Raw genomic sequence first — 461,373 nt, 5'->3', positions numbered from 1 at the left:
GCACACCTGGGACCTCGGGGAACCGCCCGGGATGGACGCCGGGGCCACCGCCGAGCTGGCCGCCGAACTCGGCGCGGCCGGGCTGGACGGACTGCCCGTGCCGGAACTCTGGGTGGACATCTGCCCGCCGACGCTGCGCGCCGCGGAGCTGGCCCCCGGGCCCCGGCAGCCGATGCGGTTCGTCCCCGCCAACCTGCGCCGGCCGCTGGAGCCGTGGATGCTGCGCAGGCCGGACCGACCGCGGGTGTGCGTCACCGCGGGGAGCCGGGTCTCCGGTCCGGACGGGGTCGCCGAACTGGTCGAGCTGGCCCGGACGGTGGAGGGCCTGGACGGGGAGCTGGTGGTCGCCGCCCCGCAGGACGTGGCCGACGCGCTGACCGCCGAGGTGCCTGGCGTCCGGGCCGGCTGGTTCGCGCTGGACACCCTGCTGGCCACGTGCGACCTCATCGTCCACCACGGCGGCGGACAGACCGCCATGACCGCCCTGCACGCGGGTGTGCCGCAGCTGCTGGTCCCCACGATCCCGAAGATGCTGGAACCGTGCCGTCGCATCGAGGCCCGCGGCGCCGCCGTGGTGCTGGCCGACGGCGAGCAGTCCGGCGCCCGCATCGCCCGCGCGGCGGCCGCCCTGCTGGCGGACCCCCGTTCCCGTGAGAGGGCAGCGGAGATCGGCGCGGAGATCGCAGCTCAGCCGGCCCCGGCCCGGGTGGTCTCCGTACTGGAATCGCTGCGGGCGTGAGGCGACGCACGGCGACGGCCCCGCCCCGGTCCGGGCGGGGCCGTCATCGTGCTCAGGGCCGGTGTGCCTCCCGGGCCACGGCGCTCACCGTCCGGTCCAGGGCCTCGTCCAGCGGCGTGCGTGCCCGCCAGCCCGTGGCGGCCGTGAACGCCGAAGGATCGACCTCCAGGCTGCGGAAGTCGGTCGGATCCGCATGCGGGGGAGGCTCCACCGACACGACCGGCACCGGCTCGGCTCCCGTGCTGCGTGACACGGCGCGCGCGACGGCACCGAACACCTCACCGAGCGGCCGGGCCCGCCCGGTACCGATCAGGAAGTGGCGGCCGGACAGCGCCTCCGCGTGCCGCAGAGCCGTCGTGAACGCCCGGGCGGCGTCCTCCACGTACAGCAGGTCACGGCGGACCGTGCCGTCGTGCCACATGGTCAGAGGCTCCCCGGCCAGCGCCCGCCGGATCATGGTGGACACCACGCCGCGGTCGTCGGCCGTCGCCGTGCCCGGCCCGTACACGGGCGGCAGCCTGAGACTGACCGCCCGCGCCAGCCCCTGTGCCGCGGCCTCCTTCAGCAGGGACTCGGCGGCGTGCTTCTGCCGGTCGTACACACCCTCCGGACGGTCCGGTTCGGAGCCGTCGATGCGCTCGGCCGCCACCCGTCCCACCTGGGTGTTGCTGCCCGGGAACACGACCGCCGGCGGGCCACCGGGGCGGGGCGGCCGTTCGGCGAGCAGCGCCACCAGGTCCCGGACGACACCGACGTTGACCCGCTCCGCCTCCTCGTCGTCCGCGGACAGCCGCCACCCCGACGCTCCGCGGATCCGCGCCGTGAAGGGCAGTACGGCGTCGGCGTCGGCGACCGCCCGGGCCAGGACGTCCCGTTCGGTGAGGTCTCCGGTCAGCACCTCCACCCGCCCGGCGATCGGCTCGGGGAGCGGAACCGGCCGCCGGGAGACGGCGCGGACCCGCACGGCGCCGTCGGCGGCCAGCTCCCGGACGACGGCCGAGCCGAGGAAGCCGGACGCCCCGAGCACCACGACCGTCCGGGGCGCGCTCACCGCCCGCCCCCACCGCTGCCGCCGGCCGGTACGCAGTCTCCGTACGCGGGCAGCAGCCCGGCCCCACGGGCGGCGGCCAGCGTCGGCGCCGCCCGGTCGCGCTCGGACAGCACTGGGTCGTGCCCGCCCGGCAGCTCCAGGCCCAGCGCGGGGTCCAGCGGGTGCACGGCCCGTTCCTTGTCCGCCCGGTAGGCCGCCGACAACAGGTACACCATCACGGTGTCGTCCTCCAGCGCGGCGAACAGGTGCCCCACACCCGGCGGGAGGTAGAGCGCGGTGCCCGCCTCCGGGGAGAAGCTCCACCCGCTCGCTGCGCCCGAAGGTGGGCGAGCCGAGCCGCAGGTCGACGACCACGTCCAGGGCCCGGCCGCCGGTGCAGAGCACGTACTTGGCCATGGACCCGGGCGTCGCCGTGTAGTGCACCCCGCGTACCACGCCGCGCCGCGACCGGCTGGTGCTGACCTGGGCGACCGGGAAGAGCGGACCGCCCAGCGCCGCGTCGAAGGGGGCCGCCTGGTGCGGCGAGCGGAACGAACCGCGCTCGTCGTGGAAGACCTCGGGTTCGAAGGCGTACGCGCCCTCGACCTCCAGTGCGCGGACCTTCACGCGGCACCGCCGGGTCGACGGGCGACGAACAGGCCCGGCCCGTAGAGCTCGTGCCGGACGTACGCGGGCTCCAGGCCCGCGCGCAGGAACGCGTCCCGGTACTCCGTGCGCTCGAACAGGCTCATGACGTGCGTGTCGGTGAAGTGCTCGATACCGGTGCCCGGGTCGGCGACGGTGTAGTGCACCTCCATCCGGCTGGTCCGGCCGTCGCGGACGGTGTGCGACACCCGGGAGATGGTGCGCTCCCCGGACCGGACCACGTCGGCGCCGACCCAGCCGGGCCGGAAACTCTCCGGGCACCACCAGGGCTCGACGACGAGGACACCGCCGGGCTCCAGGTGCGCGGCGAGGTTCGCGATCGCGGCGTCCAGGTCGGCGGGCGTCTCCAGGTATCCGACCGAGCTGAACATGCACGTGACGGCGGAGAAGGTGCGGCCGAGCCGGAAGTCACGCATGTCGCCCTGTGTCAGCGCGGTCCCGGGGTTGAGACGGGCGGCGACGGCGAGCATGTCGGCGGACAGGTCCACCCCGGCCACGTGGCCGAAGTGGCCGGTGTGCTCGGCCAGGTGGGAGCCGGTGCCGCAGGCGACGTCCAGCAGCGAACCGTCGGCGGGGGCCACCGCGGCGCGCTCTTCGACGAGTTCGCGCACGACGGCCGCCTCGGCCCGGTAGTCCTTGCCGCGGCCGTGGTAGAAGTCGTGGTAGACGTCGGCGCGGCGGTAGATGAGGGTGTCCGTGCTGGCGGGCATGGTGTGGGACGGCCTTTCGATCGGAGGGCGGAGGGCTGAGGGCTGAGGGCTGAGGGCGGATCCGCGGACGCGGGGCCCGCGGACGGCGGGCCCGGCGGTCAGAGCGCCGCGAGGACTTCGTGGAGCGCCTCGATGACCTTGTCCTGCACGGCCTCCGGCAGTGACGGGTACATGGGCAGAGAGAAGATCTCCCCGGCGAGCCGCTCGGTGACCGGCAGCGAGCCGGCCTCCACCCCTAGGTGGGCGAAGCCGCGCATCGTGTGGACCGGCCACGGATAGCTGATGTTGAGGGAGATGTCGTAGCGCTCCTTGAGGGCGCTGATGATCTCGTCGCGGCGCGGGTGGCGCACCACGTACACGTAGTACACGTGCTCGTTGCCCGCGGCCGTGGCCGGCAGGGTCAGCCCGCCCGGCCCGCACAGCCCGGCGAGCCCTTCGGCGTAACGGCGCGCCACCCGGCGACGGCCCTCCACGTAGGCGTCGAGCCGGGTCAGCTTGCGGCGCAGGATCTCGGCCTGCACCTCGTCGAGCCGGCTGTTGTGGCCGGGCGTCCGCTCGACGTAGTACACCTCCTCCATCCCGTAGTACCGCAGCCGGCGCAGCGCGCGGTCGGTGTCGGCCGACCCGGTCAGGACGGCCCCGCCGTCGCCGTACGCCCCCAGCACCTTGGTCGGGTAGAACGAGAACGCCGCGGCGTCGCCCATGGTCCCGGCCGGAGCACCGTGGTGCCGGGCGCCGTGAGCCTGTGCGCAGTCCTCCACGATCGCCAGCCCGTGCTGGTCGGCCAGGCGCCGCAGCGGTTCCATGTCCACGCACTGGCCGTACAGGTGCACCGGCAGCAGTGCCTTGGTGCGCGGGGTGATCGCGGCGGCCACCTGGTCGGTGTCCATCAGGTGGTCCTCGGCACGGACGTCGACGAACACCGGGACGGCGCCGGCCGCGTCGATGGCGACGACGGTCGGGGCGGCGGTGTTGGAGACGGTGACGACCTCGTCGCCGCGGCCCACGCCGAGGGCCTCCAGCGCGAGCTGGACGGCGTTGGTGCCGTTGTCCACACCGACGCAGTGGGGCAGGCCGTGGCGGGCGGCGAACTCGGCCTCGAAACCGCGCACGCTCTCGCCCAGCACCAGCCGGCCGCTGGCGAAGACCTGCTGGACGGCGTCGAGGATGTCCTCCCGCTCCGCCTCGTACTCGGGAAGGTAGTCCCAGACATGGGTGGTCACTCGTCGTCCTCCTTGTAGAAGCCCGCGAACGTCAGCAGGCTCCGGGCCTCGACGTTCAGGTGATTGCCGTACCGCACGAAGTCGGTGAGCTGGCGCAGGGTGATCCAGGCGTAGTCGTCGGGCACGTGCAGCGGGAAGTCGTCCGCGACCTCGACGAGCAGGTAGCGGTTCTGGGCGTGGTAGAAGCGGCCGCCCTCCTCCGAATGGACCCGGTCGAAGCGGATCCGTTCCGTGGGCGCGTCCAGCACCTCGGAGAGGAACCGCGGCCGGCGCTCCTCGGGCAGCCCGCGGTAACTGTCGGGCTGGCACTGCACGGTCGGCGCCATCTCCACGCCGTCGAAGCCGCCCGTCTCGGTCCGGGCCTGCATCAGGACGTGCAGCACGCCCCCGATCCGGCGGACCAGGAAGGCGATGACGCCCTGGCTGCGCGGCTCGAACATGGGCTGGTGCCAGCGCGCCACCTCCCGGCTGTCCGTCTCGACGGACACCCCCATGACGGCGAAGTGCAGGTCCCGGTCGTGGACCACGGCACCGTCGCGCCGGCTCCACCCCTCGACCTTGGTGAGCGGGACCAGCTGCCGGGTCAGCGTGCAGCGGTTCTTGGCCTCGGTGAACCAGCTCAGCAGGTGGGTGGTGTCGTGCAGGGCCACGTTGCCGGGGGCCCAGGAGCGGGCCAGCGCGCCCCGGAAGGTGTCAGCGACCAGGTCGGCGTCGCGGTCCCGCCACGAGGCGGCACCGGCCAGCACCGTACGGGTGTCCATGTTGACCAGGTTCGGCTCGCGCAACAACCGGGCGATCTGCTCGAAGTCCAGCCAGCAGAAGTCCTCCAGCACGGGGACGTCCACGTCCGCGTCGACCTGCACGATCATGTTGCGGTTGCGCTTGGCCAGGAACCAGGACGCCTGCTCGGACTGGAGGACGTCGGACAGGACCCGGCCCGAGCGGGGCGCGGTGAAGTACTCCAGGTAGGGGACCGACCTGCCGCCGTGCGCACCCGTGAAGTTGGACCGGGTCGCCTGCACGGTCGGCGAGAGCTGGAGGCCGTTGACGTTGCCCGGCTCCATCTTGACCTGGAGCAGGAAGTGGGGGACGCCCGCGAACTCCTTGACCAGGATGCCCAGGACGCCCTGCTCGGGCTGGACGATGATCGGCTGCTGCCAGGCGCCCACCTCCCGGCCGGAGTCCGCGACGTCCAGCCCCTCGACGGTGAAGAAGCGCCCGGTGCGGTGGACGAGGTTTCCGGAGTCGGGATCGGTGCGCCAGCCGTCGAGGGCTTCGAGCGGGATCCGATCCACCCGGTAGCCATGGGCACGGCGCCGCCCCGCGTACCAGTCATGGAATTCAGCTATGCCGGAGAACACGCGGTCACCTTCCGTGCGGAGAATCCCATCCCCTTCACCCGGAGGAATGCATGCTTTCCCGGGAGAAAGGCCTTTGTGCGCAATCGCATGGCGCCGATCCTGCCAGACGATTTCCTGTCCGGTCACCCCGCACGGGCTCCTGTATTCCTTTACGAGCGGGACGTGACCGGTATTCGAGCGGGGCCCGAGCGGCGGTCGGATCATCACAGGTCGGAGCCGACCGAAAGCCGCCCCCGGGCCCGCCCGAGCGGGGCGGCGGCACTTCCCTCGCGAAGGACGGAAGACTGTGCAGCAACATCCCCAGGCAGGGCTGGCCGAGGACGCGTTCACCGACGTCGCGCGCGCCTTCGAGGAGAACTTCGCGGCCGGGGAGGAGGTGGGCGCGGCCGTCTGCGTCTACCACCGCGGCCGCCCGGTGGTGGACCTCTGGGCCGGCTGGGCCGACCCCGACCGGGCCGACCCGTGGCGGGCGGACACCGTGGGCGTCCTCGCCTCCCCGACCAAAGCGCTGGTCACCGCGGCCTTCCTGCACCTGTGGCAGGAAGAACGACTCGACCTGGACGAGCCGGTCGCCGCGCACTGGCCGGAGTTCGCCGCCCACGGCAAGGCGGCCGTCACCCCCCGGATGATCCTCTCCCACCGCTCGGGAGTGGTCTGCCTCGACCACGCCCCCCTGTCGCTGGCGTCCCTGCGCGCCCACACGCCGGTGGCCGAGGCGCTGGCCGCCGCCCGCCCGGAGTGGGAGCCGGACACCGCGCACGGCTACCACGCCACCACCTACGGGCACCTGCTGAGCGAGCTGATCCGCCGCCGCACCGGCCTCACCGTCGGCCGCTACTTCGCCCGCCACCTGGCGGGACCCCTCGGCCTCGACGCGTACATCGGACTTCCCGCCGGCACGGACGCTCACCTCGCCACCATGCTGGAGTCGAAGGCGGAGGCGCTGATGGCCGGCGCCGACCCCGGCGAGGTCGTCGAACTCCGCGAACCCACCACGCTCACCTACCGGGCGACCATCGGCAGCATGTCCCAGGATCCGGCCGATCCGGCCGTCGAGGACCCCTCGTACGGCGGTCTCGCCAGCGCCCACGCCCTGGCCCGGCTCTTCGCGGCGCTGGTCGGCGAGGTGGACGGCACCCGCCTGCTGCGACCCGGCCTCACCGCCGAACTGGCCCGGCCGCACTCCAGCGGTCCCTGCGAGGTCATGCTCACCCCCCTCACCTGGGGGCTCGGCGTGCAGCTCGCGGACAGTGCGGTATTCCCCGCCGACGCCGGACTGAAGAATTCTTTCGGTCTGAGCGGGGCGAACGGTGTCTTCACTTTCGCCGACCCCGGGCGCGAGCTGGCATTCGGCTACGTCCCGAATATGGGTTCCGCGGTGATGGGGAGCATGGACGGCAGGATCCGCAGGCTCGTCGAGGCCGTTTTCCGCAGCGTCGACCGAATTCTGTGAACCACCGAACCGTCCGAATCTGAAGGAGTCCTCATGCGGATCCTGTTCCCCGCCGCACCGGGATACGGGCTGATGCTGCCCCTCGTACCGCTCGTCTGGGCGGCGCGCGCGGCGGGCCACGAAATCCTCATCGCCACCACCGCCCACATGGCGAAGGCGGCCGCCTGGGCGGGGGCGCCCGTCGTCGACGTGTTCCCCCTCCGCGACGTCGGCGAGGACCTGGTCGCGGGACCCGACGCGCCCGGGTGCGACGACCCCGCACTGCCCGCGGGGTACGGGGAACTCGCCCGTGCCATGCGCCCGTTCGAGCTGTTCACCCTCGCGATGACCCGGGGCACCGTCACCGCCGGCCGCGACTTCGGCGCGGACCTCGTCGTCTACTGCTCCGACCACCAGGCCGGAAAGCTGGCCGCCGTCGCCCTCGGCGTGCCCGCACTGGAAGTCGGCAACCGGGTGTCCTGGTCGATGCGCGACCCCGGGGTGCGCGAGGCCGCCCGGACCAACGCGCGCTTCGGCGTCGTCCCCGACGACAGCCCCGTCGTCCTCCGGCTGCGCGAGGAACTCGGCCTGGGCGAACGCGAACCGGACCTCCTCGGCCGGATCGACCCCCGCGCCCCCAGCCTCGGCGGCCTGGAGCACGAGGAGGCCGATCCGTACGACGGCGTACCGTGGCTGCCGATGCGCTACGTGCCCTACAACGGCGGCGCCGTGCTGCCCGACTGGGCACTGCGCAAGGCCGCCAGACCCCGCATCTGCCTCACCCTCGGCACCGTCGCCCCCCTCCTGCCGGGCGGCACCGAAGCCCTGCGGCTGCTGATCGACGCCCTGGCCGCACTGGACGCGGAAGTGGTCCTCGCCGACGACGAGACCGACCTGAGCGCGCTGGGCCCGCTGCCCGCCAACCTCATCCCGGCCGGCTTCGTACCGCTGTCGGGGATCCTGCGCGACTGCGCGCTGGTGGTCCACCACGGGGGGTCGGGCACCACCGCGGCCGCCCTGCACTACGGCGTACCGCAACTGCTGGTCCCCAGCGGCGCGGACAACGAGCTGTGCGCCCGCCGGGTGACGGACCGCGGGGTCGGCCTCGCCGTGGAGCCGGCGACGGCGGACCCCGCCCGGATCGCCGCGGCCGCCGCGCGGCTCCTCACGGAGGAGTCCTTCCGGCACGCAGCCGGGCAGGTGCGCCACGAGATGGCCGGCCAGCCCTCCCCGGCCGAACTGATCGACCGCATCACCGCCGCCGTAGCGGCCTGAGCCGCGTCCTGCGGATCAGGCCGGGGTCACGGACCGCGCGCCGGCACACGTGGGCGGGGCACCCCCCGGGGCGCCCCGCCCACGTCGCGTCACCTCCTCCGGCGGCGCCGGAGGCCTTCAGCCGCGTACGCCGGACCGGTCGAGTGCGGCCATCGCACCCTCCAGGACCGCGATCCGCTCAGCGGTGCTCCCGGCCATCGCGGAGATCATGATGCCGAGCGTGGTGACGCCCGCCTCCGCGTACTGCCGCATCCGCTCCGCGACCCGGTCCACCGGTCCGGTCAGTGCGGTCAGCTCCACGAAGCCGGCCGGCACCGCCGCGGCGGCCCCGGCCCGGTCGCCCTCGCGCGCCAGCCGGCCCACCTCGGTGGCCTGCTCCCCGAAGCCCAGCCGCGTGGCGAGCGCGACGTAGAAGTTCCGCTCCGGCGCCCCGATGCCCATCAGGTAGGCGTAGTGGGCCCGCAGCAGATCGACGCACCCGTCGGCGTCCTCGCCGATCGCGGTCGCCAGGCAGGGCATCACGTCGAACCCCGCCGGCGGCTTCCCGGCCCGCGCCCGGCCCGCCCGGATGTGCGCGACCGACTCGGCGACCTGCTCGGGAGCGGCGAACACCCCGATCCACCCGTCGGCGATCTCACCGGCCAGCGCCAGGTTCCCCGGACCGACGGCCCCCAGGTACACCGGTACGGGCGCACCCGCCGGCTCGGTGATCACGTGCAGCGGGGCCGCGCCGGAGCCGGAGGAGGGCAGCCGGTAGTGCCTGCCCTCGTAGCGCACGGGCTCACCCGTCAGGGCCCGCCGGACGATCTCCACGTACTCCCGGGTCCGGGCCAGCGGCTCCGCGAAGGGGACCCCGTACCAGCCCTCGGAGACGTCGGGGTTGGACACCCCCAGGCCCAGCCGGAACCGGCCGTGCGAGAGCGACTGCAGGGTCGCGGCGGTCAGCGCGGTCAGCGCCGGGCTGCGGGCGGGGATCTGCATCACGGCGGAGCCGAGCGCGATCCGCTCGGTACGCCCCGCGACGAGGCCGAGCACGCTGGCGGCGTCGGAGCGGTAGCCTTCGGGGGCCAGCGCCACGTCGTAGCCGAGCCGCTCGGCCGCCACGGCCAGCTCCGCGGCGCCCTGGTAACTCAGGTTCACGCCAAGCTTCACGGTCTGTCGTCCTCTCAGATCAGCAGGTGGGCGCCGCCGTCGGCGAGCACCACCTCGCCGGTGGTGTAGGCGGCCCGGTGCAGGCCCACCACCAGCTCGGCGATGTCCTCCGGGGAGCCGGTGCGGCGCAGCGGCACGGCCTCGCGCACGCGCTCGCGGATCTCGGTGAAGGTCTCCGTCCACGGCGTGTCGACGAGCCCCGGCGCGATGGCGTTCACACGCACGTCCGGGCCGACGGCCGCCGCCAGCAACCGGGTCATGTGGTTCACGGCGGCCTTGCTGACGGCGTAGGGGATCGAACTGCCGGCCGGCCGGACCCCGGCGACCGAGGAGATGTTGACGACGTGGCCGGCGCCCGACGCGCGCAGCAGCGGCATCGCGGCCACGGCCGTCTGCCAGGTGCCGACGACGTTGACCCCGAGGATGGTGCGCCACACCTCTGCGGTGGCCGCGTCGAGATCCTTGTGGGGGATGCCCCGGGTGACACCGGCGTTGTTGACCAGCAGGTCGAGGGCCCCGTACTCGCCGGTGACCTCGTCCAACAGCCGCCGCACCTGCTCCTCGTCGGAGATGTCGGCCTGGACGAACCGCGCGTCGGGAAGGGACTCGGCGAGCCGGCGGCCCGCTTCGGCGCTCCTGGCAGCGTTGACCACCACCGCCATTCCCTCGGCGGAGAGTCTTCGGGCGATCGCGGCGCCGATCCCGGACGAGGATCCGGTCACCAGGGCGACGGGCTTGCGGGGCATGACGGGGGGTTCTCCCTTCGGAGGGGGGCCGGTCGGCGCGGAGCGGCTGCTCAACGGGCCGCGGGCCGGAGGAGCTGGGCGTGCTGGTCGTGCTCGACGCGGCGGGAGCGGTTGCGCACCGAGTCCTGGGTGATCTCCAGGACGTCCCGGACCAGACAACTGGGGCCGACCTGCGGTTCCTTGACGCCGGGCCGGACGGTGAGCACCAGGGCGTAGAACACGGCGTCGAAGTCGCCGTCCTCGCGCGGGCTGAGGTCGATCATGTTGAACCAGTGCCGGCGCTGCACCGGGTCGTCGGCGAAACGCTCGTGGAAGGAGTGCAGCTCGGCGACGATGCCGGCCGGGGTGCGGGCCGGGGGAACGCCGGGGGTGTGCTGGAACTCGCCGTCGTCGGTGAAGGTGCCGGCGTACTCCTCGAACCTCCCGCCGTCGAGGAACTGGACCTGGCGGGCGTAGTGCTGCCCCACCGCGGCGTAGAGGTCGGCGAAGCGGCTGGCGGCGGACGTCATCGGGTACTCCAGACGGCTCGGGTACGACGGAGCGGGCGTCCGGGCACGGTTGCCTGTGTGCCCGGGCGCCCGCGAGCGTCGCCGATCCTGCGAGCCCTGCCTCAAGGCCTGCTCGAAGCACCGTCGAGAGCGGACCGCCGAGGACGGTTCGCGCCCACCGTCCCCGACCGGGCCGGGGCGGTACCGGGTGGTGCCGCGTCAGGCGTGACAGGCCAGGGGAGCCCCCCGGTAGGCGGCCATCTCCTCGAACACGGTGTCCATCTCGGCGATGACGGCCGCCATGTCCAGTGCCCCGCCGTGCGCGCGGCCCCGCTCCTCGGCGAACGCCCGGTACAGATTGGGCACGATCCGCTCCGGGTCGAGCAGTCCGGCGAAGGGCCCCAGGTCGGCTTCCCGGGCCACCTCCGGCGCCGTCAGCCCCGCGGACAGCCCCTGCCGGGCCAGGTCCTGCAGCCACCGCAGGTACGACTCCGTGGTGTCGAGCACCTCGATGCCGCCGACGACGCCGTGCCCGGCCACCACCACCTCCGGGTCGAGCGCCCGCATCCGTGCGACGGCCCGCAGCGAACCGGCCACCGAGCCCATCGGCAGGAACGGCGTCACCCCCGACATCACCACGTCCCCGGTGAACAGCACCCGCCGCTCCGGTACCCACACGGCCGTGTCGTTCGTGCTGTGCGCCACCTCCAGGTGGATCAGGTGCGCCGTCACCGCCCCGACGTGCAGCGTGAGTTCGCGGTGGTAGGTGACCTCGGGGAGCACGACCTCCAGCGCGCCCCACTCCACCTCGGGCCACAACCCGGTCAGGTGCAGGCCGGCCGCGGCCATTTCCCGGCGCGTCTCGTGGTGCGCGTGCACGACCGCCTCGGGGAACACGAAGTTGCCGAAGGTGTGGTCCCCGTGCGAGTGAGTGTTGACCACCGCGTACGGCGCCGGCGGCCCTGTGCCAGGACCGCTGACCGCAGACGGCGGGCGCGTGCCTCCGTGGCCGCGGTGTCGACCAGGACGGCCCGGCCGTCGGAGACGATGAGCCCGGCGTTGTTCACGCACCAGCTGCCGTCCGGTTGGACGTAGGCGAACACACCGTCGGCGACCTCGCCCAGTACGCCTGCCGTGTCGGCCGTGTCGGCACTCACGTCAGGACGTATTCGCGCAGCGACAGGTCGGTGGCGTTCGACAGGAGCTCCTGGTGGAGGCTCTGGAGACGGCTGGACGGCTCGACACCGAGCTCGTTGATCAACGCCGCCCGCAGGGCGCGGAAGACCTCCAGGGCACGCCAGCCCGACCCCGACCGCTGGTGGGCGATCATCAGGCAGGCCGCCAGCTTCTCGTGCAGCGGATGCTGTTCCACGAGCTTGCGCAGTTCGGGTATGAGACTCGCGCTCTTACCGAGCCAAAGATCAGCGAGAATGCGTTGTTCGAGAACCCGCATTCGTACTTCGTTGAGGCCCATGAGTTCCATGGAGAGTACCCGGCCGACGGGGACGTCCATCAATGCCGGACCGCGCCACAATTCCAGCGCCTGGTGCAGGTACTTCGAGGCGGCCTCGGCGTCTCCGCGCTCCAGCGCGTTGTCGCCGGATCCGGCCAGTGACTCAAATTCGATCAGGTCGAACGACTTCGGCTTCACGGAGAGCTGGTAGCCGTTGAACCGGGTGGCCAGCAGGTCCTTGGGGGTGCGCCCGGAGCCCTCGGGCAGGGCTTCGACGATGAGTCTGCGCAGGTGGAGGACGTAGGTCTGGAGGGTGGTCATCCCGCTGCGGGGGATGTCCTCACCCCACACCTCCTCCATCAGCGTCGGTACCTGGACGACCCGGCCGCAGCGCAGGGCGAGGAGGGCGAGCAGTTGTCGCGGTTTTCCCGCGGTCGGCACGATGGACTGTCCGTTGAATTCGACGCTCAATGGTCCGAGAATGCTGATTTCCGCGAAGGGCAGCGATTCGGACGGTCGAGAGGAATCTTTTGACATTCTGTAAAACCCCCGATGGCAAGGTCGGGCCATGCGTGGGGAGCCGGCCCGACGTCTCGCCAGGCTACGACTTCGGCAACCCAAGATCAAGTAAAGTGTGAGCGGTAGAGGAGGTTCCGGATCGGTGATTGTCTACGCCCGATTCACATCTCCCGCCCCGTCGTGATAAAGCGCGCGGGGGTGGTGATCGGGCACCTGCGCAGGCCGTACCGACCGGTCTCCATGCGCGCCCCCCACCCGCGCCGTCGACCGGTCGCCGCGCGCTGTGACATATGTCCCACGCGGTGCCGGCGACTCGAGTCGGGCTGTAGCGGTGCCCTAGGGGACCTGTAGCGGTGCCCGATCGGGTCGGCCGACGTTGGCTCCTCGTACCGACCGCGAGGAGAGCCGGCCCATGCCGCAGCAACCACCGTCAGCGCCCGAACCGGCCGTCACCGCAGGGGAAGTGGGCGCCCTCGCGGCCGGCCGTGCCGAAGCCGCCGAGGCCGCCCGCTCGTTGGACCCGGACGTCGTACGGGCGCTGCTCGACGCCGGATTCGCCCGGCACTTCGTGCCCGTCGCCCACGGGGGCCACGGCGGGGGATTCGGCTCCCTCGCCGACGCGGTGACCACGATCGGGGCGTCCTGTCCGGCCACGGCCTGGTGCGCCTCCATCGCCCTCAGCCTGTCCCGGATGGCCGGATTCCTGCCCGAGGAGGGCCGCAAGCGCCTCTGGCAGGACGGCCCCGACGTGCTCGTCGTGGGCTCCGTCTCTCCGCGCGGCCGGGCCCTGCCGGCGGACGGAGGCTGGCAGCTGACCGGAACCTGGCCGTACGTCAGCGCGGTCGAGCACTCGGACTGGGCGCTCGTACTCGGTCTGGCCAAGACCCCGGACGCTCCGGGCGAGCGGCGGATCTTCGCCGTCCCGCGCTCCGCCTATGCCGTCGAGCGGACGTGGTCCGACATCGGCATGCGGGCCACCGGCAGCCACACGCTCACCCTCGACGGCGTCCACGTGCCCGGCGAGATGTCCTTCCCCGTCGACGACCTGATGACCGGCCGCCCCTCGGCCGCGCGCGCCGGCGGCGCCGACGCGGCCGTACCGGGCGTACCACTCGCCGCCGTGAACGGGCTGTTCTTCTGCCTGCCGGTGCTCGGCGCGGCCGAGGGCGCCCTCGCGTACTGGTCGGCGTACGCGCAGGACCGACTGCGCGCCGAGCGCCCGGGAGTGCCCGGTCCGGGCCGTGCCTTCTACGAGGAGACCCTCGCCCGGACGGGCGGTGAGATCGACGCTGCCCGCCTGCTGCTGGAGCGCATCGCGGCGGTGGCCGACTCGGGCCGGGAGATCACCGCGCTGGAGGCGGCGCGGGCCCAGCGGGACTGTGCGCTGGTGGCCGACCTGCTGGTCGGGGCCGTGGACCGGCTGTTCCGGGCCTCCGGGACGGCCGGGCACAGCGAGAGTTCACCGCTCCAGCGGCTGTGGCGGGACGTGCACTCGGCCGCCGGTCACATCGTGCTGCAGTTCGGACCCAACGCCAGTGCGTACGCAGCCCAGGCGCTGCCCGCCGGGGCGTCCGGGCGGTAGCCGCGACGCCCCGGAGCCCTGCGGCGCTCCCGCCCACTCCCGCGCCCCGGCGGGCCGACGGGCCCACCGGGGCGTCCCGCGGTCAGGCCGCGGCCGGCGGCCCGGGCGGGAAGGGGATCTCGGACAGCAGCGGCAGCAGCGACTCCTCCTCGTAGTCGAGGTGGGCGTTGAGCTCGTCCGACATGCGGGCCAGTTCCTTGCGGAACCGCTCAGGGTCCGCCCCGCCGATGTCGGCCAGCAGCACGCTCAGCTCGTGCTGCAGCCGCGCCACCGTGACGTGCTCCGTCCGCAGCCGCTCGAAGACGTCCTCCAGGTGCGGGTTCTGCGCCGCGAGGGCGGGGAACATGTGCGCGTCCTCGCCCGTGTGGTGGATCTCCAGCGTCTGGCAGAACGCCAGGCAGTGCTGGCGGATCTGCAGGCCGAGGCCCGGCGCCGGTGCTTCCCCCCGGCCCTGGTGCGTGGCCACCGCCGCGAAGTAGGCGTCCACCTCGGCGCCGACGTGGCGCAGTTGCCCGCGCAGCCACACGTGGACCTCGACCAGCTTGTCGGCCAGGCTCCGGATCTCGGCGGGGCCCTCGCCGGGCGCGGGGTCGCTGCGCTCCAGCACCACCACGGGCAGCAGCCGGGTGGTGTTCTCCTGGTACTCGCCGTAGCCCGGCTCCGCCGCCACGACGTGCGCGAACAGCCGGTCGCGGCGCTCCCCCTCGGCGGGCACCGCGACCGCCTCGAAGGAGTCGGCGCCGATCTCCACCTGGACCAGCGGGTGGGCGAGCACGTTGTGGTACCAGTCGGGGTGCTTCGGCCCGCCCAGGTTGGAGCCGATGACCAGGAGGTGGTCGTCGTGGCGGACGTAGCCGAGCGGGACGGTCCGCTCCTCGCCCGACTTGGCGCCGGTGACCGTGAGCAGCAGCAGGTCGCTGCCTTCGAAGTAACCGCCGACCTTTCCCTGGTTGGCGCGGAACTCGTCGATGACGGACTGGTTGAAGGACATGGCGGGGCGGTACTCCTCGGTGAAGGGGCGTGCGGCGGAAGGCGAAAAGGGGGAGGGGAGGGGCGTGCGTGGGTGTCGTCCCGTACGGCGCGCCGAACGACGGCGGGCGCGTGGACGGAGGCGACACGACGTGACGCGGGGGATGCGGCACGGCCGCTTCGAGCGGCGGTGCGGGCGCGCTGGAGCGCCGGGATCAGGCCGAGCCTGTGCGAAGAGGACGCATGAGACGGTCCTTGATGTGCGGGTGGTCGCCCGGTCACCGGCCGGCCCAGTTCTCTTTGGCCGGCGCCACGCGCCACGTCCTTCATTAGAACGAGCACTCCGCGATCTTGTCAACGCCGCCCAGGAGGTCCCCAGCCGCTCACTGGCCGGATTCGAGCGGAACTCAGGCGGCCCGCCCCACACTCCCGCACGACGACGACACCACAGGGGGCGCGATGCTCAGCTCGGCCATGGCACGACGACGGTTCCTCGGCATCGGCGCGGCGGCGGGCGCCGCGGCGCTGGTCGGCGGCGCGGGATGGAGCGGCACGGCGGCCGCCGCCGAACGCACCGTCCCGTCGGCGGCACGCGCCGGCCGGCCCGACGTCCTGAACCTGCCGAACGGTTTCCACCCGGCCGGCATCGGGATCGGCCCCGCCCCCTACGCGTACTTCGGTTCGCTGCTCGGCGGCGCGGTCTACCGGGCCTGCCTGCTCACCGGCCGCGGAAAGGTCATCAACCCGGGCCTGGGGGAGGGGCACTACGCGGTCGGGCTTCAGGTGGACGAGCGGCAGCGGGTCTTCGTCGCGGGCGGCTGGGGGCGGCTGATCACCGCCCTGGACGGGATCACCGGCAAGGTGATCGAGACGTACGAGGTCGGCAACGCCGACACCTTCGTCGACCACGTGGTGCTGACGCCCCGCGCGGCCTGGTTCACGGATTCCTTCAACGGGCAGCTGTTCCGTCTGCCGCTCGGCCCGCGCGGGGAGCTGCCGGCGCGCGACGCGGTGACCGCCCTGCGGCTGGGCGGCGAGTGGGCGCAGGGCCCGTCGGACGGGCTCACCGCCACGGGCATCGCGGCCACCCCGGACGGCTCCGCGCTCCTGGTGGTCAACATCCACGCGCACGGCGGCAGCTTGTTCCGCGTCGATCCGGTGACCGGCACCGCCCGGCGCACCGACCTGGGCGGGGTCACGCTCCCCACGACCAACGGCATCCTGGTTCAGGGCCGCACCCTGTACGCGCCCCGCATGAACGACCTGGCGGTGCTGCGCCTGGACCCGACCGGCCACAACGCCCGCCTGGTTCGCACGGTCACCGACGCCCGCTTCGAGACCCCTTGCGCGGCGGCCGTCCACGGCAACCGCCTCTACCTGCCCAACTCCCGGTTCCCGCAGCCCCCCGAGCCCGACCTCCCCTACAACGCGGTGGCGCTCTCGCTGCCGCTCTAGCCGCACCGCGCAGGCGTTGCGCAGGGTGCCCGGCACGGGCGATGGTTGAGGCGTCAACAGTTATCCACAGGGCTTTCGGGATCGGATCATGCGCGGGACCTTCGTGACATGACGAACAACGACGCGTCCCGCAGCCCGTCCGACCGCTCCTTCATCAGTCCGGCCGGAACCGCCGACCAGCCCCAGATCACCCTGCGCAGCCCGGCCGAACTGGCCGACGCGCTGCCCTACATGCTCGGTTTCCACCCGTCCGACTCGCTCGTCATGGTCGCCGTGCACGGCGAGGGCGGGCGCTTCGGCGGACGCCTCCGCGTCGGCATCCCGACCGCACCGGCCGAATGGGAGGACACCGCCCGGCAGGTCGCGGACTGCCTCGTCCGGGGCAGTGAACGGCGTGGCGCCAAACCCGACGGCATCGTCGTCTACCTCTGCCAGGAGCCGCGGGAGGGCGACGGCGGCCGGGATGTGATGACCCGGCTGCGGCCGTTCGCCCAGGGGATCCGGCTGGCCTGCGGCGCGCTGGACGTGCCGGTGCTCGAAGCCCTGTGCCTGTCGGCCGGCCGCTTCTGGTCCTACGTCTGCCCCGACGAACGGTGCTGCCCGGCCGAGGGCAGCCCACTGGCCCCGGTCGGTACCTCGGTGATGGCCGCGACCGCCACCTTCGCCGGGCTCCAGGTCCGCGGCCCCCTCCGGGAGATCGAGGGCAGGCTCGCACCCCTGCGCGGGCCCGTGGCCGCCGAGGCGGAGCGGGCCCTCGACCGAGCCGCCGCCGCACTGATGCCGAGGATCCTCCACGGCGCCACCCGGGAAGAGGTCGGCGCCGACACCATCACGCTCGCCCGGACCCTGATGCGGCGCATGACCCAGGCGCCGCCCGCCGACGGCGGCCCCCAGGGCGACGACTGGGACGACGCGCTGCTCGGCCACGACGAGGCCGCCTCCCTCATCCTCGGCCTCCAGGACCGCGAGGTGCGGGACGTCGCGGCGGAGTGGATGGAAGGCGAGGAGGCGGCCCCCGCCCTGCGCCTGTGGCGGGCACTGGCCCGCCGCTGCGTCGGCGCCTACGGCGAGCACGCCGCGGCCCCCCTCACCCTGGCCGGCTGGGTCTCCTGGTCCACCGGCGACGAGCCGACCGCCCGGATCGCCCTCGGACTCGCCCTGCGGGCGGACGCCGAATACCGCTTCGCCCAACTGCTGCACCACGCCTGCAACGAGGGCATCGACCCCGAAGGCCTGCGCCAGTGCCTGAGGGAGGAACGGCGCCGCCGCGAACCGAGGCGCAGCCGGTCCTCCGCCCCCACCCGGCCGCCCGGACGACGGGGCGGGACGGCCTCGCGCCGGGCATCCCGCCGCACCGCGGGGAGCGGGCAGTGAACGGGCGCCGGCCGCACCGCGGCGGCCCTCCGCGGTCGCCCCGACCCGCCCGCGACCCGGCCTCACGGCGCGGGCTTCGTGCCCCGTGCGTCCGGCCGGGGTCCGGGCCCGTGACCCGGGCGGGGGTGGGGGCGTTCAGCTGGGGGGTGGTGCCGCCCCCGCCGCGTCGCCGCCCAGCCGAAGCCACCGGAGCGCAGACAAGGCGACCCATGTCCCACCCCGCACCTCCCCGCCCGACCGTCGTGCCCGCGGCCCGCAGGCCCGAGCTGCCGCCCGTGCACGGCGCCGTCATCTGCGTCGCCGCGCCCTGTCTGGTCATCTCGCCCGAACACGGCCAGCTGACCGGGCAGGGGATCGACGGGATCTACCGCTCCGGGCGGCGGCTGCTCTCCCGCTGCGTGCTGCGCGTCGGCGGCCGCGACCCGGTCGCCGTCCTGGGCCGCAGTCTCGGTGCCGACCGGGCCGCCTTCACCGCCACGGTGCGCACCGGGGCCGAGCCCGGCCCCGACCCGGACATCGGGGTGGAGCGGATCCGGCACGCGGACGGCACCGAGCGGATCACCCTGCGCAGCTTCACGGCCCGGCCGGTGCGCCTGCCCGTGGAGCTGAGGCTCGGCACCGACCTCGCGGAACTGGCGGCCGTGGCCGCGGGCGGGGCCCGCCCGGAGCTGCCCGCCGCGGTCCACGCCGCCGGACTGCGCTGGAGCACCGGCGAAGCCCGGGCCGTCACCACGGCGAAGCCGGCCCCGGACGACGCCGTGGCCTCGGCCGGGCTGCTGCGCTGGCAACTCGAACTGGGCCCCGGCGAATCCCGCACCATCGAGCTGCGCACGACGCAGGACCGGGTGGTGCGGGCCCCCGTCGGCCACGTGCTGAACCCACTGGCCGACGCACGGGCCGAGGGGGACGACCCGAGGGCCGAGGCGTGGTTCTGCACCAGCGTCGAGGACCTGCGCGCACTGCTCTCCCGGGATCCGGACGAGCCCGGTGACGCCTTCGCGGCGGCCGGGGTGCCCTGGCGGCTGGGCCTGGCACCGGCCGAGTCGCTCTGGGCCGCCCGCATGGCGCTGCCGCTGGGGACCGGACTGGCCGCCGCCACGCTGCGCATCCTCGCCCGGACCCAGACCGGGGGACACGGCGCCGACTCCGGGAAGATCCCCGGGCCCCTGCGCGGAGCCGGCCCGCAGCTGCCGCCCGCCTGCACCGGCACCGAGGCGACCCTCGCCTTTCCCGCGGTGCTCGCCGAAGCCCGCCTCTGGGGCATGCCGCAGGACGAGGTCGCCCGACTGCTCCCCACCGCCGAACGGTGCCTCGACTGGCTGCGGGGAGCCCTCGGCGAGGACGGGTTCCTCGCCGATCCCGACCCGGGGCCGCGGCGCTGCGAGACCCAGGCCCACGCCCACCGGGCCGCCGTTCTGGGCGCCGATCTCCTCGCCGGATGCGGACGGCCCGGCGCCGAGGAGTGGCGCGAGCGGGCGGCCGCGCTGCGCGAACGGTTCAGGGACGGGTTCTGGATCGACGGCCCCGACGGCGGCCGGCCGGCCTCGGCCCTGCACCCCGACGGGCGTCCCCTGCCGCGGCTGACCGGAGCCGCCGCCCACCTCCTCGACACCGGGCTGGTCAGCGGCGGCCGACTGGCCCCTGGGCTCCTCGACCGGATCCGCACCGAGCAGATGGCCCGGCTCTTCGGCGCCCCCGCCATGGACTGCGGATGGGGGCTGCGGAGCATGGCGCTCAAGGAGCCGGGGCACAACCCGTACGGCCACCGCTCCGGCGCGGTCAGGGCGTACGAGAGCGCCGTCGCCGTGTCCGCACTGGCCTCGGCCGGCTTCGAGAAGGAGGCCGGGGGTCTCCTCAGAGGACTCCTGGACGCGGCCGAAGCCTTCGGGTACCGGCTGCCGGAGATGTTCGCGGCCGAGCAGCGCACCGCCGGCAGCGTCCCCGTCCCGCACCCGGCGGCCTGCCGCCCCGCCGCCGTGGCCGCGGCCGCGGGGGTCCACGTACTGACCGCCCTCGCCGGGATCCGCCCCGACGCCCCGGCGGGCACCGTCGCCCTCGTACCGCTTCCCGGTGCCCCTCTGGGCGCGATCCGCCTCGCGGGGCTCCGGGTGTCGGGAGAGCCCTTCGCGGTCCGCGTCAGCCGGCTCGGCCTCGCCATGGTGGAGGAGGCGGCGGATGCGCTCCAACTGGGCGTCTGACGGGTTCCGGCACGGTCCCGCCCGCCCCGGCCCCGTACGAACCGTGCTGTGCCGACTCGGTCTCGTGCGCGCCGGCGGGCGCCGTTCAGGACCGCCGGGAACCCCCGCCTGCCGCCGGGGCCCCGTCTTCAAGGTCACCAAAGCGCTGTTTATCGTCAGGCAGACGACTATGATCGCGGCATGTCGCCCTACGACCCGTCGGCCTATCCGCCCTTCGCAGTCACCGTCGACCTGGTCGTGCTCACCGTGCGGCGCCACGCGCTCTGCGCGCTGGTCGTCCGGCGGGGTGAGCAGCCGTTCCAGGGGCGCTGGGCGCTGCCCGGCGGATTCGTCCGCGGCGACGAGGACCTCGCGGCCGCCGCCGCCCGGGAGCTCGCCGAGGAAACCGGTCTCTGCGCCCACGACCCGTCCATGCCGGGTGCGGGCAACGGTGCGCACCTCGAACAGCTGGCCACCTACGGTGATCCGAAGCGCGATCCGCGGATGCGGGTCGTCAGCGTGGCGCACCTGGTGCTGGCTCCGGACCTGCCCGCGCCCCGGGCCGGAGGCGATGCCAACAGCGCGCGCTGGGCCCCCGTCGACGAGGTGCTGGCCATGGGCGACGAGGGCGCCGCGGGGCTCGCCTTCGACCACGCCCGGATCCTGGCGGACGGCGTGGAACGGGCCCGCTCGAAGATCGAGTACTCCTCGCTGGCCACCGCCTTCTGCCCGCCCGAGTTCACCGTCGGCGAGCTGCGCCGGGTCTACGAGGCCGTGTGGGGCGTGGCCCTGGACCCGCGGAACTTCCACCGCAAGGTCACCGGAACCCCCGGGTTCCTGGTGCCCGCCGGGGGAACGACGACCCGTCAGGGCGGCCGTCCCGCTCAGCTGTTCCGTGCGGGCGGGGCGACCCTGCTCAACCCGCCGATGCTGCGCCCGGAGGTCTGACTCCGCGGGGACCGGGTCCCGGCCCGGGCTGACCCCGCCTCGGGTGAACCTGACGGAACGATCGGCATTCCATCGGATCGGTTGCGCCGAAAATCGGACATATCGCGTTATCTTGCTTGCGGTACTCACCCTGCCGCAGAGCGGTCTCACCCCCCGCGAGAGAAGCGATGCTCCAGGCCATCGGACTCACCAGCACCCCCCGCACCAACGCCCCGCCCCTCGTGGACGACCTCACCTTCGAGGCCCGCCCCGGGCACGTGACCGCCCTGCTCGGCGAGCCGGGATCGGGCAAGACCACCGCCCTGCGGCTCATGCTCGAACTCGAACCGGGCCGCGGCGTCACCTACTTCCGCGGCCGCCCGCTGCACCGGATCCCCCATCCCGGCCGTGAGGTCGGAGTGGTGCTCGGCGACGTCCCCGGCAACCCGGCGCGCACCGTCCGCAACCAGCTCCGGATGCTCTGCGCCGCCGCCGGGGTTCCCGCTTCCCGTGCCGACACCATGCTCGAGGTCGTCGGCATCGGAGGGTTGCGGGACCAGCGCCTCGGCTCGCTGTCGCTCGGCATGGAGCGACGGGTCGCCCTGGCCTCGGCGCTGCTGGGCGATCCCTGCACCCTGCTCCTCGACGAGCCGGCCGCCGGGCTCTCCCCGCGCGAACGCGGCTGGCTGTACGGACTGCTGCGCGGCCACGCCTCCCTCGGGGGCGCGGTGCTCTTCACCACCGCCGACGCCAAGGAGGCGGCGCGCAGCGCAGACCGGGTCGTCAGCATCGAGGCGGGCCGCCTCGTCGCCGACCAGGAAGCCGCGGACTTCGCGCGGACCCGGCTGAGGCCGCGGGTCGCCGTGCGCACCCCGCACGCGGCCCGGCTGGCCGACGTACTGGGCCGGGAGGCCCGCGCCGCCCAGCGCGCGGTGGAGATCGTCGAGGAGAGCGGCAGTCGCCTGTCGGTGTACGGCAGCAACTGCGCCGAGGTCGGCGAGGCGGCGTTCCGTCACGGCGTACTGGTCCACCAGCTCGCCGACGAGACCGGCGATGCCGGCGCCGCGACGACCGCGGTCCCGCACGCCCGGGCCGGGGCAGGCCCGGCGGCGAGCGCCGCCGGGGACCCGGCCGGTCCGTCCCGCAGCGGCCGCGCCCCGCGGCCTGCCTCGGCCGTACGGCGCGTCGGCGGGCCCCTGCGGCCACTGCGCTACGAGCTGCTCCGCGTCTTCGGCACCGCCACCCCCGTCCTCACCACCGCACTCGTCGTCGTGGTCTCCGTGCTCACCTCCCTCGTGCTCGCGCGGGCCGGGCAGACCCCGCAGAACCGGCTGCTCGCCGCCTGGCCCGAGGTGCTGCCGCTGCCGCCCGCCGCCCTGGGCGCCGGGCTGCTCGGTGCCCTGGCCTTCGGCGAGGAGTACCGCTACCCCGCCCTCGCCGCCGACCGGGGCACCGTGCCGCGCCGGCTGGGGCTGCTCACCGCGAAGCTCGGCGTCTGCGCCGTGCTCGCCCTGCTGCTGGGCGCGCTGGCGGTGACGGCCGACGCCGCCGCCCTGGCGCTCGTCTTCGACAGCGGGGCCCTGCGCACCCCCGTCGAGTGGCTTTCCCCGGCGGCGAGTTGGGCCGGCCTGCTGATCGGCTGCGCCTGGGCCGGCGTACTGGCCTCCGGTGTCTTCCGGTCCGCCACCGCGGGACTCGCGGCGGTGCTCGCCGTACCCGTGGGAGTGGTTCCGCTGGTGGGCAAGGCGCTCGAAGGCCCGTCCGCGTACCCGGTGACGGGGCTGGGGCCCCGACTGCGGGGCCTGTCCTGGGTGCAGTGGCCGCCGGAGGCGGACCGGTTGCTCGTGGGGGCCCTACGGGTGATGACCCAACCCGTCGCGACGGCCCTGGTGTTGTCGCTGATGGTCCTGTTGTGCGCCTATGGGTTCACCGGACTGCGCAGCAGGGTCCGTTGGTGATCGTTCCGGTGCCGGAGCGGTCACGGACGGGACCGTTGCAGTCCGAGTCGCGTCAAGCGGACCGCAACTCCCCGCAATAGGCCCGGTTCTTTACGATAAGTCGTCAATTGCGTAGGTGGCACCGATCACCCTTTCGTGTGCTTTTCACCAAAGACCTCAAGGGTCATGGAGGCACGACCGACAAAGGATTCGTGAGTACCCTTGCGCACACCATGATGACCGCCGCCCGCCATGCCGACTCCGGCCTCGCCGGCGCGGGCGAACTCGACCGCTACCCCTACGCGGAGGCCCCCGGGTCCGACCGCGTCGGAGCACCCCACTGGGACGGCGCCGACGTCGAGTTGAGCCGCGTGGGCCGCCGCGCGGCAGGCAGCCGCGGCCGCGGACTGCACGGCCAACTCGTACAGCAGCTCGGTCAGATGATCGTCTCCGGCGACCTCGGTGCGGACCGCCCCCTGGTCCCCGAGGAGATCGGCCAGCGCTTCGAGGTCTCCCGCACGGTCGTCCGCGAATCGCTGCGGGTCCTGGAGGCCAAGGGCCTCGTCAGTGCCCGTCCCAACGTCGGCACCCGGGTCCGCCCCGTCGCCGACTGGAACCTGCTCGACCCCGACATCATCGAGTGGCGCGCCTTCGGGCCCCAGCGCGACGACCAGCGCCGCGAGCTCGGCGAGCTCCGCTGGACGATCGAGCCGCTCGCCGCCCGCCTCGCCGCCGGCCACGGCCGGCCGGACATCCAGCAGCGCCTGGCCGACATGGTCGAGATCATGGGCCACGCCCTCGGCCAGGGCGACTCGATCACCTTCGCCCGCGCCGACAACGAGTTCCACGCGCTCCTCATCCAGGTCGCCGGCAACCGCATGCTGGAGCACCTCTCCGGCATCGTCTCCGCCGCCCTCCAGGTCTCCGGCAGCCCGATGACCTCCTGCGACCGCCCGAGCGAGACCTGCGTCGCGCACCACGCGCGCATGGTCGAGGCCCTCGCCGCGGGCGACGCGACCGGCGCCGAGAACGCGATGCGCCAGCTCCTGACGGTCCATCCGGAGGTCGAGCGCGTGGTTCCCGCCCCGCGCGAGCACTGACGGGCGGGCGCGCGGGGGTGTACGACACGTCGCCGGGCCCGGCCGGGCCCGGCGACACCGGCGTGGGGACCCCTGCGTGGGGAACTCCTGCATGGGGACCCCTGCGGGGCCGTTTCCGCGTCCGCTCCGGGAACCGCGGATGTGACCGTATGACCGGCACTCGCGCATACGGGGTGTGATTCGGGCCACGAAGATTGGGCGTAACGCTCCGCGAGGTCGCGCGATGACTTAAGAGGTGATGGCCGACGGAGGGAAGACAGCAGCCCTTGGGGGTGCTGTGCAGCTCCCCGGCCCCTGCCCGCGCCGCCGGCCCATCCCCGGTCGGTGGTCGTCGGCTCCGGTCCAGCACCACCAGGCCCGGGGTCGGAAGCCGTTCCCATCGTTCCGAGAGGTTGTTCGTGTCGGCCAGCACATCCCGTACGCTCCCGCCGGAGATCGCCGATTCCGAGTCTGTGATGGCGCTCATCGAGCGGGGCAAGGCCGAGGGGCAGATCGCCGGCGATGACGTGCGTCGGGCCTTCGAGGCTGACCAGATTCCTGCGACCCAGTGGAAGAATGTTCTGCGCAGCCTCAACCAGATCCTCGAGGAAGAGGGTGTGACGCTGATGGTCAGTGCCGCGGAGTCGCCCAAGCGCACCACCCGCAAGAGCGTCGCAGCGAAGAGCCCGGCGAAGCGGACGGCCACCGAGCCCGTCAGGAAGACCGCGGCCAGGACGACGGCGGCGCAGCCCGCCGCCCCCGCGGTCCCGGCGGCCGAGGCGGCGGACCCGCAGGCACCGGACGCCCTGGTCGAGGAAGCCGCCGCGGAGCCCGTGGCCAAGAAGGCGGCCGCGAAGAAGACGGCCGCGAAGAAGGCCGCGCCCGCCAAGAAGGCGGCCGCGAAGAAGACCGCGGCGAAGAAGACCACGGCCAAGAAGGACGCCGACGAGGCCGGCGACGAGGAGAACCCGGACGAGGGTCCCGACGCGGTCAAGGCCGAGGGCGAGGAAGAGGAAGAGGGCGGGGAGAACAAGGGCTTCGTCATCTCGGACGACGAGGACGACGCCCCGGCCCAGCAGGTCGTGGTGGCCGGCGCCACCGCCGACCCGGTCAAGGACTACCTCAAGCAGATCGGCAAGGTCCCCCTCCTCAACGCCGAGCAGGAGGTCGAGCTCGCCAAGCGCATCGAGGCGGGCCTCTTCGCCGAGGACAAGCTGGCGAACTCCGACAAGCTGGCGCCCAAGCTCAAGCGCGAGCTGGAGATCATCGCCGAGGACGGCCGCCGCGCCAAGAACCACCTGCTGGAGGCCAACCTTCGCCTCGTGGTCTCCCTCGCCAAGCGCTACACCGGCCGCGGCATGCTCTTCCTGGACCTGATCCAGGAGGGCAACCTGGGCCTCATCCGCGCGGTCGAGAAGTTCGACTACACCAAGGGCTACAAGTTCTCGACCTACGCGACGTGGTGGATCCGCCAGGCGATCACCCGCGCCATGGCCGACCAGGCCCGCACCATCCGCATCCCCGTACACATGGTCGAGGTCATCAACAAGCTCGCCCGCGTGCAGCGCCAGATGCTCCAGGACCTGGGCCGCGAGCCCACCCCGGAGGAGCTGGCCAAGGAACTCGACATGACCCCCGAGAAGGTCATCGAGGTCCAGAAGTACGGCCGCGAGCCGATCTCCCTGCACACCCCGCTGGGCGAGGACGGCGACAGCGAGTTCGGCGACCTCATCGAGGACTCCGAGGCGGTCGTCCCGGCGGACGCCGTGAGCTTCACGCTCCTGCAGGAGCAGCTGCACTCGGTGCTGGACACCCTCAGTGAGCGCGAGGCGGGCGTGGTGTCCATGCGCTTCGGTCTCACCGACGGCCAGCCGAAGACCCTCGACGAGATCGGCAAGGTCTACGGGGTCACCCGTGAGCGCATCCGCCAGATCGAATCGAAGACGATGTCGAAGCTGCGCCACCCGTCCCGCTCCCAGGTGCTGCGCGACTACCTGGACTGAGCCGGCCGGCGGGCCGCGGCGGGGCCGCGGCGGAGGAGGGCGCCCGCCCCGTCGCAGCAGATGTGGCGGCGGCCGCGCGGGTGCGCTCGGCCACCGGGCATCCCACTCTGGGTGGAGTCATGCACACTCGGAGTCAGGAGGCCCCATGCGTCGTCCCTTTTCCCGTGTCCTGGCGGGCGCGCTGACCCTGGCGGCGGGAGCGGCCGCGGGGCCGCTGGCCCAGACGCCCCAGGCGGTCGCGGACAGTGTGGTGATCGGCGGGAAGCCGGTGAAGGCGGCCGACAGCCCCTGGGTGGTGGCCCTGGCCAGCCGTGACCGGTTCGGGGGTACGCGGGACGGACAGTTCTGCGGGGGCGTCGTCGTGGCCCCGACCCGGGTCGTCACCGCTGCCCACTGCCTGGGGCGGCAGGTGCTCGGCGGCCCCGTCGAGTCCGTGTCCGACTTCCGCGTGATCGCGGGCCGCACGGAGCTCCGGGCGGCCGACGGCCGGGAGATCGCGGTCCGCGGGGCGCGCGTGAACCCCGACTACGACCCGCAGAGCAATGCGGGGGACCTCGCCGTGCTGGAGCTGGCGGAAGCCGTGCCGGCCCACCACGTGCTGCCCATGGCGGAGGCCGGGCACCCCGCGTACCGGGCGGGCACCGAGGCGGCGGTCTACGGCTGGGGCGACACGAGCGGGTTCGGTGATTACGCCTACGCCCTGCGGGCCGCCCGCGTGACGGTTCTGGCGGACGAGGTCTGCGGGCGCGCGTACCCGGGGGACGCGGACGGACAGTACCGGGCCGAATCCATGGTGTGTGCGGGAGACGGCGCGGGCGGCAAGGACGCCTGCCAGGGCGACAGCGGGGGGCCGCTGGTCGCGCAGGGGCGGCTCATCGGGCTGGTCTCCTGGGGACGGGGCTGCGGACGCGCCGACAGCCCCGGCGTCTACACGCGCGTCGCCCCGCTGGCCGGCTTCGTGACGGCTCCGGAGAGGGCCGCTCAGCCGGTCGGGGGCCAGAAGGCCGGGCAGAGCCCTCGCGGGAGCTCCGGGGCGCGGGCAGAGGCCGTGCAGGGCCGTCCGGCGCGGTAGCCGGGCGCGGACACGAGGACGGGCGGCACCTCTGGGTCTCAGAGGTGCCGCCCGTCGACCGGCCTGGCCGGTCCTGGCTCGTCGGATGCGAGGTTCGGCCGGTGTGTCAGCGGTCCTCGGGTTCGGCGTGGGCAGCCGGAGCGGACGTGAGCCGCTCGGTCTCATCCTGTATTTCCGCGGCGATCTTCTTGAGTTCCGGCTCGAACTTGCGACCGTGGTGGGCGCAGAAGAGCAGTTCTCCGCCGCTCAGCAGGACGACGCGCAGATATGCCTGGGCGCCGCAACGGTCGCATCGGTCAGCGGCCGTCAGCGGGGTCGCGGGTGTCAGAACAGTAGTCACGTCGCCTCTTCTCTAGCTCGACGAGCTGTCGTACCAGGGTCAACATCCAACCAGGCCGAAAACGTTCCCGCTCGCGGCTTTTCCTCGAAACTTCCTTCCGAAGCTGGCCGGCTGTTGCCGGTTGGCGGCGAAGGAGCCGTATTGCGTTGCTTTACGGTTTCGCGTTGTCACTCGTGCGCTTGTTGCAGTTCCATCCTCCCCGGCGTGAGTGCCAGGTTGTTCATGAGGACGTGCCCGAACCCTAAATGGTTCATGCGCGGAAGGGAACGTGATGTTTCCTTCACCCGCCCGGGGGATCGAACATCCGTACGGATCTGCACTAGGCTGAGGAAAGCGCGAGGGTGGCGTTGCATCGGCTCTACCTGGCCTCGGTACCCTTCGACGGGCACCCGAGCCACCCCTGCGCCCGACCGGGCCAGAAAAGAAATTCAGCGAGGAGCGAACTGCGTGACCGCCGACACGTCCGTGCCTTCCAGCGCGCTGCTGTCCGGAGCAGACCGGGACGGTTCCAACTACACCGCGCGGCACCTGCTCGTCCTCGAGGGGCTGGAGGCCGTCCGCAAGCGACCCGGCATGTATATCGGCTCCACCGACAGCCGGGGCCTCATGCACTGCCTGTGGGAGATCATCGACAATTCCGTCGACGAGGCCCTCGGCGGCTACTGCGACCACATCGAGGTCATCCTCCACGAGGACTCCTCGGTCGAGGTCAGGGACAACGGGCGCGGCATCCCGGTGGACGTCGAGCCCAAGACCGGCCTGTCCGGGGTCGAGGTCGTCATGACCAAGCTGCACGCGGGCGGCAAGTTCGGCGGCGGCTCGTACGCGGCCTCCGGCGGCCTGCACGGCGTCGGCGCCTCCGTGGTCAACGCCCTCTCCGCCCGCCTGGACGTCGAGGTCGACCGGGGCAGCTCCACGCACGCCATCAGCTTCCGCCGCGGCGTCCCCGGCATGTTCACCGAGCAGGGCCCCGAGAGCCCCTTCGACCCGGCGAACGGCCTGCGCAAGGTCAAGCGCATCGCCAAGGGCAGGACCGGTACCAGGATCCGGTACTGGGCCGACCGCCAGATCTTCCTCAAGGACGCCCGTCTCAGCCTGGAGACGCTCTACCAGCGTGCCCGGCAGACGGCCTTCCTCGTCCCCGGTCTGACCCTGGTCGTCCGCGACGAGCGGGCCATAGACGGCGCCGGCAAGACCGAGGAGACCTTCCGCTACGACGGCGGCATCAGCGAGTTCTGCGAGTACCTCGCCCAGGACAAGGCCGCCTGCGACGTGCTGCGGCTGAGCGGATCGGGCACCTTCAAGGAGACCGTCCCGGTCCTCGACGACCGCGGCCACATGACCCCCACCGAGGTCACCCGCGAGCTCGGCGTGGACATCGCCCTGCGCTGGGGCACGGGCTACGAGACCAGCATCAAGTCCTTCGTGAACATCATCGCCACCCCCAAGGGCGGCACCCACGTCACCGGTTTCGAACGCTCGGTGACCAAGACCGTCAACGAGGTGCTGCGCTCGGCCAAGCTGCTGCGCGTCGCCGAGGACGACGTGGTCAAGGACGATGCCCTGGAGGGCATGACGGCCGTCGTGACCGTCCGGCTGGCCGAACCCCAGTTCGAGGGTCAGACGAAGGAGGTGCTCGGCACCTCCGCCGCCACCCGGATCGTCGCAGCCGTGGTCGCCAAGGAACTCAAGGCCTTCCTGACCTCCACGAAGCGCGACGACAAGCAGCAGGCCCGCGCCGTGATGGAGAAGATCGTCGCGGCCGCCCGGACCCGGATCGCGGCCCGCCAGCACAAGGAGGCGCAGCGCCGCAAGACCGCGCTGGAGACCTCCTCGCTCCCCGCCAAGCTGGCCGACTGCCGCAGCGACGACGTGGACCGCAGCGAGCTCTTCATCGTCGAGGGCGACTCCGCCCTCGGCACCGCCAAGCTCGCACGGAACTCCGAATTCCAGGCGCTCCTGCCCATCCGCGGCAAGATCCTCAACGTCCAGAAGTCCTCGGTCTCGGACATGCTCAAGAACGCCGAGTGCGGCGCGATCATCCAGGTCATAGGAGCCGGCTCGGGCCGGACCTTCGACATCGACGCCGCCCGCTACGGCAAGATCGTGCTGCTCGTCGACGCCGATGTGGACGGCGCGCACATCCGCTGCCTGCTGCTCACGCTCTTCCAGCGCTACATGCGCCCGATGGTCGAGGCCGGCCGGGTCTTCGCGGCCGTACCGCCGCTGCACCGGATCGAGCTGGTGCAGCCGAAGCGGGGCCAGGACAAGTACGTCTACACGTACTCGGACAACGAGCTGCGCCAGACCCTGCTGGAGTACCAGCGCAAGAACATCCGGTACAAGGACTCGATCCAGCGCTACAAGGGCCTCGGCGAGATGGACGCGGACCAGCTGGCGGAGACCACCATGGACCCCCGCTTCCGCACCCTGCGCCGGATCAACATCGGCGACCTCGACTCCGCCGAGCAGGTCTTCGACCTGCTCATGGGCAACGAGGTGGCCCCGCGCAAGGAGTTCATCACGAGCTCCGCGGCGACCCTGGACCGCTCCCGCATCGACGCCTGAGCAGGAGGGCACCGGAGGCCGGCGGCACCCGACGAGGGCGGGCGCCACGGCACACCGGTGCCCTTCGCTCCATCACCTGTTGGAGTGAAGAGCACCGGTACACCAGTCCGGAAACCGTCCATTCCGCACATCCTTGTGGGCACGCGGCCAATGCGGCAGCGGACAAGGAGAGTTCGGTGGACAAGCACGAAGGGCGTGATGCCGGAACGATCCGGCTGGACGACCCCTGGTACGACGCGCTGGCCGTCGGCTGGGGCGAGGGCGAGGAGCCGGCGCCGCCGCGGCCGGTCCCGGTCGTCGGCCCGGCGCCCGGCGCGTCCGACATCTACCTGGAAGTGCAGCGCAGCGCCGCCTTCCAGGAGGTCCGGAGCCGCTATCGCCGGTTCGTCGTCCCCGCGACCGCCGGGTTCTTCCTCTGGTACGTCGCCTACGTCGTCGCCGCGACGGCCGCGCCGGGCCTGATGGGCCGCCCCGTCCTGGGTGCGGTCAACGTGGCCATGCTGGCGGGGCTCGGCCAGTTCCTCAGCACCTTCCTGCTCACCTGGGCCTACGCCCGGCACGCCCGCCTGCGCCGGGACCGGGCGGCGCTCGACCTGCGCTGGACCGTCTTCGAGCAGGAACGCGGCCAGGAGCGGACCCGGGCGAGGAGGGCGGGCCGGTGACGAGCGAGCACCAGACCCTCGCGCTGCTGCTGTTCAGCCTGTTCATCGCGGTGACCCTGGGCATCACCACCTGGGTCAGTCGCAACCGGCACGGGTCGGCCGAGGAGTTCTACGCCGGCGGCCGGCTCTTCTCACCGATGGAGAACGGTTTCGCCATCGCGGGCGACTACATGTCCGCGGCCTCGTTCCTCGGCATCTCCGGCCTGATCGCCCTCTTCGGCTACGACGGCCTGCTCTACTCGGTCGGATTCCTCGTCGCCTGGCTCGTGGTGCTCTTCCTCGTCGCCGAACTGGTGCGCAACTGCGGGCGCTTCACCCTCGCCGACGTGGTCGCCGCCCGGATGAGCGAGCGCCCGGTGCGGATCGCCGCCGGCATCTCCTCGGTCGTCGTCTCCGTGCTCTACCTCGTCGCGCAGATGGTCGGAGCGGGCAGCCTCGTGGGGCTGCTGCTCGGGAACTCGAGCGCCGCGGCCCGCACCCTCACCGTGATCGGGGTCGGCGCCCTGATGGTCGTCTACGTGTCCTTCGGCGGCATGCGCGCCACCACCTGGATCCAGATCGTGAAGGCCGTGCTGCTGATGGGCGGCGCGATCACCCTGACGGTGCTCGTACTGCTGCGCTTCCACGGCGACTTCGACCGGCTGCTCACCACCGCGGCCGACCGCAGCGGGTACGGACTCGACTTCCTCGCTCCCGGCCTCAAGTACGGCGGCGACTGGACGGCCCGTTTCGACTTCATGAGCCTCGGCCTCGCCCTGGTCCTGGGAACCGCCGGGCTGCCGCACATCCTGTCGCGCTTCTACACCGTGCCCACCGCCCGGGCGGCGCGCCGCTCGGTGGTCTGGGCGATCGCGCTGATCGGCGGCTTCTACCTGATGACCATCGTGCTCGGCTTCGGGGCGGCGGCCCTGGTCGGGCCGGACGAGGTGCGTGCCTCCAACGCTTCGGGGAACACGGCCGTTCCGCTGCTCGCGGCCTTCCTCGGCGGGGGCGCCGAAACGACCGGTGGCGCCGTGCTGTTCGCCTTCGTCGCCGCCATCGCCTTCGCCACCATCCTGGCCGTGGTGGCGGGCATCACCCTGGCCTCGTCCGCCTCCGTCGCACACGACCTGTACGCCTCGCTCAAGCGCAGGCGGGCCAGGCAGCGCAGCGAGGTTTCGGTGGCCCGGGGCGCGGCCGTGGGCATCGGGGCGGTGGCCATCGCCCTCGGGCTGCTCGCCCAGGACCTCAACGTGGCGTTCCTGGTGGGGCTGGCCTTCGCGGTGGCCGCGTCCGCGAACCTCCCGGTGCTGCTGTACTCGCTGTTCTGGCGCGGATTCACCACGCGCGGCGCCGTCTGGTCGGTCTACGGGGGCCTGGTCCCGGCGGTGCTCCTCGTGCTGGTCTCGCCCGTGGTGTCGGGCAGCCCGGAGTCGCTGTTCCCGGGCGTGGACTTCCAGCTCTTCCCGCTCCAGAACCCGGGGATCGTCTCGATCCCGCTGGGCTTCCTGGCCGGCTGGCTGGGCACGGTCACCTCGGGCGAGGAGCCCGACGAGGCGAAGCACGCGGAGACCGAGGTCCGCGCGCTGACGGGTGCCGGAGCGGTCTGAGCGCGGGCGTCAGGCCGGTCCGTCCGAGGGGAGCCAGGTGTAGCGGTGCTCCGGGCGGCCGGTCTCGCCGTAGCGCAGCGCCAGGGTGACGCGGCCGTTGCGGTCGAGGAGCTTCAGGTAGCGCTGGGCGGTCTGGCGGCTGATGCCCGCGCGGTCGGCGATCTGCTGGGTGGACAGCGGGCCCCCGGCCGTGCGCAGGACCTGCCGGACCAGTTCCGCCGTGGTGGGGGAGTGGCCCTTGGGGAGCTCGTTCACGGAGCCCGCGCCGGCCAGGGCGCCGAAGATCCGGTCCACCTCGGCCTGTTCGGCCTCGCCGCCCGTGTCCAGGGCGCGGCGCAGCGAACCGTACGCCTCCAGGCGGGTGCGCAGTCCGGCGAAGGTGAAGGGCTTGACGAGGTACTGGAGGGCGCCGAGGCGCATGGCGGCCTGCACGGTGGCCAGGTCACGGGCGGCGGTGACCATGATCACATCGGTGCCGTGACCCCGCTGGCGCAGGCGGCGGACCAGGTCGAGGCCGTTCTCGTCGGGAAGGTAGTGGTCGAGGAGGACCAGGTCCACCGGGTGGGCGGAGAGGAAGTCCAGGGCCTCGGCCGCCGAATGGGCCTGCGCCGTCACCCGGAAACCGGGAACCTTCGCGACGTACGCCGCGTTGATCCGGGCAACACGCATGTCGTCGTCGACGACCAATACGTGGATCGGGGTCTCGTTCATCGCAGGGCCTCCGGGAGTACGACGGAGAATTCCGCCCCTCCGTCCGCTGCTTCACCGGCCCGGGCGCTGCCGCCCTGCCGCTCCGCGAGGCGGCGTACGAGGGCGAGGCCCAGCCCGCGCTCGCGGTGGGCCCGGGGCTGCTTGGTCGACCAGCCCTCGGTGAAGATCTCCTCCCGGCGCGCGGCGGGCACCCCGGGGCCGCTGTCGCGCACCCGCAGCACGGCGGTCCGCCCCTCCGCGCGCAGCTCCACCTCGACCAGGGGCGCGGCCCCGCCCGCGGCGGCGTCCAGGGCGTTGTCCACCAGATTGCCGACGATCGTGACGAGCCCGCCGGGGTCGACCAGGCGGTCGGGGAGGAGGGTGGCCGCGGCCAGCCGCAGGGGGATCCCGCGCTCGGCGGCGACGGTGGCCTTGCCGACGAGGAGGGCGGCCAGGAGCGGGTCGTGGACCTTCTCGGTGACCTGCTCGGCGGTCGTGCGGTGCACCCCGACGACCTCCGTCACGAATTCCACCGCCTCCTCGTGCAGGCCCAGTTCCAGCAGGCCGAGGAGGGTGTGGAGGCGGTTGGCGTGCTCGTGGTCCTGGGCGCGCAGGGCGTCGATGAGGCCGCGGGTGGAGTCGAGTTCGCGGCTCAGGTGCTCCAGTTCGGTGCGGTCGCGCAGGGTGGCGACGGCGCCGCCGTCGGCGGTGGGCATGCGGTTGGCGACCAGGACCCGGGGGCCCTGGACGGTGAGCAGGTCCCGGCCCGTCACCCGGCCGGAGAGCACGTCGGCGGTGCGGCCGGCGCCGAGGACGTCGTCGAGCGGGCGTCCGGCGAAGGTGCCGGGGGCGTCGGGGGTGAGGCCCAGCAGGCGGGCGGCCTCGTCGTTGACCAGCCGCACCCGCCCGTCGGGGGCGAGCGCGATCACGCCTTCGCGGATGGAGTGCAGCATCGCCTCGCGTTCGGCGAGCAGACCGGCGATGTCGGAGAAGGCCAGATCGCGGGTCTGGCGTTGGATCCTGCGGGAAAGGAGGTAGGCGGCGAGGGCGCCCGCGGCCAGGGCCCCGCCCGCGTGGGCGAGCAGACCGGGGACGGCGCCGAGCAGCCGGTCGCGGACGCTGTCGTAGGCGATGCCGACGGAGACCGCGCCGACGATCTCGCCGTCGGCGGCGACGAGCGGGACCTTGCCGCGGGCGGAGCGGCCCAGGGTGCCGTCGTCGATCTCCATGACCTCGCGGCCGGCCAGGGCGTCGCCCGGGTCGGTGGAGACGGGCAGCCCGATCCGCTCGGGGTCCGGGTGCGAGCGGCGGATGCCGTTCAGGTCCAGGACGACGACGTACTCCGCGCCGGTCGCCCGGCGGATCCGCTCGGCCGAGGCTTGCACCGCACTGTCCGGCGACGCCGGTGTGTTCAGGAGGCCGGCGGCGATCGCGGGGTCGGCCGCGGTGCTCTGCGCGATGACCAGCGCGCGGCGCATGGCCTGGTCGTCGAGCTGGGCGCCGAGCGGTGCCAGGAACAGGCCCGTGGCCAGGACCACCACCCCGGCGGCGATGGCCAGCTGGGTCAGCAGGATCTGCGAGACCGCCCGTCTGGGCAGCCCGAGGCGCCGAGCGCTCATGTGGGGGAACCGCATGGACAGCAACGGTAGGTCGGCCCCCGCAGAAGTGGAACGCTTGTGCCCCTTTTGTCGGTCAGGACACTCCGGCCGTGCCCGGCCGCGCTTCGGACATGCCCTACGGCAGCGGCCGCGGCGGGCGCGGGCCGTGGTACTGGCCGCTCGGCCGCATGCGCAGCGGTCGCTCCTGGTACTCCTCCAGGGCGTGGGCGATCCAGCCCGCGGTGCGGGCCACCGCGAAGACGGTCTCGCCGGCCTCTGCGGGCATGCTGCACGAGACCGTCAGGACTGCCAGGGCCAGGTCGACGTTCGCGCGCAGACCGCCCTGACGGGCCATGACGGCCGCCACGTCGCGGGCCGCGGTCAGGGCGGGACCGGCTTGTTCCAGCTCTTCCAGCCGGGCGAACAACGCACCCGCCCGCGGGTCCTCGCCCGGGTAGAGGCGGTGGCCCAGGCCCGGGACCCGGCGCCCCGCCCGCAGGTACTCGGCGACCACCGGGGCGGCTCCGCCCTGTTCCAGTACGTCCACCAGCATGCGGTGGGCGAGCCGCCCGGCCGCGCCGTGCAGCGGTCCCTCCAGGGCGCCGAGGCCGGCCGAGACCGCCGCGTACGGATGGGCGCGCGCCGACGCCGCCACCCGTACGGCCAGGGTGGAGGCGGCCAGGTCGTGGTCGACCAGCAGGGCCAGCGCCAGGTCCAGTACGGCGAGCGCGTCCGGTGCGGGCGCCTGCGCCGTCAGCCGGGACCACAGCCGACGGGCGACGCGGCCGTCGCCGCCCCGCTCGTCGCCCACCGCGGGCAGGGCGCCCACCAGCGTCGGGATCAGGCAGCGCGCGGAGCCCAGGACCGCCTCCTCCGACAGGTCGAAGCGCAGCGGGTCCGCCACCGCCGCCGCCGCGACCGCCACCCGGAGCCGGTCCACGGGGCCGCTGTGCGCGGGCAGTGCCTCGACGGCCCGGCGGGCCGCCTCCAGCGCTTCCGGGGGAGCGGTGAACCGGGCTCCGGGGGTGAGGGTCCCGGTCCAGAGCCATTCGGCGACCTCCTCGTAGCGGTACCGCGAGGCCAGGGCCACGGCGTCGACGCCGCGGAAGTAGTACCGGTCGGACTCGATGAGGGTGAGCTTTGTGCGCACGGCGAGCTCCCCGGCGGCGGGCGCCGCCGCCTCGCGCCGGCTGCGCCGGGCCAGAGCCTCCACTTCGGCCGCGTCGAAGCTGCTGCCCCGGCCGGCCGGATCGCGGCGGCTGGCGAGCTGGCCCCGGCTGACGTACGCGTACACGGTCGCCGGCTTCACGCCGAGCACCCGCGCCGCCTCCTGCGTGCTGAGCCTGCGTCCGCCGTCCGTCTGGTCACTCATGTCGCACACCCTACAGAGGCCTTGTTGTGTTGATTCAATCAATATTGACAGGGATTCAATCCATCATGGATGGTCGTCTCATGAACACCATCGACAGCGCCATCAACAGCACCATCGAAGGAACGCGGGGCCTGGCGGGAGTCGTGGTCACCGAGACCGAGCTGGGCGACGTCCGGGGCCGCGAGGGCTTCTACCACTACCGGCAGTACTCGGCCGTGGAGCTCGCCGCCACCCGCGGCTTCGAGGACGTATGGCACCTGATGTTCCGCGGCAGGCTCCCCGCGGACGCCGCCGAGCGGGCCGCCTTCGCCGCCGAGACAGCCGCGTTGCGCGGGCTCCCCGAGGAGGTGCGGGCCGTCCTGCCGGACCTCGCCCGCGCCACCCGGCTCTCCGGGCCGCTCGCCGGGCTGCGCACCGCGCTCTCGCTGCTCGGGGCCTCCGCCGGCTTCCGGCCGGTGTACGACCTGACCCCCGAGCGGCGGGCCGCCGACGCGCTGGCCGCCTGCGCCGCCGTGCCGACCCTGCTCACCGCCCTGCACCGGCTGGGCCGGGGCCTGGAGCCGGTCGAGCCGCGCGCGGACCTCCCGTACGCCGCCAACTACCTCTACATGCTCACCGGCGAGGAGCCCGACCCGGCCCGCGCCCGCGCGGTCGAGCGGTACCTGATATCCACCGTCGACCACGGCTTCAACGCCTCGACGTTCACCGCCCGGGTGATCGCCTCCACCGGCGCCGATGTCGCCGCCTGCCTGACCGGGGCCGTCGGAGCCCTCTCCGGCCCGCTGCACGGCGGCGCCCCCAGCCGCGCCCTGGACACCCTCGACGCGATCGGCACCGTGGACCGGATCGGGCCGTGGATCCGCGAACGGGTCCTCGCCGGGGACCGGATCATGGGCTTCGGGCACCCCGTCTACCGCACCGAGGACCCCCGCTCACGCATGCTGCGCGACATCGCCCTCGGCTTCGGCGGCCCCCTCGTGGACTTCGCCGTCGAGGTCGAGCGCCAGGTGGAGGAGATCCTCGCCGAGCTCAAGCCGGGCCGGGAACTGCACACCAACGTGGAGTTCTACGCGGGCGTGGTCATGGAGCTGTGCGGACTGCCGCGCGAGATGTTCACCCCGACCTTCTGCGCGGCACGCGTGGTCGGCTGGAGCGCGAACATCCTGGAGCAGGCCACCGATTCGAAGATCATCCGGCCGGCCGCCCGGTACACGGGCCCCACCCCGCCGCAGCCGGTGCCGCTCCTCGACTGACCGGGTCTGGATACGATCGACCGGATGAACAGCAGGCAGCCCATCCCCGTCGTCGTCCTCGCCGGATTCCTCGGATCCGGGAAGACCACCGTGCTGAACCACCTCCTCGCCGCCCGCGGGGGCACCCGTATCGGGGTCGTCGTCAACGACTTCGGCTCGATCGAGGTCGACGCGATGTCGGCGGCCGGCCAGGTCGGGGACTCGATGGTCTCCCTCGGCGGCGGCTGCCTGTGCTGCGCGGTCGACGGCAGCGAACTGGACGCGTACCTGGAGAAGCTTTCCGCGCCCGCCCACCGGATCGACGTGATCGTCATCGAGGCGAGTGGCCTGGCCGAACCCCAGGAGATGATCCGCATGCTGATGGCCAGCGAGAACCCGGCCGTCCGGTACGGCGGCATGGTGGAGGTCGTGGACGCGGCGGAGTTCGACGCCACCCGCGCCCGGCATCCGGAGACCGACCGCCACCTGGCCGTCGCGGACCTGGTGGTGCTCAACAAGACCGACCGGGTCGACGCGCGCGAGCGGAGCAGGATCGAGACCGAACTCGCCGCGCTCTGCGCGCCCGGCACCCCGGTCGTGGCCGTCGACCACGGTCGCATCGACCCCGAGCTGCTCTTCGACCGCCGCCCCTGGACCGAGACCCGGGGACAGCTCTCCTTCGAGGACCTGCTCGCGGAAGAACCCGGCCACGACCACAGCGCCCACGCACACGCCGCGTACGAGAGCACGGAGTTCAGCACCGGGCAGGCCCTCTCCCCGCGCCGGTTCATGGACTTCCTCGACCGGCGCCCGGCCGGGCTCTACCGGATCAAGGGCTTCGTGTGGTTCGGGGTCCCCGGCCACGAGGAGCGCTACGAGGTCCAGGCGGTCGGCCGTTTCCTCCGTTTCACCCCGCAGCCCTGGGGCCGGGGCGAAGCGCGGCTGACGCAACTGGTCCTGATCGGCTCCGGCACCGACGGCGCGGCGCTGGTGAGCGAGCTGGAGGCCTGCCGGGAAGAGGCCCCGCAGGACGCGAACCCCGACAGCATGTGGGGCGTCCTGCGCTACGTCGACCGGCCCCGGCCCGCGCCCGATCCCGAGGCGGACGCCGACGCCGCGCTCCCCGCGGAAGGGATCGCCCCACCCCCTCAGACGACCTCCACGCCGTACTCGCCGAGCAGGGCCGCCAGGCCGTCGCGGTAGCCCTTGCCGCCGATCACGAAGTCCCAGTCGCCGTTGGCGCGGCGCCGGAACGAGCCCAGGACCAGGGCGGTCTCACCGGGCCGACCGTCCGAGACGTCCAGTCGGCCGAGTTCCTCGCCGCCGGCGGACAGCAGCCGGATGCGGGCGTCGGTGAAGCCCGCGAGATCCGCGTGCGGATCCACCTCGGGATCGACGGCGGCCACGAGGACCAGCCGGTCGGCGGCAGCGGGCAGGGCGTCGAAGGAGACTTCCACGGCCGCCTTGTCGGGCGCCGCGTGGGCGCGGGACCGCACCGAACCGTCCGGCGTCCGCGTGTTGTTGAAGAAGACGAAGTGCTCCTCGCTCAGCACCCGGTTGCCCGTGCAGACGAGGGCGCACACGTCCAGGGCGACCGCGCCCGACCAGGACATGCCCAGCACGTTGTGGTCACCCGGGGGAGTCGGCTCCGCCGGGGCCGCCGGCCGGGCCGGAGCCGCGGCTCCGCCGCCGAGCCGGCCGCGGAGCCCGTACTGGTGGAGCAGCTCGACCAGGTCCGCCCCGGGAACCAACTCCAGCGGCTTGCCGTTGGCGAAGGTGTACGACCCGGGCCCGAAGGACGCGGTGGTGACCAGCACCCCCTTGTTCGCCCCCTTGTCCTGGACCGTGCCGTACAGATCACGCACGGCCGTCGGCGGCACCGTGTTCCGGTAGCGCTTGACCTGCACCACGATCCGCCCGCCCCGGATCGGGGTCGGGTCCAGCGCCTCCACGTCGACTCCGCCGTCGCCCGACCGCTGCGTGGTCACCGCCTCCATGCCCATCGCCCGGAACAGCTCGGCGACCAGGTTCTCGAAGTCGATGGGGTCCATGACGAACAGGTCGGGCTCGTCCCCCTCCGCGTCACTCCCGTGCCCGCCATGGCTGACCACACCGCCGCCGACCTCGTCGGGCCGCCGACCGGGGCGTACCTCGGTCAGCTGGTCGGGGCGCGCCGACAGCAGCCCTCCCAGCCCCGCGACCAGGCAGTCCACCGCGCTGACCTGCTCCAGCCGCAACCCGGCGAAGGCCTCCCGCGCGGCCGGGACCGTCGCCAGGACGAACCGCGCCTCCTGCCCCGTCACCGGGTCGTGGCAGTCCACGAACCCGTTGACCACGACCGACTGCAGCACCCCGAACTCGTCCGCCGCGTACAGCTCCCGCACCACCAGCAGGACGCACTGGGCCAGCAGGTCCCGGTACAGCCCCCGGCGTTCCGTGACGGGGCGCGGTTTCACCTTGTCCTGATCCGTGCTCGGCAGGTACTGGATCGCACGGGCCTCCGGGACCACCGCGTAGCCGGGCAGCTCCCAGTCCAGCACGAGCTGGCGCGCCGCCGGGTCGTAGGCGGCCGCGACCTGCCGCGGCAGCGCCTCCGGCCACGCCGTCGAGGCGTACAGGGCGGCCGAGAAGTACTCCACCACCGCCTCGGCGTCACCCGCGCGCAGGCCGTCGGCCAGCTCGGCGAGTCCGCCGTTGTGCGCCTGGAGCCCGGCGAGCTGCTCCGCCGCCCACCGGTCGTACTGCTGGCGGTAGGCGGCCAACTGCTGCCGGCGCTGTGCCTCCGCCGCGTTGGCGGCCTGCCAGGCCTGCGTGTACCGGGCGTGCGCCTCGCGCTCGGCCTGGGCCCGGTGGTTCGAACCGAGCGTCCAACCGCTGCTCTGCCGCTGGAAGTCCTCGATGCGCGGCATCGGCACGGGGTGGGCCAGGGCCCCGGGGTCGAAGGGCTGCAGCTGATCGGCCCGGGCCAGGGCGGACATCCGGAACGCCGGTGCCCGGCATCCCGCCACCAGCAGCCCCTTGAGGACCTCGACCTCGGCATCGATCTGAGCGGTGCGCCGCAGCGCCTCGGCCTCGCGGTACTGCCGGTGGCTGCGGTTGGCGTCCCGGTCGTGGGCGCGCCGGCGGCGTTCGGCCTCCCGCTGCTGGACCAGTTGTGTCTGCTGCTGGCGACGCTGCGCCTCGGCCCAGTTCCCGATCAGTCCGCTGCCCGCTCGACGGCTCATCAGCTGCGTTCTCCCCCCACCACGTCCTGGGGGAAAACACTAGTCGGCATTCGGGTGGTACGTCCCCCTGGCCGCACCACCCGAACGCCCTCGTACGTCGCTACAGCGCGGGGCCCGCCAGCGCCGCCACGGCCGCCGGCAGGGGTGCCCCCGAGCCGTCGCGCCGCGGATCCGTGGCCGGCAGTTCGGCGGGAGAGCCGTTCGCCGCCGCCGCGCGGGCGGGAGCCCCGCCCGCCCAGGCCAGCACCAGCAGGTCCTCGCCCTTGAGGAACCGCTGGCAGCGCACGCCGCCGGTGGCCCGGCCCTTGCGCGGGTACTGGTCGAAGGGGGTCAGCTTCCCGGAGAGCAGGGAGTCGTCCAGCGTCCCGTGCGATCCGGCCACCGTGAACACCACGCCGTCCCGGCCCGGGTCGACGGCCGAGAAGTGGATCACCTTGGCGTTCTCGGAGAGCTTGATGCCCGCCATACCGCCCGCGGGGCGGCCCTGCGGGCGCACCTGGCCCGCCGGGTAGCGCAGCAGCTGGGCGTCGTCGGTGATGAAGACCAGGTCCTCCTCGCCCGTGCGCAGCTCGACCGCGCCGACGATCCGGTCGCCCTCCTTGAGGGTGATGACCTCCAGCTCGTCCTTGTTGGCCGGGTAGTCCGGCACGACGCGCTTGACGACGCCCTGCTCGGTGCCGAGCGCCAGCCCCTGCGAGGACTCGTCCAGCGAGGTCAGGCAGACCACCTTCTCGTCCGCCTCCAGTCCGGAGAGGAACTCCGAGACCGGTGCGCCGCCCGCGAGGTTCGGCGCGGCGTGCGTGTCCGGCAGCTGGGGCAGGTCGATGACCGGGAGCCGCAGCAGCAGGCCGGCGGAGGTGACCACGCCGACGTCGGCCCGGGCGGTCGCCGCGACCTGCGAGACAACCAGGTCGTGCTTGGCCCGGGAGCCGCCCTCGTCCTGCGGCAGGGGCTCGCCGTTCGCCGTGCGGGCCAGCAGGCCCGTGGAGGACAGCAGCACCCGGCACGGGTCGTCCGCGACCTCCAGCGGAACGGCCGCGATGGCCGTGCCCGCCGACTCCAGCAGGACCGTGCGGCGCTCGGTGCTGAACTTCTTCGCGACCGCCGCCAGTTCCGCGGAGACCAGCTTGCGCAGCTCGTTGTCGGACTCCAGGATCCCGGTCAGCTCGTCGATCTCGCCCGTCAGCCGGTCGCGTTCCGTCTCCAGCTCCAGCCGGTCGAACTTGGTGAGCCGGCGCAGCGGGGTGTCCAGGATGTACTGGGTCTGGGTCTCGCTCAGCGAGAACCGCTCCATGAGCCGGGCCTTGGCCTGGGCGGAGTTCTCGCTGTCACGGATGAGGCGGATGACCTCGTCGATGTCGATCAGGGCGACGAGCAGGCCCTCGACGAGGTGCAGCCGGTTGCGGCGCTTGGTGCGGCGGAACTCGCTGCGCCGCCGGACGACCTCGAAGCGGTGGTCGAGGTAGACCTCGAGCAGCTCCTTGAGGCCGAGGGTGAGCGGCTGGCCGTCGACCAGCGCCACGTTGTTGATGCCGAAGGACTCCTCCATCGGCGTCAGCTTGTAGAGCTGCTCCAGCACGGCCTCCGGGTGGAAGCCGTTCTTGATCTCGATGACCAGGCGCAGGCCGTGGGCGCGGTCGGTGAGGTCCTTGACGTCGGCGATGCCCTGGAGCTTCTTCGAACCGACCAGGTCCTTGATCTTCGCGATGACCTTCTCGGGGCCGACCGTGAAGGGCAGTTCGGTGACGACCAGGCCCTTGCGGCGCGCCGTGACGTTCTCCACGGCGACCGTCGCGCGGATCTTGAAGGACCCGCGGCCGTTCTCGTAGGCGTCCTTGATGCCGGAGAGCCCGACGATCCGGCCGCCCGTGGGCAGGTCGGGACCCGGTACGAAGCGCATCAGCGCCTCCAGGTCCGCGTGCGGGTGGCGGATCAGGTGGCGGGCGGCGGCGATGACCTCGCCGAGGTTGTGCGGGGGCATGTTGGTCGCCATGCCGACCGCGATCCCGGACGCGCCGTTGACCAGCAGGTTCGGGTAGGCGGCGGGCAGTGCCACCGGCTCCTGCTCCTGGCCGTCGTAGTTGGCGGCGAAGTCGACGGTGTCCTCGTCGATCGACTCCGTCATCAGCGACGTGGCGTCCGCCATGCGGCACTCGGTGTAACGCATGGCCGCCGGCGGGTCGTCGTTGCCGAGCGAACCGAAGTTGCCGTGGCCGTCGACGAGCGGCAGCCGCATCGAGAAGGGCTGGGCCATGCGCACGAGGGCGTCGTAGATCGACGCGTCACCGTGCGGGTGGAGCTTGCCCATCACCTCGCCGACGACGCGGGCGCACTTGACGTACCCGCGGTCGGGACGCAGCCCCATCTCGTTCATCTGGTAGACGATGCGCCGGTGCACCGGCTTCATGCCGTCCCGGGCGTCGGGCAGGGCGCGGGAGTAGATCACCGAGTACGCGTACTCGAGGAAGGAGCCCTGCATTTCGTCGACGACGTCGATGTCGAGGATCCTCTCCTCGAAATCCTCCGGCGGCGGGGTCTTCGTGCTGCGGCGGGCCATCGCTGCGCGGCTCCTTAACCAAGAATGTATGTGCTGGGTGTCTGGCTGGTCTGGCGGGGTCTGGCTGGGTCCCGCCGTTGTCCGGCGGGGGTACGACGCCGACCATTGTGGCCCGGGGGGCCGACAACGCCGACTCCGACCCAGGTCTGGCCCGGGAACTTATCCGGTGGCCGACGCGCTTGCATACAGTGGCAGGTCTGACGGAAATCTCTGCATCGCGATCGAAGGGACCACATGCCCATGGGTCACACGGCCACAGCCCAGGCCGGCTCCGGCGGCCTGACAGCGACCGAGCACCGGCTGGCCAACGGCCTGCGCGTGGTGCTGTCCGAGGACCACCTGACCCCGGTCGCCGCGGTCTGCCTCTGGTACGACGTCGGCTCGCGCCACGAAGTCAAGGGGCGTACCGGCCTGGCTCACCTCTTCGAGCACCTGATGTTCCAGGGTTCGGCGAGCGTACCGGGCAACGGACACTTCGAGCTGGTCCAGGGTGCCGGCGGCTCCCTCAACGGCACCACCAGCTTCGAGCGCACCAACTACTTCGAGACGATGCCGACCCACCAGCTGGAGCTCGCGCTGTGGCTGGAGGCGGACCGGATGGGTTCGCTGCTGGCCGCCCTGGACGAGGAGTCCATGGAGAACCAGCGCGACGTCGTCAAGAACGAGCGCCGCCAGCGCTACGACAACGTCCCGTACGGCACCGCCTTCGAGCGGCTGACGGCCCTGGCGTACCCCGAGGGCCACCCGTACCACCACACCCCGATCGGCTCCATGGCCGATCTGGACGCCGCGTCCCTGGAGGACGCGCGCACCTTCTTCCGTACGTACTACGCGCCCAACAACGCGGTGCTGTCGGTCGTGGGTGACATCGACCCCGAGCAGACGCTCGCCTGGATCGAGAAGTACTTCGGCACCATCCCCTCGCACGACGGCAAGCAGCCGCCCCGCGACGGCTCGCTGCCCGACATCATCGGCGAGCAGCTGCGCGAGGAGATCGTCGAGGACGTCCCGGCCCGCGCGCTGATGGCCGCCTACCGGCTGCCGCACGACGGCACCCGCGAGTGCGACGCCGCCGACGTGGCGCTGACCATCCTGGGCGGCGGCGAGTCCTCGCTGCTGCACAACCGCCTGGTACGCCGCGACCAGACCGCCGTCGCCGCGGGCTTCGGCGTGCTGCGCCTGGCCGGCGCGCCGTCGCTCGGCTGGCTGGACGTCAAGACCTCCAGCGGGGTCGAGATCCCCGCCATCGAGGCGGCCGTCGACGAGGAGCTCGCGCGGTTCGCCGCCGAGGGCCCCACCGCCGAGGAGATGGAGCGCGCCCAGGCCCAGCTGGAACGCGAATGGCTGGACCGGCTGAGCACGGTGGCCGGCCGCGCCGACGAACTGTGCCGGTACGCGGTGCTGTTCGGCGACCCGCAGCTGGCCCTCACCGCCGTCCGGCGCGTGCTCGACGTCACCGCCGAGGAGGTGCAGGCCGTGGCCGCGGCCCGACTGCGACCGGACAACCGCGTGGTGCTCGTCTACGAGCCCCTCGCGGCCGAGGCCGCAGAGGGCGAAGAGAACGCCGACAGCGACGAGAACGAAGGGGCGGAGCAGTGAGCGACACCGCAGCCGTCACGATGACCTTCCACCCGCGCCCGCAGGCCGGCGAGCCGCAGCCGTGGGCCTTTCCGGCCCCCGAGCGCGCGACGCTGCCCAACGGGCTGACCCTGCTGCGCTGCCACCGGCCGGGCCAGCAGGTCGTCGCGGTCGAGATGAACCTCACCGCGCCCCTCGACGCCGAGCCCGAGGGCCTGGACGGCGTGGCGACCATCATGGCGCGCGCCCTGTCGGAGGGCACCGACAAGCACTCCGCCGAGGAGTTCGCGGCCGAACTGGAGCGCTGCGGAGCCACCCTCGACGCCCACGCCGACCACCCGGGCCTGCGGGTCTCCCTGGAGGTGCCCGCCTCCCGGCTGGCCAAGGCGCTGGGCCTGCTCGCCGAGGCACTGCGCGCGCCGGCCTTCGCCGACGCCGAGGTGGACCGGCTGGTGCGCAACCGGCTCGACGAGATCCCGCACGAGCTGGCCAACCCTCAGCGCCGCGCCGCCAAGCAGCTCTCCAAGGAGCTCTTCCCGGCGTCCCTGCGGATGTCCCGGCCGCGCCAGGGCACCGAGGAGACGGTCGCCCGGATCGACTCCGCGGCCGTGCGCGCCTTCTACGAGGCCCACGTGCGGCCCGCCACCGCCACCGCGGTGGTCGTCGGCGACCTGACCGGCATCGACCTGGACGCCGTACTGGCCGACACCCTGGGCGCCTGGACCGGTGACACCGCCGAGGCGCGCCCCGTGCCGCCGGTGACCGCGGACGACACCGGCCGCGTGGTCATCGTCGACCGGCCGGGCGCGGTCCAGACGCAGCTGCTGATCGGGCGCATCGGGCCGGACCGCCACGACCGCGTCTGGGCGGCCCAGGTGCTGGGTACGTACTGCCTGGGCGGCACCCTCACCTCCCGCCTGGACAAGGTGCTGCGCGAGGAGAAGGGGTACACCTACGGCGTGCGCGCCTTCGGGCAGGTGCTGCGCTCCACCGCCGACGGCAAGGGCGCCTCCATGCTCGCCATCAGCGGCTCGGTGGACACCCCCAACACCGGCCCGGCGCTGGAGGACCTCTGGAAGGTGCTGCGCACCCTCGCGGAGGACGGTCTGACCGACGCCGAGCGCGACGTGGCCGTGCAGAACCTGGTGGGCGTGGCCCCGCTGAAGTTCGAGACGGCCGCCTCGGTCGCGGGCACCCTGGCCGACCAGGTCGAGCAGGAGCTGCCGGACGACTACCAGGCGCAGCTGTACGCGCAGTTGGCCGAAACCGGGACGGTGGAGGCCACCACGGCCGTCGTACAGGCCTTCCCGGCGGACCGCCTGGTCACGATCCTGGTGGGCGACGCCGCGGTGATCGAGGAGCCCGTGCGGGCCCTCGGGATCGGTGACGTCGCGGTCGTCACCAACTGACGTCGCGCAAGCCCGGATGACGGGCAACTGACGCACCTTTCAAGGGGTTCCGGCGGCTTTCCGCCGGAACCCCTTTTGTCCGTTTAGTGGCGAGGTTGCTCGTATGGGATGTGGCGTACGCAACAAAAAGGCGCGTCTGTTTGGCGATTGACTGATGATCCGCCTAGCGTCATGCGTGCTGTCCGTCAGTTGTGCCCGCCGCACCCGCGGCACCGGACAGCGATCGCCGAGTCCCCGTCAGGCGCGAGCCTGGGGAGCCGGGGACCCACATCAGTCCCTGGGGTGAATCGGACCCCCTCGCAAGAGGAGGCCCGTAGGAGACCTTCCTGCTCCGAACCCGTCAGCTAACCCGGTAGGCGAGAAGGAAGGAAAGGATCAAACCCTTCATGGCGTTTGGCAGTCGTCCCGCTGGTACCGGCAAGCACCGTGGTTCCAGCCGCCTGAGCAAGAAGACCGCCGGCTACGCCGGTATCGCCGCGATCGCCACCACGGGCGTGGTCGGCTCCCTCGCCGCCCCGGCCTTCGCCGCGGACAACCACAGCAGCTCCGCCCCGGAGAACGGGCTGGGTGCCGTCGTCGTCGCCGAGGACCTGGCGGGCGACATCGAGGACCAGGCCGAGGCCCAGCAGCGTGCCGCCGAGCACGCCGCGGCCAAGGCCCAGGCCGAGGCCGACGCCAAGCAGAAGGCCGCCGAGGCCAAGCGCCTCGCCGAGGCCAAGGCGAAGGCGGAGCGCGAGGCCGCCGAGCGCGCCGCCCGCGAGGAGGAGCGCAAGCGCCTCAACACCTTCGTCTCCCCGCTCGACGACTCCTACGTCAGCACGCAGTACAAGGCGGGCGGCGGCATGTGGTCCTCCGGCAGCCACACCGGCATCGACTTCCACGCCGCCTCCGGCACCTCGGTCCACGCGGTGGGCTTCGGTACCGTCGTCGAGGCCGGCTGGGGCGGCGCGTACGGCAACAACGTCGTCATCAAGCACAACGACGGCACGTTCACGCAGTACGGCCACATGTCCTCGCTGAACGTCTCCGTCGGCCAGCAGGTCACCCCGGGCCAGCAGATCGGCCTGTCGGGCTCCACCGGCAACTCCAGCGGCCCGCACCTGCACTTCGAGGCCCGCACCGGCTCGCAGTACGGCTCGGACATCGACCCGATCTCGTACCTGCGCTCGCACGGCGTCAGCCTCTGACCCGTCCGCGGCTCACCGAGCACCGCGCACCCGCTTCACGAAGACCCCGCCTCCCGAGCCGGGGTCTTCGTGTTTTCGCCTTCCTCTGCAATGTTTCGGATTTACGTCCGCTCTCGAAATATTGCTGTGCTGCAATGGAGTCTCCGTGCGCGCGTGACGCGCGTGCACGAGGGCTGGCGGTCGGAAACAGGCGGAGGTTCGGTCTTGCGTATTCCTGCCCACGCGGTATGCACGGCAATTCGCGACGACATCGTCTCCGGAGTGTTCGAGCCGGGCGGCCGGCTCACCGAGGAGGTCCTGGCCCGCCGGTACGGCGTCTCGCGGGTGCCGGTGCGCGAGGCCCTGCGCACCCTGGAGTCCGAAGGCTTCGTGACCACGCGCCGCCACGCCGGGGCCGCGGTGGCCGAGCCGACCCCGCAGGAGGCGGCGGACCTGCTGGAGCTGCGGATGCTGCTGGAGCCGCTGGCGGCGTCCCGGGCCGCCAGGCGCCGCACCGACGCGCACCTCAAGGTGCTGCGGGGGCTGGTCAGGCTGGGTCAGGAGCGGGCCCGGCGAGGCCAGGGCGAGGACCTGCGGGCCCTCGGGGCCTGGTTCCACGAGACGCTCGCGCAGGCGTCCGGCAGCCCCGGGCTGATCGCGCTGCTCACCCAGATGCGGCACAAGGTGGCGTGGATGTTCGTGGTGGAGGCACCGGCCCGGCCCGCGGAGTCCTGGGCGGAGCACGGCGCGATCGTCGACGCCGTGGCGCGCGGCGACGCCGAGCGGGCGCGGAACCTGGCCGTGGTCCACGCCGATCGCGCGGCCGCCGCGCACCGGTTGCGGCGGTGGCCGGTGAGCACTTCGCAACCTGCCGTAAACATGTCGGGCGGTCGGCATTAACAGGAGCCGTATACGAAGGGTGGAATCGCGAGAATTCCGGGGCGCGACGATTCGCCGCGCCGAATTCACGCGCAGCGCCCGGAAACGATGCGCGGCGCCGTCGGGATCGCCGGCCGCATGCATTCCGTGAACTCCGGCCGATTGCGCACGTGCGTGACTGCGCACTTGGCCGATTGCGCGCTTGCGTCCGAGCCGCGCCCGCTCCCGGGTCTGCGCGCACACGCCGGAGCCGCGGCCCTCTCGTGAGGACCGCGGCTCCGGCGGACGTGTCCGGGTGAACCCGAAGGGTCAGACCGTCTCGGGCAGCTCTTCGAGGCCCTCGGCGACCAGCTTCGCGAGGCGGTCCAGTGCGGCCTCCGCGCCCTCGGCCTCGGAGGCGAGGACGATCTCCTCGCCGCCCTGGGCGCCCAGGCCCAGCACCGCCAGCATGGAGGCGGCGTTGACGGGGTCGCCGCCGGACTTCGCGATGGTCACCGGGACGCCGGAAGCGGTCGTCGCACGGACGAAGATCGAGGCGGGACGAGCGTGCAGGCCCTCGGCCCACCCGACGTTGACGCGGCGCTCTGCCATGGTGATGCCCTTCAGGTTCTTACGGTTGTCTAGACCAGTCTCTCACGGCGCCCCGAATGCTCGGACCGGCCCTCGGCCTGAATCCCTGATGTCGCCGCTGGACGAGCGTCCCCAGCTTGCACCGGTTCGTCCCGGCTTGCCTACTGCGCCGCGCGAGCGCTGTCCGGCCCCCTCCGGCCGTAAGGTATGCGCATGACCATAGAGTCGGACCCGTCCTACCCGGCCCACTGGGAGGCCGACGTCGTCCTCCGCGACGGCGGCACCGCCCGGATCAGGCCCATCACCACCCAGGACGCCGGCCGTCTCGTCAGCTTCTACGAGCAGGTCTCCGACGAGTCGAAGTACTACCGCTTCTTCGCGCCCTACCCCCGCCTCTCCGACCGCGACGTGCACCGCTTCACGCACCACGACTACGTGGACCGGGTGGGTCTCGCCGCGACCATCGGCGAGGAGTTCATCGGCACCGTCCGCTACGACCGCATCGGCCCGGACGGCCGCCCCGCTTCCGCACCCGCCGACGAGGCCGAGGTCGCCTTCCTCGTCCAGGACGCCCACCAGGGCCGCGGCGTCGCCTCAGCGCTCCTCGAACACATCGGGGCCGTGGCCCGCGAGCGCGGCATCCGCCGGTTCGCCGCCGAGGTGCTGCCCGCGAACACCAAGATGATCAAGGTGTTCACGGACGTCGGCTACCAGCAGAGGCGCAGCTTCGAGGACGGCTCCGTCCACCTCACCCTCGACCTCGAACCCACCGCCGAGTCCCTCGCCGTGCAGCGCGCCCGCGAGCAGCGCGCCGAAGCCCGGTCCGTGCAGCGACTGCTGGCCCCCGGCTCCGTGGCAGTCGTCGGAGTCAGCCGGTCCGGCGCGGGCGTGGGGGCGGCCGCCCTGCGCAACCTGCGCGACAGCGGCTTCCACGGCCACCTCTACGCCGTCAACGAGGCCGTCACCCGCGACCTCCTCGACGGCGTGCGGGCCTACCGCACCGTCGAGGCCATCGGCGCCCCCGTCGACCTCGCCGTGATCGCGGTCCCCGCCGACCGGGTCCCCGACGCGGTGGCCGCCTGCGGCGAGCACGGCGTGCAGGGCCTCGTCGTCCTCTCCGCCGGGTACGGGGACAGCGGCCCGGCCGGCCTCGCCCGCCAGCGCGAGCTGCTGCGCCAGGTCCGCTCGTACGGGATGCGCCTCATCGGTCCCAACGCGTACGGGGTGATCAACACGGCCCCGGAGGTGGAGCTCAACGCCTCGCTGACCCCCGCGCCGATGCCCGCGCGCGGCCGGACCGGCCTCTTCACGCAGTCCGGGGCGATCGGGATCGCCCTGCTCTCGGCGCTGCTGCGACGCGGCGAGGGACTGTCGTCCTTCGTCTCGGCCGGGAACCGGGCCGACGTCTCCGGCAACGACATCCTCCAGTACTGGTACGAGGACGAGGCGACCGACGTCGCCCTGCTGTACCTCGAAACCCTCGGCAACCCGAGGAAGTTCACCCGCCTCGCCCGCCGGACGGCGGCCGTCAAGCCGGTGGTCGTCGCCAAGGGCGGCCGCCACACCCCCGCCGGCCACGTCGTCCCCGGCACCCGGCTGTCGGAGGACACCGTCTCCGCCCTGCTGCGGCAGGCGGGCGTCATCCGGGTCGACACGGTCACCGAGCTGGTCGACGCCGGCCTGCTGCTGGCCTCGCAGCCACTGCCCGCCGGCCCCCGCATCGCGATCCTCGGCAACTCCGAGTCCCTCGGGGTCCTCACCTACGACGCCTGCCTGACCCGGGGCCTGCGGCCGCTGCCGCCGCTGGACCTGACGACCGCCGCGTCCCCGGAGGACTTCCGCACCGCCCTGACCGCCGCGCTCGCCTCCGACGACTGCGACGCGGTGATCGTGACCGCCATCCCGTGGGTCAGCGAGCACGCTCTCGCCGACGACCTGGCCGACGCGCTGCGCGAGGCCGTCGCCGGGACCCCCGGCAAGCCGGTCGCGGTCGTGCACGTGGAACTGGCCGAGCTGGTGCAGGCCCTGTCCGCGACCCGGGGACCCGAGGCGCCCCGAGCACCCGGCGCCCCCCACGCTCCGGCCGCGGCCCCGGGACCCGCCGCGGCCCCCGGGCCCGCCGCCGCGGGCGTGCCCACCGCGGGCGCGTCGCCCGCCCGACCTGCCCCCGGCGCCGGGGCCGGCGCCGCGCAGCTCCACCCCCGACCCGGTCCGCATCCCCAGCTATCCCGCCGCCGAACGCGCGGTCAAGGCCGTCGCGGAGGCCGTGCGCTACGGGGAGTGGCGCCGCGCCCTCGCCGACGCCGGGCAGGTCCCCGAGTACGAGGACATCGACGAGGCCGGCACCGCCGCCCAGCTCACCGCCCTGCTCGCGGACGTCGACGCCGGCGCCGTGCTGACCCTCACCGACTGGGACGCCCGCGAGCTGCTCGCGCGCTACGGGATCCGGGTCCAGCCCACCCTGCCCGCGCCCAGCGCCGACGCCGCCGTGCGCGCCGCCGAGGTCCTCGGCTACCCGGTCGCCCTCAAGACCACCGCCCCGCACCTGCGCCACCGCGCGGACCTGGGCGGCGTACGGCTCGACCTCACGACCGAGGCCGAGCTGAGGCGCTCGTACGAGGAGCTCACCGACGCGCTCGGCAAGCCCGCCGAGCTCCAGCCCGTCGTGCAGCCCATGGTGCCGCGCGGCGTCGACACCGTCGTCCGCTCCGTCATCGATCCGGCCGCCGGCGCCGTCCTCTCCTTCGGGCTCGCCGGCGTCGCCTCCGAGCTGCTCGGCGACACCGCCCACCGGCTGGTCCCGGCCACCGACCGGGACGCCGCCGCACTGATCCGGTCCATCCGGGCGGCGCCCCTCCTCTTCGGCTGGCGCGGCAGCGACCCCGTCGACACCGCAGCCCTGGAGGAGACGCTCCTGCGGCTGTCCCGGCTCGTCGACGACCACCCCGAGGTGATCGGGGTCACCCTGGAGCCGGTCGTCGTCGCCGCCGAGGGCGTCTCCGCGCTCAGCGCGACCGTCCGCGTCGCGCATCCGCCCGCCCGCGGCGACCTCGGGCCCCGGACACTCCCCAGTTACTGAGCGGGTACGGCGCGGTAGGAGGGCACCCGGGGGGCCTTACCATTGACCCCATGGCGAAATCCGGTACGACGACCCAGGGGCTGCGCACGGCGATCGAGCGCAGCGGCTACTACCCGGCCCTCGTGGCCGAGGCCGTGGAGGCCGCGGTGGGCGGCGAGCCGATCTCGTCGTACCTGGTCCACCAGGAGACGACCTTCGACTCCAACGAAGTGCGCCGCCACGTCACCGTGCTGGTCCTGACCGGCAACCGCTTCATCGTCAGCCACACCGACGAGCAGGCCGCCGACGCCGGGTCCCCGTCCCCGTATGCGACGACCTCCACCGAGTCGGTGAAGCTCTCCAGCATCTCCTCCGTGGTTCTGAGCCGTGTCGTCGCCAACCCGGAGTCCTACACCCCCGGCACGCTGCCCCGCGAGGTCGTCCTGACCATCGGCTGGGGCGCGGTCTCGCGGATCGACCTGGAGCCGGCCGCCTGCGGCGACCCCAACTGCGACTCCGACCACGGCTACACCGGCAACTCCACCGCCGACGACCTCAGCCTGCGGGTCAGCGAGGCCGGCGACGGGCCGGAGGCGGTGCGCCAGACCCTCGTCTTCGCGCAGGCGCTCAGCGAGGCGACCGCGGCCACGTCCTCCACCTCCGCCCGCTGATGGCGTACTCCGCGCCGCAGGACTGGACCGAGCCGGAACTGCTGGACCTGGCCGGCGCGCCCGTCCCGGAGTACGGCGCCGGATCGCTCGCCGACCTGCTGCCGACGCTGGTGGCCGGGCAGGGCGTCCCCGGCTACGCCGCCGCCATCGCCGAGCTGACCCCCGCCGACCGCAACTGCGTGTTCCTCGTCGACGGCATGGGCTGGGAGCAGATCAAGGCACACCCGGACGAGGCCCCGTACCTGGCCTCCCTCCTCGGCAGCTCCCGCGGCGGCACCGGTCGCCCCATCACCGCGGGCTTCCCCGCGACCACCGCCACCTCGCTGGCCTCCGTCGGCACCGGGCTGCCGCCGGCCCGCCACGGGCTGCCGGGCTACGCCGTGCGGAACCCGGCCACCGGCGAGCTGATGAACCAGCTCCGCTGGCACCCGTGGGCGCCGCCCAAGCCCTGGCAGCCGTACCCGACGGTCTTCCACGAGGCCGACAAGGCCGGTGTGGCGACGGCGCAGGTGTCCTCGCCCGCCTTCCAGACCACCCCGCTCACCAAGGTCGCCCTGAGCGGCGGCACCTTCCTCGGCCGGATGACCGGCGAGGAGCGCATGGACGTGGCCGCCGAACGCCTCGCGGCCGGTGACCGCTCGCTCGTCTACACCTACTACAGCGAGCTCGACGGGGCCGGGCACCGGCACGGCGTGGACTCCGACGCCTGGCGCGGCCAGCTCATGTACGTGGACCGGCTCGTCCAGCGGCTCGCCGAGCAGCTTCCGCCGCGCACCGCGCTGTACGTGACCGCCGATCACGGCATGGTCGACGTCCCCTTCGACGAGGACGCACGGATCGACTTCGACGAGGACTGGGAACTCGGCGCCGGCGTGGCCCTGCTGGGCGGCGAGGGCCGGGCCCGGCACGTGTACGCGGTGCCGGGGGCGGAGGCCGACGTGCTGACCGTGTGGCGCGAGGTGCTCGGCGACCGCTTCTGGGTCGCGAGTCGCGAAGAGGCCCTGGAACTGGGCTGGTTCGGCCCGCCGGGGGAGTGCGACGAGCGCGTCCTCGGCCGCATCGGCGACGTGGTCGCCGCCGCCCAGGCCGATGCCGCGATCACCGCGTCGCGCAACGAGCCGAACGAGTCGGCCCTCGCCGGCATGCACGGCTCCATGACCGCGGCGGAGCAGCTCGTCCCGCTGCTCGAAGTCCGCACCTGACCCCGACCCGCGCCGACCCGCCCCCCCACCCACGATCCGAAAGGCCCCGTACCTCCCATGCCCGAGCTGGTGTTCTTCTCCGGAACGATGGACTGCGGAAAGAGCACTCTGGCGCTCCAGATCACGCACAACCGCTCCGCACGCGGCCTGCAGGGCGTGATCTTCACCCGCCAGGACCGGGCCGGCGAGGGCAAGCTGTCCTCCCGCTTGGGCCTGGTCACGGAGGCGGTCGAGGTCGCGGACGCCATGGACCTCTACGCCTACCTCGTGGGCGAGCTCTCCCAGGGCGGCCGGGCGGACTACGTCATCGTCGACGAGGCCCAGTTCCTCGCCCCGGAGCAGATCGACCAGCTGGCCCGGATCGTCGACGACCTCGACATGGACGTCTTCGCCTTCGGCATCACCACGGACTTCCGCACGAAGCTCTTCCCGGGCTCGCAACGTCTGATCGAGCTCGCCGACCGCATAGAGCAGCTCCAGGTCGAGGCCCTGTGCTGGTGCGGGGCCCGCGCCACGCACAACGCCCGCACGGTCGGCGGCGTGATGGTCGTCGAGGGCGAGCAGGTCGTGGTCGGCGACGTGAACCGCCCGGCGGAGGAGATCGGCTACGAGGTCCTCTGCCGCCGCCACCACCGCCGCCGCATGACCTCCGCCGCAGCCCACGCCGCCGCCCTCTCCCCGGACGTCCTCCCGGTCAACACCCCCTGACCGGGCCTCCGGTCGGTCAGCTTCGGTGGTGGCGGGCCCCTATGCCCTGGGGGTCCGGGGTGCGGGCCAGGGTGCGGCGGGTCGGGTCCGGGTACTCGCGGTCGACCGCCTCGCGCAGCAGGGTCAGTTCGGTGTCGACCGCGCGGCGGGACGCAGGCGGTACGGCCGTGCGGAGGCCCTCCAGCAGGGCACCGAGCCGTCGGCAGATCTGCAGGGACGAGGTGCCGTACTCGCGGATCTCGGTCACGGCCAGCTGGAGGTAGTCCTCCCAGTCCCGCCCCTGGAGCACCAGCCGCGGCGTGCCGTGGCGGTCGCCCAGCACGTAGCGGTCGCGCAGGCCGGTGCGGCCGACCGCGTGCAGGAACGCCTCGATCTGGTTCAGTACTTGGACCGCGGTGGTCGGGTCGTTCACGGCGGGGGAGAGCGCCCGGACGGCGATGTCGACGAGCACCCGCAGCGCGAACGCCGGGTCCTGCTCGATCGTCCGTTCCGAGCCGAAGGCGATCAAGCCGGTGACCTGCTGCGCATCGGGCGGCGGCGTTCCGCCGTGGACCTCGACGACGACGGAGCCGGGCGGTACGTAGTCCCCGACGAGCCGTGTGACGACGAGGAGGCAGTCGTGGCGCTCCGCCAGGGCCGTCAGCCGCTGCGGGTGGAGCGCCTGGATCACGCCCCCGCGTTGCGACCGTACGCGGGTGACCCGACCGGTGTCCCGGGCCGTCGGCCCGGGGGCGTGGTCGCCGGGACGCGGCGCGGCGCCCAGGACGGCCGCCTCCCCGCGGGCCAGCACCGTCTCGCCCATCCGTCCGACCAGACCGGCGATGGCCACGGGCCGGAGGTTGTGGGTGAACCGGTTGAGGTAGACGAGCAGCAGCAACAGGCTGACGGACACGGCCGCACCGGCCATCGACACCCCGAGGTCGGGCACGGAGTCCGACTCGATGCTGCGCAGCAGCGCGAAGGAGAAGGAGAAGGTGCCGGTGAAGGTGGCCAGTACGGCCTTCTGCAGCCGGTCCCGGTACCAGAGGCGCATGTAGCGCGGGGACAGGGTGCCCGTCGCCTGCTGGACGACGAGCACGCCGATGGTGACGACGAAGCCGAGCAGGGCGATCATCGCGCCGACGATGGCGGTGAGGACCCCGCCGGCCGTCGAGGCGGAGTAGCGCCAGCCGGCCGGGAGCCGGTCCGTGGCGTCCACGGAGACGGCCCACTGCGCCAGCAGCACGCCCAGGAGGAGGCCGATCAGCGGGACGATCCAGAGGCTGGCCTTGGTGTACTGCAGCAGCCGGAACCGGGAGGCCCAGGACATCACGGGCCCTAGCGGGATTCCGGGCGCCCGCCGGGCGGTGTCGTGCGGGGGTAGGGCACGGGTGACCTCCGACCTCCGGTTCGCGGTGCAAGGTTCGGGACGGCCTTCAGCCCCAAGGTAAGGCCGGACCGCGCCTCCCGCACCCCGCCGCCGGACCGGGGCCGCGGGCCGCCGCTCCGCAGGACCGGCCGGACCTTTCTGCCTAAGCTGACCGTGTGACATCGGATCGGCCTTCTCCCGTCCGTGTTCCGGCCGGGCCGTACCCGCGGACCGAAAGGTGTCCCCGATGGACGAGTACCCCCTGATCGAGAACCACGGCCTGATCGGCGATCTCCAGACGGCAGCCCTGGTGACCACGGACGGGACCATCGACTGGTTCTGCTGTCCGCGCTTCGACTCGCCGAGCGTGTTCGGGGCGCTGCTGGACCGGGAGAAGGGCGGGCACTTCAGGGTCGCCCCGCTGAACACCACGTACACGACCAAGCAGTTGTACCTCCCCGACACGGCCGTCCTCGTGACGCGCTTCATGACCGAGTCCGGCGCCGGAGAGGTCATCGACTTCATGCCGCCGACCGGGACGACGGCCACCGACCGGCACAGCATCGTCCGCATGCTCCGGTGCGTCCGCGGCAGCATGACCTTCGAGGTCGACATCGCCCCGCGGTTCGACTACGGCCGGGCTCCCCACACCCTCCACACGACCGAGCACGGCGCGGTGTTCGTGTCGGAAGGGATGGAGCTGACCGTCCACGCCGTCCGCGAGCGGGAGGACGAGCGGCTGATGACCGGCCTGTCGAAGGAGCACGACCTGCACTTCTCGCTGACCCTGCAGGCCGGTCAGCAGCGGGGCCTGGTGGTGGAGTCGGCCGCCGGCGGGCCGCCGCGCGAGATCCTGCCCGCCGACTTCGACCTGATGTTCGCCGCGGCCGTCGAGCACTGGCGCACCTGGCTGCGCCAGTCCCGGTACACCGGCCGCTGGCGGGAGGCCGTCGAGCGCTCCGCCATCACCCTGAAGCTGATGACGTACGCGCCGAGCGGCGCCCTGGTGGCGGCGCCCACGGCGGGCCTGCCCGAGCAGCTGGGCGGCGAGCGCAACTGGGACTACCGGTTCACCTGGATCCGTGACGCCTCCTTCTCCGTCTACGCCCTGCTGGGCCTCGGTTTCACCGAGGAGGCGACGGCCTTCATCGGCTGGCTGCGCGACCGCGTCAGGGAGAAGGCCGGCAGCGACGGCGACACCGGGCCGATGAACATCATGTACCGGGTCGACGGCTCTTCCGACCTCTTCGAGGAGACCCTGGAGCACTGGGAGGGCTACCAGGGCTCCCGCCCCGTACGCATCGGCAACGGCGCGGCCACCCAGCTGCAACTGGACATCTACGGCGAGGCGCTGGACAGCATCTTCTTCGCCCACCAGCACGGCATCCAGCTGGACCACCGGGCCTGGACCTCGCTGCACACCCTCCTCGACTGGCTGACCGACCACTGGGACCAGCCCGACGAAGGCCTGTGGGAGACCAGGGGAGGACGCCAGGAGTTCACCTACGGCCGGGTGATGTCCTGGGTCGCCTTCGACCGCGCCCTGCGGCTGGCGGCCTCCAGCGGCCGGCCCGCGGCGAGCGGCCGCTGGGTCGAGGCCCGCGACGCCATCTACGAGCAGGTCCTCCAGCGGGGCTGGGACCCGCGCCGCAAGGCGTTCGTGCAGCACTACGGCAGCGATGTCCTCGACTCGGCCCTCCTGCGGATGCCGACCGTCGGCATCATCACCCCCGACGACCCGATGTGGACGTCCACCCTGGAGGCGATGGACCGCGAGCTGGTGACGGACAGCCTCGTCTACCGCTACAACCCCGAGGCGTCCCCGGACGGACTGCGCGGTTCCGAAGGGACCTTCTCGCTCTGCACCTTCATGTACGTCGACGCGCTCGCCCGCGCCGGACGCATCGACCAGGCACGCCTGGTGCTGGAGAAGATGCTCACCTACGCCAACCACCTGGGCCTGTACTCGGAGGAGATCGACCTGACCGGACGCCAGCTCGGCAACTTCCCGCAGGCGTTCACCCACCTGGCGTTCATCGACGCGGCCATCACCCTGGACACCAACCTCAACCGAACCCGGGCGCGGGCGGCGTGAGCGGAACGGGACCGAGCAGGACGAGCAGGTCGTCCCCCGACGCCGGCACGGCCCCGGCCCCGGCGTCGGGCACCGGGACGAGCCCGCCGTCGCTCCGCACCACGAACAGCGCCTCGCAGTCCGCCGGTACGGGTCCGGCGGCGGCCGGGCGCACCAGGTACCGCGCGCCCTGCCGGTAGCGCTCCACCAGGTCGCGGCGGACCAGCCGGGAGCCGAAGAGGACGTCGCCGCCCGTGTAGGGGGCGACGACGCCGTGGCCCTCCGGCGGGGGGCCGATCCGATGGACGGTGCCCTCGACGCTGCCCCCCACCACGACCGAGGCCAGGGCGTTGAAGTCGTCGTCGTCCGTGAGCAGGAAGACGGTGGTGACCCCCTCCAGCCGGGTGCGCGGGTTGGTGGCCGTGGCCAGCAGCTCTCCCTGCGCGAGTTCCAGCCCGGCGGCCCTGATCCGTTCCCGCTCGTCCTCGTCCCCGGCCCACATCAGGACGTCGAGCCCGGCCGCCCGCAGCGCCCTGCCCAGGTCGACGACCCAGTGGTCGCCGCCCACCAGCAGCGGGCGCGAGCGGGAGCTGCGGACGACCCGCAGCCTGCGGGCCACGGGGGCGGCGGTCAGCGCGTAGAGCAGGACCGTTCCCACGATCACCAGGAAGGTGACCGGCAGGATCTTCGAGGCTCCCGAAAGTCCCTGGTCGGACAGGCCGGAGGCGAAGGCGGAGGCCGTGGAGGCGGCGACGATCCCGCGCGGGGCCATCCATCCGATGAACCCGCGTTCCCCGCGCGTCAGCCCCGACGTCGCGGTGGACAGGAGGGCGACCAGCGGCCGTACGACCAGGACCAGGAACGCGATGAGCACGAGCGAGGGGAGGAGCACGGGATGCAGGGACGCCGGGGTGACGGTAGACGAGATCGAGACGAACAGCAGGCCGATGATCAGCTGGACGAGCGTCTCGAAGAAGGGCCGGCGGGCGGGCATGTCGAAGCCGGGGAGGTTGGCGACCGCCAGCCCGGTGACGACGGCCGCGATCAGGCCGGTGTCGTCACGGACGATGTCGCACCCCGCCGAGACGATGATCACTACGGCGAGCTGGGCGATCGTGCCGAGCGTCTCGCCGAGCCGCAGGACGCGCAGCGTCAGCCACAACAGGGCGACGCCCACCGCGCCGCCGACCAGGCCGACCCCCATGCTGATCGCAACCGGAGCAGCTGCTGCCCCCCGCCCACGTCGTCCTGGGAGGAGGTCACGGCGTGGAAGACGAGCGCGCCGAGGATGCCGCCGATCGGGTCGATCAGCGTGCCCTCCCAGACCAGGATGCGCCGCAGCCGGTCGTCGGGCCGTACGTGGTCGAGCAGCGGCCCCACGACCGTCGGCCCCGACACCACGAGGATCACGCCCACCATCGCCGCGGTGGCCAGGGACATGCCGAACAGGGCGGGGGCTACGGCGCACACGGCCAGGAAGGTGAGGACGATGCCGGCCAGCAGGAGCCTGCCGACGATCCCCCGGGTACGGCCGGTGAGGTGGCGCAGGTCGAGCCCGAGCCCGGCGTCGTAGAGGATCACCGCCACGGCCAGCGAGACCAGGGCGGAGAACTCGGGCCCGAGCAGGTCGTCCGGGTGGATGACGTCGGTCAGCGCTCCGGCGACGAATCCCGCCGGCAGCAGCAGGAGCAGCGCGGGGACGCGCAGCTTCCCGGCGAGGATCTGGCAGGCGGCGGCCAGCGCCACCGTCAGGGCGATGCCCAGGAGGATCTGGTCCTCGCTCACGGCGCCGGTGACCCCGGCCCCTGCCCGCCGGTGCGGCGCGCCGGTGACCGGTGGCCGTCAGGCCCCATCGGCGCCCTCGCCCGGTTCGGGGCCACCGCGCCGCAGGTCGGCGTCGGTGAGCGACTCCAGCTCGCCGTGCGTGTCGAGCCAGTACAGCAGGGCGACGGCCGGGGCGACGACGACCAGGGCCACCAGCGTCACGAACGCCAGCCACGTCAGCGTGGAGGGGGCGCCGGCGGCGTCGGCCACGGTCAGCGAGGTGGGGATGAGGTAGGGCCGCTGGGCCATGCCCCAGGCGAGGACCGCTGCGGCGACGACCCCCACCGCCGCCACCCGTACCCAGGTGCCCGGCGGCCGCAGCAGCAGCCACGCCGTGGCGAAGGTGGCCGCCACGGCCAGGAGGACGAACAGCAGCCCCATGCCGTGGGTGAGGCCGTGCCAGATGTGCGGGGCGTCCGAGCGGGTGACGAACAGCGCGACCACGGCCAGCACGGCGACCACGGCCAGTGCGGCCAGCGCCCGCCCCCGGAAGTGGTCGACCAGGTCGGGCGCGTCGAAGCGGCGGGCGTCACCGGAGAGGAACACGGCGCCGAGGAAGGCCGTCGTCGCGATGGCCAGCAGCCCGAACACCAGGGAGGTCGGATTGGACCAGGCCTCCGCCGAGGCCTCCGTCCCCGGCGCGACCCGCCCCGAGGCGACCCCGCCGACGGCCGCGCCGAGGAAGAAGGGCGTCACGAGCGAGGACAGGGCGAACAGGGCCCCGAACAGCCGCCTCCCGGCGAGCCGCCGGGAGGCCTTGCGGAAGGCGAAGCCGGCGCCGCGCAGCACCATGCCGACGGCGGCCAGGGCGAGCGGCACCCACATCGCGGAGAACACCGTCTGGAAGAAGACCGGGAAGCCGGTCCACATGATGACGAAGATGAAGATCAGCCAGACGTTGTTGACCTCCCACACCGGCGCCATGGCGTGGTCGATCAGCCAGCGGGGCCGCTTGCCCCGCTCGGCCCCTCCCGCGGTCAGGTCCCAGAAGCCTGCCCCGTAGTCGGTGCCGCCGGCGCAGGTGTACGCGGTCACGGCGAGCAGCAGCACGAAGGCGATGAGGTCGGCGGTCACGGGCGGCCGTCCCCGGACGCGGAGGGGACGGACGTGCGCGGTCCGTACGGTGTGTCCTCCTCCGGGTCCTCGCCCGGAACGCCGGCTCCCCGCTGGGCGTCGGCGAGCCGCCATCGGGTGCGCATCTTGAGCAGGAGGGCGAGGAACGCGCCGAAGACGAACACGTACACCACGATCACCAGCCCGAGCATGATCCACAGGGTCGTCGACCGGGTCGCCGTGACCGCCTCGGCGACGCGCATGTTCTGGTAGACGATCCACGGCTGGCGCCCCACCTCGGTGGTGATCCAGCCGCACTCCACGGCCACGACGGACGCGACGCCCGCGCACGCCGCACTGCGCCAGAACCACTTGGAGGCCGGCAGCCTGCGGTACCGCCACCACACCAGCGCGTACCAGAGGGCGAGCAGGATCAGCACCGACCCGATCAGGGCCATGAGGTCGAAGGCCCAGTGGGCGATGGTCGCCTGGGTGGCGTTCGGCCGGTCGCTCGCGGGCACCGACGACAGCCCGATGACCTTGGTGTCCGTACTGAACCCGGCCAGGAGCGAGTCGAGCTGGGGAATCTTGATGCCGCCCGATACCGTCCCGTCCGGATGGAGACGGCCGAACATGTACTCGGGCTGGTGGGTGCCGGTCTCCCAGACGATCTCCATGGCGGCGAACTTCACCGGCTGCTTCTGGAAGACCTGCCGGGCGATGGAGTCGCCCAGGAAGAACTGGATCGGGGTGGCCACGGCGGCGACGGTGAAGGGAACGGTGAAACCGAGCCGGTGGTAGTGGTCCCGGCGGCCGCGCAGCCAGCCGACGGCGTACACCCCCGCCACGACGTACCCCGCGGTGAGCATCATCGCCACGACGAAGTGCCAGTACTGCGGCCCGAACATCGGAGTGAAGACGGCCTTCCAGATGTTCACGTCGACCGGATTGCCGGCGGAGTCGAGGGAGAACCCCCGCGGGGTGTTCATCCACGAGTTGGCGGCCAGGATGCCGAAGGCGCCCATCAACGCGGCGGCCGGCAGCGGCAGCCCGAGCAGGAAGTGGGTACGGGGCTTCAGCCGGCGCCAGCCGTACAGGTACACGGCGATGAGCACGGCTTCGAGGAAGAAGGCCCACGCCTCCACACCGAAGCCGATGCCGAACACATCACCCCACCTGCCCATGAGCCCCGGCCAGAGCAGCCCGAACTCGAAGGACAGGACGGTACCGGTGACGACCCCCACGGCGAACTGCACCGCCATGACGGCCGACCAGCGCCGTGCCAGCAGCAGGGCCGTGGGGTCGTCGTGGCGGAGCCCCCGGTAGTGCATCAGCAGGGTGATGAACGGCAGGGCGACGCCCATCGGCACCAGGATGATGTGCGAGGCCAGGGTGAAGGCCATGAGCTGTCTGGCCGGGAGCAGCTGGGCCGGAGCGTCCGCCGCCAGCAGGAGAACCGTGGAGTGCATGCGTGCCTTCGCGGCTAGGGGGTGTCCGGCGGAGCGGGTCTAGCCGCCGGTGGCGAAGCCGGGGAAGAGGGTCATGCCGCCGTCGACGTAGAGGGTGGTTCCTACCACGTAGTCCAGGAGGTCGGAGGCGAGGGCGACGACCGCGTTGGCGATGTCGTCGGGATCACCGATCCGGTCGTACGGGATCAGTTTCAGAAGGTCCTCGCGGGCCTGCTCGGTCTCCCAGGCGCCGCGGTTGATGGGCGTCTTGATGGCCCCCGGGGCGACGGCGTTCACCCGGATCTTCTTCGGGGCGAGCTCCTGCGCCAGGGTCTCCATCATCATCTGCACGCCGCCCTTGGAGGAGGCGTAGTTGACGTGGCCCGCCCAGGGGATCACCTGGTGCACCGAACTCATGCAGATGATCTTCCCGGCCGCCCGGGACACCTCGGGCACCACGCCGCGCCGCACGAACTCCTTCGTCGCCTCGCGGGCGCACAGGAACTGCCCGGTCAGGTTCACGTCCAGGACCTTCTGCCACTGGGCGAGGGTCATCTCGGTGAACGCCGAGTCCCGTTGCAGACCGGCATTGGCGACCAGGATGTCGATCGTCCCGAACTCCTGGACCATCCGGTCCACCATGGCGACGACCTGGTCCTCCTGGGACACGTCCGCCTCGTACGCCGCCGCGCGCACCCCGAAGGAAGCGATCTCCCGGACCACCTCCTCGGCGGACTCCCGGTCGGCCACGTAGTTCACGACCACATCGGCCCCGGCCCTGCCCAGCCCGATGGCGGTCGCCTTGCCGATGCCGGAGTTGGCACCGGTGACCAGCGCCTTCTGTCCCTTGAGCAGTTGAGCCGGAACCACACCCTGCGGTGCGCCCACGGTGGAATCCACGTTGTGCTGCCTCCTCGATGAGCGGGCCGCGGTGCGCCCCGGCCGCGGCCGGGGCGCACCGACGGCCCACGTAAGCACCGGCCGTGGCGGGGGGCCCGCCGGGCGGGTCCCGGTTGGGCCGTTCGGCGGAGGATCTTCCTCCGCACGGCGCAGGCCGGGCCGGGGCCCCGCCTGCACCCGGGGACGGGTCAGCTCAGGCGGGACAGGAGGTGGTCGCCGACCCGCAGCGCGTTGGCGATGGCGGTCAGGGACGGATTGACCGCGCCGATGCTCGGGAAGAAGCTCGTGTCGACGACGTAGAGGTTGTCGAGGTCGTGGGCCTTGCAGTGGACGTCCAGCGCCGAGGTGGCCGGGTCCGTGCCGAAACGGACGGTCCCCGCCTGGTGCGCGGTCGCCCCGATCGGCATGCCCTTGTGCAGGTAGATGCTGTGCGAGAGCAGGTGGTGCTCGTGCATGCCCAGGTGCCCGAGCATGCTCTGGAGCTTGTGCCGGAGCCGCCGCAGGCCCTCGATGTTGTTCTTCTCGTCGAGCGCCAGGTGGATCGCGCCGTCGGCGTCCAGGGTGACCCGGCTGTCCGGCAGCGGCAGGTCCTCACCGCACAGCCAGAAGTCGACCGCGTGGTGCGCCAGCACCTCGAAGGGCATGTCCGGGGTGACGGCTCCGGCCCAGCGCGGGGCCTCACCGTGGATCTGCTCGGCGTCGGACTTGCCGAGCATCTGGATGCCGCCCAGCGGGAAGTCCCAGTCGTCCGCGCCCAGATACCAGTCGTGCAGCGCGAGGGTCTTCTGGAACTGCGTGGGGTTGGGCTCCTTCGACACCGCCATCAGCGCCAGGTTGTTGTGCCGCATGTAGTGCCGGCCCACCACGTCCGAGCTGTTGGCCAGGCCCCGGGGGTGGTGTTCGTCGGCCGAGGCGAGCAGCAGGGCGGCGGAGTTGACCGCCCCGCAGGAGACGACCACGACGTCCGCGGAGAACCGGGTCTCGGAGCCGTCGGCGAGCCGGACGACGGCGGCGGCGACGCTGCGCCCGGTCGCGTCGGTCTCCAGCCGGACCACATGGGCGTCGGTGAGCAGCTCCACGTTCGGGTGTTCCAGGGCGGGCTCCACGCAGATCACCTGGGCGTCGGACTTGCCGCGCACCAGGCACGGGAAGCCGTCCACCCGGTTGCAGCGGATGCACACGCTGGAGGGCACGGCCCGCCCGTCGGCGTCCTGGACGAGGTCGACACCGATGGGCAGGTGGAAGGGGTGCAGCCCCCGCTTCTCCAGGTCGTCGCTCAACTGCTGGATGCGCGGCTCGTGTTCGACCGGCGGGTAGGCGTACTGCGCGCTCGCCGGCCCCTCGCCGGGGTCCTCGCCGTGTCGTCCGTGGACGCGGTAGAGGTGCTCGGCCTGCGTGTAGTACGGCTCCAGGTCCTCGTACCGCAGGGGCCAGGCGGGGGAGACGCCGCCGTGGTGCCGGATCTCGCCGAAGTCCTCGGGCCGCAGCCGGAACAGCGCGGCCCCGTAGAACTTGGTGTTGCCGCCGACGTAGTAGTTGACCTCGGGCGGGAACGCGTCGCCGTGCTTGTCGAACCAGAACTCCGGCGCCCGGTACTTGCCCTTCACGAACACGGCGGTGGACTCCCAGTTGTCGCGCTCGCGCGGCAGCCAGCCGCCGCGTTCGAGGAGGAGCACGCGCTTGCCGGAGGGCGCCAGGCGGTGGGCGAGGGTGCCGCCCCCGGCGCCGGTGCCGATGATGATGACGTCGTAGTGGGGAGAGCCGCCCACGTCGACCACCGTCCTTGGGCTCGTGGCCCCGCCCGGCGGGCCGGGACCTGTCACTCCGCGGAGCGGAGGCCAAGCATTCCCACCCATTCGAAGCTAACCGCCCTTCCACCGGACGGCGACCGGACGGGTGGGGGTGCGCGCGGGCCGCCGGTCACAGCACGGCAATCGGGTTCACGGGCGACCCCGTGGCGCCCGGCAGGCGCAGCGGGGCGACCACGCAGAGGAAGCTCCAGCGGCCGGCCCGTGCGCAGGCCCGCGCCAGCTCCTCGAACTGCAAGTAGTCCATGAGGTGCACGCCCATCGCGTGCACCGCCAGCACGTGGACGGGGAAGGCGACGTCCGCCACCGCGCTGGGCGCCGTGTCGTTGTTGCCGTCGCCGCCCAGGACGGCCACCTCCCGTTCGGCCAGGAACACCATGGCCTCCGGGTGCAGGCCCGCCCTGGCCCGGGCCGCCTCCCACGCCCCCAGCTCCCCGCGGCGGCGCCGGTGCCCCACCCGGACGAACAGCAGGTCCCCCGGGCCGACGCGGACGCCCTGCGCGGCCTCTGCGGCCGTCAGGTCGTCCGCCGTCACGTGGTCCCCGGGCTCCAGCCAGGGCACGCCCCGCACCCGGGGGACGTCCAGCAGCACACCCCGCCCGGCGATCCCCTCCCGTACCAGGTCCACCGAGAGGGACCGGACCGCGGCGGCTTCCGCGGCGGTCGCGTCGACGGCCGGGACGCCGTCGTAGAGCTCGCCGTCGTACAGCACGTGGTTCAGGGCGTCGAGGTGGCTGTCCGCGTCCCCGTGGACGTTCATCGCGAACCGGTCCAGCGCGAAGTGCAGCCCGTCGGCCCCGGCCTCCCCGGGGGCCGGACCGGTCATCCGGTGCTTCGCCGGCTCGGGATTGTCCGGGCCCGGCCGGGTCTCGATCGGCGCGGCCAGGGAGACCGTGCGGCCGAGCCGCACCTCGGCCGCGGCGGCGGTGACACGGGCGGGCGTCAGATGGCGCAGCGCCCCGCGCCGGCCGCCCCCGGCACCGCCCTGCGGGCCGGCCCGGGCCGTCCGGCGCAGCCGCTCGTACAGGGACCGGAACTCCTCCGCGCTCAGGGACCGGGCCGCGGGCGGTTCCGGAGGCCGGCTCATCGGGCCGCCGTCCCGTCGGCGGTCGTCCACGGGCGCAGGCCCCAGCGGAGCACATGGCCGGCGCCCGGTTCCAGGACGGTCAGGCCGGTGCCGGTGCGGAAGGCGTCCGCCGGGCAGGACATGGCCTCCACCGCGACACCGCGGCGGCGCCGCTCGGGCTGCCCCAGGGTGTCTCCCGTGTAGACCTGGACGTACCGGGTGCCCTCGCCGAGCCACAGGTCGGTGCCGCGGTGCCCGGACGGGTGCGCCAGCCGGACCACGGCCCGGCCGTCCGCGCCGCGTTCGAGCCCGGTGAAGGCGGTGTCCAGCGCGGCCGCCCCGATGGGGCGGGCGGTACGGAAGTCGTACTCCGTTCCGTCGACGGGTACCTCGCCCGTCGGCAGCCCGTCGTCGTCGGCCGTCAGCCGGAGACGGGCGGGGACGGTGAGCAGCGCCGTGTCGACGAGGCCGGTGCCGACCGTCAGGTACGGGTGCTGCCCGACGCCGTACGGTGCCTTCGCGCTGCCCGTGTTGCGGGCGGCGACCAGCACCTCCAGCCCGTCGCCGGTGAGCCGGTACTCGGCGTACACCTCCAGCAGGAAGGGGTACCCGGGCTGGGGGTGGAGGGTGGTGCCGACCCGCACGGCCTCGCCGGAGCGGGCGAGCAGCCGCCACGGCGTCCAGCGCAGCAGTCCGTGGATCGCGTTGTGGTGCTCCGGTTCGCTCAGCGGGAGCTGCAGGTCCGCGCCGTCGAAGCGGTAGCGGCCGCCGCCCACCCGGTTGGGCCAGGGCACGAGCAGCTGCCCGCGCCCCGAGGTGACGGGCTCGTCGGCGGCGAACCCGTCCAGCAGGGGCACGCCGTCCGCCTCGTAGTGGCGCAGGGCGCCGCCGAGTTCGACCACGACGGCGCGCTGCCCGCCGTGGCGCAGCTCCCACTGCTCCCCGGCCGGGCCCGCGGACCGGGGCGTCTGCTCGGACATGGGAGCCTCCTCGGACGGAGCGGACGGAGCGGACGGGGCCGACGGAGTGGACGGGGCGGACGGGGCGGAGGGGGCGGATGCCGAGAACGGGCCGGTGAGCCCCAGCAGCGACAGTGCGGCCTCCACGACGGCCCCCGGCGGCTGGTCGATCTCCACGACCACCGGGTGCTCGTCCGGCTGCGGTTCCTGGAGGACGGCGAACTGGCTGTCCAGCAGGGCCGCCGGGAAGAAGTGGCCGTGCCGCGCTTCCAGACGGGCCCGCACCACCTCCCTCGTACCGTGCAGGTACAGCAGGCGCACCCCCGGCCGGCCGTGCAGCAGCCGGTCGCGGTAGGAGCGCTTGAGCGCGGAGCAGGTCACCACCGCCGGCCGGTGCGCGGCGGCCTCCCGGTCCATCCAGGCGCCGATGGCCGCCAGCCAGGGGGCCCGGTCGGCGTCCGTGAGGGGGTGCCCGGCGGCCATCTTGGCGCGGTTGGCCGGCGAGTGGAACTCGTCCGCGTCCCGGTGGGGCCAGCCCAGCCGGTCCGCGAGCAGTCCGGCCACCGTGGTCTTGCCCGAGCCGGACACGCCGACCACGAGGACCAGGGGAGCCGGCCGCACGCCTTCCCCGGGCACCGAGGCCGCCGACGGCACCGGGCTCAGCCCTCGCCCAGACCGGGTGCGGTGCACAGAGCCCAGACGATCAGGCCGTCGATCGCCAGCAGCACCAGGGCCCAGAACGGCGCGTACGGGAGCCACATGAAGCTGGCCACCATGCTCAGCCCCGCCAGCGCGAGGCCCACGATCCGTGCCCAGAGGGCGCCCCAGATCACGGCGAGGCCTGCGAGGAGGACCACGAGACCCAGGATCAGGTGGATCCAGCCCCAGCCGGTGAGGTCGAACGCGTAGGCGTAGTGCCGAGTGGGGACGAAGACGTCGTCCGCGGCGATCGCGGAGATCCCCGAGAACAGCATCATCAGCCCGCCGAAGACCATCAGGAACCCGGCGAAGAGCAGCCAGCCGTTGCGGGCGCCGAAGCCGCCCCCGCGCGAGGCCGGGCCGGCGCCGTGCCGGCGGGCTCCGCCCACGTGACTCGTCATGACACGCTCCTTCCGATCCGGTGCGACGCGCGGATGCCGCTCACGCCGCCCCGCCGGTCACTTCGCGGCGGCGGCCGGGGCGCCGACCGCCCGGCCCACCGGCGGTACCTCGGGACCGGGCGGCAGCAGTTCGGTGACCACGAAGGCGACGACGGCCGAGATGATGACGACGGGGATCATCGCGCCGCTGCCGAGCAGCAGTACGACGAGCACCACGCTGCTGACCGGGAGCCGCAGCGCGCACACCGCCGCTGCGGCCATGCCCGCTGCGAGGCCCGGTACGACTCCCAGCCCGGGCAGCGGCGCGAACAGCACGCCGGCGGCCGCGCCCAGGAACAGTGCGGGGAAGATGGGGCCACCGCGCAGGCTGCCCAGGCAGAGGGCGTAGGCCGCGCCCTTGCACAGCAGGACCGCGATCAGCGCCCCGATGCCCCAGGCCTGCGGATCGGAGGCCAGGGTGCCCATGACGGCCTGGCCCGAGGAGGCAACGTCGACGGGGGAGTTGCCGGTGACCAGCGCGTACAGCGCGCCGAAGGCGCCGGCCGCCACGGCGCACACGGTGGTGTGGGCGACGGGCCGCCTGGCCACGTACACGGAGGCGTAGCGGCCGCCGGCCAGCACCAGGTGCATGAAGACGCCCATGACGGCCGCCAGGACCACCGACCACAGGACGTCACCGGCGTCCAGGCGGGGGAAGGGCGCGTCCAGGTGCAGTGCCAGGCTGCCCGTCGACAGGCCCGTCCAGCGGCCGAAGCCGGTGAAGACGAGCTCGCCGACGCCGCTGGACAGCAGCGCCGGCAGCATGATCGCGAACAGCTGCGGCCCGCCGACACCGGCCACCTCCATCAGCAGGACCGCGCCGACCAGCGGATTGCCGAAGATCGCGGAAATGGCCGCGGCGGCTCCGGCCGCGGCCAGGATGACCGTGCTCTGCGGCGTCGCCGGCGCCTGGGCCAGGTCCCGGAACAGCAGAGCGAGCCCGCCGCCGAGGGCGATCAGCGGGGCCTCCGGGCCCAGGGTGGCACCGAGCGGCAGACTGAACACCGCCGCCAGGACGACCCCCGGCAGCGCCGCCGACGTGGCCCCTCCGGCATGCAGCCCGGACGCGGGGATGTGGCCGCCCGCACCGGGCAGCCGGGTCACCACCAGCCCCACCAGGACGCCGGCGACCAGCAGCAGCGGCAGCGGCCACCACCAGGGCGGCTCGCTCCAGCCGAGCGCCTCCGGGACGTCGGCCCACATCACGTGCTCCAGCTGGTGGAGCGCGACCAGGAACCAGAAGGCCGCGAGGGACACGGGGATGCCGATGAGGGCGCAGAGGACGAGCAGCTTCAGGTAGCCCGGCGTGCGGAGCATGTCCCGCAGCCGGTCACCCTCCGCGGGCTCCTCGGCCGGTGGTGGGGTACGCGCTGCCGTCATGGGGTCATCCCCTTCCGTCCCCCGTGACCGACCGGCCTCTCAGCCGAGGAGTCTGCTCTTCTGCTGCGCGAACTCCTCCTCGGTGAGCAGCCCCTGGGCCTTCAGCTCGCCCAGCTTCTGCAGCTGGTCGAGCTTGCTGGTCATGTCGTCGGCGGCGGGCGGGGGCGGCGCGGCCGGGGCCGGCGGCGGAGCGGCCTGCTGCTGGGCGTAGCCCTGCTGCTGCTCGTAGGCCTGCTGCTGTTCGTACTCCTGCTGCGACCAGCGGCCCGCCTGCCGCCGCGACACGCGGTTGGACACCGCGGTGGCGGTTCCGGCCACGACGGCGGTGCGGGCGATACCGCGAAGAAGTCCGGGCATGGAGCGTCATCTCCCAGGTAGCCAAGGGGCGGACGGCCGCAGCGCGCGTCCGGTCCGCGGGGTCGTCGGCCGCGCCGGTCGGAGGTCCGGGTCACTGCCCGCCGCCCGCCTGCCGCGGCTGGGGCTCACGCCTCCATCGCGTCGAGCGAGGCCAGCAGCGCCTGGACCGGGATCCGGCCGCCGGCCACGAGCTGCGCGCCACTGCGCCGCAGGGCGCGGGCGAACGGCGCCGCCCAGACGTTCTCGTACACCAGGATCCCGGCGGAGTTGCCCGCCTCCAGAGCGGCACCGGCCTCGTCGATGTCGTCCTGGCCGAGCAGGCCCGATGCGGCACCCTCGAAGACGGTCAGGTCCATCTCGCCGCCGCCGGCGTCCTGCAGTTCCAGTGCGACGACCGATCCGTCGGCGTCCTTGCGGACGAAGACCAGGTCGAGGATGCGGATGATGCCGCGATCCACGAGGTCGACGAGCAGGGGCAGGCCCTCACCGTTCATCTTGTTGCCGGGGAATTCGACGATCAGGTAGTCGACGGGCCCCATCGTTTCGATGTCTTCGCTCATGTCGTCGCTCATCACCACTCCTCACGTGCGGTGCGGTGGGGGTGACCGCGCCGTGAGCCGCCCGCACCCTGCGGCGGGGCAGCCCACCAGCTCATTGCAGCACCCCCACGACGCCTTCGCACCTTCGCCCGCGGGGCCGCGGGGGCCGCGGACGCCGCGGTCGTGAACGGCGTGTGGCAGTCGTGTTGCGGCCCGCGGCGGACCCTTCACCCGGGCCGGGTGATGCGCCTACGGTCGTACTCGAAGCGCCACACGACCGTGTGCCCGAGTGGCCCAGGGGCCGGACTGCAAATCCGGTGACGCGGGTTCGAATCCCGCCACGGTCTCTACGCCGCGGGGTCCGCCCGGTTCCAGTCCATACGGGACCAGGGCAGGGCCAGCCCGTCCCGTCCCACGACCTGCCGGGGAGCCAGCGTGCCGATCGGTACCGCTTCGCGGTGCCGTGCGTACACGGTGTCCACGTAGCGGTGGCCGGTGTCGGCGGCCACGAAGACGACCGTGCGCTCCGGCGACCGGGCGCGCTCCCATCGGGCGGCGAGGTAGCCCGCCCCCGTGGACAGTCCCGCGAACACCGCGTGCCGGCGCAGCAGGTCGACGCTGCCGGACAGCGCGGCGTCGAACGAGATCCAGTGCAGGGTGTCGTAGGAGGCGTGGCGGACGTTCCCGAAGGGGATGGAACTTCCGATGCCCGCGATGATGATCTCCGGATCGGCGACGTGCTCCGCACCGAAGGTGACGCTGCCGAACGGCTGTACGCCGACCAGGCCGGTGCCGGGCGCGTCCTCGCGCAGGTAGTGGGCGAGGGCCCCGGTGGACGCGCCCGAGCCCACGCCGCCGACGACGGTGAGCGCCTCCCCGTCCGTGGAGGTGCGGATCAGGTCGGCGACGGCCCGGTAGCCGAGGTAGTGGACGTCGTCGTGGTACTGCCGCATCCAGTGGTATCCGGGGTGTGCGGCCAGGATCTCGTGGACGCGTTCGACGCGCCGTTTCTGGTCCAGCTTCAGGTCGCTGCACGGCTCCATCTGCTCCAGCGTCGCGCCGAGGACGGCGAGTTGGGTGCGCAGCGTGCGGTCGACCGTCGTCGAGCCGACGATGTGGCAGCGCATGCCGTGCCGGTGGCAGGCCAGGGCGAGGGCGTACGCGTAGATCCCGCTGGAGCTGTCCAGCAGGGTGTCGCCGCGCCGCACCACTCCGGTGTCGAGCAGGTGGCGGACCGCGGCGAGGGCGGAGACCACCTTCATCGTCTCAAAGCGCAGGCAGACCAGCCGGTCGTCGAGGCGTATCAGATCCGGTCGGCCGACGGCCTCCGCGATGTGCTGGTCCACTCGGTGACTCCTTGTGCGTCGGGACATTGGAAGGGTTCGGGAGGCGCGGGGAGTTCGGGAAGGTCGTGAACGTGCGGGTGGCGGGGATGCCGTCGCTCTCCAGGGCCCGTACGCACCCCCGGACCCGGTGGCGCAGCCCCGGGGCGGCCGGGTCCAGGAGCAGCCCCGCCACCGCGCCGCTGTGTGCGATCTGGACGCCCACGGCGCCGAGCCGCCGGGCGATTGCGACGAGCGCGTCGAACTCCGGGTGGCGCAGGACCCGCTGCCCGCGCCGGGCGCTGGCGGTCGCCACCCGGCCGAGCAGACCGGCGTCGCCGGTGGCCACGGCCCGCCGCAGCAGCACGCGCAGCCGCTCGAAGGCGCGTACGTCGTGGTCGTCGTGCGCGCGGGCCGGGAGGGAGAGGGTGTCCACGGGTGCGCCCCCGCCCAGCGCGCAGCCCACCACGACCAGCGGCGGCAGGCGGTGGCCGAGCACCTCCAGCACCCGCCCCTCGCGCTGGGCGAAGAGCACCGGGCGGGCGTCGAGCATCAGCGGGTCGCAGGCCAGCTCGGCACGGACGGCGAGCCGGGCGACGGCGGCGGGCGGCAGACGCGTCCCGTACGCGTCGGCGACCGCGCGGACCACGGCGATGACGTCACTGGTGGAGCTGCCCATGCCCAGCCCCACCGGGATGTCGGCGCGGATCCGCAACTCCCCGCCGCAGGGCCGCTGTCCGTGCCGCCGGGCGCACTCCTCGACGGCCAGGACCGCCGCGCGGGCGGCCTTCGTACGGTCCGCCGGCCGTACGGTGAGCGCCTCCGGCGGGGTGCCGGGCCGCGGGACGAACTCGGCCCTGCTGCCCGGGCCGCTCATCGGCAGGGTGACCAGGCCGGCGCACCGTCGTCCGGCGGAGTCGAGGAAGGTGCCCTGGAGGATCTCGCCGTGGTGGCAGGAGGCGTGCCCGGCGCCGCGGCGGCCGGCGCCGGGGGAGCCGGGGGAGTCCCGGCGGGTCGCCGGGTTCACGCGGGCCCCGCCGTCCGGTAGCGGTACAGGGTGGTCGGGTCGGCGCTGAACTGCGAGAAGGGGAACGGCTCCGCGGACACGGCGGTCACCCCGGAGCCGAGGAAGGCACGGGCCACCGCGCTGCCGCTCTGGGCGTAGACGACGAGCGGGATGCCGCGGGCGCGGCAGCGGTCGAGGACGGTGTCGAAGGATCCGTTGCTCAGGGTCATGCCGGTGGCGACGACGGCGTCGGCGCGTTCCAGCACCTCGTGCATGTCGCCGGTGACGGGGTCGCCCCACTGGGTGGTCCTGAGGTTGAAGTCGCAGGGCAGGGGTTCGCCGCCGCGCTCGCGGATCGCCGCGACCAGCGGGTTCACCACGCCGATCAGGCCGACAGCGGCGCCGCTGTCGATGTCCAGCAGTCCGGCGATCGCCGCGTCGCGGGCCCGCGCGCGTACCTCGGGGGCACCGGCGGGCAGGACCACGGCCTCCGCCCCGGCGTCGCGGTGCGGGCGCTGCCGGGCGAGGTAGGCGTCCAGGGCGGCGATCCGCAGCGGGCGCGGCGCCTCGCGCAGCAGGACGTCGAGCGGTGCGCCGGAGGCGTCGCGGCAGACCGCCGGGTCGATCTCGCCGGCCTCGAAGGCGCAGCCGCCGAAGGAGCCGCCGAGCCGGACCAGGACGTACTGGTTGAGATAGGTGGTGTCGCCGCCGGCCAGCCGGGTGCCGTGGTGGATCCAGAACACGCTGGTCGCCACCAGCTCGGAGGGCAGGGGGCCGTGTTCGCCGGCCAGTACGGCCGCCATCAGGGCGTCGACGGTCGGCGGGGGTGCGGGTGCGGGCGCCGGTGCGGTGGGTGCGGGGTTCGTCATGAGGTTCCTTGTCGGGGAGGAGATCGGGGTGCGGGTCAGGACGTGGAGGGGAGGGACGGGCTGCGCAGCGGCCCCCGGTAGGCGACCGCCGGCCGGCCCAGGGCGTCGGTGGACAGCTCGGCGTCCACCTCGAAGATCCGGGCGAGGTTCTCGGAGGTGAGCACGTCGGCGGGGGCCCCGCAGGCGGCCGGCAGACCGTCGTGCATCAGCAGCAGGCGGTCGCAGTGGCGGGCGGCCAGGGTGAGGTCGTGCAGGGCGACGAGGACCGTCTGGTCGACGCCGGCGAGGAGCTCCATCAACTCCCACTGGTGTTTGACGTCCAGGTGGTTGGTGGGTTCGTCCAGGAGCAGCCCGTACGGCTGCTGGGCGAACGCGCGGGCGAGGTGCGTCCGTTGCCTCTCGCCGCCGGACAGGCTCCGCCAGGAGCGCCCGGCGAGCCCGGTGAGGCCGACGCGGTCGAGCGCCGCGGCCACCACGGCCCGGTCGTACGCGTCCGGCCCCCGCCAGCGGTCCCGGAAGGGGGTCCGCCCCAGCCCGACGACGTCGGCGACCCGCAGGTCGGTGTCGAGGGCGGAGTCCTGTGCGACGAAGGCGACCCGGCGGGCGATCCCGCGGGCGTCCAACTCCCCCACGGGAACGCCGTCGTAGCGCACCGTGCCGGCGTCGGGCACGCGCAGCCCGGCCAGGCAGCGCAGCAGCGAGGACTTGCCCGAGCCGTTGGGGCCGATCAGCCCGACGGTCTCGCCCGGTGCGACGTCCAGGCCGACCCGGCGGACGACGGGCGTCCCCGAGACCGACCAGCTCAGCCCTTCGGCGGTGATCCTCACAGCTCTCCCCTCCTGCGCAGGACCAGGAGGAAGAGCGGGACACCGATCAGGGCGGTGATCACGCCGACGGGCACCTCCCGCGGTGCGAAGGCCACCCGCGCCAGGGCGTCGGTCCACACCAGGAACACCGCCCCGGCCAGCGCCGCGTAGGGCAGCAGCACCCGGTGCAGAGGACCGGCCAGGAAGCGCACCCCGTGCGGGACGATCAGCCCGACGAAGCCGATGGCGCCGACGGTGGCCACCGCGACCGAGGTCAGCGCGGCGGTCACCACGAGCAGCAGCATCCGGGTGCGCCGTACGCCGATCCCCAGCGAGGCGGCGGTGTCCGCGCCGAAGGCGAGCCCGTCCAGGGCGTTCGCGCACAGCAGGGCGGCGGCCAGGCCCAGGGGCGTGACGACCGCGCAGACCACCACGGCGTCCCAGCGGGCCGGGGCCATCGAGCCCAGCAGCCAGTGGGTGAGGGCGCGCGTGGTGTCGGCGTCGGCGGACGCCATCAGCGCGAGCGAGGTGAGCGCGGTGAACAGCTGGCCGACGACCACCCCGGTCAGGACGATGCGGACCGAGTCCAGGCCCGTGCGGCGCAGCAGGAGCAGCAGGCCCGCGAAGGCGAGCAGCGCTCCGGCGAGGGCGCCGCCGGTGATGCCGAGCGTGCCGGCTCCGACGCCGAGGACGACCACGGCGACCGCGCCCGCCCCGGCTCCCGAGGAGACCCCGAGCAGGTACGGATCGGCCAGCGCGTTGCGCGTGACGGCCTGGAGCACCGTTCCGCAGACCGCGAGCGAGGCGCCGACCAGGGCGGCCATCAGCACCCGGGGCAGGCGCAGGTCCCAGACGAGCGAGTCCAGCAGCGGCGGCAGGGGTTCGCCGCCCAGTCCGAGCCGCGCTCCGAGCACCCGGCCCAGGTCGGTCCATCCCACGTCGGCGGTGCCGATCCGGGTGGCTGCCGCCACCGAAGCGGCCAGGACGAGCGCCAGGGCGAGCAGCGTCCCCGCCCGCGCCCCGGGCGGCGGGGAGGGCGCGGACGGCGACGCCGCCGCGGCGGCGGCCGCCCCCGACCGGCGGGCGGCGGGACGCAGCAGGTCAGCGGACATGCCCGAGTTCCTTCATCCCGGCGGCCAGCAGCCCCAGCGCGTGCACGGAGCGCACGGAGGGGTCCAGCTCGATGCCCGGCACCTCGATGATCCTGTCGTCGCGTACCGCCGCCAGTCGGGAGACCACCGGGTCCGCGGCCATCGCCGCGCGCTTCTCGGCGGCGCTGTCACCGGGCCGGCCGCGCTCGGACAGGTCACCGATCACGATGAGGTCCGGGTCCCGCCGGGCGACTTCCTCCCAGGACACCTCCGGCCAGTCCTCCTCGACGTCGTCGAAGGCGTTGCGCGCCCCGACGATCCGGCTCATCTCGCTGGGCAGTCCGGTCCGGCCCGCGACGTAGGGCATGCCGTTGAAGACGGAGTAGAGGTAGACGACCGTGGGCCGGTCGCCGTCCTGGACGGTCCCGGAGGAGGCCCGGGCGACGGCCGCGCGCTGCTCCCGCACGAGCGCGGCGGCCCGCTCCTCGGCGCCGAAGGCCCTGCCCAGCTGTGCGTAGTCGGAGAAGAGCAGCTCGAAGGGGGACGTCCCGGCCGGGTTCTGCTGCGGGCAGTCCACCGCGCTGACGAAGGTGGGGACCCTGAGGGCCGCCAGTTCCTCCCGGGTGCCCGCCCGGTCCTTCGTGTAGAGGTCGGTGGAGCCGGCCACCACGAAGTCCGGTGTGGCCGCCCGTAGTTGCTCGCCGGTCGCGATCTTCGGGGAGATCACCCGGACTTTCGCGTAGGCGTCCCGGTACTGCGCGGGGATCTGCGTCTTGAGGTTGGCGGTGCCGGCCATCCGGTCCTGGAGGCCCAGCTCCAGCAGGGTCTCGGTCGAGGTCTGGTCCAGGGTGACGGCGCGCTGCGGGGGCCGGTCGAAGGAGAGCGTGCGGCCGCAGCTGGACAGGGCCGGCGGGGCGGCCGCCGCGTCCTGCGGGCCGCGGCCGGCGGGGGTGGAACAGCCGGCGACGACGGCCGTGGAGGCGAGAACGAGGGTCAGGGCGATGCCGGTTCGGGCGCGGTGGCGCATGGGTTCTCCGGTCGGGGAGGGCGGTGTGGGCGTGGCGGCGCACCGGGGCAGGGGCGCCGCGTTCACAGAGTACTGTAATGGTTATCGTTTTCATTAATGGAATGAGGAGCACCACATCGTGGCGACCACACCTGCCCCCACGAAGTCCAAGAGCCGTCCGCCCAGGGCGCGTTCCGTCCTGCGCGACACCGCCTTCCTGCGCCTGTGGGCCGGCACCACCGCCTCCGGCCTAGCGACCTGGGCCCTGCCCTTCGTCCTCGGTCTCGCCGTCCTGCAGCGCGAACTGGGCGCGGCCGGCCTCGGGCTCGTGCTCGCCGCCCGCACCGCGGGCTTCCTCGCCGCCGTGGCCGTCGGCGGGGTCCTGGCCGACCGGCACTCCCGCCGGGCCGTGGTCCTCTGGTCCGCCCTCGCCGCCGCGGCCGCCGCACCCCTCCTCGCCGTCGGACTCGGCCGCTCGCTGCTGCTGATGACCGCGGCCGCCGCCCTCGCCGGCGCCGGGCAGGGTGCCTGCCGCCCGGCCTTCCAGGCGCTCACGGCCGAGGTCGTCGACCCCGGCCGCAGGCAGCAGGCCAACGCCGCGACGACCCTCGCGGTACGCGGTTCCACCCTGGCCGGGCCCGCCCTGACCGCCCTGCTCGCGGCCTTCGTCGACATCGCGACCCTGCTGCTCGGGATCGGCCTGCTCTGGCTGGTCGCCGCCCTCCTGCCCGGCCGTGGCGCACCCGCCCCGGCCCGTGCGCAGGCCCCGCCCCGGCCCCGGCGCGCCTCGTTCCGGGCCGAGTTCGTCGACGGGATACGCGAGGCCCGCCGCCACCCCTGGTTCCTCGCCGGCCTCGGCGCCCTGACCGCCGTGATCGCGCTGGGCTACTCCGCCACCAGCGTCGCCCTGCCCCTGATCAGCCGCGACCGCTACGCCACCGAGTGGGTCCTGGCCGCCGCGATGACCGCCTACACCGTCGGCGCGCTCGGCGGCGCCCTGGTCGCCGCCCGATTCCGGCCGCGCTCACAGGGCTGGGCCGCCTTCGCGGGCCTGGCCGCCTACGGCTTCGCGCCGCTGAGCCTGGTGTTCCCGGTGCACCCGGCCGTGGTGATCGGCGCCTACGTGGTCGCGGGCATCGGGATCGAGCTGTTCAACGTGCCCTGGTTCACCGCCACTCAGCGCGAGGTCGCCCCGGACAAGCTCGCCCGGGTCTCCTCACTGGACTTCCTCGTCTCCTACGGCCTCGCCCCGGTGGGCCTGGCGCTCATCGCCCCGGCCGTGCGGACCTTCGGGGCCGGCCCGGTCCTCGGGGCGTGCGCCGCGGCCTGCTTCCTCGTCCCGGCGGCGGCCGCGCTCGTGCCCACCGCCCGGCACTTCGGGCGGCCGCCCGCGCGGCACGAGAGCTGAGCGGGGCCGGGCGCGACGCCCCGGCTGCGCCGCGGCGGGCTCAGGGCCGCGACCGTACGAGGGCGAAGACCGCACCCTCCGGGTCCGCCACCGTCGCCTGCCGTCCGCGCATGCCCTCGCGCGGCGGATCGACCACGTGCCCGCCGAGCTCCTGGACCCGGTGCGCGGCCGCGTCCGTGTCCTCCACCTCGAAGTGGGCCAGCCAGTGCGGGCCCCGGTCGTGCGGCAGCGAACGGCCCACGCCGTGCACGGCGGCGACGGGACGGCCCGCCAGGTTCAGGGTCAGGTGGTCGAAGTCGTCCGCGGCCGTGGCGAGCGTCTGCGCCTCGTGGCCGAAGACGTGCTCGTAGAACTTGCCCACCATCGAGGTGTCCTGCGTGATCAGCTCGTGCCAGACGGGGGTGCCCGGCCCGCCGTACGCCCGGGGGCTCAGGCCGGGCCGTGCCTGCCACAGCCCGAAGACCGCTCCCAGCGGGTCCGAGCAGATCGCCACCCGCCCCGCGACACCGGCGTCCAGCGGCCCCACCGCCACCGTGCCGCCGCACGCCCGGACCGACTCGGCGGACGCGCCCGCGTCGTCCGTGGCCAGATACGTGGTCCAGGCCGTCGGAAGGTGCCCGTCCGGCGGCATCTCGCCGATCCCGGCCACCTCGTGGCCGTCCAGCACGGCACGGACGTACGGGCCGAGCTGCTCGGGCCCCGGCACGTACTCCCATCCGAACAGGTCGGCATAGAAGTCCTCGGTGCTCCCGAGGCCGTGCACCATGAGGCTCACCCAGCACGGGGTGCCGGGCGTGCGCCGGGTTGCTTCCGCTGCCTCGGTCATGTCAGCCGTCTCCTCCGTCGTGCCGTCACCGCTGCTGATGGTTCCACTCCGGCGGACGCGGCGCGCCCCGACCGCGCCGCATTCCGGTGGTCCGGAACGGAGTTGACCGGATCAGGGTGCCCCCTGGTGAACGCCCTGTTACGCGGGTGCCGGGTGGGGAGGAAGATGGCCGTCATGACTGCGAACACTGCGATCCTCTCCGCCACCGAACTGGCGGACGAGCTGGCCGGAGACCGCCGGCCGGTCCTGCTGGACGTCCGCTGGCAGCTGGGCGGCCCGGACCAGCGGCCCGCGTACGAGGCCGGGCACCTGCCCGGGGCCGCCTACGTCGACCTCGACCGCGAACTGGCAGGTCCGGCCGGGTCCGGCGGCCGTCACCCGCTGCCGGACCCGGAGGTCTTCGGCGCGGCGATGCGCCGTGCGGGGGTCTCTGCGGACGCGCCCGTGGTCGTGTACGACGGCGGCCAGGGCTGGGCGGCGGCCCGCGCGTGGTGGCTGCTGCGCTGGACGGGTCACCCGAACGTGCGAGTCCTGGACGGCGGACTGGCCGCGTGGACGGCGTCCGGTGGCACCGTCACGGCTGAACGAGTGATTCCGGTTGAGGGTGATTTCAAGCCAAACCCCGGGGCGCGCGGGCTGCTCGACGCCGACGCGGCGGCGCGGCGGGCGCGCGAGGGCGTCCTCCTGGACGCGCGGGCGGGGGAGCGGTACCGCGGTGAGGTGGAGCCGATCGACCCGGTGGGAGGCCACATCCCGGGCGCGCTGTCGGCCCCGACCACCGAGAACGTGGGCCCCGACGGCCGCTTCCTGCCGGCGGACGCGCTGCGGGCCCGGTTCGGGGCGCTCGGCGCGGCGACGGGCACGCCGGTGGGGGTGTACTGCGGCTCGGGGGTCTCCGGAGCCCATGAGGTGCTCGCCCTGGAGGTGGCCGGTATCGAGTCCGACCTCTACGCGGGCAGTTGGTCGCACTGGTGCACGGACCCGGCCCGTCCGGTGGCCACGGGCCCGGACCCCCAGTAGCGGGACGGGCCCTGCGGCTCGTCCCGAGCGGCCCGCCGCCCCAGGGCGGCGGGCGCTACTCCTGCTTCTTGCGCCGGGTGCCGAAGACGATCTCGTCCCAGCTCGGCACCGCGGCGCGCCGCCCGGGACGGACCCCGTCGGCCTCGGCCTGCCGGTCGGTGGTGCCCGTCAGCCGGTCGCGGTGGCCCGCCACCGTACGGGGCATCAGGACGTCGGCGTACGCGGCGCCGGCCCCGGCCGACGCGGCGGGCGCCGGCGGCTCCTCCGCCTCGGGTTCGGTCTCCGTCGGCTCGGTGCGTTCCGGGACGACCATGTCGCCGCGGAAGCTCGGTACCGCCTCCAGCAGGCTGGTCAGCGTGTCCCGTTCCTCCTCGGGCTCCGGTACGGGCGCGGGCCGGGGCTCGACGCGCTCCAGCTGCCGGTCCAGGGCGCGGTCCAGCGGCCGGTCGCGCGGCAGGCGTGCGATCCGCGGGACGAAGGGGAAGCTCGGCTCCGGCGTCGCCGGCAGGTCCTCCGACTCACCGATGAGCGAGCGCGCCTCGTCGTCCACGGCCACGACCAGCCGGCGGGGCGGGTCGTAGGTCCAGCTCGCCGAATGCGGTTCGCTCGCGACCCGGTAGACGAGGAGGACCTCCCAGGTCCCGTCGTCGCGGCGCCACGAGTCCCACTGGACGGAGTCCTTGTCGGCCCCGCGCAGGGTCAGGCGCTCCTGCACGGCCTCGCCGAGCTGCGGCCCGGTGTTCTCGCCGGGGCGGCGCACCGGGGTCTTGCGGGCGCGTTCGGCCATGAAGGCGCGCTCGGCGAGCACGGGACCCTCGAAGCGGCGTACGCGGTCGACCGGGATGCCGGCGAGTTGGGCGACCTCCTCCGCGGAGGCACCGGCTCGTATGCGTGCCTGGATGTCGCGCGGACGGAGGTGGCTCTCGACCTCGATCTCGATCTGGTTCAGGCGAGCGCGGTCGTTGCGTACGGCAGCCCGAAGCCGCTCATCGATCGGAAGCGTGTACTCCGTGCTGTCCGCAGCCTTGAGCACCAGTCGTGTGCCGTCATTGGAGACGGCCACGACACGCAGTTCGGGCATGGGGACCTCCCGGGTGGTGCCTGCCGACGTCACGTGCGTCGCTGCTTCCGCTAGTCGAGTGTGGCCTGCCCGGGTGCAGCCTGCCACAACCTTGCCGAGTTAAACCGGCGTGTCGGGCATGCGCCCTTGATCGCCGTTATGGCACGGTTACCTGTTGAGCACGCACAGTGACCGGACGGTTACTGTGCGCAGCAGGATCCGTGCCATGCCGCGGCATCGCCGGTCTTCGAGTGCCGCTTTCCGTCAGCCGGCCCCCTCACCCGGGTCCGGACATCCGAAAGGAAGGACAGCCCCAGGGCTCGCCACAGTACTCCATTCGGGCCACCTGGGTGGACCGCCGCGCCGCCGAAGTTTCCACGGACGGCGGGAGTTGGGCTGCCCGCTGTCGGGTCCCACCTGCGTCCGCGACCTGATCGCGGGTGTCGTGCTTCACAGAATCACCCGAAACGGAACTTTCCCCTTCGTTCAGCTGTCAGTAACTGCTGAAAGAGGAGAAGCACGAGAGGTCCGGCACACAGGGGATGGCGATGGGTCAGAAGGCGACGCGTGAGGTCGGAGCCGGAGCGGGGGACGAGCAGGAGGGCGCGAAGCTGGACCTGAGCGTGGCCCAGGTCGCCGGCTCCTCCCTCGCCACCGTCGCGGCCGCCCTGCTCGCCTCCCGGCTCGGCGTCTACGGGACCATCCTCGGCGCCGGCGTGGTCAGCGTCGTCGCCACCGCAGGCGGACCCGTCATCCAGCACCTCTTCCGGCGCACAGGCGACCAGTTGCGCGGGAGCGCCCGGCCGAGGACCCGTCAGGAGCCGGTCCCCCTCGCGCAGGACCGGCCCGCCGCGCCCCGCGGGGAGTACGGCGAAGCGACCGTGCACGGCACCCGGATGCGCGGGTGGAAGCGCACCGCGGTCGCCTCCGGTGCGGCCTTCACCATCGCCGTCGGAGGCCTCGGCACCTACGAGGCGATGGCGGGCACCTCCGTCAGCAGCGGTGGCGGCACGCTCTTCTCCGGCGGGACCCGCACCGCGGGTCCGGACCGGCCCGCCCCGCCCGAACACGGTCCGGCCGACGGGGAGAAGGGGCGGCGGGGCGGCGCCGGCGATCCCGGCGGCGGGGCCTCCCCGAGTCCTTCCCCGCCGCACGGCGGCCGGAGCCCGGACCCGGACCCGACCCCCTCGCGCTCCGGCGGGCCGGCGCCCGGCCCCTCGGCCTCGACGCAGGGGCCGACCCCGACCCCGACCCCGACCCCGCCGACGCCGGACCCGGCCCCGACGGCCGGCACCGGCAGCGGCGCCGCGACACCGGGCGCGCGGCCGAGCGCCTCCTGACGCCCCCTACGTCCCGAGCACGCGCCGCAGGTAGTCGTTGCCGAAGACCCGGTCCGGGTCGAGGCGGTCCCGCAGCGCGGTGAACTCGCCGAAGCGCGGGTAGATCCGGGAGAAGTACTCCGCGTCCCGCGTGTGCACCTTGCCCCAGTGCGGGCGCCCGCCGTGCGCGGTGAAGATGTGCTCGGCGGCGGTGAAGTAGGCCTGGTACGGGGTGCCCCGGTACATGTGCACCGCGATGTAGGCCGTGTCGCGCCCGGAGGCGGTCGACAGCGCGATGTCGTCCGCCGGAGCCGTCCGCACCTCGACCGGGAAGCTGATCCGCAGCCGCGAGCGGTCGACCATCGCCCGCAGCTCCCGCAGCGCCTCCACCACCGCCTCGCGCGGGAGGGCGTACTCCATCTCCACGAACCGCACCCGGCGCGGGCTGGTGAACACCTTGTACGGGATGTCCGTGTAGGTGCGGGCCGACAGGGCCCGGCTGGCCACGCGGGCGATGGAGGGGATGGTGGCCGGGACCGCCCGGCCGAGGGTGTTCACGGCCTGGAAGAGGCCGTTGGAGAGCAGCTCGTCCTCGATCCAGCCGCTCACCGGCCCGGGCGGGGCGGCGGGTCCCTGGCTGCGGTTGTTGCGCTTGGTGTTGCAGTTCCCGGTGTGCGGGAACCAGTAGAACTCGAAGTGCTCGTTCTCGGCGAAGTGCTCCTCGAACTCCGCGGTCACCCGGTCGAAGCCCATGGGCTCCTCACGGGCGGTCAGGAGGAAGAGCGGCTCCACGGCGAAGGTGATCGCGGTGACGACGCCGAGCGCGCCGATGCCGACCCGGGCCGCGGCGAAGACCTCCGGGTTCTCCTTCTCGGAGCAGACCAGCAGCTCGCCGTCGGCCGTGACCAGCTCCAGGCCGCGGATCTGGGCGGCGATGGAGGCCGAGTCGCGGCCGGTGCCGTGGGTGCCGGTGCTGGTCGCGCCGGAGACCGTCTGCTCCATGATGTCGCCCATGTTGGTGAGCGACAGGCCCTCGGCCGCGAGGGTCCGGTTGAGGTCCTTGAGGGTCGTGCCGGCCGCCACCGTCACGGTGCCCGCGGCACGGTCGAGGGACCGGATCCCCGCCAGGGCCTGGGGCCGTACGAGGACACCGTCGGTCGCGGCGGCCGCGGTGAAGGAGTGGCCGGTGCCGACCGCCTTCACCCGCAGCCCGTCCTCGGCGGCCCTGCGGACCGTCTCCTGGAGCTCCCCGACCGAGGCCGGGGTCACCACGCGGGTGGGCGTGGCGGTCACGTTGCCCGCCCAGTTACGCCACGCGGTCGCCGTGCTGCTGTTCCGTGCTGTCGCCGTCCCCATCGGTTGCTCGTTCCTCCCCTTGCGCCGGCCTCGTCAGCCGGCGGTATCCCGCGAACGCCACCGCCGCCGCGGCCGTCCCCGCCGAGATGGAGACGACGTACCCGGTCCGCGCGCCGGCCGCGTCGACGACCCAGCCGGTCACGGAGGACCCCAGCGCGATACCGACCGCGAGGCCGGTGCTGATCCAGGTCATGCCCTCGGTCAGCTTCGCGTGTGGTACGTGCGCCTCGATCAGGGCCATCGTGGTGATCATCGTGGGAGCGATGGCGAGGCCCGAGACGAAGAGCGCCACGGCCAGAAACGGAAGGTTCCCGGCCAGTAGGAGGGGGATCATACTCACGGCCATCGCACATACGCCCAGTACCCAGCGCAGTTCCGTCCGGCCCTTGAGGTGGAGCAGGCCGAAGACGATGCCCGCCAGGCAGGATCCGGCCGCCCAGATGGCCAGGATGAAGCTTGCGGCGGACTTCTGGCCCTGCTCCTCGGCGAAGGCCAGTGTGGACACGTCGATGGAGCCGAAGATCGCGCCGGTCGCCACGAACGTGGCCGTCAGGACCTGGAGGCCGGGGGAGCGCAGGGCCGACCGGCGGTCGCCGTCCTGCGCGCGCGGGTGCGGCGCGGGCTCGGTGGACCGCTGCGCGGTGAGCAGCCACACGCCGACGAGCAGGCAGACCGCGGCGATCAGCGGACCGGCCTCCGGGAACCACGTGGTGGACAGTCCGATGGCGAGGATCGGACCGAAGATGAAGCACACCTCGTCCACGACGGACTCGAAGGAGTACGCGGTGTGCAGTTCGCGCGGGGAGTCGCGGTAGATGACCGTCCACCGGGCGCGGACCATGGATCCGACGCTGGGCACGCAGCCCGCCACGGCCGCGCAGACGAAGAGGGTCCAGTCGGGCCAGCCGTTCGCGGCGGCCACCAGCAGCAGCGCCACCGCGGCCACGGAGATCAGGGTGGCCGGGCGGAGCACCGCCCGCTGCCCGTGCTGGTCCACCAGGCGGGACACCTGCGGGCCGATCACGGCCGCGGCGAGGGCGAGGGTGCCGGTCAGGGCGCTCGCCATGGCGTAGCGGCCGGTGATCTCGGAGATCATCGTCAGGATGCCGACGCCGACCATGGATATCGGCAGGCGGCCGATCAGGCCGGCGGCACTGAACCCCTTGGTGCCGGGGGCCGCGAAGATCGCGCGGTAGGGACTGGGCAAGGGGGCCCTCCGTAAGGGACGTGATCGGCCCGTACAGGTTACGACGGCCGACCGGGCACCGCACGGGAGAGTTTCCGCGAACCGGAACTTAGGGTCACCTTACCTTTGCCGGTGTCCGCCTCGCGGACAGGGTGGTTCTCTCCGGAGCGGGCCGGGTGGCAGGATTCGGGGCATGTCAGACCAGCTCCCCCCGCCCGCCGGCGGGCCCGCCGCCCCGTACGACGCCCTCCTGCTGCTGTCCTTCGGCGGCCCCGAGGGACCCGACGACGTCGTGCCGTTCCTGGAGAACGTCACGCGCGGCCGCGGCATCCCCCGCGAGCGGCTCAAGGAGGTCGGGCAGCACTACTTCGGCTTCGGCGGCGTCAGCCCGATCAACGCGCAGAACCGCGCCCTGCTGGACGCGCTGCGCAAGGACTTCGCCGAGCACGGACTCGACCTGCCGGTCTACTGGGGCAACCGCAACTGGGCCCCGTACCTGACCGACGTGATGCGGGAGATGGCCGCCGACGGACGCCGCCGCATCGCCGTGCTGACGACCAGCGCCTACGCCTCGTACTCGGGCTGCCGGCAGTACCGCGAGAACCTGGCCGACGCGCTGGCCGCGCTGGCCGCGGAGGGCGCGGAGCTGCCGCAGGTCGACAAGCTGCGGCACTACTTCAACCACCCCGGCTTCGTGGGTCCCATGACCGACGGCGTGGTGGCCGCGCTCGACGCGCTGCCCGAGGAGGTCCGCGAGGGCGCGCACCTCGCCTTCACCACCCACTCCATCCCCACCGCCGCCGCGGACACCTCCGGCCCCGTCGGGGAGCACACCGCGGACGGCGAGGGCGGGGCGTACGTCAGGCAGCACCTCGACGTCGCCCGGGTGATCGCGGACGAGGTGGCCGCGCGGACCGGTGTCACGCGCCCCTGGAAGCTCGTCTACCAGTCCCGCAGCGGCGCCCCGCACATCCCCTGGCTGGAGCCGGACATCTGCGACCACCTGGAGGCGCTGCACGCCGAGGGCGCGCCCGCCGCGGTCATGGTGCCCATCGGCTTCGTCTCCGACCACATGGAAGTCCTCTACGACCTCGACACCGAGGCCACGGCCAAGGCGGCGGAGCTGGGCCTGCCCGTCGCCCGTTCGGCCACGGTCGGAGCCGACCCGGCGTTCGCCGGGGCCGTACGGGAGCTGGTCCTGGAGCGCGCCGCCAAGGAGCGCGGGGAGCCCGCCCAGGAGTGCTGGGTGGGCACGCTGGGCCAGAGCCACGACCTGTGCGCGGTGGGCTGCTGCCCGGCGCGCAGCCCCCGGCCGGCCGCCGCGGGCGCGGACAGCCCCTACTAGGCCCCGCGGGGTGTCAGGGAGAAGACGAACCATGATGTCCGAAGAACTGAAGGTTGAACTGCTGGCGGTCGGGACGGAGGCCGCCCGGCAGGCCGGGGCGCTGCTGCGCGACGGCCGGCCCGCCGACCTGACGGTGGCGGCGACGAAGAGCAGCCCCATCGACGTGGTGACCGAGATGGACATCGCGGCGGAGAAGCTGATCACCGGCATCCTCGCCGAGCGGCGTCCCGAGGACGGGCTGCTGGGCGAAGAGGGCGCGGATACCCCGGGCACGAGCGGCGTGCGCTGGGTCGTCGACCCGCTGGACGGCACCGTGAACTACCTCTACGGGCTGCCGAGCTGGGGCGTGTCCATCGCCGCCGAGTACGGCGGTGAGACCGTGGTCGGCGTCGTGGCGGCGCCCATGCGCGGGGAGGTCTACCACGCGGTCCTCGGCGGCGGGGCCTGGCTGGGCACCACCCGCCTCGCCTGCCGTCCGGCGGCCCCGCTGGACCAGGCGCTGATCGGCACCGGCTTCGCCTACGTCCAGGCCCGGCGGGCGCACCAGGCCGGGGTGGCGCAGCGGATCATCCCGCTGGTGCGGGACATCCGGCGGGGCGGTTCGGCGGCGCTGGACCTGTGCGACGTCGCCGCGGGACGGCTGGACGGCTACTACGAGCGCGGCCTGAACCCCTGGGACCTGGCCGCCGGCGACCTGATCGCCCGCGAGGCGGGGGCCCTGACCGGAGGCCGTCCGGGGGAGCCGGCCTCGGGCGAGCTGGCGCTGGCCGCCAGTCCGGCCGTCTTCGCCTCGCTCCAGCCGCTGCTGGAAGAGGCCGGGGCCTGGCACGACTGAGGCCCGCGGACAACGACGTGGACCCCGGCCGCCGAAGGGGCGGCCGGGGTCCACGTCGTCCTGGGTGTGCGCGCAGCCGGGCGGGGCCGGCCGGACGCGGTCAGTCCCCGGTCAGCAGGCGGGTACGGCGGCCGTGACCGGCACGCCGTGCTCGGCGGCCAGGCGCTGGAGGTCCTCCAGCTCCGCCTGCTCCACTTCTGCGAGGAAGTCGTCGCCCGTCTCACGGGCGTGCCTGAGATCCGACTGCGTGGCCCTGATGCGGTGCTGGAGACCCGCGGTGAATGCGTCCATGGTGGGTTCGCCCCCTCTTCGTGGGTCGGCGGCGGCACGTGGCGATACCGCCGTCAGGGAGTGGATGGGGTGTTCTCACGTCCTCCCCGGCACCCTGGGATCAGAAACCTCCCGGGGCCCGGGAATCCTCACTTCCGCCCCGCGAGCCCCTCCCTGACCCGTCTTACAGCCGGTTTACGGCTGAAACGTGCAGGATGTACGACGCAATACAGGTGTGCCCTCAGGGCTCGGAGGAAGGAAACGACGTGCGCGTACTCGTCGTCGAGGACGAGCAGCTGCTCGCCGATGCGGTGGCCACCGGCCTGCGCCGGGAGGCCATGGCCGTGGACGTCGTGTACGACGGCGCCGCCGCCCTGGAGCGGGTCGGCGTGAACGACTACGACGTGGTCGTGCTCGACCGGGACCTCCCGCTCGTACACGGCGACGACGTGTGCCGGAAGATCGTCGAGCTCGGCATGCCCACCCGCGTGCTGATGCTGACCGCCTCCGGTGACGTGAGCGACCGCGTGGAGGGTCTGGAGCTGGGGGCGGACGACTACCTGCCCAAGCCCTTCGCCTTCACCGAGCTGACGGCCCGCGTGCGCGCCCTCGGCCGGCGCACCACCGTCGCGCTGCCGCCCGTACTGGAGCGGGCCGGCATCAAGCTGGACCCGAACCGGCGCGAGGTGTTCCGCGAAGGCAAGGAGGTGCAGCTGGCGCCGAAGGAGTTCGCGGTGCTGGAGGTCCTCATGCGCAGCGAGGGGACCGTGGTCTCGGCCGAGCAGCTGCTGGAGAAGGCCTGGGACGAGAACACCGACCCGTTCACCAACGTGGTGCGCGTGACGGTGATGACCCTGCGCCGCAAGCTGGGGGAGCCGCCCGTCATCGTGACGGTGCCCGGTTCCGGATACCGGATCTGACCGCGTGGCGACCACCCCGGCGCCACCGACCGCGCCACCGAAGCCGACGTGGGACCCCGGCCAGCCCGAGGGTCCCTTCCCGTGGCTGAGGCCGACCATCCGCATACGCCTCACCCTGCTCTACGGCGGGATGTTCCTGATCGCGGGCATCCTGCTGCTGTCGATCATCTACCTGCTGGCGGCGCAGGCGCTGCGGCAGGGCAACGCGCTGCCGTTCCAGATCGTCGGCGGCCAGGTCAAGGTCACCAGCTCTTCCTGCCCGGGAGTGGTGGGTCTGGAGCTGACGCCCGACCAGTTCAACGCGGCGATCGGCCAGTGCATCCTCGAACAGCGCCGGCACGCCCTGGACGACCTGCTGAGCCGTTCGCTGATGGCCCTGCTGGGCCTGAGCATCATCGCCTTCGCCTTCGGCTACGCGATGGCCGGGCGGGTGCTCTCGCCGCTGGGCAAGATCACCCGTACCGCCCGCCGGGTGGTCGGCTCCGACCTGACCCGGCGGATCGAGCTGGACGGCCCGGACGACGAGCTCAAGGAGCTGGCCGACACCTTCGACGAGATGCTCGACCGGCTGGAGCGGGCCTTCACGGCCCAGCAGCGGTTCGTCGCCAACGCCTCGCACGAGCTGCGGACGCCGCTGGCGATCAACCGGACCCTGCTGGAGGTGCACCTGTCCGACCCGGGCGCGCCGGTGGAGCTCCAGCAGCTCGGCAAGACCCTGCTCGCCACCAACGAGCGCAGCGAGCAGCTGGTCGAGGGCCTGCTGCTGCTGGCCCGCAGCGAGAACCAGATCGTCGAGCGCAAGCCCGTGGACATGGCCGAGGTCGCCTCGCGCGCCGTCGACCAGGTACGGGCCGAGGCCGACGCCAAGGGCGTGGAGATCCGCGGCGAGCGGGCGCCGGCCGTGGTCCAGGGCAACGGCGTCCTGCTGGAGCGGATCGCCCTCAACCTGGTGCAGAACGCCGTCCGGTACAACGTGCCGGAGGACGGCTGGGTGGAGGTCACCACCGAGGCCCAGCACGGTCAGGCGGTGCTCCTGGTGTCGAACACGGGTCCCGTGGTTCCCGCGTACGAGGTGGACAACCTCTTCGAGCCGTTCAGGCGGCTGCGTACGGAGCGTACGGGCAGCGACAAGGGTGTCGGACTGGGCCTGTCGATCGCGCGCTCCGTGGCGCGCGCCCACGGCGGCAGGATCCAGGCGATGCCGCGGGAAGGCGGTGGCCTCGTGATGCGTGTCACTCTGCCTTTGTGAGACCCCCCACCCCGTGTTCGCTTTTGGCTGAATACTTGGCCCCTGAATCCATCCGCCCCTGTGTGATCGATCACAGTGGGTGGTGTCCGGCCATGTGCGTTCGGTGACTCGGGGGCGGCCGGAACGCCCGGGAAGTCCGGGTTTCCGGCCCCCCGAATGGCGGGAAATACACGGGGTGGCGTTTGTGCAAGACGGCACCCGGACCGTGTACGGTCCCGGTCGTCATCCCAGCCAATCGCCCCTTCAGGTGGGCGGCTGGGTGTCGATTGAGTAACAGACCTTGATGTGAGGCAAAATCTCCGCCTCAGGTCGGGCACAAGTCCGGCCTCTCGTGCGTTACGTGCGCTGAGACACCGCTAACACCCAGAGGGGGAGAGCGAACAATGGCAACGGACTACGACACCCCGCGCAAGACCGACGACGACGTCGACAACGACAGCATTGAAGAGCTGAAGGCTCGACGCAATGAGAAGTCGTCCTCGTCCGTCGACATGGACGAATTCGACTCGGCCGAGAGCCTGGAGCTGCCCGGTGCGGACCTCTCCAACGAGGAGCTGGCCGTCCGGGTCCTGCCCAAGCAGGCCGACGAGTTCACCTGCATGAGCTGCTTCCTGGTGCACCACCGCAGCCAGCTGGCGCGCGAGAAGAACGGCCAGCCGATCTGTCGCGACTGCGACTGAGAGGCGTCGGCCGTGGCTGGCTCGACACCCTTTCGGAAGCGCCGCTTCCGAAAGTCAGGTGATCCGGCGGAGACGCAGGTGGTGACCACGGACCCGGAGACGGGTCCCGAAGCCCCCGGCGGCTCCGCCAGTGCGGTACCCGCCGTTCCCTCCGCCGCCGTCCCGGCGGCGTCGGGCGCGGAGCCCGGTGAGGGATCCCGGAGCGGCCCCGGGGGCCGTCGGCTGCAAGCCGTCAGGAACGGCGTGCGCAAGGGGGGCGAAGGCGTGCGCGGCGCCGCCCTCTACATCACCGACAGGATCATCGAGAACGCACCGCGCGTTCCCGTCCGGGACCTCGCGACGCTGCGCGCGCAGTTCCCCGGACTCGGACCCGACCAGCTCGCCGACAAGCTGATCTCGGGCGCCACCGCCGCCTCGGCGACCGTCGGGGCGAGCATCGGCGCGGCGGCCATGCTGCCCGTGCCGCCCGCGATGCCCGCCGAACTCGCGGCGGAGATCACCGGCGTCGCGGCCATCGAGCTGAAGCTCATCGCGGAACTCCACGAGGTCTACGGCCAGCGGCCGCACGGCAACCTCAAGGAGCGCACGTTCGCCTACCTGACCGCGTGGACGGAAGAGCGCGGGGTGGACCTGACCAAGCCCACCACGCTGAACGCGGCACTGGGCGGGCAGATGAAGCGCGAACTGCGCCAGCAGATCGTCAAGCGGATGATCCGCAGCCTGCCGAACCTCATGCCCTTCATGGTGGGCGCGGCCGTCGGCGCGGTCATGAACCGCCGCGACACCCGCAAACTCGCCGAGAAGGTCCGTGGGGACCTGCGCAAGCAGGCGGTGGCCTGGGAGGCCCTGCGGAGCCTGCCGCCCCTGGAACGACCCGTGGAGCCCCTTCCCGAGGCCACCAGGGCCGCGCTGGAGGGTCCGGAGTACTTCACGCGCGACTGACGCCGTCCGCGGACCCGGCGGCTCAGGCCGTCTGCGCCGCGCGCAGGGCCGAGACCAGGGCCTGCGGCTCGCGGGTGGAGACGTAGACGTACGGGGTCGGGTCGGCGGGGTCGGTGACCTCCACGCGGACCGCCGTCGGCACGTAGCTGCGCATCAGCATGAAGGCCCGGGTGTCCGCCTTGTACGTCCGCCAGGCGCGGGCCTCCTCGGCGTCCAGGACCTCGGGCTCACCCAGCGCGGACACCGGGATCCGTGCGTCGCCGACCGCCAGCGCGCCGTTCACCACCCGCACGCGCGCGGAGCCGTACGAACTCACCAGCAGCCCGGCCAGCGCGGTGCCGCCCACCAGACCCGCCAGCAGCGGCAGCGTTCCCAGCGGCAGCAGCATCAGCGCGCCCGCGAGGCCGGTCAGTACGGCGATGCCCCACCAGGAGCGGGGGGCGGTCAGACGTTCGTCGTGGTGCGCGGTGGAGAGCTGCATGCCCTCAAGCCTGCCACGAGGCGACCGGTGGGTAGCCGCGCGGGTAAGGTCTGCGCCTGTGAGTGGACGAAACACAGCGCTGACGCCCCCGGCCGATGCCACCGCACCGGTCCGGCATCCTGACGCGCCGGCCCCCGGCGAGCTCCTCGGTGCCCACTACGAGCACTGTTTCGGCTGCGGTGGCGGCCAGCCGCACGGCCTGCACCTGGAGGCCCGGGCCGGCGAGGGCGTCCGCATCACCGCGGAGTTCACCGTCAAGCCCGCCCACCAGGGTGCGCCGGGGCTGGCCCACGGCGGGGTGCTCGCCACCGCCCTCGACGAGACGCTGGGCTCGCTGAACTGGCTGCTGCGCGTCATCGCCGTGACGGGACGACTGGAGACGGACTACGTGCGGCCGGTGCCCGTGGACACCGTGCTGTACCTGGAGGCCGAGGTCACCGCCGTGGCCGGCCGGAAGATCTACTGCACGGCCGTGGGCCGGATAGGCGGGCCGGAGGGCCCGGTCGCGGTCCGCGCCGACGCGCTCTTCATCGAAGTGAAGGTCGACCACTTCATCGACAACGGACGACCCGAGGAGATCCAGGCGGCGATGGCCGACCCGGACCAGGTCAGGCGCGCACGCGCCTTTGAGGTGAACCCCTGATGTCCCTGAACAACAACGGATCCCGCCATGACGTCGACGTGCTGATCCGCCGCGTCGATCCGGAGGTTCCCATTCCGGCGTACGGGCACCCCGGTGACGCCGGCTGCGACCTGGTGACCACCGAGGCCGCCGTACTGGAGCCCGGCGAGCGCGCGGTGCTGCCCACCGGAGTGTCGATCGCCCTGCCCGACGGGTACGCCGCCTTCGTGCACCCGCGGTCGGGTCTGGCCGCGCGCTGCGGGCTCGCGCTCGTGAATGCCCCGGGGACGGTGGATGCCGGGTACCGTGGAGAGATCAAGGTGATCGTGGTCAATCTCGACCCTCGCGAGAGCGTCCGGTTCGAGCGTTTCGACCGCATTGCCCAGCTGGTTGTCCAGCGGGTCGAGAAGGTGCGCTTCCACGAGGTGGCGGAGCTTCCCGGCTCGGCCCGGGCCGAGGGGGGTTTCGGCTCCACCGGCGGTCATGCGGCCGTGGCCGGATCCGGGGCTGGTCAGCAGGGTGGGAATGGCTACGCTTCGGTCGTAACCGACCGGGAAGGACAGTGACGTGTTCGGACGTCGCAAGAAGAACGACTCCGCCCATGACGGCGGCGCGGCCGAGCAGGTCGTAGACGGCGTCGCCGCCGATGAGCAGGACGACGCGGGCGAGTCGGACGGCGCCGCCGCGCCGCGCCGCATCAACCTGCCCCCGGCCCCGCGGCCGGACGGCCCCTGGGACGTCTCCGAGGTGCTCGGGAACCCGGCCGACGGCCGGGTCGACCTGGGCGGCATCTTCGTACCCGGTGTCGACGGCATGGAACTGCGCGTCGAGGTCGCCGGGGACGCGATCGTCGCCGCCACCGTGGTCCTGGGCGACAGCGCCGTGCAGCTGCAGGCCTTCGCCGCGCCCAAGAAGGAGGGCATCTGGGGCGAGGTCCGCGACGAGATCGCCGCGGGCATCACCCAGCAGGGCGGCATCATCGACGAGGTCCAGGGTTCGCTGGGCTGGGAGCTGCGCGCGCAGGTGCCCGTCCCGCTGCCCGACGGCCAGACCGGCGCCCAGCTGGTCCGCTTCGTCGGTGTCGACGGCCCGCGCTGGTTCCTGCGCGGTGTCATCTCCGGTCAGGGCGCGGTGCGCCCCGAGTCGGCGGGCGTGCTGGAGCAGATCTTCCGGGACACCGTCGTCGTCCGCGGCGACGGCCCGATGGCCCCGCGCGACCCGATCGTCCTGAAGCTGCCCAACGACGCCCAGATGGTGCCGGACGGCGTGCAGACGGAGGAGCAGGAGGGCTCCCGCTTCGGCGGCGGCATGGGCCAGCTGGAGCGCGGCCCGGAGATCACCGAGGTCCGCTGACCCCGGACGGCCCCCGCGCACAGGGGGGCACGTCGCGTCTTCGGCCGGTGGGCCCCACCCCGACGGGTGGGGCCCACCGGCTTTCGCGCGCTGGTGCGGCCGGCACTGCGCCGCACCCGCGCGCCGACCGCCGCCGCACCCGCGCGCCCGCCGGGCAGTACGCGGTGTCCGCCGGGCAGCCCGCCACCACGTCCGAGGGGCAGCGCGCCCCCGCGCCCGCCGGCAGCGGGTCCCGCGTCAGGGATCCGTCAGGGATCGGGTCGGGGACCGCGATCGGTGCGTGCGCCGACCGGACGTCCCCGAGAATGAGCCCATGGGACGCGGCAAGCTCAGGATCTACCTCGGCGCGGCGCCCGGTGTGGGCAAGACCTACGCGATGCTCTCCGAGGGGCACCGCAGGGTGGAGCGGGGCGCGGACTGCGTCGTCGGCTTCGTCGAGCACCACGGCCGGCCGCGCACGGAGGTCATGCTGCACGGCCTCGAACAGGTGGAGCGCAGGACGCTGGCCTACCGCGGCGCGTCCTTCACCGAGATGGACGTGGACGCGGTCCTCGAACGCCGGCCGGCGATAGCGCTCGTCGACGAACTCGCGCACACCAACGTCCCCGGTTCGCGCAACGCCAAGCGCTGGCAGGACGTGGAGGAGCTGCTGCGCGCGGGCATCGACGTGGTGTCCACGGTCAACATCCAGCACCTGGAGTCGCTCGGCGACGTGGTCGAGTCGATCACCGGGGTGCGGCAGCGTGAGACCGTGCCCGACGAGGTGGTCCGCCGGGCCGACCAGGTCGAGCTGGTCGACATGTCACCCCAGGCGCTGCGCCGGCGGATGGCCCACGGGAACATATACAAGCCCGAGAAGGTCGACGCGGCCCTCTCCAACTACTTCCGGCCCGGCAACCTCACGGCCCTGCGCGAACTCGCGCTGCTGTGGGTCGCCGACCGCGCGGACGAGTACCTCCAGCAGTACCGGGGCGAGCACGGCATCCGTTCGACCTGGCAGGCGCGGGAGCGGATCGTCGTCGGCCTCACCGGCGGGCCCGAGGGGCGCACCCTGATCCGGCGCGCCTCGCGCATGGCGGCCAAGGGCTCGGGCAGCGAGATCCTCGCCGTCTACATCGCCCGCAGCGACGGCCTGACCGCGGCCTCGCCGAAGGAGCTCGCGGTCCAGCGGACGCTGGTCGAGGACCTGGGCGGAACGTTTCACCATGTCATCGGCGACAACATCCCCGACGCCCTGCTCGCCTTCGCGCGCGGCGTCAACGCCACCCAGATCGTGCTCGGCTCCAGCCGCCGCCGCTCGTGGCAGTACGTCTTCGGCCCCGGCGTCGGCGCGAGCGTGGCCCGCGACTCGGGACCCGACCTCGACGTCCACATCGTCACGCACGAGGAGGTCGCCAAGGGCCGCGGCCTGCCCCTGGCCCCTTCCGCCGCCCGCCTCGGACGCAGCCGGATCCTCGCCGGCTGGGTCGTCGGCACGCTCTTCCCGGTCCTCCTGTGCCTCCTGCTCACGCACATCGCCGCGGACCTCGGCATCGCCAACGACATGCTGCTCTTCCTGGCGCTGACCGTGGCGGCCGCCCTGCTGGGCGGACTCTGGCCGGCCCTGGCCTCCGCCGCTGTCGGCTCGCTGCTGCTGAACTACTACTTCGCGCCGCCGCTGCACCGGTTCACCGTGTCCGACCCGCGGAACATCGTGGCCATCGCCGTCTTCTTCGGCGTGGCCGTCTCGGTGGCCTCGGTCGTGGACCTGGCCGCCCGGCGCACCCACCAGGCCGCCCGGCTGCGCGCCGAGTCCGAGATCCTCTCCTTCCTGGCCGGGAGCGTGCTGCGCGGGGAGACCACCCTGGACGCGCTGCTGGAGCGGGTGCGCGAGACCTTCGCCATGGAGTCGGTGGCCCTGCTGGAACGCGCGGACGACCGGGAGCCCTGGAGACGGGCCGGCTGCGTCGGCCCCCGCCCGGTCGCCCGGCCCGAGGACGCCGACGTCGACATGCCCATCGGCGACCACATGGCGCTGGCCCTGTCCGGGCGGGTCCTGCCCGCCGAGGACCGCCGGGTGCTCGGCGCCTTCGCCGCCCAGGCCGCCGTGGTCCTGGACCGCCAGCGACTGGTCGGCGAGGCCGAGGAGGCCCGGCGGATGGCCGAGGGCAACCGGATCCGGACCGCCCTGCTGGCCGCCGTCAGCCATGACCTGCGTACGCCGCTGGCCTCCATCAAGGCCTCCGTGACCTCGCTGCGCTCCGACGACGTGGAATGGTCCGAGGAGGACCGCGCGGAGCTGCTGGAGGGTATCGAGGACGGCGCCGACCGCCTCGACCACCTGGTGGGCAACCTGCTCGACATGTCGCGGCTGCAGACCGGGACCGTCACCCCGCTGATCCGGGAGATCGACCTCGACGAGGTGGTCCCGATGGCGCTGGGCGGCGTACCGGAGGACAGCGTGCTGCTGGACGTGCCCGAGTCGCTGCCGATGGTGGCGGTGGACCCCGGGCTGCTGGAACGGGCCGTGGCCAACGTCGTCGAGAACGCCGTCAAGTACAGCCCGGCGGGAACGCCCGTGCTGGTGGCGGCCAGCAGCATCGGCGACCGGGTCGAGGTACGGGTGGTCGACCGCGGGCCCGGGGTCCCCGACGACGCCAAGGACCGGATCTTCGCCCCCTTCCAGCGGTACGGGGACGCCCCCCGCGGCGCCGGAGTGGGCCTCGGGCTGGCCGTCGCCCGCGGATTCACCGAGTCCATGGACGGCACGCTCGCCGCCGAGGACACTCCCGGGGGCGGGCTCACCATGGTGCTGACCCTGCGCGCGGTGCCCCGCACCACGACCAGCCGGGGAACCGCGAGCGGGACCACGTCCGCGAACGGCAACGCGAACAGCAACGCGAACACCGACATGAAGACGCGACAGAAGGCAGGACCCCCATGACCCGGGTGCTCGTGGTGGACGACGAGCCGCAGATCGTCCGAGCCCTCGTGATCAATCTGAAGGCGCGCAAGTACGAGGTCGACGCCGCCGCCGACGGCGCGGGCGCTCTGGAACTCGCCGCGGCCCGTCACCCCGACGTCGTCGTCCTCGACCTCGGGCTCCCGGACATGGACGGGGTGGAGGTGATCAGGGGGCTGCGCGGCTGGACCCGCGTACCCATCCTGGTCCTCTCCGCCCGGCACAGCTCCGACGAGAAGGTGGAGGCCCTCGACGCGGGCGCCGACGACTACGTCACCAAGCCCTTCGGCATGGACGAGCTGCTGGCCAGGCTGCGCGCCGCCGTCCGCCGGGCGGAACCGGCCGCCGGTGCGGGCGGGGACGAGGTGGTCGTCGTGACCGAGGGCTTCACCGTGGACCTGGCCGCCAAGAAGGCGGTGCGCGAGGGGCGTGACGTACGGCTGACGCCGACCGAGTGGCACCTGCTGGAGGTCCTGGTCCGCAACGGCGGCAAGCTGGTCAGCCAGAAGCAGCTCCTGCAGGAGGTCTGGGGGCCGTCCTACGGCACCGAGACGAACTACCTGCGGGTCTACATGGCCCAGTTGCGGCGCAAGCTGGAGGCGGACCCCTCGCATCCGCGGCACTTCATCACCGAACCGGGCATGGGATACCGCTTCGAGAGGTAGTCGGCGCGCCGGTAGGCTTTCCTGTATGAGTGCTGAACCGCGTCCCGAGAAGCCCGCGAAGCCGGCCAGGCCGGCGGGCCGGTTCCGCCGGATGATCGAGCGGCTGTCGACCTCGCAGGAGGAGCTGCACTCCGCGGAGCTGCAGGAGGACGCAGAAGCCGCGGGCTGTACGCGGATCTGCGACTGCGACGACCGCCAGATAGTCAAGGTGACCGGGACCCTGCGTACGGTCACCCTCCGCCCGCGCGCGGGCGTCCCCGCGCTGGAGGCCGAGCTGTTCGACGGCTCCGGCGCACTGGACGTCGTCTGGCTCGGGCGTCGCTCGATCGTGGGAATCGAGCCCGGACGCCGCATGATCGCCTCCGGGCGGATCTCGCTGAGCCACGGCCGTCGGGTGCTGTTCAACCCGAAGTACGAACTCCGACCGCTCGGACAGGAGCAGTAACCGGCGATGTCATTCGACGAACCGACCAACCCGGGGCCCGGTGCCGAGCGCTCCGCGGGCCCGTCCGCGGAACGGCCCGTGGAACAGTCCGCGGCCCAGTCCGCGGAGCAGTCCGCGGACCAGAAGGCCGTGACGCAGGCGGCGCTGTTCGACGCGTTCGGAGGTGTCCGGGGCACCATCGAGACGATGCTCCCCGGGCTGCTCTTCGTCATGATCTACACGGTCAACAAGGACGTGAAGATGTCCGCCATCGCGGCGGGCGCGGTCGCGGTGCTGCTGGTGATCGTGCGGCTGCTGCGCAAGGACACGGTGAAGCACGCCTTCAGCGGCGTCTTCGGCGTGGGCGTGGGCGTGGCCTTCGCCCTCTTCACGGGCAGCGCGAAGGGCTTCTACCTGCCGGGCATGATCTACGGCGTCGGCCTGGGCGTGGCCTTCACGGTCTCGGCGCTGGTGGGCTTCCCGCTGCTGGGCGTGATCCTCGGCCCGGTCTTCAAGGAGAACCTCTCCTGGCGCACCCGCAATCCGGGGCGCAAGAAGGCGTACACGAAGGCGAGCCTGGCGTGGGGGCTGATCTTCCTCGCCAAGTACGCGATCCTCTTCCCGCTGTACTGGTGGGGCGACGCGACGCAGCTGGGCTGGGTCCTGATCGCGCTGAAGCTGCCGCCGATGGTGCTCGCGGTGTACTTCACCTGGGTCTTCCTGGCGAAGGCGCCGCCGCCGATCGACGTCATCGCGGAGTGGGAGGCGAAGGAAGCCGCCGAGGAGGCCCGCAAGGCCCCCTCGCACCGCAAGGCCTGACCGCCGGAGCAGCCCGGCACACGAAGTGGAACAGGGGCGGGAGCGGCCGTGGAGGCCGCTCCCGCCCCTGCGCGTCGTCCGCTGCGGGGCCCCGGGGGTCCGCACCGCACTCGGCCCCCGGGCCGGGGAAGCCAGAAGGGGGCGCGCCCGGCAGGGTGCGCCCCCTTCGTCCGTCGAGCAGGACCGCAGGTCAGCGGCGGGCCTGGAGGAGGTCCTCCAGCTGCTCCTCGCGGGCCTGGGCGGCCACGAAGAGGAGCTCGTCACCCGGCTCCAGTGTCTCCTCGCCGTGCGGCGTGAGCACCCGGTTGCCGCGGATGATCGTGACCAGCGAGGTGTCCTCGGGCCAGCTGATCTCGCTGATCTGCGTACCGGCGACCGAGGAGTCGGCCGGCAGGGTCAGCTCGACCAGGTTGGCGTCGCCGTGGCTGAAGCGCAGCAGCCGGACCAGGTCGCCGACGCTCACGGCCTCCTCGACCAGCGCCGACATCAGGCGCGGCGTGGACACCGCGACGTCCACGCCCCACGACTCGTTGAAGAGCCACTCGTTCTTCGGGTTGTTCACACGGGCCACCACGCGCGGTACCCCGTACTCGGTCTTCGCGAGCAGCGAGACGACGAGGTTGACCTTGTCGTCACCGGTGGCCGCGATGACCACGTTGCAGCGCTGCAGCGCGGCCTCGTCCAGCGAGGTGATCTCGCAGGCGTCGGCCAGCAGCCACTCCGCCTGCGGCACCCGCTCCACCGAGATGGCCGTCGGGGCCTTGTCGACCAGGAGCACCTCGTGGCCGTTCTCCAGCAGCTCACCCGCGATGGAGCGGCCCACCGCGCCTGCCCCGGCGATGGCGACCCTCATGCGTGTGCCTCCTCAGGCCCCTCGGCGAAAGCCGCCTCGACCTTGTCGATCTCGTCCGTGCGCATCATCACGTGGACGAGGTCGCCCTCCTGCAGCACCGTCTGCGACGTCGGCAGCATGGCCTCGCCCAGCCGGGTGAGGAACGCGACACGCACGCCCGTCTCGTCCTGGATCTTGCTGACCTTGTGGCCGATCCAGGCGGGGGAGGTGTGCACCTCGGCGAGCTGTACGCCGCCGCTCGGGTCCCGCCATAGCGGCTCGGCGCCCGACGGCAGCAGCCGGCGCAGCATCTGGTCGGCGGTCCAGCGCACGGTGGCGACGGTGGGGATGCCCAGGCGCTGGTAGACCTCGGCGCGCTTGGGGTCGTAGATGCGGGCGGCGACGTTCTCGACGCCGAACATCTCCCGGGCCACCCGCGCGGCGATGATGTTGGAATTGTCACCACTGCTGACGGCCGCGAACGCACCCGCGTCCTCGATTCCCGCCTCCCGCAGGGTGTCCTGGTCGAAGCCGACCCCGGTCACGCGGCGGCCGCCGAAACCGGCGCCGAGGCGGCGGAATGCGGTGGGGTCCTGGTCGACGACTGCGACCGTATGACCCTGCTGTTCCAGGGTTTGCGCGAGGGCGGAGCCCACTCTTCCGCAACCCATGATGACGATGTGCACGGCCGTCCTTCCGGCTGTCAGCGACTCGCTGGTTCCCAGCCTCATTGCATCTCTGGTTTAACAGGGTCTCAGACCATGGCCCAAGCTACACACGGGTGGTCACGGGTGAGGCCTCTTGTCCGCTTCTCGGGACGCGACCGGGCCCGCGCGAGCCCACCCGAGAACCCGGCGGCGCGTCCGCGGCCCCTCCGCAGCGCATCCGCAGTACATCCGCAGCGCATCCGCAGCGCACTGCTGGTGCGTTCGTGGTGCGGTCGGGGAGGAAATGCGGCGGGATTGCGGTACGAGGGGGTGGAGGTTCGCCAGTCTGATTTCGAACGCTTACGATCCTCTGCGTGTCCAAACTGACCGACGTGCCCAAACGGATCCTGATCGGCCGGGCGCTACGCAGCGACCGCCTCGGGGAAACACTCCTTCCCAAGCGGATCGCCCTTCCTGTCTTCGCGTCCGACCCTCTCTCCTCGGTGGCCTACGCCCCCGGCGAGGTCCTGCTGGTCCTGTCGATCGCGGGCGTCTCCGCGTACCAGTACAGCCCCTGGATCGCCCTCGCGGTCGTGGTGCTGATGTTCACGGTGGTCGCCTCCTACCGGCAGAACGTCCACGCCTACCCCAGCGGTGGCGGCGACTACGAGGTGGCCAACACCAACCTCGGCCCGAAGGCCGGCCTCACCGTGGCGAGCGCCCTGCTCGTCGACTACGTCCTGACCGTCGCCGTGTCGATTTCCTCCGGTGTGGAGAATCTCGGCTCGGCGGTGCATTTCGTCATCGAGCACAAGGTGCTCTCGGCGATCGTCATGATCCTTCTTCTCACGCTGATGAATCTGCGCGGCGTGAAGGAGTCGGGCAAACTCTTCGCGATCCCGACCTACGTCTTCGTCGCCGCGGTCTTCATCATGATCGCCTGGGGTGCCTGGAAGGGCATCGTGCTCGACGAGACGATGGCCGCCCCGACGGCCGATTTCGAGATCGAGCCCGAGCAGAAGGGCCTCGCCGGCTTCGCGATGGTCTTCCTCCTGCTGCGCGCCTTCTCCTCCGGCTGCGCCGCACTGACGGGCGTCGAGGCCATCAGCAACGGCGTGCCGGCCTTCCGCAAGCCCAAGAGCAAGAACGCCGCGAGCACCCTCGCCCTCATGGGCGGCCTGGCCGTCACCATGTTCTGCGGGATCATCGGCCTGGCCATGGCCACCGACGTGCGCATGGCCGAGAACCCGGCCGTGGACCTGCTGCACGACGGTGTCCCGGTCGGCCCCTCGTACGTCCAGGACCCGGTGATCTCCCAGGTCGGCGAAGCCGTCTTCGGTGGCGACAGCATCCTCTTCGTCCTGCTGGCGACCGCCACCGCGCTCGTCCTCTTCCTGGCCGCGAACACCGCGTACAACGGCTTCCCGCTGCTCGGCTCGATCCTCGCGCAGGACCGCTACCTGCCGCGCCAGCTGCACACGCGCGGGGACCGGCTCGCCTTCTCCAACGGCATCGTGCTCCTCGCCGGCGCCGCCATACTGCTCGTCTGGATCTACGACGCCGACTCGACCAAGCTGATCCAGCTCTACATCGTCGGCGTGTTCGTGTCCTTCACGCTCAGCCAGATCGGCATGGTCCGGCACTGGAACCGGCACCTGAAGACCGAGCGCGACGTCGCCGCCCGCCGCCGCATGCACCGCTCCCGGGGGATCAACGCCTTCGGCGCCTTCTTCACGGGCATGGTCCTGGTCATCGTCCTGGCCACCAAGTTCACCCACGGCGCCTGGGTCGCCCTGCTCGGCATGGTGATCTTCTACGGCACGATGACGGCGATCCGGAAGCACTACGACCGGGTCTCCGCCGAGATCGCCGCGGCCGAGGGCCCCAGCGACGACAGCGTGCGCCCCTCCCGCGTCCACTCGATCGTCCTGGTCTCCAAGGTGCACAAGCCCACGCTGCGCGCCCTGGCCTTCGCCAAGCTCACCCGCTCCGACACCCTGGAAGCGGTCAGCATCAGCGTGGACACGGCCGAGACCAAGGCGCTGCGCGAGGAATGGGACCGGCGCGGGATCAACGTCCCGCTCAAGATCCTCGACTCGCCGTACCGCGAGATCACCCGGCCGGTCGTCGAGTACGTCAAGGGCCTGCGCAGCGAGAACCCGCGCGACGCGGTCAGCGTGTACATCCCCGAGTACGTCGTCGGCCGCTGGTGGGAGCACCTGCTGCACAACCAGAGCGCGCTGCGCCTCAAGGGCCGGCTGCTCTTCACCCCCGGTGTGATGGTCACCTCGGTGCCGTACCAGCTGGAGTCCTCGGAGCTCGCCAAGCGGCGGGCGAAGAAGCGCCAGGACTGGAACGCCCCGGGCTCGGTCCGCCGCGGGCCGGTGGACACCCCGAAGCCGTCGAAGGCGCCGACCGGCAAGGGCTGACCGGGTTGGTGAACGGCCGGACGAGATCCACGTAAACTGGTGGGTCGGTCGTCCGGCCGTTCACTTTTTGGTCTTTCTTATCCTTGGAGCCTCCCCGCCATGACGGAGCAGAACGAGAAGCAGTCACTGGTCGGGGAGGAGTACGAGGTCGAGGTCGGTCCCGTCGCGCACGGCGGTCACTGCATCGCCCGTACCGCCGAGGGCCGGGTCCTGTTCGTCCGCCACACCCTGCCGGGCGAGAAGGTCGTCGCGAAGGTCACCGAGGGCGACGTCGACTCCCGCTTCCTGCGCGCCGACGCCATCACCGTGCTCGACGCCTCCAAGGACCGCGTCGAGGCCCCGTGCCCGTACGCCGGCCCCGGCAAGTGCGGCGGCTGCGACTGGCAGCACGCCAAGCCGGGCGCGCAGCGCCGGCTCAAGGGCGAGGTCGTCGCCGAGCAGCTGAAGCGGCTCGCCGGGCTCACGGCCGAGGAGGCCGGCTGGGACGGCACCGTGATGCCCGCCGAGGGCGACAAACTGCCGGCCGGGCAGGTGCCGCAGTGGCGCACGCGCGTGCAGTACGCGGTCGACGAGGACGGCACCGTCGGCCTGCGCAAGCACCGCTCGCACGAGATCGAGCCGATCGACCACTGCATGATCGCGGCGCAGGGCGTCAGCGAGCTGGGCATCGAGAAGCAGGACTGGCCCCAGATGGCCACCGTCGAGGCCATCGCCGCCTCCGGCTCCCAGGACCGCCAGGTCGTCCTCACCCCGCGCCCGGGCGGCCGCCTCCCGCTGGTCGAGCTGGACAAGCCGGTCTCGGTCCTGCGCGTCGAGGAGAAGGACGGCGGGGTCCACCGCGTCCACGGCCGCCCGTTCGTCCGGGAACGCGCGGACGGCCGTACGTACCGCGTCGGCATGGGCGGCTTCTGGCAGGTCCACCCGCAGGCCGCGGACACCCTGATCAAGGCCGTGATGCAGGGCCTGATGCCGCGCAAGGGCGAGATGGCCCTGGACCTGTACTGCGGCGTCGGCATCTTCGCGGGCGCCCTCGCGGAACGCCTGGGCGAGACGGGCGCGGTCCTCGGCATCGAGTCCACGAAGCGCGCGGTGGAGGACGCCCGGCACAACCTGGCGGACTTCCCCCGGGTCCGCATCGAACAGGGCAAGGTCGAGACGGTCCTCCCGAAGACCGGCATCACGGAGTGCGACCTGGTCGTCCTGGACCCCCCGCGCGCAGGCGCCGGCAAGCAGACGGTCCGCCACGTCGCGGGCCTCTCGGCCCGCCGCATCGCGTACGTCGCGTGCGACCCGGCGGCCCTGGCCCGCGACCTGGCCTACTTCGCGGAGGCCGGCTACAAGCCCCGCACCCTCCGCGTCTTCGACCTCTTCCCGATGACCCACCACGTGGAGTGCGTGGCGATCCTGGAGCCTGCTGGAAAGGGGCTCTGACTTGCAGTTTCCGAGCCGACGCTGATCTGCGGTCGGGCGTCAGCGGTGTACCGTGCCCGCAGTCGTCACCAGGCGTACGTCGCGTAGGGCCTGGAGGTCCCGCAGGGGGTTGCCCCGGACGACCAGCAGGTCCGCGCGGTGTCCTGGGGTGAGGGTTCCGGTGTCGGTGAGGCCGAGGGCCTCGGCCGTGCGCCGGGTGGCCAGGTCCACGATCTCCGGTGGTGTGCAGCCCAGGTGGGCGAAGAACTCCAGACTGGAGACGAAGTCGTCGAAGACCGCGCGGCTCACCCCGGCGTCCGTGCCCGTGATCAGGCTGACCCCCCGCTCCCGCATGCTGCGCAGCCCGCTGAACATCGTCTCGGCGCGTTCGGCGCCGAAGCGCTGGGCGAAGCCTCGCCAGTCGGGGCTGGCGGCCGGGCAGACGTGGATGCCCTTGGCCACGATCTCGTCGACCACGTCGTCGATCAGCCGGAAGCCGTCCTGGTCGATCCAGGTGCAGTGCTCGATCGTGGTCACCCCCGCCTCGACCGCGGCCCGGATGCCCTCGGTGCCGTGGGCGTGGGCCGCCACCGGGAGACCGGCGCGGGCCGCCTCGGCCACCACGACGCGCAGTTCCTCCGCCGTGAACTGCGCGGACCAGATCGGCGGTCCCTCCTTGGTGATGCCCCCGCCCGTCGCCATCACCTTGATGACGTCGACGCTCAGTTCCGCGTTCCGGCGCACCAGGTCGCGGATGGCATCCGTTCCCGAGACCTCGCCGCCCAGGAACCAGCAGTGGCCGCCGGGGCCGGTGACGGGTGTGCCCGCGGCCAGGATCCGGGGGCCGGGCAGCCGGCCGGCCGCGATGGTGTCGCGCAGCCGTACCGCCAGACCGTTGCGGTCGCCCAGGTCCCGCACGGTGGTGACTCCGGATGTCAGCAGGGCGTGCGCCCGGTGGGCCATTCCCTTGGCCACCGTGGCGTCGTCGGCTTCCCGCAACGCGGTGACCGGGTCGGGACCCGCGTCCAGCGCGAGGTGGACGTGGGCGTCGATGAGGCCGGGCAGGAGCGTGCCGTCCGGATGGTCGTGGTGGGCGATGCCGAGGGGGGCGCGGGCCTCCACCTCCGCGCGCGGCCCGACGTCCGTGATCACGCCGCCGCGGACCAGGACCGCTCCGTCGGACAGCGGTCGCTCGTGGGGCCCGACGATCACGAGCCCGGCCGAGATCAGCGTCTCCGTCCCCAACGGTGCTCCGTTCCTCACGCGCGCGAGGCCGCCAGGGCCTCGGACATCCGCGTCAATTGCCGTACGTCGTCTTCCAGTCCGCCGTCCCCGTCGGGCAGCGCCACCGGCACCGCCCGCGACGGTGCCTCCTCGCCCGCCGCGTACGCCCGCAGAGCCGTGCGCAGATGGATCGCCGCTACCTCGGGCTCCAGGGGCACCGTGGTGTCCGCCATCAGCGCCAGATGGGGACTGATCCGGACCAGGCCGTCCCGGCACTCGATGACGCGTCGGTAGTAGCGGCGGTGCACGCTGCGCGGGGTCAGCCCGTCCCACCAGCGGTCGTACGGGGTGCGTCCGAGCGCGTCCTCCGGGAAAGCGGCGTGCAACTCCTTCCACAGTGGGGCGAGTTCGCGGTACACGCGGCCGTGGTGCCACCACACCCGGATGCTCGCCCACCGTGTCACGAGACCGGGCCAGACCACCCCCGTCACGAACAGCGGGATCGCGAGGTCAAGGGCGAGCTTCGCCCCGACGATCACGGGGTGCGGTACCTCCCCGCCGAGGAGGCGCACGAGTGTCGCGGCCTCACGGACCGCGGAGGCGAGCACCATGCCGGCCAGCGCGGCCGTCAGCATCCGCAGCCCGACCACCAGAGGCCGGCCCGCCAGCCGGGCGTACCGCACCGTCCACACCAGCGCGATGGTCAGGGCGTACGTCAGATAGGCGCCGGCCATGAGGTAGAAGACGGCGACGCCCGGCTCCCGCATGTCGGCGGTGGCGTACGTGTGGCTCCGCTCGACCCCGGGGGTCAGCGCCATCGCCAGCGTGATCACGGCTGCGGTCGCGACGAGTGGCACCGTCTGTCGCCGCACCCGGGCGGTCGCGGTCGCCGGGTCCGAGGCCGCGTGGATGAAGAAGCAGCCGAGGAAGTGGACCGTGCCCAGCAGGCAGAGGTTCTGCGCCAGCTTCGCGGCGCCGTCCCCGGTCAGGCCGTCCATGAGCCGGGCTCCGGCCGGGACGCCGAAGGGGAAGGAGAGGCCCGCGCACAGCAGGCAGAGGAACACCGCGCGGAGCATTCGGTCGGACGGGTCGCGCAGGACTTGCCTCCCCGTCCAGAGCAGGGAACCGTACAGGACGACGGCGAGCACCACGGAGAGCACGGTCAGAGCCATCCCTGCCGGTCGGCCAGCGCCGTGTGCACCCGGCGCACCGAGGCGTCACCGGGGGCGCGGGGCGTGACCCGGTCGAGGACCGAGGCCCATTCGAGGATGATGGTGGCGACGAGTTCGGCCTCGCGCTCGCGCTCCTCGACGTACGAAGTGCGCCTCAGCGCCCGGTTGATCGCCTCGACGGACAGATCGGGCAGCAGCTCCTGCCACACGGCGTCGTCCGACTGGTCGCCCGCGTGGTCCGCGAGGATGTGGCCGACCTCGTGCAGGACGATGTGGTCCTGGTGAGCCTGGCTGGTTTCCTTCTGGAAGAAGATGTAGTCCGCATGGGCTCCGGCGATCCACAGACCGTAGGGGCCGGGGACGGGCAGGGAGTACGGGACCAGTCGGATGGGCCGTCCGCGGTGCTCGCCGAGGAGCCGGCACAGCTCGGGCACGTGCAAGGGGGGTGTGATGCCCAGCTCGCGCAGGACGGAGCGACATCGCTTGCGTAACCGTCGTTCGTTCAAGGACCTACTCCGCTGGTGGATGTCCCGCGTCCTGGTCTGCCATCCAACGGGGTCACACCGTCATGATCCAGGACGATTTCGGCCATCATCCCCCGGCGCACCACCGCGTTCGGCTTGCTCGAGGCGGTAGACGATGTCCAGCAGGTCCATCACCTGCTTGCGGTGTTCCTGCGACAACTGGCCCGCGCGCATGGCCATCAGTTTCACGTCACTGCCCTGGGCGGCCTCGTGCAGCCGTGCCTGCTCGGAGGCGAGTGCCGAGAGCTGCTCCTCGATCCGCGCGCCCGCCTCGTCGTCCACGAAGTAGGCCGTCGGCACGCCGAAGAAGTTGGCCAGTGCCTGGAGGTGACGGAGCGTCGGGTTGGTCTTCCGGCTCTTGCGCAACTGCCAGATGTACGACTGGGAGATGGAGACGCCGGTCTCCCTGATGGCCGACGCCACCTGCTCGTTGCTGTACTCGTGGGTGGTGTCGGGCCGGACGGTTTCGAAGAGCCGGTTCAGCTTGTCGGCGAAGCTGTGATCGGCGTTCTCCGGCACGGCGTCCACCCCCTTCGGGCCTGATGCGGGGCTCCCGCACGCACTCCGGTGCGAGGTCCGGGCGGGATCCGGTACGTGTATCGCTGCGATTCTCCACTGAGGTGAATCTGCGCAACGCCTACTCTGGCCGAGCTGGTTGAAGACCGTCAAGCGCCGGGCTACGGTACCGCTGCACCCGCCGTCGACCGACGTGAAAGGTCCAGATCACCGAAGAATCGACGTGAGTCGATGCCGGACCAGGGGAAAGGCGGTGTCGGCCTTCGGCTTCCGCCCCGACCACCCGGGAGCCGCCCGTCGCGCTGCCCCGACGTCAGGCCGGTCCTCTGCGTCGGCGCACCGACGGCACGGCGCGCGAGCTTGAGCACAACTTGAGGCTGAAGGGGGATCCACGACATGTCATCAGTGCCGGGAACGGCCCACATCCGCGCCCGGGCCAGCACCGGGTCAGAGCCGCTCTACGCCCGGATCCGGGCGCGACTCAGGATGGACATCGCCGCCGGACGGTACGCCCAGGGAGAGCACCTGCCCCCGGCGGACCAGCTCGGCCGGGAGTACGGAGCCAACAAGAACACCATTCTGCGGGCGCTGCGGCTGCTGCGCAGCGAAGGACTCATCGACTTCGGCCGGGGGCGCGGCGCGGTCGTGCTCCACGGCACGCAGCCGATGGACCTCGACGACATCTCCGACCAGTTGCAGCGGGTCGTCAACCTCGCCGACGTCTCGGGCATCCCGCGGGCCGCGATCATCTCCGCCATCGAGCGGATGCCCAGGGTGGCCACCCGCCACGGGCGGACCGCGCGGCACCGCCGGCCTGCCTCCGGGGCCGCCGCGGGCCGGGCTGGTGCCAAGGAAGCTCATGCGGAGAGTGAGCAACAGCCCAAGAAGACCATGCTGATCCGCCGCCCGCGGCCCACCGGATCCGGCTGAGCGGAAGGCTTCTTCTCCCAGGTGGCGACCCCACCCGAGGTGCGGGACCGTCCCGACGGGCAGCACCACGGAACGTGTTGGGCACCGGCCGCGCCTTGAGCGGCCGGACGCCCGCGGCCGAGGATCCTCGTGAGCGGTCACCGCGTCCCGGGACGGGGCCGGCTCGCCAGAAACCCAGCGAGAGAAGGGATCAGAACCATGGCCAAGAAGGTCTACGAGGTTCCGGCGCTTTCCAAGGCCGGCGACTTCCGCAAGGACACCGGCTTCCTGAAGCGCGGGCCGCACGAGCCCAAGGTCCGTCTGCCTCTGGGCTGGTAGTCCGATGACAGGCCACGGCGAGGGCTGGTTCGCGCTGTTTCCGGACTGTGAGGCCGCCCTCGCCGTGGCCTCCCGCCTGGAACCGCGCGCCGTAAGGACCCTCACACACCCGTCCGGAAATCCGTTCATCGTGGGCGACTGGGCCGAATCCGTCCACGCCCGCAACAGCCACGGACTCTTCGTGGCGCTCCTCGGGCACACCCCGGTCGGCACCGCCGAACTCGAGGCGCACCTCGCCGGGGTGCACGAGATCGAGGCGCTCGACCGGCTCACGGCCCGTCTGCCCGGGGACTTCCACGTCGTCGTCGAGGACCACGGCGAGATCCACGCCCGCGGCACGGCCGCCGGGCTGCGCCGCCTCTTCCACGCCACCGCCGACGGCTTCACCGTCGCCGCCAACCGCGCCGACGTCCTGGCCCGGATGGTCGACGCGTCCGTCGACGAGGACGTCCTCGCGCTGCGCCTGCTGGACTTCGTCCCGCACCCGCTGGGCGATGTCCCGCTCTGGCGCGGGGTCCACGCGGTCGTCCCCGGCGAACTCCTCCGGTTCGGCCGCACCCCCACCCGCACCGCCCGCTGGTGGGAACCGCCGCGCATGCACGTCCCGCTCGTCGAAGGCGCCGAGGCACTCCGCCGCGCGCTCGACCAGGCGGTACGGACGCGGGTGGAGGCGGCCGGCACCGTCAGCGCCGACCTGTCCGGCGGGCTGGACTCCACCACCGTCTGCGCGCTCGCCGCTCCGGTGAGCGCCGGGCCGCTGCCCGCCCTCACCATGCCGAGCCGGGACCCGGGCGACGACGACGTGCGGTGGGCGCGGCTGGCCGCCGCGGAGATCGACGGCCTCGACCACGTCCTGCTCGACATCGACGAGATCCCGCTCTTCTACAGCGGCCTGCTCGACGTGCGCGGCCCTGTCGACGAACCCCTGCCCACCCTTCTCGACCAGCCGCGCCAACTCGTCGGTCACGACGCCCTCCTGGCCGGCGGTTCGCGCCTGCACCTGACCGGTATGGGCGGCGACCACGTCCTGTGGGGGCACCCGGCCCATCACCGCGACCTGCTGACCAGCCGCCCTCTCACGGCGCTGCGCAGCATCCGCGGCTACCGGGCCCAGAACCGCTGGTCGATGCGGGAGACGCTGTCGGTGCTCACCGACCGCCGCCCGTACGGCCAGTGGCTCGCCGACGCCGCCGACGCGATCACCGCGCCGCGTCCCGCCCCGCACAGCCCGGACGTCTTCGGCTGGGACATCCCGCCCCGCCTCCCCGGCTGGGCCACGCCCGACGCGGCCGCCTCCGTACGCCGGAGTCTGCGGGAGGCCGCCCGCACCGCCGAACCGCGCGGCGCGACCCGGGCCCTCCACAACGAACTCCACACCCTGCACCACGGCACGCGCGCCACGCGGATCCTGCACCAGGTCGCCGAACACAGCGGGCTGCCGCTGGCCAGCCCCTTCCTCGACGACGCGGTGGTCGAGGCGTGCTGGTCCGTCCGGTCCGAGGAGCGCGCCACGCCCTGGGAGTTCAAACCACTGCTCAAGACCGCGATGCGCGGCCGGGTCCCCGACGCCCTGCTGCGCCGCACGACCAAGGGCGAGGCGTCGGCCGACGCGGCCAACGGCCTGCGCGAGAACCGGGGCCGGCTCGCCGACCTGTGGCGGGACTCGCAGCTCGCCACGTTCGGGCTGGTCGACGCCGAGCGGCTCGTGGACATCACTCTGCGGCCCTCGTCTCCCGAACTGCGGCACGGCGGCCTCGACGCCACGCTCGCCTGCGAGATCTGGCTCCGCACCATCTGAAGGGGAACGCGATGCAACTGCGCGAGGACGTGTCCTTGGTCGACACGGACTACGGCAAGGTCCTGCTCGACGGCGGCACCGGCGAGTACTGGGAGCTCAATCCGACCGGCAGTCTGGTCCTGACGGGCCTGCTCGCCGGCAGACCGGCCGGGGAGATCGCCGCCACGCTCTGCTCCGCGTTCGACGTGGACGGCGACCGTGCGACCGCCGACGTCACCGCGCTCCTGACCGCGCTGCGCGACGCCCGCCTGGTACGGCCATGAGCTTCCACCCCGTGCCGGAGGCCCACACCGGGACCACGTTCGCGCAGCGCGCCGCCGCCCGCCTCGCCGTGGCGGCGGCCCGCCCCCTGCTCCTGCTGTCGCCCGCCCGGCTCGGCCGGTTCCTTCGCCTGGTGGCGCGCGGCGCGCGCCCGGCCGGTCACGACCGTACGTACCGGGCGCGCCAGGCGGTCACCACGGTCAGCGCGGTGTGCGCGGGGCGGGAGGGCTGCCTGCCCCGGTCGGTGGCCACGGCGCTGCTGTGCCGGGCCCGGGGGGAGTGGCCCACCTGGTGCGTCGGCGTCCGCGCCGCGCCGCCCTTCGGCGCCCACGCCTGGGTGGAGGCGGAGGGTCTGCTGGTGGGCGAGGAACTGCCTGAGAGCTACTTCCGGGTGCTGATCAGCGTGGGCTCCCGGACCGAGGAGAGGAGCCGCCCATGACGGAACCGCCCGTCAGCAGGCCCATGACCGACCCGCTCGCGATCGGGGACCCGCCCGGGCCCACCACCGCTCCCCTGGCCGAGCCCCCGGCCGCGCCGACCGGCGGGGCGGCCGGGACCGACCGGGGCGGCAAAGGAGGAGAGGACGCCGAGCGGCCCGAGGGCCCCCGGCCCGGCATCGGTGATCTGCTGCGGCTGCTGCGCGGCAGCGGCAGGACCGTCGGCGCTGCGCTCGCGCTGACCGTCTTCGGCACCGTACTCGCGCTGCTCCAGCCGCTCCTGACGATGCGTCTGATCGACAGGGTCGCCGCCGACCGGACCTTCTCGCTGCTCGTCGTCGCGCTGGCCGCCCTGTTCCTCGCCCAGGCGGCGCTGGAGGCGTGCGGCCAGTACCTGCTGGACGTGACGGGCGAGAGCGTCGTGCGGCGCCTGCGCCGACGGCTCGTCGAGCGGCTGCTCTTCGTCCGGGTGCGCGAGCTCGACGGCCGACGGGTCGGCGACCTGCTGTCGCGCGTCGGCACCGACACCACCGTGCTCCGCGACATGGTGGCGAGCAGCTTCGTGCAACTGGTCACCGTCTCCGTGACCGGCGTCGGCGCGGCCGGACTGATGCTCTGGATCGACCCGGTGATGTTCCTCGTCGTCGCCGCCACGCTGCTGGTCGCCGCCGTCCTCGTCGCCGGGGTGATGGCAGGCATCCGGACCAGTACGGAACAGGCCCTGGCCGGTGTCGGCGCGATGACCGCCGACCTCGAACGCGCCCTCGGCGGCATCCGGACCGTACGGGCCGCCCGCGCCGAGCCCCGGGAGGCCGAGCGCATCGGCGCGGACGTGGACACGGCCTACACCGCGGGCGTGCGCTCGGCCCGGCTCGGTTCCGTCGTCGGACCCGCCATGGAGATCGCGGTCAACGGATCCTTCCTGCTCGTGCTGCTGATCGGAGCCGTCCGGGTCTCCGACGGCTCCATGTCCGTCAGCGAACTGGTCGCCTTCCTGCTCTTCGCCACCTACCTCGTCATGCCGCTCGCGGGCCTCTTCAACGCGCTCAGCCTCATCCAGCGCGGCCTCGGGTCGCTCCGCCGCATCGAGGACGTCCTCCGGCTGCCCGTCGAAGGCCCCGAGGGGGCCGACCCGAGCGCGCCGGCCCCGGCCGCCGTCCCCTCCGGCCCGGTCGCCCCGCCCCTGCTCGACGTGCGCGGCGTCGCGTTCTCCTACGGTGACCGGACCGTGCTGCGCGACGTCTCCTTCTCCGTGCCCCGGACCGGGCTCATCGCTCTCGTCGGACGGTCCGGGGCGGGGAAGACCACGCTCGTCTCGCTCGTCGAGAAGTTCTACGAGCCCGACCACGGACAGCTCCTCTTCGACGGTGAGGAGCTCCGCGGAGTCGCCCCCCGCGCCCATCGCGCCCGTATCGGACTGGTCGAGCAGCACGCGCCCCTGCTCTACGGAACACTGCGCGACAATCTCACCTACGCGAGCCCGGAAGCCGACGAGGAGGAAATTCTCGAAACGCTGCGGATGGTGAATCTGGCCGAACTCGTCGAACGCCTTCCGGACGGTTTGGAAACCGCCGTCGGAGACCGCGGCTTCAACCTTTCCGGCGGCGAACGCCAACGCGTCGCCATCGCCCGCGCGCTGCTTCCCGGGCCCGAACTCGTCCTGCTCGACGAACCCACCTCACAACTCGACCCGATCAACGAACGCGACCTCACCGACACGCTCCGCGGCATCTCCCGGGAACGCGCGCTGCTCGTCGTCGCGCACCGCATGTCGACCGTGCGCGCCGCCGACCGGATCGTCGTCCTGGACGACGGCCGGGTCAGCGCCGTCGGCACCCACGAACAGCTGCTCACCGAGGACCCGTTCTACCGCAGGCTGACCACCGACCACCTCACGCGGCCGCTGGACAGGGCCGCCGCAGACAGGAGCGTCGCAGCACCGTGAGCGAGACCGAGACACCGCACGCCGCAGCCGGCCGCGCGCCGGGCGGGCCGCACTGGAAACCGGCGCTGGGCCGCGTCGACCGGCTCACCCCGCGGGAGCAGGAAACCTTTCTGCTGCTCGCCGAGGGGCTCTCGAACGAGTCGATGGCGCAACGCCTGCACGTCACCGAGAGAACCGTGCGCGCCCATGTCGCCGCCGTCATGGAGAAACTGGAACTCTCGTCCCGCCTCGCCGTGTGCCTGGCTTCCTACGCATTCGCCACGGAAGGAATTCCCCGGCCGGTGTGAATATTGTCGCCACGGCCAATGGAAGAGCCGAACGCGATTCGACAGGATTTCTCCAGCGCCGGGAAATCACCGGCGTCCCCGGCGGATTCGGCGCCGGGAAGGAACTCCGAAAGGAAGAGTCATGTCGGACGCATTCGACCTGGACGCCCGTATCTCCGCCCCCGCCGCCGGACCCGCCGGTGAGCAGGCGCCCCCGCCGTCGATCTCGACGATCGCCACCCGCACCGTCTGCACCCGGGTCGGCTGCAGCGTCACCAAGACGTGTGCCTGCACCTCGATGTGCACGATCCTCTGCGTGGCCCCCAAGTAGGCACGGGCTGAACGTCTGGCGGGTGCTGCCGTGGTGGAGACACGGCAGCACCCGTCGACGCAGCGCGAGCAGCACGCCGAACAGACAGGACTGGACTGACATGCACCTCGCCCACCACGGTACCGACACCTGGGCCGGCACGGCAGACCCCGCACTCGTGCGCCGCGCGCGGACGGCCGTCAGCCAGGTCGTGACCGCGACCGCGACCCCCGCCCAGCTCGACGACCTCGCGCTGCGCGCAGCCGAACAGAGCGACACCTCCGGCGCCTGGTACCCGCCCAGTCTCACCCACGGCCTGGCCGGTTCGGCCCTCCTCCACCTGTACGCAGCCCGCGCCGGGCTCGGTGAGCCGGAGACCGCGTACACCCACATACGCGAGGCGGTCCTGTCCACCCAGATCGAACCCCTGGAGCACCACGGCCTGTTCGCCGGCACCAGCGGTCTCGCCCTCGCCCTCACCGACGTCGCCCGGGACGAGCCCCGCTTCGGGCCCAGCCTCGACCGGCTCAACGAGCAGCTCGCCGAGCAGGTCCTCGCCGCGCCCCCGCACCGGATCGAGCGCTCCGTCAGCGACCTCGACTACGACCTGGTCACCGGAGCCGCCGGCACCCTCGCCCACCTCGGCGCCGTCCCCCGTCCCTCGCCGCGGGTCGCCGAGGCCGTCGCCGTGCTCGTGGACCACCTCGTCTGGCTCGCCGGACCCGCCGAGACCGAGGGCACCCCGCACCGCTGGCTCATCACCCCGGCGCACTACCCGCCCGTCGGCGACTACCACGCCAGGTACCCGCACGGATATCTCAACCTCGGCCTCTCGCACGGCGCCCCGGGCGTGGCCGCAGCTCTCGCCGCCGCCTGGGAGGCGGGCCACCGCAGGCCCGGCCAGCGCGAGGCCGTCGCCCACCTCACCCGTTGGATCCGGGACCGGGCCGGCACGGACGAGCACGGCCCCGTCTGGGGCGACGGCGTCCCCGTCGACGAGTACGGCCACGAGGCCGCCACCGGGCGCGGACACGACCGGGCCGCCTGGTGCTACGGAACGGTCGGCGTCGCGGGCGCCCTGCTGACCGTCGCCGGGGCAACCGCCGACGAGGAACTCCGCACCGCCGCCGTCGCCGCGTTCGAGGGCGCGCTCGCCCGTGCCGCTCACACGCGGCCGCTCTCGCCCACGCTCTGCCACGGGCTCGCCGGACTCGTCATGCTCACCCTGGAGTTCGCGCCGCACAGCACCGCCGCCCGCGACCGGCTGCCGGCCCTCGTCGGGGAGCTGCTCGACGACCACGACGCGGCACGTCCGCTCGGCTTCGCCGACCTGGAGGACCCCGACGTGCCCGTCGACGACCCGGGGCTCCTCACCGGCGCCACCGGCGTGGCCCTCACCCTGCTCGCCGCCCTCGGCGAGCAGCGGCCCCTCTGGTTCCGCGTCTTCCTCGCCCGGTGATGCCCATGCCGTCCTACGAGCCCGCCGGCTTCTTCCTGCTGCGCGCCCCGGTCCTGCCCGCCCGCACCTTCCTCGACCTCACCGAGGACCCGGCCCGCACCCCGGGTGCCCTCGTCGAACGGGCCCGCCGCCCCGACGCCGCCCGCGCCCTGCTCGTCGCCAGCGAGGACCTGGCCGGCAGCCTCGACCGCCTCGACGAGCTGCCCGAGAAGCGCGTCCGCCGCCTCCGCTCCGGGCTGTTGCGCTACCTGACCCGCATGGCGACCCGGCCCACCCCCTTCGGAGCCTTCTCCGGCGTCGCGATGGGCGAGTTCGGCGCCGCCACCACCGCCCGGCTCGGCCGGCCCGAGGACCACCGGCTGCACGTCCGGGCCGACATGGGCTGGCTGCTGGCGCTCATCGAGAAGCTGGAGGAGGACCCGGACCTTCTGCGCCGGCTCCACCTCGTCCTCAACCCGACGGCCGCCCGGGCGGGTGACCGCGTCGTCCTGCCGCAGGCCGACAAGTACGGCCGCCACGACGAGCGGACCGTCCGCGTCAGGGCCACCCCCGCCGTCGACCTCGTCATGCGGACGGCCGCCGTGCCGGTCCCGTACGAGCGGCTCACCGCCGAACTCGCCGCCGCCTTCCCCGACGTGCCCGCCGAGACCGTCGAAGGCCTGGTCCGGCAGCTCTGGGACCTCGGCTTCCTCATCGGCGACCTGCGGCCGCCGCAGACCGCGGGGCGCCCCGAGCACCACGTCCTGAAGAAGCTGACCGACGTCCCCGCCGCCGCGTCCGCCGCCGAACGGCTCCGTACCGTCGCCGACCTCGCCGACCGGGTCCACGACACCGCCTCGCTGCGCGCGCTCGCGGCGGCGCAGGACGAACTCGTGCCCGGTCACAGCGGGCGGAGCTACCAGGCCGACACCCTCCTCGACCTGCGCGAACCCGTCCTCGACGCCTCGGTCGGACAGGCCGCGGCCGACGCCGTCGGTGTCCTGATGCGGCTCAGCGCCGCCCAGGGCAGGCGCGACCATCTCACCCGCTACCGCGAGGAGTTCACCGAGCGGTACGGCGCCGGGACCCGCGTCCCGGTCCTCAGCCTGCTCAGCCCCGACACCGGCCTGGACGCCCCGCCGACGTACACCAATCCGCCGCGCTCCATCGAGTTGCCCACCGCGCCGCCCGACGACACCGCCCGTCTGGACGGCGCACTGGTCGCGTTCGCCCAGCAGGCGTGGTGGGACCGGGCCGACGAGGTCGAGCTGACCGACGCCTGGCTCGACCGGCTCGCCCCGCCCGGCCCCGTGCCCGACCCACCGCCCGCGATGGAGGCGTACCTCCAGATCCACTCCGCCGACCGGCAGGCCCTGGACCGGGGGGAGTGGCGGGCGGTCCTGCGTCACGACAGCCTCACCTACGGAGGACGCACCTTCGGCCGCTTCGGCCACCTGCTCGGGGAGGACGCCGTGGAACGGCTCCGGGGATACGCGCGGCGCGAGGAGGCCCTCTTCCCCGACGTCGCCTACGCGGAGCTCGCCTTCCTGCCGCCGTACGGCCGCGCCGCCAACGTGACGCTCCGCCCGGCCGTCCGGCCCTACGAGATCCCCGTCAACACGGCCCCGTCGGTGGGCCCGGACCGGGTCGTGCCGCTGGACGACATCCTGGTCGGCGTCTCCGGGGACCGCTTCCACCTGTGGTCGCGCCGGCTCGACCGGGAGATCGTCGTGGCCCAGCACCACATGCTCAGCCCGACACTCGCCCCGAACGTCGCCCGCTTCCTGATCGAGGCGTCCCTGGACGGCCACATCCTGCCGACCGGCTTCCACTGGGGACCGGCGGAGGCGGCTCCGTTCCTGCCACGTGTCAGCCGCGGCAAGGTCGTCCTGCGGCCCGCCCAGTGGCGGCTCGCCGCCGGCGCCGTCGACGACCTCGACGGCTGGCGGGTCCGGTGGCGGGTGCCCCGGCACGTCTACCTCGTCGAGGCCGACCAGCGGCTGCTCCTCGACCTCGACCACCCCGCCTGCCGCGAGGAGCTCCGGGCGGAGTCGGCCAAGCGGACGGACGTCGTGCTGCACGAGATGCTGCCATCCTTCGACGGCATGTGGCTCCAGGACGAGGCGGGCGAGCGCTACGCCGCCGAGGTCGTCGTGCCCGTCGTCGCCCGCGACGCCGTGCGCGCCACCCGGGCGCCCGTGCCGCGCCACCGCCGGGAGGTACCGGTGGAGCGCCACGCCCCCGGCGGCCCCTGGACCTTCCTCAAGGTCTACGCGGCGCCCGAGCGGCAGGACGAGATCATCGCCGGTCCGCTCCTGGACCTGGTCGGAGAACTGTCCGCCCAGGAGCTCCTGGACCGCTGGTTCTACATCCGGTACGCCGACCCCTTCCCGCACCTGCGGCTGAGGGTGCGCGGCACCGACCCGGCCCGTACCCTCACCCAGGTCACCGCCTGGGGCCGGAGCCTCGTCGACCTCGGGCTCGCCCGCGACATCGAACTCGCCGCATACGCACCGGAGATCGCCCGTTACGGCGGACCGGACGTCTTCGACGCGGCCGAACGGCTCTTCCGCGCCAACAGCGAGGCGAGCGCCCTGCTGCTGTCCCGGCGGCTCGACATCAGGCCCGAGTTCCTCGCCGTCGCCGCTCTCGACACCCTCCACGCCCAGTGGGGCGTCGACCTCTCCCCGTACGCGGACCACGGCACCGGCCCGGACGAGGCCCATGTCCGCGACAGCCGCGCCCTGTTCCGCGCCCACCGCGACTACCTCTGCGAACTCCTCAGCCCCTGGGACCGCGACCCGCACCCGGAGGGCCGGGCCCACCGGTCGCTGCTCCAGGAGACCTTCGGGGCACAGGCGCCCGCGGTGGCGGAGACCGCGGAGGCGGTGCGAGCGGCCGCCCGGCAGGGCGTCCTCGTCGGCTCCGAGGAGCAGGTCCTCGCCAGCCTGGCCCACATGCAGATCAACCGGTTGCTGCCCATCGACCTCGACCGGGAGGCCCGCAGCCACGCCCTGTGGGCCCACGTCCGACGCGCGCTCCGCGGCCGCGAGGCCGCCGCCGGCGTCCCGGCTACGAGCACGGCGCACACGGCGGCGGGGGAGGTGCGCGGATGATCTGGCTGCGCGTCAGCGGACTGTTCTGGCGACTCAGTCCGCTGCGGGTGACGGCCTTCACGGTCGTCTCCGTCCTGCTCGCCCTGATCCCGGCCGCCCAGATCGGGCTCGTCGCCGCCGCCGTGCAGGGCGTGGCCGACGCCGTCACCGGCGACCCGGACGCCGGACGCTCGGCTCTTCTCGCGGGCGGTGCGCTGCTGGGCGTGGGCCTGGTCAACCACGTCCTCGGCACCTTTCTCCAGTACCTCGACACCCTGCTGCGCCTGGAGCTCACCGCCCGCGTGGGCGAGTGGGTGATGCGCAAGGGAACCCGGCTCGACCTGGAGCAGTACGAGGACGCCGAGATCTACGACACGATGCAGCGTGCCTTCCAGGAGAGCAGCGGCGGCCGCGTCTACCAGGTCTTCACCCAGCTCCTGGAGGTCGCCCGGGAGCTGGTCACGCTGGCGACGGTCAGCATCGTGCTCTTCACCTGGAGCCCCTGGATCGCCCTGGTGATCCTGGTCTCGCCCGTCCCGTCCGTGATCTCGTACATGTTCTTCAGCCACAAGGCGTACGAGATCGAGTACGAACGGGCCCCCGACCGCCGCCGCCTGTACTACTACCAGCACCTCACGACCACCGACCACACCTACAAGGAGGTGCGCCTCTTCCAGCTCGGGCCACACCTCCTGGAGCGGTACACCCGGCTCGTGCGGACCTTCTTCGACGTGGACCGGCGCCTCGCCCGCCGGCAGTCCGTCCTCGGCGGTGTCCTCGGCCTGGTCAGCGTCGCCGCCTCGTCCGGCGCCGTGCTCTGGGCCATCCACACCACCACCGAAGCGGGTCAGGTCGGCCAGCTCGCCGGCTACCTCCAGGCGGTCGGCTCGATCCAGGTCTCCGCGCACGGCATGCTGCTCGGTATCGCCGCCCTCTACAAGGACAGCCTCTTCCTCGGCAACCTCTTCGCCTTCTTCGCCCTGCCCGAACGCCGGCTCAAGGGCGGCACCCGGCCCTTCCCGGACACACTGCGCAAGGGCATCGAGTTCCGGGACGTGCGCTTCGTCTACCCCGGCACCGGCCGCGTCGTCCTCGACGGCGTCAGCTTCACCCTGCCGGCCGGCGAGTGCGTCGCCCTCGTCGGGCAGAACGGCGCCGGCAAGACCACCCTCGTCAAGCTCCTCACCCGCCTCTACGAACCGACGAGCGGGCAGATCCTCGTCGACGACGTGCCCATCGAGGAGTACGACCTCGACGATCTGCAACGCCACATGGGCGTCATCTTCCAGGACTTCATCCGCTACGAACTGCCCGTCCGCGACAACATCGGCTTCGGCCGCGTCGAGGCCCGCGAGGACACCGCACGCATCGCGGAGGCCGCCCGCGCGGGCGGCGCTTCGGCGATCGTGGACGAGCTTCCCGCAGGGCCACGACACCGTCCTCGGCCGCCACTTCGAGGACGGGCACCAGCTCTCCGGCGGACAGTGGCAGAAGATCGCCCTCAGCCGCGCCTTCATGAGGCGCGCCCCCGTCGTCGTCCTCGACGAGCCGACCGCGGCGATCGACGCCGAGGCCGAAGCCGAGATCTTCTCCCGGCTCCGGGACGTCGCCCGCGGCGCCACCTCCCTCGTCATCGCCCACCGCTTCTCCACGGTCCGGATGGCCGACCGGATCGTCGTCCTGGAGAACGGGAGGGTCATCGAGGACGGCGTCCACCAGGACCTGCTGCGAGCCGACGGCGTCTACGCCCGTCTCTTCCGAATCCAGGCTTCGGGCTACCTGACCGAAGCCGCGTCCTCATGAGGCCGAACGATGCGCGTATCCGTCCTGTACCCCCTCATGCCGACGGACCCCGAGTCCCTCGTCCCCTTCGCCGCACTCGTCCGCGACGGCGGGGCCGCCCGCCTCTGGCAGGGCCAGTCGCTGAGCGCGGACACCCAGCAGGTCTTCGCCTATCTGGCCGGGCGGGGATACCGCGTCCCGGTCGGCACCAGCGTCGTCCTGATGCCACTGCGGCACCCCGTGGAGGCCGCGATCCAGGCCCGCTCCCTCGCGCTGCTCACCGGGCACCCCACCGTTCTCGGGCTCGGCCCCGCGACCCCGGACTTCGTCGCGGGACTGCACGGCAAGCCGTACGACAGCCCGCGCGACGCCTGCCTCGCCTACCTCCGGGAGGTGCGGCGGCTGCTCGGCCCCGAGGACGACGGCGGCTCCGTCCGGCTCCCCCCACTGGCGCACCCCGGCGTCGAGACCGGACTCGGCGTGCTGCGTCCCGCGCTCGCACGCGCCGCCGGGCAGGTCGCGGACGCAGCGATCAGCTGGATGACCCCGCACGGCTACGTCCAGGACATCCTGCTGCCCGCCATGGCCAAGGGCGCCGCCGAGGCGGGCCGCCCCGTGCCGCGGGTCGTCACCGTGGTGCACGCCGCCGTCGATCGCCCGCACCGCAATCCGTACCGTCTGGCCTACACGGCCGCACACGCCCACCTCGCCGGACCGCACTACACCGACATGCTCCGCCGCGCCGGGCTGCGCGTGCACCACCGCCGCCCGAACCTCGGCGCCCGCGCCCTCGTCGACGCCGGCGTCTTCCTGCACGGCACTGCCCGCGAGATCGCCGCCGGACTGGCCGAATACGGACGCGCGGGCGTGGACGAGGTTGTCGTCAACGTCGCGGGCGTGTATTCCGACCATGGCCGACAGGACGCCGTACGAGACCTCAGGGAGATCCTGACGGCGTGCCGCGAGGCCGAGAGCTGACACACGATCGCGTGCGGCGACACGGCCGGGCCTCAGGGGCCACGCCACGCCGCACGCAGGGAGGAGAGGCACCGCGGTGCCCGACGAGATCGCCCGCTGGCTGACCGAGCACGCCCGCCCCTTGGACACGCTGACCCCGGGTGCGCCCACCGACGACCTGAAGCCGCTGGGGAAGACGCTGCGCGGCGCCCGGATCGTCGGTCTGGGCGAATCCACCCACGGCACAGCCGAGTTCTTCCGGCTCAAGCACCGGATCATGGAGTACCTGGTCCGCGAGGAAGGGTTCACCACCCTCGCCATGGAGGCCAGCGAGTCCGCCGCCCGCGCCCTGGACGCCTACGTCCGGCACGGCGTCGGAGACCCGGCGCGGCTCGTCGCCCGGCTCGGCTTCTGGACCTGGCGCACGCGGGAGATGCTCGACCTCGTCGAGTGGCTCCACGCGCACAACCGGGACCTGGCCGAGGAGCGCCGGGTGCGCTTCGTCGGCATCGACCCGCAGCGCGCCGCCGACTCGGTCGAGACCGTGACGTCCTTCCTGCGACGCGCGCACGCGCACGGACGGGAGGAGGACGCCCGCGCCCTGGAGGTCCTGATCCACGCCCGCCCCGGCTCGCGCCCCGACCCCCAACAGGAGCTCCGGCAGCGCGCCGAGGACGTCGCCCGCCACCTCGCCGACCACGCCGACGCCGACGACGAGCTGGTGGAGCACGCCCGGATCCTTGTCCGGGCCGCCGATCTCGTGACCCGCCCGCTCGACCAGTCCGCCGGGGAGGAGAGCGCCTTCGCCGTGCGCGACCGGGCCATGGCCGATGCCGTCGCCCGCCTCGTGGACGCCGACCCGGCGGCCCGGGTCATGGTCTGGGCGCACAACGGCCACCTCGCGAAGGGCACGTACGGGGACCGGGTCACCGCGCTCGGCAGCAGGCTCCGTGAGCGTTACGGTGACCGCTACTACGCCCTGGCCCTGCTCTTCGGCAAGGGCTCCTTCCTCGCCCGCAGGGACCTGCGGACCCCTCCCGTACGGCACCGCATCGGCACCGGAACCCGGTCCATCGAGGCACGGCTCGCCGACGCCCTGAAGGGCGACTACTACATCGACCTGCGCTGCACCGCCCCCTGGCTGCACACGCCGCAGGCCCAGCGCAGCTTCGGCGCCAGCGTGCCGCGGTTCTCCTACCGCTTCCACACCGCGCCGCTCGTACCGGCGAAGGACTACGACGGCATCGCTTTCGTCGCCCGCTCGACCTGCTCCCACCCGCTGCCGCAGACGGAGGAATGAGGGCAGACCTGCTCACGGCCACATCTCCAGCAGGGCGTTCAGCGTCAGCTTCCACATCGGCTCGGCCCCCGTCCCGAAGGCGGCGGCGAGCGCGTACCCCACGGCGGCGTCGTGCGGTTCCGCCTGCTCGCCGCTGTCCGGCTCCTCCCACTCGGCGCTGACCGTCCCGTCCCCGGTCGACGTGAAGACGCCGAGGAGGCGGCCGTCGCGCAGCAGACGGCTGGTGCCCAGAGAGTCCGGCACCAGCAGGTACCCGTGTCCCCGCGCCACGGATGCGACCTCCACCCGGTACGAACGCCGGGTCAGGAAGCCCTTCGCCGGGCGCAGGGTCTCGCCCGCGCCGTCCACGCTCAGGGTGAGCCGGCCCTGTTCGCGGGTACCGATCGGCACGTGGCTTTCCGGCGGGGTACCGGCGCTCCGCCGGATCTCGGTGCGCGGCAGCCCGTCACCGCTCACCGTCAGCGTTCCGCCCTCGTGGTCGAGCGCGATGTGGACCGTCCCGAAGAGCCGATCGGTGGCGGGCTTGTACGTGAACTCCTCCATCGGCGCTCTCTCTTCTCCTCGTCGCGCTGTCGATCGTCGCCCGCCAGTCTCCGCCGGCGCGGCGAGGACGGTTCCCTTTTCGGCCACGGAGCGGGACGAGCCGGGGAGAGCGTCGGGCGACCTGCTGGTCATCGGCGTGAAATGGTCGGCGATGCGGGCCGGGTGCGGGCGGAGGCGGTCTGCCGGGGTGGGGGGTTTGCGGCCTATGATCGCCGCTCCGGGGAGAGGGGGCCCGCATGGGTGAGGTGCGGCGGCGGGAGCGGTTACTGCGGGAGCAGTGGGAGGACGCTCGGCGGCAGGTGCGGGACTGGGGCGGGGTCGGGGACGGGGAGCGGAGGGTGCTCGCGCAGTTGCTCGTGCTGACCGTGCGAGGGTGGCGGTTGCTCGGCGGGCGTACCCGGCGCGGGGACGTGGTGCTGGTCGGGCCCGGCGGGGTGTTCGTCGTCGCCGTCGTGGGCGAGGTGTGGGACGAGGACGCGCTCGGGCTGCCGGCCGCCACGAAGGTCGCCGAGAGCGCCGTCGCGTCGCTCGGGATGTCGCCCGTGGCGGTCCAGCCGGTCGTCGTGACGGCCGGGCGGAGCGCCGACCGCGGGCACGGGCGGATACGGGTGCTCGGGGAGCCGGAGGTCGGGCGCGTGCTGCTGGCGCAGCCGCGCCGGCTGCGGGCGGAGTCCGTACGGGCCATCGCGGACCATCTGGAGCGGGTACTGCCGGACCGGGAGGGCCTGGCGCTGGAGGAGGGGAGCCCGCAGCCGTACCAGGGGTCCACCGACGGGCTGTTCGATCTGGACGGGCTGCGGGAGGCGGCCCTCCAGGGGGCGCGGCAGGCTCCGATCGAGCAGTGGATGACCTTCCTCCACCCCGACCAGGTGGCGCTGGTACGCCGCAACTGGTCGGGTCCCGCGCGGATCAGCGGGCCGGCCGGCACCGGCAAGACCGTCGTCGCCCTGCACCGGGCGGCCCACCTGGCCCGGCGCACGACCGGCCGCATCCTCTACGTCACCTTCGCCAACAACCTCCCCCGCGTTCAGAGCACCTTCCTGCGCACCATGGCCCCCGCCGTCGCCGACCGGGTCGACTTCCGCAGCCTGCACTCCTGGGCCCAGGAGTACCTGCAGGCGCGGGGCGTACCGGTGCGGTTGAGCGGGGGCAAGGCCGAGACCGCCTTCAGCCTGGCCTGGAAGGACGTCGGGCGCGAGAGCGGGCTGACCCGGATCGACCCGGGCCCGGGATACTGGCGGGAGGAGATCGACTACGTCATCAAGGGGCGCGGCCTCACGCGCTTCGAGGACTACGCGGTCGTCGTCAGGAAGCGCCGCAGGGCGGGCCTCCACCGTACGCACCGGCAGGCCGTGTGGGAGTTGTACGAGGAGTACGAGGCGCGCCGCCGTGAGCGCGGCGTGCACGATTTCAACGACGTGCTGGCCATGGCCCTCGCCGAGGCGTCCGCGGCGTCCGCGGCGTCCGAGGAGGGCGGGCCGGGCCCGTACGCGGCCGTCGTCGTGGACGAGGTCCAGGACCTGACGCTCGTCGGCGTGCGGCTGCTGCACGCGCTCGTCGGCGACGCGCCCAACGGTCTGCTGCTCGTCGGTGACGGCCAGCAGACCGTGTACCCGGGCGGCTTCCGGCTCGCGGACGCGGGCATCGACATCCGCGGCGACCGCGGACAGGTGCTGCGCACCAACTACCGCAACAGCAAGCGGATCCTGGACGCGGCGCTCGCCGTCGTGGCCGACGACGCGTTCGAGGACCTCGACGGGGAACGCACTCCGGGGCGCCGCGACGTCGACCTCACCTACTACGACGGGGACGTCGTGCGGGTCACCGAGGCCTCGGTGGAGGCCCACGACCGGGCACTGGTGGGCGCGTTGCGGGCGCTGCCCGAGGGCGCGCCGGCCGACACCGCCCTGCTGTGCCCCTCCAAGCGGGCCCTCGGCCACTACCAGCAACTGCTCACCGAAGCAGGCTTCACCGTCTGCCAGTTGGAGCAGTACGACGGCCGTCCCGTCGACGCCGTCAAGCTCGGCACCTACCGCCGGGCGAAGGGACTGGAGTTCAAGAACGTCTTCCTGCCCCGGCACGACGCCGTGTTCACGGAGGTGCCGGAGGACACGGAGACGGCCCGGGAGCGTGCGGAGTTGTGGCGCAGCCAGCTCTTCGTGGCCATGACCCGGGCCCGGGACCTGCTGTGGCTCGGCAGCGTCGACGGCCCGTCGGCCCACCGGTACCGGGCGAAGGTGGTCTGACCCGGCGTGACACCCTGGTGTCCGGGCGGCGGCGAGCGGATCGGGGGACAGGTGGCGGACCTGAGGGGGGTCGAGGAGTTCCTGGGGGACTACCGGACGATGCTGGGGGACGCGTCCGCGACGGGCCGCCGGCTCACGCGCGACGAGCTGGAGGCCCGCCGGCGGGAGGGGGAGCGCGCGGCGCAGGCCGGTGTCCGGCTGCGGCTCCTGATACGCGCCCACCTGGCCGCGGCCCACGAGGCGCAGTCGCAGCTGCCGCCGACGCTGGCGGTGCACATGTTCGCCGGGGTGGAGCAGGCGGTGGACGCCTTCGTCGAGGGGTACGAGCGGGCCCAGAGCAATGCTGTGCGTCAGGAGGAGGCCGCACGGCGGGAGTTCATCGACGACCTGCTGTACGGGCGCAGCGATCTCGGCAAGCTGGCGGAGCGGGCCGCGCGCTTCGGACTGCGGCTGTCGCAGGCGCACGCCGTGGCCGTGGCCGAGGGGCGGGAGCCCTACGGCGACGGCTACCCCGTCGCCCGGGGCATCGAGGAAGCGGTGCTCGCCCGCTTCGGGAACCGGCACATCCTGGTGGCCACCAAGGACGGCCGGCTGGTCTGCGTGGCGTCCGGCGACCAGCCGGAGGTCCTGACCTACTTCGCCAAGCGGGCGTACGCCGCGACCGACGGCGGCCGGGTGGGCGTCGGGCGGCCGCATCCCGGACCGGGCGGGGTGGTCCAGTCGTACGAGGAGGCGCTGGGCGCCCTCGACCTCGCCGGGCGGATCGCACTGGACGGCCCGGTGCTGTACGCGGCCGACCTGCTGGTCTACCCGGTCCTCGGCCGCGACCGGCAGGCCATGGAGGACCTGGTGGAGAGCACCCTCGGCCCGCTGCGCCAGGCCCGCGGCGGGCCGGTGCCGCTGCTCGACACCCTCCACGCCTACTTCGACACCGGCTGCGTCGCCACCGAGGCCGCCCGTCTGCTGTCCCTCAGCGTGCGGGCACTGACCTACCGCCTGCAGCGCATCCACACCCTCACCAGGCACGACCCGGCCGACCCGAGACACCGCTACACCCTGCAGACCGCGGCGATCGGGGCCCGGCTGCTCGGCTGGCCCGGCGGGCCGGGACCGGCCTGATCCGCCGGGCACCCGCTACGTGTCGCGCCCTCGCGCGTTCGTGGCGTAGGCGGCCAGGACGCCGGCCAGGCAGGCCCAGACCAGGCCCTGGCCGCCGCCCAGTTTCCAGCCCAGGGCGCCGAGCGCGACCATGAGGAACGCGCCCGCGGCCAGGGCCCGCCGGTCCTTCAGGAACGCCCACCGGGCGCGGCCGCGGCCGGGTTCCCGCAGTTCCTCGACCGCCGTGCGGATCACCAGGGCCGCCAGGACGACGACGGCGAGGAGCAGGGTCGCTTCCACCGGTGGCCTCCTCTCGGCTGAAGCCGTACGAGCAGTGCGAGCCGTACGAGCAGTGCGAACCGTACGGGCAGTACAAGCCATACAAGCCGTATCCGCAGCATGCGTCAAAGACGCGTAAAGATTGCCGACGGCAGGCAATGTGCGACGGCACGGCTCCCCGGCAGTCTGTCGCTGTCCGGCGGAAACGGCGGACGGACGAGGGAGGTGTCCGATGGGCTGGCTTCTCGGGCTCGGCATCGGGGGAGTCGTGGCGCTGGCCGCCGCGCTGGTGTGCGACGGAGTGCTGGAGGGAGTGGTCCACGGCGCCCTTGGCGGACTCTTCGACGGGTGGCTGTCGCTCCCGGTGGTCGCGGGCTTCGTCTCGATGCTCGGTTTCACGGGGGCGATCGTGCTCGGGTCCACGGGACTCGGGCCGGGAGCGGCGGCCGCAGCGGGGGCCGTGGCCGGAGCGGGCGCGGGGTGGGCGACGTACCGCCTGGGCCGCGCCCTGCTCCGGGACGGCAGCGGGCGCGCCCCGCAGCGGACGGACCTCGTCGGGGTCTCCGGACGCGTGATCACCGCCATTCCGCGCGCCGGCTACGGCGAGGTGCTGCTGTCGCTGGCCGGACAGCCGGTCAAGTACGCCGCGACCGCCGACGCACCGCTGGAACGCGGTGCCGAGGTGTGGGTGACGGCGACGCCGTCGGTCACCTCGGTCGCCGTGCGCGCCGTCGAGCGCTGACGCGTCGGCCGTCCGTTCGCGTCGTATGCGTTCGCTCGCGTCGTATCCGTTCGTCTTCGACGTGCCAAAGCCGTGCCGCATCCGCGCATCCGCGCGTCCGCGCGTCCGCGACGCGCCGGTTCGTCCGCGACCGGTCCGTGCACGGTCCATCATCGACACGCCTCCTCGGGAGGCAGGGGGAAATCATCATGAGTCCAGTCGCCGTCGCAGCCGTCGGAGTCGTCGTACTCCTGGTCCTGCTGGCCCTCGTCGTCGTCACTCGGTACAAGGTCGCCGGTCCCAGTGAGGCGTTCATCATCACGGGCCGCCGCGGGAAGGAGTCCACCGATCCGGCCACCGGGCAGGTCTTCACCGACAACAGCGGCCAGAAGGTCGTGGTCGGCGGCGGCGTGTTCGTCGTCCCCTTCGTCCAGCAGCGCTACAGCCTGGACCTGTCCAGCCGGCACATCCCCGTCGCGGTGCGGGGTGCGGTCACCCTGCGCGGCATCAAGGCCAACCTCGAAGGGGTGGCCATCGTCAAGGTCGGCGGGACCGAGGACGCCATCAGGGCCGCCGCCCAGCGCTTCCTGCAACAGCAGGACGGGATCGTCGGCTTCACCCAGGAGGTCCTCTCCGGCGCGCTGCGGGCCATCGTCGGCCGCATGTCGGTGGAGGACGTGATCCGCGACCGGGCCGCCTTCGCCGGGCAGGTCGCGGAGGAGGCCGAGGCCAGCCTCTCCGGGCAGGGCCTGGTCCTGGACGCCTTCCAGATCCAGGACATCACCACCGAGGGCTCGTACCTGGAGGACCTGGGCCGGCCCGAGGCCGCCCGCGCCCGGCAGGAGGCCGACATCGCCGAGGCCAACGCACGGCGGGCCGCGGAGCAGGCCCGGCTCAAGGCGGAGGAGGAGATCGCGCTCGCGCAGCGCACGCTCTACCTGCGCCAGGCGGAGATCAAGGCCGAGACCGACGCGGCCGCGGCCCGGGCGGGCGCGGCCGGACCGCTCGCCGACGCCGACCGGCAGCAGCAGATCCTCACCGAGCAGGAGAAGGTGGCCGAACGGCAGGCCGCACTGACCGACCGGCAGCTCGACACCCAGGTGCGCAAGCCCGCCGACGCCAAGCGGTACGAGGCCGAACAGCAGGCGGAGGCCCAGCGCATCGCCCGGGTCAAGCAGGCGGAGGGCGAGCGCCTGGCCGGCATCGCGGCAGCCGAGGCGGAGGCCGAGCGCGCCCGCCTGACGGGTGAGGGCGAGAAGCAGCGCCGGCAGGCCCTCGCGGAGGCGGAGGCCATCGAGGGCGCCAAGCGCGGCGAGGCCGAGCGGGCGCGCCGCGCCGCCATCGCCGAGGCCGTCCGCCTGGAGGGTGACGCCGAGGCGGCCGCGATCGCCGCGAAGGGCGCGGCGGAGGCCGAGGCCATGCAGAAGCGGGCCGACGCCTTCGAGACGTACGGGGAGGCGGCCATGCTGCAGATGATGGTCGAGGCCCTGCCGCAGATCGTCGCCAAGGCCGCCGAACCGCTGGGCGCCATCGACAGGATGACCGTCATCTCCACCGACGGGGCTTCGAAGTTGTCCCGTACGGTCACCGACAACGTGGCTCAGGGGGTGGAACTGCTGGGCTCCGCCACCGGGATCGATCTGGGCGCGATGCTCCGCGGTCTCGCCGCGGACCGGGCCGGGACGGCGGGCGAGGCGGGAGCGGCGGCGGGAGCCGGACCGGCATCGGGTCCCGTGCCGGGTCGGGTCCCGGCTGCCGTACCCGTGAACGGCTCGATCCCCATCACGGACTGACCGCCGGGCCGAGCGCGGCCAGGGCGCGGGCGGCGTCGGGGCCGGCGGGCTGATAGACGACGAGTTGCTGGCCCGGGGCGGCGCGGACGTCGAAGGACTGGTAGGTCAGGCTCAGCGGGCCCGCCGCCGGGTGGTGGAGGTGCTTGGCGTCCTGGGTCTTGGCCAGCACGTCGTGGGTCGTCCACAGGCGGGCGAAGTCGGGGCTGCGGGCCGTGAGGGTGCGGACGACGTCGCGCAGGCGGGCGTGGTCCGGGGTGATGCCGGAGGCCTCGCGCAGGTGGCCCGCCGTCGCCCGGCAGGTGGCGGTCCAGTCCCGGTAGAAGGAGGGGGCCGCAGGGTCGAGGAAGACCATGCGGGCCAGGTTGTCCGCCGGCGAGAAGGGTGAATGCAGCGCCCGGGCGGGGGCGTTGGCCGCCAGGACGTCCAGGGCGGTGTTGACGACGAACGCCGGACAGTCGGCGAAGCCGTCGAGGAGGCGTCGCAGCTCCGGGCCGACCAGGTCGGTGGCGGGCCGGTCGGCCGGGGGTGTTCCGGCGAGGCGGTGCAGGTGGGCGTGGGCGTCGGGGGGCAGCCGCAGGGCGTGCGCGAGCGCGTCGACGACCTGGGGCGAGGGGTGGCGCTCGCGGCCCTGCTCCAGGCGGGCGTAGTAGTCCACGTTCACGTCGGCCAGGACGGCGACCTCCTCGCGACGCAGACCGGCGACCCTGCGTACGCCGTGGCTGGCCAGGCCGACGTCCTGCGGGCGCAGGGCCGCCCGGCGCGCGTGGAGGAACTCGCCGAGGGCCCGGTCCGCCGCGGTCGTCGTCGTGGTCATGGCACCAGGCTAGGGGGTGTCACGTCGACCGGGCCGGGTCAGGGAGCGGGGTCCGGTGTCATGGGGGCTCCCCAGGCCCGCAGGCCCGAGGGGAAGGACCGCGAGGCGGACGAGGGAGGCGACGCGGAGCGTCGTCGACCGAGGACAACGCGGCGGGGTGCGGCGCCGGGGCACGCGAGCCCGGCGTGATCGGCAACACCACCCCTGGGTCGTGTCCGCAGGGTCCGGCCCGCCCGCTGGGGGCCGGCACGCACGCCTGCCGCGTTGTCGTCGGACGCCGATCTGCCGCATCGCCCCCCTGCTCCGCCTTGCCGTCGCACGCACCGGTCCCGCCGGGAGTTGCCCCCAGCCGCCGTCGGGGGCATCTGCCGGCGGCGGCTGGCGGAGGGACTATGCGGACACGACCACCCTTGGCGCAGCTGTCGGATCACATGCCGAGCCCGCGTAGTCCGGTGCACCGCGTGTCCGGTGCCCACCGCGTTGCCGCCTTGTCGCCGGTCGCCGGTCGCCGGTCGCCGACGCACCGCCCCGCGTCCCCGCGTGCCCCCCCCGGGCGCAGGGGAGGGGGCGGGCTCTGCATGGGTGTGTCACGTCCTGGTTGGCGGTTCCGCCCCCGCCCAGACTCGGTCGGGCAGGACGGACCTGCACCCAGGGTTGAGGGGAAGGGCAGCATGACCAAGGTCGTGGCAATCACTGGCGCGAGCAGCGGCATCGGGGAGGCGACCGCCCGGCGGCTCGCCGCCGACGGGCACCGGGTGTTCCTCGGGGCGCGGCGCACGGAGCGGCTCGCGGCGCTGAGCGAGGAGATCAACGCCGCCGGTGGCGCCGCGGCGTACCGGCGGCTCGACGTCACCGACGCCGCCGACGTACGGGCCTTCGTGGCCGCGGCGGCCGAGCGGTACGGGCGCCTGGACGTGATGGTCAACAACGCCGGGGTGATGCCGCTGTCGCCGCTGGACGCGCTCGCGGTCGACGAGTGGGACCTGATGATCGACGTGAACGTACGGGGCGTGCTGCACGGGATCGCCGCCGCCCTGCCCGTGATGCGGGCCGGCGGCGCCGGGCACATCGTGAACATCGCCTCCGTGGGCGCCTACGAGGTGTCGCCGACGGCGGCCGTGTACTGCGCGACCAAGTTCGCCGTGCGGGCGGTGTCCGAAGGGCTGCGGCAGGAGTCGGCGGGTGACGTACGGGTCACCCTCGTGTCCCCGGGCGTCACCGAGTCCGAACTCGCCGACCACATCTCCGATCCGGCGGCGAGGGAGGCCATGAAGTCCTACCGCGCCGTGGCGCTGCCGGCCTCCGCCGTGGCGGACGCCATCGCCTACGCGGTGTCGCAGCCACCGGAGGTCGACGTCAACGAGATCGTCGTCCGTCCCGCCGCGAGCGCGCAGTGAGCGCGCCGGGCGACTGCGGCGACCTGCTCGGCCGGCTGCGGGTGCTGGAGGACAAGGAGGCACTGCGCGGGCTCCTGGTGCGGGGGTGGCGGGCGCTGGACCTCAAGGACTGGGGGGCCTGGACGGAGTGCTGGGCCGAGGACGCCGTGCTGGAGTTCGCGCCGTGGGGGGAGATCCGCGGGAGGGAGGCGATCCGGGAGAAGGTGGAGGGGGCGGAGGCGCCCTTCCGCCGCATGCAGCACCACCTCCTCAACACGCACTTCGAGGTCGACGGGGCGAACGCGGACCGGGCGACCGGCGTCGGTTACATGTGGTTCGTCGCCGTCACGGGCGAGGCGACGGGGTCCGCACCGTACTCGATGGGCGGCCCGTACGACTGGGAGTTCCGCCGGGCCCCGGACGGCAGCTGGCGCGTCACCCGCCAGACGCTCGGCGTCTGGTGGACCGCCGGGGAGGACACCGGCCCGGAGGCCTTCGGATAGGTCCGGGCCGGTCGGAGGATCTTGTGCGCCGGGCGCCGCGGACCATGGTCTCCCCACCGCACGAGAGCAGGGAACGCCCATGGAGTCGTACGCCCACCCGCCCGCCGAGGACCCGCTGTTCGGGACGGTCACCGTCGCTCTCGATCACGCTGCGGGCACGCTCGTCGTGGACGGCGACGGGGTGCCGCGGGTCGAGGTGCGGCGCGCCGACGGCACGGAGGTGGACGCCCAGGTGCCGATCGGGACGCGGGATCCCGCACGGCTGGCGATGGCCGTCGGGGGAGCGGAGGTGGGGCTGCGGCCCGCCAAGGGGTTCCTGACGCGCGGCTCCTACCGGGTCGAGGTCGGCGAGCACCGGTTCGTCCCCGTCTCCCTCGACGGCAGCCGGCTGTCGCGGGGCGGGGTGGCCCTCGGCACCTTCGTGTCGAGCGGCGACGGGCGGGTGACGGTCGACTGGGAGGAGGGGCGGCCGGAGGCGTACGACGCGGCCGTCGGCTACGCGCTCGCCGCGGCGTTCGGGACCGGCGCCGAACCCATGTGGAAGCTCACCCTGGACGCCGTACTGGAGTTGTGGCCCTGAAAACCGGAAACCGGAAATTGGCCACCTGTTCACCCGCTCCTATTGAGTGCGGCGGCGGCGTGGATATCGTGTCACGAGGTATCCGTGAACCGACTCCGCATCGAGGGAAACCATGAGCCAATCAGGGCGAACGGCAAGGCCGCGGCATTATCTGATGTGTCGTCCGCACTACTTCGACGTACGGTATTCGATCAATCCGTGGATGGACCCCACGAGGCCCACGGTGACGGAAACCAGCCTTTCCCAGTGGAAGCGGCTGCACGACCTCTTCGTCGAGCTCGGGCACCGGATCGACCTCGTCGAGCCGGTGCCCGACCTGCCCGACATGGTGTTCGCGGCCAACGGGGCGACCGTGCTCGACGGGCGGGTGCTCGTGGCCCGGTTCCGGCACGACTACCGGGCCGGAGAGTCCCCGGCGTACCTGGACTGGTTCGCGGAGCGGGGGTGGGGCGAGGTCCGGCAGGCGGAGTACGTGAACGAGGGCGAGGGCGACTTCCTGCTCGCCGGCGACACCCTGCTGGCGGGCAGCGGGTTCCGCAGCGACCCGCGTTCGCACGAGGAGGCGCAGGAGTTCTTCGGGCGCCCGGTGCTCGGGCTGACGCTGGTCGACCCGCGCTTCTACCACCTCGACACCGCGCTGTCGGTCCTCGACCGCGACGAGGTCATGTACTACCCGGCGGCCTTCTCTCCGGAGAGCCGCGAGGTGCTCGCGGACCGGTTCCCCGACGCGATCCTGGCCGGGGAGGCCGACGCGGAGGCGTTCGGGCTGAACGCCGTCTCCGACGGCCTGCACGTGGTGCTGCCCGAACGGGCGCGGGGGCTGGCGGCCCAGCTCGCGGAACGCGGCTTCGAGCCGATCGGTGTCGACCTCTCCGAGCTGCTCAAGGCCGGCGGCAGCGCCAAGTGCTGCACCCTCGAACTGCGTCCGGCGCCGGACGCGGGCTGACCGCCCGTATTCCTCCCGGGTGCGTTTCCATGGCACGGGCCGTCCGGCCCGTCCCCGCCCCGTATTCGGCCGACGCAATTCGTCGTGGCCGCCGCGGGGTCGTCCTGTCGACAGGACGACCCCGCGGTCGCACATCGGCCGAGTGAATTGTTATGCGGCGGGCCGGATGTATTTGATGGATTTCCGGCTCTGGCATTTTCCGCCCGCGTGCCGCCCGCGTATCGCAAGCGTGCCGCCCGTGTGCCGCCACGTGCGGCCGGCCGGGCGCGAGGCCGACCCCCGGCGTCCCGGTCGCTGTGGGGCTCTTGGGCTGCACGGCGCTGCACGGTGTCGCACTGCGGCGCCGCACAGGTACCGCACCTCCGCTCCGGCGGTGGCGACGAAGGGCCGGTCCGGAGCTGCAGGCGCTGGCGTGGCGCCACCTGGCTCAACTTGGCTCAGTAGTGGCACACGCTCTGACCTGCGACTTCGCATCCAGTGGCATCTGTGGTGCCAGATTGGCTCGCCATGGCGCCACATGTGTGTCATGCTGAGGTCATGGACCTCAGCCCCTATGTCGCAAGTCTTCGGCACGAGCTCGCGGTGGCCGCCGACGCGGGCGGCGAAGAAGCCCGCGCTCTCGCCGAGCGCCTCACCGCCCCGCTAGAGTCGGCAGCCAGACTCACCCTCCTGACCGCCCTGTCGGACGCCATGGGCGAGGTCACCCGGGAGCTCGCTCCCGGTTCGGTCGACGTGCGACTGCGGGGGCTCGAGCCCGAGTTCGTCGTGACCGCCCCGCCGAAGGAAGAGCCCTTCGAGGCGGCCGGCTTCGACGAGGCGCCCGCCGCCCTGCCCGCCGTGCCGCTCGCGCCGGAAGGGGAGGACAGCGGCACCGCACGCATCAACCTCCGACTGCCCGGCCACGTCAAGACGCGGGCCGAACAGGCGGCGGCGCGTGAGGGCCTCTCCCTCAACGCCTGGCTCGTCAGGGCGGTTTCGGGCGCCCTGGAGTCCGGCGGCGCCCGCCCGGCGGCCGATGCGCAGGCACCCCGGCGCGGCAGCGGCCGGCGGAGCTTCACCGGCTGGGTGAGCTAGGTCCTGTCGTCAAGGTGGCGCCGGTCAGGCCCGCGGTGCCGGGCGCCGGCCAGGTGCAACTTTGACGACAGGGCCAAGGGCCCCGGTGCCGCAGGGGGCGGCACCGGCACCAGATCACACCGGCGTACGGGAGCCGACCACTCCCGCGTCGTCTTCACGTCCCCGGAGCGGGGGCGGCCACCAGACCCACGAGGACGGGACAGCCATGCCTTCTTACAAGACCGAGGGACCCATCACCGCGACCATCCACGTCGAGGTCGGAGTCGCCCGGATCAGCGCCACGGACCGCACCGACACCGTGGTCGAGATCCACCCGCGCACCGCCGGGGACAAGGACGACCAGCGGGCCGCCGACGAGACGAAGGTCGACTTCAGCGACGGGAACCTGACGATCCGCACGCCTAAGGCGCGCGGTCTGTTCAGCGCCCGCGGGTCCGTCACCGTCGACGTCGCCCTGCCCGAGGGCTCGCGCCTCCTGGGCACCCTGGAGATGGGCGACATCACCTGCAAGGGGACGCTCGGCGAGTGCGAGGTCCGCACCAGCGCCGGCTACATCCGCCTCGACCAGGCCGGCCCGGTCCGGCTCAAGACGCAGCACGGGGACATCCAGCTGGACACGGCGGCCGGCGACGTCGACATCACCACCGGCTCGGGCGAGGTCCGGGTCCGTGCGATCGGCGGCGACGCCGACATCAAGAACTCCAACGGCAACACGTGGCTGGACGACGTGGCGGGCGACCTGCGACTGAAGGTCGCCAATGGAAACATCACCGTGGGCCGGGCGCAAGGGTCCGTGACGTCAAAGAGCTCGAACGGCAACGTACGCATCGAGGAAGTGGCGCGGGGCACCGTGGAGCTCCAGACTAAAGCCGGCAACCTCGAAGTCGGGATCCGCCAGGGCACTGCCGCCTGGCTCGACATCAACTCCCAGTCCGGGACGGTCTACAGCACCCTCGGATCCGCCGAAGGCCCCACCGAGGGCGCGGAGACCGTCAAGGTGCACGCGAGGACCAGCCTCGGTGACATCACCATCCAGCGTGCGCACGGCGCCTGACGTCAGAGCTCTGCCTCGCAACAGCTACGAAATGGAGGGGGCACGATGAGTGCCGCGACCGAACAGATGGCCCCGCCCGGGGGAATCAGCGCAGTCGGCCTGCGCAAGTCGTACGGGGAGAAGCTCGTACTCGACGGGATCGACCTGCACGTACAGGCGGGCACGATCTTCGCGCTCCTCGGTCCGAACGGCGCGGGGAAGACCACCACCGTCCAGATCCTCTCGACGCTCATCTCCGCCGACGGCGGCGAGGCGACCGTCGTGGGACACTCGCTGGACCGGAACGCGGACGCCATTCGTGCCGAGATCGGTGTCACCGGACAGTTCGCGGCGGTGGACGGCCTGCTGACCGCCGAGGAGAACATGCTCCTCATGGCGGACCTGCACCACCTCGACCGCGCGGAGGGCAAGCGCCGCACCGCCGAATTACTCCGGCAGTTCGAACTCACCGAAGTGGCCGGCAAGATGGCCTCCACCTTCTCCGGTGGCATGCGCCGCAAGCTCGACCTGGCGATGACCCTCGTCGGCAACCCCCGCCTGATCTTCCTCGACGAGCCGACCACCGGCCTCGACCCGCGCAGCCGCCGCACCATGTGGCACCTGATCCAGCAGCTCACCGCCCAGGGCGTGACCATCTTCCTCACCACGCAGTACCTGGAGGAGGCCGACCAGCTCGCCGACCGGATCGCCGTCCTCGACAAGGGCAAGATCGTCGCCGAGGGCACCGCGGACGAGCTGAAGCGCCGGATCCCCGGCGGCCACATCCGCCTCCAGTTCTCCGACGTGCTCGGCCTGGACGCCGCCGCCCGCCGCCTCGCCCTCGGCCCCGGCGCCCGCGACGAGGAGAAGCTCACCCTGCAGATCCCGAGCGACGGCAGCATCCCGGCCCTGCGCTCCGTACTGGACCTGCTGGAGAGCGCCGGAGTCGAGGCGGACGCGCTGACCGTCCACACGCCCGACCTGGACGACGTCTTCCTCGCCCTCACCGGCGACGGCTCCCGCCACCACGCCACGACCGTTCCCAGCCCCGCCGACGCGGTGAAGGAGGCCCGGCGATGAGCACGACGTACGCGATGCGCGACTCGATGACGATGCTGCGCCGCAACCTCAAGCACGCCCAGCGCTACCCGTCGATGACGATCTCGATCGTCGCGATGCCGATCCTGATGCTCCTGCTGTTCGTGTACGTCTTCGGCGGCGCGCTCGGCGCAGGCATCGAACTGCCGGGCGGCGGCACGGGCGACCGCGGCGACTACACCAACTTCGTCGCCCCCGGCATCCTGTTGATGGCCGCCACCGCCGGCGCCGTCTCGACCGCCGTCTCCGTCTGCACCGACATGACCGAAGGCATCATCAACCGCTTCCGGACCATGTCGATCTCGAAGTCCTCCGTGCTGACCGGTCACGTCGTCGGCAACGTCATCCAGACCATGATCAGCCTGGTCCTGGTCATCGGCGTCGCGCTCCTGGTGGGCTTCCGGCCCAACGCCACCGTCGTCGAGTGGCTCGCCGCCCTCGGCATCCTGGCCCTGCTCGCCTTCGGCCTCAGCTGGCTCTCCGCGGCCATCGGCCTGGGCTCCAGCAGCGTCGAGGCGGCGAGCAACGCCCCCATGCCGCTGACCTTCCTGCCCTTCCTCGGCAGCGCGATCGTCCCGCCGGAGTCCATGCCGGTCGGCCTGCGCTGGTTCGCCGAGTACCAGCCCTTCACCCCGATGACCGACACCCTGCGCGGCCTGCTCATGGGCACGGAAATCGGCAACAGCGGCTGGCTGGCGCTGGGTTGGGGCGTCGTCCTCAGCCTCCTCGGCTTCCTGTGGGCCCGCTCGGCCTTCAAGCGCGAGGCGAAGATCTAGCGCGGTCCCGTCGACGCGCGCACCGCAACGCGAACGGGGCTGCCCGGCCGGAAGGCCGGGCAGCCCCGTTCGCGTTGCGGTGCGCTCCGGCCGTCCCGTCGACGGGACGGCCGGCAGCGCGCGGCGGGCCGCGGACAACGGGACACGGTGGCCGAAAACGCAAGCCGGAATCGCTCACCAGTGCCGCAGTGGCAGAGCCGTACGAGCATTCCTTGCCCGGCCCGCGGGGCCACTCCTACGATCAATCCGGAAGAGCGGGGAAACGAATTCACGGCTGATCCGATCCGGCCCCCTGCGCCACGAGGACAAGGCGCCGCATTCCATATTCCGTTTCCCTCTTCGAGCTTCCCGATTCCATCCGTCGAAATGCAGAGGGGCCATGGTCGTGCACACAGGCAGCCACGCAACGGAAACCACCGCCGGACTGGTCGTCGAAAGCCCCTTCCTGTGGCGGGCCAGGCGGCCCGGACACCGTCACCAACTGGTCTGCTTCCCGCAGGCGGGCGGCGGCGCCGGCGCCTTCAACGACTGGGTGCACCAGCTCCCCGCCGACATCGAGGTGGTCGCCGTCCAGCTGCCCGGCCGGCAGAACCGGATCCTGGAGGACCCCGCCACCGAGGTCGGCCCGCTCGTACGGACGCTGGCGCAGGCCCTGCGCCCCGTACTGGACGGCCCCTTCTCCTTCTTCGGCCACTCCTGCGGAGCCCTGCTGGCCTTCGAGCTGGCCCTGGCCCTCCAGGCCCGCGGCGGCCCCGTGCCGGCCCACCTCTTCGTCTCCGGCCAGGCCTCGCCCGTACCCTTCCGCGACCGCCCCCAGCTGCACGGACTCTCCGACGAGGAGTTCCGCGCCGAGGTGCTGCGGCTCGGCGGCTTCGACGAGGAACTCGCCGAGGACGAGGACGCCATGGAGGCCCTGCTGCCTCCCGTCATGGACGACTTCACGCTCTGGGAGCGGCACGCCATGCCCGTCGACGCCCGCCTCGACATCCCCGTCACCGCCCTCGTCGGCGCGTCCGACAGCAGGGCGCCGCGCGCCGAGATGGAGAGCTGGGGCGCCCACACGGACAAGGCGTTCGACCTGCGCGTCTACCCCAGCGGGCATTTCTACCTCTTCGAGCCGCAACTGGGCTCCGAGCTGCTCGAATTCATCGCCGGGAAGGTCCTCGCGCCCTAAGCTCCCGATGGGCAATGCCTGTATGGCAGCTTTTTCGGGTTGCCGCGCCACCGGCCCGGCTGCGATTAATTGAGAAATCAAACCCACGAGATTCCCGGTCTTCATGTCCAACCATTGGGGGATGGTCGCTTTGTGCTCGTTCCATGACGCGGCGGTGCCGGTGGCGACGATTCCTGAAATGTTCGAGAAGCAGGTCGTCGCCGCACCGGACGCCGTCGCCCTCGTCTTCGGCGGGACGTCGCTGACCTACCGCGAACTCGACGCGCGGGCCAACCGCCTGGCCCGGCTCCTGGTGGCGCGCGGCGTCGGTCCGGAAACCGTCGTCGGCGTGGCCCTGCGGCGCTCGCCGGAGCTGTGGACGGCCGTCCTCGCGGTCCTCAAGGCCGGCGGCGCCTACCTCCCCATGGACGCCGCGTACCCCGCCGAGCGCCTGCGGTACATGGCGCGGGACTCCGGCGCCCGCCTGGTCCTGGCAGACACCCCGACCGGCGGTGAACTTCCCGAACTGCCCGCCCCCGTACTGCTGCTGGACGTCCCCGACACCCTCGCGGCGATCGCCCGCGAGGCCGCGGGCCCGCTCACCGACGCCGACCGGATCCGCCCCCTGCGCGTCGCACAGACCGCGTACGTCATCTACACCTCGGGATCCACCGGGCGCCCCAAGGGCGTCGCCGTCACCCACCACGGCCTCGCCCCGCTGCTCGCCACGCACGCCGAGCGGCTCGGGGCGGGCCCCACCAGCCGCGTCCTGCAGTTCGCCTCGCCGAGCTTCGACGCCTCGGTGTGGGAGATGTGCATGGGCCTGCTCTCCGGAGCCGCCTTCGTCCTCGCGGACAAGGACGAACTGGCCCCCGGCGACCCGCTGGCCGCCACCGTCGCCCGGCACGGCGTGACCCACGTGACGCTGCCGCCCCCGGTCCTCGCCGCGCTCCTGGCCGGCGCACTGGACGGCGTCGAGACCCTCGTCGTCGCCGGGGACGCCACCACCCCCGAGCTGGTCGCCACCTGGTCGGCCGGCCGCCGCATGATCAACGCGTACGGCCCCACCGAGACCACCGTGTGCGCCACCATGAGCGCGCCCCTCGCCGGGGACGGCCGCGTACCGCCCATCGGAGGGCCGATCACCGACACCACCGTGCACGTCCTCGACGACGCGCTGCGCCCGGTCGCCGCCGGGGTGACCGGCGAACTGTACGTGTCGGGCGCCTCGCTGGCCCGCGGCTACCTGGGCCGCCCCGACCTGTCCGCCCAGCGCTTCGTGGCCTGCCCCTTCGGCGGACCCGGCGCGCGGATGTACCGGACCGGGGACCTCGTCGAGCCGACCCCCGACGGCACCCTCGTCTTCCGCGGCCGCGCCGACACCCAGGTCAAGATCCGCGGCATCCGGATCGAACCCCTGGAGATCGAAGCCGTCCTCAGCGCCCACCCCGGCGTCGCCGACGCCGCGGTCCTCCCCTACGAGCAGAGCGGCGGCCGCCGCCTGGTGGCCTACGTCGTGCCCGCCGCCTCCGGCCGCCCCGGCCACGAGGGCCCGCAGGGCGGCGGGTACGGCAGCATCGCCCTCGACTCCGGCTTCGGCGCCGGCGAGCTGCGCGCGTACGCCGGCCGCCACCTGCCCGACCACATGGTCCCCGCGGCCTTCGTCCTGCTGGACCGGCTGCCCCTGACGCCGAACGGCAAGCTCGACAAGGCCCGCCTGCCGGAACCGGAGTTCAAGGGGAGCACCTACCGGGCCCCGCGCACCCCGCAGGAGGAGATCCTCGCAGAGCTGTACGCGAAGGCCCTCGGCCTCGGCCAGGTCGGCATCGACGACGACTTCTTCACCCTCGGCGGCGACAGCATCCAGTCGCTCCAGGTCGTGTCCTGGGCGCGGGCCCGCGGCCTGGTGGTCACCGCCCGCCAGGCCGTCGAGCACCGCACCGTCGCGCGCCTCGCCGAGATCGCCGTCGCCAACGGGCGCGGCGAGGCCGGCGGACCGGTCCTGGAGGAGCTCGACGGCGGCGGCACGGGCTGGATGCCCCTGCTGCCCGTCGCCCGCTGGATCCGAGACTGGGGCCCCGGCTTCGACCGCTTCCTCCAGGCGATGGTGCTGGAACTGCCCGAGGACATCGACGCGGCCGGCCTGGCCGCCACCCTCACCGCCGTCGTGGACCGTCACGACCTGCTGCGCTCGCGTCTGGTGCCCGCGTCCGGCGGCGACGGCGGAAGCGCCGGCGACGCGGACGGGGACGCGGACGGGGACGCGGACGGGGACGCGGACGGGGACGCGGACGGCCAGGGGCACACCGACGGGCTCCTCGTCGCGCCCGCCGGCTCCGTGGCCGTGGAGCCGCTGCTGCACCGCGTCACCTGTGACGGCCGCTGGGACGAGGAGTCCTGGCGCACCCTGCTCCTCGCCGAACTGGACCGGGCCGCCGGCCGGCTGGACCCGGCCGCCGGCGTGGTGGCGCAGTTCGTGTGGTTCGCCCCCGAGCGGGGACCGGGCCGGCTGCTGCTCGCCCTGCACCACCTGGTCGTGGACGGCGTGTCCTGGCGCATCCTGATGCCCGACCTCGCCGCCGCCTGGCAGCAGGTCCGGGCCGGCCGCACCCCCGAACTTCCCCCCGTCGCCACCTCGATGCGCCGCTGGGCGCACGCCCTGGCCGACGAGGCGCAGCGCCCCGAGCGGGTCGCGGAGCTCGACCTGTGGCGGTCGGCCGTCGAAGGCCCCGACCCGCTGCTCGGCGCCCGCCGCCTGGACCCGGCCGTCGACGTACGCGCCCGCGTGCACACCACCCGCGTGGAGCTTCCCGGTGTCCGTCACCGAGGCCCTCCTCACCGACCTCCCCGCGGCCTTCCGGGGCGGCGTCAACGACGGGCTGCTCGCCGCGCTGGCCCTGGCCCTCGCACAGTGGCGGCGCACCCGCGCCGACGCCGACGCGCGTGCGGACGCGGACGCCCCGGCCGGCGCACTGATCCGCCTCGAAGGACACGGCCGCGAGGAGGCCGCCGCGCCCGGCGCGAACCTCGCCCGCACCCTGGGCTGGTTCACGACCGCCTTCCCGGTACGCCTCGACCTCACCGGGGTGGACCTCGACGAGGCCCTCGCGGGCGGCCCGGCCGCCGGCCTGGCCGTCAAGAAGGTCAAGGAACAGCTCCTGGCCCTCCCCGACAAGGGCATCGGCTACGGCCTGCTGCGCCACCTCAACCCGCGGACCGCCGCCGTCCTGGAGCAGCACTCCATCGGGCAGGTCGGCTTCAACTACCTGGGCCGCTTCTCGTCGGCCGCCGACCTGCCCGCCGACCTGCGCGGCTCGGGATTCACCCAGGCCCCCGAGACGGCGGCCTTCGCCGAACTGTCCGAGCTGGACGCCGCCCAGGACCCGCGGATGCCGGCCTCCGCCGAACTGGACGTCAACGCCTCGGTCGCCGACCGGCCCGCCGGACCCGTGCTGCACGCCGTGTTCAGTGCCCCCGAGGGCGTGCTCTCCCCGACCGAGGTGGCGGAGATCGCCGACCTGTGGCGCACCGCGCTGGAAGCACTCGCCCGGCACGCGGCCACCCCCGGCGCCGGCGGTCTGACCCCCTCGGACCTGCCGCTGGTGACGGCGACCCAGCACGACATCGACGGCTGGGAACGCCGCTTCCCGGGCCTGACGGACGTCTGGCCCACCACCGCACTCCAGTCGGGCCTGCTCTTCCACTCGGTCTTCGAGGACTCCTCCTTCGACGCCTACCAGGTGCAGTACGCCCTGCACCTGTCGGGCGAGGTGGACCCGGCCCGGCTGCGCGCGGCCGGCCAGTCCCTCCTCGACCGGCACGCCGGACTGCGGACCGCCTTCGTGCACAACGCCTACGGGGACCTCGTCCAGCTCGTCCTCGACGCCGTCACCCTGCCCTGGCAGGAGATCGACCTGTCCGGCGCGGACGAGGCGGAGCGCACGCAGACCTTCGAACGGTTCCTCGCGCAGGACCTGACCAGGCACTTCGACCAGGTCGCGCCGCCGCTGCTGCGGATGACCCTGGTGCGCACCGGCGCCCGCACCCATGAACTCGTACTCACCGCCCACCACGTCCTGTTCGACGGCTGGTCGGTGCCGTTGCTGATGCAGGACCTGCTGACCTTCTACGCCTCGGACGGCCGGGCCACCGCGCTGGAACCGGCCCGCAACCACCGGGACTTCCTCGCCTGGCTCGCCCGGCAGGACCCCGAGGAGTCCGCCCGGGTCTGGCGCGAGGAGCTCAGCGGGGTGGGGGAGCCGACCCTCCTCGCCCCGCTGCTCCCCGCCCCGGGGAACGTCCTGGGGAACGCCCCGGCGGACCCTGCCGGGGACAGCGCGATGCGGCAGGCGGAGGTGCCGCTGCCGCCGGCGGCCTCCCGGGACCTCCAGCGGCGCGCCGCCGACCTGGGCGTCACCCTGAACACGGTGGTCCAGGGCGCCTGGGCGATGCTGCTGGCCCAGCTCACCGGCCGCCGGGACGTGGTCTTCGCGTCCACCGTCGCGGGCCGCCCGCCCGCGCTGCCCGGCGTGGACTCCACGGTCGGCATGTTCCTCAACACCCTCCCGGTACGGGTGCGGTGCGCGCCCGCCGACACGGTCGCCGAGCTGCTCACCGCCCTCCAGGGCCGGCAGGCCGCGCTCATGGACCACCACCACGTCGGCCTCGGCGAGATCCAGCAGGCCGCGGGAGTCGACTCCCTCTTCGACACGATCATCGGCTTCGAGTCCTTCCCCATGGACCGGGCCGGCATCGTCGAGGCCAGCCGGCTCGCCGGGATCTCGATCACCGGCATCCGCTCCTTCACCGCCAGCCACTACCCGGTGACGGTGCTCGCCTTCATCGAGCCCGACCGGCTGCGCCTGGCGGTGCAGTACCGGCACACCGTGCTCGCCCCGGCCGTCGCCGAGGCCCTCGCCGCCCGCTTCGGGGCGATCCTGCGGCAGGTGGCCGAGGACACCTCCCGCCGGGTGGGCACGGTGGAGGTACTGGAGCCCGCCGAGCGCGACCGGCTCCTGGACGGCCTCGCCACCGCCGGAGCGGCCGAGGACGACGCGGCCGCCCGCGCGGCCGCCGACACGGTCCCCGCGCTCTTCGAACGGCGCGCGGCAGCCACCCCCGACGCCGTGGCGGTGATCGACGGCGCGGAGTCCCTGACCTACCGCGAGCTCGACGAGCGGGCGAACCGGCTCGCGCACGCCCTGGCCGGGCGCGGCGCCCGCCCCGAGACGCCGGTCGCCCTGGCCCTGCCCCCGTCCGCCGAACTGGTCGTCGCGCTGCTCGGCGTACTGAAGTCCGGAGCCGCCGTCCTCCCCCTGGACCCGCGGCACCCCCGGGAGCGCCTCGCGCGGATCCTGGCCGACGCACGGCCGCTGCTGGTCCTCGCCGGCCCGGACACGGCCGCCGCCCTGCCGGACACCGCCGTCCCCGTCCTCGCCCCGTCGGACGCGGACGACGGGGACGGCGCACCCGCCCCGGCGGGCCCCCGGCCCCGGGCCGGCACGCTCGCCCACCTCGCGTACACCACCTGCGGGCCGGCCGGCCCGACCGGGGTGGAGACCGCCCACGGCCAGCTCACCGGCCGGGTGCCCGGGCTGCTCGCACGGCTCGGCCCCGCGGCCGGGCGGCGCCTGCTGCTGGGCGCCGCCCCCGACGCGGGACTGCCCGTCGCGGAGATCGTCACCGCCCTCTGCGCCGGCGGTGGCGTCGAAGTGCTCCCCGACGGTGCGGCGGCCACGGGCGGACTGCTCGCCACGAGCCCCTCCGCCTGCGCCGACCTCCTCGACGGGGCGGTGGACGACATCGCAGCGGACGCCCTGGTGTTCTCGGGCGAGCCCCTCCCGGCCGCGCTGGCGCTGCGGGCGGCCGCCGCGGCCCCCGCCGCCCGCCTGGTCAACCTCCACGGGCACCCCGAGACCGGCCCCGCCACGGCCTGGTCACCGCAGGACGGCGAGCAGCCCCCCGGGACCGGGACCGTGCCCGCGGGAACGCCGCTGGCCGGCGTGCGCGCGTACGTCCTCGGCGCGGGCCTGGTCCCCGTACCGCACGGCGCCGTCGGGGAGCTGTACCTCGCGGGCGGCGCGCCCGCCCGCGGCTACCGGGGCCACGGCGCGCTGACCGCCCAGCGGTTCGTCGCCGACCCCTTCGGGCCGCCCGGAGCACGGATGTTCCGCACCGGCGACCGGGTCCGCTGGACCACGGAGGACCGGCTGGAACTCCTCGGCCGTACCGGCCCGGAGGCCGCCGTCCGCGGCACCCGCCTCGACCCGGCCGAGGTCGAGGCCGTCCTCACCGGACACCCCGCCGTGGAGCGGGCCGTCGTGGTCGTCCGCGAGGGCCACGGCCCCGGCGGCACCGCCCAGGCGGTGGGCTACGTCGTGCCCCCCGACGGCCACGGCGTGCCCGACCCCGCGGCCCACGCCGACCTCGTACGGGCGTACGCGGCCCGGGAGTTGCCCGCGGCCCTGGTCCCGGCGGTCGTCGTGACGCTGGAGCGGCTGCCCCTGACGCCCGACGGCGGCACCGACCGGGCGGCACTGCCCGAGCCGCAACCGCCCGCCCGCCCCTACCGGGCGCCGCGCACCCCGCAGGAGGCGGCCCTCTGCGAGCTGCTGGCGGAGGTGCTCGGCGTCGAACGGGTCGGCCTGAACGACGACTTCTTCGAACTGGGAGGCAACTCCCTGCTGGCGACACGGCTCACCAGCCGCATCCGGAAGGTGCTCGGGGTGAGCGTGCCCCTGAGGTCGGTCTTCGAGTCCCACGCAATTTCAGAGCTTTCGCGCACGGTCAGGAACGCAGGCACGTCGAGCCGGCCTCGACTGCGCAAGATGGACAGGAGTGGACAGTAAAATGATCCCGTTGTCGTTCGCACAGCGTCGGTTGTGGTTCATCGACCGGTTCGAGGGGCCGTCGGCCACGTACAACGTCCCCTTCCTCGTGCGGTTGACGGGCGAACTGGACCGGGCCGCGCTGCGGTCGGCCGTGCGCGATGTCGTGGCCCGGCACGAGAGCCTCCGTACGCTCATCGTGGTCGACGAGCAGGGCGTGCCCTCGCAGCGGGTGCTGCCCGTGGACGAGGCCCGCCTCGACGTACCGCTCGTGGAGGTCGCTCCCGAGGCACTCGACGAGGCCGTGCGCGAGGCGGCCCAGTACACCTTCGACCTGTCCGCGGAGATACCCGTCCGCGCCACCCTGCTGCGCTCCGGCGAGCGCGAGCACGTCCTGCTCCTGCTGGTCCACCACATCGCCAGCGACGGCGAGTCGATGGAACCGCTCTCCCGCGACCTGGCCGCCGCGTACACCGCCCGGCTGGGCGGCGGCGCCCCGCAGTGGGCCGACCTGCCGGTGCAGTACGTCGACTACACGCTCTGGCAGCGCGAACTGCTCGGCGACGAGCACGACCCCGGCAGCGTGGTCTCCACCCAGGTCGGCTACTGGAAGGACGAGCTCCGCGGCGTGCCGACGCCGCTGCGCCTGTCCACGGACCGCCCCCGCCCGCCGGTGGCCAGCCACCGCGGCGACACGGTCGGCTTCCCCATCGACGCGGAGCTGCTCGCCGCCGTCGAGACCCTGGGCCGCGAGCGCGACATGACCGTCCCGATGGTCCTCCAGGCCGCCCTCGCCGTGGTGCTCCAGCACCTGGGCGCCGGCCACGACATCGCCATCGGCTCCACCGTCGCGGGCCGGACCGACGACGAACTCGCCGACCTCGTCGGCTTCTTCGTCAACACGTGGGTGCTGCGCACCGACCTCTCCGGCGCCCCGACCTTCGACCGCGTGCTGGAGCAGGTGCGCCAGAAGGCGCTGACGGCCTACGACAACCAGGACGCGCCCTTCGAGCACCTGGTGGAGGTCCTCAACCCGGAGCGGTCCACGGCCTACCACCCGTTGTTCCAGGTCATGTTCACCTGGGAGAACGAGGCCTGGATCGACCTGGAGCTGCCGGGTCTGGAGCGGGCGCGCTTCGAGGTGCTCGCCACCCCGACGGCCAAGTTCGACCTGGAGTTCAACTACTTCTCGGACCCCGAGGGCCCGGGCATGCTCTGCTACCTGGAGTACGCCACCGACCTCTTCGACCGCTCCACGGCGCAGTCCGTCGTGGACCGCTACCTGCGGGTGATCCGCGAGGTCGTCGCCCGTCCGGACCGGCCGGTCGCACTGGCCCCCGTACTGGACCAGGACGAACTGGCCACCGTCGTCGACGCGTTCAACGACACGACCGCCGAGCTGCCGCCGGTCACGGTCGGGCAGCTCTTCGAGCGGCAGGCCGCGGCCACCCCGGACGCCGTCGCGCTGGAGGCCGGGGACGAGACCCTCACCTACGGCGAACTCGACGCGCGGGCCGGGCGGATCGCCCGCGGACTCGCCGCCCGCGGCGCCGGCGCCGAGACCCTGGTGGGCGTCGCCCTGCCACGCACCGCCGACCTGGTGGCGGGCCTCCTCGGCGTGCTCAAGGCCGGCGCCGCCTACCTGCCGATCGACCCCCGGTACCCCAGCCGCCGCCTGGACTTCATCCTCCAGGACGCCGCGCCCGCACTGATCCTGACCGACCCGGAGACGGTCGGCGTCCTGCCGCCGGCGGAGGTCCCGCGGCTGTTCGTCGGCGACCTCGGTGCCGGCGACCCCCAGGACGGGCCGGCTCCGCGCCCGCCGCCCGGCCGGGCCAGACCGCCTACGTCATCTACACCTCCGGCTCCACCGGTACCCCCAAGGGCGTCGCGATCACCCACGCCAACGTGGTGAACGACGTCCTCGGACTGGCCTCGGAGATCGGCGTCGGCGCCGGGACGCGCGTCCTGGCCGGCACCTCGGTCAACTTCGACGTGTCCGTCTTCGAGATCTTCGCGACGCTCTGCTCCGGCGGCACCGTCGAACTGGTGCGTGACGCACTGGTGATCGGCGAGCGCGGCGGCTGGCACGGCGGTGTGATCAGCACCGTCCCGTCCGTCTTCGCGGAACTGCTCGGTCAGGTGGGCGGCGACGCCATCCGCGCCGACACCGTGGTCTTCGCCGGCGAGGCCCTCCCCACCGCCCTCGTGCACCGCGTGCGCGAGGCGATCCCCGGCGTCCGCGTCGTCAACGCCTACGGCCAGAGCGAGTCGTTCTACGCCACCACCTTCGCCCTGTCCGCCGACGAGGAGTGGGACGGCGCCGGCAGCGCCCCCATCGGCTCCCCGCTCGGCAACGTCCGCACCTACGTCCTCGGCCCCGGCCTGCGGCCCGTCCCGGCCGGGGTGGTCGGCGAGCTGTACGTCGCGGGCGAGATCGGCCGCGGCTACTTCGGCCGCGCCGCCCTGACCGCCGACCGCTTCCTCGCCGACCCCTACGGCGCACCCGGATCGCGCATGTACCGCACCGGCGACCTGGCGCGCTGGAACACCACCGGGCAGCTGGAGTACGCGGGCCGCGACGACGCGCAGATGAAGGTGCGCGGCTTCCGCATCGAACCGGGCGAGATCGAGGCCGTCCTGACCGACCACCCGGGCGTCGCCCAGGCCGTGGTCACCATCCGCGAGGGCCGCGGCAGCAAGCAGCTCGTCTGCCACGTCGTCCCGCTCGACGCCGACCAGGGCGGCTTCGGGACCGTCGCCAGCCTCGGCGATCTCGACGTGGACCTGACCACCAACGTGTCGGTGCGCGAACTGCGGCGCTTCGTCGCGGCCCGGCTGCCCGAGTTCATGGTGCCGTCCGTGTTCGTCATGATCGGCCGTCTGCCGCTGACCGCCAACGGCAAGCTCGACCTCGCGGCCCTGCCCGAGCCGGACTTCAGCGGCGGTGAGTACCGTGCCCCGCGGGACGCCGTCGAGGAGGTCCTCGCCACCGTCTACGCCGAGGTCCTCGGCCTCGACCGGGTCGGCATCGACGACGACTTCTTCGCCGTCGGCGGCGACAGCATCCGCTCCATCCAGGTCGTCTCCCGCGCCCGCGCCGCCGGCGTCGAGGTCAGCCCGCGCCAGATCTTCGACCACCGCACCGTCGCCGAACTGGCCGCGGTCGCCACCCTCGGCGCCGAGGCCGGCGCCGCACCGCGGCTCGCCGAACTCGACGGCGGCGGCACCGGCCGGATGCCGCTGCTGCCGATCGGCGCCTACCTGCTCGAACTGGGCGAGGACACCGACCGGTTCGCCATGTCCACCACCGTCGAGCTGCCCGAGGGCATCGACCGGCCCGGGCTCGCCGCCACCCTCGGCGCGGTCCTGGACCGCCACGACGTCCTGCGCTCCCGGCTCGTCACCGGCGAGGACGGCGCCGCCCTGGAGGTCGCCGCGCCCGGCACGGTCGACGCCGACGCGCTGATCCACCGCGTAGCGTGCGACGGCCGCTGGGACGAGCGGTGGTTCGAGCGGGCCACCGCCGAGCTGGACGCGGCCACCGGACGGCTGGACGCCGCCGCCGGCACCATGGCGCAGTTCGTCTGGTTCGCCCCCGAGGACGGCGCCGGCCTGCTGCTGCTGGTCCTGCACCACTTCGTGGTCGACGGCGTGTCCTGGCGCATCCTGCTGCCGGACCTCGCCGCCGCCTGGGAGCAGGTCCGTACGGGCCGCACCCCCGAACTGCCGGGCACGGGCACCTCGGCCCGCCGCTGGGCGCACGCCCTCGCCGACGAGGCGCGCACGCCCGCACGCGTCGCCGAACTGGGCCTGTGGCGCTCGGTCGTCGCCGGACCCGACCCCCTCCTGGGATCGCGGCCCCTCGACCCCGCCGTCGACGTCATGTCCACCGTGGACCACACCTGGCTCACGCTCCCCGCGCCGGTCACCGAGACCCTGCTGACCACCCTCCCGGCCGCCTTCCACGGCGGTGTCAACGACGGCCTGCTCGCCGCGCTGGCCCTGGCCGTCGCCCGCTGGCGCGCGGCGCGCGGCACCGACGCGTCCTCCACCCTGATCCGCGTCGAGGGACACGGACGTGAGGAGGACGTCGTCCCCGGCGCCGACCTGTCGCGCACCGTGGGCTGGTTCACCACCATGTTCCCGGTCCGCCTCGACCTCGCCGGGATCGACCTCGACGAGGCGTTCGCGGGCGGCGCCGCCGCCGGAGCCGCGGTCAAGGCCGTCAAGGAGCAGCTGCTGTCCCTCCCGGACAAGGGCCTCGGCTACGGCCTGCTGCGGTACCTGAACCCGCAGACCGCCGACGTGCTGCGCCGGTACCCCACCGGCCAGATCGGCTTCAACTACCTCGGCCGCTTCTCCTCCTCGGACGCGCCCGAGCACCTGCGCGGCCCGGGCTGGACCCTCGCCGAGGGCACCACCGAGCTGATCGCCCGGCCGGGCGACCGGATGCCTGCCCTGACCACCCTCGACGTGGGCGCGCTCGTCACCGACACCGAGGACGGGCCGCAGCTCACCGCCCGCCTCGCCTTCCCCGCCGGTCTCCTCGCCAAGGAGGACGTCGAGGAGCTCGCCGAGCTGTGGAGCACCGCCCTGCAGGCCCTCGCCCGGCACGCCGCCGCGCCCGGAGCGGGCGGCCTGACCCCGTCGGACGTGCCGCTGGTGACGGTGGGCCAGGACGAGATCGAGGCCTGGGAGGAGCGCCACCCCGGCCTGCAGGACGTCTGGCCGCTGACCACCATGCAGGACGGCCTGCTCTTCCACGCCCAGCTCGCCGGCTCCACCTTCGACGCCTACCAGATGCAGCTCGTCCTCCACCTCGCCGGTGAGGTCGACCCGGCCCGTATGCGGGCCGCCGGGCAGGCGCTCCTCGACCGGTACGCCAACCTCCGCGCCGCGTTCGTGCACGACGCGGCGGGGGACCGGGTGCAGGTCGTGCGCGACCGCGTCGAGCTGCCCTGGCAGTACCTCGACCTCAGCGGCTTCGGCGAGGACGGCCGCGACGAGGCGCTGAGGCGCTTCCTCGCGGAGGACCACGCCTCGCACTTCGACCTGGCCCGGGCCCCGCTCGTGCGGATGTCCCTCGTCATGATGGCGCCCGACCGCTGGGAGCTCGTCCTCACCGCTCACCACGTCCTCTTCGACGGCTGGTCGATCCCGGTCCTCATGCAGGACCTGCTGCGGCTGTACGGCTCCCACGGCGACGCCTCCGCGCTGCCGCGGGTGCCCGGCTACCGCGACTTCCTGGTGTGGCAGGCCGGCCAGGACCGCGAGGCCTCCGCCCGCGCCTGGGCCGCCGAACTCGCCGGAGTGGAGTCGCCGACGCTGATCGCCCCGGACGCGGGCGCCGCCGCCGACCCGGCCGGCATCGGCCAGATCGACATCCCGCTGTCCGCGGACGCCGCCCGCGACCTCGGCCGGCGCGCCGCCGAACTGGGCCTCACCCTCAACACCCTCGTCCAGGGCACCTGGGCGCTCGTCCTCGCCGGCCTGACCGGCCGCCGGGACGTCGTCTTCGGCGCCACCGTCTCCGGCCGCCCGCCCGTCGTCCCCGGCGTCGACGCGATGGTCGGCCTGTTCATCAACACCCTGCCCGTCCGGGTCGAGTGCACCCCCGGCGCCACCCTCGGCGGCCTGCTGCGCGACCTCCAGGACCGGCAGAGCGCCCTGCTCGACCACCACCACCACGGGCTGCTGGACATCCACCGCTCGGTCGGGCTGAACGTCCTCTTCGACACCCTCGTCGGCTTCGAGTCGTACCCGATCGACGGCGTCGCCATCAAGGAGGCCAACTCCGCCGCGGGCATCGCCGTCACCGGCATCAGCCCGCTCAGCGGCGCCCACTACCCGCTGGTCGTGATGGCCTTCGCCGACCCGCACCTGCGCGTCGCCCTCCAGTACCAGCACCACCTCTTCGACCCGGAGACCGTCCAGGGCATCGCCGTCCGTTTCGCGCGGATCCTCCAGGAGCTCGTGGCTGACCCGGACGCCCGCGTCGGCTCGGTGCACGTCCTGGAGTCCGCCGAACGGGCCCGGATCCTGGACGAGTTCAACGACACCGCCGTCGCCGTCCCCGGCCGGACCGTCCCCGCCCTGTTCGAGGAGCGGGCCGCCGCCGCCCCGGACGACATCGCCGTCGCGGCCGGCAGCCGCACCCTGACCTACCGCGAGCTGGACACCCGGGCGAACCGGCTGGCCCGCGTCCTGGCCGCCCGCGGCGTCGGCCAGGAGTCCGTCGTCGGCGTGGCCCTGCCGCGCTCTCCCGAGCTGGTCACCGCCCTGCTGGCCGTCCTGAAGGCCGGCGGAGCCTACCTGCCGGTGGACCCCGACTACCCGGCCGAACGCATCGGCTTCATGCTGGCCGACGCCGCCCCGACCCTGCTCCTGACGGACTCCGAGACCGTCGCGGGCCTGCCCGGCGGAGCCTGCCCGTACGTCGTCCTCGACGACGCGGACACGATCGCCGCTGTCGACGCGGCCTCCGGCGAGGCCCTGGCGGCCGCCACCCACGAGCGCGTCGACCAGCTCGCCTACGTGATGTACACCTCCGGTTCGACGGGCCTGCCCAAGGGCGTCGGCGTCACCCACCGGGCCGTCGCCGGCCTGGCCCTGGACCGCCGCTACCGCGGCGGCGCCCACCAGCGGGTCCTCGTCCACTCCGCGCAGTCCTTCGACGCCTCCACCTACGAGCTGTGGGTTCCGCTGTTGGGCGGCGGCACCGCGGTGGTGGCCCCCGCGGGCAAGCTCGACGCCGCGGCCCTGGCCGCCGTCGTCGCCGAGCAGCGGATCACCGCCCTGTGGCTGACCGCCGGCCTGTTCAAGGTCGTCGCCGACGAGAACCCGGAGTGCTTCGCCGGCGTGGCCGAGGTGTGGACCGGCGGCGACGTCGTCTCCCCGGCCTCGGTGACCCGCGCCCTGCGGGCCTGCCCCGGCCTGAAGGTCGTCGACGGCTACGGACCGACCGAGACCACCACCTTCGCCACCACCCACCCCATGCCCGACCCGGACGCGGTCGGCGAGCCGATCCCGATCGGCCGCCCCATGGACAACATGCGGGTCCACGTCCTCGACGCGGGCCTGCGCCCCACCCTCCCCGGCGTCCCCGGCGAGCTGTACATCGCGGGCGCGGGGCTGGCCCGCGGCTACGCCCACCGCGCCGCCCTGACCTCCGAACGCTTCGTCGCCTGCCCCTTCGGCGCCCCCGGCGAGCGCATGTACCGCACCGGCGACGTCGTGGCGTGGACGGCGGACGGCGCACTCGTCTTCCGCGGCCGCGCCGACACCCAGGTCAAGATCCGCGGCTTCCGCATCGAGCCCGCCGAGGTCGAAGCCGCCCTGGCCACCCACCCCGGCGTCGCGCAGGCCGTCGTCACCTGGAACGAGGACCGGGCCGGCGAACGCCGCCTGGTCGGATACGTGGTCCCGCGCGTCGACGGCTCCGACGCCTCCGGCGCCGAGGAGCAGGTCGACGAGTGGGAGGAGATCTACGACGACCTGTACGCCGCCTCCGACGCCGCCTGGGGCGAGGACTTCACCGGCTGGAACTCCAGCTACACCGGCGGAACGCCCATCCCCCTCGACGAGATGGCCGAATGGCGCGACGCCGCGGTGGAGCAGATCACCAACTGGTCGCCGCGACGCGTGATGGAGATCGGCGTCGGTACCGGCCTGCTGATGTCCCAGGCCCTCGGGCAGGTGGAGGAGTACTGGGGGACCGACATGTCGGCCGCCGTCGTCGACCGGCTGCGCGTCCAGGTCGGACAGACCGGCTTCGGCGACCGCGTGCACCTGCGCCACCAGAACGGCGACGACACCTCCGGGCTGCCGCGCGAACACTTCGACCTCGTCGTCGTCAACTCGGTCGTGCAGTACTTCCCCGACGCCGACTACATGGACCGGGTCCTGGCCGGGGCGATGGACCTGCTGGCGCCCGGCGGCCGGATCCTCGTCGGTGACGTCCGCAACGCCGCCACCCTGCGGCTCTTCCGCAGCGGGGTGCAGCGCGCCCTGCACCCCGAGGCGTCCGCGTCGGTCAGCCGCGCCGCCGTCGCCCGCGCCATCCTCATGGAGAAGGAACTCGTCCTCGACCCCGAGTGGTTCACCCGCTGGGCCGAGCGGCACGGCGCGGGCGGCGTCGACATCCGGCTGAAGGCCGGCCGCTCCCACAACGAGCTGACCCGCCACCGCTACGAGGTCCTGCTGCACAAGGCACCCGCCGCCGCGACCGACCTGCACGACGTCCCAGCCATGCGCTGGGGCCGCCAGATCGAGGACCACTACGGCCTGGAGGAGTTCGTCCGCGGCCACGGCGACCGGCCCGTGCGCGTCACCCGCATCCCCAACGCCCGGCTCGCCGACGAGGTCGGCTCCGCCGCCGCGATCGGCGTGATCGAGGCGCCCGCCACCGCCGGCCCCGTCCTGGACCCGCAGGACCTGCGCGCATGGGCAGCCGAGCGTGGCTGGGGCGTGCTGCTCACCTGGTCCGCCGCCGCGGCCGAGTGCTTCGACGCGGTGATCGTCCCCGCCGGTCCCGTCACCGACCAGGTCTTCACCGGCGGCTTCACGCCCTCGGGCCGCGCCGACCGGGTCCTGGCCAACGAGCCCGCCGCCGCGGGCCGGATCGGCACCCTCGTCGGCGCCCTGCGCGGCTACCTCCAGGACCGGCTGCCGGACCACCTGGTGCCGTCCTCCGTCGTCGCCATCGCCGAGGTGCCGCTGACGCCCAACGGGAAGCTGGACCAGCGGGCCCTGCCCGCCCCGGACTTCGCGGCGGCCGCCACCGGCCGGGCCCCGCGCACTCCGCAGGAAGAGGTCCTGTGCGGCCTGTTCGCCGCCGTGCTGGGCCTGGACCGGGTCGGCATCGACGACGACTTCTTCGCTCTGGGCGGCCACTCCCTGCTCGCCACCCGCCTCGTCAGCCGGATCCGGCAGGTCCTCGACGTCGAACTGCCCATCAGGGTCGTCTTCGAGGCCCCGACCGTCGTCGAGCTGGTGGAGCACCTCGCGGCCGGGGCACCGGTGCGGGCCCCGCTGCGGCGCACCGCCGAGCGCCCGGACTCCGTACCGCTGTCGTTCGCCCAGCGCCGCCTGTGGTTCATCGACCGCTTCGAGGGCCCCTCGGCCACCTACAACGCCCCCTTCCCGCTCCGCCTGACCGGCGCGCTGGACCTGCCGGCGCTCCGGGCGGCGCTGCGCGACGTCGTCGCCCGCCACGAGAGCCTGCGCACGCTGATCGTCGAGGACGCCGACGGCGTCCCGGCCCAGCTCGTCCTGCCGGCCGACGCGGCGAACCTCCAGGTCCCGCTCGTGGAGGTGGCCCCCGGCGGCCTCGCCGACGCCATGGCCGAGGCCTCGGCGTACCTCTTCGACCTGGCCACGGAGATCCCCGTACGCGCCCCCGTGCTCCGGCTCGGGGAGCAGGAGCACGTCCTGGTCCTGCTCATCCACCACATCGCCAGCGACGGCTCCTCCATGGCCCCGCTGGCCCGCGACCTCGCCACCGCCTACGCGGCCCGCAAGGACGGCGGCGCCCCGCAGTGGGCGCAGCTCCCCGTCCAGTACGTCGACTACACGCTGTGGCAGCGCGACGTGCTCGGCGACGAGGAGGACCCGGCCAGCGCACTCGCCGCACAGGTCGGCTACTGGCGCCAGGAGCTGGCGGGCGTTCCGCAGCCGCTCCAGCTCGCCTCCGACCGGCCGCGCCCGGCCCAGGCCTCCCACCGCGGCGACGCGGTCGAGTTCGCCCTCGCGCCCGAGGTGACGGCCGCGGTCGAGGACCTGGCGCGCCGCAGCGGAGCGACCTCCTCCATGGTGCTCCAGGCCGCCCTGGCCGTGCTGCTGCACGGACTCGGCGGCGGCGACGACCTGACGATCGGCTCGCCGATCGCCAACCGCACCGACGAGGCCCTGGCGGAACTCGTGGGCTTCTTCGTCAACACCTGGGTGCTGCGCGTCGACCTGTCGGGCAACCCCGCGTTCACGGAGCTGCTGGAGCGGGTCCGGGACAAGTCCCTGGCCGCGTACGACAACCAGGACGTCCCCTTCGAACGGCTCGTGGAGGTCCTCAACCCGGAGCGGTCCACGGCCTACTCGCCGCTGTTCCAGGTGATGTTCGCCTGGCAGAACTTCGCCCGGAAGGACTTCGCCCTGCCGGGACTCCGGGTGGAGTTCGAGCGGGTCCGCACCGAGACCGCCAAGTTCGACCTGTTCTTCAACATGGCCGACCTGCCCGGCATGGGCGTGGTGGGTCTCCTGGAGTACGCCACCGACCTGTTCGACCGGGAGACGGCCCAGGCCGTCGCCGACCGCTTCGTCCGGGTCGTGGGCCTGCTGACCGCCGCCCCCGGGCAGCGGGTGGCCTCCGTGGAGCTGGTGGACGGCGCCGAACGCGAGCTGGTCCTGCACGGCCTCAACGCCACGCAGGAGCCGACCCCCGACGTCACCGTCCCCGCACTGTTCGAGCTCCAGGCGGCGCGCCGGCCCGACGCGGTCGCCCTGGTCTGCGGCGAGGAGTCGCTGACCTACCGCGAGCTGGACGAACGGGCGGACCGGCTGGCCCGCGAGCTGACCCGGCACGGCGTCGGCCCCGAGAGCGTGGTCGGTGTCGCCCTGCCGCGCACCGCGGACCTCGTCGCGGCCCTGCTCGGCGTCCTGAAGGCCGGCGGCGCCTACCTGCCGATCGACCCCAGGTACCCGAGCGGGCGACTGGAGCACATCCTCGCCGACGCCCGCCCGGCGCTCCTCCTGACGGACGCGGCGACCGCCGGCATCCTGCCGGAGGACGGCACCACCCGCCTGTACCTGGGCGACCTGGCCCTCGGCGCCCCCGCCGAGGCCTCCGGGCCCGCACCGGCGGCCGCACTGCCCGGCAACGCCGCCTACGTGATGTACACCTCCGGCTCGACGGGCGTCCCGAAGGGCGTGACCGTCACCCACGCGGGCGTCGTCAACGGCGTGCTGCGGCTCGCCGCGACCATCGGCGTGGACCACGGCACCCGCACCCTCGCCGCCGCCTCCGTCAACTTCGACGTCTCCGTCTTCGAGGTCTTCACCACGCTGACCGCGGGCGGCACGGTCGAACTGGCCCGCGACGTCCTCGTCATCGGCGAGCGGGGCGGCTGGAGCGGCGGCGTCATCAGCACCGTCCCCTCCGTCTTCGCCGAACTCCTCGACCAGGTCGACGGGAAGATCACCGCCGACGCCGTGGTGTTCGCCGGCGAGGCGCTGCCCGCGTCCCTGGCCGCCCGGGTCCGCGAGGCCGTCCCGGGCGTCCGCGTGGTCAACGCCTACGGACAGACCGAGAGCTTCTACGCGAGCACCTTCGTGCTCCCGGCCGACGGCGCGTGGGACGCCGGGCACACCGCCCCGATCGGCGCGCCCCTGGGCAACATGCGCGCGTACGTCCTGGGAGCCGGCCTGGCTCCGGTGCCGGTGGGCGCCGTCGGCGAGCTGTACGTCGCCGGCGCCATCGCCCGCGGCTACCACGGCCGCGCCGCACTGACCGCCGAGCGCTTCGTCGCCGACCCGTACGGGGAGCCCGGAGCGCGCATGTACCGCACCGGCGACCTGGCCCGCAGGCGGGCCGACGGGCAGCTGGAGTACGTCGGCCGAGGCGACGCCCAGCTCAAGATCCGCGGGTTCCGCATCGAGCCGGGCGAGATCGAGGCCGCCCTGACCGCCCACCCCGGCGTCGAGCACGCCGTGGTGACCGCGCAGAGCGCCCCCGACGGGTCCCGGCGCCTCGTCGGATACGTCGTCGGCTCGCCGGACTCCGGCGGTCAGGTCGACGCACAGGGCCGCTTCGAGGCCGACATGACGTCCGGCCTCACCATGCGCGAACTGCGCCGCTTCGTCACGGGCCGGCTGCCGGAGTTCATGGTCCCCGCGGTACTCGTGCCGCTGGAACGGCTGCCGCTGGCCCCCAACGGCAAATTGGACCGCGCGGCCCTGCCCGAGCCGGACTTCACCGGCGAGGGCTACCGCGCCCCGCGCCACCGGACCGAGGAGGTGCTCGCCGCCGTCTACGCCGAGGTCCTCGGCCTGGAGCGGGTCGGCATCGACGACGACTTCTTCGCCATCGGCGGCGACAGCATCCGCTCCATCCAGATCGTCTCCCGGGCCAAGGCCCAGGGCGTCGTCGTCAACCCGCGGCAGATCTTCGAACTGCGCACCGTCGCCGAACTGGCCGCCGCGGCGGGCGCCCAGGACCTCGGCCCGGCCCTCGTGGAACTGGAGGGCGGCGGCACCGGCTCCATGCCGCTGGCCCCGATCGCGAAGCACATGCTCGAACTCGGCGGCGGCTTCGACCGCTTCTCGATGTCCGCGGCGCTCGAACTGCCCGGGGGCATCGACGAGGACGGCCTGACCGCCGTACTGAACGCGGTACTCGACCACCACGACATCCTGCGCTCCCGCCTCGTCCTCGACGGGGGCGGCAGTCTGGAGGTCACCGCCCCCGGCACGGTCGACGCGGCCGCGCTGGTACGGCGGGTGCCCTGCACGGGCACCTGGGACGAGGCGTGGCTGGAGACGGCCCGGGCCGAACTGGACGCCGCGACCGGCCGGCTGGACCCCGCCGCCGGCACCATGGCCCAGTTCGTCTGGTTCGCCCCGGAGCAGGGCGCGGGCCGGCTCCTGCTGGTCCTGCACCACCTCGTCGTCGACGGCGTGTCCTGGCGCATCCTCCTGCCCGACCTCGCCACCGCCTGGGAGCAGATCGAGGCCGGCTCCGCCCCCGCCCTGCCCGCGGTCGGCACCTCCGCCCGCCGCTGGGCCCACGCCCTGATGGACGAGGCGTCCGACCCGGACCGCATCGCCGAACTCGCCCGGTGGTCCGAGCTGCTCGACTGCGACGACCCCGTCCTCGGCGCACGGCCGCTGGACCCGGCGGTGGACGTCATGTCCACCGTGGAGGCCCTCTCCCTGGAACTCCCGGAGCAGGTCACCGAAGCCCTGCTGACGACCCTGCCCACCGCCTTCCACGGCGGTGTCAACGACGGCCTGCTGGCCGCGCTCGCCCTCGCGGTGACGCAGTGGCGCGCCGACCGCGGCGTCGAGCAGTCCTCGACGCTGATCCGGCTGGAGGGCCACGGCCGCGAGGAGCAGGTCGTGCCCGGGGCCGACCTGTCCCGAACGGTCGGCTGGTTCACCAGCATGTTCCCCGTACGCCTCGACCTCGCCGGGCACGACGTGCGGGAGGCGATCTCCGGTGGGGCCGCCGCCGGCGGCGTCCTCAAGGCCGTCAAGGAACAGCTCCTCGCCGTCCCCGACAAGGGCGTCGGCTTCGGCCTCCTGCGCCACCTCAACCCCTCCACCGCGGCCGAGCTCGACTGGCGCGCCACCCCCCAGATCTCCTTCAACTACCTGGGACGGGTCGCCGCCGGCACCCCCGCCGACGGACAGCAGGGCGCCGGCTGGACCCTGGCCGCCGACGCGCTCGGCCTCGCCGCCGACCTCGACGCCGACATGCCCGCGCTGTCGACCGTCGAGATCAGCGCCTACGTCACCGACACCGCCGACGGCCCCCGGTTCAACGCCCGCGTCTCCTATCCGGCGGGCGTCCTCGACCGGGCCGCGGTACGGGAACTCGCCGACCTGTGGGGACGCGCGCTGGAGGGCTTCGCCCACCACGTCACCACCCCCGGCGCCGGCGGCCTCACCCCCTCCGACGTCCCGCTCGTCCGTCTCACGCAGAGCGAGATCGAGGGCTGGGAGGAGCAGTACCCGGGCCTGGCAGACGTCTGGCCGCTGACCCCGCTGCAGTTCGGTCTGCTCTTCGAGACCATGCGCCTGGAGGAGGACGCCTTCGACCCGCACATCGTGCAGGTGGCCTTCCACGTCCAGGGCCGGGTCGACCCGGCCCGGATGCGGGTGGCGGCGCAGGCGCTCCTCGATCGGTACGCCAACCTGCGCACCGCCTTCGTCACCGACGCCGGCGGCGACCTCACCCAGCTGGTCCTCGACCGGGTCGAGCTGCCCTGGCGGGTCGCCGACCTGCGCGCCCTCGACGACAACGGCCGCGAGGAGGCACTGGAGCGCATCCTCGCCGAGGACCACTACGCGCAGTTCGACCCGGCGAAGCCGCCGATGCTGCGGGCCTCGCTGGTCCGGCTCGCCGAGGACACCTCCGAGCTGGTGCTGACCGTGCACCACGCCCTCTTCGACGGCTGGTCCTTCCCCCTGCTCGTACGCGACCTCGCCTACCTGTACGCCTCCGAGGGCGACGCCTCCGAACAGCCGCGCGTGCCCGAGTACCGGGAGTTCCTGCGCTGGCTGTCCCGGCGCGACGACAAGGCCGCCGCCGCGGCCTGGGCCAAGGAGATGGAGGGCGTCGGCGAGCCCACCCTGCTCGCCGCCGAGACTCCCGCGGACGGCGGCGACGACGCCCGCGTCGGACAGGTCGACGTCCCGCTGCCGCTGGACGAGGCCCGCGCCCTGAAGAAGCGCGCCGCCGAACTGGGCGTGTCCATGGGCACCCTGGTCCAGGGCGTCTGGGCGCTGATGCTGGGGCAGCTCACCGGCAAGCGGGACGTCATCTTCGGAACGACCGTCTCCGGCCGTCCGGCGGAGGTGCCCGGCGTCGACCAGATGGTGGGCCTGTTCGTCAACTCCCTGCCCATCCGCGCCGAGTACGCGCCGAGCGACACCCTCGCCCAGGTGCTGCGCAACCTCCAGGAGCGCCAGACGGCGCTGCTGGACCACCACCACTTCGGACTGCACCGCATCCAGCGGGAGGCCGGCCTGAAGGAACTCTTCAACACCATCGTCCTCTTCCAGTCCTTCCCCGTGGACAAGGAGGCACTGGGCGCGGCCAACACCGCCGCCGGCGTCTCCTTCACCGGGATCCGGCCCTCCGCGGGCGCCGCCTACCTGGTGGGCCTGGCGGCCGACGCCGAGCCGTACCTTCGCATGATCCTGCAGTACCAGCGGCAGGCGATCGGCGCGGCCACGGTGGAGCGGATCGCCGAGCGGGTGCTGCACATCCTGCGGCAGCTCATCGCCGACCCGGAGGTCCCGGTGGGGGCGCTGGACGTCCTGCACGGGGCCGAACGCGACCGGCTCCTGGTCGACTTCAACCGCACGCACGCCGAGGACCCGGCGCTCACCCTGCCCGCCCTGTTCGAGCGGAAGGCCGCCGAGGCCCCGGGGGAGACCGCCGTCCTCTTCGAGGACCAGCAGATCACCTACGCGGAACTGGACGCACGGGCCAACCGGCTGGCGCGCACCCTCGTCGACCGCGGGGTCGGGCCGGAGACGGTCGTCGGCGTGGCCCTGCGGCGCTCCCCGCAGTGGCCGGTCGCCGTCCTCGCCGTGATGAAGGCGGGCGGCGCCTACCTGCCGCTCGACCCGGCCTACCCGGCCGACCGGCTCACGTACATGGTCGAGGACTCCGGGACCGGACTGATCCTGGTCGACCGGGCGACGTCCGACCGGCTGCCCGACCTCCCCTCGGAGCTGCTGACCCTGGACGAGCCGGAGTTCGCGGCGGCCCTGGACGACGTGGACGGCACGCCGCTGACCGACGCGGAGCGCATCGTCCCGCTGGTGGTGGCCAACACCGCCTACGTCATCTACACCTCGGGCTCCACCGGCAGGCCCAAGGGCGTGGCCGTCACCCACACCGGCTTCGCCAACATGGTCGCCGAGGTGACGGAGCTGCTGGGCATCACCGCCCGGAGCCGGGTCCTGCAGTTCGCCTCGCCGAGCTTCGACATCTCGGTCGGCGAGATGTGCATGTCCCTCTTCGCCGGGGGAGCCCTCGTCATGGCCGACCCGGACCGGCTCGCCCCCGGCGCCCCGCTCGCCGGGACCGCCGACGCGTTCGCGGTGACCCACGCGATCCTGACGCCCACGGTGCTCGCCGCCATGCCCGCCGGATCCCTGTCCACCGTCGAGGCACTGATGGTGGCCGGCGAGGCCGCCTCCCCTGAGCTGGTCGCCACCTGGTCGGCCGGACGCCGGATGTTCAACGGCTACGGACCGACGGAGACCACCATCGGCGCCACGGCCGGCGAACTCACCGCGGGCACCCCCGTCACCATCGGCCGCCCCATCCGCAACACCCGCGTCTACGTCCTGGACTCCGCGCTGCGGCCGGTCCTGCCGGGCGTGCCCGGCGAGCTCTACATCGCCGGCGCGGGACTCACCCGGGGCTACGTCGGCCGGCCGGACCTGACCGCCCAGCGGTTCACGGCCTGCCCGTTCGGCGAGCCCGGCGAGCGCATGTACCGCACCGGCGACCTCGTCGAGTGGAGCCCCGACGGCGAACTCCTCTTCCGCGGTCGCACCGACAACCAGGTCAAGGTGCGCGGCCACCGCATCGAGCTCGGCGAGATCGAGGCGGCCCTCGCGGCCCACCCGACGGTGGACCACGGCGTCGTGACCGCCCGGGACAACCTGGCCGGCGACAAGCAGCTCGTCGCCCACGTCGTCCCGGCCCAGGGCGAGCGGGTGGTGGCCGAGGACCTGCGCAAGCACCTCACCAGCCGCATGCCGGAGTACATGGTCCCGGCCGCGTTCGTCACCCTGGAGCGGCTGCCGCTCACCCCGAACGGCAAGCTCGACCGCGACGCCCTCCCGGATCCGGAGTACACCGGCGGAGCCGACTACCGCGCGCCCCGCAACCCGCTGGAGACCACCCTGGCGAAGCTGTTCGCCGAGGCGCTCGAACTGGAGCGGGTCGGCATCGACGACGACTTCTTCGACCTGGGCGGCCACTCGCTGCGCCTGACCAAGCTCATCAGCCGGATCCGCGCGGTCCTCGGGGCCAAGGTCCCCATCCGCGTGATGTTCGGGGCGACCACGGTGGCCAAGCTGGCCGACTACCTGCAGTCCCAGGTCAAGACGGCCCAGGCGCCCGTGTTCGCGGACCCCTTCGCCGTGGTCCTGCCGATGCGGACCGAAGGCTCCGGGGCACCCCTGTGGTTCGTCCACCCGGGCGTCGGACTGTGCTGGTCCTACGTGGGCCTCGCGCAGCTCCTCGGGGACCGGCCGGTGTACGGCATCCAGGGCCGGGGCTTCGACGGCACCGGCCGGGCCGAGTCCACACAGGCGATGCTCGACGACTACCTGGAGCAGATCCTCACGGTCCAGCCGGAGGGCCCCTACCACCTGGTGGGGCACTCCACGGGCGGCACCTACGCCCACGCCCTCGCCGCCGAACTGCGGCGGCGCGGACACGAGGTGGCGCTCCTGGCCCTCATGGACAGCCCGCCCAGCGGCTGGTTCCGCCACATCGAGGACCCGGTGAACATGCCGGAGGTCCGCGAGTTCTTCAAGGAGTTCTTCATCGGCTCCGGCGTGGACGAGGACCGCGAGGCCCTGGTGGAGAACGGCAGCCACCTCTTCAAGTCGCACGCCGAGATGCTCCTGGAGTGGGACTCGCCCTCCTACGACGGCGATGCGGTCTTCCTCAACGCCACCCAGAACCCGGACGAGTCCTACGCGTCCCTCTGGGCCCCGCACATCGGCGGCACGGTCCACGAGTACGACATCGACGCCACGCACATGGGCATGCCGAAGGCCGGGCCGGCGGCGGAGATCGCCCGCATCATCAACGAGCACCTCGGGGGGAACTGACCATGACCGGGACATCAGCCGGCGCGCAGGAGACGGAGGCGGCGGCCTTCGTCGACCGCCTGGGCATCAACGACGAGTTCTTCTGGCTGCGCGGGCACCGGCCCGAGCACCCGGTCGAGGTCAACGACTACGGCATCGTCAACGTCTACGGCTACAAGGAGGTGCTGGAGGTCGTCGGCGACCCGAAGACCTTCTCCAGCGACGTCGCCGAACTCATCGCGGGCGACGTGGAGATCGACCCCGAGTTCAGCGACGGCACGCTCCTGCAGTCCGACCCGCCGGACCACACCAAGCTGCGAAAGATCATCAGCAAGGCGTTCACCCGCGGGATGGTCGCGGCCCTGGAGCCGCGGATGGTCGAGATCACCCACGAGCTGCTCGACGCGGTCGACGGCCAGGACAGCATCGAGATGGTCGACGACCTGGCCTACCCGATGCCGATCATCGTCATCTCCGAGCTGCTCGGCGTACCGCAGAGCGACCGCGACCTGTTCAAGACGTGGGTCGACCGCATGGCGCACAGCGCCGTCGCCCTCACCTCGGGCGACCGCGACCTCGACGAGGACGTCGACGCCCAGGCCGCCATGCGCGTGGTCCCCGAGATGTTCCAGTACCTGCGCGAACACGCCGCCGAGCGCCGGACCAAGCCCCGCGAGGACCTGCTGACCAAGCTCGTCGAGGCGGAGGTCGACGGCGAGCGGCTCAGCGACAACGCGGTGGTGAACTTCGCCAACGAGCTGCTCGTCGTCGGACACGCCACCACCAGTGCCCTGCTCGGCAACACCCTGCTGTGCCTGGACGCGTACCCCGAGCACCTCGCCGCCGTCCGCGGGAACCCCGGCCTCACCCCGGGCCTGATCGAGGAGTCCCTGCGCTACCTCAGCCCGATCGCCACTGCCTACAAGGCGTGCGTCGCCGAGGGCGAGCTGGCCGGCGTCCCGGTCCGCCCCGGGCAGCTCGTCGCCATCTCCCTCTCGGCGGCCAACCGGGACGAGCGCATGTTCGCCCGCCCGCACGTCTTCGACCCGTACCGCGACCCCAATCCCCACATCGGGTTCGGCCGCGGCATCCACTTCTGCCTCGGCGCCCCGCTGGCCCGCATGGAGGGCCGGATCGCCACCGACATCCTGCTGGACCGCTTCCCGAAGCTGCGGACGGACCCGGACAACCCGCCGTCCTTCCTGCCGCTGCCCCACGTCATCTCGACCTCGGAGCTCCCGCTCCTCGTCCGATGAGGCGCCGACCCGAGGCCCCCGACCGGGCCACCGAAGGAGACCCCCGATGACCACCGCGAGCAGTCCCCTCGCCCAGTGGGAGATGCATCCCCGGCACTTCTGGCTGCGCGGCATCCGGCCCGAGGCACCCATCGAGTACGACCCCGAAGTCGGGATGTGGCACGTCTACGGCTACCCGGAGACGCTGGAGATCCTCAGCGACCCCGCGACGTACTCCTCCGAGGTCGCCGCGCGCTACGTCAGCCCGGAACAGGCCGCCGTCGCCTTCGACGGCAACCTCACCCAGGCCGACCCGCCGGAGCACCAGAAGCTGCGCAAGCTGGTCGGGCGCACCTTCACCCTCAAGATGGTGGCCGAACTCGAATCGCGCATCGCCGCCCTCACCCACGAACTGCTCGACCGGATCGAGGGCGACACCTTCGACCTGGCGGAGGCCCTCGCCTACCCCCTGCCCGTGATCGTCATCTGCGACATGCTCGGCATCCCCCGAGAGGACCGCGAACTCCTCAAGGAATGGGCCGACCAGTCGCTCATGGCGAGCACCCAGCTCACCACGCACCATGGCGACAAGGCCCAGGAGGAGTCCCTCGACACGCAGGCCGAAGCGGCCATGGCGATGGGCTTCTACATCCTCGACCTGGTCACCGAGCGGCGCGCCCGGCCCCAGGACGACCTGCTGTCCCGGCTCGTCGAGGCCGAGGTCGACGGCGAACGCCTCACCGACCGGCAGATCGTCAACTTCGCCAACCTGCTGATCTCGGCCGGTCACATCACCACCACCATGCTGCTCGGCAACACCATCCTGTGCCTGGACGCCTTCCCCGACGTCGACGAACGCGTACGCCGGGACCGGTCGCTGGTACCGACCCTGCTGGAGGAGTCCCTGCGCTACCTCAGCCCGCTGGCCGCGGGCTACCGCGTCACCACGCGCGACGTGGAGATCGCCGGGATGAAGGTCCCCGAGGGCGACGTGCTGGAGGTCTGGTTCTCGGCCGCCAACCGCGACCCCCGGGTCTTCGCGGACCCCGACGTCTTCGACCCGGCCCGCACCCCCAACCCCCAGATCGGCTTCGGCCGGGGCATCCACTTCTGCCTCGGCGCCCCCCTCGCCCGCCTGGAGGGCCGGGTGGCCATGAACATCCTGTTCGACCGCTTCCCGAAGCTGCGGGTGGACCCCGACGACAAGCCGACCTTCCTGACCTCCCCGGAGTTCACCGGGGTCTGGCGGCTGCCGATCCGGGTGAACTGAGACACGCCCCGGCCCACCGCCCCCGGCGGCCCGGACCGACCGGTCCGGGCCGCCGGCCCGTACCCGCCCCCACCCCCCCGTGACGCCCGCCACCGGGGCCGGCGCAGGACAAGGAGCATCTTTTGACCCCCTACGACGTGATTGTGGTCGGCGCCCGGTGCGCCGGGGCTCCGACCGCGATGCTGCTCGCGCGCGCCGGCTACCGGGTGCTCATGGTCGAGCGCGGCACCTTCCCCAAGGACACCCTCTCCACGCTCTACATCCACCAGCCCGGCGTCGCCGCCCTCGCCCGGTGGGGCCTGCTGCCCGCCGTGGTGGCCACCGGCGCCCCCGCCCTCGACCGCGTGCGCTACGCCCACGGAGACATCAGGCTCGACGGATGCTCCTGGGCGGCCGACGGGCAGCGCGCCGCCTACGCCCCGCGCCGCTACCTCCTCGACCCGATCCTCGCCCGCGGGGCCGTCGACGCGGGCGTCGAATTCCGCGAGAACTGCTCGGTGAGCGACCTCGTCTTCGACGGCGACCGCGTCGTCGGCGTCCGGCTCGGCGCCACCGGCGCCGTGGAACGGGCCACCCTCGTCATCGGCGCCGACGGCATGCGCTCCACCGTCGCCGCGAAGGCCGGCGCCCGGCTCCTCGTCGAGGACCCGACCTGGACGTGCGCCTACTACTCCTACTGGTCCGGGCTCCGGCCCGGCTTCCGGCTGTACGACGCCCCGGGGCACTGGGTCGGCAGCGTACCGACCAATGACGGGGCGACGCTCGTGGCCGGCTACTTCCCCCAGGAGCAGTTCCGCAGCGTGCGCGGCGACGCGCTCGACGCCCTGCTCACGAACGTGGAGAAGACGGCCCCCGAGCTGCGGGAGGAGATGGCGGGCGGGGCCCGGCTGGAACGCGTCTACGGCACCGGCGACCAGCGCAACTTCTTCCGTCAGGCCGCCGGACCCGGCTGGGCGCTCGTCGGCGACGCCGCCCACCACAAGGACTCGATCACCGCACGCGGCATCACCGACGGCTTCTACCAGGCCCAGCTGCTCGCGGACTGCATCGGTGACGGCCTCCACGACCCCGGCCGGCTGAGCGCGGCCCTGGACACCTACGCCGAGCGGCGGACGGAGGCGCTCACCCCGGAATACCGCGCCACGCTCAAGACGGCCCGGCTGGACCCGCCCGCCCACCACCTGGACCTGCTGCGCGCCGTCGCCACCAGCCGCGAACTGACGGACCGGTACTTCTCGACGCTGTCCGGCGTCTGCCCGATCGACGAATTCGTCACGCCCGAACTGCTCGACCTGATGGAAGAGACGGACATGAAAGGAACGAAGGGATGACCGACGGGACGACCGGCGACGACCGGCTGCCGCTCACCTTCCGGCAGGAGCTCATCCGGTCCGCACACCGGAAGGGGGCGGCATCCGGTCACCACCCGGTCATCACCCTCCACCTGACCGGCACCCTCGACCGGGCCGCGCTCACCTCCGCCCTGCGCGGCCTGGTGGCCCGGCACGAGCCGCTGCGCACCACGTTCACCGGCGACGACGCGGCCTCCGGCGCGCACGTCTGGCCGGCCGGCCCGGTCGAGCTGGAGTACGCCGACCTCACCGCGCCCGGCGGCGCGTCGGCCGGCCGACTCGAGGACCGCGTCACGGAACTGGCCGCCCGCCCCCACGACCTCGCCTCCGGCCCGCTGCTGCGCTCGCTCCTGATCCGCCTCGGAGCCGACGAGCACGTACTGGCCCTGACCGTCCACCGCATCGCCGCCGACACCCGCTCCCGCACGATCGTGGCCAACGAGCTGACCGAGCTGTACGCCGCCGCCGTCACCGGACGCACCCCGCGGCTCCCCGAACTGCCCGTCCGATACGGGCAGTACGCCGCCGAGCAGCGGGCCCGCGTCACCGAAGCCGAGCTCGACGCCCAGCTGGACCACTGGCGCGACCGGCTCGCCGGCCTGCCCGCCCTGAGGCTGCCCACCGACCGGCCCCGGACCCGGGCGCGCGGCGCGGCCGCCGCCCGCCACGGCTTCCGCGTACCCGCCGGGGTGGTGGACGGCCTCGCCGAAGCGGCCCGGGGCCAGGGCGGCACCCTGTTCGCGGCCCTGTTCGCCGCCTGCCAGGTGCTGTTCTCCCGGCACACCGGCCAGGAGGACCTGGCCCTGGGCACCCTGGCAGCGGGCCGGCCACGGCCCGTGCTCGACGGCCTGGTCGGCGCGTTCGACAACCCCCTCCTGGTGCGCGGTCCCATATCCGCCGACGCGCCGTTCACCGAGGTGCTCGCCGGGGCCCGCGCCGCCCTCGCCGAGGCCGACGCCCACCAGGACGTCCCCTTCGAGCGGGTGCGCGCCGCCCTCGGCGAGGGCAAGGACGCCGGCGACACCCCCGACGTGCAGGTGATGGTGGTGCTCCGGGGGGCCGACGCGGCCGCTGAACCGGTGCCGGGCCCCGCACCGGCCGTATGCGCCGTCCCGCCGCCCGGGGTGCCCGCCGCCCACGACATCACCGTGCAGTTCACCGAGACCGGCTCCGGTGACCTGGCCGGCGTAATGGAGTACGACGCCGCGCTCTTCGACCCGGTCACCGTCGAGGTGCTGGCCCGCCACCTGTCGGTCCTGCTCGGCGCCGCCGCCGCCGACCCCGCGCGGCCGGCGGGGGAACTGCCCCTCGCCGACGAGGAGGAACTGCGCCTGCTCACCACCGAGTGGGCCGTCAACCGCGCCGACTTCCCCGCCGGGAGCTGCGTGCACGAACTCGTCGCCGAACAGGCGCGCCTGCGCCCCGACGCGATCGCCGTCACCGCCGGCCTGGAGACGCTGACCTACGCGGAACTGGACGCCCGCGCGAGCCGCCTCGCCCACCTGCTCGTCGCCGAAGGGGTCCGGCCCGGCACCTTCGTCGCCGTCTGCCTGCCCCGCGGCCCGGAACTCGTCACCGCCCTGCTCGCCGTCCTCAAGGCCGGCTGCGCCTACCTGCCGCTCAACCCCGACTACCCGGCGGACCGGCTCGGCTTCATGCTGTCCGACGCCGGGGTACCGCTCTGCCTCACCGAGTCCTGGCTGACCGGCAGACTGCCCTCCACCGGCACCCGGACGATCTGCCTCGACGAGCAGGACCGGGCACTGGCCGCCCAGCCGGCCGGGACCCCCGCCGTCGCCGTCACCGCCGACGACCCCGCCTACATCATGTACACGTCCGGCTCCACGGGCACGCCCAAGGGAGCCGTGATCGGGCACCGTTCGGTCGTCCGGCTCTTCTGCAACGCCGACTGGGTCCGTCTCGGCCCCGACGACGTCATGGCCCAGGGCTCCGACGTCACCTTCGACGCGGCCACGCTGGAGATCTGGGGCCCCCTGCTCGCGGGCAGCCGGATGGTCGTCATCGACAAGGACACCCTCCTCGACCCCGCCGAACTCACGGCCGCACTGCGCCGGCACGGCGTCACCACCCTCTTCGTGACCACCGCCGTCTTCAACCAGATCGTCGCCGCCGACCCGTACGCCTTCGGCGCGCTGCGCCACGTGCTCTTCGGCGGCGAGGCGGCCAACTCCGCCCGCGTGGCGGAGGTGCTGGCGGCCGCCCCGCCGCAGCGGCTGGTCAACCTCTACGGCCCCACCGAGACCGCCGTCCTCGGCACCTGGCACCTCATCCGCGAGGCCGACGGGCACATGCCCGTCCCCATCGGCCGGCCCGTCGCGAACACCACCGCCTACGTCCTCGACGACCGGCTGCGGCCCGTCCCCGTCGGCGTCGCGGGCGAGCTGTTCATCGCCGGCCCCGGCGTCGCACGCGGCTACCTCAACCGGCCGGAACTGACCGCCGACCGCTTCCTGGACAACCCGCACGGCGAAGCCCCCGACCACCGCCTGTACCGGACCGGAGACCTCGTGCGCTGGACCGGGGCGGGCGTCCTGGAGTACGTCGGACGCGCCGACCACCAGGTCAAGGTGCGCGGCTACCGCATCGAGCCCGGTGAGATCGAACTCGTCCTCCAGCAGCACCCCGACGTCGGCGTGGCCCTCGTCGTGGCCCTGGCCGACGGCGAGCACAAGCGCCTCGTCGGCTACGTGACCCCGGGCGCGACGGGACGCCGCCCGCAGCCGGCAGAGCTGCGGGAGTTCGTCTCCGCCCGGCTCCCCGTGCACATGGTGCCGTCCGCCGTGGTGTGCCTGGAGCAGTTCCCGCTCACCCCGAGCGGCAAGGTCGACCGCAAGGCCCTGCCCGCCCCGGAGCACGCGGCGGCCCCGGCCGGGGCCGGGGAACCCCGTACCGGCGCCGAGCGGGTGCTCGCCCAGATCTGGTCCGACGTCCTCGGCGTCCCCGCCGTCGGGGTCACCGACAACTTCTACGAGCTGGGAGGCGACTCCATCCTCGGCATCAGGGTCGTGGCCCGGGCGAAGAAGGCGGGCCTGGTGATCTCCGCGAAGGACGTCTTCCGCAAGCAGACGATCGCCGAACTCGCCACCACCGCCGTCGCGGCGGACGCCGCCTGAGGCCCGGACCCGGAGGAGACACGACCCATGACCGCCCCCACCCTGCAGGCCACCGCGCCCGACGCGCCGGCCGCAGCGGCCGACCCGGCCGCCCTCGACCTCACCGACCCGCAGACGTTCGACGACAACGACCCGCACGAGATGTGGCGGCCGCTGCGCGCCCACCACCCCGTCTTCTGGCACCCGCCGCGCGACGGCAAGCCGGGCTTCTGGGTCCTCACCAAGTACGACGACATCATGGCGGCGTACCGCGACAACAAGCGGTACACCTCCGAGCGCGGCAACGTCCTCAGCACCCTGCTGCTCGGCGAGGACTCCGCGGCGGGCAAGATGCTCGCCGTCACCGACGGCCCGCGCCACCGCGAGATCCGCAACCTGATGATGAAGTCCTTCTCGCCGCGGGTCCTGGCCCCGGTCGTCGAGAACGTCCAGCGGCTCACCGACCGGCTGATCTCCGAGGCGGTGGAGGAGGGCGAGGTCGACTTCGTCACCGCCGTCGCCGACCGCATCCCCATCCACACCATCGGCGACCTGATGGGCATCCCGTCCGGCGACCGCGAACAGCTCGTCGACTGGAACGCCCAGACCCTGTCCCGGTACAGCGCCGACGACGGCGAGGAAGTCTCGCTGATGGCGCGCAACGAGATCATCCTCTACATCTCCGGCCTGATGGCCGAGCGCCGCCGCAACCCGGGGGAGGACGTCCTCAGCACGCTGGCCACGGCCACGATCGACGGCGAGCCCCTCACCGAAGAGGAGATCATCTACAACGCCTACAGCCTGATCCTGGGCGGCGACGAGTCGAGCCGGGCCACCGCCTCGGGCATCGTCCACGCCTTCAGCCAGTACGGGGACCAGTGGCGCCGGCTGAAGAACGCGGAGGTCAGCCTGGAGAGCGCCACCGAGGAGGTCATGCGCTGGACCACCCCGACCATGCACTTCGGGCGGCACGCCCTCGTGGACATCCCGATCCGCGAGCACGTCGTGAAGGCCGGCGAGATCGTCACCCTGTGGAACAGCTCGGCCAACTTCGACGAGGACGCCTTCGCCGACCCCTACACCTTCGACCTGGGACGCACCCCGAACAAGCACGTCAGCTTCGGCCACGGACCGCACTTCTGCCTCGGCGCCTACCTGGGCCGCGTCCACATGATCTCCATGCTGGAGTCGCTCCGCACCCGCGTGTCCGGCATCGAACTCCTCGCCCCGCCCACCCGCCTCTTCTCCAACTTCGCCAACGGCCACGCCACCCTGAAGGTCCGCCTCACCCCCGAACCCCGCCCCGCCTGACGCCCCCGCGCCCACGCCGAAGGCCCTCCCGGTCCGACCGGGAGGGCCTTGCGCATGGGCGGGGTCAGGAGGTGGGGGTCAGGAGGGCGGTTGCGGTGAGGGTGCGGAGGTCGGAGGCGAGGGCGCGGGCCACCTCAGGCTCCTGGGACTGCAGGTAGAAGTGGCCGCCGTCGAAGAAGCGGACCGTGAACTCCGAGGACGTGTGCTCGCTCCACCGCAGCAGGCCCGCGCGCGGCACGTTGTGGTCCTGCGCCCCCGAGTAGGCGTACAGGGGGCAGGAGACGCGGGTGCCCACCCCGCCGCGGTAGCTCTCCGCCGCCTTGAAGTCCGCCCGCAGGGAGGGGAGTACGGCCGACATCAGGTCCTTGTCGGCCAGCAGCTCCGGCGGGGTGCCGGACAGGTCCGAGATCGACGAGGCCAGGTCCTCGTCCGCCAGCCGGGACAGGCCCCGGCTGAGGTGGATCGCGGCCGCCGGCCGGCCCGAGACGATCACGCCGACCGGCGCCCGGCCGGGGTGCAGGCGCTCCAGCCGCAACGCCACCTCGTACGCGACGAGGGAGCCCAGGCTGTGCCCGAACAGGACGAGCGGGCGCGCCGCGCGGGGGAGCAGCGCCTCGACGACCCGGTCCGCCATCTCCCCGATGTCGTCGACGCAGCGTTCGCCCAGCCGGTCCTGGCGGCCCGGATACTGCACGGTGAGCACCTCGGCGCAGCCGGACAGGGCCTGCGCCAGGGTGTAGTAGCCCGTCGCCGAGCCGCCCGCGTGGGGGAGGACGACCAGCGTCGGCCCCTCCACCGGCGGCCGGTGGTACCGGCGCAGCCAGCCCGTCGGGTCGGAGCCGGGCCCGTAGGCGCGTGTCATCGTCGATCTCCGTTCGCGAGGAGGTGCGGCCCGACGTCCGCCAGGGACGCGCAGCCGGTCAGGGCCAGGGCCAGCCCGAGGTCGGTGAGCAGGCAGCGCAGGACGTGCTCGACGCCCCGTTGCCCGTCGAGGGCGAGCCCGTACACGTACGGGCGGCCGTACAGGACGGCGTCCGCGCCCAGGGCCAGTGCCTTGAGCACGTCGCTGCCGGTGCGGACCCCGGAGTCCATCAGCACCGGTACGTCCGGGCCGACGGCCGCGCGCACCGCGGGCAGCGCCTCCAGCGAGGACACGCCGCCGTCGAGCTGGCGGCCGCCGTGCGTGGAGACGACCACACCGTCCGCACCGTGCTCCAGCGCCAGCCGGGCGTCCTCCGGGTGCAGGACGCCCTTCACCAGCAGCGGCAGCCGGGTCAACCCGCGCAGCCAGGCCAGGTCCGCCCAGGTCAGGGCCGGGTCGGTGGAGATCTGTGCCCACCGCAGGACGGCCTGGGTGGTGTCCGCGTCCGCCGGCAGCCCGGCCCGGAAGGCGGGGTCGGCGGTGAAGTTGGCGATGCCGGTGCCGCGCAGGAACGGCGAGTAGCCGCTGTCGAGTTCCGCCGGCCGGAAACCGAGGTGCGTGGCGTCGACGGTGACGACGATGGCCCCGTAACCGCTCGCCTCCGCGCGCCGCACCAGCGACTCGCCCACCGCCCGGTCGGAGGGCAGGTACAGCTGGAACCAGCGCGGCCGGTCGCCCGAGGCCGCGGCCACCTCCTCCAGGGTGCGCGAGGCGAACGTCGACAGCACCATCGGCACGCCGGTGGCCACCGCGGCCCGTGCCGTGGCCGACTCGCCCTCGGGATGGGCCACTTGCTGCGCCGCGAGCGGCGCCAGCAGCAGCGGGGACGGCAACTGCCGGCCGAACAGAGTCACGGAGGTGTCGGCACGTCGCGTACCGCGCAGCATCCGCGGCACCAGCGGGCGGCGGTCGAAGGCCGCACGGTTGGCCCGGCCCGTCGCCCCGGCCCCGGCGGTGCCCGACACGTACGCGAAGGCCTCCGGCGCCATCACCGCGCCGGCCGCGGCCTCCAGTGAGGTCAGGTCCGTCGACAGCCGCGGGGCGCGCCCCGCGAGGCCCTCCAGCATGAGTTCCCGTACCAGGTCGGCCGGCGGCTCCGGCTCCGGCTCCGGCTCCGGATCCGGCGGCGGCTGGGGTACCGGCGCCGCCGGCCGGGCCAGGTCCGCGCGGATGCGCCGGGCGAGCAGCGGCGCGCTCTCCCCGGGCCGTTCGACGAGCGCGAAGTGCCCGCCGGACAGGGCGGCGATCTCGTGCCCGCCCGTGGTGTGGCGCGCCCAGTCGGCCATCTGCTCCCGGGAGTTCTTCGGGTCGGCCGACGCCAGGAGCACCGTGACGGGAGCCGCCACCCGGGTGTCCGGCGCACAGCGGTGGCGCAGCAGTGCCCGGTGGTCGGCGCGCAGCAGCCGCAGGATCTCGCCGGCGATCTCCGGGTCGGTCAGCAGCGGTTCCGGGATCCCCCCGAGCCGCCGCAGCCCGGCGGTCAGCTCCTCGTCGCCGACGAGCGCCAGGTCCGGCTCCTGCCAGTCCTGCGACGGCGGCCGGGCCGCCGACACGAACAGCCGGACCACGGTGCCGCGTTCCTCCAGCAGACGCGCCGTCTCGAAGGCCACGAGAGCCCCCATGCTGTGGCCCAGCAGGAACAACGGCCGGTCGTCGAGTCCGGCGAGGACCTCCGCCACGTCCGCGGCCGGCTCCGCCAGGTCCCGCACGCAGGGCTCGCGGCGCCGGTCCTGGCGGCCGGGGTACTGGACGGCGAGCACCTCGACGTCTTCCGGCAGCGCCGCCGACAGGGCGGTGAAGGCGTTCGCGGTCCCGCCCGCGTGCGGGAAGCACACGAGGCGGGCGGTCGCCGACGGGCGGGGGTGGGCGGCGCGCAGCCACCGGGACGGACCGGCGGCCCCGCCCGGTGAAGCCGGGGCGGCCGTCGGGGTGTTGGTCATGCCCACGCGGAGTGATCCTCCTTCATAGAACCCAGTTCGGTCAGCAGCTCGCGCAGCCGCTCGCTCACCACGGCGCCCTGCGCCCCGCTCAGGGGCCGGTCGGCCACGGCCGCCTCCAGCCGGGCGATGTCGGCGAGCAGCGCCACGGTGACCCCGGAGTCGTCGCCGGAGACCGCAGCGGCCACCGGGAGCTTCCCCGGAACCTCACCCGGCATCCCCTCCGAGGCGTCCAGCGGGTCCGGGCCCTGCTCCGCGGCCGGCTGCGGGAGCTGTTCGCGGAGGTGGACCACCAGTTCGGCCGGAGTCGGCCAGTCGTAGACGAAGGTGGCGGGCAACCGGACGCCCGTCGCGGCGGCCAGCCGGTTGCGCAGCTCCACCGCGGTGAGCGAGTCGAAGCCCAGCCGGTCGAAGGCCCCGTCCCGGTCCACCGCCGCGCCGGAGGCGTGCCCCAGGACGGCCGCGACCTCGTGCAGGACGGCGTCCAGCAGCCGGTCCCCGGTGGGCGAGGAACCCTCGGCCGGAGCCGGTACCTCCACCCGCGCGCCGTCCGTCGCCGCCACGGGCGCCGCCGTCGGCACCAGCCCCCGCAGCAGCGGCGGCACCGCCGCGCCCTGCGCGACCGCGGCCCGCAGCCCGTCGAGGTCCCAGCGGGCGGCCACCGCCACCGGCCGGTCGCGGCGCACCGCGGCGTCCAGCAGTTCGAGGCCCTGCTCCGAGGTGATCGGGGCGACACCCACCCGCGCCATGCGGGCGACGTCCGCGCCGGTCAGGCCGGCGCCCATGCCGCCCGCCCCCTCCCACAGGCCCCACACCACGGAGACCCCGGGCCGGCCCACCGAACGCCGGTGCTCCATCAGCCCGTCGAGGAAGGCGTTCCCGGCCGCGTACCCGGCCTGGCCCGGAGCGCTCAGCGTGCCGGCGAGCGAGGAGAAGGCGACGAACGCGTCGAGTCCGAGCGGTTCGGTGAGCTCGTGCAGGTGGAGCGCCGCGTCCACCTTGGGACGCAGGGTCCGCTCCAGGCTCCCGGCGGTCAGCGAGGTCAGCAGGCCGTCGTCGAGGACGCCCGCCGCGTGCACGACCCCGCCGACGCGGACCCCGTCGCCGGCCAGTTCGGCCAGGGCGGCGGCCAGCGCGTCCCGGTCGGCCGCGTCACAGGCCACCGTACGGACGTCCGCGCCCAGGTCGCGCAGTGCGGCGATGTCCCGGGCGGCGTCCTCGCCGGGCAGCCCGCGGCCCATCAGGACCAGCTGCCGCACCCCGTGGCCGGTCACCAGGTGGCGGGCGGCGAGCCGGCCCAGCCAGCCGAGACCGCCGGTGATCAGGACGGCCCGGGAGGTGTCCCAGCGCTCGCCCTCGTCGACCAGGTCCAGGACGACCTTGCCGATGTGCCGGGCCTCGCCCAGGTGCCGGAAGGCCTCCGGCGCCCGGCGCAGGTCCCAGGCCGCCACCGGCGGGGCCTGGAGCACACCCCGCTCGAACAGCGCGAGGAGTTCGGCGAGGATCTCCTGGATCCGGTCCGGCCCGGGATCACGCACGTCGTACGTGCGGTACGTGACCCCGGGGTGGGCGGCGGCGACCTCGCCGGGCTCGCGCCGGTCGGTCTTGCCCATCTCCAGGAACCGGCCGCCGCGCGGCAGCAGCCGCAGCGAGGCGTCCGCGAACTCCCCGGCGAGGGAGTTGAGCACGACGTCGACGCCCCGGCCCCCGGTCGCCGCGAGGAAGGACCCCTCGAAGTCCAGGGTGCGGGAGGAGGCGATGTGCCCGTCCCGTACGCCGGCGCCGCGCAGGGCGTGCCACTTGGCGGGGCTCGCCGTCGAGAACACCTCGGCGCCCAGGTGGCGCGCGATCTGGAGGGCCGCCGTGCCGACGCCTCCGGCGCCGGCGTGCACGAGCACGGACTCGCCCGCGCGCAGGTCCGCCAGGTCCACCAGGCCGTAGTAGGCCGTCAGGTAGGTGACGGGCACGGCGGCCGCCTGCCGGAAGGACCAGCCCTGCGGGATCCGGGACACGAACCGGCGGTCGGTGACCGACGTCGGGCCGATGCCGTAGAACAGGCCCATCACCCGGTCTCCGGGCTCCAGGTCGGTGACACCGGGGCCCACTTCGAGGACCGTGCCGGCGCCCTCCCCGCCCTGTCCGGAGCCGCCCGCGTGCCCGTCGACGGACGCCGGGATCACCCCGAGGGAGAGCAGCACGTCGCGGAAGTTCAGGCCGGCGACCCGCATCCGGACCCGCACCTGCCCCTCCTCCAGCGGGGCGGCCGCCTCGGGCCAGGGCTTCAGGGCCAGGTCGGCGAAGGTCCCCTTGGCCACGTAGTCCAGGTGCCAGTGCGGGGTGTCGGCGGGCGGGGTGAGCAGCGGCTCCGCCTCCTGCGCCGTGAGCGCGGGACGGTACGCGGTGCCGCCCCGCAGCGCGAGCTGCGGCTCGCCGCCGGCCAGGGCCGTGGCGACGGCCCGGCGGGAGGCCGGGGTGCCGTCCTCGTCGAGGACCGTGAACCGGTCGGGGTGCTCGGCCTGCGCGGACCGCAGCAGGCCCCACACGGCGCGGTGGGACAGGGCGCCGGGCTGCTGCTCGCCGCCCAGGGTGACGGCGCCCCGGGTGAGGACCGCCAGCCGGGTACCGGCCAGCCGCTCGTCCGCGACGACGACCCGGACCGTGTCGAGGACCCGGTGCAGAGCCGTACGCACGGCCGCGGCCTCGGCCTCCGCCGCGCCGTGGCCGTCCGGTGCGCCGCCCGCGGGCAGCGGGCAGGGCAGCAGGAGCAGCGCGGGGGCGTCCGCCCCGGCGTCCAGCGCCGCGGTCAGGGCGGCGGTGTCGGGCAGGGCCCCGCCGAGGCCCAGTTCGTGCGCGTACTCGTCCGCGCCGAGCAGCGTCCAGCGGTGCGTCGCGGGGGCGGGGGGCAGCTCGGTGAGCTCCTCCCACACCGGAAGCAGCAGGCCGTCGCCGGGCCCGGGAGCCGCGGCCGTCGCCTCGGCCGGGAGCGGGCGCAGCACCAGCGAGCCGATGGAGGCCACCGGCCGGCCCGAGGCGTCCGCGACCTCGACGGAGACCGCGTGCGCCCCGGCGGGCGCGAGCCGGACCCGCAGCACGTCCCCGGACGCGCCGTGGGTGCGTACGCGGGACCAGGCGTACGGGAGGAACGTGCGGCCGTCGTCCGCGCCGCCGCCGACCCCGTCGACGAGGCCGCCGAGCGCGATCGGGTGCAGGGCCGCGTCGAGCAGCGCCGGGTGCAGGCCGTGGCGGTCCGTCGCCGGACCGGTTCCGGCGGGCAGCGCCACCTCGGCGAACACCTCCGGCCCGCGCCGCCAGACGGCGCGCACCCCGCGGAAGACGGGTCCGTAGGCCAGGCCCCTGGAGCCGAGGAGGGCGTAGAGGTCGGCGATCGTCGCGGCGGCCGGTTCGGCGTCGGCCGGGGGCCACGCCCCGTCCGGTCCGCCGCCGAGCGCGTCGGCCGGCGCCGGCTCCGGTGTCCCACCGGCACCGGCCGCCAGGACCGTACCGTGGGCGTTGCGGGACCAGCCCCGCCCGTCGGCGTCGTCCTCGGGCCGGGAGTGCACGGCGACGGCCCGGCGGCCGGTGCCGTCGACGGTGTCGGGGGCGGCCACGAACACCCGGAGCCGGACGTCGCCGTCCTCCGGTACGACCAGCGGCGCCTCCAGGACGAGTTCCTCCACCAGCTCGCAGCCCGCCTCCCGGGCGGCGCGGGCCACCAGGTCGAGCAGGCCGGTGCCGGGCAGCAGCACCCGGCCGCCGACCCGGTGGTCGGCCAGCCACGGGTGGCGGCCGAGGGACAGCCGTCCCGTCAGCAAGAGGCCGCCGGTGTCGGGCAGTTCGGCCGAGGCGCTCAGCACCGGGTGGCCGACCGCGGTCAGCCCGGCGGACGTGACGTCTCCGGCCGACGTGACGTCCCCGGCCGGTGCCGGCCGGTCGATCCAGTACGGGCGGTGCTGGAACGCGTACGTGGGCAGGTCGACGCGCCGGGCCCCGCGGTCCGCGAACACGGCGGACCAGTCGACCTCACCCCCGCAGGCGTGCAGCCGGGACACCGCCGTCAGCAGCGCGGTGGCCTCCGGGAGCCGCCGTCGCAGCGACGGGATGAGCGTGTGGCCGCCCGGACGCCCGCGGTCCGCGTCCTCCAGGCATTCCGCGGCCATCGAGGTGAGGTCGGTGCCCGGCCCCACCTCCACGAAGCGGGCGCACCCCAGCTCGTCGAGGGCGGCGACGCCGTCCCGGAAACGGACGGGGTCCAGCGCGTGCCGCACCCAGTACTCCGGGTCGGCGAGCACGTCCGCGCCCACGGGCCGGCCGGTCAGGTCCGAGACGAACGCCGACTGGGGTTCCATGAACGCCAGGCGCCCGACGACGGCCCGCAGCTCCTCCACGGCCGGTTCCATCAGCGGCGAGTGGAAGGCATGGCTGACGCGCAGCCAGGTGGCCTTCCCGCCGGCCGCCTCGAAGTCGGCGACCACCCCGGCCAGGGCGGCACGTTCACCCGACAGGACCGTGGCGGCCGGACCGTTCACCGCGGCCAGGGAGATCAGCTCCTCGTGGCCCACGACCAGCGGGGCCGCCTCCGCCTCGGAGGCGCGCAGGGCCACCATCGCCCCGCCCGACGGCAGCCGCTGCATGATCCGCCCGCGTACGGCGGCCAGTTCGGCCGCGTCCGCCAGCGACAGGGCCCCGGACGTGTGCACGGCCGCGAGCGCGCCGACGGAATGCCCGAGGACGGCGTCGGGCCGCACGCCCCAGGATTCCAGCAGTCGGAACAGGGCCACCTCGAACGCGAACACCGCGGGCTGCGTGTACTCGGTCCGGTGCAGCAGGGCGCCCCCGGGGCTGTCCCCGGCGGCGAGGACCACGTCCCGCAGCGGCCGCTCCAGGTGCGGTTCCAGGGCCGCGCACACCGCGTCGAACGCCGCCGCGTACACGGGGAACGCCTCGTACAGCTCCTGTCCCATCCGGGCGCGCTGGGAGCCCTGGCCCGCGAACAGGAACGCGGTGCGGCCCTCGGCGGCGGTCGCCCGGACCACGTCCGCACCGGGCACGCCGTCGGCCAGCGCCCGCAGCCCGTCGAGCAGTTCCTCCCGGTCCTCGGGCAGCAGGACCGCACGGTGCGGCAGGTGCCCGCGGGTGGTGGCGAGGGAGAAGCCGATGTCCGCGAGCCCGTCCCCGTCGGTCTCGGTCAGGTGCTGGTACAGCCGGTCGGCCTGCGCACGCAGCGCGGGCCCGCCGGCCGCCGACAGCACCACCGGGACGGCCGCGGGCGGGGCCGCACGCCGGGCCGGGGCAGGGGCCGGCTGCTGCTCCTCCGGCGCCTGCTCCGGCGCCTGCTCCAGGATGACGTGGGCGTTGGTACCGCTGATGCCGAAGGAGGACACCGCGGCCCGGCGCGGACGGCCGCCCCGCTCCGGCCACGGAATCGTCTCGGTCAGCACGGACACGGCCCCGGTCGACCAGTCCACGTGCGGGGTGGCCTCGTCCACGTGCAGGGTCCGCGGCAGTACTCCCTCGTTCAGCGCCATCGCCATCTTGATGACCCCGCCGACGCCGGCGGCGGCCTGGGTGTGCCCGATGTTCGACTTCAGGGAGCCCAGGTGCAGCGGCCGGTCCGCCGGGCGCCCGCTTCCGTAGGTGGCCAGCAGGGCCTGCGCCTCGATCGGGTCGCCCAGCGAGGTGCCCGTGCCGTGCGCCTCGACCGCGTCGACGTCGCCGGCCGTGAGCCCGGCGGCCTCCAGGGCCCGGCGGATCAGCTGCTCCTGCGCGGGTCCGCTGGGAGCGGTCAGTCCGTTGCTGGCGCCGTCCTGGTTGACGGCCGAGCCGCGGACCACGGCCAGCACGGGGTGACCGTTGCGGCGGGCGTCGGAGAGCCGCTCGACGAGCAGCAGACCGGCGCCCTCGGCCCAGCCGGTGCCGTCCGCGGACGCGGCGAACGCCTTGCAGCGGCCGTCGGGCGCGAGCCCGCGCTGCCGGCTGAACTCCACGAACGGCATCGGCGTCGCCATCACCGTGGCGCCGCCCACCAGCGCCATCGAGGACTCGCCGCTGCGCAGCGAGGCACACGCCAGGTGCAGGGCGACGAGCGAGGAGGAGCAGGCGGTGTCGACGGTGATGGCCGGGCCCTCCAGCCCGAAGGTGTAGGACAGCCGTCCGGAGGCCACGCTGCCGGCGCCGCCGACGCTCAGGAAGCCCTCGTACTCCTCCGGTGCGGGGGAGAACCGGTTCATGTAGTCGGCGTACATGGTGCCGACGAACACGCCCGTCCGGCTGCCGCGCAGGGTGGCCGGGTCGATGCCCGCGTGCTCGAACGCCTCCCACGCCGTTTCCAGCAGCAGGCGCTGCTGGGGGTCGATGCTGTGCGCCTCGCGCGGCGAGACCCCGAAGAACTCCGCGTCGAACTGTGCGGCCCCGTACAGGAACCCGCCCTCCCTCGCGTACGAGGTGTGCGGCCGGTCCGGGTCGGGGTCGTACAGCTCCGCCAGGTCCCATCCCCGGTCGGTGGGGAACGGGCCGACGGCGTCCACCTCGTCGGTGGTCAGCCGCCACAGGTCCTGCGGGGAACGGACGCCACCCGGGTAGCGGCAGGCCATCCCCACGATCGCGATCGGCTCGTGCTCGCGTTCCGTGCTGTGCGCGCGGTCGGCCCTGAGCCGCTCGTTCTCCTTCAGCGCGGCCCGCAGCGCCTCGACGACCTGCTGCTGGGTTGTGGAAGCCATCCTGTTCTCTCCGTACTTCCCCGTCGGGGTCTGGGTCTGGATGTGGTTACTGGGACCGGGTCCGGACGGCGTCCGGACCCGGCGGGGCGTGTCTTCCTCAGCTCTGGCCCAGGGCCAGGCGGACCAGGTCGTCGGCGCTCATCGAGTCCAGCGCGCTTCCGCCCCCGCTTGCGCCCTCGCTCCCGCTCGCCGTCCCGGCGTCCCCGCTGCCGTCGGCGGCCTCCGCGGAGGCGTCCCCCGCCGGGACCTCCGGTACGAGCGCCGCGCGCAGCCGGTCCGCCAGGGCGCCCGGGGTCGGGTGGTCGAAGACGAGCGTGGGCGGCAGCTTGACGCCGGTCGCGGCGGCCAGGCGGTTGCGCAGCTCGACCGCGGTCAGGGAGTCGAAGCCGAGGTCCTGGAACCGGCGGTCGGCCGGTACCCGGTCGCCGTCCGAGTGGCCCAGCACGGCGGCCACTTCGGTCCGTACGGTCCCGAGCAGGATGTGGCGGTGCTCCCGGCGGGGCGCCGCGGCCAGCCGGTCGCGCAGCCCCGCGGCGGTGTCCCGGGCCGCGGCCCGCGCGGAGTCCTCGTGCCCGCGGGCGGGCAGCAGCTCCCGCAGCAGGAGGCCGACCGCGTCCGGGTCCGCCGTCCGCAGGTCGAGGTGGGCCGCCGTCAGGACCGCGGCGCCGGAGGCGACGGCCGCGTCGAACAGCGCCAGGCCGTCCTCGGCGGACAGCGCCCCGATCCCGGAGCGGGCCAGCCGCTTCAGGTCCGCCGTCCGCAGGTCACCGCTCAGCGCGCTCTCCTGCGCCCACAGACCCCAGGCCACTGACACGGCCGGCAGCCCCTCGGTGCGGCGCCGGTGGGCCAGGGCGTCCAGGAAGGCGTTGGCCGCCGCGTAGTTGCCCTGCCCCGCCGAGCCCAGGGTGCCGGCCAGCGAGGAGAACAGGACGAACGCCGACAGGTCCAGGTCCCGGGTCAGCTCGTGCAGGTGGAGGGCGGCGTCGGCCTTGGCCCGCAGCACCCCTTCCATCCGCTGCGGGGTGAGCCCGGCCAGCACCGAGTCGTCGGTGACGCCCGCGGCGTGCACGACCGCGGTCAGCGGCCGGTCCGCGGGTACGGCGGCCAACAGGGCGGCCAGCGCCGTCCGGTCACCGGCGTCGCAGGCCGCCAGGTGCACCTCGGCCCCCAGGGAGGCCAGTTCGGCCGTGAACTCCTGTGCGCCGGGGGTCGCGGCGCCGCGCCGGCCGGTCAGCAGCAGCCGTCCCACTCCGTGCTGCTTGACCAGGTGCCTGGCCAGCAGCCGGCCCAGCGTGCCCAGCCCGCCGGTGACCAGCACGTGGTCGTCCGCACCGAACGGCGCCGGAGCCTCCGTGCCGGGAGTGCCGGGAGTGGCGGGAGCGGCGGGAGCGGCGGGATCAACGGAGCGGGCGGGGGCGGCCGGACGGTGGACGCGCAGGGCCGGTACCGATGCCCGGCCGGCCCGCAGCGCGAGCTGCGGCTGTGCCGGGGCGAGCGCCATGGCCTGCGCCAGAGCGCGGACGGACTCGGGCCGCCCGTCGGTGTCGACCAGGGTGAACCGGCCGGGCTGCTCGGACTGCGCAGAGCGGATCAGGCCCCAGACCGCCGCCAGGGCGGGATCCGGGCGTTCGTCGTCGGTGACGGCGACCGCTCCCCGGGTGAGGACGGCGAGCCGGGACTCCGCGAACCGCTCGTCCGCCAGCCAACCCTGGGCCAGTTCGAGGACCGCGTGCACGGCCCGGTCGCCGGCGCCCGGTAGGCCGGGACCGGCCGGCGCGCCGGACAGCACCACGGTGGGGACCGGAGCACCCCCGTCCACCGCCGCCCGCAGCTCCGCCAGGTCCGGGTAGGCCCGGACGGCCGCACCGCAGGCGCGCACGGCCTCGGCGGCCGCCCCGTCCTCGCCGAGGACGGCCCACGGGCCGGCCGGCACGGGCGCGGCCGCCCGCAGCGGGGACCAGTGCAGGTCGAACAGGCCGGGCCCGTGCACCGGCCCGGCGCCGACCTCGGCGTCGGCCCGGAGCTCGCGCACCGCGAGACCGCCGGCCGTGAACACGGGGACGCCGTTCTCGTCCGCGATCAGCAGCGTGTGGGCGTCGCCCGGCCCCCGGCGCAGGCGGACCCGCAGCCGCGTCGCCCCGCAGGGCCGCAGCGTCAGGGCGCTCCACGCGAAGGGAACCACCAGCCGGTCCGCGGCGCCCGGCGCGAGCAGGGCCGTGTGCAGGGCGGCGTCGAGGGCGGCGGGGTGGAGGGCGAAGCCGTCGGCTCCGGTGGTGGCGGACCCGGGCGGGGCGATCTCGGCGTAGAGGTCGGTGCCGTGCTGCCAGGCCCGGCGCAGGCCCTGGAAGGCGGGGCCGTAGCCGTAACCGCGGTCGGCGAGACGGTCGTAGAGGCCGTCGACGGGGAGCGCGGTCGCGTCCTGCGGCGGCCAGACGGCGAGACCGGACTCCTCGCCGGTCGCCGCGGGAACGTCGTCGGCCAGCAGACCCGACGCGTGCCGCACCCAGGCGGCGTCCGGGCTCCCTTCGGACCGGGAGTGCAGGGCGAGCGGGCGCGTCCCGTCGTCACCGACCGCGCCCACCAAGAGCTGGAGCGCGACGGGGCCGTCCAGCGGCAGCGGCTGTTCGTGGGTGAGTTCGGCGACCTCCGCCGCTCCCGTCCGCCGGGCGGCGTGGAGGGCGAGCTCCGCGACCGCCGCACCGGGCAGCAACGGCCGGCCCAGGACGGTGTGCTCCGAGAGCCACGGCTGCGCCTCGGCGTCGAGGGTGCCGGTGAACAACCATCCCTGACCCGCGGCGAGTTCCACCTCCGAGTCCAGCAGCGGATGGCCGCCCGCCGGCTTCGCCGCCACGGGGGCCGCCGGGGCGCTCAGCCAGTAGCTGTCGCGCCGGTACGGGTAGGTCGGCAGGGCTACCGCCCGCCCACCGGGCAGGAAACCGTCCCACCGGACGTCCTGGCCCCGTACGTGCGCCTCCGCGAGCGCGGCCGCGAGGGTCCGGCCCTCGGGGCGGCCGGCGCGCAGCAGCGGGACGGCGACGGGCGGCCGCCCGGTGTCCGGCTCCCCGGAGCCCAGGATCGTACGGACCATCGCGCTGAGCACGGGGTCGGGTCCGAGTTCGATGTAGGTGGTGGTGTTGTGGTGGTGGTGGAGGTGGTGGATGGCGTCGTTGAAGCGGACGGTGTGGCGGAGGTGTTGGGTCCAGTAGTGGGGGTCGGTGAGTTGTTGGGTGGTGGCGGTTTGTCCGGTGAGGTTGGAGATGATGGGGATGGTGGGGGTGTGGTAGGTGAGGGTGGTGGCGGTGGTGTGGAAGTCGTTGAGGATGGTTTCCATGTGGGGGGAGTGGAAGGCGTGGCTGACGTTGAGTTGTTTGGTGCGTCGGCCGTTGTTGCGCCAGGTGGTGGCGAGTTGGTGGGCTGCGTGGTGGTCGCCGGTGATGACGGTGGAGTGGGGGGTGTTGGTGGCGGCGATGTCGAGGTGGCCGTGGTGGGTGGGGAGGGTGTCGCGTATTTCTGTTTCGGTGGCTTCGATGGCGATCATGGCGCCGCCTGCGGGGGCGGATTGCATGAGTCGGCCGCGGGTGGCGACGAGGGTGCAGGCGTCGTCGAGGTCGAGAACGCCGGCGACGTGTGCGGCGGTGAGTTCGCCGAGCGAGTGCCCGACGAGGTGGTCCGGCGTCAGGCCGTAGTGCTCGACCAGCCGGAACAGGGCGACCTGGACGGCGAACAGCGCGGGCTGCGTGTACTGGGTGCGGTCGAGCAGAGCCGCCTGCGGGCTCCCCTCCTCGGCGAAGAGCAGTTCCTTCAGCGATCGGCCCAGGTGTACGTCCATGCGCGCGCACACCTCGTCCAGGGCGCGGGCGTAGACCGGGTGGGTCTCGTACAGCTCCCGGCCCATGCCGGGACGCTGGCTGCCCTGCCCCGTGAACAGGAAGGCCACGCCGGAACTCCCCGACACCCCCTCCGGGTCCCCGGTCACCAGCTGCGGCGCCGATGCCCCGCGGGCCAGGGCGTCCAGGCCGGCCAGTAGACCGGCCGGGTCGTCGGCCAGGACGACGGCGCGGTCCGGGAGCACGGCCCGCGTGGTGGCCAGGGCATGGCCGATGTCCAGGTGCGCGAGGTCGAATCCGCCGTCGGCGCCGGCCGCGGCGGCCAGCCGCCGCAGCTGTACGGCCTGGGCGCGCAGCCCGTCCGTACCGCGGCCGGACACCACCCACGGCAGCGGGGAGGGCACGGCCACCTCGCGGGAGGGCTCCGGCTCGGTGGCGGGGGCCTGTTCGAGGACGACGTGGGCGTTGGTGCCGCTGATCCCGAAGGAGGAGACGGCGGATCGGCGGGGCCGGCCGGTCTCCGGCCACGGAGTGGCTTCGGTCAGCAGGGAGACGGCGCCGCTCGTCCAGTCCACGTGCGGGGTCGGTGCGTCGATGTGGAGGGTGCGGGGGAGGGTGCCGTGGCGCATGGCCATGACCATTTTGATGACGCCGCCGACGCCTGCGGCGGCTTGGGCGTGGCCGATGTTGGATTTGAGTGATCCGAGGTGGAGTGGTGTGGTGGCGTCGCGGTGCTGGCCGTAGGTGTTGAGGATGGCCTGGGCTTCGATGGGGTCGCCGAGGGTGGTGCCGGTGCCGTGGGCCTCGACGGCGTCGACGTCGGCGGGGGTGAGGCCGGAGGCGGTGAGGGCTTCGCGGATGACGCGTTCCTGGGAGGGGCCGTTGGGGGCGGTCAGTCCGTTGCTGGCGCCGTCCTGGTTGACGGCCGAGCCGCGGATCACGGCGAGGACGGTGTGGCCGTTGCGGCGGGCGTCGGAGAGCCGTTCCAGGAGCAGCACACCCACCCCTTCGCTCCAGGCCGTCCCGTCCGCCGAGGCGGAGAAGGACTTCACCCGTCCGTCGGGCGCGAGGCCGCGCTGCCGGCTGAACTCCACGAACGGCCTAGGAGTGGCCATCACGGTGGCACCGCCCGCCACGGCCAGGCTGCACTCGCCCCGGCGCAGGGCCTGGGCGGCCAGGTGCAGGGCGACGAGTGAGGAGGAGCAGGCGGTGTCGACGGTGATGGCCGGGCCCTCCAGCCCGAAGGTGTAGGACAGCCGCCCGGAGGCGACGCTGCCGGCGCTGCCCGTGCTCAGGTACCCCTCGTACTCGACCGGTACGGCGGACAGGCGGGAGGCGTAGTCGTCGTACATCGCGCCGACGAACACCCCGGTCCGGCTGCCGCGCAGGGTGGCCGGGTCGATGCCCGCACGCTCGAAGCCCTCCCAGGTGGTCTCCAGCAGCAGGCGCTGCTGCGGGTCGATCGCGTACGCCTCGCGCGGGCTGATCCCGAAGAACTCGGCGTCGAAGCGGTCGGCGTCGTAGAGGAAGCCGCCGTGCCGGCTGTAGCTCTTGCCGGCGCGGGCGGGGTCCGGGTCGTAGAGGTCGTCGACGTCCCAGTCGCGGTTCGTCGGGAAGGGGCCGATGGCGTCGGTGCCGTCGGCGACGAGCCGCCACAGGTCCTCGGGGGAGCGGGCGTCGCCCGGGTAGCGGCAGGCCATGCCGACGATCACGATCGGGTCGTCCTGGCCGGCGGCCGTACCCTCACCCGTCGTGGCCCGTCGCACCGGCCGGGCCGCGGCCTCACCGGCGATCTTCCCGAGCTCGGCGACGACGAAGCCCGCCAGCGCGCCGGGGGTCGGGTGGTCGAAGACGGCGGTCGCGGGGACGGCGAGGCCGCTGTCCGCGGCCAGCCTGCGCCGGAGCTCCATGGCGGTGAGGGAGTCCATGCCCAACTGGATGAAGGGACCGCCGTCGTTGACCGCGCTGGGTCCGGCGAGGCCGAGTACGGCCGCGACCGTGGTCCGTACGAGTTCGCCCGCGGCCCGCTGACGGTCCGCCGGGGCGAGCTCCGCGGTCCGGGCGGCCCAGCTGGAGCCGGTGGCCGCGGCGGCCCGGCGGCGCGGGGCCCGGACGAGGGTGCGCAACAGCGCGGGCGCCGACCCGTCGGGGGAACGCAGTACCCGGAGGTCCAGCTCGACCGGGGCGAGCGCGGGCCGGCCGGACGCGAGCGCCGCGTCGAACAGCTCCATGCCGCGTTCCGGGGTCAGCGCAAGGATGCCCTTTGCGGCCCACCGCTGCATGTCGGCCTCCGAGAACTGCGCGGCCATGCTGCCCGTGCTGGTGTCCCAGAGTCCCCAGGCGAGGCTGGTGGCGGGGAGGCCGTGGTGGTGGCGGTGGTGGGCGAGGGCGTCGAGGTAGGTGTTGGCGGCGGCGTAGTTGGCCTGGCCGGGGTTTCCGATGAGGCCGGCGATGGAGGAGAAGAGGATGAAGTGGGTGAGGTCGTGGCCGCGGGTGAGTTCGTGGAGGTGGTGGGCGGCGTCGGCTTTGGGGCGGAGTACGTGGGTGAGGTGGTGGGGGGTGAGGTTGTCGAGGGTGGCGTCGTCGAGGGTGCCGGCGGCGTGGATGACGGCGGTGAGGGGGTGCTGGGCGGGGATGGTGTCGAGGAGGTTCTGCAGGGATTGGCGTTCGGCGGTGTCGCAGGCGGTGATGGTGACGTGGGCGCCGGCTGCGGTGAGTTCGTCGGTGAGTTCGCGGGCGCCGGGGGCGTCGGGTCCGGTGCGGCTGGTGAGGAGGAGGTGGCGGGCGCCGTGGTGGGTGACGAGGTGGCGGGCGAGGATCCGGCCGAGCCCGCCGGTGCCGCCGGTGATCAGGACGGTGCCGTCGGGGTCGAGCGGGCGGTCGGCGGTGTTCCGGGCCGGGGTGTTCTCCAGCCGCGGGCTGTGCAGTCGGCCGTTGCGCAGGGCGAGTTGGGTGTCGGGGCTGTGCGCGGCGGTGCGTGCCGCGTCCACGAGCCGCTCGGGGCCGGCGTCGTGGTCGGCGTCGCGGTCGGCGCCCGCGTCGAGGTCGAGGTGGCTGAGGCGGCCGGGGTATTCGTTCTGAGCGGTGCGGATGAGGCCGGTGAGGGCTGCCGCGGGCAGGTTGTGGAGGTCCTCGTCGGGGGAGGGGGCCGTGGCACCCCGGGTGAGGACGACGATGCGGGCGGAGTTCAGGGTGCTGTCCCGGAGGAGTTCCTGCAGGGTCGCCAGGGTGTGCCCGAGCGCCGCGTGCACCTCGACCGCCTCGTCGGAGAGGGCCACGACATCGGGTACCGGGCCGCCCGCGGCGACGGCTGCCCGCAGGGCGGCCGCGTCCGGGTAGGGGGCGCCGGCGACGGCCGCCGCAAGGCTGTGCGGATCCGCACCCAGTACCGCCCACCGCTCGGCAGGACCGTCCACCGCCACCGACGGCTGCGGTTTCCACACGAGGCCGTAGAGCCCGTCGTGCCGGGCGCCGCGGTCCTGGAGGTCGCCGGCCGGCCGGAGGGCGATCTCGTCGATCGTGACGACGGGCCGGCCGTCGGCGTCCGTGGCCGTCAGTGAGGCGGTGTTGCGGCCCCCGGCGGTCAGGCGGACGCGCAGCGCGGTCGCACCGGTGGCGTGCAGGGTGATCCCGCCGAAGGAGAACGGGACGGTCAGCTCCTCCGCGTCCTCGATCAGCAGGCCGTGCAGGGCGGCGTCCAGGGCGGCCGGGTGCAGGGTGAACCCGTCGCCCTCGACACCGTCGGGCAGCACGATGTCCGCGTAGAGGTCGGTGCCGTGCTGCCAGGCCCGGCGCAGGCCCTGGAAGGCGGGGCCGTAGCCGTAACCGCGGTCGGCGAGACGGTCGTAGAGGCCGTCGACGGGGATTTCCGTGGCGCCCGGCGGCGGCCAGGCCGAGGGCTCGGCCACCGGCGGGACCGGGGCGGCCTCACGGAGCACTCCGGAGGCGTGGCGGACCCAGTCCGTGTCCGCCGCGCCCTCGGCGCGGGAGTGGACGGTGACGGCCCGGGCGCCGGCCTCCTCGGGGCCGAGGGCGACCTGGAGGTGGGTCCTGCCGTCCTCCGGGAGGATCAGCGGCGCCTCCAGGACCAGCTCCTGCAGTCGGTCGTACCCGAAGCGGTCGCCGGCCGCGAGGGCCATCTCGACCAGCGCGGTGCCGGGCAGCAGCACGGTGCCCGCGACCGCGTGGTCGACGGTCCACGGGTGGCTGCCGCGCGCGACCCGGCCCGTGAACAGCAGCCCCTCGCCGTCCGCGAGGCTGGTCACCGCCCCGAGCAGCGGGTGCTCCGCGGGCGTGAGGCCCAGGCTCGCCACGTCCTCGGGTGTCGCCGGGCTGTTGAGCCAGTACCGGGTGCCCTGGAAGGCGTACGTCGGCAGCTGGACACGCCGCGCGCCGGGGAAGAGGCGCTCGGTGTCCAGCGCCGCACCCCGCAGGGCCGCGTGGGCGAGGGCGGTCATGAGGGTCCGCACCTCGGAGTGGCCCTTGCGCAGCACGGCGAGGGTCGCCGGTGCGCCCGGGACGTCGTCCTCGCCCAGGCAGCTCCGGGTCATGGCGGTGAGCACGGGGTCGGGTCCGAGTTCGATGTAGGTGGTGGTGTTGTGGTGGTGGTGGAGGTGGTGGATGGCGTCGTTGAAGCGGACGGTGTGGCGGAGGTGTTGGGTCCAGTAGTGGGGGTCGGTGAGTTGTTGGGTGGTGGCGGTTTGTCCGGTGAGGTTGGAGATGATGGGGATGGTGGGGGTGTGGTAGGTGAGGGTGGTGGCGGTGGTGTGGAAGTCGTTGAGGATGGTTTCCATGTGGGGGGAGTGGAAGGCGTGGCTGACGTTGAGTTGTTTGGTGCGTCGGCCGTTGTTGCGCCAGGTGGTGGCGAGTTGGTGGGCTGCGTGGTGGTCGCCGGTGATGACGGTGGAGTGGGGGGTGTTGGTGGCGGCGATGTCGAGGTGGCCGTGGTGGGTGGGGAGGGTGTCGCGTATTTCTGTTTCGGTGGCTTCGATGGCGATCATGGCGCCGCCTGCGGGGGCGGATTGCATGAGTCGGCCGCGGGTGGCGACGAGGGTGCAGGCGTCGTCGAGGTCGAGAACGCCGGCGACGTGTGCGGCGGTGAGTTCGCCGAGCGAGTGCCCGACGAGGTGGTCCGGCGTCAGGCCGTAGTGCTCGACCGTGCGGTAGAGGGCCACCTCCGTGGCGAAGAGGGCCGCCTGCGTCCACATCGTCTGGTGCAGGGGTGAGGCCGGGTCCTCCTCGGCGAAGAGGAGGGACTTCAAGGTCACGGACTGCTGGAGGCGCTCGTCGAGACGCGCGCACACCTCGTCCAGGGCGCGGGCGTAGACCGGGTGGGTCTCGTACAGCTCCCGGCCCATGCCGGGACGCTGGCTGCCCTGCCCCGTGAACAGGAAGGCGGTCTTGCCGCCGCTCTGTCCCGGCGGTCCCACGATGACGTCCGCGGACTCCTCGCCGGCGGCCAGCGCGGCGAGCGCCCGCAGCCGGCCCTCGTCGTCGTCCGCGACGACGGCCGCGGAGTGCGCCAGGAGCGTCGGCGAGGCGGCCAGTGACCGGCCGATGTCCGCCGGTGCGATCCGGGACGGCTCGGCCCCGGCCGGATCCGACGGCGCCGTGCGCCCGGAGGCGAAGGCCAGCAGCCTGTCCGCCTGCGCGCGCAGGGCCGCCTCCGTGTGGCCGGACAGCACCCACGGCGCCATCGGCACCGCCTCGGGGGCCGGGACGGAGGGCTCCGGCTCGGTGGCGGGGGCCTGTTCGAGGACGACGTGGGCGTTGGTGCCGCTGATCCCGAAGGAGGACACCCCCGCCCGGCGGGGCCGGCCGGTCTCCGGCCACGGGGTCGCCTCCGTGAGGAGGGACACCGCCCCCCTGCTCCAGTCCACGTGCGAGGTCGGTGCGTCGACGTGGAGGGTGCGGGGGAGGGTGCCGTGGCGCATGGCCATGACCATTTTGATGACGCCGCCGACGCCTGCGGCGGCTTGGGCGTGGCCGATGTTGGACTTGAGTGATCCGAGGTGGAGTGGTGTGGCGGCGTCGCGGTGCTGGCCGTAGGTGTTGAGGATGGCCTGGGCTTCGATGGGGTCGCCGAGGGTGGTGCCGGTGCCGTGGGCCTCGACGGCGTCGACGTCGGCGGGGGTGAGGCCGGAGGCGGTGAGGGCTTCGCGGATGACGCGTTCCTGGGAGGGGCCGTTGGGGGCGGTCAGTCCGTTGCTGGCGCCGTCCTGGTTGACGGCCGAGCCGCGGATCACGGCGAGGACGGTGTGGCCGTTGCGGCGGGCGTCGGAGAGCCGTTCCAGGAGCAGCACACCCACCCCCTCGCTCCAGGCCGTCCCGTCCGCCGCGTCCGCGAAGGACTTGCAGCGGCCGTCCGCCGCCAGTCCGCGCTGCCGGCTGAACTCCACGAACAGATCGGGCACCGCCATCACCGTCACGCCGCCCGCGAGGGCCAGACCGCACTCGCCCCGGCGCAGGGCCTGGGCGGCCAGGTGCAGGGCGACGAGCGAGGACGAGCAGGCCGTGTCGACGGTGATGGCCGGCCCCTGCAGGCCCAGCGTGTACGAGACCCGGCCCGACGCCACGCTGAGCGTGTTGCCGGTCGTACGGTAGGCCTCCACGGCCTCCGGCGCGTTGCGCAGGTGAGAGGCGTACTCGCTGTACATCGCACCGCTGAACACACCGGTACGGCTGCCGCGCAGGGTGGCCGGCGCGATGCCCGCGCTCTCCACCGCCTCCCAGCTCGTCTCCAGCAGCAGGCGCTGCTGGGGGTCCATCGCGGCGGCCTCGCGCGGACTGATCCCGAAGAACTCGGCGTCGAAGCGGTCGGCGTCGTGGAGGAAACCGCCGTTGCGGGCGTACGAGTGCCCCGCGCGGTCGGGGTCCCCGTCGAAGAGCCGGTCCAGGGCCCAGCCGCGGTTCGTCGGGAAGGGGCCGATGGCGTCGGTGCCGTCGGCGACGAGCCGCCACAGGTCCTCGGGTGAGCGGGTGCCGCCCGGGTAGCGGCAGGCCATGCCGACGATCACGACCGGGTCCTCGTCGTCGGACGAGCCGCGCACCGCGACCTGCTCAGCGCCGCGCACCACCACGCCCTCACCGGCCAGTGCGGCGAGCTCGCCCACCAGGAACGCGGCCAGCGCCCCGGGGGTGGGGTGATCGAAGACGGCCGTCGCCGGCAGCGTGATCCCGCTGACCGCGACGACGCGGCGCCGCAGCTCCAGGCCGGTCAGCGAGTCCATCCCGAGGGTCTTGAACGCGGTGTCCTCGTCGACGGAGTCCGGTCCCGCGAGACCGAGCACGGCGGCCACCGTGGTCCGTACGAGTTCCACCACCGTCCGCAGCCGGTCGGCAGCCGGCAGCGCGGCGGTCCGCTCGGCCCAGGAGGCACCTCCGGCACCCGCGGTGCCGGTGGCCGCGGCGGCCCGGCGGCGCGGGACGCGGACGAGCGTGCGCAGCAGGGCCGGCGCCGACCCGTCGGGGGAGCGCAGGGTCGGCAGGTCCAGGTCGGCCGCGGCGAGCAGCGGCTCCGACGAGCTGAGGGCGGCGTCGAAGATCTCCATGCCGCGCTCGGCGGAGATGGGCAGCACGCCCTTGCGGGCCCACCGCTTGACGTCCCGCTCGCTCAGCCCGCTGGTCATGGCGCTGGCCGTGTCCCAGAGTCCCCAGGCGAGGCTGGTGGCGGGGAGGCCGTGGTGGTGGCGGTGGTGGGCGAGGGCGTCGAGGTAGGTGTTGGCGGCGGCGTAGTTGGCCTGGCCGGGGTTTCCGATGAGGCCGGCGATGGAGGAGAAGAGGATGAAGTGGGTGAGGTCGTGGCCGCGGGTGAGTTCGTGGAGGTGGTGGGCGGCGTCGGCTTTGGGGCGGAGTACGTGGGTGAGGTGGTGGGGGGTGAGGTTGTCGAGGGTGGCGTCGTCGAGGGTGCCGGCGGCGTGGATGACGGCGGTGAGGGGGTGCTGGGCGGGGATGGTGTCGAGGAGGTTCTGCAGGGACTGACGTTCGGCGGTGTCGCAGGCGGTGATGGTGACGTGGGCGCCGGCTGCGGTGAGTTCGTCGGTGAGTTCGCGGGCGCCGGGGGCGTCGGGTCCGGTGCGGCTGGTGAGGAGGAGGTGGCGGGCGCCGTGGTGGGTGACGAGGTGGCGGGCGAGGATCCGGCCGAGTCCGCCGGTGCCGCCGGTGATCAGGACGGTGCCGTCGGGATCCAGGCCCGTCTCCGCCGCGGCTGCGGGAGTGCTTTCCAGGCGCGGGGTGTGGAGCCGGCCGGCGCGGTGGCTGAACTGGGTGTCGGGACGCATGGCCGCGGTGTGGGCCGCGGCGGCCAGGTCCACGGTGCCGTTGGCGTCGCCGTCGGGGCCGATGTCGAGGTGGGAGAGCCGGCCCGGGTATTCGTTCTGAGCGGTCCGGACCAGCCCGGTGAGGGCCGCGGCGGGCAGGTCGCGGATGTCCTGCCCGGTGGTCAGGGCGGTCGCCCGGTGGGTGAGCAGGACGATGCGGGTGGAGTCGAGGGCGGGGTCGGCGAGGAGCGTCCGGAGGGTGGCGAGGGTCTTGCGCACCGCCTCGTGCACGTCCTCGTACGTCTCCGACAAGCCTATGAAGGACGGCAGTTGGGCGCCGTCGCCCAGGGCCGCCCGCAGTTCCGCGACATCGGCGTACGTGTCGCCCGAGACGGCCGGGGCCAGCCCGTGCGGATCGGATCCGAGGACGGCCCACAGCCCCGCCGCGCCCTCCGCGCCCTCCGCGGCCCCGGCGTCCGCCTGCGGCTCGGGCTTCCACACCAGCCGGTGCAGGCCGGAGGGCCGGCCCGCGCTCTGCGCGGCACGGAGGTCACCCGCCGGACGCAGCGTGATGGAGTCGACCGTGACGACGGGCCGCCCCTCTGGATCGGTCGCCGTCAGCGAAGCCGTGTGGGCGTCGACCGGAACCACGTGCACGCGCAGCGCGGTGGCGCCCGAGGCGTGCAGGGTGACCCCGCTGAAGGAGAACGGGATGGCCAGCTCGGTGCCGTCACCGAGCAGCATCGCGTGCAGGGCCGCGTCCAGGAGCGCCGGGTGGATCGCGAACACCGCGGCCTCGGCGTGCTGTTCCGGCGTGAGGGAGACCTCCGCGAACCGCTCCCCGCCCCACGGGGCCCCCGAGGCGGCCGCCGGTGCCCCTTCCGGCCCGGCCAGCCAGACCCGGCCCAGACCCTGGAAGACCGGCCCGTACTCGTAACCGCGGTCGGCGAGACGCTCGTAGACGTCGTCGAGCGGGACCGGCCGCGCGCCCTGCGGCGGCCACGCCGGCGCCGCGGCGGGGACCGGCTGCTCGCCGGTCGCCAGGACGCCGGAGGCGTGCCGGGTCCATTCCGCGTCGGCCGCGCCCTCGGGGCGGGAGTGGACGGTGACCGACCGGGTGCCCGACTCCTCGGCCGGGCCGAGCGCGACCTGGAGGTGGACGCCGCCCTCCTCGGGAACGATCAGCGGCGCCTCCAGGACCAGCTCGCGGAGCCGGTCGTAGCCGAAGCGGTCGCCCGCCGACACGGCCATGTCGACGAGGGCGGTGCCCGGCAGCAGGACCGTGCCGACGACCGCGTGGTCCACGACCCACGGATGCGTACGGCGCGAGACGCGCCCGGTGAACAGCACGTCCTCACGGTCGGCGAGGCTGGTCACCGCGCCCAGCAGCGGGTGCTCCGCCGGGGTCAGCCCGAGGCCGGAGGGGTCCTCCGCCGTGACCGGGGTGTCGAGCCAGAACCGGGTCCGCTGGAAGGCGTACGTCGGCAGCTCCACGCGCCGGGCGCCCGTACCGGCGAACACGGCCGACCAGTCGACGGCGACGCCGTGGCAGTGGGCCTCGCCGAGCGCGAGCAGCAGCCGCCCGGCCTCGTCCTCGTCACGGCGCAGCGTACCCAGGGCGGTGCCCCGCACGCCCGCGCCGTCGAGGGCGGCCTGCACCCCGATGGTGAGCACCGGGTGCGGGCTCACCTCGATGAAGGTGTCGTGCCCGGCGGCGAGGAGCTCCCCGACGGCCTGCTCGAACTGCACGGTCTCGCGCAGGTTCCGGTACCAGTACCCGGCGCCCATCACGCGCGCGTCGGGGAGCAGCGCACCGGTCAGCGACGAGTACACCGGGACGTCGCCCGGGCCCGCCGCGATCCCGTCGAGGAGCCGGGCCAGCTCGTCCTCCAGCTCCTCCACGTGGGCCGAGTGGGAGGCGTAGTCCACGTCGACGAGACGGGCCCGAGCCCCCTCCTCCTTGACCCGGGCGAGGAGTTCGCGCAGTGCTTCGGGATCGCCGGAGACCACGGTCTGCGCGGGGCCGTTGACGGCGGCGACGGAGATCCTGCCCCGCCACGCGCCGATCCGCTCCCGCACCCACGGAGCCGACTCGGCCACGGACATCATGCCGCCCCGGCCCGACAGCACGGTCAGCGCCCGGGAGCGCAGGGCCACCACCCGGGCCGCGTCCTCGACGCTCAGCACGCCGGCCACGCAGGCCGCCGCGATCTCGCCCTGCGAGTGGCCGATCACGGCGGCCGGTTCGACGCCCAGCGAGCGCCACACCGCGGCCAGCGACACCATCACCGACCACAGGACGGGCTGCACGACGTCGACGCGTTCGAAGCCGGGAGCCCCCTCCACGCCCCGGACGACGTCCAGGAGCGACCAGTCGACCAGCGGGTCCAGGGCCGCGGCGCACTCGGCCATCCGGCCGGCGAACACCGGGGAGGACTCCAGCAGGCCGGCCGCCATGCCCACCCACTGCGCACCCTGGCCCGGGAAGACGAACACGGGCCGGGCGGCGGGCCGGCTCTGGCCGGTGACCAGGCGGCGGGCGGTACCGCCGTCGACCAGGGCCCGCAGCCCCTGCTCCAGCTCCGCACGGTCGGCGGCGACGACCGCGGCACGGCGGTCGAAGTGGGCGCGGCCGACGGCGAGGGAGAGGCCGACGTCCGTGAGCCGGACGCCGGGACGCTCGCGCAGGTGTTCCAGGAGCCGGCCGGCCTGGGCGCGCAGCGCCTGGTCCGTCTTCCCGGACACGAGGAAGGGGACGGGCGCGCGGCCGTCCGGTGCGGGCGGCGCGGTGGCCTCCCCGGCGGTCTGCTCGGACGCCGGCTCGGGCGCCTGCTCGGGTGCCTGCTCCAGGACGAGGTGGGCGTTGGTGCCGCTGACACCGAAGGAGGAGACGCCCGCCCGGCGCAGCAGGCCGGCCTCCGGCCACGGCGTGGCCTCGGTCAGCAGCGAGACCGCACCGCTCGACCAGTCCACGTGCGAGGTGGGGGCGTCCACGTGCAGGGTGCGCGGCAGCAGGCCGTTGCGGATCGCCATGACCATCTTGATGACGCCGCCCGCGCCCGCGGCGGCCTGCGTGTGCCCGATATTGGACTTCAGCGAGCCCAGGAACAGCGGCCGGCCCGCGTCACGGTCACGGCCGTAGGTCGCCAGGATCGCCTGTGCCTCGATGGGGTCGCCGAGCCGGGTGCCCGTGCCGTGCGCCTCGACGGCGTCGACGTCCGCGGCCGACAGGCCGGAGGCGGCGAGCGCCTCCAGGATGACCCGCTCCTGGGAGGGGCCGCTGGGGGCGCTCAGCCCGTTGCTGGCGCCGTCCTGGTTGACGGCCGAACCACGGATGACCGCGAGCACCTCGTGGCCGTTGCGCCGGGCGTCGGAGAGCCGCTCCAGGAGCAGCATGCCGGCCCCCTCGCCCCAGCCCGTACCGTCCGCCGCCTCCGCGAACGACTTGCAGCGGCCGTCCACCGACAGCCCGCGCTGACGGCTGAACTCCACGAACATGCCGGGGCTCGCCATCACCGTCACGCCACCGGCCAGGGCCAGTTCGCACTCCCCGGCCCGCAGCGCCTGCGCCGCCGTGTGCAGCGCAACCAGCGAGGCCGAGCACGCCGTGTCGACGGTGACGGCCGGACCCTCCAGGCCCAGGGTGTAGGAGGCGCGGCCGGAGACCACGCTCGTGTAGGTGCCGGTCAGCAGGTAGCCGCCGACACCCTCGCCCGCCTCGTGCAGGCGCGGCCCGTAGTCCTGCGCCATCGCGCCGACGTACACGCCGGTCCCGCTGCCCCGCAGCGCGGCCGGATCGATGCCGGCACGCTCCACGGCCTCCCACACGGTTTCGAGGACCATCCGCTGCTGCGGGTCCATGGCGGCCGCCTCGCGCGGGCTGATCCCGAAGAACTCGGCGTCGAACCGGTCGACGTCGTGCAGGAACCCGCCCTGTCGGGTGTACGAGGTACCCGGGCGGTCGGGGTCCCCGTCGAAGAGGGTCTCCAGCGCCCAGCCGCGGTTGCCGGGGAACGCGGAGACCGCGTCGCGCTCCTCCACCAGCAGCCGCCACAGGTCCTCGGGGGACTCCACCCCGCCCGGGAAGCGGCAGGCCATGGACACGATCGCGATCGGCTCGTCCGCGCCGTGGTCCCGGCGCGGGACGGCCCGGGAGGAGGGCCGGCGCGCGGGCAGGGTGCCGGACAGTTCGGCGATCCGCGCGACCAGCTCCTCGGGGGTGGGGCGGTCGAACAGCACGGTGGTGGGCAGCTTCAGGCCGGTGGCGGCGACGAGCCGGTTGCGCAGCTCCACCGCGGTCGCGGAGTCGAAGCCGAGCTCCTGGAAGGTGCGGGACGGGTCGATGTCCGCGGCCGTGCCGCGCCCGAGGACCAGCGCCACCTCGCTGCGCACCAGGTCCATCAGGAACCGGGTCGTGCGCTCCGGGTCCCCGCCGGCCCCGAACGCGTCGCGGGCGTCGGGAGCGGGCGGGCCGAAGGGGTACGTGGGCAGGTCGACGACCACGGGTTCCGCGGGGAAGACGGGGCTCCAGTCCACGGGGGCGCCGTGCGCGTACGCCTCGGCGACGGACGACAGGAAGCGGTGCGGCCCGTCCGCCCCGCGCCGCAGCGAACCGACCGCGACGGCCGGGGAGCCGGCGCCGGGAGCGGAGCCGGCGGTCTCCAGGGTCTGTTCGAGGGACAGGGTCAGCACCGGGTGCGGACCGATCTCGACGAAGAGGTCGTGGTCGGCCACGCACCGGACCGAGCTCTCGAACAGCACGGGCTCGCGCAGGCTGCGGAACCAGTACGAGGCGTCCAGCGAGCGCGCGTCCAGCAGCGCGCCCGTCAGGGCCGAGTAGAAGGGGACGCCGCCCCTGCGCGGCCGGACCGGTGCCAGCACCGTGAGCAGCTCTTCGCGGATCTCGTCGATGTGCGCGGAGTGCGCCGCGTAGTCGATGGCGACTCGCCTGACCCGTACGCCGTCGGCGGTGAGCTCCTCCTGGAGCCGTTCGACGGCGTCCAGGTCACCGGCGACGGAGACGGACCGCGGCCCGTTGACGCCGGCGACGGACAGCCGTCCGCCGTACGGGGCCGTCCGCGCCCGTATCTCGTCGAGGGGCAGCAGGACGGAGAGCATGGAGCCGCGGCCCGCGAGCCGGGCCTGGGCCCTTCCGCAGAGCGCGCTGACCCGGGCGCCGTCCTCCAGGCTGAGCCCGCCCGCGACGACGGCCGCGGCCATCTCGCCGATGCTGTGCCCCACGACCGCGGCCGGCTCGATGCCGAAGGAACGCCAGAGGGCGGCGAGGCCGAGGGACGTCGCGAACAGCGCGGGCTGGATGACGTCGACGCGGTCGAGCGCGGGCGCTCCGGGCGCCCCGCGCAGTACGTCCTCCAGGGACCAGTCGACGTACGGGGCGAGGGCCTCGGCGGTGGCCCGGACACTGGCGAGGAAGACGTCGGAGGCGTCGAGCAGGCCGGCGGCCATGCCGGGCCACTGCGCGCCGTGGCCGGGGAAGACGAAGACGGTCCGGTCGCGGGGCGCGGCCGTGCCGCTGACCCGTCCGGGGCCGCGGCGGCCCTCGGCGAGGGCGGCCAGTTCCTCGGCGAAACCGGGCCCGGTGGCGGCCAGCAGGACCGAGCGGTGCGTGAACGCGGTGCGCGACACGGCGAGGGAGTGCCCGATGCCGGTGAGGTCGGGGCCGTCGCCCGCGTCCTCGGCGAGACGGGCGCGGAGCTGTTCCGCCCGGGCGCGCTCGGCCTGCGCGGTGTGCCCGGAGAGCACCCACGGCAGCACGCCGGCCCGGAAGGCGGGCGGCCGCCCGGCGGACCGTTCCCGCGTGGCGTCACGGGGCGTGCCGTCGACCTCCGCGGCCCACACCTGCCCGTTCGCGTCGGCCGCCCGCACCACTGCGGCCCGCCCGGCCGCGGCCGCGCGCAGGACGTCACCGAGCCGCGCGCCGGCCCCGTCCCGGCCGGAGTCCGCGGCGACGGTCCCGGCCCCGTCCGCGCCGACGGGCCCGTCCGATCCGGTTCCGGCCGCGGGGCCCGTGTCGGCCCCGGTCCGGGGCCGGGCCGCCTCCCGCTCGGGGTCGGGGCCCGTGGCGGTGAGCACGGCGAGGATCCGGTCGCCGTCCGCCTCGGCCCGGGACAGGGTCTTGAGGACCGCCACGGCCCCGTCCGGGGCGGCGGTGCCCGCGAGGGCGGTCCGGCTCTCGCCGGAGCGCAGGCTCTCGGCCGCGAGGTGCAGCGCCGCCAGGGCGGACGCGGCGCCCGCGCGGACGGTCCGGTGCGTACCGGTCAGGCCGAACACGGCCGCGACCTCACCGGCCGCCCCCTCGAAGTCGCCGGCCCCGGCCTCGCCGGCCCCGGCCTCGCCGGCCCCGGCCTCGCCGGCCCCGGCCCCGGGGCCTCCGGAGTCCGCGCCCCCGGAGTCCGCACCGAGGAACAGTCCCGTGCCGGGGGCGCCGCGCAGCGACGCCGGGACGGTACCGGCCACCTCCAGGGCCTCCCAGCACCGTTCCAGCAGGAGCCGCCGTCGCTCGTCCACCGATGCGGCCGCCTCCGGCCCCATGCCGAAGAACGCCGGGTCGAAGCCCCCGGCTCCGTCCGCTCCCGGGACACGGCAGGACAGCCCGACGACGGCGACGGGCTCCCCGGTCGCCCCGACGAACTCGGCATCGCGGCGGGTGGTCTCGACAGACATGCGGATCCTCACTCCAAGTCCAAAGGTGTTCCGGGGAGCAGCACTTCGAGGGGGACGCCCGGAACACCCGGGAGGCGACCCGCCTGTACGACCGGCCCGCGGCGCCCGCGGAGGTCCGGCTACCAGTCCACGAGCAGCCGGGCCAGCCCCCGCGTGCCGAGGCCGTCCTTCCAGACCACGGCGTCGGGGCCGGCGGCCGGCCGCAGCGTCGGGAACCGCCGCATCAGCCGCTCCAGCACGATCTGCAGCTGGAGCCTGGCCAGCGGCGCGCCGAGACAGCGGTGCACCCCGTGGCCGAACGTCAGGTGCGCGGCGTCGTGTCCGTCCGGATCCAGCAGCCCGGGCTCGGTGAAGGTCCTGCCGTCCCGGTTCCCGTGCAGCAGGGAGACGATGACGCCCTCCCCGGCCTGCACGGTGACGCTGCCGAGCGGTACGGGCTCCACCGCCACCCGCGGGAAGCTGATCGGTGTGGAGGGGGTCAGCCGCAGCAGCTCCTCCACCGTGGGGGCCAGCCGGTCGGGCCGCTCGCACAGCTCCCGGTACGCGGCCGGATCGTGGAGCAGGGCGTGCGCCGACAGGCCGAGCTGTCCCACCACGGTCTCGTAGCCGGCCATGAGCAGCGTGAGCCCCATGGTGAGCAGTTCGCCCATCGACAGGTCGCCCTGTTCGTGCGCCGCGATCATGGAGGTGAGGAGGTCGTCCTGCGGCCGGCGGCGCTTGCGGTCGATCAGGTCGGCCATGTAGTCGATGAGTTCGAGGCGGCGCCGGGCCTTTTCCTGCGGGGTGCTGGCCGAGATGTCGAACAGCACCTCGACCCAGTCGCGGAAGCGCGTGGAGTCCTCGGGGGGAACCCCGAGCAGTGAGCACAGCACGGCCAGTGGCAGCGGGGCGACGAGCGTCTCGATCAGGTCGGTGCCGGGTCCCGACGCGGCGAGGGCGTCGAGGTGGCGGTCGGCCAGCTCCTCGACGGCCGGGGCCAGGGCGGCGGTACGGCCGGTGGTGAACGCCTTCGTCACGACGCGCCGCAGCCTGGAGTGATCGGCTCCGTCCATGCTCATCATGGAGTTCGGTACGGGCTGGGCGTCGTTGAGCTTCGGGGCCCGCGGTGTGACGGCCTCGGCGCGGCTGAACCTCTTGTCCGTCAGGACCCGGCGCGCCAGTGCGTAGTCGCACACCAGCCACATCTTGTCGCCGGCGGGCGTGAAGAACGGGACGACGTCGATGCCGTCCGGGACCTGCCCCTCCCCGGCCACGTACTGACCGAGGAACTCCGGAAGCGGGCCCAGCGGGCCGGCGCTGCGGTGCTTCATGCCTTTCCTCCCCGTTGTGGTCGGCGATCAGGTGGTCAAGAGGCGGCGCTCGGCCTCGTGCAGGACCGCGGTCGGCCGGTTGAACGCGATGCGCACGTACTGCTCACCGCCGAGCGGGTCGGCGAAGAAGGGCGTACCGGGGACGACCAGCACCCCGGTCCGGTCCAGGAGGTCGCGGACGAAGCCGAGGCCGCCCTGCCGGCCACCGGTGAGCGGGGAGATGTCGGCGAAGAGGAAGCAACCGCCCTCCGCCGGGGCGAACTTCATTCCCGTCCGCGAGAAGACCTCCTGAGCGAGGTCGCGCCGCTCGGCCATCTCGGCCGCCGCGACCGTCGGGTCGACGTGGTGGGCGGTCCGTCCGGCGGCCACCTGGAGGGGGACCGCGGCGCCCAGCGTGGTGAGTTCGTGCACCTGGCGCAGCGCGGCCGTGCGCACCGGATCGGCCCGCAGGAATCCCAGCCGCCATCCGCTGACGGCGTGGCTCTTGGACAGCGACCCGACGACGATGCTGCGCTCGGCCAGGCCGGGCACGTCGGCGACGGAGACGTGGGGGCGGCCGTCGAAGGTGAAGGCGCGGTAGACCTCGTCGGAGATCACCGTGGCGTCCCACCGCTCGCACAACTCGGCGATCTCGCCCAGCTCCTGGCGGGTGAGGACGCGTCCGGTCGGGTTGCCGGGGGTGTTCAGGACGACGGCCCGGGTGCGGGGGGAGAAGGCGGCGGCCAGTTCGGCGGGGTCGAAGCGCCACTCCGGCGCGTGCAGCCGTACGTACTTCGGTACGGCTCCGGTCAGTTCGACGGCGGCGGTGAAGTGGTCGAAGCCGGGGTCGAAGAGGATGACCTCGTCGCCGGGGTCGACGGTCGCCAGCAGGGCGACGAAGAGGGCCTCCGTCGCGCCGGCGGTGACGGTGACCTCGGTGTCGGGGTCGGTGGGGGTGCCCAGGGACTCCGCGATCCGCTGCCGCAGACTCGCGTCGCCGTTGGGGTGCTCGTACTGGTTGTGGCCGGCCCGCAGCGCGCGGGCCGCCTCCTCGATCATGTCCGGGGAGGTCTCGGGGTGCCCGGGGGTGCCGACCGCCAGATCGACGGCGTCGCGGGTGCGCGCCAGCATGAACACCTCGGTCAGCCCGCTGCCCTTGAGCCGCGCCGCGCGCGAGGATACGGGCGACCTGTGGGCCCGGGAGTGCGTCATTTCCGATCCTCCTGCTCCTGCTGAATCGACTGGATGAGCTGAATTGAGCTGAATGGGGAGGCGCAGTGCGGGCGCGGGGAATTCGGCCATGACCGTTCCGCTTTACCTCTGACGCCTCGGGAGAAAGCCGAGCCGGCGGCGGTGTGCATTCTGCTCGGACGCCGCGGAGAAACTCTGGCCGAGAATGAACATACCTCCGGCCCGGGAGGCGGAGAACAGAACGGCGGCGACTGGAGGCGACGGCGGACCAGGACCGGTCGGTTGTTCGACGCGTCACCCGATCCGTCCCGTCGACGGGACGGCGCCGGCGCGGAACGGGCGGCCGCGCGGGCCGGTCCGGCCCGATCGGCGGGACGTCCGCCGCCGACTCCGGCCGCCGACTTTGGCACGCCTTTAGCACGTGCTGCGAGCCTCCACACCTGTTCTGTGGACCCCTTCACATGGAGGCATGATGGCGATCCAGGCCGGCGGCATCGAGGGAGCGGGAACGGCACGGGTCCACCCGGGCCCCGAGCCGGTCCCGAGGCCGCGCAGGGGCACGGGCGAGGACCCACGGCGCGGTCAGGTGCTGACCACGAAGGTGGGCCTGCAGATGCCGGCGGGGATGTCCTTCGACGACTGGGAGAAGGCCGGACGCCAGCTGTCCGGAATTGTGGATTCCTCATCCTGGTGGCTCGGTGACTGGCTGGTGTACGGCAAGGACCACTACACCGACCGCTACCAGCGCGGCATCCGGGCCGCCGGGCTGCAGTACCAGACCCTGCGCAACTACGCCTGGGTCTCCCGCCGCTTCGACTTCGGCCGCCGGCGCGGATCCCTGAGCTTCCAGCACCACGCCGAGCTGGCGTCCCTGCCGCACGACGAGCAGGAGACCTGGCTGGACCGGGCCGAGCAGCGCAGATGGACCACCAAGCAGCTGCGCGGCGCCCTCCGCGCCGCACGCGAGACCCAGGCCCGGGTCCGCGTCCCCGCGGAACCGACGCGCAGGCTGGAAGTGCCGGGCAGCCGCCTCCAGTGGTGGCACCGGGCGGCCGAGCAGGCGGGCGTCGACTTCGAGCGCTGGGTGCTCGTCACCCTGGACAGCGCCGCGAAGCAGGCCCTCGCGGAACTCGGCAGGCTGGAGGACGGGGTGGACGCGGGGCCGGCCGCGCTCATGGCGTCGGCCGCGCCCGGCGGGCCGTTGCAGATCGAGGGGCCGAGGCCGCCCGCGGAACGGGGTGAGCCGGAGGGTCCCGCGGCGGCGGCCCGTGCCTGACGTGCCGCGCCCGGGCGCCCGCACTCCGCGGGGGGAGTGCGGGCCCCGCGGGGGCCGCCGCGCGATCAGGGCAGCTGCCGCATGAGGTCGGCCGTGTCCCGCTGCCGTGTGCACCCGCTGCGGGTGAAGGAGTCCAGGACCCGCCCGCGTACCTCGGAGGGCTGCTCCTGGCTGAGCTTGAACATCCCCTCCGCGCCGGTCACGGTGATCCGGAAGGCGCCCACGCCCGGCAGCAGCTGATGGAAGTAGCCGACCGAGTCGGTCATGTCCCAGCCCGTCCCGAACTTCGCCTCCTCGAAGGCGCGCACGGTGGACTGCACGACGTCCATCGTCTCCTCGCTCGATTCGATCTTCTCCACCACACCGCGTACGTGCACCGAGGTGAAATCCCACGTCGGGGCCGCCGGTGATTTCTCGTACACCGTCGGAGAGACGTAGGAATGCGGGCCGGTGAAGGTCAGGAGGACGACGCCGCCCGTCCTCAGGGCGATCCAGTGCGGATTCGCCTTGTTCATGTGACCGAGGAGCCTGGCGCCGGAAAGGTCGGGCGCCGGATCGTCATTCGCCCGCGGATCGGCGATGACCGGCAGGTGCGTGGCGAACGGGCCGTCCTTGGCGGTCCCGTTGGTCACCGCCAGTGCCAAGGGATTGTCGCGCATCAGATCGGTCATCCATGAACGGTCGGGTTCACGGTAGTTGCTGGGGACGAACATCCAGAATCCACCCTTTCGGTCGGTGTCCCGTCACCGGGACACCGTTCTCCGGTAATTCGACATTCGGTATTCGGCATTCGATGCGCGCAGAGGCCGCTCGGATTGCCTTGTCGGTGACTTCAGGTTGGCGCCGGGGCGTTCTCCGGCGCAATACTGAACAAAGGTCTCCCGGATCACCGGTCGAGATTCCAAGACGCTAGCGGGAGAATTGTCTATGGGTACAACGGGTGCGCATGACCAAGAGATTCACGACGTGGTCGGCATCGGCTTCGGCCCGTCCAACCTGTCGCTCGCCATCGCTCTGGAAGAGCACCGGGCCAACGTTCCGGACCGTCCGGTGAAGGCCGTGTTCTTCGAGCGCCAATCGTCGTTCGGATGGCACCGCAACATGCTGCTGCCGTCGACGACCATGCAGATCTCGTTCCTGAAGGACCTGGCCACCTTCCGCAATCCGGTGTCCCGGTTCAGCTTCGTCTCGTATCTGCACGAGGCCGGGCGCCTGGTGCAGTTCGTCAACAACCAGGATTTCTTCCCGACCCGGCAGGAATTCCACCACTATCTGGAATGGGCGGCTGCCCGCCTCGCCGACCGGGTGTCCTACGGGTCGGAGGTCACCGCGATCCGCCCCGCCGGCGGCCCCGGCTCCGGGTCCACCGAACACCTGGAGCTGGAGGTGCGTGGCCCCGCCGGCGCCGTCCGGATGGTCAGGGCGCGCAACGTCGCCATATCGACCGGCCTGGTGCCGCGCCTGCCGGCCGGCATCACGGCCGACGAACGGGTCTGGCACAGCTCCCAGTTCCTGGAGAGGTTCCGCGGCCTCGACCCCGACGAGCTCAAGAGCGTGGCGGTCGTCGGCGCCGGCCAGAGCGCGGCCGAGATCACCCGGTTCCTGTACGACATGCTCCCGCACGCGCGCGTCAGCGCGGTCATCCCCTCCTACGGGTACTCGGTCGCGGACGACACGCCCTTCGCCAACCAGGTGTTCGACCCGGCCGCGGTCGACGAGTACTACTTCGGCACCGACCGGGCACGGGAGGCCTTCTGGCACTACCACCGCAACACGAACTACTCCGTCGTCGACGACGAGGTGATCCGCGCCCTGCACCAGCGCTCCTACGAGGAGGAGGTGCGCGGCGACAAGCGCCTCCACTTCCTCAACCTGACCCGGGTCGCCGAGGTCGCCCGGGTCGGCAACGAGACTCGGCTCACCCTCAACTCGCTGCTCGACAGCGAGCCCCGGGAACTGCACGTCGACGCCCTCGTCTTCGCGACCGGCTACGAGGGCATGGACCCGGCCGGCCTGCTCGGCGACTTCGACCGGCACTTCCTGCGGGACGAGACCGGCCGCCACCGGGTGGAGCGCGACTACCGCCTCGTCACCGCGTCGGGCCCGTCCTGCGGGATCTACCTCCAGGGCGGCACCGAGCACACCCACGGCCTGTCGTCGTCCCTGCTGTCCAACATCGCCGTGCGCAGCGGGGAGATCGCCGACTCCATCGTCCTGCGCAGGGCCGAGCAGGAACTGGCCGGGGCGCGTGCGGTCGAGGCCGCCGCCGCGGGCGCGGGGGTCCGGGCCTGACCCGGACCCCCATACGGCCGAAGGGTGGGCCCCGGTGCTGTCCGAACAGCACCGGGGCCCACCCTTCGGCCGTCATCGGCCGTTCCGCGAACGTCGCGTGGTACGCGGAAATGCCGGAATCACTTCACGCGGCGTCGGCGGGAACCCGGTCCGCGGCCATCGCGTCGCGCAGGCTCTGCGGCCGCAGGTCGGTCCAATTCGCCTCGACGTGCTCCAGGCACAACTGGCGGCTTTCCTCGCCGAACACGATGCGCCAGCCGGCGGGAACCTCGGCGAACGACGGCCACAGCGAGTGCTGGCCCTCGTCGTTCACCAAGACGTAGAACCGGCCGTCAGCGTCGTCGAACGGGTTGCTGCTCATGAATCCACTCCAATTCAAGCCGTTCACGGTGCCCTTCCCGGACGGGAAAGGGACCGTCATCCATTAAGGGGGAGGGAGTTGGCGAGAACGCCGTGCCCGATCATGGCACCTCTCGGACGCCCGGTGGAGACCGATGGGCGGATCGGGCGCCCCGCCGGTGCCATCGGCGGGTCCGTCCCGCCGTCCTGTTGACGGGACGGTTCGGACTCCGCACACACCCTGCCCCAATTCACCGCGGTTCTGGTCGAGTTACGGGGAATGCACTTCCGGTCGCGTTCTCTCGCGCGCCATGCTGGACGGGCGATCGCGGCCCCGTGCCGTGGTCCTCCACGTCCCCGGGAGAGCCGGAGCCGAGCCCTCCACAGAAGGAGTTGTGCCGATGAGCGTCGCCAGCGCGGCCGGCCTTTCTCTTCACCCCACGCACGAGGTCCTCATGACGGCCCGTCGGCGGTCCGCCCTGGACAAGGCGCGGTCCGTCTGTGAGGCGCTGCCGTGGCTGTCCCGCCACCAGAACCGCACGGTCGTCATCAAACTGGGCGGGCACGCCATGGTCGACGAGCAGCTGACCGCCGCCTTCGCCAGCGACGTCGTCTTCCTGCGCTACGCCGGGCTGAAGCCCGTGGTCGTCCACGGCGGCGGTCCGCAGATCGGCGCCGAGCTCGAACGGCGCGGTCTGGCCAGTGAGTTCAAGGCGGGCCTGCGGGTCACCCCGCCGCCCGCGATGGACGTGGTCCGGATGGTGCTCGCCGGGCGGGTGCAGCGCGACCTGGTCGGGCTGATCAACGCGAACGGCCCGCTCGCCGTCGGCATGACCGGCGAGGACGCCGACACCCTCACCGCCGTCCGGCACGTGCCGTGGGTCGACGGCGAACCGGTGGACATCGGCCGGGTCGGCGACATCACCCGCGTGGACACCGGCGCCATCGAGGCGCTCCTGGCCGACGGACGCATCCCGGTCGTCTCGTCCGTCGCCCGCAGCGCCGAGGACGGCCACGTCTACAACGTCAACGCCGACACCGCGGCGGCCGCGCTCGCCACGGCGCTGCGGGCCCAGGCACTCGTGATGCTCACCGACGTGGAGGGCCTGTACGCGGGCTGGCCGGCCGGGGGCGAGGTCATCGACCGGCTCACCGCCCGTGAGCTGGAGAAGCTGCTGCCGGAGCTCGCCGACGGGATGGTCCCGAAGATGACCGGCTGCCTGCGCGCCGTGCGGGGCGGCGTCGGCACGGCGCGCGTGATCGACGGGCGGGTCCCGCACGCGGTCCTGCTGGAGATGTTCACGGACGAGGGGGTCGGCACGGTGATCGTGCCGGACCCGGACGCCGAGCACGAGGAGGGCCGGGAAGAGCCCGGGGCCGCGGGCCGGGGGCCGCGTCCGGCCCGGGCGGTGCGCTCGTGAGGGGGTGCATCGCGCGGCGCCTACCCCCCTCCCGCCGCCGTGGCGCCATGATGGCGCCGCAGTGCCCCGATCAGCGCCATCGTGTCGCACCGGCCGCCGCAGCCGGTGATGGCCGGTATCAACCAGTACCCGACGTAGGTCCGATGGAGGCTTCGAAGGCTGCCACGGGCCCCGATCGTGCAGGTCGGCGGGGTAGGGCCGCGCCCGCCGACGGACCCTCGCAGTCGTGCGGGGAGCCGTCTCATCCGGCCACTTCGGCGCCGTGGTGCAGAAATGGCGCGACAGTGGCGCCATGTGTGTGCCATGATGGCGTCACGCAAGGCGCCCCGTAGGGCCAGGTCCACGGCCGGCCCTGCCGATCACCCCGCCCGCCGGAAACCACCCCGCCCGCCGGGAAGCATTCCGCTCGCCGGGAGCCGTCCCGCTCGCACCACTCGATTCGCACAGGAGTTCTTTTCGCTATGGCCACCTTCCTTTACAAAGTGGGCCGGTTCGCCTTCCGGCGGCGAGGCCTGGTCGCCCTGCTCTGGGTCGTCGTCCTGGTCGGCGTCGGCTTCGCGGCCTCCACCGCACCGGCTCCGCCCGCCGACACCTTCTCCATGCCGGGTACGGAGTCCCAGAAGGCCTTCGACCTGCTGAAGGAGAAGTTCCCGGCGATGAGCGTGGACGGCGCGACCGCCCGCGTGGTCGTCCGTACGCCCGGCGGCGAGAAGCTCTCCGACCCCGCGCAGAAGGCCAAGGTCGAGGCCCTCGTCGGGGCGCTCGCCAAGGCGCCGGACGTGGTCTCCGCGTCCGATCCCTACCGGACCAACGCCCTCAGCCAGGACGGCACCACGGCCTATGCCGTCGCCACGTACAAGCTGACCGCGCTCAAGCTGGACGACGAGGCCCACGACGGCCTCGACAAGGCGCTCGCCGACGCCCGCGCCACCGGTCTCGTCGTCGAGGCCGGCGGTGACGCCGTCAAGGTCGACGGAGCACCGGGCGGCGGCGCCGAAGGCATCGGCATCCTGATCTCCGCGATCGTCCTGGTCCTCACCTTCGGCTCGATGATCGCCGCCGGCATGCCCCTGCTCACGGCCATCCTGGGCGTCGCCATCGGCGGTGCGGCCATCACCGCGCTCGGCAGCACCCTCGGGCTGTCCAGCACCACGTCCACCCTCGCGCTGATGATCGGCCTCGCCGTCGGCATCGACTACGCCCTCTTCATCGTCTCCCGCTACCGCTCCGAGATGGCCGAGGGCCGTGAGCGCCAGGACGCCGCGGGACGGGCGGTCGGCACGGCCGGCTCCGCCGTCGTCTTCGCCGGACTCACCGTCATCGTCGCCCTCGCCGGCCTCGCCGTCGTGAACATCCCGATGCTCACCAAGATGGGCCTCGCCGCAGCCGGCACCGTGGCCGTCGCGGTCCTCATCGCCATCACCTTCGTCCCGGCCCTCCTCGGCTTCGCACCGATCAAGGTCATGCCCCGGCGCGAGCGCAAGCAGTACAGCGGCAAGCCCCTCACGGAGCGCCAGCAGCGCAAGGCCGACCAGCGGGCCGCCAAGGGCCGCAAGCCCAACCTGGGCACGCGCTGGGCGCGGTTCGTCGTCCGCCGCCCGATCGTCGTCCTCCTCTTCGGAGTCGTCGGCCTCGGCGCGGTCGCGGTACCGGCCGCGAGCCTCCAGCTCGGCCTGCCCGGCGAGGGCACGATGGCGCCGGAGACCACCCAGCGCAAGGCCTACGACATGCTGTCCGAGTCCTTCGGCGCCGGGTTCAACGGGCCGCTGACGGTCACCGTCCGGGCCAAGGACGCCGCGACCGCCGCCGGTGGCGTGGGCAAGGAACTCGCCAAGGTCGACGGCGTCGCCACCGTCACCCCCGCGACGCCCAACGACACGGGCGACACCGCGGTGCTCACCGTCGTCCCCACGACAGGTCCCACCGAGGCCGAGACCGAGGAACTCGTCGGACACATCCGCGGCGTCGCCGGCACCCTCGGTGCGGACAACGGCGGCGCCGAGATCCTCGTGACCGGTCAGACCGCCCTGTTCATCGACTTCTCCCAGACCCTCGACGACGCGATGCTGCCCTACCTGGGCCTGGTCGTCGGACTCGCCTTCCTCCTGCTCGTCCTCGTCTTCCGTTCGCTGCTCGTCCCGCTCAAGGCCGCCCTGGGCTTCCTGCTCTCCGTGAGCGCGGCCCTCGGCGCGGTCGTGGCCGTCTTCCAGTGGGGCCGGCTCGGGGACTTCTTCGGCGTCGAACAGCCCGGCCCCATCATGAGCACCCTGCCGATCTTCATGATCGGTGTCGTCTTCGGCCTCGCGATGGACTACGAGGTCTTCCTCGTGACCCGGATGCGGGAGGCCCACGTGCACGGGGCGCAGCCCAAGGACGCGGTCGTCACCGGATTCCGCTACGGCGGCCGGGTGGTCGGCGCCGCCGCGATCATCATGGTCAGCGTCTTCTCCGGCTTCATCATGGAGGACAACGTCTTCGTCAAGATGGTCGGCTTCAGCCTCGCCGTCGCCGTCCTCTTCGACGCCTTCGTCGTCCGCATGGCCCTCGTGCCCGCCCTGTTCGCCCTGCTCGGCCGGTCGGCATGGTGGCTGCCCCGCTGGCTCGACCGGGTACTGCCGAACATGGACGTCGAGGGCGAGAAGCTCAGCCGCACCGCCCCCGTCCTGCCGGCCCAGCAGCGCCGCGAGCAGGAGACCGGCGCCCTGCGCTGACCCCCGCGACCCACGGCACCGCCCGTGCGCCGACGGCTTCCACGGCCGTCGGCGCACGGGCGTTCCCGCGGGTCGTCGTCCCGGACCGGTCGGCATGACGGTCAGCGCTCGACCGGCAGCCCCGTCGGCTCCTTGATGCGCTTCATGATGATCTGCGAGTTGACCTCGGTGATGCCGGTGAGGGCGGTCAGCTTCTCGATCCACAGCCGCTCGTACGCGCGCAGGTCCGCGACCGCGATCCGCAGCAGGCAGCCCGGGCTGCCGAAGAGGCGGTACGCCTCGATCACGTCGGGAATGTCCTGGAGGGCGGCCTCGAAGGCCTCGACCGCCTCGCGGTCACGGCGCACCTCGACCGACACGAGCACCTCGAAGCCGCGCTCGACCGCCTCGGGATCGATCACCGCGCGGTAGCCCTGGATCACCCCGTCCTGCTCCAGCTGGCGCACCCGGCGCATGCACGGGGACGGGGTCAGTCCCACGCGCTGGGCGAGTTCCTGGTTGCTCAGCCGCCCATCGGCCTGGAGCTCGCGCAAGATATCGCGATCAATGGCGTCCATGGCGCAATTATCACCCACGCCTACTCGTCCACCGCGGCGGAAGACGCAAGCATATTGCGCACAGATCGCTCTATCATTGCTGCTTTGAGTACAAATGTACGAGTGGGACACGAGGGAGAGGGCGGCCACGCAGCATGGGACGGATCGTCGTCATCAGCACCGGCGGCACGATAGCCAGCCGCTGGCAGGGCTCCGGCTTCGCCGCGGACGCCGACGGGAGCGAGGTCATCGCCACGGCGCCGCTGCCCGAGGGCATGACCGTCGAGGTCGTCGACCTGTTCAGCGTGAACAGCCCCCGCCTCACCACCGCGCACCAGCTCACCCTCCTGCGCACCGTCCACGAGGTCCTCGCCGACCCCGGCGTCGACGGCATCGTCGTCACCCACGGCACCGACACCCTGGAGGAGTCGGCGTTCCTCGTCGACCTCCACCACCACGACCCGCGCCCCGTCGTCTTCACCGGCTCGCAGCGCCCCATGGGCACCGCCGACGGCGACGGACCGGGCAACCTCTACGACGCCCTGCTCACCGCCGCCACCACCCGCGGGCTGGGCGTCCTGATCGCCTTCGCCGGTCGGGTCCACGCCGCACGCGGCACCGTGAAGACGCAGGCCGTGGACCTGGACGCGTTCGCCGACCCGTCCAAGGAACTGCTCGGGAAGATCGGCTTCGGCAAGGTCGCCATCCTGCGCACACCCCAGCGCCCGGCCGCGCTCCCGCTGCCCGCGATGCCCGAACTCCCGCCGCGCGTCGACATGGTGATGCACCACGCCGACGCCGACCCGGCGCTCCTGAACGCCGCCGTCGAGGCAGGCGCCCGCGGCATCGTCCTCATCGGCACCGGCGCGGGCAACGCCACCCCGGAGATCGTCGAAGCCGTCCGTGCCGCCGTCGCCCGCGGGGTGCTCGTCGCCCTCACCACGCGCGTCATGGCCGGCCCGGTCACCGAGATCTACACGCACGGCGGAGCGGTCGACCTCGTCGCGGCCGGCGCGGTCCCGACCGGCACCCTGCGCGCCGGACAGGCCCGCATCGCGGTCCTGTCCGCCCTCCTCGCCACCGGCGACACCACCGAACAGGCCCGTATCCTCCGCGAGTCCGTCACCCCGGACGGCTCGGTGCTCGTCGAGGCGTAACCCCTCCGAGCGGCGTACGCGACCGTTAGGCTCCCCCCAACGGTCGCTACGCTGCGGGGGTTTGCATGGAGCCCGGCACCATCGGCATCCGACTGGCCACCTCGGTCGTCGGCCCCCTCGTCAGAAAGCTGTTCGTCAGCGAGGGCGGAGGCGCCGGCCTCGTCGACAAACCGGTCCGCATCAGCAGCTACGTGTCCTTCACGGGCGAGAAGCGCTCGCTGACGGAATCCGATCTCCGGTCACTGGCCCACAAACTGGTGAAACAGGCCCTGCGCACCGGCGAGCGCCCCATCCCCGCGGACGAGGAGCAGGCCGTCACCGACGCCCTCGCGCAGACCCTGCACGGCCTGGGCGACCTGACGATGACCGACCTGGACGCCGTCCGCCTCGGCTCCGCGGACTTCGCCCGGGAACTGCGCCGCGTGAGCGGCCGTCCCGAGCGTGAACTCGGCTCCGACGCCACGTACTTCTACGAGCGCCTCGTCGACGCCGCCTGCCCGCACATCCTGCAGTTCTTCACGCAGCGCTCGACCTTCGTGGCCCACGCGCTGGTGGAACAGACCCGTGGGCTCGCCGAGCTGACGGCCAAGGTCGACGAACTGATCCGCCGGGACCCCCTCCCCGGCGCCGAGGACGCGGCGTTCGAGCAGCTGTACCTCCCGTACGTGGCGAAGAGGTACGGCCGGCTGACCATCTACGGGATCGACCTGAGCACCTCACCCACCCGGTGGCCGCTGGACGCGGCGTACCTGAGCCTGGAAGCCACCTCCCTTCCGAGCCTGCAGGGTCAGAGCGCTTCCGAACTGCGCGCACGGCTCGCGGCGGTGCAGAACGACCCCGACGTCCTCGCCGACCGGAAGGCAGCGGCAGCGATCCTCGGCGCGCACATGCCCCCCTCCGTGTCGGGCCCGGTCCGACAGGCGTGGTCCTGGATCAGCCAGAAGGGAGGGCCGCAGACGCAGGTGCAGTCGCTGCTCCAGGTGCTGGCGCCGAAGCCCGCCGACCTGGCCCTGGCCGACAGCGCGCGGGTCCTCCTCCGGGGCGAGGCCGGGTCCGGCAAGACCACCCTCGTCCAGTGGCTGGCCGTCACCGCCGCCCGGCAGGAGCTGACCCCGCAGATGGAGTACCTGGACGACCGCATCCCCTTCGTCCTGCCCCTGCGCACCCTCACCCGTCACGGCGAACGACTGCCCGCACCAGGGGACTTCCTGGCCGCCGCCGGCTGTTCCCTCGGCGCCGCCCAGCCCGCCGGATGGGCCCATCGCGTCCTGGCGGCGGGCCGCGGCCTCGTCCTCGTCGACGGGATCGACGAGATCCCCGACGCGGAACGCAGACGCACCCGCGGCTGGCTGCGGGACCTCATGGACACCTACGACGGGGACAACCGCTGGCTCGTCACCTCCCGCCCCTCCGCCGTCGGCGCGGGCTGGCTCGCCGAGGAGGACTTCACCGAGCTGACCCTCTCCGCCATGGGCCGGGCGGAGGTCGCCACGTTCATCAAGCGGTGGCACACCGCCGCCCGCGAGGGCGGGGACGCGGACACGAAACTCCGTACGTACGAGAGCCAGCTCCTCACCGCCGTACGGACCAAGCCCGACCTCGGACGGCTCGCCACGAACCCGCTGATGTGCGGCCTGATCTGCGCCCTCCACCGCGACCGCAACGGTTACCTCCCGCACGGCCGCAAGGACCTCTACGAAGCGGCCCTCTCCATGTTGCTGAGCCGCCGCGACCGCGAACGCGACATGGACGTCCCGGACTTGCGGGAGGAACCGCAACTCGACCTGCTGCAACGCCTCGCCTACTGGCTGATCAAGAACGGCCGCACGGAGATGGACCGTTCCCGCGCCGAGAAGATCATCGCGCGGGCCCTGCCCGCGGTTCAGGAGGCCGCCGCCCTGGGCGACGCGTCCGGCGTCTTCGAGTACTTCCTCCAGCGCAGCGGACTCCTGCGCGCACCCGCTCCCGCCGCGGTGGAGTTCGTCCACCGCACCTTCCAGGACTTCCTCGGCGCACGGGCCGCGGTCGAGGAGGGCGACTTCGGCCTCCTCACCGACCACGCCGACGACGACCAGTGGGAGGACGTCATCCGGATGGCGGTCGCCCTCGCCCGGCCCACGGAGCGCGTCACGATCATCCGCGACCTCCTCGCCCGCGGCGAGAAATCCTCCGACCAGCGCACCCGCGCCCGCATCTACCTGCTCGCCGCCGCCTGCCTCGAGCACGCCACCACCCTCGACCCCGACGTACGCGCCGCCGTCGAAGCGCGCACCGCCACCCTCGTCCCCCCGGCGAACGCGGAGGAGGCCCGAGCCCTGGCGAAGGTCGGCCCGCTGCTCCTGAGCCTGCTCCCGGGCCCGGAGAAGCTCGACGACATGGACGCGTACCACGTGGTGATCGCGGCCTCCCGGGTCGGATCCGACTCCGCCGTGTCCTACCTCGCGCAGTTCGTGGAACACCCCTGGCCGCCGGTCCGTTCCGAACTCCTCCTGGCCTGGCCGCGCTTCGACAGCGCCGAGTACGCCGACGAGGTCGTGGCACACCTCGATCCGGCGGGTCTGCAGTACACCGTCCGGTCCGATGACCAGCTGGACCAGCTGGAACGTCTCGCCGTCCGGCCGGAGGGCCTGATCGTCAGGAGCGGCGTGTCCGCCGGGGCCCTGACGGCCTACCTCGGCCGGCACGGCCTCCAGACGATCACGTTCGCCGGCTCCACGTCGTCCGGTCTGGAATGCCTGCGGGGGCAGTCCATGCTGCACACGCTCGACATCGACGGCTGTCCGGAGCTGACGGACCTTTCCGCCATCGGCGGCCTTCCGATTCGCCGACTGTCCATCGCGACGGCACGGACGGACCTCGACCTTCGCGCCGTCGCACAGCTGGGGCATCTGGAGGCGCTGAACATCGACGGCCCGGCCGGTCTGTGCTGGTCGCCACGGTCACTGCCCGCGAGCGCCCCTCTCAAGAGGTTGCTGGTACGAGGTGAAGCGAGCCCCGCGCACGGACTCGACGGGCTCGGCTCGCTCCCCGGCCTGGGGCGCCTCGTCCTCAACGCCGAGTCCAGTCCGGCCTCGGCCGCGGACTGGCAGGAGATCCGGGCCCTGCACGGCCTCGGCGACCTCAGGGTGTCCGTCGCCTCGATCGGTGCCATGCCGGCGGGCATGACCCTGCCGGGTGTCAAAAGCCTCACGCTCGACGGTGGTTGCGGGGAGAAGCTCCTGCAGATGGTGGTCCGGAGACTACCGCTGGCGTTCCCCGGGCTCGGCGAGTGCCGCTTCCTGGGAAAGCTGAGGACCGAAGGCGACGCCGGTATCGACATCGGTCCGCTGGCAGGACTCCCCGGTCTGAAGGAGGCCCACATCCTGACGAGCCGTGACCGGGTCCGTGGGACCGAGCTGCTGCCGCCGACGGTACGGCTGTACTTCACCTGACCGGGCGGCCTCCCGCGGGGAGGCCGCCCGGGCCCGGCGGGCGTCAGCCGGCCGGGTTGCCGAACGCCGCCAGGATGCGGTCCGCCGCCGAGGTCGGGGTGAGCGAGCCCGCCCGGACCTCGGCCTCCAGCTCCGGCGCGAGGTCGCGTACCGCAGGGTCCGCCCGCAGGCGTTCCAGGAGCTCGTCGCGGACCATCGACCAGGTCCACTCCACCTGCTGCGCCGCCCGCTTCGCCGTCAGCCGGCCCCCCGCCTCCAGCAGGGTCCGGTGCTGCTCCAGGCGGTTCCAGACCTCGTCCAGGCCCGTCGACTCCCGGGCGCTGCACGTCAGGACCGGCGGCGTCCACGCCGCGTCCACCGGGTGCATCAGCCGCAGCGCGCCCGACAGTTCACGGGCCGCGGCCTTCGCATCGCGCTCGTGCGGGCCGTCCGCCTTGTTCACCGCCAGGACGTCGGCCAGCTCCAGGACACCCTTCTTGATGCCCTGCAACTGGTCGCCCGTACGGGCCAGGGAGAGCAGCAGGAAGGAGTCCACCATCCCCGCCACCGTCGTCTCCGACTGGCCCACACCGACCGTCTCGACGAGGACCACGTCGTAGCCCGCCGCCTCCATCACGATCATCGACTCGCGGGTGGCCTTGGCGACCCCGCCCAGCGTGCCCGCCGACGGCGACGGCCGTACGAACGCCGCCGGGTCCACCGACAGCCGCTCCATCCGGGTCTTGTCACCCAGGATGGAGCCGCCCGTACGCGTCGACGACGGGTCCACCGCGAGCACCGCCACCCGGTGGCCGAGCCCCGTCAGCATCGTGCCGAACGCGTCGATGAAGGTGGACTTGCCCACCCCCGGCACCCCGCTGATGCCGATCCGCCGGGCCCGCCCCGCGTGCGGCAGCAGTTCCGTCAACAGGCCCTGCGCGAGCGCCCGGTGAGCGGGCAGGGTGGACTCGACGAGGGTGATCGCCCGCGCGATGAACGCGCGCTTCCCGTCGAGCACCCCCTTCGCGTAGGCCTCGATGTCGATCTTCGGCACCGGCGCCCGCCTACAGCTCGTGGCCCAGGTCCGCGGCGAGCCGCGTCACCAGGTCGTGGGCCGCGTCCGGGATGACCGTTCCGGGCGGGAACACCGCGGTGGCGCCCATCTCCAGCAGCGTCGGGACATCGGCGGGCGGGATCACCCCACCCACGACGATCATGATGTCCTCGCGGCCCTCCTCCGCCAGCTGCTCGCGCAGCGCCGGTACGAGGGTCAGGTGGCCGGCCGCCAGCGACGACACGCCCACCACGTGGACGTCCGCCTCGACGGCCTGGCGGGCCACCTCCGCCGGGGTCTGGAACAGCGGGCCGACGTCCACGTCGAAGCCCAGGTCGGCGAACGCGGTCGCGATCACCTTCTGGCCCCGGTCGTGGCCGTCCTGGCCCATCTTGGCGACCAGGATGCGCGGACGACGTCCCTCCGCCTCCTCGAACCGGTCCACCAGCGCACGCGTGCGCTCCACCGACGGGGACTCGCCCGCTTCGTTTCGGTACACGCCCGCGATCGTACGGATCTGGCTCGCGTGGCGCCCGTACACCTTCTCCAGTGCGTCCGAGATCTCACCGACGGTCGCCTTCGCGCGCGCCGCGTCCACCGCCAGGGCGAGGAGGTTGCCGTCGCCGCGCTCGGCCGCGTTGGTCAGCGCCCGCAGGGTGTCCTGGGTGACCGCCTCGTCCCGCTCCTCGCGCAGCCGCCGCAGCTTGGCGATCTGCTGGGAGCGCACCGAGGAGTTGTCGACCTTGAGGACGTCGATCGCCTCGTCGTTCTCCACACGGTACTTGTTGACGCCGATCACTGGCTGCCGGCCGGAGTCGATCCGCGCCTGCGTACGCGCCGCGGCCTCCTCCACGCGCAGCTTCGGGATGCCCGCGTCGATGGCCTGCGCCATGCCGCCGGCCGCCTCGACCTCCTCGATGTGCTGCCAGGCCCGCCGCGCCAGGTCGTACGTCAGCTTCTCGACGTACGCGCTGCCGCCCCACGGGTCGATCGACCGGCAGGTCCCCGACTCCTGCTGCAGCAGCAGCTGGGTGTTGCGGGCGATGCGCGCCGAGAAGTCCGTCGGCAGGGCGAGGGCCTCGTCGAGCGCGTTGGTGTGCAGCGACTGGGTGTGGCCCTGGGTCGCCGCCATCGCCTCGATGCAGGTGCGCGTCACGTTGTTGAAGACGTCCTGCGCGGTCAGCGACCAGCCCGAGGTCTGCGAATGCGTGCGCAGCGACAGCGACTTGGCGTTCTTCGGGTCGAACTGCTTGACCAGCCGCGCCCACAGCAGGCGGGCCGCGCGCAGCTTCGCGACCTCCATGAAGAAGTTCATGCCGATCGCCCAGAAGAACGACAGGCGCGGCGCGAACGCGTCCACGTCCAGCCCGACGGCCTGCCCCGCCCGCAGGTACTCCACACCGTCCGCGAGGGTGTACGCCAGCTCCAGGTCGGCCGTGGCCCCGGCCTCCTGGATGTGGTAGCCGGAGATGGAGATCGAGTTGTACCGGGGCATCCTCTGCGAGGTGAACGCGAAGATGTCGGAGATGATCCGCATCGAGGGTCCGGGCGGATAGATGTAGGTGTTGCGGACCATGAACTCCTTGAGGATGTCGTTCTGGATGGTCCCGGCGAGCTTGTCGGGGGAGACGCCCTGCTCCTCCGCCGCCACGATGTAGAGCGCGAGGACCGGCAGCACCGCGCCGTTCATCGTCATCGACACCGACATCCTGTCCAACGGGATCCCGTCGAACAGCTGCCGCATGTCGTAGATCGAGTCGATCGCCACGCCCGCCATGCCGACGTCACCGGTCACGCGCGGGTGGTCGCTGTCGTAGCCACGGTGCGTGGGCAGGTCGAACGCCACCGACAGGCCCTTCTGGCCGGACGCCAGATTGCGCCGGTAGAAGGCGTTCGACTCCTCGGCCGTGGAGAAGCCGGCGTACTGCCGGATCGTCCAGGGCTGGTTGACGTACATCGTCGGGTACGGGCCGCGCAGGTACGGGGCCACGCCCGGATACGTCCGCAGGAAGTCCAGGCCCTCGGTGTCCCGCCCGGTGTAGAGCGGCTTGACGCCGATGCCCTCGGGCGTCTCCCACAGCAGGTCGGCGGCAGCGGTGCCGGTGGACTCCTTCACCGAGGACCGCCACTGCTCCTCGGAGACCGGTGCGGCGACGGAGGGGCCGAGCGCCAGCTCGGAGAAATCGGGGATGCTCATGCGGGCACTCCCATCCGGTCGAGTACGGAGGACAGCACGGCGACGGCGTCACAGCCGGCGAAGACGTACTCGTCCACGGAAGCCTCTGCGGTGCCCGGCCGGCCGGCCAGGAAAACGGTCGTGGCGCCCGCGGCGCGCAGCGCCCCGGCCACCGCCGCGGCCTGCTCCTCGTACAGCGCGTCGCTGGAACAGAGCACGGCCATGCCGTCGGCGCCGCTCGCGGCGTACGCCTCGGCGGCCGTCGTCGCGTCCACGGACACCGGGTCGTGCACGGACTCGACACCGCCCGCCTGGAACAGGTTCGAGGCGAAGGTGGCGCGCGCGGTGTGCGCGGCCGCCGGGCCCAGCGCGGCGAGGAAGATCCGCGGGCGGGCGCCGGTCGCCGCCAGGTGCGCGTCGCTGCGGGCGCGCAGGGCCTCGTACGCCTCGTCGCGCCGTACGCGCGGCAGTCCGCCCGTGGGGGCGGCGGGCGCGGGCTCGCGGACGACCGGCTTCTCCGACAGCAGCGGGAACTCGCTGACACCGGTGATCGGTTCGCGGCGCTTGGCCAGCTTCCTGGAACGCTCCGCCCAGGTGGCGGCGAGCCGTTCGGCGACCAGTCCGGAGCGCAGCGCGGCGGCCAGGCCGCCGGCCTTCTCCAGCGTCTGGAAGAACTTCCATGCGGCGTGGGCGAGTTCGTCGGTGAGGCGCTCGACGTAGTACGAACCGCCGGCCGGGTCGATCACCCGGGCCAGGTGCGACTCCTCCAGCAGGATCGTGGAGGTGTTGCGGGCGATGCGGCGCGCGAACGCGTCCGGCAGGCCGAGCTCGCTGTCGAAGGGCAGCACGGTGACCGAGTCGGCGCCGCCGACGCCGGCGGCCATGCAGGCGACGGTGGTGCGCAGCATGTTCACCCACGGGTCACGGCGGGTCATCATCACCGGCGAGGTGACGGCGTGCTGGAGCTGGGCACCGGCCTCCGGGGCCCCCGAGACCTCGGCGATCCGCGCCCACAGCCGGCGCGCCGCACGGAACTTGGCGATGGTGAGGAACTGGTCGGCGGTGGCGGCGTAACGGAACTCCAGCTGCCCGAGCGCGGCTTCGACGCTCAGCCCACCTGCGGAGAGGGCGCGCAGGTAGGCGACGCCGGTGGCCAGCGACAGCCCCAGCTCCTCGGCGGCGCTGCCGCCGGCCTCGTGGTACGGCAGGGCGTCCACGGTCAGGGCGCGCACCCCCGGCAGACCGGCGGCGGCCTCCCGGGCCAGGTCCACGGCGGCGGCCTGGTCCAGCGCCTCGCCGGTGCGGGCCTCGTGGCCGAGCGGGTCGGCGCCCAGCGAGGCCCGCACGGCCTCCGGAGCCACCGAACGCTCGGCGAACAGGTCCAGCAGGGCGCGGGCCGCCCCCGCGTAGTCGGCGCCGGCGTCCAGCGCGATCGGGGCGAGGTCGAGGTAGACGCCGTCCAGGGCACGGGCGAGACCGCCGGCCGGGATCCCGCCCGTGCCCACGGTGAGCCAGAGGGAGGTGACCCCGTTCTCCAGGTCGGCGAGGGCCGCCTCGTTCAGGCGCTGCGGATCGGTGCCCACGAGGCGCTGGCGCACGTCCCAGCCGTTCGCGGTGGTGCCTTCCGGCCGGCCTCCGCGGACGAAGGGGGCGAAGCCGGGAAAACCGGTGTCGGGAACCGTCCCCTCGGGCGGCGCGGTGTACAGCGGGCGGGTGGTGAGCCCGTCCTCGAGTCGGGTGGACAGCGCATCTTCTGCGGCCTCGCCGGATGCTTCCTTGCCCGACTTGCGCAGTACGCCTTCTACAAGGCGCTGCCACTGCTCATGCGTCGCGTCAGGGAACTCGGCGGCCAGGGAGAGCCCGTCGTCAGGCAGGACCGTCATGGCTCGAATGTAGGGGAGCGCGCTCAGGTGGCACCATACCGACGGGTGTGATCTCCCCCTCTCGGACCGCACCGAGGGGATCCTGGAACACCCGGCTGAGCAGCACGGTTGCCGCGGCCTCCGGGAGCACCGCCGGACCCGCGTGCGGGACCACGATCCGTTCGGGGTCGTCGCAGACGTGCGAGAGCTCCACCGCCGCGGCCCGCACCTCCTCCAGGTATCCCTCGTGCAGGACGCTCGCCAGCTCGGTCACGACCATGACCGCCGGATTGAAGACATCCAACAGAAGGGACGCCGCACGGCCCACCGCCCGGGCCCGCTCGCGCAGCAGCAGGTCGGCGCGCGGGTCCCCGGCGGCCGCCGCGTCCACCAGCAGCGGGACCGACGGGTCCGGCACGATCCCGCGGCGCACCGCCTCGGCGCCGAGCGCCGTGTCGGAGGCGGCCGCCTGGAGGCAGCCGGTACGTCCGCACGCACACGGCACGGACGCCCCGGGCACCGGCAGGTGCGCCACGTCCCCGGCCGCGGAACCGGGGCCCTGGTGCACGGCGCCCTCGATCCCGAACGCGGCGTCGACGACGTTGCCGATGAACAGGTGCACCAGGCTCCGCCGGGCCTCGGGCCGGCCGAAGAGGATCTCCGCCCGCGCGACGGCCCGGGCGTGGTTGTCGATCCGCACCGGCAGCCCGAGGGCACCGGACAACTCGGCGGCCAGCGGCATACGCCGCCACCCCAGCACCGGATGGTGCACGACGAGCCCCTCGTCGGGCCGGACCCAGCCGCCCAGCGCCGCGCCGACGCCGAGCAGCGGCCGCCCCGTGTCGAACGCGGCGAGGAACCGGCCCAGTTCCGCGGCGATCCCGCCGGACAGCCCGGCCGGATCGCGGCCCCCGTGGGGGACGGCACGCCGGGCCAGCAGGCGGCCCCGCAGGTCGACGAGGCTGAAGGTTGAGCCGGGTACGCCGATGTGCAGCCCGGCCGCGACCGGCCCGCCGACCGCCCCGGTGTGCAGGTTCAGGGGGACCCGCGGCCGCCCCACGCCGCCCCCGGGCCCGGCCAGCTCGCGCAGCAGCCCGGCCCGGAGCAGCCCGGTCGTCTGCCGTGACACGGCCGCCGCGCTCAGCCCGCTGCGCCCGGCGACGTCGCTGCGTGCCACCGGCCCGTGGTCGAGCACCGTCCGCAGCACGGCGGCGGCATTGGCGGCCGCCCGGCTGTCACCGGCCATACGCGTCACACGGTCTCCTCGGGTCGGGGGGGCACGTCCCCCGATCATGCCGCGTCCCCTGCGGGGCGCTCGGCGCACGGGGCGGCGGGTGCGCGCGCCACCGGTGCCCGGTGGCGTCCTCGCGTCTGCCGCGTGCGGGTCCTTGGGGCCTCGCCCGGGGCGGCCGTGCCCGTTCCTGCGGGGCGCTGGACGGGTGGGGCGGCTGACCGTGCCGGGTGCGTGCACCACTGGTGCCTGGTGGTGCCGGGCGTCTGCCGCGTGCGGGTCCTTGGGGCCTCGCCCGGGCGGCGGCACGGTGCCGGGTGCGCATCCCGGTTCACTGCCGGTGCCTGGTGGCCTCCTCGCGCGGCCGGCCCGGCCGCGGATCCGGCGAACGCGTGGCGGTGGCATTGCGGGGGCATGAAATCCGGCCACTGTTTTCGGCCGCTGGGGTGGGGTGGTGCCTGCGTCGACGTACGGGGAAAGAGCAGGTCGCAGGGGGTGTGCGGGGTGGGTGCGAGGGTGGGTGACGGGCAGGGCGGGTGGTCGTGGAAGGGGGTTGACCCGGGTCGGGGCCGCTGACACGCTCCGGGACATGTCCGCGAACGAAGTCCTCGCCCCGCGGCTCCGCACCCCCGGCCACCGCACCGCGCCGGGCCAGTGTCCGGGCCGCTGTCCGGCCACTTGTCCGGCCCCCTGCCGCCCCTGATCGCCGCGCCCCGGTAGATCCCGGGCAGCCCCCTCGGGCGCCCGGCCGGGACCCGCACCGCCGCCGGTGGCCGCGGGCCGACCGCCCCGCGGGGCGAGCGCCCCGCCACCCCGGCGGGCCTGGCCGGGCCGGGCGCTGCGCGCCGCTCGGTCCGCGGCACGCAGCCACGGGCCTCACCGGCCCCGCGTTCCGGCGGTCCGCGTTCCATTGGTCCACCTTCCGACCGGTCCACCACGTCCCGCGGGGCGACGGGCCGACCGGTGCGACGGGGCGGCGGCCCCAGGACGCCCGTCCGCCGGACCGGGGGACCTCCGCGTCCCCGGTCCGCCACCGCCCGGCCCCTCCGCGCCGCCTCCGCGCCGCCTCCGCACACCACTCCACGCCCCGACAACACCCCGCATCCGCACCCGCACCGGCACCCGCACGGCGCAACCGCCTCACCCCATTTCTTCCGCTGCGGAAATAACTCCGCGGCGCGGCCCCACCAAGGAGTCACCATGGCCACGGCCACTGCCACCCACACCGACACCCCCACCCTCACCGTCCACAAGATCGGCGGGCGCATCGGCGCCGAGATCGGCGGCGTGCGGCTCGGCGGGGACCTGCCCGATGCCGACGTCGCCGGGATCCGGGCCGCCCTGCTGTCCCACAAGGTCGTCTTCTTCCGGGACCAGGGACACCTCGACGAGGCCGCCCACGAGGCCTTCGCCGAGCGGCTGGGCGCGCCCGTCGCGCACCCCACCGTCCCCTCGGCGGACGGCCGCTACGCCCTCGGCATCGACTCCCACCACGGCGCCCGCGCCAACCAGTGGCACACCGACGTCACCTTCGTCCCCGCCTACCCCGCCTTCTCCGTCCTCCGTGCCGTGACCATCCCCCCGTACGGCGGCGACACCCTCTGGGCCAACACCGCCACCGCCTACGCCGGCCTCCCCGAGCCGCTCCGCGCCCTGGCCGACGGCCTGCGCGCGGTCCACTCCAACGAGTACGACTACGCCGCCCTCAGGCCCGACGCGCTCCCCGAGGCCCTGGCCCAGTACCGCGAGGTGTTCACCTCCACCACATTCCTCACCGAGCACCCGGTGGTCCGCGTCCACCCCGAGACCGGCGAGCGCACCCTGCTGCTCGGCAACTTCGTCCAGCGGATCCAGGGACTCACCGGCCGTGACAGCCGTGCGCTCCTCGACCTCTTCCAGGCGCACATCGAGAGCCCCGAGAACACCGTCCGCTGGCAGTGGCAGCCCGGCGACGTCGCGATCTGGGACAACCGTGCCACCCAGCACTACGGCGTGGACGACTCCGACGACCACGAGCGCACCCTGCGCCGCGTCACCGTCGACGGCGACGTCCCGGTCGGCCCCGACGGTGCCCCGTCCCGCCTGATCAGCCCGGACACCGTCCCGGCCCCCTCCTTCGGCATCGCCTCCGGCGCCTCGGCCCCCACCGCCCCCACCGCCACCCCCGCCGCCTCCGCCGTCTGATCCGGCCCACCCCGCAGGCCGCCCCGCCCGTACGCCGCCCAAGGAGCCCCCGTGCCCAAGCTGCTCGCCCTCACCGGCAGCCCCTCCGCCCACTCCCGTACCGCAGTCGTCGCCGGCCACGCCCTGCGCCACCTGGCCCGGTCCCACCCCGGCTTCGACACCGCCGCCCTGGCCGTGCGCGACCTGCCCGCCGCCGACCTGCTCGCCGCCCGCCGCGGCGAACCGGAGATCCGCCGGGCCCTCGAAGCCGTCGCCGAGGCAGACGGCCTGATCATCGCGACCCCGGTCTACAAGGCCTCGTACACCGGCCTGCTGAAGGCCTTCCTCGACCTGCTCCCGCAGGACGGCCTCGTCGGCAAAACCATCCTGCCCCTCGCCACCGGCGGCAGCCTCGCCCATGTCCTGACCATCGACTACGCCCTGCGCCCCGTGCTCTCCGCGCTCGGCGCCCGGCACGTCACCGCCGGCCGGTTCGTCCTGGACTCCTCCGTCGAACGCGGCTCCGGTCCCGACCGGCTGCGGCCGGAGGCGGAGATCGACCTCCTGCAGGCCGTCGACGAGTTCGCGGACGCGCTGCGCACCGCGAGCCCCCTGTCCGCCGCCCCTCCGCCGGCCCCCGTCACCGCGCTGGCACCCGCCTCGTAAGCCCGTCCCCGCCCTCACGACCCGTACCGACAAGGAACCGTCATGCCCGCAGCACTCACCTCGACCACCACCTCCCGGCGCCAGTTCCTGACCCTGCTCGGCATCTCGGCGGCCGCGGTGAGCTGCGGCACTGCCACCGCCGGCGGGGGATCCGGCTCCGGCGGACAGGTCACCACCCTCAAGTACCAGGGCAGCGTGGGAGCCGTCACGCTCCCCGAACTCGCCGCCGACCTGGGCTATCTCGGCGACGTCGAGCTGGAGTGGGTCGGCAACACCATCAGCGGCCCCCAGGACATCCAGTCGGCCGCCACCGGGCAGATCCACTTCGGCGGCGCCTTCAACGGCGCCGTCGTCAAACTGGCGAGCAGCAAGGCCCCGATCACCTCGGTCATCTCCTACTACGGCTCCGACCAGTACTCCTACAGCGGCTACTACGTCCTGGAGGACAGCCCCCTCCGGTCCGCGCGCGACCTGATCGGCAAGAAGGTCGGCATGAACACCCTGGGCGCACACGCCCAGGCCATGCTGGAGATCTACCTGAAGCGCAACGGGGTGTCGACGACGGACGCGGCCAAGGTCGAATCCCTGGTCGTCCCGCCCGTCAACACCGAACAGGTCCTCAGACAGAAGCAGATCGACGTCGCCGTACTGGGCGGCGTACTGCGCGACAAGGCCCTCGCCGCCGGCGGGATCCGCCCGCTCTTCACCGACTTCGAGCTGCTCGGCCCGTTCAGCGCGGGCAGCTACGTGATGACGAAGCGCTTCGTCAGGGAGAACCCCGACACCGTCCGGGCGTTCGTCACCGGCGTCGGCAAGGCCATCGAGTGGTCCCGCACCACGCCCCACGAGCAGGTCATCGCCCGGATGACGGACATCGTCACCAGGCGCGGCCGCAACGAGGACACCGCGACCCTCAAGTACTGGCGCTCGTACGGCGTCGCGGAGGCCGGCGGCCGGATCTCCGACAAGGAGTTCCAGATCTGGCTGGACTGGCTCGCCGAGCGCGGCGACATCAAGGAGGGCCGGCTGAAGGCGACCGACCTCTACACCAACGAGTTCAACGGATACGGGAAGGGGTGACGACGGCCATGGCGAAGATCGTGTTCGAAGGAGTCCGCAAGGCCTTCGGGGACTTCACGGCCCTCGACGGCATCGACCTGGAGATCGAGAGCGGCGAGTTCCTCGTGGTCGTCGGCCCCAGCGGCTGCGGCAAGTCCACCCTGCTGGACCTCCTCGGGGGACTGTCCACCCCGACGGCCGGCCGCATCCTGCTCGACGGCGAACCCGTCACCGGGCCGGGCCTCGACCGGGGCATCGTCTTCCAGCAGTACGCACTGCTGCCGTGGCGGACGGCCCTGGGCAACGTCGAGTTCGGCCTGGAGGCGACGGGCGTCCCCCGCCGCGAACGCAAGTCCCGCGCACGGGAGTTCCTGGACCTCGTCGGCCTGTCCGGCTTCGAGGACCGGCACCCGCACCAGCTCTCCGGCGGCATGCGCCAGCGCGTCGCCATCGCCCGCTCGCTGGCGTACGACCCGGACGTGCTGCTGATGGACGAGCCGTTCGCGGCTCTCGACGCCCAGACCCGCGAGTCCCTCCAGGACGAGCTGCGCCGCATCTGGCAGCGCACCGGCAAGACCGTCGTCTTCATCACCCACGGCATCGAGGAGGCCGTGTACCTCGGCCAGAAGGTCGCCGTCATGACCTCCCGGCCGGGCCGGATCAAGGAGATCGTCCCCGTCGCCTTCGACACCCGCCCGGGCACGGGCCCGGGCGCCGCCTCCGCCGCCGGTCCGCAGGGCGAGGAACTGCGCTCCAGCCCCGAGTTCGCCCGCTACCGCCACGACATCTGGACCCTCCTCCACGACGAGGTGGCCCGCGCCCAGCAACTGGAGAAGGAGGAGGCCTCCGTATGAGCACCGGAACCGACACCGCTGCCCCCGCAGTGCTGCCCGCCCCGCCCGCCCCCACCACCCCTGCCGGAAAGGTACGCGGCCCCGCGCCCGCACGGCGGCCGCTGCCGGACGCGGCGGCCGGCCACCCCGGCGGCCGGACGGCCCGGCGCCCCCTCGGTGCGCTCGGGCGCCGGCTGCGGGCCCTCGCCCTGCGGTCCGCGGCGATCCTCGCGCTCCTCGCCGTCTGGGAGACCGCGCCCCGGCTGGGCCTGGCCGACCCCACCTTCCTGCCGCCGGTCAGCGAGGTGGCCGCCGCATGGTGGGAGCTGCTGGGCGACGGCCAGCTCGGCCGGCACACCTGGGCCAGCCTGGTGCGCTCCTTCGGGGGCTTCGGCATCGCCGTCGTCGTGGCCGTCCCGCTGGGGCTGCTCATCGGCTGGTACCGGCCGCTCGCCGCGCTGCTCGGCCCGCTGCTGGAAGTGTTCCGCAACACCGCCGCGCTGGCCCTGCTGCCCGTCTTCGTCCTGCTGCTCGGCATCGGCGAGACCTCGAAGGTGTCCATCGTCGTCTACGCCTGCGTGTGGCCGATCCTGCTGAACACCATCAGCGCCGTCGGCAACGCCGACCCCACCCTCGTCCGGCTGGCCCGATCCATGGACCTGTCCACCCCGAAGCTCTTCCAGAAGGTGATCCTGCCGGCGTCCGTACCGGCCGTCTTCACCGGCATCCGGCTCGCCGGCGCCGTCTCCATCCTCGTCCTCGTCGCCGCCGAGATGATCGGCGCGAAGGCGGGCCTGGGCTACCTGATCAACGCCTCGCAGTTCAACTTCGCGATCCCGCAGATGTACGCGGGCATCGTCACCATCTCGGCCATCGGCGTGGCCTTCAACCAGCTGCTGGTCACCGTCGAACGCCGCCTCAGCACCTGGCGCGTCCCGTCCTGACGCCGTCGCACCCCGACGCCCCCGCCCCGCCCCGCCCCACGACCCCGCCCCACGACCCGGAACCACGAGGACCCGCCATGACCGCTCCCGCGTCCGCCCCCCGGACCCTCCACCTCAACGCCTTCCTGATGAACGCCGGGCACCACGACGCCGCCTGGCGCCACCCCGCCAGCAGCCCCGAACGGGTCACCGACCTGACGTACTTCCAGGAACTGGCCCGCACCGCCGAGCGCGGCAGGCTCGACTCCATCTTCTTCGCCGACGGGCTCGCCCTCTGGGGCAAGGCCCGCTACAACGCCCTCGGCGGTTTCGAGCCGCTCACCCTGCTCTCCGCCATCGCCGCCGTCACCGAACACATCGGCCTCATCGCCACCGTCTCCACCACCTTCAACGAACCCTTCAACCTCGCCCGGAAGTTCGCCTCCCTCGACCACATCAGCGGCGGGCGGGCCGGCTGGAACATCGTCACCTCCGGCACCCTCGACGAGGCGCGCAACTTCAACCGGGACGAACACCTGGAGCACGGCCTGCGCTACGACCGGGCCCGCGAGTTCCTCGACGTCGCCACCAAGCTCTGGGACAGCTGGGAGGACGACGCGATCGTCCTCGACAAGGAGGCCGGCATCTACGCCGACACCGACAAGCTGCACCCCGCCGCGCACCGCGGCGAGTACTTCGGCGTCGCCGGCCCGCTCAACGTCCCGCGTTCCCCGCAGGGGCATCCGCTGCTCGTGCAGGCGGGCTCCTCCGAGTCCGGGAAGGAGTTCGCCGCCCAGTACGCCGAGGCGGTCTTCACCGCCCAGCAGACCCTCGCCGACGGCCAGACCTTCTACAAGGACCTCAAGTCCCGCCTGGCCCGCTTCGGCCGCGCCGAGTCCGACCTCCTCGTCCTGCCCGGCATCGCACCCGTCATCGGTTCCACCGAGGCCGAGGCGAAGGCCCTGGAGCAGGAGCTCACCGACCTCCAGGTGCCGCAGTACGGTCTCGCGCAGCTCTCCGGGATGCTGGGCGTGGACCTCACCGGCCTGCCCCTGGACGGTCCGCTCCCCGACCTGCCCGAGGAGCGCGACATCAACGGCAACAAGAGCCGCTTCACCCTCGTCGCCGAGCTCGCCCGCCGCGACGGCCTCACCCTGCGCGAGCTGATCGCCCGCCTCGGCGCCGGCCGCGGCCACCGGGTCTTCGCCGGCACGCCCGAGCAGATCGCCGACCAGCTGGAGGAGTGGTTCACCCGCGGCGCCGCCGACGGCTTCAACATCATGGCGCCGGTCCTGCCCACCGGCCTGACCGACTTCGTCGACCAGGTCGTGCCGATCCTCCAGCGCCGCGGACTCTTCCGTACCGAGTACACCGGGCGCACCCTGCGCGAGAACTACGGCCTGCCCCGCCCGGCCAACCGGTACGCGGCGGCCGCATCGTGACGGGCCGCCCCCACCTCCCGGACGCTCAGGCCGGCAGCGTGTTGCGGTGCGAGCGCCTGCGCGCCGCCGCGAACAGGGCCTGGATCTGGGCGCCGGACTGCTCGACGTCGTCGAGGGGCGAGGGGAAGGCCAGCCGCACGTCGCGGTGGCCGCGCCGCTCCTCCAGCCGCAGGGTGATCCCGTAGCGGTCCATGGCGAGCGGCAGGGCGCGCACGACGGCGGCCGTGGGCTGCGGGGACACCAGCCGCAGCAGCAGCGTGACCAGGTCGTGGTGGTCGTCCAGGAGGTGCGTGAGCATGCCCGCCTCGTACGGGGCCAGCGGATCGGGCCGGGCCGCGTCCAGCTCTTCCAGGCCGATGCGGACGAGGCCCTGCGCGGTTTCCAGCTCGGCCCGCTCGAACTCCATGCAGGTGGAGTCGGCGCCGGACCCGGCGGACAGGTCGGAGTAGGGGGTGAGCAGCCGCCCCAGCACGGTGACGCGGGCACGCACCCGGTCGCGGACGGGGGTGGGCGCGACGTCGGTGAACTCCAGCCGGATCGCGGGCCGGTGCTCGGCGTGGCCGCCGGGCTCGGCAGGGTGCAGGTGCAGCCGCCCCATGGGGTCGGCGCCGTCGAGGTGGCGGACTTCGGTGCGCAGGTCGTCGGTGATCACCGTCATGGAGTGGGCGGCGGCCAGGACCGAGCGGATCCGCTCGGCGGCGGTGGGCAGGGCGGCCGACGTTGCGGGGTCACCGAACAGGCGCATGCGGATCTCTCCATCGTCCGTGTGGGTTAGGTATGCCTAACCTAACCCATCTCGGCTCCCGAGAGTACCCGGCACGGTTCGTGTCGTTGTTGGGCTGAACGGGTGAAACACGAGAGGATGGGGGGATGCACATGAAGCGCGCGGCCGAGGCGGCCCGGTGAGCAGGTACGACGTCACCGACGAACAGTGGGAGGGGCTCGCGCAGGTGGTACCGCTGCGCAGTCGCAACGAATGGCCCTCCCGGGTGGACCACCGCACGATTCCCAAGTCGCCCGGGGCGGCGGCGGCGGAGCAGCGGCGCTTCGTGGTGATCAGAGTCCAGATCTTCGCGGACGCGCGGGAGGTGGCCGAGTACCTGATCGCGCAGATCCCGGTCCTGCTGGACCTCACCGGCGCGGACAGCGAAGTGGCCAAGCGGATCCTCGACTTCAGCAGCGGGGTGGTCTTCGGGCTGGGCAGTGGGATGCACCGGGTGGACCGCAACGTCTTCCTGCTGGCGCCCGTGGGGACCGAGGTCGAGGGGATCGCGGCCGCGGCCGTCCCCCGATCGTAGGAAGGTCCGTACGAAGGAACGGTTCGCCGGGGTCGCGGGGGGCCCGGCGGCCCGTACCGTCCGGCACATGGACGCCACCGCCGTCGCGTCAGGCGACACCACCCGCACTGATTCCCCCGGGACCGGACCGGCCGGCGGGCCCGCGACCCCGGAACCCCCGGCCCGGACCCCGGCCGGTCCGCCGGCTCCGGCGGGCGCTCCTGTCGCGCCCCTCGCGCCCGCTCCGCCCGCGGCCTCCGACGGGGCCGGGGACCCCGTCGTACCCGCGCAGGCGGCGCCCCGGGGCGCCGCCCGCCCCGCCGGGCCCGCGCAGCGGCAGCCGCACGCGCGGCCCGTGATCACCGAGTTGCGGCTGTCCGCCTTCGGGCGGCACCGGTCCGCGGCCTTCGCGCTCGGACCCGTCACGCTCTTCGCCGGGCCGAGCGGCAGCGGCAAGTCGCAGGTCCTGGCGGCCTACGAGGCGCTGGCCGGGCTGGGTGCCGGCGCCGCCCTCGACGAGGCCTTCCCCGACGCGGCCACCCGGATTCCCGACCGCGCGCTCCCCGACGCGCAGCGCCGACGCGGTTTCCGACTCGGCTGCACGGTCGACGGCCCCGCCGGACCGGTCCGCCTCGACCTCGCCGTCCAGGCCGAACCCGCCCTGCGGATCGTCGGCGAACGGCTCTCGCAGGACGGGCAGATCCTGTTCGCCACCGCCCTGCGCGACCCCGGCCGGCGCTCGGTGCAGGCCGCCTGGCTGACCGGCGGCGCCGTCGGCGTCACCCGGGCCCCGCTGCCCGACGACCGGCTCGGCACCGCGCTGCTCCCGCTGCGCGTCGCCGGGTCCACGGCCGGTCAGCGGCAGGTGCTGGCCGCCGCCGAGCAGGTGGTCGTGGCCCTGCGCTCGGTGTTCGCCTGCGTGCCCCGCCCGGACCGGATGCGCGCGCCCGTCCCGCGGGGCGAGGGCCGGCTGCTGCGCGACTGCGCCAACCTGGCCGACGTACTGCGCCGGACCCGCCACGAGTGCGGGACCCGCCACGCACTGCTGACCGAGGCCGCCCGGACCGGCTGCGCGGGGCCGGTGGCCGGGCTGGACGTACGCGCTCCCGAGGGCGGCACCGTCACCGCCGCCCTGGACCGCGGCCCCGGCCGCCCCGGGACGGAGCTGGCGCGGCTCGGCTCCGGCGAACTCCGCTTCCTCGCGCTCGCGCTCGTCCTGCTCACCGGACCGGGGGTGCTGGACATGGACCCCGCCGCCGAACTGCTGTCCGCGCGGCAGGCGCTGACCGTCCTGGCCGACGGCTTCGACCACGGCCTGGACGGCGGTCAGGGCGCCGAACTGCTGCGGCTGGCGCTGCTGTCCTGCGGCCGCGGCCACGTCCGGCTGGTGGCGGCCGTGGGGGAAGGGACCGCGGCCGCCGCCCGCCCCCTGGCGGGCGTGTCGGTGGTAGACCTGTCGTCATGAACGAGACGGACACGCAGGAGCCCCGGCCGCCCGAGCGGCGGCCCGAGGAACGGCTGGACCTGTTGCAGCGCAGGCTCGCGCGGTTCGCGGCGGCGCGCGGCTGGGAGCCGTACCACACGCCCAAGAACCTGGCGGTGGCGCTGAGCGTGGAGGCGGCCGAACTGGTGGAGATCTTCCAGTGGCTGACGCCGGAACAGTCGGCGAGGATCATGGAGGAGCCCGAGTCCGCCCATCGCGTGGCCGATGAGGTGGCCGACGTGCTGGCGTATCTCCTGCAGTTCTGTGAGGTTCTCGGGGTGGATGTGCTGGATGCGCTCGCCGCGAAGATCGAGAGGAATGAACTCCGCTTCCCCGTTACGGGTGGTCCGACAACGAATCGTCACTCTTCGGAGTGATGGACTTCTCCACAATCACGTTTCTGTCCACATTTTCCGAATACCCCTGGCTTTACTGGCCCGTTGCCCTCACTCTGGGTAGTGGTGAGGACGGCGGGATGTCGTGCGGACGGGGGACGGCATATGGATGCGGTACGGCTCATCGCGGCCGGCCGGCACGCGCTGGCACAGAGCGGGGCTGCGTGGGACATAGTGGGCGAGGCCTGGCAGGCCCAGGCACTCGCGCAGGGAATCGGGAGCTGGCTGGCGGTCACCGGGCCGCCGGAGCTGAGATCGGAGGCACGGGGACTGGGGGAAGCGGGAGGCAGAGGGTGCGGGGTCGTCGACCGGGCGGCCCTGCGCGGCGAGGGCAGTGCGCCCGACCATCCGCCGCGGGCCGCACGGCTGGCCGGTGTGTCGGACGTCCGGCAGGCGCTGCTCGGACTCCAGGCGCTGCTGGGCGAAGTGGGGATAGCCCTGGTCGGGGTGGCCTGCGGGACGGACGACGAGGCCCTGTACTGGCAGTGCATAGAGTCGATCGACGCCGCTGACGAGTCGAGCGACCGGGTACGGGCGATCCTGCGCCGCATGACGGTGCGCGAGCGGGGATCCGCCTCGGGCGTGGCCTGAGCCGGACACGGGCCGGGTCCCGCCGTGCGCGGCGGGACCCGCACGGTCAGGAGGACCGGTGGGACGGGCGCTCGCCCTCGGCGGTGCGGTCCGCTGAGGACTGCAGATCGGCGTCGAGCTGCGAGAGGTCGGCGTTCAGCGCCGCCATCAGCTCCTCCATCTGCTGCAGCAGGCCTTTCGGCGCGCCGTCGTCACGGCCGGGCACGGTGGACTCCGGGGGCGCGTCGTGTGCTGCCCGTCCGGTCCAGCCGGTCTGTCGGGGGGTCTCCGGCACGGCCTCGTGGGACATGGCGGCCTCCTCGGTCCTGGCCCTTCCGAGGAGGAAGGGGCGGTGGACGCACCGGCGAGAGGCCGCCGGCACGCGGGCCGGGCGGTCCGGCTCCGCCCGGGCAAACGATCCCCGTCCGGGCTGGTCACTGGCGCCCCCGCTCCCCGACACGTCAGGTTGACGAAGATTCACCCCGGCGGGGCGGGACGGGCAGGATGGGGCCATGGATCTTCGCATTTTCACCGAGCCCCAGCAGGGTGCGAGCTACGACACCCTCCTGACCGTCGCCAAGGCCACCGAGGACCTCGGCTTCGATGCGTTCTTCCGCTCCGACCACTACGTGCGCATGGGGACCGCCGACGGACTGCCCGGCCCCACCGACGCCTGGATCACCCTCGCCGGCCTCGCCCGGGAGACCCGGCGGATCCGCCTCGGCACGCTGATGACGGCCGGCACTTTCCGGCTGCCCGGCGTCCTCGCCATCCAGGTCGCGCAGGTCGACCAGATGTCCGGCGGCCGCATCGAGCTGGGCCTGGGGGCGGGCTGGTTCGAGGAGGAGCACAAGGCCTACGGGATCCCCTTCCCGGCGGACCGGATGTCCCGGCTGGAGGAGCAGCTGGCCATCGTCACCGGCCTGTGGGCCACCGCCCCCGGCGCCACCTTCGACTACGCGGGCGAGCACTACCGGGTGGAGAACTCTCCCGCGCTCCCCAAGCCCGTCCAGGCAAGGATCCCCGTCCTCGTCGGCGGCCACGGCGCCAAGCGCACCCCGCGCCTCGCCGCACGGTACGCCGACGAGTTCAACATGCCCTTCGCGTCGATCGCGGACAGCGCCCGGCAGTTCGGCCGGGTCAGGGAGGCGGCCGAACAGGCCGGCCGCAAGGGCGACGACCTCGTCTACTCCAACGCCCTCGTGGTGTGCGTGGGCAAGGACGACGCCGAGGTGGCCCGCCGGGCCGCCGCCATCGGCCGGGACGTCGACGAGCTGAAGGCCAACGGCCTGGCCGGCTCCCCGGCCGAGGTCGTGGACAGGATCGGCGCCTACGGCGCCACCGGATCCTCCCGCATCTACCTCCAGCTGCTGGACCTCGACGACCTCGACCACCTGGAGCTCATCTCCGCCCAGGTCCTCCCGCAGCTCGCCGAGGGGTAGTCCGAATGCCGCGCGCGACGGGCCCGTTCGCCGGAGCCCTGGCCCACCGGACCGTCGTCCTGGACGGCGGCCTCAGCAACCAGCTCGCCGCGGAGGGCTGCGACCTCAGCGGAGGCCTCTGGACCGCCCGCGTCCTCGACGAGCGGCCCGACCGGATCGAGGCCGCCCACACCGCGTACGCGCGGGCCGGCGCCGAGGTGCTGATCACCGCGAGCTACCAGGTCGGCTACGAGGCCTTCGCCGCCCGCGGCCGGGACCGCGACGCGACCACCGCCCTGCTGCACCGCAGCGTCGCGCTCGCCGCCCGGGCCGCCGAGGCCGCCGCCCACGACGTGTGGGTGGCCGCCTCGGTGGGCCCGTACGGAGCGGTGCTCGCGGACGGCTCCGAGTACCGCGGCCGGTACGGGCTGGGTGTGCGCGAACTCGCGGCGTTCCACCGCCCCCGCATCGAGGCCCTGCTCGCCGCGGGCCCCGACGTACTGGCCGTGGAGACCCTTCCCGATCCCGACGAGGCCGAGGCCGTGCTCACCGTCCTCGCGGAGACGGACGCCCCGGCCTGGCTGAGCTACACCGTGGCCGGGGGCCGCACCCGGTCGGGACACGCGCTGCCCGAGGCCTTCGCGCTCGCCGCGCGGGCCCCGCAGGTCGTCGCGCTCGGCGTCAACTGCTGCGATCCCGCCGAGGTCCTCCCGGCCCTGCGGGCCGCGGCCGCGGTCACCGCCAAGCCCCTACTGGCCTACCCCAACGACGGCTCCGTCTGGGAAGCCGCCACCGGCACCTGGCGGCCCCCGCAGGCCGTGCCCCCCTGGCCCACGACCGCCTGGCGCCGGGCCGGAGCCCGTCTGCTCGGCGGCTGCTGCCGCATCGGCCCCACCCGCATCGCGGACCTGGCCCGCGAGACCGGCGGTCCCGGCGGCGCTGGCTAGCGTTCGCAGGCGATGCCGTCGCCGTCGCGGTCGAGGTGGCGGCCGTAGCCCGGGTCGCCTCGGCGGATCGGGGCCGCGCCGGCGGGTGTTCTCGCTCGAAATCCGTTGGCCCGGGTGCGGTCCGACCGTCATGCTGAACCGCATGTTCCTCACGATCACCACCACCGGGACCGCCGAGAATCCGGCGACTGACCTGGGCTTTCTCCTGCACAAGCACCCGGACCGGGTCCGCGTGGAGAAGCAGTCCCACGGCACCGCCCACGTGTTCTACCCCGAGGCCACGGCCGAGCGGTGCACGGCGGCCCTGCTGCTGGAGGTGGACCCCGTCGCGCTCGTCCGGCGCGGCAGGGGCAAGGGCCGCGGCGGAGCACCCGACGCCGCGCTCGCCCAGTACGTCAACGACCGGCCGTACGCCGCGTCCTCCCTGCTCGCCGTCGCGCTCAGCGGGGTGTTCCGCACGGCCCTGAAGGGGAGTTGCGTCCTGCGACCCGAACTCCCGGACCGGGTCCGCCCGCTGCGCGTCGAGATACCCGTGCTCCCCGCGCGCGGCGGCGCCGCGATGGTGCACCGGCTGTTCGACCCGCTCGGCTGGGACCTGGTACGCGCCGAGGCCGTACCGCTCGACGAGCAGTTCCCCGAGTGGGGGGACTCCCGCTACGTGCGCCTCGTCCTGGAGGGCGAACTGCGCCTCGCCGACGCCCTGCGGCAGCTCTACGTGCTCCTGCCGGTCCTCGACGACGCCAAGCACTACTGGATAGCCTCCGACGAGGTCGACAAGCTGCTGCGCGCCGGAGACGGCTGGCTGGCCGCGCACCCCGAGCACGCACTGATCAGCTCCCGCTACCTGGCCCGCCACAAGCGGCTGACCCAGGAAGCCGTGGAGCGGCTGGAGCTGGTGCGCCTCGCCGAGTCCGACGGCAGCGAGGTCGAGGAACTCGACAACGCCGTCGACGAGACCCGCGACACGCAGGAGCGGCCCGTACCGCTCGCCGTGCAGCGGCGCGACGCGATCCTCACCGCCCTGCGCGCCGCCGGCGCCCAGCGGGTGCTGGACCTCGGCTGCGGCCAGGGGCAGCTGGTGCAGGCGCTGCTCGGAGACCCGGCGTACACCGAGATCGTCGGCATGGACGTCTCCGTGCGGGCCCTGACCGTCGCCTCCCGCCGACTGCGGCTGGATCGGATGGGCGAGCGGCAGAGGTCGCGGGTCACCCTGCTCCAGGGCTCGCTCCCCTACACCGACAAGCGGCTCGCCGGCTACGACGCCGCCGTGCTCAGCGAGGTCGTCGAGCACCTGGACCCGGAGCGGCTGCCCGCGCTGGAGTACGCCGTGTTCGGCTCGGCCCGTCCCCGCACGGTCCTCGTCACCACCCCGAACGTCGAGTACAACGTCCGCTGGGAGACCCTCCCGGCCGGACACGTCCGGCACGCTGACCACCGCTTCGAATGGACCCGCGAGGAATTCCGCGCCTGGGCCGGACAGGTCGCCGCGCGCTTCGGCTACGCGGTCGCGTACGTCCCCGTGGGCGACGACGACCCCGAGGTCGGGCCGCCGACCCAGATGGCCGTCTTCACCCAGGACGCCGCCGCCCCCACCGACGGCACTCCCACCACCGCCACCGACACCACTCCGAAGGAGGGCGAGGCAGCATGACCAGCGAGAGGGAGCGCACCCTCCCCGTCCCCGACCTGTCCCTCGTCGTCCTGATCGGGGCCACCGGATCGGGCAAGTCCACCTTCGCCCGCAAGCACTTCAAGCCCACGGAGGTCATCTCCTCCGACTACTGCCGGGGCCTGGTGTCCGACGACGAGAACGACCAGGCCGCGAGCCGCGACGCCTTCGACGTCCTGCACTACATCGCCGGCAAGCGCCTCGCCGCCGGCCGCCTCACCGTCGTCGACGCCACCAGCGTCCAGGCCGAAGCCCGGCGGCAGCTGATCGCGCTCGCCCGCGAGCACGACGTCCTGCCCGTCGCCATCGTCCTGGACATGCCCGAGCAGGTCTGCGCCGAGCGCAACGCCGCCCGCCCCGACCGGGCCGGCCTGCCCCGCGCGGTCATCCAGCGGCACCGCCGCGACCTGCGGCGTTCCCTGCGGGGACTGGAGCGCGAGGGCTTCCGCACGGTGCACGTGCTGCGCACCGTGGAGGAGGCCGAGACCGCCGAGGTCGTCCTGGAGAAACGGTTCAACGACCTCACCCACCTCACCGGCCCCTTCGACATCGTCGGTGACATCCACGGCTGCTCCTCCGAGCTGGAGACCCTGCTCGCGAAGCTCGGCTACGAGGACGGCGTCCACCCCGAGGGCCGTACGGCCGTCTTCGTCGGCGACCTCGTCGACCGCGGCCCCGACAGCCCCGGCGTCCTGCGCCGCGTCATGGGCATGGTCAAGTCCGGCAACGGCCTGTGCGTGCCCGGCAACCACGAGAACAAGCTCGGCCGGTACCTCAAGGGGTCCAAGGTCCAGCTGACCCACGGCCTCGCCGAGACCGTCGAGCAGCTCTCCCGCGAGCCGGAGGAGTTCGTCGAGGAGGTGCGGGAGTTCATCCGCGGCCTCGTCAGCCACTACGTCCTCGACGGCGGGAAACTGGTGGTCTGCCACGCCGGACTCCCCGAGAAGTACCACGGCCGCACCTCCGGCCGGGTCCGCTCGCACGCCCTGTACGGGGACACCACCGGCGAGACCGACGAGTTCGGCCTGCCCGTGCGCTACCCGTGGGCCGAGGACTACCGCGGCAAGGCCGTCGTGGTCTACGGCCACACGCCCGTCCCGGACACCACCTGGATCAACAACACCATCTGCCTCGACACCGGCGCCGTCTTCGGCGGCCGGATGACCGCGCTGCGCTGGCCCGAGCGCGAACTGGTCGACGTACCGGCCGAGAAGGTCTGGTACGAGCCGGTCAAGCCGCTCGTCACCGAGGTGCCCGGCGGGCACGACGGCCGCCCGCTGGACCTGGCCGACGTGCACGGGCGCCGCGTCGTCGAGACCCGGCACCTGGGCACCGTGGGCGTCCGCGAGGAGAACGCGGCCGCGGCGCTGGAGGTCATGAGCCGCTTCGCCGTCGACCCGCGGCTGGTCCCGTACCTGCCGCCGACCATGGCGCCGACCGCCACCTCCCGCGAGGACGGCTACCTGGAGCACCCGGCCGAGGCCTTCGCCCAGTACCGCAAGGACGGCGTCGCGCAGGTGGTGTGCGAGGAGAAGCACATGGGCTCCCGTGCCACGGTGCTGCTGTGCAGGGACGCGGGCACCGCCCGCGAGCGGTTCGGCGTCGACGGCCCCACCGGGTCCGTCTACACGCGCACCGGCCGGCCCTTCTTCCCCGACGCCGAGGTCACCGAGGAGGTCCTGGCACGACTGCGGGCGGCCGTCACCGGAGCCGGCCTGTGGGAGGAACTGGGCACCGACTGGCTGCTGTTCGACGGGGAACTCCTGCCCTGGTCGCTGAAGTCGGGCGGCCTGCTGCGCAACCAGTACGCCGCCGTGGGCGCCGCCTCGCGCGCCGTGTTCCCCGACGCCCTCGCGGCCCTGGAGGCGGCGACCGCCCGCGGCGCCGACACCGGAGCCCTGCTGGAGCGCCAGCGCGGCCGGGCCGCCGACGCGGCGGCCTTCACGGAGGCCTACCGCCGCTACTGCTGGGCCACCGACGGGCTGGACGGCGTACGGTTCGCGCCGTTCCAGCTGCTGGCCGCGGCCGGGCGGTCGCTGGCCGCCGTACCCCACGACCGGCAGCTGGCCTGGCTGGACCGGCTGGTCGCGGCCGACGACCCGGGCACCCCGGGCGGCACCGGCCTGCTGCGCGGTACGGACCGGATCGTCGTCGACACCGGGGACGAGGACTCCGTACGGGCCGGTACCGACTGGTGGCTGGAGCTGACGGCCGCCGGCGGCGAGGGCCTGGTCGTCAAGCCGCTCCGGGCCTGCGCCCGGGACGGCAAGGACCGGCTCGTCCAGCCGGGGGTCAAGGTGCGGGGGCGGGAGTACCTGCGGATCGTCTACGGCCCGGAGTACACGCGTCCGGACCAGCTGGAGCGGCTGCGGGAGCGGTTCCTCGGGCACAAGCGCTCGCTCGCCCTGCGGGAGTACGCGCTCGGGCTGGAGGCGCTGGACCGGCTGGCGGCCGAGGAGCCGCTGTGGCGGGTCCACGAGCCGGTCTTCGCGGTGCTGGCGCTGGAGTCGGAGCCGGTCGACCCGCGGCTGTGACGGCCGCGACGACGGCCGCGACGACGGCCGCGACGACGGCCACGGCAACGGCCGCGACGACGGCCACGGCAACGGCCACGGCAACGGCCGCGACGACGGCCGCGGCGTAAAGGCGGAGCCCCCGTACGGCCCTGAATTAGGTCGTATGGGGGAACTTTCGCGGAGAACTCCGGGAAAACCACCGGCGGGATCGTTCATCCAGAGCAGCGGAACGACCGTGACCCTGGAAGGACGGAACATCACCTATGAAGATGACCGCGCGCGGAAGCATTGCGGCGCTCCTGACCTGTATGGCCGCGGCCGGTGTGGCCACCCCGGCCGTCGCCGACGGGGTGCCGGTGGGTGTCCCGCTCGAGGGTGTGGAGACGACGACGGGCCTGGACGTGCCGCGGATCGCCACCGCGGTACCGCTGCCGGTCGTCGGAGCGCCCGAGGCTCCCCGCATGCACAAGGGGGACATGCTCCCCACGCCGCTGCTCCCGGCGGTCCCGATCGCCACCGAGCTCGGCGACACCCTCGTCACCTCCCCGCTGCCGAACCTGGCGGGCCGCCCGGAGACGGACGGGGAGGGCTCCCTGCAGTCGCCCGCCACCACCGTGCGCACCCGCACCCCGGGCGCGGTCCTCGGCTCCCCGCTCACGATGCCGGACGGCTCCAACTCCGGGCTGCCGAACCTGACCACGCCCAAGCTGGGCCTCCTCGCGCCGGAAGTCACGGGCGCGCCGGAGGCACTTCTCGGTGTGGCCCTGCCCCGCTGAGCCGACGCCACCTCAAAAGGCCGCCCGGTCTGCGAACGTGTACGGCATGGGATTCCATGTCGACTCCGAGACCGGGCGGCTTCGCCGCGTCATCCTCCACCGGCCCGACCTGGAGCTGAAGCGGCTCACACCCGGCAACAAGGACGCGCTCCTCTTCGACGACGTGCTGTGGGTGCGCAGGGCCCGCCAGGAGCACGACGGTTTCGCGGACGTGCTGCGGGACCGGGGCGTGGAGGTCCACCTCTTCGGCGATCTGCTGTGCGAGGTCCTGGACGTCCCGGAGGCCCGGCGCCTGGTCCTGGACCGGGTGTTCGACGAGAAGGAGTACGGGCCGCTGGCCACCGACCACCTGAGGTCGGTCTTCGACGGGCTGGCCCCGGCGGACCTGGCGGAGGCGCTGGTCGGCGGGATGACCAAGCGGGAGTTCCTGGAACGGCACGCCGAGCCCGTGTCCGTGCGCTTCCACGCGCTGGACCTGGACGACTTCCTGCTGGGGCCGCTGCCCAACCACCTCTTCACCCGCGACACCTCCGCCTGGATCTACGACGGGGTGTCCATCAACGCGATGCGCTGGCCCGCCCGGCAGCGCGAGACCGTCCACTTCGAGGCGATCTACCGGCACCACCCGCTGTTCACCGCTTCGGGCGCCTTCCACTACTGGTCGCAGGGGCAGGCGGACTACCCCTCGACGATCGAGGGCGGGGACGTGCTCGTCATCGGCAATGGCGCGGTGCTGATCGGGATGAGCGAGCGGACCACGCCGCAGGCGGTGGAGATGCTGGCGCGGGGCCTGTTCGCCGCCGGGTCCGCGACCTCCATCGTGGCCCTCGACATGCCGAAGCGGAGGGCCTTCATGCACCTGGACACCGTGATGACGATGGTCGACGGAGACACGTTCACCCAGTACGCGGGGCTCGGCATGCTCCCCTCGTACACGATCGAGCCGGGCGACGGGGGCAACGAGCTGAAGGTGACCGACCACCCCGCGGAGCACATGCACCGGGCCATCGCAGCGGCGCTCTCGCTCGACGCGATCCGGGTGCTGACCGCGACCCAGGACGTGCACTCGGCGCAGCGCGAGCAGTGGGACGACGGGTGCAACGTACTCGCCGTCGAGCCGGGCGTCGTGGTCGCCTACGAGCGTAACGTGACCACCAACACGCACCTGCGCAAGCAGGGCATCGAGGTGATCGAGATCCCGGGCAGCGAGCTGGGGCGGGGCCGCGGCGGACCGCGCTGCATGAGCTGCCCCGTTGAGCGGGACCCCGTCTGAGCAGGCACGTACGCAGGACGTGCGGGCACAGATCACATCCTCGGAACACCCCACAGGTCTGTATATCAATACAGTGCGTCGTATAGACTTCCAGCATCCCCTGTCACCGTGACGCTGGAGCGACCCCATGGCCCCCGACCTCAAAGGCCGCAGTTTTCTCAAGGAGCTCGACTTCTCGGCCGCCGAGTTCCGCGGCCTGGTCGAGCTCGCCGCCGACCTGAAGGCGGCCAAGAGGGCCGGGGTCGAGCAGCACCACCTCCGGGGCCGCAACATCGCGCTGATCTTCGAGAAGACCTCGACGCGCACCCGCTGCGCCTTCGAGGTCGCCGCCGCGGACCAGGGCGCCCACACCGTCTACCTCGATCCGGCCGGCTCCCAGATGGGACACAAGGAGTCGGTCCGGGACACCGCCCGGGTGCTGGGCCGGATGTTCGACGGCATCGAGTACCGCGGCGACAGCCAGGAGGCCGTCGAGGCGCTCGCCGCGCACTCCGGCGTGCCCGTCTTCAACGGCCTGACCGACGACTGGCACCCCACCCAGATGCTGGCCGACGTCCTCACGATGACCGAGCACAGCACCCGGCCGCTGCACCGCATCGCCTTCGCCTACCTCGGCGACGCCCGCTTCAACATGGGCAACTCCTACCTCGTGACCGGCGCGCTGCTGGGCATGGACGTACGCATCGTCGCGCCCAGGGAGTACTGGCCCGCCGAGCACGTCGTGGCGCAGGCGCGCAGGCTCGCGGCGGACAGCGGCGCGCGGATCACCCTGACCGAGGAGGTGGAGGAGGGGGTCGCCCAGGCCGACTTCGTCGTGACCGACGTCTGGGTGTCCATGGGTGAGCCCAAGGAGGTCTGGGACGAGCGGATCGCGGCCCTGGCGCCGTACGCCGTCACGATGGACGTGCTGCGGGCGACCGGCAACCCGGACGTGAAGTTCATGCACTGCCTGCCGGCCTTCCACGACCTGGGCACCAAGGTGGCCCGGGAGATCCACGAGCGGCACGGGCTCGACTCGCTGGAGGTGACGGACGAGGTGTTCGAGTCGGAGCACTCGATCGTTTTCGACGAGGCCGAGAACCGGCTGCACACCATCAAGGCCGTCCTCGTCGCCACCCTCGGCCGTCCCGGCCCGGGTGACGCATAGTCATACGTGGCCGGCCGGCGCGCCGGGGGCACTCACGCGTCGGCCGGGAGCAGCCGCCGCGACGGCAGGGTGAACCAGACCGCCTTGCCGTGCGGGGTGCGGCGGTGTCCGCAGGTGGAGCTCAGGGTGCGGATCAGCAGCAGTCCGCGCCCGTGCTCCTGCCAGGGGTCGGGGCAGGCCCGACCGGGCCAGGCGGACAGCTCGCCGGGCGGCCCCGGGTCGCCGTCGTGGACCTCGACGTGGCAGCCGTTCGCCAGGAGCTCCACGACCAGCTCGATCGGGCCGCGGACCGGAGTGTGCTCCACGGCGTTGGCGACCAGTTCCGCGGTCAGCAGTTCCGCCGTGTCGCCGTCGGCGGGTGCGTCGGCGTCGGCCAGGGCCGTGCGGACGAGGGCGCGGGCGAGGGGTACTGCGGCCGCCGAGTGGGGCAGGGTGATCCGCCAGGCGGGGTTCTCGGGCACTGCGGGATCTTCCTTTCCGTGCGGAGCCGCGTCGCGTCGGGGAGCCGGACCGGGAACGCGCACGGGGTCCCCGCCGGCCGGGTCGCGCCGGGATGCGTGGGGAACTACCACTTTCAACGATACGGACCCGGAAATGGATCCCGTAGGGCACCCCGGCGCGGGTGCAAGGGACCGAGGCCCCGCGCGGACAAGGACTTCCGCACGCTGCGGGACGGCGGGCCGCGGCAGGGCGTCCCCTGGTTGTAGCGTTTCTCTGACGGTAGTCACGATCTGGTGATACCGTCGGTCGTGTGAGCCCCTTCACCGGTTCCACATCAGCGACCGAACGGTGGCACCACCTCCGCCTCACCCGGCAGGACGGCGTCGCCACCGTCACCTTCGACCGCCCAGAGAAGATCAACGCGCTCACCTTCGGTGCCTACGCCGACCTGCGCGATCTGCTCGCCGAACTGTCCCGCGAGCGATCCGTGCGCGCCCTCGTGCTGGGCGGCGAGGGCCGCGGCTTCTGCTCCGGCGGAGACGTCGACGAGATCATCGGCGCCACCCTCGCCATGGACACCGCCCAGCTCCTCGACTTCAACCGGATGACCGGCCAGGTCGTCCGCGCCATCCGCGAGTGCCCCTTCCCGGTGATCGCCGCCGTGCACGGGGTGGCCGCCGGCGCCGGTGCCGTCCTCGCACTCGCCGCCGACTTCCGGATCGCCGACCCCACCGCCCGCTTCGCCTTCCTCTTCACCCGCGTCGGCCTCTCCGGCGGCGACATGGGCGCCGCCTACCTGCTGCCCCGCGTCGTCGGCCTCGGCCACGCCACCCGCCTGCTGATGCTCGGCGAGCCCGTCCACGCCGCCGAGGCCGAGCGGATCGGCCTGCTCAGCGAACTCACCGACGAGGGCAAGGCCCACGTCCGCGCCGCCGAACTCGCCGCCCGCCTCGCCGCGGGCCCCGCCCTCGCCCACGCGCAGACCAAGGCGCTCCTCACCGCCGAACTCGACATGCCGCTGGCCGCGTCGGTCGAGCTCGACGCCGCCACCCAGGCCCTGCTCATGAACGGCCAGGACTACGCGGAGTTCCACGCGGCCTTCACCGGGAAGCGGCCGCCGGAGTGGAAGGGCAGGTAACGCCATGCCGCACGGCAGCGCATTGCGGGTCGCCGTCGTCGGCGGCGGACCGGGAGGACTGTACGCCGCCGCGCTGCTGGCCCGCCGGGGCCACACCGTGGAGGTGTGGGAACGCAACGCCCCCGACGACACCTTCGGCTTCGGCGTGGTCCTCTCCGACGAGACCCTCGGCGGCATCGAACGCGCCGACACCGTCGTCCACGCCGCCCTGAGCCGGGAGTTCGTCCGCTGGGACGACGTCGACGTGGTGCACCGCGGACGCCTGCTGACCTCCGGCGGCCACGGCTTCGCCGCCATCGGCCGGCGCCGGCTCCTGGAGATCCTGCACGAGCGCTGCGCCGGCCTCGGCGTCCGGCTCCGCTTCCGCGCCGAAGCCCCCGACGTCACCCGGCTGCGGGCCACCCACGACCTCGTCGTCGCGGCCGACGGCGTGCACAGCGCGATCCGCGACGCGGACGCCGCCCACTACCGGCCGACGCTCACCCCCGGCCGCTGCCGCTACATCTGGCTCGCCGCGGACTTCGCCTTCGAAGCCTTCCGCTTCGAGATCGCGGAGACCGAGCACGGCGTCATGCAGCTCCACGCCTACCCGTACGCCGCGGACGCCTCCACCGTCATCGTCGAAATGCGGGAAGAGGTCTGGCGGGCGGCCGGCCTCGACCTCTGCGACGAGGACGAGTCGGCGGCCCGCTGCGCCAAGACCTTCAGTGAAGCCCTGCGCGGCCGCCCCCTGCACGGCAACCGCTCCACCTGGACGCAGTTCCGCACCGTCGTCAACGAGCACTGGTCCCACGGCAACGTGGCCCTCGTCGGCGACGCCGCGCACACCGCCCACTTCTCCATCGGCTCCGGCACCAAACTCGCCGTGGAGGACGCCCTCGCCCTCGCCGAAGCCGTCGACGCGGCCGACGGTGACGTACCGGCCGCCCTCGCCGCGTACGAGACGGCCCGCCGCCCCGCCGTCGCCAGCACCCAGCGGGCCGCCGCCGCCAGCAGCCGGTGGTTCGAGGACCTCGCCGGATACGTCGACCAGCCCGCCCGGCAGTTCGCCTTCAACCTGCTCACCCGCAGCCGCCGCGTCACGCACGACAACCTGCGGCTGCGCGACGAGCGGTTCACCCGGGCCGTCGAACGGGACTTCGGCTGCCCCGACGAGGCCACCCCGCCCATGTTCACCCCGCTCACCCTGCGCGGCCTGACCCTGCGCAACCGGGTCGTCGTCTCCCCGATGGACATGTACTCGGCCGAGGAAGGCGTACCCGGCGACTTCCACCTCGTCCACCTCGGCGCCCGCGCCCTCGGCGGCGCCGGCCTGGTGATGACCGAGATGGTCTGCGTCAGCGAGGAGGGCCGCATCACCCCCGGCTGCGCCGGCCTCTACACCCGGGAGCAGGCCGCGGCCTGGCAGCGGATCGCCGACTTCGTCCACACCTCCGCGCCCGGCACGGCGCTCGGCGTCCAGCTCGGCCACGCGGGCCGCAAGGGCTCCACCAAGGTGATGTGGGAGGGCATGGACGACCCCCTCCCCGACGGCAACTGGCCGCTCGTCGCCGCCTCCGCCCTGCCCTACCGGCCCGGCGTCTCCGCCCTCCCGCGCGCCCTGGACAAGGCCGACCTGTCCGCCCTGCGCTCCGATTTCGCGGCGGCCGCAGTCCGCGCCGCCGACTGCGGCTTCGACCTCCTCGAACTGCACTGCGCCCACGGCTACCTGCTCTCCGGCTTCCTCTCACCCCTGACCAACCACCGCGACGACGCCTACGGCGGCTCCCTGGCGAACCGCCTGCGCTTCCCGCTGGAGGTCTTCGACGCCGTCCGCGCCGTCTGGCCCGAGGACCGGCCCATGACCGTGCGCCTGTCGGCCACCGACTGGGCGCCGGGCGGCACCTCGCCCGAGGAGTCGGTGGAGATCGCCGCCGCGTTCGCCGCCCGCGGCGCGGACGCCATCGACGTCTCCACCGGCCAGGTCGTGGCCGACGAGACCCCCGAGTACGGACGCTCGTACCAGACCCCGTACGCCGACCGGATCCGCAACGCGCTCGGCGTCCCGGTCATCGCCGTCGGGGCCATCTCCTCCTGGGACGACGTCAACTCCCTGCTGCTGGCGGGCCGCGCCGACCTGTGCGCCCTCGGCCGCCCCCACCTTTACGACCCCCACTGGACCCTGCACGCGGCCGCCGACCAGTCCTACGAGGGCCCGGCCGCCCCCTGGCCGACGCCCTACCGCGCGGGCAGCCGCAAGCCTCCCACGGGCCGCGGCTGACCCCGCTCAGCGCGGCTCGATCCGGGCGCGGTCCTCCACCGGTGCGTAACCCAGCCGCAGGTAGAGGCCGTTGCTCGTCGGATTGGCCAGGTCGGTGAAGAGGATCACCTCCGAGGCCCCGGCCGCGTGCGCCGCACCGCCCACGGCGTGCGTGACCCCGGCGGCGTACCCACGTCCGCGGAGCCCGGCCGGGGTGTAGACCGGGCCGACGCGGGAGGTGGACCCGATCGGGCGCGAGAAGGACGCCATCGACACGGGGACCCCGCCGTCCTCCCACAGCACGAAGCCGCCGTACGAGATCCGGTCGCGCACGAGCGCCTCGGAAGCGCCGGCCGGAATGCCCAGCTCCGTGTGGAACGCCTCCATCCACCCGACCAGCATCGACAGGTCCTCCACGCCCGCCACCCGCGCCCCACCCGCCGGAGAAGGCCGCGGGCCCACCCGCTCGGCCAGCCGGTACAGCCGGAGCTCCTCGACGACGCGGGAGGGCCGGCCCCAGCCCGCCGCCAGTACGTCCGCGTCCGCCCGGCGGGCATTGATCCCCGTGAGCCCGCCCAGCAGCGGCTCGGAGGCGAGCGCGCCGGCCAGCGCGGACACCGCCTCCCGCGGCAGCGTGCCGAGCTGCAGAGGGTGCGGCGGGGTGCACAGCAGCGCGCCCGAGACCGCGCCGTCGGTCCCCGTCCACCAGCCGAAGAACGGCGCGTCGGGACCGAAGGTGTGCAGCCCGCGCCGCTCCAGCGCGTCGGCGACGCTCAGCAACAGGGTGTTGGGCACGGGCTGCGCGGCGACGGCCGCACCCGCCGCGGCGCGGTAGGCGGCCAGGTCGGTGGTGAAGGTCCAGGTCATGGCTCATACTGCCGCGACGGCCGGCCCGACCGCACCGTCATTTCAGGCGGGCGCCCGCAACTGCACGAACTCCGCCCCGATGTCCCGCAGGCGGGCGTGCAGTTCCGCGAACACCGCCGCCGCGCGGTCGCCCGGCCAGCCCGCCGGGAGCAGCTCCCGCGGCAGGCCCGGGTCGGCGTACGGCAGGCGGCGCCAGTTGTCCAGCGCGAGGAGGTAGCCGCGGTAGGCCTCCTCGGGGGCCGGCCCGGGGCCCGACTGGAGGGCTCGCAGGGCCGGTTCGTGCAGGTCGAGGAACTCCTCGTGCTGCTTGGCCAGCGCCGCCAGGTCCCACCAGCGGGCCACCGCCTCGGCGGACGGCGCGAAGCCCACGTGGGCGCCGCGGAACAGCTCCACGTACGGCGTCAGACGCAGCCGCTCCAGCGTGTGCGCGGTCTCCTCCGCCAGCCGGGCCGGCGCGATCCACACCCCCGGCGCCACCGCGCCGAAGCCGAGCCCGGCCAGCCGGGACCGCAGCAGGTGCCGTTTGCTGCGCTCCTGCTCGGGCACCGAGAACACCGCCACCAGCCACTCGTCCGACGTGTGCGGGCCGCCGTAGATCCGGCGGTCGCCGTCGTCCAGCAGCCGACGGGCCCCGCCGGACAGCTCGTACGCCGCCGCGCCGTCCGCGGTGCGCGCGGGCAGCAGGAAGCCGCGCCGCTTCAGCCGGGACACCGACGAGCGGACGGACGGGGCGTCCACCCCGGCCGCGCCCAGCAGGCGCACCAGCGCGGACACCGGGACCGGGCCCTCGAAGGCCCGCCCGTAGGCGCCGTAGAACGTGACGATCAGGGATCGCGGAGTGTGCTGCTCGACCACGGCTTCACTCTAGGCCGTCGGACCGGCGCAGCCGGAAGCGCTGGAGCTTGCCCGTGGCGGTCCGGGGGAGTGCCGGGACGAAGACGAAGGAGCGCGGGCACTTGTGCGGGGCCAGCTCCGCGCGCATGAAGGTGCGCAGGGCCTCCTCCGTCAGCACCACGCCCTCGCGGACGACGGCGTACGCCACGACGACCTGCCCGCGCCGCTCGTCCGGGCGGCCCACGACAGCGGCCTCCAGCACGTCCGGGTGGCGCAGCAGGGCCTCCTCCACCTCCGGGCCCGCGATGTTGTAGCCCGCGGAGACGATCATGTCGTCGGCACGGGCGACGTATCGGAAGTAGCCGTCGGCGTCGCGCACGTAGGTGTCGCCGGTCAGGTTCCAGCCGCCCCGCACGTACTCCGCCTGCCGCGGGTCGGCCAGATAGCGGCAGCCCACCGGGCCGCGCACGGCCAGCAGCCCCGGCTCGCCGTCGGCGACCGGCAGCCCGGCCGGGTCCACCACGCGGGCCTGCCAGCCCGGCACCACCCGGCCGGTCGTACCGGGGCGGATGTCCTCGTCGGCGGCGGAGATGAAGATGTGCAGCAGCTCGGTCGCCCCGATGCCGTTGACGATGCGCAGGCCGGTGCGCTCGTACCAGGCCCGCCAGGTGGCGGCGGGCAGGTTCTCCCCGGCCGAGACGCAGCGGCGCAGTGCGGACAGGTCGTACATGCCCACGTCGTACGGGCCGAGGGCGTCCAGCATCGTCCGGTAGGCGGTGGGCGCGGTGAACAGCACCGTCACCCGGTGCTCGGCGAGCGCGGGCAGCAGCCGGCGCGGTACCGCGTCCTCCAGCAGCAGCGCCGAGGCCCCGGCGCGCAGCGGGAAGACGACGAGACCGCCGAGGCCGAAGGTGAAGCCGAGCGGCGGGCTGCCCGCGAACACGTCGTCGGGGCGGGGGCGCAGCACGTGCCGGGAGAAGGTGTCGGCGACGGCGAGCAGGTCGCGGTGGAAGTGCATGCAGCCCTTGGGCCGTCCCGTGGTGCCGGAGGTGAAGGCGATCAGGGCCACGTCGTCGGCGGAGGTCGCGACCGCGGGGAAGGGCGCGTCGTGGCGCTCGGCCCGTCTCAGCAGGTCGTCCGGGGCGCCGCCCCCGTAGGCGGTGATCCGCAGCCCCGGCACCTCGGCCTTGACCAGGTCGTCCAGCACGTCGGCATGGCACAGTGCGTGCCGTACCTCGGCCATCTCGCACACCGTCGCCAGCTCCTGCGCGCGCTGCTGGGGCAGCACGGTGACGGCGACGGCGCCCGCCTTCATGACCGCGAGCCAGCAGGCGGCGAGCCAGGGGCCGGTGGGGCCGCGCAGGAGCACCCGGTTGCCGGGGACGACGCCGAGGTCGGCGGTGAGGACGTGGGCCAGGCGGTCCACGCGGTCGCGGAGCCCGCCGTACGTCCACACCTCGCCGGCGCCGTCCCGGAAGGCCGGGCGGTCCGCGCCGGTGGGCCCGAACCGGGCGATGGTGGCGTCCAGCAGCTCGGCCCCGCAGTTCAGCCGGTCCGGATAGGCCAGTTCGGGCAGATCGAAGAGGAGCTCCGGCCAGGCGTCCGCAGGTGGCAGACGGTCGCGGGCGAAGGTGTCGACGTGAGCGGAAGGCTTGAGTTCCAAGGCGGGTTCGCCCCCCTTGCAGCGGTCCGGAGTGGGGTGGGGCCGGCCGTGCGGTCGTTTCTCCCGACGACCGCCGGGAGGTACTCCAAGGAGCGTATCGTGATGGTGACGGCAGTCAACAGGACGCGATAGATGCGGGGATGTTCGGATGACCGGATTCGCGCTCGGGGTCGACCAGGAGGAGTGGTGCGGGCGGTTGCGCGCACTGTCGGCGCAGCGGCTGCGGCCGCTCGCGGAGAAGGGGGAGCCGGGCCGGGTCAACCGGCCGCTGCTGGCGGCGCTGGGTGAGCTCGGCCTGCTGGAGCGGGTGTTCGCCTCCGGCGCCCTGGAACTGTGCCTGCTGCGGGAGTCCCTCGCCTACGGTTGCACGGAGGCCGAGACGGCGCTCGCCCTGCAGGGACTGGGGGCGTACCCGGTCCTGCGCGCGGGGACCGAGGCGCAGCGGGAGCGGTGGCTGCCTCGGGTTCGGGCGGGGCGGGCGGTGGCCGCGTTCGCGCTGAGCGAGCCGGGGGCCGGCTCGGACGCGGCGGCGCTCGCGCTGGCCGCGGAGCCGGATCCGGCGGGCGGTTGGCGCCTCCACGGGGAGAAGTGCTGGATCTCCAACGCACCCGAGGCGGATTTCTACACCGTGTTCGCCCGGACGGGTGAGGGGGCGGGGGCGAAGGGCGTGTCGGCCTTCCTGGTCCCCGCGGACCGGGAGGGCCTCGACGGGGAGCCGCTGGAGATGCTCTCCCCGCACCCGATCGGGTCCCTCCGCTTCGACGGGGTACGGGTCGGCCCGCAGGACCTGCTCGGTGAGCCCGGGCGGGGCTTCCGCGTCGCCATGGACACCTTGAACCTCTTCCGGCCCAGCGTCGGCGCGTTCGCCGTGGGCATGGCGCGGGCCGCCCTGGACGCGACGCTCGCCCACACGGCGGGGCGGACCGCGTTCGGCGGCACGCTGAGCGACCTCCAGGCGGTGGCGCACCGGGTGGCCGAGATGGCCACCCGCACGGAGGCGGCCCGGCTGCTGGTGTACGCGGCGGCGGGGGCGTACGACCGGGGCGCGGCGGACGTACCGGGGCGGGTGGCGATGGCGAAGCTGCTGGCCACGGAGACGGCCCAGTACGTGGTGGACCACGCGGTCCAGCTGCACGGAGCGGTCGCCCTGCGGCGGGGGCACCTGTTGGAACACCTCTACCGGGAGGTGCGGGCGCCGCGGATCTACGAGGGGGCGAGCGAGGTGCAGCGCACGATCATCGCGAAGGAGCTGTACGGGGCGCTGGAGGCCGGGCGGTGAGCGTCGAGCGGATCAACCCGGCGGAGTTGTCGCCCGCGACGGGCTTCTCGCACGCGGTGGTGGCGACCGGCTCGCGGATGGTGTTCCTGGCGGGCCAGACCGCGCTGGACGGCGCGGGCAAGGTGGTCGGGGAGACCCTGCCGGAGCAGTTCGAGACGGCCCTGGCCAACCTCCTGTCGGCCCTGGCCGCGGCGGGCGGCGCGCCGGCGGACCTGGCCCGGGTCACGGTGTACGCGGTCGACGTGGCGGCGTACCGGGTGCACGCGGCCGAACTGGGCCGGATCTGGCGCCGACTGGCGGGCCGTGACTACCCGGCGATGGCGGTGGTCGGAGCGGTCCGCCTCTGGGACGAGTCGGCCCTGGTCGAACTGGACGGCACAGCGGTCCTCCCGTAGCGTCTCGGCTCCCGCCGGGGGTGCCGTGGCCGGCCGGTGCTGCCGGGGCGCCGCCCCAGGCCCCGCGCCGCTCCGCTCCCGCGGGGGTGCCCGTGGGGGTCGGCTCCGGCCGGGGTTCTGGAGCCTCTGCCGGGGCCCGGCGCTGCGGCTGCGGCTGGGCCTCGGCCGGTGCTGCCGGGGCGCCAGGCCCCGCGCCGCAATCGCCGGCAGGGGCGCGCCGGAGCGTCTCCTCGGTGCCCCGGAGCCTGCCCGACGCGTGGGAGCGGGGACGGGGAGGGGTGTCCCCGCAGGACGAGGCGCGACCACCGGGTACAGCCGAGACGGCCCGGACGCGCCGAGCCGAGGAGGCACCCCTGCCCGGCACCGCGACCGGCCCGCGCCGCGCGCGGATCCCGGCCCGCCCGACCGGTACCGGGCGGGCCCGCACCGCGCGCGGACCCCGGTCCGCCCGACCGGCACCGCGACCGGCCCGCGCCGCGCGCGGATCCCGGTCCGCCCGACCGGTACCGGGCGGGCGCAGCCAAACCCAGCCCCGCCGGCGTTCGAGGGGCGGGGTACGGGACGGAACCCCGGGGCACCGGCCACCCGCGGGAGCCGGACGTGCGGGGTCGCCGGCGAGCGGGGAGACTGGGCGCGGGCCCGCCGGCCCGCACTGCTGCCCCGCACCGCTGCCCCGCGGAGGAACCGATGGCACCGAGCAAGCCGAGCATCGTCTTCGCCCACGGCCTCTGGGCCGACGGCTCCTGTTACAGCAAGCTCATCCCCGTCCTGCAGGACGAGGGCCACGAGGTGGTGTCGGCGCAGAACCCGCTCGATTCCCTCGCCGGAGACGTCGAGGCCGTCCACCACGCCCTCGGCCGCGTCAGCGGCCCGACGCTCCTCGTCGGGCACTCGTGGGGCGGCTACGTCATCACCGCCGCCGGCACCGACGAGCGCGTCGCCGGCCTCGTCTACATCGCGGCGCTCGCCCCGGACGCGGGAGAGACCCCGCAGGACCTGATCGGCAAGTTCGAGGCACCGCCGCTCTTCTCCCACCTCGACGAGGAGGAGGGCCGCATCTGGATCTCCCGGGACGGCATCTCCGACTTCGTCGGCGACCTGCCCGAGGCGGAGCAGCGGGTGGTCTGGGCGACGCAGGGCGCCCCGCGGGCGGAGGTGCTGGGTTCGACGGTCGCCGACCCCGCCTGGAAGTCCAGGCCGAGCTGGTTCCTCGTCACCACCCAGGACCGCGCGGTCAATCCGGACCTCCAGCGGTTCGCCGCGCAGCGCATGGGTGCCACGGCCGTCGAGGTCGCTTCCGCGCACGTCCCGATGCTGTCCCGGCCGGAGGCCGTCCTCGACCTGATCCGCAGCGCGGCCGTCGGCCTCTAGTGATCTGGTTCGGAGATGCGTGAGCAGTAGCGGCAGATCCGGTCGAGTATCTGGTCGGCGGTCTTGGTCCACTTGAAGGGCCGGGCGTCGTCGTTCCAGACCTTGATCCAGCCTTCGAGTGCGGTTTTGAGGTCGTCGAGTGAGCAGAACACTCCGCGCTCCAGGCAGCGCCGTTCCAGCTCGGCGAACCACCGCTCGACCTGGTTGATCCACGACGAGTACGTGGGGGTGAAGTGGAGCTGGAACCGGGGGTGCGCCAGAAGCCACCTGTGCACCACCGGCGCCTTGTGGGCGGAGAGATTGTCGCAGATCACGTGGACCGCCAGGCCCTTGTCGGTCTGGCGGTCGATCTCGTCGAGGAAGTCCCGGAAGTCCACTGCCCGGTGCTGCGCGGACAGTTTCGTGATCACTTTGCCCGTCGCGGTGTTCAGGGCGGCGAACAGGTCGACGGTGCCGTGCCGGACGTAGTCGAAACTGCGCCGCTCGGGCACCCCCGGGATCATGGGCAGCACCGGCGCGGTCCGCTGAAGGGCCTGGATCTGCGGTTTCTCGTCCACCGCGAAGACCACCGCGTTCGCCGGCGGAGCGAGATACAGGCCGACGACGTCGCGGATCTTCTCGATCAAGAACGGGTCCGGGGAGATCTTGAAGGTCTCGGTCCGCCACGGCTGGAGGCCGAAGGCATGCCAGATCCGCAGCACACTGGCTGGCGAGATGCCCACGGCCTTGGCCAGTTCCCGCTTGGACCAGTGCGTCCCGCCAGGAGGGGTTTCCTCCAGGGTGCGGACCACCACCTCTTCCACCTGGGCGTCGGTGATGGTCCGCGGGACCCCGGGCCGCGGTTCGTCCGCGAGTCCATCGAGCCGGTCTCGCAGGAACCGGGCCCGCCACTTCGCCACGGTGCCGCGGTTCACTCCCAGCCGGGCGGCCACCGCCAGGTTCGGCCCACCCTCCGCGCACGCCAGCACGATCCTCGCCCGCAGGGCCAGACCCTGCGCGGTCGCCCGGCGCTTGACCCAGTTGCTCAACACCTGCCGCTCGGCCTCACTGAGGACCAGCGGCTCCAGCCTGCTGTCACCCACAACCCACAGCACACCGAAGCCGGCCAGCGCCCGTCAGCCAAACCCGCGAATTGGTACGCAAAGCGACTCACGTGGTGCCGAATCAACTCACGACCAGATCACTAGGGGGTGTCCGGCGGTCACCCTTGCTGGTTCAGGCGTGGCGGTCCTGGAGGAGGACCGCCATCCACTCCTCGATGCCCGCGACCGTGCGGGGCAGGGCGCCCGACATCAGGCGGGCGCCGTTCGCCGTGATCACCAGGTCGTCCTCGATGCGCACCCCGATGCCCCGCAGTTCGACGGGGAGAGTCTCGTCGTCCGGCTGGAGGTACAGGCCCGGTTCCACCGTCAGGACCTGGCCCTCCTCCAGGACCCCCTCCAGGTACGTCTCCGCCCGCGCCTTCGCGCAGTCGTGCACGTCGAGCCCCAGCATGTGCCCGCTGCTGCACAGGGTGTAGCGCCGGTGCAGGTCGCCCTCCGCGTCCTTCAGGACGCCCCAGTCGGCCAGACCCTCCGCGATCACCCGCATCCCGGCCCGGTGGAAGTCGCCGAAGCTCGCCCCAGGCCGCAGCGCGGCGATACCCGCTTCCTGTGCGGCCAGGACCAGTTCGTAGACCTGCCGCTGGACGGGCGAGAAGCGGCCCGACAGCGGAAGGGTGCGGGTGATGTCCGCCGTGTAGAGGGTGTCGGTCTCCACGCCGGCGTCCAGGAGGAGCAGGTCCTGCCCGTTCAGCCGGCCGTCGTTGCGGATCCAGTGCAGGGTGCACGCGTGCGCGCCCGACGCGGCGATCGTCTCGTAGCCGGTGCCGTTGCCCTCGACCCGGGCGCGCAGTCCGAAGACTCCCTCGATCCAACGCTCCCCGCGCGGGTGCGCCAGGGCGCGCGGCAGGGACCGTACGACGTCCTCGAAGCCCGCCGTCGTGTGGTCGACGGCCAACTGGAGCTGTTCGACCTCCCAGGCGTCCTTCACCAGGCGCAACTCCGAGAGCGCGGCGGCGAGTTCCGTGTCGGAGGCGGCGTCGCGGCCCGCCGGTGAGCCGAGGGCGTCCAGGTGGGCGCAGCGGATGCCGGTGAGCCGCTCCGCCTCCGCCAGGTCGGGCCGGCGGCCCACCCAGAACTCCCCGTACCGGCGGTCGCGGTAGAACTCCCCGTCGCCGTCGGCCCGCGGCGAGCGCGGCCGCAGGTACAGGACCGCCTCGTGCGCGTGCGGGCCCGACGGCTCCATGACCAGGACGTGGCCCGCCTGGTCCTCGCCGGTGAGGCCGGTCAGCCAGGCGTACGCGCTGTGCGGCCGGAACCGGTGGTCGCAGTCGTTGGAGCGGACCTTCAGCTCGCCGGCCCGAACGATCAGCCGCTCGCCCGGGAAGCGGGCCGAGAGCCGGGACCGGCGGGCGGGGGTGACGCCGTACGCCGGGACCCGAGTGGAGTCGGGGAGCGGGGAAGCGGCCCAGTCGCCCGCCATGAACCGGGACAACTCCGGTGACACCGGACGGTCGTGGCTGCCCGTGTTGAGGCGGGCGGGGGAGTCGGTCACGGAGGCTCCTTCACGGAAGACACGAACTGGTGGGCGCACAGGTCTTGTCAGTGCAATTTCACATTACTATGTTACAGCTCACACCGCGGCACGTTAATCCCCGTCAAACGCCGCGTGACGCAGGGCCGTTCACGCACCACCCCCCACCCGACCCTCTCCACCCAGGAGTTCTCGGTGCTCAAGCACAGAGCTGTGCGCTCTTCCCTCCTCGCCTCCGCCGTAGCCGTGACGCTGGTCGCCACCGCGGGGCAGGGCGCCACGCAGGCCGCAGAGTCCGCGGCCCCGGCCGCGTTCGCCGGCGCCCCGGCCGCCGCCGCGCCCGCCGCCGCGGCCCACGGCCCCACGGGAAACCCGTTCGACGAGGTCGACCGCTTCGCCGAGGCGAAGGACAACGCCCCCGCCCCCGCCCCGGCCCCGGGCGGGCTGGACATCGCCGGTCAGGTCCCCGGCGCGGCCCCCGCCAGCGCCCCCGCCCAGGACCTGGAGAAGCGCGGTACCGCCGCCAAGTCGGCCCCCACCGCGAAGAGCGTCGCCGCGGGCGTACCCTGCACCCTCGACGGGATCACGAACCTCACGCCCGAGCAGTTCGCCGACTTCCTCGCCGACCAGGCCGTCACCGCCGACGGCTGCCTGCGGGGCCTGATCTGGACCTGGGACGCCCGCCTGGCCCCGGTGATGTCGGACGCGCACGTCCAGGCCGTGTCCCGGCGGATATCCGCCCTGGCCGCCGCCCACGACGGCCGCAACTCCTCGCACCTGGAGGAGATGTTCACCTACCTGCACGCCGTCGCCTACCACGACTTCTCACGCGACGAGATCGACGTCACCGACGCCCCGACCACCGCCGCGATACGCAAGGCCATCGACGACTACGGCAATGCCGCGCGGACCTTCGACGTCACCCCCACCAACGCCCGCACCCTGCGCGAGGCCCTCTACTCCGCCGGCCCCGGCCTGCGCCAGCACCAGCTCGGCCTGGTGAAGAAGGTCCTGGCCACCATGGACCCGGCCCACCCGGCCACCCACCTCGACCCCGCCTGGGCGGGCGCCGTGCTCGCCGCGCTCTCCACCAACTACCTCGGCGTCTACCCCGGCAACCAGGACACCGCCTTCCACGCCGCCGTCGCCGCCGATCCCGCCTACCGCGCCGCCTTCAAGGCTTTCGCCGGCTACACGCACCTCAAGGGCACGGGCAATGCCTGGGTGGTGCGCGACGCCCTCAGCGAGTACGCCCGTTTCGGCCAGGTCGACGGCCTGCGCGACCAGGTCGTCGCCGACCTCGGTGCGATGCTCTCGCCCCTGAGGGCCGGCTTCGGCGACGGCAGCGAACCGTGGGCCAAGGTCGTCTCCTGGCTCAACTTCTACGACGCGTGCAAGCCGTACGGGGTGTGCAAGGAGGACATCGAGAAGCAGCTCTTCCCGTACACCTACACCTACGACAACGGCGCCATCAAGGTCCGCACCGCCCTGGACCGGGCCACCGTAGACCAGCTCTACTACGCGAGCAAGCAGGTCAAGGCGCAGTACCACCGCGTCCTGGGCACCGACCAGCCGCTCGCGGGCGACCCCAACGCCACGCTGAACATCGTGCTCTACGCCTCGCGCGCCGACTACGTCAACTACCACCCGATCCTGACCGGTTACGACACCAACAACGGCGGCATCTACATCGAGAACGGCGCCACCTTCTACACCTACCAGCGCCGCGTCCCGCAGGACTCCTCCCTCACCCTCGAAGAGCTCTTCCGCCACGAGTACACGCACTACCTCAACGGCCGCTTCGCCGTCCCCGGCTTCTTCGGCCAGGGCCCCTGGTACGAGAGCGACCGCACGACCGCCATGGACGAGGGCACGGCCGAGTTCTTCGACGGCGCGACCCGCGACAACGGCATAGCCGTCCGCAAGTCCCTCGTGAAGAGCATCATCAGCGACACGGCCGGCGGCGGCCCGCGCATGACCGTCGAGCAGCTGCTGAACGCCACCTACGACGGCGACGGCTTCCGCTTCTACAGCTACGCCGGCACCTTCTTCGAGTTCCTGTGGACCGAGAAGCCCTCGCTGCTGCGCGAGATGTACACGCACCTGCGGGCCGACGACGTGGCGGCCTACGACGCCTGGCGCCACCGGATGGGGGCGGACACCTACCTCCAGCGCGACTACGACCGGTTCCTGGACGCGCAGATCGCCAAGGTCGACCAGCTCTACGTGCCGAACACCACCTTCACCCCCAACGAGCAGCTGCGCGACGCGGCGCTCGCCTCCGTGAAGTCCGCCTTCGCCACCGCCACCTACAACACCCCCGACTGCGTGGAGAACGGCGACCCCGGCAAGCGCCGCTTCACCTGTACGGGCCGCATCACCGCGAACCTGAAGAACTGGCGCAGCGACGACCAGAACTTCAAGGACATGTCGGAGACGGTCGACTACTTCATCCTCGACCGGGCGGGGGCCGCCTCCAACAACCTGGCCGACATGAACTGCTCCTTCGGTACGCCGGAGATCTGGAGCAACAAGGTCGCCGCGACCTCGAGTTACAGCTGCGAGGGACCGCTGCGCAGCTGACGGGCTCCGGACCGCCCCGCCGCCCCGCGAGGGTGCGGGGCGGTCTGGGCAGGCACTAAAGAATGTGACATATTACTGTCGTGCTCAAGAGACACTCACTGGACGCCGTGATCATCGGCGCCGGCGTCGTCGGAGCGGCCTGCGCCTACTACGCGGCCCGCGCCGGCCTCTCCGTGGCCGTGGTCGACCGCGGACCCGTCGCGGGCGGCACCACCGGCGCCGGCGAGGGCAATCTGCTCGTCTCCGACAAGGAGGCGGGCCCCGAACTCGACCTCGCCCTGCTCTCCACCCGGCTCTGGACCGAACTCGCCGCGGTCCTGCCGCGCGAGGTCGAGTACGAGCCCAAGGGCGGCCTCGTCGTCGCCCCGGACGAGGCCACGGTGAAGGCCCTGCGGAGCTTCGCCGAGGGGCAGCGCGCCGCCGGCGTCGACGCGGTGGAGGTCCCCGGCCACGCCCTGCGCGAGCTGGAGCCCCACCTGGCGCCCGGCCTCGCGGGAGGCTTCCACTACCCGCAGGACGCGCAGGTCCAGCCCGCGCAGGCGGCCGCCCGGCTGCTGGCCGCGTCCGGCGCCGAGGTGTACGCGGGGGAGGAGGTGACGCAGGTCCTGCTCGACCGGGGCGCCGTACGCGGGGTCCGCACCCCGCGCCGCGAACTCACGGCCCCGGCCGTCGTCAACGCGGCCGGCACCTGGGGCGGGCATGTCGCCGCACTGGCCGGGACCACCCTGCCCGTGCTCCCGCGCCGGGGCTTCGTCCTGGTGACGGAGCCACTGCCGCGGGTGGTCCGGCACAAGGTCTACGCCGCCGACTACATCGCGGACGTCGCCAGCGGTTCCGCCGCCCTGCAGTCCTCCGGCGTGGTGGAGGGCACCCCCGCAGGGCCGGTCCTCATCGGCGCCACCCGCGAGCGGGTCGGCTTCGACCGGAGCCTGTCGACGCAGGCGCTGCGCCGGCTGGCCTCCCAGGCGGCGGCCCTCTTCCCCGTACTGGCCGACGTGCGGGTCCTGCGCACCTACCACGGCTTCCGCCCCTACCTCCCCGACCACCTCCCCGCGATCGGCCCCGACCCCCGCCGCCCGGGGCTGCTGCACGCCTGCGGCCACGAGGGCGCGGGCATCGGCCTGGCCCCCGCCACGGGCCTGCTGATCGCAGCCGCCCTGACGGGAGCGGCCCCGGCGCTCCCCCTGCACCCCTTCCGCCCGGACCGCTTCGGCGGCGGCCCGGCCACCGCCGACACCCCCGAGGAGCACCACTGATGCGCACCCCCCGCTCCCTGGTGGGCGGCAGCCCGCAGGCCCGCTTCACGGTCGACTTCGACGGCCGGGAACTGCCCGCCGCGGAGGGCCAGAGCGTCGCCGCCGTCCTGTGGGGCGCCGGGATCCTCGCCTGGCGGACGACGCGGGAGGGCGGCGCCCCGCGCGGTGCGTTCTGCGGGATCGGCAGCTGCTACGACTGCCTCGTCACCGTCAACGGCCGGCCGAACCAGCGCGCCTGCCTGGTCCCCGCCCGTCCGGGCGACGCCGTCACCACCCAGGAGGGAACCGGCCGTGCCGACCTCGCCGTCTGACCCCGCCGGTCGGCCCCGCTCCACGGAGCGGCCCCGCCCCCCGCGGCCACCCGCCGCCGGTGCGGATCCGGTCGACCTCGCCGTCGTCGGGGCGGGCCCCGCCGGGCTGGCCGCGGCCGTCAGCGCCGCCGGGCTCGGGCTCCGGGTCGCCCTCCTCGACGCGGGCGACCGGCCCGGCGGGCAGTTCTACCGCCATCCCGCGCCCGGCCTGGGGGCGGACCGCCCCGAGGCGCTGCACCACGGCTGGGCCGCGTTCGCGACCCGCGAAGCCGCCCTGCGCGCCCACGCGTCGGCGGGCCGGATCACGTACCTCCCGCTCCACCACGTCTGGACCGTGGTGCCCGGCGAGGACGGCTGGACCCTGCACGCGGTCGCCGGCCACGCCCCCGACGAACGGGCGGTGGCCGTCACCGCCCGCGCCGTGCTCATCGCGACCGGCGCCTACGAGCGACAACTGCCCTTCCCCGGCTGGACCCTGCCCGGCGTGGTCGGGGCCGGCGGTGCGCAGGCCATGCTCAAGGGCGGACTGGTCCTGCCCGGAAGGCGCGTGGTCGTCGCCGGGAGCGGCCCGCTGCTGCTCGCGGTGGCCGGGTCCCTCGCCGCCGCCGGAGCCGCCGTGCCCGCCGTGGTGGAGGCCGCCGCCTACACCGCGTACGCCGGCCGGACGCCGGCCCTGCTGCGCAACCCCGGCAAGCTGGTCGAAGCGGCCGCCTACGGCGGGGCGCTGGCCCGTCACCGCGTCCGGCTGCTCACCCGGCACGCCGTCACCGAGGCCCACGGCACGGCGAGGATCGAGGCCGTCACCGTCGCCCGGCTGGACCGCGACTGGCGGCCGCTGCCCGGTACCGCCCGCCGGATCCCCTGCGACGCGCTCGCCGTCGGCCACGGGCTCGTGCCGCAGCTCGAACTCGCCACCGGGCTCGGCTGCGCCACCCGCCCCGGCCCGGACGGCACCGTCGCCCTCGTCCTCGACGCCGAACAGCGCACCTCCGTCCCCGGCATCTGGGCCGCGGGGGAGACCGGCGGCATCGGCGGCGCCCAACTGGCCCTGACCGAGGGCGAACTGGCGGCGCACTCCGTCGCGGCGGCCCTGCGGCCGGGCGGGCCGTTCGCGGGGTCCGGGCCGCGGGCCGCCCGCCTCGCCCGCCGCCGCGCCCGGCTGCGCGCCTTCGCCGACGCGATGGCCGCAGCCCACCGCCCCGGCGACGGCTGGACCGGCTGGCTCCGCGACGACGCCGTCGTCTGCCGCTGCGAGGAGGTCCCGGCCGGGCGGATCCGGGAGGCGGCCGACGACCTCGGGGCGCGGGACGCCCGTACGGTCAAGCTCCTCACCCGGGCCGGCATGGGCTGGTGCCAGGGCCGGATGTGCGGTCCGGCCGTCGCCGCTCTCGCCGGGCAGGAGCCCGCCCCTGACCGGCGGCCCTTCTCCTGCCCGGTCCCGCTGCGCCACCTCGCCGAACTTTCCGCCGAACTTCCCGCCGAACTTCCCGCCGAACTTCCCGCCACCGACCGCTGATCAGCGGTGCCCCGGCCCTTGTGGCCGCACCGCACCCACTAGTAAAATGTCACACACCACACTAGGGAGCCCTTCATGACCCACGCGCACACCCCCGCGCCCCGCACCCGCCCCTGGCACGGAATCATGGTCGCCACCGCGCTCCCCCTGCGCGAGGACCTCACCGTCGACCACGACGCCTACGCCGAACACGTGGCCTGGCTGATCGAGAACGGCTGCGACGGCGTGGTCCCCAACGGCTCCCTCGGGGAGTACCAGACCCTCACCGACGAGGAGCGGGCGCGCGTCGTCCGTACCGCCGTCGAGGCCGCCGGCGACGGCGCCCGCGTGATGCCGGGCGTCGCCGCCTACGGCAGCGCCGAGGCCCGCCGCTGGGCCGACCAGGCCGCCGAGGCCGGAGCCGGCTCCGTGCTCCTGCTGCCGCCCAACGCCTTCCGCGCGGACGAGGAGACCGTCCGCGCCCACTACGCCGAGGTCGCCCGCGCCGGGCTGCCCGTCGTCGCGTACAACAACCCCATCGACACCAAGGTGGACCTGGTCCCCTCCCTGCTCGCCCGGCTGCACGCCGACGGATCGATCGTCGCCGTCAAGGAGTTCAGCGGGGACGTCCGCCGCGCCTACGAGATCGCCGAGCTGGCCCCGGGCCTCGATCTGCTCATCGGCGCCGACGACGTCCTCCTCGAACTCGCCCTCGCGGGGGCCGTCGGCTGGATCGCCGGCTACCCCAACGCCCTGCCCCGCTCCTGCGCGACCCTCTACCGGGCCGCGGTCGCCGGGGACCTCGACACCGCCCTCCCGCTCTACAAGTCCCTGCACTCCCTGCTGCGCTGGGACTCCAAGACCGAGTTCGTGCAGGCGATCAAGCTCTCCATGGACCTGGCGGGCCGCCCCGGCGGCGCCACCCGCCCGCCGCGCTTCCCGCTGACCGGCGACACCGAGGCCGCCGTCCGCGCCGCCACCGAGAAGGCCCTGGCCGAGGGCCTCAACTAACCAGCCGGAGGGGACGCCTGATGCGTACGCGCCACGTCTACCACGCGGTGGACTCGCACACCGAGGGCATGCCGACCAGGGTCGTCACCGGGGGAGTCGGGGTGATCCCCGGCGCCACCATGGCCGAGAAGCGAATCCACTTCATCGAGCACATGGACCACGTACGGACCCTGCTCATGTACGAGCCGCGCGGGCACTCCGCGATGAGCGGGGCCGTCCTGCAGCCCCCGACCCGCCCCGACGCCGACTACGGCGTGCTCTACATCGAGGTGTCGGGCCTGCTGCCGATGTGCGGGCACGGCACCATCGGGGTGGCGACCGTGCTCGTCGAGACGGGCATGGTGCCCGTCGTCGAACCGGTCACCACCGTCCGGCTCGACACCCCCGCCGGTCTGGTGAGCGTCGACGTGCGGGTGGAGGACGGGGCGGCCACCGCCGTCACCCTCACCAACGTCCCCTCCTTCAGCGTCGGCCTCGACCTCAAGGCCGACGTGCCCGGCCTCGGCACGGTCACCTACGACCTCGCCTACGGCGGCAACTTCTACGCCTTCGTCGAACTGGACGCCCTCGGGCTGCCCTTCGACCGCTCCCGCAAGGACGACCTGCTCGCCGCCGGGCTGGCCGTCATGGACGCGATCAACGCCGGCCCGGACCGGCCCGTCCACCCCGAGGACCCCTCCATCGCCGGGGTCAAGCACGTCTACCTGGCCGCCCCCGGCTCCGACGCCGGCCGCTCCCGGCACGCCATGGCCATCCACCCCGGCTGGTTCGACCGCTCGCCCTGCGGTACGGGCACCAGCGCGCGGATGGCGCAGCTGCATGCCCGCGGCCTCCTGGACCTCGGGGCCGACTTCGTCAACGAGTCCTTCATCGGAACCGAGTTCACCGGCCGGCTGGTCGAGCGGACCACCGTCGGCGGGCTGCCCGCCGTGGTCCCCACCGTCACCGGGCGGGCCTGGATCACGGGCACCGCCCAGTACTTCCTCGACCCGTCCGACCCCTTCCCCGGAGGCTTCCTGCTGTGACGACCGTCCGAACGGTGGACTACCACACCGCCGGCGAGCCCTTCCGGATCGTCGACACCGCCGGCGAGGGCATGCCGCCCGTCCCCGGGGACACCGTCGCCGAGCGCTGCGCCACCGCCGTCGGCCCGGGCGGATCCGGGACCGCGCCGCGCCGGGGCGCCCTGGACGAGGTACGGCGGCTGCTCGTGCAGGAACCACGCGGACACGCCGGTATGTACGGGGGGTTCGTGGTCCCCGCCGACGACGACGGGGCCCACTTCGGCGTGCTGTTCTGGCACAAGGACGGCTACTCGACGGCCTGCGGCCACGGCGCCATGGCCCTCGGGGTCTGGGCCGTGGACAGCGGCCGGGTCGCCGCCCCGGACGACGGGGACGTTCCGGTGCGGATCGACGTACCGTCGGGGCGGGTCACCGCCACCGTCCACCGGGGCGGGGGCCGCACCACCGGCGTCACCTTCCGCAACGTCCCGGCCCGGGTGGCCGCCCGCAAGGTCCCCGTCGCCACCTCGTTCGGGCTGGCCGAGGCGGACATCGCGCACGCCGGCGCCTGCTACGCCTCCGTCCGCGCCCGCGACCTCGGCCTGGAGGTGTCGCCCGCGGCGCTGCCCGCGCTGGTGCGCGCCGGACAGGAGGTCCGGGCCGCCCTCGCCGCCCATCCCGCCACCTGGCACCCCGACGGCCCGCTCCTGTCCGGGGTCTACGGGGTGATCCTGTACGAGGAGCTGCCGGACACCCCGTTCGGGCCGCACCAGCGCAACGTCACCGTCTTCGCCGACGGGCAGGTCGACCGTTCACCGTGCGGCTCCGGGACCTCGACGCGGCTCGCGCTGCTCGCCGAGGACGGCCGGCTCGGCCCGGGCGAGGACCTGCTGAACGAGTCCGTCACCGGCACCGTGTTCACCGGCCGGTTGCTGGACGGCGGGGTCACCGAGGTCACCGGCACCGCCTACCGCACCGGCGAGCACGCCTTCACCGCGGACCCGTACGACGCCCTCGGCACCGGGTTCCTGCTGTGACCGGGACACCCCAGCTCGACGCCGCGGCCATGGCGGCGGCGCTCGGCCCGGCCGCCGCCGCCGACGCCCTGGCCGCCGCCCTGCGCGGCGGCGTCGACCCGGAGGGCTGCCCGCCGCGCTCCGCGATCCCGGTGCCCGGCGACGGCGAACTGCTGCTGATGCCGGCCGCGTCGGGCCCGTACGCCGGGGTGAAGATCGCCGGGGTCGCGCCCGGCAACCCGGCCCGCGGGCTGCCGCGCATCACCGGCTCGTACCTGCTGCTGGACGGGCCGACCCTGCGCCCGCTGGCCCTGCTCGACGGTGCGGCCCTGACCGCGTTGCGCACACCGGCGGTCTCCGCGCTCGCGCTGCGCCACCTGGCGCCGGCCGGGCGGCCGCTGCGGCTGGTGCTCTTCGGGTCCGGGCCGCAGGCGTACGGGCACCTGGAAGCGGTGCTGGCGGAGCGGGAGTTGGCCGAGGTCGTGGTGGTCGGCCGCGACGCCGGGCGGGCCGGGCGCCTGGCCGGACACGCCCGCACCCTGGGGCCGGCCGCCCGGACCGGCACCCCGCGGGACGTGGCCGACGCCGACCTGGTCGTCTGCTGCACCACGGCCCGCGAGCCGCTCTTCGACGGCCGTCTGGTGCGGCCCGGCGCGGTGGTCGTGGCCGTCGGGTCGCACGAGCCGACCGCCCGGGAGACCGACACCGCCCTCGTGCGACGCGCGGCGGTGTACGTGGAATCGCGGGCGGCGGCCCTGCGGGAGGCCGGTGACCTGCTCGTCCCGGAGGCGGAGGGGGCCATCGGGCCGGGCCACATCACCGGCACGCTCGCGGACCTGGTGGCCGGACGGCTGCCGGCGGGAGGCGAGCGGGGTTGTCCACAGCTCTTCAAGAGCGTGGGCATGGCCTGGGAAGATCTTGCCGTGGCGGTCGCGCTGTACGAGGCCGCCCGCTGAAGTGTGAGCAGCGCAACGTGACATTGTACGCTGTTGCTCTGCTCGTCGGCAGGTGAAAAGGGTCTCGGAGGAAACGCAATGGGTGACCTGAAGCAGCACAGTCTCATCAAGGCCCAGGAACGACTCCGCGACCAGGTCGGCCACGCCCTCCGAGCCGCTCTGATAGCGGGTGAGCTGCGCCCCGGCAGCGTCTACTCCGCCCCCGGCCTCGCGGCCGAACTCGGCGTGTCCGCCACCCCGGTGCGCGAGGCCATGCTCGACCTCGCGCGCGAGGGCCTGGTCGAGCCGGTCCGCAACAAGGGATTCCGCATCACCGAGGTCAGCGAACGCGACCTCGACCAGTACACCGAGCTGCGCACCATGATCGAGGTGCCCACCATCGGCCGGATCACGAAGACCGCCACGGTCGAGCAGCTGGAGGAACTGCGTCCCATCGCGCAGGAGATCGTCACCAGCGCCCGCGAGCACAACCTCATCGGCTATCTGGAGGCCGACCGCCGCTTCCACCTCACGCTGCTCGGCCTCTCGGGCAACGAACGGCTCGTGGAGACCGTCGGTGACCTCCGCAAGCGCTCCCGCCTGTACGGCCTGACGGGCCTGGACGAGGCGGGCAAGCTGGTCTCCTCCGCCGAGGAGCACTTGGAGCTGCTCGATCTGATGATCAGCGGCGATGCGAAGGCGGCCGAGGCCTGCATGCAGCGCCACCTCGGCCACGTCCGCTCCCTCTGGGCCCAGGGCCGCGACGAACCGGTGGGCCGCCCCCCGGGCGGCCTGGGCGCGGTCCGCTAGCCCGTCGTGGCACGAGTCGCCGTGTGTTCACATCCCACACCCACCGCACCTGGTCGGACAACGCGCTGATCGGAAGGGGGTCCCGACCAGGGGCTTCCTGCTACGGTCAGCCGTTCGCCGAGGAGGTCGTGATGAACGGATCCCTGCCCGTTGCTGCCCAGGTGGATCTGCGCCGTCAGTCGGTGGACGACGTACTGGGACGCGTAGAAGAAGCCCTCCACGTGCGACTGGACCGGCAGACGCTCGTTCGCAAGCGCCGGTCCCTTGGGGGCTGTACGGAGCGGGGGACGTGGGTGCGTATCGAGCGGAGGGGCTTCGAGCGGATCGGCCCGCAGGGCTGGAACGGGACCGAGGCTGCCGCCGTGCTGCAAGGGGTCGCGATGCCCGAGTGGTACCAAGGCCTGGCGTGGCGCGAGCCCGGCGAGCCTGTGATGTGGCGCGCGGATGAGCTGGAGCTGATTCCATCGCCCTCTGTCGGCAAGGGCGCCCTGATGCTCGAAGATCCCGGCCTGCCGGACGAGTGGTGGGGAGCCCTGAACGCTTCGCTGGACGCGCTCGCCTCACAGCAGACACCGCGGATCGCGACGCCCGACACGGTGACGATCACGCAGGAGCAGGTGACCCAGACCCTCGAGGCGGTCTTCCCCACAGTGGCCGATACGCGGATTGAGCGGTGGGCACCGGCGCACGCGGATCTGACCTGGGCCAACGTGATGGGACCGGAGTTCTGCCTCATCGACTGGGAGGACTGGGGCATGGCGCCCCGGGGCCTGGACGCCGCAACGCTGTGGGGCAACGCACTTGCCGTCCCGGGGCTCGCGGACCGCGTCCACCAGGAGCGGCGTGCGGACTTGGAGAGCCGGGACGGCAAGCTGATGTCTCTGTTCTTCCTGTCGAAGATCGTCGGACCCCACGCCTACGAGAAGGACCCGCTGCTGGCGCCGGCCCGGAAGGAGGCCGAGCGCGTGGTGGCCGAACTTCAGCTCTGACGGCGTTCATGGAGGGCCCGCAGGTACTGACTGACGGTGGCGGCGTCCACCTCCGCGCTCAGGGCCTGGACCAACTGGGCCAGATGAACGGGGTCGTCGGTACCGACCGCCATCGCGGAGGCGGTGGGCAGGTGGAATGCGGTCCGGAATGCCGCCTGCACGCGGGACAAGTTGTCGTGGGGCGGTCGGAGAAACGGGCGCGGGTCGAAGTCCTCCCACACCTGCCAGTGGCCGCCACCGAAGGGGCTCATCCCCCAGATCTCGCCCGCGTGCCAGGCGGTGCGCAGGACGGTGGTGGCGTCGAGGAGGTCGATGCCCACGAGGAGACCGGCCCGGATCATGAGGACGTCCGGAGATGGAAGTCCCTCCACGCGGACCACGCCGAGCGGCTGCGTATCCCAGGAGGCCACACCCCAAGCGCGGCACAGACCGTCGCGGGCGGCGTCGGCCAGGGCGGTGCAGGCATTGCCGAGAAGTGCGCGGCCATCGGCAGGAGGTAGGCCCGCAAGGCTCCGTTCGGGGTTGTGGAGGAACACGGTGTCAGGTTCCCTGCCGAGTTCCTTGGCCGCTCGCTCGACGGCCAGCCGCAGTCGGACCGGATCAAGGGAGTGCTCAGCACCTCCGGCCCCTGGGAAAAAGCCCACCTTCGTGGAGAGGGCGAACCGCGGCAGCAGATCGGTGGCCGTCCCGGCCAGTGCCGCGTGGGAGCGGAAGCCGAAGTAGGGAGCCGCAGTGTCCAGGGTGGTGACGCCGAGATCGAGTGCGGCCGTCAGGATGTCGCGAGAGTGACGAGACCGGTGTAGGCCGAGGACAAGGCGGGGGTCAGCTCCGTGCACAGTTCCTCCTTCACCAGGATCCTGGCGAGTTGATCCACGTCCATGCCGGTCTTCTCGGCGGCATCGGTGATGTCGACTGGGTGGCCGCTCAACAGCAGGGCCAGGGCGGCGTGCGCCTTGCCGGCGAACGTGAGCTTCTTGCCCGCGGCGATCACGTCCACGGTGTCGTGGTGCTGCTCGATCACGGGCTCGAAGTCGGTGACGCACACCACGGCCGCGGGCTTGCCGAACAGACCGGTCGCCGAGACGTGCCGGGCCGCCAGACGCTCCCGCTCGCGGGCATCAAAGAAGTCCTGCGGAGTCAGCTTCGTAGCCAGCTCGGTGACGGCGTCGGTCAGGAGTCGTTGCTGTGCCTCCCATTGGCCGCAGGAGTTCCAACGACCAAGGTCGTACCGGAACAGCTCCTGCGTGCGAGCCTGGTCGGCGAGCCAGGCCAGCCAGTTCACGCCGACGCGCTTCACGATGCCGAAGGTGGCGTGAAGGCTGTAGCCGTCGCCCTGGTCGTCGCGGGTGGCCTGGTGCCAGAAGCCGCGGGGGATGTGCATCACATCGCCGGGCTTCATGACGCCCTGCCACACGATCTCCTCGCTGGGCTCGGCGTTGGGGGCGGCGTCGCGGTACATCGGAACCTTGCGCGAGGTGCCGCGGACTTCCCAGCTCTTGCAGCCGGCGAGCTGGACGATCACGGTGTCGTGGTCGTCCCAGTGGAGCTTGAAGCCGCTGGCGTCCTGGGTGGTCAGGTAGGCGTTCACCTGCACCAGCTCGCGGGCCCACCACTGGAGCGCGCGGCAAGTGGCTTCCATGGCCGGGTCGAAGAAGTCGACCTCGTCCAGAACCATGGTGCAGCCCTCGCGCATCAGCGCGCCGACGCGGCGCATGTCGGCCATGGGGATGGCTTGTCCCCGCCGGGTGACGGAGGGGTGGATGTAGCGGCCGGGGTGCAGTTCGGCGCCTTCCTGGAAGATACGGAACTGAGGGGTGGTGACGCTGCGGCGCATCACCAGCTCCAGCAGCTTCCCGGGGTTGAGCAGGCGATCGAGCAGTTCCAGGTCCTCGATCGTTCCCCGGGCGAAGCCGGCTCCGAGTTCACCGGGACCGTCCCAGCCGAGGGCCTTTTCCAGTGCGTTGACGAAGTGGTGGTCCATGTGTTCCTCCGGTCGGCGTCATGAGCGTGACGGCCGGGGGCCCGTCGTGGATGACGTGACCCCCGGCTGGTGCTGTGGGGTGGTGCTACTCCTGCGGGAGGTTCAGGCCGTCGCGGTTCTCGCCGTCGTCGCCCGCGGAGGTGCCAGTGGAGTCGGACTCCGCCGCCGCAGCGGTGAAGCGGTCCTGGACCTTGATCAGGCTCTCGACGCCGATCAGCAGGTCTTCCTTCTGTGCTGCCATGTGTGTCTCCATTTCCTGGAAGTCCAGGGCCGACGGATGCCGGCCCAGCCCCGAAAGGGCGTGCCTCACCAGCCCGGTTGATTCCGGGCCGGTGGGGAGAGGGGAGTGGCGTGATGCCACAAGCCGAGCGAGCGCGGAACTCGTGCCGGAAACCGGTTGTCGCTCAGCGGCCGGGATCACCGGCGATGGCCAGGGTGACCACCAGGACGGTGACGGCCGCGACGTAGAGGAGTGCAGCGAGCTGCTGGCGCCAGCCCCGCGGAGCTCGACCACGTACCCGGGAATCCCGCCCTAAGGGAGCTTTCAACATCGCAAGGCGGCCACTACGACGCCCCCGGCGTAATGGATGCCGGCTGAAGGGCACGGGCCGACGACGAGGTGCCGCCACAGCGGGGGCACTCGCACGGGGGGTAGCGGCCGGGGTTGGAGAGGATGTCGAACGGGTCGCCTTCCAGAACCCGAGTGCTCGGCGACCACGTCCGGCCGGAGTCCCGCGATACCCGGATGCTCATCAGGACGCGGGGCTCTATGCCCAGGTCAGGGGTTTCCCGGAGGGCTGTTCGCTGTGTGTCAGGAGTGTCCGCCGAATCGTTCAAGGCGGTCGTCCTCGGTCGCTTCGCCATGTCCAGAAGGATCGCGATCAGGACGACGAGCCAGAAAGGTCCAGCGGATTACCCAACTTGGGTAATATCACGCTCGGTTGAGACCTTGAAACGATCCGTAGTCTTCCTCCGGAGCGTGCCTGATGCCCGAGACGCGTCGTACGAAGGAACTGCCAGCAAGTCTGCTCACCGAGCCCGAGATGATCGACGCGTGCCGCGTGCGCGACTTCGCGAGGGTCTTTCGCCTGGTCAAGACTCGGGCAGGCATCTACCCGTCGATGATCGCGCGGCAGTGCGAGCTGACGCCGAGCCGGGTGGGAGAGGTGATCGCGGGACAGCGGCAGCTCGTCCACATGGACGTGATCGAGCGGATCGCCGATGGGTTGCGCATCCCGGGGCACATGCTCGGGCTCGCACGTCGCACGTGGGAGACGCCGGCTGTCTTGGCCGTGGTCCAGCGGGAGCAGCCGGAGTTCGGTCACGTGGCCGTTGAGCCGAAGCCCCTCAGCGCCTTACCAGGCGTGGAGGTGGACGGCATCCTGGCCCTGGCTGCCGGGACGAACCCGAGCCCATCCACGCTGCACGCCCTGCGTTCTTCGATTGAGGACTACTGGCGTCGCGACGACGAGCACGGGGGTGAAACACTCCGGCCTGCTGTCGTCGGACAGCTGCGATATGTCGAGGGGCTACTGAAGGATCAGCGGCCGGCGCCGATACAGCAGGGCCTGTACGGCGTTGCGGCGGAGCTGGCGCGGTTGACCGGGTGGACGTATTTCGACGCCCGGCAGTACCACCAGGCACGCGCGTACTTCTCGGAGGCTCTGCAACTGGCCCGGGAAATCGACGACCACCCATTCATGGCCAACGTGCTGGCGTGCATGAGCCTACAAGCGACCTACCAGGACAAGCCGGCGGACGCCCTCGCGCTGGTGTCCGCCGCCCAAGACCAGGCTCGAGCGGCCATCGGTACGACGCCGAGAGTCCGGGCCATGCTGGCCATGCGTGAGGCGTTCGCCCACGCGACCTTGGGCGACCGGACAGCGACCCACACCGCGATCGCGGAGGCCCACAGCCAGTACGGCCGGATCAAGACGGACGACCCGGACCCGGCATGGGTGGCGTACTTCGACGAGCCGAAGCTCATCGTGGACACGGGGATCGCGCACGGCCGCCTCGGCGAGGCAGCGATGGCCGAACCGTTGATCGCGGACGCACTGGAGCGGGAGGACCCCGCGAACCAGCGGGGTAGGGCGTTCCATGCCTTCTGGCTGGCCCGAACCCAGCTCCAGCGGGGCAAGCTCGACCAGGCCTGCCAGACGGCGATCCAGGCACTGGTGCCTGCGGCAGCCGTGTCGTCCGAGCGGGTGACCGGGCACCTTCGCGAGTTCTACGAGCAGCTTGCGCCGTATCGCGAGGTGCCGGCCGCGGTCGCCTTCGAGGCACGCCTACGAGCGATGCTTCCCTCGCAGGGTCAGCGAACCCCTTCGTCCATCAGGACGTAGAGGAGACCGACGAGGGAGCCACTGCTGACGATCTCGCGGCGGTCGATCATGCCCCGGATGTTCGCCAGCGGGATCCACTCGATCCGGTCCGACTCGTTCTTCTCGGTCGGCGGCCCGTCGTACGTGGCGCCGTCGGCGCGGAACAAGTGGTGTTGAGAGTCGGTGATACCGTTCGCAGGTTCGGCGTAGATCAGCGGCTTCATCGGGCCGGGACGCCAGCCAGTCTCTTCGAGGACTTCACGGGCGGCAGCCTCGCTGGGCGTCTCGTCCGCTTCGACCAAGCCCATGGGCAGCTCCCAGGCCCACGCGTCCGTGATGAAGCGGTGGCGCCACATCATCAGGACTTCTTGACTGTCGTTGATCACCGCGGCCACGGCCAGGTGGCGGAGCTTGACGACGTGGTGTTCCCAGCGATGCCCGTCCGGAGTCTCGATGTCGGTGAGCCACAGGTTCACCCATGGGTTCTCATAGATCGGACGTTCCCCGTGGATCTTCCACTGCATCGCTGCGGCCCCTCTCGATCGGCCTCAAGCATCGCAGAGCCAGGCTGAACGGCGCCTAAGTTCAGGCAAATTCGCGTCACAGTGACGAATATGGTGCGGGATGCGCGGAGGGTTGGACGACGGGCAGGCCCCGCTGTTCCCATGGAGGAGTGCCAGGAACAGCCCTCGTCCGATGCGTTGAGCGAGGGCTGTTGATGCTGGGACGCCATTCACTGGTCGAGGCGTCTGAACATCACCGCACTAGCAGGAGTCGTTGTTGTCCTCCTGGTTGTGGCGCCCACGCCACCGGGCGAGTGCGTTTCGGCTCGCGAGGATGCAGACGTATGAACTGCGGCCCATCATGGACCCAGGCTCGGCCTCCCGCATGGGTGACGTGAAGTATCTGAAGGCATGGGGCATCCCATGGCTGCCATCAGCTTCGCGTCGGGCCATCGTCAGACGGACTCGCGCGTGCTGGCCCCTATCGGTGCATACGATTCCTACTCGGTACTCCTTGGCCATAGCGACAGTCTCCTGTAGCTCTTAAACCGTATGCCCACGTAACCTTCGGCAGCGATGCTTGAGGGTTCCATCGCTGCAGTCGGAGCCGCCCGCCGACCGGCCGGAACGCCGTAGGCCGCGCACCCCGCCCCAAGAGGCGCCGCAGGCAGGGGATTTGGACACGGCTGGGTAACGGCGGGTCACACCTCTTGTCAGTGCAATTTCACATTACTATGTTACCGGTCACATCGCAGAGCCGTAGAGCTGTGCGGCCGCAGCGCCGCTGAGCGTGCCCCTTCCTGGAGTGACCCATGACCAAGCGCACCCAACTCGCCCTCGCCACCGCCCTGGTGGCCGCACTCGCACTCGGCGCCTCGGGCTGCTCCGGCACCGGGAAGGGGTCGACCGGCGCCGACGGCGCGAACCCGGCCGCCGCCAACGACGGCAAGGTCCTCGGCGGCACCCCCGTCAAGGGCGGCACCCTCACGGTCCTGTCCAACCAGGACTTCGCCCACCTGGACCCCGCCCGCAACTGGGTCATGCCGACCATGGACTTCGGTACCCGCCTGCTCTACCGCACGCTCGTCACCTTCAAGGCCGAGCCCGGCAAGGCCGGCAGCGAACTGGTCCCCGACCTCGCCACCGACCTCGGCACCCCCTCCAACGGCGGCCGCACCTGGACCTTCACCCTCAAGGAGGGCGTGAAGTACGAGGACGGCACCCCGGTCAGAGCCCAGGACGTCAAGTACAACGTCGAGCGCTCCTTCGCCCCCGACCTCACCGGCGGCCCCGACTACGCCGCCCAGTACCTGGCCGGCACCGAGGGCTACAAGGGCCCCCTCCAGGGGCAGCACCTGGACTCCGTGAAGACCCCGGACGACCGCACGATCGTCTTCGAACTCAAGCGGCCCGTGGCCGAGTTCTCCGCCACCGCCACCCTGCCGACCTTCGCCCCCGTGCCCCAGTCCCAGGAGAAGGGCACGCAGTACGACGCCCGCCCGTTCTCCTCAGGCCCGTACAAGATCGAGTCGTACGACCGCGACAAGAAGCTGGTCCTCGTCCGCAACGAGCACTGGGACCCGGCCACCGACACCGTCCGCAAGGCCTACCCGGACAAGTTCGTGGTCGTCATGGGCCTCAAGGGCGGCCAGATCGACGACCGGATCATCGCCGGCGAGGGCGCCGACGCCTCCACCGTGCAGTACGCCGACATGCGCCCCGAGAGCGCCCCCAAGGTGCTGCCCAAGCCCGACATCAAGGCACGGCTGCTCGCCGAGTCCCAGGGCTGCACCGAGATGCTCCACCTGAACAACGCACGCGCCCCCTTCGACGACCCCAAGGTGCGCGAGGCCATGCAGTACGCCGTCGACAAGGAGGCCGTCGTCACCGCGGGCGGCGGCCCCGCCCTCAACGAGGTCGCCACCGCCTACCTGCCCCCGGCCCTGGCCGGCGGCAAGCAGGCCGACACCCTGAAGATCCCGCCGGCCGGCGACCCCGCCAAGGCCAAGGAACTCCTCAAGGCCGCCGGCAAGGAGACCCTGAAGGTCTCCCTCGCCGTCTCCACCGGCGACAAGGCCAAGGCCGAGGCCATCCAGCAGGGCCTGTCCCGCGCGGGCGTCGAGGTCGTCATCGACACCGTCGACCCGGGCGCCTACTACGACGTGATCGGCGACCTGTCCACGACCCCCGACATGACCCTCAGCGGCTGGTGCCCCGACTACCCCTCCGGTTCCACCTGGATCCCCTTCGTCTTCGACGGACGGACCATCAAGGAAAAGGGCAACCAGGGCAACTACAGCCAGTTCCGCGACGAGGAGGTCATGAAGCGCATCGACGAGATCAACGCCATGGCCGACGCCAAGCAGGCCAACCAGGCCTGGATCGACCTCGACGCGACCCTGATGAAGAAGTCCCCGAACGTCCCGGTCCTGCTGGAGCGCAAGCCGCTCCTCGTCGGCACCAACATCGCGGGCGCCTACGGCCACCCCGTGTGGACCGGCACCATCGACTACGGGACGGTCGGCCTCAAGGACCCCTCGAAGAGCCAGGGCTGAGCGGACCCGGAGCCCCGACCCCATGACCACCACAGCACCGGCACCCGCCGCCGCGGCCGGGCCCGCGGCGGCGCCCGGCAGCAGCCCCTGGCAGCTCGCCCGGCGGGAACTGCGCCGCAGGCCGGCCGTCCGCGTCAGCCTCGGCATCGTCCTGCTCTTCGTCCTGATGGCCGTCACCGCGCCCTGGCTGGGCGCGCTCGGCGGCTGGTCCCCGCACGAGTTCGACAAGAGCGCCGTCGACCCCTACCTCGGGGGCCAGCCGATCGGCCCCCTCGGCGGGATCGGCCCCGATCACTGGCTCGGCGTCGAACCCGTCACCGGCCGCGACCTGTTCGCCCGCGTCGTCCACGGCGCGCAGGTATCCCTCCTGATCGCCTTCGCGGCGACCACCATCGTGGTCCTCGCCGGGACGGCCGCCGGGATCGCCGCCGGCTACTTCGGCGGCCGCACCGACACGGTCCTGTCCCGGCTCATGGACCTCACCATGTCCTTCCCCTCCCTCATCTTCATGATCGCGATGCTGTCCGTGGCCAAGGACGTCAACCGGCTCGTCCTGATGACCGCCGTCATCGGCGTCTTCGGCTGGCCCGGCGTCGCCCGCGTCGTCCGCGGCCAGACCCTCTCCCTCAAACACCGCGAGTACGTCGACGCCGCCCGCGTGGGCGGCGCGGGCCCCTGGCGGATCCTCACCCGCGAGATCCTGCCCGGCGTGGCGGGCCCCGTCATCGCCTACACCACCCTGCTCATCCCCGGAATGATCAGCACCGAGGCCGCCCTCAGCTACCTCGGCGTCGGAGTCCGCCCGCCCACCCCGTCCTGGGGCCAGATGATCGCCGAGTCCGTCGCCTACTACGAGACCGACCCCATGTACTTCGTCATCCCCAGCGTCTTCCTCTTCCTCGCCGTGCTCGCCTTCACCCTCCTCGGCGACGCCCTGCGCGACATCCTCGACCCGAGGGGCGGCCGCAGTTGATCGTCTACCTCGCCCGCCGCCTCCTCGCCCTCGCCGGAGTGCTCCTCGCCATCGCGGCCGTCACCTTCCTCATCTTCTACGTCCTGCCCGCCGACCCGGCCGCCGCCGCGTGCGGCAAGACCTGCAGCACCGAACGGCTGGCCGACGTACGCGTCCACCTGGGGCTCGACCAGCCCCTGTGGAAGCAGTTCGCCGACTTCCTGACCGGCATCTTCACCGGCCGCACCCTCGGCACCGGCCAGTACGCCGTCACCTGTGACTTCCCCTGCCTGGGTTACTCGTACGAGAGCTCCCTGCCCGTGTGGGACCTGCTCATGGACCGGCTCCCGGTCTCCGCCTCCCTCGCCCTCGGCGCCGCCGTGCTGTGGCTCGTCCTCGGCCTGGGCGCCGGCGTCACCGCCGCCCTGCGCAAGGACACCGCCACCGACAAGGCCCTGATGGTCGGCGCCGTCGCCGCCGCCTCCCTGCCCGTGTACTTCACCTCGGTGATGCTGATCTACGGCGTCATCCGCATCGCCGGACTGCTGCCCTACCCCACTTATCAGGCCTTCACCGACGACCCGCTCGGCTGGGCCGCCAACCTCCTCCTGCCCTGGACCGCACTCGCGCTGCTCTACGCCGCCATGTACGCGCGCCAGAGCCGCGGCTCCATGATCGAGGCGATGGCCGAGCCGTACATCCGTACCGCCCGCGCCAAGGGCATGCCCGAGCGGACGGTCGTCGTCAAACACGGGCTGCGCTCCGGGATGACGCCGATCCTGACCATCTTCGGCATCGACCTCGGCGGGCTGCTCGCCGGCGCCGTCATCACCGAGTCCATCTTCGGACTCCCGGGCATCGGGAGGCTGTTCTACGGCGCCCTGGTCAACTCCGACCAGCCCGTGGTCCTCGGCGTCACCCTCCTCGCGGCCTTCTTCATCGTCGTCGCCAACCTCGTCGTCGACCTCCTGTACGCCGTCATCGACCCGAGAGTGAGGTACTGATGGCCGCTCCGCTCCTCGAAGTACGCGACCTGCGGGTCACCTTCACCACCCCGCGCGGGACCGTCCGGGCCGTCGACTCCGTCGGTTTCACCGTCGAAGCCGGACGCACCCTCGGCATCGTCGGCGAATCCGGCTCCGGCAAGTCCGTCACCTCGCTCGCCGTCATGGGCCTGCACCGCGGCACGGTCGAGGTCGCCGGCTCCGTGGCGCTCGCCGGACGGGAACTGACGGGTCTGGGTGAGCGCGAGCTGGGCAAGGTCCGCGGCCGCCGGATGGCCATGATCTTCCAGGACCCGCTCTCCAGCCTGCACCCCTACTACACCGTCGGCGAGCAGATCGCCGAGCACTTCCGGGTCCACTTCAGGGCCGGGCGGGCCGCCGCGCGCCGACGCGCCGTCGACATGCTCGGCGAGGTCGGCATCCCCGAACCGGCCCGCCGGGCGGGGGAGTACCCGCACCAGTTCTCCGGCGGCATGCGCCAGCGCGCGATGATTGCCATGGCCCTGGCGTGCGAACCCGACCTGCTGATCGCGGACGAGCCGACCACCGCCCTCGACGTCACCGTGCAGGCGCAGATCCTCGAACTCATCGCGAGGCTCCAGCAGGAGCGCGGACTCGGCGTCGTCATGATCACGCACGATCTGGGCGTCGTCGCCCGCGTCGCCCACGAGGTGCTCGTCATGTACGGCGGTCGCGCCGCCGAACAGGCGCCCGTCGACGCGCTGTTCACCGACCCCGCCCACCCGTACACCCGCGGGCTGCTCGACTCGCTGCCCCGCCTCGACACCGCCGACGACGAACCGCTCCCCTTCATCCCCGGCTCCCCGCCGTCCCTCCTCGCCCCCGGCCCCGGCTGCGCCTTCGCACCGCGCTGCCCGCTGGCCGCCGAACGCTGCACCGGCGAACGCCCGGAACCGGCCGCGTACGGCGGGACGGCCACCGGGCGGACCGTGGCCTGCCACTTCGCGGGGACCCGCGCCGTCGAGGAGGCGGCCCGATGACCGAACCCACCTTGCTGTCCGTACGGGACCTCACCAAGACCTTCCCCGGCAGACGGTCCGCGACCGGGCGCCGGGGGGCGCCCGTGCGCGCCGTCGACGGGGTCTCCTTCGACCTGGCCGCCGGGCAGACCCTCGGCCTGGTCGGGGAATCGGGCTGCGGCAAGTCCACCACCGGCCGGATGCTCGTACGGCTGCTGGAACCCACCTCGGGCGAGGTCGCCTTCGAGGGCCAGGACATCAGCCGGCTCTCCCAGGGAGCCCTGCGGCCCCTGCGCAAGAGCATCCAGATGGTCTTCCAGGACCCGCACTCCTCGCTCAACCCCCGCCAGACCGTGGCCCGGATCATCTCCGAACCACTGCTGGTCCAGGGCCGCAGCGCGTCCGACGCCCGGCGCCGCGCCGCCGAGCTGATGGAGCTCGTCGGACTGATCCCCGAACACATCGACCGCTACCCGCACGAGTTCTCCGGCGGCCAGGCCCAGCGCATCGGCATCGCCCGCTCGCTGGCCACCGGCCCCCGGCTGATCGTCGCCGACGAACCGGTGTCCGCGCTCGACGTGTCCGTCCAGGCGCAGATCGTCAACCTGATGGAACGGCTGCGCACCGAACTGGGTCTCGCCTACGTGTTCATCGCGCACGACCTGTCGGTGGTCAAACGCGTCAGCGACCGGGTCGCCGTCATGTACCTCGGCCGGATCGTCGAGATCGGGGACAAGGCGTCCCTCTACGAGAACCCCCAGCACCCCTACACCCGGGCGCTGTTGTCCGCCGTGCCGCTGCCCGACCCGGCGGCGGAGCGGCGGCGGGAGCGGATCGTGCTGCTCGGCGACCCGCCGAGCCCGGCCGCCCCGCCTCCGGGCTGCACCTTCCACCCCCGGTGCCCCAAGGCCCAGGAGATCTGCCGCACGGAACGCCCCCCGCTGCGGCCAGCCGCCTCCCGCGAGGTGGCCTGTCACTTCCCGGGTGACTGACGGGGATCACGGGAAGAAGCGGGGACCCGGGGCCGACACGATCGCCCCGGGTCCCCGCGCTGCCCACCTTCGCACGGTTCGGCAACGACCAGTACCTGGACACGGTTTCCCTGCCGGCGGCGCTGGCCACGAAGCTCAAGGTGGCCGGCGGCGACTACGCGCAGACCGACCACGCCACGGAGGGGGCCTTCCGCTCGGTGCTCGACAACGGCCGGTTCATACCGGCCGAGGACAGGTGACGTCATGACCTACCGCACCGGGACGAGAAGCCGGCCACCGCGCTGTCGGGCACCTTCCGCACCGTCCACGCGGCGCTCGTCGACTACGCCGAGGCCGTCGCGGCGCACGACCCCAACGCCGTGCTGCCCGGCGGCGGTCCCCGCGTCGACGGCATCGCCGCGAACGTCGACGGCGAGACCGTGTCCCCCAAACTGCGGGAGTTCCGGTCCCGGCTGGCCGGACTCCCGCCCGCCACGGACCAGAACGAGTGGCTGCCGTCGGACTCGGACGAGGACCGGCGCGAGTGGATCCGGGCCAACCGGGCGCACATCCGGGACGCCGCCGCGTACACGGGCCTGCCGGCCGACATGCTCGCGGGAATCGCCTGGAAGGAGGTTCAGGGCGACCCGAAGTGGGCCGGCAACATCGCGGTGAACCACCGGCGCAGCCAGGACGAGGTGTGGCCGGTCGTGGCTTCGGAGCGAACATCGACAACGCGAGGCGGGCCCTGACTGAGCGGCGGACAGCGGGAGTCATGCTCGCCCACGTGGTCACGGGCGCGTGGGCGACCGTGCTGGTGGGACTGCACGTGCTGGCGGGGTTCTTCGTGCTGAGCGCGCTGCTCACCGAGTCCGAAGGGCCCTGGGACAGGACGGTGACGGGCACCGCGCGGCTGATGGCGGGGCCCGGGCTGACGGTGGAGCTGATGGCCCTCGCGGGGACGGCGGCCGGTGTCAACACGGGTCGGCTGCGGCGTTGGTGGTACGCGCCGGTCGCGGCGCTGGTCCTCGTCGCGCTGGTCCGCATGGTGTTCGCACCGCGGCCCTGACCGCCCCGTCGGCGGCGGTCGGGGCCGCGGGTGCGGCACGACCCGGAAGGGACACCCCTCAGCCCCGGCCGAGCTCGCGGCGGAAGAAGTCCAGTTCCAGCGCCATGATCTTCTCGCGGGTGCCGCCCGGGGTCATGTGGGTGACGCCGGGCAGGGCCAGGAGCGCGTGCGGGCGGCCCGCGTCCGTCAGGGCCTGCGAGAGCCGCAGGGTGTGCGAGGGGTGGACGTTGTCGTCGGCGAGGCCGGTGACCAGCAGCAGCGGCCGGGACAGCTTCGGGGCGTCGGGCAGGAGCGAGTCCCGCTCGTAGACCTCGGGGTGTTCCTGCGGCAGGCCCAGGTACCGCTCGGTGTACGCGGTGTCGTAGTGCCGGAAGTCGGTGGGCGCTGCCCCGGCGGCCGCCGCGTGGAAGACGTCGGGACGGCGCAGGACCGCCATGGCCGACAGGTAGCCGCCGTACGACCAGCCGCGGATGCCGACCCGGCCGAGGTCGAGGTCGCCGTGGCGGGCGGCGAGCGCGTGCAGCGCCGCGACCTGGTCGTCGAGGGTGACCTCGGAGAAGCCGCGGTACATGGCGTGGGTGTGGGCGGGGGAGACGTACGCGGTGCCGCGGTTGTCGACGGTCACCACGGCGAAGCCCTGGTCGGCCCACCACTGGCGGTGCTGCCAGCGGCGCGGGTCCGCGGTGACGTCCTGGGCGCAGGGGCCGCCGTAGCTGTCCATCAGGACGGGGAGCCTGCGGCCGGTGACGTGCCCGCGGGGCAGCACGAGCGCGGTGGGGACGGCGTGCTCGGTGACCCGTTCCAGGACCGGGGCGACCCGGTACGGCAGTGGCTGCGACAGGTCCGCGGGCGCCAGCTCCCGCCCGTCGGGGGTGCGTACGACGCGGCGGACGCCGTCGGCGTCGGCGGAGGTCAGCAGCAGGTACCCGGCCGAGGCGGTCACGCTGTGGACGCCGGGGCCGTCCGCGAGCGCCGTCGCCTGCCCGGTGGCGGTGTCGAGCAGCAGCACCTGCTGTTCGGCCGGGTCGCGCAGGGCGGCCTCGACGAGCAGTCGGCCCGCGTGGAGGCCGGCCACGCCGCGGATCTGGACGTCGTCCCCGGTGAGCGGTACGCCGTCCACGGCGAGGCCGCGCGCCGCGCCGCCCGGGGTGTCGGTGACGGTCAGCATCCGCCCGTCGGGGAGCCGGCAGGGCGTGCCGGTGACGTCGGGGTCCACCCACAGGGGGTGGGTGGTGCGGGAGAGTTCCCGGGTACGGCCGGTGGCCGGGTCGGCGGAGAGCAGGACGACGTTCTGCTGGAGCCGGTCCTGGACGGTGAGGAGGATCTCCCCGGCCGACTCCCAGCGGGCGTCGGAGACGTAGGGGTAGGTCACGGCGTCCCACTCGATCCGGGTGCGGGTCTCGCCGAGCACCCACAGCTGGACGTCGGCGTTGGGCCCGCCCGCCTCCGGATAGGCGAAGTCCTCGGCCGGCTGCTCGGGGTGGGCCGGGTCGGCGAACCACCGCCGCTGGAGGGCGGATTCGTCGACGCGTGCGGCGAGCAGCGTGACTCCGTCCGGGGACCACCAGTGGCCGCGTGAGCGGCCCAGTTCCTCGGCGGCGGCGAATTCGGCCAGGCCCCAGCGGGCCCCGTCGTCGGGGCTGACCCGGCCGCCCGGGGCGACGTACAGGGCGTCCTCGGTGACGTAGGCGGTGCGCGAGCCGTCGGCGTTGGGCCGCGGGTCCAGGGCGGGGCCGGCGGCGGGGATCTCCCGCGGGGCCCCGGCGCCGTCGGCGATGACCTCGTAGAGCCGTCCGTACAGGGCGAAGGCGGCGCGGCGCCCGTCGCCGGAGAGGGCGTAGGAGCCGATCCCGGCGGCGACGAGCCGGGTGCGTTCGCGCAGCCGCCGCTCGGCGGTGGGGAGCGGGCCCGGCTGGGGACACAGCTCGCGCGGATCGGCAAGCCGGATCTCCTCGCCGGAGGCGGTGTCGAGCACCCAGAGGCTGTCGAAGGCGTCGGTGGGTCCGCTCGACCGGAGGAACCAGAGCAGCCGGCCGCCGTCCCCGAAGGACAGTGCCCGCGGGGCGCCGTGGGTGAATCGGGCGGTGCTCGCGGAGAGCCTGAGGAAGTCATCCATGATCGTAGTGTGACATGTGAAATGTCACTGACACTAGGCTGTTCGAGTGGTGACCCCTGGGGAGCGGGCTTAGCGTCGAGAGGGTGGACCCGAACGCAACGCCGAGCAGCACACGGACCGACGGCACGGCCCCGGGACGCGGCAACGGACTCGCCCTGTTCGTCATCGCGTCCTGCCAACTCATGGTGGTTCTCGACATCACGATCGTGAACATCGCGCTACCGCACATCCAGAGCGCCCTGAACTTCTCGACCGAAAGCCTCTCCTGGGTCGTCAACGCCTACACCCTCGCCTTCGGCGGCCTGCTGCTCCTCGGTGGCCGCACCGGCGACATCCTCGGCCGCAAACGCGTCTTCATCTTCGGCGTCCTGCTCTTCGGCGTGGCCTCGCTCCTCGGCGGACTCTCCCAGAACGAGGGCCAGTTGATGGCCGCCCGGGCCCTCCAGGGCGTCGGCGGCGCCATCGCCTCGCCGACCTCCCTCGCCCTGATCACCACCACCTTCCGCGAAGGCCCGGCCCGCAACCGGGCGTTCGGCGTGTTCGCCGGCGTCTCGGCGGCCGGCGGTGCGATCGGGCTCCTCGCGGGCGGCATCCTCGTCGAGTGGCTCGACTGGCGCTGGGTCCTCTTCGTCAACGTCCCCATCGCGCTCGTGATCGCCGTGCTGGCCGCGAAGGTCCTGCACGAGTCCGAACGCCACCCCGGACACTTCGACTTCGCGGGCGCGCTCCTGTCCACCGTCGGCATGGTCGCGCTCGTCTACGGCTTCATCCGGGCCTCCCAGGAAGGCTGGCGCGACCCGGTCACGCTCGGCTCGTTCGGCCTGGCCGTGGTCCTGCTGACCCTGTTCATCCTCAACGAGCGGCGCTCGCCGCAGCCGATCACCCCGCTGCACATGTTCGCCGACCGCAACCGGGCCGGGACCTACGGGATCATGCTCATGCTCGCCTGCGCGATCTTCGGCATGTTCTTCTTCCTGACCCTCTTCGTGCAGAACGTGCTCGGCTTCAGCCCGATCCAGGCCGGCCTCGCCTTCCTGCCGGTCAGCGCGGTGATCGCGGTCGGCGCGGGGCTCACCGCGAAACTGCTGCCGAGGCTCGGGCCGAAACCGTTCATGGTCTGCGGCGCCCTGTCCTCGGCGGTCGGACTGGCCTGGCTGACCCGGATCAACGTCGATTCCACCTACCTCGGCAGCATCCTGGGCCCGATGCTGTTCTTCGCCCTCGGCATGGGTCTGCAGTTCGTCTCGCTGACGCTGATGGCCCTGTCGAACGTCACCGACCGGGAATCGGGCGCCGCATCCGGACTGCTGAACTCGATGCAGCAGGTGGGCGGCTCGCTCGGCCTGTCGATCCTGGTGACCGTCTTCGGCACGGCCAGCCGCAACGAGGCCAAGGAACAGGTGCCGGACTTCCTCGCCACCGCCGGCCCCGTGCAGAGGGCGTTCTTCGAACGCACCGGGCAGCTCCCGAAGCCCTGGGGCGACCAGGTGCTGACCTCGGGCATCAGCACGGCCTTCGTCGTGGCGGCCCTCTTCACGCTGGTCGGAGCGGCGATCGCGCTGTTCGTCATCCAGGTGCGCCCCTCCGACCTCGAACGCCTCCAGGGCAACCACAAACCGGCGACCGACCGCATCTGAGCGGCCGCGACCGCGGGTGCTGGAGGCCGGGTCGTCAGCAGGCGGCGTCAGGCCACCGTGACCCCGGTGACTCGGGCCACGAAGCCGTTCAGATTGCCCTCCATGCGCGCCAGCCGCTCCTCCACGGTCAGCGACTCTTCCTGCCGGCCGGCGCGCAGCTTCGGCTGACGCCTGCCGCGTACGTACAGCGAGCACGCCAGGTCCGCGCAGATGTACGTGCCGACCGTGTTGCCCTCGCGGCCGCGGGCGCCCGCCAGCGGAGCGGCCAGCAGCGTCACCCCGGAGGAGGCGTGGCCCGTCAGGCAGATCTGGCACAGGCTGGACTTCACCGCGCTGGTGCGGCCCACGGACGGCACGCGCAGGGAGATGCCCAGCGGACCCTCCCCCCGGGGCAGCACGAGATGGGCCCGCAGCGGCGCACCCGGGTCCACCCATCCGAGGAAGTCCAGGTCCTCCCAGGGCAGCTCGGCGAAGTCGAGGGGCAGGCGCATGCGCGCCGCCTCGCCCTTGGTGCAGTTCACGAAGGATGCACGGATCTGTTTCTCGGTGAGTGGTTCCACGGGCATCGACCCTATGCCGTACCCGGCCGGGCCCGCACACCAATATCCGGGTCGCGCTCCCTGCCGGGGGCTCTGCGGGGTGGGCTACGGAGTGTCCAGGCGGCGGATCCGGCAGCGGGCCGGGCCCTCCGTGCGCAGGGTGATGCCCGCGCTGACCGGGACCTCGGTGTCCACCGGCTCGAACGCGTACGCCCGGAGGATCATCGCGAGCGCGACGACCGACTCCAGCATCGAGAAGTGCTGCCCGATGCAGGCGCGCGGCCCGCCGCCGAACGGGAACCACGCGTAGCGCGGCCGCCCCGCCTCCGCCTCGGGGGTGAAGCGGTCCGGATCGAAACGGTCCGGGTCCGGCCAGTGCTCCGGACGGCGGTGCGTCACCCACGGAGCGAGGATCACGTCCGCGCCCGCGGGGACGGTGTGCCCGCCGATCCGGGTGGCGGCGACGGCCTTGCGGCCGATGACCGGCGCGGCCGGGTACAACCGCATCGCCTCCTTGATCACCTGGGAGAGGTACGGGAGCCGCTCCAGGTCGGAGGCCTCCGGCTGCCGCGCGCCCAGGACGCGGCGGATCTCCTCGCGGGCCAGGTCCTGCTGCTCGGGGTGGCGGGCCAGCAGGTGCAGCGCGAAGCAGAGGGACGTGGCGGTCGTCTCGTGCCCGGCGAGCAGGAAGATCAGCACCTGGTCGCGGAGCTCCGCGGCGTCGAACTCCCCGTCGTCCGAGCTGCGGGCGGCGGCCAGCAGCGTGAGCAGGTCCTGGCCGGAGGCGTCCGCGTCGGCCCGCCGCCGCTGTCCCACGATCCGGTCGCAGACCCCGTACAGCTCGTCCAGCGCGGCGGCCGCCCGCCTGTTGCCCGGGGTGGGCCAGTTGCGCGGGATGTTCGCGGGGGAGTACCCGCGGCGCAGCACGTACTCCGTGATGACCGGGAAGCAGCGGGCCACGACGTCGGCGGTGGCCTCCACGTCGGTGCCGAAGAGGATCCGGGCGACCGCCCGCAGCGCGAGGTGCGTCATTTCGGCGGAGACGTCGACGACGCCGTCCAGGGCCTCCTCCCAGGCGGTGACGGCCACCGCGGTCTCGGCGGCGACGGCCCCGGCGTACCCGTCCACCCGTCGCCGGGTGAACAGCGGCTGCACGAGCCGGCGCTGGCGCAGGTAGTCCTCGTCCTGGCTGGTCAGCAGTCCGTTGCCGAAGGACTCCCGGACCTCCTGGTAGAAGGCGTTGTCCTTGCGGAAGTTGGCCGCCTCGGAGGCGAGCACCTGCTGCACGCCCTCGGGGGAGAACACGCAGTACAGGTCCGCCCGCAGCCCGGGCGGCCCGGCCGAGACCCGCACGACGTCACCGCGCTGCTGCCGGGCCCGCAGGAAGGTGCCGAGGGAGTCCGTCTTCAGGTCCTGGAGCGATCCGAGCAGCGGCGCCCCGGGAAACAGGGGAACCTCCGCACCCGTGTCGACGACGCCTGCGTTCCTGCCCATTGCCATGCCGATGCCCGTCCCCTCGCCTCTGCCGGAGCCCGATTCTGCCGCCCGCCCCGCCCCGTGGCGAGACCTTCGCCCCAACCGGTGATCACGGACCGTCCTGTCCGCCGTAGGGGTCCTCCAGCACCGGGATACAGGGCGACAGGGCCGCCTCCGTGCCGTCGGTGACCCGGCCGCGGACCATGCGCAGGACACGGACCTCGTTCTCGCGGCCGGGGTCCTCGTCGTCGCGCACGTGCATCACCCCGTACGAACCGGGCGCCAGGCGGCCGACCTCGCCGAAGAACGCCAGGACCTCCGGGTCGCGGTGGTTGCGGAAACCGCCGAGGTGCAGGAACAGCTCGCCGTTCATCCACCGCAGGTCGAGCAGACCGGGACCGGCGATCTCCGCGGTCCGGGCGGCGACGGCCCCGGCGATCCGCCGGAGGCCGTCACTGCCCAGGGTGTCGTCGGCGGCGGCGCTCTCCTGGACGTTGATCCAGCCGTGGTACTCGAACACGTCGTCACAGCCCGCGCACGTAGCGGAGTTCGGAGAGGATGACGCCGTCGTAGACGTCGTCCTGGGCCGCGCCGTCGGCCTGGTAGCCGGCCCGTTCGTAGAAGCGCCGGGCCCGCTCGTTGTCCCGGAGCACCCACAGGGCCGACGTCGTGAAGCCCTGGTCGCCCATCGCCGCGTGCGCCTCGCCGAGGAGGCCGCGGCCGATGCCCGTACCGATCAGGTCCGGCGCGACGTACAGCGCGTAGACCTCGCCCACCCGCCCCGCGCCCGGCAGGCGGCTCCGGACCGGCCCGAAGCAGATCCACCCCACCGGGCCCCGGTCGCCGAACGCCACGAGGTCCCGCGACTCCCGCCCGGGGCGGGAGAACCACTCCCGCCGCCGGGCGGCGTCGTCCTGGACGGTCATCGCCTCCAGGTAGGAGGAGGGCACGATGCCGGCGTACGCCGCCTGCCACCCCCGGACCCGGATCGCCGAAACGGCCTCGACGTCGGCCCCGTTCATCTCACGCACGCGCACACGAACCATCGCGCCACGGTAGGCCAGGCCTTCCCGCCGGACCACCGGTTACCACCGTCCGCCGCCCCCGGCCGGGCGCTTCAGATGCGCGCCCGGATCTGCCGCACCGGATGGCCGAGGGCCTCGGCGACGGCGGCCAGCTCGGCGTCGTCGAACCAGGCCCGCCCGGGATTCCAGACAGCGATCTCGAACCGGGCGAACCCGCACGGCCAGTGATAATCCAGTGCGTCCAGGGTGGTCGTCCCGCCGCAGCACGGCGTCTCGGTCGCCAGGGTGGTGAAACCGCCGTCACCGTGGGCGTCGAGCAGGTCTTCCCACCACTCGGTGTCGATCGACGCCCGGCACAGCGGACAGCCGATCCTCTCCAGGTTCCCACCGCAGTCGACGGCGGTCACCGCGTCGTGCCATGTCGGTTCGATCTCCACGTCCACCCCGTCCGTGCTGCCCGGGGCCAGCTGTTCGACCAGGACGACGGCGCGGTCGGCGGCAGCGCGGTCGGGCTGCCACCCCGGATCGGTCGGAATGATCGACAGGACGTCGTCACTCATGGCTGGGCTCCCCCGACTGCTCGGACGGTGATGGGCGAACGGCGATGGGACACCGCTGGTGTCGCGGGTGTCATGCGGGCTCGACGGGCAGCCACAGCTCGCAGGTCGCGGTGCTGAAGTCGGCCGCCCGGTCGAGGGTGGCCACGATCGAGGGGCCCGGTCGCAGCCGCCACGGGTTGGAGGGGAACCATTCGGTGGCGGTCGCCGCCCAGGTCGTCTGCAGAGCCTGCGGATGCGGCCCGCTGGTACGGAAGACCGCCCACATCCCCTCCGGCACCTCGATGGCGTCGAGGCCGTCCGGGGACGGCGTGTCCCGGTCGAGGGCGACCCCGTGGAGGTAGGTCAGTTCGCTGCCCTCCGCGCTGTCGGGGTCGACGTCGTCGGAGACCTGCAGCAGGCCCCGAGGCTCGGTGTCCCCGAGGGCCTTCAGCCGCAGGTGCTCTTGCGGCGGCAGCGCGGCGATGTGCTGCTGGATGTGCGGGTTGACGCCCTGGTGGATGAGCGGGACCCGGGCGGCGTGTCCGACGAGGCGGAACGCGGGGCGGTTGACGAGGCGGGTGTCCATGGGGACGCTCCCTTCGACGGTCAGGCGGAACCTGAGCTGCGGTTGTGTGCGCAAGGGGCCTCCGTCGCGGCGTACGTCACCGGGCCCGGCGCCGTGGACCGCCCGGAACGCCCGTCCGAACGCCTCACCCGAGCCGTACCCGTACCGGACCGCGATGCCCAGCAGGTCCGACTCCCCCCGGACGACGTCCGCGGCGGCGACGGTCATGCGCCGCCGGCGTACGTACTCCGACAGCGGCATGCCGGCCAGCGACGAGAACATCCGGCGCAGGTGGTACTCGGTGGTGCCGAGCGTCCCCGCCAGTCCGCGGACATCGGGATCCTCCGCGAGGTGCTCCTCGACGAGGTCGACGAGCTGGTTGAGTGCCGAGATCACGAGGCCTCCTTTCGACTCCAACCCTGGCAGCGGACACCCCGCCCGCGCCCGACCGCTGCGAACCGGTCCGATCAGACCGGCCGCGGCGGATCCCCGCCGGGCTCAGTGGCGGAGCAGCCCGAACGCGGCCGCCGCGCCGAGCCCGTACCCGGACCAGCCGACCCGCGCGCGACCACGGGGGAGGCGAGGAGCAACCAGGGGCCGTAGGCAGAGACGAGCAGGGCCACGCTTCCGGAGGCCACGCCCGCGCGCACGCTGATCTTCCAGGCGGGGCCACGGCGGTGGGGCCGCCGGGGTGACCAGCATCGCCGCGATCAGCGCGACCGGCGCGATCAGCGCGCGTGGCGCGCCGCAGAGCCACAGCAGCAGGGTGCCGGTGGCGACCGCTGCGCCGGCGAAGGCCGTCACCAGGATCCGCTGCGGCCGCCCGCCGACGTGCCGGTCGCCCAGCGGCCCGCCTCCGGCCGCCCGGGACCGTCAGGAGCTGTCGAGGATGCCGCCGACCGTTTCCGTGATGCGGTGCTTCCACTTGTGCCGGCGGTTGCAGTACCGGCGCGGGAACCAGCGCCGTTCCTGTGGCAGCTGCCGGTTGCACCACTTGCACAGCACCGTGCGGCCCCTGCTCGCGAAATCCCCCATGCCCCGACTCTAGCCGCAGTGACCTGCGCCTTCCGCGGCGCGTTGGGCCGTGCCCGCGGCTCCGCGAGCGGGAACGTTTCAGTAGCCCCAGCGCTGACCGACGCCGCTGTCCTTGCGGCAGTGGATCGCGCGGCCGTTGGCGTCGCGTCCGGAGCTGCCGATGTCGGCCTTCCTGCATATCTGCCCCGCCTTGTAGCAGTTGCCGGCGTTGGAGAGCGGGTAACAGGAGCTGTCCTCCTGGGCCTTGGTGGGCTCCGGGGCCGGGGCCGTCGTACGGGTGCGCGTCGGAGCGGGAGGGGCGGGGGCGGCCTTGGTGGCGGCGGGGGCCTGCGTCGTGGGCGGCGCGGCGGTGGTGGGGTCGGCGCTCGGGGTGGGGCTGGCGCTCGGACTCGCGGTGGTGGGCGCTGCCGAGGGGCTGGCGCTGACCGCGACCGTCACGCTCGCGCTCGCACTCGGGGCGGCGGCGCCGGCACTGCTCGCACCCGGGTCGCACGCGGCGAGCGTCAGCACGGCGGCGAGGGCGGCGAGAGCGCCCCCGTACCGCGTGCTGCGCCTCGTGGGTCTGTTCGTGTTGCCGAGCGGACGCATGGCCATCGGTGGCTCCTGGATCGGTGGGGCACTTGGGATGGCGAGAACATACTCGGCAAGTTGAAGCTTGTACGGGTTAATGCAGAAATTCGTGCCGGTGTACGACGAGGGGAACCGAACGGGGCGCAGGCGGTGCCGTCACCTCGGCCGTCATGCCCGTCCGGCCGGACCCGCCCGGCGTGACGACTGAGGCCCCGACACCCTTCGTGGCGGGTGACGGAGCCTCATGATGTCTACGGTCGGACAGTGCCCGACTCCCTAGATGTCGCGGAAGATCTCGATCTGGGCGCCCACCGAGTTGAGGCGCTCGGCCAGTTCTTCGTAGCCGCGGTTGATCACGTAGACGTTGCGCAGGACCGACGTGCCCTCGGCTGCCATCATCGCCAGGAGGACGACGACCGCCGGGCGGAGGGCGGGCGGGCACATCATCTCCGCCGCGCGCCAGCGCGTGGGCCCCTCGACCAGGACGCGGTGGGGGTCCAGCAGCTGGAGGCGGCCGCCCAGGCGGTTCAGGTCCGTCAGGTAGATGGCGCGGTTGTCGTACACCCAGTCGTGGATCAGGGTCTGGCCCTGGGCGACGGCCGCGATGGCCGCGAAGAAGGGGACGTTGTCGATGTTCAGCCCGGGGAAGGGCATCGGGTGGATCTTGTCGATCGGCGCCTCGAGTTTCGAGGGGCGGACGGTGAGGTCGACCAGGCGGGTGCGGCCGTTGTCCGCGGTGTACTCCGCCGAGCGGTCGTGGTCGAGGCCCATCTCCTCCAGCACCGCGAGCTCGATCTCCATGAACTCGATCGGTACCCGGCGGATCGTCAGCTCCGACTCCGTGACGACCGCGGCGGCCAGCAGGCTCATCGCCTCGACCGGGTCCTCGGAGGGGGAGTAGTCCACGTCGACGTCGATGTTCGGTACGCCGTGGACGGTGAGGGTGGTGGTGCCGACGCCCTCGACCTTGACGCCCAGCGCCTCCAGGAAGAAGCACAGGTCCTGGACCATGTAGTTGGAGGAGGCGTTGCGGATGACGGTGACGCCGTCGTGCCGGGCGGCCGCCAGTAGCGCGTTCTCGGTGACCGTGTCCCCGCGCTCGGTCAGTACGATCGGGCGGTCGGGGGAGACCCCCGCGGCCACCTTCGCGTGGTAGATGCCCTCGGTCGCGGTGATGTCCAGGCCGAAGCGGCGCAGGGCGATCATGTGCGGCTCGATGGTGCGGGTACCGAGGTCGCAGCCGCCCGCGTAGGGCAGGCGGAAGGTCTCCATGCGGTGCAGCAGCGGGCCCAGGAACATGATGATGCTCCGGGTCCGGCGGGCCGCGTCCGCGTCCATGGCCTCCATGTCGAGGCGGGCCGGCGGGACCAGTTCCAGGTCCACGCCGTCGTTGATCCAGCGGCTGCGGACGCCGATGGAGTTCAGGACCTCCAGGAGGCGGTAGACCTCCTCGATGCGGGCCACGCGCCGAAGGACCGTACGGCCCTTGTTGAGCAGCGAGGCGCAGAGCAGGGCGACGCAGGCGTTCTTGCTCGTCTTGACGTCGATGGCGCCGGACAGCCGACGGCCGCCGACTACGCGCAGGTGCATCGGGCCGGCGTAGCCCAGGGAGACGATCTCGCTGTCGAGGGCTTCACCGATTCGGGCGATCATCTCAAGGCTGATGTTCTGGTTGCCGCGTTCGATCCGGTTCACTGCGCTCTGGCTCGTGCCGAGGGCGTCGGCGAGCTGACTCTGTGTCCAGCCCCGGTGCTGACGGGCGTCACGGATGAGCTTGCCGATGCGTACGAGGTAGTCGTCTGCCATGGGGGCACCGTATCTCAGATATGAGATGACTCCTGCGTCGGGTGGGGCATATGGGTGTGTCGTACGGCGTGTCGCCGCTCGCTCAAGCGTGTTACTGACCGTCAGGTCGCCCGTCTGTGCCGCCGTTCGTACGGCGCCCGACGCGCCCCGGAACGCCGGTCTGGACGCCTCCGGGGAGCCCGCGCCCGCGAAGTTCCTCTTGCCGCATTCTGCCCCGGTTTCGCCTCTTGGTCGTCAAGTGGTCGGCGGTTTGCGTGGTGTGCGTCGGCGTACGGGAACGGGCCCCCGCGCCCCGGCCCGACGTCGGTGGCGTGGGCCGCTTCGGCGGCCGGGGATGTCGGGCGGTCGGGGGTGGGGTGGCGCAACCGCCTTCGGCCCGTCGTCGCGCCCGGTGGGCCGGGGCCGTCCTCGGTGCCCGCCCGACCCCCGTGTCCGGTTCGAGGTGAGATGTGCCGTGTGGGTGGTGCAGGGCAGGCCCGGGGGTCAGGGTGTTCGGCGGCGGCAGCCCGCGAACCGTGCCGGGCCGGCCGTCGGGCTCCCGACCCGGCGTCCCACGGCCCGTGCTTGACCGCTCCTCGCCGGCGGCCGCGCTACGCCGCGCCGCGGCGCCCCAGGACCGGTTCCGCCACCAGCCGGGCCAGGCCGCACAGCGTCTGGCCGTGCCGGGCGAAGAGTTCGTCGCGCGAGTCGTAGTGGCCGAGGTCGGACAGGACGTACGCCGACAGGTCGCACCCGGGCCCCGCCCCCGGACGCGCGCTCGGACAGGTGGCCGGCGCGGCGTCCCAGTCGATCGCCGTCCGCGACAGCGCCTCGAAGAGGGTCTCCGGGCCGGCGTTGGTGAAACCCCCGCCCTGCGCCGCGGCCACCGGGCGCAGCCCGCCGAGGAGTTCCGACACCGTCAGCCAGGTCGGGGGAGCCCCGGCCGCCTCCGCCGGGCCGCCGAGCCGGAACTCCGGCCAGGCCAGCAGTACCTGCTCCGGGACCATCCGGCGCAGCCGCGGGAACCGCGGGTACCAGAACGAGCCGTCCACCAGCAGGCCGCGCACCCGCGTGGGCACGCCGTGGGCACGCGCCACCGCCTCCAGCACCGCCGGCCGCTGGCTGCACGATCCCCGGCCCCGGCGGAGCACCTCCGAGACGGGCCGCTCGTCCTGCACGGAGTACACCGGCCGGACGGCTCCGGAGATCCAGGTGTGGGCCCGGTGCAGGCGCTCGATCTGCCGCGCGAGGTCCGCCGACCCCGCCACCGCCGACCCCGCCCCCGCCAACCCCGCCACCGCCGACCCCGCCCCCGCCGCCGACCCTGCCGGCCCCGCAGGCCCCGCCGCCCCCGCCCCGGCCGCCGCAGTCCCGCCCAGCTCGCGCACCACCGCGGTGACCCGGGGGTCCCTCCAGTCCAGGATCCGGGTCGGGGCGGTACTCCCCTCCCGCACCGCCCCGCCGGACATCCCGCCGGACGCCGTTCCGCCGGACGGCCCCCCGTCGCCCGCGCGAGTCGTACGGGTCCGGCCCCACGGCATGAGCAGTGAGCTCGTCATGGACGGCGTCCTCTCGTCAGGCCCTCCCCCGGAGGGCTGGAGGCATCCTGACAGAGAATCTGAACACGTTCAATGGTGCATCGCGTCCGAGTCGGGCCGGCCCCGGGCTCAAATCAGGCCCGCCTCGGGCCCGCCCTCAGACCCGGATCGGGCGCCGGACCGGGGCATGCCGAAGCGCCCTCCCCGCCCCTCGCCCCACCGGGCGCGGGTGCGTGCCTCGTCGTCGCACCCGGACATGTACTAGAGTTATCTCGACATCGAGATATCTGCCGAAGGCGTACCGCAGCCGCCCCCGCTGGTAAGGGTTACCTAACTTAGCCTTACCTTAGCGGATTGGCCAAGGGGCGTGGCGGCAGGATGCGGTAAACGCGCGAATTCATGCATGAAGGAGACTGTCGTGTCGGCGAACAGCTTCGACGCCCGCAGCACGCTGCAGGTGGGCGACGAGTCGTACGAGATCTTCCGGCTGGACAAGGTCGAGGGCTCCGCCCGTCTGCCCTACAGCCTGAAGGTGCTGCTGGAGAACCTGCTCCGCACCGAGGACGGCGCGAACATCACCGCCGACCACATCCGGGCGCTCGGTGGCTGGGACTCCCAGGCCCAGCCCAGCCAGGAGATCCAGTTCACGCCGGCCCGCGTGATCATGCAGGACTTCACCGGCGTCCCCTGCGTCGTGGACCTCGCCACGATGCGCGAGGCCGTGAAGGCCCTCGGCGGCGACCCGGCCAAGATCAACCCGCTCTCGCCCGCCGAGATGGTCATCGACCACTCGGTCATCGCCGACAAGTTCGGCACGAAGGACGCCTTCGCGCAGAACGTCGAGCTGGAGTACGGCCGCAACAAGGAGCGCTACCAGTTCCTGCGCTGGGGCCAGACCGCCTTCGACGACTTCAAGGTCGTCCCCCCGGGCACCGGCATCGTCCACCAGGTCAACATCGAGCACCTGGCCCGCACGGTCATGGTCCGTAACGGCCAGGCGTACCCCGACACCCTCGTCGGCACCGACTCGCACACCACCATGGTCAACGGCCTCGGCGTGCTGGGCTGGGGCGTCGGCGGCATCGAGGCCGAGGCCGCGATGCTCGGCCAGCCGGTCTCGATGCTGATCCCGCGCGTCGTCGGCTTCAAGCTGACCGGCGAGCTGCCCACCGGCACCACCGCCACCGACCTGGTGCTGACCATCACCGAGATGCTGCGCAAGCACGGTGTCGTCGGCAAGTTCGTCGAGTTCTACGGTGAGGGCGTCGCCGCCACCTCCCTCGCGAACCGCGCCACCATCGGCAACATGTCGCCGGAGTTCGGCTCCACCGCCGCGACCTTCCCGATCGACGGCGAGACCCTGAAGTACCTCCGCCTCACCGGCCGCTCCGAGCAGCAGGTCGCGCTCGTCGAGGCGTACGCCAAGGAGCAGGGGCTGTGGCTGGACCCGGCCGCCGAGCCGGACTTCTCCGAGAAGCTGGAGCTCGACCTCTCCACGGTCGTCCCCTCCATCGCCGGCCCGAAGCGCCCGCAGGACCGCATCGTCCTCGCCAACGCCGCCGAGCAGTTCGCCGTGGACGTACGCAACTACGTCAGCGACGACGAGGAGGCCGGCAAGGAGTCCTTCCCGGCGTCCGACGCCCCGGCGTCCTCCAACGGTGTGCCCACCAAGCCCACCCTGGTGACCCTGGCCGACGGCACCTCCTTCGAGATCGACCACGGCGCCGTCACCGTCGCCGCGATCACCTCCTGCACCAACACCTCGAACCCCTACGTCATGGTCGCCGCGGCGCTCGTGGCCAAGAAGGCGGCCGAGAAGGGCCTGACCCGCAAGCCGTGGGTCAAGACCACCCTCGCCCCGGGTTCGAAGGTCGTCACCGACTACTTCGACAAGGCCGGCCTGACCCCGTACCTGGACAAGCTGGGCTTCAACCTGGTCGGCTACGGCTGCACCACCTGCATCGGCAACTCCGGTCCGCTGGACGAGGAGATCTCGAAGGCGATCAACGAGGCCGACCTCGCCGTCACCTCGGTGCTCTCGGGCAACCGCAACTTCGAGGGCCGCATCAACCCCGACGTCAAGATGAACTACCTGGCCTCCCCGCCGCTGGTCGTCGCGTACGCCATCGCGGGCTCCATGAAGGTGGACATCACCAAGGACGCCATCGGCACCGACACCGACGGCAAGCCGGTCTTCCTCGCGGACATCTGGCCCTCCGAGGCCGAGGTCAACGACGTCGTGGCGAACGCCATCGGCGAGGACATGTTCAGCAAGTCCTACAGCGACGTCTTCGCGGGCGACGCCCAGTGGCAGGCGCTGTCGATCCCGACCGGCAACACCTTCGAGTGGGACCCGCAGTCCACCTACGTGCGCAAGCCCCCCTACTTCGAGGGCATGACGATGGAGACCACCCCGGTCTCCGACATCGCCGGCGCGCGCGTGCTGGCGAAGCTGGGCGACTCGGTCACCACCGACCACATCTCCCCGGCGGGTGCGATCAAGGCCGACACCCCGGCCGGCAAGTACCTCACCGAGCACGGCGTCGAGCGCCGCGACTTCAACTCGTACGGTTCCCGCCGCGGCAACCACGAGGTCATGATCCGCGGCACCTTCGCCAACATCCGCCTGCGCAACCAGATCGCGCCGGGCACCGAGGGCGGCTTCACCCGCGACTTCACCCTCGAGGGCGGTCCGGTCTCCTTCATCTACGACGCCTCGCAGAACTACCAGGCCGCCGGCATCCCGCTGGTCATCCTGGCCGGCAAGGAGTACGGCTCCGGCTCGTCCCGCGACTGGGCCGCCAAGGGCACCGCGCTGCTCGGCGTGAAGGCCGTCATCGCCGAGTCCTACGAGCGCATCCACCGCTCCAACCTGATCGGCATGGGCGTCCTGCCCCTGCAGTTCCCCGAGGGCGCCTCCGCGGCCTCCCTGGGCCTCACCGGCGAGGAGACCTTCTCCTTCACCGGTGTGGAGGAGCTGAACAACGGCACCACCCCGCGCACCGTCAAGGTCACCACCGACACCGGTGTGGAGTTCGACGCGGTCGTCCGCATCGACACGCCGGGTGAGGCGGACTACTACCGCAACGGCGGCATCATGCAGTACGTCCTGCGGAACCTCATCCGCGGCTAAGGGCGCGCCAGGCGGAGCGATCCGCCGTCTGTCGGCACCATAGGGCCGTACCCCCGTCAAGGGGGTGCGGCCCTTCCGCTTTGCGCGGCGGCGGTCCCAGGTGACGGACAGGTCTCAACTCGGAAAAGCCGGGGACGATCCTTGTGCACGATCTTGCTCAGCCGAGCGGAAGTGGACTATACCTGTGCGCGTCCGGGCCACCGCGTGACGAGCGGCCCCGGGCCGGGGGATGCCGGGGGACCTGCGGTGATGCCCGCACGCACGGCAACTGCGGTGATTTCCGGCCTCCTTCACACTCCTGACGAAGGCGAGGACATGAGCATGGGATCCACTGGTGAGGGCTTCGGCCGCCGTGATCTGATCAAGCGTTCCGCAGCGCTCGGACTGATCAGCGTGCCGACGATGAGCTTCCTGTCCGCCTGCGCCTCCGGCGGGGAGGACACCACGAAGGGCCCCGACAAGGGGGCCGTCTCCAAGGAGAACCCCTTCGGCGTCGCCAAGGGCGGAAAGATGGACGTCGTCGTCTTCAAGGGCGGCTTCGGTGACGACTACGCCAAGGCCTGGGAGGCCGCCTTCGACAAGAAGTGGGGCACCAGCAGCTCCCACCTCGGCACGCAGGAGATCACCGGCAAGCTCCAGACCCGCTTCAACGGCGGCAACCCGCCGGACGTCGTCGACAACTCCGGCGCCCAGAGGATCAAGCTCGACGTGCTCTTCAAGAGCAACCAGCTCGCCGACCTCACCCCGGTGCTCGACGCGCCCTCGCTCGACGACCCGAGCAAGACCGTCCGCGACACGCTCATCGCCGGCACCGTCGAACAGGGCACCCAGGGCGGCAAGTTCGTCTCCCTGAACTACGTCTACACGGTCTTCGGCTTCTGGTACTCCGGGAAGCTCTTCAAGGAGAAGGGCTGGACGCCGCCCAAGACCTGGGACGAGTTCCTCGCGGTCTGCGCGAAGGCCAAGGAGGCCGGCCTCGGCGGCCTCGCCCACCAGGGCAAGTACCCGTACTACATCAACGTCGTCATCATGGACCTGATCGCCAAGAAGGGCGGTCTGGAGGCCATGAAGGCCATCGACAACCTGGAGCCGAACGCCTTCGAGGGCAGTGCGGCCGCCCTCGCCGCCGTCGAGGCGGTCTACGAGGTCGTTGAGAAGGACCTGCTCCTCCCGGGCACGAACGGCCTGACCCACACCGAGTCCCAGACCGCCTGGAACCAGTACAAGGCCGCGTTCATCCCCTCCGGCTCGTGGCTGGAGAACGAGCAGCTCAAGCAGACGCCCGAAGACTTCGACATGCAGTTCCTGCCGGTCCCGCTGCTCGCCGACAGCAAGCTGCCCTTCGAGGCCATCCGGGCCGGGGCCGGCGAGCCCTTCATCGTCCCGGAGAAGGCCGCCAACAAGGCCGGCGGTCTGGAGTTCATCCGTTCGATGCTCTCCCGCGAATGGTCGACCATCTTCGCCCAGCAGGCCAACTCGCTCACCGTGGTCAAGGACGGCGTGGACCCGGGGGTGAAGCTCCGGCCGGGCACCCAGTCGGCGGTCACCGCCCTCAAGGCGGCGGGAACGAACACCTTCAATTACCTTTACCCCGACTGGTACAGCGAGATGGACACGGCGATCCAGGACGCGTCCAACGAGCTGATGGCCAAGCGGATTCAGCCGAAGGAGTGGATCAAGCGGGCCCAGGCGGCGGTCGACAAGGCGGCGCAGGACCCCAACGCCAAGAACAACCGTCGCAGCTGACAGCACGCCCCACCGGTCACCGGCACACCAGGGACGGACACCATGAGCCAAGTAGTCCGGGGCAGGGGACGGGCCGGCTTCATCGCCGGCTTCCTCCTCGCACCCCTCGCGCTGTACCTGACCTTCGTCATCTGGCCGTACGTACAGACGTTCGGCTACTCCTTCACCAACTGGACGGGCCAGTCGCCGACCTTCGACTTCGTCGGCGTCGACAACTACTCCGCCCTGATGAAGGACGAGGTCTTCCGCGGGGCCCTCTGGAACAACCTGCTGCTCCTGGTGTTCGTCCCCGTGGTCACCATCCTGCTCGCCCTCTTCTTCGCCTTCATGGTGAACGCGGGCGGGCGGGGCGGCGCCGGCGGCGTCCAGGGGGTGGCCGGCTCACGCCTCTACAAGGTCGTCTACTTCTTCCCCCAGGTCCTCTCCCTCGCCATCCTCGCGGTCCTCTTCGGCGCCGTGTACCGCACCGACGAGGGCGGCCTGCTCAACGGCGTCCTCATCCGGCTGGGCATCGTCGACCGGCTGCACCCCGTCGAATGGCTGAACGAACCCAGCCTCGTCCTGTGGTGCCTGCTCCTCGTGGTCGTCTGGCACGGCGTGGGCTTCTACCTCGTCCTGTTCTCCGCCGCCATGCAGTCCGTCCCCAAGGACATCTACGAGGCGGCCCTCCTCGACGGCGCGGGGCGCGCCCAGACCTTCCTCAGGGTCACCCTGCCCCTGCTGTGGGACTCCGTGCAGACCTCCGCGGTCTACCTGGGGATCGCCGCGATGGACATGTTCGTCCTGGTGTCGACCATGACGTCGGGCCAGTTCGGCGGTGGCCCCGACCACCACAGCGAGGTCATGGCCACGGTCCTGATGAGGAACTTCCTCTACTTCGGCAAGAGCGGGTACGCCTGCGCCATGGGCGTGGTCATGCTCGTCCTCACCATGATCCTTTCCGTCGTCACGCTGCGCGCCACCCGCCGCGAGCGCATCGAGTTCTGAGCGGGAGACCGTCATGACCACAGTGATCAAGGCTCCGGGCGAATCGGCGGCGGAGCGGTCCGGGGAAGCCGGCCCCGACCGGGAACGGAGCGGCGGACGCTCCGAGGGCATGGTCCTCAACGTCTTCTCGCACGGCTTCCTCGTCCTCTGGGCCGTGCTGATCGTGCTGCCGCTGATCTGGCTGGCGCTCGGCTCCTTCAAGACCGACGCGCAGATCGGCGGCTCGGCGCTCAGCTGGCCGGCCAACTGGAACTTCGACGCGTTCGGCAGGGCCTGGGACAAGGGCATCGGCGACTACTTCGCCAACACCCTCATCGTCATGGTGTTCTCCGTGCCGCTGACGATGCTGCTCGGCTCGATGGCGGCGTACGTCCTGGCCCGCTTTCCCTTCCCGGGCAACCGGTTCATCTACTACTTCTTCGTCAGCGGGGCGATGTTCCCCGTCTTCCTCGCGCTCGTCCCGCTGTTCTTCATGGTCAAGCGGTTCGACATGCTGAACACGTACCAGGGCCTGGTCCTCGTGTACGTCGCGTACTCGATGCCGTTCACCGTCTTCTTCATGCACTCGTTCTTCCGCACGCTGCCGACGGCGGTCCACGAGGCGGCGGTGATCGACGGTGCCTCCGACACCCGGATCTTCTTCCAGGTGATGGTGCCGATGGCCAAGCCGGGCCTGATCAGCGTCGGGATCTTCAACATCCTGGGCCAGTGGAACCAGTACATCCTGCCGTCGGTGCTGATGCAGCCGCAGACCGGATCGGACCCGGAGCGCTACCTGCTCACCCAGGGCCTGATCCAGCTCCAGCAGCAGCAGGGCTACGAGACCGACCTGCCCGTGCTCTTCGCCGGCGTGACCATCGCGATGATCCCCATGCTGGTGGTCTACCTCTCCTTCCAGCGGCAGATCCAGGCGGGCCTGACCTCGGCGACGCTGAAGTAGCGGCCCGGCGGCAGGGCCCCGGAGGTCGCGGGCCCGTGTCAGGTGCCGCGCGAGGTGCGGTCCGAGGCCTTCCGCAGCTTGTACAGCAGCCCGGACCCCGGGTCGCCGACCTCCTGGCTGATCCGGGGCTCCTCCTCGGTGCCGTCGACGTGCCAGGACTGCCAGTGGCACACGGGGATCTCCACGCGGACCCTCTGCGACCACGCGTCGTGCCCCGGCTCGTAGAACCAGGTGCCGGAGCCGGAGCACCGTCGAAAGGGCTCGCCGGGGCGGTCGCCGTGGTGGTGCACGCCCACTCCGGAGGCCTGGACCCGGCCGTCGGCGGTGAAGACCAGCGTGCCGCGCGTCTCGTCGATCCAGGTGCCCGTCATGGTCTGCGGCCCGATCCTCGGCGGCTCGTACGCGGGCAGCAGGCCGACGGCGAGCCCGAGCGCGCCGAAACCGGCCGTCCCCACCGCCGCCGCCGTGCCCCACAGCGCCACCCGCCGCAGCAGGCCCTCGCCGCGGGGGAGGGCGATCACCGCCCCCAGGGAGAGCGAGGCCGTGGCCGAGGCCCAGAAGACGAGCGTGGACCCCGTCTCCGTGTCGTTGTGCGTGGCGTAGACCAGGACGGGCGTCGCCAGCAGGGCGGCCACCGCCGGAGGGGAGGCCAGCGCCGCCCACCACGCCGCCCGCCCGCCCGGGTCGTGTCCGCACAGTCCCCGGACGATCAGGTCGGCCAGCGCGACGGCCGGCACGACGAAGACCAGCGACAGCAGGAACGCGATGGATCCGACGAGGGGCAGGGTCGCGACCAGGGACCCCCCGATGGTCACCCAGTCGGGGGGCTCGTCCGGCGGTGGCTGCGTCTGCACGTACAGCAGGACCACCACGACCGTCAGTACCACCTCCAGGCACCCCACCAGCGTCGAGACCACCAGGACGCGGCCGTACGAGCGTCTCTGACCCATGCTCAACCCCCCTCGCGGCACGGTCGGACCGCGCGTCGGCCCGGCCGGCGATGTCCTGGATCCATACTGCCAGCCGGGCTGAACGCGTTCAATTCATTCTTTCCGCTCCTACAGCCACGTGCCGAAGCGGCGGACGTACCAGGTCTTCACGCACTGGGTGAGCGTGCAGTACGCGAGCAGGACGCCGATCAGCCACGGGAAGTAGCTCGCCGGCAGGGCCGTGAAGCCCAGCGAGGAGGCCAGCGGGGAGAACGGCAGCCACAGTCCGGTCAGCACCGCGAGGACGGTCATCGCCATCACGGGCCACGAGGCGCGGGACTGCACGAAGGGGATCTTCCGGGTGCGGATCATGTGGACGACCAGGGTCTGGGAGAGCAGGCCCTCGACGAACCAGCCGGACTGGAAGAGCGACTGGCCCGCCACGCTGTTCGCGTCGAAGACGTGCCACATGATCAGGAACATCGCGATGTCGAAGACCGAGCTGATCGGGCCGATGGTGATCATGAAGCGGCCGATGCCCCTGGCGTCCCAGTTGCGGGGCTCGCGCAGGTACTCCTCGTCCATGCGGTCCCACGGCGTCGCCAGCTGGGCGACGTCGTAGACCAGGTTCTGCACCAGCAGCATGATCGCGAGCATCGGCTGGAAGGGAATGAAGGCGCTCGCGACCAGGACCGAGAAGACGTTGCCGAAGTTCGAGGACGCGGTCATCTTGATGTACTTGATCGTGTTCCCGAAGGTGGTCCGGCCCTGCAGGACGCCCTGCTCCAGGACGGTGAGGTCCTTCTCCAGCAGGATGACGTCCGCCGACTCCTTGGCGATGTCCACGGCCGTGTCCACCGAGATGCCGACATCCGCGTCACGCAGCGCGGCGGCGTCGTTGATGCCGTCGCCGAGGAACCCGACGGTGTGCCCGTCGGCCTGGAGGGCCCGCACGATCCTGGCCTTCTGGACCGGGTTGACCTTGGCGAAGACCGTCGTACGGGCGGCCAGCGCGCGCAGTTCGGCGTCGTCGAGGGCATCGGTCTCGGGGCCGAGGACCACGGCGCCCACGTCGAGGCCGACGTCCGCGCACACCCGGGCGGCGACCAGGTCGTTGTCGCCGGTGACGACCTTGACCGCGACGCCCTTGTCGGCGAGGCCCTGCAGGGCCCGGGCCGCGTCGGCCTTCGGCGGGTCGAGGAAGGCGAGGAAGCCGACCAGGGTCAGCCGGTCCTCGTCGGCGACGGTGTAGGTGTCGCGCGGGGTGTCGATCGTGCGGGTGGCGACGGCGAGCACCCGCAGGCCGCGCCGGTTGTCGTCCTCGGCGATCCGGGTGACGTGCCACCGCAGCTGATCGGTCAGCTCGACCGTCTCGCCGCGGTCGGCCACGTGCGTGCAGAGGTCCAGGACCTCCTCCACCGCCCCCTTGGTGATCATGACGTGCTCGTGGCGTCCGAAGTCGCCGACGAGGGAGTTGCGGGACAGGACCACGGACATCCGCCGCCGGGCGAAGTCGAAGGGGATCTCGTCGACCATCGAGAACCGTGCGTCGACGACAACCTCCTCGGCCTCGTGGACACGGTCGATGACCGCCTGGTCCATCAGGTTGCGCAGGCCGGTCTGGAAGTGCGCGTTCAGGTAGCCGTACTCCAGGACCTCGCCGTTCTCCTTGCCGTGCACGTCGAGGTAGCGGTCCAGGACGATGCGGTCCTCGGTGAGGGTGCCGGTCTTGTCCGTGCACAGCACGTCCATCGCGCCCAGGTTCTGGATGGCGCCCAGCCGCTTGACGACCACCTTGTGCCGGGACATGGCGACCGCGCCGCGCGCCAGGTTGGCGGAGACCACCATCGGCAGCATCTCCGGGGTCAGGCCGACGGCCACGGCGATGCCGAAGAGGAAGGCCTCGTCCCAGTCGCCCTTGGTCAGGCCGTTGACCATGAAGACGACCGGCACCATGACCAGCATGAAGCGGATCAGCAGGAAGCTGACCCTGCGCACGCCGGTGTCGAAGGTGGTCTGCGGGCGCTCGCCGACCAGGGAGCCGGCCATCGAGCCCAAGTAGGTGTCGGCGCCGGTGGCGACGACGACCCCGGTGGCCGTCCCGGAGGTGACCGAGGTCCCCATCAGGGCCAGGTTGTCCGCTTCGACCGGGTCGGTGGCGGACCGCTGGCCGAGGTCCTGCGCGCGGGTGTCGGCCTTCGCGACCGGCAGGGACTCGCCCGAGAGCGCGGCCTGGCCGATCATGAGGTCCTTGGCGGTGAGGATCCGTAGGTCGGCCGGGACCAGGTCACCGGCGGCCAGCTTGACCACGTCGCCCGGGACCACCTGGTCCATGGGTACCTCGACGGTGGTGGGGACGGAGCCGCTGCCGGCCCGCCGCCGCACCGCGCAGGTGGTGGTGACGAGCCGCTTGAGGGCGTCCGCCGCCCGGCCCGAGCGGTACTCCTGCCAGAAGCGCAGCAGCCCGCTGACGCCCACCATCACCGAGAGGATGACCACGCCCGGGTCGGCGGGGTCCTGCCAGTACATGACGGCGGCCAGGAAGACCAGGACGGCGATGAAGGGGTTGCGGAAGGCCTTCGCCAGCTGGACGTACCAGCGCGGGGCGCGCTCCTGGGCGACGACGTTGGGGCCGTGGCGCTCCAGGCGCAGGGCGGCCTCGGCGCGGGTCAGGCCGCCCAGGCAGCCGTCCACGGACTGCAGGGCCCGTACGCCGGGGGCGGCGCTGACCTGAGCGAGGCGCTCGCCGACGAGCCGGGTACGGGATTCCAGCTCGGCGGCCCTGCGCTCGCGGCGCGTCCGGCCCGGCGGCGCGAGCTTGGCCGGGGTACGAGGGGTGAGCATGGTCATGGCACATACCTCCGTCCACGGGGTCCGGGCGGCATGGAGCCGCACGGTCACGTGGAGTGATCAGGAGTCGGCGTGCGGCGGCCGCGGGGGCCGCCGGATACGCCGACGGGCATGGGTGACGCACGCCGGACGCGGTCGTCCGGCCGTGCGGAAAGGGAGTGCGGGGCAAACGCAACGGAGCGCGCGGGCAGGGGTGTGCCGCTGCCGTGCGGGCTCGGGTGAAGGGCGGTCCGGTCGACCGGTCGGCGGGTCAGCCGGTCGGTCGTCGTGGGTCAGCCGGTCGGTCGTCGCGGGTCAGCCGGTCGGTCGTCGGCGGTCAGCCGGCGAGAGCGCTGCGAGGACTTCGATCGGGACTCATCCCGAACACCTCCTCGCGTCGCGCAGTCATGACAGGCGCCCGGTCCGGCCGAAAAGGCCGCAGAGGACCGGCGCCTCAGCGACCGTAACACGATCCGGTGGGCCACTCCCTCCCCCTTTCGGCCGGTAGGCCCGATTCGTGTTGTGTCAGCCTCTTGACGTGCGGAGGGTCAAAGGCTCGACTTAAGGTTCACAAGTTGGAGAGACGCCGGGGTCTCGGAGCGCCAAGCCGCGACGTGTCCCGGCCGGGGGGCGACGGCTGGCCGTCGCTAATGGGCAGGAGTGGATGAGTCGTGCAGACTCCCGGATCGCAGTCGTCGCTGCACCGCGCGAATCTCGAACGGGTCGTACGGGCGGTGCGGCTCGCGGGGTCGCTGACCCAGGCGGAGATCGCCCGTACCACCGGACTGTCGGCGGCCACGGTCTCCAACATCGTCCGGGAGCTGAAGGACGGCGGGACCGTCGAGGTCACCGACACCTCGGCCGGCGGCCGGCGGGCGCGCAGCGTGTCGCTGAGCGGTGATGCCGGCATCGTGATCGGCGTCGACTTCGGCCACACCCACCTGCGGGTGGCCGTCGGCAACCTCGCCCACCAGGTGCTGGCCGAGGAGTCCGAACCCCTGGACGTCGACGCCTCCTGGGCGGACGGCTTCGACCGGGCCGAAGCCCTGGTCGGGCGGCTGATCGACGGCATAGGGGTCGGTTTGGACAAGGTCATCGGCGTCGGCCTCGGCGTCCCCGGCCCGATCGACGTGGAGTCCGGCACCCTGGGCTCGACCGCGATCCTGCCGGGCTGGGCGGGGATCAACCCCCGCCAGGAGCTCTCGCAGCGCCTCGGCGTGCCCGTCTACGTGGACAACGACGCGAACCTCGGAGCCCTCGGTGAACTCGTCTGGGGGAGCGGGCGGGGGGTGAAGGACCTCGCCTACATCAAGGTGGCCAGCGGCGTCGGCGCGGGCCTGGTCATCAACGGCCAGATCTACCGCGGCCCCGGCGGCACGGCGGGCGAGATCGGGCACATCACGCTCGACGAATCGGGCCCCGTGTGCCGCTGCGGCAACCGCGGCTGCCTGGAGACCTTCGCCGCGGCCCGCTACGTCCTGCCGCTGCTCCAGGGCACGCACGGACCGGAGTTGACGATGGAGCGGGTGGTCGAGCTGGCCCGCGACGGGGACCCCGGATGCCGCCGCGTGATCACCGACGTCGGCCGCCACATCGGCAGCGGGGTCGCCAGCCTGTGCAACCTCCTGAACCCCAGCCGGGTGGTGCTGGGCGGCTCGCTGGCGGAGGCCGGTGAACTCGTCCTGTCGCCCATCCGTGAATCAGTGGGGAGGTACGCGATCCCCAGCGCGGCCCGGCAGTTGTCGGTGCTCACGGGCTCCCTGGGCGGGCGGGCGGAGGTGCTCGGCGCACTGGCGCTCGTACTGAGCGAGATGGGCGATTCGACACTTTTGTCAGATCATGGAAGTGGAGTGCGAGCTCCAGCCGTCTTGCCTTCAGGTAGATAACGAATGGCACCGTTGTCATCTCGTTAAGAATTCACTCCTTGACGGCAAAACGCGGCCGGGGTTGACTCACATCCACCTCGGCCGCGGCGTAGCGGCCTCGTCAGGGAGGTTCAAGTAATGAACACGCGTATGCGCAGAGCCGCCGTAGCCGTTGCCGCCGGTGCCATGGCCGTTTCCCTTGCCGCTTGTGGCAGCGCCAAGGAGGCCGGCGACAAGACGAAGGAGTCCTCCGGCGCTGCCAAGGGCGACGCGATCAAGGTCGGTCTGCTCCTGCCGGAGAACCAGACCGCGCGTTACGAGAAGTTCGACAAGCCGCTCATCGAGAAGAAGGTCGCCGAGCTCACCGGCGGCAAGGGCGAGGTCGTCTACGCCAACGCCAAGCAGGACGCGACCACGCAGAACTCCCAGGTCGACACGATGATCACCAACAAGGTGGACGTCCTCATCGTCGACGCGGTGGACTCCAAGGCCATCGCCGGCTCGGTCAAGAAGGCCAAGGACGCCGGCATCCCGGTCGTTTCCTACGACCGCCTGGCCGAGGGCCCGATCGACGCCTACACCTCCTTCGACAACGAAGAGGTCGGCAAGGTCCAGGGCAAGGCCCTGCTGGAGGCGCTGGGCGACAAGGCCAAGGACGGCCAGATCGTCATGATGAACGGCTCGGTCACCGACCCGAACGCCAAGCTGTTCAAGTCCGGCGCCCACTCCGAGCTCGACGGCAAGGTGAACGTCGGCAAGGAGTACGACACCGTCGAGTGGAAGCCGGAGAACGCCAACACCAACATGGCGGCCGCCCTCTCCGCGCTCGGCAAGGACAAGATCGTCGGCGTCTACTCCGCCAACGACGGCATGGCCGGCGGCATCATCACCGCCCTCAAGGCCGCCGGTGTCAACCCCCTGCCGCCGGTCACCGGCCAGGACGCCGAACTCGCCGGTGTGCAGCGCATCGTGGCGGGCGAGCAGTTCATGAGCGTCTACAAGCCGTACGCCCCCGAGGCCGAGGCCGCCGCGAAGATGGCCGTCGCCCTCGCCAAGGGCGGCAAGCCCGAAGGCACCACCTCCACGGTCGACAGCCCCACCACCAAGGGCGTCCCCTCCGTGCTGATCCCGGTCGTCTCGCTGACCAAGGCCAACATCAAGGACACCGTCGTCAAGGACGGCGTCTACACGGTCGACGAGATCTGCACCGACAAGTACGCGGCCGCCTGCGCCGCCCTCGGCCTGAAGTAGCGGCCCCCGCCGCCTCCCCACGAGGCGGCCCCACGTACCTGACCGGCGCCCCGCCCCTCCTCACCCCGCCACCCGGCGGGGCGCCGGGCAGAAACGTTCCCCCATTCGCCCCGCTCCTGCTCTTCTGCACGACATCCCCGCCGGTCAGGCGGCGAAGGAGATGGTTCATGTGTCCGCTGCGCCCGTGCTGGCGTTGCGAGGGGTCTCGAAGCGGTTCGGCGCCGTTCAGGCCCTGACCGACGTAGAACTCGAGATCCACTCCGGTGAAGTGGTCGCCCTCGTCGGCGACAACGGTGCCGGCAAGTCCACGCTGGTCAAGACGATCGCCGGCGTGCACCCCATCGATGACGGCGTCATCGAGTGGGAAGGGCGCCCGGTCTCCATCGGCAAGCCCCACGACGCCCAGAACCTGGGCATCGCGACGGTCTACCAGGACCTGGCGCTGTGCGACAACATCGATGTCGTCGGCAACCTGTTCCTCGGCCGGGAGCTCAAGAAGTTCGGCGTCCTCGACGAGGTGGAGATGGAGCGCCGCGCCCGCGAGCTCCTGACCACGCTGTCCATCCGGATCCCCAGTGTCCGGATCCCCATCGCCTCGCTGTCGGGCGGCCAGCGCCAGACCGTGGCGATCGCCCGCTCCATGCTGGGCGAGCCCCAGCTCGTCATCCTCGACGAGCCCACCGCCGCCCTCGGCGTCGAGCAGACCGCTCAGGTGCTCGACCTCGTCGAGCGGCTGCGCGAGCGGGGCCACGCCGTCATCCTCATCAGCCACAACATGGCCGATGTGAAGGCCGTCGCCGACAAGGTGGCGGTCCTGCGGCTGGGCCGCAACAACGGTGTCTTCAACGTCGCCGACACCTCGCAGGAAGAGATCATCTCCGCCATCACCGGTGCCACGGACAACGCCGTGACCCGCCGGGCGGCCCGCACCTCGGAGGCCGGCAAGTGAGCACCCAGAACCCTGCCACCGATCCACTGGACAAGGGCCACGTCGACCCGGTCAACCCCGCGGCCGCGCACGACGCGATCCCGGCCGTGGACCCCCGCCTGCTCGTCCGCGAGGAGGGCCTCGCCGGCTACGTGGGCGAGTTCAAGCGCAAGATGAAGGCCGGAGACCTGGGCTCCCTGCCGGTCGTCATCGGCCTGATCGTCATCTGGTCGATCTTCCAGGGGCTGAACTCGAACTTCCTCTCCCCGGAGAACCTGACCAACATCGCGATCACGATGACCGGCACCGGCATGATCGCCATCGGCATCATCTTCGTGCTGCTGCTCGGTGAGATCGACCTCTCGGTCGGCTCGGTCAGCGGTGTCTCGGGCGCCATCGTCGCCGTCCTCGCCGTCACCCACGGCGTGAACGAATGGCTGGCCATCCTCGCCGCCGTCGTCGGCGGTGCCCTGATCGGCTCCATCCACGGCTTCTTCTTCGCCAAGGTGGGCGCCCCGGCCTTCGCCGTCACCCTGTCGGGCCTGCTCTTCTGGCTCGGCGCGATGCTGCAGATCCTCGGCAGCAACGGCACGATCAACATCGACTCCGACGGCGTGGTCGGCCAGCTGACCACGTACTTCTTTTCGGACGTGGCCGTCGCCTACGGGCTGGCCGCCCTCGCGGTGGCCGGCTACTTCCTCGCGGCCTTCCTCGACGCCCGGCGCCGCGAGGCGGCCGGCATGCCCTCCCGCCCGCTCGCCGAGATCCTGCTGCGCACCGGGTTGCTCGCCCTGTGCGCGTTCGGTCCCGCCGTGCTGTTCAACCAGTACAAGGGCCTGCCGCTCGCGGTGGTGCTCTTCCTGCTGGCCCTGGTCGTCACGGACTTCCTGCTGCGCCGCACGACCTTCGGGCGAAACGTTTTCGCACTGGGTGGCAGCGTCGAGGCCTCCCGGCGCGCGGGCATCAACGTCACCCGGATCCGGATCACGGTCTTCGCGATCTCCAGCACCTTCGCCGCCATCGGCGGCCTGTTCTGGGCCTCCAAGATCGCGGCGGCCAACCAGAGCGCCGGCGCCGGCGACCTGCTGATGAACGTGATCGCGGCGGCCGTCATCGGCGGCACCAGCCTCTTCGGCGGCCGGGGCCGGACCTGGAACGCCCTCCTCGGTGTCATGGTCATCGTCTCGATCCAGTACGGTCTGGCCCTGGAAGGCATCGCGACGCCGATCCAGTACATGATCACCGGTGCGGTCCTGCTGGCCACCGTGGTCATCGACTCGGTCACCCGCAAGACCCAGAAGACGGCCGGACGCGCCTGACCGCGCGCCCGACCGCCGGCCGCATCCGCACGCGGCGGTAAGAACGGTCACAGTGCCCGGCGCCACTCAAGTGGCGCCGGGCATCCGTGCGTACAAATGCTGGTACTCCTGTGCGGGTATACGCCCGTATGCGATGTGTGGCAGGGGGGTGGTCCGTACATGTATGACAAAGGTGTGACCCCACCGGGACGGCCCGATGACCGCGCCCGCGAACGGAACATTAGACTCGACAGACCAGCAAGCAACTGCAAGGAGGCACGGGTGCTGCTGACCCGCATCAAGGGACCGCGCGATCTGGACCGGCTCAGCCAGGAGGAGCTGACCCAGCTCGCGGCCGAGATCAGGTCCTTCCTCGTCGACGCCGTCTCCAAGACCGGCGGGCACCTCGGCCCCAACCTCGGCGTGGTCGAACTGACGATCGCCCTGCACCGGGTCTTCGAATCGCCCAAGGACAAGGTCCTCTTCGACACCGGCCACCAGGCCTACGTCCACAAGCTGCTCACGGGCCGCCAGGACTTCGCCGGTCTGCGCACCAAGAACGGCCTGTCCGGATACCCTTCGCGCGCCGAGTCCGACCACGACGTGATCGAGAACTCGCACGCCTCCACCGTCCTCGGCTGGGCCGACGGCCTCGCCAAGGCCAACGAGGTGCTGGGCCGCGAGGACCACCACGTCGCCGCCGTCATCGGCGACGGCGCGCTGACCGGCGGCATGGCCTGGGAGGCGCTGAACAACATCGCCGCCGCCAAGGACCGCCCGCTCGTCATCGTCGTCAACGACAACGAGCGCTCCTACGGGCCCACCATCGGCGGTCTCGCCAACCACCTGGCGACCCTGCGCACCACCGACGGCTACGAGCGCTTCCTCGCCCGCGGCAAGGAGCTCCTGGAGCGCACCCCCGTCGTCGGCAAGCCGCTCTTCGAGACCCTGCACGGCGCCAAGAAGGGCCTCAAGGACTTCATCGCCCCGCAGGGCATGTTCGAGGACCTGGGCCTGAAGTACATCGGGCCCATCGACGGCCACGACATCGAGGCCCTGGAGTCCGCCCTGCAGCGCGCCAAGCGCTTCAGCGGCCCGGTCATCGTGCACTGCCTCACCCAGAAGGGCCGCGGCTACACCCCGGCCCTGGAGCACGAGGCGGATCGTTTCCACGCCGTCGGCGTGATCCACCCCGACACCGGCCTGCCGGTCAAGACCGCCGCGGCCAGCTGGACCTCCGTCTTCGCCGACGAGATGGTCAAGATCGGCCACGAGCGCCCGGACGTCGTCGGCATCACCGCGGCCATGCTCCACCCGGTCGGCCTCAACAAGTTCGCCGAGGCCTTCCCGGACCGCATCTACGACGTCGGCATCGCCGAGCAGCACGGCGCGACCTCCGCGGCGGGTCTCGCCACCGGTGGCGTCCACCCCGTCTTCGCGGTGTACGCCACCTTCCTCAACCGCGCCTTCGACCAGGTCCTGATGGACGTCGCCTTGCACAAGTGCGGGGTCACCTTCGTCCTGGACCGCGCCGGCGTCACCGGCGACGACGGCGCCTCCCACAACGGCATGTGGGACATGTCCATCCTCCAGGTCGTCCCCGGCCTGCGCCTCGCCGCACCGCGCGACGCCGAGCAGCTGCGCGCCCAGCTCCGCGAGGCCGTCGAGGTCAAGGACGCCCCGACCGTGGTCCGCTTCTCCAAGGGCGTCGTCGGACCCGCCGTCCCGGCCGTCGGCCGGATCGGCGGCATGGACGTGCTGCGCGCGCCCGCCGCCGACATCACCCGGCCGGACGTACTGCTCGTCTCGGTCGGCGCACTCGCCCCGATGAGCCTGGAGATCGCCGACCTGCTCGACAAGCAGGGCATCTCCACGACCGTCGTCGACCCCCGCTGGGTCAAGCCCGTGGACGAGGCCCTGGCCCCGCTCGCCGACCGGCACCGCGTCGTCGTCACCGTCGAGGACAACGGCCGCGCCGGCGGCGTGGGCTCCGCCGTCTCCCAGGCCCTGCGGGACGCGGGCGTCGACGTGCCCCTGCGCGACTTCGGCATCCCGCAGCGCTTCCTCGACCACGCCCTGCGCAAGGAGATCCTGGCGGAGATCGGCCTGACCGCACCGGACATCGCCCGGCAGGTCACCGGCCTGGTCGCCAAGCTCGACGGCCGCTACGACAGCGAGCCGGCCGCCACCGTCGACTGAGGCGGACACCCCCTAGATCGCCGCGCGGTTGCACGTCACGGGCCGGGAGATCACTCTTGAGGAGTGGGCCTCCCGGCCCTCCGCGTGCGTCGACACCTGTTCGGAGGTGCGTCGGTGAGTAGGGATATGAACAGCCCCTTCCGCACCAAGACGGTGGAGCAGTCCATCCGCGACACGGAGGAGCCGGAACACGCGCTCCGCAAGTCGCTCTCCGCCTGGGACCTGACGGTGTTCGGTGTGGGTGTCATCATCGGCACCGGCATCTTCGTCCTCACGGGCATCGCGGCCCGGAACAACGCCGGACCCGCCACCGCCCTCGCCTTCGTGGCAGCGGGCATCGTCTGCGCCCTCGCGGCGCTCTGCTACGCCGAGTTCGCCTCCACCGTCCCGGTGGCCGGCTCGGCGTACACCTTCAGCTACGCCTCCATCGGCGAACTGCCCGCCTGGATCATCGGCTGGGACCTGGTGCTGGAGTTTGCGCTCGGCACCGCGGTGGTCGCGGTCGGCTGGTCCGGCTACGTACGCCACCTCATGGACACCAACCTCGGATGGACCCTGCCGACCTCCCTGTCCGGACCCGATGCCGGCGGTCATTTCGACCTGCTGGCCTTCCTGCTGGTCCTGGTGCTGACGTGGATCCTGGTCGTCGGGACGAAGCTCTCGGCCCGCATCACCGCAGTCGTCGTCGCCATCAAGGTCACCGTCGTGCTGCTGGTCATCATCGCGGGCCTGTTCTTCATCAAGTCCGACAACTACTCGCCGTTCATCCCGCCGGCCCAGCCACAGGCCGAGGGCGTCAGCGGCTGGCACTCGCCGCTGGTCCAGCTGCTGTTCGGCTACGAGCCGACCAACTTCGGCGTCATGGGCATCTTCACGGCGGCCTCGCTCATCTTCTTCGCCTTCATCGGCTTCGACGTGGTGGCCACCGCGGCCGAGGAGACCAGGAACCCCCAGCGGGACATGCCGCGCGGCATCCTCGGATCGCTGCTGATCTGCACGGTCCTCTACGTGGCCGTGACGCTGGTCGTGACCGGCATGCAGAAGTACTCGGAGATGTCGCCGACCGCGCCGCTCGCCGAGGCCTTCAAATCGGTGAACCAACCGTTCTTCTCGGGCGCCATCAGTCTCGGCGCGTCCGTCGGGCTGATCACCGTGTGCATGATCCTGCTGCTCGGCCAGACCCGCGTGTTCTTCGCCATGAGCCGTGACGGACTGCTGCCGCGCACCTTCTCCGTCACCCACCCCAAGTACCGCACCCCCTACCGCGCGACCATCCTGCTCGGTGTGGTCATCGCCGTCGTCGCCGGTTTCACCAGCCTGGAGAAGCTGGCGGAACTGGTGAACATCGGCACCCTGTTCGCCTTCGTGGTCGTCGCCCTCGGCGTGATCATCCTGCGCAGGACCCGCCCCGACCTGCACCGGGCCTTCCGCACCCCGTGGGTGCCGGTGGTGCCGATCCTGTCGATCCTCGCCTCGCTCTGGCTGATGCTGAACCTGCCGGCCGAGACCTGGCTGCGCTTCGGCATCTGGATGGTCATCGGCGTCATCGTCTACTTCGCCTACGGACGCCGGCACAGCCGTCTGGGCAAGGTCGGCGCGGACGCCAAGTTCTGAGGGACCACCGGCGCGCGAACGGCGGAGCCGGCCGTACGGTCACCCGTACGGCCGGCTCCGTGTGCGCGGGCCCCCTCGTCAGCCCTTGGCGGGGGAGTCCTTCGCGGAGGCGGGGACCTTCTCGTCCTTGCGCAGCGCGTCCCACAGCTGGGTGGCCTGCGGCTCGGCCACCACCACGCGGTTGGGGTCCACCTTGTCGTAGGCGACCGGCAGCATGATGGTCTCCATCGTCTCCGGGTTCACGCCCTTCATGCTCTGCGCGAAGTCGGACAGCGCGGTGAGCGAGGCCAGGTCGGAGTCCGTGGTCAGCGACTTGGTGCCGGCGTCCGCGAGCTTGTAGAGCCGCGCCGGGCTGCCGAGGGCGTCCTGCTTCTTGATCTCCGAGAGCATCGCCAGCATGAACTGCTGCTGCAGGCCGATGCGTCCGAGGTCGCTGCCGTCCCCGTAGCCGTACCGGGTACGGACGAACTTCAGCGAGTCGGTGCCGTTCAGCCGGTGCGTGCCCGCGTCGAGCTTCAGACCGCCCTTGGCGCCGCTCATCGGCTTGTCCAGGGTCACGGTGACCCCGCCCAGCGCGTCCACCAGGCCCTTGAAGCCGGCGAAGTCCACCTCGACGAAGTGGTCCACGCGCACACCGGACATCTGCTCGACGGTGTTGACGACACAGGCCGGGCCGGCGAGCGAGTAGACGGAGTTGAACATGACCCGCTTCGCGGACGGCACGGACTTGCCGCTGCGGTCCTTGCACTCGGGCCGGGTGATCAGGGTGTCGCGGGGGATGCTCACCGCGGTGGCCTTCGCCCGGCCCTCGGGTATGTGCACCAGCATCGCGGTGTCCGAGCGGGCCCCGCTGACGGCGCCGTGGTCGAGGTCGCCGTTGGCCCCGGCCCGTGAGTCGGAGCCGAGCACCAGGACGTTCTGCGCGTTGGCGACCACCTTGGCGGGCCGGTTGTCCCCGATCGCCTGGTCCAGGTCGACGCTGTCGATGTTGCCGTTGAGGTGGCTGTACGTCCACCAGCCCGCCCCGGCCGCGCCCAGGATCAGCACGGCGACCAGCAGCAGGGTGATCCGCAGAATGCGGCGTCGGCGGCGCCTGGGCCGCGCGTGCGTTTCCGTCATGGGGGTGAATCTTAGACAGGTATTCGAACGGCCGGAGCCCGCCCCCCGCAGGAGACGGGCCCGGCCGTCGAACAGCCCGCCACGACCCGGACTACGCCGGGACGCTCGCGGTGCCGGGGGCGAGGAACCTCTTGCCGTTCACGCGCTCCGAGACGCCCTCACGGTCCAGGTACGGCGTGATGCCGCCCAGGTGGAAGGGCCAGCCGGCACCGGTGATGAGGCAGAGGTCGATGTCCTGGGCCTCGGCCACGACACCCTCCTCCAGCATCAGACCGATCTCCTGCGCCACCGCGTCCAGGACGCGGTCACGGACCTGCTCCTCCGTCAGGACGGAGTCGCCCTGCTGCAGGAGGGCGGCGACCTCGGGGTCCAGCTCCGGCTTGAAGTCGTTCTCGGCGGAGTAGACGTAGAAGCCGCGCTTGCCCGCCTCGACCACGCGCTTGAGGTTCGGGGAGACGGTGAAGCGCTCCGGGAAGGACCGGTTCAGGGTCTCGGAGACGTGCAGACCGATCGCCGGACCCACGAGCTCCAGCAGCACCAGCGGGGACATCGGCAGGCCGAGCGGCTCGATGGCCTTCTCCGCCGTGGCGACCGGGGTGCCCTCGTCGATGACGTTCTGGATCTCGCCCATGAAGCGGGTCAGGATGCGGTTCACGACGAACGCCGGGGCGTCCTTGGTGAGGACCGCGGTCTTCTTCAGCTTCTTGGCGACACCGAAGGCCGTGGCCAGCGAGGCGTCGTCGGTCTGCTCACCGCGGACGATCTCCAGCAGCGGGAGGATCGCGACCGGGTTGAAGAAGTGGAAGCCGACCACGCGCTCCGGGTGCTTCAGCTTCGAGGCCATCTCCGACACCGACAGCGAGGAGGTGTTGGTGGCGAGGATCGCGTGCGCCGGGGCGACCGCCTCGACCTCCGCGAACACCTTCTGCTTGACGGACATCTCCTCGAACACGGCCTCGATGATGAAGTCCGCGTCCGCGAAGCCCTCGGCCTTGTCCAGGACGCCGCTCACCAGGGCGGTCAGGCGGTTGGCCTTGTCCTGGTTGATGCGGCCCTTGCCGAGCAGCTTCTGGATCTCGGCGTGGACGTAGCCCACGCCCTTGTCCACGCGCTCCTGGTCGATGTCGGTGAGCACCACCGGCACCTCCAGGCGGCGCAGGAACAGCAGCGCCAGCTGCGAGGCCATCAGGCCCGCGCCGACGACGCCGACCTTGGTGACCGGACGGGCCAGGGACTTGTCCGGGGCGCCGGCCGGGCGCTTGGCGCGCTTCTGGACCAGGTTGAAGGCGTAGATGCCCGAGCGCAGCTCGCCGCCCATGATGAGGTCGGCCAGGGCCGTGTCCTCGGCGTCGAAGCCGGCCTGCAGGTCGCCCGACTTGGCGGCGGCGATGATGTCCAGCGCGCGGTAGGCGGCCGGAGCGGCGCCGTGCACCTTGGAGTCCGCGATGGAGCGGCCCTTGGCGACGGCCGCGTCCCAGGCGTCCCCGCGGTCGATCTCCGCGCGGACGACCTCGGTGGTGCCGTTCAGGACGTTCGCGGTCCACAGGAGCGACTGCTCCAGGAAGTCCGCGCCCTCGAAGATCGCGTCGGCGATGCCGAGCTCGAAGACCTGCTTGCCCTTGAGCTGACGGTTCTGGTTCAGCGAGTTCTCGATGATGACCGAGACCGCGCGCTCCGCGCCGATCAGGTTCGGGAGGATGGCGCAGCCGCCCCAGCCCGGAACCAGGCCGAGGAAGACCTCGGGCAGCGAGAAGGCCGGGATGGCCTTCGAGACGGTGCGGTAGCTGCAGTGCAGGCCGACCTCGACGCCGCCGCCCATCGCCGCGCCGTTGTAGTAGGCGAAGGTGGGGACCGCCAGCGCGGAGAGGCGCTTGAAGACGTCGTGGCCGCCCTTGCCGATGGCGAGCGCCTCGTCGTGCTGCTTCAGCAGCTCGACGCCCTTGAGGTCGGCGCCGACCGCGAAGATGAACGGCTTGCCGGTGATGCCCGCGCCGACGATGGTACCGGCGGTGGCCTCCTGCTCGACCTGGTCGATCGCCGCGTTCAGGTTGGCGAGGGACTGCGGGCCGAAGGTGGTCGGCTTGGTGTGGTCGAAGCCGTTGTCCAGCGTGATGAGCGCGAAGCGCCCGGCGCCGAACGGCAGGTCCAGGTGACGGACGTGCGCGGACGTGACGACCTCGTCCGGGAACAGCTCGGCCGCGCCCTTCAGGAGCTCAGCGGTGGTGCTCACTTGGAGTCTCCCTCGGCGTTGAAGTTCGGGTTCTCCCAGATGACCGTGGCGCCCATGCCGAAGCCGACGCACATGGTGGTCAGGCCGTAGCGGACGTGCGGCTGCTCCTCGAACTGGCGGGCCAGCTGCGTCATCAGACGCACGCCGGAGGAGGCCAGCGGGTGACCGAAGGCGATGGCGCCGCCGTACTGGTTCACGCGGGCGTCGTCGTCGGCGATGCCGTAGTGCTCCAGGAACGCGAGGACCTGGACCGCGAAGGCCTCGTTGATCTCGAAGAGACCGATGTCGTCGATCGTCAGGCCGGCCTGGGCCAGGGCCTTCTCGGTGGCCGGGATCGGGCCGTAGCCCATGACCTCCGGCTCGACACCCGCGAAGGAGTACGAGACCAGGCGCATCTTGACCGGGAGGTTGTTCTCGCGGGCGAAGTCCTCGGACGCGATGATCGCGGCGGTGGCACCGTCGTTGAGACCGGCGGCGTTGCCCGCGGTGACCCGGCCGTGCGTACGGAACGGCGTCTTCAGGCCGGCCAGGTTCTCCAGCGTGGTGCCCGGGCGCATCGGCTCGTCGGTGGTGACCAGGCCCCAGCCCGTCTCACCGGCCGCCTCGTTGGTGTTGCGCACCGAGATCGGGACCAGGTCCTGCTGGATCTTGCCGTCGGCGTACGCCTTGGCGGCCTTCTCCTGCGAGCGCACGGCGTACTCGTCGGCGCGGAGCTTGGTGATCGTCGGGTACCGGTCGTGCAGGTTCTCGGCGGTCATGCCCATGAACAGGGCGGACTCGTCGACCAGCTTCTCGGAGACGAAGCGCGGGTTCGGGTCGACGCCCTCGCCCATGGGGTGGCGGCCCATGTGCTCGACACCGCCGGCGAGGGCGACGTCGTACGCACCGAAGGCCACACCGCCCGCGACGGCGGTCACGGCGGTCAGCGCGCCGGCGCACATGCGGTCGATGGAGTAGCCCGGTACGGACTGCGGGAGGCCCGCGAGGATGCCGGCGGTACGGCCCAGCGTCAGGCCCTGGTCGCCGATCTGCGTGGTCGCGGCGATGGCGACCTCGTCGATCTTCTTGGGGTCCAGGTCCGGGTTGCGGCGCAGCAGCTCCCGGATCGCCTTCACGACGAGGTCGTCGGCGCGGGTCTCGTGGTAGATGCCCTTCGGGCCCGCCTTGCCGAACGGGGTGCGGACGCCGTCGACGAAGACGACGTCCCTGACGGTACGAGGCACGTTGGCTCTCCTCCAGGTGCGGGTGTGCACTGCTGCGCGGGGGCGCGTTCGGCCGGTGTGGCTGAGCGCCCGCTCACCCGGCCCATGCTACTTGCGGGTAACCAATGTGCACACCCCCTCCCCGAGGAGCGGCGAAGGTCACACTCCGCACGCGCCGCCGGGTCGGGCGACGACAGAGCCCCCGGCCGGGGGCCGGGGGCTCTGCGAGGGGGGGCGGGGCCTGCTCAGGCCGTGGCGGCCAGGGCCGTGACCAGGACCGGGGTGACCTGTTCGATCTGCCAGGGGCGGGCGCCGTGGAGGGCCAGCGCCCGGGACACCGCGTCCGCGTCCAGCCGCTGCGGGGGCTCCCAGCACACGCGGCGGACCGTGTCCGGGGTGATCAGGTTCTCCTGGGGCAGGTTCAGCTCCTCCGCCAGCGCAGAGACGGCCGTGCGGGCGGCGGCCAGCCGGGCCGCGGCGGCCGGGTCCTTGTCGGCCCAGGAGCGCGGCGGGGGCGGGCCCGCGGGGGTCGCGCCCGGCTGCGGCAGCTCGCTCTCCGGCAGCGCCTTCGCCCGGTCCACGGCGGCCATCCACTGGTCGAGCTGGCGGCGGCCCATCCGCTGCCCGTAGCCGGGCAGGGCCGACAGGGTGTGCACGTTCGCGGGCAGCGCCAGCGCCGCCTCGACGATCGCGGCGTCACCCAGCACCTTGCCCGGCGACACGTCGCGCCGCTGCGCGATCCGGTCCCGGGACTCCCACAGCTCCCGCACGACCGCCATCTGCCGGCGGCGGCGCACCTTGTGCATGCCGGACGTACGGCGCCACGGGTCCTTGCGGGGCGGGGCCGGCGGCGCGGAGGCGATCGCGTCGAACTCCTGGTGGGCCCACTCCAGCTTGCCCTGGCGGTCCAGTTCCTTCTCCAGCGCGTCCCGGAGGTCCACGAGGAGCTCCACGTCCAGAGCGGCGTAGCGCAGCCACGGCTCGGGCAGCGGGCGGGTGGACCAGTCGACGGCGGAGTGGCCCTTCTCCAGGGCGTAGCCGAGAACGCTCTCGACCATCGCGCCGAGGCCCACCCGGGGGAAGCCGGCGAGCTGGCCCGCCAGCTCGGTGTCGAACAGCGAGGTCGGGACCATGCCTATTTCGCGCAGGCAGGGCAGGTCCTGGGTGGCGGCGTGCAGGATCCACTCGGTGCCGGAGAGCGCCTCGCCCAGGGCGGACAGGTCGGGGCAGCCCACCGGGTCGATCAGCGCGGAGCCGGCCCCCTCGCGGCGCAGCTGCACGAGGTAGGCGCGCTGGCCGTAGCGGTATCCGGAGGCGCGCTCGGCGTCCACGGCCACGGGGCCGGTGCCCGCGGCGAAGGCCGCGACCACTTCGGCGAGGGCGTCCGCGTCGGCGACCACCGGGGGGATCCCCTCACGGGGCTCCAGCAACGGGATCGGCACCCCACCGGGCGGAACAACGACGTCGTCCGGGGGGCCGCCCCCGGTGGTGGTGCGCAGGTCTGCTGCGGTCTCTTGGGCGTCGGTCACCGGTCAAGGGTATCCGTGGATGCGACGCGCCCGTCGCCGGAACGTTCCGTCGACGGGCGCGATCAGTACGCGGGGTGTTGTCCGGGGGTCTCCCGGACGTCTATCCGGGGGTCGCGGCCCGCGTTCAGTGGATGATCCCGGTGCGCAGTGCCACGGCGACCATGCCCGCGCGGTCACCGGTGCCCAGCTTGCGGGCGATGCGGGCGAGGTGGGACTTGACGGTCAGGGCGGACAGGCCCATCGAGACGCCGATGGCCTTGTTGGACTGGCCCTCCGCGACGAGGCGCAGGACCTCGACCTCGCGGCCGGAGAGGCTCGCGGTAGCCGCCCGGGTGGCTCGGGGCACCCGGGGGGCGGCGGTGCATGCGGGCGGCGGCTGCGCCGATGGGGGCGGCGCCGGGCCGGGTGGGGAGCCCGATGTTGGTGCGCGTACCGGTGACGACGTAGCCCTTCACGCCGCCCGCGAGGGCGTTGCGCACGGCGCCGATGTCGTCGGCGGCGGACAGGGCCAGGCCGTTGGGCCAGCCTGCTGCGCGGGTCTCGGAGAGCAGGGTGAGACCGGAACCGTCGGGCAGGTGCACGTCGGCCACGCAGATGTCGCGCGGGCTGCCGACGCGGGGGCGGGCCTCCGCGATGGACGACGCCTCGATCACGTCACGCACGCCGAGGGCCCACAGATGGCGGGTCACGGTGGAACGTACGCGCGGGTCGGCCACGACGACCATGGCCGTCGGCTTGTTCGGGCGGTAGGCGACCAGGCTTGCGGGCTGCTCGAGAAGAACGGACACCTAGGCCTCCTGGGGGAGTGGCGGGACGGCCGGCTCGGGGAAGGGAAGCCGGTGCGAACCGTGCGGATGGTCACTGACTCCTTCGGCACGTCACCCGCCCGGCTTTAGGGAATGATCACGATTTGGTGAGTAACAATTCGGGCAATTCAGACGCATGATCGATCATCGGGTGATCAGAAGCCCGCAACGGAGGCCGCGTTGTGACACACGCCCGCGAACTTCGACCGGTCGTTCCCCGTGCGGCCGCGGCCGTCCGGCCCCGCGCCTACGGGTGGTGCGGACCGCGGCGCTGTGGCAGGGAGACCACACCCGTCGCCGTGTCCGTCGGACCCACCGGGGGCAGGCCCGCGATCTGGCAGATCAGCTCGCACCAGGCCGCCAGGTGCGCCGGGGTGTCCGGGACCCCGCCCACCCCCTCGCGCGGCGTCCACGAGGCCCTGATCTCGATCTGCGTCGCCGGCCGCCGCTCCGCGAGCCCGCCGAAGTAGTGCGAGCTCGCCATGGTGACCGTGCCGCTCGCCTCGCCGTAGGCCAGCCCGCGGGCCTCCAGGGCCCCCGTCAGCCAGGACCAGCACACCTCCGGCAGCAGCGGGTCGGCGGCCATCTCGGGCTCCAGCTCCGCCCGCACGAGCGTCACCAGCCGGAAGGTCCCGTGCCAGGCGTCGTGCCCGGCCGGGTCGTGGAGCAGGATGAGCCGGCCGTCGGCCAGGTCGTCCTCCCCGTCCACCACCGCGGCCTCCAGCGCGTAGGCGTACGGCGCCAGCCGCTGGGGCGGCTTCGTCGGGTCGATCTCGACCCCCGGACGCAGCCGGGCCTTCTTCAAACCTTCGACCGCCCGGCGGAACGGGAGTGGGACGGAGCTCTCCTTCGCACTGTCCGTACCGTCGGCGCCATCTGAAAATCGTCCCTGAGCCGCAGCCATGCGGGGAAGACTAGGCGGTATGTGAGCCCGTACGGCGCAGGGACACCCGTGCCGGGACGGGCACTTCTTCATACGTGCGAAGATTTGGGTCGTGAGCGCCAACGACAGCCCCCAGGGCCAGCCGAGCCAGACGTACGATTCCGCCTTCCTGAAGGCGTGCCGGCGCGAGCCGGTACCGCACACGCCGGTGTGGTTCATGCGGCAGGCCGGGCGCTCGCTCCCCGAGTACCGCAAGGTCCGCGAGGGCACCGCGATGCTGGAGTCCTGCATGCGGCCCGACCTGGTCACCGAGATCACCATGCAGCCGGTGCGCCGCCACGGCGTCGACGCGGCGATCTTCTTCTCCGACATCGTGGTCCCGCTCAAGGCCATCGGCGTCGACCTGGACATCAAGCCGGGCGTCGGCCCCGTCGTCGCCCAGCCGATCCGCCGCCGCGAGGACCTCGCACAGCTGCGCGACCTCACTCCTGAGGACGTCCGGTACGTCACCGAGGCGATCGGCATGCTCACGGGTGAACTGGGCTCCACGCCGTTGATCGGTTTCGCGGGCGCGCCCTTCACCCTCGCGAGCTACCTGGTCGAGGGCGGCCCCTCGAAGAACCACGAGCACACCAAGGCCCTCATGTACGGGGACCCGCAGCTCTGGGCCGACCTGCTGGACCGTCTCGCGGAGATCACCTCCGCCTTCCTGAAGGTCCAGATCGAGGCCGGCGCCTCCGCGGTCCAGCTCTTCGACTCCTGGGTCGGCGCGCTCGCCCCGGCGGACTACCGCCGCTCCGTCATGCCCGCCTCGGCGAAGGTCCTGCAGTCCGTCGCCTCCTACGGGGTCCCCCGCATCCACTTCGGCGTGGGCACCGGCGAGCTGCTCGGCCTGATGGGCGAGGCCGGCGCGGACGTCGTGGGCGTCGACTACCGGGTCGCGCTCGACGAGGCGGCCCGCCGGGTCGGCCCGGGCAAGGCCCTCCAGGGCAACCTGGACCCGGCCGTGCTCTTCTCCACCACGGAGGCGGTCGAGGCCAAGACGGACGAGGTCCTCGCGGCCGCCGCCGGCCTGGAGGGCCACATCTTCAACCTCGGCCACGGCGTCCTCCCCACCACCGACCCCGAGGCCCTGACCCGCCTGGTGGACTACGTCCACACCAGGACGGCGCGCTGAGCGGAGAACCGCACACCGGCAGGACCGCGGACGTCGGCCCGCACCCAGCGTCCCGCGGCGCGTGCCGACGTCCCGCACGTCCGGCGGCCGTGCCGCCGGAGCCGCGCGTCGTGCGCGGGGGTCAGACGCCTGCTGCGCGGACAGCGGAGACCGCCTTGCGGGCCGCCACCAGCACCGGGTCCCAGACGGGGGAGAACGGCGGGGCGTAGCCGAGGTCGAGCGAGACCACCTGCTCCACCGTCATGCCCGCCGTGAGGGCCACCGCCGCGACGTCCACGCGCTTCGCGGAACCGGCGCCGCCGACGATCTGCACGCCCAGGAGCCGGCCCGTACGGCGTTCCGCCAGCATCTTCACCGTCATCTCCGCAGCGCCCGGGTAGTAGCCCGCCGTGTTGGTGGAGGTGATGGTGGCCGTCACGAAGCGCAGGCCCGCTTCCAGCGCGTCGCGCTCGCGCAGCCCCGTACGGGCGATCTCCAGGTCGCACACCTTGCTGACCGCCGTGCCGACCACCCCCGGGAAGGTCGCGTAGCCGCCGCCCACGCCCGAGCCGATGACCTGGCCGTGCTTGTTGGCGTGGGTGCCCAGCGGAATGTGCCGGGTGCGGCCCGCGACCAGGTCGAGGACCTCCACGCAGTCACCGCCCGCCCAGACGTCCTCGTGACCCCGCACCCGCATCGACAGGTCCGTGAGGATCCCGCCCGCGGGGCCGAGCGGCAGGCCGGCGGCGCGGGCCAGCGCCGTGCGCGGCTCCACGCCGATGCCCAGCACGACCACGTCCGCCGGGTACTCCTGCCCGCTCGCCGTGGCCACCGCGCGGGCCCGGCCCTCCTCGTCCGTGAGGATCTTCGTCACCTCGGCGCCCGCCACCGTGACGATCCCCATGCGGTTCATCGCGGTGTGCACCAGGCCGCCCATGTCCGGGTCCAGCGTGGCCATCGGCTGCTCGCCCCGGTGCAGGACGGTCACCTCGTAACCCCGCAGCACCAGGGCCTCCGCCATCTCCACGCCGATGTAGCCCGCGCCGACCACGACCGCCCGCCGGCCCCGCGTCCGCTCCAGCGCGTCCATGAGGCGCTGGCCGTCGTCGAGGGTCTGGATGCCGTGCACGCCGTGCGCGCCGATGCCGGGCAGGCGCGGGCGGACGGGCCGGGCGCCCGTGGCCAGGACGAGCTTGTCGTAGTGCGTCCAGGCCTCGGACCCGGCGTCCAGATCGCGGGCGCGGACCCGGGAGCCGGCCAGGTCGAGCTCCACCACCTCGGTGCGGGTGCGCAGGTCGATGTCCCGGGCGCGGTGCTCCTCGGGGGTGCGGGCGATCAGGTCGTCGCGCCCGGGGACCAGGCCGCCCACCCAGTACGGGATGCCGCACGCCGAGTACGAGGTGAAGCGCCCGCGCTCGAAGGCGACGATCTCCAGCTCCTGCGGGCCCCTGAGCCTGCGGGCCTGCGACGCGGCGGACATCCCCGCCGCGTCGCCCCCGACCACCACCAGTCGTTCCGTCACCATCTCCCGTACCGCCCCTTCACCTGTGTCGACTGATGAACACGCTACGGGCGGACGCGCGTTCAGTCCCGCACGTCCTCCTCGCCGCCCGCGTCCGCGGCCGGAGCCGCGGCCGTGTCCCGGGGGGCCTTACGGGCCGCGGGCACCGGCAGCCGCTTCGGGGTCAGGCCCGTCTTCGGGCGGGCCGGCCGCCACCGCCGGTACGCCCGGACCAGCAGCGCCACCACCGCGGCCGTCACCAGGAACGGCAACAACGCGCCCAGCGCCACCAGCAGGTAGCGCAGGACCTTCGTGAAGGCGTCCCAGCCGCCGCTCAGCGCACCGAGGAAGGTGGGCTCGTCCTTCCTCTCCTCCTCGGCGGGCGCCGGCTCCGAGACCTCCAGCGTGATCGTGCCCATCGAGGTCTGGTCCTTCAGCGCCGTCTGCTGCGCCAGCAGCGACTCCAGATCCGACTGACGCCGGCTCAGCTCGCTCTCCAGCATCACCACCTCGCTCAGCGCCGAGGCCTTGCCCATCATCTCCCGCACCCGCGCCACGCTCGCCTGCTGCGAGGAGACGCGGCTGCCGATGTCGGCGACCTTCTCGGTGACGTCCTGCGCGTCGACCTTGCGGTGCAGCAGCTTCCCGCTGCCCTCCATGGCCCCGAGCACGGCGTCGTAGCGCTCGCCGGGCACCCGCAGCGTCACCGTCGACGTCATCCGGCCGTTCTCGCCGCGCCTGGTCGACTCGTTGCCGACGTACCCGCCCGCGCCGTCGGCCGCGGTGCGGGCCGCGGCGAGGGCCTTCTGGACGTCCGCCGTCTCGATCCCGAGCGTGGCCGTGCGGATGACGTTCGGACGGACCGCGACCGGCGCCCCGTCGGTCCTGCCGGAAGAGCCCGCGGACCCCGCCGGGGCCGGTGCCGCCGCTGCGCCCGCCGCCCCCTCCCGGGCCTTGCCGTCCGCCGCGGGCGGCGCGACCGCCGCCTTGTCGCTCGCCGCCCCCTGGCCGTCCGCACCGCAGCCGGTGAGCGTGAGGGCCCCGGCCAGGGAAAGGGCGGCCAGTGCCGCCGCCGCGTGAGCACGCATCTTCCAAACCCCCGATGATCGACTGGTGTTGCCGTGTGGACGTACAGGGTCCCGTCGCGGGTTTCGCACGCGCGGTTCCGGACCGGTCCCGATGCGGTCACGGTCCGGCCTCGGAGATCGATCTGCGACGATGTGTCCATGCACGAAGCGGACATGCGTACGGACCGGCCGGCGAGCCCCACCCGGTCCAGCGGCGCCCCGGGCCACGTCGTCGTCATCGGCGGCGGCATCGCGGGCCTCGCGGCCGCCCACCGGCTCCTCGCCGCAGGCGCCCGGGTCACGCTCCTGGAGGCCGGACCGAGGCTCGGTGGCAAGCTCCGCTCCGGCGAACTCGCCGGGGCCCCCGTCGACCTCGGCGCCGAGTCCATGCTCGCCCGCCGGCCCGAGGCCGTGGCCCTCGCCGAGGCCGTCGGCCTGGGTGACGCAGTGCAGCCGCCCGCCACGGCCACCGCGCACCTGTGGACCCGCGGCGCGCTGCGGCCGATGCCGCGCGGCCACGTCATGGGCGTCCCCGGAGACCTCGGACCGCTGGCCGCCTCCGGGGTCCTCTCCGCCGAGGGCCTGGCCCGCATCGAGGCCGAGCGCACGCTGCCGCCCACCGAGATCGGCGAGGACGTCGCCGTCGGCGAGTACGTGGCCGCCCGCCTCGGCCGCGAGGTCGTCGACCGCCTCGTCGAACCTCTGCTCGGCGGGGTGTACGCGGGCGACGCCTACCGCATCTCCATGCGGGCCGCCGTGCCCCAGCTCTTCGAGGCCGCCCGCACCCACGCACTGCTGGGCGACGGCGTGCGGGAGATCCAGCGCCGGGCGCAGTCGCAGCCCCAGCAGGCCGGCCCCGTCTTCGCCGGCCTCGACGGGGGCATCGGACGCCTCCCGCTCGCGGTGGCAGAGGCCTGCCGCGCGGCCGGAGCACGCATCGTCACCGGCGCCCCCGTCCGCGAGGTCCTCCGTACGGCCGACGGCTGGCGCGTGGTCGCCACCGAGGAGACCCTCGACGCCGACGGCGTCGTCCTGGCCGTCCCGGCCGGGCCCGCCGCCCGGCTGCTGGACGCCCTCGCGCCGGCCGCCGCCGCCGAGCTGGACCGGGTCGAATACGCCTCCATGGCGCTGATCACCATGGCCTTCCGGCGCCGCGACCTGCCCGAGGCCGTCTCCGCAGGCGGAGCCAGCGGCTTCCTCGTCCCGCCCGTCGACGGCCGCACCATCAAGGCGTCCACCTTCTCCAGCAACAAGTGGGCCTGGGCCGGCGCCGATCCCGACCTCTTCCTGCTGCGGACCTCCGTCGGCCGGTACGCCGACGAGCGCGACCTGCAGCGCGAGGACGGCGACCTCGTCGAGGTGTCCCTCACCGACCTCGGCGAGGCCGTGGGCCTGACGGCCCGGCCGGTGGCCTCCACCGTCACCCGCTGGGAGGGCGGGCTGCCCCAGTACCCGGTCGGCCACCTCGGCCGGGTCGCCCGCATCCGCGGCGCCGTCGAGGCCCTGCCCGGCCTCGCCGTGTGCGGTGCGCTCTACGACGGCGTGGGCATTCCGGCCTGCATCGCGAGCGCCGGCCGGGCCGCCGACGCGGTGATCGCCGCGCTGACCGCACCTACGGCACCCCTGGCACCGACCACTGATCAGCGCACGGGACAATAGGCACATGACTGCACCAGAGAAGATTCCCAACGCGGGGAAGAAGGCGAAGGACCTCAACGAGGTCATCCGCTACACCCTGTGGTCCGTCTTCAGGCTGAAGGACGTCCTGCCGGAGGACCGCGCCGGTTTCGCCGACGAGGTCCAGGAGCTGTTCGACCAGCTGGCCGCCAAGGACATCACCGTCCGCGGCACCTATGACGTCTCCGGCCTGCGCGCCGACGCCGACATCATGATCTGGTGGCACGCGGAGACCGCGGACGAGCTGCAGACCGCGTACAACCTGTTCCGCCGTACCAAGCTGGGCCGCGCGATGGAGCCGGTGTGGTCGAACATGGCCCTGCACCGCCCGGCCGAGTTCAACAAGTCGCACATCCCGGCCTTCCTGGCCGACGAGGTCGCCCGCGACTACGTCAGCGTCTACCCCTTCGTCCGCAGCTACGACTGGTACCTGCTGCCCGACGAGGACCGCCGCCGCATGCTCGCCGACCACGGCAAGATGGCCCGCGGCTACCCCGACGTGCGCGCCAACACCGTCGCCTCGTTCTCCCTGGGCGACTACGAGTGGCTGCTGGCGTTCGAGGCGGACGAGCTGTACCGCATCGTCGACCTCATGCGTCACCTGCGCGCCTCCGAGGCCCGTATGCACGTCCGGGAAGAGGTGCCCTTCTACACCGGGCGCCGCAAGTCCGTCGCCGACCTGGTGGCCGGACTCGCCTGATACCTCCCCTGGGGGGAAGGACCGGAGGACGACCACACCGTCAGGTGAGTGCCTCCGGTGGATCGGGAGGCTGGTCCGAAAGACGGCCCCTGCCCCCGAAACGACGCAGCCGGAGATCCCGCCCGGAAGTTCAGACGACCGGCGGCAGCAGTGCCCTGCGGGCGCTCGCCGCCCCGTCGTCCAGCGACACCGGTGCGGGCTCCGGATGCGGCGCGCAGCGCACGCGCCACCCCGGGGTGGCGCCCGTCAGCAGATACCGCTCCACGTGCCGGTCCACGCACCCGTTGCGCCCGCCGGCCACACCGTGGGAGCCGGCCCCCGTCTCCGTCACCAGTGACGCCCGCGCACCCAGCCGCCGCTGCAGTTCCAGCGCGCCCCGGTAGGGGGTCGCGCCGTCCCGGTCCGCCGCGACCACGAGGGTCCGAGGCAGCGGCCGGGGCTGTGACCCGACGGCCACCGGCGACTGCCGCCCCCGGACCGGCCAGGACGCGCACGGCAGGTTGAGGAAGGCGTTGGCCCAGGTCTCGAAGGGCGCGGTCCTGGCCAGTTCGGTGTGGTCGCGGTCCCAGGTCTCCCAGTCCGCGGGCCAGGGGGCGTCGTTGCACAGCACCGCCGTGTAGACGGCCGTCGCGTTCTCGGCCTCGGCCGCCGCCGACGGGTCGGGGGCGGCCTGGGCGGCCAGCACCGAGGGATCGCCGCGCAGGAACGCGGCCAGGGCCGAGGCCCGGTCCGGCCAGACGTCGTCGTAATAGGCGGCCTGGAGGAACGCGGCCCGCAGTTCGCCCGTCCCGACGCTCCCGCCGGCGGGGGTGCGGGCCACCGCGTCGCGGACCCGCTCGTAGCCGGCCTGCACGGCCGCCGGGGTGGTGCCGAGCCCGTACGTGGAATGGTGCCGGGCCACCCAGGCGCGGAAGTCGTGCCACCGCGCCTCGAACCCGCGCGACTGGTCGAGGTTGTTGCGGTACCAGACGCGCCGCGGATCGGGGTCCACCGCCGAGTCGAGGACCATCCGGCGGACGTGGCCCGGGTAGAGGGTGGCGTAGACGGCGCCCAGGTAGGTGCCGTACGAGGCGCCCATGAAGGTCAGCCGCTCCTCGCCGAGCGCGGCGCGCAGCACGTGCAGGTCCCGGGCGTTGTTCAGGGTGGTGTAGTGCGCCAGGGCGGCGCCGGTCCGGCGGGCGCAGCCGCGGGCGTACGCCCTGGCCTGCGCCAGGCGTTGCATCTTGTACGCGGGGGAGGGGCGGGCCGGCTCCTGGGTGGGGCCCTGCGGGCGGGCCGCCGGGTCCCGGCAGGACAGCGGGGCCGAGCGTCCGACACCACGCGGGGCGTACCCCACGAGGTCGTAGGCGGCGGCGATCCGCTGCCAGCCGGGCAGCCCGGCGACCTGGGGGAAGTACATGCCCGAGGCGCCGGGGCCGCCCGGGTTCTGCACGAGCGCGCCCTGGCGGGCGGCGCCGCCGGCCCCGGTGGCGGCGGCCCGGCTGACGGTGAGGGAGATCTGCGGGCCGTCGGGGCGGGCGTAGTCGAGCGGGACGCGCAGGACGGCGCACCGGACGCTCGACGGCAGTGCCTCGACGGCCGGGCAGGTGCGGAAGTCGAGCCCGGTGGCGCCGCCGCCCCGGGAGGCCGCCGCGAGGGCCGCACGGCGGGCTCTGGCGGCGACGAGCGCGGCACCGGCGCCCTCGGCGTCGCTGTCGGCCGGGGCCGCCCGCGGGACGGGTGCGGCCGCGGCCGGGGGTGTGCCGAGGACGAGCAGGAGGACGGCCGCGACGGCTGTGGTGCGTGCGGTTCTCCTGCGCATGACGGCCCTGCCTCTCATCGGATGGACCGATGAGAGGCAGGCGCCGCACCTCTTGTAAAGGATCACCCGGCCGGTGTCGGCGGCCGTGACCCGGACGCCGTATCAGGAACTGCTGGAACAGCTGGAACCGCTCGAACTCGAACAGCTGGAACCGGAGGAGCTGCTGCAGCTGGAGGAGCTGCTGCCCGAGCAGCCGGAGCCGCCGCCCCCGCAACTGCTGCCGGAGGAACCGCAGCCCGAGCCCGAGGAACCGCAGCCCGAGCCCGAGGAGCCGCAGCCCGACCCGGACGACCCGCAGCCCGAACCGCCGCTGCCGCCGCCCCCGTCGCCCGCCGCGCACCAGAGCACCGGCAGCAGCTCGGGCGAGGAGTCGGACGACGACGTGTGCGTGCGGTGGTGGGAGCGCGCTCCCGCCTGGGCCGCCGCCAGCCGGGTGCCGCGCGCGGCGGGCACCAGCTGCTGGCGCAGGAACGGGTCCCGCAGGCCGCGCAGGCCGAAGAGCGCGGTCTGCACGTGCGGGGTGCGGTCGTTGACGTACGCGGAACGCATGGCGAGCAGCGCCCGCAGTCCGGCCCGGGTGACCCGGTTGCCGGACCGCGCCCTGCTGAGCAGGCCGAGGACGAGCCCCGCGAACAGGACGGGCGCCACCATCACGATGAAGGGCACGCCGTCGCCGGAGTCGAGGACGAGGCCCACGATCGTCAGCGGGATCGACGCCACCAGCCAGACCCCGCACGCGACGGCCTGGATCAGCCCCCAGCGGCGCCGGGGCCGGCCCGTGCCGGGCGGCGCGAGCAGCCCGCGGGCGGCCAGGGCGTCCCCGATCTCCTGCACGGCCGGGTCGCGCATGGCGGCGTAGCGGACCTGGTAGAGCCATCCCGAGGGGGCTCCGGCGTGGGCCTGGAGCACGGCGCGCTCGGCCGGGTCGGCCGCCCGCGCCCCGGGGCGTACCTGCACGATGCCGGGGCCGCCGACGACCAGCCGGCCGTCCCCGAGCATCGAGACGAGCGCGGCGTCCACGACGGTACCGGGACCGCCCACCAGGAACGCGGCCTCGGACAGGTCGTGGAGGCCGGCCGACGGGGCCGCCGGTGCGGGCCGGCCCCGGCGCGAGCCGCGCAGGAGCAGGACGGAGGAGACGATGACGGCGATCCAGATCGCGGCGGCGAGGATGTTCACGCTGCCCTCCCCGCGAGCGCCCGGGCCCAGCGCACGATGCGGCGCGGCGGCCTGGCTCCCGCCCGTTCCCGCCACCAGGCGGTGAGCCGGCGCCGCGCGGCCGGGTCGGCCGGCAGGTCCTGGATCAGCAGGTGCTCGGCGAAGTCCAGGGCGTCGCGGCGGTAGCCGGCGGTCATGGGCCGGCGCCTGGCGTACGTCAGGAAGGCCTCGCGGTACGGGTCGTGGCCGCCCAGGATCCCGGGCAGCTCCGGAGCCACCTTGGCGACCACGTCGGCCCGCTTGGCGGCCAGTGCCCGCACCTGCACGCGGATGCGGGCGCGGTCGAAGCCCTCGGGCACGGGGGTGCCGGCGACGAGCGCGGAGAGCAGGGCGGCCTGCCCGAGCGCCACCCGCGTCCGTGCGGCCTCACCGGCCCCCCGCGCCGCCGCGGCCTGCGGCTCCGCTCCCGTCTCCTGAGCAGGCTGGGGCTCCGGCGCGGGCTGAGGCTCCGGTACCGGCTCCGGCGCGGGCTGGGGCTCCGGTCCGGCCCCCCGTGCCCGCTCCGGCGCGGGTTGGAGCTGCCGTCCGGACCCCCGGGCCGGCTCCGGCGTCGGCTGCGGCGCGGGCTGCGGCTCCGGTACCGGCTCCGGCGCGGGCTCCGCTACCGGCTTCCGCGTCGGCTGCGGCTCCGGCGCGGCCGTGTCCGTCCCGGGCCCCGCCGGGGCTGCGCCGGCCGCGGCGGGCCGGCCGCCGGCCGTCACCACCGCGCGGATCGCGGCCAGTTCGCCCGCCAGCTCCGCCTCGGGCGGGAAGTCGTCGTCGCGCTCCAGCAGCACGCCCGCCGGCTCCACCCGCGAGCGCAGCTCGGCCAGCAGGTCGAGCACCACCGGCGGCACGGGGTGCGCGTGGGTGTCGTGCCAGACGCCGTTCCGCTCGATTCCACCCGCCACGTGCACGTACGCCAGCGCCTCCAGCGGGATCGCGTCGAGCACGGCCGCCGGGTCCTCACCCCGGTTGACCCGGTTGGTGTGCAGGTTGGCCACGTCGATGAGCAGCCGGACCCCGGTCCGCTCGACCAGCTCCGTGAGGAACTGCCCCTCGGTGAGCTCCTCGCCCGGCCACGAGAACAGCGCGGCGATGTTCTCCAGCGCCAGCGGCACCGGCAGCGCGTCCTGCGCGATCCGTACGTTCTCGCACAGCACGTCCAGCGCGTCGCGGGTGCGCGGCACGGGCAGCAGGTGCCCGGCCTCCAGCAGCGGCGAGGAGGTCCGTACGAACGCGATGTGCTCGGTGACGAGCGGCGCCCCCAGCGCCACCGCCCGCTCGCCGAGCGCCGCCAGCTTCTCCGGGTCCGGGCGGTCGGCGCCGCCGAGGCCGAGCGAGACCCCGTGCGGCACGATCCGCGTACCGCGCTCGCGGAGCCGCCCGAGCGCCTCGGGCAGGTGGCCCGGGCAGATGTTCTCGGCCACCACCTCGACCCAGTCCAGGCCGTCCAGCCGCTCGACCGCGTCCGCGATCTCCGGCCGCCAGCCGATGCCCACCCCCAGGTGTGCCATGGGCTTCATGTCCCCCCGCCCCCTCTCTTCGTACCGTGTGCGGATGTCATGGCCCCGACGCAGTCGCGCCAATCCGCACGGGGGGACGTTCAGAGCAACATTTGAGGTTCCCGGCGGGCCGCGCCGCCCGCAGGAGAGCCGTCAGAGCCGGGCGCGGAGCGCCGGATGGTCGGCGACGACGGTCGCGCTGCCGGGGGCGATCTCGGTGAAGCCGGCGTCGCGGACCACGGGCAGCCCGCTCCCGCTCAACTCCGCCCACCGCTCGCGCGCCGGGGTCCGTACGGCCAGCCGGAAGCCCGACTCCTGCCAGGCCGCCCGCTCCGTCCGCGTCAGCTCCCACCACGCCAGCTGCGCCGCGTGCCCGGCCTGGGCCATCGCCTTGCCGGCGGACATGCCGAGGTCCGGATTGAGCCACAGCACCGGCAGCGCGGAGCCGTCGGCCGCGGGAACCGGCTCCGGGTCGTCGAGGTCGGTGCCCGACACCTGGAGCTTGGCCAGTTCCTTGGGCCAGCCGTCGAGGGGCACGGGCGGGAAGACCCGGACCTCGGCGGCGTCGCCGTGGACGGTGATGCCCGGCAGGGCCTCCGCCTTGCGCCATTCCGCCCCGCGCGCCCGCCGGACCACCTTGCGGATCCGCGCGTCCTGCCAGTCGCGCACCGCCTGCGCCCACGCGCCGTCGCCCTGCGCCCGCTCGTCGGTGAGCAGCACCAGCACCGCGCGGGCCGCGGTCTCCAGGGCGTCGGTCCGGGCCGGCGGCTCCGTCTTCTCGATGCGCACCACCAGCGGCAGGACGAACTGCGGGGCCTCATCGCGCAGTGCGTGCTCCCGCCGGAAGGCGCTGTCGGCCCCGACCGACGGTACGGCCGGAATGTCGTTGGTGTGCTGGCTGCTCATCCCGCCAAGGATGCCAGGCTCCGCCTTGAGGAGGATGTCCCGGGTGGCCGGCCCGGGTGAGGATCGGTGCCATGAAGAGTGATCTTTTCGCGTCCGAGAACCTGGCCCAGCCGGCAGTGGCCCCCGGCATGAGCCTGCAGAACGCCAAGTCCGTGCGGTACCACGTCAACGGGGAGATGCTGGCCCGTCAGGGCTCGATGGTCGCCTTCCGCGGGGACCTGCAGTTCGAGCGCAAGGGCCAGGGCATAGGCGGGATGCTCAAGCGTGCCGTCACGGGCGAGGGCCTGGCGCTCATGTCCGTACGCGGCCGGGGCGAGGCCTGGTTCGCCCACCAGGCGGGCAACTGTTTCATCATCGACTTCGAGCCGGGCGACGCGCTCACCATCAACGGCCGCAACGTGCTCTGCTTCGACCCGACCCTCTCCTACGAGATCAAGATGGTGAAGGGCGCCGGCATGACCGGCGGCGGCCTCTTCAACAGCCTCTTCACCGGCACCGGCAAGCTCGCCGTCGTCTGCGACGGCAACCCCATCGTCATCCCGGTGACCGCCCAGTCGCCCGTCTTCGTCGACACCGACGCGGTGGTCGGCTGGAGCGCCGGGCTGGAGACCGGCCTGCACCGGTCCCAGTCGGTCGGCTCGATGATCCGCGGCGGCTCCGGCGAGGCCGTCCAGCTGAAGCTGAGCGGCGAGGGCTTCGTCATCGTCCGCCCGAGCGAGGTCACCGAGACGACCGCAGCACACTGACCCCGGCCGCCGCGGGGGGCCGCGTCACGTTCCGATCAGGTCGGAGACCTTCACGAAGCGGTAGCCGCGCTTGCGCAGCTCCGGGACGATCTTCCGGACGGCCTCCTCGGTGACCGGGGCGGCGCTGCGCGTGCAGTGCATCACCACCACCGAGCCGGGCTTCACGCCCGCGAGGACCTGCTCGGCGACCGCGTCCGGGTCCGTCGCGAAGGCGTCCCCGCTGACGACGTCCCACTGGACCGCCGTGACCCCGGCCGTGGACAGGGCCCGCAGCGCCGGGTCGTCGTAGCAGCCGCCGGGGAAGCGGAAGTACGGGACGGTGTTGACGGCGCCCGCCTGCCGGAAGGCGGCGAAGGCCCGGTCCACGTCGGACCGGGCGGCCGCGCCGTCGAGCGCGGGCAGTCCGTAGCAGGGGGACGTGAAGGCGTGGTGGCTGTACGAGTGGTTGGCGATCTCGAAGGTCGGGTCGGTGCCGATGGACTTGGCCTGGTCCGGGTACTCCTCGGCCCAGCGCCCCGTCATGAAGACCGTCGAGGGCACCTTGAGGGAGCGCAGCGCCGAGATCAGCCCGGGGTTGTCGAAACGCTCGCCGCCCGCGGCGCGCGGCCCCTGGTCGGAGGTCATGTCGGCGTCGAAGGTCAGCGCCACGGTCTTGTCCGCGCGCTGCTTCGCCCGCTCGAAGACGGGGGTCAGGCCGTTCGGCCCGGGGGCCAGGGTCGGCGCCTTGCCGGGGGCGCCGGCGGCCGGGCCGCCCGGCAGGGGGCTCCGGGAGGCGGCCGCGGCGCCGGGCGCGGAGGCCGCAGGGGCCGCAGGGGACGCGGGGGCGGACGCCGGGGGCGTGCCCATACGGGCTTCGCGGCCGGCGTCCGTGGGGCCGGAGCCGCCCCCGCAGCCCGCGAGGGAGGCGGTGAGGGCGGCACTGAGTGCGGCGGCGGCCGCCACCTTGCGCACGGAAATGGTCACGTACGCAAAATATATGACTATGTGACAAGTGGGCGTCAGCGGCACTCCCCGTCGTGCCGCCGATCCCCGGTCAGCGCCGCCAGGGGCCCGTCACGGCGAAGGTGGTGCCCGGCGCGTAGGCGTTGACGTACAGGGTCCGCCCGTCGGGGGAGAAGGTGACGCCGGCGAACTCCCCCCACTCCGGGGCCCCGGGCGCGCCGATGTCGTCCGCGTTGCGGGCCACCGGATAGACCTCGCCGCCCACCGTCACCCCGAACACGTACTGCGCGCCGCCGCCGTCCTCGCACACCATCAGCCCGCCGTCGGGCGCCAGACAGATGTTGTCGGGGGAGTCCCCGGGCAGCTGTACGTCGGCGGCCGGCCCGAAGAGGACGTCGAGCCGGAGCCGGGCGCGCCGCGGATCGTAGAACCACACCTGTCCGTGGTGGTCGGCCGGCGCGCCCTCGCCCCGGCGGGCGTAGCTGGACACGAAGTGGACGCCGTGGCCGCCCCAGTAACAGCCCTCCAGCTTCTGCGCGTGGGTGATGCCGCCCCGCCCGAAGTCCTGGTGCCGGATCGGGGTGGCCGCGGCCGAGGGGTCCGGTACCGGCACCCACTCCACCGGGAACTCCGCGCCGGGCTCGTCCACCGCCGCCAGGTCCGCCAGCCCCGGAACCCGCAGCGCCTCCAGGTCGCCGCCCGCGCGCAGCGAACCGGCGCCGCCGAGCGGCCGCTCCGGCAGGAACCGGTAGAACAGCCCGAAGGGCCGGACGAAGGCGTCCTCGGTCTCGTACACCACCCCGCGGTACGGGTCCACGGCGACGGCCTCGTGCGCGAAGCGGCCCATCGCGGTGAGCGGGACCGCGCCCGAGCGGTGCGGCCGGGCGGGGTCCACCTCGAAGACGTAGCCGTGGTCGCGGGAGTAGCCGGAGGTACCGGCGCGGTCCTCGGTCTCCTCGCAGCTCAGCCAGGTGTTCCAGGGGGTGCGGCCGCCCGCGCAGTTGACGGCGGTGCCGGCGAGGGCGACCCGCTCGCCGGTGACCCGCCCGTCCGCGGCGAGGTCCAGGGCCGTGCAGCCGCCGAGCGCCCCGGGGTCGTACGTCAGCCCCGGTACGGCGGGGACCCGCAGGGCGGCGGTGGCGCGGTTCTCGTGGTTGCGCACGAGCCGCACCCGGCCGCCCCCGGCGTCGAAGGCGGCCATGCCGTCGCAGTTGGCGGGGACGGCGCCCTCGCCGGAGCGCAGTGGATCACCCGCGCGCGAGAGCACCCGGTAGGTGAACCCGGCGGGCAGGTCGAGGAGCCCGCGCGGGTCGGGGAGGAGCGGCCCGTACCCGCCCCCCGCCCGGGCGGCGGCCCGGGCCGAGGCGGGGGAGCCGCCGGTGAACAGCGCGCCCAGCGCCCCGCTGAAGGCGACGGCGCCGGCCGCGAGCAGGCCGCGTCGGGAGACGGACACCGGCCCCCCTACGGACGGGTGGTGCCGGGCAGGCAGGTCACGGCCGGGTTGAAGGTCTCGTGCAGGCCGCGGGGGTTCTTCTTCCACAGCCACAGGTGCAGGGCGTAGTGGACCGGCTGGCCGGGGAAGTTGCCGGGCTTGGGGCCCTTGAACGCGGTGCCGAACATGGTCGGGCGGTCCTCGTCCGTGGTCAGCTTCTGGTCGCGGTCGTAGACCAGCCACTGCACCCCGACCAGGCGCTTGCCGCCGCGCCCGTCGTCCTCGTAGTACAGCGCCGCCGGCTTCGCCGGGTCGACGGAGTTGTCGTAGGTGTGGTTGAAGTGCGGGTAGCCGAGCGCACCGGTCCGCCCCGCCCTGTCGAACACGCAGTACTTGTCGGGGACGTAGCCGGCCGCCACCGCGTTGGCGTGCACCTGGAACGGGGCGGTCGCGCGGTACACGGCGGCCCGGTCGGCCAGGGGACGGCCGGCGTCCGGGCCGTGCCCTGCGGAGGCCGGCGGTGCGGCGAGGGCAGCCAGGGTCAGGGAGGCGGCTGCGGTGAGGGCGGGGGCGAGACGTCGGACCATGCGCGGGCTCCTCGGGACGGACGGGCTGGTGGCACAGCAGCCCTTCCCGCGGCCCGCCGAGCCCGCCCCGCCCCCGCGCCGTACACGGCACGGACGGGCGACCGCCGATCGGCCGACGGCCGGCCCGCCGCCGCCCGCCCGGCCGGTGGCCGCCCACCCGCACACCGACGGCCCCTTCCCCCCGGGCCGGCGCCTCACCCGAACGGGAGCCGGGCCGTTTCGCGGCGCACCGGCACGGGGAACCGGTGAGTCCGCAGACGGCCGTTGCGACGGCCACGGCCACCGCCACGGCGGCGAGTGCGACGGAGGGTGCGGAACATGGCGCAGCGGGATACGGCCCCGAACGGCGACGGAGGACTGCGGGACATCGTCTCGGCCGTCTCCAGAGGCGCGCCGGAGTACCGGCAGTGCCCCCACCCCCTGTACGCGGCCCTGCGCGAGCAGGACCCGGTGTGCCGGCTGACCCCTCCCCACGGGATCGACACCTATCTGATCACCCGCCACGACGACGCCCGCGACGCCCTGTCGGACCCCCGGTTCAGCAAGGACATGCGCGGCGCCATCGACACCTACCACGCGGTGTACGGCAGCTTCTTCGACGCCCTCGACGACAACGTCCTCTTCTCCGACCCGCCGCGGCACACGCGGCTGCGCCGCATCCTGCGCGGCGCCTTCACCCCGCGGCGGGTGGAGCAGATGCGTCCGCGGATCACCGAGATCGCGGAGACGATCCTCGCCGAGTGCCGCCGGGCCGGGACGGTCGACCTGATGGCCTCGTTCGCGTTCCCGCTGCCCGTCGCGGTCCTGTGCGAACTGATGGGCATCCCGCAGGAGGACCGCCCCGAGATCCTGGAGCAGTTCGCGGTCGTCACCCGCTCCCGGTTCGACCCCAGCCGCAGGGCGGAGCTGCAGGCGGCCGAGGAGCGGCTCCAGCACCGGCTGGAACGGCTCATCTCCGACACCCGTGACCACCCGTCGGACACGTTCCTCAGTGACCTCCTCCGCGCGGAGGAACGTCTGGACGACCCCGAACTGGTCGCGTCGCTGTGGGTGCTGTTCTTCGCCGGCCACAAGACCACCGCCTACCAGATCGGCAACTCCGTCCTCAACCTGCTGCTCCACCCCGACCAGGCGGAGCGGCTCCGCCGGGACCCGCGGCTCGTCCCGGGGGCGGTCGAGGAGATGCTGCGCTTCGAGGGCTCCGTGGAGACCTCCACCTTCCGGTACGCGGCCCAGGAGGCCCGGATCCGGGACACGGTGATCCCCAAGGGCTCACTGGTGCAGATCGCGATCTCCTCGGCCAACCGGGACCCGGAGCGGTTCGCCGCCCCCGACGAGCTGGACGTGACCCGCGAGGGGCTGCAGGGCACGCACCTGGGCTTCGGCCACGGCACCCACTACTGCCTGGGGGCGCCGCTGGCGCGGCTCGAACTCGAGATCGCGCTGACCTGCCTGCTGCGGGACTTCCCCGACATGCGTCCGGTGGACCTGGAGGAGACCCGGGGCGCGTGGCTCAAGGGCCCGGTCCCGGCCTTCCGGGGGCTGGAGCACCTGCGGGTCGTCCTGGAGCCCTCGCGGCCCGACGGCGACCCGGGCGAGCCGACCCTGGCCACCGTGGCCTCCGGAAAGTGACCCAGACCCCGATGGGCGGTGGATTGGCATGACGGATTCCGTGAGTACCCCCGTGCGGCTCCTGGGAACCCCGGCGGACGAACTGCGCATCGCCGCGGTGGGCACCAGCGAGGTCATCCGGATCGCCCGGGGTCCCTCCGTGCCGGCCGCGGACGCCGGCCCGGCGGGCACGGTCCACTCGAAGATCGACATGCACCACCACTACTGCGCCCCGGAGTGGCGGGAGTGGGCGGTGCACCACGGGCTGGTCCGGCCGGAGCAGCTGCCCCCGTGGTCCCGGCTCGACACCGAGGCGTCGATCAGGTTCATGGACGACGCGGGCATCACCACCGCCGTCCTCAAGCCGATGCTGCCCGCGCGCTACCGGTCGTCGGCGCAGCTGCGCGAGGCGGTCACCATCACGCTGCGGTCGATGATCGAGGTGGCGACCTCGCACCCGGGCCGGTTCTCGTACTACGTGCCGCTCTTCCTGGACGACCAGGAGGCCTCGTCCTGGGCCGTGCGCCGCGGCCTCGGGCAGCTGGGCGCCGTGGGCGTCAACGTCACCGCCAACTACGGGGGCGTCTACCTCGGGGACCCCGCCTACGACCGGCTCTTCCACGAGCTGAACGAACACCGCGCCGTGGTGGACACCCACCCGCACAACCTCCCGGGCGGCCCGCCCGGCGCGCCCACGGTGCCGGGCATCCCGAACTTCATGTGCGACTTCCTGCTGGACACCACCAGGGCCGCCGTGAACATGATCAGCCGCAGGACGCTGGACCGCTTCCCGGACATCTCCGTGGTCCTGCCGCACGCGGGCGGCTTCCTCCCGTACATCGCCACGCGCCTGCAGGCCCTGGGCCGATTCTGCGACCCGAGCGTGGATCCCGCCGCCGTCCGCGACCACCTGAGCCGCTTCTACTACGACACGGCCGGACCCATGGCGCCCGCCGCGACGCTGCTGGAACACGTGCCGGCCGACCACGTGCTCTTCGGCACGGACTGGCCCGCGGCCCCCGCCGACACGGTCATGGACCTGGCGCTGCCCGCCCTGGAGGCGGACCCGGCCTTCACCCCGGAACAGCTGCGGGGGATCTACCACGACAACGCGATGCGTCTGATCCCGCAGCTGGCGACGGCCTGACGGAACACGCCGGGGGGTGCGCGCCGCGCCGTGCGGCCCGCACCCCCCGGCCCGTGATCAGGCGAGCTTGGCGCTCAGGGTGATCGTGGTGCCGGTGAGGGCCTGGCTCACCGGGCAGTTCTTCTTGGCGTCCTCGGCGGCGGCGACGAAAGCGTCGTCGTCCAGGCCCGGGACCTCACCCTCCACCGTGAGGTGGATGCCGGTGATGCCCTCACCGGGCTGGAAGGTGACGTCGGCCTTGGTCTCCAGCCGGGTGGGCGGGGTGCCCGCGCCCGCGAGGCCGTGGGACAGCGCCATCGAGAAGCAGCTGGAGTGGGCGGCGGCGATCAGCTCTTCCGGGCTGGTCTTGCCGTTCGCGGCCTCGGAGCGGGCGGGCCAGGAGACGTCGTACGAACCGATGCCCGAGGAGTCGAGGGTGACGACGCCCTTGCCCTTGAGCAGGTCGCCTTCCCAGACGGTGTGCGCGTGACGCGTGGTGGCCATGGTGATCCCTTCGCAGAGGTGGGGAAACGGCCGGGCTCCCGCGGGGGAGGCCCGGCCTTCCCAAACCTACTGGGACACCAGGGGTTTCGCGTCGCGCGCCAGCGCGGTGAGCCGCGATATGGCGCGGAAGTACTTCTTCCGATAGCCGCCGTTCAGCATCTCCTCACTGAACAGCCGGTCGAAGGGCACACCGGACGCCAGCACCGGGACCTCGCGGTCGTACAGGCGGTCGGCCAGGACCACCAGCCGCAGCGCCGTCGACTGGTCCGGCACCGCGCCGACGTCGGTCAGGCACACGGCCGTGATCCCGTCCGTCAGCGCGCCGTACCGGCTCGGGTGCACCCGGGCCAGGTGCTCCAGCAGGCCGGGGAAGTCGTCCAGGCTCGCGCCCTCGGTCGCGTACGCGGCCTTGGTGACCTGCTCGTCGGAGAACGGCGCCGGAGCCTCCGGAAGGCCGCGGTGGCGGTAGTCCTGGCCGTCGATCCGCAGCGGCCGGAAGTGCGCCGACAGCCCCTGGATCTCCCGCAGGAAGTCCGCGGCGGCGAAGCGGCCCTCGCCGAGCTTGCCCGGCAGCGTGTTGGAGGTGGCGGCCAGCGCCACACCCTGCTCGACCAGGCGGCTGAGCAGCGAGGACACCAGTACGGTGTCGCCCGGGTCGTCCAGCTCGAACTCGTCGATGCACAGCAGCCTGTGCCCGCCCAGGGTCTGCACGGTCTGCTGGAAGCCAAGCGCGCCGACCAGGTTCGTGAGCTCCACGAAGGTGCCGAAGGCCTTGAGCGCGGGCTCGGCAGGGGTGGCATGCCAGAGGGAGGCCAGCAGGTGGGTCTTGCCGACGCCGTAGCCGCCGTCGAGGTAGACCCCGCGCGGACCGGAGGGGGCGGCCGGCTTCTTGGAGAACCAGCGCTTCTTGCCGGCGCCGCTCGCGTGCGCCCCGCCCAGGCCGGCGGCGAAGCCGCTCAGCACGGTGACGGCCTCGGCCTGGCTCGGCTGGGCCGGGTCCAGGTTGTAGGTGTCGAAGCGGACGGAGTCGAACCGCGGCGGCGGCACCATCTCGGCCACCAGCCGTTCGGCGGGCACCCGCGGCTCGCGCGCGCACAGGGCCTGCGGCCCGGCGTCGGCTATCGGGGGCCGGCCTGAGGTGTAACCGGAGGTGGAGAGTGATGTCGACACAGCCCTTAACTCTACGGGGCGTGGCACACTGCACCGATGCGACGCCTGTTCCCTGTGACCGATCAGACACCCTCCCGGACGCGGGAGGGGGCCGACCGGGAGTGGTCGCTCGACGAGCTCGCGGACGCCTACGCGTACCCCGAGCTGGCGGCGGACGGCCACTGGCTCCGGGCCAACATGGTCTCCACCCTGGACGGCGCGGCCCAGCACGACGGCCGCTCCCAGCCCATCTCCGGGGAGACCGACATGCGGATCTTCGGCACCCTGCGGGCCCTGGCCGATGTGGTGGTCGTCGGCGCGGAAACGGTTCGCCAGGAGGGCTACCGCCCGGCCCGCGCCCGGGACGCCTTCGCGGCCCGCCGCCAGGCCGCCGGGCAGGGACCCGCTCCCGCCATCGCGGTGATCACCGCCAGTCTCGACCTGGACTTCTCGCTGCCGCTGTTCACCTCGCCGCTGGTGCCGACCCTGGTGGTCACCGGCGCCGCCGCGCCCGCCGACCGAGTCGCCGAGGCGGTGCGCGCCGGGGCCGAGGTGGTGGTGGCCGGCGAGGGCACCGCCGTGGACGCGGCCCGCGCCGTACGGGAACTCGCCGACCGGGGGCTGCGCCGCCAGCTCACCGAGGGCGGGCCCCGGCTGCTGGGTCAGTTCGTGGCCGCCGACGCGCTGGACGAGCTGTGCCTGACGATCTCCCCGACCCTCACGGCGGGCGGTGCCCAGCGCATCGCCGGCGGGCCTTCCGTCACGGTTCCGCACCGGCTCGCGCCCGCCTGCGTACTGGAAGAGGCCGGGTTCCTGTTCACGAGCTACCGTCGGATCTGACAAGGGGCGGAATTTCCCGTTCCGCTTTGCGTCCGCTGGGCACATATACCTGCGCAGGCCCCGTGCGACAGCGGGGCAGGATGGTTTCCGCAGGGGCCGGCCGGCCGGTCTCGGCCCATGAAGGAGAGGGCGTCCGTGTTCACGAGCGTATTGATGATCGAGCAGCCGCTGACCACGGTGGACGTGGACTTCGTCACCAGCCTCCACGGAGACGACCCGGTCTCCTTCGTCGTCCTCATGCAACCCCGGGGCGACCAGGACCGACTGCTGCGCGCCATCGACGACGTAGCGCTCGGTGAGCTTCCCGGAAGCCATCCGTGAGGGTGACGAACCGGAGGGCGAGGAAGCGCTCGGCCCCGCCGCCCACGCCCTCGCGCACTCGCTGAACGCCCTGCGCCAGAAGGGCGCCAAGGCCGTCGGGCAGATCGTCGGCAAGCACCCGCTCGACAAACTGCAGTCCGTGGTGGACGAGACCGGCGCCGACGAGGTGATCGTCCTGACCTCCCCGCACTTCGTGGAGGAGTTCTTCCACCGGGACTGGGCCTCCCGCGCGCGCCACAAGGTCGGCGTTCCCGTGCTCAAGCTCTTCGCCCACAACGAATAGGCTTGGCCCCCAGAGCCCGACGCACACAAGCACCGCACTCGATCCTGGAGCGACCTGAATGAAGCCCGGCCTGCCGACCGCCATGGAACGGCCCCACTTCATCGGCATCGGCGGCGCCGGCATGTCCGGCATCGCGAAGATCCTGGCCCAGCGCGGCGGCAAGGTCGCCGGCAGCGACGCCCGCGGCGACTCCGAGACCGCCGACGCGCTGCGCGCCCACGGCGTCACGGTCCACGGCGGCCACGCCGCGGACAACCTCGCCGCAGACTCCACCTGCGTGGTCGTCTCCAGCGCCATCCGCGCCGACAACCCCGAGCTGGCCCGCGCCGCCGAACTCGGCATCCCCGTCGTGCACCGCTCCGACGCCCTCGCCGCCCTCATGGACGGTCTGCGCCCGATCGCCGTCGCCGGCACCCACGGCAAGACCACCACCACCTCGATGCTGGCGGTCTCCCTGTCGGCCCTGGGCCTGGACCCCTCGTACGCCATCGGCGGCGACCTGGACGCCCCGGGCTCCAACGCCCACCACGGCGAGGGCGACATCTTCGTCGCCGAGGCCGACGAGAGCGACCGCAGCTTCCACACGTACGCGCCGCAGGTCGCGATCATCCTCAACGCGGAACTCGACCACCACGCGAACTACGCGTCGATGGAGGAGATCTACGAGTCCTTCGAGACCTTCGTCGGCAAGGTCGTGCCCGGCGGCACCCTCGTCGTCGCCCACGGCCAGGAGGGCGCCGCCGAGATCGCCCGCCGCGTCGCGGACCGCGAGGGCCTCACCGTCGTCACGTACGGCGAGGAGGACGGCGCCGACGTCCGCATCACCAAGATCACCCCGCGCGGTCTGACCAGCGAGGTCACCGTGGTCCTGGACGGCCGGATGCTCACCTTCACCGTGTCCGTCCCCGGCCGCCACTACGCCCACAACGCCGTCGCGGCCCTCGCCGCGGGCGTCGCCCTCGGCATCCCGGCCCACAACCTGGCCTCCGCCCTCGGCAAGTACACCGGCGTCAAGCGCCGCCTCCAGCTCAAGGGCGAGGCCGCCGGCGTCCAGGTCATCGACTCCTACGCGCACCACCCCACCGAGATGACGGCCGACCTGGAGGCCATCCGCGGCGCCGCCGGCGACTCCCGGATCCTGGTCGTCTTCCAGCCGCACCTGTTCTCCCGCACGCAGGAACTCGGCAAGGAGATGGGCCAGGCCCTGGCCCTCGCCGACGCCTCCGTGGTCCTGGACATCTACCCCGCCCGCGAGGACCCGGTCCCCGGCGTCACCAGCGAGATCATCATCACCGCGGCCCGGGCCGCGGGCGCCGACGTCGCCGCCGAACACGACAAGACGGCCGTCGCCGACGTCATCGCGGGAATGGCCAAGCCCGGTGATCTCGTTCTCACCATGGGCGCGGGCGACGTCACGGACCTCGGTCCGGTCATCCTCGCGCGCCTGTCGAGCTGACCGAACGAGGGAGCGGGAGAGTCATGTCGTACGAGGTCGAGAAGACGGACGAGCAGTGGCAGGCGGAGCTGACCCCGTCCGAGTACCAGGTGCTGCGCCTCGCGGGCACCGAGCCGGCCTTCCGCGGTGAGTACACCGACACCAAGACGGAGGGCGTCTACTCCTGTCGCGGCTGTGGGGCCGAGCTGTTCCGCTCCTCGGAGAAGTTCGAGTCGCACTGCGGCTGGCCGTCCTTCTTCGACCCGAAGGACACCGACGCCGTCGAACTGCTCGCCGACACCTCGCACGGCATGGTCCGCACCGAGGTCCGCTGCGCCAGGTGCGGATCCCACCTCGGCCACGTCTTCGAGGGCGAGGGCTACCCGACGCCCACGGACCAGCGCTACTGCATCAACAGCATCTCGCTGCGCCTGACCCCCGCCGCCGACGCGGACTGACGCCGCAACGCCGCAGGAACACGACACGACCGGGCCCTCCCGGCCCCGCACCGGGCCGGGAGGGCCCGGTCGTGCCGGGTCCGCCGTCCGTTTCCCGGCCGGCCGGTGCGCGGGTTCAGCCGCTGCACTGGGTCATCTCGCCGCCCTGGCGGACGCTGTACTGGCCCGGCGGCACGTTCATGATCTGGAAGCCGCCGTTCTGGGGGATCTCGACCGTCCCGCCGAAGCCCGCCGACCCGTACACGTAGGCCGGGCCCGGGGTGAAGCCGCCACCCGACAGGTGGACCTTCCCGTTCTCCAGGACCCCCGAGGTCGAACACGTCGCGGCCGGGACCGCGGCCGGCGGGGTGTGCGGGACCGCCGCGAGGGCGGCGGGGGCGGCGACGAACGAGGCGGCCGCGAGGGGACCGAGGAGGAGGAGCCGTGTGCGCCGGTTCATGAGACGTCCTTACCGGGAGGAATCGGAAGGCCGCGCACCGCACGCCGCGGGCGGGGCCGCCTTTCCATCGTCACCCCGCCCCCTGTCCGCTGCGACCGGAGGGACGGCCTGGCCGGAACCGGACGGCAATGGTGTCGAGGACGTCGCGGTTCGGTTCCGATCCGGTCTCTGGCCTGGGGCGATCCCACGGAGATAGCACGTTCGGCGTGTGAAGACACCTATCCGTTTCTTCCGTCTGTCTGGTTATGATCGGCCCCTCACATCCCGTCACCACCCCACCGGTTGTGACCGTCCCCCCAGCAACGCCCTGCCCGGTCAGGCTGTTCGGCCACCCCTGACGTCCCCAGTCGCCCCCGCTCCCGAGGACCGATGTCTCCCATAGAACCCGAAGGCGTACGAGGGCGGTCGACGACGCGTCGCCGGCGCACCGTACGCCTGCGCACCCTCCTCATCTGGCTGGCAGTGGTCCCCACCGTGGCGATGGGCACGCAAGTCACGGTGACCGCCGACCGGTTGCTGGAGCAGTCGGCGCGGCTGCGGGCCGACGTGGAGGCCGCCGAGCGGATCGGCGCACCGCTCTACACGCTCATGGTGGACATGCAGGCGGAGCGGACCGCGACCGCGGCCCAATGGGCGGGCACCGAAGGGGCCGAGGGCGAACTGCGGGTACGGCGCGCCGCGACGGACTCGGCCGCGGAAGAGTTCGGCCGCCTCGCCGACGACCCGTCGCGGTCCTTCACCGAAGTGACCCGGCAGCTCGAGAAACTTGCCGTCCACCGCCAGCGCGCGGACACCCGCAGCGGCGCCGCCGAGAGCACGCTCGCCTACTACTCCGAGGTGATCGGCAAGGTCATCCAGGTCTACCAGCAGGAGTTCAGCCACGCCGAGGACGCCGAACTGGCCCAGGCGAGCCGCCCCGTGGTGTCGATGCTCCAGGCCACCGAGATGGTCGCGCGCGAGGACACCGTCCTGGCGCTCGCCGGACCGTCCGGAGAACTGACCTTCGTCGGTTACGACCAGTTCGTCAGCTCCCTGGGAGCCCAGCGCTACCTGCACGAGGCGCTGATCGTGCCCCACCTCGCGGACGGCGACGAGCGGTTCTACGAGCGGGTCGTCGGCTCCGCGGACTGGCAGACCAAGACACGTATCGAGAACGCGGTCCTCTCCGGGCACAAGGACACCGTCTCGGGCATCAAGGTGCCCGCCGAGGTCGGCGGCTGGAAGTCCGCCCACGCCAATTTCTCCGTGCAGATGACCACGCTCAACATCGACCTGGCGCGCTCGGTGCTGACCCGCGGCGAGGCCAAGGCCACGGAGCTGCAGACCGAGGTCGCCTGGCTGATCGCCGGCAGCGGCGGCGGGCTGCTGGCCGTCGTGGTCGTGGTCGTCTTCACCACCCGGTCGGTCCTGCGCCGCCTGCGCGAACTGCACGAGCGCACCGTGACCGTGGCCGAGGAGACCCTCCCCGACGTCGTCGCCCGGCTCCAGCGCGGCCAGACCGTGGACCCCGGGGCCCTGCCGGCCGTCGGCGGAGACCGCGACGAGGTCGGACGCATCAGCGACGCGTTCGCCCGGGCCGTCGCCGTGTCGGTCGACGGACACCGTCAGCTGGCCGCCGAGCGGCACGGGTTCGGCCTGTTCGCCTCGGGCATCGCCTCGCGCACCGGGAACCTCGTCAGCCGCCAGCTGAGCCTCACCGAGGACATCCAGGACGCCTTCGGCCACGACGAGGCGCTGCTCGCCCAGTTGATGCGCTCCGACCAGCTGACGGTCGGCATGCGGCGGCAGATCGAGAACCTCCTCATCCTGGCGGGAGGCGAGGTCCCCGACCCGCACACCGAGCCCATGCGCGTCGCCGACCTGCTGCGCGAAGCCGCCGCGGAGGTCGAGGACTTCCGGCGCATCGAGCGGCAGGCCCTGGACGAGACCAGCGTGGAGCCGAGCGCCATCAGCCGGATCAGCCACCTGCTGGCCGAGCTGCTGGACAACGCCACCCGGTTCTCCCCGCCCCGGTCCAAGGTCGTCATCCGCGCCGAACTCGTAGCGGACGGCCTGACGGTCGAGATCGAGGACCGCGGGCCGCGGGTGAGCCCCGAGCGGTACGAGGAGATGAACGGGCGCCTGCACCAGGCACCCCCCTACTCCGTCCTGGCGCAGAACGCGCACCGGCTCGGCCTCTTCGTCGTCGGCCACCTCGCCGACCAGCTGGGGGCCACGGTCACCCTGCGCCGTTCGGTGTACGGGGGGACCTGCGCGGTGGTGGTCCTCCCGGGCGGACTGCTGCTGCCGACCGAGGGGGAGCCACCGCGCGAACCCGCCCGCCCCGAACCCGCGGCGCCGCCCATGACCGCGTCAGCGGCCGCGGCGGCGGTCCCGGACACGACCGCGGCCGCCGGGCCCGACGCCGCTCCGGCGTCCGCCGCGGACGCACCGGTCGCGCATGCCGCGCCGGTCTCGCCGGACGCGCAGGCCCCGTCGGACCCCGGCGGGCCGGTCCCCGCGGAGAGCCGCGAACCCGGGCCGGAGGCGCTCACGAGCGCCGGACTGCCCAGCCGGCGCGCGAAGACGGCCCGGCCCGCGCCCGCCGCCGTACCCGCGGCCCGATCGGCCGCGGCCGCCCCCGCGCGGCCCGCCCTCCCCGAGCGCGTCCCGCAGACCCACCTCGCCGACCAGCTGCGCGCGCCCCACGCGCCGGCCGCACAGGTCCCCCAGGACACCGCGACACCCGAAGAGGTCGCCGACGCCTGGGCGGACTACGAACAGGGGACCCAGACAGTGGAAGAAGAGCTCCGACGGGATCAGTCATGACCACCTCATCGAACACCGCGGCATCCAACGACGCGATCTACAGCGTCCTCGACAACAACCTGAGCAGGATCGCCGGCATCCAGGGAGCCGTGCTCCTGTCCAACGACGGCATTCGGCTCAGCGCCTACCTCCTGGACCAGCCCCAGGCCGAGCGCATGGCCGCCGCCGCCTCCGGCATCGCCTCCACGATGAAGGCGATATCCCGGGAGATCGACGGCGGCCGCGTCATCCGCCAGCTCGTCGAGATGGACGACCGGTACCTCTGCATCGTCGGGTGCGGCGAGGGCAGCACGCTCATCGTGGTGACCTCCCGCAAGGCCCGCCTGGGCGAACTGGGCGGCGAGGCCGTCCGCACCGCGCAGGCCCTCGGCGAGTGGCTGGGCACCCCCGAGCGCGGCCAGGTGCCGAACCCGTAATGCCGCAGGACGAGCCGCAGCCCGCAAACCGCCGCCGTACGCGGCTGTACGCCCTCACCGACGGCCGTACGGCCGCTGCGCACACCGTCCTGACCATGGACACCACCATCACGGCGGCGGACGCCGACGACGCGCACGGGGGACTGCCCACCGAGTGGCAGGAGATCCTCGACCTGTGCGCGCCGCCGGGCGGGCGCGCGGTCGCGGAGATCGCGGCAAGGATGAACATCCGCCTCACCCCGATGACGCTGCTCCTCGGGGAACTGGCCGACCGCGGGCTGATCACCCATCGGCCGCCCCTGGCGGCATCCGACACCACCGACGTCAACCTGCTCATGAGAATCAGGGACAGCCTTGCCCGGATATGACACGCCCGCCCAGCCCGCCCCGGGGGAACCGGCCCCGGTCAAGATCCTCATCGCCGGCGGATTCGGAGTCGGCAAGACCACCCTGGTCGAGACGATCTCCGAGATCGAACCGCTGCGGACGGAGGAGCGGCTGACCGCCGCGGGCGTCGGCGTCGACGACCTCGAAGGCATCGAGTCCAAGAACCTCACCACCGTGGCGATGGACTTCGGCCGGATCACCCTCACCGACGCCGGCATCGTCCTCTACCTGTTCGGAACCCCGGGCCAGGAACGCTTCTGGTTCATGTGGGACGACCTCCTGGGCGGCGCCCTCGGGGCGATCGTGCTGGTCGACACCCGGCGCCTCGACCGCAGCTTCCCGGCCGTCGACTTCTTCGAGAGCCGAGGCCTGCCCTTCGTCGTCGGCGCGAACTGCTTCCACGGCGAACAGCCGTACACCGCCGAGGAGATCGGGGCCGCCCTGCACCTGCGGGATCCGGACACGCCCGTCCTCATGCTCGACGCCCGCTCGCGCACCGACGTCCGCGCGTCCCTGCTCGCGCTGCTCGACGTCCTGATCGACAAGGCGCGGCAGGCCCCGGCGGCCGTCAGCGGCTGACCGTCCCGGCCGCCACGACGTCCGCCAGGTGGTCCGCCAGGGTCCGGCGCGGGACCCAGCCCCGGGCGCGGGCCCGCGTCAGGTCCAGGACCACGGGGTGCGCCAGCTGGTCCACCGCGTACCGGCTGAGGGCCGGCTCGCCGCCCGCCAGCGCCTCGGCGACCCGGGCCGCCGCCCGGGCCGCCCGCAGCGGCAGGTGCCGGATCCGGGCCCGGACGCCGTGCGCCGCCAGGACCGCGCGGACCGCGGCGTCCCGCCCGTAGGCCTGCCCGTCGGCCACGTTGTACGCCCCCGGCGGCCAGGCCGTGGCCGCGAGGCAGGCGTCCGCCAGGTTCTCCACCGCCGTCAGGCTCAACCGGACGTCCGGACCCGGCAGCAGCAGGGTGCCCGCCCGGACCCGTGACAGCAGCCGCGGCAGCAGCGTGGTGTCGCCCGGCCCGTACACCGCCCGCGGGCGCAGCACCACCGCCCCGGCGGCCAGGGCCAGGGACTCGCCGGCCGCCTTCGTACGGCCGTAGGCGTTCAACTGCCCCGCGCGCGGATGGTCCTCACCGACCAGGGAGCGGTCCGGCCGCGGGTCGTAGACGCTGGCGCTGCTCACCCACACCACCGGCCGGCCCGCCGCGGCCCGCAGCAGGCGTTCGGTGCCGGTCACGTTGACCTCGTGCATCAGCGCCTCCGCCGCGGAGCCGGGGGAGGGGTCGCCGACCGCCGCCGCGCAGTGCACCACCAGCTCCACCCCGGTGAGGTCCGGATCACCCTGGGCGGCGTCCCAGAAGCGGTGCTCACCCAGCGGGCCGGGCCGGCGGCCCACGCACACCACCTCCGCCCCGCCCGCGGCCGCCGCACGCGCCACGTGCCCGCCGCAGAAGCCGCTCGCACCCGTGACCGCGATCACGACGCCGCCCGTACGCGCAGCGTCCGCCAGCCCGGCAGGGCCGCACCCCGGTCCACCCGGGCCCGGGTCACCACCGGCCGGTACGGGGCCAGCGCCGCCAGTACGTCGGCCAGCTGGACGGACGCCAGCCGGGCCCCCGGGCACGCGTGCGCCCCCGCTCCGAACACCAGCCGGGACAGGGCCGGTTCGGCCGGGCGGCGGGCGTCCGGGTCGCGCCGGTGCGCCTCCGCCGCGTGCCGTGCGACCAGCAGCAGCCGGTCACCGCCGCGCACCGGGCAGCCGCCGACCGTACCGTCCGCCGCGGCCGCGCGCGGCAGCAGCGGCGAGGCCGCCGTGACCCGCAGCAGCTCGGCCACCAGGGCCGCGCGCAGCGCCTCGTCGCCGGCCTGCTCCCACAGCCCGGCGTCGGCGCACCAGGCCACGGCCCGCGGCAGTGCGGCCACGGTGGTGTTCACCGCGGCCACCGCCACCATCGCGGCCAGCGCGCCGTCGGCGGGGTCCGGGCCGTGTCCGCGCCCCGCCGACGGCGCCGGGTCACGGTCCAGCAGGTCCCGCAGCCGGCGGGCGGCCCGGGCCGCGGCGGCCCCGGCGCCGGGGCGGCGCGGCCCGGGCAGGTGGCTGCGCACGGAGGCCGCCGCGGCGTCGGAGGCGGCCCGCGCGACCTCGTGCGGGTCGGCGCCGGAGCCCAGCAGCGCGCACACCACCGTTCCGGACAGTTCGCGGGCCAGCTCGACGAGGTCCACCTCCGCGCCCTCGGAGAGCGGCGCGAGACGGCCTGCGAGCAGGGGCTGCCACCGCGCCCGCAGCTCCTCAACGCCGGCTGCGCCGAGGCCGCCCGCGAGGTCCCGCCGGTCCGCCCGGTGCTCGCCGCCCTCCTGGTCGAAGAGCACACCGCCCTCGCCCGCCAGCGCGGAGCGCGCGGCGGCGCCCGTGGTGCCCCCGGCGGTCCGGTCGAGCGGCAGCCGGGTCAGCGCCTCCCGGTAGGCGTCCGCCCCGTGCACCAGCAGGGCGCCGCCGATCCGGCGCACGGGCCGGCCGCGGGTGGCGGCGAGCAGCCCGAACAGGACGGGGTGGCCGCCCAGGTAGACCCGCCGGTCGCGGCGACGCGCGCGGGCGTGGGACGTGGGCCTCATCGGTGCCGGTGCGGCCATGGGGTGCGGTACCTCCGTGGGACGGGTGCGGGGGAGGGGCGTGCGGAGCGGGGCGGGGTCCGGGGGGCGTGTGCTTCGCGGGCTCGGCACCGGTCGGGGTCGGCGCCGCTCCTGCGGTCCGGCGGGGACGGCCGCCGGCACGGCGGCTCCGGCGGGCGCACCGGGCCGGGGGTGCACGACCCGGTGTACGGGCGTCACTTCGCGCCCAGGCGCCGGGCCGCGAGGGCGGCCGTCGCCGCCCGGTCCGGTTTGCGCGAGCGTCCCGACAGCGGGATCCGGGCCAGGAGCAGCTCGTCCGGGCGGGCGGTGCCCATCCGGGCGACCGGCTCCGACAGGGCCGCGCGCAGGGCCGGTTCGTCCGCGCCGCGCTGCGGCTGCACGACGGCGACGAGGCGTTCGTCGCCGTCTCCCGCCGGGATCCCGACGAGCACGGCGAGTTCCACCCCCGGGACGTGCAGGGCGGGCTCGTACAGGCCCGGGTAGATGTTCTCCGCGCGGCGCAGCACCATGTCCTTGCACCGGCCCTCCAGGACGATCCGGCCCGTGGCGTCCAGCCGCGCCCGGTCGCCCGTACGCACCCACGGATCGGGCTCCTCACCGAGGTAGCGGCGGCGGGCCGCCGGCCCGGCCAGCAGCAGCTGTCCGCTGTCGTCCAGGCCGGTCCGTACGCCGGGCAGCGGGGTCCCGACCAGGTCCCCGGCGCCGTCGTGGGCGGACTTCTCCCGGGACTCGACGGCGGCCGCCGGGAACAGTTCGGTGAGCGCGTACACGCCCCAGGCCTCGTCCGCCCCGGCGGCCCGTACGCGTTCCAGCAGGCCGGCGCCGGCCGGGGCGGAGCCCGTCCACACACGGCCGTGGAACCGGGCGCCCGCGCCCAGGGCGTCCCGCAGCCGGGGCGGAGTCAGGTAGGTGTCGCAGGGCCGCAGACCCGCCAGCTGCCGGCCCAGCAGTCGGGTGCTGGTGGCGGGCAGGGCCACGGGGGCGCCACGGGTCAGTGCGGGGACGAGGACGAAGAAGGTGCCGCCGAGCACGGGCTCGTCCCCGCGGGCGTCGAAGAGGGACGAGACCGTCGCCATGCCGGCCGACAGGCTGGCCCGGGTGTGCACCACGGCCCGCGGCCGGGAGGTGGTCCCGGAGGTGAACACGATCACGGCGTCGGCGTCGCCGTCCACGGCGGCCTGCGCGGGCACGCCCGACCGGGGAGCCTCCAGGTCCAGCGCGGGCGCGCACCCCGGCAGTCGGGGCCCGACCGTGGCGACCGGCCCGAGGCCGGCGAGGTCGGGCAGCGCGAGACCGGCCCGGCGGGCCAGCGGCCGGGCCCACCCCGCCACCGCCTGCGCGGCCGCGTCGGCCAGTACCAGCGCGGGCCGGGCCAGCGCGAGGCGGGCCCGCAGGACGTCGGGCCCGGCGCCCGGATCCAGTACGGCGCCGCGCAGCCCGAGTCGCCACAGCGCGAGCAGGACGGCGAGGGCCCGCGGCCCGGGGCGCACGGCGACCCCGACGGTGTCCCCGGCACGCAGCCCGCGGGCGTGCAGGGCGGCGGTGAACGCGTCGGCCAGTTCGGCGAGTTCGCCGCGGGTGGCCCGCACCCGGGGTGCGCCGCCGCGGGTGGCGGTGAGGACGGCGGGCCGCTCGGGGCGGCTGCGCAGCGCGTGGTCGAGTCGGTCCAGCATCAGCGGGGGTCGTCCGTTCCGTGCGGTCCGCTGCCCTGGTCCAGGTACCAGCGGGCGGTGCCGGCGATCCCGTAGGCCCGCAGGCGCCGCGTCGAGTTCTCCACGACCATGTCCCGGCAGTGGACGATCCGGTCGGTGTGCCGGCGCACGGCGTTGAGGAACAGCCGGTCGGTCGGCGACGGCCGTCGGGGCATGCCGCCCACGGCCAGGTACAGCTCGGCGGTGATCGCCATGTTGTTCCCCGCGTGCATGCGGTACGGCGCCCGGTAGCCGTGGCGGCGGGCGTGCCGCGGCCGCAGCCGGCCGAACAGTGCCGCGAGCGCCACCAGCGCCCCGAAGCCGGCCCGACCGAGCGGGCCGTGCTCGTCGCGCCGGGCCGTGATCCGCCCGCACACGAGGCCGGGGCGGCGGGTGAGCGCGCCGCGCGCGGCCGCCGTCCAGCCGGGCCGCGGCAGGCAGTCGGCGTCGGTGCGGGCCAGGAGTGCCGCGCCCCGGCCGATCGCGTACCGGAAACCGGTGTCCACGGCGGAGCCGACGCCCTTCTCCGGTTCCTCGATCACCTCCACCGGGAAGGGGGCGGCGGCCGCGAAGTCCCGGGCGACGGCGCCCGTGCCGTCCGCGGAGGCGTTGTCGACGACGAGGAGGGTGAAGTCCCGGTCGTGCTGCGCGGCGAGCGCCCGCAGGGTGTCCGCGAGCCGGGCCTCCTCGTCGTGGGCGGGCACCACGACCCACATGCGGTTCACGACTTCTCCCAGACCATCGTCATGATGCTGATGCCGCCGCCCAGGCCGACGAACAGCACCCGTTCCCCCGGCGCCAGTTCGGGGAACACCCGGTCCAGCTGCACCCCGATGCTCGCGCTCGCGACGTTGCCCAGCTCCGGCACGGTCACCACCAGCTTGTCGGCGGGCACGCCGGTCAGTTCGGCGAACCGCTCCAGGTAGGGGACCGTCACCTGGTGCACCAGCACCTTCGCGAACCCGTCCCACGACATCCCCGTACGGTGCAGCGTCCGGTCGATGACGGCGGTGCCCACCTTCTCGAAGACGCCGCGCAGTTCGTGCCCGTCGCCGCGGAAGTAGGTGTACGCGTCCCCGCGCGGGTGCCGCGAACCGCCGCCGGGTATGCCCCCGACCTCCCAGTGTTCCGAGTGGGTCTCGCTGTCCACGTCGAGGATGCCGCCGCGCTCCACGGCCTCCACCACGACGGCCGCACCGGCGTCGCCGAAGGTGTAGCCGGCGAAGGCGTCGCGCAGCTCCGCCGGTCCGGACGGGTCCTTGCGCACCGCCCGGCTCGGGGTCTCCCCGGTCACCACCAGGGCCCGCCGGGCCCGCCCGGCGAGGATCATCGACCGGGCGAGGTCGATGCCGTTCACGAAGCTGTTGCAGGCGTTGGTGACGTCCAGGGCGTGGGCCCGCGAGCCCAGCTCCGCCTGCACGATGTGCGCGGTCGCCGGCTCGACCATGTCACGGGAGGCGGAGGCGAAGAGCAGGAGGTCGATGTCGAGGGGGGAGAGCGAGGCGGAGTCCAGGGCCCGGCGGGCGGCGCCCACGGCGAGCGTGGAGGCGTACACGCCCTCGCCGGCCACCCGGCGGGAGACGATCCCGGTGGCCTGCCTCAACAGCCGCGGCGGCAGCGCCAGGCCACTGCGGCGCGCCACCTCCTCCTGGAGGGCCCGCGAGGACAGCACCTCGTCGGGCAGGAAGCTGGCGACGGCGGTCGGCCCGGCGCTGCGCGGCGGGTCACACGGCTCGATGAACATGCCCCCACGATGGCAAGGGCGGATGCGCCCGGCCTGAGTACGGATGCTCAACCGGCCGGGGTGCCGTGCACGGCCCGGGTGAGTAGGAACGCGGCGTTCCGGCCATGTGGCCCGTTCACGCCGCCCGGTGTGGTCGAGGGGGCCGCCGTACCCTTCCGGCGACGCGACGACGGCCGGCCGCAGGGCACGACGGCGGATGGCCGCAGGGCGCGTCGGCGCCGTACCACAACCGCAGCGCCGTCCGTTCTCCAGGTGTACGGCGCGGTGTCACGAAGGCATCCCCGTCCGGTACCCCGGGACCGCTGTCCTTGGGGCGCCCCTCGACTCCCCCCTCACCCCCAGAGGTCGTCACCCCATGGCAGAACTCAACCGTCGCAGGTTCCTGCAGATAGCCGGCGGCACGGCCGCCGTCGCGATGCTGAACGACAGCATCGCGCGGGCCGCCGCCATCTCGGCGCAGGGCACCACCGGCACCATCCAGGACATCGAGCACATCGTCGTCCTGATGCAGGAGAACCGGTCCTTCGACCACTACTTCGGCGCGATGAAGGGAGTCCGGGGCTTCGGCGACCCGCGGCCGGTGCTCCAGGACAACGGCAAGACGGTCTTCCACCAGTCCGACGGCACCAAGGACATCCTGCCCTTCCACCCGCAGATCGCGGACCTCGGCATGCAGTTCCTGGAGGGCCTCGACCACGACTGGGCCGGCGGCCACCAGGCCTACAACAACGGCAAGTACGACAAGTGGGTCCCGGCCAAGACGGCCACGACCATGTCGTACATGACGCGGAACGACATCCCGTTCCACTACGCCCTCGCCGACGCCTTCACGGTGTGCGACGCCTACCACTGCTCCTTCATCGGCGCCACGGACCCCAACCGCTACTACCTGTGGACCGGTCACACCGGCAACGACGGCGTGGGCGGCGGCCCGGTCCTCGGCAACCAGGAGGCCGGCTACGGCTGGAAGACCTACCCCGAGCGCCTGGAGTCCGCCGGGATCTCCTGGAAGGTCTACCAGGACATCGGCGACGGCCTGAACGCCGCCGGCTCCTGGGGCTGGATCAACGACCCCTTCCGCGGCAACTACGGCGACAACTCGCTGCTGTACTTCAACACCTACCGCAACGCCCAGCCGGGCAGCGCCCTGTACGAGAAGGCCCGCACCGGCACGAACGCCAAGGCGGGCGACGGCTACTTCGACCGGCTGCGCGCCGACGTCGTGGGCGGCACCCTCCCCCAGGTCTCCTGGATCGCCGCCCCCGAGGCGTTCAGCGAGCACTCCAACTGGCCGACGAACTTCGGCGCCTGGTACATCTCGCAGGTCCTGGACGCTCTGACGGCGAACCCGGCGGTGTGGTCGAAGACCGCCCTGTTCATCACCTACGACGAGAACGACGGCTTCTTCGACCACGTGGTCCCGCCGTACCCGCCGGCCTCCTCCGCCTGGGGCCTGTCCACCGCCGACGTGTCCAGGGACCTCTACGCGGGCGGCGGCGGTTACGCGGCCGGACCGTACGGGCTGGGCCCGCGCGTCCCGATGATCGTCGTCTCCCCGTGGAGCAAGGGCGGCTACGTCTGCTCCGAGACCTTCGACCACACCTCCGTGATCCGCTTCATGGAGAAGCGGTTCGGGGTGCACGAGCCGAACATCTCCCCGTGGCGCCGGGCCGTCTGCGGCGACCTGACCTCGGCCTTCGACTTCACCCGCGCCGACACCGCCCCCGCCGCGCTGCCGTCCACGGCCGCGTACGTCCCGCCGGACAAGGACCGCCACCCGTCCTACCACCCGACGCCGCCCGCGTCGGGAGCCCTGCCCCCGCAGGAGGCCGGATCCAAGCCGACCCGCGCGCTCGGCTACGCCCCGTACGTGGACGGCGCCCGCACCGTCTCCACCGGCAAGTTCACCCTCACCTTCGCCTCCGGCCCGACCCTGGGCGCGCACTTCCACAGCACGTCGGGCAACCGCACGGACGGCCCGTGGCCCTACACGGTGGAAGCGGGCAGGACGCTGTCGGACACCTGGTCCACCAGCGGTTCCACCGGCAACCAGATCAACCTGACGGTGTGGGGTCCCAACGGCTTCCTGCGCACCTGGAAGGGCCCCGCGAAGAAGGCCGGGCCGGAGGTCACGGCCCGCCACGTGAGCGCCACCGGCAACCTGGCGCTGACGATGACCAACTCCGGCACGGCCGCGGTCAACCTCACGGTCACCAACACCTACGGCGGCGCGGCCCAGACCTTCCGGGTCCTGGCCGGCGCCACCGTCACCCACACGGTGAACCTGTCGGCCACGGGCCGCTGGTACGACGTCAAGGTCGTCTCCGACCTCGACACCACCTTCCTGCGACGCTTCGCCGGGCACGTGGAGACCGGTGCCCCGGGCGTCTCCGACCCGGCGATCAGGACCGCCTGATCCGGTCCTCCGGCGCGCGCGGCAGCCGCCGTTCCAGGACCGCCAGGTCCCCGGGACGGTGGCTGCGTGCGTGCCGGGCCCCGTCCGCGTCCGCGTCCGCGCACCGCGTCCGACGCAAGTCCTCCATGACCGGCCGGTCCGCGCGCGAGGGCGGACCCACGGTGTGACGGTGGGCGCGATGGGCATGACGTACGGCGTCGGTCGTCACCACCTGCGTCACCGAGGGAGAACGCATGGCCATCGCCCACCGTCGGATCGGCACCGGACCCGTCCGCGTCATCGTGCTGCACGACTGGTTCGGCACGTCCGCCAACTGGGGCTCCGTGCTGGACCACTTCGACCCCGAAGGCTTCTCGTACGCCTTCCTCGACTACCGGGGCTACGGCGAACGCCGGGACGCCACCGGCCGCCACACCCTGCCCGAGATCGCCGACGACGTCCTCGAACTCGCCGACGGGCTCGGCTGGGACACCTTCTCCCTGCTCGGCCACTCCATGGGCGGCAAGGCCGCCCAGCAGGTCCTCGTCCGCGCCCCGCACCGGATCGAGAAGATCGTCGGCGTCGCGCCGGTCCCGGCCGCGCCGTACGCGATGGACGACGCCACCCACGCGCTCTTCTTCGGCGCCGCCGAGAACCCCGGGAACCGGCGCGCCATCCTCGACCTCGTCACCGGCAACCGGGCGAGCCCCCGCTGGATCGACGCGATGGTGGCCCACTCCCTGGAGGTCTCCCGGCCGGAGGCCTTCGCCGGCTACCTCGCGAGCTGGCAGTCCCTGGACCTGTCCGCCGCCGTCAAGGGCAACACCGTCCCGGTGCTCGTCCTGGTCGGCGAGTACGACCTCGCGCTCACCGCCGACGTGATGCGCGCCACCTGGCAGGCCTGGTACCCGAACTGCCGCGTCCACACGATCTCCGGCGCCGGCCACTACCCGCCGCACGAGACCCCCGTGGCCTTCGTCACCGAGGTGGAGGCCTTCCTCCGCGCCTAGTGATCTGGTCGTGAGTTGATTCGGCACCACGTGAGTCGCTTTGCGTACCAATTCGCGGGTTTGGCTGACGGGCGCTGGCCGGCTTCGGTGTGCTGTGGGTTGTGGGTGACAGCAGGCTGGAGCCGCTGGTCCTCAGTGAGGCCGAGCGGCAGGTGTTGAGCAACTGGGTCAGGCGTCGGGCGACCGCGCAGGGTCTGGCTCTGCGGGCGAGGATCGTGCTGGCGTGCGCGGTGGGTGGGCCGAACCTGGCGGTGGCCGCCCGGCTGGGAGTGAACCGCGGCACCGTGGCGAAGTGGCGGGCCCGGTTCCTGCGAGACCGGCTCGATGGACTCGCGGACGAACCGCGGCCCGGGGTCCCGCGGACCATCACCGACGCCCAGGTGGAAGAGGTGGTGGTCCGCACCCTGGAGGAAACCTCTCCTGGCGGGACGCACTGGTCCAAGCGGGAACTGGCCAAGGCCGTGGGCATCTCGCCAGCCAGTGTGCTGCGGATCTGGCATGCCTTCGGCCTCCAGCCGTGGCGGACCGAGACCTTCAAGATCTCCCCGGACCCGTTCCTGATCGAGAAGATCCGCGACGTCGTCGGCCTGTATCTCGCTCCGCCGGCGAACGCGGTGGTCTTCGCGGTGGACGAGAAACCGCAGATCCAGGCCCTTCAGCGGACCGCGCCGGTGCTGCCCATGATCCCGGGGGTGCCCGAGCGGCGCAGTTTCGACTACGTCCGGCACGGCGCCGTCGACCTGTTCGCCGCCCTGAACACCGCGACGGGCAAAGTGATCACGAAACTGTCCGCGCAGCACCGGGCAGTGGACTTCCGGGACTTCCTCGACGAGATCGACCGCCAGACCGACAAGGGCCTGGCGGTCCACGTGATCTGCGACAGTCTCTCCGCCCACAAGGCGCCGGTGGTGCACAGGTGGCTTCTGGCGCACCCCCGGTTCCAGCTCCACTTCACCCCCACGTACTCGTCGTGGATCAACCAGGTCGAGCGGTGGTTCGCCGAGCTGGAACGGCGCTGCCTGGAGCGCGGAGTGTTCTGCTCACTCGACGACCTCAAAACCGCACTCGAAGGCTGGATCAAGGTCTGGAACGACGACGCCCGGCCCTTCAAGTGGACCAAGACCGCCGACCAGATACTCGACCGGATCTGCCGCTACTGCTCACGCATCTCCGAACCAGATCACTAGGTCCTGTCGTCAAAGTGGCGCCGGTCAGGCCCGCGGTGTCCGGTGCCGTGCATCGCAAGGCGGAGGGGCGCCCGAGTACTGGACGTACTGGGGCGCCCCGACAACGCGGCGAGGTGCGGTGCCGGGCGCCGCGGGCCAGGTGCAACTTTGACGACAGGGCCTAGGGGGGTGCCCGGCGGCACAAAAAACCCCTGGGGCACGAGAAGACCTCGTGCCCCAGGGGAACAGGGTGAGTGACGGGACTTGAACCCGCGGCCACCTGGACCACAACCAGGTGCTCTACCAACTGAGCTACACCCACCACGAAGGGCGGCGGACCGCCCGTTCGATGTGCATGCACAGCATAGCCGATCTGCGGGGTGGTCCTGCGACGCCTTATCCGCCGGACCGCCCCGTGGCCAGGGTCTCGGCGCCCTCGGCCGCGCCCTCACCCGACCGTGCGGCGGCATGCGCGACGGCGGCGACGGCGAGGGCCCCGATGATCGGATGGGGCGTCCTCCCGTCGCCCCGCAGCTCCGGCTGGAAGAGCGTCGCCAGGAAGAAGGGGTGCCCGGGCAGCTCCACGACGCGCACCTGCCCGTCCTCGTCGTGCCCCGACAGCCGCAGCCCCCGCGCGGTGAGGGCCGGCAGGTGCCGCGGCGCGGGCCCGAAGCTGCAGTGGTAGCGCTCCACGGACCGCTCCGCGCCGAGCGCCGCCTCGGCAAGCGACCCGGGCTCGGCCCGTACGAGCCCCTCGTGGCCGACGAGCGAGCAGGCGAGCGGGGCGATCAGCGGGTCGGCCGCCCCGGGGTCGTTCTCGGCGTGCGCGACACCGGCCAGCCCGCACACCGTCCGGGCGTACTCCAGCAGCGTGTGCTGGAAGCCGCCGCAGGTCCCGAGGAAGGGGACGCCCTCCTCGCGGGCCACCCGGATCGCGGCCAGCGCGCCGGCCTCGCTGGCGTACGGGCTGCCCGGCAGGACCCACACGGCGTCGAAGCGGGCCAGGGTCCCGGCGGCCGCCTCGGCCGCGGCGTCGGCGGTGGGGATCCAGTAGGCGTCGAGGACGAGCCCGTCGCGGGTGGCGAGGGCGTCCAGCAGCAGCGGGATCCGGGTGTGGGACTCCACGTGCGGCGAGCGGTCGCCGACCAGGGCGATCCGGGCCGCGGGGCGTGCGGCGGGCGCGGCGGGTGCGGTGCGGGACGTGGACGCGGTGCGAGCGGTGGCCATGCGGATCATCTTGAGTGCGCCGCCCGCTTCAGCGCCAACGATTGTTCGTGCACCTTCCATAAGCAATCCTGATGACCATGGACCCGCACCTGCTCCGTACCTTCGTCACCGTGGCCCGGCTCGCCTCCTTCTCCGGCGCCGCCCGCGAGCTGGGCTACACCCAGTCCGCCGTCTCCCAGCACATCGCCGCGCTCGAAGGGGACCTGCGGGCGGAGCTCCTCACCCGCCGGCCCGTCGCGCCGACCCCGGCCGGAGTGCGGCTCCTGGAGCACGCCGGACCGCTGCTGCTGCGGCTCGACGCCGCGCGGGCCGACGTCCTGCGGCTGGCGGCCGCCCCGCCCGGGCGCGTCACGCTCGCCGCGTCCCCGCTCGCCGTGGGCCCGCGACTGCTCGCCGCACTGCCCGCCACCGGGGTCACCCTGCGCGTCCTGCCCCCGGCCGAGGTCCCCGCCGCCGTGGCCACCGGCGGCTGCGACCTCGGCCTGGTCGACGGCCCGGCCGCCCCGAGCGATCCGCTGCGGCTGCCCGACGTGGCACCGCTCACCGTGCGGGGCGCCGGGGAGGAGGAACTGGCCGTGCTGCTCCCCGCCGGGCACCCCCTCGCCGGGCGGGCCGCCCTCCGCCTGGACGACCTCGCCGACGCCCGGTGGATCGACGCCCCCGGCGTCGGCCTGCCGCTCACCGCCGCCCGCGCCTCCGTCCGCTACGAGGGCACCGACCTGCACGCCCTCTGCGCCCTGGCCGCCGCCGGGCACGGCCTGGCGCTCCTCCCGCGCCGCGTCGCCGTGGCCGTCGGCGCGGGCGTCGCCGTACCGCTGTCCGCCCCGCGCCTGGTGCACCGTACGGAACTCCTCGCACCCGGCGCCCCGACCGGCGCGGCCGCCGCCCTGGCCGCGCGGCTCACGGCAGGATCCCCCGTATGACCGATGACACCGACGCCACGGGCCCCGCCCCGTTCACCGCGGCCGACTACGCCGCCCGCATGAGGGCGGCCGCGCGGAGCGCCGCCGACGCGGGGCTCGCCGGGCTGCTCATCACCCCCGGCCCCGACCTCACCCACCTCACCGGCTACCGGCCCACCGCCGAGACCGAACGCCTGACGCTGCTCGTCCTGGCCCCCGGGAAGGACCCGGTGCTCGTCGTGCCCGCCCTGGAGGCACCCGACGCGGCCAGGGCCCCCGCAGCCGCCGCGCTGACGCTGCGGGACTGGGCCGACGGCAAGGACCCGTACGCCCTGACCGCCCCGCTGCTGGACTTCCGCGGCCGCTTCGGCGTGAGCGACAACACCTGGGCGCTGCATCTCCTGGGCCTCCAGCAGGAGTTGCCCGGAACCTCCTACGCGCCGCTGACGAACTGCCTGCCCATGCTCCGCGCCGTGAAGGACCCGCAGGAGCTGGAGCGCATGGCCGGCGCGGCAGCCGCCGCGGACGCCGCCTACGCGCAGATCCTCCACCTCCCCTTCGCCGGCCGCCGGGAGACCGACGTCGCCGCCGACCTGGCCGCCCTGCTGCGCACGCACGGCCACGCGCAGGTCGACTTCACCGTCGTCGGCTCCGGCCCCAACGGGGCCGACCCGCACCACGAGGCCGGCGACCGCGTGATCCGCCACGGCGACATGGTGGTCCTCGACTTCGGCGGCCTGCGCTTCGGCTACGGCTCCGACATCTCCCGCACGGTGCACGTGGGCGAGCCCACCGCCGAGGAACAGCGGGTCCACGACATCGTCCGCGAGGCCCAGCAGGCCGGTGTGGCGGCTGTCCGGCCGGGCGTCGCCTGCCAGGAGGTGGACCGGGCGGCACGGGCCGTGATCACCGAATTCGGCTACGGCGACCGCTTCATCCACCGCACCGGCCACGGCATCGGCGTCACCACCCACGAGCCCCCGTACATGGTCGAGGGCGAGGAACAGCCCCTGGTTCCCGGCATGTGCTTCTCCGTGGAGCCGGGGGTGTACCTGCCCGGCCGGTTCGGCGTCCGCATCGAGGACATCGTGACCGTCACCGAGGACGGCGTCCGCCGCCTCAACGAGGCCCCGCGCGAACTGGCCGTCGTCGACTGAGGGCGCTCACGGGCCGAGGACCACCGCCGACTCGCCCGGCAGGTGGATCCGCCCGTCCGGACCGGGGTGTCCGAGGGGCTCCCAGGACGCCAGCACCCGCACCCCGTTGCGGCCCAGGGCGATCGTCACCGGCTCGGCGGAGAGGTTCACGGCCACCCGTACGTCACCCCGCCGGAAGGTGAGCCAGCGCCGCTCCTCGTCGTGCGCGACCCGGACCGCCGCCAGGTCCGGGTCGCGCAGGTCCGGATGGGTGCGGCGGAGCGCCACCAGGGTGCGGTACCAGTCCAGCAGCCGGGCGTGGACCGGCTGTTCGGGCTCCGACCAGTCCAGCACGGACCGGTCCCGGGTGGCCGGGTCCTGCGGGTCGGGGATCTCCTCGGCCTTCCAGCCGTGCGCCGCGAACTCCCGGCGCCGGCCGGACCGCACCGCCTCGGCGAGCTCCGGATCGGGGTGGTCGGTGAAGTACTGCCACGGGGTGCGCGCACCCCACTCCTCGCCCATGAACAGCATGGGCACGAAGGGCCCGGTCAGCGCCACCGCCGCCGCGCACGCCAGCAGTCCGGGGGAGAGCGAGTTCGAGAGCCGGTCGCCGAGCGCCCGGTTGCCGATCTGGTCGTGGGTCTGGGTGTAGCCGACGAACCGGTGTGCCGGGGTGCGGCGGTGGTCCACCGGCCGGCCGTGCGTGCGGCCCCGGAAGGACGACCAGGTCCCGTCGTGGAAGAACACCCGGGTCAGGGTCTTGGCCAGGGCGGCCAGCGGGGCCCGGGCGAAGTCGGCGTAGTAGGCCTGGGACTCACCGGTCAGCGCGCAGTGCAGGGCGTGGTGGAAGTCGTCGTTCCACTGGGCGTGCAGACCCGTGCCCCCGGCGGCGCGGGGCGTGGTGGTGCGCGGGTCGCACCGGTCGGACTCGGCGATCAGGAACAGCGGCCGGCCGGTCTCCGCGGCGAGCCCGTCGACGGCCGCGGACAGCTCCTCCAGGAAGGTCAGTGCCCGCCCGTCGGCGAGCGCGTGGACGGCGTCGAGCCGCAGCCCGTCGATCCCGTAGTCGCGCAGCCAGGCCAGGGCGCTTCCGACGAGGTAGGCGCGGACCTCGTCCGAGCCGGGCGCGTCCAGGTTCACCGCCGAGCCCCACGGGGTGTGGTGGGTGTCGGTGAAGTACGGGCCGAAGGCCGGGAGGTGGTTCCCGGAGGGCCCGAGGTGGTTGTGGACCACGTCGAGGACCACCCCCAGCCCGGCCGCGTGCGCGGCGGCCGTGAACCGGGCCAGGCCCGCCGGACCGCCGTAGGGCTCGTGCACCGCCCAGGGCGCGACCCCGTCGTAGCCCCAGCCGTGCCGGCCGGCGAAGGAGCACACCGGCATCAGCTCCACGTGCGTGACGCCGAGGGCGGTGAGGTGGCCGAGGCGGGCCGCGGCCGCGTCGAAGGTGCCCTCGGGGGTGAAGGTGCCGACGTGGAGCTCGTACAGGACCGCGTCCTGGAGCGGAACGCCGGGCGACGGGGCGCGCTGCGCGGCGAGGGCGCCGAAGTCGACCACGGCCGACAGGCCGTCGGGCCCGTCCGGCAGCCGCCGCCCGCGCGGGTCGGGCAGCGGGACGGTGTCCCCGTCCAGGAGGAAGCCGTAGCGGCTGCCGTCCCCCGCGGGGGCCTGCGCGGTCCACCAGCCGTCCCGTTCCGGGTCGCGCTCCATGGCGTACGTCGCGTCGTCGAGCCGCAGCGCGACCCGGCCCGTCAGCGGTGCCCACACCTCGAACTGCACGGGCGGTCCCCTCGTCTGTCGGCGGTGTCCAGCATGCTTATCGTGCCCATCATTCCGGGCGTGGCGGGGGAGTTCTGGACACTCCGCCCCCGACGGGCCGACAATCACCCTGTGACGTCGAGTTTCGAACTTCCTGCCTTCCCCGCGCCGCGGCTGTCGGACGCCGAGCGAGACCGTGCGCTGGGCCAGCTCAGGGAGGGCGCGGCCCTCGGCAAGCTGTCCCACGACACCTTCCTGCGCCGTATGGAACTCGCCCTGGTGGCCCGCCGTTCCGAGGACCTCGCGGTCCTGACCGCGGACCTCCAGACCAGGGAGGCCGCCGAAAGCCCGTGGACCCGTCGGCTGTTCGGCTGGGTCGGCCGCATCTCGGCGGTGTCCGCCGGGGTCCGGGGCGCCTGGGCCGCCGAGCGGCTGCCCAAACTGCTGCTGCCGCATCCGAGTGCCGCCGCCCTGCGGATCGGCCGCGACCCGGGCAACGGGCTGCGCCTCAGCCACGAGACCGTCTCGCGCATGCACGCGGAGCTGAGCCTGCGCGACGGGGTGTGGGTGCTCAAGGACCTCGGCTCCACGAACGGCACCACCGTCAACGGCCGCCGGGTGACGGGCTCCGCGGTCGTCCGCGACGGCGACCAGGTCAGCTTCGGCAACATGACCTTCCGCCTCTCATCGGGCTGACCCCCCTCGGGCTTCGGCTAGCCCCCTCGGGCCCCCCCGCGCCCCGCGGACCTCGTGACTGGAACGAGGGGGGCGGTTCGCGTCCACGACCGGGTCGGCGCCACCGCCCGCCCCACGTTCCGCTATGCCCTGCCCGCGGCGGCCTCGGCGGCCACGAGCCTGTCGTAGGCGGCCAGGACCGTACGCGACTGGTGCTCCACCTGCGTGGCCACCGGGATCCAGCGGGCCCCGAACCGGGCCGCGAACTCCTCGCACCACCCGGTGACGAGCCGGTCCAGGTCGGGCGCCGCCGGGTGCCCCTCGGCGCGCAGGACCCGCAGCAGCATCGCCGCCGCGCGCAGGGACAGCCGCCGCCCGAAGGCGTCGATGCTGGCGATGTACGCCGCCGTGGCCTCCGCGGGGGCGCCGGCGCCGGTCCACTCCGCGGTGATCCGGGGGATCAGCGCGAGCGTCCAGTCCACCGCGCGCAGCAGCGCAGCCGCGGCCGGGTCCTCGACGCCGGCCGGGCGGGTCCGGTTCCGGGCCCGTTCGCGGGCGGCGCCGACGAGCGCGGCGTCCGCCGTGAGCCGCGCCGCCAGCATCCGCAGGGCGCCGCGCGGGTCGGGGTGCGGGGCCGGATCGTCGACCAGGTCGGAGGCCCACATGGGGACTTCGACGATCGCGGTGGTGCCGTCGTAACGGTGGGCGTGGTACCAGGTGCTCAGCCGGGTGTCCTCCGGGTGGAACGCCCCGGCGGCCTCGCTGCCCGGCTGCGGGATCACGAAGATCCCCGGCCCGGGCGAGGGCCAGCCGGCGGCGTCCGAGGCGCCGTTCTCCACGGGGATCCGCAGGTCGGCGGCCGATTTCGCGAACGGCTCGGCGAGTCCGGGTATGTCCCGCGTGAGCTGCACCCAGGTACCGCCGAGATCGGTGGCGTGCAGCGAGACCTGCAGTACGGGCCGCAGCTCGTCGATGAGCGCGGTCAGCGCGAGGGTCTCCGGCGGCAGCCGGTCGGCGGGCAGTAAGGACGGCGCCCACTCGGGCTGTTCCGGCCCGGGCGGCCGGAAGAAGTACCGGTGGTAGTCCAGGAGCGTGTACGGGCGGGGCGTGCGGTGCAGGGCCGCGCCGTCCGGGTCGGCGCAGAGCAGGAAGTGCCAGCCGCAGCCGGCCCGGGGCGCCGGTTCCAGCAGCAGCCGGCGCGCGAGCGAGAGCGCCGTGGCGCCGCCGACGGGCTCGTTGGCGTGCGCTCCGGCGACGACGAGGACACTGCGGCCGGCCTCCCGTCCCGCCGCGCCGACCGGGCCGGCGTGGGGCGCAGCGCCGGCCGGGCCGGCCGCGTCCGCCGGCGGTGTCGCGGCGATCGACAGGACCCAGATCGGCTGCCCGGCCCGCGAGGTGCCGGCCTGGCGGAGTACGACCTCGCCGGGGTGTTCGTCCGCCAGCGCACGGGCGGCCAGCCCGAGTTCCGGCGGTGTGGGGTAGCACATGTCACGGAGGAGAGTCACAAGGGATGCCATGCCCGCCGGGCCCCCCGCCTACTGCTGTACGGGCCCCGCAGTTCCCCGGACCTTCGACGAAAGCCCTGGCCAAGGCTGCGCCGGGCCCGCGCACCGGAGGTGTCTCGTCGGTCGGGCCGGATCCGGGGAGCGGGGCACGCGAGCCCTGCGCGATCGGCACGGCGCCCCCCCGGTGCTGGTGCCGGCCCCGGCCGGCCAGGCTCAGGAAGACCTCGCCGAGTGCCTCGCGGTCTTCTCCCGCGTCCCCCCTTGACCGGCGGCGCCGGCGCCTTCGCCCACCTCCTACGGGACTCGACCGCCACGGGACCGGCCTGCGGCCGGACCTCAGCGGCGGAGCCAGACGCCCACCGGGCGGTCGTCCAGCAGGGCAGACACCTCCGCCGAACCGCTGTGGGCGGTACGGGGGCCCCGGTCCGGGAGCGGGGGGAGGACCGGAATCCACGTGCCCGGGGGGAGGTCGAGGCGGGTGCCGCGCCAGCCGCCCGCCGCCGTCAGGCGGTGGGACAGCCGGGTGGCCGCCACCAGCAGGCCCGGGGCCCGGGTGAAGGCCACCAGATGGTCCGCCGCCGGGCCGCGGGCCGCGACGGGGGCGTAACCCCGGAACAGCTCCGGCCGGTCCCGGCGCAGCCGCAGCAGCACCGCCGTCAGGGCCAGCTTCTCCTCGGCCGGGTCCCGCGGGACGGCTCCCGCGTCCAGCCGTGCCAGCGCCTCGCGCGGGAAGTGCGCCGGGCGCCGGTTGTCCGGGTCGACGAGCGCCCGGTACTCGGTCTCCGCACCCTGGTAGACCTCCGGGACGCCGGGCATCGCCAGGTGCAGCAGGGTCGTGCCGAGCAGGTTGGCGCGGGCCGCCTCCGCGAGCTCCTCAGGGAGGTCGAGCGGGGCAGGGGCGTAGCCGGGGACGCCCGCCTCGTACTCCTCGTCCGGGTCGGTCCAGCTGGTGTGCAGGGCGGCCTCGCGGGCGCCCTTGAGGAGGGCGTCGGCCATCCGGGGCACCGCCTCGGGGGCCCGGCCGAGGCCGAGGGCGGTCTGCCGGGCCGTCCACGCCAGGTGCGGGTCGCGGCCCGTCTTCCCCTCGGACGGGTCGTCGGGACCGGGCATCAGCTCCGGCGCCTGGGACAGCGCCGAGATCCGGGCCCGGACGTCCGCGCTGCGTTTGGTGTCGTGCGTGGACAGCACCGTGCCGCTCGCGGGCCAGTCCCGGGCCAGCGTCGCGCAGTACGCGTGGAACTCCTCCGGCGACACCGCCGGGCCGCCCGGCTCCCCGCCCACCTCGGTGGCCGACAGCAGCGGTGCGTACCGGTAGAAGGCCCGGTCCTCCAGGGACTTGGCCCGCAGGGCCGCCGAGGTCTGGGCGAAGCGGGCGGCGAAGACCGGATCCCGCAGCAGCAGCGCCCGTACGCCGGCCACCGCGGCCGGGCCCGCCGTCGCGGCGGCCCGCTCCACGGCCTGCGGCGGCAGCTCCGGTTCGCCGGGATAGGGCCGGTAGACGGGGAAGGCGATCAGCAACTCGCGCACTGCTTGCGCCAGTTCGGGTCCGGACCACCGCTCCAGCGTCGCCAGTTCCGCGGCCAGGTCCCCGGTCAGCACCTCGCGCGCGCAGGCCCGCGCCGTCTCCGGCCACGGTGGCAGACCGGTCGACTCCCCGTACCGGAAGGCCAGTTCGGCGGCGCCCACCGGATCGGTGAACACCCCGTCGACCCGGTGCAGCGCGTCGTACCCGGTGGTCCCCGCCACCGGCCAGCCGGCCGGCAGCCGCTCGTGGCGGGCCAGGATCTTCTCGACCACCACCCAGCAGCCGTCGCCCGCCGCGGCCCGCAGCCTGCCCAGGTACTCCTCCGGGTCAGCCAGACCGTCCACGTGGTCGATCCGCAGTCCCTGCGCGACGCCGTCGCGGACCAGCTCCAGCACCTTGGCGTGGGTGGCCGTGAACACCTCCGGGTCCTCCACCCGGACCCCGATCAGCTCCGAAATGGTGAAGAAGCGGCGGTAGTTGAGGGCGGACCCGGTCTCCCGCCACCACACGGGCCGGTACCACTGCGCGGCGAGCAGCTCCGGCAGCGGCAGCTCCTCGGTCCCCTCCCGGAGCGGGAACTCCTGCTCCCCGAGGCGCAGCACCGAGCCGTCGGCCCGCAGGTCGCAGGAGTCCACCGGGCCGGGGAGCAGCGGGAGGGCCACCCGGCCGCCGCCCGCTTCCCAGTCGATGTCGAACCAGCGTGCGTACGGGGAGCCGGGCCCGTCCCGCAGCACTTCCCACAGCGGCCGGTTCAGCCGCAGCGGGGTCGGCACCGCCATGTGGTTGGGCACGATGTCGAGGACCAGACCGAGCCCGTGCGCCCGGGCGGTGCCGGCCAGGGCCCGCAGGCCTGCCTCGCCGCCCAGCTCGGCCCGCACCCGGGAGTGGTCGGTGACGTCGTACCCGTGGGTGGATCCGGGCGCCGCCTCCAGGACGGGGGACAGGTGCAGGTGCGACACGCCGAGCGAGGCGAGGTGGGGCACGGCGGCCTCGGCGGCCGCGAACGGGAATTCCGGGCGTAGTTGGAGACGGTAGGTCGACGCCGGGGTGACAGGACTCGGAACATCAGATTCCGATGCGGGGGTCGGGCGCGGCTGGCTCATGAGAACGTACGTACCCAACCTGCCGGATTCCGTGCCATGACCCAATGCATCCGAGTGACTGCATCGCGTTAGTGTCGATCAAGTGCTTGGAACCGTCGACACCTATCGAAGAGTCATCGCCCTGACCGGGCCCCTCCTGCCGCTCGTCTCCTTCCTCGCCCGACTGCCCGTCGCGATGTCGCAGTTCGGAAGCTTCCTGCTGGTCGCCCGGACCAGCGGCTCCCTGGCCACCGCGGGCATCGTCGGCGGGGCCCTCTCCCTCGGCCAGGTCCTGTGCGGACCCCTCCTGGGCCGGCTCGCCGACCGGCACGGACAGCGGCCCGTCGTCCTGACCGCCGCCGCGGTCAACGCCGTCGCCACCGCCGCCCTGGTCGCCGGTGCGCTCACCCACCTCGCGACGCTCCCGCTCGCCGCGATCGGAGCCCTCACCGGGGCCTCCGTGCCGCTGATCGGGCCGCTCGCACGGACCCGCTCCGTCGCGCTCGCGCACCGCGCCGAGGCCGACGAGGGCGTCGTGGGCGCCGTCCACGCCCTCGAAGGCACCCTGGACGAAGTGTCCTTCGTCTTCGGGCCCGCACTGGTCGGGCTCGCCGCGCTGGTCGCGCACCCCGCCTTCGCCCTGGCCGCCGCGGCCGGACTCGTCGCCGTCTTCGGCAGCGCCTTCGCCCTGCACCCGACCGCCTCCGCCACCCCCGGGGCCCCGGCGCGGGAACGACGGGCGGGCGTCCGGATCCGGACGCCCGCCGTGGTGCACGCCGTACGGGGCTCCCTCGCCCTCCAAGGTGTGATGTTCGGCGCCTGCCAGGCCGGCATCACCGCGCTGACCATCCGCCTCGGCGTCCCCGACCAGGCCGCCGTCGTCTACTCCGCGATGGGCGTCGTCAGCGCCGCCGTCGGCCTCGCGCTCGGCGGGCTGCCCGCCCGCTTCGGACTGCGGCTGCGCTGGCGCGTGGCGACCGGCGCCGCCCTCGTGCTGTCGGCGCCCCTGCTCGTCACGGACGGACTGTGGCCGCTGTACGCGGTCGTCACCGTCCTCGGGGCCGCCTACGCGCCCCACCTGATCACCGCGTTCGCGCTGACCGAGCGGGCGGTGGACCCGGCCCGGCTGGCCACCGCCATGGCCTTCGCCGCCAGCAGCCTGGTCGCCGGGCAGGCCGTCGCCCTCGTCGTCTCCGGCCGCCTCGCGGAGCGGTACGGTCCCGGCGGGGCCTTCGCCGTGGCCGTGGGGGCGGCCGCGCTCTGCCTGACCCTCGCCCTCGTCACCCGCGTGCCCGCGGCCCGTACGCCCGCGGCGGCAGCCGCGGACGCCGTCGGCGCCGCAGCCGCCGCCGAGGCGGCAGACGCTGTCGCCGACGGGACCGGTGGGGCGGGCCGGCACCCGGCCCAGGGCCCCGCCTACGCCGGCCGCTGAAGCACCACCAGGCACCGCCCCGTCAGTGCCACCCGGTCGCCGGCCGCGTACTGCGGCCCGGTGCCGGGTGGCAGCACGTCCGCCCGGGAGGTGTCCACCACCAGCCGCCACTGCGCGCCGTGCCCCGGCGGAACGGTGAACTCCTGCGGCTCGGCACCCGCGTTGAACATCAGCAGGAACGAGTCGTCGGTGATCCGCTCGCCGCGGCTGCCCGGCTCGGAGATCGCCTCCCCGTTGAGGAACACGGTCAGCGCCCGCGCGTGCTGCGCCTGCCAGTCCCGGGCCCGCATCTCCTCCCCGTGCGGGGTGAACCAGGCGATGTCGGAGAGCTCGTCGTGCGTGCCCTCCACCGGCCGGCCGTGGAAGAACCGGCGCCGGCGGAACACCGGGTGGTCGCGCCGCAGCCACACCATCTGCCGCGTGAACTCCAGCAGCGAGGGCGCCGGTTTGCCGGGCTCCGGCCAGCCCACCCACGACAGTTCGTTGTCCTGGCAGTAGGCGTTGTTGTTGCCGCCCTGGGTCCGCCCGAACTCGTCGCCGTGACTGAGCATCGGCACCCCCTGCGACAGCAGCAGGGTGGCCGTGAAGTTGCGCATCTGCCGTTCGCGCAGGGCCAGGACCTCCGGATCCTCGGTCGGCCCCTCCACCCCGCAGTTCCAGGAGCGGTTGTGGCTCTCGCCGTCCCGGTTGCCCTCCCGGTTGGCCTCGTTGTGCTTGTCGTTGTACGAGACGAGGTCGTGCAGGGTGAACCCGTCGTGGCAGGTGGTGAAGTTGATGGAGGCGAGCGGCCGTCGCCCGTCGTCCTGGTAGAGGTCCGAGGAGCCGGTCAGCCGCCCCGCGAACTCCGCGAGCGTGCGCGGCTGCCCGCGCCACAAGTCCCGCACGGTGTCGCGGTACTTGCCGTTCCACTCCGTCCACAGCGGGGGGAAGTTGCCCACCTGGTAGCCGCCCTCGCCCAGGTCCCACGGCTCCGCGATCAGCTTCACCTGGCTGACCACCGGGTCCTGCTGGACCAGGTCGAAGAACGACGACAGCCGGTCCACCTCGTGGAACTGCCGGGCCAGCGTGGCCGCGAGGTCGAAGCGGAAGCCGTCCACGTGCATCTCGGTGACCCAGTAGCGCAGCGAGTCCATGATCAGCTGGAGCACGTGCGGGGAGCGCATCAGGAGGGAGTTCCCGGTGCCCGTGGTGTCCATGTAGTGCCGCGGGTCCTCCGACAGCCGGTAGTAGGAGGCGTTGTCCAGCCCGCGGAAGGACAGCGTGGGGCCGAGGTGGTTTCCTTCGGCGGTGTGGTTGTAGACGACGTCGAGGATCACCTCGATCCCCGCCTCGTGCAGGGCCCGCACGGCCGACTTGAACTCCAGCACCTGCTGGCCGCGGTCGCCCGAGGCGTAGCCGTTGTGCGGGGCGAAGAAGCCGATGGTGTTGTAGCCCCAGTAGTTGCTCAGCCCGTCGTTGACCAGCCGGTGGTCGTTGACGAACTGGTGCACCGGCATCAGCTCCAGCGCCGTGACCCCCAGCTTGGTGAGGTGCCCGATGACCGCCGGATGGGCGAGCGCCCCGTACGTCCCGCGCAGCTCCTCGGGCAGGTCCGGATGGCGCATGGTCAGACCCTTGACGTGGGCCTCGTACAGCACCGTGTGGTGGTACTCGTGCCGCGGCGGCCGGTCGTTGGCCCAGTCGAAGTACGGATTGACCACCACCGAGCTCATCGTGTGCGGGGCGGAGTCGAGGTCGTTGCGGGAGTCGGGGCGGCCGAAGTGGTAGCCGTACACCGCCTCGTTCCAGTCCACCCGGCCGCTGATGGCCCGCGCGTACGGGTCCAGCAGGAGCTTCGCCGCGTTGCAGCGGCGGCCGCGCTCGGGCTCGTAGGGGCCGTGCACGCGGAAGCCGTAGCGCTGCCCGGGCATGATCCCGGGCAGGTACGCGTGGCGGACGAAGGCGTCCGTCTCGCGCAGTTCGACGGCGGTTTCGGACCCGTCGTCGTGGAGGAGGCACAGCTCGATGCGGCGGGCGGCTTCCGAATAGACGGCGAAGTTGGTCCCGGCGCCGTCGTACGTCGCGCCGAGGGGATACGCCTGTCCTGGCCAGACCTGCATAGACAACGACTCTTCCCTCGGTGTCGAAGACGTCCCGGATGATCCGGCGTGGACCGCGTCACTGCCAGATCTTCCCCGAAAGAGGGCCCCCAAGCGCGTACTTGGGAGTGGTCCTACCGGGTGACCCGCAGACCCGACAGTCGGGTCAGCGGACTGTCCTCGCATCGGATAATGGGTCAATGGACGGTCCGTGTGCGGGCCATCGGGCTGCACCGGGCCGCGCGCGCGGGATACCCTTCCGTGATCACTGGAGACGGGCGTCCAGACGCAGAAGGCGGTGCACGGGTGAGCTCGGGAGGTCTGGAGCTGCCCCCTGGTGACAGCAGTCACGAGGGTGGCCCGGCGGACGCCCCAGGTGGTGTCCCCGGCGGGGCGCCGACGGGGCTCCCGGCAGGGGCGGTCTCCCTGGCGGGCGGGCCGGCGGAGGCCGGGAGCGCCGGGGCCGGTGCCGAACTGGACTGGGGTGCGGAGGCCTGGAGCGAGGTCCGCACGCGGGCCCAGCGGGCGGGCCGGGCGTACATCTGGCTCAACCTGATCGAACAGCGGCTGCGGTCGGTGGTCGGTGCGGTGCTGCGGCCCATCTACGAACCGGTCCACGGCGACGACTGGGTCGTCGCGGCCGCCGGTCCCGCCGGGCAGGAATGGGTCCAGCGGGCCGTCGCCGTCCGCGAGGTCAGCCGGCGCAAGGGCTACCTGCTCGACTCCGCCGACGACAACGTGCTGAGCTTCCTGACCCTGCCCCAGCTGCGGGAGCTGATGGTCCAGCACTGGCCCTGCTTCGAGCCGTACTTCGACGACCGGCGCGAGATCGAGCTGGCCCTGGACGAGCTGGAGGTCACCCGCAACGTCGTCTCCCGCAACCGGGCCCTGTCCCGGCCGGTGCTGGAGCAGGCGGAGCGGGCCTCGGCGCGGCTGCTGGAGGTGCTGGGCGGGGGCTCCGGCAGCCCCGCCGCGGACCGGCTGCCGATCGACGCCGTCGAGGACCTCGTGGGCGACCGGTACGCCGACGTCGTCTCCGTCCACCCCGACCGGGTACGCCTCCAGCGCAACCTGCCGGCGGAGGACCTCTTCGGTGGCGCGCGACGGCTCGACGCCATCGGCATAGGGCTCAACCTGCTGGTGCAGAACTTCTCGGGGCGAAGACTCGTGCGGCTGACGGAGGCCGGCTGCCGGGTGCGGCTGCTGTTCCTGAATCCGGCGAGCAGCGCGGTCAAACGGCGCGAACGGGAGCTGGGGCTGCGCAAGGGGGAGCTGAGCCGCTCGGTGGAGATGAACATCCTTCACGTGCGGCGCGTCCGGGCGGGGCTGCGGGACCCCTCGCGCTTCGAGATCCACGTGTTCGACGAGACGCCGCGCTTCACCGCCTATCTGGTGGAGGGCCAGGCCTCGGGCATCGCGGTGGTCCAGTCGTACCTGCGGCGGGCACGGGGGATGGAATCGCCGGTGCTGGTGCTGCGGGGCGGCGGCCGGGGCGTGCCCAAGGACGCGGACCACGGGCTGTTCGCGACGTACCGGGAGGAATTCGAGTCGATGTGGGGGGACTCACGTCCCGTGTCGTGAGCGCCGCCTCCACCGCCGCAGGGGCCCGTCGTCGGGCCTGTCAGTGGCCCGTGGCAGGCTGAAACCCGTTGACCGAAGGTGTACGGGGGAGGGACGAGGGGTGGAGGACCAGCGCGGTACGGGGGGCTGGCACGGCCGGGTGCTGATCGGGTTCGACCTGGAGACGACCGGCACGGAGCCGGGCGAGTCCAGGATCGTGACGGCTGCCGTGGTCGAGGTGCGCGGCGGTGCGGTGCACGAACGGCGCGGCTGGCTCGCGGATCCGGGGATACCGATCCCGGAAGGGGCCTCGGCCATCCACGGGATCAGCACCGAGCGGGCCGTCGCCGAGGGCCGCCCGGTGCGGGAGGTCGCCGACGAGGTCGCGCAGGCGCTGGTCGCGCACTGGCGCGGGGGAGCGGTCGTCGTCGCGTACAACGCGGCCTTCGACCTCACCCTGCTCAGCGCCGAACTGGCCCGGCACGGGCTGCCGTCGCTCGCCGACCGGCTGGGGGGCGAGGAGACCGGCCCGGTGGTGGACCCGCTGACCATCGACCGCGCCGTGGACCGCTTCCGGCGCGGCAAGCGGACCCTGGAGGCGGTCTGCGGGGTGTACGGGGTCACGCTGGAGGAGGCGCACGACGCCGGCGCGGACGCACTGGCCGCGGTCCACGTGGCCCGCGCGATAGCCCAACGGCACCCGCAGGTCGCCGAGCTGACCCCGGCGGACCTGCACGCCCGACAGGGCACCTGGCACGCCCGCTGGGCCCGGGACTTCCAGTCCTACCTCCGCCGCCAGGGCACCCCGGACGCGGTCATCGACACGGCGTGGCCGCTGCGCACCCTGATCCCCGCCTGACGGGCCGGCGAGGGGTACGCCGGCGGGCCCGCGCGGACACCCCCTGGGGGGTGTCCGGCGGGTCAAGGTGGGACACCCCCTAGCGGGCGAGGAACGGAGCCAGGGCCGCCGTGAGTTCGGCGGGGGCGTCCAGGGCGATGAGGTGGGCGGCCGCGGGGAACTCGACCAGGGTGGCGCCGGGGATCTCGGCGGCGTAGCGCCGTGCGATGTCCTGGAAGTCGGCCACGTCGAGCGCGCCGACGCCGACCAGGGTGGGGACCTCGATCCCGGACAGGTCGCCCCGCACCACGCCCTGGGAGTGCTCGCCGACGACGTCCTGGTTCACCAGCGACGTGCGGATCGGCTCGCGGAGCCGGTCGGCCAGCCCCGGGGCGACGTCGCCCCAGGTGCGGGCCGGGCCGCGCACCCACATGTCGAGGTTCGTGGCGACGGCGGCGTCCAGGTCGCCCGCGGCGAGGGCCGCGGTCTCCGCCTCGTCGTAGGCGATCATCCCCGCGCCCCAGCCGTATCCCGGCCACGGCGCGGCCAGCAGCGCGAGGGAGTGCACCCGGTCCGGGTGGGTGAGGGTGAAGTCCACCGCCACGCGGCCGCCCCACGACGCGCCGACGAGCCGGACGCGGTCGTGCCCGAGGTGGTCCAGCAGCCGGCGCAGATCGTCGGTCTCGGCGAACGGGCCGCTCGGCGGAGCGGACTGCCCGAAGCCGCGCAGGTCGTAGCGGATGACGGTGTACCGCTCCGCGAGGGCGGGCACGATCGCGTCCCACATGCGGTGGTCGGCGATACCGGCGTGCACCAGGACGACGGGCGGCCCGTCGCCGGTGACGACGTAGGAGAGGTGTCCGAGGTCGTCGGAGAGTGTGATCATCCGCAGATGTTCGCAGGTCCGCGACCTGCCCACCACCCCTCAGAAGGAGTGCCACCGCGTGTGCGGATCGCCCGCGCGCAGGGAGGCGACCCGGCGGTGGAACTCGGTACGGGCGGACGCGTCGTGGGGGGCGTGCTGGGCCACCCAGGCGCAGCTCGCCGTTTCGCGGGCGCCGCGCAGGACCGCGCAGCCCTCCCAGTCGCGGACGTCCCACCCGTACGCCGAGGTGAAGGCCTCGTACTGCGCTGCGGGCAGGCCGTACCGGTCGCGGGACAGGGCCATCACCACCAGGTCGTGTTCGCGCAGGTCGGCCGATACGGTCTCCAGGTCGACCAGGACCGGGCCGTCCGGGCCCACGTGGACGTTGCGCGGCAGGGCGTCGCCGTGGACCGGGCCCGGGGGCAGGTGCGGGGTCAGGGCGGCGACCTCGTCCGCGTGGGCGTCCCGCCGGGAGCGCAGGTACGCCGCGTCGGCCGGGTCGACGCTGTCCCCGGCCAGCCGCAGCCAGCGCTCGACCCCGCCCAGCAGGTCCCGCGGCGGCAGGGCGAACGGCGGTGCGGGCAGGGCGTGGACGGCCCGCAGCAGCACCGCCAGGTCCTCGGGCCCGGCGGCCCGCACCGCGTCCGGGAGCCGGTGCCACAGGGTCAGCGGGTGTCCACCCACGAGCCGCGGCTTCGGTTCGGCCGCACGGACCGCGGGGACGCCCGACGCGGCGAACCAGTCGGCCACCGCGAGTTCGCGCTCGGCCCGCTCCAGCAGCGCGGCCTCCCGGCCGACCTTGACCACCAGGTCGCCGACGGCGAACACGGCGTTCTCGCCGAGGGCGAGCAGCACGGGCTCCGGGGCTCCGGCCGCGGTTCCGGCCCCGGCCGCGGTTCCGGCCCCGGCCGCGGTTCCGGCCCCGGCCGCGGATCCGGCTCCGGCCGCGGATCCGGCCCCGGATCCGGCCCCGGCCTCGGAGTCGGTGAGGCCCGCCGCTCTCAGTACGTCCCTCGCCCGCGCTTCGTCCATGCCGTTGTTCTACCACTCACAAGGGGTCGCCGAGCGGGCCGTACCGCTCCTCCAGGTCCCTCGCCCAGTGCGCGGCGAAGTCCGGACGGGTGCCGTCGGCATCGGTGAACCCGTACTCCTCGTACAGACCCCAAGTCGCCAGCGCGCGACCGGACTTGGACATGATCCCCGGGTCCGCGGCCAGCGCGGCGACGGCCCGGCCCAGGTACGCGGGGGATTCGGAGTGCGCGAAGTCGGGATCCTGCGCCACGCCGTCGCGCCACGTGGCCTCGGTGACGCCGACGTGGTCGAGCATCGCCTCCGAACGCAGGAACCCGGGCGTGATCGCCACGGCGGCGACCCCGTGCGGCCGGAGTTCGGCGGCCTGCGCGAAGGCGAGGCGGATCACCGCCGACTTGGCCAGGTCGTAGAAGAACGAGCCGCGGTAGCGCGCGGTGTTGCCGTCGGTGACCTCGACCACCAGCCCGCTCCCACGGGCGACCATGAGCGGCAGTGCGAACCGGCTCGTGATCACATGCGTCTCCACGGCCTGCCGCAGCAGCCGCAGGCCGGTCTCCAGATCCTGCTCCCACAACGGGCGTTCCCAGTCGGTCAGCGGATCCCCGCCCCACACCGAGTTGACCAGCACGTCGAGCCGCCCCTCCTGTTCGGCGCCGATCCGCTCGACGAGAGCCCGGACCTCCTCGGGACGGCTGTGGTCGGTACGGACGGCGACGCCCACGCCGCCCGCCGCCGTGACCCGTGCCGCCGTGTCCTCGATCGTCTCCGGCCGGTCCAGGTCCGAGCGGCCCCCGCCGCCGCTGCGCCCGGTGACGTACACCGTGGCGCCGGCGGAGCCGAGTTCGACGGCGATGCCCCGTCCGCCGCCGCGGGTGCCCCCGGCGACCAGGGCCACCTTGCCGGCCAGCGGTCCACCGGCCCGGGGTCGTCCGGCCGCCGGGCGCGTGCGGGTGCCGACGTCGGTGCCGGTGCCGACGGCGGTGTCGGTGTCGGTCGTCATGAGTCCTCCGGGTCCTGGGGGTGGTGGGACGGGCTGCCCGACGGGAGGTGGGGGAGCAGTACGGCGTCGAGTTCCCGCCGCAGGCGCCGGGCGAGCGTGCCGCGGCGCTCGACGGCCCAGACGAGGCCCGCGCCGGCGGTGATCGCCTGCACGGTGCCGGCCAGTGCCGCGACATCGGTACCTGCGCGGAGCCCGCCCGTGGCGGCGGCCTCCGTCAGGAGTTCTTCGATCGCGGCCCGCTGGGCCCGGTGGACGGCCAGGGCGCGTTCGTACAGCTGCGGATCGGTGAGGTCCGTACACAGGAACGCCAGGTGGTGGGCGAAGCTCTCCGGCGTGTCCATCCCGGCCAGGTTCCGCGCCGTCAGGGTCGTCAGCGCCTCCAGCGTCCCCAGTGTCCCCAGTACCTCCAGTGGGGACGTGCCGTCCCGCCGTGCGCGTCCTGCCGCCTCACCCGCGTCCTTCGCGGACCGGTCGGCGAGGGCCAGCAGCAGGCCGCGCTTGGAGCCGAAGCGCTGCACCAGCGTGCCGGGCACCAGGCCCACCTCCCGCGCCACGGCTGCCAGCGTGAGCCCCGTCGGCCCCACCCGGCCCATGACCCGCGCGGCCGCGGCGAGGATCACCTCGTCCTCGATCCCCCGGGGGCGTCCCACGGCCACCCACCTCCCCGTATAAGTAAATGCCTGTTCATTTATTAATGCGGGGAGGGTGCGCCCCGGCGCAAGTCCCCGCTCCGCAGGCACCCTGCCCCCGGCAGGTGGTGACTTCCGCTCCACGGCCCGATGCTGGAGGGGTGGGCGCCGGACGCGAAGGACGCGCAGGCCGTGGCCCGGGGACAGTGGCGCGGCGCGCGATCCGCACCACCCTCGCCGCATGCGGCGGCTTCTACCTGTTCCTCTACGGGCTGGACCAGCCGGTGGCGGCCACCTACGCCCTCTTCGGCGTCGTGTCGATGGCCGCGCTCTCCCACATCCCCGGAACCGGCCGGCAGCGGGCGGCCGTCATGGCCAGGACCATGCCCGCGATCTGGCTGCTCGTGACCGCCGGCACCTTCCTCGCGGTGCGGACCTGGAGCGCCGTGGCGGGCATGCTGGTGATCGGCTTCGTGCTCGCCTTCGTGGCGGCCGCCGGCCCCCGAGCCGCCGGTGCCACGCCGGGGCTGCAACTGCTGTACATCATGCCCAGCTTCCCGCCCTACCTCCCCGACACCCTCGGCCAGCGGCTCCTCGGCGTCACCGTCGGACTCGCCCTGCTCGTCCTCGCCGAACTCTTCGTCCTGCCGGAACCACGCGGTACCGGTTACCGGCAACTGGCCGCCGGGGCCGCCGTGGTCGCCGCCCGCTGCGCGGACGAGCTGGCCCGGGCGCCGTACACCCTGTCCGCCGCGACCGTGGCGGACCTGCACGCGGCGGGCGAATCGCTGCGTCCGCTGCGGGTCGACGAGGCCGACCGGCCTGCGGGGCCGGGCCTGCGCGACCGGGCCCTGGCCCATGCGGGCCTGGCCGTCCGTACGGTCCTCGGCCGTATGCAGCACCTGCCGCCACCGCCGCCGGGCAAGGTCCCGCTGAAGCCCGGGGCGGATCTGCTGGCCGCGGTCGGCCGGGCCGCCACCGAGACGGCCGCGCTCCTGTCCGGCACCGGCCGCGCCAACGACGAGGCGATGACGCTGCGGCGACTGCGCGAGGAGGCCGGGGACCGCGCCGAACACGAGGAGCAGGGACTCACCGCCGCGCGCGGCCGGCGCCGGGCCGCGCTGCTGGAGCTCGCGGACGCCGCCGTGGCCTTCACCGCGGCGGCCGACCTGGCGGTACGGGGCCGACGTGCGCAGATCCTCGGGCCCGACGGCGCCGTCGGAGCCGCCGGGGCCGTCGACGCCGTCCGTTTCTGGTACGCCGACCGCAGCACGCTCGTGCTGTGGTGGCACCGGCTGGAGGCGCATGCCGGGCCCCGGTCCGTGTACTTCCAGAACGCCGTCCGCATCGCCCTCGCCCTCGGCGCCGTACGGACCGTCGCGGGCGTGGAGTCACTGCCCCACGGCTTCTGGGCCATGCTGGCCGTCCTCAGCCTGACCCGCACCACGGCCGCCCAGACCAGGGCTACGGTGCGCCAGGCGCTCGCGGGCACGCTGCTCGGGGCGCTCCTGGCCGCGGGCGTCCTGACCCTGGTGGGCGGGCGGACCACCGTCTACGCCATCGTCCTGCCGGTCGTCATGGTCGTGGCCTTCCGGGTCGGGCCGGTCCGGGGCGTGGGCTGGGCCCAGGGGATGTTCACCCTCGTGGTGTCCTTCGTCTTCGCGCAGCTGGCGCCCGTGACGTGGCGGCTGGCCGAGGTCAGGATCATGGACGTGATCATCGGCAGCATGATCGGTGTCGTCTTCGGGCTGCTCGCGTGGCCGCGGGGAGCCCAGGCCGAGCTGCACCGGGCCGTCGCCGCGCTGCTGGAACGGGAGGCCGAGACCGTCGAGCGCACCACGGCCGCCGTGGCGGCGGGCGTGCCGGGGTCCCTGCCCGACGACCGGGCGCTCCAGCGCGCGCTGTCCCTGGCGGAGAGCGCCTACGCGCAACGCCAGGGCGAGCCGCGGGCGCCCGCGCAGGGAGCCCCGGACTGGCAGGCCGCCATGATGACGGGGCATCACGTGCTGTGGGGTTCGCGGCGGCTGCTGGCCCGCTCCGGGCCCGTGCTCGATCTGACGCACCGCGACCGCCTGGGCGGTCGCACGGTCGAGCTCGTCGCGGCGATGTACGGGGCGGCCCGGCGCGCGGAGGCCGAACCGGCCGGCGCCGCCGACGGCGCGCCCACCTGGCTCCCCCCGAGCAAGCCCACCTCCCCGGCCCCCGCGGAGCGGGACGCCGCCGGCCGGGCTCCCGGCTCCGCCACCGGACCGGTCGGTGCCGAAACCCCGCACGGGTCCGGCACCGACGCCGGCGGGCAGGTGTCCGGACGAGGTGGGGGAGTCCGCCCCGAGTACGACGCGGGCGATCCCGGCTCCGCCGGACCCGAGCCCCGGGCCGTCGGTACGGGCGCCTCCGGGCGGGCGCCGCTTGCTCCCGCGACCGGGACGCCGACCGACTCCGCCGGGTCCCCGCACGGGCCGCCCGGTCCGGGCCCGGCGTCCCGCACGTACGGGCCGAGGGGCTCCGCGGGCGCGCTTGCGCCGGGTCAGGAGGCGGACGGGGCCGGGGCGCCGCCCGGGCCGGGTCCGATGCCGGACGGGGCCGGGGCGGCCGGTGTCCTGCCGGGGGCGGACGCGCGGGCGGGCTCCGCCGCGTCCCGGCGCGGGCCGGGCGACACCGGAGCGGGGCCGGCCGGTCCGGGCCCGGTGGCCCGCACCCACGGCCCGAAGGGCTCCGCCTCGGACCCGGGCGCTCCGCTCGGGCGGGACGAGGGCACGGGCGCGCCCGGCCCCGGCCCGCTGCGGGACGGCGTCGAGACGCCCGCCGGGGCCCTCGGCGAGCCGGGCGGCGCCGCGTCGGGCCCCGTGCCGGACGGGGCCGGGTCGGCCCGTGTCCTGCCGGACGGGAACGCACTCGCCGAGGGGCGGACGCGCGGACCGCGCGGTCTCGGGCCGCACGGTCTCGCGTCCGGCGACGGGCAGCGTGCTCCTGCGGCGGCCGACGGCTACGAGGCCGACGGCGACACGGCCGACGGCTACGAGGGCGACGGCGACACGGCCGACGGCTACGAGGGCGACGGCTACGCGGCCGACGGCTACGCGGCCGACGTTGAGGGGCAGGGCGGGGTGTATCCCGATACGCCCGAAAGCGTCGCGCCGTCACGCTACTTCGGCGCGCTCACCTGGCTCGAATCCCTCACCGTCGACGTCGAGCGCGTGCTGGCCCCGTGCCGCGAGCAGTCCGGTAAATAGTTGCACGAGACGTCTCGTCTCGTTATCTTCGGATCATGACCTCCGCCAAGCCCGCCCACATCGCCATGTTCTCCATCGCCGCCCACGGCCACGTGAACCCCAGCATCGAGGTGATCCGCGAGCTCGTGGCCCGCGGCCACCGCGTCAGCTACGCCATCCCCGCCGCCTTCGCCGACAAGGTCGCCGAGACCGGCGCCACCCCCGTCGTCTACACCTCCACCCTCCCCACCGAAGACGAGCCGGAGGCCTGGGGCACCGAACTCATCGACAACCTGGAGCCCTTCCTCAAGGACGCCGTCCAGGCCCTCCCGCAGCTCGCCGCCGCCTTCGACGGCGACGAACCGGACCTCGTCCTCCACGACATCACCTCCTACCCGGCGCCCGTCCTCGCCCACCGCTGGGGCGTTCCCGCCGTCTCCCTCTCCCCGAACCTCGTCGCCTGGGAGGGGTACGAACAGGAAGTGGCCGAGCCGATGTTCGCCGAGCTGAAGGCATCCGAGCGCGGGCAGGCGTACTACGCCGCGTTCGCCGCCTGGCTCACCGAGAACGGCCTCGGCGACCAGGTCGACCGCTTCCAGGGCCGACCGCGCCGCAGCCTCGTCCTCATCCCCAGGGCCCTCCAGCCCCACGCCGACCGCGTCGACGAGACCGTGCACACCTTCGTCGGCGCCTGCCAGGGCGACCGCAGCGCCACCCAGGGCACCTGGAACCGGCCCGCGGCCGCCGCCGGCCGGAAGGTCGTGCTCGTCTCGCTCGGCTCCGCCTTCACCAAGCAGCCCGCCTTCTACCGCGCCTGCATCGACGCCTTCGCCGGCCTGCCCGACTGGTACGTCGTCCTGCAGATCGGAAAGTTCACCGACGAGGCCGACCTCGGCGAGGTCCCCGCCAACGTCGAGGTCCACCGCTGGGTTCCCCAACTGGACATCCTGCGCCAGGCCGACGCCTTCATCACCCACGCCGGCGCCGGCGGCAGCCAGGAGGGGCTCGCCACCGCCACCCCGATGGTCGCCGTCCCCCAGGCCGTCGACCAGTTCGGCAACGCCGACATGCTGGCCTCCCTCGGCGTGGCCCGGCACGTCCCGATGGAGCAGGCCGACGCGGCCACCCTCCGCGAGGCCGTCCTCTCCCTCACCGCCGACCCCGCCGTCGCCGCCCGCGCCGAGGAGATCCGGGCCGGGATGGCCACCGAGGGCGGCACCCGCCGGGCCGCCGACCTCATCGAGGCCGAACTGTCGTAGACACCCCCAAGGGTGCCCCCATGACGACGAAGAAGTACGCGGCGCTGCTGCGCGGGATCAATGTCGGCGGCAGCAGGAAGGTCCCGATGGCGGAGCTCCGCTCCGTGCTGGAAGGGCTCGGGCACGGTGACGTGCAGACGTACCTGCAGAGCGGCAACGCCGTCTTCAGCACCGCGAAGACCGACCCGTTGGCCCTCGCCCGGGAGCTGGAGGCCGCCATCGAGGCCCACTTCGGTTTCGCGGTCGCCTGCCTGGTGGTGGACGGCGCCTACCTGCGCGCCGTCGCGGAGGCGTGCCCCTTCCCGGCCGCCGAGCTGGAGGGCAGGCAGCTCCACGCCACCTTCCTCTCCGAGCAGCCCGGCCCGGAGCGCTTCGCCGCGCTCGACGGGGCCGCGTTCCTCCCCGAGGAGTACCGGCTCGGCGACCGCGTCCTCTACCTCTACGCCCCCGACGGCCTCGGCCGCTCCAAGCTGGCCGAGGCCCTGGCCAGGCCCGCCCTCGTCAAGGGCATCGACGCCACCACCCGCAACTGGAACACCGTCACCAAGCTCGTGGAGCTGACCGCCCCCTGACCGGGGAGGGCTGGCTGCACCGCGTCGCCGGGACGGTGTGTCGTGATGAGCGCGGACGGATCCTCGGCCACCGACGGTCGCCACAGGTATCGCGCTTCCCCGGGTTCTTGGAGGTCGGGGTCGGCGGCGCCGTAGCTGTCGGCGAGCCCTACGAACAGCCGCCGCGAGGGAACTGGCCGAGGAGCTGGGCCTGCGTGCGCTGCCGCGCCTGCTGTTCACGTTCATCAACCGCAGTGGCTCGAGCCCTCACTGGCTCGGCGTGCACGAAGCCGCGGTGGTGCCGGACGCCGTGGTCCCCGATCCCGCCGAAGTCACCCGGCACGGCTGGCTGACCGGGCCGGAACTGCGGGCGGCCCTGCCGGAGTGGCGTTCCACCCCCGACAGCATCGAAGTCTTCAGCCGGTATCCGGAGGCCCGGACCGCCCGGTCCTGAACTCGCCCCCGGCCCCGGGCCGGCCGGGCGGCGGGCCGATCACGGCGTTGCCTCCTTGGTGATCGCGGGCAGCGGGCCGTCCCCGCGGCAGGCATGCGGGGCGGGCCGACGGGTATCCGCCGCGGGTGACCGACATCGAGCCGACTCACGACCAGGACCCGCCCCCGGAATCCGGTCGGGCCGAACCGCTCCAGGCCCTGCACGCCGCCTACGCGGCTCTCGCGGCCGTCGTAGCCCCTTTGACGGACGAGGACTCCTGGCAGCCCACCGCCTGCACGGGCTGGGCCGTCCGGGACCTGCTCTTCCACTGCCTCATGGACTGCCAGCGCGGCCTCGTGGCGCTGCACACCCCGGCCCCCGGGCCCGTCGACCGGGACGCCGTCACCTACTGGGGCGACTGGAGCCCCGGTACAGAGGGCGCGGCCCACGGCCGGCGCTGGGCGCGGGTCAGCGCCGGTATGTTCCTGCACTTCGACCAACTGCGCGGGCTGTACCTGGAGACCGCGGCGGCCACCCTGAACGCCGCCGCCGCGACCGACCCCGCCCGTCTCGTCTCGACCCAGGGCCACACCCTGACCGCCGGCGACCTGATGAGTACCCTCACCGTCGAGGCCACCGTCCACCACCTCGACCTCGTCGCCTCACTCCCACACGCTTCCCGGCCCTCTCCGTCCGGGCTCGCCTGCGTACGCCACACCTTGGACGGACTCCTGGGCCGACCCCTCCCGCTCGACTGGAGCGACGAGCACTACGCACGTGCCGCGACCGGCCGCGTGCCCCTCACGGACGCCGAAGAAGGAGCCCTGGGACCTGACGCCGCGTCCTTCCCCCTGTTCGGCTGACAGCCGTGCAGGGCCGGTTCAACGCCAACCCGTGTACCCGTCCGGGGTTGCGGGGCCGGTGTCAGCGTTCATGAGACCGACCAGGAAGAGAACCAACACGATCAGCGCGAGCACCACCAGCCAGACGCGGTCCTCGAAACCTGAAGGATGTGGGCCCCGCGGACGATCGTCGCCCCGGCCCTCGGCGTTGCTGTCCTTGTCGGTCACCCCGAGCCCCCTTCGCTCTGGTTCATGGCACTGCGCCATACGGTCGGCGTCAAGCTGCCGGGGCAACATGCCTGCGGATACGGCGACATGACGCTCATTCGGCACGGCGAGGACCGCGATCCGGGTCGGAGGCCCGTCCCGTGCGGCTGCGGCCACGGCTGGTGCTCGGGTATCCGGTCGCACGGAACGTGGCTGGGCCCCGACCGGGGGGAATGGGTCGGGGCCCAGCGGGCGCCGCGGGTCAGGGCCGCGGCAGGGGGTGGTTCAGTGGCGGCGGAAGCTGTCCTTGACGTCTTCCTTGGCCTCGCGGGCGTTGCCCTTGGCCTGGTCGGCGTGCCCGTCGGCGGTCATCCGCTCGTTGCCGACCATACGGCCCATGGCCTCCTTGGCCTTGCCCTTGGCCTGCTCGGCCTGCGCCTTGGTCTTCTCGGTGCCCGACATGGGGACCTCCTCGTGTAGTACCGGGTTGGTCGTGCTGACTCGCCTGCTCACGATCCCGAGGCTCAAACCCCACATCCGTCCGCCGATTCGGATTCCGCCCGCCGGCCCCGCCCGGCCGGTCCATCGAGCCTCCGCAGCGCGCCGGATCCGGCACGGCCACGTCACGACGGAGGAGCCGGGCGGGCGCGTCTGCCCGCCTGCGCGGATAAGAAACACCTAAAGATCATGTGCATAGGTGTCGGCCGGCCGGGCACCCGGTGCTTCGGAGGTTGATAACTATGGTTCCCCTGCTTCTTGTTCTTCTGCTCGCTCTGATCCTTTTCGGTGCCGGTTTCGCGGTGAAGATCCTCTGGTGGGTCGCGATCGCCGTCCTGGTGATCTGGCTGATCGGCTTCGTGGCCCGTCCCAAGAACAGCAGCGGCCGCTGGTACCGCTGGTAGCAGGCGGCCGACGTACTGCATGCCGGTGGGCCCACCCCGTCACGGGGTGGGCCCACCGGCATGCCCGCGCCCGGAACCGCAGACCGCAGACCGCCTACCGCAGAAGCCGGCATGCTCGCCCCGGGGCGGGTGGCTCGCTCAGGAAGCCGGGTCTTCCTCCCCGTGCCGGGCCTGTCGCCGGTAGTCCTGCGGCGCCAGCACGTACACCTCGGCGACTTCAGGACGAAGAGGGTCGTGGACGTCGGGCTCGTCGAGGAGCGTCAGCACCGAGCGCAGGACGGCTTCGATGGTGAGTGCCGGATTCCACCCAAGGCTCAGGGCGTTCACGTCGAGGCGGCCCGAGGTGGTGATGTTGGGGTGGTAGACGGGCTCGGTGAACCGTATCCCCGGCGGCGAGTCCGGATAGGCGGTGGGGACGGTGATGTCCACGGGCAGGTGCCGCCCGGCGAACACCGACGCAGGGGCGGGTTTCAGCACCGCTTTCCACCGGAACGGATCACCGCCGACGCAGGGATCGATGAGTATCCCGTCGTCGGCGGGCGACTGTGTCAGCTGCGCCGCTTCCTTCTCCAGCCTGACCTCAGCAGTGGAATCCACCGGGTGTCCCGTCCTTCCAGCGCGGTAGCGTGGTCGCCCGTCCAGGAACCTCCGGTCCCGCGACCGGGCATCCCGCGTATGCCCAACTCGCCGCATCCCAGCCCGTACCACCCATGCCGGCACGGCATACGGCAAACGGCATACGGCGTTCGGCAGGCGTTCGGCAGAGGCGTCGTGCCCGGCACCAGGGCCACCCGGAGGCCGACTCCGCCGTAACCGGGGAACCCCGCCCCTGGGCCGTCCCCGGCCGTCCCCGGCCGTCCCCGGCCGTCCCCGGCCGTCCCCGGCCGTCCCCGGCCGTCCCCGGCCGTCCCCGGCCGTCCCCGGCCGGCCTTCGGCCGACGGGCAGTCCCGATGCGGGGTGTTCTCCCTCTCAGCCCCTGACGCCTGCGGCTGCCCTGGCGGCCCGTTCGATCCTCGCGCAGTGGGCCGCTCGGCCCTCCTCGTCGATCTGCTGCTCGTGTTCGGCCCGCAGTCCGGTCCGGCCGTCGAGGTGCTCGCGCAGAATGTCGGCGTGGCCTGCGTGCCGGACGGACTCGCCGAGGACGTGGACCATCACGGCGAACAGGTTGGTGCGGGCGTGCGGCTCCGGCCACCACGGCACGTGGCCGGGGGCGTCGAGGGGGAGCTCGTCGATCGTCGCGTCCGCGTGGGCCCACGTGCGGCGGTAGAAGCCGATGACCTGATCTCGGGTCTCGTCCTCGGTCGCCCACTGGTCGCTGCCGTCGGAGTCCTGCCACCGGGGCAGCGGCTCCGGTGAAGGGCGGTCGAAGACCTCGCCGAAGTACCTGGCCTCGACGGTGGCCACGTGTTTGACGAGGCCGAGGAGGTTGGTGCCGGTCGCTGTCAGAGGGCGGCGGGTGTCGTACTCGGACAGGCCGTCGAGTTTCCAGAGCAGCGCCTCGCGGTCCCTCCGCAGTCTCCCGTGCAGGTGGTCCTTGGCGAAGTCGTCGATCATGCGGCGCGAACCCTTCCTGGGCTGTTCGTGGTCCCCACGATTCTGTCCGTGCTCCGTGCTCCGCGCTCCGTGCTCCGTGGTCCTGGGGCGATACCGGCTGTGCCCCGCGACAAGTGGAACTTGATCTCATGGCTGCCGAAGGGTGATCAGGCGTTGTCTCCGGCACGTGCCGGCAGGCTGTCCGCAGCGCCTGCAGGGCTCCGCCCCTACCGACCGGACGGTTACCGGGACCGGGCGTGCGCCGCTCCTCTTCTTTGCGGGCGCATCCCCGAGTATGCCAAGATGATCATGGTGGTGTTTCTCACGCGGGGGAGTTCGATGGGGGACGAAGACATACAGGGCCAGCTGTGCCGTCTGGGCCTGACGGTCAATCAGGCGGCGATCTACGTCTGCCTGCTCGGCGAGGGTCCTTGCGAGACGGAAGTCCTGGCGTCACGGATGCGTCGCCACCAGCGGGGACACGGTACGGGGCAACTCCTCCCCGGGGGTCGGGCGCTGGACCGCGACCTGGCGCAGCTGCGGAGGCTGGGGCTGATCACCACCGCCGGGTCGACCGGCGGCGAACACACACCCGTCGAGCCGTCCATCGCACTGAGGGCCATGGCCGACACCCGCTCGGCAGAGGTGCACCAGGCCCACCAGGCGGCCATGCAGGCCTACCGCGGCTACCGGCGCTCCGTGGCCCCGCACGGCACCGAGGATCTGCTCGAAGTGATCAGGGGTCCCCACGTCGCCGAACGCATTTGGAACATCGAGGAAGCCGTCGAGTCCCAGGTCCTGCGCTTCGACTCGCCGCCCTACCACACCCACGGCACCGCCAATCCGGTCGAGATCGAGAAGCTGGCCAACGGTGTGGAGTACCGCGTCGTCTACTCCAAGTCGGCGGTCCAGAACACGGATTACTACAACATCAACATCAAGCCCTGCATCGCGGCCGGAGAGCAGGCCAGGGTCCTCCCCACCGTCCCCGTGAAGCTGACCGTCTACGACCAGCGCCTGGCCATCGTCTCGATGTCGTTCGTGGAGTCCGAGGTCAAGGACTACCTGTTGATGGTCCACCCCTCCAGCCTGCTGTCCGCGCTCACGGGCCTCTTCGAGAGCTCGTGGCGCAGCGCGCTTCCCATGCACCTCAGTGACCGTGTCCCGTCCGGTCTGCAACCGATCCACCGGCGCATCCTTGAACTGCTGGCCACCGGCGTCAACGACGAGATCATTGCCGAACTGCTCGGCGTCAGCCGCCGCACGCTGTCGCGCCACATAGAGGCGATGAACACCCGCGCCGGCTCGATGACGCGGTTCCAAATGGCCCTCTACGCGGCGCGCAGCGGATGGATCTGACCCGCAGGCCGCATCCGCATGCCCGCTCATTTGCTTATGTGAAACCCTGAGGCGGTTGTCGCGGTGCCTCCGTGTCTTCGTGCGGGGAAGCCCGGCGCGTACGAGTGCGGGGCCGTTGCGAGCCGCCGGCGGGACGGGCGGCCGCGCCCCTCACCGGACCAGAAGCGGAATGGGGCCCAGGTGGCTATGTCGAGGGCGCAGCCGACCGGGTGGCCGCAGCGCAGGTGGACCGCAGTTCTGTCGTGAGGGGACCACTGCCCAGGTTGCCCCATATCGTTACGGAATGTCGCCGTCTGGTACGGAGAGTGTGCGAGGGGGTAGGGCTGAGGTTCCCGACCCTGGAGGAAGACGATGTCCGATGCTGCCCGGCGGACGGCAGAGCCCGAGGTCACCCTGTACAGCGGCAGCGGTCACACGGGTGACAGCTGTGTCCTGCCCATGGACGGCTCCACCTACTCCCTGAAGGCCACCGGTTTGAACAGGATCGCCTCGGTCAGGGTCGACTGGCCCGACCGCCGCATGGCAAAGCCGGTCGTCCGCCTGTACTCCGAGATCCCCGCCCGGCATGAGGACCTCGCCGTCGACCAGGGGTCCGCCTTCAAGGACTTCACCGCCGACACCGCCGATACCGGCAAGTGGGCCGGCGCCAAGTGGGTCAAGGGCTACGCCGACGACGGGAGGGAGGCGGTGCGCACCGGCCCCTCCGGCCACTGGGGCGGGCGGACCATCCTGGACACCCTCGCCGCCACCCACGCCATGCCCGACCTCAGCCGACCGGGCGCGGGCCGCGGCCTGCCGGCTGACTCCTGACAGCAGGGCGACGTCTCGGGTCTCCTCAGGAAGTCGGCGGTGGCCCGGTTTGGCTGGGCCTTTCGGGGCAGGCGCAGGTGCAACGGCGGCGCGGCCCGTGGCACTGGAGGCCGCCCCCGAGGAGACGACGTGGAGGATTGTTGCTATGACCGAGAATGTGTGGGGTTACCGCGAGACGTCCGGCCGTACGGTCGGAGGCGACCTGACGGGTTACAAGGTCGAGGCGGCCGACGGCTCCATCGGCAAGGTCGACAAGCACTCCGATGAGGTCGGCTCGTCGTACATCGTGGTCGACACCGGCCCGTGGATCTTCGGCAAGGAGGTCCTGCTGCCGGCGGGCACGATCGACCGGGTCGACGTGCAGGAGGAGAAGATCTACGTCGGCTGGACCAAGGAGCAGATCAAGGCGGCTCCGGAGTTCGAGAAGGACAAGCACCTCGACAACGAGGAGTACCACCGTGAGGTCGGCGGCTACTACGGCAACCTCTCGAACCGCCTCTGAGGTCACCGCTGTTCATGCGGCGTAGGTGTGGGGCGGCGGCCACCGGGCTGCCGCCCCACACGCGTGCCCGCACCCGGCCGCCGCATCCGGAAGGCCGCAGCCGAGCTGACAGGATGAGGAGGTGTCTGACTCTCTCGGTGAGCTGTGGTTGCGCGGCATCGCATTCAATCCGGCAGCGCCCTCCGACGTACTGTTGCGTCTTCTGGACCCTGAAGTCGGCGAGCTGAGCCGGTCCATGGCCGAACACCGCGACCTGCCGGACGGTGTCGTCGACAGCTTGCTCCATCATCCCTCCGCGAGGATGCGGGGCGCCCTCGCCGCCAACCTGCACGTCGACCCCGCCCGACTGGCCCCTCTGGCGACGGACCCGTCGGGTATTGTCCGAGCCCAGCTCGCCGGCGTCGGCTGGCCCCGGCCTCGCGTCATACGACCCTTGCCGGACGACATCCTGGTCACCTTGCTGACGGCCCAGGACGGAGGCGAGGACGGCCTGCTCACCGAGGGCGAAATCGTGCAGGAGCTATTTTCTCCCGGCAGATCCCTCGGGCCTTCTACCGTTCCCTGGCCGGGCACGAGCACCCTCGGCTCCGCGCCTGGGCCGCCTCGATGTGGCAGTCGCTGTCCACCGCACAGCGCACCGCCCTGCTCGAAGACCCCGACCTCGCAGTACGGGAAGCGGCACGGGAGGAAAGCTGGGTCACGGACCCGAAGGCGGTGGAGGCCAGACTGCGAACCGTCGGATCGCTCACCCGGCCCCATGTCCTCGGAACGTGCGTTCTGTCTCCCGCACTCGTGAAGCAGTGCTTCGCGGACGGTACGGTCGCTCCCCTGACCTGGAACCGCCACACACCGGCCGATGTCGTCATCCGCCTCGCGCGCCATCCGGAGGTGAAGGTGCGCGAGAAGGTCGCCGCCAGACCCGATCTGGGGCCGGAGCTGGCCGCCGAGCTGGCGCGGGATCCAGCCAGCGCAGTCCGTGCGCGGGTACGCCTCCACCCCTTCCCCCGTACGTGGGCCGAGTACGCGATGATCGAGGCGGTGATCGGGCACGGTCCGGACTGCAGCTGCCCGATCACCGAGCCGGCCGCCGTGCCTTCGCCCGACTGGTTCGCAGCGTGTGCGGTGTCCGAGGAGCCCGTGCTCCGCCGGGTCGCGGCGCGCTGGCCAGGGCTCCCCGCCGAACTCGTCAGGGCACTTGCGCAGGATGACGACGAGGAAGTCCGGATTCTGGTGGCCTGTTACCACCCGCTGGCGCCCCCGCGCCTTCTCCTGGACGTCTTCGTCACCCGCCCGGCCCACCGGCCGCACCTGCTGACCATGCCCGGCTTCCCCCGCACCGGACGGGCCCATCTCAGCCACCACCCCGACCCCGAAGTACGCGCCCTGGCCGCGGCCGACTCCACCCTGCCCGGATCCCTGCTCGAAGACCCTGACGAGTCCGTACGCCGTGCTGCCGCGGCCAACCCGACGCTGACGCCAGAGGAACTGGAGGCACTTCTCGCAAACCCGCGCACCGCAGAGGGCGCCGCGGCCAATCCGTCCCTCCCCGTTCCCCGTATGCACGCACTCCTTGACCGCTGCTTGAACGGCGCTGCCGATTCCCCGCCGACCGGACGCCAGAGGCGCGGCCGCCTCACCTTGCTGCACGCCTTCGTAGCCGCTGTCTTCCCCCGTGCGGGGGAGTCGGTCTCCTCGCTCGGGGGATCCGCGGGGTCCCGCTGCTGCGGTTGGCTGGATGCATGAACCACACGTGGAAGCGCCTGCTGATCGTGCCGCTGCTGAGCGGTGTCATGACGGTGACCGGGGTGTCCGGCCCGGCCGCGGCCGCGGCCGGCGGCCGCCCGGCCGCCGCGGAGGTCCGCGCCGGGGAGGACACCGGTGCCGGGGAGGACATACGCGCCAGGATCGCGGCCGTGCCCGGCATGCGCGTGCTCGGTGAGCGGCCGGCCGATGCCCCGGGACAGATCGTCCTGGATCTCTCCTTCCGCCAGCCGCTCGACCACGACCACCCGGGCGGCGAGTCGTTCGAGCAGCGGCTGACGCTGGTGCACAAGTCGACCCGGCGGTCCATGGTGCTCTATTCCAACGGGTACGACCTGGGGTCCGCGCCGCAGCGCCCCACCGAGCCGACCGAACTGCTGGACGCCAACCAGATCACCGTGGAGCAGCGCTTCTTCGGCACCTCCCGGCCCGCGGTGACCGACTGGTCCAAGCTGACGATCCGGCAGGCGGCGGGCGACCACCACAGGATAGTCACCGCCCTGAAGCGGCTCTACAGGGGCGCGTGGATCTCCACCGGGGGCAGCAAGGGTGGCATGACGGCCGTCTACCACCGCCGCTTCCACCCGGACGACGTGGCCGGAACCGTCGCGTACGCCGCCCCGAACAACACGGACGACCGGGACGACAGCGCCTACGACGCCGCCCTGGAGCGGGTGGGTACGGCGGAGTGCCGTGCGGCCCTGAAGGCCGCGCAGCGCGAGGCTCTGGTGCGGCGTTCGGCGATGACCGAGCGGTACGCGCGGTGGGCCGAGGGCGAGAAGGCCGGCTTCGAGATCATCGGCAGCATGGACCGCGCCTTCGAACTCGCTGTCCTGCGGCTGCCGTTGATGTTCTGGATGCATCAGCCGGCGGACGGCTGCGCGGCCGTGCCGACGGCCGCGTCCGACGACGACGCCCTGTACGCCTGGGTGGCCCGGGTGAGCGTCCTGCCCGTGTACGCCGACCGGACCCTGACGGACTTCACGCCGTACTTCTACCAGCTGGGTACCGAGCTGGGATACCCGCAGTTCGCCGCCCCGCACCTGAACGGGCTGCTGCGGTACCCGGGTCTCCAGGAGGTCCGCTCCTACGTGCCCCGGGACATCCCGCTGCGTTTCCGGCCCGGCGCGATGGCGGACGTGGACCGCTGGGTCCGCCATCGGGGAGGCTCGCTGATGTTCGTCAACGGCGAGAAGGACGTGGCCGTCGCGGAGCCCTTCCGGCTGGGCCCCGGCACCCGTGACTCGTACGCCTTCACAGTGCCGGAGGCCAACCACCACCTCTCCATACGCAGCCTGCCGCCAGCCGACGCGGCCCGGGCCATCGAGGTCCTGCGCCGCTGGGCCGGCGCAGGACCGCGATAGCCCAGGACACTCCCTCGGACGGGTCGGTCCAGTCGCGCCGGCACGCGGCCCGGTCGGACGCGCTCGATCCGCCTCGCCGACCGTCTCCCCTTCGTAGCGCTGCGCGCCGAGCAGCGCGCAGCCTCTGCGGACGCCGACTGCACCCGGCCCCACCACCGCCCATGCCCAACAGCGCGAGGTCCCGCAGCCGGCGCGACGGAGCGCGCCCCCTCGAACTCCTGGGGACTGGACCGTACCGACCAGCGGGACCTGCCGCTCGACGGTCAGTTCACCGCCGAGGGCAGCGGCGCGGGCGTGACGGCCTACATCCTGGACTCGGGCATCGACTACGCGCACACCGAGTTCGACGGCCGGGCCGTGTTCGGCTTCGACGCGATGGGCGACGGCCGTCAGGGCCAGGACTGCCACGGCCATGGCACGCACGTTGCGGGCACCGTCGGCGGCAAGACGTACGGTGTCGCGACCAAGGTCAACCTGGTCAGCGTCCGAGTCCTGGGCTGCGACAACAGGGGCGCCTACTCCGGGATCATCGCGGGCATGGACTGGGTGGCGCGCAACGCCAAGCAGCCGGCTGTGCTGAACGGCTCGCTGGGCGGCGGTTTCTCGCAGACCGTGAACGACGCCGCGAACAACCTGTCACGTGCAGGCGTGCTCCCGGTCATCGAGGCGGGCAACGACGCGAAGAATTCCGCGAACTACTCGCCGGCCTCGGCCGAACGCGCGCTGACCGTGGCCGCCAGCGACCGCAACGACGCCGAGACCAGCTTCTCGAACTACGGCACGGTCGTTGACCAGAACGGCGGCGGCGGGCGGTGGCAGGAGGCTGTGGCTGGTGCGGGGGCCGGCCGGCAGGGCGGGGTGCAGGGGTCCGTGCGGGGCTCTACCGGTGGGCGAGATCGAGGGTCCAGAGCTCTTCGCCCTCGGAGTCTTTGGCGTACCCGATTCCGACGTCCTGGTGGTCGCAGTCGAGGATGGCTTCGCGGTGGCCGCCTCCGGTCATCCACGAGCGGACCGCCCTTTCGGGGGTGGTGTAGCTGCTGATGTTCTCGTTGTTGCCGTCCGCGTCGTAGCCGGCTGCCTCGATGCGGTCGGTGGAGTCGAGACCCTCGGGGTTGGTGTGGTCGAAGTATCCGCGGGCTGCCATGTCGTCGGAGTGGCCCTGGGCGGCGCGGGTCAGGATCGGGTTGGAGCGGACGGGTGTGCAGCCGGCCTTCACGCGTTCGGCGTTGACGGCGATGAGCATCCGCTCGGTGTAGGACGGCTTGCCGGTGGTGGGCCGGGCCGTCGGTGTGGCCGGCCGGGTGGGAGAGGGCGAGGGGGACGCGGACGGCCGAGGCGCCGTGCTGCCCGAGGCCGGCTCGCCGATCACGGGCGTCGGCACCGGCCGGGGGAGGGCCGAGTGCGCAGGGACGGCCCGCAGTTCGGTGTCCGGTGCCCGGTCCCGGTCGAGCGTGGCCAGGCCGGCGGTGCCCGCGGCGACGAGCAGGACGAGGCAGGCTGCGACCAGAGGAGTGCGCGCCCGTGTCACGGCGGCACGCCTTGCGCTGCTCGCGGTCGTGGGTCCGTCCGGCCACGAGGAGCCGGAGCGGGAGCCGCCCCTGGCCGCGTCCGTGCCCGCCACCCCTTCCGAGCCGCCAGGGTTTCCGTACGCCGGCCGCTGCGCGCAGGCCAGTACCAGGTCCGGTGCGGCCGTTCCGGCGAGGCGGGCAAGTCCGGCGGTGACCGGGAGGAGCGCGAGGCCCATGAGGAGGCCTTCGGCGGGGACGAGTCCACGGGCACGGTGGGAGCACTCGGTACAGGCGCGGGCGTGCCGGGCCAGGCGTTTGCGCCAGAGGGCGGAGGGGGTTCCGTCCCAACGGGCGGTGAGTTCCTCGAGCTCGAGGCAACGGGGTTGGTTGGTGAGGGCGCGGACGACGGCGCGGGAGGCCTCCAGGCGTTCCTTCATGCGCTGGACGCGTACGGCGGTGTGTTGCGGGGAGAGTTCCATCGCCTGGGTGACTTCGGCGCGGCTGAGCTGTCCGGCGGCCTCCAGCCACCACAGGGACAGCAGGGTGCGGTCGTCCTCGTCCATCCAGCGGGTCGCTTGGGCGACCTCGGCCCGCTGGCCCTTCAGACCGAGGTGCAGGATCGTGAGGTCGACGAAGTCGGCGCCCGGGTCGGCGAACGCCTCGTCCTCGGTGCCGCCGTCGTCCAAGGATGCGCGGGCGGAGCGTGCGGCCTGGACGGCGCGCCAGTGGTCGCGTATGCGGTTGGTGGTGATGGCGACGAGCCAGGCCCGGAAGCACTCGGGTTCACGCAGTGTGCCGAGGTGGGTCAGGGCGCGGATGAAGGTGTCCTGGACGATGTCGTCGACGTCGGCGTGGCGGCCGCCCAGGGCGCGTCCGGCGATGTTGTAGACCAGGGGCAGGTGGTCGGCGACCAGGCGGTCCCGGGCCCGGGTGTCGCCCCGCTGGGCGTCGAGGACCAGAGCGGTCGTGCTGTCGTCGGACATGCAGAAGTTCTCTTTCGGATGCCGCGGGCGGTGCAGGGGGGAGAGACGGCCCCGCCCCCGGTTCTGGGACCCGGGGGCGGAGGACCATGATGCCGGTAGAACCGGAATGCTCAGTACCGGATGGTGCGGTTCTCGATGATGCTGCGGGCCTGGCCGGTGACGGGCAGGCCCGCCTTGGGCCGGGCGGTGAGCCAGTAGTCCCGGAAGGTGGCGGGGTGGCTGGTGATCATCGCGTCGATGGTGCGGTCCCAGTTCCCCCCGTCCGGGCCGCCCTCGGCCCACAGGTCCAGCAGCGCGCCGACGACCCGCCCCTCGACCTGGTCACCCGTCTGCCAGCCGACGGGGTTGTCGAAGCTGAGGGACTGGCTGTCGCTGTAGACGTAGCGGCGGTCCCCCATCGCGTACGCGGCGACGGCGTCGGGGAAGCCCTCCCACAGCGCGCAGGTGGCCGAGGTCCGCTTCTCCATCGGGTGGGTCGCGCAGTTGGTGACGTACGGGGCGTTCCCCTTGTAGAGGCGCCCCATGAAGAAGTGGCCGGCCTCGTGCAGGACCAGGTGCTGGGAGCGCGGGTCAAGGCCGGCGAGGTGGACGTAACCCGTACCACCGTCCCACCAGGACCCCTTCTTCCCGTCGTTCTTCCACACATACGTCAAAGTCGTGCACTGGCCCGCGGCCTCGTTGCGGGTCCAGCACGGCGTCTGGGAATTCGCCCGCTTCCACCACAGCCTGTTCGTCGTGTCGACCGTCTTCCAGGCCAGCGCCATCTCGGTCGGGACCTTCACCGTGCCGAGGTTCTGGACGGCGGAGGAGCCCGGGCGGGAGGCGGAGAAGAAGGTGTACTCCTGCAGGGTCTGCGCGTCGCTGACGACCCTCCAGGTCTTGGTCGAGGACGACAGGAACTTCACCCGCAGCTGGCCCATCGGCTTGCCGGCGGTGGTGTGGCAGGCGTTGAACGTGCCGTCCCTGTACGAGGTCAGCCCTGTCGCCAGACGCGACTCCGGCCCCGAAGCCGTGGCCCTGCCCCAGAGTTCCCAGTTCGCGTTACGGGCGACTGAGGTGACCAGCGGCTTCCCCGCGGTCTCGGAGTCGACCGCGTCAAAGGCCAGCGTGCCGCGGACACACACACTCCCCGGCACCGCGGCGCTCGCCGAACCAACGGCCAACCCGGCCCCCAGGACACCGGCAGCGAGCGCGGCCACCCCCGCAGCGATCTTCACGGACCTGCTTCTGACACGGCGGTGCAGCGCCATGGTGGAACTCCCTCGGTTCACGGCCGCGGCGGCGTCGCACTGCCACCGGACCAGGTACGGGAAGGCGTCTGATCGCGCCCTCACCACCGAAGACGGAGCGAAGGACCCCGGCATAACGAAAAACGGATCCTGACCGGAAGTTCTTGGAAAAGCCGTCCAGCACCCCACCGCCGGCTAGCACCGGGTGCCGACATGAATCCGCTCATCCACCCGGCCGCCGCCCGGCCGCCCGCGGTCCTGGTCGGGATCGGCCGCTGACGGCCGGAGGGCTCCGAGCCTGCTCGGAGCCCTCCTGTACCTCGCTGACCTGCCGGCTCAACGACCGGGCTCGTACGAGCAGACCTGCGACGACGCCGTCCCCCTGGCCCGCCTCGGCGACGAGACCACGATCAGGGCTTGACTGCCGTGGTGGTTGGCGCTCTATGGGCGGCGGACTTCGGCGGTGCTCGAGCGGTTGCGCAGGCGGTTCCAGGCGGCCACGCCGAGCATGAGTCCCCACAGGACGAAGAGGCCGTACCAGAAGAGCCCCCAGGCGGCTTGTGGGTGGGCGTCCTTGGCGGCGAAGGCGGGAGCGGAGACGACCCGCCCGGCAGCGAGGAGGTACTGCAGCGCGAAGTAGGTGAAGCCCCATAAGGTCATGCCGACGGAGGCGGTCAGGGACAGGGAGCAGAGCGTGCGGCGCGGAAGCCGGCGGCCCCATGGCCGGACCAGAGCCAGCGCGACAATGGCGCCGACCACGGCCACGGCGCCCATCCCCCAGTAGCCGATCGCGGCTCCCCAGGTGCCGTGCGGCGCGGACGCGAACTCCCCGGGGAAGGTGGCGGCGATCCCGGCACCCCACCAGAAGTGCGGCGCCGCGTAGGCGAGTGCCGCTGCGGCGGCCGCATACCCAGGCCAGGCCCGCCCATGGCCGTGGAGCGTCGTTGCTGTTGCCGTCACCATGGTTCCCCCGAGGTCTCCTTCAGCGCAGTGTGCGCTGCCGTGAGAACCCTGTCAGGACAGCCCTGCGGAGGGCTCAACCTTCGGGACGAACCTGCCTACCCCGCACGGAGGAGTTGCCGTCCTACCAGCCGACGAGGGCACGGGCGCAGACGGCCGGCACCGAGTCGAGCGGGGAAACCTGCAGCAACGGGGCCGGCGTGGAGGGCTCGGCCTGACCATCGCGCTCGGGCATGCAGGCGTCCTCGGCGCCAGGCTGGCCTTCGCGAACGCGCCGGAGGGCGGCGCGGTCGCCACCCTCGACCTTGATCCGCCGGACACCCCCTGACCGGCTGGCCTACGGTGGGCTGCGTCATGATCGCGTCGGTGATGGGGGTGGGGATGGGAGTCGCGAAGACGACGGTCCGGGCGGTGAACGAGTTGACCGCGCGGTGGGCGGGCGCGGCGGAGGGCGGCACGGTGTTCTCGGCCGCCGGGCTCTGGCCGTTGCTGGCCCACCTGGCCGACGGGGCCGAGGGCGCGGCGCGGGCCGAGCTGGCGGGGGCGCTCGGGCTCCCGGCCGGGCGAGCGGCGTCCGCAGCCCGCGAGTTGTTCGCCGCGATGGCCACCGTGAGGGGACTGGACACGGCTCTGGGGCTGTGGACGAACCGCACGCTGGAGCTGAAGGAGGAGTGGGAGGCGGGCCTGCCGGCCGGCGCCCACGGGGTGCTCACCGGTGACGCGGTGGCCGACCGGCGGGCTCTGGACGACTGGACGGTGCGGCGGACCGGCGGGCTGATCGACCGCATGCCGGTCACACTGGCCGATGACACGCAGATGGTGCTGGCGAGCGCGCTGACCCTGCGCACGCGGTGGCTGAGCCCCTTCATCGAGACGGAGCTGAAGACGGCGTACGAGCCGTGGGCCAGCACGCCGCGGCTGGGCCTGTGGCGCCGAAGTGCCGTGCTGGACCGGGTGGGGGTGGCGGACACCCCGGCGGGGCACGTCACCGAGCTGAAGGTGCTGGGAACCAACGCCCTGGACGTGCACCTGCTGCTCGGCGAGGAGGGCATGCGGCCGGCGCAGGTGCTGAGAGCCGGGGTGGACATCCTCGCCGGCCGGCGCACGGTCGTGCCGGGACCGCGGCTGCCCTACGGAAACGCCGGCCCCGGCCTGCAGGTGCGCAAGGTGCGCTGCACACGGCCCGAACCGCCGTCGCTGTGCGTCAGTACCGCGGCGTACGACATGCGCGCGAGCCACGATCTGCTGGAGCTGCACGAAGTGTTCGGGCTGTCCACGGCCCGGGACACCTCGCGCGGGCACTTCCCGGGCGTCAGTGGCTTCCCGCTCGCCATCGGGTCGGCCCGGCAGGACACCATGGCGAGGTTCGGCGCGCTGGGTTTCGAGGCAGCCGCGGTCACGGCGTTCGGTGCGGTCGGCTCGGGCGTCCCCGATCTCCGCTACGTGACCACCGTGATCCGCGCCGCCTTCGACCGCCCCTTCGCCTTCCTCGCCCTGCACCGCCACACGCGGCTCGTGCTGACGGCGGGCTGGGTGACGGATCCGACGCCGGCGCCGGTACCCGACTACGACGAGGAGGACGACTGGTGAGCGGGGGTCCCCGCCCCGGCGCGCAGCCGTCGCCGATCACAGGCCGTTGACCCGGGCCATCCGCGCGGCGTTCCGGGGTTGCTGTATCTCGGCCGTCACCGCACGGGTCCTGCGGGGCACTCGGGATTGCTGTTGCTGGATCTGCGCCATGAGACGCCTGCTGTGCAGGGCCATCTCCAGCTCGAAGCGGGTGCGGGGGTCGCGCAGATCGGGACCGAAGAGCTTCTCCAGTTGCCGCATGCGGTATCGGACGGTCTGGGGGTGCACGTTGAGTGCCTTCGCGGCCTCGGGTGCGCCGCCGCCCTCCAGCCAGGCGAGCAGGGTGTCTTCGAGCCGCTCGCTCTGGCGGGGTGTGAGGTCGGCGAGCGGACGCAGTCGGCGTGCGGCGAGCGCGTGGGCGAGGTGCTCGTCCTGGAGCAGCATCAGGGCCGAAAGGTGGTCGTCGACGAATACGGCGCGCGCTTCCGGAGCGGACGAGGTGGGGATGAGGTTGAGCAGCCGCACCGCCCAGCGCTGGGAGGAGGCTGTGTCGCGGGGTGGGACGGGGTGCCCGACGGCGGCGAACCGGCCGTGGAGCGTTCTCGCCAGCTCGGTGCGGGCTTCCGGGTCGGGGGTGGGGAGCAGGAGGCAGGGCTGTCCGCAGACCATGCCTGCCAGGGCGCCGTCCATGCGTGCCGCCAGCTGCTGGGCCTCGCCGGGTGAGGTCACGGCGATGGCCCGGACGAAGTCCGGTAGGGGCCAGCGGGCTGTTGCGGCCAGTTCTGCCAGGGCTTGCCCGGACGGGTGCGGGTCGGACGTGAGGGCGGTGAAGAGCTCTCGGCGAGCCCGTTCGGGCCTCGCGTCGGACCTCTGGGAGGGGATCGCGCCGAGGGACGGCAACGGCACGTCGTGCGCGTCCCGTCCTCGGGGGCTTCCCTCTCCCTGCCCGGCAGTTGGGGGTTCGTGGTTGCCCAGAGCGGTGAGGAGCGCTGACTCCACGTGCTGGTTGACGACTTCGTCGTCGATGTCCGCGACGTGGGCGGAGATCCCGGGGATGCTGTCCCGCAGTTCCTTCGCGATCCCCGCGGCCAGCGCGGGCAGGTCCTTTCGCAGGAGCTGGGGCCATTCGCCGCGTGGGTGGGTCCCGGCGTGGTTCAGAAGTTCAGACATGGTTACCTCGCTCCCATGGTGCGTGCCCTGTCCCGGCATGGGGAGTTGAGCGCTGCGTACTTCCCTTCAGGAGAACGGCCGTTAACCGCCGACCCGCGACATTGCCTGACCTTTACCTTGGGGGGCCGTCCTCCGGCCCCCAGAGCCGCCGGGCGGGGGCGGCGAGCGTGGCGGTGGTCGTGCCGGGGGCGAGCCCGCCCCCGGGGGCGACGGGAGCGGCGGGGTGTGCCAGGCTCATCGCCATGCGGTACATCATCATCGGCGCGGGCGCCGTGGGCGCCACCATCGGCGGACGGCTCGCGGAGGCGGGCGGCGAGGTCGTCCTCGTCGCGCGCGGCGCCCACGCGGAGGCCCTCAGGGCCGACGGGCTGCGGCTCACCACGGCGGACGGCCGCCGCGTGCACCGGCTTCGCGTGGTCACCGGACCGGACGAGTTGGGCGAACTGCGGCCCGACGACGTCCTGTTGCTGACCGTGAAGACCCAGGACGCCATCGCGGCGCTCGACGCGTGGGGCGACGCGGAGGTCGCGGGCGGCGGCACGGCCGCGCAGCGGCTCCCGGTGCTCTGCGCGCAGAACGGTGTGGAGAGCGAGCGTCTCGCGCTCCGGCGCTTCGCGCGCGTGTACGGGGTGTGCGTCTGGCTGCCGGCCACCTTCCTGGAGCCGGGCGTCGTCTCCGCGCTGTGCACCCCGCTGACCGGCATCCTGCACCTGGGGCGGGCCGCGGGCGGAACGGACGCGCTCGTCCGGGCCGTCGCCGCGGACCTCGACAAGGCCGGGTTCGAAGCCCCGGTGGTCGAGGACGTCATGCGGTGGAAGTACGCGAAGCTGCTGGGCAACCTCGGCAACGCGATCCAGGCGACGACCGGCCCGGAGCCGGACCCGGCGAAGGCGGCGCTGCTGGCGCGGGCCGCCCGCGAGGCGAAGGCCGCCTTCGGGGCGGCCGGCATCGCCTACGCCTCGGACGCGGAGCAGGCGCAGGCCCGCGACGGCAAGGTCGAGCAGCCGCCGGGCGTACGGGGCGGGTCGTCCTGGCAGAGCCTGGCGCGCGGCACGGGCTCGGTGGAGGCCGACTACCTCAACGGGGAGATCTCGCTGCTGGGCCGACTGCACGGGGTGCCCACGCCGGTCAACGACGTCCTGCGGCACGCCGCCAACATCTTCGCCCGGGAAGGCCTGCCGCCGGGCGCGATGTCCGTCGCGGACCTGACGGCCCTGGCCGACGAGGCCGCGGCCCGCGCCGGCGCCTGACACCCCTCAGGCGGTGAGGGCCCGGAGGCGGGCGGGCGCCGCGGCGGCCGCGTCGTAGCGGCGCAGCAGCAGGAGGGCCAGTTCGGGGGCGGCTCCCAGGACGTCGGCCACCACGTCGGCGCCCGCGGCCTCGGCGCCCGCCACGATGCGGTCCGGGAGCCGGCCGGGGGCGATGACGTACGGGGCCACCGCCACCCGGGCGAAGCCCTCGGCGCGCAGCGCCCGTACGGCGTCCTCCGTACGGGGCAGAGCAGCGGAGGCGAACGCAGGCCGCACGGCGCACCAACCGGTGTGCCGCCACTCCCGCGCGGTTTCAGCGATCACTGCGATCGCCTCCGGGTCCGTGGAACCGGCGGACGCGAGCACCACCGCGGTGCCGGCGCGGTCCGCCGGGGTGAGGCCGGCTTCGGACAGCCGGCGTTCCAGCGCGTCGACGAGCAGCGGCGACGGGCCGAGGACGTCCGCCACCGAGACCGTCAGGCCCGGCAGGCGGGTCAGCGCCTCCGACAGCGCGGCCGGGATGTCGGCCTTCGCGTGGAAGGCCCGCGTCAGCAGCAGCGGCAGGGCCACCACGTCGCGGACGCCGTCGGCGTGCAGGGCCGACAGCACCTGCTCGACCCGCGGGGCGTTGAAGTCCAGGAAGGCCGTCTCCACCCGCAGTCCGGGCCGCAGCGCCCGCGCCCGCCGGGTGAGGGCGTGCACGGTCGCTGCGTGCCGCGGGTCGCGGCTGCCGTGGGCGATGACCAGCAGTACGGGCGACATGCGGATCAACTCTTCACCAACAGGCCGCGGCTGCGCAGCACGTAGCGTTCGACGGGGCTGAAGATGAGCAGGTCGATGGCGATGCCGACGACGAGGATCAGGATGATGGCGAGGAACACGCCGGGGAGGTCGATGTTGTTGCGGCCGTTCTCCAGCAGCTGACCCAGGCCCAGGCCGAGGTCGGGGGAGGAGGCGATGATCTCGGCGGCCATGAGGGAGCGCCAGGAGAACGCCCAGCCCTGCTTGAGGCCGGCGACGTAGCCCGGCAGCGCGGCCGGCATGACCACGTGCCAGGCGCCGCGCAGGCCGGTGGCGCCGAGGGTGCGTCCGGCCCGCAGGAACAGCGGGGGGACCTGGTCGATGCCGGAGACGAGGCCGTTGGCGATGGAGGGCACGGCGCCGAGCAGGATGACGGTGAACATCATGGCGTCGTTGAGGCCGAACCAGAGGACGGCCGGCGGCACCCACGCCACCGACGGGAGGGACTGCAGGCCCTGGAGGATCGGGCCGATCGCGGCGCGGACGAACTTCACCCGGGCGACGAGCAGGCCGAGCGGGGTGCCGATGGCCAGGGCGAGCAGGAAGCCGAGCAGGCCGCGGGAGACGGAGGTCCAGATGACCTCCAGCAGCGTCCCCTTCAGCCACATGTCGGACAGACTGTCCCACACCGCGGAAAGGGCGGGGAGCTTGGTCTCGTCGGTGACCTTCAGGGAGACGAGGACCTGCCAGACCACCAGGACCAGCCCGACCGCCAGGAACGGCGGCAGGACCTTCTTGACGAGGACCTCGCGGACCGGCGTGCGGTGCGTCTGCACCGCGTCCAGGGCGTCGAGTCCGGCCTCCAGTCCCGCGAGGTCGTCCGTCTTTGCCTTCGTTTCAGTGCTGGCCATGACGGCGGATCTCCCCACGCAGGTGTTCAGTGATCTCCAGGGACAGCTCGGCGACGTCCGCGTCCTCGATGCGGCGCGGCTGCGGGATGTCCACGGTCCATTCCGTCGCGACCCGGCCGGGCCGGGAGGAGAGCAGGACCACGCGCTGGGCGAGGCGGACGGCTTCGCGCACGTTGTGGGTGACGAAGAGGACGGAGAGTCCTGTCTCCTGCCAGATGCGGGTGAGTTCGCCGTGCAGGACGTCGCGGGTGATGGCGTCGAGGGCCGCGAAGGGTTCGTCCATGAGCAGCAGGCGGCTGTCCTGGGCGAGGGCGCGGGCCAGGGCGACGCGCTGGCGCATGCCGCCGGACAGTTCGTGGACGCGCTTGCCGTGGGCGCCGCCGAGGCGGACCAGTTCCAGGAGGCGTTCGGCTTCGGGCTTGCGGTCGGTCTTGGTGACGCCCCGCAGGCGCAGGGCGAGTTCGATGTTCTTGCCGGCGGTCAGCCAGGGGAAGAGGGCGTGTTCCTGGAACATCAGGGCGGGGCGGCCGCCGGGGGTCTCGATGGTGCCGGCGGTCGGCCTGTCGAGGCCGGCGACGAGGTTGAGCAGGGTGGACTTCCCGCAGCCGGAGGCTCCCAGGATGGTGACGAACTCTCCGGGGGCGACATCGAGGCTGATGTCGTCCAGGACGAGCTGCGATCCGGCCGGGCCGGAGAAGGACTTCGAGACGTGGGCGATACGGGCGGCGTGCGTCTGCTCCGCCACCGTGCCCTCGGCAGCCTTGGCGAGTGTCGTGGCCATGGTCGTCACCTCCTGGGATTGCTGGACTGCTGCATTGCTGGACGTCGGGTCATTGCGCGGCTCACGGCGCGGGTCACTTCGCGCCGAGTCCGGCGTCGGAGACCTCGGGCCTGCCGGCGGCCTTCAGGACCCTGTTCAGGAGCGTCAGGTCGTAGATGCCGGCCAGGTCGGGCTGCTCGATGAGCCCCGCCTCGACCGCCCACTCGGACTGGGTCTTCAGCGTCGAGGCCAGCGGGTCGTCGGTGATCTGGATGCTCGGCCACGCCGGGTCGAGGACCTTCGCGTCGAGTGGCTTGCCGCTGTCCGCCGCCAGCTTGGCGTTGGCGGAGGCCTTCGCCCTGTCCGGGTTGGCGTTGATCCACTCGTTGGTCCTCACCGTGCCGCGCAGTACGGCCTCGACCACGTCCGGGTGCTCCTTGAGGAACTTCTGCGACACGATGACGTTCGTGATCACGAACTTCTTCTCGGGCCACAGGGCGGTCTCGTCGAGGAGGACGGAGCCGCCGTCGGAGACGAGCTTGGAGGCCGTGGGCTCCGGGACCCAGGCGCCGTCGATGGAGCCCTGCTTGAAGGCGTCCGGGGTGACCTTGTTGTCGGTGCGGACGACGGAGACGTCACCCTTGCCGGACTCGGGGTCGACCGTCCAGCCCTTCTCGGAGATCCAGTTGAGGAAGGCGACGTCCTGCGTGTTCCCCTTCTGCGGGGTGGCGATCTTCTTGCCCTTGATGTCGTCGAGGGTCTTGATCTTCGCCGGGTTCACGACGAGCTTCACGCCGCCCGACGCGGAGCCGGAGACGATCCGCAGGTTGGATCCCTTGGACTTCACATAGGCGTTGATCGAGGGCGAGGGGCCGATGAAACCGATGTCGAGGGAGCCGCCGTTGAGGGCCTCGATCTCGGACGGGCCGGCGTTGAAGGTCTGCGGCTTGATCTTCGTGCCGCCCAGCTCCTTCTCGATCAGGCCTTCCTGGATCCCGACGAGCGCGGTGGCGTGCGTCAGGTTCGGGAAGTACCCGATGCGGACCTCGGAGGCCGACAGCTTCTTCCCGTCCGCGGCAGGGGCCTTGGCCTTGCCGTCGCCCTTGGCCTCGGCCTGCGAGCCGTAGCCGCACGAGGCGAGCGCGCCGATCAGGAGCGGCAGCGCAGCGGCGGCGGCGAGGCCGCGGCGCAAGGTCTTGCGGGGGGAACCGGTGGCAGGCACGGGGAGGGCTTCCTCTCGCCGCGCCGTCGTTCTACGGCGCGGATTCTCGTCTGTGGAGCGGGGGCGGGGACTGCGCGAGCAGGACGGTCACCGCGCACATCGCGCCACGCCTCCCTGGCCGCTGCCGAGGGCGCCGCTGCCCACGCGGCCGCCCTCCTTCGCGAAGGTCGAAAAGAGATCGGCGAACCTCATCTAGAAGTCCCACCCGTCCTCGTCGTCCGGCCGTACCGCGTCCTCGGCGGGCTCGGCCCGGGAGGCGAAGGACTCGCCCGCCATGCCGGCCGCCAGGGTCGTCCCGTCCGCCGGGTCGATCAGCAGGAAGGACCCGGTGCGCCGGGAGTCGGCGTACGCGTCGAGCGCGAGGGGCTCGGCGGTACGGACGACCACGAGGCCGATGTCGTTCGCCACCAGCTGCCCGGGCTCCGGGTGCTGGGACAGGTCGTCCAGGGTCAGCCGCGAGGGGATCTCCTTGACGATCGCCTTGACCGTGCGCGTCGTGTGCTTGATCAGCACCCGGGCGCCGACGGCGAGGGGCTGGTCGGCCACGTGGCACACCGTCGCGACGACGTCCTGCGTGGTCGCGGGGGCGGTCGCGGTCGGCGCGATCAGGTCGCCGCGTGAGATGTCGATGTCGTCCTTCAGCCGCACCGTCACCGACTGCGGCGCCCAGGCGATGTCCACCGGCCCGCCCAGCGCGTCGATGCCCTCGATGACCGAGGTGCGGCCCGACGGCAGGACCGTGACGGCCTCGCCGACGCGCAGTACGCCGGAGGCGATCTGCCCCGCGTAGCCGCGGTAGTCGGGGTGCTCCGCCGACTGCGGGCGGATCACGTACTGCACCGGGAAACGCGCCGGGCAGGCGGTGAGGTCGTGGCTGACCGGGACCGTCTCCAGGTGCTCCAGCACCGTCGGGCCGCCGTACCAGTCCATGTTCGCGGACGGCTCCACCACGTTGTCACCGGCCAGGGCCGAGATCGGGATCGCGGTGATCTCCGGGACGCCCAGGTCCGAGGCGTAGGCGGTGAACTCCTCGGCGATCGCCGCGAACACCGACTCCTGGTAGCCGACCAGGTCCATCTTGTTCACGGCGAGGACCACGTGCGGGACGCGCAGCAGGGCCGCGACGGCCGCGTGCCGACGGGTCTGCTCGATCACGCCGTTGCGTGCGTCGACCAGGACCACCGCCAGATCGGCGGTGGACGCGCCGGTCACCATGTTCCGGGTGTACTGCACGTGCCCGGGGGTGTCGGCGAGGATGAAGCGGCGGCGCGCGGTGGCGAAGTACCGGTACGCCACGTCGATGGTGATGCCCTGCTCCCGCTCGGCCCGCAGGCCGTCGGTGAGCAGCGCGAGGTCGGGGGCCTCCTGGCCGCGCTGGGCGGACACGGCCTCGACGGCCTCCATCTGGTCGGTCAGCACCGACTTGGAGTCGTGCAGCAGCCGGCCCACCAGTGTGGACTTGCCGTCGTCGACGGAGCCGGCGGTTGCGAAGCGCAGCAGGGTGGTCGCCGCGAGGTCGTCGAGCCCGGCGACCTGATCGGTGGTGCTGGTCATGTCTAGAAGTACCCTTCGCGCTTGCGGTCTTCCATCGCGGCCTCGGACATCTTGTCGTCGGCGCGGGTCGCGCCCCGCTCGGTGAGGCGGGAGACGGCGATCTCGGCGATCACGGCGTCCAGCGTGACGGCGTCGGAGTCGACGGCGCCGGTGCAGGACATGTCGCCGACGGTGCGGTAGCGGACGAGCCGCGTCTCGGGCGTCTCGCCCTCCTTGGCGCCGCCCCACTCGCCCGCCGTCAGCCACATGCCGTTGCGCTTGAACACCTCGCGCTCGTGGGCGAAGTAGATCTCCGGCAGCTCGATGCCCTCGCGGGCGATGTACTGCCAGACGTCCAGCTCGGTCCAGTTGGAGAGCGGGAAGACGCGGACGTGCTCGCCGGGCGCGTGGCGGCCGTTGTAGAGCTGCCACAGCTCGGGCCGCTGGCGGCGCGGGTCCCACTGGGAGAACTCGTCGCGCAGGGAGAACACCCGCTCCTTGGCGCGGGCCTTCTCCTCGTCGCGGCGGCCGCCGCCGAAGACGGCGTCGAACTTGAGCTGCTGGATCGCCTCCGTCAGCGGGACGGTCTGCAGCGGGTTGCGGGTGCCGTCCGGGCGCTCGCGCAGCTTGCCCGCGTCGATGTAGTCCTGGACGGACGCCACGTGCAGGCGCAGCCCGTGCTCGGCGACCGTGCGGTCGCGGTACTCCAGCACCTCGGGGAAGTTGTGCCCGGTGTCGACGTGCAGCAGCGCGAACGGCACCGGCGCGGGCGCGAAGGCCTTCAGCGCCAGGTGCAGCATGACGATGGAGTCCTTGCCGCCGGAGAAGAGGATCACCGGCTTCTCGAACTCGCCCGCGACCTCGCGGAAGATGTGCACGGCCTCGGACTCGAGGGCGTCCAGGTGCGACAGCGCGTAGGGCGCGTCCGTCTCTTCGTGGACGTGTGCGACGGTCGTCGTCATGCCAGACCCCTCTCGGTGAGCAGCGCGTGCAGGGCCGAGGCCGACTCCTGCACGGTCTGCGTGTGCGACTCGATACGGAGGTCCGGGGACTCCGGCGCCTCGTACGGGTCGTCGACCCCGGTCAGACCGGAGATCTCGCCCGCCGCCTGCTTGGCGTACAGGCCCTTCACGTCACGCTCGGAGCACACCTCCACCGGGGTGGCCACGTGCACTTCGAGGTAGTCGGTCGCGGCGGCGGCGTGCCGCTCGCGTACCGCCTCGCGGCTGTCCGCGAACGGCGCGATCACCGGCACCAGCGCCTTGACGCCGTTGCTCGCGAGGAGTTCGGCGACGAAGCCGATCCGCTGCACGTTCGTGTGCCGGTCCTCGCGGCCGAAGCCCAGTCCGGCGGAGAGGAACTCGCGGATCTCGTCCCCGTCGAGCACCTCCACGCGGTGGCCCTCTGCGCGCAGCCGCTCGGCCAGCGCGTAGGCGATGGTGGTCTTGCCCGCGCTCGGCAGCCCGGTCAGCCACACGGTGGCGCCCTGGTCGCTCACGCTCATCTGCTGTGTCTCCGTAAGTTCTTCGCTGGTCGTCATCAGCCGTGAAGTCCGCACTCGGTCTTGCCCCGCCCGGCCCAGCGGCCGGACCGCGCGTCCTCGCCCTCCGCCACGCGGCGGGTGCAGGGGGCGCAGCCGACGGAGGCGTAGCCGTCCATCAGCAGCGGGTTGGTGAGCACGCCGTGCTCGGCGACGTACGCGTCCACGTCGTCCTGGGTCCAGCGGGCGATCGGCGAGACCTTGACCTTCCGCCGCTTCTCGTCCCAGCCGACCACCGGGGTGTTCGCCCGGGTCGGGGACTCGTCGCGGCGCAGTCCCGTCGCCCACGCGTCGTACGCCGTCAGGCCCTCTTCCAGCGGCTTGACCTTGCGCAGCGCGCAGCACAGGTCGGGGTCCCGGTCGTGCAGCCGCGGGCCGTACTGGGCGTCCTGCTCGGCGACGGTCTGCCGCGGGGTCAGCGTGATGACGTTGACGTCCATCACCGCGTCGACCGCGTCGCGGGTGCCGATGGTCTCCTCGAAGTGGTAGCCCGTGTCGAGGAAGACCACGTCCACGCCGGGGAAGACCTGCGAGGCCAGGTGGGCGACGACCGCGTCCTCCATGGAGGAGGTCACGGCGAACTTCCCGCCGAACGTGTCGGCCGCCCAGCGCAGGATGTCCTGCGCGGAGGCGTCCTCCAGGTCGCGGCCGGCCTGTTCGGCCAGCTCCTTGAGGGTCGCGGCCTTCAGGTCGGCGTTCCTGAGACTGGCGTCTTGCGTGGTGGTCATATCTCGTCCCCTCCCGCTGCGTTCGTCCCGAGCCCCCGGGACAGCAGCCCGAGGTACTTCAGCTGGAAGGCCCGGTTGCAGGCCCGGCATTCCCACGCGCCGTGGCCCGTCTCGTGCGGGAACAGGTCCTCGTCGCCGCAGTACGGGCAGTAGAACGGGGCGGCTCGCTCGCTCACGAGAGGCTCTTCTCGTCCGCGCGGGCGACCCAGGCCGCGAAGCGCTCGCCGTCCTCGCGCTGCTCCTCGTAGCTCTTGACGACCCGCTCGACGTAGTCGGGCAGACCGGCCGAGGTGACCTTGAGGCCGCGGACCTTGCGGCCGAAGCCGGCCTCCAGGCCGAGGGCGCCGCCCAGGTGGACCTGGTAGCCCTCCACCTGGTTGCCGTCGTCGTCCAGGACCAGCTGTCCCTTGAGACCGATGTCCGCCACCTGGATTCGGGCGCAGGCGTTGGGGCAGCCGTTGATGTTGATGGTGATCGGCTCGGCGAAGTCCGGCAGGCGGCGCTCCAGCTCGTCGATGAGCGAGGCGCCGCGCGCCTTGGTCTCGACGATGGCCAGCTTGCAGAACTCGATGCCGGTGCAGGCCATCGTGCCGCGGCGGAACGGCGACGGCTTGACCCGCAGGTCCAGGGCCTCCAGCGCCTCGACGACGGAGTCGACCCGGTCGGCCTCGATGTCGAGCACGATCATCTTCTGCTCGGCGGTGGTGCGCAGGCGGCCGGAGCCGTGCTGCTCGGCGATGTCCGCGATCTTGGTGAGGGTGGCGCCGTCCACACGGCCGACGCGGGGCGCGAAGCCGACGTAGAACTTGCCGTCCTGCTGCTGGTGCACGCCCACGTGGTCGCGCCACTGGCCGGAGGGCTGTTCGGGCGCGGGGCCGTCGGTCAGCTTCCGCTTCAGGTACTCGTCCTCCAGGACCTGGCGGAACTTGGCCGGGCCCCAGTCGGCGACGAGGAACTTCAGGCGGGCGCGGGTGCGCAGCCGGCGGTAGCCGTAGTCACGGAAGATCGAGATGACGCCCTCGTAGACGTCCGGGACCTCGTCGAGCGAGACCCAGGTGCCCAGGCGCACACCCAGCTTGGGGTTCGTGGACAGGCCGCCGCCGACCCAGACGTCGAAGCCGGGACCGTGCTCGGGGTGGTTCACGCCGACGAACGCGACGTCGTTGATCTCGTGCGCCACGTCGAGCAGCGGCGAGCCGGAGACCGCGGACTTGAACTTGCGGGGCAGGTTGGAGAAGTCCTTGTTGCCCACGATGCGGCGGTAGATCTCTTCGATGGCGGGGGTGCCGTCGATGATCTCGTCCTGCGCGATGCCGGCGACGGGCGAGCCGAGGATGACGCGGGGCGTGTCACCGCAGGCCTCGGTGGTGGACAGGCCGACGGCCTCCAGCCGGCGCCAGATCTCCGGGACGTCCTCGATCCTGATCCAGTGGTACTGCACGTTCTGGCGGTCGGTGAGGTCGGCGGTGCCGCGGGCGAACTCCTCGGAGATCTCGCCGATGACGCGCAGCTGCCCGGTGGTCAGCCGGCCGCCGTCGATGCGCACGCGCAGCATGAAGTACTTGTCGTCCAGCTCCTCCGGCTCCAGGATCGCGGTCTTGCCGCCGTCGATCCCGGGCTTGCGCTGGGTGTAGAGACCCCACCAGCGCATGCGGCCGCGCAGGTCGTTGGGGTCGATGGAGTCGAAGCCACGGTGGGCGTAGATCGTCTCAATACGTGTCCGCACATTGAGACCGTCGTCGTCCTTCTTGAACTGCTCGTTGCCGTTGAGGGGCGTGTGGTGTCCGACGGCCCACTGACCCTCGCCGCGGTGACGGCCGGTCTTGCGGCGCGCGGCGGCGGCGGGTGCTGCTGCGGGCGTTTCGGGGGTGGCGGCCATGGCGGTACGTCCTTCTTGGGCGGCTCAGGGCAGGGGCGGGTGAGGCGAGTGGGGTGGGCGTGACCCCTGGACGCTGAGCGGGTGCGGCTGATTGCCCGCGCCTTGGCCGGGGTGACCGGCGGACAGGGCGGTGTTCGGCCTTCAGGGGACTGCGATGATCGACACTTCCACGGCGACGATGCCGGGATTGCGGCGATGTGCGGCGGTTGCTGGTTCCGTCAGCACGCCGGACAGATGGCGCTGGACATGCGGCCGAGGTCGACATGCCGCCGACTCACCAAGGCAATTCCAGCTCCATTCATGGCGGAAGCGTGTCATGGGCCGATTGGAGGAGTCCACTACTGTCCACGATACGGACGAACTCGTCCCACATGTCAAGACTCGTGACGCGGGTCACGCTCCGCGCGGGTCCCCTGCCGGGGGCGCGGGCCCGTGCCCGGGTGCGGCCCGGTGGCCGCGCCTCAATCGCCGGCGGGGCTCAGTCTGGCTTCGGGTGGGGTGGTGCCCCTCCGGGGGCTCTCCTCGGCTCGGCGCGTGCGGGCATGTCGCGGCCGTACGGCTCTCGTCGCGCCTCGTCCTGCGGGGAGCCCCCGGAGTGTCCCCACCCCACGGCCCCGGTGTGCGGCCGGTGGGGGTGTGGGGACGGTGGGGGGTGTCCCCGCAGGACGAGCGCGCACCACCGGGCACAGCCGAGACGGACAGTCCCGCGCGAGCCGAGGAGACACCCCCCGGCGGCCCCGCACCCCCACCCCCCGCCCGACCGAAGCCAGACCGGAGCCCCGCCGGCGATTGAGGCGCGGCCACCGGGCCGCAGCCGGGGAACGGGGCGAGCCCCGAACCGGCAGACCGCGCCGGAGGCGTTACGCTCCCGGCCAGGGGCCCGGCGTCGGGGTCTCCGGCTTTTCCTCGGTCTCCGTCCGGAAGACCTTGAACCCGCGCCGCTGGTAGTTCGCCATCGCCGTCGGGCCGTCCTGGCTGCAGGTGTGGACCCACACCCGGCGCGTCGGCTCGCGGTCCGGCCAGCGCGACGCGAGGTCCCAGGCGCGTTCCACGCCGACGGTCAGCAGGTGGCCCCCGATGCGGCGGCCGCGGAAGTCCGGCAGCAGGCCGAAGTACATGATCTCCACGACGCCGTCGTCCTGCGGGTCCAGCTCCACGTACCCCGCCGGCGTGCCGCGGTCGTACGCCACCCACGTCTCCACCCCCGGCCGGTCGAGCTGCTCCATCCACTGCGCGCGGGTCAGGGACAGCCGGTCCGTCCAGTGGATGTCGCCGCCCACCGAGGCGTACAGGAAGCGGCTGAACTCGGGGGACGGCACCTCCGACCGCACGATGGATGTCTCCGGGCCCGCCGGAGCCGCCGGGACGAGATCCGCCGGAGAGGTCATCTCCAGCGACCAGGTGGTGAGAGTGATGGTGCTCATGCAGCTCAGGGAATCATGCCGGGTCCCGTCCGGCCCAGGCGGGCCCGGACCACCGCCGGGGCCGTGGAGTGCGGGAGCAGCGCGCCCGGGTCCTCGGGGCGGATCAGCTCCACCTCCACGTCCTCCGCGAAGCGGTACGGCCGGTGGGCCAGGACGCCCGCCAGGTGGCGGCGTACGCGCGACAGCTCCGCCCGGACCGTCACCGTGCGGGCCGGGTCGCCGAACACCTCCGCCGCCAGCTCGGCGGCCGTGCGCCCCCGCGGGCTTTCCGCCAGCAGGAACAGCAGCTCCGCGTGGCGCGGGCTCAGCTCCTGCGACCAGCTCCCGGACGACCCGTACACCCTCGCCGACCAGGCGCCCGGCCTGCTGAGGTCCAGTACGACCCGGGTCGCCGCCGGGCCCGTACGGTCCTGCGCGACCCGCAGCAGCCAGCCGCCGGGCAGCGGCTCCACCACGCAGTCCCCGAGCTGCGGCACCCACATCCGGCCCGGCGCGAAGTCCTTCGGCAGAGGGATCCGGTCCGCCGGGGCCAGCCCCGTCACCGCGGCCGTCCAGCCGTGCGGGTCCACCGCCAGCGCCCGCCCCGGCAGCCGGGCCAGGAGCGGGGCCGCCACCGCCCGCAGCCGCTCCAGCGACTCCAGGTGCCGGATCCGCAGCTCCCGTTCCGCGAGCCGGGCCACCGAGCTCACCCAGGCCAGCGTCGCCGGGTGCATGGTGGCCAGCGGCCCGCTGACGTCGACGACGCCCAGCAGCCGTCCGTCCCGCGGGTCCCGTACCGGGGCCCCCGCGCACGTCCAGTCGTGGTGGCTGGAGACGAAGTGCTCCGCCGAGAACACCTGGACCGGCCTGCGGGCCACCAGTGCGGTGCCCACGCCGTTCGTGCCGACGACGGCCTCGTCCCAGTCCGCCCCGACGCCGAAGCCGAGCCGGTCGGCCTTGCGCAGGATGGAGGTGTGGCCCTCCCGCCACAGCAGCCGCCCGTCCGCGTCGGCGACGACCATGATGTGCAGCGCCCCGTCGAGCGCGGGCAGCAGGCCCTCCCGGAGGACCGGAAGGACCGCGCGCAGCGGGGAGACGTGGCGGCGCTCCTCCGTCTCGGCGGCCGACAGCATCCGTGAGCGCGCGTCCCGGTCCGGGTGCACCCCGCCGGCCAGCATCCGCCGCCAGGACTCCGCGATCTCCGGCCGGGGCGCGGCCGGCGGGCGGTCGCCCGCCAGCGCGGCCGCGCGCACCCCCTTCAGCAGGCGCGTGGCCTCCCGAGGGTGCATGGCCGAGATGCGTGCCACATCGACCGTGATGCCTGTGGTGTCGGCCACCGGAACCTCCCCGTGCGAACAGGACGTACGACGCCGGCCGTCCGGCGGTTCCCCAGGTGCCCGGTCCGCAGGCGCCTGCGACCGCTTCCCCCGGCGCCCCCGACGGGCGGCTGCCGACTCAAAGGTTGCAACGGTATGCAACTCTCGCCAAGTCCCGGTCGCCCGACCGAAAATGTCCGGACGTCGCCCGAGCGGCGTGACAGCTCCTCCTCGGGGCTTCGGATCAGAGGTGGTGCCGAGTCGGCGCGGCGCCACCTCTGCGCCGGTCGACGGGCCCGGATCCCGGCTGGGAGCGGTTTGGGGACCGCAGGGGAGCCCGACGGGGGCTCCTCCCTAGCCCGCGATCCGTGCCCGTTCCACGACCGCGCGCAGATCCAGGCTGTGCGGCAGCGTGCCGAAGGCCGTACCCCAGTCGCCGCCCAGCCGCGAGGCGCAGAAGGCGTCCGCGACCTCCGGCGGAGCCCAGCGGACCAGCAGCGACCCCTGCAGCACCAGGGCCATGCGCTCCACGACCCGGCGGGCCCGCGCCTCGATGCCCTCCAGATCGGCGAGATCCGTCAGGAGGTCCTTGATGGCCGAATCCAGCCGGTGGTCGGCGCCCCGGGCCAGTCCCACCTCCTGGAGGAAGGCGTTGAGCGCCTGCGGCTCCCGCTGGAGGGCGCGCAGGACGTCCAGGGCCTGGACGTTGCCCGAGCCCTCCCAGATGGAGTTGAGCGGGGACTCGCGCAGCAGTCTCGGCAGCCCGGACTCCTCGACGTAGCCGTTGCCGCCCAGACACTCCAGGGCCTCGGCCACCATCGGCGTACAGCGCTTGGTCACCCAGTACTTCGCGGCGGGCACGGCCAGGCGCAGGAAGGCCTTCTCCTGCTCGGTGCCGGCGTCGTACGCAGCGGCCAGGCGCAGCGTCAGGGTGGTGGCGGCCTCGGACTCCAGGGCCAGGTCGGCGAGCACGTTGCGCATCAGCGGCTGGTCGATGAGCGGTGCTCCGAAAGCAGAGCGGTGCTCCGCATGGTGCACCGCCTGCGTCAGCGACTGCCGCATCAGCGCGGCCGAGCCGATGACGCAGTCCAGCCGGGTCGCCGCGACCATCTCGATGATGGTCCGCACCCCGCGGCCCTCCTCACCGACCCGCCGCGCCCACGTCCCGTCGAACTCGACCTCGCTCGACGCGTTCGACTTGTTGCCCAGCTTGTCCTTCAGCCGCTGGATCGCGAAGACGTTGCGCGTGCCGTCCTCCAGCACCCGCGGCACCAGGAAGCAGGTCAGACCGCCCGGCGCCTGCGCCAGCACCAGGAAGCCGTCGCACATCGGCGCCGAACAGAACCACTTGTGGCCGGTCAGCAGGTATTCGCCGGACGTGCCCAGCGGCACGGCGGTCGTCGTGTTGGCCCGTACGTCGCTGCCGCCCTGCTTCTCCGTCATCCCCATGCCGAAGAGCACGCCGGCCTTCTGCGACGCCGGCCGCAGGCCCTCCTCGTACACGTGCGAGGTCAGCCGCGGCTCCCACTCGGCGGCGAGCGACGGATCGGCCCGCAGGGCGGGCACGGCCGCGTGCGTCATCGAGATCGGGCAACCGTGGCCCGCCTCCGCCTGCGACCACAGGAAGAACCCCGCGGCGCGGCGCAGGTGCCCGGCCAGCGGCCCCAGGCGTCGGTCAGCCCCGAGGACACGGCGTGCCCGAGCAGCCGGTGCCAGGCCGGGTGGAACTCCACCTCGTCGATCCGGTTCCCGTACCGGTCGTGCGTGTGCAGTTTCGGAGGGTTCTCGTTCGCCTGCGCGCCCCATTCCTGGGCCTGCGCGGAGCCGGCCGCGCGCCCGAGGCCGGTGAGCTCCTCCCGTACCTCGCCGAGGAGTTCGGGATCCGCGGACGCCAGGTGACGCTCGACGCCCTCGGTGAGGGCCCGATCGCCGCCGTAGACGTCGTGGCCCACCAGGGGCGGGGCCTGGTTGCTGACTGTGTGGGTGGTGGCTGCCATGCGGATACCGTAAGGACGTGCAGCCAGCAAAAGAAACACCCGAGCGGATCCCAGGACGGCTCCACCGGGCCCGCGCCCTCTACCGCAACGTCTCGAAGCGGAAGATGGGCTGGCTGCTGTTGAAGGACACCGTCAACTCGTGCATCGAGTACCGGATCCTCGGGCTCGCGGCCGAGGCGGCGTTCTTCACGCTGCTCTCGCTGCCCCCGCTCTTCCTGGGCCTGCTGGGCCTGCTCGGCTACGTCGACGGGTGGACGGACACCCGTACCGTGGAGAGCATCGAGGAGAACATCCTGCGCGCGGTCGGCACGGTCCTGTCCGACCGCGGCGTCAACGACATCGCCAGACCCCTCCTGGACGACGTCACCCGCAGTGGCCGGCCCGATCTGATCTCACTCGGTTTCGCCTTCGCCCTGTGGTCGGGATCCCGCGCCGTCAACGTCTTCATCGACACCATCACCGTGATGTACGGGCTCGACGGCCACCGCGGCATCGTCAAGACCCGGCTGCTGGCCTTCCTGCTCTACGTCATCGCCCTGCTGATCGGCGCGGTCGTGCTGCCGCTGATGGTGGTGGGCCCGGACGCCGTCGTCCGGCTCGTGCCGTGGGGTACCGAGGTGATCGCCGTCCTGTACTGGCCGACGGTGACCCTGCTGTCCATCGCCTTCCTGACGACGCTCTACCACGTGTCCGTGCCCGTGCGCTCGCCGTGGATCGAGGACGTGCCGGGTGCGCTGGTGGCCCTGGCGATGTGGGTACTGGGCTCGTTCCTGCTGCGGATCTACCTCACCAACACGGTGGAGGGGCCGACCATCTACGGTTCCCTGGCCGCGCCGGTCGCCGTGCTGCTCTGGATCGGCATCTCGGCCTTCGCGGTGCTCGTCGGCGCGGCCGTGAACGCCGCCATCGACCGCGTCTGGCCGTCGGTGGCCACGGCGGCGGCGCGCGAGGCGAACGAGCGGATCCGTGAGGCGGAGGCCGCCCAGCTGGTCGCCCGGGCGGCGGCCTGGCGGGCGATGGCGGAGGGCGAGTCGGAGGACGACGAGGACGAGGGCATGCCGTCGGAGTTCCCGGAACGCTGGTCGAAGTTCCTGCCGCCCGAGGACTACCACTCGCGCCTGCGCAAGCACTGACTCCCGCCCGCCGGTGCCACCGCCGCCCCCGGGCTGAGGCCCCGGGGCCCGGAGCGCGGCCGACCGCCCCCGGGCCGTGACGCCGGGCCGGGGGCCGCTCGCGCCGCGTTCAGCGCCTCGTCCCGTACCGGGTCATCACCACGCCGCCGGGGAACGTCCGCGTCTCGAGCAGGTCCAGGCGCGTCCAGCTGTCCACCGTGGTGAAGAACGGCGTACCGCCGCCCACCAGCACCGGGTGGGTGGCCAGCACGTACTCGTCGACCAGTCCGGCCCGCACGGCCGCCGCGGCGAGCGTCGCGCCGCCGATGCTCATCGGGCCGCCGTCCCCGGCCTTGAGCCGGGTGATCTCGGCGACCGCGTCGCCGGTGACCAGGCGGGTGTTCCAGTCGACCTCGTCGATCGTCGAGGAGAACACCACCTTCGGTGTGTCCCGCCAGTTCCGGGCGAACTCGATCTCCGCCGGGGTGGCGCCGGGCCGGCGGTCGCCCGTCGGCCAGTAGGAGCTCATCGTCTCCCACAGCTTGCGCCCGTACAGCGACAGGCTGCTCGCCAGCTCCTGGTCGAGCCACCACTGGAACAGCTCGTCGCCGGGCGGCCCGCCCCACCCGATGTCGTCGCCGGCCGCGGCGATGTAGCCGTCCAGGCTCAGGTTCATGCCGTAGATGAGTTTCCGCATGGCGTCAGCCTTCCGTGAGCAGGTCTCCGGCGTACGGACCGGCGCGGGCGCCGGACACCCCCTGGGCCCCCTAGTTCCCGGCCGGCCGCGGGATGAGGCGCTTGAGGCCCTTGCGGTCGTAGTAGGTGGTCATCGCGAAGCCGAAGAGCAGCGCCAGCACGGTACCGAGCGCGATCATGATCCAGGAGCGGGTGAGGCCGGCGTCGCCGCGGGCGTCGAAGTAGAGGATCGCGCGCACCCCGTCGCTGAGCTGGCGCATCGGCTCGAAGTGCGAGAGGAAGCGGTAGAAGCCGGGTACGGCCTGCAGCGGGACCGTCGCGCCCGACGAGGGCAGGCCCAGCACGATGAACACGAACATCGACACGAGCTGCCCGATGCCGCCGAACGCGGCGTTGATGGCCTGCACGCCCAGGCCCACGGCGAGCGCCGCGCAGTACGAGTACACCCACAGCAGCGGCAGGTGGGAGGCGTCCATCCCCAGGAGGCCGACGCACGCCACCATCACCAGCGTGGTGCTGACGAGCGTGATGCCGGCCGTCATCAGCATCTTCAGGAGCAGCGTCTGCGTCCGGTCGATCGGCACCGTGGGACGGCGCGTGTGCCAGGGGCCGATCTCGTTGTCGGCGTAGCCGAGGGCGGTGTCCACGCCGTTGCTGATGACGTTGCCGCCCATGAATCCCGCCAGCACCAGCAGGAGGGTGTAGTAGAAGGCCGTCAGGCCCAGTCCGCTGCGGGCGCCGATCGGGTGCCCGACCTGTGTGACCACGTCCACCGGATCGGCGAGCAGCAGCTTCGTGGTGGGGGCCGCGGAGGGGCCGGCGGCCGCCGTGAGCTGTTCGCCGACGGCACGGGACGCGCGGTGGGCCGCCTGCGTGGTGATCCGGGAGGCCAGTGAGGACCCGAGACTGCCCTTGCCGGGGTTGGTGAGCACGGTCAGCGTCGGTCGCCGGGTGGCCGCGGCCGTCGGCAGCGCCGTGACGGTGTCCGTGAATCCGGCCGGGACCACCAGCGCGCCGTAGACCTTGCCCGAGTCCAGCTGGTCGCGCGCCTGGGCGAGGCTCAGCTCGCGCCAGTCCGCCTTGCCGCCGGCCGGGTCGGCGGCGATGGAGGCGGTGATCTGCGTGCCCAGGTTCTGCCGCTGCCCCGGCGGCGGCTCGCCGGTGTCCTCGTTGACCAGGGCGATCGGGAGGTCCCGCAGCTCCGCGTTGGGATTGACGATGCCGCCCATGTAGAGGAGGGACAGCAGCAGGGCCAGCAGTCCGGTCAGGACCGTGGGCACCAGCCACAGCTGGGGGCGGCGCACGAGGGTCGCGGCGGTGGCCTCGGGGGCGGCGGTCGGGGACATCGGTCTCCGTAGCTTCCCGGCGGGCCGGGATCGAACGACGGTGGAGGCGGCCGGGCCGCCCGGGCCCCCAGGATGTCCCCGCACCGCCGGGGGGCGCCGCGCAGCTCGCGCGGCGCCCCCGAACCCACCCGACGGACCACCGGAACAGCCCACCCCGGACCGCGCCGCCCGACGCCGGGCCCGGGGTGGCACCGGCTGCTCCGGCGCCGGCCACTCCGGGGGCGCCGTCGGGGCGAAGAGGGAGACGCCCGAGCCGTCCGGGTCCAGGACGACGGCGTAGCGCTGCCCCAGAAGGCGCCCCAGTGCTTCAGGTGGCCGGGGTACCCCGCGCGGGTCAGGTCGTCGTACAGGGCGTCCACCTCGGCGGGGGAGCCGCACAGGAAGGCCGGGTCCCGGCGGCCGTCGCCGGTGGGATGCGTGCAGGACTGGTCGAAGGAGCGGACGGTCTCCTCCGTGCCCCAGCCGATGCGCAGCCCGCCCGGGAGCGTGGCCTCGACGTGGGGGAGGCCGTCGGCGTCGGCCGGGATGTCCGGGCCGAGGCGACGGTAGAAGGCGAGCGAGGCGGCCATGTCGGAGACGACCATGCCGGTCATGTCGAGGCGGGGAGTCATGCCGGCAACGCCAGGGGTGCCGTGGGTGTCCTGGGTGTCCTGAGTGCTCGCGGGTGGTCCTGGGCCGTCCGGCGGATCCGCGCCGGGCGGGCCGGGGCCCGCACGGGGATTGACGGTACGTCAGATATGCGCGCAGCTTGTGTCGGGAAGGGGCGAGGGCCCTCGGCGTCCACCGAACGCCCCCAAAGGGAGCGGACCGTGATCCCCACCGGCGAGATCGACCTGCTGGAAGACACCTGGGCCCGCGAGGTCCCGCACGAGCAGTTCACCCGCCTGCGCCGCGAGGGCCCGGTGCACTGGCACGAGGTCCCGGGCGGCCACGACGGCTTCTACGCCGTCACCCGCCACGCCGACGTCAAGGCCGTCAGCCGCGACCCCGACCTCTGGTCCACGGAACGGGGCTCCTTCATGATCCGCGACCAGAGCCCGGAGTCCCTGGAGTCCCTGCGCCTGGTCCTGCTGGGCATGGACGCCCCGCGTCACTCCCGCTACCGGGCCCTGGTCAGTGCGGGCTTCACCCCGCGCGTGGTGCGCCGCCTCGCCGCCCGGATCGGCGAGCGGGCCGCCGCCCTCGTGGAGGACGCGGTCCTCCCCGGCCGGGACATGGACTTCGTGGCCGGGGTGGCCGCCAGGCTCCCGATCCAGACCATCTGCGAGATGGTCGGCGTGCCGCCCGGCGACGAGCTGCTCGTCTTCGACTGGAGCAACCGGATGGCCGGCGGCCAGGACCCGGAACTGTCGGCCGGCAAGCAGGACAGCGACCTCGCCGCCGCCGAGATCTACGCCTACTGCGACGCGCTCGCCGCCGAACGCCGGGCCCGCCCCCGCGAGGACATCCTCTCCACGCTCGTCCACGCCGAGGTGGACGGCGACCGGCTCACCCAGCACGAGATCAACATGTTCTTCGTGCTGCTGTGCGTCGCCGGCAACGAGACCACCCGCAACCTGCTCTCCCACACGGTGCTGGCCCTGGCCGACCACCCCGTGGCCCGGGCCGAACTGGCCGCGGCCCCGCACGACGAACTGCTCTGGAACTCCGCCACCGAGGAGTTCCTGCGCTGGGGCGGTTCGATCCACAACTTCCGGCGCACCGCCACCCGTGACACCGTCCTGCGCGGGCGGTACATCGCCGCCGGCCAGAAGGTGGTGACCTACTACACCTCCGCCAACCGCGACGAGGAGGTCTTCGGCGACCCCTTCACCTTCGACATCCGCCGCACGCCCAACGAACACCTCGCCTTCGGCGGCGGCGGCCCCCACTTCTGCCTGGGCGCCGGTCTGGCCCGCACCCAGATCAAGGCGCTGATCCGTGAACTGCTGCGCCGCCACCCCGACTTCGAGCTCACCGGTGAAGTCCGGCGGCTGCGCTCGGACTTCATCAACGGCATCAAACACCTGCCGGTCCGCTTCGCCCCCTAGTGTTCTGAGTCCGGAATTCTGTTCAGATAGCTGGCGAGGCGTTCAAGGATCTCGTCCGCAGTCTTGGTCCAGACGTAAGGCTTCGGGTCGCTGTTCCACGTGGCGATCCAGTCGCGGATGTCCTTCTCGAGGGCCTGGACGGACTTGTGGACGCCTCGCCGTATCTGCTTGTTGGTGAGCTCGGCGAACCACCGCTCTACCAGGTTCAGCCAGGACGATCCGGTGGGTGTGAAGTGCAGGTGGAAGCGGGGGTGTGCCAGCAGCCACTTCTTGATGTCCGGGGTCTTGTGGGTGGCGTAGTTGTCCAGCACGAGATGGACCTCCAGGCCAGCCGGGACTTCCTTGTCGAGCTTGACCAGGAACTTCTTGAACTCCTCGGCTCGGTGGCGGCGGTGCAGGGATCCGATGACCTTGCCGGTGGCGACCTCGAGTGCGGCGAAGAGGGTGGTGGTGCCGTGCCGGACGTAGTCGGCCGTCCGCCGCTCGGGCACCGCCGGCATCATGGGCAGCACCGGCTGTGACCGGTCCAGGGCCTGGATCTGCGACTTCTCGTCGACGCAGAACACCAGGGCCCGCTCCGGCGGATCCAGGTACAGGCCGACGACATCGTGGACCTTGTCGACGAAGTACGGATCCGTGGACAGCTTGAACGTCTCGGACAGGTGCGGCTGCAGGCCGAACGCCCGCCAGATGCGCGACACCGTCGACTGCGACAGACCGGTCTCCCTGGCCATCGACCGCGTGGACCAGTGCGTCGCACCCTTCGGCGTCGACTCCAGCGTCTTGGTGACGAGAGCGGCGACCTGCTCGTCCGTCACCGTCCTGGGCCCGCCCGAACGCGGCATGTCTCCAAGGCCCGCGATCCGGTACTCCACGAAACGGGCCCGCCAGCGGCCTACCGCCTGAGGCGTGGAACCCACCCGGGCCGCAACATCCTTGTTCGTCGCGCCTTCGGCGCAGGCCAGGATGATTCGGCAACGCAAGGCCCACGCCTGAGGCGTCGAACGGCGCCGCACCCAGCCCTCGAGCGCGGCCCGCTCCTCATCGGTCAGTACCAACTCGGCCTTCGGCCGCCCCATCGCCATACCGAAAGCCTACATCTAAACAGAATTCAAGACTCAGAACACTAGGCCCTGTCGTCAAAGTTGCACCTGGCCCGCGGCGCCCGGCACCGCACCTCGCCGCGTTGTCGGGGCGCCCACGTACGTCCAGTACTCGGGCGCCCCTCCGCCTTGCGATGCACGGCACCGGACACCGCGGGCCTGACCGGCGCCACTGTGACGACAGGACCTAGGCTGGCCGGGTGAACGACAACGCACACGCCGTACGGATCCGGCCGGGCGGCCCGGCGGACGCGCCGGCCCTGCTGGACATGCTCGACTCCGCCGTGGCCTGGATGAACGCCCGCGGCAACACCGAGCAGTGGGGCACGATCCCGTACTCGCAGCGGCCCGGCGGCACCGAGCGCGTCGAGCGGTACACCACCGAGAACACCCCGTACGTCGCGGAGCTGGACGGGGTGCCCGTCGGCGGGCTGGTGCTGGACTCCGGCCCCAGCCCGCAGCTGCCGATCGGGCCGGCCGGGGAGCCCGAGCGGTACGTGAGACTGCTGGTCTCCGACCGGCGGTACGCGGGCCGGGGCATCGGCGCGGCACTGCTGGCGCACGCCGCCGAGGAGACCCGGCGGGCCGGGATCACCCTGCTGCGGGTCGACTGCTGGGCGGGCGGCGGGGGCGAGCTGGTCGCGTTCTACGAGCGCAGCGGCTTCACGCCCACCGAGGCCTTCCTGGCCGGGGACTGGCCGGGGCAGGTGCTGGCCCGCCGGCTCGCCTGACGGCACCCGGCGTCCGAAAGGGCGTCGAGCCGTCCGCGAAGACGTCCGCGAGGCGTCCGCGGAGACGTCCCCAGAGATGTCCGCGGAGACGTCCGCGAGGCGTCCCTGGAGACGTCCCGAAAAAAGGAGTGGCCCCGGCGCGAAGGGCCTTGTTACGGTGGGGTCGTTCCCGCCGAGCGGCGAGGGACCACGGCAACGTGCACGACCCGGAGGTGAGTTCATTGATGACTGTCATGGCGCAGGGCGCTGCCCGCACTCAGAAGACCATCGATGTGACCTCCGTGGTCTCCGGCTGACCTCACACCTCTCTCCGCGTACCGCCATGGGGCGGGCGCGTGCGGCCGGGGCCACCCTGTGAAGGGTTCCCCTTGTCTTTCTCCGCTTTCCCGCAGGCCTCGCTCCCGCACGCCCTCGCCCCCCTCGGCTGGGACGACGCGTGGGCGGCCGAGTTCACCCCGTACGCCGAGCAGGGCCTCGTGCCCGGCCGGGTCGTACGCGTCGACCGCGGTCAGTGCGACGTCCTGACCGCCGACGGCATCGTCCGCGCCGACACCGCCTTCGTCACCCCCCACGACCCGCTGCGCGTCATCTGCACCGGGGACTGGGCCGCCGTCGAGACGGCGGGCAACCCGCGGTACGTGAAGGCGTACCTGCCGCGCCGGACCGCCTTCGTACGCTCCACCTCGTCGCAGCGGTCCGAGGGGCAGATCCTCGCCGCGAACGTCGACCACGCGATCATCGCCGTGTCCCTGGCCGTGGAGCTCGACCTGGGGCGCATCGAGCGCTTCCTGGCCCTGGCCTGGGAGTCGGGGGCGCAGCCGCTGATCGTCCTCACCAAGGCGGACCTGGTCCCGGACCCGGCCACCCTGGGCCACCTGGTCCAGGACGTGGAGACCACCGCCCCGGGCGTGCAGGTCCTGACGGTGTCCTCCCACACCGGGGACGGCACCGACGTCCTCGGCGCGGTCGTCGCCGACGGTACCAGCGTCCTGCTGGGCGTCTCCGGCGCGGGCAAGTCCACCCTGGCGAACGCGCTCCTCGGCACGGACGTCATGGAGGTCCGGGCCACCCGTGACGTCGACGGCAAGGGCCGTCACACCACGACCACCCGCAACCTCCTCGTCCTGCCGGGCGGCGGGGTCCTCATCGACACCCCGGGCCTGCGCGGCGTCGGGCTCTTCGACGCGGAGTCGGGAGTCGGGCAGGTCTTCTCCGAGATCGAGGACTACGCCGCGCACTGCCGCTTCCACGACTGCGCGCACGAGGCGGAGCCGGGATGCGCGGTGCTCGCGGCGCTGGAGTCCGGGGAACTGCCGGAACGCCGCCTGGAGAGCTACCGCAAGCTGCTGCGGGAGAACCAGCGGATCGTGGCGAAGACGGACGCCCGGCTGAGGTCGGAGATCCGCCGCGACTGGCGGCTGAAGTCGGCCGAGGGCCGTGCCAACTACGCCGCCAAGCGCGGCAACCGGGGCTGACTCGACCTGACCCCACCCGCCCCCCCGGCGGGCCGCCCGCCCCTCGGCGGCCGGCCCGCCGGGCCCGGGCCGTTCCCGGTCACGCCGTCTCGGGGAACGGGGCGCCGCACCGGGGGCAGGGGCGGGCGCCGCGGGCGGGGTCGAGGCACCCGCACTCGTCGCAGACGAGGTGCAGCAGGCAGGCCGGCTCACCGGCGTCGTGCACCGGCTCGGCCGCGTCGTACACCGGCTCACCGGCGTCGTGCACCGGCTCACCGGCGTCGCGCACCGGCTCGGCGGGCGGGTTCGGCGCGGGCGTGTCCATGGCGGCTCCCCGGCGGGACGGTGACGGCGGCAGGCCCCGGAGCCTTCGAGCGTAGCCCCGCACACGGGGCCCGAGCCAGGAACCCGCCCACGCTGCCCGGTGCCGCGCCGACCGCGGCCGGCACCGGGTCGCCGACCGGGCGGGGGGCCGTGTCCGTGCAGGCCCGCCCGGCCGGTGGGGCCGCCCCGCGGGCGGCCGGCGCTGCTATCCGGACACGCCCCGGGCCGGCGTCCGCGGTGCGCGGCGCATCGCCCACAGGGCCGGGCCGCCTCCGGGCAGGCGCGCCTCCCCGAGCACGGTGAAGCCGAAGTGCTCGTAGAAGGGCAGGTTGTCGGGCTTGGAGGACTCCAGGTAGACCGGCAGGCCGGCCGCGTCGGCCTGGGCCAGACCGGACCGCAGCAGGGCCGCCCCGTGGCCCTGGCCGCGGGCGGCGGGGTCGGCGCCGATCACCGCCAGGTACCAGTGCGGCTCGGTCGGGGAGTGCTTCGCGGCCTCCTCGACGGCCTCGCGGAACAACCCGGCCCGGTCGCCGAGGATGTCCTGGAGCTCCTGGACGGTCTCCGCGTCGGGCACGGCCTTCGCCCGCCCCTCGGGCGACACCCAGAAGGAGGCCGCGGCGTCGGTGCGCTCGCACACGCCGTGGTGGACGTACTGCCGGGTGAACAGCGTGGTGAAGTAGCGGGTCATCCCGGCCTCGCGGGAAGCGTCGTCGGGGAAGAACCAGCGCATCATCGGGTCGTCGTCGAAGGCGGCGGCGAGGGTACGGCCGACCGTGCGGGCATCGTCGATCGTTGCCGTCTTGGGAGCGTTCGTCATGGGCATACGGGTCATTCTGCACCCCTGATGATCTTGATGTGCAGGGGCCCCCGCCGTCCCGGCGAGGCCCGGTCCCGCGCCTGGGCGGTCAGTCCGCGGACACCGCGCCCACCCAGGCCCCCACCACCAGCAGGCACGCGAACAGCTCCACCAGCACGCTCGTGCCCACCGCGCGCATCACCGCACGCGTCGACGCCCAGGCCTCGCCGTGGCCGCCCAGTCGGAGCCGCTCGCAGAGGTAGACGCCTCCCACGAAGCCCGGGACCGCCCCCACCACCGGCACCAGCACGAAGCCCAGTACCGCACCCGCGCCCGCGAACACCGCCGTCCGGGGGGTGACCGGGAGCCCACGGGGCCGCCTCGGCGGCAGCTGCCACTTCACCACCTGGACCACCAGCAGCACGGCCGTCGCCGCGACCAGCAGCGACCACGCCAGCGCCGACCGCTCGTGCAGCGCCCACCACATGAGCCCCGCCCACACCAGCCAGGTCCCCGGCACACCCGGAACCAGCACCCCGACCAGCCCGAGCAGCAGCACCAGACCCACCAGGAGCAGCTGCGGCACGTCCACCCGCCCAGCGTGCCCGACCTGCGGCTACCGGGCCACCCAGCCACGTTCGTACGCGTGCCAGCCCAGCTGCAGCCGGGTCGTCACCCCCGACAGCTCCATCAGCCCCTTGACCCGCCGCTGCACCGTCCGCTGGCCCAGCTCCAGGTGCTTGGCCACGCTCGCGTCCGTCATCCCCGCCAGCAACAGCGAGAGGATCTCCAGGTCCGTGGCGTCGGGGACGCCGCCGGCCTCCTCCGCCGAACCGGCCGCGCCCAGCCTCAGCGGCAGCGATTCCCGCCACACCGCCTCGAACAGCCCGGTCAGGGACTCCAGCAGCCCCGAAGCGTGCACCACCAGCGCCGCCGGCTCCGCGCCCCGAGCCGTCAGCGGGACCATGGCGAGGGTCCGGTCCGCTATCACCAGCTTCGTCGGGACCTCCGCCGTCACCCGCACCTGCTCGCCCCGGGCCAGCGCCGTCGACGCCTCCCGGATCCCCCTCGGCAGGGTCAGCACCTCCCGCTCGATCACCACCCGGTAGTCGACCCCGCGGACGGAGGCCCGGTCCTCGGCCTCGTTGTCCGTACCCGTCACCACCTGGGGGCGGCCGCTGACCAGCGCGCACACCTCCTTCTCCGCGCCCAGCTGGAGCTGGTGGAAGCGGTGCGCCACGGCACTCGCGCCCTGCACCACCTCCACGAGGTCGTGCACCGCCGGTTCGGCGGCCTCCGCCCGGTACTCCTCCGCCAGCAGCGCCGCCGCCAGCTCCGCCTGCTCCAGTTCGTGCCGCTGCTGGGTCAGCAGGGCCCCGAGGGCCACCCCCGGCGGGGCCGCCACCCAGCGCCCCGGCCGCGCCGAGGACTGCGCCGCCAGCCCGTGCCGCTCCAGGTGGCGCAGGGCCCGTTCGGTCTGCGGCACCGGCAGGGTCAGCCGGTGCGCGAGGTCGGGGACCTCGGCCGCGCCCAGCGCCACCAGCGCGCGGTACGCGGACTCCTGGCCCTCGTCCAGGCCTATCGCACCCAGCAACCCGTCCACCACCTTTCGACACGACGCCTGGCGGGAAGCGGCCACGGCGCAAACCCGCCGCCGACATCATCGCCGCACCCACCGCCCCTCTGCCAAGGTTGCGCCACCGCAGCACCAACATCCGCCGGCCAGAGGCCATGTGTGCGGCAACTTTGCCACGCGATGCAGCAGTTGGCCGGAATTCAACTGGGGAGAGCGATGCGCCCGATATCGCGCACGGCGATCGGGGCGGCCACAGCGGCCGTCCTCGCCGTCACCGCCGTCGGCCCGTCGACGGCGCAGCCGGCCGACGGAACACCCGGGGCGGGGAAGAGACCACTCGTCGGGAGCCCGGCGGCCGGAAAGCAGCCCACCGCCCCCGTCACCGTGACCCTCGTCACCGGTGACCGGATCCTGGTGTCCACCGACGCGTCCGGCCGCACCGCCGCCACCGCCATGCCCCGCGCGGACGGCTCCCAGCCGCTCGTGCAGACGCGGCAGTCCGGCGCGGACCTGTACGTGTACCCCGAGGCCGCGGTCGCGGCGCTCGCCGCCGGCCGGGTCGACCACGAACTCTTCAACGTCACCGGCCTCGTCCGACAGGGCTACGACGACGCCCGCGCCAAGAAGCTGCCGCTCATCGCCGTCTACGACGGAACCGTGAACGTGGCGCGCAGCGTCCCGCCCGCGCCCCGCGGCGCGGACCGCTCCCGTGTCCTGGCCTCCATCGGCGCGGTCGCCCTCTCCGCGGACAAGGAGCGGGCCGTCACCTTCTGGTCCGACGTCACGGGTGACCACGGCGCGGCCGCCCGCACCGCCGCGGGCGGCCTGAAGAAGCTGTGGCTGGACGGCAAGGTCCGGGCGAACCTGGAACGGTCCACCCGGCAGGTCACCGCCACCGCCGCCTGGGCCGCCGGGTACGACGGCAAGGGCGCCAGGGTCGCCGTCCTCGACACCGGCACGGATCTGGAGCACCCCGACCTCAAGGGACGGGTCTCCGCCTCGAAGAACTTCACCGACTCCGACACCGACGCCGACCGGCAGGGCCACGGTACGCACACCATCTCCACCGTCGGCGGCTCCGGCGCCGAGAGCGGCGGCGCCAAGAAGGGCGTCGCCCCCGGAGCCGAACTGCTCAGCGGCAAGGTCCTCGACGACGGCGGTTCCGGCCTCGACTCGTGGATCATCGCGGGCATGGAATGGGCCGTGGAGGCCCGGGCCGACGTGGTCTCCATGAGCCTCGGCGACCCCTCGCGGACCGCCTGCGACGACCCGCTCGCCACAGCCGCGGAACGGCTCTCCGCGCAGGGCCCGCTCTTCGTGATCGCCGCGGGCAACTCCGGCCCCGGCAACAACACCGTCTCCTCGCCCGGCTGCGCGCCCGGCGTGCTGACGGTCGGCGCCGTCGACCGCGACGACTCCACGGCGCCCTTCTCCAGCCGCGGTCCCGCCGGTCCGCAGCACACCCTCAAGCCCGAGATCTCCGCACCCGGCGTCGGCATCTCCGCCGCCGCCGCGGGCGGCCGCGGGGTGTACGCCTACCGGTCCATGTCCGGCACCTCCATGGCCACGCCGCACGTCGCGGGCGCCGCCGCCCTCGTCAAGCAGCGCCATCCCGACTGGACCGGACAGCAGATCAAGGCCGCCCTCGTCGGTTCCGCGAACACCACCGTGCCCGGGGACGTGCGGCAGACCGGAGCGGGCCGCCTCGACGTCAGGGCCGCCCTCGACGCGACCGTCACCGGCGCCCCCGCCGTCCAGGGCGGCACCTACCACTGGCCGCAGGACCGCAGCGACCGCACCACCGTCGAGGTCCCGTACACCAACCCCGGCGAGAACCCCGTCACCCTGGGCCTCACCGTCGAGAAGGTCACCGGCCACGACGGCTCCGCCGTCCGCAGCGGGATCGCCCGGCTCGACCGGCGCACCGTGACCGTCCCGGCCGGTGCCACCGTCAGGGTGCCGCTCACCCTGGACCCGGCCGCGAAGCTGGAGCGCGCCCAGTACGGCGACGTCACCGGCCGCGTCGTCGCCACGGCCGACGCCGTGCGCGTCTCCACCCCCTTCTCGCTGTACGTCGAGCCCGAGACGGTCACCCTGCGGGTCAAGCTCGTCGACCGGGCCGGGAAGCCGGCCGCCGGACCCTCCTCGCTGGACGTGATCGGCACGGACGACGCCTCCGGCGAACGCCGCTTCAACGACGGCGCCGCCGACCAGGTCTACCGGGTCCGCCCCGGCGCCTACTTCCTGTCCGCCTTCGTCGCCACCCCCGACCCCGGCGAGGGGGCGGAGCTGATCGACTCCCTCACCTACCTCGGCCGCCCCCAGACGGAGATCAAGAAGGACACGACGATCGTGCTCGACGCCCGCAGGGCCGGGCGCCTGGCCATCGAGGCCGACCGGCCGGTAGAGGCCCGCAACACCACCCTCGGCTTCGCCCGCAGCTGGGACGGCACCTGGCTGCACGCCGGAACGGCCATGGGCGGCCGCACCGTCCGCGGCTTCTACTCCTCCGTCGAAGGCCGGGCGAAGGACGGCGACTTCGAGTTCGCCGGCTACTGGCGGGCCGCCGCCCCGCTGGTCTCCGAACTCAAGGTCGCCGGAGGGCCGGTCCTGCACCCGATCACCGCGTCCACCGGCAGCGACAACCTCGACGGCGCCGGCGGTGCCCCGCTCGTCGACGCCGGATCCGGCACCCCCGGGGAACTCGCCGCCGCCGGCGCCAAGGACGCCGTCGTCCTGGTCGAGGCCACGGACGGCGCCCTCCACGAGGTCGCCGAGAACGCCAGGGCCGCGGGCGCCAAGGCCGTCCTCGCCCACCGCGGAGCCCCGGGCCGCTGGACGGCCTTCACCGGTTACGCGGGCGGCGCGCTGCCCACCCTGACCGTCGAGGCCACCGAGGCCCGGACCCTCCTGGCCCGGCTGGCCGCCGGCAAGGTCGCGCTGTCCTGGAAGGCCACGGCGAAGAGCCCGTACGTCTACTCGCTCGCGTTCCCCGAGACCGGGGAACTCAAAGGGAACCGCACCTACCGGGTGCGCGACCGCGACCTCGGCAGGGTCGAGTCCACCTACCACTCCATGGGTGCGGCCGCCGACTTCGTCGACGTCGCCGGCGCCTACCGGCCGATCGGCAGCGCGGTGTACTTCGCCGGCATCGAGACCGTCGCCGCCCCCGGCGGGCGGACCGAGTTCTACTCGGCCGGCGACACGGCCTGGGACCAGCTGCTCTCCAGCAGCTTCCCCTGGGGCGAGTTCATGACGGGCGCCCGGCGCACCCACACCAAGGGCGCGACGAGCAGGGCGGCCTGGTACGACGGGGTGACCGGCCCGGTCGCGCCGCGCGACCTCGACGGCGAGGAGACCCTCGCCGCCGAACGGCAGGGCAACCTGATCGGCTTCGCCCCTGCCCTGTGGGGCGACGGCACCCACGCCGCGCAGCCCGGCTCCTTCGGGGACATCGGCAACCTGCAACTGCGGCGCGACGGCGAGGTCATCGGCGAAAGCGGGTACCCGTTCGGGGTGTTCGAGGTCCCGGCCGCCGAAGGGCGCTACGAACTCACCCAGTCCATCGAGAAGATCGGCCCGCCCGCGCGCACCTGGCAGCGGTCCACCTCGGTCAGCACCACCTGGGGCTTCACCTCCCGGCTCGACCCGTCGGCGTACTCCCAGGGCCTGCCGGTCCTCTTCCCGCGGTACGCGGCCCCGCTGGACGGCCTGAAGACGGTCGCGGCGGCGGACGGCCGGACGATCGCACTGAGCGCCACCGGACACGCGGGCTACGTGCCGGGCGCGCTGAAGTCGGCGGCGCTGGCGTACTCCTACGACGGCGAGCACTGGACGCAGGCGAAGGTCGGCGAACGGGACGGCACCTGGACCGCGGTCGTCGACCACGCCGGAGCCTCCGGCAAGCAGGTCTCGCTCAAGGTCGAACTGGCCGACGCCAAGGGCGCCACGGTCACCCAGACGGTCGCGCGGGCGTACGACGTCCGCTGATCCGTACGGGCGAGAGGGGAGGGGTCCACCGGGCGGCGGCCCGGTGGACCCTTTTCGCGCATTCGGCGTTTTCGGCCCCCGCCGGGGGCCGAGAATGAGGGCATGAGTCAGCAGGGCGCGGACGACTGGTGGCAGAAGCTCTACGAGGACCCGGACACCGGGCCGGCACCCGACCCGGGGGACACCCTCGACAACCGGTTCCGGTCGGCGGCGGGCGTGACGGCGGACCCGGCCGAGGCGCCGCCACCCGCGCCCGACGGACCGGCCCTGGAGGCCGAGTCCGGCCCCGGCCCGGGGCGCGGACCGCTGCCGGCGCCGCGCCCGGAGCCGGACGCCGGGCTGCCCGCACGGCCGCCGCTGCCCGACGCGGTCCGCGCGCAGCCCCCGCAGCCCCCGACGGCGGGCCCCGTACCGGCGCCGCGCCCCGCTGCGGACGCGATGCCCGCGCAGGCGCCGACGACCGGCGAACCGCCCTCGCCGCCGCCCGCCCCGGCCGCCCCTCCGGTCGCCGAGCAGTACGTGCCGCCCCCGCCGCCCGTCGCGCCGCCGTCGGCCGCGCCGCCCCAAGTGGGGGCGACCACCGGGGACGGGGCGCCGTCCGGCGCCGTGCACGCGCCCCGGCCGTTGTCACAGCCCGCCCAGGCCCCGCCCGGTGAGCGGTACGTGCCGCCCCCGCCCCCGGCGCCGCCCTGGCACGGGGCGCAGCCGCGCGACCCGCGCACCGGCGGCGCCACCGGATACGCCCTCGGCGGCGTCGAGGTGCCTCCGGCCACCGGCGCCGAGCTGCCCGTCCGGCGCGCCCCCGAGGACCGCACCGAGGAGGTGCCCCGGCCCGCGCCCCCGCCCCCACCGGTGCGGGCGCCCGTGCACCCGCCCGCCCCGGAGGACGCCGCGCCGCAGCAGCGGCCCGAGGTGCGCCACCTCGGCGACCGCGCACCCACCTACGCCGCCGAACCGGGCACGCTGCCGGCCGCGGACCCGGCCGCCCTCGACGCCCTCGTCCCGGACACCGTCCTGGAGGGCGCCCGGTACGGCGGCTACACCCTTCGCGCCGCCTCCTTGCGCGGGGACTCCGCCCGCTACCGCGGGGAGACCCGCCGGGACTTCCTGCTCACCGCCCGCTTCGGCAGCGGCGACGACGCCCTGGTCCTGGTGGCCCTCGCCGGCGGGGACCGGGCCGCGCCCGGCGCCGCCGAGGCCGCCGCAGAACTGTGCCGCACGGTCGCTGGCGCCGTCGGCCGCAGCCAGGGCCGGCTGGCCGACGACATCCGGGCCGGCCGCCGCGACGCCCTGCGTTCCGGCCTGCAGCGGCTCACCGACCGCGGCTACGGACGCCTGCGGGCCCGCGCCGCCGAGCTGGGGCTCGCCGAGGAGGAGTACACGGCCGGACTGCGCGGCCTGCTGCTCCCGGTGGACCCCGAATGCCGCACGCGGGTGTGCTTCGGCGTCGGCGCGGGCGGACTCTTCCGGCTCCGCTCGGGCCAGTGGCAGGACCTGGAGCCGGCGCTTCCCGCGGCCGCGGCCGCGCAGCCCCCCGTACCCGACCCTGTCGGCGGGGCCGGCGAGGGGCCCGGGGAGCCCGGCAACCCCTTCCGCTTCCGGGCGTCCGTGGCCAGACCCGGAGACACCCTGCTGCTGTGCTCCGGCGGCATGGCGGAACCGATGCGGGAGGAGGCCGCCCTCCAGGCGGAGCTCGCCGCCCGCTGGGGCGAGCCGGAGCCGCCCGGCCTCGCCGCGTTCCTCGCGGACACCCAGCTGCGCCTCAAGGGCTACGCCGACGACCGCACGGCCGCCGCAGTCTGGGAGGCGTAACCGGCGCGGGCATGGCTGGATGGGAGGTATGGCCAAGCAGAGCGTGGCGGAACAGTTCGTCGACATCCTCGTGCGCGCCGGCGTGCGCCGGATGTACGGCGTGGTCGGCGACAGCCTCAACCCCGTGGTGGACGCGATCCGCCGGACCGACGGCATCGAGTGGATCCAGGTCCGCCACGAGGAGACGGCCGCCTTCGCGGCGGGCGCCGAGGCGCAGATCACCGGCCGCCTCGCCGCCTGCGCCGGCTCCTGCGGCCCGGGGAACCTGCACCTGATCAACGGGCTGTACGACGCCCAGCGCTCCATGGCGCCGGTCCTCGCGCTGGCCTCGCACATCCCCTCCGGCGAGATCGGCCTGGGCTACTTCCAGGAGACCCACCCCGACCAGCTCTTCCGCGAGTGCAGCCACTACAGCGAGCTGATCTCCAACCCGCAGCAGATGCCCCGGCTGCTCCAGACGGCCGTGCAGCACGCCATCGGCCGCAGCGGGGTCAGCGTGGTCGCCCTGCCCGGGGACATCGCCGCCCGGCCCGCCCCGGACAAGGCGGTGGAACACGCCCTCGTCACCGCCCGGCCGACGGTCCGCCCGGGCGACGGCGAGATCGAGAAGCTGGTCCGCCTCGTCGACGAGGCCGACCGCGTCACGCTCTTCTGCGGCAGCGGCACGGCCGGGGCGCACGCCGAGGTGATGGAGTTCGCCGGCCGGGTCAAGGCACCCGTTGGGCACGCCCTGCGCGGCAAGGAGTGGATCCAGTACGACAATCCGTACGACGTCGGCATGAGCGGGCTGCTGGGCTACGGAGCGGCCTACGAGGCCACCCACGAGTGCGACCTGCTGATCCTGCTCGGCACCGACTTCCCCTACAACGCCTTCCTGCCCGACGACGTGAAGATCGTCCAGGTGGACATCCGCCCCGAACACCTCGGGCGGCGCTCCCAGCTGGACCTCGCCGTGTGGGGGGACGTACGCGAGACCCTGCGCGCCCTGAACGCCCGGGTGCGGACCAAGACGGACCGCCGCTTCCTGGACCGGATGCTGAAGAAGCACGCCGACGCCCTGGAAGGAGTGGTCAGGGCCTACACCCGCAAGGTCGAGAAGCACACGCCGATCCATCCCGAGTACGTGGCCTCGGTCCTCGACGAACTGGCCGACGACGACGCGGTGTTCACGGTCGACACGGGCATGTGCAACGTGTGGGCGGCACGCTATCTTTCCCCGAACGGCAGGCGGCGCATCATCGGCTCTTTCAGCCACGGTTCGATGGCCAACGCACTGCCCCAGGCGATCGGCGCACAGTTCACCGACCGCGGCCGTCAAGTGGTCTCGATGTCGGGTGACGGCGGTTTCTCCATGCTGATGGGAGATTTCCTCACCCTGGTGCAGTACGACCTGCCCGTCAAAGTGGTCCTCTTCAACAACTCATCGCTCGGCATGGTCGAGTTGGAGATGCTGGTTTCCGGCCTTCCCTCCTACGGCACGGAGAACACGAACCCGGACTTCGCCGCGATCGCCCGTGCGGCGGGCGCGTACGGGGTGCGCGTGGAGAAGCCCAAGCAGCTCACCGGCGCTTTGAAGGACGCTTTCCGGCATCGGGGGCCCGCTCTGGTGGACGTGGTGACCGACCCCAACGCCCTGTCGATCCCACCGAGGATCAGCGCCGAAATGGTGACCGGATTCGCACTGTCCGCCAGCAAGATCGTGCTCGACGGAGGGGTGGGCCGGATGATCCAGATGGCGCGGTCCAACCTCCGCAACGTGCCCCGCCCGTAAGCCCGCAGGAGTGCGGATCCGCCCGGAGGGCATGCATCCCGTAGGCCTGTTCGAGAGCAACGGACACGGGAGGGACACCGCCGTGCGGGTGGGGGCGAAGACGGGGAAGCTGTGGGGGAGAGGGGCGCCGGTACCACGCGAACCGTCCACGACCGGGGACGGGGAAGCGGCGGACACGCTGCGCATCAGCCGGAGCGTACGCCGCGCCGACCTGAAGGCGGTGGGCGAGGTCCGCCGGGCCCTCAGGGAGCTGATGCGCCACCGCTGCCGGACCGAGGCCACGGACGTGGCAGAGCTGCTGATCACGGAAATCGTCACCAACGCCCTCGTCCACACGGACCGGGGTGCCGAGGTGTCCGCGAGCCTGACCGCCGCACGGTTACGGGTGGAGGTCCGCGACCGCGCCGCACGCCGGCCCCGGCCGTACGTACCGACCGCCGACGACGGTACGCACGGCCGGGGGCTGGTCCTGGTGGAGGCACTGGCCGACGCCTGGGGCGTGGACGCACTCGCGCTGGGCGCCGGCAAGGTGGTCTGGTTCGAACTCGACGGGCGCCACGAGGCTCCGTACGCCGCGGGGCCCGCCTGACCGGCGGGCCCCGCGGGGTGTCCCCTCGACCTCGGGACCGGTCAGCCGAACTGCTGCTCCAGGTCCTTCAGTTTGCGCTCCAGCGAGTCCAGCCGGGGAATGGTCTGGGTGTCGTCCTCGGCGGTGAGGTCCACCGTCCGGGTGCCGGTCACCTCAGTGGATTCGGTGGGGTTGACGGCCTGCAGGGAGGGCCGGCGGCGTAGCGGCAGCTGTCCCGGATCCGGTATGGCCGGCTCCGCGCCGACCGGCGCGGAGCCCGCTCCCTGCGTCAGTTCCGGGAGCTCGACCTGGCGGCCGCGGGACCGCCCGAACGCCCGGTTCTGCCGGCCCAGCGCCTTGATGCGCGCCCGGTCGAGCCGGTTCTGGTCGCGCCTGCGGTGCCGGTCCTGCTCCCGCTCCTTCTTGTCCTCGCGCACCTCGTCCACGGCCTCGTCGAGGGTGCGCACCCCCTCCAGCAGCATGAGGGACCAGGCACCGAAGGTCTCCCGGGGAGCCCGCAGCCAGCGGACCATCCGGATCTGCGGCAACGGCCGCGGGATCAGTCCCTGTTCGCGCAGCGCCGCCCGGCGGGTCTGCTTGAGGGCCCGGTCGAACAGGACGGCCGCCGAGAGCGACATCCCCGCGAAGAACTGCGGAGCGCCGTCATGACCCAGTCCGCGCGGAGCGTGCACCCAGTTGAACCAGGCGGCCGCCCCCGCGAACAGCCACACCAGCATGCGCGAACCGAGGGCCGCGTCACCGTGGCTGGCCTCGCGGACGGCGAGCACCGAGCAGAACATGGCGGCGCCGTCGAGACCGAAGGGCACCAGGTACTCCCAGCCCCCGGAGAGGTTGAGGTTCTGCCGGCCGAAGCCGACCAGCCCGTGGAAGGAGAGCGCGGCGGCCACCGCCGCGCAGCAGAAGAGCAGGACGTACGAGGCCGTCCCGTAGACGGCCTCCTTGCGTCGCCGCCGCTCCTCGCTGCGCTCCCAGCTGTCGTCGGCCGCGGCCTTCTCGCTCTCGCGCTTGCCCCGTGCCAGAACCGCGACCGCCGCAAGTACGCCCAGGATCAGCAGGCTGCCGGGCAGCAGCCAGTCCAGCGATATGTCGGTCAGTCTCATGCGGATGTCCCTTGCCTCGCGTATGCGGCTGTGCGGCTTTCCGGGCGCCATAGTGGCGCAGCCGGTGCGCGGCGCACGCGGGTTTCGGGGCAAGTGGACGCCATCGGGGGGCGGGGCCCGCCGGATAGGGCGTTGTAACTCGAACTGACGTCCCTCCGGGGTGAGTTGTGTTCGATACGCGCCACCGCTACGGGTGGGTTGGGCCGCCCCTGGGCCGCCCCGGCCATGAGGCGGGTGATGCGGTCGGTGTCGCAGGTGCGGGGGCAGGTGACGCAGGTGTCCTCGGGCCGGATCGTGTAGAAGAAGCAGCAGCTGGCCCGGTCCCGGGTGGGCAGTTCGCGGCCGCCGGGGCCGACGAGCGTGCGGAAGGCGGCGCCGCCCGTGTAGGGGGACGTCGAACCGGGGAGCAGGAGCTCCAGTTCGGCCATGGTCCGCCGCTCCTCACCGAGCAGGTGGCCGACGTACCAGAGGCTCTCGACGACCTCGTCGGTCACCATGCCCCACAGGGCGCGGCGGCCGCGCCGCATGCGCGGGCCGAAACCTTTCAGCACGGGTTCGAGGTGCTGGGCCACCGCAGCCCGCACCTCCTCGCGCAGCGCCTCCTCGTCGGGCACGACGCGGGCCCCGGGGAGGACGGCCGCCGGGTCGTCCGGCAGGCAGGCGAAGCTCTCGACGCGCACCGCCATCCGGCCCCGGGTCCGGTGGAAGGCGACCTGGGACACCGGCAGCCGGGGGACCCGGCGGTCCAGGAACCACGGAAGGGTGATCAGCAGGCAGGCGGGCCACGCGTACCGGTGCAGGCCGAAGCTCGCGATCACATCGGGCCGGGCCCGGGCGCCGTAGTCCCGCAGGACCTCGGCGTCGTCCCAGGCGAGGAAGGCGTCCAGGGCGGCCCCGCCGGCCGCCAGCTCGTCCGCGCCGACCCACCCCGCACCGCGAGGGGAGGGCTCGTGCGCGGCCCGCTCGACGACCCGCAGTCCGCCGTACGCCTCGGCCAGCCGGGCGTACGCGTCCGCCACCGCAGAGCCGGGCGGGGGAGGGGCGACAGCCGGGAGGGCCGGGACGGTCATGACGGGCCACCGATCACACGATCGTTAACAGGTAAGCCTTACCTTACCTGATGTCGGGCGATCCGCACCCACCTCCGCGCGCGGCGCGTCACCTATTCTCTGTGCAGGTCGAAACCCGGAGGAGGACCGCGTGCACGAGACGGCCCACACCCGGGTACCGGCACAAAGAAGCAAGGTGTCGCGCCATTCGGTGCGCGGGCAGGTGCTCGACGCGCTGCGCGCGGCCCTCGTCGACGGCGAGCTCGTGCCCGGGGAGATCTACTCCGGCCCGGCGCTCGGGGAGCGCTTCGGAGTCTCCGCGACCCCCGTGCGCGAGGCCATGCAGCAGCTGGCCGTCGAGGGCGCGGTGGAATGCCTGCCGAACCGGGGCTTCCGGGTGCTCTCGCGCACCGCGCGGGAACGCGCCGAGCTGGCGGAGGTGCGGGCGCTGCTGGAGGTCCCCGTCATGCTGCGGCTGGCCCGGACCGTGCCGGCCGCCGACTGGGAGGCCCTGCGCCCGGCGGCCGCCGCCACCGCGGAGGCCGCCGCGGCGGGCGACCTGCCGGGGTACGCGGAGGCCGACCGGGCCTTCCACCGGGCGGTGCTGCGGCTGGCGGGCAACGCGCAGCTGGTGCAGGTCGCGGAGGAACTCCACCGCCGGGCGCAATGGCCCCTGCCCGGCGCTCCGCGGGTCCGGCGGGCCGACCTCGTCGCCGACGCCGCCGAGCACGCGGCGCTGCTGGAGGCACTGGTCGCGCGGGACCTGCCCGTGGTCGAAGCCCTGGTCCGCGAACACTTCGCCGGCGGCTGATCCCGGCGGGGAGCCCGCCATCCCCAGGACCGGGCCCGCCCCGGGCCCGCCCGGACCCGCCCGGACCCGGCCGTCGGGCGCCGGGAGGGGCCGTGCCGCTTCCGGCCCCGCCGCGCTCGGGGCGCGGACTGGCCGCGCCGGGCGGAGGCCCAGGGTGCGGACGATCCGTACCGCAGGCGGCGGGCTACGCCGCGGGCGAGGGGGCCGGGTGGAGCTGGTCCGCGAGCCAGGTCGGGATGCCGCCCAGGAGGTGGAACAGGCGGCGGGCCTCCGCGCGCAGGCGGGTGGCCTCAGGTTCCGGCTCGGCCTCGGCCAGCGCCGCCAGGGCCGGGGCCGTGCCGATCAGGAAGCCCAGGTCCTCCCGGATCCGCAGCGACTCCGCGAAGCCCTTGCGGGCCTCGGCGACCTCGCCGTCCCGCAGGGCCAGCGCCGCCAGGTGCCGGAGCGTGAACGACTGCAGCAGCGTGTCGCCGTGGGCCTCCGCCCCCGCGTGGGCCCGGCGGTACGCCGGCCGCGCCGACTGCGGGGCGTCCGCCAGGTGCTCGGCGACCAGGCCGCGGCGGAAGTCCAGCAGCGGACGGGTGCGGGAGCCCGGTGACAGCAGGGCCGCCGCCCGGCCCAGCGCGGACCGGGCCTCGTCGGCCCGGTCGCGTACGCCGAGCACGGTCGCGGCGTAGGCCAGCTGGCCCCGCTCGCACGCCGCCGCGCCCCGGTCGTCGTCGTCCTGGGCGACCGCCTCGGCGACCCGCAGCGCGTCCTCGGCCTCGGCCCAGCCCTGGCCGGTGAACAAGCACCGCTCGACCAGCAGCGCGGTCCGCTGCACGGCGGCGGCCGCCTGTCCGGCCCTGCCGACGTGAGGCGTCAGAAGCGCCGCCGCGTCGGTCCAACAGCCGCGTGAGCGCAGCCGCCATATCGCCCGCTGGAGGGGGTCGTCTCCCCCGGTCGACCCGGCACCCGACATGGCGGTGTCCGCCACATTGCCCTCCCCGAAGCAGTCAAGCAGCACATGGTTGAGCCCTGGGGCGAAATGAGAGCACGGATCGACGGCTCCGGCCAAGGGGTCGGGTGAACTCTTTCACAAAGTCCGGACGGATCATCAGCGCCGCCGCACACCCCGTGCCCGGTGGGGGGGAAGGATCTCCTCAGCTCATGCGCAGTGCCAGGAAGAAGTCGAGCTTGTCCTCCAGCCGGGACAGGTCCCGCGCCGTCAACTGCTCGATTCGCCCGACCCGGTAGCGCAGCGTGTTGACGTGCAGGTGCAACCGCGTCGCGCAGCGGGTCCAGGAGCCGTCGCAGTCCAGGAACGCCTCCAGGGTCGGGATCAGCTCCGCCCGGTGGCGCCGGTCGTAGTCCCGCAGCGGGTCCAGCAGCCGGGCGGTGAAGGCGCGCCGCACGTCGTCCGGGACGAACGGCAGCAGCAGTACGTGCGAGGCCAGCTCGTGGTGGCCCGCCGCGCAGACCCGCCCGGGGCGGGCCGCGGCGACCCGGCGGGCGTGCCGGGCCTCCTCCAGCGCCCCGCGCAGCCCCTCGGCGGAGTGCACGGCCGCGCTGACGCCCAGCGTGAGCCGGCCGTCGTCGGCCAGACCGGCCGCCAGCGGGTCCCGTACGACCGCGAGCAGCTCGTCGGCGTGCAGGGCCGAGTCCGGGCCCTTGTCCTCCCCGGCGTCCCCGGAGAGCGACGGCAGCGGCACGAGCGCGATGGCCTCGTCACCCGCATGGGCCACCGCGATCCGGTCGGACGGCTCCGGACCCGAGACCGACGGGTCGACGAGGATCTCCTCCAGCAGCGACTGGGCCACCGGCCCGCCGGGGATGTCCCCGTTCTCCCAGTCCACCCGGGCCACGACGACCTGCCAGTGCGGCGCGGCGCCCAGCCCGGGCAGCAGCACCGGGGCGGCCACCCGCAGACGGGCGGCGATCTCGGCCGGCGCGGCACCCGTCTGGACCAGTTCCAGGACTTCCTGCGCGAGGCGGCGGCGCACGGTGCGCGCCGCGTCGCGCCGGTCGCGCTCGACGGCGATCAGCTGGGTCACGCCCTGGAGCAGGTCGAGGCGCTCGGCCGGCCAGTCGCCGGCGTCCGCCTCGACGGCCAGCAGCCAGTCGGAGAGCACGGTCTCGCGCACGTCACGGGCGGCCGGACCGGCCGCGCCGCGCCCGTGTCCCCTGATCGGGAAGAGCGAGTAGGCAATACCCTGGATGGAGATCCGGTGCGGCCCTCTGCGGCCCGTCCGGACCGCCGCGAGGTGCTCGCCCGCCAGTGCCGCACAGATGCCCGGCGCCAGCGGCTCACCCGCTCCGGCGATCTGCCGGCCGGTGGGGGACAGCACCCAGGCCCGGAGGTCGAGGTCGGTGGTCAGGAGATCCAGCACCACATCGGGGCCGCCACCGGCCGGACCCGATGTCATCAGGCGGCGGTGGCGGTCCACGACGGCCGCCAGGTCCCCGGCGCGCTCACCCGAGACCTGCCGTACGACGTACTCGGTGATGGTGGCGAATGCAACGTCCTCGTTCACGGCGAACAGCGGCAGGCGGTTGCGCACACAGGCCGAGACGAGATCGTCGGGGATGTCGCCCAGCTCCGCCTCGCCCGCGGCGAGCCCCGCGACGCCGGCGCTCGCGAGGATTCGTACGAATGGCTCGGAGTCGGCTGAATTTCGCCTCCAGGCCAGGCCGGTGAGGACGAGTTCGCCCCCGGACAGGTACCGGCTGGGATCACGCAGGTCGGTCGTCATGACCCCGCGGACCGTACGGTCGAGTTCGTCCTCGCCGCCGAGCAGCCGCAGCCCCAGCGCCTCGGTCTCCAGCAGTGCGCGCAGCCGCATGATGTCGCCGCCGATCTGTCTCGAATGTTGCCGTTGGAAATCGGGCAGGTCGTCGCATCCTGCCTTTCATACGAATCTACAAGACGAGGGAGGCCGTCAGCCAACTCCTTCATGGTTTCAGTGACTGCACCCGAGGGACGGGCGGCTTGTGTACTGAGTCCACACCGCGTTAACAGCACGTGAACGACCAGTCGAGGGCCCTTTGGCCTCCTGGCTTGAAGTGAACGACACGATGAAGAAGAAGAGAGCCGCACATGGACTTCCTTCGCCCCGCCAGCTGGGAGGAGGCGCTCGCCGCTAAGGCCGAGTTCCCCACAGCTGTGCCGATTGCGGGTGGCACCGACATCATGGTCGAGATCAACTTCGACCACCGCCGTCCGGAGTACCTCCTTGACCTCAACCGCATCGAGCTGCTGCGGGAGTGGGAGGTAGGCGAGGAGGTCACCAAGCTCGGCGCCTCCGTCCCGTACACCCAGATCATGGAGAACCTGCGGGCCACCCTGCCGGGTCTCGCGCTCGCCTCGCACACGGTCGCGTCCCCGCAGATCCGCAACCGCGGCGGTGTCGGCGGCAACCTCGGTTGCGCCTCGCCGGCCGGCGACTCCCACCCCGCCCTGCTGGCCGCGGGCTGCGAGGTCGAGGTCGAGTCCGTACGCGGCTCGCGCATGATCCCGATCGACGAGTTCTACACGGGCGTGAAGCGCAACGCGCTGGCCGCCGACGAGCTGATCAAGTCGGTCCACATCAAGAACGCCACGGGCCCCCAGCAGTACTCCAAGGTCGGCACCCGCAACGCGATGGTCATCGCGGTGTGCGGCTTCGGCCTGGCCCTGCACCCCGACTCCCGCACCGTGCGTACGGGCATCGGCTCGGCCGCCCCGACCCCGGTCCGGGCCAAGGCCGCCGAGGAGTTCCTTGACGCCGCGCTGGAAGAGGGCGGCTTCTGGGACAACGGCAAGGTCATCACCCCGTCGATCGCCAAGCAGTTCGGTGAGCTCGCGTCCGCCGCGTGCAACCCGATCGACGACGTCCGTGGCACGGCGAAGTACCGCCGTCACGCGGTTGGCATCCTCGCTCGCCGCCAGCTCGTCTGGACCTGGGAGCAGTACCGCGGCACGAACGGCCGCTCGCTTGAAGGGGCTGCGTAATCATGCGCGTCAATTTCACCGTCAACGGTCGTCCGCAGGAAGCCGACGACGTCTGGGAGGGCGAGTCCCTCCTCTACGTGCTGCGTGAGCGCCTGGGTCTGCCCGGCTCGAAGAACGCGTGCGAGCAGGGCGAGTGCGGCTCCTGCACCGTGCGTCTCGACGGCGTGCCGGTCTGTTCCTGTCTGGTGGCCGCCGGCCAGGTCGAGGGTCGCGACGTCGTGACCGTCGAGGGCCTGGCCGACTTCGCCAAGCAGCGCGAGGAGCACGGCCACGGCTGCGGCACCGGCGCGTGCGGCGGCGGCAAGGGCGTGTCCACGGACGAGGCCAAGCAGTGGTCCGCCAAGGGCACCGACTCGCAGACCGGTGAGGGCGTGGAGCTCTCCAACATCCAGCAGGCGTTCATCGACGCCGGCGCGGTCCAGTGCGGTTTCTGCACCCCGGGTCTGCTGGTCCAGGCCGACGCTCTCCTGGAGCAGAACGCCGACCCGTCCGACCAGGACATCCGTGAGGCCCTGTCCGGCAACCTCTGCCGCTGCACGGGCTACGAGAAGATCCTCGACGCGGTCCGCCTCGCGGCCGCCCGTCAGGGAGAGGCGGTCTGATCATGGCTCAGGACACCCGCACCGTAGGTACGCCGACGAACGTCACCCAGAAGCACAACAAGGGCGGCATCGGCGAGTCCACGCTCCGTCCGGACGGCACCCTCAAGGTCACCGGCGAGTTCGCCTACTCCTCGGACATGTGGCACGAGGACATGCTGTGGGGCCAGACCCTGCGCAGCACCGTCGCCCACGCCGAGATCGTCTCCATCGACATCTCCGAGGCGCTGGCCCTGCCGGGCGTCTACTCGGTCCTCACCTACGACGACCTGCCGGCCGAGATGAAGAACTACGGCCTGGAGATCCAGGACACCCCGGTCCTGGCCAACGGCCGCGTACGCCACCACGGCGAGCCGGTCGCCCTCGTGGCCGCCGACCACCCCGAGACCGCCCGCCGCGCGGCCGCCAAGATCAAGATCGACTACCGGGAGCTGCCGCTCGTCACGGACGAGGCCTCGGCGCTCGCCGCCGACGCGCCGCTGATCCACGAGGGCCGCGACGACCACCACTCCGGTCACGTCCCGCACCCGAACATCGTGCACCGCCAGCCGATCATCCGCGGCAACGTGGAGGAGGCCCGCAAGCGCGCCGACGTCATCGTCGAGGGCGAGTACACCTTCGGCATGCAGGACCAGGCCTTCCTCGGCCCGGAGTCCGGTCTCGCCGTGCCGTCCGAGGACGGCGGTGTCGACCTCTACGTCGCCACGCAGTGGCTGCACTCGGACCTCCAGCAGATCGCCCCGGTCCTGGGCCTGCCGCCGGAGAAGGTGCGCATGACGCTCTCCGGCGTCGGTGGTGCCTTCGGTGGCCGCGAGGACATCTCGATGCAGATCCACGCCTGCCTGCTGGCCCTCGCGACCAACAAGCCGGTCAAGATCGTCTACAACCGCTTCGAGTCCTTCTTCGGCCACGTGCACCGCCACCCGGCGAAGCTGCACTACGAGCACGGCGCCACCAAGGACGGCAAGATCACGCACATGAAGTGCAGGATCGTGCTCGACGGCGGCGCCTACGCCTCGGCCTCCCCGGCCGTCGTCGGCAACGCCTCCTCCCTCTCCGTCGGCCCGTACGTCATCGACGACGTCGACATCGAGGCGATCGCGCTCTACACGAACAACCCGCCCTGCGGCGCGATGCGCGGCTTCGGCGCCGTCCAGGCCTGCTTCGCGTACGAGGCCCAGATGGACAAGCTCGCGGCGAAGCTGGGCATGGACCCGGTCGAGTTCCGCCAGCTCAACGCCATGGAGATGGGCACGATCATGCCCACCGGCCAGGTCGTGGACTCCCCGGCCCCGGTCGCCGAGCTGCTGCGCCGGGTCAAGGCCCGCCCGCTGCCGCCGGAGCGCCAGTGGGAGACCGCCGGCGAGGGCGCGGACGTCCGCGCGCTGCCGGGCGGTCTGTCGAACACCACCCACGGCGAGGGCGTCGTCCGCGGCGTCGGCTACGCGGTCGGCATCAAGAACGTCGGCTTCTCCGAGGGCTTCGACGACTACTCCACCGCCCGCGTGCGCCTGGAGGTCATCAACGGCGAGCCCGTCGCGATGGTCCACACGGCCATGGCGGAGGTCGGCCAGGGCGGTGTCACCGTCCACGCGCAGATCGCCCGTACCGAGCTGGGCGTCACGCAGGTGACCATCCACCCGGCCGACACGCAGGTCGGCTCCGCCGGTTCCACGTCCGCCTCGCGGCAGACGTACATGACCGGTGGCGCGGTGAAGAACACCTGTGAGCACGTCCGCGAGGCGCTGCTGGAGATGGGCCGCCGCAAGAACGGCTCCTACCACCCGGCCTGGGCCAACGCCGAGCTGCTCCTGGAGGGCGGCAAGGTCGTCACCGACGGCGGCGAGGTCCTCGCGGACATCGCCGACATCCTGGAGAACGAGGCGATCGACCTCGAGCTCGAATTCCGCCACCGGCCCACGGTCGCCTTCGACCTGAAGACCGGCCAGGGCGACGGTCACGTCCAGTACACCTTCGCCGCGCACCGCGCGGTCGTCGAGGTGGACACCGAGCTGGGCCTGGTCAAGGTCGTCGAGCTGGCGACCGCCCAGGACGTGGGCAAGGCCCTCAACATGCTCTCCGTGGTCGGCCAGATCCAGGGTGGTACCACCCAGGGCCTCGGCGTGGCGGTCATGGAGGAGATCATCGTGGACCCGAAGACCGCGAAGGTGCGCAACCCCTCCTTCACGGACTACCTGATCCCGACCATCCTCGACACCCCGACCATCCCGGTCGACGTCCTGGAGCTCGCCGACCCGAACGCGCCGTACGGCCTTCGCGGTCTGGGCGAGGCCCCGACCCTGTCGTCCACCCCGGCCGTCCTCGCGGCGATCCGGCAGGCGACCGGGCTGGAGCTCAACAAGACCCCGATCCGTCCGGAAGCCCTCACCGGGACCCTCTAGGACTGACCCGGTCCGGGGGCCGCGAGGCCCCCGGACCCCTCGGACTCTCCGGGCGGTGTGACTCGGGAACGTCACACTTCACGCCGCACCGCCCGGAGTACACGGAAGCACCGCACCGCTCGCGGTCGCCTCCGGACGGCAGTACCCCTGCGAAAACCCCCATGTAGTACAAGCGGTCACCCCGCACTACCCGCAGTACACGCAGTGAACATTCGCGTCGCCTCGGGCCGTCACCCCGGGTCGTGCAGCCAAACGCAGCATCCCAAATCCCGCAGTCTCCAATCCCCAAGCGGGTGCCCCTTTGAACCTTGGGAGTTAGGCACCATGACCCAGTCGTCTGTGGAGCCCAAGACCACCGCGGAAGAAGCCGGCGACGGCTCTCTGAACCCCGCCGGCAAGTCTTGGCTCGACCGCTACTTTCACATAACCCACAGAGGATCCAACGTCGGCAACGAGGTTCGTGGCGGTATCACGACCTTCATGGCCATGGCGTACATCCTCCTGCTCAACCCCCTGCTCCTGTCGGGCAAGGACGTCGCAGGAACCGTCATGGACGGTTCGGCGATCATCACCGCGACCGCCTTCGCGGCCGCCGTGACCACGCTCCTCATGGGCTTCGTCGGCAAGGTGCCGCTGGCTCTCGCCGCCGGACTCTCCGTGTCCGGTGTGCTCGCCTCGCAGGTGGCCCCGCAGATGACCTGGCCGCAGGCCATGGGCATGTGCGTGGTCTACGGCGTCGTGATCTGTCTCCTGGTCGTCACCGGCCTCCGTGAGATGATCATGAACGCGATCCCGCTCGCGCTCAAGCACGCCATCACGATGGGCATCGGCCTGTTCGTCGCCCTGATCGGCTTCGTGAAGGCCGGCTTCGTCGGCAACGGCGGGGAGTTCATGCCCCCCGTCCAGCTCGGCGCGACCGGTGAGCTGTCCGGCTGGCCCGTCCTGCTCTTCGCCATCACCCTGATCGCCATCTTCATGCTCCAGGCCCGCAAGGTGCCCGGCGCCATCCTGATCGGCATCGTGGGCGGCACCGTCCTGGCCGCGATCCTCAACGCCGTCGTGGACATCGACCCCAAGGCCTGGAAGAACGGCCCGCCGGAGCTGGACGGCTCCGCGGTCTCGATGCCGAACTTCTCGCTCTTCGGTGACGTCTCCTTCGGCGGCTGGGGCGACGTCGGCTACATGACGGTCGGCATGATCGTCTTCACCCTGGTGCTCGCCGGATTCTTCGACGCGATGGCCACCATCATCGGAGTCGGCACCGAGGCCAAGCTGGCCGACGACAAGGGCCGTATGCCGGGTCTGTCCAAGGCCCTGTTCATCGACGGCGCCGGTGGCGCCATCGGTGGCGTCACGGGCGGCTCCGGCCAGACCGTCTTCGTCGAGTCCGCCACGGGCGTCGGTGAGGGTGCCCGTACGGGCCTCGCCTCCGTCGTCACCGGCCTGTTCTTCGCCGCCTGCCTCTTCTTCACCCCGATCACGCAGATCGTCCCGGGTGAGGTCGCCTCCGCGGCCCTGGTCGTCATCGGCGCGATGATGATGCAGAACGCCCGCCACGTGGACTGGGCCGACACCTCCACCGCGATCCCCGTCTTCCTGACGGTCGTGATCATGCCGTTCACCTACTCGATCACCGCAGGTGTCGCTGCAGGTGTCATCTCGTACGTCGCCATCAAGATCGCCCAGGGCAAGGCCCGGGAGATCGGCGGCTTCATGTGGGCGCTGACGGGAATCTTCCTGATCTTCTTCGCGCTCCACCCGATCGAGGGCTGGCTCGGGGTCGGCTGATCCCCGTAGCACCGCCCGTACGGCCCGGCACCGCCGGCCGTGCACGGCACCACCCGCACCCTCCGCGTATCCCATACTGGAACCGAATCCTCCGAGGAGGCCGCACATGCTGGACATCGCCGAAGAGCTGAACCGGTGGGTCGAGCAGGGACGCGACTTCGCCGTCGCCACGGTCGTGGCGGTCGGCGGCAGCGCGCCCCGGCAGCCCGGGGCCGCTCTCGCCGTCGACAGCGAGGGCACGGCCATCGGCTCGGTCTCCGGCGGATGCGTGGAGGGGGCGGTGTACGAACTGTGCCGACAGGCGCTGGAGGACGGCGAGACCGTCCGCGAGCGCTTCGGCTACAGCGACGACGATGCTTTCGCCGTGGGTCTGACCTGCGGCGGGATCATCGACATCCTCGTGACCCCGGTCGCGGTGGACTCACCCGCGCGGGCGGTCTTCGAGGCGGCGCTGGCCGCCTCCTCCCGCGGTGAGGCCGCGGCCCTGGCCCGGATCGCGGAGGGACCGGCCGAACTGATGGGCCGCGCCGTGCTGGTCCGTGCGGAGGGCGCCTTCGAGGGCGGCCTCGGCGGGCACCCGGAGCTGGACCGCACCGTCGCCGAGGAGGCCCGCGCCATGCTGGACGCCGGCCGGACCGGCGTGCTGGAGATCGGCGCCGACGGCAGGCTCTGCGGAGAGCCGCTGAAGGTGCTGGTCGAGTCCAGCGTCCCGCCGCCGCGGATGATCGTCTTCGGCGCCATCGACTTCGCGTCCGCGCTCGTGCGGATCGGCAAGTTCCTCGGCTACCGGGTGACCGTCTGCGACGCGCGGCCCGTCTTCGCCACGAAGAACCGTTTCCCCGAGGCCGACGAGATCATCGTGGACTGGCCGCACCGCTACCTGGAGAGCACCGAGGTGGACGGCCGGACCGTCCTGTGCGTGCTCACCCACGACGCCAAGTTCGACGTCCCGCTCCTGGAGCTGGCCCTCAAGCTGCCCGTCGCCTACGTCGGGGCCATGGGCTCCCGCCGCACCCATGAGGACCGCAACAAGCGGCTGCGCGACGTCGGCGTCACCGAGATCGAGCTGGCCCGGCTGCGCTCCCCGATCGGCCTGGACCTCGGCGCCCGCTCCCCCGAGGAGACCGCGCTGTCCATCGCCGCCGAGATCGTCGCGAACCGCCGCGGCGGCAGTGGCGCGGCCCTCACGGGCGCGCACATCCCGATCCACCCGGACGTCGCGAACACCGTGATCGACAGGATCGGCTCCGTCGCTTGAAGGGGTGACGGCGGAAGGTGAGAAAAGGGCGCACCCCGTGGGGGTTGCGCCCTTTTGATGTTCGCCCTATCTTACCCGCCGGTAATCGGAGGGGACCCTCTCCGTCCTTCCCTCACAACGGAGTTGAGCGGATGTTGCGTACCGTGCGAACCCTGGGCGTGCTGGCAGCGGCCACCCTCCTGACCGCCTTCACGCCCACCCCGGCCGCTCCGCCCGCATCCGCCGCAGCGGCCGACGGGCTGCGCGAGGTGCTCTTCGTGGGCAACAACTGGGAGGGGACGGCCGACGTCCTCGCCTCCACCGGTGACTTCGCGAAGGTCGGCCGGATCAACGTGATCCCCGACAAGAACGAGCGGCTCCACGAGATCTACCTCAACCCGGTCAAGCTTGCCTTCTTCCTCGGCATCCGGGAGAGCGCCGGTGAGGGTCACGACCAGTTCGTCGACGACATGTTCACCACCCCGGACGGCTCGGCGGTCGTCGTCTCCCGCCCCAGCTTCGCCGACGTCGTCTCGATCGACCTGGCCTCCGGCCGGATCAACTGGCGCTTCCCGGTCTCCGGTTTCCGCTCCGACCACATGGCGGTCTCCCCGGACGGGACCCGCGTCGCCGTCTCGGCCTCCACCTCCAACACCGTGCACGTCCTGGACATCACCACCGGACGGCAGGCCGGCTCCTTCCGGACCGGCGACAAGCCCCACGAGAACACCTTCACCCGCGACGGCCGCCACCTGTGGAACAGCTCCATCGGCGAGGTGAACACGGCCCTCGACGCGCCCTGGCTGGACTGGACGAAGGGCGACCGGAAGATCACCGTCGTCGACGCGCAGACCTTCCGCACGGTCCGGGTGATCGACATGCGGGAGCGGCTGGACGCCTTCGGCCGCAAGGACCTGTCCGACTCGGTGCGACCGGTGTCCTTCAGCCCCGACGAGTCCAAGCTCTACTTCCAGGTGTCGTTCTTCGGCGGCTTCCTGGAGTACGACGTGGCCTCCGACCGGATCACCCGCCTCAAGGACCTCCCCGCCAACCCGGCCACCAGCACCGACCGCACCACCTGGGTCAACGACTCCCGCCACCACGGGATGTCGATGAGCCCCGACGGGGCGAAGCTCTGCATCGCGGGCACCATGGACGACTACGCCACCGTCGTGGACCGCGCCACCCTCGCCGAGGGGCCCCTCGTCCCCGCCTCCAAGCCGTACTGGGCCACGGTCAGCGGTGACGGGACGGCGTGCGTGATCTCCGAGAGCGGCACCGACCAGGTGACGGCCATCGACTTCGCGACCGGCGCCAAGCGGGTGTCCGTACCCGTCGGGGACCACCCCCAGCGCGTCCGGATCGGTCACGTCCCCGCCGCCTGGACCGGTCCGGCGGGGCGCTGAGGGGGTGTCCGGCGGATCCAGGTCGGACACCACCCAGGGCGTGGCGGGCGCGCGGACGGGGCATGGAAATCGGCCGAACCCGCAGATCAAGCCATTATGGGGTGACTGGTCCTCGATGACCGATTAGTCTCCCGATCATGGTGGACATCCGTGAGGTACCCGAGGCCGACATCGACCGGGCCCTGGAGCTCGCCTACCTGGTCTTCCACGACCGGCCCGAGAAGGAGGCCCGCGAGCGGCACCACGCGCTGCTCGCGCGCTGCGACCGGATCGGCGCCTACGACGGGGACGCCCTCGTCGGCTTCATGGCCGCGCACGACTTCCGGCTCTCGGTGCCCGGGGCGGACCTGCCCTGCCCCGGGCTCACCTTCGTCAGCGTCGCCCCCACCCACCGCCGCCGCGGCGTGCTCACCGGGCTGATGACGGAGATGATGCGGCGCGCCACCGGCACCGGCCGCCCGATCGCCGCGCTGTGGGCCTCCGAGGCCGCCATCTACGGCCGCTTCGGCTACGGCGGCGCCACCACCGGAGCCACCATCGAGATCGACTCGACCCGGCCGCTGGCCCTGCGCATCGACCCGGACCCCCGCCCGCTGCGGCTCGTCGACCCGGACGAGGCCGTCGACGTGATCGGCCCGCACCACGAGGCGGCCCGCGCGGGGCGGGCCGGCGGCCCAGCCGCAGTCCGGAGCGCTGGCATGAGGAGTGGCTGGCCGAACAGGACGAGGAGGACGAGGAGCTGAGCCCTCCCCGGATCATCGTTTTGGGCGAACCGGGCGAGCCCGTCGCCGGATACGTCCTCTACCGCACCAAGCCCGAGTCCGCCGGCGACACCGCGGGGGCCGGCACCCGCACCACCGGCCTGGTGCGGGTCGACGAGCTGGAGGCGGACACCCCGGCGGTCGCCGCCGCCCTGTGGGAGTGCGTGGCCTCCGTCGACCTCACCGGCAAGGTCTCGGCGTGGGGCCGCCCGGCCGACGACCCGCTGCTGCACTTCGCCGCCGACCGGGACCAGGTGCGGGTCACCGCCCAGTTCCCGGCGCTCTGGCTGCGGCTGGTCGACGTACGGGCGGCGCTGACCGCACGGTCCTGGGCCGCGCCCGTGGAACTGGTCCTGGAGGTGCACGACGTACGGCTGCCCGACAACGCGGGGCGGTTCCGGCTCAGGGCCGGGCCGGAGGGAGCGACGTACGACCACGCGGACGGCGCCGCCGACCTGGCCCTCGACGTACGCGAACTGGCCGCCTGCTACCTCGGCGGGACCCGGGTCCGCGACCTCGTCGCGGCCGGGCTGGTGCAGGAGCACACCCCCGGGGCGGCGGCCGCCCTGGACGACGCCCTGCGCACGCCCGTACTCCCGCACACGGCCGACGAGTTCTAGGTCCTGTCGTCAAAGTGGCGCCGGTCAGGCCCGCGGTGTCCGGTGCCGTGCATCGCAAGGCGGAGGGGCGCCCGAGTGCTGGACGTACGTGGGCGCCCCGACAACGCGGCGAGGTGCGGTGCCGGGCGCCGCGGGCCAGGTGCAACTTTGACGACAGGGCCTAGTGATCTGGTTCGGAGATGCGTGAGCAGTAGCGGCAGATCCGGTCGAGTATCTGGTCGGCGGTCTTGGTCCACTTGAAGGGCCGGGCGTCGTCGTTCCAGACCTTGATCCAGCCTTCGAGTGCGGTTTTGAGGTCGTCGAGTGAGCAGAACACTCCGCGCTCCAGGCAGCGCCGTTCCAGCTCGGCGAACCACCGCTCGACCTGGTTGATCCACGACGAGTACGTGGGGGTGAAGTGGAGCTGGAACCGGGGGTGCGCCAGAAGCCACCTGTGCACCACCGGCGCCTTGTGGGCGGAGAGATTGTCGCAGATCACGTGGACCGCCAGGCCCTTGTCGGTCTGGCGGTCGATCTCGTCGAGGAAGTCCCGGAAGTCCACTGCCCGGTGCTGCGCGGACAGTTTCGTGATCACTTTGCCCGTCGCGGTGTTCAGGGCGGCGAACAGGTCGACGGTGCCGTGCCGGACGTAGTCGAAACTGCGCCGCTCGGGCACCCCCGGGATCATGGGCAGCACCGGCGCGGTCCGCTGAAGGGCCTGGATCTGCGGTTTCTCGTCCACCGCGAAGACCACCGCGTTCGCCGGCGGAGCGAGATACAGGCCGACGACGTCGCGGATCTTCTCGATCAAGAACGGGTCCGGGGAGATCTTGAAGGTCTCGGTCCGCCACGGCTGGAGGCCGAAGGCATGCCAGATCCGCAGCACACTGGCTGGCGAGATGCCCACGGCCTTGGCCAGTTCCCGCTTGGACCAGTGCGTCCCGCCAGGAGGGGTTTCCTCCAGGGTGCGGACCACCACCTCTTCCACCTGGGCGTCGGTGATGGTCCGCGGGACCCCGGGCCGCGGTTCGTCCGCGAGTCCATCGAGCCGGTCTCGCAGGAACCGGGCCCGCCACTTCGCCACGGTGCCGCGGTTCACTCCCAGCCGGGCGGCCACCGCCAGGTTCGGCCCACCCTCCGCGCACGCCAGCACGATCCTCGCCCGCAGGGCCAGACCCTGCGCGGTCGCCCGGCGCTTGACCCAGTTGCTCAACACCTGCCGCTCGGCCTCACTGAGGACCAGCGGCTCCAGCCTGCTGTCACCCACAACCCACAGCACACCGAAGCCGGCCAGCGCCCGTCAGCCAAACCCGCGAATTGGTACGCAAAGCGACTCACGTGGTGCCGAATCAACTCACGACCAGATCACTAGGGGTGGCGGTGGGGGCGGGGCGGCCGCCCCCACCGCCACCCGGCTCACGCCGGCCGGGACAGCCGGGCGGCCGCCATGCCGAAACCGGGGCCGAGGACCGCGGCGGCCAGGCCGCCGTCGGGCCGGGTCAGGTCCTCGGGCCGGTAACGACGGCACTGCGCATGCCAGTTGAGGACGCCCGCGTGCCAGTCCCGCAGCTCCTGCACATAGGTGTCCATGGCGTCCCGGGCCTCCGCGTCGAGTTTCCAGTCGTCGTAGAGCAGCGGCAGCTGGTTCGCCACGATGTGCTCGAACTCCTCGGTGCGCTGCGTCATCAGCGCGTGGCAGATGTGCAGGGCCTCCGGGTAGCCGATGTCGAAGAAGTTCCGGGTGACCAGGACGTGGTTGTGGACCTCACCCTCGAACTCCACCTCCTTCTGGTAGGAGTAGACGTCGTTGATCAGGCAGGCCGCGTCGGCGACCGCGTTCTCCAGCGAGCGGATGGTTCCCGAGGCGTAGATCTCTTCGGGGATGCCCCGCCCCCGGTGCCCGAGCCGGCACAGGTACATGGTCAAGTGGCTGCCGAAGGTGCGCCGCCGCATCTCGGCGTAGTCGACCGGGTCCGGGATGCGGTGGTGGACGGCGTTGTCCACCTCCCAGACCCAGCTCTCCAGCATCTCCACCACCGTCGCCCGGAACTCGGCGCGCTGCTCCGCCGGCATGGTGGCGCTCGTGCGCACCCACAGGTCGGCGAGCCCGCGTTCCAGCGCGGTCGCCGGCTGCGGCTGCGCGGTGTGGTCGACGCAGAGCAGGGCGATCAGTCGGGCCGTGGCCGCCTTGGCCCCGGCCAGGTCCCCTGACCGCGCGAAGGCCACCGGGTAGTAGTCGTCTCCGTACGTGCCCCAGGTCAGCCAGCAGGCGTTGAGAGCCAGTTCGTCGGGCGTGGCGTCCGGATCGAGTCCGGCCGAGCAGAGCGCGAAGTCGTAGCCGCGCAGCTTCTCCTCGGTCCAGACGGTGGAACCGGGATCGCCCGGTTGCGGATCCAGCAGGCCCGTCCGGCGGGCCCAGGCGACCGACTCCTCGCGTGCGTGCGCCAGGTGGGGGCTCAGGGAGAGCGGGTGGGGCATGTAGATCTCCGGGATCACGGAGGGCCCGGTGCGTTCGAAGGGGACGTGCGTGAAGGAGCGGCGGCGCAGTTCCATCGAGCGCCGGTTGAACACCGACCGGAGGTCGAGGGCGCTGGTGCCCGGCCCGCTCGGCATGAAGGGGAGGGTGAGCGGGGCGCTCGCCCGGGCCTCCTTGTTCATGTAGCGACTGGAGACCATGTGCCATTCGTGGCCGCCGGACTGCCAGTCCTGGAGGCCCTTGGTGTAGGCCAGGACGGCCGCGATCTCGGCCGGTTCGAGTGCGAAGTCGGCGAAGAACTGAGGAAGTTCGGACAGGGCGGTCTGCTCGAACTGCTGCAGGCGTGAGGTCAGCAGGTCGCCCGCGATCTCCGCGGCCTCCTGCGTGGTGCAGCCGAGGAAGGTCTCCAGGACCAGGACGGCGTTGGACAGTTCGCCCTCGTCGGTGACCTCCCGCTGATAGGAGAAGAGGTCGTTCCTGATGTGGACCGCGTCCGAGAAGGCGTCCCGCAGCACACCGAGCGGGCGCGCGTGCGCGACGCGCGCCGGGACCTCGGCGGCGACGTATTCGACCAGGCCCGCCGACCAGGGCGCCCCGCCCACCTTGCGGCGCATCTCGATGTATTCGAGGGGGTTGGCCACCCGCCCGATGTCGATGTTGGCGAGTTCCCACATCGATTCGTCGAGGAGGTTCTTCGTGGACAAGGAGAACCGTTCGCGCCAGTCCGCGGACATCGAGGGAACGGTTCGCCGCCACAGGTCGGCGAGGCCGGCCTCCACCGGGTTGGTGGGTTCGGGGAAGCCGTCGGCCAGGTCCATCGGCATGAAGGCGGCCAGCCGGTCGAGGTAGGCCTTGGCGCCGGCCCGGTCCTGGGAGCGCTTGAAGGTCTCCAGGAAGTGGTCGTCGAAGAAGAACACCCACACGTACCAGTCGGTGACCAGCGACAACGCCTCGGCGTCACAGTCGGGATGGGTGTACGAGCAGAGCAGCGCGTAGTCGTGCGAGTCGAGGTCGCTCTCCTCCCAGACGCCGGAACCCTCCAGCATCGCGAAGTCGCGCGCCCATTGCTTCGTGTGGGTCCTCGCCTCCTCCAGATGGGGGTTCAGTCGCGCCGGGTACGGCACGTAGAAGTCCGGCAGTTGGAACGGCTGCGTCACGGCGGCGTGGGCCCTTCGTCAAAGGTGCGGGAGCCGGTGGCCCGGCCCCCGCAAGAGATCAGCAAAGCCCTGCCCGTGGTGTCAGCGGGATAAGGGGGAGTTCACCGCATCAGGTGACGGACGTGTCGGTCGGTGAGGCGCCGGCCTGCCGGGGGACGGTGGCACCGGACCTCCCGGGACGGGGGTGCCCGGCGAACTGCTCCGCCTGCATCCGGAACATCGACGCGTACCGGCCGTCCAGCGCCATCAGCTCCTCGTGGCCGCCCTGTTCGACGAGGCGCCCCTCGTGCAGCACGTAGATGACGTCGGCGAACCGCACGCCGGACATCCGGTGCGTGACGAGGACGACGGCGCGCTGCGACCCGGCGAGCCCCCGGATGCTGTCGAAGGCGGCGATCTCCGCCTCCGGGTCCAGCGCGGAGGTGGGTTCGTCGACGACGACGACGCGGGCGTCCCGGTAGCGCGTCCGGGCCAGTCCGAACTTCTGCCACTGCCCCCCGGACAGCTCCGACGCACCCCGGAACACGCGGGCCAGCAGGGTCTCGTAGCCGCTCGGGAGCTTCTCCACCACACGGTCGGCCCCCGCGTACCGGGCCGCCGCGACCACGTCCGCCGCCCGCTCCACCGCCTCCTCGGAGCCGTCCGCCCCCGGCCGGCCGATGGCGATGTTGGTCCGGGCCGTCACCGGCCACCGTTCGAAGTCCTGGGTGAGGAGCGCCACCCGGTCGAAGACCTGCTCCCGGTCGGCGTCCCGTACGTCGACCCCGTCCCAGGTCAGCGACCCGGAGTCGGGCAGGTGCAGCCCGGCGAGCAGTTTGACGAGGGTGCTCTTGCCGGAGCCGTTCTCGCCGACCAGCGCGACGACCGTGCCCGTGCCGATGGTGAGCGAGACCCCGTCGAGCGCGGGTTCGTCCCGGTCGGGGTAGCTGAAGCGGACGTCCTCCAGCCGCAGCGTTCCCAGCCGGTCCGGCAGCGGCAGCCCGCCGGCCGGGATGGCCCGCCGCCCGGCCTCGGCGACGAACCGTTCCAGGTCCCGTACGTAGAGGGACTCCTCGTGCAGGGTGTTGGTGGTGGCCACCAGCGCCCCCAGGCTCGCCGACCCGGTGCGCACCGCGATCACGGCGGTACCGGCCACGGCGAGGTCCATCCGGCCGGTGACGATCAGCGCGACCATCGCCCCGTACGTGACCAGCGCGGCCGCTCCGGAGAGCGCGGCGGCGAGCAGCTCGGTGGCGGCCTTGTCCCTGGCGAGGCGGGTGGCCTCGGTCTCGGCGACCTCGGCCATGTTGCGGTAGTGGCCCAGCAGGTAGCGGCCGACGCCGTGCACCCGCACCTCGGGGGCCGACGTACGCGAGATCAGCAGCTGGCCGATCAGACGGGCGGCCCGTACGTGCTCGACCCAGGTGATGACGGACAGGTAGCGGCGCTGCGCCACGCGCATCGCGCCCCATCCGCGCGGGGCGGCGATCAGCAGCAGCATCGGCAGCAGCAGCGGGTGCAGCACGGTCAGCACACCGGCGGTGGCGACGAGGGAGATGATCCCACCGAGGGTGGCCACGCAGGCGCCGACGGTACGGCGGGCCGAGGGCGGCCCCCACTGGGCGCTGTCCAGCAGCCGCCGGAACTCCCCGTCCTCGATGGCTTCGAGCTCGACCCCGACGGCGGCCTTCAAGTACTGCTCGTGCGCGGCCCGTTCGATCTTCGGCTCCAGCCGTCCGGCGGCGGCCGTGGACCGGGAGGCCAGCACCGCGCCCAGTACGGCGACCAGCGCGCCCGCGGCCAGGGCGGGCATCGCGGCGTGCAGCCGCTCGGTGGGACTGCCCGCGCCGAGCAGGGTACGGAGCACTTCGCTCAGGACGAGCAGCCCGACGGCGGAGGTGATGCCCTGTCCGGCCTCGGCGGCGGCGACGGTGAGCAGGGCCGGCCGGTCGGTGTCCCAGGCCAGGCGCAGGGTCCCGGCGACCATGCGGGGCATGGAGCGCAGGGTGGTCAGCAGCCGCCCTTCGAGGCGGGCGTAGTCGTGGTTGGACCAGCCGGCGTCGTAGCGCAGGGGCCCGCCGAAGAGCCGCCGCTCGCTGGCCGAGACGGCCGGCTGGAGGGCCGCGGGCCGCTTGAGGAGCCTCATGCGCGGCCACCCCCGCCCGGTGCCGGGTCGAACACCACATGAACGTGCACGGATCGCAAGATTCCTCCCGAGGCGCTGCGGCTGCGAACTGACGCCGGAAGAACGTGGCTGCTCAGAGCGGCGTCACGGCTCGTGGAGAACGAACGCCCGCACACACTTGCGGCCCCCGCCCGGACCCCAGGCACGGCACGGTCATCGTGGCGTTCGAACCACCCGGAGGTGTCGCGCCCCCCTTCCGAGGGATTGCGCCGCACCGCACGGACCGGCCGCCGGAGCGCACGCCGGGCACCGGATCCCCGGAGGGGCGCGCCACGCTGCACTCCGTCCACGGCGCCTCGCACTTCGTGGCCTCCAAGACGCTGTACCTCGGGGAGCCGGCACGGGAGGTGACCGGTGCGTCGCTGCCGTCCGCCGGCGCGCTCGTCGTCGTCCCGACCCGGCACGTGCCGGCCTTCCACCCGATGGCCGACGGCTCGGTGGTGGACGCCCTGAACGACCTGGCCATGTACGCCCTGGGCGCCCACGAGGACGGGCCCGGGGCCCTGTCGCCGCGGGTGTACTGGTGGCACCGGGGTGCCCTGACCTCGCTCACGGTGCTCGACGAGGACGCGCGCACGCTGTCGCTGCAGCCGCCGCCGGAGTTGCTCGGCCTGATGAAGGGGCTGGTCCGGCTCGACCGTGCCGGCCGGATCGTCGGGGACCGGTCCGCCCCGGATCCGGCCGAACTGACCCGTACGACCCTCGAGTCCGTGGCGCGGCTCGCGGAGGATCCGGCGGGGCTCGGTGACGCCTTCGCCTCGGCGCCGGCGCTGGCCCACGTCCGCTGCGTCGCCGATCCCGTCGTGTCCGAGCTCGACACGTGGGACGCGTGGGAGACGGCCGTGCGGCTCGGCTCCGCGCTGTTCGCCGGATCCGAGTCCGAGCAGTGGTACCTGGGCGAGCAGAACGGCCTCCGGTTGCCCGCCGTGCCCGCGGCCCCGCCCGCGGACGCCCGCGCCTGGTCCGACGCCGTCCACCTCGCGCTCGCCTGCCGCGCGCACGACCGGGTGGCCCGGCTGTGCCGCGTCCCGCTGGAGACGCTGCGGCAGGACGACGCCGTCGACCCCTACGTCCTGCACTGGACCGACACCCTGCGGACCTACCTCTCCGGGGGCCCGGGCGACGCGGTCGTGGAGAAGCTGCTCGCCGCCATCCGGGCGTCCGTGCCCGAGCAGCTGACGCACGCGCCGGAGGACTTCGTCAACCGTGTCGACTTCCCGCCGGTCGCACTCTTCCACCGTCTCTTCACCCAGGACCCCGAGGCCTTCCGGGAAGCGCTCACCGAGGTCCTCGCCGAACACGGCGGCCACTGGGGGGATTCCGGGGCACCGCGCGCCCGGGTGGCGCTCGGCGTGCTCGCCATGGCCTGCCTCGCCCACGACCAGGGCTTCCCGATCGACCCGGAGGGGCTGCCGCACCTGCCCCGGTACCTCGTCGACGGCAAGAGGGTCGAGCACATCTCCTGAGCGCCGGCGGCGCGCCGCAGCGCGGAATGATTGTCCGACTGGGTTAGGTTTGCCCGCGTAGGCGGTGCCGACGTTCCCGGACGGTCGAGGCGTGGCCGGCCGGCGGTGCGCGTACTCGGGGTACGCGGATCCGGCGGCGGGAAGGCCGTCCTCCCCACCCGCTGAGGGGTGCGGGGGACGGCCTTCGTCGCGTAAGGGGGCGGCCGGCGGGCTACTCCGCCTCACCCTCCAGATTGCCCTCGGTGTCCAGGTACACCTGACGCAGGGCTTCGAGGACCTGCGCGTCCGGCTTCTCCCACATGCCGCGCGACTCCGCCTCCAGGAGGCGCTCCGCGATGCCGTGCAGGGCCCACGGGTTGGCCTCCTCCAGGAAGGCGCGGTTGACCGGGTCCAGGACGTACGTCTCGGTCAGCTTGTCGTACATCCAGTCGGCGACCACGCCCGTCGTGGCGTCGTAGCCGAACAGGTAGTCCACCGTGGCCGCGAGCTCGAAGGCACCCTTGTAGCCGTGGCGGCGCATCGCCTCGATCCACTTCGGGTTCACGACGCGGGCGCGGAAGACGCGCGAGGTCTCCTCGACCAGGGTGCGGGTCCTGACCGTCTCCGGGCGGGTGGAGTCGCCGATGTACGCCTCCGGAGCCGTGCCCCGCAGCGCGCGGACCGTGGCCACCATGCCGCCGTGGTACTGGAAGTAGTCGTCCGAGTCCGCGATGTCGTGCTCGCGGGTGTCCGTGTTCTTCGCCGCGACCGTGATCCGCTTGTAGGCGGTCTCCATCTCCTCCCGGGCGGGGCGCCCTTCGAGGCCGCGGCCGTAGGCGTAGCCGCCCCACACCGTGTAGACCTCCGCGAGGTCGGCGTCCGTGCGCCAGTCGCGGGAGTCGATCAGCTGGAGGATGCCCGCCCCGTACGTGCCCGGGCGCGAGCCGAAGATACGGGTCGTCGCGCGGCGCTCGTCCCCGTGCAGGGCCAGGTCCGCCCGGGCGTGCGCGCGGACGTAGTTCTCGGACTCCGGCTCGTCCAGTGAGGCGGCGAGCCGCACCGCGTCGTCCAGCAGGCCGATCACGTGCGGGAACGCGTCGCGGAAGAAGCCCGAGATGCGCAACGTCACGTCGATGCGGGGCCGGCCCAGCTCCACGAGCGGGATCGGCTCCAGGCCGGTCACGCGGCGCGAGGCCTCGTCCCACACCGGGCGGACGCCGAGCAGCGCGAGGACCTCGGCGACGTCGTCGCCCGCCGTGCGCATCGCGCTCGTGCCCCACAGGGACAGACCGACCGAGGCGGGCCACTCGCCGTTGTCGGTGCGGTAGCGGGTCAGCAGCGAGTCGGCCAGGGCCTGGCCCGTCTCCCACGCGAGGCGGGACGGGACGGCCTTGGGGTCGACCGAGTAGAAGTTGCGGCCCGTCGGCAGGACGTTGACCAGGCCGCGCAGCGGTGACCCCGAGGGGCCGGCCGGGACGAACCGGCCGTCCAGGGCCGCGACGACGTGGGCGATCTCGTCCGTGGTGCCCGCCAGGCGCGGCACGACCTCGGTCGCGGCGAAGGTCAGGACGGCCGCCACCTCCGGGGTGTGGTCCGCGGCGACCGCGGGCACCGCGGCGGGGTCCCAGTCCGCGTCCTCCATCGCCTGCACCAGGGCGCGCGCCGTCTCCTCGACGGCGTCCGCGGAGGTGCGGGTGGCCGCGGACTCGTCCAGGCCGAGCGCCTCGCGCAGCCCCGGGAGGGCCGCGCTGCCGCCCCAGATCTGCCGGGCGCGCAGGATCGCGAGGACCAGGTTGACGCGGGCCTCGCCGGTCGGCGCGCCGCCGAGGACGTGCAGGCCGTCGCGGATCTGGGCGTCCTTGACCTCGCACAGCCAGCCGTCGACGTGCAGCAGGAAGTCGTCGAAGCCGTCGTCGTCGGGGCGCTCCTCCAGACCCAGGTCGTGGTCGAGCTTCGCCGCCTGGATCAGGGTCCAGATCTGCGCGCGGATGGCCGGCAGCTTCGCCGGGTCCATCGCGGAGATCTGGGCGTACTCGTCCAGGTGCTGCTCCAGCCGCGCGATGTCGCCGTACGACTCCGCGCGCGCCATCGGCGGCACCAGGTGGTCGACGAGGGTGGCGTGCACGCGGCGCTTGGCCTGGGTGCCCTCGCCCGGGTCGTTGACCAGGAAGGGGTAGACGAGCGGCAGGTCACCGAGGGCGGCGTCCGGGGCGCAGGCCGCGGACAGGCCCGCGTTCTTGCCGGGCAGCCACTCCAGGTTGCCGTGCTTGCCCAGGTGGATCATCGCGTCGGCGCCGAAGCCGCCGTCCTCCGCGCGCGCCTGGATCCACCGGTACGCCGCCAGGTAGTGGTGCGACGGCGGCAGGTCGGGGTCGTGGTAGATCGCGATCGGGTTCTCGCCGAAGCCGCGCGGCGGCTGGATGAGGACCAGCAGGTTCCCGCGGCGCAGGGCCGCGAGGACGATGTCGCCCTCCGGGTTCGCGGAACGGTCCACGAACATGCTGCCCGGTGCCTCGCCCCAGTGCTCCTCGACGCTCTCGCGCAGCTCGGCCGGGAGTTCGGCGAACCAGCGCTTGTAGTCGGCGGCCGGGATGCGGACCGGGTTGCGGGCCAGCTGCTCCTCGGTGAGCCAGTCCTGGTCGTGGCCGCCGGCCTCGATCAGGGCGCGGATCAGTTCGTCGCCGTCGCCGGAGACCAGGCCGGGGATCTCGGGGACCGGGCCGAAGTCGTAGCCCTCGGCGATCAGCGTGCGCAGCAGCTCCACCGCGCTGGCCGGGGTGTCCAGGCCGACCGCGTTGCCGATGCGGGAGTGCTTGGTCGGGTACGCCGAGAGGACGAGGGCGATCTTCTTGTCGCGGCGCTCGATGTGGCGCAGCCGGGCGTGCCGTACGGCGATGCCCGCGACCCGGGCGGCCCGCTCGGGGTCGGCCACGTAGGCGGGCAGGCCGTCCTCGTCGAGCTCCTTGAAGGAGAACGGGACCGTGATCAGGCGGCCGTCGAACTCGGGCACGGCGACCTGCGTCGCGGCGTCCAGCGGCGAGAGGCCCTCGTCGTTCTCCTCCCACGCGGTGCGGGAGCCGGTCAGGCACAGGGCCTGCAGAATCGGCACGCCGAGCGCGGCGAGCGCGCCCGCGTCCCACGACTCGTCGTCCCCGCCCGCCTGGGCGGTGGCGGGCTTGGTGCCGCCCGCCGCGAGGACGGTGGTGACGACCGCGTCCGCGGACCCGAGGGCCTCGACGAGCGCCGGCTCCGGGCTGCGCAGGGAGGAGACGAAGAGGGGGACCGGCCGGGCACCGTGGGCCTCGATGGCCTCGCAGAGGGCGTGCACGAAACCGGTGTTGCCGCTCATCTGGTGGGCGCGGTAGTACAGCACGGCGACCTCGGGACCTTCGGTCCGCTGCGCGGTGCGCTCCAGGGGGCCCCAGGTGGGGGCGGCGGCGGGCGGCTCGAAGCCGTGGCCGGTGAGCAGCACGGTGTCGGAGAGGAAGCGGGCCAGCTGTTCGAGGTTGGCCGGGCCGCCGTGCGCGAGGTAGGCGTGCGCCTCGGCCGCGATGCCGATCGGGACCGTGGAGGCCTCCATCAGCTGGGCGTCCGGGGCCTGTTCGCCGGTCAGGACGACGACCGGGCGGGTCTGGCCGGGGGCCAGCAGCAGGTCCAGGCCGTCCTGCCAGGCGCGCAGGCCGCCGAGGAGGCGTACGACGACCAGGTCGGCCCCGTCGAGGAGGCCGGGCAGGTCGTCGAGGGGGAGGCGGGAGGGGTTGGCGAACCGGTACGGGACGGGGCCGTCCGCCGTGTTCGCTGCGCGAGCGCTGAGCAGATCGGTGTCGGACGTCGACAGCAGCAGGATCATGCGGCGGCAGGCCTTCCTCGGGGTTTCCGCGCCCCGGGCAGTGAGGACAGCGGGAGTTCCTGACTCACCCGGCCGTGTGGCCGTGCCGGGTTCACAGTGGCGGGACCGCGCCGGAATCGCACCGGGCTTCCTCCCATGTCGCCGTCCTCGGCGACGGCGGACCGTGCGGGCCGCCGGTGGTCATCCTAGGTGGCGTTCGCGGTGGTCGGGAGTGGGGGTGGCGGGTGGCTCCGCCGGGTGGGGCGGGGTGGCCGTGTCGGTGCGGTGGGCTCCGCCGGGTGGTGCGGGTGCGGTGTACCGGTGCGGCACCGTTGCGGGGGCTCTGCCCCCGGACCCCCCCGCCCCAACGCCGGCGGGGCTGGAAGGGTGCGGGTGCGTCGGCGGAAGGGCGTGCTGGTAGGCGGAGGGCGACCTTGGACCGGGGGTGGCGGCGGACACAGTTCCGGGGAGGGGAATCGTGGGTATGCTCGCCGCCATGCCCCAGCCCCCCTCCGCCGTACCGCGGGACGAACCCGTCATACGGGACCGCGGTGACGCCTGCCCCGGCGCGCTCCGGCTGCACGCGGCGGACGACGGGTACCTCGCGCGCGTCCGGATCCCCGGCGGGGCGCTGACCGCGCACCAGGCCTCGCTCCTCGCGGCGGCCGCCGACCGCTTCGGCGACGGACACCTGGAACTGACCTCCCGCGGCAACGTCCAGCTGCGCGGCCTCGCCGGCGGCTGCGGCACCGGCCTCGCGGAGCTGCTCGACGCCGCCGGGCTGCTGCCCGCGCCCACCCACGAGCGCGTACGCAACATCGTGGCCACCCCGACCTCGCAGGACGTGCTGCCCGGGGTGCGCGAGCTGGACCGGTTGCTGTGCGCGAACACCCGGGTCACCGCCCTGTCCGGCCGCTTCCTCTTCGCCCTCGACGACGGCCGCGGCGACGTGGCCGCCCTGGAGCCCGACGTCACGGTGCTCGGGCGGCCCGGCGGACGGGCCCTGGTGCGCCTCGGGGCCGCCCCCGGCGCCGTGGCCGTCGCCGAACGGGACGCCCCGCGGGCCGCGCTGCTCGCCGCCGAGTACTTCCTCGACGCCGTCGACGCGGCCGGTACCCGTGCCTGGCGGGTCGCCGAACTCCCCGCCGAACACGCCCTCGACGACGCCGAGTTCGCGGCCCGGCTGGCCGCCGCCGGCATCGGCGCGGTGCACGTGCCCGCCGTCGAGTGGCCCTACTGCGCCCCGCCCCCGCCCGGCCCGCACGAACCCCTCTGCGTACTGCCCCCGTTCGGCCGGCTGAGCACCAGCCAGTGGCGGGTCCTCGTACGGGCGGCCGAGCGCGGCGACGGGCTGCGGATCACCCCGTGGCGCACCGTCGTCGTGCCCGGCGCCCCGGACCGCGCCCCGGACCCCGCCCCCCTGGAGGAGGCGGGCCTGGCCGTCTCCCCGGACAGTGCCTGGCGGTCCGTCACCGCCTGTACGGGGCGCCCTGGTTGCGCGAAGTCCCTCGCCGACGTGCGCGCCGACGCGCGCGCCGTGGTGGACCGGGCGCGGGGTCCCCTGCCCGTGCACTGGTCCGGCTGCGAGCGCCGGTGCGGCCACCCGCGCGGCACGCAGTGGGTGGACGCCCTCGCCACCGCGGACGGCTACCGCCTCTCCGTGCACGGGCGCACCCTGCCGCCCCGGCCAGACCTGGCGGCCGCCCTCACGGCCGCGCGCGAGAACACCCCACCACCCCAGAGTCCGAAGACGCAGTGAAGAAATGAGCGAGTACACCGTGTTTGAGTACGAGAAGGACGGCGCCGCGATCTACCGCCAGTCCTTTGCCACGATCCGCGCCGAGGCGGACCTCTCCGGGCTGCCCGCCTCGGTCGCCCAGGTCGCGGTGCGCATGATTCACGCCTGCGGGATGACCGACCTCCCGCAGACCCTGGGGTACACCCCCGAGGTGGTGCTGCGGGCCCGCGCCGCACTGGAGGCGGGCGCGCCGATCCTGTGCGACGTCCAGATGGTCGCCAGCGGCGTCACCCGCAAGCGGCTGCCCGCCGACAACGACGTGATCTGCACGCTCTCCGACCCGGCGGTCCCGGACCTCGCCGCGAAGATGGGTACCACGCGCAGCGCCGCCGCCCTCGAAGTGTGGCGCGACCGGGGCCTGTTGGAGGGTTCCGTGGTCGCCGTCGGCAACGCGCCGACCGCGCTGTTCCGGCTGCTGGAGATGATCGAGGAGGGCGCCCCGCGCCCGGCCGCCGTCATCGGAGTGCCCGTCGGCTTCATCGGCGCCGCCGAGTCCAAGGACGCCCTCGCCGCCCACCCTTCCGGCCTCGACCACCTCGTCGTCCGCGGCCGCCGCGGCGGCAGCGCCATCGCCGCGGCCGCCCTCAACGCCATCGCGAGCGTGGCCGAATGAGCGAGGACCTGCAGCCCAAGGGCCGCCTCTACGGGGTCGGGCTCGGCCCCGGCGACCCGAACCTGATGACCCTGCGGGCCGTCGAGGTGATCGGCGAGGCCGACGTCGTCGCCTACCACAGTGCCCGCCACGGCCGGTCCATCGCCCGCTCGATCGCCGCGAAGCACCTGCGCGACACCCACGTCGAGGAGCCGCTGGTCTACCCGGTCACCACCGAGACCACGGACCACCCCGGCGGGTACCAGGGCGCGATGGAGGAGTTCTACGAGGAGGCCGCCGCCCGGCTGGCCGCGCATCTGGACGCCGGCCGGACCGTCGCCGTGCTCGCGGAGGGCGATCCCCTCTTCTACAGCTCGTACATGCACATGCACAAG

346 protein-coding genes, 2 tRNA genes, 13 pseudogenes and 2 riboswitches (2 of these 363 cut by a window edge) are annotated in these 461,373 nt (G+C 73.2%); of the genes and pseudogenes, 196 read left to right on the top strand and 165 right to left on the bottom strand.

Going from position 1 to position 461,373, the window contains the following annotated elements:
- Positions 1–739, top strand: the 3' portion of a protein-coding gene (locus AC2RP6_RS12370; protein ID WP_486446285.1) for a nucleotide disphospho-sugar-binding domain-containing protein. 398 nt of this gene lie to the left of the window's left edge; the window shows 739 of its 1,137 coding nt (coding positions 399–1,137); its start codon lies beyond the left edge, outside the window; the stop codon is at positions 737–739.
- 52 nt (positions 740–791) lie between these two features.
- On the opposite strand, the gene AC2RP6_RS12365 is transcribed toward AC2RP6_RS12370, so the two are convergent.
- From AC2RP6_RS12365 to AC2RP6_RS12340, 6 genes and pseudogenes are all read right to left on the bottom strand, one after another.
- Positions 792–1,790 (bottom strand): NAD-dependent epimerase/dehydratase, encoded by a 999-nt coding sequence (locus AC2RP6_RS12365; protein ID WP_486450308.1) that lies wholly within the window; start codon positions 1,788–1,790, stop codon positions 792–794.
- Positions 1,787–2,044, bottom strand: coding sequence for a dTDP-4-dehydrorhamnose 3,5-epimerase family protein (locus AC2RP6_RS12360; protein ID WP_486450307.1), 258 nt, complete (start codon positions 2,042–2,044; stop codon positions 1,787–1,789). The genes AC2RP6_RS12365 and AC2RP6_RS12360 overlap by 4 nt, the downstream gene beginning before the upstream one ends.
- Before the next feature lie 118 nt (positions 2,045–2,162).
- Positions 2,163–2,396, bottom strand: a pseudogene (locus tag AC2RP6_RS12355) (dTDP-4-dehydrorhamnose 3,5-epimerase family protein); the annotation flags it as partial.
- On the bottom strand, positions 2,393–3,145 hold the full coding sequence (locus AC2RP6_RS12350; RefSeq protein WP_486446284.1) for a class I SAM-dependent DNA methyltransferase: 753 nt from the start codon (positions 3,143–3,145) through the stop codon (positions 2,393–2,395). The gene AC2RP6_RS12350 and the pseudogene AC2RP6_RS12355, both read right to left, overlap by 4 nt.
- A 98-nt stretch (positions 3,146–3,243) precedes the next feature.
- Positions 3,244–4,368, bottom strand: a complete 1,125-nt coding sequence (locus AC2RP6_RS12345) for a DegT/DnrJ/EryC1/StrS family aminotransferase (RefSeq protein WP_486446283.1) — start codon at positions 4,366–4,368, stop codon at positions 3,244–3,246.
- Complete coding sequence (locus AC2RP6_RS12340) at positions 4,365–5,729, bottom strand: NDP-hexose 2,3-dehydratase family protein (RefSeq protein WP_486446282.1); 1,365 nt, start codon at positions 5,727–5,729, stop codon at positions 4,365–4,367. Before AC2RP6_RS12340 ends, AC2RP6_RS12345 begins: the two co-directional genes overlap by 4 nt.
- Before the next feature lie 286 nt (positions 5,730–6,015).
- Here AC2RP6_RS12340 and AC2RP6_RS12335 point away from each other — a divergent pair, with 286 nt between their 5' ends.
- Both AC2RP6_RS12335 and AC2RP6_RS12330 read left to right on the top strand, forming a co-directional pair.
- A complete protein-coding gene (locus AC2RP6_RS12335) occupies positions 6,016–7,182 on the top strand; it encodes a serine hydrolase domain-containing protein (protein WP_486446281.1) in 1,167 nt (388 codons plus the stop codon).
- A 33-nt stretch (positions 7,183–7,215) separates the two neighbouring features.
- A complete protein-coding gene (locus AC2RP6_RS12330) occupies positions 7,216–8,436 on the top strand; it encodes a nucleotide disphospho-sugar-binding domain-containing protein (RefSeq protein ID WP_486446280.1) in 1,221 nt (406 codons plus the stop codon).
- A gap of 117 nt (positions 8,437–8,553) precedes the next feature.
- On the opposite strand, the gene AC2RP6_RS12325 is transcribed toward AC2RP6_RS12330, so the two are convergent.
- The 5 genes from AC2RP6_RS12325 to AC2RP6_RS12305 form a co-directional block, all read right to left on the bottom strand.
- Positions 8,554–9,588 (bottom strand): LLM class flavin-dependent oxidoreductase, encoded by a 1,035-nt coding sequence (locus tag AC2RP6_RS12325; RefSeq protein ID WP_486446279.1) that lies wholly within the window; start codon positions 9,586–9,588, stop codon positions 8,554–8,556.
- A 14-nt stretch (positions 9,589–9,602) separates the two neighbouring features.
- Entirely contained in the window at positions 9,603–10,334 is a 732-nt protein-coding gene (locus tag AC2RP6_RS12320; RefSeq protein ID WP_486446278.1) for an SDR family NAD(P)-dependent oxidoreductase, read from the bottom strand.
- 50 nt (positions 10,335–10,384) lie between these two features.
- Entirely contained in the window at positions 10,385–10,843 is a 459-nt protein-coding gene (locus AC2RP6_RS12315; protein ID WP_486446277.1) for a nuclear transport factor 2 family protein, read from the bottom strand.
- 198 nt (positions 10,844–11,041) lie between these two features.
- Positions 11,042–11,764 carry an MBL fold metallo-hydrolase gene (locus tag AC2RP6_RS12310; RefSeq protein WP_486446276.1) on the bottom strand — a complete coding sequence of 241 codons (723 nt, stop codon included), beginning with the start codon at positions 11,762–11,764 and terminating at the stop codon, positions 11,042–11,044.
- 211 nt (positions 11,765–11,975) lie between these two features.
- Positions 11,976–12,746: an AfsR/SARP family transcriptional regulator gene (locus tag AC2RP6_RS12305; protein ID WP_486446275.1), complete on the bottom strand. Its 771-nt coding sequence runs from the start codon at positions 12,744–12,746 to the stop codon at positions 11,976–11,978.
- A 460-nt stretch (positions 12,747–13,206) separates the two neighbouring features.
- On the opposite strand from AC2RP6_RS12305, the gene AC2RP6_RS12300 reads away from it, so the two are divergent.
- A complete protein-coding gene (locus AC2RP6_RS12300) occupies positions 13,207–14,376 on the top strand; it encodes an acyl-CoA dehydrogenase family protein (RefSeq protein ID WP_486446274.1) in 1,170 nt (389 codons plus the stop codon).
- 82 nt (positions 14,377–14,458) lie between these two features.
- Here AC2RP6_RS12300 and AC2RP6_RS12295 read toward each other — a convergent pair whose 3' ends face one another.
- Positions 14,459–15,367: a nitroreductase/quinone reductase family protein gene (locus AC2RP6_RS12295; protein WP_486446273.1), complete on the bottom strand. Its 909-nt coding sequence runs from the start codon at positions 15,365–15,367 to the stop codon at positions 14,459–14,461.
- 452 nt (positions 15,368–15,819) lie between these two features.
- Between AC2RP6_RS12295 and AC2RP6_RS12290 the strand changes: the two genes are divergently transcribed.
- The 8 genes from AC2RP6_RS12290 (at position 15,820) to AC2RP6_RS12255 (ending at position 27,369) form a co-directional block, all read left to right on the top strand.
- Positions 15,820–16,800, top strand: coding sequence for an NHL repeat-containing protein (locus AC2RP6_RS12290; protein ID WP_486446272.1), 981 nt, complete (start codon positions 15,820–15,822; stop codon positions 16,798–16,800).
- Positions 16,801–16,908: 108 nt separating this feature from the next.
- On the top strand, positions 16,909–18,174 hold the full coding sequence (locus AC2RP6_RS12285) for a DUF4192 domain-containing protein (protein ID WP_486446271.1): 1,266 nt from the start codon (positions 16,909–16,911) through the stop codon (positions 18,172–18,174).
- Positions 18,175–18,383: 209 nt separating this feature from the next.
- Entirely contained in the window at positions 18,384–20,372 is a 1,989-nt protein-coding gene (locus tag AC2RP6_RS12280) for a glycogen debranching N-terminal domain-containing protein (RefSeq protein WP_486446270.1), read from the top strand.
- A 180-nt stretch (positions 20,373–20,552) separates the two neighbouring features.
- On the top strand, positions 20,553–21,299 hold the full coding sequence (locus tag AC2RP6_RS12275; protein WP_486446269.1) for an NUDIX hydrolase: 747 nt from the start codon (positions 20,553–20,555) through the stop codon (positions 21,297–21,299).
- Between the two features lie 167 nt (positions 21,300–21,466).
- Positions 21,467–23,236: an ATP-binding cassette domain-containing protein gene (locus AC2RP6_RS12270; protein WP_486446268.1), complete on the top strand. Its 1,770-nt coding sequence runs from the start codon at positions 21,467–21,469 to the stop codon at positions 23,234–23,236.
- Between the two features lie 137 nt (positions 23,237–23,373).
- Positions 23,374–24,315: a FadR/GntR family transcriptional regulator gene (locus AC2RP6_RS12265; protein WP_125540414.1), complete on the top strand. Its 942-nt coding sequence runs from the start codon at positions 23,374–23,376 to the stop codon at positions 24,313–24,315.
- A gap of 398 nt (positions 24,316–24,713) precedes the next feature.
- The gene (locus AC2RP6_RS12260; protein WP_486446267.1) at positions 24,714–26,297 is read left to right on the top strand and encodes an RNA polymerase sigma factor; all 1,584 of its coding nucleotides are present in this window, start codon (positions 24,714–24,716) and stop codon (positions 26,295–26,297) included.
- Between the two features lie 145 nt (positions 26,298–26,442).
- A complete protein-coding gene (locus AC2RP6_RS12255; RefSeq protein WP_486446266.1) occupies positions 26,443–27,369 on the top strand; it encodes a serine protease in 927 nt (308 codons plus the stop codon).
- A 106-nt stretch (positions 27,370–27,475) separates the two neighbouring features.
- On the opposite strand, the gene AC2RP6_RS12250 is transcribed toward AC2RP6_RS12255, so the two are convergent.
- Positions 27,476–27,709: a DUF7455 domain-containing protein gene (locus tag AC2RP6_RS12250; protein ID WP_030028922.1), complete on the bottom strand. Its 234-nt coding sequence runs from the start codon at positions 27,707–27,709 to the stop codon at positions 27,476–27,478.
- Positions 27,710–28,156: 447 nt separating this feature from the next.
- Between AC2RP6_RS12250 and AC2RP6_RS12245 the strand changes: the two genes are divergently transcribed.
- From AC2RP6_RS12245 to AC2RP6_RS12235, 3 genes are all read left to right on the top strand, one after another.
- Positions 28,157–30,277, top strand: coding sequence for a DNA gyrase/topoisomerase IV subunit B (locus AC2RP6_RS12245; protein WP_486446265.1), 2,121 nt, complete (start codon positions 28,157–28,159; stop codon positions 30,275–30,277).
- Positions 30,278–30,453: 176 nt separating this feature from the next.
- On the top strand, positions 30,454–30,939 hold the full coding sequence (locus tag AC2RP6_RS12240) for a DUF485 domain-containing protein (protein WP_486446264.1): 486 nt from the start codon (positions 30,454–30,456) through the stop codon (positions 30,937–30,939).
- On the top strand, positions 30,936–32,528 hold the full coding sequence (locus AC2RP6_RS12235; protein ID WP_486446263.1) for a solute symporter family protein: 1,593 nt from the start codon (positions 30,936–30,938) through the stop codon (positions 32,526–32,528). The genes AC2RP6_RS12240 and AC2RP6_RS12235 overlap by 4 nt, the downstream gene beginning before the upstream one ends.
- Positions 32,529–32,537: 9 nt before the next feature.
- Here the strand turns inward: AC2RP6_RS12235 and AC2RP6_RS12230 are convergent, their stop codons facing one another.
- The 3 genes from AC2RP6_RS12230 to AC2RP6_RS12220 form a co-directional block, all read right to left on the bottom strand.
- Positions 32,538–33,239 carry a DUF7342 family protein gene (locus AC2RP6_RS12230; RefSeq protein ID WP_486446262.1) on the bottom strand — a complete coding sequence of 234 codons (702 nt, stop codon included), beginning with the start codon at positions 33,237–33,239 and terminating at the stop codon, positions 32,538–32,540.
- Entirely contained in the window at positions 33,236–34,837 is a 1,602-nt protein-coding gene (locus tag AC2RP6_RS12225; RefSeq protein ID WP_486446261.1) for an ATP-binding protein, read from the bottom strand. The genes AC2RP6_RS12230 and AC2RP6_RS12225 overlap by 4 nt, the downstream gene beginning before the upstream one ends.
- Positions 34,838–34,952: 115 nt before the next feature.
- A complete protein-coding gene (locus AC2RP6_RS12220; protein ID WP_486446260.1) occupies positions 34,953–36,188 on the bottom strand; it encodes a citrate synthase in 1,236 nt (411 codons plus the stop codon).
- Between the two features lie 65 nt (positions 36,189–36,253).
- On the opposite strand from AC2RP6_RS12220, the gene AC2RP6_RS12215 reads away from it, so the two are divergent.
- Entirely contained in the window at positions 36,254–37,441 is a 1,188-nt protein-coding gene (locus AC2RP6_RS12215; protein WP_486446259.1) for a citrate synthase, read from the top strand.
- 24 nt (positions 37,442–37,465) lie between these two features.
- A complete protein-coding gene (locus tag AC2RP6_RS12210; protein ID WP_486446258.1) occupies positions 37,466–38,623 on the top strand; it encodes a CobW family GTP-binding protein in 1,158 nt (385 codons plus the stop codon).
- On the opposite strand, the gene AC2RP6_RS12205 is transcribed toward AC2RP6_RS12210, so the two are convergent.
- Both AC2RP6_RS12205 and AC2RP6_RS12200 read right to left on the bottom strand, forming a co-directional pair.
- The gene (locus tag AC2RP6_RS12205; protein ID WP_486446257.1) at positions 38,569–40,644 is read right to left on the bottom strand and encodes a restriction endonuclease; all 2,076 of its coding nucleotides are present in this window, start codon (positions 40,642–40,644) and stop codon (positions 38,569–38,571) included. The genes AC2RP6_RS12210 and AC2RP6_RS12205 overlap by 55 nt on opposite strands.
- Before the next feature lie 100 nt (positions 40,645–40,744).
- Complete coding sequence (locus AC2RP6_RS12200; RefSeq protein ID WP_486446256.1) at positions 40,745–43,201, bottom strand: DNA gyrase/topoisomerase IV subunit A; 2,457 nt, start codon at positions 43,199–43,201, stop codon at positions 40,745–40,747.
- Positions 43,202–43,441: 240 nt separating this feature from the next.
- Here AC2RP6_RS12200 and AC2RP6_RS12195 point away from each other — a divergent pair, with 240 nt between their 5' ends.
- The 4 genes from AC2RP6_RS12195 (at position 43,442) to AC2RP6_RS12180 (ending at position 48,254) form a co-directional block, all read left to right on the top strand.
- Positions 43,442–44,800 carry a M16 family metallopeptidase gene (locus tag AC2RP6_RS12195; protein WP_486446255.1) on the top strand — a complete coding sequence of 453 codons (1,359 nt, stop codon included), beginning with the start codon at positions 43,442–43,444 and terminating at the stop codon, positions 44,798–44,800.
- A gap of 20 nt (positions 44,801–44,820) precedes the next feature.
- Complete coding sequence (locus tag AC2RP6_RS12190; protein WP_486450306.1) at positions 44,821–46,188, top strand: M16 family metallopeptidase; 1,368 nt, start codon at positions 44,821–44,823, stop codon at positions 46,186–46,188.
- Between the two features lie 214 nt (positions 46,189–46,402).
- Positions 46,403–46,561, top strand: a riboswitch (cyclic di-AMP (ydaO/yuaA leader).
- 13 nt (positions 46,562–46,574) lie between these two features.
- Positions 46,575–47,375 carry a M23 family metallopeptidase gene (locus AC2RP6_RS12185; RefSeq protein WP_030821395.1) on the top strand — a complete coding sequence of 267 codons (801 nt, stop codon included), beginning with the start codon at positions 46,575–46,577 and terminating at the stop codon, positions 47,373–47,375.
- A 204-nt stretch (positions 47,376–47,579) separates the two neighbouring features.
- A complete protein-coding gene (locus AC2RP6_RS12180; RefSeq protein WP_486446254.1) occupies positions 47,580–48,254 on the top strand; it encodes a GntR family transcriptional regulator in 675 nt (224 codons plus the stop codon).
- 288 nt (positions 48,255–48,542) lie between these two features.
- On the opposite strand, the gene AC2RP6_RS12175 is transcribed toward AC2RP6_RS12180, so the two are convergent.
- Positions 48,543–48,824 carry an HPr family phosphocarrier protein gene (locus AC2RP6_RS12175; protein WP_030026990.1) on the bottom strand — a complete coding sequence of 94 codons (282 nt, stop codon included), beginning with the start codon at positions 48,822–48,824 and terminating at the stop codon, positions 48,543–48,545.
- Positions 48,825–49,016: 192 nt separating this feature from the next.
- Between AC2RP6_RS12175 and AC2RP6_RS12170 the strand changes: the two are divergent.
- From AC2RP6_RS12170 to AC2RP6_RS12155, 4 genes and pseudogenes are all read left to right on the top strand, one after another.
- A pseudogene (locus AC2RP6_RS12170) lies at positions 49,017–51,879 on the top strand (GNAT family N-acetyltransferase); the annotation flags it as partial.
- 53 nt (positions 51,880–51,932) lie between these two features.
- A complete protein-coding gene (locus tag AC2RP6_RS12165) occupies positions 51,933–52,532 on the top strand; it encodes a DUF5998 family protein (protein WP_030026988.1) in 600 nt (199 codons plus the stop codon).
- The gene (locus AC2RP6_RS12160; RefSeq protein WP_486446253.1) at positions 52,532–53,734 is read left to right on the top strand and encodes an alkaline phosphatase family protein; all 1,203 of its coding nucleotides are present in this window, start codon (positions 52,532–52,534) and stop codon (positions 53,732–53,734) included. Before AC2RP6_RS12165 ends, AC2RP6_RS12160 begins: the two co-directional genes overlap by 1 nt.
- Before the next feature lie 57 nt (positions 53,735–53,791).
- Positions 53,792–54,442, top strand: a complete 651-nt coding sequence (locus AC2RP6_RS12155) for a thymidine kinase (RefSeq protein ID WP_486446252.1) — start codon at positions 53,792–53,794, stop codon at positions 54,440–54,442.
- A 16-nt stretch (positions 54,443–54,458) separates the two neighbouring features.
- On the opposite strand, the gene AC2RP6_RS12150 is transcribed toward AC2RP6_RS12155, so the two are convergent.
- The gene (locus tag AC2RP6_RS12150; RefSeq protein ID WP_486446251.1) at positions 54,459–55,751 is read right to left on the bottom strand and encodes a DUF2254 domain-containing protein; all 1,293 of its coding nucleotides are present in this window, start codon (positions 55,749–55,751) and stop codon (positions 54,459–54,461) included.
- Positions 55,752–56,037: 286 nt separating this feature from the next.
- Here AC2RP6_RS12150 and AC2RP6_RS12145 point away from each other — a divergent pair, with 286 nt between their 5' ends.
- On the top strand, positions 56,038–57,885 hold the full coding sequence (locus AC2RP6_RS12145) for a glycoside hydrolase family 15 protein (protein WP_486446250.1): 1,848 nt from the start codon (positions 56,038–56,040) through the stop codon (positions 57,883–57,885).
- On the opposite strand, the gene AC2RP6_RS12140 is transcribed toward AC2RP6_RS12145, so the two are convergent.
- The 12 genes from AC2RP6_RS12140 to AC2RP6_RS12085 form a co-directional block, all read right to left on the bottom strand.
- Positions 57,857–59,068 carry a cation:proton antiporter gene (locus AC2RP6_RS12140; RefSeq protein ID WP_486446249.1) on the bottom strand — a complete coding sequence of 404 codons (1,212 nt, stop codon included), beginning with the start codon at positions 59,066–59,068 and terminating at the stop codon, positions 57,857–57,859. The two genes, AC2RP6_RS12145 and AC2RP6_RS12140, sit on opposite strands and share 29 nt — an antisense overlap.
- Positions 59,017–59,649, bottom strand: coding sequence for a cation:proton antiporter domain-containing protein (locus tag AC2RP6_RS12135; RefSeq protein WP_486446248.1), 633 nt, complete (start codon positions 59,647–59,649; stop codon positions 59,017–59,019). Before AC2RP6_RS12135 ends, AC2RP6_RS12140 begins: the two co-directional genes overlap by 52 nt.
- A gap of 57 nt (positions 59,650–59,706) precedes the next feature.
- Positions 59,707–60,762 (bottom strand): cytochrome d ubiquinol oxidase subunit II, encoded by a 1,056-nt coding sequence (locus tag AC2RP6_RS12130; protein WP_486446247.1) that lies wholly within the window; start codon positions 60,760–60,762, stop codon positions 59,707–59,709.
- Positions 60,759–62,210, bottom strand: a complete 1,452-nt coding sequence (locus AC2RP6_RS12125; RefSeq protein ID WP_486446246.1) for a cytochrome ubiquinol oxidase subunit I — start codon at positions 62,208–62,210, stop codon at positions 60,759–60,761. Before AC2RP6_RS12125 ends, AC2RP6_RS12130 begins: the two co-directional genes overlap by 4 nt.
- A gap of 39 nt (positions 62,211–62,249) precedes the next feature.
- Positions 62,250–63,044, bottom strand: a complete 795-nt coding sequence (locus AC2RP6_RS12120; protein WP_486450305.1) for an SDR family oxidoreductase — start codon at positions 63,042–63,044, stop codon at positions 62,250–62,252.
- A 233-nt stretch (positions 63,045–63,277) separates the two neighbouring features.
- Complete coding sequence (locus AC2RP6_RS12115; protein WP_486446245.1) at positions 63,278–64,858, bottom strand: GMC oxidoreductase; 1,581 nt, start codon at positions 64,856–64,858, stop codon at positions 63,278–63,280.
- A gap of 151 nt (positions 64,859–65,009) precedes the next feature.
- On the bottom strand, positions 65,010–65,984 hold the full coding sequence (locus AC2RP6_RS12110) for a cyclase family protein (protein WP_486446244.1): 975 nt from the start codon (positions 65,982–65,984) through the stop codon (positions 65,010–65,012).
- Entirely contained in the window at positions 65,981–67,543 is a 1,563-nt protein-coding gene (locus tag AC2RP6_RS12105; protein WP_486446243.1) for a gluconokinase, GntK/IdnK-type, read from the bottom strand. The genes AC2RP6_RS12110 and AC2RP6_RS12105 overlap by 4 nt, the downstream gene beginning before the upstream one ends.
- A 38-nt stretch (positions 67,544–67,581) precedes the next feature.
- Entirely contained in the window at positions 67,582–68,022 is a 441-nt protein-coding gene (locus AC2RP6_RS12100; RefSeq protein ID WP_486446242.1) for a DUF7144 family membrane protein, read from the bottom strand.
- A 57-nt stretch (positions 68,023–68,079) separates the two neighbouring features.
- The gene (locus tag AC2RP6_RS12095) at positions 68,080–69,441 is read right to left on the bottom strand and encodes a chloride channel protein (RefSeq protein WP_486446241.1); all 1,362 of its coding nucleotides are present in this window, start codon (positions 69,439–69,441) and stop codon (positions 68,080–68,082) included.
- A 39-nt stretch (positions 69,442–69,480) separates the two neighbouring features.
- Positions 69,481–69,798, bottom strand: a complete 318-nt coding sequence (locus AC2RP6_RS12090; RefSeq protein ID WP_486446240.1) for an SHOCT domain-containing protein — start codon at positions 69,796–69,798, stop codon at positions 69,481–69,483.
- A 125-nt stretch (positions 69,799–69,923) separates the two neighbouring features.
- Complete coding sequence (locus AC2RP6_RS12085; protein ID WP_486446239.1) at positions 69,924–70,370, bottom strand: DUF6325 family protein; 447 nt, start codon at positions 70,368–70,370, stop codon at positions 69,924–69,926.
- A 242-nt stretch (positions 70,371–70,612) separates the two neighbouring features.
- Here AC2RP6_RS12085 and AC2RP6_RS12080 point away from each other — a divergent pair.
- Positions 70,613–70,684, top strand: a tRNA-Cys gene (locus tag AC2RP6_RS12080).
- Here the strand turns inward: AC2RP6_RS12080 and AC2RP6_RS12075 are convergent.
- Genes AC2RP6_RS12075 through AC2RP6_RS12050 form a run of 6 tightly spaced genes read right to left on the bottom strand, consistent with a single transcriptional unit; the run spans position 70,685 to position 76,458 of the window.
- A complete protein-coding gene (locus AC2RP6_RS12075; RefSeq protein ID WP_486446238.1) occupies positions 70,685–71,683 on the bottom strand; it encodes a pyridoxal-phosphate dependent enzyme in 999 nt (332 codons plus the stop codon).
- Positions 71,604–72,686 carry a GHMP family kinase ATP-binding protein gene (locus AC2RP6_RS12070; RefSeq protein WP_486446237.1) on the bottom strand — a complete coding sequence of 361 codons (1,083 nt, stop codon included), beginning with the start codon at positions 72,684–72,686 and terminating at the stop codon, positions 71,604–71,606. Before AC2RP6_RS12070 ends, AC2RP6_RS12075 begins: the two co-directional genes overlap by 80 nt.
- The gene (locus AC2RP6_RS12065; protein ID WP_486446236.1) at positions 72,683–73,534 is read right to left on the bottom strand and encodes a Rossmann-like domain-containing protein; all 852 of its coding nucleotides are present in this window, start codon (positions 73,532–73,534) and stop codon (positions 72,683–72,685) included. Before AC2RP6_RS12065 ends, AC2RP6_RS12070 begins: the two co-directional genes overlap by 4 nt.
- A 35-nt stretch (positions 73,535–73,569) precedes the next feature.
- Positions 73,570–74,361 (bottom strand): ABC transporter ATP-binding protein, encoded by a 792-nt coding sequence (locus AC2RP6_RS12060; RefSeq protein ID WP_486446235.1) that lies wholly within the window; start codon positions 74,359–74,361, stop codon positions 73,570–73,572.
- Positions 74,358–75,452 carry a FecCD family ABC transporter permease gene (locus tag AC2RP6_RS12055; protein ID WP_486446234.1) on the bottom strand — a complete coding sequence of 365 codons (1,095 nt, stop codon included), beginning with the start codon at positions 75,450–75,452 and terminating at the stop codon, positions 74,358–74,360. The genes AC2RP6_RS12060 and AC2RP6_RS12055 overlap by 4 nt, the downstream gene beginning before the upstream one ends.
- Positions 75,442–76,458 carry an ABC transporter substrate-binding protein gene (locus AC2RP6_RS12050; protein ID WP_486446233.1) on the bottom strand — a complete coding sequence of 339 codons (1,017 nt, stop codon included), beginning with the start codon at positions 76,456–76,458 and terminating at the stop codon, positions 75,442–75,444. Before AC2RP6_RS12050 ends, AC2RP6_RS12055 begins: the two co-directional genes overlap by 11 nt.
- 118 nt (positions 76,459–76,576) lie before the next feature.
- Here AC2RP6_RS12050 and AC2RP6_RS12045 point away from each other — a divergent pair, with 118 nt between their 5' ends.
- Positions 76,577–77,845, top strand: coding sequence for an MFS transporter (locus AC2RP6_RS12045; protein WP_486446232.1), 1,269 nt, complete (start codon positions 76,577–76,579; stop codon positions 77,843–77,845).
- Positions 77,846–77,885: 40 nt separating this feature from the next.
- Here AC2RP6_RS12045 and AC2RP6_RS12040 read toward each other — a convergent pair whose 3' ends face one another.
- Positions 77,886–78,671, bottom strand: coding sequence for a VOC family protein (locus AC2RP6_RS12040; RefSeq protein WP_486446231.1), 786 nt, complete (start codon positions 78,669–78,671; stop codon positions 77,886–77,888).
- Positions 78,672–78,845: 174 nt separating this feature from the next.
- On the opposite strand from AC2RP6_RS12040, the gene AC2RP6_RS12035 reads away from it, so the two are divergent.
- On the top strand, positions 78,846–79,691 hold the full coding sequence (locus AC2RP6_RS12035) for a sulfurtransferase (RefSeq protein WP_486446230.1): 846 nt from the start codon (positions 78,846–78,848) through the stop codon (positions 79,689–79,691).
- A gap of 55 nt (positions 79,692–79,746) precedes the next feature.
- On the opposite strand, the gene sepH is transcribed toward AC2RP6_RS12035, so the two are convergent.
- On the bottom strand, positions 79,747–80,772 hold the full coding sequence (sepH, locus tag AC2RP6_RS12030; RefSeq protein WP_486446229.1) for a septation protein SepH: 1,026 nt from the start codon (positions 80,770–80,772) through the stop codon (positions 79,747–79,749).
- A 527-nt stretch (positions 80,773–81,299) separates the two neighbouring features.
- Between sepH and AC2RP6_RS12025 the strand changes: the two genes are divergently transcribed.
- Complete coding sequence (locus AC2RP6_RS12025) at positions 81,300–82,091, top strand: hypothetical protein (RefSeq protein WP_486446228.1); 792 nt, start codon at positions 81,300–81,302, stop codon at positions 82,089–82,091.
- A gap of 6 nt (positions 82,092–82,097) precedes the next feature.
- Here AC2RP6_RS12025 and AC2RP6_RS12020 read toward each other — a convergent pair whose 3' ends face one another.
- Complete coding sequence (locus AC2RP6_RS12020) at positions 82,098–83,426, bottom strand: D-arabinono-1,4-lactone oxidase (RefSeq protein WP_486446227.1); 1,329 nt, start codon at positions 83,424–83,426, stop codon at positions 82,098–82,100.
- Entirely contained in the window at positions 83,377–84,633 is a 1,257-nt protein-coding gene (locus AC2RP6_RS12015; protein WP_486446226.1) for an MFS transporter, read from the bottom strand. The genes AC2RP6_RS12020 and AC2RP6_RS12015 overlap by 50 nt, the downstream gene beginning before the upstream one ends.
- A 172-nt stretch (positions 84,634–84,805) precedes the next feature.
- Here AC2RP6_RS12015 and AC2RP6_RS12010 point away from each other — a divergent pair, with 172 nt between their 5' ends.
- Both AC2RP6_RS12010 and AC2RP6_RS12005 read left to right on the top strand, forming a co-directional pair.
- Entirely contained in the window at positions 84,806–85,957 is a 1,152-nt protein-coding gene (locus AC2RP6_RS12010) for a ferrochelatase (protein WP_486446225.1), read from the top strand.
- Between the two features lie 34 nt (positions 85,958–85,991).
- The gene (locus AC2RP6_RS12005; RefSeq protein WP_486450304.1) at positions 85,992–86,792 is read left to right on the top strand and encodes an inositol monophosphatase family protein; all 801 of its coding nucleotides are present in this window, start codon (positions 85,992–85,994) and stop codon (positions 86,790–86,792) included.
- A gap of 111 nt (positions 86,793–86,903) precedes the next feature.
- On the opposite strand, the gene AC2RP6_RS12000 is transcribed toward AC2RP6_RS12005, so the two are convergent.
- Positions 86,904–87,083, bottom strand: a complete 180-nt coding sequence (locus AC2RP6_RS12000; protein ID WP_030650592.1) for a hypothetical protein — start codon at positions 87,081–87,083, stop codon at positions 86,904–86,906.
- A gap of 245 nt (positions 87,084–87,328) precedes the next feature.
- Between AC2RP6_RS12000 and AC2RP6_RS11995 the strand changes: the two genes are divergently transcribed.
- The 4 genes from AC2RP6_RS11995 (at position 87,329) to AC2RP6_RS11980 (ending at position 90,853) form a co-directional block, all read left to right on the top strand.
- Positions 87,329–87,982 carry a response regulator transcription factor gene (locus tag AC2RP6_RS11995; protein WP_030008767.1) on the top strand — a complete coding sequence of 218 codons (654 nt, stop codon included), beginning with the start codon at positions 87,329–87,331 and terminating at the stop codon, positions 87,980–87,982.
- A gap of 4 nt (positions 87,983–87,986) precedes the next feature.
- Positions 87,987–89,231: a sensor histidine kinase gene (locus AC2RP6_RS11990; protein ID WP_486446224.1), complete on the top strand. Its 1,245-nt coding sequence runs from the start codon at positions 87,987–87,989 to the stop codon at positions 89,229–89,231.
- A 383-nt stretch (positions 89,232–89,614) separates the two neighbouring features.
- Positions 89,615–89,911: a DUF4193 domain-containing protein gene (locus AC2RP6_RS11985; protein WP_030036261.1), complete on the top strand. Its 297-nt coding sequence runs from the start codon at positions 89,615–89,617 to the stop codon at positions 89,909–89,911.
- Between the two features lie 12 nt (positions 89,912–89,923).
- A complete protein-coding gene (locus AC2RP6_RS11980) occupies positions 89,924–90,853 on the top strand; it encodes a hypothetical protein (RefSeq protein WP_486446223.1) in 930 nt (309 codons plus the stop codon).
- Positions 90,854–90,875: 22 nt separating this feature from the next.
- Here the strand turns inward: AC2RP6_RS11980 and AC2RP6_RS11975 are convergent, their stop codons facing one another.
- The gene (locus AC2RP6_RS11975) at positions 90,876–91,334 is read right to left on the bottom strand and encodes a DUF3093 domain-containing protein (RefSeq protein ID WP_486446222.1); all 459 of its coding nucleotides are present in this window, start codon (positions 91,332–91,334) and stop codon (positions 90,876–90,878) included.
- A 58-nt stretch (positions 91,335–91,392) separates the two neighbouring features.
- Between AC2RP6_RS11975 and AC2RP6_RS11970 the strand changes: the two genes are divergently transcribed.
- The 7 genes from AC2RP6_RS11970 to AC2RP6_RS11940 all read left to right on the top strand — a co-directional run bounded on the left by AC2RP6_RS11970 (position 91,393) and on the right by AC2RP6_RS11940 (position 98,158).
- Positions 91,393–91,977 (top strand): PaaI family thioesterase, encoded by a 585-nt coding sequence (locus tag AC2RP6_RS11970; RefSeq protein ID WP_486446221.1) that lies wholly within the window; start codon positions 91,393–91,395, stop codon positions 91,975–91,977.
- Positions 91,977–92,522, top strand: coding sequence for a dUTP diphosphatase (gene dut / locus AC2RP6_RS11965; RefSeq protein WP_030821473.1), 546 nt, complete (start codon positions 91,977–91,979; stop codon positions 92,520–92,522). Before AC2RP6_RS11970 ends, dut begins: the two co-directional genes overlap by 1 nt.
- Position 92,523: 1 nt before the next feature.
- Positions 92,524–93,309, top strand: coding sequence for a DUF3710 domain-containing protein (locus AC2RP6_RS11960; protein ID WP_486446220.1), 786 nt, complete (start codon positions 92,524–92,526; stop codon positions 93,307–93,309).
- A gap of 313 nt (positions 93,310–93,622) precedes the next feature.
- Positions 93,623–96,232 (top strand): DUF4118 domain-containing protein, encoded by a 2,610-nt coding sequence (locus AC2RP6_RS11955; protein ID WP_486446219.1) that lies wholly within the window; start codon positions 93,623–93,625, stop codon positions 96,230–96,232.
- Entirely contained in the window at positions 96,229–96,915 is a 687-nt protein-coding gene (locus AC2RP6_RS11950) for a response regulator (protein WP_486446218.1), read from the top strand. Before AC2RP6_RS11955 ends, AC2RP6_RS11950 begins: the two co-directional genes overlap by 4 nt.
- Before the next feature lie 25 nt (positions 96,916–96,940).
- A complete protein-coding gene (locus AC2RP6_RS11945; protein WP_075971173.1) occupies positions 96,941–97,360 on the top strand; it encodes an OB-fold nucleic acid binding domain-containing protein in 420 nt (139 codons plus the stop codon).
- Between the two features lie 6 nt (positions 97,361–97,366).
- Positions 97,367–98,158, top strand: a complete 792-nt coding sequence (locus AC2RP6_RS11940) for a DUF3159 domain-containing protein (protein WP_486446217.1) — start codon at positions 97,367–97,369, stop codon at positions 98,156–98,158.
- Between the two features lie 190 nt (positions 98,159–98,348).
- On the opposite strand, the gene AC2RP6_RS11935 is transcribed toward AC2RP6_RS11940, so the two are convergent.
- Together AC2RP6_RS11935 and AC2RP6_RS11930 are read right to left on the bottom strand one after the other, a co-directional pair.
- On the bottom strand, positions 98,349–99,011 hold the full coding sequence (locus AC2RP6_RS11935) for a potassium channel family protein (protein ID WP_030650639.1): 663 nt from the start codon (positions 99,009–99,011) through the stop codon (positions 98,349–98,351).
- Entirely contained in the window at positions 99,008–99,676 is a 669-nt protein-coding gene (locus AC2RP6_RS11930; RefSeq protein ID WP_030838372.1) for a potassium channel family protein, read from the bottom strand. The genes AC2RP6_RS11935 and AC2RP6_RS11930 overlap by 4 nt, the downstream gene beginning before the upstream one ends.
- Before the next feature lie 335 nt (positions 99,677–100,011).
- Between AC2RP6_RS11930 and AC2RP6_RS11925 the strand changes: the two genes are divergently transcribed.
- Together AC2RP6_RS11925 and AC2RP6_RS11920 are read left to right on the top strand one after the other, a co-directional pair.
- Positions 100,012–102,066 carry an APC family permease gene (locus AC2RP6_RS11925; RefSeq protein WP_486446216.1) on the top strand — a complete coding sequence of 685 codons (2,055 nt, stop codon included), beginning with the start codon at positions 100,012–100,014 and terminating at the stop codon, positions 102,064–102,066.
- A gap of 99 nt (positions 102,067–102,165) precedes the next feature.
- Positions 102,166–103,497 carry a class I SAM-dependent RNA methyltransferase gene (locus tag AC2RP6_RS11920; protein WP_486446215.1) on the top strand — a complete coding sequence of 444 codons (1,332 nt, stop codon included), beginning with the start codon at positions 102,166–102,168 and terminating at the stop codon, positions 103,495–103,497.
- Between the two features lie 39 nt (positions 103,498–103,536).
- On the opposite strand, the gene AC2RP6_RS11915 is transcribed toward AC2RP6_RS11920, so the two are convergent.
- From AC2RP6_RS11915 to AC2RP6_RS11900, 4 genes are read right to left on the bottom strand one after another with little or no spacing between them, the layout of a single operon-like run.
- Positions 103,537–104,721 carry an amidohydrolase family protein gene (locus AC2RP6_RS11915; protein ID WP_486446214.1) on the bottom strand — a complete coding sequence of 395 codons (1,185 nt, stop codon included), beginning with the start codon at positions 104,719–104,721 and terminating at the stop codon, positions 103,537–103,539.
- Between the two features lie 14 nt (positions 104,722–104,735).
- Positions 104,736–105,872 (bottom strand): MAB_1171c family putative transporter, encoded by a 1,137-nt coding sequence (locus AC2RP6_RS11910; protein WP_486446213.1) that lies wholly within the window; start codon positions 105,870–105,872, stop codon positions 104,736–104,738.
- Positions 105,863–106,378 carry a hypothetical protein gene (locus AC2RP6_RS11905; RefSeq protein ID WP_045322589.1) on the bottom strand — a complete coding sequence of 172 codons (516 nt, stop codon included), beginning with the start codon at positions 106,376–106,378 and terminating at the stop codon, positions 105,863–105,865. The genes AC2RP6_RS11910 and AC2RP6_RS11905 overlap by 10 nt, the downstream gene beginning before the upstream one ends.
- Before the next feature lie 60 nt (positions 106,379–106,438).
- A complete protein-coding gene (locus tag AC2RP6_RS11900) occupies positions 106,439–106,915 on the bottom strand; it encodes a helix-turn-helix domain-containing protein (RefSeq protein WP_486446212.1) in 477 nt (158 codons plus the stop codon).
- Between the two features lie 393 nt (positions 106,916–107,308).
- Between AC2RP6_RS11900 and AC2RP6_RS11895 the strand changes: the two genes are divergently transcribed.
- The 10 genes from AC2RP6_RS11895 (at position 107,309) to AC2RP6_RS11850 (ending at position 117,731) form a co-directional block, all read left to right on the top strand.
- Positions 107,309–107,842, top strand: a complete 534-nt coding sequence (locus tag AC2RP6_RS11895) for a GntR family transcriptional regulator (RefSeq protein WP_486446211.1) — start codon at positions 107,309–107,311, stop codon at positions 107,840–107,842.
- 198 nt (positions 107,843–108,040) lie between these two features.
- On the top strand, positions 108,041–108,160 hold the full coding sequence (locus AC2RP6_RS11890) for a keywimysin-related RiPP (protein WP_107069644.1): 120 nt from the start codon (positions 108,041–108,043) through the stop codon (positions 108,158–108,160).
- 4 nt (positions 108,161–108,164) lie between these two features.
- Entirely contained in the window at positions 108,165–109,958 is a 1,794-nt protein-coding gene (locus AC2RP6_RS11885) for an asparagine synthase-related protein (protein ID WP_486446210.1), read from the top strand.
- 11 nt (positions 109,959–109,969) lie between these two features.
- Positions 109,970–110,221 carry a lasso peptide biosynthesis PqqD family chaperone gene (locus AC2RP6_RS11880; RefSeq protein ID WP_486446209.1) on the top strand — a complete coding sequence of 84 codons (252 nt, stop codon included), beginning with the start codon at positions 109,970–109,972 and terminating at the stop codon, positions 110,219–110,221.
- Positions 110,218–110,658: a lasso peptide biosynthesis B2 protein gene (locus AC2RP6_RS11875; RefSeq protein WP_486446208.1), complete on the top strand. Its 441-nt coding sequence runs from the start codon at positions 110,218–110,220 to the stop codon at positions 110,656–110,658. Before AC2RP6_RS11880 ends, AC2RP6_RS11875 begins: the two co-directional genes overlap by 4 nt.
- Complete coding sequence (locus AC2RP6_RS11870; protein ID WP_486446207.1) at positions 110,655–112,601, top strand: ABC transporter ATP-binding protein; 1,947 nt, start codon at positions 110,655–110,657, stop codon at positions 112,599–112,601. Before AC2RP6_RS11875 ends, AC2RP6_RS11870 begins: the two co-directional genes overlap by 4 nt.
- Entirely contained in the window at positions 112,598–112,888 is a 291-nt protein-coding gene (locus AC2RP6_RS11865) for a helix-turn-helix domain-containing protein (RefSeq protein ID WP_486446206.1), read from the top strand. Before AC2RP6_RS11870 ends, AC2RP6_RS11865 begins: the two co-directional genes overlap by 4 nt.
- A 121-nt stretch (positions 112,889–113,009) precedes the next feature.
- On the top strand, positions 113,010–113,198 hold the full coding sequence (locus AC2RP6_RS11860; RefSeq protein ID WP_230071712.1) for an FDLD family class I lanthipeptide: 189 nt from the start codon (positions 113,010–113,012) through the stop codon (positions 113,196–113,198).
- 100 nt (positions 113,199–113,298) lie between these two features.
- The gene (locus AC2RP6_RS11855; RefSeq protein ID WP_486446205.1) at positions 113,299–114,636 is read left to right on the top strand and encodes a lanthionine synthetase C family protein; all 1,338 of its coding nucleotides are present in this window, start codon (positions 113,299–113,301) and stop codon (positions 114,634–114,636) included.
- 5 nt (positions 114,637–114,641) lie between these two features.
- Positions 114,642–117,731 (top strand): lantibiotic dehydratase, encoded by a 3,090-nt coding sequence (locus AC2RP6_RS11850; RefSeq protein WP_486446204.1) that lies wholly within the window; start codon positions 114,642–114,644, stop codon positions 117,729–117,731.
- A gap of 394 nt (positions 117,732–118,125) precedes the next feature.
- On the opposite strand, the gene AC2RP6_RS11845 is transcribed toward AC2RP6_RS11850, so the two are convergent.
- Positions 118,126–118,266: a hypothetical protein gene (locus tag AC2RP6_RS11845; RefSeq protein WP_486446203.1), complete on the bottom strand. Its 141-nt coding sequence runs from the start codon at positions 118,264–118,266 to the stop codon at positions 118,126–118,128.
- On the opposite strand from AC2RP6_RS11845, the pseudogene AC2RP6_RS11840 reads away from it, so the two are divergent.
- The 5 genes and pseudogenes from AC2RP6_RS11840 to AC2RP6_RS11820 all read left to right on the top strand — a co-directional run.
- A pseudogene (locus AC2RP6_RS11840) lies at positions 118,265–119,038 on the top strand (ATP-binding cassette domain-containing protein); the annotation flags it as partial. The gene AC2RP6_RS11845 and the pseudogene AC2RP6_RS11840 overlap by 2 nt on opposite strands.
- A pseudogene (locus tag AC2RP6_RS11835) lies at positions 118,968–119,207 on the top strand (hypothetical protein); the annotation flags it as partial. The pseudogenes AC2RP6_RS11840 and AC2RP6_RS11835, both read left to right, overlap by 71 nt.
- Positions 119,208–119,225: 18 nt before the next feature.
- Positions 119,226–119,513, top strand: a complete 288-nt coding sequence (locus AC2RP6_RS11830; protein WP_486450585.1) for a hypothetical protein — start codon at positions 119,226–119,228, stop codon at positions 119,511–119,513.
- A gap of 9 nt (positions 119,514–119,522) precedes the next feature.
- The gene (locus tag AC2RP6_RS11825) at positions 119,523–120,470 is read left to right on the top strand and encodes an LLM class flavin-dependent oxidoreductase (protein ID WP_486446202.1); all 948 of its coding nucleotides are present in this window, start codon (positions 119,523–119,525) and stop codon (positions 120,468–120,470) included.
- Between the two features lie 76 nt (positions 120,471–120,546).
- Complete coding sequence (locus tag AC2RP6_RS11820; RefSeq protein WP_486446201.1) at positions 120,547–121,749, top strand: erythromycin esterase family protein; 1,203 nt, start codon at positions 120,547–120,549, stop codon at positions 121,747–121,749.
- Positions 121,750–121,761: 12 nt separating this feature from the next.
- Here AC2RP6_RS11820 and AC2RP6_RS11815 read toward each other — a convergent pair whose 3' ends face one another.
- Complete coding sequence (locus tag AC2RP6_RS11815; RefSeq protein WP_486446200.1) at positions 121,762–122,292, bottom strand: hypothetical protein; 531 nt, start codon at positions 122,290–122,292, stop codon at positions 121,762–121,764.
- 236 nt (positions 122,293–122,528) lie between these two features.
- Between AC2RP6_RS11815 and AC2RP6_RS11810 the strand changes: the two genes are divergently transcribed.
- A complete protein-coding gene (locus AC2RP6_RS11810; RefSeq protein ID WP_486446199.1) occupies positions 122,529–124,538 on the top strand; it encodes a UvrD-helicase domain-containing protein in 2,010 nt (669 codons plus the stop codon).
- 99 nt (positions 124,539–124,637) lie between these two features.
- A complete protein-coding gene (locus AC2RP6_RS11805; RefSeq protein WP_486450303.1) occupies positions 124,638–125,657 on the top strand; it encodes a PucR family transcriptional regulator in 1,020 nt (339 codons plus the stop codon).
- A 15-nt stretch (positions 125,658–125,672) separates the two neighbouring features.
- Here AC2RP6_RS11805 and AC2RP6_RS11800 read toward each other — a convergent pair whose 3' ends face one another.
- Entirely contained in the window at positions 125,673–125,936 is a 264-nt protein-coding gene (locus AC2RP6_RS11800) for a hypothetical protein (RefSeq protein ID WP_486446198.1), read from the bottom strand.
- Positions 125,937–126,147: 211 nt separating this feature from the next.
- Between AC2RP6_RS11800 and AC2RP6_RS11795 the strand changes: the two genes are divergently transcribed.
- Entirely contained in the window at positions 126,148–126,657 is a 510-nt protein-coding gene (locus AC2RP6_RS11795) for a hypothetical protein (protein ID WP_486446197.1), read from the top strand.
- Between the two features lie 188 nt (positions 126,658–126,845).
- Positions 126,846–128,429, top strand: coding sequence for an SPFH domain-containing protein (locus tag AC2RP6_RS11790; protein ID WP_486446196.1), 1,584 nt, complete (start codon positions 126,846–126,848; stop codon positions 128,427–128,429).
- Here AC2RP6_RS11790 and AC2RP6_RS11785 read toward each other — a convergent pair.
- Positions 128,419–129,243 (bottom strand): helix-turn-helix transcriptional regulator, encoded by an 825-nt coding sequence (locus tag AC2RP6_RS11785; RefSeq protein WP_486446195.1) that lies wholly within the window; start codon positions 129,241–129,243, stop codon positions 128,419–128,421. The two genes, AC2RP6_RS11790 and AC2RP6_RS11785, sit on opposite strands and share 11 nt — an antisense overlap.
- A 671-nt stretch (positions 129,244–129,914) precedes the next feature.
- On the opposite strand from AC2RP6_RS11785, the gene AC2RP6_RS11780 reads away from it, so the two are divergent.
- From AC2RP6_RS11780 to AC2RP6_RS11695, 18 genes and pseudogenes are all read left to right on the top strand, one after another.
- A complete protein-coding gene (locus AC2RP6_RS11780; RefSeq protein ID WP_486446194.1) occupies positions 129,915–130,640 on the top strand; it encodes an SDR family oxidoreductase in 726 nt (241 codons plus the stop codon).
- Entirely contained in the window at positions 130,637–131,122 is a 486-nt protein-coding gene (locus AC2RP6_RS11775) for a nuclear transport factor 2 family protein (RefSeq protein WP_486446193.1), read from the top strand. Before AC2RP6_RS11780 ends, AC2RP6_RS11775 begins: the two co-directional genes overlap by 4 nt.
- 79 nt (positions 131,123–131,201) lie before the next feature.
- Positions 131,202–131,702, top strand: a complete 501-nt coding sequence (locus AC2RP6_RS11770) for a hypothetical protein (RefSeq protein ID WP_486446192.1) — start codon at positions 131,202–131,204, stop codon at positions 131,700–131,702.
- Between the two features lie 112 nt (positions 131,703–131,814).
- The gene (ddaH, locus tag AC2RP6_RS11765; RefSeq protein WP_486446191.1) at positions 131,815–132,648 is read left to right on the top strand and encodes a dimethylargininase; all 834 of its coding nucleotides are present in this window, start codon (positions 131,815–131,817) and stop codon (positions 132,646–132,648) included.
- Between the two features lie 537 nt (positions 132,649–133,185).
- Entirely contained in the window at positions 133,186–133,722 is a 537-nt protein-coding gene (locus AC2RP6_RS11760; protein ID WP_486446190.1) for a toxin-antitoxin system HicB family antitoxin, read from the top strand.
- 205 nt (positions 133,723–133,927) lie between these two features.
- The gene (locus AC2RP6_RS11755) at positions 133,928–134,776 is read left to right on the top strand and encodes a DUF4097 family beta strand repeat-containing protein (RefSeq protein ID WP_486446189.1); all 849 of its coding nucleotides are present in this window, start codon (positions 133,928–133,930) and stop codon (positions 134,774–134,776) included.
- Positions 134,777–134,821: 45 nt separating this feature from the next.
- Positions 134,822–135,835 carry an ATP-binding cassette domain-containing protein gene (locus tag AC2RP6_RS11750; RefSeq protein WP_486446188.1) on the top strand — a complete coding sequence of 338 codons (1,014 nt, stop codon included), beginning with the start codon at positions 134,822–134,824 and terminating at the stop codon, positions 135,833–135,835.
- Complete coding sequence (locus AC2RP6_RS11745) at positions 135,832–136,629, top strand: ABC transporter permease (RefSeq protein ID WP_486446187.1); 798 nt, start codon at positions 135,832–135,834, stop codon at positions 136,627–136,629. The genes AC2RP6_RS11750 and AC2RP6_RS11745 overlap by 4 nt, the downstream gene beginning before the upstream one ends.
- Positions 136,630–137,008: 379 nt before the next feature.
- The gene (locus AC2RP6_RS11740; protein WP_486446186.1) at positions 137,009–137,803 is read left to right on the top strand and encodes a thioesterase II family protein; all 795 of its coding nucleotides are present in this window, start codon (positions 137,009–137,011) and stop codon (positions 137,801–137,803) included.
- Between the two features lie 103 nt (positions 137,804–137,906).
- Positions 137,907–140,507: pseudogene (locus AC2RP6_RS11735) on the top strand (non-ribosomal peptide synthetase); the annotation flags it as partial.
- A gap of 88 nt (positions 140,508–140,595) precedes the next feature.
- Positions 140,596–144,630 (top strand): condensation domain-containing protein, encoded by a 4,035-nt coding sequence (locus tag AC2RP6_RS11730; protein WP_486446185.1) that lies wholly within the window; start codon positions 140,596–140,598, stop codon positions 144,628–144,630.
- Positions 144,631–144,640: 10 nt separating this feature from the next.
- Positions 144,641–146,524 carry a condensation domain-containing protein gene (locus tag AC2RP6_RS11725; RefSeq protein ID WP_486446184.1) on the top strand — a complete coding sequence of 628 codons (1,884 nt, stop codon included), beginning with the start codon at positions 144,641–144,643 and terminating at the stop codon, positions 146,522–146,524.
- A complete protein-coding gene (locus AC2RP6_RS11720) occupies positions 146,461–162,189 on the top strand; it encodes an amino acid adenylation domain-containing protein (protein WP_486450302.1) in 15,729 nt (5,242 codons plus the stop codon). Before AC2RP6_RS11725 ends, AC2RP6_RS11720 begins: the two co-directional genes overlap by 64 nt.
- A 2-nt stretch (positions 162,190–162,191) precedes the next feature.
- Positions 162,192–163,424, top strand: a complete 1,233-nt coding sequence (locus tag AC2RP6_RS11715; protein WP_486446183.1) for a cytochrome P450 — start codon at positions 162,192–162,194, stop codon at positions 163,422–163,424.
- A 46-nt stretch (positions 163,425–163,470) separates the two neighbouring features.
- Positions 163,471–164,673 (top strand): cytochrome P450, encoded by a 1,203-nt coding sequence (locus AC2RP6_RS11710; RefSeq protein WP_486446182.1) that lies wholly within the window; start codon positions 163,471–163,473, stop codon positions 164,671–164,673.
- 122 nt (positions 164,674–164,795) lie between these two features.
- Positions 164,796–166,004, top strand: coding sequence for an NAD(P)/FAD-dependent oxidoreductase (locus AC2RP6_RS11705; protein ID WP_486446181.1), 1,209 nt, complete (start codon positions 164,796–164,798; stop codon positions 166,002–166,004).
- Positions 166,001–169,159, top strand: coding sequence for a non-ribosomal peptide synthetase (locus AC2RP6_RS11700; protein ID WP_486446180.1), 3,159 nt, complete (start codon positions 166,001–166,003; stop codon positions 169,157–169,159). The genes AC2RP6_RS11705 and AC2RP6_RS11700 overlap by 4 nt, the downstream gene beginning before the upstream one ends.
- A 27-nt stretch (positions 169,160–169,186) precedes the next feature.
- Positions 169,187–170,449: a cytochrome P450 gene (locus AC2RP6_RS11695; RefSeq protein WP_486446179.1), complete on the top strand. Its 1,263-nt coding sequence runs from the start codon at positions 169,187–169,189 to the stop codon at positions 170,447–170,449.
- A 64-nt stretch (positions 170,450–170,513) separates the two neighbouring features.
- Here the strand turns inward: AC2RP6_RS11695 and AC2RP6_RS11690 are convergent, their stop codons facing one another.
- The 6 genes from AC2RP6_RS11690 to AC2RP6_RS11665 all read right to left on the bottom strand — a co-directional run bounded on the left by AC2RP6_RS11690 (position 170,514) and on the right by AC2RP6_RS11665 (position 201,294).
- Positions 170,514–171,311 carry a thioesterase II family protein gene (locus tag AC2RP6_RS11690; RefSeq protein ID WP_486446178.1) on the bottom strand — a complete coding sequence of 266 codons (798 nt, stop codon included), beginning with the start codon at positions 171,309–171,311 and terminating at the stop codon, positions 170,514–170,516.
- A complete protein-coding gene (locus tag AC2RP6_RS11685) occupies positions 171,308–173,311 on the bottom strand; it encodes an alpha/beta fold hydrolase (RefSeq protein ID WP_486450301.1) in 2,004 nt (667 codons plus the stop codon). Before AC2RP6_RS11685 ends, AC2RP6_RS11690 begins: the two co-directional genes overlap by 4 nt.
- The gene (locus AC2RP6_RS11680) at positions 173,308–180,024 is read right to left on the bottom strand and encodes an SDR family NAD(P)-dependent oxidoreductase (RefSeq protein ID WP_486446177.1); all 6,717 of its coding nucleotides are present in this window, start codon (positions 180,022–180,024) and stop codon (positions 173,308–173,310) included. The genes AC2RP6_RS11685 and AC2RP6_RS11680 overlap by 4 nt, the downstream gene beginning before the upstream one ends.
- Before the next feature lie 97 nt (positions 180,025–180,121).
- Complete coding sequence (locus tag AC2RP6_RS11675; RefSeq protein WP_486446176.1) at positions 180,122–198,793, bottom strand: SDR family NAD(P)-dependent oxidoreductase; 18,672 nt, start codon at positions 198,791–198,793, stop codon at positions 180,122–180,124.
- A gap of 119 nt (positions 198,794–198,912) precedes the next feature.
- Positions 198,913–200,103, bottom strand: coding sequence for a cytochrome P450 (locus tag AC2RP6_RS11670; protein WP_486446175.1), 1,191 nt, complete (start codon positions 200,101–200,103; stop codon positions 198,913–198,915).
- A gap of 27 nt (positions 200,104–200,130) precedes the next feature.
- The gene (locus AC2RP6_RS11665) at positions 200,131–201,294 is read right to left on the bottom strand and encodes a pyridoxal phosphate-dependent aminotransferase (RefSeq protein WP_486446174.1); all 1,164 of its coding nucleotides are present in this window, start codon (positions 201,292–201,294) and stop codon (positions 200,131–200,133) included.
- Positions 201,295–201,742: 448 nt separating this feature from the next.
- Here AC2RP6_RS11665 and AC2RP6_RS11660 point away from each other — a divergent pair, with 448 nt between their 5' ends.
- Positions 201,743–202,549, top strand: coding sequence for an LmbU family transcriptional regulator (locus AC2RP6_RS11660; protein WP_486446173.1), 807 nt, complete (start codon positions 201,743–201,745; stop codon positions 202,547–202,549).
- Between the two features lie 65 nt (positions 202,550–202,614).
- Here the strand turns inward: AC2RP6_RS11660 and AC2RP6_RS11655 are convergent, their stop codons facing one another.
- Positions 202,615–203,262 carry an FMN-binding negative transcriptional regulator gene (locus tag AC2RP6_RS11655; RefSeq protein ID WP_486446172.1) on the bottom strand — a complete coding sequence of 216 codons (648 nt, stop codon included), beginning with the start codon at positions 203,260–203,262 and terminating at the stop codon, positions 202,615–202,617.
- A gap of 214 nt (positions 203,263–203,476) precedes the next feature.
- Here AC2RP6_RS11655 and AC2RP6_RS11650 point away from each other — a divergent pair, with 214 nt between their 5' ends.
- The gene (locus AC2RP6_RS11650; protein ID WP_486446171.1) at positions 203,477–204,841 is read left to right on the top strand and encodes a lysine N(6)-hydroxylase/L-ornithine N(5)-oxygenase family protein; all 1,365 of its coding nucleotides are present in this window, start codon (positions 203,477–203,479) and stop codon (positions 204,839–204,841) included.
- A 124-nt stretch (positions 204,842–204,965) separates the two neighbouring features.
- Here the strand turns inward: AC2RP6_RS11650 and AC2RP6_RS11645 are convergent, their stop codons facing one another.
- Positions 204,966–205,202, bottom strand: coding sequence for an MbtH family protein (locus AC2RP6_RS11645; RefSeq protein ID WP_403935130.1), 237 nt, complete (start codon positions 205,200–205,202; stop codon positions 204,966–204,968).
- Between the two features lie 433 nt (positions 205,203–205,635).
- On the opposite strand from AC2RP6_RS11645, the gene argB reads away from it, so the two are divergent.
- Positions 205,636–206,601 (top strand): acetylglutamate kinase, encoded by a 966-nt coding sequence (argB, locus tag AC2RP6_RS11640; RefSeq protein WP_486450300.1) that lies wholly within the window; start codon positions 205,636–205,638, stop codon positions 206,599–206,601.
- Between the two features lie 461 nt (positions 206,602–207,062).
- Positions 207,063–209,312 (top strand): MMPL family transporter, encoded by a 2,250-nt coding sequence (locus tag AC2RP6_RS11635; RefSeq protein WP_486446170.1) that lies wholly within the window; start codon positions 207,063–207,065, stop codon positions 209,310–209,312.
- Between the two features lie 101 nt (positions 209,313–209,413).
- Here AC2RP6_RS11635 and AC2RP6_RS11630 read toward each other — a convergent pair whose 3' ends face one another.
- Positions 209,414–209,869 (bottom strand): Lrp/AsnC family transcriptional regulator, encoded by a 456-nt coding sequence (locus AC2RP6_RS11630; RefSeq protein WP_486446169.1) that lies wholly within the window; start codon positions 209,867–209,869, stop codon positions 209,414–209,416.
- A 134-nt stretch (positions 209,870–210,003) separates the two neighbouring features.
- Here AC2RP6_RS11630 and AC2RP6_RS11625 point away from each other — a divergent pair, with 134 nt between their 5' ends.
- Together AC2RP6_RS11625 and AC2RP6_RS11620 are read left to right on the top strand one after the other, a co-directional pair.
- The gene (locus tag AC2RP6_RS11625) at positions 210,004–211,005 is read left to right on the top strand and encodes an asparaginase (protein WP_486446168.1); all 1,002 of its coding nucleotides are present in this window, start codon (positions 210,004–210,006) and stop codon (positions 211,003–211,005) included.
- A 65-nt stretch (positions 211,006–211,070) separates the two neighbouring features.
- Positions 211,071–214,436 (top strand): NACHT domain-containing protein, encoded by a 3,366-nt coding sequence (locus AC2RP6_RS11620; protein WP_486446167.1) that lies wholly within the window; start codon positions 211,071–211,073, stop codon positions 214,434–214,436.
- A gap of 43 nt (positions 214,437–214,479) precedes the next feature.
- On the opposite strand, the gene meaB is transcribed toward AC2RP6_RS11620, so the two are convergent.
- Genes meaB through AC2RP6_RS11600 form a run of 4 tightly spaced genes read right to left on the bottom strand, consistent with a single transcriptional unit; the run spans position 214,480 to position 220,753 of the window.
- Positions 214,480–215,469: a methylmalonyl Co-A mutase-associated GTPase MeaB gene (gene meaB, locus AC2RP6_RS11615; RefSeq protein ID WP_486446166.1), complete on the bottom strand. Its 990-nt coding sequence runs from the start codon at positions 215,467–215,469 to the stop codon at positions 214,480–214,482.
- Between the two features lie 10 nt (positions 215,470–215,479).
- On the bottom strand, positions 215,480–217,666 hold the full coding sequence (gene scpA, locus AC2RP6_RS11610) for a methylmalonyl-CoA mutase (protein ID WP_486446165.1): 2,187 nt from the start codon (positions 217,664–217,666) through the stop codon (positions 215,480–215,482).
- Positions 217,663–219,528: a methylmalonyl-CoA mutase small subunit gene (gene mutA, locus AC2RP6_RS11605; RefSeq protein ID WP_486446164.1), complete on the bottom strand. Its 1,866-nt coding sequence runs from the start codon at positions 219,526–219,528 to the stop codon at positions 217,663–217,665. The genes scpA and mutA overlap by 4 nt, the downstream gene beginning before the upstream one ends.
- The gene (locus AC2RP6_RS11600; RefSeq protein WP_486450299.1) at positions 219,512–220,753 is read right to left on the bottom strand and encodes an ROK family transcriptional regulator; all 1,242 of its coding nucleotides are present in this window, start codon (positions 220,751–220,753) and stop codon (positions 219,512–219,514) included. The genes mutA and AC2RP6_RS11600 overlap by 17 nt, the downstream gene beginning before the upstream one ends.
- Before the next feature lie 1,185 nt (positions 220,754–221,938).
- Between AC2RP6_RS11600 and AC2RP6_RS11595 the strand changes: the two genes are divergently transcribed.
- The 6 genes from AC2RP6_RS11595 (at position 221,939) to AC2RP6_RS11570 (ending at position 227,824) form a co-directional block, all read left to right on the top strand.
- Positions 221,939–222,922, top strand: a complete 984-nt coding sequence (locus AC2RP6_RS11595; RefSeq protein ID WP_486446163.1) for a TauD/TfdA dioxygenase family protein — start codon at positions 221,939–221,941, stop codon at positions 222,920–222,922.
- A 51-nt stretch (positions 222,923–222,973) separates the two neighbouring features.
- The gene (gene ssuE, locus AC2RP6_RS11590; RefSeq protein ID WP_486446162.1) at positions 222,974–223,567 is read left to right on the top strand and encodes an NADPH-dependent FMN reductase; all 594 of its coding nucleotides are present in this window, start codon (positions 222,974–222,976) and stop codon (positions 223,565–223,567) included.
- A gap of 42 nt (positions 223,568–223,609) precedes the next feature.
- Positions 223,610–224,647 carry an ABC transporter substrate-binding protein gene (locus AC2RP6_RS11585; RefSeq protein WP_486446161.1) on the top strand — a complete coding sequence of 346 codons (1,038 nt, stop codon included), beginning with the start codon at positions 223,610–223,612 and terminating at the stop codon, positions 224,645–224,647.
- An 8-nt stretch (positions 224,648–224,655) separates the two neighbouring features.
- Positions 224,656–225,480 carry an ABC transporter ATP-binding protein gene (locus AC2RP6_RS11580; RefSeq protein WP_486446160.1) on the top strand — a complete coding sequence of 275 codons (825 nt, stop codon included), beginning with the start codon at positions 224,656–224,658 and terminating at the stop codon, positions 225,478–225,480.
- Positions 225,477–226,403, top strand: coding sequence for an ABC transporter permease (locus AC2RP6_RS11575; RefSeq protein ID WP_486446159.1), 927 nt, complete (start codon positions 225,477–225,479; stop codon positions 226,401–226,403). The genes AC2RP6_RS11580 and AC2RP6_RS11575 overlap by 4 nt, the downstream gene beginning before the upstream one ends.
- Before the next feature lie 77 nt (positions 226,404–226,480).
- Positions 226,481–227,824: an LLM class flavin-dependent oxidoreductase gene (locus tag AC2RP6_RS11570; RefSeq protein WP_486446158.1), complete on the top strand. Its 1,344-nt coding sequence runs from the start codon at positions 226,481–226,483 to the stop codon at positions 227,822–227,824.
- A gap of 25 nt (positions 227,825–227,849) precedes the next feature.
- On the opposite strand, the gene AC2RP6_RS11565 is transcribed toward AC2RP6_RS11570, so the two are convergent.
- Positions 227,850–228,569: a DUF2470 domain-containing protein gene (locus AC2RP6_RS11565; protein WP_486446157.1), complete on the bottom strand. Its 720-nt coding sequence runs from the start codon at positions 228,567–228,569 to the stop codon at positions 227,850–227,852.
- A 157-nt stretch (positions 228,570–228,726) separates the two neighbouring features.
- On the opposite strand from AC2RP6_RS11565, the gene AC2RP6_RS11560 reads away from it, so the two are divergent.
- From AC2RP6_RS11560 to AC2RP6_RS11545, 4 genes are all read left to right on the top strand, one after another.
- Complete coding sequence (locus AC2RP6_RS11560) at positions 228,727–229,122, top strand: cell division protein SepF (RefSeq protein WP_030031705.1); 396 nt, start codon at positions 228,727–228,729, stop codon at positions 229,120–229,122.
- Between the two features lie 67 nt (positions 229,123–229,189).
- Complete coding sequence (locus AC2RP6_RS11555; protein ID WP_486446156.1) at positions 229,190–230,566, top strand: AAA family ATPase; 1,377 nt, start codon at positions 229,190–229,192, stop codon at positions 230,564–230,566.
- Positions 230,563–230,961, top strand: a complete 399-nt coding sequence (locus AC2RP6_RS11550) for a nucleotide pyrophosphohydrolase (protein ID WP_486446155.1) — start codon at positions 230,563–230,565, stop codon at positions 230,959–230,961. The genes AC2RP6_RS11555 and AC2RP6_RS11550 overlap by 4 nt, the downstream gene beginning before the upstream one ends.
- 123 nt (positions 230,962–231,084) lie before the next feature.
- Complete coding sequence (locus AC2RP6_RS11545; RefSeq protein ID WP_486446154.1) at positions 231,085–231,570, top strand: DUF6099 family protein; 486 nt, start codon at positions 231,085–231,087, stop codon at positions 231,568–231,570.
- A gap of 46 nt (positions 231,571–231,616) precedes the next feature.
- Here the strand turns inward: AC2RP6_RS11545 and AC2RP6_RS11540 are convergent, their stop codons facing one another.
- Positions 231,617–231,859, bottom strand: coding sequence for a hypothetical protein (locus AC2RP6_RS11540; RefSeq protein ID WP_486450584.1), 243 nt, complete (start codon positions 231,857–231,859; stop codon positions 231,617–231,619).
- A 202-nt stretch (positions 231,860–232,061) separates the two neighbouring features.
- Between AC2RP6_RS11540 and AC2RP6_RS11535 the strand changes: the two genes are divergently transcribed.
- Together AC2RP6_RS11535 and mmuM are read left to right on the top strand one after the other, a co-directional pair.
- The gene (locus AC2RP6_RS11535; protein WP_486446153.1) at positions 232,062–232,991 is read left to right on the top strand and encodes an LLM class F420-dependent oxidoreductase; all 930 of its coding nucleotides are present in this window, start codon (positions 232,062–232,064) and stop codon (positions 232,989–232,991) included.
- Positions 232,992–232,996: 5 nt separating this feature from the next.
- Positions 232,997–233,917: a homocysteine S-methyltransferase gene (gene mmuM, locus AC2RP6_RS11530; RefSeq protein ID WP_486446152.1), complete on the top strand. Its 921-nt coding sequence runs from the start codon at positions 232,997–232,999 to the stop codon at positions 233,915–233,917.
- Here the strand turns inward: mmuM and AC2RP6_RS11525 are convergent.
- Complete coding sequence (locus AC2RP6_RS11525; RefSeq protein WP_486450298.1) at positions 233,914–233,985, bottom strand: excalibur calcium-binding domain-containing protein; 72 nt, start codon at positions 233,983–233,985, stop codon at positions 233,914–233,916. The genes mmuM and AC2RP6_RS11525 overlap by 4 nt on opposite strands.
- Positions 233,986–234,059: 74 nt before the next feature.
- Here AC2RP6_RS11525 and AC2RP6_RS11520 point away from each other — a divergent pair, with 74 nt between their 5' ends.
- The 5 genes from AC2RP6_RS11520 to argF all read left to right on the top strand — a co-directional run bounded on the left by AC2RP6_RS11520 (position 234,060) and on the right by argF (position 241,298).
- Positions 234,060–235,568 carry a 3' terminal RNA ribose 2'-O-methyltransferase Hen1 gene (locus tag AC2RP6_RS11520; protein WP_486446151.1) on the top strand — a complete coding sequence of 503 codons (1,509 nt, stop codon included), beginning with the start codon at positions 234,060–234,062 and terminating at the stop codon, positions 235,566–235,568.
- Positions 235,565–238,120 carry a polynucleotide kinase-phosphatase gene (locus AC2RP6_RS11515; protein WP_486446150.1) on the top strand — a complete coding sequence of 852 codons (2,556 nt, stop codon included), beginning with the start codon at positions 235,565–235,567 and terminating at the stop codon, positions 238,118–238,120. The genes AC2RP6_RS11520 and AC2RP6_RS11515 overlap by 4 nt, the downstream gene beginning before the upstream one ends.
- Positions 238,121–238,365: 245 nt before the next feature.
- Positions 238,366–238,878 (top strand): hypothetical protein, encoded by a 513-nt coding sequence (locus tag AC2RP6_RS11510; RefSeq protein ID WP_486446149.1) that lies wholly within the window; start codon positions 238,366–238,368, stop codon positions 238,876–238,878.
- Positions 238,879–238,924: 46 nt separating this feature from the next.
- The gene (locus AC2RP6_RS11505) at positions 238,925–240,151 is read left to right on the top strand and encodes an arginine deiminase (RefSeq protein ID WP_486446148.1); all 1,227 of its coding nucleotides are present in this window, start codon (positions 238,925–238,927) and stop codon (positions 240,149–240,151) included.
- Positions 240,152–240,278: 127 nt separating this feature from the next.
- Complete coding sequence (argF, locus tag AC2RP6_RS11500) at positions 240,279–241,298, top strand: ornithine carbamoyltransferase (protein ID WP_486446147.1); 1,020 nt, start codon at positions 240,279–240,281, stop codon at positions 241,296–241,298.
- Positions 241,299–241,330: 32 nt separating this feature from the next.
- Here the strand turns inward: argF and AC2RP6_RS11495 are convergent, their stop codons facing one another.
- A complete protein-coding gene (locus AC2RP6_RS11495; RefSeq protein WP_486446146.1) occupies positions 241,331–241,759 on the bottom strand; it encodes an ATP-binding protein in 429 nt (142 codons plus the stop codon).
- Positions 241,760–242,049: 290 nt separating this feature from the next.
- On the opposite strand from AC2RP6_RS11495, the gene AC2RP6_RS11490 reads away from it, so the two are divergent.
- Together AC2RP6_RS11490 and AC2RP6_RS11485 are read left to right on the top strand one after the other, a co-directional pair.
- Entirely contained in the window at positions 242,050–242,877 is an 828-nt protein-coding gene (locus AC2RP6_RS11490; protein WP_486446145.1) for an enoyl-CoA hydratase family protein, read from the top strand.
- Positions 242,878–242,881: 4 nt separating this feature from the next.
- Complete coding sequence (locus AC2RP6_RS11485; protein WP_486446144.1) at positions 242,882–245,137, top strand: bifunctional salicylyl-CoA 5-hydroxylase/oxidoreductase; 2,256 nt, start codon at positions 242,882–242,884, stop codon at positions 245,135–245,137.
- 6 nt (positions 245,138–245,143) lie between these two features.
- On the opposite strand, the gene AC2RP6_RS11480 is transcribed toward AC2RP6_RS11485, so the two are convergent.
- The 3 genes from AC2RP6_RS11480 to AC2RP6_RS11470 are packed head-to-tail and all read right to left on the bottom strand — an operon-like array spanning position 245,144 to position 248,480.
- A complete protein-coding gene (locus tag AC2RP6_RS11480) occupies positions 245,144–245,983 on the bottom strand; it encodes a GNAT family N-acetyltransferase (RefSeq protein WP_486446143.1) in 840 nt (279 codons plus the stop codon).
- Positions 245,984–246,025: 42 nt separating this feature from the next.
- Positions 246,026–246,838 carry a PaaX family transcriptional regulator gene (locus AC2RP6_RS11475; protein WP_486446142.1) on the bottom strand — a complete coding sequence of 271 codons (813 nt, stop codon included), beginning with the start codon at positions 246,836–246,838 and terminating at the stop codon, positions 246,026–246,028.
- Between the two features lie 4 nt (positions 246,839–246,842).
- Positions 246,843–248,480 (bottom strand): AMP-binding protein, encoded by a 1,638-nt coding sequence (locus AC2RP6_RS11470; protein ID WP_486446141.1) that lies wholly within the window; start codon positions 248,478–248,480, stop codon positions 246,843–246,845.
- A gap of 148 nt (positions 248,481–248,628) precedes the next feature.
- Between AC2RP6_RS11470 and AC2RP6_RS11465 the strand changes: the two genes are divergently transcribed.
- From AC2RP6_RS11465 to AC2RP6_RS11455, 3 genes are all read left to right on the top strand, one after another.
- On the top strand, positions 248,629–249,759 hold the full coding sequence (locus AC2RP6_RS11465) for an acyl-CoA dehydrogenase family protein (protein ID WP_486446140.1): 1,131 nt from the start codon (positions 248,629–248,631) through the stop codon (positions 249,757–249,759).
- A complete protein-coding gene (locus AC2RP6_RS11460) occupies positions 249,756–250,154 on the top strand; it encodes a RidA family protein (RefSeq protein ID WP_486446139.1) in 399 nt (132 codons plus the stop codon). The genes AC2RP6_RS11465 and AC2RP6_RS11460 overlap by 4 nt, the downstream gene beginning before the upstream one ends.
- A 687-nt stretch (positions 250,155–250,841) precedes the next feature.
- Positions 250,842–251,525, top strand: a complete 684-nt coding sequence (locus tag AC2RP6_RS11455) for an alpha/beta fold hydrolase (protein WP_486446138.1) — start codon at positions 250,842–250,844, stop codon at positions 251,523–251,525.
- Here the strand turns inward: AC2RP6_RS11455 and AC2RP6_RS11450 are convergent.
- Positions 251,522–252,607: an IS630 family transposase gene (locus tag AC2RP6_RS11450; protein WP_486445118.1), complete on the bottom strand. Its 1,086-nt coding sequence runs from the start codon at positions 252,605–252,607 to the stop codon at positions 251,522–251,524. The genes AC2RP6_RS11455 and AC2RP6_RS11450 overlap by 4 nt on opposite strands.
- 133 nt (positions 252,608–252,740) lie before the next feature.
- Positions 252,741–254,120, bottom strand: coding sequence for an aminopeptidase P family protein (locus AC2RP6_RS11445; RefSeq protein ID WP_486446137.1), 1,380 nt, complete (start codon positions 254,118–254,120; stop codon positions 252,741–252,743).
- 174 nt (positions 254,121–254,294) lie between these two features.
- Here AC2RP6_RS11445 and AC2RP6_RS11440 point away from each other — a divergent pair, with 174 nt between their 5' ends.
- The 10 genes from AC2RP6_RS11440 to AC2RP6_RS11395 all read left to right on the top strand — a co-directional run bounded on the left by AC2RP6_RS11440 (position 254,295) and on the right by AC2RP6_RS11395 (position 265,509).
- Positions 254,295–256,682 (top strand): collagenase, encoded by a 2,388-nt coding sequence (locus AC2RP6_RS11440; protein WP_486450297.1) that lies wholly within the window; start codon positions 254,295–254,297, stop codon positions 256,680–256,682.
- 80 nt (positions 256,683–256,762) lie between these two features.
- Positions 256,763–257,938, top strand: a complete 1,176-nt coding sequence (locus AC2RP6_RS11435; protein WP_486446136.1) for an NAD(P)/FAD-dependent oxidoreductase — start codon at positions 256,763–256,765, stop codon at positions 257,936–257,938.
- Positions 257,935–258,249 carry a (2Fe-2S)-binding protein gene (locus tag AC2RP6_RS11430; protein WP_486450296.1) on the top strand — a complete coding sequence of 105 codons (315 nt, stop codon included), beginning with the start codon at positions 257,935–257,937 and terminating at the stop codon, positions 258,247–258,249. Before AC2RP6_RS11435 ends, AC2RP6_RS11430 begins: the two co-directional genes overlap by 4 nt.
- Positions 258,230–259,765: an FAD-dependent oxidoreductase gene (locus AC2RP6_RS11425; protein ID WP_486446135.1), complete on the top strand. Its 1,536-nt coding sequence runs from the start codon at positions 258,230–258,232 to the stop codon at positions 259,763–259,765. The genes AC2RP6_RS11430 and AC2RP6_RS11425 overlap by 20 nt, the downstream gene beginning before the upstream one ends.
- 75 nt (positions 259,766–259,840) lie before the next feature.
- Positions 259,841–260,755 (top strand): dihydrodipicolinate synthase family protein, encoded by a 915-nt coding sequence (locus tag AC2RP6_RS11420; RefSeq protein ID WP_486446134.1) that lies wholly within the window; start codon positions 259,841–259,843, stop codon positions 260,753–260,755.
- A gap of 20 nt (positions 260,756–260,775) precedes the next feature.
- Positions 260,776–261,780: a proline racemase family protein gene (locus tag AC2RP6_RS11415; protein ID WP_486446133.1), complete on the top strand. Its 1,005-nt coding sequence runs from the start codon at positions 260,776–260,778 to the stop codon at positions 261,778–261,780.
- Entirely contained in the window at positions 261,777–262,796 is a 1,020-nt protein-coding gene (locus tag AC2RP6_RS11410) for a proline racemase family protein (protein ID WP_486446132.1), read from the top strand. Before AC2RP6_RS11415 ends, AC2RP6_RS11410 begins: the two co-directional genes overlap by 4 nt.
- Before the next feature lie 29 nt (positions 262,797–262,825).
- Positions 262,826–263,731 carry an ornithine cyclodeaminase family protein gene (locus AC2RP6_RS11405; protein ID WP_486450295.1) on the top strand — a complete coding sequence of 302 codons (906 nt, stop codon included), beginning with the start codon at positions 262,826–262,828 and terminating at the stop codon, positions 263,729–263,731.
- A gap of 78 nt (positions 263,732–263,809) precedes the next feature.
- A complete protein-coding gene (locus AC2RP6_RS11400) occupies positions 263,810–264,520 on the top strand; it encodes a GntR family transcriptional regulator (RefSeq protein WP_486446131.1) in 711 nt (236 codons plus the stop codon).
- 131 nt (positions 264,521–264,651) lie between these two features.
- On the top strand, positions 264,652–265,509 hold the full coding sequence (locus AC2RP6_RS11395; RefSeq protein ID WP_486446130.1) for a hypothetical protein: 858 nt from the start codon (positions 264,652–264,654) through the stop codon (positions 265,507–265,509).
- Here the strand turns inward: AC2RP6_RS11395 and AC2RP6_RS11390 are convergent.
- The 3 genes from AC2RP6_RS11390 to AC2RP6_RS11380 form a co-directional block, all read right to left on the bottom strand.
- On the bottom strand, positions 265,500–266,345 hold the full coding sequence (locus AC2RP6_RS11390) for an aldo/keto reductase (RefSeq protein ID WP_486446129.1): 846 nt from the start codon (positions 266,343–266,345) through the stop codon (positions 265,500–265,502). The two genes, AC2RP6_RS11395 and AC2RP6_RS11390, sit on opposite strands and share 10 nt — an antisense overlap.
- Positions 266,279–267,490: a JmjC domain-containing protein gene (locus tag AC2RP6_RS11385; protein ID WP_486446128.1), complete on the bottom strand. Its 1,212-nt coding sequence runs from the start codon at positions 267,488–267,490 to the stop codon at positions 266,279–266,281. Before AC2RP6_RS11385 ends, AC2RP6_RS11390 begins: the two co-directional genes overlap by 67 nt.
- Positions 267,491–267,575: 85 nt before the next feature.
- Positions 267,576–267,731 carry a hypothetical protein gene (locus AC2RP6_RS11380; protein WP_157853303.1) on the bottom strand — a complete coding sequence of 52 codons (156 nt, stop codon included), beginning with the start codon at positions 267,729–267,731 and terminating at the stop codon, positions 267,576–267,578.
- Positions 267,732–268,476: 745 nt separating this feature from the next.
- Between AC2RP6_RS11380 and AC2RP6_RS11375 the strand changes: the two genes are divergently transcribed.
- The gene (locus AC2RP6_RS11375) at positions 268,477–269,835 is read left to right on the top strand and encodes an NsdA family TPR-like regulatory protein (RefSeq protein ID WP_486446127.1); all 1,359 of its coding nucleotides are present in this window, start codon (positions 268,477–268,479) and stop codon (positions 269,833–269,835) included.
- Here the strand turns inward: AC2RP6_RS11375 and AC2RP6_RS11370 are convergent.
- Positions 269,805–270,338, bottom strand: coding sequence for an NUDIX hydrolase (locus AC2RP6_RS11370; protein ID WP_486446126.1), 534 nt, complete (start codon positions 270,336–270,338; stop codon positions 269,805–269,807). The two genes, AC2RP6_RS11375 and AC2RP6_RS11370, sit on opposite strands and share 31 nt — an antisense overlap.
- Positions 270,339–271,129: 791 nt before the next feature.
- On the opposite strand from AC2RP6_RS11370, the gene AC2RP6_RS11365 reads away from it, so the two are divergent.
- From AC2RP6_RS11365 to AC2RP6_RS11335, 7 genes are all read left to right on the top strand, one after another.
- A complete protein-coding gene (locus tag AC2RP6_RS11365) occupies positions 271,130–272,872 on the top strand; it encodes an ABC transporter substrate-binding protein (protein ID WP_486446125.1) in 1,743 nt (580 codons plus the stop codon).
- Between the two features lie 22 nt (positions 272,873–272,894).
- On the top strand, positions 272,895–273,845 hold the full coding sequence (locus AC2RP6_RS11360; RefSeq protein WP_486446124.1) for an ABC transporter permease: 951 nt from the start codon (positions 272,895–272,897) through the stop codon (positions 273,843–273,845).
- On the top strand, positions 273,842–274,828 hold the full coding sequence (locus tag AC2RP6_RS11355; RefSeq protein ID WP_486446123.1) for an ABC transporter permease: 987 nt from the start codon (positions 273,842–273,844) through the stop codon (positions 274,826–274,828). Before AC2RP6_RS11360 ends, AC2RP6_RS11355 begins: the two co-directional genes overlap by 4 nt.
- Complete coding sequence (locus AC2RP6_RS11350) at positions 274,828–275,829, top strand: ABC transporter ATP-binding protein (protein WP_486446122.1); 1,002 nt, start codon at positions 274,828–274,830, stop codon at positions 275,827–275,829. Before AC2RP6_RS11355 ends, AC2RP6_RS11350 begins: the two co-directional genes overlap by 1 nt.
- Positions 275,826–276,800: an ABC transporter ATP-binding protein gene (locus AC2RP6_RS11345; protein WP_486446121.1), complete on the top strand. Its 975-nt coding sequence runs from the start codon at positions 275,826–275,828 to the stop codon at positions 276,798–276,800. The genes AC2RP6_RS11350 and AC2RP6_RS11345 overlap by 4 nt, the downstream gene beginning before the upstream one ends.
- A gap of 359 nt (positions 276,801–277,159) precedes the next feature.
- Complete coding sequence (locus AC2RP6_RS11340; protein ID WP_486446120.1) at positions 277,160–277,531, top strand: hypothetical protein; 372 nt, start codon at positions 277,160–277,162, stop codon at positions 277,529–277,531.
- A 23-nt stretch (positions 277,532–277,554) separates the two neighbouring features.
- The gene (locus AC2RP6_RS11335; protein WP_486446119.1) at positions 277,555–277,848 is read left to right on the top strand and encodes a hypothetical protein; all 294 of its coding nucleotides are present in this window, start codon (positions 277,555–277,557) and stop codon (positions 277,846–277,848) included.
- Positions 277,849–277,906: 58 nt separating this feature from the next.
- On the opposite strand, the gene AC2RP6_RS11330 is transcribed toward AC2RP6_RS11335, so the two are convergent.
- A complete protein-coding gene (locus tag AC2RP6_RS11330) occupies positions 277,907–279,964 on the bottom strand; it encodes a S9 family peptidase (RefSeq protein ID WP_486446118.1) in 2,058 nt (685 codons plus the stop codon).
- Positions 279,965–280,047: 83 nt separating this feature from the next.
- On the opposite strand from AC2RP6_RS11330, the gene AC2RP6_RS11325 reads away from it, so the two are divergent.
- Positions 280,048–281,601, top strand: a complete 1,554-nt coding sequence (locus AC2RP6_RS11325) for an MFS transporter (protein ID WP_486446117.1) — start codon at positions 280,048–280,050, stop codon at positions 281,599–281,601.
- 47 nt (positions 281,602–281,648) lie between these two features.
- Here the strand turns inward: AC2RP6_RS11325 and AC2RP6_RS11320 are convergent, their stop codons facing one another.
- The 10 genes from AC2RP6_RS11320 to AC2RP6_RS11275 form a co-directional block, all read right to left on the bottom strand.
- Positions 281,649–282,161 (bottom strand): FBP domain-containing protein, encoded by a 513-nt coding sequence (locus AC2RP6_RS11320; protein ID WP_486446116.1) that lies wholly within the window; start codon positions 282,159–282,161, stop codon positions 281,649–281,651.
- A gap of 84 nt (positions 282,162–282,245) precedes the next feature.
- Positions 282,246–283,634 carry a cytochrome P450 gene (locus tag AC2RP6_RS11315; protein WP_486446115.1) on the bottom strand — a complete coding sequence of 463 codons (1,389 nt, stop codon included), beginning with the start codon at positions 283,632–283,634 and terminating at the stop codon, positions 282,246–282,248.
- 91 nt (positions 283,635–283,725) lie between these two features.
- Positions 283,726–284,136 (bottom strand): Imm7 family immunity protein, encoded by a 411-nt coding sequence (locus AC2RP6_RS11310; protein WP_486446114.1) that lies wholly within the window; start codon positions 284,134–284,136, stop codon positions 283,726–283,728.
- Between the two features lie 4 nt (positions 284,137–284,140).
- Positions 284,141–284,662 carry a GNAT family N-acetyltransferase gene (locus AC2RP6_RS11305; protein ID WP_486446113.1) on the bottom strand — a complete coding sequence of 174 codons (522 nt, stop codon included), beginning with the start codon at positions 284,660–284,662 and terminating at the stop codon, positions 284,141–284,143.
- Positions 284,663–284,733: 71 nt separating this feature from the next.
- On the bottom strand, positions 284,734–285,201 hold the full coding sequence (locus AC2RP6_RS11300) for a hypothetical protein (protein ID WP_486446112.1): 468 nt from the start codon (positions 285,199–285,201) through the stop codon (positions 284,734–284,736).
- A gap of 70 nt (positions 285,202–285,271) precedes the next feature.
- The gene (locus AC2RP6_RS11295) at positions 285,272–286,141 is read right to left on the bottom strand and encodes an AraC family transcriptional regulator (protein ID WP_486446111.1); all 870 of its coding nucleotides are present in this window, start codon (positions 286,139–286,141) and stop codon (positions 285,272–285,274) included.
- A gap of 477 nt (positions 286,142–286,618) precedes the next feature.
- Entirely contained in the window at positions 286,619–286,780 is a 162-nt protein-coding gene (locus tag AC2RP6_RS11290; protein ID WP_486446110.1) for a hypothetical protein, read from the bottom strand.
- A 78-nt stretch (positions 286,781–286,858) separates the two neighbouring features.
- Positions 286,859–287,374 (bottom strand): hypothetical protein, encoded by a 516-nt coding sequence (locus AC2RP6_RS11285; protein ID WP_486446109.1) that lies wholly within the window; start codon positions 287,372–287,374, stop codon positions 286,859–286,861.
- A 252-nt stretch (positions 287,375–287,626) separates the two neighbouring features.
- The gene (locus AC2RP6_RS11280; RefSeq protein ID WP_030651535.1) at positions 287,627–289,156 is read right to left on the bottom strand and encodes a helix-turn-helix domain-containing protein; all 1,530 of its coding nucleotides are present in this window, start codon (positions 289,154–289,156) and stop codon (positions 287,627–287,629) included.
- 590 nt (positions 289,157–289,746) lie between these two features.
- Positions 289,747–290,694, bottom strand: a complete 948-nt coding sequence (locus AC2RP6_RS11275) for a transglutaminase domain-containing protein (protein WP_486446108.1) — start codon at positions 290,692–290,694, stop codon at positions 289,747–289,749.
- Between the two features lie 397 nt (positions 290,695–291,091).
- Between AC2RP6_RS11275 and acnA the strand changes: the two genes are divergently transcribed.
- From acnA to AC2RP6_RS11255, 4 genes are all read left to right on the top strand, one after another.
- The gene (gene acnA / locus AC2RP6_RS11270) at positions 291,092–293,806 is read left to right on the top strand and encodes an aconitate hydratase AcnA (protein ID WP_486446107.1); all 2,715 of its coding nucleotides are present in this window, start codon (positions 291,092–291,094) and stop codon (positions 293,804–293,806) included.
- A gap of 321 nt (positions 293,807–294,127) precedes the next feature.
- Complete coding sequence (gene ngcE, locus AC2RP6_RS11265; RefSeq protein ID WP_486446106.1) at positions 294,128–295,552, top strand: N-acetylglucosamine/diacetylchitobiose ABC transporter substrate-binding protein; 1,425 nt, start codon at positions 294,128–294,130, stop codon at positions 295,550–295,552.
- A gap of 42 nt (positions 295,553–295,594) precedes the next feature.
- A complete protein-coding gene (locus tag AC2RP6_RS11260; protein WP_486446105.1) occupies positions 295,595–296,539 on the top strand; it encodes a carbohydrate ABC transporter permease in 945 nt (314 codons plus the stop codon).
- Positions 296,540–296,552: 13 nt separating this feature from the next.
- Entirely contained in the window at positions 296,553–297,479 is a 927-nt protein-coding gene (locus AC2RP6_RS11255; RefSeq protein WP_486446104.1) for a carbohydrate ABC transporter permease, read from the top strand.
- 38 nt (positions 297,480–297,517) lie between these two features.
- On the opposite strand, the gene AC2RP6_RS11250 is transcribed toward AC2RP6_RS11255, so the two are convergent.
- Positions 297,518–298,429, bottom strand: a complete 912-nt coding sequence (locus tag AC2RP6_RS11250; protein ID WP_486446103.1) for a hypothetical protein — start codon at positions 298,427–298,429, stop codon at positions 297,518–297,520.
- Between the two features lie 108 nt (positions 298,430–298,537).
- The gene (mgtA, locus tag AC2RP6_RS11245) at positions 298,538–301,258 is read right to left on the bottom strand and encodes a magnesium-translocating P-type ATPase (protein ID WP_486446102.1); all 2,721 of its coding nucleotides are present in this window, start codon (positions 301,256–301,258) and stop codon (positions 298,538–298,540) included.
- Between the two features lie 650 nt (positions 301,259–301,908).
- Between mgtA and AC2RP6_RS11240 the strand changes: the two genes are divergently transcribed.
- The 6 genes from AC2RP6_RS11240 to AC2RP6_RS11215 all read left to right on the top strand — a co-directional run bounded on the left by AC2RP6_RS11240 (position 301,909) and on the right by AC2RP6_RS11215 (position 310,392).
- Positions 301,909–303,123 carry an ROK family transcriptional regulator gene (locus tag AC2RP6_RS11240; protein ID WP_486446101.1) on the top strand — a complete coding sequence of 405 codons (1,215 nt, stop codon included), beginning with the start codon at positions 301,909–301,911 and terminating at the stop codon, positions 303,121–303,123.
- A gap of 117 nt (positions 303,124–303,240) precedes the next feature.
- Positions 303,241–304,353, top strand: a complete 1,113-nt coding sequence (locus tag AC2RP6_RS11235; RefSeq protein ID WP_486446100.1) for a sugar ABC transporter substrate-binding protein — start codon at positions 303,241–303,243, stop codon at positions 304,351–304,353.
- A gap of 160 nt (positions 304,354–304,513) precedes the next feature.
- Complete coding sequence (locus tag AC2RP6_RS11230) at positions 304,514–305,302, top strand: ATP-binding cassette domain-containing protein (protein ID WP_030036503.1); 789 nt, start codon at positions 304,514–304,516, stop codon at positions 305,300–305,302.
- Complete coding sequence (locus AC2RP6_RS11225; protein ID WP_486446099.1) at positions 305,299–306,600, top strand: sugar ABC transporter permease; 1,302 nt, start codon at positions 305,299–305,301, stop codon at positions 306,598–306,600. The genes AC2RP6_RS11230 and AC2RP6_RS11225 overlap by 4 nt, the downstream gene beginning before the upstream one ends.
- 261 nt (positions 306,601–306,861) lie before the next feature.
- Entirely contained in the window at positions 306,862–308,778 is a 1,917-nt protein-coding gene (gene dxs, locus AC2RP6_RS11220; RefSeq protein WP_486446098.1) for a 1-deoxy-D-xylulose-5-phosphate synthase, read from the top strand.
- Between the two features lie 126 nt (positions 308,779–308,904).
- Entirely contained in the window at positions 308,905–310,392 is a 1,488-nt protein-coding gene (locus tag AC2RP6_RS11215) for an amino acid permease (protein WP_486446097.1), read from the top strand.
- A gap of 78 nt (positions 310,393–310,470) precedes the next feature.
- Here the strand turns inward: AC2RP6_RS11215 and AC2RP6_RS11210 are convergent, their stop codons facing one another.
- The 6 genes and pseudogenes from AC2RP6_RS11210 to AC2RP6_RS11185 all read right to left on the bottom strand — a co-directional run bounded on the left by AC2RP6_RS11210 (position 310,471) and on the right by AC2RP6_RS11185 (position 318,182).
- On the bottom strand, positions 310,471–311,511 hold the full coding sequence (locus tag AC2RP6_RS11210; protein WP_486446096.1) for an LCP family protein: 1,041 nt from the start codon (positions 311,509–311,511) through the stop codon (positions 310,471–310,473).
- Between the two features lie 91 nt (positions 311,512–311,602).
- On the bottom strand, positions 311,603–313,741 hold the full coding sequence (locus AC2RP6_RS11205; RefSeq protein ID WP_486446095.1) for a 3-hydroxyacyl-CoA dehydrogenase NAD-binding domain-containing protein: 2,139 nt from the start codon (positions 313,739–313,741) through the stop codon (positions 311,603–311,605).
- A complete protein-coding gene (locus AC2RP6_RS11200) occupies positions 313,738–314,964 on the bottom strand; it encodes a thiolase family protein (RefSeq protein WP_125814944.1) in 1,227 nt (408 codons plus the stop codon). Before AC2RP6_RS11200 ends, AC2RP6_RS11205 begins: the two co-directional genes overlap by 4 nt.
- A 224-nt stretch (positions 314,965–315,188) precedes the next feature.
- Positions 315,189–316,472, bottom strand: coding sequence for an HRDC domain-containing protein (locus AC2RP6_RS11195; RefSeq protein WP_486446094.1), 1,284 nt, complete (start codon positions 316,470–316,472; stop codon positions 315,189–315,191).
- A 124-nt stretch (positions 316,473–316,596) separates the two neighbouring features.
- A pseudogene (locus tag AC2RP6_RS11190) lies at positions 316,597–317,260 on the bottom strand (helix-turn-helix transcriptional regulator).
- Positions 317,261–317,525: 265 nt separating this feature from the next.
- Positions 317,526–318,182 carry a DUF3000 domain-containing protein gene (locus AC2RP6_RS11185; RefSeq protein ID WP_486446093.1) on the bottom strand — a complete coding sequence of 219 codons (657 nt, stop codon included), beginning with the start codon at positions 318,180–318,182 and terminating at the stop codon, positions 317,526–317,528.
- A gap of 91 nt (positions 318,183–318,273) precedes the next feature.
- On the opposite strand from AC2RP6_RS11185, the gene hemE reads away from it, so the two are divergent.
- Positions 318,274–319,338 (top strand): uroporphyrinogen decarboxylase, encoded by a 1,065-nt coding sequence (gene hemE / locus AC2RP6_RS11180; RefSeq protein ID WP_486446092.1) that lies wholly within the window; start codon positions 318,274–318,276, stop codon positions 319,336–319,338.
- 121 nt (positions 319,339–319,459) lie between these two features.
- Here hemE and AC2RP6_RS11175 read toward each other — a convergent pair whose 3' ends face one another.
- Complete coding sequence (locus tag AC2RP6_RS11175; RefSeq protein WP_486446091.1) at positions 319,460–320,842, bottom strand: FAD-dependent oxidoreductase; 1,383 nt, start codon at positions 320,840–320,842, stop codon at positions 319,460–319,462.
- A gap of 59 nt (positions 320,843–320,901) precedes the next feature.
- Positions 320,902–321,906: a DUF4349 domain-containing protein gene (locus tag AC2RP6_RS11170; protein WP_486446090.1), complete on the bottom strand. Its 1,005-nt coding sequence runs from the start codon at positions 321,904–321,906 to the stop codon at positions 320,902–320,904.
- A gap of 138 nt (positions 321,907–322,044) precedes the next feature.
- On the opposite strand from AC2RP6_RS11170, the gene hemG reads away from it, so the two are divergent.
- Both hemG and hemQ read left to right on the top strand, forming a co-directional pair.
- Entirely contained in the window at positions 322,045–323,544 is a 1,500-nt protein-coding gene (gene hemG / locus AC2RP6_RS11165; protein ID WP_486446089.1) for a protoporphyrinogen oxidase, read from the top strand.
- 4 nt (positions 323,545–323,548) lie between these two features.
- On the top strand, positions 323,549–324,262 hold the full coding sequence (gene hemQ, locus AC2RP6_RS11160; RefSeq protein WP_469303099.1) for a hydrogen peroxide-dependent heme synthase: 714 nt from the start codon (positions 323,549–323,551) through the stop codon (positions 324,260–324,262).
- A gap of 130 nt (positions 324,263–324,392) precedes the next feature.
- Here the strand turns inward: hemQ and AC2RP6_RS11155 are convergent, their stop codons facing one another.
- The 4 genes from AC2RP6_RS11155 to AC2RP6_RS11140 all read right to left on the bottom strand — a co-directional run bounded on the left by AC2RP6_RS11155 (position 324,393) and on the right by AC2RP6_RS11140 (position 329,671).
- Positions 324,393–326,063, bottom strand: a complete 1,671-nt coding sequence (locus AC2RP6_RS11155; RefSeq protein ID WP_486446088.1) for an alpha/beta hydrolase — start codon at positions 326,061–326,063, stop codon at positions 324,393–324,395.
- A gap of 102 nt (positions 326,064–326,165) precedes the next feature.
- Entirely contained in the window at positions 326,166–327,242 is a 1,077-nt protein-coding gene (locus tag AC2RP6_RS11150) for a TIGR04222 domain-containing membrane protein (protein WP_486446087.1), read from the bottom strand.
- A complete protein-coding gene (locus tag AC2RP6_RS11145; protein ID WP_486450294.1) occupies positions 327,239–328,777 on the bottom strand; it encodes an MbnB/TglH/ChrH family RiPP precursor modification enzyme in 1,539 nt (512 codons plus the stop codon). The genes AC2RP6_RS11150 and AC2RP6_RS11145 overlap by 4 nt, the downstream gene beginning before the upstream one ends.
- Positions 328,778–328,918: 141 nt before the next feature.
- Positions 328,919–329,671, bottom strand: coding sequence for an aminoacyl-tRNA hydrolase (locus AC2RP6_RS11140; protein WP_486446086.1), 753 nt, complete (start codon positions 329,669–329,671; stop codon positions 328,919–328,921).
- 71 nt (positions 329,672–329,742) lie between these two features.
- On the opposite strand from AC2RP6_RS11140, the gene AC2RP6_RS11135 reads away from it, so the two are divergent.
- Entirely contained in the window at positions 329,743–330,417 is a 675-nt protein-coding gene (locus AC2RP6_RS11135) for an AIM24 family protein (RefSeq protein WP_486446085.1), read from the top strand.
- A 24-nt stretch (positions 330,418–330,441) separates the two neighbouring features.
- Here AC2RP6_RS11135 and AC2RP6_RS11130 read toward each other — a convergent pair whose 3' ends face one another.
- The 3 genes from AC2RP6_RS11130 to AC2RP6_RS11120 all read right to left on the bottom strand — a co-directional run bounded on the left by AC2RP6_RS11130 (position 330,442) and on the right by AC2RP6_RS11120 (position 333,378).
- A complete protein-coding gene (locus AC2RP6_RS11130) occupies positions 330,442–331,380 on the bottom strand; it encodes a polysaccharide deacetylase family protein (protein ID WP_486446084.1) in 939 nt (312 codons plus the stop codon).
- Positions 331,381–331,450: 70 nt separating this feature from the next.
- The gene (locus tag AC2RP6_RS11125; RefSeq protein ID WP_486446083.1) at positions 331,451–332,812 is read right to left on the bottom strand and encodes an alkaline phosphatase PhoX; all 1,362 of its coding nucleotides are present in this window, start codon (positions 332,810–332,812) and stop codon (positions 331,451–331,453) included.
- Between the two features lie 8 nt (positions 332,813–332,820).
- Positions 332,821–333,378, bottom strand: a complete 558-nt coding sequence (locus AC2RP6_RS11120; RefSeq protein ID WP_486446082.1) for a hypothetical protein — start codon at positions 333,376–333,378, stop codon at positions 332,821–332,823.
- A 318-nt stretch (positions 333,379–333,696) separates the two neighbouring features.
- On the opposite strand from AC2RP6_RS11120, the gene AC2RP6_RS11115 reads away from it, so the two are divergent.
- Both AC2RP6_RS11115 and AC2RP6_RS11110 read left to right on the top strand, forming a co-directional pair.
- Positions 333,697–335,010: a cytochrome P450 family protein gene (locus AC2RP6_RS11115; RefSeq protein WP_486446081.1), complete on the top strand. Its 1,314-nt coding sequence runs from the start codon at positions 333,697–333,699 to the stop codon at positions 335,008–335,010.
- A gap of 40 nt (positions 335,011–335,050) precedes the next feature.
- Positions 335,051–336,136 (top strand): amidohydrolase family protein, encoded by a 1,086-nt coding sequence (locus tag AC2RP6_RS11110; RefSeq protein ID WP_486446080.1) that lies wholly within the window; start codon positions 335,051–335,053, stop codon positions 336,134–336,136.
- 57 nt (positions 336,137–336,193) lie between these two features.
- Here the strand turns inward: AC2RP6_RS11110 and AC2RP6_RS11105 are convergent, their stop codons facing one another.
- Positions 336,194–336,619, bottom strand: coding sequence for an OsmC family protein (locus tag AC2RP6_RS11105; protein WP_486446079.1), 426 nt, complete (start codon positions 336,617–336,619; stop codon positions 336,194–336,196).
- Positions 336,620–336,685: 66 nt separating this feature from the next.
- Entirely contained in the window at positions 336,686–337,741 is a 1,056-nt protein-coding gene (gene zapE, locus AC2RP6_RS11100) for a cell division protein ZapE (protein WP_486450293.1), read from the bottom strand.
- Between the two features lie 84 nt (positions 337,742–337,825).
- Between zapE and AC2RP6_RS11095 the strand changes: the two genes are divergently transcribed.
- From AC2RP6_RS11095 to msrB, 4 genes and pseudogenes are all read left to right on the top strand, one after another.
- On the top strand, positions 337,826–338,608 hold the full coding sequence (locus AC2RP6_RS11095; RefSeq protein ID WP_486446078.1) for a pyrimidine reductase family protein: 783 nt from the start codon (positions 337,826–337,828) through the stop codon (positions 338,606–338,608).
- Positions 338,609–338,743: 135 nt separating this feature from the next.
- Positions 338,744–339,212, top strand: a pseudogene (locus AC2RP6_RS11090) (indole-3-glycerol phosphate synthase).
- A gap of 58 nt (positions 339,213–339,270) precedes the next feature.
- On the top strand, positions 339,271–340,668 hold the full coding sequence (murC, locus tag AC2RP6_RS11085; protein WP_486446077.1) for a UDP-N-acetylmuramate--L-alanine ligase: 1,398 nt from the start codon (positions 339,271–339,273) through the stop codon (positions 340,666–340,668).
- Between the two features lie 23 nt (positions 340,669–340,691).
- Positions 340,692–341,105: a peptide-methionine (R)-S-oxide reductase MsrB gene (msrB, locus tag AC2RP6_RS11080; protein WP_486446076.1), complete on the top strand. Its 414-nt coding sequence runs from the start codon at positions 340,692–340,694 to the stop codon at positions 341,103–341,105.
- 115 nt (positions 341,106–341,220) lie between these two features.
- Here the strand turns inward: msrB and AC2RP6_RS11075 are convergent, their stop codons facing one another.
- On the bottom strand, positions 341,221–341,544 hold the full coding sequence (locus AC2RP6_RS11075) for a hypothetical protein (protein WP_486446075.1): 324 nt from the start codon (positions 341,542–341,544) through the stop codon (positions 341,221–341,223).
- 369 nt (positions 341,545–341,913) lie between these two features.
- Here AC2RP6_RS11075 and AC2RP6_RS11070 point away from each other — a divergent pair, with 369 nt between their 5' ends.
- From AC2RP6_RS11070 to AC2RP6_RS11055, 4 genes are read left to right on the top strand one after another with little or no spacing between them, the layout of a single operon-like run.
- On the top strand, positions 341,914–344,352 hold the full coding sequence (locus AC2RP6_RS11070; RefSeq protein WP_486446074.1) for a sensor histidine kinase: 2,439 nt from the start codon (positions 341,914–341,916) through the stop codon (positions 344,350–344,352).
- Positions 344,349–344,768, top strand: a complete 420-nt coding sequence (locus AC2RP6_RS11065; protein WP_030651655.1) for a roadblock/LC7 domain-containing protein — start codon at positions 344,349–344,351, stop codon at positions 344,766–344,768. Before AC2RP6_RS11070 ends, AC2RP6_RS11065 begins: the two co-directional genes overlap by 4 nt.
- Positions 344,768–345,136, top strand: coding sequence for a DUF742 domain-containing protein (locus AC2RP6_RS11060; protein WP_486446073.1), 369 nt, complete (start codon positions 344,768–344,770; stop codon positions 345,134–345,136). The genes AC2RP6_RS11065 and AC2RP6_RS11060 overlap by 1 nt, the downstream gene beginning before the upstream one ends.
- Positions 345,123–345,734, top strand: coding sequence for a GTP-binding protein (locus AC2RP6_RS11055; RefSeq protein ID WP_486446072.1), 612 nt, complete (start codon positions 345,123–345,125; stop codon positions 345,732–345,734). The genes AC2RP6_RS11060 and AC2RP6_RS11055 overlap by 14 nt, the downstream gene beginning before the upstream one ends.
- Here AC2RP6_RS11055 and AC2RP6_RS11050 read toward each other — a convergent pair.
- From AC2RP6_RS11050 to AC2RP6_RS11030, 5 genes are all read right to left on the bottom strand, one after another.
- A complete protein-coding gene (locus AC2RP6_RS11050) occupies positions 345,724–346,632 on the bottom strand; it encodes an NAD-dependent epimerase/dehydratase family protein (RefSeq protein WP_486446071.1) in 909 nt (302 codons plus the stop codon). The two genes, AC2RP6_RS11055 and AC2RP6_RS11050, sit on opposite strands and share 11 nt — an antisense overlap.
- The gene (locus AC2RP6_RS11045) at positions 346,629–347,783 is read right to left on the bottom strand and encodes a cytochrome P450 family protein (RefSeq protein ID WP_486446070.1); all 1,155 of its coding nucleotides are present in this window, start codon (positions 347,781–347,783) and stop codon (positions 346,629–346,631) included. Before AC2RP6_RS11045 ends, AC2RP6_RS11050 begins: the two co-directional genes overlap by 4 nt.
- Positions 347,784–347,977: 194 nt before the next feature.
- Positions 347,978–349,456 carry a class I adenylate-forming enzyme family protein gene (locus AC2RP6_RS11040; RefSeq protein WP_486446069.1) on the bottom strand — a complete coding sequence of 493 codons (1,479 nt, stop codon included), beginning with the start codon at positions 349,454–349,456 and terminating at the stop codon, positions 347,978–347,980.
- A complete protein-coding gene (locus tag AC2RP6_RS11035; RefSeq protein WP_486450292.1) occupies positions 349,456–350,190 on the bottom strand; it encodes a glycosyltransferase in 735 nt (244 codons plus the stop codon). Before AC2RP6_RS11035 ends, AC2RP6_RS11040 begins: the two co-directional genes overlap by 1 nt.
- Before the next feature lie 5 nt (positions 350,191–350,195).
- Complete coding sequence (locus AC2RP6_RS11030) at positions 350,196–351,218, bottom strand: 3-oxoacyl-ACP synthase III family protein (RefSeq protein ID WP_486446068.1); 1,023 nt, start codon at positions 351,216–351,218, stop codon at positions 350,196–350,198.
- A 355-nt stretch (positions 351,219–351,573) separates the two neighbouring features.
- Here AC2RP6_RS11030 and AC2RP6_RS11025 point away from each other — a divergent pair, with 355 nt between their 5' ends.
- From AC2RP6_RS11025 to AC2RP6_RS11015, 3 genes are all read left to right on the top strand, one after another.
- Positions 351,574–353,634, top strand: a complete 2,061-nt coding sequence (locus AC2RP6_RS11025) for a phosphocholine-specific phospholipase C (RefSeq protein WP_486446067.1) — start codon at positions 351,574–351,576, stop codon at positions 353,632–353,634.
- Between the two features lie 233 nt (positions 353,635–353,867).
- Positions 353,868–354,623: an alpha/beta fold hydrolase gene (locus AC2RP6_RS11020; RefSeq protein ID WP_486446066.1), complete on the top strand. Its 756-nt coding sequence runs from the start codon at positions 353,868–353,870 to the stop codon at positions 354,621–354,623.
- 101 nt (positions 354,624–354,724) lie between these two features.
- Positions 354,725–355,810 (top strand): IS630 family transposase, encoded by a 1,086-nt coding sequence (locus AC2RP6_RS11015; protein WP_486446065.1) that lies wholly within the window; start codon positions 354,725–354,727, stop codon positions 355,808–355,810.
- A 228-nt stretch (positions 355,811–356,038) separates the two neighbouring features.
- On the opposite strand, the gene AC2RP6_RS11010 is transcribed toward AC2RP6_RS11015, so the two are convergent.
- Positions 356,039–356,111: transfer RNA gene (locus tag AC2RP6_RS11010), tRNA-His, on the bottom strand.
- A gap of 74 nt (positions 356,112–356,185) precedes the next feature.
- On the bottom strand, positions 356,186–357,016 hold the full coding sequence (locus tag AC2RP6_RS11005) for a CTP synthase C-terminal region-related (seleno)protein (protein WP_486446064.1): 831 nt from the start codon (positions 357,014–357,016) through the stop codon (positions 356,186–356,188).
- A 77-nt stretch (positions 357,017–357,093) separates the two neighbouring features.
- Here AC2RP6_RS11005 and AC2RP6_RS11000 point away from each other — a divergent pair, with 77 nt between their 5' ends.
- Together AC2RP6_RS11000 and AC2RP6_RS10995 are read left to right on the top strand one after the other, a co-directional pair.
- Positions 357,094–357,939 (top strand): LysR family transcriptional regulator, encoded by an 846-nt coding sequence (locus AC2RP6_RS11000; protein WP_486450291.1) that lies wholly within the window; start codon positions 357,094–357,096, stop codon positions 357,937–357,939.
- Complete coding sequence (locus tag AC2RP6_RS10995; protein WP_486446063.1) at positions 357,936–359,075, top strand: M24 family metallopeptidase; 1,140 nt, start codon at positions 357,936–357,938, stop codon at positions 359,073–359,075. The genes AC2RP6_RS11000 and AC2RP6_RS10995 overlap by 4 nt, the downstream gene beginning before the upstream one ends.
- A 6-nt stretch (positions 359,076–359,081) precedes the next feature.
- Here the strand turns inward: AC2RP6_RS10995 and treZ are convergent, their stop codons facing one another.
- Positions 359,082–360,830 carry a malto-oligosyltrehalose trehalohydrolase gene (treZ, locus tag AC2RP6_RS10990; protein ID WP_486446062.1) on the bottom strand — a complete coding sequence of 583 codons (1,749 nt, stop codon included), beginning with the start codon at positions 360,828–360,830 and terminating at the stop codon, positions 359,082–359,084.
- Between the two features lie 111 nt (positions 360,831–360,941).
- Here treZ and AC2RP6_RS10985 point away from each other — a divergent pair, with 111 nt between their 5' ends.
- A complete protein-coding gene (locus AC2RP6_RS10985) occupies positions 360,942–361,505 on the top strand; it encodes a DUF1707 and FHA domain-containing protein (protein ID WP_486446061.1) in 564 nt (187 codons plus the stop codon).
- A gap of 122 nt (positions 361,506–361,627) precedes the next feature.
- Here the strand turns inward: AC2RP6_RS10985 and AC2RP6_RS10980 are convergent, their stop codons facing one another.
- A complete protein-coding gene (locus AC2RP6_RS10980; protein WP_486446060.1) occupies positions 361,628–362,971 on the bottom strand; it encodes a M14 family zinc carboxypeptidase in 1,344 nt (447 codons plus the stop codon).
- 354 nt (positions 362,972–363,325) lie between these two features.
- Positions 363,326–365,617, bottom strand: coding sequence for a malto-oligosyltrehalose synthase (gene treY / locus AC2RP6_RS10975; RefSeq protein ID WP_486446059.1), 2,292 nt, complete (start codon positions 365,615–365,617; stop codon positions 363,326–363,328).
- Between the two features lie 82 nt (positions 365,618–365,699).
- On the opposite strand from treY, the gene AC2RP6_RS10970 reads away from it, so the two are divergent.
- Entirely contained in the window at positions 365,700–367,028 is a 1,329-nt protein-coding gene (locus AC2RP6_RS10970; RefSeq protein ID WP_486446058.1) for an MFS transporter, read from the top strand.
- Here AC2RP6_RS10970 and glgX read toward each other — a convergent pair.
- Positions 367,013–369,127, bottom strand: a complete 2,115-nt coding sequence (gene glgX, locus AC2RP6_RS10965; RefSeq protein ID WP_486450290.1) for a glycogen debranching protein GlgX — start codon at positions 369,125–369,127, stop codon at positions 367,013–367,015. The genes AC2RP6_RS10970 and glgX overlap by 16 nt on opposite strands.
- Positions 369,128–369,412: 285 nt before the next feature.
- On the opposite strand from glgX, the gene AC2RP6_RS10960 reads away from it, so the two are divergent.
- Together AC2RP6_RS10960 and AC2RP6_RS10955 are read left to right on the top strand one after the other, a co-directional pair.
- Positions 369,413–370,687, top strand: a complete 1,275-nt coding sequence (locus AC2RP6_RS10960; RefSeq protein WP_486446057.1) for an SAV2148 family HEPN domain-containing protein — start codon at positions 369,413–369,415, stop codon at positions 370,685–370,687.
- 100 nt (positions 370,688–370,787) lie between these two features.
- Positions 370,788–371,525, top strand: coding sequence for an exonuclease domain-containing protein (locus AC2RP6_RS10955; protein ID WP_486446056.1), 738 nt, complete (start codon positions 370,788–370,790; stop codon positions 371,523–371,525).
- 79 nt (positions 371,526–371,604) lie between these two features.
- Here the strand turns inward: AC2RP6_RS10955 and AC2RP6_RS10950 are convergent, their stop codons facing one another.
- The 4 genes from AC2RP6_RS10950 to AC2RP6_RS10935 are packed head-to-tail and all read right to left on the bottom strand — an operon-like array spanning position 371,605 to position 375,051.
- Positions 371,605–372,390, bottom strand: coding sequence for an alpha/beta fold hydrolase (locus AC2RP6_RS10950; protein WP_486446055.1), 786 nt, complete (start codon positions 372,388–372,390; stop codon positions 371,605–371,607).
- Between the two features lie 39 nt (positions 372,391–372,429).
- Positions 372,430–373,401, bottom strand: a complete 972-nt coding sequence (locus tag AC2RP6_RS10945) for a phosphotransferase enzyme family protein (protein ID WP_486446054.1) — start codon at positions 373,399–373,401, stop codon at positions 372,430–372,432.
- 16 nt (positions 373,402–373,417) lie between these two features.
- Positions 373,418–374,401: an SDR family oxidoreductase gene (locus AC2RP6_RS10940; RefSeq protein ID WP_486446053.1), complete on the bottom strand. Its 984-nt coding sequence runs from the start codon at positions 374,399–374,401 to the stop codon at positions 373,418–373,420.
- Positions 374,398–375,051 (bottom strand): TetR/AcrR family transcriptional regulator, encoded by a 654-nt coding sequence (locus AC2RP6_RS10935; protein WP_486446052.1) that lies wholly within the window; start codon positions 375,049–375,051, stop codon positions 374,398–374,400. The genes AC2RP6_RS10940 and AC2RP6_RS10935 overlap by 4 nt, the downstream gene beginning before the upstream one ends.
- Before the next feature lie 185 nt (positions 375,052–375,236).
- Between AC2RP6_RS10935 and AC2RP6_RS10930 the strand changes: the two genes are divergently transcribed.
- From AC2RP6_RS10930 to AC2RP6_RS10910, 5 genes and pseudogenes are all read left to right on the top strand, one after another.
- Positions 375,237–378,263, top strand: coding sequence for an FUSC family protein (locus AC2RP6_RS10930; RefSeq protein ID WP_486446051.1), 3,027 nt, complete (start codon positions 375,237–375,239; stop codon positions 378,261–378,263).
- Positions 378,264–379,501 (top strand): annotated as a pseudogene (mgt, locus tag AC2RP6_RS10925) (macrolide-inactivating glycosyltransferase). It abuts the gene before it with no gap.
- Positions 379,502–379,521: 20 nt separating this feature from the next.
- On the top strand, positions 379,522–380,073 hold the full coding sequence (locus AC2RP6_RS10920; RefSeq protein WP_486446050.1) for a DUF1697 domain-containing protein: 552 nt from the start codon (positions 379,522–379,524) through the stop codon (positions 380,071–380,073).
- A 259-nt stretch (positions 380,074–380,332) separates the two neighbouring features.
- Positions 380,333–380,506 (top strand): hypothetical protein, encoded by a 174-nt coding sequence (locus tag AC2RP6_RS10915; RefSeq protein ID WP_486446049.1) that lies wholly within the window; start codon positions 380,333–380,335, stop codon positions 380,504–380,506.
- 125 nt (positions 380,507–380,631) lie between these two features.
- Positions 380,632–381,348, top strand: a complete 717-nt coding sequence (locus tag AC2RP6_RS10910; protein ID WP_486446048.1) for a maleylpyruvate isomerase N-terminal domain-containing protein — start codon at positions 380,632–380,634, stop codon at positions 381,346–381,348.
- An 18-nt stretch (positions 381,349–381,366) separates the two neighbouring features.
- Here AC2RP6_RS10910 and AC2RP6_RS10905 read toward each other — a convergent pair whose 3' ends face one another.
- A complete protein-coding gene (locus AC2RP6_RS10905) occupies positions 381,367–381,555 on the bottom strand; it encodes a hypothetical protein (RefSeq protein WP_486446047.1) in 189 nt (62 codons plus the stop codon).
- Between the two features lie 264 nt (positions 381,556–381,819).
- Complete coding sequence (locus tag AC2RP6_RS10900) at positions 381,820–381,996, bottom strand: CsbD family protein (protein WP_486450289.1); 177 nt, start codon at positions 381,994–381,996, stop codon at positions 381,820–381,822.
- Between the two features lie 278 nt (positions 381,997–382,274).
- Between AC2RP6_RS10900 and AC2RP6_RS10895 the strand changes: the two genes are divergently transcribed.
- Positions 382,275–382,436, top strand: a complete 162-nt coding sequence (locus AC2RP6_RS10895) for a hypothetical protein (RefSeq protein ID WP_055599654.1) — start codon at positions 382,275–382,277, stop codon at positions 382,434–382,436.
- Positions 382,437–382,574: 138 nt separating this feature from the next.
- Here the strand turns inward: AC2RP6_RS10895 and AC2RP6_RS10890 are convergent, their stop codons facing one another.
- Together AC2RP6_RS10890 and AC2RP6_RS10885 are read right to left on the bottom strand one after the other, a co-directional pair.
- Positions 382,575–383,033 (bottom strand): ubiquitin-conjugating enzyme E2 variant, encoded by a 459-nt coding sequence (locus AC2RP6_RS10890; RefSeq protein WP_486446046.1) that lies wholly within the window; start codon positions 383,031–383,033, stop codon positions 382,575–382,577.
- A gap of 373 nt (positions 383,034–383,406) precedes the next feature.
- Positions 383,407–383,991, bottom strand: coding sequence for a DinB family protein (locus tag AC2RP6_RS10885; RefSeq protein WP_486446045.1), 585 nt, complete (start codon positions 383,989–383,991; stop codon positions 383,407–383,409).
- Between the two features lie 318 nt (positions 383,992–384,309).
- Between AC2RP6_RS10885 and AC2RP6_RS10880 the strand changes: the two genes are divergently transcribed.
- The 6 genes and pseudogenes from AC2RP6_RS10880 to AC2RP6_RS10855 form a co-directional block, all read left to right on the top strand.
- Positions 384,310–385,329 (top strand): helix-turn-helix transcriptional regulator, encoded by a 1,020-nt coding sequence (locus AC2RP6_RS10880; protein WP_486446044.1) that lies wholly within the window; start codon positions 384,310–384,312, stop codon positions 385,327–385,329.
- A 351-nt stretch (positions 385,330–385,680) separates the two neighbouring features.
- Positions 385,681–386,139 (top strand): hypothetical protein, encoded by a 459-nt coding sequence (locus tag AC2RP6_RS10875; protein ID WP_486446043.1) that lies wholly within the window; start codon positions 385,681–385,683, stop codon positions 386,137–386,139.
- Between the two features lie 145 nt (positions 386,140–386,284).
- The gene (locus AC2RP6_RS10870) at positions 386,285–386,641 is read left to right on the top strand and encodes a PRC-barrel domain containing protein (RefSeq protein ID WP_486446042.1); all 357 of its coding nucleotides are present in this window, start codon (positions 386,285–386,287) and stop codon (positions 386,639–386,641) included.
- A gap of 606 nt (positions 386,642–387,247) precedes the next feature.
- On the top strand, positions 387,248–388,384 hold the full coding sequence (locus AC2RP6_RS10865; RefSeq protein ID WP_486446041.1) for a hypothetical protein: 1,137 nt from the start codon (positions 387,248–387,250) through the stop codon (positions 388,382–388,384).
- Positions 388,381–389,766, top strand: coding sequence for a S28 family serine protease (locus AC2RP6_RS10860; RefSeq protein WP_486446040.1), 1,386 nt, complete (start codon positions 388,381–388,383; stop codon positions 389,764–389,766). The genes AC2RP6_RS10865 and AC2RP6_RS10860 overlap by 4 nt, the downstream gene beginning before the upstream one ends.
- 294 nt (positions 389,767–390,060) lie before the next feature.
- A pseudogene (locus AC2RP6_RS10855) lies at positions 390,061–390,546 on the top strand (S8 family peptidase); the annotation flags it as partial.
- A gap of 100 nt (positions 390,547–390,646) precedes the next feature.
- On the opposite strand, the gene AC2RP6_RS10850 reads toward AC2RP6_RS10855, so the two are convergent.
- The 3 genes from AC2RP6_RS10850 to AC2RP6_RS10840 all read right to left on the bottom strand — a co-directional run bounded on the left by AC2RP6_RS10850 (position 390,647) and on the right by AC2RP6_RS10840 (position 394,449).
- Complete coding sequence (locus AC2RP6_RS10850) at positions 390,647–392,257, bottom strand: sigma-70 family RNA polymerase sigma factor (RefSeq protein WP_486446039.1); 1,611 nt, start codon at positions 392,255–392,257, stop codon at positions 390,647–390,649.
- Positions 392,258–392,367: 110 nt separating this feature from the next.
- Positions 392,368–393,474 (bottom strand): metalloprotease, encoded by a 1,107-nt coding sequence (locus AC2RP6_RS10845; RefSeq protein WP_486446038.1) that lies wholly within the window; start codon positions 393,472–393,474, stop codon positions 392,368–392,370.
- A gap of 453 nt (positions 393,475–393,927) precedes the next feature.
- Entirely contained in the window at positions 393,928–394,449 is a 522-nt protein-coding gene (locus tag AC2RP6_RS10840; protein WP_486446037.1) for a DUF3995 domain-containing protein, read from the bottom strand.
- A 378-nt stretch (positions 394,450–394,827) separates the two neighbouring features.
- Here AC2RP6_RS10840 and AC2RP6_RS10835 point away from each other — a divergent pair, with 378 nt between their 5' ends.
- Complete coding sequence (locus AC2RP6_RS10835) at positions 394,828–396,036, top strand: serpin family protein (RefSeq protein ID WP_486450288.1); 1,209 nt, start codon at positions 394,828–394,830, stop codon at positions 396,034–396,036.
- A 36-nt stretch (positions 396,037–396,072) separates the two neighbouring features.
- Here the strand turns inward: AC2RP6_RS10835 and AC2RP6_RS10830 are convergent, their stop codons facing one another.
- Together AC2RP6_RS10830 and AC2RP6_RS10825 are read right to left on the bottom strand one after the other, a co-directional pair.
- On the bottom strand, positions 396,073–397,185 hold the full coding sequence (locus AC2RP6_RS10830; protein WP_486446036.1) for a PucR family transcriptional regulator: 1,113 nt from the start codon (positions 397,183–397,185) through the stop codon (positions 396,073–396,075).
- Positions 397,186–397,297: 112 nt separating this feature from the next.
- The gene (locus tag AC2RP6_RS10825; RefSeq protein WP_486446035.1) at positions 397,298–397,429 is read right to left on the bottom strand and encodes a hypothetical protein; all 132 of its coding nucleotides are present in this window, start codon (positions 397,427–397,429) and stop codon (positions 397,298–397,300) included.
- Here AC2RP6_RS10825 and AC2RP6_RS10820 point away from each other — a divergent pair.
- Positions 397,428–398,435, top strand: a complete 1,008-nt coding sequence (locus AC2RP6_RS10820) for a ketopantoate reductase family protein (RefSeq protein ID WP_486446034.1) — start codon at positions 397,428–397,430, stop codon at positions 398,433–398,435. The genes AC2RP6_RS10825 and AC2RP6_RS10820 overlap by 2 nt on opposite strands.
- A 6-nt stretch (positions 398,436–398,441) precedes the next feature.
- Here the strand turns inward: AC2RP6_RS10820 and AC2RP6_RS10815 are convergent, their stop codons facing one another.
- From AC2RP6_RS10815 to AC2RP6_RS10750, 14 genes and pseudogenes are all read right to left on the bottom strand, one after another.
- The gene (locus AC2RP6_RS10815; protein WP_486446033.1) at positions 398,442–399,197 is read right to left on the bottom strand and encodes a sirohydrochlorin chelatase; all 756 of its coding nucleotides are present in this window, start codon (positions 399,195–399,197) and stop codon (positions 398,442–398,444) included.
- Positions 399,198–399,202: 5 nt separating this feature from the next.
- Complete coding sequence (locus AC2RP6_RS10810; protein WP_486446032.1) at positions 399,203–400,087, bottom strand: ABC transporter permease; 885 nt, start codon at positions 400,085–400,087, stop codon at positions 399,203–399,205.
- A complete protein-coding gene (locus AC2RP6_RS10805; RefSeq protein WP_486446031.1) occupies positions 400,074–400,868 on the bottom strand; it encodes an ABC transporter ATP-binding protein in 795 nt (264 codons plus the stop codon). The genes AC2RP6_RS10810 and AC2RP6_RS10805 overlap by 14 nt, the downstream gene beginning before the upstream one ends.
- 73 nt (positions 400,869–400,941) lie before the next feature.
- Positions 400,942–402,069, bottom strand: a complete 1,128-nt coding sequence (locus tag AC2RP6_RS10800; protein WP_486446030.1) for an aliphatic sulfonate ABC transporter substrate-binding protein — start codon at positions 402,067–402,069, stop codon at positions 400,942–400,944.
- 192 nt (positions 402,070–402,261) lie between these two features.
- Positions 402,262–403,623 (bottom strand): sulfate adenylyltransferase subunit 1, encoded by a 1,362-nt coding sequence (locus tag AC2RP6_RS10795; protein WP_486446029.1) that lies wholly within the window; start codon positions 403,621–403,623, stop codon positions 402,262–402,264.
- A gap of 2 nt (positions 403,624–403,625) precedes the next feature.
- Positions 403,626–404,564 (bottom strand): sulfate adenylyltransferase subunit CysD, encoded by a 939-nt coding sequence (gene cysD, locus AC2RP6_RS10790; protein ID WP_486446028.1) that lies wholly within the window; start codon positions 404,562–404,564, stop codon positions 403,626–403,628.
- Positions 404,561–405,106: an adenylyl-sulfate kinase gene (gene cysC, locus AC2RP6_RS10785; protein WP_486446027.1), complete on the bottom strand. Its 546-nt coding sequence runs from the start codon at positions 405,104–405,106 to the stop codon at positions 404,561–404,563. Before cysC ends, cysD begins: the two co-directional genes overlap by 4 nt.
- 35 nt (positions 405,107–405,141) lie before the next feature.
- The gene (locus AC2RP6_RS10780; protein WP_486446026.1) at positions 405,142–405,870 is read right to left on the bottom strand and encodes a phosphoadenylyl-sulfate reductase; all 729 of its coding nucleotides are present in this window, start codon (positions 405,868–405,870) and stop codon (positions 405,142–405,144) included.
- On the bottom strand, positions 405,867–406,046 hold the full coding sequence (locus AC2RP6_RS10775; RefSeq protein WP_486446025.1) for a hypothetical protein: 180 nt from the start codon (positions 406,044–406,046) through the stop codon (positions 405,867–405,869). The genes AC2RP6_RS10780 and AC2RP6_RS10775 overlap by 4 nt, the downstream gene beginning before the upstream one ends.
- Positions 406,043–407,749, bottom strand: a complete 1,707-nt coding sequence (locus tag AC2RP6_RS10770) for a nitrite/sulfite reductase (protein WP_486446024.1) — start codon at positions 407,747–407,749, stop codon at positions 406,043–406,045. The genes AC2RP6_RS10775 and AC2RP6_RS10770 overlap by 4 nt, the downstream gene beginning before the upstream one ends.
- A 141-nt stretch (positions 407,750–407,890) precedes the next feature.
- Positions 407,891–408,067, bottom strand: coding sequence for a hypothetical protein (locus AC2RP6_RS10765; RefSeq protein ID WP_486446023.1), 177 nt, complete (start codon positions 408,065–408,067; stop codon positions 407,891–407,893).
- 542 nt (positions 408,068–408,609) lie between these two features.
- Entirely contained in the window at positions 408,610–409,173 is a 564-nt protein-coding gene (locus tag AC2RP6_RS10760; protein ID WP_486446022.1) for a GNAT family N-acetyltransferase, read from the bottom strand.
- 5 nt (positions 409,174–409,178) lie between these two features.
- Positions 409,179–410,441, bottom strand: a complete 1,263-nt coding sequence (locus tag AC2RP6_RS10755; RefSeq protein WP_486450287.1) for a GAF domain-containing protein — start codon at positions 410,439–410,441, stop codon at positions 409,179–409,181.
- A gap of 381 nt (positions 410,442–410,822) precedes the next feature.
- Positions 410,823–412,465 (bottom strand): annotated as a pseudogene (locus AC2RP6_RS10750) (acyl-CoA dehydrogenase family protein).
- A gap of 17 nt (positions 412,466–412,482) precedes the next feature.
- On the opposite strand from AC2RP6_RS10750, the gene AC2RP6_RS10745 reads away from it, so the two are divergent.
- The gene (locus AC2RP6_RS10745; RefSeq protein WP_366682406.1) at positions 412,483–413,598 is read left to right on the top strand and encodes a YihY/virulence factor BrkB family protein; all 1,116 of its coding nucleotides are present in this window, start codon (positions 412,483–412,485) and stop codon (positions 413,596–413,598) included.
- A 109-nt stretch (positions 413,599–413,707) separates the two neighbouring features.
- Here the strand turns inward: AC2RP6_RS10745 and AC2RP6_RS10740 are convergent, their stop codons facing one another.
- The 3 genes and pseudogenes from AC2RP6_RS10740 to AC2RP6_RS10730 all read right to left on the bottom strand — a co-directional run.
- On the bottom strand, positions 413,708–414,274 hold the full coding sequence (locus AC2RP6_RS10740; protein ID WP_486446021.1) for a dihydrofolate reductase family protein: 567 nt from the start codon (positions 414,272–414,274) through the stop codon (positions 413,708–413,710).
- A 70-nt stretch (positions 414,275–414,344) separates the two neighbouring features.
- Complete coding sequence (locus AC2RP6_RS10735) at positions 414,345–415,619, bottom strand: YhgE/Pip domain-containing protein (protein ID WP_486450286.1); 1,275 nt, start codon at positions 415,617–415,619, stop codon at positions 414,345–414,347.
- A 228-nt stretch (positions 415,620–415,847) separates the two neighbouring features.
- Positions 415,848–416,230 (bottom strand): annotated as a pseudogene (locus AC2RP6_RS10730) (VOC family protein); the annotation flags it as partial.
- A 198-nt stretch (positions 416,231–416,428) separates the two neighbouring features.
- Here AC2RP6_RS10730 and AC2RP6_RS10725 point away from each other — a divergent pair.
- The gene (locus AC2RP6_RS10725) at positions 416,429–417,649 is read left to right on the top strand and encodes a cytochrome P450 (RefSeq protein ID WP_486446020.1); all 1,221 of its coding nucleotides are present in this window, start codon (positions 416,429–416,431) and stop codon (positions 417,647–417,649) included.
- On the opposite strand, the gene AC2RP6_RS10720 is transcribed toward AC2RP6_RS10725, so the two are convergent.
- On the bottom strand, positions 417,646–418,728 hold the full coding sequence (locus AC2RP6_RS10720; RefSeq protein ID WP_486444344.1) for an IS630 family transposase: 1,083 nt from the start codon (positions 418,726–418,728) through the stop codon (positions 417,646–417,648). The two genes, AC2RP6_RS10725 and AC2RP6_RS10720, sit on opposite strands and share 4 nt — an antisense overlap.
- A gap of 224 nt (positions 418,729–418,952) precedes the next feature.
- Between AC2RP6_RS10720 and AC2RP6_RS10715 the strand changes: the two genes are divergently transcribed.
- Both AC2RP6_RS10715 and rsgA read left to right on the top strand, forming a co-directional pair.
- Complete coding sequence (locus tag AC2RP6_RS10715) at positions 418,953–419,483, top strand: GNAT family N-acetyltransferase (RefSeq protein WP_486446019.1); 531 nt, start codon at positions 418,953–418,955, stop codon at positions 419,481–419,483.
- A 368-nt stretch (positions 419,484–419,851) separates the two neighbouring features.
- Positions 419,852–420,958 carry a ribosome small subunit-dependent GTPase A gene (gene rsgA, locus AC2RP6_RS10710; RefSeq protein ID WP_486446018.1) on the top strand — a complete coding sequence of 369 codons (1,107 nt, stop codon included), beginning with the start codon at positions 419,852–419,854 and terminating at the stop codon, positions 420,956–420,958.
- A 79-nt stretch (positions 420,959–421,037) separates the two neighbouring features.
- Here the strand turns inward: rsgA and AC2RP6_RS10705 are convergent, their stop codons facing one another.
- From AC2RP6_RS10705 to AC2RP6_RS10690, 4 genes are all read right to left on the bottom strand, one after another.
- Positions 421,038–421,262, bottom strand: a complete 225-nt coding sequence (locus tag AC2RP6_RS10705) for a hypothetical protein (RefSeq protein WP_486446017.1) — start codon at positions 421,260–421,262, stop codon at positions 421,038–421,040.
- 204 nt (positions 421,263–421,466) lie between these two features.
- The gene (locus AC2RP6_RS10700; RefSeq protein ID WP_486446016.1) at positions 421,467–422,093 is read right to left on the bottom strand and encodes a GNAT family N-acetyltransferase; all 627 of its coding nucleotides are present in this window, start codon (positions 422,091–422,093) and stop codon (positions 421,467–421,469) included.
- A gap of 73 nt (positions 422,094–422,166) precedes the next feature.
- Positions 422,167–422,649, bottom strand: coding sequence for a DUF456 domain-containing protein (locus AC2RP6_RS10695; RefSeq protein WP_486446015.1), 483 nt, complete (start codon positions 422,647–422,649; stop codon positions 422,167–422,169).
- Positions 422,650–422,673: 24 nt separating this feature from the next.
- The gene (locus AC2RP6_RS10690) at positions 422,674–423,651 is read right to left on the bottom strand and encodes a helix-turn-helix domain-containing protein (protein WP_486446014.1); all 978 of its coding nucleotides are present in this window, start codon (positions 423,649–423,651) and stop codon (positions 422,674–422,676) included.
- Between the two features lie 198 nt (positions 423,652–423,849).
- Here AC2RP6_RS10690 and AC2RP6_RS10685 point away from each other — a divergent pair, with 198 nt between their 5' ends.
- The 4 genes from AC2RP6_RS10685 to AC2RP6_RS10670 all read left to right on the top strand — a co-directional run bounded on the left by AC2RP6_RS10685 (position 423,850) and on the right by AC2RP6_RS10670 (position 431,795).
- Entirely contained in the window at positions 423,850–427,623 is a 3,774-nt protein-coding gene (locus tag AC2RP6_RS10685) for a S8 family peptidase (protein WP_486446013.1), read from the top strand.
- Between the two features lie 102 nt (positions 427,624–427,725).
- Entirely contained in the window at positions 427,726–429,435 is a 1,710-nt protein-coding gene (locus tag AC2RP6_RS10680) for a protein phosphatase 2C domain-containing protein (protein WP_486446012.1), read from the top strand.
- A 28-nt stretch (positions 429,436–429,463) separates the two neighbouring features.
- Positions 429,464–431,206 (top strand): pyruvate dehydrogenase, encoded by a 1,743-nt coding sequence (locus AC2RP6_RS10675; RefSeq protein WP_486446011.1) that lies wholly within the window; start codon positions 429,464–429,466, stop codon positions 431,204–431,206.
- A 31-nt stretch (positions 431,207–431,237) separates the two neighbouring features.
- Positions 431,238–431,795, top strand: a complete 558-nt coding sequence (locus tag AC2RP6_RS10670; RefSeq protein WP_486446010.1) for an ATP-binding protein — start codon at positions 431,238–431,240, stop codon at positions 431,793–431,795.
- A 41-nt stretch (positions 431,796–431,836) separates the two neighbouring features.
- Here the strand turns inward: AC2RP6_RS10670 and AC2RP6_RS10665 are convergent, their stop codons facing one another.
- A complete protein-coding gene (locus tag AC2RP6_RS10665) occupies positions 431,837–432,895 on the bottom strand; it encodes a DUF2637 domain-containing protein (RefSeq protein WP_486446009.1) in 1,059 nt (352 codons plus the stop codon).
- A gap of 215 nt (positions 432,896–433,110) precedes the next feature.
- Positions 433,111–433,965, bottom strand: a pseudogene (locus AC2RP6_RS10660) ((2Fe-2S)-binding protein); the annotation flags it as partial.
- Between the two features lie 94 nt (positions 433,966–434,059).
- Here AC2RP6_RS10660 and AC2RP6_RS10655 point away from each other — a divergent pair.
- Positions 434,060–434,755, top strand: coding sequence for a GntR family transcriptional regulator (locus tag AC2RP6_RS10655; RefSeq protein ID WP_486450285.1), 696 nt, complete (start codon positions 434,060–434,062; stop codon positions 434,753–434,755).
- 184 nt (positions 434,756–434,939) lie between these two features.
- Here the strand turns inward: AC2RP6_RS10655 and AC2RP6_RS10650 are convergent, their stop codons facing one another.
- Together AC2RP6_RS10650 and AC2RP6_RS10645 are read right to left on the bottom strand one after the other, a co-directional pair.
- Positions 434,940–435,716, bottom strand: coding sequence for a hypothetical protein (locus tag AC2RP6_RS10650; RefSeq protein ID WP_486450284.1), 777 nt, complete (start codon positions 435,714–435,716; stop codon positions 434,940–434,942).
- 181 nt (positions 435,717–435,897) lie between these two features.
- Positions 435,898–437,577: a PucR family transcriptional regulator gene (locus tag AC2RP6_RS10645; protein ID WP_486446008.1), complete on the bottom strand. Its 1,680-nt coding sequence runs from the start codon at positions 437,575–437,577 to the stop codon at positions 435,898–435,900.
- Positions 437,578–437,831: 254 nt separating this feature from the next.
- Between AC2RP6_RS10645 and AC2RP6_RS10640 the strand changes: the two genes are divergently transcribed.
- The 7 genes and pseudogenes from AC2RP6_RS10640 (at position 437,832) to AC2RP6_RS10610 (ending at position 447,538) form a co-directional block, all read left to right on the top strand.
- Positions 437,832–438,725, top strand: a complete 894-nt coding sequence (locus tag AC2RP6_RS10640; protein ID WP_486446007.1) for an FAD binding domain-containing protein — start codon at positions 437,832–437,834, stop codon at positions 438,723–438,725.
- Between the two features lie 2 nt (positions 438,726–438,727).
- On the top strand, positions 438,728–439,327 hold the full coding sequence (locus tag AC2RP6_RS10635; protein WP_344166280.1) for a (2Fe-2S)-binding protein: 600 nt from the start codon (positions 438,728–438,730) through the stop codon (positions 439,325–439,327).
- A 2-nt stretch (positions 439,328–439,329) separates the two neighbouring features.
- Positions 439,330–441,726: a xanthine dehydrogenase family protein molybdopterin-binding subunit gene (locus AC2RP6_RS10630; protein WP_486446006.1), complete on the top strand. Its 2,397-nt coding sequence runs from the start codon at positions 439,330–439,332 to the stop codon at positions 441,724–441,726.
- Positions 441,727–442,050: 324 nt separating this feature from the next.
- Positions 442,051–443,514 carry an NCS2 family permease gene (locus tag AC2RP6_RS10625; protein WP_486446005.1) on the top strand — a complete coding sequence of 488 codons (1,464 nt, stop codon included), beginning with the start codon at positions 442,051–442,053 and terminating at the stop codon, positions 443,512–443,514.
- Between the two features lie 106 nt (positions 443,515–443,620).
- The gene (locus AC2RP6_RS10620) at positions 443,621–444,772 is read left to right on the top strand and encodes an XdhC family protein (protein ID WP_486446004.1); all 1,152 of its coding nucleotides are present in this window, start codon (positions 443,621–443,623) and stop codon (positions 444,770–444,772) included.
- A gap of 131 nt (positions 444,773–444,903) precedes the next feature.
- Positions 444,904–446,157 carry a YncE family protein gene (locus AC2RP6_RS10615; RefSeq protein ID WP_486446003.1) on the top strand — a complete coding sequence of 418 codons (1,254 nt, stop codon included), beginning with the start codon at positions 444,904–444,906 and terminating at the stop codon, positions 446,155–446,157.
- A 137-nt stretch (positions 446,158–446,294) separates the two neighbouring features.
- Positions 446,295–447,538: pseudogene (locus AC2RP6_RS10610) on the top strand (GNAT family N-acetyltransferase).
- Positions 447,539–447,698: 160 nt separating this feature from the next.
- On the opposite strand, the gene AC2RP6_RS10605 reads toward AC2RP6_RS10610, so the two are convergent.
- The 3 genes from AC2RP6_RS10605 to AC2RP6_RS10595 form a co-directional block, all read right to left on the bottom strand.
- Positions 447,699–448,784, bottom strand: coding sequence for an IS630 family transposase (locus AC2RP6_RS10605; protein WP_486445118.1), 1,086 nt, complete (start codon positions 448,782–448,784; stop codon positions 447,699–447,701).
- 149 nt (positions 448,785–448,933) lie between these two features.
- Positions 448,934–451,150 (bottom strand): terpene synthase family protein, encoded by a 2,217-nt coding sequence (locus AC2RP6_RS10600; RefSeq protein WP_486446002.1) that lies wholly within the window; start codon positions 451,148–451,150, stop codon positions 448,934–448,936.
- A gap of 109 nt (positions 451,151–451,259) precedes the next feature.
- Positions 451,260–453,275, bottom strand: coding sequence for an ATP-binding cassette domain-containing protein (locus tag AC2RP6_RS10595; RefSeq protein ID WP_486446001.1), 2,016 nt, complete (start codon positions 453,273–453,275; stop codon positions 451,260–451,262).
- Between the two features lie 197 nt (positions 453,276–453,472).
- Here AC2RP6_RS10595 and AC2RP6_RS10590 point away from each other — a divergent pair, with 197 nt between their 5' ends.
- Positions 453,473–454,780 (top strand): immunity 49 family protein, encoded by a 1,308-nt coding sequence (locus AC2RP6_RS10590; protein ID WP_486446000.1) that lies wholly within the window; start codon positions 453,473–453,475, stop codon positions 454,778–454,780.
- A gap of 211 nt (positions 454,781–454,991) precedes the next feature.
- On the opposite strand, the gene cobN is transcribed toward AC2RP6_RS10590, so the two are convergent.
- Positions 454,992–458,609, bottom strand: coding sequence for a cobaltochelatase subunit CobN (gene cobN, locus AC2RP6_RS10585; protein WP_486445999.1), 3,618 nt, complete (start codon positions 458,607–458,609; stop codon positions 454,992–454,994).
- Positions 458,610–458,655: 46 nt separating this feature from the next.
- Positions 458,656–458,774, bottom strand: a riboswitch (cobalamin riboswitch).
- A gap of 298 nt (positions 458,775–459,072) precedes the next feature.
- Between cobN and AC2RP6_RS10580 the strand changes: the two genes are divergently transcribed.
- The 3 genes in view from AC2RP6_RS10580 to AC2RP6_RS10570 are tightly spaced (at most 4 nt apart) and all read left to right on the top strand, a layout consistent with a single transcriptional unit that may run on beyond the window.
- Positions 459,073–460,347, top strand: a complete 1,275-nt coding sequence (locus AC2RP6_RS10580) for a cobalamin biosynthesis protein CobG (RefSeq protein ID WP_486450283.1) — start codon at positions 459,073–459,075, stop codon at positions 460,345–460,347.
- A 4-nt stretch (positions 460,348–460,351) separates the two neighbouring features.
- On the top strand, positions 460,352–460,999 hold the full coding sequence (locus tag AC2RP6_RS10575; RefSeq protein ID WP_486445998.1) for a precorrin-8X methylmutase: 648 nt from the start codon (positions 460,352–460,354) through the stop codon (positions 460,997–460,999).
- Positions 460,996–461,373, top strand: the 5' portion of a protein-coding gene (locus AC2RP6_RS10570) for a precorrin-2 C(20)-methyltransferase (protein ID WP_486445997.1). 1,125 nt of this gene lie beyond the right edge of the window; 378 of the gene's 1,503 nt are visible here — the first part of the coding sequence; the start codon lies at positions 460,996–460,998; its stop codon lies beyond the right edge, outside the window. Before AC2RP6_RS10575 ends, AC2RP6_RS10570 begins: the two co-directional genes overlap by 4 nt.

The sequence above is a fragment of the Streptomyces sp. WAC03905 genome (assembly GCF_057371075.1).
This window is presented reverse-complemented; position numbering and strand designations above follow the sequence as displayed.

Coding starts and splice junctions, on each gene's coding strand:
- AC2RP6_RS12350 (WP_486446284.1), bottom strand. CDS start 3,145: ATGCCCGCCAGCACGGACACCCTCATCTACCGCCGCGCCGACGTCTAC.
- AC2RP6_RS12330 (WP_486446280.1), top strand. CDS start 7,216: ATGCGGATCCTGTTCCCCGCCGCACCGGGATACGGGCTGATGCTGCCC.
- AC2RP6_RS12320 (WP_486446278.1), bottom strand. CDS start 10,334: ATGCCCCGCAAGCCCGTCGCCCTGGTGACCGGATCCTCGTCCGGGATC.
- AC2RP6_RS12315 (WP_486446277.1), bottom strand. CDS start 10,843: ATGACGTCCGCCGCCAGCCGCTTCGCCGACCTCTACGCCGCGGTGGGG.
- AC2RP6_RS12300 (WP_486446274.1), top strand. CDS start 13,207: ATGCCGCAGCAACCACCGTCAGCGCCCGAACCGGCCGTCACCGCAGGG.
- AC2RP6_RS12295 (WP_486446273.1), bottom strand. CDS start 15,367: ATGTCCTTCAACCAGTCCGTCATCGACGAGTTCCGCGCCAACCAGGGA.
- AC2RP6_RS12290 (WP_486446272.1), top strand. CDS start 15,820: ATGGCACGACGACGGTTCCTCGGCATCGGCGCGGCGGCGGGCGCCGCG.
- AC2RP6_RS12285 (WP_486446271.1), top strand. CDS start 16,909: ATGACGAACAACGACGCGTCCCGCAGCCCGTCCGACCGCTCCTTCATC.
- AC2RP6_RS12280 (WP_486446270.1), top strand. CDS start 18,384: ATGTCCCACCCCGCACCTCCCCGCCCGACCGTCGTGCCCGCGGCCCGC.
- AC2RP6_RS12275 (WP_486446269.1), top strand. CDS start 20,553: ATGTCGCCCTACGACCCGTCGGCCTATCCGCCCTTCGCAGTCACCGTC.
- AC2RP6_RS12270 (WP_486446268.1), top strand. CDS start 21,467: ATGCTCCAGGCCATCGGACTCACCAGCACCCCCCGCACCAACGCCCCG.
- AC2RP6_RS12255 (WP_486446266.1), top strand. CDS start 26,443: ATGCGTCGTCCCTTTTCCCGTGTCCTGGCGGGCGCGCTGACCCTGGCG.
- AC2RP6_RS12230 (WP_486446262.1), bottom strand. CDS start 33,239: ATGAACGAGACCCCGATCCACGTATTGGTCGTCGACGACGACATGCGT.
- AC2RP6_RS12225 (WP_486446261.1), bottom strand. CDS start 34,837: ATGAGCGCTCGGCGCCTCGGGCTGCCCAGACGGGCGGTCTCGCAGATC.
- AC2RP6_RS12220 (WP_486446260.1), bottom strand. CDS start 36,188: ATGAGTGACCAGACGGACGGCGGACGCAGGCTCAGCACGCAGGAGGCG.
- AC2RP6_RS12215 (WP_486446259.1), top strand. CDS start 36,254: ATGGATGGTCGTCTCATGAACACCATCGACAGCGCCATCAACAGCACC.
- AC2RP6_RS12210 (WP_486446258.1), top strand. CDS start 37,466: ATGAACAGCAGGCAGCCCATCCCCGTCGTCGTCCTCGCCGGATTCCTC.
- AC2RP6_RS12205 (WP_486446257.1), bottom strand. CDS start 40,644: ATGAGCCGTCGAGCGGGCAGCGGACTGATCGGGAACTGGGCCGAGGCG.
- AC2RP6_RS12200 (WP_486446256.1), bottom strand. CDS start 43,201: ATGGCCCGCCGCAGCACGAAGACCCCGCCGCCGGAGGATTTCGAGGAG.
- AC2RP6_RS12195 (WP_486446255.1), top strand. CDS start 43,442: ATGGGTCACACGGCCACAGCCCAGGCCGGCTCCGGCGGCCTGACAGCG.
- AC2RP6_RS12190 (WP_486450306.1), top strand. CDS start 44,821: ATGACCTTCCACCCGCGCCCGCAGGCCGGCGAGCCGCAGCCGTGGGCC.
- AC2RP6_RS12185 (WP_030821395.1), top strand. CDS start 46,575: ATGGCGTTTGGCAGTCGTCCCGCTGGTACCGGCAAGCACCGTGGTTCC.
- AC2RP6_RS12175 (WP_030026990.1), bottom strand. CDS start 48,824: ATGGCAGAGCGCCGCGTCAACGTCGGGTGGGCCGAGGGCCTGCACGCT.
- AC2RP6_RS12165 (WP_030026988.1), top strand. CDS start 51,933: ATGGCGAAATCCGGTACGACGACCCAGGGGCTGCGCACGGCGATCGAG.
- AC2RP6_RS12160 (WP_486446253.1), top strand. CDS start 52,532: ATGGCGTACTCCGCGCCGCAGGACTGGACCGAGCCGGAACTGCTGGAC.
- AC2RP6_RS12155 (WP_486446252.1), top strand. CDS start 53,792: ATGCCCGAGCTGGTGTTCTTCTCCGGAACGATGGACTGCGGAAAGAGC.
- AC2RP6_RS12150 (WP_486446251.1), bottom strand. CDS start 55,751: ATGTCCTGGGCCTCCCGGTTCCGGCTGCTGCAGTACACCAAGGCCAGC.
- AC2RP6_RS12145 (WP_486446250.1), top strand. CDS start 56,038: ATGGACGAGTACCCCCTGATCGAGAACCACGGCCTGATCGGCGATCTC.
- AC2RP6_RS12140 (WP_486446249.1), bottom strand. CDS start 59,068: ATGGGGGTCGGCCTGGTCGGCGGCGCGGTGGGCGTCGCCCTGTTGTGG.
- AC2RP6_RS12125 (WP_486446246.1), bottom strand. CDS start 62,210: ATGCACTCCACGGTTCTCCTGCTGGCGGCGGACGCTCCGGCCCAGCTG.
- AC2RP6_RS12110 (WP_486446244.1), bottom strand. CDS start 65,984: ATGAGCCGGCCTCCGGAACCGCCCGCGGCCCGGTCCCTGAGCGCGGAG.
- AC2RP6_RS12100 (WP_486446242.1), bottom strand. CDS start 68,022: ATGACGAGTCACGTGGGCGGAGCCCGCCGGCACGGCGCCGGCCCGGCC.
- AC2RP6_RS12095 (WP_486446241.1), bottom strand. CDS start 69,441: ATGACGGCAGCGCGTACCCCACCACCGGCCGAGGAGCCCGCGGAGGGT.
- AC2RP6_RS12090 (WP_486446240.1), bottom strand. CDS start 69,798: ATGCCCGGACTTCTTCGCGGTATCGCCCGCACCGCCGTCGTGGCCGGA.
- AC2RP6_RS12085 (WP_486446239.1), bottom strand. CDS start 70,370: ATGAGCGACGACATGAGCGAAGACATCGAAACGATGGGGCCCGTCGAC.
- AC2RP6_RS12065 (WP_486446236.1), bottom strand. CDS start 73,534: ATGACGAACCCCGCACCCACCGCACCGGCGCCCGCACCCGCACCCCCG.
- AC2RP6_RS12055 (WP_486446234.1), bottom strand. CDS start 75,452: ATGTCCGCTGACCTGCTGCGTCCCGCCGCCCGCCGGTCGGGGGCGGCC.
- AC2RP6_RS12050 (WP_486446233.1), bottom strand. CDS start 76,458: ATGCGCCACCGCGCCCGAACCGGCATCGCCCTGACCCTCGTTCTCGCC.
- AC2RP6_RS12040 (WP_486446231.1), bottom strand. CDS start 78,671: ATGACCGAGGCAGCGGAAGCAACCCGGCGCACGCCCGGCACCCCGTGC.
- AC2RP6_RS12035 (WP_486446230.1), top strand. CDS start 78,846: ATGACTGCGAACACTGCGATCCTCTCCGCCACCGAACTGGCGGACGAG.
- sepH (WP_486446229.1), bottom strand. CDS start 80,772: ATGCCCGAACTGCGTGTCGTGGCCGTCTCCAATGACGGCACACGACTG.
- AC2RP6_RS12025 (WP_486446228.1), top strand. CDS start 81,300: ATGGGTCAGAAGGCGACGCGTGAGGTCGGAGCCGGAGCGGGGGACGAG.
- AC2RP6_RS12020 (WP_486446227.1), bottom strand. CDS start 83,426: ATGGGGACGGCGACAGCACGGAACAGCAGCACGGCGACCGCGTGGCGT.
- AC2RP6_RS12010 (WP_486446225.1), top strand. CDS start 84,806: ATGTCAGACCAGCTCCCCCCGCCCGCCGGCGGGCCCGCCGCCCCGTAC.
- AC2RP6_RS12005 (WP_486450304.1), top strand. CDS start 85,992: ATGTCCGAAGAACTGAAGGTTGAACTGCTGGCGGTCGGGACGGAGGCC.
- AC2RP6_RS12000 (WP_030650592.1), bottom strand. CDS start 87,083: ATGGACGCATTCACCGCGGGTCTCCAGCACCGCATCAGGGCCACGCAG.
- AC2RP6_RS11985 (WP_030036261.1), top strand. CDS start 89,615: ATGGCAACGGACTACGACACCCCGCGCAAGACCGACGACGACGTCGAC.
- AC2RP6_RS11975 (WP_486446222.1), bottom strand. CDS start 91,334: ATGCAGCTCTCCACCGCGCACCACGACGAACGTCTGACCGCCCCCCGC.
- dut (WP_030821473.1), top strand. CDS start 91,977: ATGTCCCTGAACAACAACGGATCCCGCCATGACGTCGACGTGCTGATC.
- AC2RP6_RS11955 (WP_486446219.1), top strand. CDS start 93,623: ATGGGACGCGGCAAGCTCAGGATCTACCTCGGCGCGGCGCCCGGTGTG.
- AC2RP6_RS11950 (WP_486446218.1), top strand. CDS start 96,229: ATGACCCGGGTGCTCGTGGTGGACGACGAGCCGCAGATCGTCCGAGCC.
- AC2RP6_RS11945 (WP_075971173.1), top strand. CDS start 96,941: ATGAGTGCTGAACCGCGTCCCGAGAAGCCCGCGAAGCCGGCCAGGCCG.
- AC2RP6_RS11940 (WP_486446217.1), top strand. CDS start 97,367: ATGTCATTCGACGAACCGACCAACCCGGGGCCCGGTGCCGAGCGCTCC.
- AC2RP6_RS11935 (WP_030650639.1), bottom strand. CDS start 99,011: ATGAGGGTCGCCATCGCCGGGGCAGGCGCGGTGGGCCGCTCCATCGCG.
- AC2RP6_RS11920 (WP_486446215.1), top strand. CDS start 102,166: ATGACGGAGCAGAACGAGAAGCAGTCACTGGTCGGGGAGGAGTACGAG.
- AC2RP6_RS11910 (WP_486446213.1), bottom strand. CDS start 105,872: ATGGCTCTGACCGTGCTCTCCGTGGTGCTCGCCGTCGTCCTGTACGGT.
- AC2RP6_RS11895 (WP_486446211.1), top strand. CDS start 107,309: ATGTCATCAGTGCCGGGAACGGCCCACATCCGCGCCCGGGCCAGCACC.
- AC2RP6_RS11890 (WP_107069644.1), top strand. CDS start 108,041: ATGGCCAAGAAGGTCTACGAGGTTCCGGCGCTTTCCAAGGCCGGCGAC.
- AC2RP6_RS11885 (WP_486446210.1), top strand. CDS start 108,165: ATGACAGGCCACGGCGAGGGCTGGTTCGCGCTGTTTCCGGACTGTGAG.
- AC2RP6_RS11880 (WP_486446209.1), top strand. CDS start 109,970: ATGCAACTGCGCGAGGACGTGTCCTTGGTCGACACGGACTACGGCAAG.
- AC2RP6_RS11875 (WP_486446208.1), top strand. CDS start 110,218: ATGAGCTTCCACCCCGTGCCGGAGGCCCACACCGGGACCACGTTCGCG.
- AC2RP6_RS11870 (WP_486446207.1), top strand. CDS start 110,655: ATGACGGAACCGCCCGTCAGCAGGCCCATGACCGACCCGCTCGCGATC.
- AC2RP6_RS11860 (WP_230071712.1), top strand. CDS start 113,010: ATGTCGGACGCATTCGACCTGGACGCCCGTATCTCCGCCCCCGCCGCC.
- AC2RP6_RS11855 (WP_486446205.1), top strand. CDS start 113,299: ATGCACCTCGCCCACCACGGTACCGACACCTGGGCCGGCACGGCAGAC.
- AC2RP6_RS11850 (WP_486446204.1), top strand. CDS start 114,642: ATGCCGTCCTACGAGCCCGCCGGCTTCTTCCTGCTGCGCGCCCCGGTC.
- AC2RP6_RS11845 (WP_486446203.1), bottom strand. CDS start 118,266: ATGTACGAGATCACGGACGGGACGGGCGAGACCAGGATCACCAGGGCG.
- AC2RP6_RS11830 (WP_486450585.1), top strand. CDS start 119,226: ATGAGGCGCGCCCCCGTCGTCGTCCTCGACGAGCCGACCGCGGCGATC.
- AC2RP6_RS11825 (WP_486446202.1), top strand. CDS start 119,523: ATGCGCGTATCCGTCCTGTACCCCCTCATGCCGACGGACCCCGAGTCC.
- AC2RP6_RS11815 (WP_486446200.1), bottom strand. CDS start 122,292: ATGGAGGAGTTCACGTACAAGCCCGCCACCGATCGGCTCTTCGGGACG.
- AC2RP6_RS11810 (WP_486446199.1), top strand. CDS start 122,529: ATGGGTGAGGTGCGGCGGCGGGAGCGGTTACTGCGGGAGCAGTGGGAG.
- AC2RP6_RS11805 (WP_486450303.1), top strand. CDS start 124,638: ATGCTGGGGGACGCGTCCGCGACGGGCCGCCGGCTCACGCGCGACGAG.
- AC2RP6_RS11795 (WP_486446197.1), top strand. CDS start 126,148: ATGGGCTGGCTTCTCGGGCTCGGCATCGGGGGAGTCGTGGCGCTGGCC.
- AC2RP6_RS11790 (WP_486446196.1), top strand. CDS start 126,846: ATGAGTCCAGTCGCCGTCGCAGCCGTCGGAGTCGTCGTACTCCTGGTC.
- AC2RP6_RS11785 (WP_486446195.1), bottom strand. CDS start 129,243: ATGACCACGACGACGACCGCGGCGGACCGGGCCCTCGGCGAGTTCCTC.
- AC2RP6_RS11780 (WP_486446194.1), top strand. CDS start 129,915: ATGACCAAGGTCGTGGCAATCACTGGCGCGAGCAGCGGCATCGGGGAG.
- AC2RP6_RS11770 (WP_486446192.1), top strand. CDS start 131,202: ATGGAGTCGTACGCCCACCCGCCCGCCGAGGACCCGCTGTTCGGGACG.
- ddaH (WP_486446191.1), top strand. CDS start 131,815: ATGAGCCAATCAGGGCGAACGGCAAGGCCGCGGCATTATCTGATGTGT.
- AC2RP6_RS11760 (WP_486446190.1), top strand. CDS start 133,186: ATGGACCTCAGCCCCTATGTCGCAAGTCTTCGGCACGAGCTCGCGGTG.
- AC2RP6_RS11755 (WP_486446189.1), top strand. CDS start 133,928: ATGCCTTCTTACAAGACCGAGGGACCCATCACCGCGACCATCCACGTC.
- AC2RP6_RS11750 (WP_486446188.1), top strand. CDS start 134,822: ATGAGTGCCGCGACCGAACAGATGGCCCCGCCCGGGGGAATCAGCGCA.
- AC2RP6_RS11745 (WP_486446187.1), top strand. CDS start 135,832: ATGAGCACGACGTACGCGATGCGCGACTCGATGACGATGCTGCGCCGC.
- AC2RP6_RS11740 (WP_486446186.1), top strand. CDS start 137,009: ATGGTCGTGCACACAGGCAGCCACGCAACGGAAACCACCGCCGGACTG.
- AC2RP6_RS11715 (WP_486446183.1), top strand. CDS start 162,192: ATGACCGGGACATCAGCCGGCGCGCAGGAGACGGAGGCGGCGGCCTTC.
- AC2RP6_RS11710 (WP_486446182.1), top strand. CDS start 163,471: ATGACCACCGCGAGCAGTCCCCTCGCCCAGTGGGAGATGCATCCCCGG.
- AC2RP6_RS11700 (WP_486446180.1), top strand. CDS start 166,001: ATGACCGACGGGACGACCGGCGACGACCGGCTGCCGCTCACCTTCCGG.
- AC2RP6_RS11695 (WP_486446179.1), top strand. CDS start 169,187: ATGACCGCCCCCACCCTGCAGGCCACCGCGCCCGACGCGCCGGCCGCA.
- AC2RP6_RS11690 (WP_486446178.1), bottom strand. CDS start 171,311: ATGACACGCGCCTACGGGCCCGGCTCCGACCCGACGGGCTGGCTGCGC.
- AC2RP6_RS11685 (WP_486450301.1), bottom strand. CDS start 173,311: ATGACCAACACCCCGACGGCCGCCCCGGCTTCACCGGGCGGGGCCGCC.
- AC2RP6_RS11680 (WP_486446177.1), bottom strand. CDS start 180,024: ATGGCTTCCACAACCCAGCAGCAGGTCGTCGAGGCGCTGCGGGCCGCG.
- AC2RP6_RS11675 (WP_486446176.1), bottom strand. CDS start 198,793: ATGTCTGTCGAGACCACCCGCCGCGATGCCGAGTTCGTCGGGGCGACC.
- AC2RP6_RS11670 (WP_486446175.1), bottom strand. CDS start 200,103: ATGAAGCACCGCAGCGCCGGCCCGCTGGGCCCGCTTCCGGAGTTCCTC.
- AC2RP6_RS11665 (WP_486446174.1), bottom strand. CDS start 201,294: ATGACGCACTCCCGGGCCCACAGGTCGCCCGTATCCTCGCGCGCGGCG.
- AC2RP6_RS11660 (WP_486446173.1), top strand. CDS start 201,743: ATGATGGCGATCCAGGCCGGCGGCATCGAGGGAGCGGGAACGGCACGG.
- AC2RP6_RS11655 (WP_486446172.1), bottom strand. CDS start 203,262: ATGTTCGTCCCCAGCAACTACCGTGAACCCGACCGTTCATGGATGACC.
- AC2RP6_RS11650 (WP_486446171.1), top strand. CDS start 203,477: ATGGGTACAACGGGTGCGCATGACCAAGAGATTCACGACGTGGTCGGC.
- AC2RP6_RS11645 (WP_403935130.1), bottom strand. CDS start 205,202: ATGAGCAGCAACCCGTTCGACGACGCTGACGGCCGGTTCTACGTCTTG.
- argB (WP_486450300.1), top strand. CDS start 205,636: ATGACGGCCCGTCGGCGGTCCGCCCTGGACAAGGCGCGGTCCGTCTGT.
- AC2RP6_RS11635 (WP_486446170.1), top strand. CDS start 207,063: ATGGCCACCTTCCTTTACAAAGTGGGCCGGTTCGCCTTCCGGCGGCGA.
- AC2RP6_RS11630 (WP_486446169.1), bottom strand. CDS start 209,869: ATGGACGCCATTGATCGCGATATCTTGCGCGAGCTCCAGGCCGATGGG.
- AC2RP6_RS11625 (WP_486446168.1), top strand. CDS start 210,004: ATGGGACGGATCGTCGTCATCAGCACCGGCGGCACGATAGCCAGCCGC.
- AC2RP6_RS11620 (WP_486446167.1), top strand. CDS start 211,071: ATGGAGCCCGGCACCATCGGCATCCGACTGGCCACCTCGGTCGTCGGC.
- scpA (WP_486446165.1), bottom strand. CDS start 217,666: ATGAGCATCCCCGATTTCTCCGAGCTGGCGCTCGGCCCCTCCGTCGCC.
- mutA (WP_486446164.1), bottom strand. CDS start 219,528: ATGACGGTCCTGCCTGACGACGGGCTCTCCCTGGCCGCCGAGTTCCCT.
- AC2RP6_RS11600 (WP_486450299.1), bottom strand. CDS start 220,753: ATGGCCGGTGACAGCCGGGCGGCCGCCAATGCCGCCGCCGTGCTGCGG.
- AC2RP6_RS11595 (WP_486446163.1), top strand. CDS start 221,939: ATGGCCACGGCCACTGCCACCCACACCGACACCCCCACCCTCACCGTC.
- AC2RP6_RS11585 (WP_486446161.1), top strand. CDS start 223,610: ATGCCCGCAGCACTCACCTCGACCACCACCTCCCGGCGCCAGTTCCTG.
- AC2RP6_RS11580 (WP_486446160.1), top strand. CDS start 224,656: ATGGCGAAGATCGTGTTCGAAGGAGTCCGCAAGGCCTTCGGGGACTTC.
- AC2RP6_RS11575 (WP_486446159.1), top strand. CDS start 225,477: ATGAGCACCGGAACCGACACCGCTGCCCCCGCAGTGCTGCCCGCCCCG.
- AC2RP6_RS11570 (WP_486446158.1), top strand. CDS start 226,481: ATGACCGCTCCCGCGTCCGCCCCCCGGACCCTCCACCTCAACGCCTTC.
- AC2RP6_RS11565 (WP_486446157.1), bottom strand. CDS start 228,569: ATGCGCCTGTTCGGTGACCCCGCAACGTCGGCCGCCCTGCCCACCGCC.
- AC2RP6_RS11555 (WP_486446156.1), top strand. CDS start 229,190: ATGGACGCCACCGCCGTCGCGTCAGGCGACACCACCCGCACTGATTCC.
- AC2RP6_RS11550 (WP_486446155.1), top strand. CDS start 230,563: ATGAACGAGACGGACACGCAGGAGCCCCGGCCGCCCGAGCGGCGGCCC.
- AC2RP6_RS11545 (WP_486446154.1), top strand. CDS start 231,085: ATGGATGCGGTACGGCTCATCGCGGCCGGCCGGCACGCGCTGGCACAG.
- AC2RP6_RS11540 (WP_486450584.1), bottom strand. CDS start 231,859: ATGTCCCACGAGGCCGTGCCGGAGACCCCCCGACAGACCGGCTGGACC.
- AC2RP6_RS11535 (WP_486446153.1), top strand. CDS start 232,062: ATGGATCTTCGCATTTTCACCGAGCCCCAGCAGGGTGCGAGCTACGAC.
- mmuM (WP_486446152.1), top strand. CDS start 232,997: ATGCCGCGCGCGACGGGCCCGTTCGCCGGAGCCCTGGCCCACCGGACC.
- AC2RP6_RS11520 (WP_486446151.1), top strand. CDS start 234,060: ATGTTCCTCACGATCACCACCACCGGGACCGCCGAGAATCCGGCGACT.
- AC2RP6_RS11515 (WP_486446150.1), top strand. CDS start 235,565: ATGACCAGCGAGAGGGAGCGCACCCTCCCCGTCCCCGACCTGTCCCTC.
- AC2RP6_RS11510 (WP_486446149.1), top strand. CDS start 238,366: ATGAAGATGACCGCGCGCGGAAGCATTGCGGCGCTCCTGACCTGTATG.
- AC2RP6_RS11505 (WP_486446148.1), top strand. CDS start 238,925: ATGGGATTCCATGTCGACTCCGAGACCGGGCGGCTTCGCCGCGTCATC.
- argF (WP_486446147.1), top strand. CDS start 240,279: ATGGCCCCCGACCTCAAAGGCCGCAGTTTTCTCAAGGAGCTCGACTTC.
- AC2RP6_RS11485 (WP_486446144.1), top strand. CDS start 242,882: ATGCCGCACGGCAGCGCATTGCGGGTCGCCGTCGTCGGCGGCGGACCG.
- AC2RP6_RS11480 (WP_486446143.1), bottom strand. CDS start 245,983: ATGACCTGGACCTTCACCACCGACCTGGCCGCCTACCGCGCCGCGGCG.
- AC2RP6_RS11465 (WP_486446140.1), top strand. CDS start 248,629: ATGACCGGATTCGCGCTCGGGGTCGACCAGGAGGAGTGGTGCGGGCGG.
- AC2RP6_RS11455 (WP_486446138.1), top strand. CDS start 250,842: ATGGCACCGAGCAAGCCGAGCATCGTCTTCGCCCACGGCCTCTGGGCC.
- AC2RP6_RS11420 (WP_486446134.1), top strand. CDS start 259,841: ATGACCCACGCGCACACCCCCGCGCCCCGCACCCGCCCCTGGCACGGA.
- AC2RP6_RS11415 (WP_486446133.1), top strand. CDS start 260,776: ATGCGTACGCGCCACGTCTACCACGCGGTGGACTCGCACACCGAGGGC.
- AC2RP6_RS11405 (WP_486450295.1), top strand. CDS start 262,826: ATGGCGGCGGCGCTCGGCCCGGCCGCCGCCGCCGACGCCCTGGCCGCC.
- AC2RP6_RS11400 (WP_486446131.1), top strand. CDS start 263,810: ATGGGTGACCTGAAGCAGCACAGTCTCATCAAGGCCCAGGAACGACTC.
- AC2RP6_RS11395 (WP_486446130.1), top strand. CDS start 264,652: ATGAACGGATCCCTGCCCGTTGCTGCCCAGGTGGATCTGCGCCGTCAG.
- AC2RP6_RS11385 (WP_486446128.1), bottom strand. CDS start 267,490: ATGGACCACCACTTCGTCAACGCACTGGAAAAGGCCCTCGGCTGGGAC.
- AC2RP6_RS11380 (WP_157853303.1), bottom strand. CDS start 267,731: ATGGCAGCACAGAAGGAAGACCTGCTGATCGGCGTCGAGAGCCTGATC.
- AC2RP6_RS11375 (WP_486446127.1), top strand. CDS start 268,477: ATGCCCGAGACGCGTCGTACGAAGGAACTGCCAGCAAGTCTGCTCACC.
- AC2RP6_RS11370 (WP_486446126.1), bottom strand. CDS start 270,338: ATGCAGTGGAAGATCCACGGGGAACGTCCGATCTATGAGAACCCATGG.
- AC2RP6_RS11365 (WP_486446125.1), top strand. CDS start 271,130: ATGACCAAGCGCACCCAACTCGCCCTCGCCACCGCCCTGGTGGCCGCA.
- AC2RP6_RS11360 (WP_486446124.1), top strand. CDS start 272,895: ATGACCACCACAGCACCGGCACCCGCCGCCGCGGCCGGGCCCGCGGCG.
- AC2RP6_RS11350 (WP_486446122.1), top strand. CDS start 274,828: ATGGCCGCTCCGCTCCTCGAAGTACGCGACCTGCGGGTCACCTTCACC.
- AC2RP6_RS11345 (WP_486446121.1), top strand. CDS start 275,826: ATGACCGAACCCACCTTGCTGTCCGTACGGGACCTCACCAAGACCTTC.
- AC2RP6_RS11335 (WP_486446119.1), top strand. CDS start 277,555: ATGCTCGCCCACGTGGTCACGGGCGCGTGGGCGACCGTGCTGGTGGGA.
- AC2RP6_RS11330 (WP_486446118.1), bottom strand. CDS start 279,964: ATGGATGACTTCCTCAGGCTCTCCGCGAGCACCGCCCGATTCACCCAC.
- AC2RP6_RS11315 (WP_486446115.1), bottom strand. CDS start 283,634: ATGGGCAGGAACGCAGGCGTCGTCGACACGGGTGCGGAGGTTCCCCTG.
- AC2RP6_RS11305 (WP_486446113.1), bottom strand. CDS start 284,662: ATGGTTCGTGTGCGCGTGCGTGAGATGAACGGGGCCGACGTCGAGGCC.
- AC2RP6_RS11300 (WP_486446112.1), bottom strand. CDS start 285,201: ATGAGTGACGACGTCCTGTCGATCATTCCGACCGATCCGGGGTGGCAG.
- AC2RP6_RS11290 (WP_486446110.1), bottom strand. CDS start 286,780: ATGGGGGATTTCGCGAGCAGGGGCCGCACGGTGCTGTGCAAGTGGTGC.
- AC2RP6_RS11285 (WP_486446109.1), bottom strand. CDS start 287,374: ATGGCCATGCGTCCGCTCGGCAACACGAACAGACCCACGAGGCGCAGC.
- AC2RP6_RS11280 (WP_030651535.1), bottom strand. CDS start 289,156: ATGGCAGACGACTACCTCGTACGCATCGGCAAGCTCATCCGTGACGCC.
- AC2RP6_RS11275 (WP_486446108.1), bottom strand. CDS start 290,694: ATGACGAGCTCACTGCTCATGCCGTGGGGCCGGACCCGTACGACTCGC.
- ngcE (WP_486446106.1), top strand. CDS start 294,128: ATGGGATCCACTGGTGAGGGCTTCGGCCGCCGTGATCTGATCAAGCGT.
- AC2RP6_RS11260 (WP_486446105.1), top strand. CDS start 295,595: ATGAGCCAAGTAGTCCGGGGCAGGGGACGGGCCGGCTTCATCGCCGGC.
- AC2RP6_RS11255 (WP_486446104.1), top strand. CDS start 296,553: ATGACCACAGTGATCAAGGCTCCGGGCGAATCGGCGGCGGAGCGGTCC.
- AC2RP6_RS11250 (WP_486446103.1), bottom strand. CDS start 298,429: ATGGGTCAGAGACGCTCGTACGGCCGCGTCCTGGTGGTCTCGACGCTG.
- mgtA (WP_486446102.1), bottom strand. CDS start 301,258: ATGACCATGCTCACCCCTCGTACCCCGGCCAAGCTCGCGCCGCCGGGC.
- AC2RP6_RS11235 (WP_486446100.1), top strand. CDS start 303,241: ATGAACACGCGTATGCGCAGAGCCGCCGTAGCCGTTGCCGCCGGTGCC.
- AC2RP6_RS11230 (WP_030036503.1), top strand. CDS start 304,514: ATGGTTCATGTGTCCGCTGCGCCCGTGCTGGCGTTGCGAGGGGTCTCG.
- AC2RP6_RS11215 (WP_486446097.1), top strand. CDS start 308,905: ATGAACAGCCCCTTCCGCACCAAGACGGTGGAGCAGTCCATCCGCGAC.
- AC2RP6_RS11210 (WP_486446096.1), bottom strand. CDS start 311,511: ATGACGGAAACGCACGCGCGGCCCAGGCGCCGCCGACGCCGCATTCTG.
- AC2RP6_RS11185 (WP_486446093.1), bottom strand. CDS start 318,182: ATGGCTGCGGCTCAGGGACGATTTTCAGATGGCGCCGACGGTACGGAC.
- AC2RP6_RS11175 (WP_486446091.1), bottom strand. CDS start 320,842: ATGGTGACGGAACGACTGGTGGTGGTCGGGGGCGACGCGGCGGGGATG.
- AC2RP6_RS11170 (WP_486446090.1), bottom strand. CDS start 321,906: ATGCGTGCTCACGCGGCGGCGGCACTGGCCGCCCTTTCCCTGGCCGGG.
- hemG (WP_486446089.1), top strand. CDS start 322,045: ATGCACGAAGCGGACATGCGTACGGACCGGCCGGCGAGCCCCACCCGG.
- hemQ (WP_469303099.1), top strand. CDS start 323,549: ATGACTGCACCAGAGAAGATTCCCAACGCGGGGAAGAAGGCGAAGGAC.
- AC2RP6_RS11155 (WP_486446088.1), bottom strand. CDS start 326,063: ATGCGCAGGAGAACCGCACGCACCACAGCCGTCGCGGCCGTCCTCCTG.
- AC2RP6_RS11145 (WP_486450294.1), bottom strand. CDS start 328,777: ATGGCACACCTGGGGGTGGGCATCGGCTGGCGGCCGGAGATCGCGGAC.
- AC2RP6_RS11140 (WP_486446086.1), bottom strand. CDS start 329,671: ATGAGCAGCCAGCACACCAACGACATTCCGGCCGTACCGTCGGTCGGG.
- AC2RP6_RS11135 (WP_486446085.1), top strand. CDS start 329,743: ATGAAGAGTGATCTTTTCGCGTCCGAGAACCTGGCCCAGCCGGCAGTG.
- AC2RP6_RS11120 (WP_486446082.1), bottom strand. CDS start 333,378: ATGGTCCGACGTCTCGCCCCCGCCCTCACCGCAGCCGCCTCCCTGACC.
- AC2RP6_RS11115 (WP_486446081.1), top strand. CDS start 333,697: ATGGCGCAGCGGGATACGGCCCCGAACGGCGACGGAGGACTGCGGGAC.
- AC2RP6_RS11105 (WP_486446079.1), bottom strand. CDS start 336,619: ATGGCCACCACGCGTCACGCGCACACCGTCTGGGAAGGCGACCTGCTC.
- AC2RP6_RS11095 (WP_486446078.1), top strand. CDS start 337,826: ATGCGACGCCTGTTCCCTGTGACCGATCAGACACCCTCCCGGACGCGG.
- murC (WP_486446077.1), top strand. CDS start 339,271: ATGAAGCCCGGCCTGCCGACCGCCATGGAACGGCCCCACTTCATCGGC.
- msrB (WP_486446076.1), top strand. CDS start 340,692: ATGTCGTACGAGGTCGAGAAGACGGACGAGCAGTGGCAGGCGGAGCTG.
- AC2RP6_RS11075 (WP_486446075.1), bottom strand. CDS start 341,544: ATGAACCGGCGCACACGGCTCCTCCTCCTCGGTCCCCTCGCGGCCGCC.
- AC2RP6_RS11070 (WP_486446074.1), top strand. CDS start 341,914: ATGTCTCCCATAGAACCCGAAGGCGTACGAGGGCGGTCGACGACGCGT.
- AC2RP6_RS11065 (WP_030651655.1), top strand. CDS start 344,349: ATGACCACCTCATCGAACACCGCGGCATCCAACGACGCGATCTACAGC.
- AC2RP6_RS11060 (WP_486446073.1), top strand. CDS start 344,768: ATGCCGCAGGACGAGCCGCAGCCCGCAAACCGCCGCCGTACGCGGCTG.
- AC2RP6_RS11045 (WP_486446070.1), bottom strand. CDS start 347,783: ATGGCCGCACCGGCACCGATGAGGCCCACGTCCCACGCCCGCGCGCGT.
- AC2RP6_RS11040 (WP_486446069.1), bottom strand. CDS start 349,456: ATGCTGGACCGACTCGACCACGCGCTGCGCAGCCGCCCCGAGCGGCCC.
- AC2RP6_RS11035 (WP_486450292.1), bottom strand. CDS start 350,190: ATGTGGGTCGTGGTGCCCGCCCACGACGAGGAGGCCCGGCTCGCGGAC.
- AC2RP6_RS11030 (WP_486446068.1), bottom strand. CDS start 351,218: ATGTTCATCGAGCCGTGTGACCCGCCGCGCAGCGCCGGGCCGACCGCC.
- AC2RP6_RS11025 (WP_486446067.1), top strand. CDS start 351,574: ATGGCAGAACTCAACCGTCGCAGGTTCCTGCAGATAGCCGGCGGCACG.
- AC2RP6_RS11020 (WP_486446066.1), top strand. CDS start 353,868: ATGGCCATCGCCCACCGTCGGATCGGCACCGGACCCGTCCGCGTCATC.
- AC2RP6_RS11005 (WP_486446064.1), bottom strand. CDS start 357,016: ATGGCCACCGCTCGCACCGCGTCCACGTCCCGCACCGCACCCGCCGCG.
- AC2RP6_RS11000 (WP_486450291.1), top strand. CDS start 357,094: ATGGACCCGCACCTGCTCCGTACCTTCGTCACCGTGGCCCGGCTCGCC.
- AC2RP6_RS10995 (WP_486446063.1), top strand. CDS start 357,936: ATGACCGATGACACCGACGCCACGGGCCCCGCCCCGTTCACCGCGGCC.
- AC2RP6_RS10980 (WP_486446060.1), bottom strand. CDS start 362,971: ATGTGCTACCCCACACCGCCGGAACTCGGGCTGGCCGCCCGTGCGCTG.
- treY (WP_486446059.1), bottom strand. CDS start 365,617: ATGAGCCAGCCGCGCCCGACCCCCGCATCGGAATCTGATGTTCCGAGT.
- glgX (WP_486450290.1), bottom strand. CDS start 369,127: ATGCAGGTCTGGCCAGGACAGGCGTATCCCCTCGGCGCGACGTACGAC.
- AC2RP6_RS10950 (WP_486446055.1), bottom strand. CDS start 372,390: ATGATCACACTCTCCGACGACCTCGGACACCTCTCCTACGTCGTCACC.
- AC2RP6_RS10945 (WP_486446054.1), bottom strand. CDS start 373,401: ATGGACGAAGCGCGGGCGAGGGACGTACTGAGAGCGGCGGGCCTCACC.
- AC2RP6_RS10940 (WP_486446053.1), bottom strand. CDS start 374,401: ATGACGACCGACACCGACACCGCCGTCGGCACCGGCACCGACGTCGGC.
- AC2RP6_RS10920 (WP_486446050.1), top strand. CDS start 379,522: ATGACGACGAAGAAGTACGCGGCGCTGCTGCGCGGGATCAATGTCGGC.
- AC2RP6_RS10900 (WP_486450289.1), bottom strand. CDS start 381,996: ATGTCGGGCACCGAGAAGACCAAGGCGCAGGCCGAGCAGGCCAAGGGC.
- AC2RP6_RS10895 (WP_055599654.1), top strand. CDS start 382,275: ATGGTTCCCCTGCTTCTTGTTCTTCTGCTCGCTCTGATCCTTTTCGGT.
- AC2RP6_RS10885 (WP_486446045.1), bottom strand. CDS start 383,991: ATGATCGACGACTTCGCCAAGGACCACCTGCACGGGAGACTGCGGAGG.
- AC2RP6_RS10880 (WP_486446044.1), top strand. CDS start 384,310: ATGGGGGACGAAGACATACAGGGCCAGCTGTGCCGTCTGGGCCTGACG.
- AC2RP6_RS10875 (WP_486446043.1), top strand. CDS start 385,681: ATGTCCGATGCTGCCCGGCGGACGGCAGAGCCCGAGGTCACCCTGTAC.
- AC2RP6_RS10870 (WP_486446042.1), top strand. CDS start 386,285: ATGACCGAGAATGTGTGGGGTTACCGCGAGACGTCCGGCCGTACGGTC.
- AC2RP6_RS10865 (WP_486446041.1), top strand. CDS start 387,248: ATGTGGCAGTCGCTGTCCACCGCACAGCGCACCGCCCTGCTCGAAGAC.
- AC2RP6_RS10860 (WP_486446040.1), top strand. CDS start 388,381: ATGAACCACACGTGGAAGCGCCTGCTGATCGTGCCGCTGCTGAGCGGT.
- AC2RP6_RS10850 (WP_486446039.1), bottom strand. CDS start 392,257: ATGTCCGACGACAGCACGACCGCTCTGGTCCTCGACGCCCAGCGGGGC.
- AC2RP6_RS10840 (WP_486446037.1), bottom strand. CDS start 394,449: ATGGTGACGGCAACAGCAACGACGCTCCACGGCCATGGGCGGGCCTGG.
- AC2RP6_RS10835 (WP_486450288.1), top strand. CDS start 394,828: ATGGGAGTCGCGAAGACGACGGTCCGGGCGGTGAACGAGTTGACCGCG.
- AC2RP6_RS10830 (WP_486446036.1), bottom strand. CDS start 397,185: ATGTCTGAACTTCTGAACCACGCCGGGACCCACCCACGCGGCGAATGG.
- AC2RP6_RS10820 (WP_486446034.1), top strand. CDS start 397,428: ATGCGGTACATCATCATCGGCGCGGGCGCCGTGGGCGCCACCATCGGC.
- AC2RP6_RS10825 (WP_486446035.1), bottom strand. CDS start 397,429: ATGGCGATGAGCCTGGCACACCCCGCCGCTCCCGTCGCCCCCGGGGGC.
- AC2RP6_RS10815 (WP_486446033.1), bottom strand. CDS start 399,197: ATGTCGCCCGTACTGCTGGTCATCGCCCACGGCAGCCGCGACCCGCGG.
- AC2RP6_RS10810 (WP_486446032.1), bottom strand. CDS start 400,087: ATGGCCAGCACTGAAACGAAGGCAAAGACGGACGACCTCGCGGGACTG.
- AC2RP6_RS10805 (WP_486446031.1), bottom strand. CDS start 400,868: ATGGCCACGACACTCGCCAAGGCTGCCGAGGGCACGGTGGCGGAGCAG.
- AC2RP6_RS10795 (WP_486446029.1), bottom strand. CDS start 403,623: ATGACCAGCACCACCGATCAGGTCGCCGGGCTCGACGACCTCGCGGCG.
- cysD (WP_486446028.1), bottom strand. CDS start 404,564: ATGACGACGACCGTCGCACACGTCCACGAAGAGACGGACGCGCCCTAC.
- cysC (WP_486446027.1), bottom strand. CDS start 405,106: ATGAGCGTGAGCGACCAGGGCGCCACCGTGTGGCTGACCGGGCTGCCG.
- AC2RP6_RS10780 (WP_486446026.1), bottom strand. CDS start 405,870: ATGACCACCACGCAAGACGCCAGTCTCAGGAACGCCGACCTGAAGGCC.
- AC2RP6_RS10770 (WP_486446024.1), bottom strand. CDS start 407,749: ATGGCCGCCACCCCCGAAACGCCCGCAGCAGCACCCGCCGCCGCCGCG.
- AC2RP6_RS10765 (WP_486446023.1), bottom strand. CDS start 408,067: ATGACACGCTTCCGCCATGAATGGAGCTGGAATTGCCTTGGTGAGTCG.
- AC2RP6_RS10760 (WP_486446022.1), bottom strand. CDS start 409,173: ATGAGCACCATCACTCTCACCACCTGGTCGCTGGAGATGACCTCTCCG.
- AC2RP6_RS10755 (WP_486450287.1), bottom strand. CDS start 410,441: ATGCACCCTCGGGAGGCCACGCGCCTGCTGAAGGGGGTGCGCGCGGCC.
- AC2RP6_RS10740 (WP_486446021.1), bottom strand. CDS start 414,274: ATGCGGAAACTCATCTACGGCATGAACCTGAGCCTGGACGGCTACATC.
- AC2RP6_RS10735 (WP_486450286.1), bottom strand. CDS start 415,619: ATGTCCCCGACCGCCGCCCCCGAGGCCACCGCCGCGACCCTCGTGCGC.
- AC2RP6_RS10720 (WP_486444344.1), bottom strand. CDS start 418,728: ATGGGGCGGCCGAAGGCCGAGTTGGTACTGACCGATGAGGAGCGGGCC.
- AC2RP6_RS10705 (WP_486446017.1), bottom strand. CDS start 421,262: ATGGACACGCCCGCGCCGAACCCGCCCGCCGAGCCGGTGCGCGACGCC.
- AC2RP6_RS10700 (WP_486446016.1), bottom strand. CDS start 422,093: ATGACCCGTATGCCCATGACGAACGCTCCCAAGACGGCAACGATCGAC.
- AC2RP6_RS10685 (WP_486446013.1), top strand. CDS start 423,850: ATGCGCCCGATATCGCGCACGGCGATCGGGGCGGCCACAGCGGCCGTC.
- AC2RP6_RS10680 (WP_486446012.1), top strand. CDS start 427,726: ATGAGTCAGCAGGGCGCGGACGACTGGTGGCAGAAGCTCTACGAGGAC.
- AC2RP6_RS10675 (WP_486446011.1), top strand. CDS start 429,464: ATGGCCAAGCAGAGCGTGGCGGAACAGTTCGTCGACATCCTCGTGCGC.
- AC2RP6_RS10670 (WP_486446010.1), top strand. CDS start 431,238: ATGCATCCCGTAGGCCTGTTCGAGAGCAACGGACACGGGAGGGACACC.
- AC2RP6_RS10665 (WP_486446009.1), bottom strand. CDS start 432,895: ATGAGACTGACCGACATATCGCTGGACTGGCTGCTGCCCGGCAGCCTG.
- AC2RP6_RS10650 (WP_486450284.1), bottom strand. CDS start 435,716: ATGTCGGGTGCCGGGTCGACCGGGGGAGACGACCCCCTCCAGCGGGCG.
- AC2RP6_RS10645 (WP_486446008.1), bottom strand. CDS start 437,577: ATGCGGCTGCGCGCACTGCTGGAGACCGAGGCGCTGGGGCTGCGGCTG.
- AC2RP6_RS10640 (WP_486446007.1), top strand. CDS start 437,832: ATGGACTTCCTTCGCCCCGCCAGCTGGGAGGAGGCGCTCGCCGCTAAG.
- AC2RP6_RS10635 (WP_344166280.1), top strand. CDS start 438,728: ATGCGCGTCAATTTCACCGTCAACGGTCGTCCGCAGGAAGCCGACGAC.
- AC2RP6_RS10630 (WP_486446006.1), top strand. CDS start 439,330: ATGGCTCAGGACACCCGCACCGTAGGTACGCCGACGAACGTCACCCAG.
- AC2RP6_RS10625 (WP_486446005.1), top strand. CDS start 442,051: ATGACCCAGTCGTCTGTGGAGCCCAAGACCACCGCGGAAGAAGCCGGC.
- AC2RP6_RS10620 (WP_486446004.1), top strand. CDS start 443,621: ATGCTGGACATCGCCGAAGAGCTGAACCGGTGGGTCGAGCAGGGACGC.
- AC2RP6_RS10615 (WP_486446003.1), top strand. CDS start 444,904: ATGTTGCGTACCGTGCGAACCCTGGGCGTGCTGGCAGCGGCCACCCTC.
- AC2RP6_RS10595 (WP_486446001.1), bottom strand. CDS start 453,275: ATGAGGCTCCTCAAGCGGCCCGCGGCCCTCCAGCCGGCCGTCTCGGCC.
- cobN (WP_486445999.1), bottom strand. CDS start 458,609: ATGATCCTGCTGCTGTCGACGTCCGACACCGATCTGCTCAGCGCTCGC.
- AC2RP6_RS10580 (WP_486450283.1), top strand. CDS start 459,073: ATGCTCGCCGCCATGCCCCAGCCCCCCTCCGCCGTACCGCGGGACGAA.
- AC2RP6_RS10575 (WP_486445998.1), top strand. CDS start 460,352: ATGAGCGAGTACACCGTGTTTGAGTACGAGAAGGACGGCGCCGCGATC.